This is a genomic window from Herbiconiux sp. 320_LB (genome assembly GCF_059691755.1).
Map to the genome: position 1 here is coordinate 228,399 of NZ_JCAWAD010000001.1, position 451,921 is coordinate 680,319.

Consider the following 451,921-nt stretch of genomic DNA (forward strand, 5'->3'; position numbering starts at 1 on the left):
GTGCGGCGCGCGTCGATCGTCTCGTCGACCCCGGCGCCGGCGACGGCCCCGCCCCCCGCAGCCGCACCCGCACCCGCACCCGCACCGGCGCCGGCCACCGCACCCGCACCCGCGAGCTCGACCACGGGCCGGAACGCCTCCGACCCGTCCGGCAACCACAGCCGCCCCCGCCGCGGCCGCCCCGAACCCGCCCGCGCCGTGACCGACACGGTCGCCTGCCGCCCGGCGAGGTAGCCGTGGCCCGAGCCGATGCCGGCCCACGAACTCTCGGTCACCCGCAGCGTCGCCTCGCTCTGCGGCCAGTCGCCCAGCACGATCAAGGTCGCGTCACGCTGCCGGATGCGCGCCTGCAGCCGGGCGACCGCCCCGTCGGAGACCCGGCCGGGCACCCGGGTGACCACGACCCCCACCACGTCGGCCATCGCCGCCGTGACGCTCAACCACTCCTCGCCCGGATGCGGGACCAGAGCGAGCCGGTCGAGATCGATGCCGAACCGCGAGGCCGCCTCGATGCCGAAATCGGGCAGGCCGACCACGCCGCACCACACGCCGTCGGCCGACGGCCCGGCCATCATCGCCATCAGCAGCGCGGTCGAGCTCTCGACCGAGTACGCCGACCCGGCCCGCAGGCTCCCGCCCGGCAGAAGGGGGGCGAGCGCCGGATGCGTACGGATCGCCCGCGTGTCGAGTTTGGTGGCCTGCATGGCCTGGATGCGGGACTGCAGCGCACGGATCTCCTCCGCCGCGGAGGCGGCGGGGGAGAGGCTGAGAGCGGCATCCGTCATGCCCTCATATTCGAACACATGTTCGAATATGTCAACCGGGCCGAACGCTCCGTGGGCGATGTCGGAGCCGTGCCCTAGGGTCGAAGAATGAGCGTAATCCCACCCGCTGACAGCCCCCGCACTCCGACGCCGATCGACCTCGTCGCCGAGCGCTGGGTCGACACCCTGGTCGAGCTCGAACCGGTGATCGGCACCTACATCGGCCGCACCGAGGTGGGCGGCCGATTCGGCGACCTCTCGCCCGAGGGGCACGAGCGCTACACCGCCGCGGTCTCCGCCGTGCTGGCCGAGCTCGCCGCCACCGAACCCCTCGACGAGGTCGACGAGGTCACCAGAACCGATCTCACGAACGAGCTCGACCTCACCCTCGCGAGCGCCGAGGCCCGGCTGCACCTGCGCGATCTCAACGTGATCGACTCGCCCAGCCAGCACATCCGCGAGGTCTTCGATCTCATGCCCACGGCGACCGTCGGCGACTGGGAGACGGTGGCGACGCGCCTCGGTGCGGTGCAGGAGGCCCTCGACGGCTACATCCTCACCCTCCGGGAGGGCATCAGGGAGGGAGTCACCCCGGCTCGCCGTCAGGTCGAGGAGGTGCTGGAGCAGGCCCGCAAGAACGCCGGTCCGGAGAGCTTCTTCGCCGAGTTCGCCGCCGGCGCCGCCACCACCGGCGAGGGTGGCGAGACCGGAGACCTGCCCTCCTCCGTTCGCCGGGAGCTCGAGCGGGGCGCCGCCGAGGCCGCGGAGGCCTACTCGCGCTTCGCCCGCTTCCTCACCGACGAACTGGCCCCCGCGGCCACCGAGGAGGATGCGGTGGGCCGCGAGATCTACGCCCTCCAGTCGCGCCGCTTCCTCGGCGCCACGATCGACCTCGACGAGACCTATGAATGGGGCATCGACGAACTGAGCCGCATGGTGAGGGAGCAGGAGACGATCGCCGAGGAGATCCTGCCCGGGGCCACGGTCGAGGAGGCCATCGCCTTCCTCGACGGCGACCCGGCCCGCAAGCTGCACGGCACCGACGCCCTGAAGGCCTGGATGCAGGAGACCAGCGACCGCGCGATCGCCGAGCTCGGGGCCACCCACTTCGACATCCCCGACGAGATCCGGGCGCTGGAGTGCATGATCGCCCCCACCCACGAGGGCGGCATCTACTACACCGGCCCCACCGACGACTTCTCGCGCCCGGGCCGCATGTGGTGGTCGGTGCCCGACGGGGTGACCGAGTTCGACACCTGGCGCGAGCTCACGACGGTGTACCACGAGGGCGTCCCCGGTCACCACCTGCAGATCGGGCAGGCCGTCTACAACCGCGGCACGCTCAACACCTGGCGTCGCCAGCTCGCCGGCACGAGCGGCCACGCCGAGGGCTGGGCCCTGTACGCCGAACGGCTGATGGAGGAGCTGGGCTACCTCGACGACCCCGCCGACCGGCTCGGCATGCTCGACGGGCAGCGGATGCGCGCGGCCCGGGTCGTGCTCGACATCGGCGTGCACCTGAAGAAGCCCCGCCTCGACGGCCAGGGGGTGTGGGATGCGGACTACGCGCTCGAATTCATGCGCCGCAACGTGAACATGGACGACGCGTTCATCCGTTTCGAGGTCAACCGCTACCTCGGCTGGCCCGGCCAGGCGCCGTCCTACAAGGTCGGGCAGCGGATCTGGGAGGAGATCCGCGACACCCTGCGCGATCGCGAGCAGCAGGCGTTCTCGTCGAAGGAGTTCCACCGCCGCGCGCTCGACCTCGGCGGCGTCGGGCTCGACACCCTCCGGGCGGTGATGCTCGGGTGAGGCAGCCAATTACTCGACAAATGGTCATATTCTTGTCAAGTGGTCCGATCGACTGACTTTCTTCGCGGTCCAGTGCATGTGACCTGCCCGCGGTGCGAGCATGCCGTCACGGTCCCGGATATCACGCGTGCTCACTACACGTGCCAGTTCTGCACGCACTCCCGCCGCGCTGATCATTCTGACGACTGGTGGTGTGCCGAACACCGGCAATGGGAGCGATCTCTAATCAACGCCGAACCCGATCGTCGGATCCGAGCTCATCTCCGATTCGCGTGCAGCACCTGTGGGATACGTAAAGAGCGCGTCGAGGTGCGACGTCGAGACACGATACAGAGAACCGGGGATGGCACCTGCCTCTGCCTCAATGAACGGCGCCTCATCGCAGCCCACTGGATGGATGTGAGCGACCCGGCGACCGACAACTCCCGCGACCCGGTGCTCGGTCTGCGCTACTGGCTCGCAACGCCCGTAGGCGGGCATGTGCTCTGGGCCGCTAACACCTCCCACCTCGACTATCTCCACGACGTCATCACTCACAGCGCCTCTCGTGCTCCCACGGGCCTGGTGTCCAGACTGCCGGAGTGGATGCTGAGCCGGAGGCGTCGCTCCGACGTGCTGCGGGGCTTGGAACGCCTGAGTCGACTGGCGGAGGAGTCACTCTGAGAAAGCATGTCTCTCTCCGGTAGCCTCGAGACGATGGTTCATTCAGCACGCTCCCCGTACGAGCTGACCGCCGGGTCGGCCCTCGACGACCTGCATCCGTCACTGCGGCGGTACGTCAGCGCCGTCCCGGCGGGGCACCGGGGCTACGGCTCGGGCGTCTTCGAGGTGGCGGGCACACCCCGACGGTGGTTGAGACCCCTCATCGCCCTCGTCTCGCCGTGGACGGGGTTGTTCCCCGACTGGGAGACGAACGTCCCCTTCACCGTGGTCAACGCCCCGCTCACCGACCGCGAGGGCCGCACGGCCGTGATCGCGGTGCGGCGGTTCCACTTCTCCCGCGGGGTCCGCACCATGGTCGACGCGATCACCGCCGAGAACCCCGGCCGCGACGGGCTCACCGATCACCTGGGGATCGACCGTCGTTTCCGCATCCGCCTCCGGAGCACGGTCATCCGGGGAGAGTTCCACCTCGACTCCACCGCCGTCGAGGTCCGGGTGGGCCGCCAGCACTTCCGACTGCCGCAAGCGCTCGCGCCCCGGCTCGCCCTGGTCGAGCGCTTCGACGACGCGGCCCGTGGGGGAGAGGGCGCCCAGCGCGTCACGGTCACCCTCACCGCGCCCGTGCTCGGCCTGCTCTACCAGTACACCGGCACCTTCTCCTATGAGGTGCGGCCCGAGGCCACGGAGGAGCCGGGAGCCGAGACAGCAGACACCGCAGGCACACCGGGAGCGACCGGCGCGACCGGCCAGACCCGCCCCACCGGCACCCCAGACACTCCCGGCACCCCCGCCGACCCGACGTCGACCAGGCCGGCCGAGTGACCGCGGGCTCGCGCGAGCGCATCGTCCTGGCCGGCGCCAGCGGTTTCATCGGCACCCGTATCGCGGAGTCCTTCCGAGCCGAGGGCGCCGAGGTCCTGTTGATCGGGCGCTCCGGGCCGGATGCGCGGTGGGGCGACACCGACGCCATCACCGCACTGGTCGACGGCGCCGTCCTCCTGGTCAATCTCGCCGGCAAGAGCGTGAACTGCCGGTACACGCCGGAGAACCGCGCCGAGATCTTCCGGTCACGGGTCGACACCACCCGCGAGCTGCACGCCGCCGTCTCCCGCGCGGCGAACCCGCCGCCGCTCTGGCTCAACTCCTCGACCGCGACGATCTACCGCCACGCCGACGACCGGCCGATGACGGAGTCGACCGGCGAGCTCGGCGAGGGCTTCTCGGTGAACGTCGCCACCACGTGGGAGGAGGAGTTCTTCCACGGCGACCTGCCCGGCACCCGCCGGGTGGCGCTCCGAATGGCGATCGTGCTGGGCGACGGCAGCGCCCTGGCGCCGATCCGCGCCCTCGCCCGGGCGGGCCTCGGCGGCCCGCAGTTCGACGGGCGCTGGCCGGCGAACCGCGCCCGCCTGGCCGCCGGCACCTACCACCGCTACCGACCCGGCTCCCGCGGAGGGCGGCAGCACTTCAGCTGGGTTCACCTGGACGACGTGGTCGGCGCCATCCGCTTCCTCCGTGAGCATCCCGAGCTCGACGGGCCCGTCAACGTCTCGGCTCCGGCACCCACCGACAACCGCACCTTCATGGCATCGGTACGCCGGGCAGTCGGGGCGAGGGCCGGCCTGCCGACGTGGCGCTGGATGCTCGAGGTCGGCTCCGCCCTCATCCGCACCGAGACCGAGCTGGTGCTGAAGAGCCGGTGGGTGCTGCCCGAGCGGCTCGAGGCGGCCGGCTTCGAGTTCCGCTTCCGCGACCACGAGTCCGCCCTGGCCGACATCATCGTCCCCCGCTCCGCTCGGCCCCGATCCACGTTCGAGGAATGCTGAGAACGGTCTCGACGTTGATATGAACAGGGCTGAAAGCACGGCTTGCCGTGCGCCCGGAGCGCTAGCTAGACTAGAGCGTCACTCTTGTGACTTCCATCCGCCTGCCAGTCGCGGAAAACACACGAATGCACCACCCGCGACCGGCCCGAACTATGTCCACAACGGAGCAACCACTACATGACAATCGCAACGACCGAAAAGGCAACCAAGCAGGTCGCCATCAATGACATCGGATCTGCTGAAGACTTCCTCGCCGCGGTCGAAAAGACTCTGAAATTCTTCAACGACGGAGACCTCATCGAGGGTGTCGTCGTGAAGATCGACCGCGACGAGGTCCTCCTCGACGTCGGTTACAAGACGGAGGGCGTCATCCCTTCGCGTGAACTTTCCATCAAGCACGATGTCGACCCCACCGAGGTCGTCCAGGTCGGCGACAGCGTCGAGGCTCTCGTTCTCCAGAAGGAGGACAAGGAAGGCCGCCTCATCCTGTCGAAGAAGCGCGCTCAGTACGAGCGTGCGTGGGGCGACGTCGAGAAGATCAAGGATGCCGACGGCGTCGTGACCGGTTCGGTCATCGAGGTCGTCAAGGGCGGCCTGATCGTCGACATCGGACTCCGTGGCTTCCTCCCGGCTTCGCTGATCGAGCTCCGCCGCGTCCGCGACCTGACCCCGTACCTGGGCCAGGAGATCGAGGCCAAGATCCTCGAGCTCGACAAGAACCGCAACAACGTGGTCCTGTCGCGTCGCGCGCTGCTGGAGCAGACCCAGTCCGAGAGCCGCACCACCTTCCTCAACAACCTCCAGAAGGGGCAGGTCCGCAAGGGCGTCGTCTCGTCGATCGTCAACTTCGGTGCGTTCGTCGACCTGGGCGGCGTCGACGGTCTGGTCCACGTCTCCGAGCTCTCCTGGAAGCACATCGAGCACGCCTCCGAGGTCGTCGAGGTGGGCCAGGAGGTCACCGTCGAGATCCTCGAGGTCGACCTCGACCGCGAGCGCGTGTCGCTCTCGCTCAAGGCCACCCAGGAAGACCCGTGGCAGGTGTTCGCCCGTACCCACGCCATCGGCCAGGTCGCGCCTGGAAAGGTCACCAAGCTGGTGCCGTTCGGTGCGTTCGTCCGCGTCGCCGAGGGCATCGAGGGTCTGGTGCACATCTCCGAGCTCTCCGGCAAGCACGTCGAGCTCGCCGAGCAGGTCGTGTCGGTCGGCGACGAGGTCTTCGTCAAGGTCATCGACATCGACCTCGAGCGTCGCCGCATCAGCCTCTCGCTGAAGCAGGCGAACGAGGGCGTCGACCCCGAGGGCACCGAGTTCGACCCGGCGCTCTACGGCATGCTCACCGAGTACGACGACCAGGGCAACTACAAGTTCCCCGAGGGCTTCGACCCGGAGACGAACGAGTGGAAGGAAGGCTTCGACACCCAGCGCGAGGCTTGGGAGCAGCAGTACGCCGAGGCTCAGGCCCGGTGGGAGGCTCACAAGAAGCAGGTCGCCACGTCGAACGCCGACGCCGCCGCCAGCGACATCCCCGCGGGTTCGTCCTCGTTCTCGAGCGAGTCGGCCGGCGCGGGTACCCTCGCCGACGACGAGACCCTCGCCGCACTGCGCGAGAAGCTCAGCTCGAACAACTAGTCGTTCTGCAGCACAGCACCACAGGAAGGCCGTCCCGCAGGGGGCGGCCTTCCGCCATTCCCGGCGCCATTACCAGGGCCCGACTCCGAGCATCGGCCACCGCTAGCATGGGCACGTGTTCGTCATCGCAGTGACCGGCGGAATCGGTGCCGGCAAGTCCACCGTCGCCGGCCGTCTCCGCGAGCTCGGAGCCGTCGTCGCCGACGCCGACAAGCTCGCCCGCGAGGCGGTCGAACCCGGCACCCCCGGCCTCGCCGCGATCGCCGAGCGGTTCGGCCCGACCGTCATCGCCGCCGACGGCACCCTCGACCGGGCCGCGCTCGGAGCCATCGTCTTCGCCGACGAGGAGGCGCGGCGCGATCTGAACGCGATCACGCATCCGGCCGTGCACGACTTGACGGTGCAGCGCATCCGCGAGGCCGGCGAGGCGGATGCGCACGCGGTCTTCGTCTACGACGTGCCGCTGCTGGTCGAGTCGGGAGGGCGCCGCGGCGGCCTGTTCGAGTACGTGATCGCGGTCGAGGCCCCCGAGGCGCAGCGGCTCGAACGGCTGATGACCCTGCGCGGCATGTCCCGTGAGGAGGCCGAGCGGCGCATCGCCTCCCAGGCCAGCGACGAGGAGCGCCGCGCTCTGGCCGACGTCGTCGTCGACTCCAGCGGGACCGTGGCGGAGACCCTCGCCCAGGTCGACGCGATCTGGCCCACCCTCGTCGACCGCGCGATCGCCTCCCGATGACCGGCATCGACCTCAACGCCGACCTCGGCGAGTCCTACGGAGCCTGGACCCTCGGCGACGACCGCGCCCTGCTCGAGATCGTGACCAGCGCCAACGTGGCCTGCGGTTTCCACGCGGGCGACCCCAGCATCCTGCTGCAGACCGCACGCCTGGCCGCGTCGCGCGGTGTGGCCGTCGGTGCCCAGGTCTCCTACCCCGATCTCCGCGGCTTCGGCCGTCGCGACCTCGACCTGCCCCTGGACGACCTGATGGCCGACGTGGTCTACCAGCTCGGCGCCCTGCAGGGCATCGCGACCGCCGCGGGCACCCGGGTGCGCTACGTCAAGCCGCACGGAGCCCTCTACAACCGGATCGCCCGGGACGAGGACCAGGCCTCCGCCGTGGTGGCCGCCGTCGTCGCGGTCGACCCCGGGCTCGCCCTCGTCGGGCTGCCCGACTCCGAGGTCGCCCGCATCGCCGATGCCGAGGGTCTGCGCTTCGTGCCCGAGGCCTTCGCCGACCGGGCCTACCGGCCCGACGGCTCCCTGGTGCCGCGCAGCGAGCCCGGTGCCGTGCTCCACGACCCCGGCGAGATCGCCGAGCGGATGCGGAGGCTGGCCACCGAGGGCGTCGTCACGACGATCGACGGCGGCGAGATCGCCCTCTCGGCCGAGACGATCTGCGTGCACGGCGACACGCCCGGCGCGGTCACGATCGCCCAGGCCGTGCGGGCCGCGCTCGAGGAGACCGGACTCGCGATCGCCCCGTTCGCGGGCCGCTGAGCGGGCGGTCGGAGCGTTCGGGCGGCGGGCGGCAGGTGATGCGGTCGACGGCGGGGGAGCCGGAGCCTCGGCAGGGGGTATCGGGGGAGCCGACGCCCGGTGGCCACGCGCCGAAGAGCCACGCACCGGGCAGCCCCGCGACAGACAGCCACGCGCCCGGCAGCCCCGCGCCGAGCAGCTCTCCCCTCCGCCTCCTTCCCGCGGGCGAGTCCGCGGTGCTGATCGAGCTGACGGAGGCGCACGCCGTGCTCGCGCTCTACGAAGCCCTCCGCGCCGACACTCCGCCCTGGGTCGTGGAGCTCGTACCCGCAGCCCGGACGATCCTCGTCGTCTACGACCGCCGCCGCGTGTCCCGCGCCGGGGTCGAACAGTGGATGCGCGGCGCGGCTTCGCGCCCCGGGTCACGATCCGGTTCGATTGCCGCACCCGCCACCCCGGCGCAGGCAGCGTTCGAGTCTGCACCCCGAACCGCGGCCCCAACGGCGGCAGCCCAGACCGGATCCGAAGCGATCGAGCTGCCCGTGCGCTACGACGGCCCCGACCTGCCGGAGCTCGCGGACGCGCTGGGCCTGACAGTCGAAGCCCTCATCCGGGCCCACACCGCGACGTCCTGGCAGGCCGCGTTCATCGGCTTCGCCCCCGGCTTCGCCTACCTCGCAGCCGACTCGTTCCCCTTCGACATCCCTCGCCGGGTCGTACCCCGCACCGCCGTCCCGGCCGGGTCGGTTGCCCTGGCCGCCGGCTACTGCGGGGTCTACCCCCGCGAGTCGCCGGGCGGCTGGCAGCTGATCGGCACGACCGACGCGACGCTGTGGGACCCGTCGCGATCGCAGCCGGCCCTCCTCGCCCCCGGCACCCGCGTGAGGTTCGTGCGTGTCGGCTGAGCGGCCCGGGCGCACCGCGCCGGCCCTGACGATCGTGGCCACCGGGCCGCTCGCCCTGCTGCAGGATGCCGGTCGACCGGGGTCGGCGCACCTCGGCGTCCCCGCATCCGGAGCCGCCGACCGGAGCGCCTACGAGGCAGCCAACCGGCTGGTCGGCAACCGCGCGGGAGCGGCGTGCGTCGAGACCGTGTTCGGCGGACTCGTCGTCCGGGCGCTCCGGCCCGTGTTCGCGGCGGTCACCGGCGCTCCCGTCGACGTGACCGTGAGGACGGCCGGAGGCGCGCGCACGGTCGTCCATCCGGCCGGATACTCGTTCCTGCTGGCGGCGGGTGACGAGCTCTCGCTCGGGGTGCCCGCGCACGGACTCCGGAACTACCTGGCGGTGCGCGGAGGGATCGATGCCCATTGGGTTCTCGGCTCGCGCTCGGCCGACGTGCTGAGCGGACTCGGCCCCGCCGCGCTCGCCAAGGGGACCGTGCTGTCGACCGCGGGGGAGGAGGAGGGATGGCCGGCGGCCGAGAACCTCGTCCCCGGCCCGGAGCGGTCCGAGCTCGACCCGGTCTGCCGGCTGGTCGCGACGCCGGGGCCACGATCGGACTGGTTCGGCGAGTCGGGCGTCCGCGTCTTGGAGGACTCGGTCTGGACCGTCAGTGCCGACTCGAACCGGGTCGGCGTCCGGCTCACCGCCGATCGGGGCCTCGATCGGCTCGCCCGATTCGCGGAGGTCGAACTGCCGTCCGAGGGCATGGTGGCCGGGGCGGTCCAGGTGCCCCCGAGCGGGATGCCGGTGCTGTTCCTGCGTGATCACCCGGTGACCGGGGGCTATCCGGTGATCGCGGTGCTGACCGAGGCATCCGTCGACCGGCTCGCACAGCTGCGGCCCGGGGACCCGGTCGGGATCACCCTCGCCGAGACGCGCGCCAAGCCGGTCCAGCCGGTCTAGCCGAACAGCATCGCGGCTTCCTCGTACCGGTGCTGCGGCACGGTCTTGAGCTTGCCGAGCGCGTCGCCGAAGCCCACGGTCACGATGTCGGTGCCGCGCAGCGCCACCATCTCGCCCCAGGCGCCCTCCTCGACGATGTCGGAGGCGGCCATCCCGAGCCGGGTGGCGAGCACCCGGTCGTAGGCCGTCGGCACGCCGCCGCGCTGGATGTGCCCGAGCGTCGTGGCGCGGGTCTCGATGCCGGTGAGCTCCTCGATCATCGGGGCGAGCCGCTCGCCGATGCCGCCGAGGCGGGGGCGGCCGAAGGCGTCGAGTCCGCGCTCGGAGTGGGCGTCGTCGGCGTGGTCCGGTGTGAAGCCCTCGGCCACGACGACAAGGGGCGCGCGCCCTCGGGCGGCGGCGCTCAGCACCCACTCGGCGACCTGCTCCAGGCTCGTCTTCTGCTCCGGGATGAGGATGGCGTGCGCCCCCGCGGCCATGCCCGAGTGCAGCGCGATCCAGCCCACGTGACGGCCCATCACCTCGGCGACCATGCAGCGGCTGTGCGAGTCGCCCGTCGTGCGGAGCCGGTCCATCGCCTCGGTGGCGATCTCGACCGCGGTGTCGAAGCCGAAGGTGTAGTCGGTGGCGTCGAGGTCGTTGTCGACCGTCTTGGGCACGCCGACGATCTTGAGTCCGGCATCCGTCAGCCGCTTGGCGGCGGCCAGCGTGCCTTCGCCGCCGATCGCCATGATCGCGTCGATGCCGAGGTCGTCGAGGGTCTGCTGGATGCGCTCCGGGCCGCCGTTGCCCTCGAAGGGGTTGGTGCGCGAGGTGCCGAGGATGGTGCCGCCCTGCTTGGCGATGCCGCGCACGTCGCTGCGCTCGAGCGGGCGCACGTCGCCGGCGACGACCCCGCGCCATCCGTCCTTGAACCCGACGAACTCCTGGCCGTGGATCTCCGTGCCCTTGAGCACCGCGCCGCGGATGACGGCGTTCAGACCGGGGCAGTCGCCGCCGCTGGTGAGGATTCCGATTCGCATGATGTCTGCCTCGTGATGGTGGTGGTGAGGTGAGGGACGCTCGGCATGACGCTCTGAGCGAGCACCGGCCCGGGTGTCGGTGGCTCTCCCTAAACTTATTGCATGGAACCCACTCGCTCTGTCCACCCGTTCGAGGTCGTCAGTGAATACACCCCGAGTGGCGACCAGCCCGCCGCGATCGCCGAGCTGGCGGGCCGCATCAACGCCGGTGAGACGGATGTGGTGCTGCTGGGCGCGACCGGTACCGGTAAGTCCGCCACCACCGCGTGGCTGATCGAACAGGTGCAGCGGCCCACGCTGGTGCTCGCGCACAACAAGACGCTGGCGGCCCAGCTGGCCAACGAGTTCCGCGAGCTGATGCCCAACAACGCGGTCGAGTACTTCGTGTCGTACTACGACTACTACCAGCCCGAGGCCTACGTTCCGCAGACCGACACATTCATCGAGAAAGACTCCTCGGTCAACGCCGAGGTCGAGCGGCTCCGGCACTCCACCACGAACTCGCTGCTGAGCCGGCGCGACGTGGTCGTGGTCTCCACCGTGTCCTGCATCTACGGCCTGGGCACGCCCGAGCAGTACCTCAACGCGATGATGGCGCTGCAGGTCGGCCAGCACGTCGACCGCGACTGGCTGATCCGCCGGTTCGTGTCGATGCAGTACCAGCGCAACGACGTCGACTTCTCCCGCGGCAACTTCCGGGTGCGCGGCGACACCATCGAGATCATCCCGATGTACGAAGAGCTCGCCATCCGCATCGAGATGTTCGGCGACGAGATCGAGGGGCTCTACAGCCTGCATCCGCTCACCGGCGACATCGTGAAAAAGCTCGACAGCGTCTCCGTGTTCCCCGGCTCGCACTACGTCGCCGACACCAACGTCATGCACCGGGCGATCGAGACCATCCAGACCGAGCTGCACGACCGGCTCACCGAGCTCGAGCGCGAGGGCAAGCTCCTCGAGGCCCAGCGGTTGCGGATGCGGACGACCTTCGACCTCGAGATGATGCAGCAGATCGGCTTCTGCTCCGGCATTGAGAACTACTCGCGCCACATCGACGCCCGGGCTCCCGGCGAGGCGCCGCACTGCCTGCTCGATTACTTCCCGGACGACTTCCTGGTCGTGATCGACGAGTCGCACGTCACCGTGCCGCAGATCGGCGCCATGTACGAGGGCGACTCCTCGCGCAAGCGCACCCTGGTCGACCACGGCTTCCGGCTGCCCAGCGCGCTCGACAACCGACCGTTGAAGTGGAACGAGTTCAAGGAGCGGGTCGGCCAGACCGTCTACCTCTCGGCGACCCCCGGCCGCTACGAGATGGGGATCGCCGACGGCGTGGTCGAGCAGATCATCCGCCCCACGGGCCTCATCGACCCGGCGCTGATCGTGAAGCCCTCCAAGGGCCAGATCGACGACCTGCTCGAGGAGATCCGCATCAGGGCGGCCCGCGACGAGCGCGTGCTGGTCACGACGCTGACCAAGAAGATGGCCGAAGAGCTCACCGACTTCCTCACCGAGGCCGGCGTGCGGGTGCGCTACCTGCATTCGGATGTCGACACGCTGCGACGGGTCGAGCTCCTGACCGAGCTGCGCGCGGGCGTCTACGACGTCCTGGTCGGCATCAACCTGCTGCGTGAGGGCCTCGACCTGCCCGAGGTGTCGCTGGTCGCGATCCTCGACGCCGACAAGGAGGGCTTCCTCCGCTCGTCGACCTCGCTCATCCAGACCATCGGTCGTGCCGCGCGGAACGTCTCGGGCGAGGTGCACATGTACGCCGACAAGATGACCGACTCGATGCGGCTCGCGATCGAGGAGACCGACCGTCGTCGCGAGAAGCAGGTGGCCTACAACACCCTGCACGGCATCGACCCGCAGCCGCTGCGCAAGAAGATCGCCGACATCACCGAGGCCCTGGCCCGCGAGGGCGCCGACACGGCCGACCTGCTGCGCGAGCGTTCCGGCCGGGGCAAGAAGAGCCCCACGCCGAACCTCCGCCGCGAGGGCATCGCCGCGCAGGGCGCGAACGACCTCGAGTCGATCATCGCCGACCTCAACGGCCAGATGCTCGAGGCGGCCGCCGAGCTCAAGTTCGAGCTCGCGGGCCGTCTGCGCGACGAGGTCTCCGAGCTCAAGCGCGAGCTCCGCCAGATGGAGAAGGCCGGCCACATCAGCTGATCGCCGCCGGTGACGCCCGGCTCCCGATCCCGCCCAGAGCGTAATCGGGAGCCGGTGTCGGTGGGTCGACATAGACTTTCGAGGTGTCGATTTCGAGCGTAGATTCCTTTGATTCCGTGGCCCCCGGGGTGCACGATCCGCTGAGCGCACTGCGCCATGGTTCGAGCGGAAAGCTGAGTGTCCACGGCGCCCGCGTGCACAACCTGCGCGACGTCGACATCGAGATCCCGCGCGACTCGATGGTCGTCTTCACCGGGCTCTCCGGGTCCGGCAAGTCGAGCCTCGCGTTCGACACGATCTTCGCCGAGGGGCAGCGCCGGTACGTCGAGAGCCTCAGCGCCTACGCCCGCCAGTTCCTCGGTCAGGTCGACCGGCCCGACGTCGATTTCATCGAGGGCTTGAGCCCCGCGGTGTCGATCGACCAGAAGTCGACCAACCGCAACCCGCGCTCGACGGTCGGCACGATCACCGAGATCTACGACTACATGCGTCTGCTCTGGGCGCGCATCGGCATCGCGCACTGTCCGATCTGCGGTGAGCGCATCTCGGCGCAGACCGTGCAGCAGATCGCCGACCAGCTGATGGAGCTGGAGCCGCGGGTGCGCTACCAGATCCTCAGCCCGGTCGTCTCGCAGAAGAAGGGCGAGTTCGTCGACCTCTTCAAAGAGCTCTCGGCCAGCGGCTACTCGCGCGCGATCGTCGACGGCGAGATGATCCAGCTCACCGAGCCGCCGAAGCTCAAGAAGCAGTTCAAGCACGACATCTCGGTCGTCGTCGACCGGCTCGTCGCCGGGCCCGAGATCCTCGGCCGGCTGACCGACTCGCTCGAGACCGCACTGCGGCTCACCGACGGCCTGGTGCAGATCAACTACGTCGACGAGAACGGGCCGGATGCCTGGCAGACCTTCTCCGAGAAGCTCAGCTGCCCGAACCAGCACCCGATCCAGCTGACCGAGATCGAGCCGCGCACCTTCTCCTTCAACGCCCCCTTCGGGGCCTGCCCCGAGTGCTCCGGCCTCGGTACCCGGATGTCCGTCGACCAGGACCTCCTGCTCGGCGACGAAGACCTGAGCATCAACGACGGCGTCATCATCCCCTGGACCACGCAGGGCAAGGGCCTGTTCCAGTACTACGAGAAGCTGCTCGACGGCCTCGCCCGCGACCTCTCCTTCTCGCTCGACACGCCGTGGAAGAAGTTGAAGCCCGACGTGCAGGAAGCGATCCTCCGCGGCAACAACTTCGAGGTGAAGGTGAAGTGGAAGAACCGGTACGGCCGTGAGATGAGCTACACCTCCGGCTTCGAGGGCGTCATGCCCTACATCGAGCGCCAGTTCCTCCAGGCCGAGTCCGACTCGCAGCGCCAGCGCTGGGGCGAGTACCTCCGCGAGGTGCCGTGCCCGGTGTGCGACGGCAAGCGGCTGAAGCCCGAGGTGCTCGCGGTGACCGTCAACGAGCTGAGCATCGCCGACGTCGCCGGGCTCAGCCTGAGCGACGCCCAGCAGTTCATGGGCACCCTGGTGCTCACCGAGCGCGAGTCGATGATCGCGGCCCAGGTGCTCCGCGAGATCCGGGCCCGCCTCGACTTCCTGATCGAGGTCGGTCTCAGCTACCTCGACCTGGCGCGAGCCGCCGGGTCGCTGTCCGGCGGCGAGGCCCAGCGCATCCGTCTGGCCACCCAGATCGGTTCGGGTCTCACCGGCGTGCTCTACGTGCTCGACGAGCCCTCGATCGGGCTGCACCAGCGCGACAACCGCCGGCTGATCGACACCCTCGTCAAGCTCAAGAGCCTCGGCAACACCCTGATCGTCGTCGAGCACGACGAAGACACGATCCGCACCGCCGACTGGATCGTCGACATCGGACCGGGCGCCGGCGTCAACGGCGGCCGCGTGGTGCACTCGGGCGGGTACGAGGAGCTCCTCGCGAACACGGAGTCGCTCACGGGCGACTACCTCTCGGGGCGCAAGTCGATCGAGCTCCCGAAGAAGCGTCGGTCGATCGACCGCAAGCGGATGATCACGGTCGTCGGCGCCGAGGCCAACAACCTCAAGAACGTCTCGGCCGACTTCCCGCTCGGCACCCTCACCGCCGTCACCGGGGTGAGCGGGTCGGGCAAGTCGTCCCTGGTGAACGACATCCTCTACCGGGTGCTCGCCAACCAGTTGAACGGTGCGCGGAAGCTGCCGGGCAAGCACAAGCGGGTGACCGGGCTCGAGAACCTCGACAAGGTCGTGCACGTCGACCAGAACCCGATCGGGCGCACCCCGCGCTCGAACCCGGCGACCTACACCGGGGTCTTCGACCGCATCCGTACGCTCTTCTCGGAGACCGCGGAGGCGAAGGCGCGGGGGTACCTGCCCGGCCGGTTCAGCTTCAACGTCAAGGGCGGCCGCTGCGAGGCCTGCTCGGGCGACGGCACGATCAAGATCGAGATGAACTTCCTGCCCGACGTGTACGTGGCCTGCGAGGTCTGCGGGGGAGCACGGTACAACCGCGACACCCTCAGCGTGCACTACAAGGGCAAGAACATCGCCGAGGTGCTCGACATGCCGATCTCCGAGGCCGCCGACTTCTTCGAGCCGATCTCGGCCATCCACCGCTTCCTCAAGACCCTGGTCGAGGTGGGCCTCGGGTACGTGCGACTCGGCCAGAGCGCCACGACCCTGAGCGGTGGCGAGGCGCAGCGCGTGAAGCTCGCCACCGAGCTGCAGCGCCGCTCCAACGGCCGCAGCGTCTACGTGCTCGACGAGCCGACCACCGGTCTGCACTTCGAAGACGTGCGCAAGCTGCTGCTGGTGCTGAACGGCCTGGTCGACAAGGGCAACACGGTGATCGTGATCGAGCACAACCTCGACGTGATCAAGTCGGCCGACTGGCTGATCGATCTGGGGCCGGAGGGTGGTTCCGGCGGCGGCACGATCGTCGCGACCGGCACGCCGGAGAAGCTCGCAACCGTGGAGGCCAGCCACACCGGGCACTTCCTGCGGGAGATCCTCCCGGCGCCCAAGGCGAAGCGGTAGCCCTGACGACGTGACGGGTAACGCCCTGCGGTCCGCGCAGGGAGAGGCGGCCGACGGTTCCCACCGCGGCCACCTCCGTCGTCACGGCACCCGGAGTCGTCACAGCACCCGGAGCGGCGAGAGCAGTCGGTCGACCTCGGCGGGATCCGCCTCGGCCGAGCTGGCGGTGCACCGCGGCAGAACCGCGTCGGTCGCCTCGCCCACGCTCTCCAGCGAGATGACGACGCGGCGCGGGTTCTCGTCTCCGTAGCGGTACTCGAGTTCGTCGCCGTCCGCGACGAGGAACTCGCCGATCTCGACGTCGTTCTCGTCCACGATGTCCTCGTCCTGCTCGTCCGCGCCGTTCGCACCGTTCTCGTCCGCTCCGAGCAGCCCGACCGGCGCGTAGACGGTCTCGGGCTCATCGGCCGAGACGAAGGAGTGCTCCTCGGTGTTCGACCAGTCGAAGCCGAGCTGGATGGCGAGATGCAGGGCCCCGAGGTCGGAGTCGGCCTCGATCTGCAGCCGGCGCCAGGCTCCGGGCTCCGAGCCGTCCTCGTCGGCCACCGCCACCAGGACCTCCAGCACCGTCCCCTCCGGATGCGGGTTCCCCTCCTCGTCGTCCTCCAGCAGCCCGAACTCGTCGGCGACGGCGACGATCGCATCGGCCAGCGCGGCCCGGATCCCGGCCGGCGCCTCCAGCCGCGCCCCGCCGGCACCCGAGACGGGCGCGACCAGCCCCAAGCCCTCGAATCCGGTCAGCAGGTCATCCGTGATCGGACCGGCAGCGGCCGCCTGCTCCGGCGTGACCCCGGCGGCCGTGTCGAGCATCCCGAGGATCTGCGCGGTCGTCGCCCCCGGCAGGAGCCCGGGGGAGACCGCGACGCAGAGCAGCCCGAGCACCCGCTCGAGCGCCAGGGCGCCCGGCACCGAACCCGGGTCGACGGCGTCGAACACTGCGAGCACCCGCTCGGTGAGGTCCTCTGACGAGGTGGGCGCCTCGGCGCCGGGCAGGGCCGCCAGGGCGGCGCGCTCCCGGTCGGCGGGGACGTCGGCGACGTCGTCCAGGGCGTCGATCAGGTAGAGCAGCAGGCCCGTGCTCACGTCGTAGGCGACCTCGAGGTACTCCGAGCTCTCGTCGATCGCGGCGTCGCTCGCACGCCAGGTGCCGGTCTCGACCGCGAAGTCGAGGTAGTGCTCGAGCGTCTCGATCACCTCGGGAAGGCGACGCGCGAGATCGGGGGAGGCCTCGACGTCGGCCAGCATCCGCTCGAGCACCGAGACGACGGGCTCGTGCAGCCGGCCGCGGCTCAGGTCGAAGAGCGTCGACAGCAGTGCGGTCGCCTCCGCGGCCGAGGGATGCTCGTGGTCGGCCGCCGAGGTGTGAGCCGCGTACCAGCGCTCGAACCGGATCAGCAGCGCTTTCGTCTTCGCCCCGCCGCCGGCACCCTGGCCGCCCGAGTTCGGCCCCCTGTTGTTCTGCTTCGCGCTCATCGCCCGTCCATCCTGTCGTCGGTGTCCGCTCAGCGCGCACCCGTCAACGATCGTACGGGCCCGGGATGTCGGTGCCGGATGCGAGAATTGGATCAACCATGGCAGACACCGTTTCCTACCGCCCCAAGGCCGGCGAGATCCCGACCCAGCCCGGGGTCTATCGCTTCAAGGACGCGAAGGGTCGCGTCCTCTACGTCGGCAAGGCGAAGAACCTGCGCGCCCGGCTCAGCAACTACTTCGCGCCGCTCCGCAGCCTGCACGAGCGCACGCGTCGGATGGTCACGAGCGCGGCGGGCGTGGAGTGGACGGTCGTGAAGACCGACATCGAGTCGCTCCAGCTCGAGTACACCTGGATCAAGGAGTTCGATCCGCCGTTCAACGTCAAGTTCCGCGACGACAAGACGTACCCCTTCCTCGCGATCACGCTCGGCGACGAGTCGCCCCGGGTCATGGTCACCCGCAACCACCGCATCAAGGGCGCACGGTACTTCGGCCCGTACCCCAAGATCTGGGCGGTGCGCGACACGATCGATCTGATGATCAAGGCCTTCCCCATCCGCACCTGCTCCGACTCGAGCTACAAGCACGCCATGCGGACCGGGCGCCCCTGCTTCCCGGGCCAGATCGGCCGCTGCGGCGGCCCGTGCTCCGGCAAGGTCACGATCGAGGAGCACCGCGCGATCGTCGACGACTTCGTCGCCTTCATGGCCGGCGGCGACAAGCGATTCGTCACGGCGGCCACGAAGAAGATGAAGGATGCGGCCGAGCGGCAGGACTACGAGGCCGCCGCCCGCTACCGCGACCAGCTCCAGGCCCTCGAGGCCGTGCTCGCGAAGAGCGCGGTCGTGCTGCGCGACAGCGTCGACGCCGACCTGTTCGGCATCGAGCACGACGAGCTGGCCGCCTCGGTGCAGCAGTTCATCGTGCGCGGCGGGCGCATCCGGGGGGAGCGGTCGTACACGGTCGACAAGGAGATCGACGTCGACACCGCCGAGCTGGTCGACTCGATCCTGCAGCAGGCCTACGACGTCGAGCTCCCGCCGAAGGAGATCATCGTGCCGGCGCTGCCGGACGACACGGACGAGCTCGAGGCCTGGCTCGGCGAGCGGCGCGGCAGCGGCAAGGTGCACCTCAGGATGGCGCAGCGCGGCGAGAAGGCGGCTCTGATGAGCACGGCCACCATGAACGCGAAGAACAACCTGATGCTCTACAAGACCCGGCGGAGCTCCGACTTCGTCGCCCGCTCGCAGGCCCTCACTGACATCCAAGAGGCCCTCGGCATGACCGACGCGCCGCTCAGGATGGAGTGCTACGACGTCTCGCACCTCCAGGGCACCAACATCGTCGCCTCGATGGTCGTCTTCGAAGACGGCCTGGCGCGGAAGGACCAGTACCGCCGGTTCTCGATCGCCGACTCCACCGACGACACCGAGTCGATCTACCAGGTGATCACCCGCCGTCTGGCCTATCTGAAAGACGACCCCGAGAAGGAGCGGGAGGCCGAGGCCGCCGCCCGGGCCCAGGTCTTCGAGGCGGGGGAGGGCCCGGTCGAGCCGACCAAGCGCAAGAAGTTCTCCTACCCGCCCAACCTCCTGATCGTCGACGGCGGTCAGCCGCAGGTGAACGCGGCGGCCCGCGCCCTGGAGGAGTCGGGGGTCGAGGGCATCTTCCTCGCCGGCATCGCCAAGCGCCTCGAGGAGGTATGGCTGCCCGACACCGACTACCCGGTCATCCTGCCGCGCGGGAGCGAGGCCCTCTTCATGATCCAGCGCATCCGTGACGAGGCCCACCGCTTCGCCATCACGCACCAGCGATCCCGGCGCAAGAAGGACATCACCTCGGTCCTCACCGAGGTGCCCGGGCTCGGCCCGTCGAGGGTGAGAGAGCTCCTCAAGCACTTCGGCTCGGTGTCCGAACTCAAGAAGGCCGACGCCGCCGCCATCGCCGAGGTCAAGGGCATCGGGCCGCTGCTGGCCGAGACCATCAGGAGCACCCTGTCGCAGTGACTGGGTAGGCTAGAGCAACCGTCCCGACTCCCCACGAAAGCGTGCAATGGCTCCCGAAATCCCTGAGCAGCAAGAAGTGCTGATCGTCACGGGCATGTCGGGCGCGGGCCGCTCCACGGTCGCCAACGCGCTCGAAGACCTGGGCTGGTACGTGGTCGACAACCTCCCGCCGCAGATGCTGAAGCCGCTCGTCGACCTCGCCGAGCACGCCGGTTCGACGCTGCCGCGCATCGCCGCGGTGGTGGATGTGCGGGGGCGCGACTTCTTCTCCGACCTGCAGGAGATCATCCAGGCCCTCCGCGGCGGCATCCAGCTGCGGGTCGTCTTCCTCGAGGCCACCGATCAGACGCTGGTGCGGCGGTTCGAGCAGGTGCGGCGTCCGCATCCGCTGCAGGGCAACGGCACGCTGCTCGACGGCATCGGGGCCGAGCGTTCGCGCCTGAGCCCGATCCGCGAGTCCAGCGACATCATCATCGACACCTCCGACCTCAACATCCACCAGCTGGCCACCGCGGTGCAGGAGAAGTTCTCCGGCGCCGATGCGGCGGGCGTCCAGGTGACCGTGATGAGCTTCGGTTTCAAGTACGGTGCCCCCACCGACGCCGACGGCATCGCCGACGCCCGCTTCCTGCCGAACCCGTTCTGGGTGCCCGAGCTTCGCGCCCACACGGGGCTGGATGCGGATGTCAGCGAGTACGTGCTCGGCCAGTCCGGCGCGCGCGAGTTCGTGGACGCCTATGCCAAGGCCCTCGAACCCGTGCTCGCCGGGTACCAGCGCGAGAACAAGCGCCACGCGACCATCGCGATCGGCTGCACGGGCGGCAAACACCGCTCCGTTGCGATCGCGCGCGAACTCGCCGAGAAGCTCGGCGGGTTTCCGGGGGTCGTCGTGAGCGTCAAGCACCGCGATCTCGGCCGGGAATGACGGCGCCCGTCCCGGCGCCGGGATCACCACACGAAGCAGTAGAAGAAGTTAAGAAGGTTCTCCATTGGCTCTGACAGCCGACGTCAAAGACGAACTCGCCCGGGTCGTGGTCAGCAAGACCACCACGCGTGCCGCCGAGCTCGCGACCATCCTGCGATTCGCCGGCGGGCTCCACCTGATCTCGTCGCGGATCGCGATCGAGGCCGAGCTCGACACCCCCGACATCGTCAAGCGCGTGCTGCGCGACCTCGCCGAGCTCTACGGCGTGAAGGGTGACGTCTCGATGATCGCCGCGTCCGGTGGTCGCCGCGAGGGCACCTACCTCGTCCGGGTCCTCGACGGCGGCGAGACCCTCGCCCGTCAGACGGGCCTGCTGGATGCGCGTCGCCGCCCGATCCGCGGCCTCCCCAACCGCCTCACCACCGGTGGCCGGGACGACCTGGCCGCCGTCTGGCGCGGCGCCTTCCTCGCCGCGGGCTCGCTGACCGACCCCGGCCGCTCGGCCGCGCTGGAGGTCACCTGCCCCGGCAACGAGGCGGCGATGGCCCTGGTCGGCGCGGCCTCGCGCCTGGGCGTCACCACGAAGGCGCGGGAGGTGCGCGGCGTGCACCGCGTCGTCATCCGCGACGGCGAGGCGATCGCGGCCATGCTCTCCGCCATGGGCGCGGCCAAGACCGTGAAGACCTGGGAGGAGATGCGTCAGCGCCGCGAGGTGCGGGCCACCGCCAACCGCCTGGTCAACTTCGACGACGCGAACCTGCGCCGCTCGGCCCAGGCCGCCGTCGCCGCGTGCGCGCGGGTGGAGCGGGCGATGGAGATTCTCGGCCCCGACATCCCCGAGCACCTGAAGTACGCCGGCGAGCTGCGCCTGGCGCACCGCGACTCCAGCCTCGACGAGCTGGGCCACCACGCCGACCCGCCGATGACGAAGGATGCGATCGCCGGCCGCATCCGCCGGCTCCTGGCCATGGCCGACAAGCAGGCCACCGACCTGGGCATCCCCGGCACGGAGGCCAACCTCCCGCCCGACCTCGACGACTGACCCGCGCCACTCTCGCCTTGCCTCCACGATCGCGGTAAGAATGACCACTGGTTGTTGAAGGTGGGTCATCCTTGGGGCAGACGGCGGAACGAACGGACGAGCGTGCAGCGGTCCTGACTGCACTCCGATCCGGGCGGGGCGTGTTCGTCTTCGGTGAGCCCGGAAGTGGCCGCACGCACTTCGTCTCGTCCGTGTTGGAGGGGCACGGGATTGACGCCAGACATCGGCTGTGGGTCTCGGAGGACATGCACCGGTTCGATGAGGTGCGGGTCGCACACCTCACCAAGGCCGTCACCTCGAGGCGGGTCCTCCCGGTGGCGACCGTCGACTCGCGACACCCTCTTCCGGAACCTCTCGCGGCGTTATGGCGCGACGGCCTCGTCGTTCGCGTCGACCTCCGTCCGCACGACCCGGAAGCCATGCTGGAGATCGTCGAAGCTCAACTGGGCGGACCACTCGACCCCCGCGCGGTGCCGGCGTTCATTCCGAGACGCGGCGGCGGTGATCTGGTCGCCCTCATCGCGTCGGTCCGTCGGGCTCAGACTGACGGAGTCCTCGTGGAGGCGTCCGGAACGTGGCGCCTCGCCGGCAGCCCCAACCCGGACGAGCAGCTGCGGAAATTGGTGCTGAGTCGGCTCGGCATCGAAGAAGCCGGTGGCGGGGGGAGCCCGGCGGGGGCGGACGAGATGACCGTCGTCGACGTCCTCGGCATCGCACCGGACCTGAGCGTCGGGCAGCTCTACCGGATCCTCACCGCGATCAGTATGAGCGACGCATCCTCGCGATCGGCCGGTCGCAGGGACGAACCGTTGCCCGATCCCTCCGTCGTGATCGAGAGCCTCGAAAGCTCCTGGGTGCTCGAGGCGCATGAGCAGACCGGTGCGATCTCCGTGCGCATCCGGGACGCGGTGATCGAGCTGCTCGTGCCGCAGACGATCGGTCTCCTCCGTCGTCGACGCCTCACGTCCGTGATCGTCGATGTACTCGGCAGCGCGTCTCCCACGACCCTTTCCGCGGCCGAGCATCTCGCACTCGCTCGTCAGACGCTCGTGCTGGGTCGCACGAGCAATCCCGCTCCGCTCGTCTGGGCCGCAGAGGCGGCGCTCCGGTCCTCGCGGCCGGACATCTCCCTGCAGCTCGCGCAGCTGGCTCTCGAAAGCGGCGGGGGTTTCGAGGCCGAACTCGCCACAGCCGCAGCCGAGTCGCAGACCGGCCGACACGAATCGGCGGTGAGTCGACTCCAGCGCCTTGCTGAGGTGAGCGGGGACGATGTTGGTCGACTCGAGGCGATTCATGACCTGCTCCAGGCTGTTCGGGCACAGGCCGAACATCCTTCGTTCCGCTGGACGGCTGCAGAGGCACAGACTCCGGTCGGCACGCCCGAACTCGTGTCGATGCTCCGGGTCGATCGTTCCGTGGACGTCGAGGACCTGGGAGTGCTGCGCGCGATAGTCGACGCCGAGAACGAGAAGGAGGCCGCGTCGGCCGCGATGCTGCAAGGCCGGCTCAGGGAGGCGCACAGCCACCTCGACCGTGCTGAGGCGGCTACCGCGCGATTCGGCGGGGACGACGGCCTGATCAGGCTTCGACGGGGAATCGCCCGAGGTTTCGACGCGCAACTGTCCGAGGGGATCACCGACGTCACGAGCCTCCGGGACGAGGCGGCAGCCTCAGCCAGGACGGCGACGCGTGCCGTCGTCACCACGCTCCTCGGCGAAATGCTCTTGACGGCGGGACGTGCGAGCGAAGCCGAGAAGGAACTTCGCTCCGCCCTGCCTATTGTCGAAAGGATCGGTATGGAGCCCGCAGCTCAGTCGATCCGTGCGGATCTCGCGATCGCATTCGCGATGCAGGGCCGTGTCGACGAGGCATCCTCGATCATCGAACCTCTCAACGCATTGAAGAGTGAGAGCGCCTACGGCGTGGGAACCACCCTCAGGGCTCGCGCCTGGATCCGTGCCGCCGGGGGAGACCGGGAGGGTGCGGCGCGATTCTTCATCGCGGCGGCAGACGCCCACGAGCGGGTCGGCCAGCAAGCATTCTCGGTGTTCGCCCTCTGCGAAGCTGCACGTGCCGGGGCGGCGGATGAGGTGGCCACGCGCACCGCGGCCTTCATGCACACGATCGACGCAGCATTGTCCCGTCTCCTCGCCCGCCATGTGGACGCGCTTGCGCATCTCTCGACTTCGGAAGGCGTCATCCCGTCTTCTGCAGAGTCCTTCCACGGCCTCGCGGAAGACTTCTCCCGGGCCGGCGTGCACCTCCTCGGCGCCGAGGCGTTCTCGACCGCTTCGACGATGTACCGCGAACAAGGCGACGCCCGGCTGGCGGCAGCGTGCGCCCGACGCGCGCGCGAGGACCTCGACAGAGTGGGGCTGACGGTCTCGCCCTTCATGGCGGGAACAGACGCCATGGATCTTTCGGAACGGGAGGGCGAGATCGCGGCCCTCGCCGCCGCCGGCCTGAGCAACCGGGAGATCGCCGCGGAGCTCGTGCTCTCGGTGCGCACGGTCGAGACCCATCTGCTCCGGGTCTACAAGAAGCTCGGGCTCCGCACACGCACAGAACTCCCTGAGGCTCTCCACAGACCGCATCGGGACGGCTCCCACCCCCGGCTCGGCGCAATAGACTGAAGGGGTCACTCACAGCCGCCGCTCAACGGGTCGGCGGCCATACGAACGAGGAGATCATCACAATGGCTGAGTACACTCTGCCGGAACTGCCGTACGACTACGCCGCTCTCGAGCCGCACATCAGCGGCAAGATCATGCAGCTGCACCACGACAAGCACCACGCCACCTACGTCGCGGGTGCCAACACCGCCCTCGCCTCGCTCGCCGCGGCCCGCGAGGCCGGCGACCTCGCCAACGTGAACAAGCTCGAGAAAGACCTGGCCTTCAACCTCGGCGGCCACGTCAACCACTCCGTCTTCTGGACGAACCTGACCCCCGACACCCAGACCCCCGAGGGCGAGCTCGCCGCCGCGATCGACGACGCCTTCGGCTCGTTCGAGAAGTTCCAGGCCCACTTCACCGCCGTCGCACTCGGCGTGCAGGGCTCCGGCTGGGCCGTGCTCGGCTGGGACGTCATCGGCCAGCAGCTCACCGTCTTCCAGCTCTTCGACCAGCAGGGCAACGTGCCCTTCGGCGTCGTGCCGCTGTTCATGCTCGACGTGTGGGAGCACGCCTACTACCTCGACTACCTCAACGTCCGCGCCGACTACATCAAGGCGGTCTGGAACATCGCGAACTGGGCCAACGTCGCCCAGCGCTTCGAGGCGGCCCGCACGAAGACCGAAGGCCTCCTGATACTGTCATAGCGACTCCTGATGCCGGGCCGGCCCTCTCGGGCGGGCCCGGCATCCTTCTCCACCGCTAACCACCACCCTGCCCACTCCGGGCCCCAGCAACAGGAGCAATCTGTGTCTGTAAAGATCGGCATCAACGGCTTCGGCCGCATCGGTCGCAACTTCTTCCGCGCCGCCCTCGCGAAGGGAAGTGACCTCGAGATCGTCGCGGTCAACGACCTGACCGACAACAAGGCGCTGGCCCACCTTCTCAAGTACGACTCCATCACCGGCCGTCTCGACGCCAAGGTCGAGCTCGACGGCGACAAGATCGTCGTCAACGGCAAGCCGATCATCGTGCTCGCCGAGCGCAACCCCGCCGACCTCCCCTGGGGCGAGCTGGGTGTCGAGATCGTCATCGAGTCGACCGGCCGCTTCACCAAGTCCGAGGATGCGCGCGCGCACATCACCGCCGGCGCCAAGAAGGTCATCGTCTCGGCCCCCGCCACCGGCGCCGACGTCGCGACCCTGGTGCTCGGTGTCAACGAGGGCACCTACGACCCGCAGGTGCACGACATCATCTCGAACGCCTCCTGCACGACCAACTGCCTCGCCCCGCTGGCGAAGGTGCTGCTGGACAACTTCGGCATCGAGCGCGGCCTGATGACCACGGTCCACGCCTACACCGCCGACCAGAACCTGCAGGACGGCCCGCACAGCGACCTCCGCCGTGCCCGCGCCGCGGCCGTCAACATCATCCCGACCTCGACCGGTGCCGCCAAGGCCCTGGGCCTGGTCATCCCCGAGCTCGTCGGCAAGCTCGACGGCTACGCCCTCCGCGTCCCGGTCCCGACCGGCTCGATCACCGACCTCACCGTCGAGCTGACCAAGCCCGCCACGGTCGAGCAGATCAACGAGGCGTACAAGAACGCCGCGAACGACGAGCTCAAGGGCATCCTCAGCTACACCGAGGACCCGATCGTCTCCAGCGACATCGTGTCGGACCCGCACTCCTCGATCTTCGACGCCGGCCTCACCAAGGTCATCGGCAACCAGGTCAAGGTCGCGTCGTGGTACGACAACGAGTGGGGCTACTCCAACCGCCTCGTCGACATCACCGAGTACGTCGCCGACCGCCTGTAAGAAACCGTCAGCAGCGGGGGTGCCGGCACGCATTCGTGTGCCGGCACCCCCGCTCTACCCGAAAGCGAATCCGTGACGCTCCGCACCATCGACTCCCTCGGATCGCTCGCCGGCAAGCGCGTCATCGTCCGGTGTGATCTCAACGTCCCTGTGAAGGACGGTGTCATCACCGACGACGGACGCGTCCGCGCGAGCCTGCCGACCCTCCGCGCCCTGCTCGACCAGGGCGCCCGGGTCGTCGTGATCAGCCACCTCGGCCGCCCCGACGGCTCGCCCGACCCGAAGTACACCCTCGAGCCCGTGGCCACCCGCCTGGGCGAGCTGCTCGAGCAGCCGGTCGTGTTCGCGCACGACACGGTCGGGCAGTCGGCGACGGATGCGGTCGACGGCCTCGGCGACGGGGAGATCGCCCTCCTGGAGAACCTGCGTTTCAACGCCGGCGAGACCAGCAAGGACGAGGGGGAGCGCCGCGCATTCGCGGAGCAGCTCGCCGCGTTCGGCGACGCCTTCGTCTCGGACGGCTTCGGTGTCGTTCACCGCAAGCAGGCGAGTGTCTACGATCTCGCCGAACTGCTCCCGAGCGCCGCGGGGCTGCTCATCCAGACCGAGCTCGACGTGCTCGACCGGCTGACCGAGAACCCCGAGCGCCCCTACACGGTCGTGCTCGGCGGCTCGAAGGTCTCCGACAAGCTCGGGGTCATCGGGCACCTGCTGCCCAAGGTCGACACGCTGCTGATCGGCGGCGGGATGCTGTTCACCTTCCTCAAGGCCCAGGGTCACGCCGTCGGCGCGAGCCTGCTCGAGGAGGACCAGCTCGACACCGTGCGCGGCTACCTCGCCAAGGCGGACGAGCTCGGCGTGCGGATCGTCCTGCCCACGGACATCGTCGTCGCCTCGAAGTTCGGTGCCGACGCCGAGGTCGCCGTGACGACCGCCGACGGCATCGAGGACACCCCGTTCGGCGCGAAGGGTCTGGGGCTGGACATCGGCCCCGAGACCGCCGCGGCGTTCGCCGAGGTCATCGCGGCCTCGAAGACCGTCTTCTGGAACGGCCCCATGGGCGTGTTCGAGCTCGAGCCCTTCGCGGCCGGGACCAAGGCGGTCGCCCAAGCACTCACCGAGGTGGACGGGCTCGGGGTGGTGGGCGGAGGTGACTCCGCCGCGGCCGTCCGCGCGCTCGGGTTCACCGACGACCAGTTCGGTCACATCTCAACCGGAGGCGGTGCCAGTCTCGAGTTCCTCGAGGGCAAGCGTCTCCCCGGCCTGGAGGTCCTCGGATGGTCCTGAAGCGCACGCCCCTGATCGCGGGCAACTGGAAGATGAATCTCGATCACCTGCAGGCGATCGCCTTCGTGCAGAAGCTCGCCTGGAGCCTCGACGACGCCAAGCACGACTACAAGGACGTCGAGGTGGCCATCTTCCCGCCGTTCACCGACCTCCGTTCGGTGCAGACGCTCGTCGCGGCCGACAAGCTCCAGATCGCCTACGGCGGTCAGGACATCTCGCAGCACGAGTCCGGCGCCTACACCGGCGAGATCTCCGGCCAGTTCCTGGCGCGCCTGGACACGAAGTACGTCATCATCGGCCACTCCGAGCGGCGCACGCTGCACGGCGAGACCGACGTCGACGTGGCCGCCAAGACCAAGGCGGCGATCGCCAACGGCATCGTGCCGATCATCTGCGTCGGCGAGACCGCCGACGACCTCGAGAAGCACGGCCAGAGCGCCGTGCCGGTCGCTCAGCTGAAGGCGGCGCTCGAGGGTCTCGCGAAGGGCGCCGACATCGTCGTCGCCTACGAGCCCGTCTGGGCGATCGGCTCCGGCCAGGCGGCGACACCCGAGCAGGCCGAGACGGTCGGCGCCGCGTTGCGGGCCGTCGTCGCGGAGTCGCTCGGTGACGATGCGGCCGCGGCCACGCGCATCCTGTACGGCGGTTCGGTCAAGTCGGGCAACATCGCCGGTTTCATGCGCGAGCCCAATGTCGACGGTGCGCTGGTGGGCGGTGCGAGCCTGGACATCGGCGAGTTCGCCGCCATCGTGCGCTACCAGAAGCACGTCGGAGTGTAGACTGACCTCTGGTCTTCGGGGGAGCGACCCGGCTCCCCGGCATGTGAAAGGCAAGCAGTGCAAATCCTTCAGGTCATTCTCCAGGTGGTGCTCGGTATCACGAGCCTGCTGTTGACCCTTCTCATCCTTCTCCACAAGGGCCGCGGCGGCGGGCTGTCCGACATGTTCGGCGGTGGCGTCACCTCGAACCTCGGCGCCTCGGGGGTCGCCGAGCGCAACCTCAACCGCATCACGGTGATCCTCGGCCTGGTCTGGGTCGCGAGCATCATCATCCTCGGACTCATCACCAAGTTCGAGACCGGCATCTAGCCGATCGTTCGCACGATCACAACCAGCGTCAGCAGCAGGGGAGCAGTCAATGGCATCAGGAGGTAGCGCGATCCGAGGATCGCGTGTCGGGGCGGGCCCCATGGGCGAGCAGGATCGCGGTTTTCACGCCGAGCGCATCCAGGTCTCGTACTGGGACGCGCTGGGCAACGAGACGGTGCGGTACTTCGCGGCGAACCTGCCCGACGAGGAGATCCCGGAGACCATCGACTGCCCGACCTCGGGGCTGCCCGCCGGCCGCGACAAGGAGAACCCGCCGTCGGTCGCCAAGCTCGAGCCGTACAAGACGCACCTCGCCTACGTGAAGGAACGTCGCACGGAGCAGGAGGCGGCCCAGCTGCTCGAAGACGCGCTGCAGCAGCTGCGCGAGCGTCGCGGCACCGCCGCATCCTGACCGGATCGCTCGTCTGAACCCAGGAAAGGGAAGCCTCACGATGGTGTGAGGCTTCCCTTTTCTGTGTCTGCGATGCAGAACGGCGGACCTGGCCGGACCGGGCCTGGCCCGAAGCCGAGCCCGCCCGACCCTAGTACGACGGCGCGATCAGCGACTCCGGCACCTCGGCCGCAGCCTCCTGGTCGACGAAGAAGACCGTGCGCTTGCGCCCCTCGGCACCCGCGACCGGCACCTCGTCGATGCTGGCGCCCGCGAGGGCGAGACCGATGGCCGAGGCCTTGTCGGCACCGGCGAGCACCATCCAGATGCGGTCGGCCGACTGGATGACCGGCAGGGTGAGGCTGAGGCGCTCGGGCGGCGGCTTGGGGGAGTTGCGGACCGGGACGACGGTGGCGTCGGTGATCCGGATCTCGTCGTGACCCGGGAACAGCGACGCGATGTGGCCGTCCGGCCCGACGCCGAGGAACATGATGTCGAAGCGCGGGTAGGCCGCCTCCGACCCGGATGCCGCGGCGAGCTCCTGCGAATACAGCACGGCGGCCTCCTCCAGGCCCACGCCCTCGTCGCTGGCCGGGAAGGGATGCACCTTCGCCGGGTCGACGGGGACGTGGTCCAGGAGCGCCTCGCGGGCCTGCAACTCGTTGCGGTCGGCATCGGCCCTCGGCACGAAGCGCTCGTCGCCCCACCAGAAGTGCAGGCGCGACCAGTCGATCGTGTCCGACCCGGCCGAGCTGCGGATCGCCGCCAGCACCGCACTGCCCATGGTGCCGCCGGTCAGCACGATGTGCGCCTCCTCGAACTCGTCGAGGATGTCGATCACCTTCGTGATGAACCGGGCGGCGACCGAACCGGCCAGCGCCTCCTTGTCCGGTGACACGAGTACGCGGCGGTCAGTTGTCATGGGTGCGGTATACCTTCCGGCGGTCAGATCGCGTCAGGGACGCTGGCCTCGTTCGTCTCCAGGAGCTCGGCGAGCCCGCGGGAGATGACTTCACCATACAGGTCGTCGGGATCGAGTCGGCGCAGCTCCTCGGCCAGGCAGTCGCGCAGGTTGCGGCGCGGCAGCGACAGGTCATGGGTGGGCTGGTTCGGCTGGCTCAGGCGGGCCACGTTGGGCACCTCCCGCACCAGTTCGATCGGGCCGTCCGACCGCGTGAGGATCACGCCGTGGATGCCGCTGGACCCGGTCGCGCGCGAGAGCAGTCCGTACTTGACCGGCACCTGCAGCTGCAGGCGGAGCCAGGCGGCCAGCAGCAGCGTCGACGGCGAGTCGGATGCGCCGGAGACCTCGATCTCGGTGACCGGCTCGTAGGGCGGCTGGTCGAGCACCGCGGCGAGCTGTGCCCGCCACAGGGTCAACCGCGTCCAGGCGAAGTCGGTGTCGCCCGGCGCGTAGCTCTTGGCACGGCTCAGCAGGGCCTCGTAGGGGTTCGCCTGATTCGAGGAGTCGGTGATCCGCCGGGTCGCGATGCGGCCGAGGCTGGACTTCGAGACGTTCTCCGGGGCCTTTCCGGGCCACCAGACGACGACCGGGGCATCCGAGAGGAGGAGCCCGGTGACGAGTCCCTCCTGGTCGCTCGCAGCCGCGCCATAGGCACGGAGCACGACGACCTCGCTCGCGCCGGCGTCGCCGCCGACCCGGATCTGGGCGTCCAGGCGCGCACCGCGCCCGGTGTCCAGACCGTTGTCCTCGTGGTCGGTCGAGACCACGAGCACGCGCATCGGGTGCTCGCGCGAGGCGTCGTTGGCCGCCTCGATGGCGTCCTCTTCTTCTCCGAGCGAGGTCACGATGACGAGCGTGAGCACGCGACCGAGGGCGACGGCGCCGCCCTCTTCGCGGATCTTCACGAGCGACTTCGAGATCTTGCTCGTGGTGGTGTCGGGCAGATCGACGATCACGGGCGTCTCCAAGTTCTTCCATCACGGGCGAGCAGTTCGTCGGCCGAGCTCGGTCCCCAGGTTCCGGGGCGGTACTGTTCGGGCTGTCCCTGGGTCGACCAGTACTTCTCGATCGGGTCGAGGATCATCCAGGACAGCTCCACCTCCTTCTGGCGGGGGAACAGCGGCGGGTCGCCGAGCAGCACGTCGAGGATGAGCCGCTCGTAGGCCTCGGGGCTCGCCTCGGTGAAGGCGTGGCCGTAGCCGAAGTCCATCGTCACGTCGCGCACCTGCATCCCGGCACCCGGCACCTTGGAGCCGAAGCGGATGGTCACGCCCTCGTCGGGCTGCACCCGGATCACCAGGGCGTTCTGCCCGAGCTCCGAGGTCTGGCTCTCGGCGAACAGGTACTGCGGCGCACGCTTGAACACCACGGCGATCTCGGTCACCCGGCGGCCGAGGCGCTTGCCCGCCCGCAGGTAGAACGGCACACCGGACCAGCGCCGGGTGCCGATGTCGAGCTTGACGGCGGCGTAGGTCTCGGTGGTGGACTGCGGGTTCATGCCGTCCTCCTCGAGGAAGCCGAGCACCTTCTCGCCGCCCTGCCAGCCACCGGAGTACTGACCCCGAGCCGTGACCTTGCTGAGGTCGGCGGGCAGCTTGACCGCGGCCAGCACCTTCTCCTTCTCGGTGCGCAGGTCGGCCGCGTCGAAGGAGATGGGCTCCTCCATCGCGGTCAGCGCGAGCAGCTGGAGCAGGTGGTTCTGGATGACGTCGCGGGCCGCGCCGATGCCGTCGTAGTAGCCGGCTCGGCCGCCGACTCCGATGTCCTCGGCCATCGTGATCTGCACGTGGTCGACGTAGTTCGCGTTCCAGATGGGCTCGTAGAGCTGGTTGGCGAAGCGGAGCGCCAGGATGTTCTGGACGGTCTCCTTGCCGAGGTAGTGGTCGATGCGGAACACCGAGTCCGGCGGGAAGACCGACTCGACCACGTCGTTCAGCTCGCGGGCCGTCGTGAGGTCGCTGCCGAAGGGCTTCTCGATCACGACACGACGCCAGTAGTCGTCGGACTGGTCGGCGAGACCGGAGCGGCGCAGCTGCTCGGTGACGAGCGGGAACGCCTTCGGCGGGATCGACAGGTAGAAGGCGTAGTTGCCCATGGTGCCGCGGTCGCGGTCGAGCTCGTCGATGGTCGACTTGAGCTGCTCGAAGGCGTTGTCGTCGTCGAACTCGCCCGAGACGAAGCGGATGCCCTCGGACAGCTGGCGCCACACGTCCTCATCGAACGGGGTGCGGGAGTGCTCCTTCACGGAGTCGTGGACGACCCGCTCGAAGTCCTGGTCCTCCCAGTCGCGCCGGGCGAACCCGACCAGGGAGAAACCGGGCGGCAGGAGCCCCCGGCTGGCGAGGTCGTACACCGCCGGCATCAGCTTCTTCCGCGACAGGTCGCCGGTGACGCCGAAGATGACGAGGCCGGACGGCCCCGCGATCCGGTTCAGCCGGCGATCGGTGGGAAGCCTGAGCGGGTTGTACTCCGGCGTTATCTCAACGGGAGGCAATCGAACTCCTTGTGTTGTGCTCGGGATGGCGGTCGGCCGGTCAGCGCAGCGCGCTGATCAGTGCCGGCACGTCGGTCACGGCGTCGGTCAGGTTGAGGCGGAGGACAGGACGACCGTGCTCGGCCAGGACCCCGGCGTCGCCGGCGGCCTGCGCCTGGATGAGCTGGCCGAACGTGAACGGGCGGTCCGGGATGGCCAGATCGTCGTTCGTGTCGGCCGTGATCTGCAGGAACACCCCGGTGGCCGGGCCGCCCTTGTGGTACTGCCCGGTCGAGTGGAGGAAGCGCGGCCCCCAGCCGAAGGTGACCGGCCGGTGCGACCGCAGCGCGAGCAGGTCGCGGAGCTCCGCGAGCTCGGGCGACTCGAGCCGGTCGACGTAGGCCATGACGGCCACGTAGCCGCCCTCGGGCAGCTGGGCGAGCAGGGCGTCGACGGCACCGACGACGGTGCCGGCCGCGGTCAGCGCCGCGGAGTCGGACCGGACCTCGATGCCGCCCTCGACGAACGACGGGGCCGAGCTGGCGGGACGCTCCTCGAGCAGCCCGCGCGCGGCCTCCTTCGCGGATTCGACGTCGGGCTGGTCGAAGGGGTCGATCCCCAGCAGGCGCCCGGCGACCGCGATCGCGTACTCCCAGGTGAGCAGCAGCGCGCCGAGCGATCCGCTGATCAGGATCTCGCCCGGGTGCCGCTCCCGCAGGTGGTGCTCGTTCGCGTTGGCGACGAGCCGCACGATCTGCACGTCGGGCAGGTTCTCGGAGAGCTCGGGGGAGTCGACGTCGAGGACGACCGGGAGGAGTCCCTTGCCGTCCTTGCCCGTGGACTCGGCGATCAGCTGCTCCGCCCAGTCCGGGAAGCCCACGATGTGGGTGCCGTCGGCGACCAGGGCCGTCTTGTCCCGCAGCGGAACCGTTCCGGCCAGGGCCGCACCGAGGATGAGGCCGAAGTTCTCGTCGCCGTCCTCCGCGAGGTTCAGCGAGATCGCCTCCGCCTCGTCGAGCAGCTCGTCGATCGCCGCACCCGCGAGCCCGGAGGGCACGAGGCCGAACGCCGTGAGGGCGGAGTACCGGCCCCCGACGTTCGGGTCGGCGAGGAAGACGCGGTAGCCCGCACCCGTCGCCAGCGTCTCGAGCGGTGAACCCGGGTCGGTCACGATGACGATCCGCTCGGCCGGGTCGATCCCGGCGTCGCGGAACGCCTGCTCGTAGGCCCGGCGCTGGCTGTCGGTCTCGAGCGTGCCGCCCGACTTCGACGACGCGACCAGCACCGTGCGCTCCAGGCGGTCCGCGATCGCGGCGCGGATCTGCTCCGGCGCCGTCGAGTCGAGGATCGTCAGCTCCACGCCCAGGGTCTTCGTGATGACCTCGGGCGCGAGGGAGGACCCACCCATGCCCGCGAGCACGACGTGGTCGAGGCCGGCGGCGAGGAACTCCTCGCGGAGCGCCTCGATCCGGGGGACGAGGGGCCGCGAGATCGCGACCGCCTCGGTCCAGCCCAGCCGCTTCGCGGCCTCGGGCTCGGCCTCAGGACCCCAGAGGGCCGGGTCCAGACCCGTGATGCCCGACGCGACGAGGTCGGCGACCAGGCGCGGGACGTGGGTCTGGACCGCGGTCTTCGCGTCGCCCGAGACGTGGATGGCGACGGTCATTTGGCGGCTTCCAGCGCCTTCGTGACGGTGTCCAGGAGCTCGTTCCAGGACACGATGAACTTCTCCACGCCCTCCTTCTCGAGGAGCTCGGTGACCTCGGCGTACGAGATGCCGAGCGCGCCGATGGCGTCGAGGACCTTGTTGGCCTCGGCGTAGGTGTGCGCGATCGTGTCGCCGCGGACCACACCGTGGTCGGCGAGGGCGTCGAGGGTCTTCTCGGGCATCGTGTTGACCACCGAGGGGGCGGCCAGCTCGACGACGTACGTGGTGTCGGGGACCGAGGGGTCCTTCACACCGGTCGAGGCCCAGAGCGGACGCTGGGTGTTCGCGCCGGCCTCGAGCAGCAGCAGGGCGCGCTCGGTGGCGAAGGCCTGGGTCCACACCTCGTAGGCGAGCTGCGCGTTGGCGACGCCGGCCTTGCTCTTGAGCGCGAGGGCCTCGTCGGTGCCGATCGCCTCGAGGCGCTTGTCGATCTCGGTGTCGACGCGCGACACGAAGAACGAGGCGACCGAGTGGATCTTCGACAGGTCGTGTCCGGCCTCCTTGGCCTTCTCGAGGCCGGAGAGGTAGGCGTTGATCACGTCGCGGTAGCGCTCGAGCGAGAAGATCAGGGTCACGTTGACCGAGATGCCCGCGGCGATCGTCTCGGTGATCGCCTCGAGCCCCTCGACGGTCGCGGGGATCTTGATCAGCACGTTCTCGCGGTCGACCTTGTCGGACAGCGCCTTGGCCTGGGCGATCGTGCCCTGGGCGTCGTGCGCGAGGCCCGGCTCGACCTCGATCGACACGCGGCCGTCGAAGCCCTTGGTCGAGTCGTAGATCGGCTTGAAGATGTCGCTCGCGGCGGCGACGTCGTCGGTGGTGATCTCGAAGACCGCGTCGGTCACATCCGTACCGGAGGCGGCGAGGGTCTTCACCTGCTCGTCGTAGGACTCGCCCTTCGCGAGGGCCGCGGCGAAGATCGTCGGGTTGGTGGTGACACCGACCACGTTCTTCTCGTCGATCAGCTTCTGCAGTCCGCCGGACGAGATGCGCTCACGCGACAGGTCGTCGAGCCAGATGCTGACGCCGACGTCGGAGAGCTGCTGGGTGGGGTTCGATTCGGTCATTTCGTTCTATCTCCTAAGTGCTGGTTCTCTAGTGTTCTCGAGCGCTGATGCAGCCGGACTAGAGGGCGGCCAGCGAGGTCTTCGCGGCTTCGACGGCGGCTTCGGTGGTGATGCCGAACTCGCGGAACAGCGTCTTGTAGTCGGCGGAGGCGCCGAAGTGCTCGATCGAGACGCTGCGGCCGGCGTCGCCGACGTAGCCGCGCCAGCCGAGGCCGATGCCGGCCTCGATCGACACGCGCGCCTTGACGGCGGCGGGGAGCACGGACTCCTTGTACTCCTCGGACTGCTCCTCGAACCACTCCAGCGACGGGGCCGAGACGACGCGGGCGTTGATCCCCTCGCCCTTCAGGATCTCGCGGGCCTCGACGGCCAGCTGCACCTCGGAGCCGGTGGCGATGAAGATCACGTCCGGCGTTCCGTTCGGCGCCTCGGCGAGCACGTACGCGCCCTTGGAGGTGTTGGCGGCGGAGGCGAAGACCTCGCCCGAGGCGTCGCCCTCGCCGCGCTCGAACACCGGGATGTTCTGGCGGGTCAGTGCGATGCCGGCCGGGTTGTGGCGGCGGTTCAGGATCTCGAGCCAGGCGTAGGCGACCTCGTTCGCGTCGGCGGGACGGACGACGTCGAGCCCAGGGATGGCGCGGAGCGCGGTGAGCTGCTCGATCGGCTGGTGGGTCGGGCCGTCCTCGCCCAGGGCGACGGAGTCGTGCGTCCAGACGAAGACCGAGGGGACCTTCATCAGCGCGGCGAGGCGGACGGCCGGACGCATGTAGTCCGAGAAGATCAGGAAGGTACCGCCGAAGGGGCGGGTCTTCCCGTGCAGCACGATGCCGTTGAGGATCGCGCCCATGGCGTGCTCGCGGATGCCGAAGTGCAGCACGCGGCCGTAGGGGTTGCCGGACCACTCGTGGGTCGAGTGCTCGGTGGGCACGAAGGATGCGCCCGACTCGATCGTGGTGTTGTTCGACTCGGCGAGATCGGCCGAGCCGCCCCAGAACTCCGGCAGCACCTCGGCGAGGGCGTTGATGACCTTGCCGGAGGCCGCGCGGGTCGAGACGTCTTTGCCGGGCTCGAAGACCGGCAGCGCCGACTCGATGTCGGCCGGCAGCTCGCCGGCCTCGAGCCGGTCGAGGAGGGCCTTCTTCTCCGGGTTGGCGGCGGCCCAGGCGTCGAAGCCCTCGCGCCACTCGGCGTGGGCCTCCGCACCGCGGGCGACGAGGCCCCTGGTGTGCTCGATGACGGCGTCGGAGACCGCGAAGTGCTGCTCGGGGTCGGCCCCGAGCACCTCCTTCAGGCCCTTGAGCTCGTCGGCGCCGAGAGCGGAGCCGTGGATCTTGCCGGTGTTCTGCTTCTTGGGCGAGGGCCAGCCGATGATCGTCTTGAGGATGATCAGCGAGGGCTTCGAGGTCTCGGCCTTGGCCGCCTCGATCGCGTCGAACAGCGCCTGCACGTCTTCGACGTACTGGCCCGTCTTCTTCCAGTCCACGACCTGCACATGCCAGTGGTAGGCCTCGTAGCGCGCCTTGACGTCTTCGGTGAAGGCGATGTTCGTGTCGTCCTCGATCGAGATCTGGTTGGAGTCGTAGATCGCGATCAGGTTGCCGAGCTGCTGGTGACCGGCGAGGGACGAGGCCTCGCTGGTCACGCCCTCCTCCATGTCGCCGTCGCCGGCGATCACGTAGGTGTAGTGGTCGAAGGGGCTCGTGCCGGGCGCGGCCTCGGGGTCGAACAGACCGCGCTCGAAGCGCTGCGCGTAGGCGAAGCCGACGGAGGAGGACAGGCCCTGGCCCAGCGGGCCGGTCGTGATCTCGACGCCGTCGGTGTGGCCGTACTCGGGGTGACCGGGCGTCAGCGAACCCCAGGTGCGGAGCGCCTTGAGGTCGTCGAGCTCGAGGCCGAAGCCGCCGAGGTAGAGCTGGATGTACTGGGTGAGCGAGGAGTGGCCCACCGAGAGGATGAAGCGGTCCCGGCCCAGCCAGTGCTGATCGGACGGGTCTTTGCGCATGACCTTCTGAAACAGCAGGTAGGCCGCCGGCGCGAGGCTGATCGCGGTTCCCGGGTGGCCGTTGCCGACCTTCTCCACGGCGTCGGCCGCGAGGATCTTGGCTGTCGTTACTGCTTCGTCGTCAATGGGTTCCCATTGGAGTGTCGCCACGAGGTATTGGACCCTTCTGATTGCGAACCCGTCAGCGGGTTCCGGTGGTGGTGCGAGACAGACTGAAAGGATGATCGTCACCACGTCTATGTCGCACTGCAATTATATGGACGCGGACGGGTCCTCCGCCCGGATCGAATAGACTTGTCGCGGGGAATGACCACCGGCAGTTTATGAGGAGCGATGGACGTAGCGGTTGACGGCCGGGTAGAGCATCGGCGGATCAGCCCGATGGAGAAGGTCAAGGCGTACTTTTCACTGACCAAACCCCGGGTGATCGAGCTCCTCCTCGTCACGACCGTTCCGGTCATGATCCTGGCCCAGCAGGGCATCCCTAGCCTCTGGCTCGTCTTCGCGACGCTGATCGGCGGAGCGCTGAGCGCCGGGAGCGCCGGCGCCTTCAACTGCTACTTCGACCGCGACATCGACCGTGTGATGAACCGCACGTCGAAGAGGCCGCTGGTCACCGGAGTGCTCTCGGACCGCGAGGCGCTGATCTTCGCCTGGGCCGTCGGCATCGTCTCGATCGCCTGGCTCGCCGTCTTCGTCAACCTGCTGAGCGCGGCCCTGTCGCTCACCGCGATCCTCATCTACGTGCTCCTCTACACGCTCGTGCTGAAGCGCCGCACCCCGCAGAACATCGTCTGGGGCGGGATCGCCGGCTGCATGCCGGTGCTGATCGGCTGGGCGGCCGTGACGAACTCGCTGTCGTGGGAGGCCTTCATCCTCTTCGGCATCATCTTCCTCTGGACCCCGCCGCACTACTGGCCGCTGTCGATGAAGTACCGCACCGACTACAAGACCGCCGGCGTGCCGATGCTCGCGGTCGTGCGCGGTCGCGTGGTCGTGGGGCTGCAGATCGTGCTCTACGCCTGGGCGATGGTGGCCTGCTCGCTCCTCCTGATCCCGGTCGGCCACATGGGCCTGGTCTACTCGGCCACCGCCGTGCTCGCGGGCGCCTGGTTCCTCTACGAGTCGCACCGGTTGTACAGCCGCTCGATCCGCGATCTCACGATCAAGCCGATGCGCGTGTTCCACGGCTCGATCACCTACCTGACCCTGATCTTCCTCGCGGTGGCCATCGATCCGCTGCTCCCGTTCTGAGGAGCGAGATGACCACCCCCTTCAGCTGGCTCGCCGAGCGCGTCACCCTCACCCCCCGCGCCCTGCGCTGGGGCACGACGGCGGCGCTGATCGTCAGCATCCTGATCATCGTGACCGGCGGGGTCGTGCGGGTGACCGGTTCCGGGCTCGGCTGCCCGACCTGGCCGACCTGCGACGGCACCTCGATCGCCACGACCGCCGAGCTCGGCATCCACGGCTTCATCGAGTTCACCAACCGGGCGCTCACGGGCGTGCTGATCCTCGCCGTGGGCTGGGCCATCGTCGCCGCCCGCCTGCAGAAGCCGCGGGTGCGCAGCATGACGCGGCTGGCCTGGTCGCAGTTCTGGCTCGTCGTCGCGAACGCCATCGCCGGGGGAGTGACCGTCCGCACCGACCTCAACCCCTGGGTCGTCGCGATGCACTTCCTGATGGCGGTCGCGCTGCTGACCACCACGACCCTCACCTGGCACCGCGCGCACCGCGGCCAGTCGGCGGCGGTGACCTTCCCGCGCGGGGTCCGGATGCTCGCCTGGGCACTCGTGGTCGTCACCGCGATCCTGATCATCGCCGGCACGCTCGTCACCGGAACCGGCCCGCACGCGGGCGACTCGGCCGACGTGCCCCGCATGCCATTCGTCTGGGAGCAGGTGACGATCCTGCACGGCGTGCTCGGCACGCTGTCGCTGGTGCTCGGCGTGCTCCTGCTGGTGCTGGTCTCCCGCATCCCGGGCGCCACGCTCGCGCGCCGGCGGGCCGCCACCTTCGTCGCGGTCGTCATCCTGCAGGCCGGCATCGGACTGGCCCAGTCGCTGCTCGGCCTGCCGGAGTGGCTGGTCGTGCTGCACCTGCTCGGCTCGGCCCTGGTCTGGGTGGGAGTGCTCCGGGTGCTGCTGGATGTGCATCCGCAACTCTGGGCCCCGCCCCGAGAGAGCACGTATACAATGAAGTCCCAGGAACCCGTTCTTAACGCGTAGGTATCCTCCCGGCACACAATCCGCCCATAGTCCCGGCTCGACAAATAGTTCGATGCGACGATGGAATGTCGGAGGCCTCTTCGAGGTTGCTAGCACTAAGGAAGGGAGTCAGTCATGTCAGACGTCCTCATCGACCGACCGGAACTCGAGAACCTGGGGGTGTACGAGTTCGGCTGGTCCGACTCCGACGCTGCAGGGGCTTCCGCCAAGCGCGGGATCAACGAGGCGGTCGTCGCGAACATCTCGGCCCTGAAGAACGAGCCGGAATGGATGCTGAAGACGCGCCTGAAGGCCCTTCAGATCTTCGGCCGCAAGCCCATGCCGACCTGGGGCGCCGACCTCTCGGGCATCGACTTCGACAACATCAAGTACTTCGTCCGCTCCACGGAGAAGCAGGCCCAGACCTGGGACGACCTGCCGGACGACATCAAGAACACCTACGAGAAGCTCGGCATCCCCGAGGCGGAGCGCCAGCGCCTCGTCTCCGGCGTGGCCGCGCAGTACGAGTCCGAGGTGGTCTACCACCAGATCCGCGAAGACCTCGAGGCCCAGGGCGTCATCTTCATGGACACGGACACCGCGCTCCGCGAGCACCCCGAGTTCTTCGACGAGTACTTCGGCACCGTCATCCCCTCCGGCGACAACAAGTTCGCCGCGCTGAACACCGCCGTATGGTCGGGCGGCTCCTTCGTCTACGTGCCCAAGGGCGTCCACGTCGAGATCCCGCTGCAGGCCTACTTCCGTATCAACACGGAGAACATGGGCCAGTTCGAGCGCACGCTGATCATCGCCGACGAGGGCAGCTACGTGCACTACATCGAGGGCTGCACGGCTCCGATCTACAAGAGCGACTCGCTGCACTCCGCGGTCGTCGAGATCATCGTGAAGAAGAACGCCCGCGTGCGTTACACGACGATCCAGAACTGGTCGAACAACGTCTACAACCTGGTCACCAAGCGTGCGATCGCGCACGAGGGCGCGACCATGGAGTGGATCGACGGCAACATCGGCTCCAAGGTGACGATGAAGTACCCCTCGATCTACCTGGTCGGCGAGCACGCCAAGGGCGAGACCCTCTCGGTCGCGTTCGCGGGCCCCGGCCAGCACCAGGACGCCGGCGCGAAGATGATCCACATGGCGCCGTACACGCAGTCCTCGATCGTCTCGAAGTCGATCGCCCGCGGCGGTGGTCGTGCCGGGTACCGCGGCGAGGTCCGGGTGGCCGAGAACGCGCACCACTCGGCGAACACCGTGCGGTGCGACGCGCTGCTGGTCGACACGATCTCGCGGTCGGACACCTACCCGGCCATCGACATCCGGGTCGACGACGTGCAGCTCGGGCACGAGGCCACGGTCTCGAAGGTCTCCGAGGAGCAGCTGTTCTACCTCATGTCGCGCGGCCTCCCGGAGGACGAGGCGATGGCGATGATCGTGCGCGGCTTCATCGAGCCGATCGCCCGGGAACTCCCGATGGAATACGCACTCGAACTGAACAAGCTCATCGAGATGGGCATGGAAGGCAGCGTCGGCTAAAGATGGCGGCACCCCAGATTTCCGCGACGGATCAGCCGGCCGCACCCCTGATCGAGCGACCCGACCCGGCTCAGCACGGGCTTCAGGCGCACTCCGACGGCGGCTCGGCCTTCGTGCCGGTGCAGACCCGTTCCGAGCGGTTCACCTCCACCTCGCCCGAGGACTTCGAGGCGGTCACCGGCCGTGAGTTCGAGTGGAAGTTCGTTCCCCTCGCCAAGGTCGCGCACCTCATCTCGGATGAGGTGGACGGCTCCCCGACGGCGTTCAGCTACACCGAGAACGGCGGGGCGACGGTCGACTGGATCGACCGCTCCGACGCACTGGTCGGCTCGGCCGGCGCCCCGGAAGAGCGGGCCTCGGCGAACGCCTGGTCCCGTACCGAGAAGGCCCTGCACATCCTGGTCACCGGTGAGGACGGCCAGGAGACGGTCGTGCGCCGTGACCGCTTCGACGGTTCCGCCCGGGCCGCGCACGTCGTGATCGAGGCCGCGGCCAACAGCCGCGGCACGGTCATCCTGGAGCACGCCGGTCAGGCCAACCTCTCCGAGAACGTCGAGATCGTGGTGCGCGACAACGCGCAGCTCACGGTCGTGACGGTGCAGGAGTGGGACGACTCGGCGCTGCACCTCTCGAGCCACTTCGCGCGGATCGGCCGTGACGCCTCGCTCAAGCACGTCATCGTGTCGCTCGGCGGCTCGGTCGTGCGGGTGAACCCCTCATTCCACCTGGTGGAGCCGGGGGCGTCGATCGACTCCTTCGGTCTCTACTTCGCGGATGCGGGGCAGTACTTCGAGCAGCGCCCCTACGTCGACCACGTCGCCGCCAACACGCGCAGCCGCGTCAACTACAAGGGTGCGCTCCAGGGCGAGGGCGCCCACACCGTCTGGGTGGGCGACGTGCTGATCGGCCCGCACGCCGACGGCACCGACAGCTACGAGCAGAACCGCAACCTCGTGCTCAGCGAGGGAACCCGGGCCGACAGCATCCCGAACCTCGAGATCGAGACGGGCAACATCCTCGGTGCGGGGCACGCCTCCTCGACCGGCCGGTTCGACGACGAGCAGCTGTTCTACCTGCAGTCGCGCGGCATCACCGAGGAGGAGGCCCGCCGGCTCGTGGTCCGCGGCTTCCTGGCCGAGATCATCCAGCAGATCGGCTCCGAGTCGCTCGAGGCCCGCCTGTCCGAGGCGATCGAGGCCGAGCTGCTCGCCGCCCAGGCGGGGGAGTAGCACCATGGCCGAGAAGGTCTGCGCGTTCGAGGACGTGCCGGTGAACCAGGCCCTCCGCGTCGTCGTCGACGGCGTCGCGATCGCCCTCGTCAAAGACAGCGCGGGCGAGTGCCACGCGATCGGCGACACCTGCACCCACGGCGACATCTCGCTCGCCGAGGGTTTCGTGGAGGACGACACGCTCGAGTGCTGGGCCCATGGCTCCAAGTTCTCGCTCGAGACCGGGAAGCCGCTGACGCTCCCGGCCTACGAGCCCGTCCCCGTGTTCGAGATCCAGGTGATCGACGGGGACATCTACATCGACCCAACCGTGACGAAAGTGATTGATTAGCATGTCGGTTCTGAAGATCGAAGACCTCCAGGTGAGCGTCGAGACCGAGCAGGGGACCAAGCAGATCCTCCGTGGCGTCGACCTCACCGTCGGCGAGGGCGAGACCCACGCGATCATGGGCCCCAACGGATCGGGCAAGTCGACGCTGGCCTACGCGATCGCCGGGCACCCGAAGTACCACGTCGAGGGCGGCTCCGTCACGCTCGACGGCGAGGAGATGCTCGACAAGTCCGTCGACGAGCGCGCCCGCGCGGGCCTGTTCCTCGCCATGCAGTACCCGGTCGAGATCCCCGGCGTCTCGGTGTCGAACTTCCTCCGCACCGCGAAGACCGCGATCGACGGCGAGGCCCCGGCCATCCGCGGCTGGATCAAGGACCTCGACGCCTCGATGAAGGCGCTGCGGATGGACAAGTCCTTCCGGGAGCGCAACGTCAACGAGGGCTTCTCCGGCGGCGAGAAGAAGCGCAACGAGATCCTCCAGCTCGAGCTGCTCAAGCCGAAGTTCGCGGTGCTCGACGAGACCGACTCCGGCCTCGACGTGGATGCGCTCAAGATCGTCTCCGAGGGCGTCAACCGCGCCAAGGAGAACACCGGAATGGGCATCCTGCTGATCACCCACTACAACCGAATCCTGCGCTACGTGAAGCCCGACTTCGTGCACGTGTTCGTCGCCGGCAAGGTCGCGGAGCAGGGCGGCCCCGAGCTCGCCGTGCGCCTCGAGAACGAGGGCTACGATCGCTTTCTCGCCGAGACGACCGTAGGATAACGATATGGTCACGACACTCGAACCTCAGCTCTTCGACCAGGTCGAGGAAGCTCTCAAAGACGTGATGGACCCGGAGCTCGGCGTCAACATCGTCGACCTCGGCCTGATCTACGACCTCGGCTGGGACTCGGAGCAGGACGCCCTGGTCATCAGCATGACGCTCACGAGCGCCGGCTGCCCGCTCACCGACGTGCTCGAGGAGCAGACGGCCGAGGCGCTGGACGGCGTGGTCGACCAGTTCCGGATCAACTGGGTCTGGATGCCGCCGTGGGGCCCGGACAAGATCACGGACGACGGTCGCGACATGATGCGGGCCCTCGGCTTCTCCATCTGATCTGCACCTGAATTCTTCAGGCACGAAAAAGGTCCCATCCCGATCTGATCGGGTGGGACCTTTTTCGTGCCCGCGGACTACTTGCGGGCGGTGAGCTTCCAGGCGAGGGGGATGATGCCGGCCGCGAGGAGCGCCTTGATCACGCCGCCGATGAGGAACGGGTACAGGCCCGACTGGAGGGTCTGCTCGAGGTTCAGCCCGAGCGAGGCGGCGAGCCAGGGGAGGCCGATCGCGAAGGTCACGCCGGTGCCGGCCATGAACGAGACGAAGGCGCCGAGGACCCGGCGGTCCCAGCTGCGCTGCGCGAGCCAGCCGGTGAGACCGGCGGCCACGATGAAACCGATGATGTAGCCGCCCGTGGGGCCGGCGATGACGTGCAGGCCCGCGCTGGCGTCGCTGAACCACGGCACGCCCACGACACCCAGCACCGCGTAGAGCACCATCGACAGGGCCCCGCGGAGAGCGCCGAGCGTCGAGCCCACCAGGAGCACCGCGAGGGTCTGGCCCGTGATCGGCACCGGCCAGAGCGGGATCGACACCTGCGCCAGCAGACCGGTCAGGGCGGCTCCGCCGGCGACGAGCATCACGTCGGTGAGGATGCTGCGGCTGACCAGGCGATCAGCGAGAGTGGGGCGGCCGGCGGCCAAAGACAGGGTGGACATGCATCTCCTCTTCGGGGCGGGACACGGGCTGAGAGCGAACGTCGTACAGCCGGGGGCGTCCCTCGAAATATACTAGAAGCTTCCCTCCCCCCTCGCGTTGTGGCGACACCACGAAAAGAATTGGATATCTCTGTGCTCAGCGTTTCAGACCTGGCGATCCGGGTCGGCGCACGAACCCTCATGGAGGACGTGTCGTTCCGAGTCGGCCCCGGCGACAAGGTCGGGCTCGTGGGCCGCAACGGCGCGGGCAAGACCACTCTCACCAAGGTGCTCGCGGGCGACCTCCAGCCCGCCGAGGGCGCGGTCCAGCGCTCAGGCGAGCTCGGCTACCTGCCGCAGGACCCGCGTTCCGGCGACCCCGAGGAGCTGGCCCGCACGCGCATCCTGAACGCCCGCGGTCTGGGTTCGCTGCTGGAGGGGATGCAGGAGTCGTCGATGGCGATGGCCTCGGACGACCCGAAGGTCAGCGAGGCCGCGATGAAGCGCTACGGCAACCTCACCGAGCGCTTCGACGCTCTCGGCGGGTACGCGGCCGAGGCCGAGGCCGCCTCGATCGCGAGCAACCTGAGCCTGCCCGACCGCATCCTCGACCAGCCGCTGAAGACGCTCTCGGGTGGTCAGCGCCGCCGCATCGAGCTCGCGCGCATCCTGTTCTCGGATGCGGAGACCCTGATCCTCGACGAGCCGACCAACCACCTCGACGCCGACAGCGTGGTGTGGCTGCGCGAGTTCCTCAAGACCTACAACGGCGGCTTCATCGTGATCAGTCACGACATCGAGCTCGTCGGCGAGACCGTGAACCGGGTGTTCTACCTCGACGCCAACCGTCAGGTCATCGACGTCTACAACATGAACTGGCGCAACTACCTCAAGCAGCGCGAGGCCGACGAGGAGCGCCGCAAGAAGGAGCGCGTCAACGTCGAGAAGAAGGCGACGCAGCTGCAGCTGCAGGCGGCGCGCTTCGGTGCGAAGGCCTCCAAGGCCGCCGCGGCCCACCAGATGGTGGCGCGCGCCGAGAAGATGCTCTCCGGACTCGAGGAGGTGCGCGAGGTCGACCGCGTCGCCAAGCTGCGCTTCCCGACCCCGGTCGCCTGCGGCCGCACGCCCCTGATGGCCTCGAACCTCTCCAAGAGCTACGGCTCGCTGGAGATCTTCACCGCCGTCGACCTCGCGATCGACCGCGGCTCGAAGGTGGTCATCCTGGGGCTGAACGGTGCCGGCAAGACGACGCTGCTGCGCATCCTGGGCGGCGTGGACAAGCCCGACACGGGTCAGCTCGAGCCGGGCCACGGGCTGCGGATCGGCTATTACGCCCAGGAGCACGAGACCATCGACGTGAAGCGCTCGGTGCTGGAGAACATGGTGTCGGCCTCGCCGAACCTCACCGAGACCGAGGCGCGGCGCGTGCTCGGGTCGTTCCTGTTCACCGGCGACGACTCGCACAAGCCGGCCGGCGTGCTCTCCGGTGGTGAGAAGACCCGGCTCGCGCTGGCGATGATCGTGGTCTCGGGCGCCAACGTGCTGCTGCTGGACGAGCCGACGAACAACCTCGACCCCGCCAGCCGCGAGGAGATCCTGGATGCGCTCGCGCACTACGAGGGCGCGGTCGTGCTGGTCAGCCACGACGAGGGCGCGGTCGAGGCGCTCAACCCCGAGCGGGTGCTGATCCTGCCGGACGGCGTCGAGGACCACTGGAACAAGGACTACGCGGACCTGATCTCGCTGGCCTGAGGCCGTCGGCGCCGGGCCCGTCGGCTGGCCCCCGCCGGCCTCCGGGATCTGTTCGGATCACCGTTGGTCGAGGATCTCGTCCTCGACCTGAGCGTCGCTCTTCCTGGCCAGCCGCCGGCGCTCGCGCTCGGCGGCGCGCTCCTGCTCCTCGGGGTCGTCCTCGTTCGCCCGCCGGTACTCCTGGCGGATGATGTAGCCGAGCCCGACGAAGGCGAGGATGCCGAAGCAGAACCACTGGAACGTGTACGAGAGGTGAGCCCCCTCATCCGGCGTCGGTTTCGGCATCGCCGTCGGGCGCTCGGCCGGCGCCGGATCCTCGGAGGCGAGCAGCCCGTAGGCGGCCGAGTAGATCGGCCGGTCGATCTGCTCGGCGACGACGGGCAATTCGATGCTGGCGAGCTGACCGTTCTCGAGGTCGCCGTTGCCGATCCGCGGTTCGCCCGCCTTCAGCCGCACGACGACCGAGACCGTGCCGGTGGGGGCGGCCGGGATGGTGTCGGGCAGGTTCTGCTGCTGACCGGTCGGCACCCAGCCGCGGTCGACGATGAAGACGTCGCCGTTCGCGAGCTGGAACGGCACCAGCACGTCGAAGCCGACGTCGCCGCCGAGCGGCCGGTTGCGCACCAGCAGCTGGTCGTCGGCGAGGTAGCTCCCGGTCATCGAGACGGTGCGCCACTCGTCGGCGGGGTCGTAGGAGTCGAGCGCGGGCAGCACGTCGGCCAGGGGAGTGGCCGGGGCGTCGTAGTTCGAGGACACCCGGTTGATCTCGGCCACCGCCTCGTCGCGCCGGGCCAGCTGCCACATCGCCAGCAGCACGCAGACGATCGCGAACACGACCGTGATCGCGAGGTACCCCGCCCAGCGGCGGTGCAGCAGGAAACGCCAGCCCATCAGCTCTGCACCGGCCGTGCGGTCATCGGCAGCTCCTCGAGCGGGAAGTCGCGCGCCGCGAGGAACTCGCGGAGGTACTCCCGGTGCTCGTCGCAGGCGAGCCAGGTCTTGCGCCGGTCCTCGGCGTGGATGCGGGGGTTGCGCCACTCGATACGCCAGGTCGCGTCGGCGCGGCAGCCCGCGCGGGAGCACTCCTCCGCGCCGGGCTCCCGTCCGAGGGACGAGAGCAGGCTCACGGTCGGGGCTCCTCGTCGTCCAGACCGACGGGACGGCGGTAGACCTCGATGGCGGTGGGGCGCTCGGCCTTGCTGGTCCACGAGGTGCCGACGTTGCCGAGGACCACGGCGAAGTAGGGGAGGAGGATGGCTCCGGCGGCGACGACCGCGAGCCACCAGCCCTTCACGAAGAGCATCAGGATCAGGCAGACGATGCGGATCGACATCGTGATCATGTACTTGATCATGCGGGAGCGCCGCTCGTCCTCGGGGGACTTCGGAAGGCTCGTGATCGACTGCTGCCGCTGCTTCATGGTTGGCCTAAGCCTACGCTCCGAAAACTGCTCCTAAGCTGGTACGGCCCAACGTCATCACGAAGTCAGGACCACCAGACATGACCACCCCTCGCACCGTGCTCATCACCGGCGGAAACCGCGGAATCGGCTACGCCATCGCCGAGGAGTTCGTGGCCCAGGGCCACCGCGTCGCCGTGACCGCCCGCTCGGGCTCCGGCCCCGCCGGCACGCTCACCGTCATCGCCGACGTCACCGACGCCGCCTCGATCGACGCCGCGTTCACCGAGGTCGAGAACGAGCTCGGCCCGGTCGAGGTCGTCGTCGCCAACGCGGGGATCACCCGCGACATGCTCCTGCTGCGGATGTCGGAAGACGACTTCACCAGCGTCATCGACACGAACCTCACCGGCGCCTTCCGCGTCGTCAAGCGCGCCTCGAAGGGCATGCTCAAGGCCCGCTTCGGCCGTATCGTGCTCATCTCGAGCGTCGTCGGGCTCTACGGATCGGCCGGGCAGGCGAACTACAGCGCCTCCAAGGCCGCCCTGGTCGGCTTCGCCCGTTCGATCTCGCGCGAGCTCGGCGCCCGCAACATCACCGCGAACGTCGTCGCGCCCGGCTTCATCGAGACCGACATGACCGCCGAGCTCCCCGAGGCGCAGCAGGCGGAGTACAAGAAGTCCATCCCGGCCGGCCGCTACGGCCAGGCCGCCGAGGTCGCGAAGGCCGTCGCCTGGTTGGCCGGCGACGACGCCGCCTACATCACCGGAGCCGTCATCCCCGTCGACGGCGGCCTCGGCATGGGCCACTAGCCCCGCAGGCCGAGGAGCGGGAGGAGCTGGCTCAGGTCACGCCGGTCCATCGCCAGGTGCGCGTGCTCGCGCACCAGGGGGCGCGCGTCGAAGGCGACCGAGAGGCCGGCGACCTCCATCATCCGGAGGTCGTTCGCCCCGTCGCCGACCGCGACCGTCTGCGCCGGAGGAAGGGCGAGCTCGCCCGCCCACTCGAGCAGCGCATCCGCTTTGCTCTGCGCGTCGACGATCGGCCCGCTGACGCTGCCGTCGAGGCGGCCGTCCGCGACGCCGAGCCGGTTGGCCCGCCAGTAGTCGAGGCCGAGCTCCTCGGCCAGCGGGTCAAGCACCTCGTGGAATCCGCCGGAGACGACCCCGATGAGGTTGCCCGTGCCGTGGAGCCCGGCGATCAGCTCGGGGACCCCCGCTGTGACCGTGATCTGCTCGCCGACCTCGCGGAAGCACGAGACGTCGAGCCCCTCGAGGGCGGCGACCCGCTCACGCAGGCTCGCGGCGAAGTCGATCTCGCCGCGCATCGCCCGTTCGGTGATCGCGGCGACCTCGGCATGACGGCCCGCGCAGTCGGCGAGGAGTTCGATGACCTCGTTCTCGATGAGGGTGGAGTCGACATCGAGGACGACGAGGAACTGGGTCATGGAACGACGCGTACTCCCTTGCCCACGACGGTGATTCCGGAATCCGTGACCGTGAAGCCCCGCTCCCGGTCGCGGTCGGGATCGACGCCCACCTGGGCGCCGGCGGTGACGACGACGTTCTTGTCCAGGATAGCGCGGCGGACGATCGCATCCGGTTCGATGTGCACCCGGTCGAAGAGCACCGACTGCTGCACCAACGCGCCGGAATCGACCGTGGTCCACGGACCGACCACGCTGTCCTCGACCCGGGCACCCGAGATGAGGCAGCCGAGCGACACGATCGACTCGACCGTGACACCGGGGTTGCCCTTGGAGTCGCGCACGAACTTCGCCGGCGGCGAGTTGAGCGCCTGGGTGTAGATCGGCCAGGCCTCGTTGTAGAGGTTGAAGACCGGGAGGGCCGAGATCAGGTCTTGGTGGGCGTCGTAGAACGACTCGATCGTGCCGACGTCGCGCCAGTAGTAGCGGTCGCGATCGGTCGAGCCGGGCACGACGTTGCGGTTCAAGTCGTAGACCGCCGCGTTGCCGGCCGCGACGAAGTCGGGGATGATGTCGCCGCCCATGTCGTGGCTGGACTCGGGGCGTTCGCCGTCGCGGATGACGGCCTCGATCAGCTGGTCGGCGTCGAAGACGTAGTTGCCCATCGAGGCGAGCACTTCGCCGGGGGAGTCGACGAGACCCACCGCATCCTTCGGCTTCTCGAGGAACTCGGCGATGCGGGTCGGGTCGTCCTCCTCCACCTGGATGATGCCGAACTGGTCTGAGAGCTCGATCGGCTGGCGGATGGCGGCGACCGTCGCGCCGGCGCCGGACTCGATGTGCGCCTGGATCATCTGCTCGAAGTCCATGCGGTAGACGTGGTCGGCGCCGACCACGACGACGATGTCGGGGTTCTCGTCGCGGATCAGGTTGAGCGACTGCAGGATGGCGTCGGCCGAGCCGCTGAACCAGCGCTTGCCGAGCCGCTGCTGCGCGGGAACCGAGGCGATGTAGGAGTTGAGCAGCCCGTTGAGGTGCCAGGTCTGCGAGACGTGCCGGTCGAGCGAGTGCGACTTGTACTGGGTCAGCACCACGATCTGCGACAGCCCCGAGTTGACGAGGTTCGACAGCGCGAAGTCGATCAAACGGTACCCCCCGCCGAACGGGACGCCGGGCTTGGCACGGTCGGCCGTGAGGGGCATGAGGCGCTTGCCCTCGCCTCCGGCCAGGACGATGCCGAAGATCTTCTTTGATGCTGCTGCCATACCCCCACCATAATGAGGTTTTCCCCGCGGGGTACTACGGTTCGACTATGCGAGTCGACGTGATTACCCGTGAGTATCCGCCCGAGGTCTACGGAGGGGCCGGCGTGCACGTCGCCGAGCTCGTCAAGGCGCTCAGGGCCCATCTGGACGTGACGGTGCGCTGCTTCGGCGCCCCCCGCGACGAAGCGGACGTCTTCGCCTACCAGGTGCCGCAGGAGCTCGTCGGCGCGAACCCCAGCCTGACCACCCTCGGCGTCGACCTGCAGATCGCCGAGGCGGTCGCCGGCACCTCGCTCGTGCATTCGCACACCTGGTACGCCAACGCCGCGGGCCGCCTCGCCGCGCTGCTGCACGACGTGCCGCACGTGGTGACCGCGCACTCGCTCGAGCCGCTCCGGCCGTGGAAGGCCGAGCAGCTCGGCGGCGGCTACCGCATCTCGTCGCAGATCGAGAAGGATGCGTTCGAGTCGGCGGATGCGGTGATCGCCGTCTCCAACGGCATGCGTCGCGACATCCTCCGCTCCTACCCGGCCCTGGACGAGTCGAAGGTCACCACCGTCTACAACGGCATCGACCTCGAGCGCTGGCGCCCCACCGTCGACCCCGAGGTGCTGGAGCGCCACGGGATCGACCCGGACCGGCCGACCGTCGTCTTCGTGGGTCGGATCACCCGCCAGAAGGGGCTGCCGTACCTCTTGCGCGCGATCGCGATGCTGCCGCCGGAGGTGCAGGTCGTGCTCTGCGCCGGCGCCCCCGACACCCCCGCGATCATGGAGGAGGTCTCCTCCGCGGTGCGCACCCTGGGGGAGACCCGCACCGGCATCGTCTGGATCGAGGAGATCCTGCCCCAGCCGCAGCTCGCCGCTGTGCTGACGGCCGCGACCGTGTTCGTCTGCCCCTCGGTCTACGAGCCGCTCGGCATCGTCAACCTCGAGGCCATGGCCTGCGGGCTCCCGGTCGTCGGAACGGCGACCGGCGGCATCCCCGAGGTCGTCGACGACGGCGTGACCGGGCTGCTGGTGCCGATCGACCAGGCTCAGGACGGCACGGGCACCCCGACCGACCCCGACCGCTTCGTCGCCGACCTCGCCCGTGCCCTCACCGAGGTGCTCGCGGATCCGGTCCGCGCGGCCGAGATGGGGCGGGCCGGACGCGCCCGGGCGGAGGCCGAGTTCAGCTGGGGCGCCATCGCCTCTCAGACCGCTGAGATCTACCGCTCGCTGGTGCGGTAGGGGGCCGGTCGTTCGTTAGGCTTGGAGCATGCCCACTGTGCTCGATCTCGAAGACGTTTCGGTTGTCCGCGATGGAAATACCATCCTGAGCGGGGTGAACTGGAAGGTCGACGGGGATCAGCGCTGGGTGGTGCTCGGGCCCAACGGCGCGGGCAAGACCACGCTGCTGCAGATCGCCGCGGCGATGAGCCACCCCTCGGGCGGCACCGTGCAGGTGCTCGAGGGCACGCTGGGGCAGGTCGACCTGTTCGAGCTGCGCCCCCGCGTGGGCTTCGCCTCGAGCGCGATGGCCCGCCGCTTCCCGGCGAACGAGACGGTGCTGAACGTCGTGCTGACGGCCGCCTACTCGGTGACCGGGCGCTGGAACGAGGCCTATGAGGACATCGACCTCCGCCGTGCGCAGCGCGTGCTGAGCGAGTGGAAGCTCGACCACCTCTCGGACCGGCTGTTCGGCTCGCTCAGCGACGGCGAACAGAAGCGCGTGCAGATCGCGCGGTCGGTCATGACCGACCCCGAGCTGCTGCTCCTGGACGAGCCGGCCGCGAGCCTGGACCTCGGCGCCCGCGAGGAGCTGCTGCAGCTGCTCGGCGGCTACGCCTCCGCCCCCGAGGCGCCCGCGATCGTGATGGTGACCCACCACGTCGAGGAGATCCCGCGCGGATTCACCCACGCCCTGCTGCTCAACAAGGAGGGCATCGTGGCCGCCGGCGGCCTCGGCGAGGTGCTGACGGCCGACAACCTGACCCAGACCTTCGGGCTCCCGATCGCCCTCAGCGAGGACGACGGGCGTTTCAGCGCTCGCGCGGCCTGAAACCTGCTAAACTCGTCAGCTGGCCCACTGGCCCACGATCTCCTTCCCCGCCGTACAACCAAGGACACCACTATGAAGTCTGACACCCACCCCACGTACGCACCCGTCGTGTTCCGCGACCTCGCGTCGGGAGCCACGTTCCTCACCCGTTCGACCGTGTCGAGCGCGAAGACGATCGAGTGGGAAGACGGCAACACCTACCCGGTGATCGACGTCGAGATCTCGTCCGAGTCGCACCCGTTCTACACGGGCAAGCAGCGCATCCTCGACTCGGCCGGTCGTGTCGAGAAGTTCAACAGCCGCTACAAGGGCTTCGGCGGCAGCAAGTAGGCTCCCGCCCCACAACGAAGAAGACCCCGTCGGCTCAGGCCGGCGGGGTCTTTTCGTGCGTGCCTCAGGCCCGCCGGGGCACCTCGGGCCAGCCGCGACGCGAGGTGAAGCCGGGGTCGCGGGTGCGCCGCATGTAGTCTTCGAACGAGTCGCACTGGGCCTCGTGCCAGGTCTGCTGAGCGGCGTGCAGGTCGCTCGGCGACAGGTCGAGCTCGGCGGCGAAACGCACCGCGATCGCCTGGGCGACCCGGCCGGCGGCGATCGCATCCGCCCCCGCGTCGTGCGCGTCGAGCAGCTCAACGCCGTAGTGGGCGGCCGAGGCCTCGAGCGTGCGCTTGCCCTTGCGGTAGCGGTCGATCTGCTTGTCGATCACCAGCGGGTCGACGACCGTGCCGGTGACGAGGGGCTCGACGCCGTGACGGAGCGCCTCGCGGTTGAGCAGGGTGAGGTCGTAGGGCGCGTTGTAGATGACGAGGGAGTAGCCCTCCTGGAAGGCACGGCCGAGCTCGGCGACGATCTCGCTGACCACCTCGGCGGCCGGACGCCCCTCGGCGCGGGCACGGGCGGTAGTGACGCCGTGCACTGCGGTGGCCTGCTCCGGGATGTCGACACCCGGGTCGGCCAGCCAGTCACGACGGGAGACGGCGAAGCCGTCGGCATCCAGATAACTGACGTTGGCGGTCACCACCCGGCTGGTCTCGACGTCGATGCCCGTGGTCTCGAGGTCGAACACCGCGAGTCTCTCGGCCCAGGCCGGAATGAGGGCGGTGGTGACTGACTGCTCGATCGTATCCATCGACGCGATCGTGTCATCAGCCACCGACACCAGCGCGGTCGCCGAGGCGGGGCCCGGCGCCCGGACCGGCTCCGGTTCGAGGTCGAACAGGGTCGGTGCGGCGATCGTCATACCCGTCAGTCTGCCGCGCCTCCAGCGACTCCAGAGGCACCGACACACGGGTCAGCGGCCCTCGGTCTCTTCCGTGCGCTGCCCGACGTGCAGCCAGTAGAAGGTCTGCGTGCCGAAGGTGAGGGTGACGGTGCCGTTCTCGTCGAAGGAGGGGAACTCCGAGTGCCCGAACAGGTCGAACAGCCGGCGCCCGGCGAACTGCGGAGCCGTGATGGTGGCCGAGCCCGGGTTGTGCGCGAAGTTGAAGACGCAGAGCACGTCCTCCGGCCCGTCGCCGAAGTAGGCGCCGGACCCCTCGTAGCTCCGCACGAAGGAGAGCACCGACTCGCTGTCGGTCGGCAGCACCTCCATCGTGCCCAGCCCGAACGCCGGGTGCGCCTTCCGCACGTGGATGACGTTCCGCACCCAGTGCAGCAGCGATCGCGACTGCGCGAGCTGGGACTCGACGTTGACCAGCGTGTAGTTGTAGACCAGCGACTGCACAACCGGGAGGTAGAGCTTCCCGGGGTCGGCCGTCGAGAACCCGGCGTTCCGGTCCGGCGTCCACTGCATCGGGGTACGCGAGGAGTCGCGGTCCGGCAGCCAGATGTTGTCGCCCATGCCGATCTCGTCGCCGTAATAGAGGAACGGGCTGCCCGGCAGGGCGAAGAGCAGGGCGTGCACGAGCTCGAGCTCGGCGCGGGAGTTGTCGAGCAGGGGAGCGAGCCGGCGCCGGATGCCGATGTTCGACCGCATCCGCGGATCGTAGGCGTACCAGCCGTACATCGCCTGCCGGTACTCCTCGGAGACCATCTCGAGGGTGAGCTCGTCGTGGTTGCGGAGGAAGACGCCCCAGGCGGCGCTCTCGGGGATGTCGGTGGTCTCGGAGAGCACCCGCACCAGTTCGTCGGCCTTCTGCGACCGCAGCGAGTAGAAGATGCGCGGCATCACCGGGAAGTCGAAGGCCATGTGGCACTCCGGCTCCTCCTCGGTGCCGAAGAAGGCGGCGACCTCGCGGGGCCACTGGTTGGCCTCGGCCACGAGCATGCGCCCCGGGTACTCGTTGTCAATCATCTGGCGGAGCTTGACGATGAACTCGTGGGTCTTCGGTTCGCCCTCGCCGTTGCCCTCGTCGGACTCGTAGAGGTAGGGGATCGCATCCAGCCGGATGCCGTCGACGCCCATGTCGAACCAGAACCGCACGGTGTCGAAGATCGCCTCGTGCACGGCCGGGTTCTCGAAGTTGAGGTCGGGCTGGTGGGAGAAGAACCGGTGCCAGAAGAACTGGCGGCGCACCGGGTCGAAGGTCCAGTTCGACTCCTCGGTGTCGACGAAGATGATGCGGATGTTCTCGTACTTCTCGTCGGTGTCGCTCCACACGTAGAAGTCGCCGAAGGGGCCCTCCGGGTCCTCCCGCGACTTCTGGAACCACTCGTGCTGATCCGAGGTGTGGTTGAGCGGGAAGTCGATCACGATGCGCATGTTGCGCTCGTGCGCCTTGGTCACGAGGTCGCGGAACTCCTCGACCGTTCCGTAGTCCGGCAGCACGGCCGTGAAGTCGGAGACGTCGTAGCCGCCGTCGCGCATCGGCGACATGAAGAAGGGCGGCAGCCAGAGGGCGTCGATCCCGAGCCACTGCAGGTAGTCCAGCTTCGAGATCAGGCCGGCGATGTCGCCGAACCCGTCGCCGTTCGAGTCGACGAACGACCGGATCATCACCTCGTAGAACACCGACCGCTTGTACCACTGCGGATCGAGGGTGAGGCCCGGCTGCTGGATGGGAGCGGTGTAGTTCACGGGGGTCCTTTCGGAGCACGGGAGGAACGGATGACCGGCAGGAGCGATCCCTGAATCACGTTAGTCCAAACCGCTCGGGGCGGTAGGCCGCGTCTATGCTTGACCGGATGACCGTCGCCTCGCCCTACGCCGAAGAACTCTCCCGGATGCCCGTGGTGGAGCGGGAGCTGGACGTCGCCGGCAGCCGCACCCGTCTCTGGGAGTACGGCGCATCCGGTGCCGATCAGGCCGCCCGCGCGGTCGCCGACACCCTGATCGTCGTCGTGCACGGCTACCGGGGCGACCACCACGGTCTCGAGCCGGTGATCGCCCAGCTGAACGGCCCCGAGCAGGCCGGCACCCGGATCGTCGCCCCCGACCTGCCGGGCTTCGGCGTGTCGACCCCGCTCGCGGCGGTGCACGACGTGCCGGGCTACTCGGCCTGGCTCCGCGAGATCGTCCCGGTGCTCCGGGCCGAGTCGCCCCAGGCGCGGCTCGTCGTACTCGGCCACTCGTTCGGATCGATCATCGTCGCGGCCGCACTCGGGGGCGAGCCGGCACTGGAGGCCGACGCCGCCATCCTGATCAACCCCATCTCCGCGCCCGCCCTGACCGGGCCGCGGGGCGTGATGACCCGGCTCGCGATCGGCTACTACCGCTTCGCCGCCGCGGTGCCGGAGAAGCTCGGCTTCGCCATCCTCGGCAGCCCCGTCGTCGTGCGGGTGATGAGCGTGACCATGGCGAAGACGCGGCAGAAGCCGCTGCGGCGCTGGATCCACGATCAGCACGACCGCTACTTCTCGGCGTTCGCGAACCGCACCGTGGTGCTGGATGCGTTCCGCGCCTCGGTCGGCGACGACGTCAGCGAGTACGCCGCCCGCATCACGGTGCCGACCCTGCTGATCGCCGCCGACAAGGACGACATCACGCCGATCGAGGCCCAGCACCGCGTGCAGCGGGCGATGCCCGACGCCCGCCTGGTGGTGCTGCCCGACGTCGGCCACCTGATCCACTACGAGAAGCCGGTCGAGGCCGCCCGCGCGATCACGGAGTTCCTCGCGTGAGGCTCGCCGTCGACTGCCGGTACACCCGGCTCGAGCGGCACGACGGCATCAGCCGCTACACCGCCGGGATCGTCACGGCGCTGAAGGAGCTGATCGACCAGGGCGACCCCGCCGTCGCCGGCATCGAGCTCAGCATGATCATCAGCGATCCGCGCCAGCTCGCCATGCTGCCCGACCTGCCCTGGGTGCAGGTCTCCGGCCCGACCAGCGTGCGCGAGCCCTTCGTCGCGCGCCAGGTGAACCGGAGCCGGCCGGACATGGTGATCAGCCCGATGCAGACCATGGGCACCCGCGGCCGGAAGTACCGCCTCGCCCTGACCGTGCACGACCTGATCTATTACTCCAACCCCACCCCGCCGCGCGACCTGCCGGCCTTCGTGCGGGTGCTCTGGCGGCTCTACCACAAGGCCTGGTGGCCGCAGCGGATGCTCCTGAACGGCGCCGACGCGATCGTCACGGTGTCGGACTCCACGCGGGCGCTGATCGCCGAGCACCACCTGGCCCGACGCCCCGTGGTGGTCGCCCGGAACGCGGCCGACCTTCCGCCGCGGGAGACCGCCGATGCGGCCGCGGCCGACGCGGACGCGCGGTCGCAGGCGAAGTCGCTGCTCTACATGGGCTCGTTCATGCCGTACAAGAACGTCGAGACCCTGGTGCGCGCGGTGGGCGAGCTGCCCGACTACACGCTCCACCTGCTCAGCCGGGCGAGCGACGCCGATCAGGCCCGCCTGCGCGCGATCGACCCCGAGGCCCGCCTGGTCTTCCACGGCGGGGTCTCCGACGAGGAGTACCGCAAGCTGCTCGGCGAGGCCACGGCGCTGGTGACCGCCTCGCTCGACGAGGGCTTCGGCATCCCGCTGGTCGAGTCGATGGGTCAGGGGACGCCGGTCGTCGTCAGCGACATCGGCGTCTTCCGCGAGATCGGGGGAGCGGCGGCGTTGTTCGCCCCGGCGAAGGATGCGGCCGCGTTCGCCGCGGCCGTGCGCACACTGGAGGATCCGGCGGAGTGGGCGGAACGCTCACGGGCCTCCCGCCGTCAGGCGGAGACGTTCAGCTGGGAAGCGTCAGCGCGAGCGCTAGCGGCGCTCGTGACCGGATCGACGGGTCGATCGCCGCGCCGTTGAACTCGGCGATGGACAGCTCGCCGCCGTCGACCGTGAACTCGTGGGCGGAGCCGTTCGGGATCGCGTGCCCCTTCTCGGGCAGTCGCTTCTCGGTGACGTAGCGGATCAGCGAGCCGATCACCCCGCCGTGCGAGACCACGATCAACGACTGGCCGGGGTGCTCCTCGGCGAGGGCCTCCAGCGCGGGCAGCACGCGCGCGACGACGTGCGACCGGCGCTCGCGCCCCGGCACCGGGCCGAGCGGGTCGGGGAACCGCTCGCGCAGCTCCTCGGCATTCAGTCCCTCGGCCTCGCCGTAGCTGCGCTCGACCAGTTCGGGGACCAGTTCGACCTCGTCGAGGCCGATCGCCTCGGCAATGATCTCGGCGGTCTCCCGGGCGCGGCCTAGCGGGCTGGCGACGATGCCGTCGAAGTGACGGTCGGCGAGGATGCGGCCGGTCTCCCTGGCCTGCTCGCGGCCGGTCTCGTTCAGGGGGATGTCGGTGCTTCCCTGGATCCGCTTCTGGAGGTTCCAGTCGGTCTGGCCGTGGCGCACGAAGGTGAAGGTAGTCATCGGGGCCAGTCTACGAGGCCGGTGCGCGGCACGGTCTCGGGTCAGGCGCCGGGCAGCAGCCGCGCCCGGAGGCCGCCGAGCGCCTCGGCCACCCCGCCGTCGATCTTGACGGCGGCGCGCGAGTCGCCCTTGGTGACCCCGCGGTTGATGATCACGACCGGCAGCTTCCGGCGCCGGGCCTGCTCGAGCAGCCGGATGCCGGAGTTGACGACGAGGGACGAGCCCGCGATGACCATCGCATCCGACCCCGCCACCATCGAGGAGGCCTCGGCGAACTTCTCGGTGGGGATGAACTCGCCGAAGAACACCACGTCCGGCTTCAGCACGCCGCCGCAGACGGTGCAGGCGGGCACCACGAAGGCCTCGTACTCGGCCACGTCGGCATCGCCGTCCGGCGCCATCCTGACCAGGCCCTGATCGGTGAGCCCGGGGTTCTCGGTCGCGATCCGCTCGGCGATGCTCGCCCGGGCGAAGGTCTGGCCGCAGGTCAGGCAGGTGACCCGATCCATCGAGCCGTGCAGGTCGACCAGGTGGCGGGTGCCCGCGCGGGCGTGCAGACCGTCGACGTTCTGGGTGATCACCCCGGTGACCAGCCCCGCGTCCTCCAGCTCGGCCAGGATGCGGTGGGTCACGTTCGGCTGCGCCGCGTCGAACAGCCGCCAGCCCAGGTGACTGCCCGCCCAGTAGCGCTTGCGGTACGAGGAGCTCGAGAGGAACTGGTCGAAGGTCATCGGGTTGCGGGCGGGTGCGCCCTCGCCGCGGTAGTCCGGGATGCCCGAATCCGTGCTCACCCCGGCCCCGGTCAGCACCACGATCCGGCGACCGGCGAGCACCTCGGCGGCCTCTTCGATCGCGAGCGCGGACGACGCGTCCGGCAGCGACGACACGAGCGGAACCATGTGACCTCCTCGCCGGCGTGAGGTGCCCGGCATCAGCAGTCTAAACACCGGAGTTTTCCGGAATGTTTCCGGGCTGGCAGAGTTGGGGGTGAATCTCGTCACAGAAGGGGTCTCGTGCCCGTCCTCCGCATCACCTCGCTCGAGCATCCCCTGCTCGCCGACTACGCCGACCTGACCGACGTCGCGCTCCGGCGCATCCTCGAACCCGCGGGCGGCCTCTACCTCGCCGAGTCGGCGAAGGTGATCGAGCGGGCCGTCGCAGCCGGGCACCGCCCCCGCTCGGTGCTGCTGCAGGAGAAGTGGCTCGCCGACCTGGAGTGGATCGCGGAGCGCTTTCCGGAGGTGCCGCTGTTCGTCGCCGACGACGCGCTGCTGGAGCAGCTCACCGGCTTCGCCATGCACCGGGGCGCCCTCGCCTCGATGCACCGCCCCGTGCTGCCGGATGCGCGTGACCTGCTCGCCGGCGCCCGGACGGTGGTCGTGCTGGAGGACATCGTCGACCACACCAACGTCGGGGCCGCGTTCCGCTCGGCGGCCGGCCTCGGCGCGGACGCGGTGCTGATCAGCCCGCGCTGCGCGGACCCCCTCTACCGTCGGAGCGTGCGGGTCAGCATGGGCACGGTGCTCCAGGTGCCGTGGACGCGGATCGGGGAGTGGACGGAGGCGGCGCCGCTGCTGCACGAGGCCGGCTTCACGATCGCCGCCCTCGCACTCGGCGACGACTCGGTGCCCCTGCCCGAGTTCGCCGCCGCCCTGCCGGAGAAGGTCGCGATCGTGCTCGGCACCGAGGGCGACGGGCTGAGCCGCCGCGCCCTGGCGGCCGCCGACGTGCGGGTCGAGATCCCCATGCTGCACGGCGTGGACTCGCTGAACGTGGCCTCGGCGAGCGCCGTGGCCCTCTACGCGCTGAGGTACGCCGCGCGGGAGTAGTGATTGCCTACTGACCATCGAGGCCCCGACCCAATATGCTTCCTCTACCGATCAGGGAGGTTGCTGTGAGTGACAAGTCCACCGTTCCACCCGTAGCCGCAGCATCCGGGGGCAAGGGCCTGAAACCGGGCACCCTCGGGCTCTTCGGGTCGACCGTGATCGGGCTGGCCTCGACCGCCCCGGTCTACTCCCTCGCCGCGACCGTCGGCTTCGTGGTGCTGGCCGTGGGTGCGCAGGCTCCCATCGCGATGATCATCGCCTTCGTGCCGATGTTCCTGACCGCCTCCGCGTACCGGGAGCTCAACCGGGCGGTGCCGGACTGCGGCACCGCGTTCACCTGGGCCACCAAGGCCTTCGGCCCCTGGGTGGGCTGGCTGGCCGGCTGGGGGGTCGCGGTCGCCGGCATCATCGTGCTGGCGAACCTGGCCCAGATCGGCAGCAAGTACCTGTGGCTGCTGACCGACAACCCCGATCTGTACGACAACGTGCCGCTGGTGACCGCCACCGGCGTGGTGTTCATCGCGGTGATGACCTACGTCAGCGTGCGCGGCCTGGAGATCGGCGAGCGCCTGCAGAACGTGCTCCTCGCGGTTCAGTACCTCGCGCTCGCGCTGTTCGTCGGCATCTGCTTCTGGAACGTCTTCACCGGTTCGGCTCCGGAGGGTGCGACCGCGCCCCAGGCCGACTGGTTCAACCCCTTCGCCTTCACCTCGCTCTCGGGCTTCACCGAGGCGATCCTGCTGTGCCTGTTCATCTACTGGGGCTGGGACACCTGTCTCGCCCTCAACGAGGAGACGAAGGACCCCAAGCGCACGCCCGGCCGGGCCGCGATCCTCTCCACCGTCATCCTGCTCGTCACCTACGTCTCGGTCACCGTCGCGGCGATGTCCTTCGCCGGGCTCGGCGACAGCGGCCTGGGCCTCGGCAACGAGGAGAACTCGGGCGACGTCTTCCTCGCGCTGAAGGATGCGGTGTTCGGCCCCTGGGCCTGGCTCCTGGTGATCGCGGTGTGCGTCTCGGCGATCTCGTCGACCCAGACCACCATCCTGCCGACCGCGCGCGGCACCCTGGCGATGGCGACCTACAAGGCGCTCCCCGCCGCGTTCGGGCGGGTGAGCCCGAAGTTCCACACCCCGCGGTTCGCCACGATCTTCATGAGCGTCGTCGCCTCGGTCTTCTACGTGGGGATGACGATCGTGAGCGAGAACATCCTCTCGGACACGATCCTCTCGATCGGGCTCGCGATCGCCTTCTACTACGCGATCACGAGCTACGCCTGCATCTGGTTCTTCCGTAAAGAGATCTTCACCACGGCCCGCAACTTCTTCTTCAAGGGCCTGTTCCCCCTCCTGGGCGGGCTGATGCTCACGGCGGCGTTCATCCAGTCGGCGATCGACATGTACAACCCCGACTACGGCTACACCGTGATCTTCGGCATCGGCGGGGTCTTCGTGATCGGCATCGGCTCGCTCGCCGTCGGTGTGGTGCTGATGGTGGTCTGGTACTTCTTCGCCGGGTCGAAGCCGTTCTTCCGCGGCCAGAGCCTCAACCGCGACACCGAGGTGCTGGTGCCCGACGACGACCAGCTGGTCGTCCGTTCCGTCGACGGCGGCCTGATGTAGCCGTTGGTTAGGATGGCCGGGTGAGTCCCGCCAGCCCCGCCGTCTACCGGCGCCGGCGAATCGTCGTGGGCGCGGCCCTCGTGCTGTTCGCGGTGCTGGCCACCTACATCCCCGTCTCCCTGTTCGCTCCGGTGCCCGCGGCCACCGCGGCCGTCGCCGAGGTGACCCCGACGCCGAGCGCCGCGACCACGCTCAGCACACCCGGTGGGGGAGCGAGCGCGATCGGGATCGCCGACGGCTCCGCCGCGAAAGAGCTGCTCGGGTCGAGCGGCTCCACCGAGTCGGTGCCCATCGCGAGCATCACCAAGACCATCACCGCGCTGGTCGTGCTCGACGCCAAGCCGATCGCGGACAGCGGCCAGGGGCCGGACATCACGATCACCGACGACGACGCGGCCATCCTGCAGCAGACCATCGCGGTCAACGGCTCCTGGGCCTCGGTGTTCCCGGGGCAGGTGCTCAGTGAGCGCCAGGTGATCGAGATCATGCTGCTGGAGTCGGCCAACAACTACAGCGTGACCCTGACGAACTGGGCCTTCGGCTCCACCTCGGCCTACCTCACCGCCGCGAACGCGTGGCTCGCCGAGAACGGCTTCACCGGCACCGCGGTCGTCGACACGAGCGGCCTCGACCCGGGCTCGCGGAGCACCACGGCCGACCTGCTCGCCCTCGCCGCCCGGGTGCTCGCCGATCCGGTGCTCGCGCCGATCGTGGGCACGAAGACCGACACACTGCCCCAGCTCGGCGAGATCGAGAACACCAACGACCTGCTCGGCGTGGCCGGGATCGACGGGGTGAAGACGGGCACGACGGATGAGGCGGGCTACTGCCTGCTGTTCTCGGCCGACTACCTCGTCGGCACCGAGACGGTGACCCTGGTCGGGGTGGTGCTCGGGGCGGGCAGCGAGGCCGAGCTGCAGGCCTCGGTGGTGTCGCTGCTGCAGAGCGCCGAGAGCGGCTTCCAGACCGTCGACGTCGTGACCGCGGGCCAGGTGCTCGGGTCGTACTCGACCGCGTGGGGCGCGTCCTCCGACGTCGTCGCCGCGGAGACGGTGAGCACCGCGGTGTGGTCCGAGGCGACCTTCACTCCCTCGGTCTCCCTCGAGACCGTCACCGAGGCCGCGGCCGGAACCGTGGTCGGTACGGCCCGCTACGAGGTGGCCGGCGTCTCGGTGGCGGGGGAGGAGCTCACGGTGCCCCTGCAGCTCGCGACCGACCTCGCCGGGCCGGATGCGGGCTGGAAGCTCGCGAACCCGGGGCGGCTGTTCGGCTAGTCGGCGGTCGTCGACGCCTCGGTGGGGCTGCCCGCGCTCGAGGCGGCCGGCTCACCCGATTCGGCCGATGCAGCCGGCTGACCCGGCTCGGCCGATGCGGCCGACGGGTCCGATACTGCCGAATCCGCAGCACCGCGCGAGACGTACACCGGCTCGGGGATCGGCCGCTTGGGCGTGATCCCGTCCCCGCTCGACCGGTGCGTGATGCGGCGGATGACCCACGGCACCAGGTGCACCCGCGCCCAGACCAGGTCCTCCGCCCGCGCCGCGCGCCAGGTGCTTCGCGGCAGCGGCTCCGGGGCACCGGGCTGGAGGTCGTTCTCGACGTTCAGGGTCTGCAGCACCATCCGGGCCACCTCGTGGTGACCGAGCGGGTTGAGGTGGAGGCGGTCGGCCGACCACATCCGCGCATCCTGGATCGCCTTGAGGCCCCACTGGTCGGCGACGAGGCAGTCGTAGCGCTCGGCGAGCACCCGCAGGTTCTCGTTGTAGATCGCGACCTTGCCGCGGATGCCGCGGAACACGGGCGTGAAGCTGGTGTCGACCCCGGTGAAGATGACGACGGTCGCGTCGTCGCTCCGAAGCCGGCGGAGGCCGGTCTCGAACCGCGCCGCGATGTCGTCCGGGTCGGTGCCGGGGCGGATGACGTCGTTGCCGCCCGCGGAGATCGTGATCAGGTCCGGTCGGAGGGCGAGCGCGGGCTCCACCTGCTCGTCGACGATCTGCTGCAGCAGGCGGCCCCGGATGGCGAGGTTCGCGTAGGAGAAGTCGGCGTCCGTGGTCGCCGCGAGCGTCTCGGCGACCCGGTCGGCCCAGCCGCGATAGCCGCCGGGGCTGGCCGGTTCGGGGTCTCCGATCCCCTCGGTGAACGAGTCGCCGAGGGCCACGTAGCGGCGCCAGGGGTGCGTTTCGGTCATCCTGCAGATCCTTCCTCACCGGGCCGAGCAGCTGCCCCGCGGTTCCTCCAGGGTAACGCCGCCGACGGCGACGGGCTGTCGGGAGCAGGGGGTATCTTGGATCATCGTGACAGATCAGCCCCTCTTCGAACCGGCACCCGGAACGAGCGCAGCAGGGCACCTCTCACCGTCGTTCCCGGCCCGGGCCCCGTGGGGCACCGCCGGCCGGCTCCGGGCCTGGCAGGAGGAGGCGTTGACCGCCTACTTCGCCACCGAGCCCCGCGACTTCCTCGCCGCCGCGACGCCCGGCGCGGGCAAGACGACCTTCGCCCTCCGCCTCGCCTCCGAGCTGCTGCACCGGCGCACGGTCGACCGGGTGATCGTCGTGGCGCCCACCGAGCACCTCAAGCGGCAGTGGGCGGATGCGGCCGACCGGGCGGGCATCCGGCTGAATCCCGGCTTCCGCAACAGCGAGTCCCGTTTCGGCCGGCACTTCCACGGCGTCGCCCTCACCTATGCGCAGGTCGCGGCCCGGGCCTCGCTGCACCGCGAGCTCACCCAGGGGGCCGACACGCTCGTCATCCTCGACGAGGTGCACCACGGCGGCGACGCGCTCAGCTGGGGCGACGCCGTCCGCGAGGCCTTCGAGCCCGCCACCCGACGGCTCTCGCTCACCGGGACACCCTTCCGCTCCGACACCTCGCCCATCCCGTTCGTCGAGTACCTGCCCGACGAGCACGGCATCCGCCTCTCGCGCAGCGACTACAGCTACGGCTACGGTCGCGCGCTGAAGGACGGCGTGGTGCGCCCGGTGCTGTTCATGGTCTACGCCGGCCACATGCGCTGGCGCACCAAGGTGGGCGACGAGATGGAGGCCCGCCTCGGCGAGGGCAACACCAAGGACATCACCTCGCAGGCCTGGCGCACCGCACTCGACCCGGCGGGCGACTGGATCCCGCAGGTGCTCGGCGCCGCCGACAAGCGGCTGACCGAGGTGCGGCAGTCGATCCCGGATGCGGGCGGACTGGTGATCGCCACCGACCAGACCGTCGCGCGCGCGTACGCGGCCATCCTCGAGTCGATCACCGGGCAGTCGGTGACCGTCGTGCTCTCTGACGAGAAGGAAGCCTCGGACCGGATCGAGCGCTTCTCGAACGGCGACTCGCGGTGGATGGTGGCGGTGCGAATGGTGTCGGAGGGCGTCGACGTGCCCCGCCTCGCCGTCGGCGTCTACGCCACGAGCGCCTCGACGCCCCTGTTCTTCGCCCAGGCGATCGGTCGCTTCGTGCGGGCGCGTCGGCGCGGCGAGACCGCATCCATCTTCTTGCCGAACGTGCCCTCGCTGATGGCGCTGGCCGAGAAGCTCGAGCTCGAGCGCGATCACGCCCTCGACAAGCGCGACGACGGCGAGAACCCCGAGGGCGACTTCTACAACCCCGAAGACGCCATGGTCGCGGCGGCGAACAAGGAGGACCGCGCGTCCGAGAGCCTGATGGAGGAGTTCACCTTTCAGGCGATCGGGTCGGAGGCGACCTTCGACCGCGTGGTCTACGACGGCGGCGAGTTCGGCTTCCAGGCCGTCGTCGGCAGCGAGGAGGAGCTCGACTTCCTCGGCCTGCCCGGGCTGCTGGAGCCCGAGCAGGTCAAGGACCTGCTGCAGCATCGGCAGGCCCGGCAGCAGAAGCACCAGGCCAAGACCGGGATGCCGAAGAGCGACGCGCCCGACCAGGGCGGTGTGCCCGCGCCGCTCTACCGCACCCTCAAGGAGCAGCGCACGCTGCTGAACTCGCTCGTCGGCATCTGGTCGAAGACCTCCAACGAACCGCACGGCCTCATCCACGCCGAGCTGCGACGGATCTGCGGCGGCCCCGCGGTCGCCCAGGCGAGCGTCACCCAGCTGCAGGCGCGGATCGTGACCGTGCGCCGCTGGATGAGCGCCAGCGGGCACTGAGGGCACCGATGGGCGCTGGACGGTGGACGGCCTACGCGCCGCCGAAGCGCTCCGTGCGCACCGTCGCGGGGTCGGCCCCCGAGGCGACCAGCGCATCCGAGGCCAGCTCGACGAAACGGGTCGGGCCGCAGATGTAGGTGGAGGAGGTCGGCTCGGTGGTCGCGGCCCAGGCGGTGACCCGCGCCGCATCCAGTCGCCCGACGGTACCGGTCCAGTCCGAGGGCGCCTGCCGGGTGTACTGGATCGTCACGTCGGCCCCGGCCTTCGCCGTGAGGTCCATCAGCTCGTCGTGGAAGTAGACGTACTCGGGGGTGCGCACCGAGTAGAGCAGGTGCACCGGGGCGGTGTTGCCGCTCTGGATGTGGGTGCGCAGGATCGACACCAGCGGAGCGATGCCCGACCCGCCGCCGATCAGCCGGATGGGCTCCTCCTGCGTCGGCCGCCAGACGAACCAGCCGCCGAGCGGGCCGATCACCTCGAGCTGGTCGCCCACCGAGACGCCGCGCACGAGATAGGGCGAGACCTCCCCGTCGGGCATCAGCTCGACGCTGACCGCCGCGAGCTCGTCGCCGGCGGCCGAGGAGAGCGAGTACGACCGGGCGGCCTGGTACCCGTCGGGCGCCGTGAGGCGGATGTCGATGTGCTGACCCGCGAGCGCTCCGCTCCAGCCGGGCACCTTCAGCATCAGGGTGCGAGCGGTCGGCGTCTCTTCATGAATGCCGACCACATCGGCTACTACCCAGTCCACTTTAGGAATCGTAGTAGTAGCGCTGCTCTTTCCACGGGTCGCCGTAGGCGTTGTACCCGTTGACCTCCCAGAAGCCCAACTCGTCGGTCTCGTGCATCGTGAGGCCGGTGACCCACTTCGCGCTCTTCCAGAAGTAGAGGTGGGGGACCAGCAGGCGCGCGGGCCCGCCGTGCTCGGGATCCAGCGGCTCGCCGCCGAACTCGAAGACGACCCAGGCCTTGCCGCCCAGCAGGTCGGCCAGGGGCACGTTGGTGGTGTACCCGCCATAGGAGTGCGCCATCGTGTAGCCGTACTTCGTGTCGACCTCGGCGAACAGGGTGTCGAGCGAGACCCCGCGCCAGGTCGTGTCGAACTTCGACCACCGCGTGACGCAGTGGATGTCGGTGTTCACCGTCTCGATCGGCAGCTTCATGAACTCGTCCCAGGTCCAGCGCTTCACGTCGCCGGACTCGGTGGTGATCGAGAACTGCCACTCGCCCTGGTGGATGTTCGGGGTGGGGCCGGCGGAGAGCACCGGGAAGTCTTTCGTCTCGTACTGCCCCGGCGGCAGTTTCGGATCGGCCTCGCGATGCTTGCCGAAGAATCCTGGTGTGACGATTCCCATTGGTGCTCTCCTCCCGCTGCGGTGGGGTCAGCTTACGCCGAGGCGGGCGTGGGCTGCTCAGACAGATCGTGAATCAGGGCCTTCTCGTCGGCCTCGCTGAGCGAGGTCTTGATGACCGTGCCGTTGAACGGGGCGATGGCCGCGGCGAACTTGTCCTCGGTCAGCTTCACGGTGTAGATGACGACGGCCGACTTACCGGCGCCGACCGACTCCTTGACCTGCGAGCGGAACTCGCTGTTGAGCCCCGTCTTGTCGATCCCCGCGAACAGCGCGCCGATCAGGCCGCCGAAGACCAGGCCGAAGAACGGCACGAAGAAGAGGATGCCGATCAGCGTGCCGAAGAGGGCTCCGCTCGCGGCACCCAGCCCGATGTTGCCGGCCGCACCGGGGTGCTCGACATGGGTCTTGCCCTCGGCGTCGACCTTGACGAGCGCGAGGCCGGCCAGCTCGACGATGAGGTCGCCCTGGAGCTCCTGCACCTTCTCGTACGCGCCCTCGGCGTCGGTCTCGTTGTCGAACGCGATCACGATCAGATCTGCCATGAGTGTGGATTCCTTTCCCTTTTGCACGAGCGTAGGGGAAGCGGGTTAACGACAGAAGACCCGGTCGCAACGACCGGGTCTTCGTACTGTCTCAACCAGTTCTGTGTTCTGACACGGTCTCCCGTGCCCACAGTGTCCGAGGGGGGACTTGAACCCCCACGCCCTATACGGGCACTAGCACCTCAAGCTAGCGCGTCTGCCATTTCCGCCACCCGGACGGGTGTCTGTCGCCGGATCTCTCCAGCGCCAAGAGAAGACAATAGCACGGATGGCGAGGGCGCAATCGCACCCCCGTGCGGTGCCTGCGGGTAGCGTGATGGGCATGACTTCCACCGCGGACGACGACGGACTCGACCTCACCACGCGGATCGCCCGCGACCTGATCCGGTTCGACACGTCGAACTTCGGCGAGGGCCGGTCGAACGGCGAGACCGAGGCGGCGGAGTACCTCGCCGCCCACCTCGAGCGGCTCGGCCTGATCGTGCAGAGCTTCGACACCGCACCCCGGCGCACCAGCATCGTCGCCCGTGTGCCGGGCCGCGACTCGTCCAAGCCCGCCCTAGTCGTGCACGGGCACACCGACGTGGTCCCGGCGATCGCCGAGGACTGGTCGGTCGATCCCTTCGGCGGCGTGGTGAAGGACGGCATGCTCTGGGGCCGCGGCGCGGTCGACATGAAGAACATGGACGCGATGATCGTGTCGAGCCTGGACCGCATCCTCAGCTCAGGCCGTCAGCCCGAGCGCGACCTCGTGATCGCGTTCTTCGCCGACGAGGAGAACGGCGGGGTCTACGGCTCGCATCCGCTGGTCACCGAGCATCCGGAGCTGTTCCGTGGCGCGACCGAGGCGATCAGCGAGGTCGGCGGCTACTCGATCGACCTCGACGGCAAGCGGGCCTACCTCGTGCAGACGGGGGAGAAGGCCCTGATCTGGATGAAGCTCGTCGCCCGCGGGACCGCCGGTCACGGCTCGCAGATCAACCGCGACAACGCCGTCACCCGCCTGGCACGGGCCGTGGCCGCCGTCGGCAGCCGCGAGTGGCCGGTGCACCTCACCGCGACCACTACGCAGCTGCTCGCCCGGGTGGCCGAGATCCTCGGCACGGATGCGCAGACGCTCAGCCCGGACGAGATCGCGATCGCGACCGGCACGGCGTCGCGGTTCATCTCGGCGACCCTGCGCACGACCACGAACCCGACCGGGCTCACCGCCGGGTACAAGCACAACGTCATCCCGGACCGCGCGGAGGCCATGCTCGACGTGCGCGTGCTGCCCGGCCACGAGGACCAGGTGATGGCCGAGATCCGCGAGCTGGTGGGCGAGGACATCGAGATCGTCGTGTCGCACCAGGACATCGGCCTCGAGACCACTTTCGACGGCGCCCTGGTCGAGCAGATGATCGACAGCCTCCAGCGCCACGATCCGGGCGCCGAGGTGCTGCCCTACCTGCTCTCCGGAGGCACCGACAACAAGGCGCTGAGCCTCCTCGGCATCCGCGGTTTCGGCTTCGCGCCGCTGCAGCTGCCGGCCGCGCTGGACTTCCCGGCCATGTTCCACGGCGTCGACGAACGGGTGCCGCTGGACGCGCTAGGGTTTGGCACAGACGTTCTCACCGACCTGCTGCTGCGGTACTGATCCCCGCCGGCTCGCGGACCTCTCCGCCCCGATCACTCCAAAGGGATTCATGGACTTCCTCAACGCCGTCATCCTGGGCTTCGTCCAGGGCCTCACCGAGTTCCTGCCGATCTCCTCCAGCGCGCACCTGCGCATCCTGGGCGAGTTCCTGCCGGGAGCCGCCGACCCCGGGGCGGCCTTCACCGCGATCACCCAGCTCGGCACCGAGACGGCGGTGGTGGTGTTCTTCTGGCGCGACATCGTCAGGATCATCTCGCGCTGGGCCCGCTCGCTCACCGGCTCCGTGCCGCGGAACGACCCGGATGCCCGGATGGGCTGGCTGATCATCGTCGGCTCGATCCCGATCGTCATCCTCGGCTACATCTTCCAGGACGCGATCGAGACCACCCTGCGCTCCCTGTGGATCGTGGCGGCCACCCTGATCGGCTTCGGCATCCTGCTGGGCATCGCCGACCGGGTCGGGGCGAAGAACCGCAGGCTCAAGGATCTGACGGTCGGCCACGGCGTCGTCTTCGGCCTCGCGCAGGCGCTCGCCCTCATCCCCGGCGTCTCGCGCTCGGGCGGCACGATCACGGCCGGACTGTTCATGGGCTACGAGCGCCGCGCGGCCGCCCGGTACTCGTTCCTCCTCGCCATCCCGGCCGTCTTCGGCAGCGGACTGTTCCAGGTGGCGAAGAGCTTCAACGAGCCCTCGGTCTACGGCCCGCTGGAGACCGCGGTCGCCACGCTGATCGCGTTCGTCGTCGGGCTCGTCGTGATCGCGTTCTTCATGAGCTACATCTCGCGGCGCAGCTTCCTGCCGTTCGTGATCTACCGGATCGCGCTCGGTGCGGTGCTGATCGTGCTGTTGGCCGCCGGAGTCATTCCGGCGAATTAGGCTTGTCCGGTGCGTTCCTGGACCCGACCCGACATCCCCCCGCTTCCCGGCCGTGGCCGCGCGCCCCGGCTGCACGACGACTCGAGCGGGCGGTTCCTCGACACCACCCCCTCGGGCGACACCCCTGAGGCGACGCTCTACGTCTGCGGGATCACGCCCTACGACGCCACGCACATCGGGCACGCGGCCACCTACCTGGCCTTCGACACGCTGGTGCGCACCTGGTTGGATGCCGGGCTCACGGTCTCCTACACCCAGAACGTGACCGACGTGGACGACCCGCTGCTCGAGCGCGCCACGGCGACCGGTGTGGACTGGCAGGAGCTCGCGGCCGACCAGATCGAGCTGTTCCGGACCGACATGGCGGCCCTGCGGGTCACCCCGCCGGACGCCTACCTCGGCGTGACCGAGACGATCGACGAGATCGCGGCCGCCGTCGACGAGCTGCGCCGCCGCGGCATCGCCTATCCGGTGCCCACGCCCGAGGCGGCGGAGGGGGCTGAGGAGGACTGGTACTTCGACATCGCCGCGGCCGAGGCCGCGACCCCCTGGGTGCTGGGATCGGAGAGCGGCCTGGACCGCGCGGTGATGAGCGAGCTGTTCGCCGCCCGCGGGGGAGACCCGGCGCGCAGCGGCAAGCGCGACCCGCTCGACCCGCTGCTCTGGCGCGCCGAGCGCGCCGGCGAGCCCGCCTGGGACTCCGTGGTCGGCCGCGGCCGGCCGGGCTGGCACATCGAGTGCTCGGTGATCGCGCGGGAGACCCTGGGCGACCGGATCGGGGTTCAGGGCGGCGGCGGCGACCTCGTCTTCCCGCACCACGAGTTCAGCGCCGCGCACGCCACCGCCCTCACGGGCCGGCGCTTCGCCGACGTCAACGCCCACGGCGGACTGGTCGCCTTCGACGGCGAGAAGATGAGCAAGTCGCTCGGCAACCTCGTGCTCGTGTCGCAGCTGCGCGCCGCGGGCGTGGAGCCCGCCGCGGTACGGCTGGCCATCCTCGCTCACCCCTACCGGGACGACTGGGAGTGGCACCGGGGCGACGAGGCACGGGCCGCGGAGCGGCTGGCCGGGTGGCGGGCCGCCGTGGAGCGGGATGCTCGTTCGGACGCAGACGCCGGGGTGGAGCGGGATACGGCCTCGGGACAGGACGCGGCTTCGGCTTCCGTGCCCGCTCCGGGTACCGACGGCGATGACGCGCTCGCCCTGCTCGCGCGGGTGCGCGGCCGCCTGCACGACGACCTCGACACGCCGGGCGCCCTGGAGGCCTTCGACGACTGGTTCACCGAGCCGCACTCCGCCACCTCGCACGCCCTCGCGGCCGACGCGCTGGACGCACTGCTGGGCATCCGGCTCTAGTCGTGTCCGAACGGGCTGCTGAGAGACGTCATGCGTGCGATATGCACGCATAGGCGTTCATAGCTGCCCGTACGAACACGACCCGTGGGTTACTCGCGTCGCCAGGGCTCGTCACCCGCGCGGCCGTCGCCGCGGCGGCGGAGGTAGCGCTCGAACTCCTGCGCGATCGCCTCGCCGCTCGCCTCGGGCGAGTCGACCGTGTCGCGGGCCTGCTCGAGCTGCTGGATGTACGCCGCCATGTCTTCGTCGTCGCCCGCGAGGGCGTCGATGCCCGACTCCCAGGCCGTCGACTCGTCGACGAGCTCGCCGCGGTCGACGTCGATGTCGATGAACTCCTCGAGCTTGTCGATCAGCGCCAGCGTGGCCTTGGGAGAGGGCGCGTTGTGCACGTAGTGCGGCACCGAGGCCCAGATCGAGACGGTGGGGATGCCCTCGTTCTCGGCGGCCTCGGCGATCGCACTGAGGATGCCCACCGGGCCCTCGTAGGTCGACCGCTCGATGTCGAGCTCGTTGCGCACGATCGGGTTCTCGCTCGTGGCGAAGACCGAGATCGGGCGGGTGTGCGGCACGTCGGCGAGCATCGCGCCGAGCAGCAGGATGCCGGTCACGTCCTCCGCCAGCGCGGTGGCCAGCACCTCGGCGGTGAACTTCCGCCAGTTGCGCGAGGGCTCGGAACCGATCAGCAGGTAGACCTGGGAACGGTCGGCACCGCCCGCGACGGGCGCGGAGTCGGCGCCTGCATCGGCGTCGGCCTCGCCGACATCCGAATCCACGTCATCGGACGCCTCGGGCACGCCCGCCTCGTCCTCCGCATCCTCGGTCGTGTCGTCCGGCCCGAAGATCGTGGCACCGGGCCAGACCAGCACGCGCTTGCCGTCGTCGTCGACGGTCACGTTCGGCCGGTTGAACTGGAAGTCGAAGTACTCCTCGGTGTCGACATCGGCGATCGGCACCACGTCCAACTGGTCCTTGAGCACTCTCAAGGCACCCGTGGCGGCCTCGCCGGCATCGTTCCAGCCCTCGAAGGCGACCAGCAGCAGTCGCCCGCGGAGGATTCCGTTCTCTGTCACCGTGGTGGGTACCTCACTCGTCGGTCGAGACCTCCGCACGGTGCGGGAGCCTCAATCAAGGATAGGCGTTCGCCCCGTAGACTTGTGGCCCGTGACCCACTCCTCGCCCGCCGCAGTCCTCTGGGACATGGACGGCACCATCGTCGACACCGAGCCGTACTGGATGGAGACCGAGGCCGAGCTGGTCTCGGCGTTCGGCGGCACCTGGACCCACGAGGCCGCGATGACGCTGATCGGATCGGGGCTCGAGCGCAGTGCGCGCATCCTGCAGGAGTACGGCGTCGACATGCCGGTGCCCGAGATCATCGACCTGATGTCGAGCAAGGTGATGGAGAAGATCACGGCCCACGTGCCGTGGCGGCCCGGAGCCCTGGAGCTGCTGCAGGCGCTGCACGCCGAGGGCGTGCCGATGGCGCTGGTCACCATGTCGATCGGCCGGATGGCCCGCCACGTCGCCTCCTTCATCCCGTTCGACGCCTTCGCCGCGATCGTCTCGGCCGACGACGTCACCGAGAGCAAGCCGCATCCCGAGGCCTACCTCACGGCCGCGACGGCCCTGGGCGTCGACATCACCCGCTCGGTCGCGATCGAGGACTCGGTGACCGGCGTCACCTCCGCCGTCGCCTCCGGTGCCGCCGTGGTCGGCGTCGAGCACCTGCTCGCCCTCGACGACTCCGGCGCGCACCGCGTCTGGCCGACACTGGACGGCCGCACCCCGGACGACCTCGCCGAGGTGCTGGCCGAGGTTCGGCAGGCCTCCGACACCCGCCCCGAGGAGGCACGCGCATGACCGATCAGGACACCGCCTCGAAGGCGGCCCCTACTCCCCAGTTCAGCGGACCGTTCCGCGAGGGCGACCGGGTGCAGCTCACCGGCCCCAAAGGCAAGCTCAACAGCATCACGCTCGAGGCGGGCAAGGTCTTCCACACGCATCGCGGCGCCATCGAGCACGACTCGCTGATCGGCCTGCCCGACGGCTCGGTCGTCTCGAACACCGTCGGCGTCGAGTACCTGGCGCTCCGCCCGCTGCTGACCGACTTCGTGATGTCGATGCCGCGCGGCGCGGCCATCATCTACCCGAAGGATGCCGCGCAGATCCTGGCCCAGGCCGACGTCTTCCCCGGCGCCACCGTCGTCGAGGCGGGGGTCGGGTCCGGCGCCCTCTCGCTCTGGCTCCTCCGCGCCCTGGGGCCGGAGGGCCGGCTCTCCAGCTTCGAGCGCCGCGACGAGTTCGCCGACGTCGCCCGCGCCAACGTCGCCGCCTACTTCGGCCACGACCCGGCCGGCTGGACCGTCACGGTCGGCGACCTGCAGGAGGCGCTGCCCTCCGTGCATCCCGACGGCACCGTCGACCGCGTGGTGCTCGACATGCTCGCGCCGTGGGAGTGCGTCGACGTCGTCGCCGACGCCCTCAAGCCCGGGGGAGTCGTGCTCTGCTACGTCGCCACCGTGACCCAGCTCTCCCGCGTGGTGGAGGCCTTCCGCGACTCGGGGCTGTTCACCAACCCCGACCCGAGCGAGACGATGGTGCGCGGCTGGCACGTCGAGGGCCTCGCCGTGCGGCCGGACCACCGGATGATCGGGCACACCGGCTTCCTCGTCACGGCCCGTCGCCTCGCCCCGGGCGCCGTGCTGCCCGAGCTCAAGCGCCGCGCCTCCAAGAGCGACTTCTCGGACGAGGACGTCGAGGCCTGGACCCCGGGCGCCCTCGGCGAACGGGGCATCAGCGCCAAGAGCCTGCGCAAGCGCGTGCGTGCCGCGACGGCGACGGCGGATGCGGCGAAGGCCCGCGAAGCCCGCGGGAATACGACCGACCCCGATCAATTAGGATAGTTTCGCTCCCCGGGCTCCCGCTCGTCGAACGCAGGAAATGAGGATCCGTGCGCAAGTCTCTCGCGCTCATTCTGTCGGCAGGTCTGCTGCTGTCGCTCGCAGCGTGCAGCGGGTCGCCCGCGGGCCCCGACTGCTCCGCCATGCCGGCCTCCGGCGACTCGAGCAACGCGGTGAGCGTCACGGGTGACGTGGGCGCCACGAACGTGACCGCCACCTTCCCGTCGCCCCTGGTCACCGACACGACCGAGGCGACCGTGCTGGTCTCCGACGACGAGGGCACGCCCGCCGGCCTCGGCGGCACCGTCGACGTGGTCTACTCCATCTTCGACGGCGACTCCGGCAGCCAGGTGGGTCAGGCCAAGTCCGGTCTGGTCGCCTTGAGCGAGTCCCTGCCCGAGGGCCTCCGCAACACCCTGGCCTGCACCGGCCCGGGCGAGCGCGTGGCCGTCGTGCTGCCGAACGACATCGGCACCCAGATCGACCCCGCCGCGACCGGCTCCGTGGTCATGGTCTTCGACGTCACGACCGCGTACCCGCAGGCGGCGAACGGCGCCGACCAGCCCGCCGCATCCGGTTTCCCGAGCGTCGTGCACGACGAGAACGGCCGCCCCGGCGTGCTGATCACCGGCGAGGCCCCGACCGAGGCCAAGTCGACCCTGCTCAAGAAGGGCGACGGCGCCGTCGTGGCCGAGGGCGACGCCCTGCTGGTGCAGCGGACGGACGTGTCGTACACGACCAAGAAGGTCGACGAGGCGAACTCCACCTGGGTCACCGGCGCACCGCAGCTGTGGCTGGCATCGGACGACACTACGAAGACGCAGGGCTCGAAGCAGCCCGCCGGCATCGCGGAGTACCTGATCGGGCAGACCGTCGGCTCCGAGGTGCTCGTCGTGCTGCCGGACTCGAGCGGTTCGGCGACGGCCTACGTCATCGACATCCTCGGCGTCGTCACCCAGCCGTAGGGCCGCCGGGCCCCCGGCCGACGTAGAATTCCAGCGTGCCAACCCCCCGGAAGCAGTCCGCCCCCGCCGTCCCGGTGGAGGAGCGACTGTTCAGCCTGGTGCTCGCGCTGCTGGCGACCGATGCGGGGCTGACCAAGAACGAGATCCTCTCGACCGTGCAGGGCTACCGCCAGCGGTACGCCGTCCGCGGCGACAACGCGAGCCTGGAGCGCCAGTTCGAGCGCGACAAGGACGACATCCGCGAACTCGGGGTGCCGCTGGAGACGATCGAGGATCCGGCCGACGTCGGCAACAACCAGGCGCTGCGCTACCGCATCCCGCGCGGGGCCTACGAGCTGCCCGCCGACATCGCGTTCTCGGCAGAGGAGACGACGCTGCTGAACCTCGCGGCGATGGCCTGGCGGGAGGGATCGCTCTCGCGCGAATCGCGGCGGGCGCTGCTGAAGCTCCGCTCCATCGGGGCGGAGACGAGCGACCCCGTGCTCGGCTACGCGCCGCGCATCCGCACCCGGGACGCCGCCTTCGACCCGCTGTCGGACGCGCTGGCCAAACACGTGACGGCCTCGTTCAGCTATCTGAAGCCCGGCGAACCCGCGGCGCGCCTGCGCACCGTCGAGCCGCTGGCGCTCGTGCAGCACCAGGGGCGCTGGCACCTCAAGGCGATCGACCAGCGGGTGGGGGAGCCGCGCACATTCCTGCTGTCGCGGATCGTCGGACCGGTGCGGCTCGGTCGCACCCCGCTCGAGGTGCCGCCCGGCAACCACGCCGAATCGGCGTTGGCCGAGCTCGAGGAGATCTGGCAGTCGAACGTGGCCGAGCTCGAGGTGGCGCCCGGCACCGACGCCGCCGTGCGGCTGAGCCACCGCCGGGGTGCGCGGCTCGGCGACGGCGACCGGGTGCTGGTGCACTTCACCGACCTGGCGCTCCTGGCCGACGAGCTCGCGGGCTTCGGGCCGGAAGTGCGGGTGGTCGGGCCCGAGCCGCTGGTGGACGCGGTCGTGTCGCGGCTCCATGCCGCGGTGGCCGCCCATGAACCGAGCTCTCCGGCGGGCTCCTCACCGAGCTCCCCGCCGCCGCCGCCCTCCCGGGCGGAGGTGCTCTGATGGCCGCCGCCCAGCCCTTCGCCTACGCGCAGGACAAGCTGACCTTCCTGCTGGCCCTCGTTCCCTACCTGCTCGACGTCGGGCGGGTGAGCGTCGCCGAGGCCGCCGGGCACTTCCAGGTCTCGGAGAAGCAGATCCGCGACGCGGTCTCGCTGATCGCGGTCTCCGGCATCCCGGGCGAGACGATGCAGTACCAGCACGGTGATCTGTTCGACATCTCCTGGGACGACTTCGACGACCGCGACGAGATCGTGATCACCCACCAGGTGGCGCTGGACGACTCGCCCCGGTTCTCGGCCCGCGAGGCCGCCGCGCTCATCGCAGGGCTGCAGTACCTGCAGTCGCTGCCCGAGAACGTCGACCAGGGCGTGTACTCCTCGCTGATGGACAAGCTCGCCCGGGGCGCGTCCGAGAGCCCGAGCCAGGTGGCGGTCGCCCGATCGGACGCCACGGTCTCGCTCCGCGAGGTGCGCGAAGCGCTCGCCCGGGGCCGCCAGGTGGAGTTCGACTACCTCTCCTCGCGCGGCTCGCAGGAGCGCCGCCGGGTCGACCCGCTGCGCATCGACTCGGACGACGAGAACTGGTACCTCCGGGCCTGGGACCACGCCCGCGAGGCGGTCCGCACCTTCCGGCTCGACCGGATGACCGCGATCGCGGTGACCGACGAGACCGTGGTCGCCACCCACGCCGACCTCCCGCTCGGCGACACGCTCTTCCAGGGCGGCGACGACGACCTCATCGTCACGATCGAGCTCGACCCGACCGCGGTCTCGCTGCTGGGCGAGTTCGTCTCGAACAGCGAACTGCAACCGGATGCGGTGGCGGGGGACTCGGGGCGGGTGCGCGCCCGCATCCGCGTCGCCCACATCCACGGCCTCAAGCGCCTGGTCACGGCCCGCCCGGGCGCGGTGACGATCGTGGACCCGCCCGAGGCCCGCGCCGAGGTCGTGCGTTGGGCCGAGGACGCCCTCGCCCGGTACGCCGGATAGGCTGTCCGGATGGCGTGGTGGGCGTGGCTGATCATCTGGACCGTTCTGGTGCTGGGTCTGCTCGGCATGCTCGCCTGGCTCGGCTACCGCCTGTTCAAGAAGTTCACCGCGACCCTCGGGGCCCTGGACGAACTGGGCCAGAAGGTGGCGGCGCTCACCGACAACGTCGAGAAGCTCTCGCCCGAACCGGTCGACAACGCGATCGAACTCGGCTACCCCGTCGTGGCCCGGATGCACGAGCGTCATGAAGAGGTCAGGGCCGAAAAGAAGCAGGCACGCAGGGAAGCCCGATTGGCGCGGGGTAAACTGCTGATCAATCCCGAAACGATTCCGACTCTGAGGAAGTAGACGCATGTTCGCCAACTTGAACGGGTGGCACCTGGTGGTCCTCCTGGTCGTCATCCTGTTGCTGTTCGGCGCGACCCGTCTTCCCGCCCTCTCGCGGAGCCTCGGCCAGTCCATGCGCATCTTCCGCAACGAGACCAAGGCGATGAAGGACGAGAGCGCCGCCGAGCGCGCCGCGCAGGCGCCCGCGACGGCTGCCGCTCCGACCGCTGCCGCCCCGGCCGCCGCTGCTCCGGCGGCGACCGCCGACGCCGCGTCGCCCGCGCCCGCTGCCGCCCAGCCCGTCGCACCGCCCGCCCCGGTCGTCGCCCCCGCGCCCGCCCCGGAGAGCGCCCCCGACACCCCGAAGCCGTAGGGCCGGTGGCCGTCAAGTCGCCGCGGCCCCCGCGCTCGCGCGACGGTCGGATGTCGCTCGGCGCCCATCTGATCGAGTTGCGGAAGCGGCTGTTCATCGCCGCCCTCGCCATCGTGGTGGGCATGATCGCGGGGTACATCGTCTCCGACTGGGTGCTCGCCGCCCTGATCAGGCCGATCTCCGAGCTCGCCGCCGAGCAGGGGCGCAATGCCAGCCTCAACTTCACCGACGTCTCCTCGGCGTTCGACCTGCGCATCCAGATCTCGTTCACGGTCGGTGTGGTCGTCTCGTCGCCGGTGTGGCTGTACCAGCTCTGGGCCTTCGTCATGCCGGGCCTCAAGAAGACCGAGAAGCGCTACGCGGTGGGCTTCCTCGCCGCGGCCGTGCCGCTCTTCCTCGCCGGCTGCGCCGCGGGCTGGTTCGTGCTGCCGCACATGGTCACCCTGCTGACCGGTTTCGCGCCCGAGGGCACCACCGCCCTCCTGACCGCGCGCTCCTACTTCGACTTCGTGCTGAAGCTCGTGCTGGCGATCGGCATCGCCTTCGTGCTCCCCGTCTTCCTGGTACTGCTCAACTTCGCCGGGGTGCTGAGCGCCGCGGCCATCCTCAAGTCCTGGCGCATCGCCATCCTCGCGATCACCCTCTTCACCGCGATCGCGACCCCGGCCGCCGACGTGATGTCGATGTTCCTCCTCGCCATCCCGATGGTGCTGCTCTACTTCACCGCGGCCGGGATCGCCTGGCTCCACGACCGCCGGGCGCGCCGCGCCGCCGAGCGGTTCGACGTCGAACTGGCCGTCTGATGGCCGCCCGAAAGGACACCGAGGTGCTGAGCCCCGCCGAACGGTACGCGGCCAGCCGGCAGCGCGCCGGTCACCCCCAGGTCGAGCTGTTCCGTGCGGGGATGGGCTTCGACCTCGACCCGTTCCAGATCGAGGCCGCCGGAGCGCTGGAGGACGGCCGGAGCGTGCTGGTGGCCGCCCCGACCGGCGCCGGGAAGACCGTGGTGGCGGAGTTCGCGGTGCACCTGGCCATGCAGTCGGTGCGCGACAAGGTCTTCTACACCGCGCCGATGAAGGCGCTGTCGAACCAGAAGTTCAACGAGTTCGTCGCCGAGTACGGCCCCGACGAGGTGGGCCTCCTCACCGGCGACACCAACATCAACGCCGACGCCCGGATCGTGGTCATGACCACCGAGGTGCTGCGGAACATGCTGTACGCCGACTCGGGGCTGCTGAAGAACCTGCGCTTCGTCGTGATGGACGAGGTGCACTACCTCGCCGACCGCTTCCGCGGCGCCGTCTGGGAAGAGGTGATCATCCACCTCCCGCAGAGCGTGAAGCTGGTCTCCCTCTCGGCCACCGTCTCGAACGCCGAGGAGTTCGGCGACTGGCTGCAGGCCGTGCGCGGCGACACCGAGGTGATCGTCTCGGAGGAGCGGCCCGTGCCCCTCGACCAGCACGCGCTGGTCAAGACCAAGTTGATCGACCTGTTCGACTCCACGGGCCGTGCCGCGACCAACCGGGTGAACCCCGAGCTCGCCCAGCTCGTGCGCGGCGGCGCCTCGCTCGGCGCCCACAACCGCGGCCGCGGCGGCTACCGCGGCGGCGGCGGCGGAGGGGGCGGTGGCGGAGGCCGCGGTCGCAACGGCCGGAACAACGGGCGCGGCGGCGGACCCCGACCGCACGGTGGCGGCGGCTTCGAGCGGATGGACCGTCCCGACGTGATCGCCCTGCTGGACGAGCACCGGTTGCTGCCGGCGATCTTCTTCGTCTTCAGCCGGGTCGGCTGCGACCAGGCCGTGAAGCAGGTGCTCCGCGGCGGGGTGCGGTTGACGACCGAGGAGGAGCGGGAGGAGATCCGGCAGATCGTCGACGAACGCTGCCGCACGCTGCTCGACGAGGATCTCGCGGTGCTCGGCTACTGGGAGTGGACCGAGGGTCTGCTGCGCGGAGTCGCGGCCCACCACGCCGGAATGCTGCCCGCCTTCAAGGAGGTGGTCGAGGAGCTGTACCAGAAGAAGCTCGTCAAGGTCGTCTTCGCCACCGAGACCCTCGCGCTCGGCATCAACATGCCGGCCCGCACCGTGGTGCTGGAGAAGCTCGAGAAGTTCAACGGCGAGGCCCGCGTGCCGATCACCGCGGGGGAGTACACCCAGCTCACCGGCCGCGCCGGGCGCCGCGGCATCGACGTCGAGGGGCACGCCGTCATCCAGTGGCGCGAGGGGCTCGACCCCCAGGAGGTCGCCTCGCTCGCCTCGCGGCGCACCTACCCGCTCAACTCCAGCTTCCGCCCCACCTACAACATGGCCGTGAACCTGATCGACCAGTTCGGCCGGCCGCGCACCCGCGAGATCCTCGAGTCCTCGTTCGCCCAGTTCCAGGCCGACCGCGCCGTGGTCGACCTGGCCAGGAAGGTGCGCCAGCAGGAGGAGTCCCTCGAGGGCTTCGACAAGGCGATGACCTGCCACCTGGGCGACTTCCGCGAGTACGCGCGCATCCGTCGCGAACTGACCGACCTGGAGCGTTCGGGCGCCGGCAAGGCCGACACCCTCTCGCGCGGCGACCGGGACAAGCGGCAGCGGCGGATCGCGGCGCTCCGCGGCCAGCTGCGCTCGCATCCGGTGCACGGCTGCAAGGATCGCGAGGCCCACGCCCGCTGGGCCGAGCGCTGGTTCACCCTGAAGCGCGAGACCGACAAGCTGACCCAGCAGATCCAGACCCGCACCAACGTGATCGCCAAGGTCTTCGACCGGGTGACCGACGTGCTGCTCGGCCTCGGCTACCTCACGACCGATGAGGAGGGCGAGACCGTGCTCACCTCGCACGGCCACACCCTGAAGCGGATCTACGGCGAACGCGACCTGCTCGTCGCCGAGTGCATCCGCCGGCAGGTCTGGCGCGAGCTCGACCCCGCCTCGCTCGCCGCGATCGCCTGCGCCCTGGTCTTCGAGCCCCGTCGTGACGAGAGCGAGACGCCCGAGCGCTTCCTGCCCCGCGGCGCGTTCCGCCCGGCGCTGGAGAAGACCCAGGAGCTCTGGGCGACGATCGACGAGATCGAGCGCGACCACAGGCTCCCGGGCAGCAACCCGGTCTCGCTGGGTCTCAGCACCGCCATGCACCGCTGGGCCCGGGGCGGGTCGCTCGACGAGGTGCTGACCCTCGCCGACCTGGCCGCCGGCGACTTCGTGCGCTGGTCGAAGCAGACCATCGACCTCCTCGACCAGCTGCAGGGCACCTCGGATGCGCGGGTGGCCGCCACGGCCCGCTCGGCCATCGACGCGGTGCGCCGCGGTATCGTCGCCTACTCCTCGGTCGCATGAACGTGACGACGACCGACCGAGGGTTCACCGCGCCCGTCATGCCGCTCTGGCTCGCCCTGATCGGCGCGGTCGGCGCCGGCATCGCCCTCGACGCGGGCTTTCCGGACAAGGGCTGGTGGCCGCTGACCCTGGTCGGGGTCGCGATCGTGCTCACCGCGCTGATCGGCCGCCGCTGGGGGAGCGCGCTCCTGATCGGCGCGGTCGCCGGCGCGACCTTCTGGGGCGTGCACATCTCCTGGCTCACGCTCTACCTCGGGCCGGTGCCGTGGCTCGGGCTCGCCGGCTTCGAGGCGATCTACTTCGGGCTCGGCGCCATCCTGATCGCCCTGCTCTACCGTCGGGCCGACCGCACCTGGACGACGGCCCGCAGCCGGCTGCTGATCGTGCCCGTCGCCGTCGCCGGGCTCTGGATCCTTCGGGAGGGCGTGAACTCGATCTTCCCCTATGGCGGGTTCTCCTGGGGCCGGGTCGCGATGTCGCAGTCCGAGTCGCCGTACGCGGGCCTGGTCGCCTGGTTCGGGATGGCGGGGCTCAGCTTCGTGCTGGTCTGGCTGGTCGCCTTCCTGATCCAGCTCGTGCGCGAGAGCGGCGTCCGTGCCTCGACCCGCGCGCTGATCGGCGCCACGGCCATCGCCGCCTCGCTAGCCGTCCCCGCCTGGCCCGCGGTGACCTCGGGCACCTCCCGCATCGCGGGGGTGCAGGGCAACGCGGATGCGGGGCTGTTCGCCCCGCACGCGCCCGGTGAGATCCTGAGCGACCACGTCGCGGCCTCCGCCGCTCTCGAGGGCCAGAAGCTCGACCTGGTCGTCTGGCCGGAGAACGCCTCCGACCTCGACCCGGCGAAGTACCCGATCGCCGCCCAGACCCTCGACGCGGTGAGCCAGGAGCTCGGCGGCGTGCCGCTGGTCGTCGGCACCATCCAGCAGCGCGGCGACAAGGTCTACAACACCTCGCTGCTCTGGCAGAACGGGGGCGTCACCGACTACTACGACAAGCGGCACCCGGTGCCCTTCGCCGAGTGGATGCCGAACCGCGACTTCTTCCACGCCCTCGCGCCGGACCTGGTCGACCTGGTCACCCGCGACTACGAGTTCGGCACCACCGACCTCACCTACGACATCGACGGCCTCACGGCCGGGGTCTCGATCTGCTTCGACATCACCGACGACGCCGTGATGCGCGCCATGGCGGGGGAGGGCGCCCAGGTCGTGCTCGCCCAGACCAACAACGCCGACTTCGGCCGCACCGACGAGAACGTGCAGCAGCTCGCGATCGCGCGGCTGCGGGCGGTCGAGTTCGGCAAGAGCGTCGTCAACATCTCCACCGTCGGCACCAGCGAGATCATCGCGCCCGACGGGAGCCGGTTGGCGGGGATCCCGCCCTACGAGGCCGGCACGATGGTCGCCGACGTCCCGCTCGCGACCGCCCCGACGCCCGCGTCCCTGCTGGGCTTCCAGATCGAGTGGCTGTTCGCCGGGCTCGGTCTCGGCGCCCTCGCGGTCGCCTTAACGACGAGAACGCCGCGCCGACCCTGAGGTCGTGCGGCGTTCGATCGGGATCGACTGCGCTCAGGCGCCGATCTTCTGCGTTCCACGACGGGAACGAAGGTACTGCAGCCGCTCCTCGAGCAGCTCTTCGAGCTCGGCACGGGTGCGTCGCTCGAGCAGCATGTCCCAGTGACTGCGGGGCGTCTTCGCATCGGCCCGGTCGATCGTGACGGGTTCGCTGCCCACCATGAGGGTGGCCTCGTGACTGCAGAACTTGCATTCCCAGGTCTCGGGGGCCTCTGCCTCGGCCGAGAACACCATCTCGGTGTCGCGGCCACAGGTGGCGCATCGGTACGTGTACGAACTCCGGGGTGAAAAGACGACACCCTCTTCGCTCTGCAGGCTCTGTGCCCCCAGACGCATTCCGCGCAAACTGCGATCTGCCATTGTGTGGTCTCCTCTCGCGTTGCTTCCTCGGTTATAAACCGCTCGGCTGAGTGAATCCTTTCCGCGCGCCGCTATTACCAGTACTCTCTCAGCGAATTCGGGTAGATCCCAGTTCGGGGGGTTGACCACCGTGGCCGGAGGCGACCAATGCCAGCATCAGGTCGGCCCGGTCGGTGACGATCCCGTCGACCCCGCGCGCCAGCAGGTCGCGGGCGACCTCGACGTCGTTGATCGTCCAGACATGCACCTCGACACCCGCCCGGTGCAAGCGGCGGATGATGCGCGGCGTGGTCGTGGAGAAGCCGTAGATGCGCGACGGGATCTGGACCGCATCCACCCGGCGGAGCGCGGCGCGGACGAGCGGCACGATGCCGAGCTTGGCGAAGACGAGGGCGGGCACGAACTCGGCCGCCGACGCCGAGGCGGCGATGCGCCGGCCGCCGGCCTCGACGGCGTCGACCGCCGCGCGTCGGCGGGCGGAGGAGAATGAGGTGAGGAGCACGCGGTCGGTCGCGCCCGCCTCGAGGATCGCGGCCGCGGCGGGCAGGGCGGCATCCGCCGACTTGATGTCGATGTTGAAGCGGGTCTCCGGATGCGCGGCGAGCACCTCGGCGAGCGTCGCGAAGGAGCGGCCCCCGCCCAGGTCGACCTCGCGGAGCTCGGCCAGCGTGAGGTCGGCGATCAGGTCGGGGCGGCCTGCCACCCGGTCGAGTGACGGATCGTGGCTGGCCACGGCGACGCCGTCGGCCGTGGCGTTGACGTCGGTCTCGACGTACTGCGCCCCTGCGGCGATCGCGCGGTCGAAGGCCGCGATCGTGTTCTCGGGCACGTCGAGGGCGAGGCCCCGGTGCGCCAGGATGCGCGGGCGGGCAGGGGCGAACCAGGCGGTGCGGGTGGCGGTGCGGTCGGTATGGGCGGCGGCGCGGCCGGTGCGGGAGCGGGCGGTGCGGGCGCGGCTACTCCGCGCGCGGCGGGGCACCCTCACCTCGCTCACCGCGATCGGTGCGATCGCCGCGTTCGCCGAAGGCCTGGCCGATGCCCTTGAGCGCCTCGGTCAGCTCGCTCGGGATGACCCAGAGCTTGTTCGCGCTGCCCTCGGCGATCTTCGGCAGGGTCTGCAGGTACTGGTACGCGAGCAGGAGGTTGTCGGGCTCGCCCTTGTGGATCGCCTCGAACACCGTGGTGATCGCTTCGGCCTCACCCTGCGCGCGGAGGACGGCGGCCTTCGCGTCGCCCTCGGCTCGGAGGATCTCACCCTGCCGGTGCCCCTCGGCCTCGAGGATCGCGGACTGCTTGGTGCCCTCGGCGGTGAGGATGACGGCGCGGCGCTCCCGCTCCGCGCGCATCTGCTTCTCCATCGAGTCCTGGATCGACACGGGCGGGTCGATCGCCTTCAGCTCGACCCGCGAGACGCGGATGCCCCACTTGCCGGTCGCCTCGTCCAGCACGATCCGGAGCTGGCCATTGATCTCATCGCGGCTGGTGAGGGCCTCTTCGAGGTTGAGGCCACCGACCACGTTGCGGAGGGTCGTGGTCGCGAGCTGCTCGACCGCGCCGAGGTAGTTGGCGATCTCGTAGGTGGCCGCCCGGGCATCCGTCACCTGGAAGAAGACGACCGTGTCGATCGAGACGACCAGGTTGTCCTCCGTGATCACCGGCTGCGGCGGGAAGGACACGACCTGCTCGCGCAGATCGATCAGCGGACGGAGGCGGTCGATGAACGGCACCAGGATGTTCAGGCCCGGCATGAGCGTCTTGTGGTACCGCCCGAGGCGCTCGACGACGCCGGCGCGGGCCTGCGGGATGATGCGCACCGCGCGCCCCACCACGACCAGCACGAAGATGACGATGATCGCGACGATCACGATCACGACCACCTGGCCGACGATGTCGTTCATAGGATCGGTTCCTGTCGTTCGGAGGGTCGGGCGGCCGGGACGACGATGGCCGTCGCCCCGTCGATGGCGGTGACGAGCACCCGCTCGCCCCGGGCGAGCTCGCGGTCGTCGGTGAGCGGGGAGACCCGCGCGGTCCAGGTGTCGCCGTTGGCGAGCTTCACGTGCCCCGCGGTCGAGGTGATCTGGTCGAGCACCAGACCCTCGAGCCCCAGGAGGGCGTCGACGTTGCTCTTGGCCGGATCGCCGCCGCGCTTCAGCAGACGCAGGAGCGGCGGGCGGAGGGTGAGCAGCAGGAGCACCGAGAGCAGCGCGGCCACGATGACCTGCCAGTACCACTCGGCGCCGAACGCGCCGGTGATCAGGCCGCCCAAGCTGCCGATCGCGATCATCAGGAAGGTGAACTCGAGCGTCAGCATCTCGACGATGACGAAGACGAGGATCAGCCCCAGCCACAGGATCCAGGCATAGGAGTCGAGGAACTCGAGCATCAGCGGTCTCCTTCCGACGGGGGAGCGGCCGGCCGTGGACGGGCGACCCTTCCCCTTCGACGGTAGCAGGCCCGGACCCGATAGCCAGGGGAGTATCGGCTACTTGGTAGTCTCGGAGCGTCGTTCGATCTACCGAGGAGTTCTCCGTGACGCAATCCACCACCGGTCCGCTCGCCCCCGAATCGCTCGCCGGCAAGAGGGCCCTGGTCACGGGCTCCTCCCGCGGCATCGGCGCCGACACCGTCGGCTACTTCGCCGAGGCGGGGGCCTCGGTCGTCATCAACTACCGCAACAAGGAGGCCCGCGCGGCCAAGCTCGCCACGAGCATCCGCGAGGCCGGTGGCGCGGCGATCGTGGTCGGCGCCGACCTCACCGACCCCGCCTCCGTCGCGGCCATGTTCGACCAGGTGCAGGCCGACCTCGGCGGGCTCGACATCCTGGTGCTCAACGCCTCGGGCGGCATGGAGTCCGGCATGGCCGAGGACTACGCGATGGCGCTCAACCGCGACGCGCAGGTCAACGTGATCACGGCGGCCCTGCCGCTCATGGCGCCCGGCTCCCGCGTGGTGTTCGTGACCAGCCACCAGGCCCACTTCATCCGCACCACGGCGACGATGCCGGAGTACGAGCCCGTCGCCCTCTCCAAGCGCGCGGGGGAGGACGCGCTGCGTGCTCTCATCCCGAAGCTCGACGAGCTCGGCATCGGCTTCGTCGTGGTCTCCGGCGACATGATCGAGGGCACGATCACCGCGACCCTGCTCGAGCGCGCGAACCCGGGAGCGATCGGTGCCCGCAAGGAGGCCGCCGGCCGGCTGTACAACGTGAGCGAGTTCGCGGCCGAGGTCGCCGCGGCCGCCGTCGACCCCATCCCGGCCAACCACACCCGCTACGTCGGCGACGTCTCCGACTTCGACCAGAGCGAGGAGTAGGGCCGTGGGCGGCGGGGCGGATGCGGCCACGCCCGCCGACGCGCTCATCCTGAAATCCCGGGTGCTGCTCTTGGACCAGGCCGGGGAGGCGCTGCTGTTCCTCACCCGCGCCGACGTGCCCTCGAACCCGACCCGGTGGCTGACGCCGGGCGGGCACCTGGAGCCGGGGGAGACCCACCGCGAGGCGGCCGTGCGCGAACTGTTCGAGGAGACCGGCCTGGTCGTGCCGGAGCGGGTGCTCGGCGAACCGGTCTATGCGCGCGACTTCGTGGCCGAGCCCGCGCCCGGCGTGCCGCGGAGCTACCACGAGGAGTGGTACCTCCACCGCGTGCCGCGGTTCTCGCCGGTCGACGAGAACTGGACCGACGACGAGCGCGTCGACGTCGAGGAGTGGCGGTGGTGGAGCCTTCCCGACGTGACCGCGTCGGGTGAGGTGTTCGAGCCCGTGGAGTTCGCCGCGGTGTGGGGCGGGGTCGTCGGTTAGATCGTCTTCGCGCCCGTGCGGCCCATCGTGGCGGCGGTGATCGCGGCGAAGATGCCCGTCACGATCAGCATGATCCCGGCGAACAGCACCAGGATGCCGATCGACTCCAGCGGCAGGAAGATCACGACGATCCCGGCGACGACCGAGACCACGCCGAGGATCGTGCCGAACCACTTCGAGCTGTCCTGCGCGGTCTCCATCACGGCGAGCACGCCCTCGAGGATCCACGAGAAGCCGATCACCAGCGCCAGCGCGATCAGCGAGACGACCGGGTTGCGGATGGCGACGACGCCCGCGACGATCAGCAGCACGCCGAGGATGATGTTGAGCGCCCGGAGGCCGCCGGTGACCGAGTTGTTGACGATGCCGCCGACGATGCGCATGAGCCCGACGATCCAGAAGTAGACCGCGAACAGGAACGCGATCGTGTAGACGATGGCGTCGGGGTTGTTGAACGCCAGCACCAGGACGACGATGCCGAGCACGACCGAGAGGATCGCGCGGACCCACAGTCCCGCCTTCAGCCAGCGCAGCGCGGTAGCGGTGAGGTCGTGGTCGAAGAGCCAGAAGCCGGTCGAGGATCCGGGCGTGGTGGTCGGCGTGGTCATGTTCTCCCCCTGAGGACGTGGGCTGGCCTCACGGCGGCGCCCGGATGCGGTGTTCTCCGCTCAATCTAGCGCTCCGCCCCGCGTCGGGAATAGCGTGGTGTTCGTGTTTTGTTGAGGTATACTCATATCAATATGAAAGAGTATAGTCCGTCGGCGGGGAAGGAGGCGGTCGTGGTTCCGACGATCGTCACCGCGGCGAGCATCGCCGTGATCGTGTGGGCGATCGTCGTGGTGCTCGGGGCGCCGCAGGGGAGTGGGCCCGCTAAGGAGCGGGGGATCCCGTCGTCGGAGGTCCCGTCGCCGCACGTGCTGTCGCTGGCACCCCGCATCCGGGACGGCCCTCGAATATCATGACCGGCATGGACACCAGCGAGCACGTCGCCGATCGGCACGAGGTCATCCGGGTTCGCGGCGCGCGCGAGAACAACCTCCAGGGGGTCGACCTCGAGATCCCGAAGCGGCGACTGACGGTCTTCACGGGAGTCTCCGGGTCGGGCAAGAGCTCGCTGGTCTTCGACACCATCGCCGCCGAGTCCCAGCGGATGATCAACGAGACCTACAGCGCCTTCCTCCAGGGCTTCATGCCGACCCTGGCCCGTCCGGACGTCGACCTGCTCGAGGGGCTCACGACCGCGATCATCGTCGACCAGGCACGGATGGGCGCCGACCCGCGGTCGACCGTCGGCACGGCGACGGATGTGAACGCGATGCTCCGCATCCTGTTCAGCCGGCTGGGCGACCCGCACGTCGGGTCGCCGAACGCGTACTCGTTCAACGTACCGTCGGTCACCGGCAGCGGCGCGATCACGGTCGACCGCGGCGAGGGCAGCAAGGCCGTCAGGAAGACGTACACCGTGACCGGGGGCATGTGCCCGCGATGCGAGGGGCGCGGGGCGATCTCCGACATCGACCGCACCCAGCTCTACGACGACTCCAAGTCGATCGCCGAGGGCGCCATCACGGTTCCGGGGTACACCGCCGACGGGTGGATGCTGCGGATCGTCAAGAGCGCCGGGTTCTTCAGCCCCGACGTCCCCATCCGCGACTTCACGCCGAAGCAGCTCGACGCCTTCCTGCACCACGAGCCGATCAAGGTGAAGGTCGACAACGTCAACCTCACCTTCGAGGGGCTGATCGTCAAGGTGCAGCGCTCGTTCCTCTCGCGGGACATCGACTCGCTGCAGCCGCACGTGCGCGCCTTCGTGGAGCGCGCGGCCACCTTCACCGCCTGTCCGGACTGCGAGGGCACCCGGCTGAGCGCGCCGGCGCGGTCGTCGCGCATCCGGGGCATCAGTATCGCCGATGCCTGCGCCATGCAGATCAGCGACCTGGCCACCTGGGTCGCCGACCTCGACGAACCCTCGGTGGCACCGCTGCTCGAGGGGCTCGCGCGCACCCTCGACTCCTTCGTCGGCATCGGGCTGGGGTACCTCTCGCTCGACCGGCCGTCGGGCACGCTGTCCGGGGGAGAGGCGCAGCGGGTGAAGCTCGTGCGGCACCTCGGCTCGTCGCTCACCGACGTCACCTACGTCTTCGACGAACCGACGGCGGGCCTGCATCCGCACGACATCGAGCGGATGAACGTGCTGCTGCGACGCCTCCGCGACAAGGGCAACACGGTGCTGGTCGTCGAGCACAAGCCCGAGACGATCGCGATCGCCGACCACGTGGTCGACCTCGGGCCGGGTGCCGGGACGGCCGGCGGCACCATCTGTTTCGAGGGCACGCTGGAAGGGCTCCGGGCGAGCGGGACCCTGACCGGTCGGCACCTCGACGACCGGGCGTCGGTCAAGAGCGCGGTGCGCCCGGCGACCGGTCAGCTCGAGGTCAGGGGAGCGGCGTCGCACAACCTGAAGGGGGTCGACGTCGACGTTCCGTTCGGCGTGCTCGTGGTCGTCACCGGCGTCGCGGGTTCGGGCAAGAGCTCGCTGGTGCACGGGTCGATCTCGAAGCGCGAGAACGTGGTGGCCATCGACCAGAGCCCGATCAAGGGCTCGCGTCGCAGTAATCCGGCGACGTACACCGGTCTGCTGGAGCCGATCCGCAAGGCCTTCGCCAAGGCCAACGGCGTCAAGCCCGCGTTGTTCAGCGCGAACTCGGAGGGCGCGTGCCCCGTCTGCAACGGCGCGGGGGTGATCTACACCGACCTCGGCATGATGGCGGGGGTCACGAGCGTCTGCGAGGAGTGCGACGGCAAGCGCTTCCAGGCCGCCGTCCTCGAATACACCTTCGGGGGCAGGAACATCAGCGAGGTGCTCGAGATGCCGGTCTCCGAGGCGGCGGAGTTCTTCGGCGCCGGTGACGCGCGGCTGCCGGCCGCGCACACGATCCTGACGCGGCTGACGGATGTGGGGCTCGGCTATGTCAGCCTCGGTCAGCCCCTCACGACGCTCTCCGGCGGCGAGCGGCAGCGCCTGAAGCTCGCGTCGCACCTGGGTGGGCCCGGCGACGTCATCGTGCTCGACGAGCCGACGACCGGCCTGCATCTGGCGGATGTCGCGCAGCTGCTCGGCCTGCTGGACCGCCTGGTCGACTCGGGCAGATCGGTGATCGTCATCGAGCATCATCAGGCCGTCATGGCGCACGCCGACTGGATCATCGACCTCGGGCCGGGCGCCGGCCACGACGGCGGCTCGATCGTCTTCGAGGGAACACCGGCCGATCTCGTCGCCGACCGGACGACGCTCACGGCGCAGCACCTAGCCGCCTACGTCGGCGCCTGAACCGGCGCCCACCGCGGCGGTTTCGGCCACCGTCGCCCCCCTTCGCGGTCGTATTGATCGCGCTGATAATGTACATTATGTCAATAGCCGGATAGGGCAAGCCTCCCCGCGGTCGGATCGATCAGACGACGCGCAAGGCCGGTGCGCTCTCGCTATGACCGGCAAGCCGCCCGTAGAACGTCACGTGTCGCATCGAACGCCGAAGCTGAAGCGTTCTACCGCAACCGCGCGGAGGCCTAGTTCTCTCAGCGGGAGCGCATTGAAGCGTCTTATCAGTGGTCGGGATCGCTTCGCCTCGTTCAGAACCGCCCGGACGGGTCGCGGCGCGAGCTGCTCCCCGACTAGGACGGGGCCTCCTGACGCCACTCCCCTGACGCCGGCCGGTCACCACTCCCCTGCCTGTCTTACCTACGAATGCCGTCCGGCACCGCAACATCATTGACTTGCTAAGGGATGAGCTTCTCTCGCATGACGGCGGCGGTGGCCGTCCACAGGCTGGAGGTCGTCAGCACCACGACCACCACGTTGCCGTCGACGATCCCGGTTCGGATCCGTATGCCCCGCCGCCGCGCGAGAGCCCTGATCCCTGCTCTCAGCAGATCCACGCCCTCCCCCGCGTCGAGTCGGCGCGACGCCTGCCCGTCACGGACTGCGAGATCGAGCATCTCTGATGCCACCGACGATTCCATGGCTCCCGTTCTACTCGCTCTCCCGCCCTTCAGGCAGTCTCCGTGCATCCGTGGTCGTCTTCGACGACCGGGGTAGGGTCGGCGGGTGTGAACCCGAACGCACCCTCGCGCCGCGCGCGCTTCCATCAGCGGTATCTGTTCGAGCAGCGGGAGGTCACGCCCGGTGCGCGGCGCAGACTGCTCGTCGCCGGCCGCATCCTGGTCGCGCTCGGAGTCATCGGCTTCGCGGCGATGACCGTCCAGGTGCTCACCGGCACCGGCCTCGCCCAGCTCGACCCCGCGGTCGCGGAGTGGTTCCGCCAGAAGCGTTTCGCCGAGGGCACGGTCGTCATGGACACCCTGGCCACCGTCTTCGGCCCGATCTACCTGCCGATCATCATCGTGGTGGTGCTCATCGTCTGGTTCGCCCTGGCGCGGCATCTCTGGCGGCCGCTGCTGCTCGCATCCGGCACCGCGTTCGGCGTGCTCTGCGTGCAGATCGCCGCCCACGCCGTGCAACGCTCGCGTCCGCCGGTGGAGTACATGCTGCTCGGAGCCGACGGCACGTTCTCATTCCCCTCGGGGCATGTGACCGGCGTGAGCGACTTCTTCCTCCTCCTGACCTTCCTCCTCGTCTCCCGACGGCCGTCGGTGCCCGCCTGGATCGGCGGCTTCGCGCTCTCCGCCGGCATGATCGCGTGTCAGATCATCGCGCGGCTGTACCTCGGTTACCACTGGCTCTCCGACACCCTCGCCTCGGTCACCATCGCGCTCGCGATCCTCGGCGCGGTCATCCTCATCGACACCCATCGCACCACCGTCGTCGAGTCGACCGCGCCGACCGCGTCGAACGCGACCGCGTCGCCGAGTGGCCGGGTGTCGATGCCCTCCCGCGGCGGGAGGACGGCGGGCAGGTCCTCCCGCCACTCCCCCATCACAGGAGGTTGAGGGCCACGATCAGCGCCACGAAGAACAGGCTCACGGATCCGACGATGAGGATGGTGCCGAGCCCCCAAGTCGTCCGCAGTCGTCGCCCGCGCTTCGCCACCGAGGCGGCGCGGACTTTCGTCGGTCCGCTCTCGACCCCGCCTCCTCCGAGCGCCGGCCCGACCTGCTCGCCGCGTGCGAGCCGCTCGTCGCGCCAACTCCCCCACCGCTCGATCCGATCGTCGAGCGCATCCACCGCGTCGGCCAACGCCGTCCACCGCCCGGGATCGTCGATGACCAGGTCGCGGGCACTGATCAGGAACATCCAGTCCTCGTCGATCTCGACATCGAGGCCACGCACATGATCGACCAGCCGCGCCATGACGTCGGGCGTGAAGAGGTAGAGGGCGTCGCGCTCGTAACCCTCCGGGCAGTACAGGTGGAAGAAACGGTCGAAGTCGCCCTCCAGTGGTAGGCGCTGATCCTCGCGCAAGACGGAGGACGTGTGCAACGGCCGCTTCGGGCCGTCCAGGGACCGCAGCACGATGTTGGGAAGCGGGACCGGCAGCCGCAGTGCGACATAGCCTCCGAACGCCGGAGCGGTGTTGGCGGTCACGGGGCGCGCGATCTCGTAGTTCGCGAACTCGGTGCCACGGTCACCCGGCGTGGCGAGCACGTGATAGAGATTCAGCGCTCCTCGCCGCCGGAAGGGCGAGTCCCGTGCCGCCCTGGTCGGCCCGGGGCGGTAGCTCATGCCGTTCGCGGCCGCGAACCGCATCAGCCGGTGGTGCACCCGCGGCTTCGGGCGGCGACGGTACACCCGGATGAACGCCCACCCGCAGAGCACGCCGGGGAACAGGATCAACCCACCGAGCACGACCTGCACGATAATGGCGACGTCGATCCCCGTCTTGCCCATCGCGACCTCGGCGGTCAGGAGCAGGGCGAGGGCGAGGAATCCGATTCCCGATCCGAAGGTCGGCACGGCGAGCACCCAGCGCCGGATCAGCCCCGCCGTGTCCCGCGCCTCGGGGTGCTGGGCGACGAGGGCTCGCCACGATCGACGGGCCTCCTGCCTCGACGGATGCTCGGAGAGCGCGCTCGTGTCGAGGAGGGTGGGCAGAGCCTGCACAGATCGATACCTTCCGGTCGTGGGCCGGTTCGGGAGGGACCGCCGTTCCGAGGCTACCCCGGTGCAGCGAACCGGATCAGCCCCGCTCAGCTCCCGGTCGCGCGACGGACCGGCCCGGGCTGCACGGGACCCCGCGGCGGGACCGCCTAGGCGCTCTCGTCCGGCATCCGGTCGCGACGGAGCCGGACGAGATTCGGCAGCGGGCACCAGGCGGCGAGTTGGGGATAGTCGAGCACGATGCCCACCACGCCGGTGTCGGCGAGGGTGAGGAGCCAGTCGAGGGCACCGGGCAACGGCACCGAGAACAGGGGAATCGGCGCGCCCTCGGCGACGAGCCCGTTGGCCACGGCTCCGGCCTCCGCCCGCTCGGGTGACGTGTAGACGCAGACCAGCAGGCCGTTCGGGCCTGCGATTCCGTAGGGCCTCGGACTGCCGGGGGTGCCGCGATCGACGAAGAACCAGTCCCTGAGCGCGGCGACCGCTGTCCAGAGCGCGACCTGGGCGTCGAGGTCGTCGGGCGCTTCCTGGCAGAGCTCGTTGAGGTGGTCGATCACGGCGAGGGCCGCCTCGTCGTTCGAGCCGGTCGTGCGGCGCGCCTCGCGGGTGCCGTCGTCGTCAGGCGTAGCGGAGTCCATGGTTCGAAGATATCCGACACGGATCGGCGCGGCACGACCAGCAGTGCACGATCGGCGCGCAACGGCCGGCACTGCACGGGCGGCGACACCGCGCCCCGAACCGCTCAGCGGAGGGGCTTCGGCTTCGCCAGACGGACGGGCGCCGGCACCGTGGCCGGCGGGCTCCGACGGAGGCGGAGGGAGGAGCGGACGTAGAGAACGGCCAGGATCACGTCGACCAGGCAGGAGATGACGGCCACGATCACCGCGCCGGCCGGCTCGACGGACGCCGACCCGCCGGACGCCGATCCGCCGGACGCCGGCCCGACGAAGGCTGCCCCGGTGAGGGTTCCGCCCACCTCGATCAGCACCCGCGCGAGCAGCAACGACCCGATCACGAACCCCGCGGCCGGCCGCGCGGTCATCCGCCAGCCGGCTCGCGGCGGTGCGATCGGCTCGCCCGCACCCCGGAACGACCGGGTTCCCACGATGAAGGCGAGCACGTAGACCACGTTGTTAGCGATCACGGGGAGTGGGGCCGGCAGGAGCGGCGTGAAGAGCAGGGCGTTCGTCAGGAACAGCACCGCTATGGCGCCGACCACGTACAGCACCTTCAACGGGGTCGCGCGGATTCGGAGCATTGCCGGGCCCGCTCAGCGCGGCTTCCGGGTGAAGACGTAGTGCACGACTCCCGACGGCGATGCCGTGGCCTCGGTCGTGAAACGCTCCTCCAGCCCCTCGAGGCCGTCCCACAACCGCACCCCCCGACCGAGCAGGATCGGCACCACCACGACGTGCAGGTGGTCGACCAGATCGGCCTCGAGGAACTCGCGGACGACGGTGGGCCCACCGCCCACGCGCACGTCGAGCCCCCCGGCCAGGTCGGTCGCGAGCGACAGAGCCTCGGCCGGCGCAAGGTCGCGGAAGAGGAACGTGGTCTCGCCGACCGCGAGATCCGGCCGCTCGTGGTGGGTGAGCACGACGACCGGGGTGTGGAAGGGCGGCTCCTCACCCCACCACCCACGCCAGGACTCGTCCTCCCACGGCCCGGTCTGAGGGCCGAACTTGCGGCGCCCCATGATCTCGACGCCGATCCGCTCCGTGGTGGCCGCCGCGAAGGCGTCGTCGACACCTCGCGTGCCGGGGCCGACCGACTCGGAGTCGTGCCCGAGCATCGACCCGAAGGTCTTCGTCGGGAAGAACCACTGCATCAGCCGCCCGCCCGCGTGCCCGAACGGGGTCTCGAGCGACTGCCCCTCCCCCGTCGCGAACCCGTCGAGCGACACCGCCAGATTGTGCACCCTCACCATCGTCATGCGCTCACGCTAGCGCCTCCCGGCGACACCGTCGCCAACCGACCGCGACACCGTCACGAGCCGGCCGCGACCCGTCACGAACCAGCCGCAACCGGCCGGGACCGCGACCGAGCCGCGACCGCGTCACGACGGGTCGAGCACGTCGCTCACGACCGCCGACACGATCTCCGGCAGATACCCCGCCTCGGTCTCCGGCACCCGCACCAGGAACCAGGCGTTGTCGATCAGCACGGCCACCTGCAGGCCGTCCTCCGAGACGAACGCCTCCCCCGGGTAACCGGCGGCCGGCTGCCACTGTCCGCCGCCGAGCGGAGCGGACGCCGCGAAGTAGGGCGCTCCCCCGGGCAGCACCGACGCCCAGATCCCGGCGCCTCGCCCCGACCAGCCGCACGCGTAGCCGCCGACCTGCGCGTTGCTGCGGAAGGTCGCGATCCGGAACTCCCCCTCGGCCGCCCGGTAGTTGAAGACGGTGGGGTCGCCGATGATCTCGCCGAGCCGCTCGTTCGTGATCAGGTCGTCGCAGGCCAGTTCGTCCCCGTGGCTCGGCACCCCGACGATGTTCGGGCCGATCGGCTGCCAGAGCGGTCCGGAGGGACCGGCCGCGGCGACCTCGTCCGCGATGGCCGAGAACAGCGCGACGGATGCGTCGACGTCGTCCTCGGTCAGGTCCAGCGACGCCGGGATCATCCAGAACCCCACCCCGTATTCGCCGACCAGGTCGACCATCCCGCAGACCGGGAAGCTGACGCCCGTGATGCACGACAGTCGCGAGTCGTCGCCCCGGCCCGGGATGGTCGGTGAGGGCCCGTAGTCGACGCCCTCGGAGGTGGAGCGGTAGTCGTCGGCCGACACGGCCGGCACGATCGTGAGGTGGGCCACCGGAGTCCACGAGTTCGTCTCCGCGGCGTCGGGCGCGGCCCAGTCGCATTCGAGCGCCCCGGCCCGCTCGTCGGCATACGAGAGCGGCTCGGCGGAGGTGAAGGCGGCGGGGACGAGGTCGGCGCCGGTCAGCTCCTCGGCGACGCCCTCCGGCAGCAGGGCGTCGCAGTCCAGCGGCACCCGCACCGGCGCGAAGGCGGGGTTCTCGGCGGCGGCACCCGCATCCGAACCTCCACCGTCGCCCGTGCCGTCGCCCGGGTCCGAGGGGTCGGTGGATGCGGAGGGCCCGGCCGGTGTCGGACCCGGCTGACCGGCCGACCCGCCCTGACCACCCGCGCCAGCTGATCCGGCACCACCCGCCCCGTTCGAAGGCGAGCCCGCGGCGATCGGCGCGGATCCGGGTGCACCCGCTCCGCCCGGCCCGCCCGCCCCGCCGGTTGAGAGCGCGATCGCTCCGGCGGCGATCCCGCCCAGTAGCAGCACGGCCAGCCCGATCCCCGCGATCCGGAGCGGCACCCGCCCACCACGCCCGCTCGAACCGTTACCGTCACCTGTCGAATCCGTCTCCATGACCAGGAGTGTCCGCAGCGGCCATTCGGTTCCCTCCGCCGCGGTTCGGCTTCTGGCGCGCCCGTGCCTCTCCTCTCCCCCGGCGTGCGACGATCGGGGCATGGAAGATCCGACGATCCGCGAACAGCGGCTCCGGCGCGCCCGCATCCGCTTCGTCGTGATGGCTGTCGTCGGCGTCGCTGTCGCCGCCGTGATCGCCGCGCTCGGCTACTGGGAGATCGCGCCGATCGCCGGCTGGTCGGCCGCGTGCATCGTCTACCTGGTCTGGGTCTGGCACGTGATCGGGCGGCTCGACGCGAAGGCGACCGGCATCCGGTCGTATCGCGAGAACCCCTCCCGCACCACGAGCGACCTGCTGCTCCTGCTCGCCAGCACGGTGAGCCTGGTGGTCGTGGTGTTCATCCTGGTGCTCTCGAGCGCCTCGGCCGGTCTCGAGCGCGACGTGCTCGGCGGGGTGGCCGTGCTCAGCATCGCGCTCTCCTGGCTGCTCATCCACACCCTCTACACGCTGCGCTACGCGGTGCTCTACTACTCCGGCACCCCGGGCGGCATCAGCTTCAACCAGGACGATCCGCCGCGCTACGGCGACTTCGCCTACCTCGCCTTCACGCTCGGGATGACCTTCCAGGTCTCGGACACGAACATCTCGTCGTCGACGATCAGGATGACAGTGCTGCGCCACTCCCTGCTGTCGTACCTCTTCGGGGCGGTCATCCTGGCCAGCGTCGTCAACCTGATCTCCGGATTCTGAGGGCTAGGCTGAAAGGCGAGTCCCCCGGGATCCCGTCCGCGAACACGATGTCCTGTGAAAGGACAACTCCATGACCGTCATCGTCATCCTCCTCGTTCTCTGGGCGGTCCTCACCGTGGTCGGGTTCGCCATCCAGGGCCTGCTCTGGCTCGCGATCATCGGCATCATCCTGCTGATCGGCACCCTCGTGTTCGGCTTCGTGCGCCGCAACGTCGGCAAGAAGAAGCGCCAGGCCTGATCCAGGTGCGACGGCTCGACGATCGGTGACCGGCGGATCTCCCCGCGAGGCGGAGCGTCGTGTCGTCCGCAGCGGGTCGGCTGAGCAGCGGGCGCTCGAGGCCGACGGGTGGCAGGTGGTCGCCCGGTCGTGGGCGGCTGCGTTGGATGTCACTGACCCGGACCGCGGCGAGCTGGGCCGGGTGCCCGAGCTGGGCCGGGTGTCCGAGCTGAACCCGCTCATCGAGCTGGTCCGTCGCGTCGAGCGCGAGTCCGGGCCGGCCGTGATCCGCATCCGGGAACTGACCTCGAGCCCGCGAGACACCGCCGATGTGCTCGAGCTGGACCGTGCGACCGCCGACGACTACCCCGGTGATGTCGCCACTGCCCACGATCTGCTGCCAGAGGACGAACCCGTCGCCTCCGGGGTGCGTCGCGCCTGGGGCGCGTACAGCGGTGAACTTCTCGTCGCGGTGACGATGCTCGAGCTGAGCGGGCCGGATGCCGAGTCAGCTGGGCCGGATGCCGAGGTCGCGCCCGTCGAGACCGGGTTCACGGTCGTCCGACGCGGGTGGCGGGGTCGGGGCCTCGGCACGGCGGTCAAAGCGGCGTCCGTGCTCGCCCTCGCCGCCGAGGGCCACCGCCACTTCCGCACCGGCGGGGCGGCCGAGAACACCGCGAGCCTCCGGGCGAACGCGAAGGTCGGATACGTGGTCGACGAGGAGTGGGTGACCCTCGGGCCGCCCGCACGATAATTCGACAGTCGTCCCTGGTTCGGCGCGGCCCGCGCCCCCTAGAGTCCGAACCAGTGACCGGCTGCAGGACGGCCGGATGCCAGACGGCCGGATGCCAGACGACCGGATGCAGGACGAGCGAGGTGGATGCGGATGGACAAGGGGCGAACCCACCGCACGCCCGTCGGCACGTTGGCGCCGACGCCGGGTGCGACCCGACCTGATCACCGCTCGTGGACGGCCGCTCTGATGGTCTTCGTCGGCGGCGCGCTCGGAACGCTCAGCCGCGAGTCGCTCGACCTGGTCACCCCGCCGGACTACCTGCTCTACGCCACTTTCGTCATCAACATCGTCGGGTCGTTCGCGCTCTCGGTGCTCTACACGGCCCTCGTCGTGCGGAAGCGGACGCCCCCGGTGCTGCGCCGGGTGAGGCTGCTCGTCGGCACCGGCTTCCTGGGCGGCTTCACCACGTACGGGTCGTTCTCCGTGGGTGTCGCCGCCGCAGCCGCGCGCGGTTCGGTCGGCGATGCCGGGCTCTACGCGATCGGCAGCATCCTGCTCGGGATCGCGGCCGCGCTGGCCGGCCGAGCGCTCGTCGACGCCGTCTCGGCCCGGCGGGTGCCGGCATCCGATCGGCAGGCGGCTCCGTGACCGACTTCCTGCCTCTCACGATCATCGGGGTGGCGCTCGCCGGCGGGCTGGGTGCGGTGGTCCGGCTCGTCGTGGGAGGTCACATCCAGCAGGCGGCCGGCACCGGCTTCCCGATCGGCACCGCCCTGATCAACATCTCGGGGTCGTTCCTGCTCGGCCTCGTGATGAGCGCGGCGTTCGCCTCGGTCGGGCCGGCCTGGCTCGCGATCGCGGGCACCGGCTTCCTCGGCGGATACACCACGTTCAGCACCGCGAGTGTCGACACCGCCGACCTGCTGCGACGACGTCGATGGGGCCGGGCCGCTTTGGCCGCGGGCGTGACGGGCGTGCTCTCGATCGCGGCTGCGGCCCTCGGCTACTCCCTCTGAGCGGTCCGCGCCGCTGGTATGGGGCTCGGGGCGATCGCGTTCCGCACGGTCGACCGCCGAGCGATCGACTCCCCGCGATCGAGGTCGTCAGACGCCGACGCGCTCGTAGGCGTCGAGGCTGATGCCGGCGTCGAGCACGACCTTCGCCCACTCACGCGCGGTGTGCAGCGAGTGGTCGCGGAAGTTCCCGCACTCCAGCGCCGAGACGCCCGGGATGTCGGCCTCGACCGCTTCGTCGGCGATGAAGCGGAGCGCGGAGGTCAGCGCGGCGACGACGTCCGGGATCTCGGGCTCGCCCCACATCAGCAGGTGGAACCCGGTGCGGCAGCCGAACGGGCTGATGTCGATGACCCCGTCGATGCGGTCGCGGAGGAGGCCGGCGAGCATGTGCTCGAGGGTGTGGATGCCCGCGGTCGGGATCTCCTGCACGTTCGGCTGGGTGAGCCGCACGTCGAAGTTCGTGATCGTTCCGCCGCCGGGGCCGTGCTCGACCCCGATCCGCCGCACGTACGGTGCGAGCACCGCGGTGTGGTCCAGGGTGAAGCTCTCGATCTCTGCCATCAGTTCCTCCTCGTGAACGCGTCGAGGCGTTCGATCATCTCGTGCAGGGCGGACTCGTCGCTGACGAGCCCGATCCGGATGTGGCCGCGGCCGCGCGGACCGAAGCCGTCGCCCGGGGCGACCGCCACCCGCGCCTCCTCGCGGAGACGGGAGGCGAACTCCGTGGCGTCCTCTCCGCCGGGCAGTCGCACCCAGACGAAGAACGTGCCCTCCGGAGCCTCGGCCTCCCAGCCGATCGCCCGGAGGCCCTCGACCACGAGGTCGCGCCGCCGGCGGTAGACCTCGACCAGGGCGGTCGCCGCGGTCTGATCGCCCGAGAGGGCCGCCGCGGCGGCCTCCTGCGAGGCTCCGAACATCGTACTGAACGCCTGGGCCTGGTAGCGCTTCATCGCGGCGATCACGGAGGGGTTTCCCACCGCGAAGCCGATCCGCCAACCGGCCATGCTGTAGGTCTTCGAGAGCGTCTGCGCCTCGACCGTCACCTCGAGCGCCGGGTCGACCGCGAGTGCGGAGAGCGGCGGCCGGCCCGAGAAGCCGAGGGAGGAGTACGCGAAGTCGTGCACGAACACGGCCCCGGTGCGCCGCGCGAACTCCCCTGCGGCCTCGAAGGTGCCGGGTCTCGCGAGCGCCCCCGTGGGGTTGTTCGGGTAGTTCAGCAGCAGCACGGCCGCCCGGTCGAGGTCGTCCAGTGCGGCGAACGAGGGCTGGTGCTGCGGCTCGTCCAGCGGCAGCGGCACGACGTGCCCGCCGGCCAGGGCGGTCGCCGCGGCGTACATCGGGTAGCCGGGATCCGGCAGCACCACGGCCTGCCCGGGGTCGGTCATCGCCAGCACCGCGGCCATGATGGCCTCGTGGGAGCCGTGGAAGACCGCGACCTCGCCATCCGGATCCACGGTCACACCGTGGTCCTCGCGGTATCGGTGCGCCACGGCCTCGCGGAAGGCGGCCCGCCCGGCGTAGGAGGGATAGCGGTGGTTCTGCGCATCCGCCACCTCGCGCTGCATGGCGGCGACGATGTGCTCGGGCGTCGGCAGGTCGGGGTTGCCCTTCGAGACGTCGATCATCCGCGGGCCGGGCTCGGAGGAGAGGCGGAGGATCTCGCGGTCCATCGCGCCCCAGAAGTTCGGCGGCATCGCGGCGACCCGGGCGGCGGGCTGGAACACGACCATGCTCACCGCCTCCGGAATCGGCGGGCGACGACCGTGCCGAGCAGTTGGATGCCCTGCACCAGCACGATGAGGGTCACGACCGTGATCACCATCGCGAAGCCGTCGTAGCGCTGGTAGCCGTAGGAGAGCGCCAGGTCGCCGATGCCGCCCGCGCCGACCGTGCCCGCCATCGCGGTGGCGTCCAGGAGCCCGACGGAGGCGATGGTGACCGCGAGAATGAGTGATCCCCGCGCCTCGGGGAGCATGAAGCGCCAGAAGATCTGCAGAGGCGAGGCGCCCATCGCCCGGGCGGCCTCGATTACTCCACGGGGAACCTCGAGCAACGAGTTCTCCACAAGTCGGCCGATGTAGGGCGCGATCATCACGGTGAGCGGCACGATTGCTGCCCAGACACCGATGCTCGTACCGACGAGCAGCCGGGTGAACGGAAGGATGGCGACGAGCAGGATGATGAACGGCAGCGAGCGGATCAGGTTGACCACGATCGCAAGACCCAGACTGACGGGTCGGTTCTCGAGCACTCCCCCGGCCCGGGTGAGGGCGAGCACGGCACCGATCAGCACGCCGAGGATCGAGCCGAGCACGAGCGAGACCCCGAGCATCTGCAGGGTCTCCCCGAGCGCCTTGACGAAGAGCTCGGGGGTGATCAGGGTCCAGGGCGGGGTCGTCGCGGCGATCATCTGGCCACCTCCTCGATGTGGACGACCCGCTCCGCGAGGTAGGCGCGGGCGGCGGCGACCCGCTCCGCGGGTCCGGTCACCTTGACGATCATCTGCCCGACTGTGTGGTCCTGGATCTCGGTCATGTCCGCGTGCAGCATGTTGACCGACACCCCGATCTCGGAGATCAGGCCCGAGAGCAGCGGCTGGGTGACCTCGTCGTCGACGAGGAGGAGCCGCCAGAGTCCGTCGCCGCCCAGGTGCTCGACCACGCGGTCGGGCAGGCCCTGCGGCACCACGGTGGTGACGAAGTCGCGGGTCACCGGGGAGCGCGGGTGCAGGAAAGTGTCGAGCACCGTGCCCTGCTCGACGATCTCGCCGTCGGCCATCACGGCCACCTCGTGCGCGAGGTCTTTGATGACGTCCATCTCGTGGGTCACGACGAGGATGGTCGTGCCGTACTCGGCGTTGATGCTGCGGAGCAGGTCGATGATCTGCGCGGTCGTCGTCGGATCCAGCGCGCTGGTGGCCTCGTCCGACAGCAGGATGCGGGGGTTCCGCACAAGGGCACGGGCGATTCCCACACGCTGCTTCTGCCCGCCGGAGAGCTCGTCCGCGAAGCTGCCGGCCTTCGAGCCGAGCCCGACGAAGTCGAGCACCTCCTCGGCGCGGGCCCGCGCGACTGGCACCGAGACGCCGTCCAGCCTGAGCGGCATCGCGACGTTGTCGCGCACCCGCACGGTCTCGAGCAGGTTGAACTGCTGGAAGATCATGCCGGTGCGCTTCTGGGCGGTGCGGAGCGCCGAGCCGCGGAGGGCGCCGACGTCGACGCCGTCGACCACCACCCGTCCGGCGGTCGGTCTCTCGATGCCGTTCACCATCCGGATCAGCGTCGACTTGCCGGCGCCGCTGTAGCCGATCACACCGAAGATCGTGCCGGGGGCGACGTCGAGGCTGACTCCGCGGAGGGCTGTCGTCGCCTCGTCGCGCTTCCGCGGGCGGGGGAAGGTTTTGGACACCTGGTCGAAGACGATCCGGCCCTCGGTGCGGTCGCCGGAGGATCGGGCGATCAGGGACGGGTCGTTCGAGGCCGGATCGTTCGGGGTCGGATCGTTCGGGGTCGGGGCATTCGGTGTGGTCGCACCCTTTCGGGCGCTCACTCGAACCAGTCGGGCAGGTTGTAGCCGGCGTACTGCGGGTCGGCCGTGATGTAGTCGATGAACTCCTTCGACTGGTAGGCCGACTTGATCGCCTGCGCCCAGTCCGAGTCCACGTCCTCCGACCGCACGGTGACCACGTTCGAGAAGTCGACCGGCTGGTCTTCGACGGCCAGGGCGTCGTCGTAGTTGAGACCGCCCGAGATGATGAAGTTGCCCTGGATCGTCGCGAAGTCGACGTCTTGGAGGGCGGGCACCTGCTGCGCGTTCTCGATCGGGGTGATCTGGAGGTTGTGCGGGTTCGAGGTAATGATCGACAGGCTCGCGGTGTTGGGGTCGGCGACGTCGTCGAAGTCGATCAGCCCGGCGTCGCGGAGGATCAGGAGGCCGCGGTAGAGGTTCGAGGGCGAGTTCGGCACGGTGACGGTCGCGCCGTCCTTCACGTCGTCGAGCGACGTCGACTTGCCGCCGAACAGTCCCATCCGCGGCGTCGGCACCTGCACCAGGGCGGCGTTCGAGATGCCCTCCTGGGTGTTGACGAAGTTCATGTAGACCGGGTGCTGCATGATGTTGGCGTCGATCTCGCCGTCGGCCACCGCGACGTTGACCACGATGCCGTCGGTGAAGTCCTGTTCCTGCACGGTGTAGCCCTCGGACTCGAGGATCGGGCGGATGCCGCCGTCGAACATCTCCTTGTACGGGCCGGGGTTGAAGCCGACGGTGAGGGCGGTCTTCGCGGCGGGGGTGCCGTCCGTGCCGGAGGCGTCCTGGCTTCCTGCTCCGCTGCACGCCGCGAGTCCGACCAAGAGAGCGGCGCCCGCGGCGCCGGCCAGTGCGATTCGGAGAGATTTCATGGGGGCCTCTTCTGCTGTGATGTCCTGCGATCGGCGCGCTCCAGGCGCCGGGGATTCAGGCTATAGAGGCGCGGGGCGCCGGGCACGGCGGGGAGTCACATAGCGAAACACAGCCGCCGGCCCGGGTGGGGATGGGCGGACCGGGCGGTGGGCGGACCGGGCGGGTAGGCGGACCGGGCAGGTAGGCGGACCGGGCGGGTAGGCGGACCGGGCAGGTAGGCGGACAGGGTAGTGGGCGGACCGGGCAGGTAGGCGGACCGCCGGGTGGGCGGATCGGACGGGTGGGCGGACAGGGCTGGCGGGCGGATCAGGCGACCGGATCGGCGGATGGGGCAGAATCGAGCGGTGACCACACTCCGCGCCCTCGCCGTGCTGTTCGACATGGACGGCACCCTCGTCGACTCGACCGCCGTGGTCGAGCACGTCTGGGGCCGGTTCGCCGATCGGCACGCCGTCGACGCATCCGCTCTGCTGGCGACCTCCCACGGGCGAACCGCCTCCGAGACCGTGCGACGCTGGGCACCCGAGGGCACCGACGTGGCCGCCGAGGTCGCCGCCCTGAACGACGTCGAGCTCGGGCTCGTCGAGGGCATCGTCGAGATCCCGGGCGCCCGCGCGTTCGCGCTGGCCGTTCCGCGCTGGGGACTCGTCACCTCCGCCCCGCGCGATCTGGCCGGCGCACGCCTGGCCGCGATCGGCCTGCCCTCCCCCGAGGTGCTGGTCAGCGCCGACGACGTCACCGCGGGCAAACCCGACCCCGAGCCCTACCGGCGGGGTGCCGAGGCCCTGGGGCTGGCCGCGGAGGACGTGATCGTGTTCGAGGATGCCGACGCGGGCATCCGCTCGGCCCTCGCCGCGGGCATGCGGGTCGTGGTGGTCGGCGCGCTCGACTCACCGGCGACGGAGGGGCTGCCGCGCATCCTCGACTTCCGATTGGCGAGCGTGCAGACGGACGGGACTTCCGGGTTCGAGATCGACCTCGGCTGAGCACCGTCTCGACGGGACATCGCCTCGGCCGAGACCTCGGCCGAGATCCAGACCGACGCTCAGAACCCCGAGGGCGCCGATGGCCCCGGGCCACCGGCCGCGGTCGGCGCCGCGGTCGGCGCCGCGAACGGCTCCGTGGCGGCGTTCGGCACCACCGAGCCGTACCCCACCAGGGGCGGCGGGTAGCCGTGCCAGCCGAGCAGGCCCGGTTCGTAGACCGAATCCTTCCCGCCGAGGATGAACGCCCAGACGAACGGGAGGAACACGCCGAGCACCACGAACCCGCTGTCGCGGCGGAAGGCGGTGCCGATGCGGCTCATGCCGATGATCAGGAAGACCGTCGAAGCGATGCTGAGACCGACCAGCGGGGCGAGCGCGATCCAGCCGGGCTGCCCCCCGAGCTGCAACCAGACCCAGGTGCGGTAGTACGGCACCCAGGCGACCCAGGGCTTGACGCCGACCTTGCGGAACAGCGACATCAGCGCGAAACCCGTCACCACCCAGACCGCGATGGCCAGCAGGAAGATCCCGCCGTAGATCACGGCCATCACCACGATCAGGGCCAGGAATCCGTTGTCGGCCGAGCTGGTGCCGACCGCACTGAGGAGAATCGCTGTCATGCGGTCAGCGTAGCGGCGCCCCCGGCCCGATCCGCATCACGACCCGGGGGAAGCCGTTCAGCACGGACGTCGTGTCGGACGCCTTGTGGAACCCGGCCCGCTCGAACAGCGACTTCGTGCCCACGTAGGCCATCGTGAGGTCGACCTTCGCCGACCCGTTGTCGACCGGGTAGCCCTCGATCGCCGGCGCACCACGATCGAACGCGAACGCGACCGCCCCTTCCAGCAGACGGTGAGCGATGCCCTGGCCACGATGCCCGGGCCTCACCCGAAGGCACCAGATCGACCAGACGTTCAGGTCGTCGAGCCTCGGGATGCGCCGGTTGCGAGGGAACGTGGTGTCGGCCCGCGGATGCACCGCCGCCCAGCCGACCACCTCGTCGCCGTCGTAGGCGAGCACCCCGGGCGGCGGATCCTCGCCGACGAGCTCGCGCACCCGGTCCCCCCGCGCAGTCTTCCGGAGTGCCCGATTTTCAGCAGAGGGCACTCGGTACGACAGGCACCAGCAGACGTCGGCGTCGGGCCGCCTCGGGCCGACCATGATCGCCACGTCGTCGAACACGGTGGCGGGGCGCACCTCGATCATGGCCGGCCCGTTCGCTCAGACCGTCTGCTCGGTCCAGTCGCCGTCCTCCGGGCCGTCGCCGGCACCGGAATCCGGCGCGGTCTCGGGGTCGTCGCCACGGAGGTCGTCGGGGGTGCGGTCGCCGAAGGGCTGCGACTCGTCCGGCCAGGACTCACCGGGAGCCTCCCGCGACCAGTCGGGCTCGCCCTCGCGGGGCGACCCGCCGGTCGGGCCGTCGTTGCCCTCGCCGGCTCCGGGGTCGACGGTCTCGCCCGCGACGGCGTCGTTGGTGACCAGTTCGTCGGCCTCGTCGGCCGCCTCGATCCGGTCGAAGAACGGCTCGTCGCCGGCATCGCCCAGGGTGCTGTCAGGGTCTCTCGGGTCGCTCACGCGATCACGCTCCTCGTCTCGGCGCCCGGTGTGGGCACGCGTTCCCCCAGCCCATCACGGCGACGCCCGGTCGGCAAGCGACATTCGTCGGAGCGGCCCGCGCCTCAGACCGCCGCCGCTCGAAGCTCCTCCACCAACGCCATGATCTGCGGCCGGTTGCCGGCGCCCGCCCGGGCGGCGAGCGACACCACCCAGGGCGGCAGCGGATCGCTGAGCGGACGCGTCACGAACGACGGCGCGGACTCGTCGGGCCCGGGGTCCGGAGCCAGATCAGGCACCACCGCCACACCGAGCCCCGCGGCGACGCACTGCGCCACGCTCGGCAGTTCGGCGACCTCGGCGGCGATGTGCCGGGTGATCCCGCGGTCGGCGAGCGCGCGGTCGAGCTGCACCCGGTTTCCGAACCCCGGCAGCACGTCGACCCAGTCGTCGTCGGCGAGATCGGCGAGCGCGATCCGGTCGCGACCGGCCAGCGGATGATCGGCCGGCAGCAGCGCCACGAACTCGCGCCGGGCGAGTGGCCACGACTGGAGGCCGGGCATCGAGGGCAGGGCCGAGAACGCGAGGTCGAGCCGCCCCCGCGCGAGCTCCTCCGCGAGACCGATGGAGCCGGAGGGCGAGGCCTGCAGCTGCAGGTCGACGAGCGGATGCCGCCGGCGGAACGCTCCCAGCGCCGCCGGGAGGTCGAAGACCTGCAGGGAGGCGAAGGTGCCGATCCGCACCCGCCCGCGCAGCCCCGCTCCCGACTCGGTGGCGACCTGGCGAATCCCCTCGAGGTCGTCGAGGAGCCCGCGGGCCAGCGGCAGCAACGCCTCCCCCGACGGCAGCAGCCGAACGGTTTTCGTGGTCCGCTCGAGCAGGGCGACGCCGAGCTCGCGCTCGAGGCTCCGCAGCCCCGCCGACACCGTCGACTGCGCCACGAACAGGCGCTCGGATGCGCGGGTCACGTTGAGCTCGTCGGCGACGGCGACGAAGTACTCCAGCAGGCGGGTCTCCATCCACCGATCATAGATGAAACCGATGACACTCAGCAGAACAATTCGTTGGACTCGATGAGTGCGCGGGAGCATCATCGAAGCATGACGACTTCCCTCCCCGTTCAGCGGGGCACCGAACACCCCGACACCGAACACCCGCACAACTCGTCCGAGCGCACTGAGATCCGCACCGTTTCGCTCCACTCCCCCCGCGCCGCCAGCGCGCGTACAGGCCGCCCCGTCCGCTCCGAGCGCACCGGCCGCCCCGCCCTCCCGCACCACGCCGGCTTCTGGGTCACCGCCGTCGCGTTCCTCGTGATGATGGCCTTCAACACCGTCCCCACCCCGCTGTACGCGCTCTACCAGGAGCGCGACGGCTTCCCCACCGTCATGATCACGGTCGTCTTCGCCGCGTACTCCATCGGCGTCATGGTCGCCCTCTACCTCGCCGGGCACCTCAGCGACCGCCTGGGCCGGCGCCGGGTCATCCTCGCCGCCGTGGTGATCGAGACCCTCGCGGCCGCCCTGTTCCTGGTCTGGTCGGACCCGGTGGGTCTCGTGGTCGCCCGCTTCATCGCCGGGCTCGGCATCGGCATCCTGACCGCCACCGCCACCGCGCACCTGTCCGACCTCCGTCGGATCGCCAAGCCGGGTGCGTCGCTCGGCTTCGCCGCGACCATCGCGGGCGTGGCCAACATGGGCGGGCTCGCGCTCGGCCCGCTGATCGGTGGCGCCTTCGCCGAGTGGGCCCCCTCACCGCTCGTGGTGCCCTTCGTCGTGTTCCTCGGCGCATTCGTGGCCATCGGCTTCGCCTACGCCTTCGTGCCCGAGACGGTCGACCGCCGCGCCCCGCACGCCCCCTACCGCCCGCAGCGCGTCCGGGTGCCCAAGCAGAGCCTCCGCACCTACTGGGCCGCGGGCATCGGCGGTTTCGCCGCCTTCGCGATCACCGGACTGTTCGGATCGGTCGCCCCGACCTTCCTCGCCCAGATCCTGCACGAGACCGACCACTTCGTCTCCGGCCTGGTCGCCTTCTCGGTCTTCGGCGCGGCGGCGCTCTCGCAGGTGGTCTTCGCCCGCCTCGCCACCCGCCCGCAACTCGTCCTCGGGGTGGTCGCGATGGTCGTGGGGCTCGTCGGTCTCGGCATCGCCGACCTCAGCGGCTCGGCCCTCGTCTTCGTCGTCGGCGGCATCGTCGCCGGCGCGGGGGTCGGCCTGGTCTTCCGTGGGGCGCTCGCCACGGCCGGATCGCTCGCGACCGACGGCAACCGCAGCGAGATCACCGCCGGGATCTTCCTGCTCGCCTTCGCCGGCATGACGATCCCGCCGCTGCTGGTCGGCGCGGCACTGCTGGCTCTCCCGATCGTGCCGGTGTTCCTCGGGTTCGTCGTGCTGGTGCTCGCCCTCATCCTCTGGGCCGGCCCCGCGATGATCCGCACGACGGCCCGGTAGCCCGCGCCACGGCCCGATGACCCGCACGACGGCCCGGTAGCCCGCGGCGAGCACACCATGCACCTGAACCGAGGCGAAGGCCCCGTCGTCCCCCGGACGGCGGGGCCTCCGCTACAGTTCGAGCATGAAGCGCAGCCCCCTCGTCGCCCTCGGCATGGTGCTGAGCAGCATCCTCGTCGTGGTGGGGGCGCTCGTCACGCTGGTCGGCGTCGTCGACGCCGGCACCGACCTCGCCTCCGGGTTCTCGCAGGGCGGCGGAAGCTCGGACGTCCGCACCGTCGACGAGGCACTCACCTACGTGGTGCGCGACGGCGTCCTCGCCCCCGCGGCCGACGGCAGCGAGCCCGACGCCGTGGCCGTCGAGCTGTGGAGCCGGTTCAGCACGGTCATGGGGCCGGACGCGACCCGCGTCCGGAGCTTCGCCGTCTACTCCGATCCGGACTCGAACTCACTCGCCTCGGTCTGGCGCGACGAGAAGCGCACCGCGTTCTGGCACGCCGACGTCAACGCCGCGTTCGCCGACGACCGCGACGAGCTCGTGCACACCCTCATCCACGAGTTCGGTCACATCCTCTCCCTCTCGGACGACCAGGTCGCCGAGCTCTCCGGCGCCTGCCCCACCTTCGAGCTCGCCGAGGGCTGCGCGGGCACGGGCACGGCGATGGCCGCGTTCCAGGAGCGGTTCTGGGCGCCCTACGGCGCCGACATCCCGGCCGACGACGGCTCGGACGACGACGAGGTGGATGCCTTCTTCGACGACAACGGCGGCTACGACACCTTCGTCACCCGCTACGCGGCGACCAACCCGGTGGAGGATCTGGCCGAGAGCTGGGCCGAGTACGTGCTCGCCGACCAGCCCGGCGTGCGGCCCCGCGATCCCTCCGGCGAGCAGATCTCGTCGCAGAAGGTCGCGTTCTTCGGCGAGTTCCCCGACCTGGTCGCCCAGCGCGACCGCATCCGCGCCGCGCTCGGACTCTGACCGGGCGACCGCATCCGTGCCTCGCTGGCGCTCTGACCGAGGCGCGCGCATGCCGAAGCGGCAAAGCGATTTGCACCACCCGATCGCGGGCGGCAGGCTGAGGCCATGACGGCGCACACCCCCTCCGGCCCCGACCAGGACCCGACCGAGTTCTGGGAGGAGCTTTACCAACAGCGCTCGCGCGTCTGGAGCGGCCGGGCCAACAAGGCCCTCGTCGATGTCGCGGGCGACCTCACGCCCGGCCGGGCCCTGGATCTCGGCAGCGGCGAGGGCGGCGACGCGCTCTGGCTCGCCGGTCTCGGCTGGCGGGTCGACGGGGTCGAGATCTCCCCCACCGCCCTCGCCCGGGCCGCCGAGCACACCCGCGAGCAGGAGCGCGATCGCGGACTCGAGGCGGGGTCGCTGGCCGACCGCATCCACTGGCGACAGGCCGACCTCGCCGAGTGGAGCCCGGATGCGGAGTACGACCTGGTCTCGGGCTGCTTCCTGCACTCGCCGGTCGAGTTCCCGCGCGAGGCCGTGCTGCGGCGGGCGGCGGAGGCCGTGGCGCCGGGCGGGCTCCTCCTGGTCGTCGGGCACGCGGCCTTCCCGCCGTGGTCGGCGATGCACCACCGCGACGAGACGGATGAACGCCACGGCGACTCGGAGGCCAACCCACCCCACGAAACGCCCGGCCACCACGACCACGCCGACCTCCCCAGCGCCGACGAGGTCGCGGCCGCCCTGGCCCTGAGCCCCGAGCACTGGCAGGTGCTGGTCAGCGAGAACCGCGAGCGCGAGGCGGTCGGGCCCGACGGGCAGCAGGCCGTGATCGAGGATGCGGTGCTCCTCGTGCAGCGCCGGCCCGCCGCCGGCTGACCCGAAGCTCCCCCGGCCCATTATCCTGACCGTCATGGACGAGCACATCGCGGCGAACCGGGCGAACTGGGACGACCGGGCGGCCGCGCACGCGGCCCGCGACGGTCTCGGCTACCGGGTCGGGCGGTACGTCGACGACCCCGACCGCATCTCGGAGGTCGTGGCCTTCGACCGGGAACGGCTCGGCGACCTCCGGGGCCTCCGCGCGGTGCACCTGCAGTGCCATATCGGGACGGACACGCTCTCGCTCGCCCGCCTCGGCGCGCGGGTCACCGGGCTCGACTTCTCGTCGGTCGCGATCGCCGAGGCGAGGGCGCTGGTGGCCGAGAGCGGCGACGAGCGCGCGGTCGACTTCGTCGTGTCGGAGGTGGATCGTGCGACCGCGGTGCTCGGCGAGGGCGGCTTCGACCTCGTCTACACCGGCATCGGGGCGCTCTGCTGGCTGCCGGACATCGCCCGCTGGGCCGGCGTGGTGGCCGCCCTCCTCAAGCCGGGCGGCCGGCTGTTCCTGCGGGAGGGGCATCCGATCCTCTGGGCCATGGACGAGACCCTCGACGACGACCTGCACCTCCGCTACCCGTACTTCGAGCAGGAGACGCCGCTGTCGTGGGACGACGACTCCTCCTACGTCGCCACCGGGCGCCCCCTGACGGCGACCCGCTCCTACGAGTGGAACCACGGCCTCGGCGAGATCGTCACCGCGCTGCTGGAGCGGGGACTCGTGCTGACCACCCTCGTCGAGCACGACAGCGTGCCTTGGGAGGCGCTGCCCGGCCAGATGACCCAACGCCCCGACGGCGAGTACGCGCTCGCCGAACGCGCCGGGGTCGCGCCGCTGTCGTACACCCTCGAGGCCGTGAAGCCGCTCCGGTAGCCGGCCCGGTCGCACCGCCGCACACCTCAGAGCGCGCCGCTGGCGGCCTGCTCGGAGACCCGAGGGCTCCCGTCGAAGACGAGCAGGCGGTCGGCGAGCTTGTCGACGAAGAAGCGGTCGTGCGAGACCACCATCACCGCGCCCGGGAAGTGCGTGAGCGCCCGCTCCATCACCTGGGTGCTCGTGATGTCGAGATGGTTGGTCGGCTCGTCGAGCACGATCACGGCCGCCCCGGAGAGCAGGCACTGCGCGATCGCGACCCGCGCCCGCTGCCCGCCGGAGAGCGTGCCGATCTTCTGCTGGAGATCGGCATCGGAGAACTGCAGCATCGCCAGGAAGCGCGCCACGCTCTTCTTCGTGGCGCTGAATGCGAGGGAGTCGGGGTAGGCGTTCACCGCGTGACCGACCGAATCGGTGAGGTCGAGCTCGGCGTAGACCCGGTTGTACGAGACGAACCGGGCGCCCTTCGCCCAGCGCACCTGCCCTGCATCCGGTTCGGTCTCGCCCGTGACGACGTCGAGCAGGGTCGACTTGCCCGATCCGTTCGACCCCAGCACGGCCACCCGGTCGCCGCGGTGCAGGCTGAAGCTCAGATCTTCGAACAGCGGCGTGCCGCCGAAGCCCTTGGTGAGCTTCACCACCTCGAGCAGGTCGTTGCTCACGCGCAGACCGCCGTAGATGTCGGTGATGATCTGGTCGATCGGGCGGGGCGCCTGCCGCTTCTTGATGTCGGCGAGGCGCCGCGCGACGGCGTTGGCCGGGTTGCGGGCCGCCTCGCGCCGGGCGGTGCTGGCGGCCTGCTCGTAGGCGAGCAGCTCCTCCTCGTGCGCGAACTGGCGCTCGAGCATCTTGAGCCGCGACTGCTTCGCGTGCACGTAGGCCGAGTAGTCGCCCTCGTACTCCTGCAGCCGGTAGTTCTCGATCTCGACGATGCGGGTGACGACGCCGTCGAGGAACTGGCGGTCGTGGGTGACGACCAGCACGGCACCCTGATAGCGGGCGAGCCAGTTCTCGATCCACCGCACCCCGTCGAGGTCGAGGAAGTTGGTCGGCTCGTCGAGCAGCAGCACGTCGGGCGCCTGGATCAGGATCTGCGCCAGCGCCGCACGGTTGCGCCAGCCCCCCGAGAGCCGGTCGACCGGCAGGGCCCGGCGCTCCTGGTCGAAGCCGAGACTGGTGAGCACCGTGTCGATCGCGTTCTCGAACGACCAGCCGTCGATCGCGTCCATCCGCTCGAACAGCTCGCCCTGCTCGACCAGCAGCGCGGTCATCGCCTGCTCGTCCATCCGCTCGGCCAGCTGCTCGCCGATCGCATCCAGCCGCGCCTGGGTCTCGTGCACCACGACGAAGTGGTCGTTCAGGATGTCGCGGATGCTGCGGTCGCCGTCGAGCTCGGAGAACTGCGAGAAGTACCCGATCGTCGTGCCGAGCGTCACGTCGACGGTGCCGCTCGTCGGTTCCCGACGGCCGAGCACCAGTTCGAGCAGGCTGGACTTGCCGGTGCCGTTCTTGCCGATCAGCCCGATCCGATCGCCCGGACGGAGCTTGAGGAAGGCCTCCTTCAGCACGGGGCGGCCGTCGAATTCGAGGGAGACGTCGTTCAGGCGGATCAGACTCACGGGGAACCAGCCTACGGGGAGGCCGCCGGGGACAGCGCCGAGCGCACCAGTTCGGCCAGCCGCGGGGCGGTCTCGGCCTCGAACCACGGATTGCGGGCCCGCCACCCGAGGGTCAGCGGCGAGGGATGCACGATCGGGAAGTACGGCAGATGCGACTCGGCCGCGCGGACGGTCTCGGTGAGCCCGGCTCCGCCGCGTCGGCCCAGGTAGTGCCGCTGGGCGTAGGAGCCGATCAGGATGGTCAGCCGCACCTCGGTCAACTTCTCGAGCACCGGCGGGTGCCACAGGTCGGCGAACCCGGAGCGGGGCGGACGGTCACCACTTCGCGCCTTGCCCGGGTAGTAGAAGTCCATCGGCAGGATCGCGAGGTTCGCCGGGTCGTAGAACTCCGCGTCGGAGAGCCCCAGCCAGGAGCGGAGCCGGACCCCGCTCGGGTCGTTCCAGGGGATCCCGGTCTCCTGGGCACGCCGGCCCGGTGCCTGACTGACGATGAGCACCCGCGAGCGCTCGGATGCGACGAACAACGGTTCGTACCCGGCCTCGCGGGCCCAGGCGTTGGAGTCGTGTGCCGCGATCTCGCGGCGCAGCTCGTCGAAGACGGACTCCCCCGCCGGGCGGTCGCCGCGCCGACCGTCGCCCTCGGCCGGCGCGGCCGGGCTCACTGACCGCGGCCGGTGAGCTTCTGGAGCCGGTCGATGTGCTCCGAGGCCTCGGCCTTGGTGAGGTCGGCGGGCAGCTCTTCGCCCGCCTCACGCAGCAGTGTGTCGAGGTAGCTCTTCTGCGGACCGGTCATCGGCTCGTCGCCGGTGACCCAGTCTTCGGGGTCTTTGCTCGCCGAGGAGGAGTCGGGGCCGGAGCCGCCGAGCATCTCGACGTCGGGCGCCTCGGCGATCTGCTCGCTCTCGGAGAAGGATTCGGGTGCGCCCTCGGCCTGCGCGGGGGACGTGTCGTGTGCATCGCTCATGCCGGAAACCCTACGCCGGGCCACCGACACCGGCACGGGCCGGACAGGCGGATGCGGTGGCCGGGATCGGGAGTACGGTCGCGGGCATGAGCGAGAACCCATCCCGAGGAGACAAGGTCTCCTGGAAGACGCACGGAACCGAGACCACGGGCACCGTCGAGAAGAAGATCACCGAGGACACCGAGGCGGCCGGTCGCACCGTCAAGGCGAGCAAGGACGACCCGCAGTTCCTCGTCAAGAGCGACAAGACCGGCAAGGAGGCCGTGCACAAGCCGGACGCCCTCCAGCCGGAGGACTGAGCCCGGCCACCGGAGCGGCCGGGCTCAGCAGCCGGGACCAGCAGCTGGGCTCAGCGGCCGGGCTCAGCAGCCGGGATCAGCAGCCGGACACTGCAGTCGGGATCACCGGCCGAAGAGGTCGTCCAGCCCCGGCAGCGTGAAGCCCGAGGCGAGGTCGGAGAGCTGGCGCCCGGCGCCCGAGACCTGGTCGCCGATCCCGGAGACGGCATCGCCCGCGGTTCCGGCGAACTCTCCGGCCTCAGCCGAGAGGCCGCCCGTGAGGCCCTCCAGATCGACCCCGGAGGCGAGGGCTTCCAGGTCGACCCCGGAGGCGAGGGCGTCGAGGTCGACGCCGGAGGCGAGCGCGTCGAAGTCGACGCCGAGCCCGGCGGCCTGCTCGAGCAGCGGGCCACCCACGGCGCTCAGCGCGGCACCACCCGCGACGGCGGCGAGCACCCCGCCGGCCGCGAGCCCCGCCCCGGCGACGGCACCGCCCGCCAGCGCCCCGCCCCGCAGTGCTCCACCGCCCAGTGACCCGCCTCGGCCGGCACCGCCGGGACCTCGTCCTGCTCGAGCCAGCAGCCCCGTGACGAAACCGGGCCGAGCGACCTCGGAGCGGGTGGCGGCCCGGGCGAGATCGTCCGCACCGGCCGACCGCGGCTGCTCGCGCGGCGGCAGCTCGGCCCGCATCCGCTCCTCGACCACGGCTCGCTGCGAAGGGCTGAGCCGTGCGAAGGCCTCGCGGTGCACCTGTTCGAGCTGACGCGGCTCCGCGGTGCGGAGCAGGTAGTCGTACCGGGCGATGGCCTGCCGGTCCGCCGCATCCGGAACCGCGTCGCGGCTCGGAGGCACGGGCGCGGCCGCAGCTGCAGGTGCAGCTGCAGGCCGATGGCCCGAACCGCCCACCGGGCGGGAGGGCTGGGAGGCCGAGTCGAGGGCCTTCTGGGCGAGGCCGAGAAGTCGGGAGAAGGTGCTCATGCGAGATCCTTTCGGGATTCCGCGGCGTCGATCGGCTCGCCCTGCACCCGGTCGCGGTCGCCCCGGTTGCGGTCGTTCCGGGTCTTCGCCAGGCTCGCGACGGTGGCGACCGTGATCGTGGCGCCGATGAACAGCAGCGAGAACCAGATCGGGATCTCCGGGATCCAGAGCACGGGCTCGCCGCCGTTGATGAAGGGCAGCTCGTTGACGTGCAGCGCGTGGAACACGAGCTTCACACCGATGAAGGCCAGGATCACGGCCAGCCCCTGCGAGAGGTAGACCAGGCGTTCGAGCAGACCGCCGATCAGGAAGAACAGCTGCCGCAGCCCCATCAGCGCGAAGGCGTTCGCGGTGAAGACGATGTAGGCCTCGTTCGTCAGCCCGTAGATCGCCGGGATCGAGTCGACCGCGAAGATCAGGTCGATGAAGCCGATCGCGATGATCGTGAGGAACATCGGGGTGAGGAAGCGCTTGCCGCTCTTCTTCACGGTCAGGCGGTCGCCGTCGTACTCGTCGCTCACCGGCAGCACCCGGCGCACGAATGCCATGAACCGCCCGTTCGCGGGATCGGACTCGTGGCTGCTGAAGGCCTGGCGGTAGGCCAGGAACAGCAGCAGGGCGCCGAAGAGGTAGAAGATCCACGACAGGTTCTCGATCAGCGTCGCGCCGACGGCGATGAACCCGCCTCGCAGGATGAGGGCGATCACGATGCCGATCATCAGCACCTTCTGCTGGTACGCCTTCGGCACCGCGAAGCCGGTCATCACCAGCAGGAACACGAACAGGTTGTCGATCGACAGCGCCTTCTCGGTGAGGTAGCCGGCGAAGTACTCGCCGCCGAAGTTCCAGCCCGAGACGACGCCGATCCCCACGCCGAACAGCAGGGCCAACCCGATGTAGAACGCCGACCAGCGCGCCGATTCGGCGATGGTCGGTTCGTGCGGCTTCCGCACGTGCGCGAAGAACTCGTAGACGAAGAAGGCGATGGTGACGAGGATCGTGATGATCCAGACCAGCGGTGTGACCTGCATGGAGGAACTCCCAAGGGCTTGGCGAACAGATGACGCCAAGGTCTCCTCCACCCCGGTGGAACCGGAACCGATGGCCCGGGATGCGTCTTCACATCCGTACTGACGGGCTCATCGCGTGGGAGTACTCCCCTTGATGAGACCAGTGTACCCGATGGCGAACGCGATCACGACTCCGACAGGCCCGTGGCGAGCTCGGAGAGGCGGGTCAGGGCGAGACGCGACGACTCGTCGGCCGGCCGCATCACGACCAGGGTGTACTCGTTCTCGTCAGGGATGCGCAGATCCTGGTAGCGCAACCGGATCGGTCCGACGGCTTCGGTGCGGAAGGTGAGGACCTCGTCCTCCTCGTCCGGCGCCACGTCGGCCCACGCGCCCGCGAACCGGCCGCTGCCCGCCTCGAGCTCGCGCACCAGGTCGAGGAACTGGGCGTCGGCCTCGTGCCGGTCGAGCGACCCGCGGAGCGCCCGGGTCACCGCGCGCGCGATCTCCGCCGAGGCGGGGTGGTCCTCGATCCGGTCGTTCTCCACGAAGGTGTTGCGCGCCAGGTTCACACCCTCCACGAACGCGGGCGACACCGCGCGTGCGAGCGCGTTCGCGGCCACGACGTCGAGGTGCCGGTCCCTGACGAAGGCGGGGGTCCCGGACCAGGAGTCGATGAGCTCGCGTAGATCGGCGGGTAGCCCCGCCTCGATGTCGTCCTCGGCCACGGCATCACTGTAATCGTGCCGCGGTGGCCGGTGAGCCTGCGCCGACAGGACTCGACATTCGTCGCACCGGGTGTCGACATCGATCCGATCCGGCGGCGCGCCGAGTGCTCTAGCGTCGGAGTCCTGGGCGGTCGGCGGCTCCGGATGCCCGGGGCCGGCCCCGCGGACGAGAGGACGACGCGGATGACGGGGACGACGTACCGGCAGAAGGCGCGGCCCGCCGTGCAGCACGCGGCCGGGTTCTGGATCGTCGCGGCCTCCTTCCTGCTGGTCATGGCCTACTCGACGGTGCCGACGCCGCTCTATCCGCTCTACCAGCAGCAGGACGGCTTCCCCGCCTTCGTGATCACCGCGATCTTCGCCGCCTACGCGGTCGGCGTGATCGTGAGCCTCTACCTCGCCGGGCACGTCAGCGACTGGCTCGGCCGCCGCCGGGTGCTGGTGATCGCGGTGCTGATCTCGGCCCTGTCAGCGGTGATGTTCATCCTCTGGACCGAGGTGCCCGGCCTCCTGGTGGCACGCTTCGTCAACGGCGCGAGCATCGGCATCCTGACCGCCACCGCGACCGCCCACCTCAGCGAACTGCGCTCGATCGCCCGACCCGACGAGAACGCGCTGGTCGCCGCCTCGGTCTCGGGTGCGGCCAATCTCGGCGGCCTGTCGCTCGGGCCGCTGATCGGCGGGCTGTTCGCCGAATTCCTGCCCGATCCCCTGATGCTGCCCCACATCGTCTTCCTGGTGCTGCTGATCGTCGCGGCGGTGCTGCTCTTGCTCGTGCCCGAGACGGTCGAGAAGCCCGACGACCCGCCCCGCTACCGACCGCAGCGATTGTCGGTGCCGGCGGGGGCCCGGCGACCCTTCCTCGTCGCCGCGTTCGGGGCCTTCTCCGGCTTCGCCGTGCTGGGGCTGTTCACCTCGCTGGCGCCCACCTTCCTCGGCACCACCTTCATGGCGCGCGACCACCTGCTCGCCGGCGCGACCTCGTTCTCCGTGTTCGCGGCCGCCGCCGCCGGGCAGCTCCTTCTCGCCCGGTTGCGCATGACGCTCCAGCTCGCCATCGCGATCACGGCGTGCGCGGTCGGGCTCGTGCTCGTCGCCGCGGGCGCCATCCTGCCGGAGATCGTGGTGTTCATCGCCGGGGGTGTCGTCGCGGGCCTCGGCGTCGGCCTGCTGTTCAAGGGCGCGGTGGGCACCACGGTCGCTCTGGCCGATCCGGCCCGCAAGGGCGAGACGCTCTCGCTGATCTTCCTCGTCGCCTACTCCGGGCTCGCCGTCCCCGTCCTGATCGTGGGCGCGGCGCTCACCTTCGCTCCCCCGGCCGCCGTGCTGCTGGTCTTCGTGCTCCTGGTGCTGGTCGCCACGGTGACCGCGGGCATCCTGATGCGACGCCGGGCCCTATCGGCGCACTGAACGGGCGGTGCACTGAACGGGCGGCGCACTGAACGGGCGGCCTGCTGATGGGCGACGGCCTGCCTGCCCGCACTGAGATGTCCCAAAAGGCACCATTCTCGGCCGGATGAGTCTCACATGATCGATCACGGGTGATGGAAGATCAAATACGATTTTCTCGGAACCGTCGATTCGAAGAGAAAGCACCCCGTGGGCACTTCCAGCAATCAGCTCGGAGAATTCCTCCGCGCGCGTCGCGAGCAGGTGCAGCCGGAGGAGGTCGGACTCCCCCGCGGCGCCGGCCGCCGGGTCCCCGGCCTCCGGCGGGAGGAGGTGGCGAGCCTGGCGGGGATCAGCCCCGACTACTACCTCCGGATCGAGCAGGGTCGCGACCGCCGCCCGTCCGACCAGGTCGTGCGAGCCCTGGCCCGGGCGCTGCGCATCGACTCGGCGAGCCGGACCTACCTGCTGAGACTCGCGCGGCCCCGCCCGGTCCTCCAGGCCGTGCTCAAGGAGACCGCGGTCAGCGAGGGCGTGCAGCGGCTCCTCCACCAGTGGTCGCACACCCCCGCCTACGTGACGGACGCGAACCTGGACGTGCTCGCCTCGAACGGACTGAGCCGGATGGTCGTCCCCGGCTTCCACGCACCGGGCACCAACCTCCTCGAGTCGGCGTTCGAGCACTACGGGAACGCCCTCGCCGAGCTCTCGATGCTCGAGGACGACGAGGCAGACCGCGTCCGGGGCGAGTGGGAGTTCACCCTCCGCGAGATGATCGCGCAGCTGCGGTTCCAGTGCGATCCCGACGACCCGCGGCTCCAGGAGATCGTGGGTCGGCTCTCGACCCGCCACGTCCTGTTCCGCCGCGCCTGGGGCGAGCACGTGGCGGAGGCCCAGGCCGGGGGTGTCAAGCGCATCGACATCCCGCCGTTCGGCTGGGTCGACTTCCATTGGCAGACCCTGGAGATCCCGCGGCCCGGCAGGCAGTACCTCACCACGTTCTCCGGCGAGCCCGGCTCGCAGGCCGCGGCGGCGATCGCCTACCTGTCGACCCTGCTTCAGGCCGAGCGGTCCGAATCCGCGGATGCCGCGAGCACGCGCAACGCCGACCTCGCCGACGGATCGTCAGAACCGAGGACGATCACCGTCTCCTGATCCTCGCCCGGCACCCGCAACAGCGTGTACCGGAGCTGGACGTCCCCCGCGGGCGTCCCGGGGAAGATGGCGTGGCCGGTGCGGTTCACCGGAAGCGACTCCGCCGCCCAGGCCGCACTGAACTCCCGGCTCCGCGCCGACAACTCGCCGATCACCTCGTGGAAGGCGCTGTCCTCGTCGTTCTCGTCGAGGGACTCCCTCAGCATGCCGGCGACCTGACGGGTGATGGGCTCCCACAGGCCGACCGCGAGGTCCAATTCGGGATCGAGGAAGGTGAAGCGTGCCAGGTTCACACCCGGGAGGAACCCCGGCGTCAAGACCTTCGCCAAGGGATTGGACTCGATCACGGTCAGGTGTCGATCGATCAGGACGGCCGGCACGTCCGACCACGATGAGAGCAGGTCTCGGAGCCGCTCTGCTCCTCCACCCGGTTCTGCGCGTGCTGTCATGCGGCCAATCTAGTGCGGGGCGGCGGCGGCGGACGTGGCCGCGGCAGGGACCCCTTCGCCGGCGGAGACACCGTCACCGGCCCGGACACCGTCACGGGCGGTCGACTGGAACCGCCGCTGGTACTCGGACGGCGTGATCGTGAAGCGGGCGACGAAGGCACGCCGGAGCGCCACCGGCGTCGAGTAGCCGGAGGCCGCCGCGGCCTCGGCGACGCTCGCTCCGGCATCGAGGTACCCGACCGCCAGATCCAGCCGCAGGGCGCCGACATAGCCCAGGGGCGACATGCCGATCTCGTCCCGCATGATCCGGTTGAGGTGGCGCACGCTCACGTTCGCCCGGGCCGCCAGATCGGCGGCCGTGTACGAGCGGGAGGGATCCTCCCCCACGTAGTCGGTCACGAGCTTGACCAGCGGGGTCCGCGCCACGGGCCCGGACAACAGGGCCGAGAACTGGGACTGGTTGCCGGAACGCTTCATGTGCACCAGGAGCAGTTGCGCCACGGTGCGCGCGATCTCGGGTCCGTGGTCCTCCTCGAGCAGTGCGAGCGCCAGGTCGATGCCGGCGGCGACCCCCGCCGAGGTGTAGACGTCGCCGTCGCGGATGAAGATCGCCTCCGGATGCATCTCGACGCGCGGGAACCGCTCGGCGATCGCCGACGTGAACTTCCAGTGAGTGGTCGCGGCGCGCCCGTCGAGCAGCCCCGTGGCCGCGAGCGCGAAGGCGCCGGTGCAGATCCCCGCGACCCGCCGCGCACCGGTCGCGAGCCGGCGGACGGCCTCGAGCAGACGGTGGTCGGCGAAGACCGAGAGAGCGCTCTCCGTTCCCGGCACGATGAGCGTGTCGAGCTCGCCCGCCTCCGCCACGGAGGCGTGCACGCCCACCCGCACTCCCATGGAGGTGACGACGTCCCCGCCGTCGAGCGAGAGGGTGACGATGTCGTAGCCGGAGGTGCGCTGCCCGGCCTCGTGGAAGACCTCAGCCGGCCCGGTGAAGTCGAGCATCTTGACCTGATCGAACAGGAGGATCCCGATCCGGGGGCGGGCGGCGACGGGGAACTCGATGACCGCGACCACCGCGCACCTCGTCTCCGGTTCGCGGATCGGGCATCCGCACCACTTCAATATGGAGTGGGACCTCCATTAAAGCGCTTTCAGGGCCCGGAGTCACTAAGTACGTGCGCGGGGACCATCCTCATCTGCGGAATGAAGTTTCTGCGATCTCCGCAGATGAGTGTCAGAGGGCCGAAAGGTAGGCGAGGGCGGCTGCGCCCGGCGTTCCCGGCTCGGCGAAGAACACCGTCAGAGAGCACCCACGGCGGCTCGGCACGGCGAGGCTCTGGTAACGCAGGTCGACCGCGCCGACCGCGGGCACGTCGAAGCGCACCTCCCCGTCGCCCAGCGGGCGCGCGTCGTGGCGGGCCCAGAGCGCGGCGAACCGGTCGTCCTCGGCCGACAGGCGGTTCACCAGGCGGTGCAGGGCCGGGTCGGCGGGGTCGCTCTGGAATCGCAGGGCGGCCACGAGCTTCGCGGCCGACTCGTCCCAGAGCGGAGAGAACCTCCTGGCCTCCTCGGTGAACCAGCACCGCACCAGGTTCTGCCCCGGGTCGAGCCGGCCCTGGCCGAGCCGCCGGGCGATCACGTTCGACGCCAGCACCGTCTGCGTTCCGTCGGTGACGAAGGCGGGGTTCTGCACCCAGTGGTCGACCACCTCGGTCACCCCGACCGGTCCCGGAGCGCCGGCCGCGTCATCCGGCACCAGGGCGCCGCTCTCGGCCGCCGCCAGCCGGAAGAGGTGCTCGACGGCGAAGTCGTCGAGCCGCAGCACCGTCGCCAGGGCGAGCAGCACCTGCTCGGAGGGGTGCCGATCGCGCCCTTGCTCGAGGCGGTGGTAGTAGCCGGGGCTGACCCCCGTCAGGGCGGCGACCTCGTCGCGACGCAAGCCGCTGACCCGTCGGCCGGGCTCGCGCGGGAGACCGGCCTCCTCGGGCGTGACGAGCGCACGCCGCGCCCTGAGGTACTGGCTCAATGCCGAACCGCCCGTTGCCATGCCCGTCGTGTGTCCCTTTCGACTCCGAGGCCTCCGAGCCTAGGCGAGGCGCGCGGCGCAGGGCCATCAGGTGTCCCTGAGACGGCCAGGACGACTGCGCACCGCTTGCGACGTCTGTAGCAGGACCGTTCGGCGAGCCCCGGCTACTCTCGGGCGCATGCAACGGACTCAGCGACTGGACATCGGCATCGTCGGCGGCTCGATCGGCGGACTCTTCGCGGCCTCCCTGCTCGGCAGAGCGGGACATCGCGTCACCGTGCTCGAGCGATCCAAGACGGGACTGGCCAAGCGCGGTGCCGGGCTCGTAGCCCAGCAGGAGCTGTACGACCTGCTCCGCCGGGTCGGCCGGGACGACGCCGCGCGGGTGGGCGTCGTGGCGCACGAGCGGATCACGGTCGACCGCACCGGACGGGTGCTCCACCGCGACCCGACGCCGCAGACCCAGCTTTCCTGGGACACGCTGTACGAGGTCCTGCTGTCGCTGCTGCCCTCCGGCTCCTACCTCGTCGATCACGCGGTCGCCTCGGTGCACTCCTCCGAGCACGCGGCCATCGCCGAGCTCCACGACGGGCGGCGGCTCTCCTTCGACCTGATCATCGGCGCCGACGGCCTCAACTCGGTGACCCGCGAGGCCGTCGCACCCGACCACGACGAGAACAGCTACGTCGGCTACGTCACCTGGCGCGGTCTGGTGCCCGAGAGCGCGCTCCCGGCCGCCGCGGCCGAGGCGCTGCTCGGCCGCTTCGCGTTCTACACCGGCCCGGGCGCCCACATGCTCGGCTACCTCGTGCCCGGGCCCGAGGGGGAGGTCGACCCGCCCGGCCGGCGCTACAACTGGGTCTGGTACCGACCCCTGCCCGCGCGCGAGCTCGAGGGCCTGGTCGTCCGGTCGGGCCGGCCGCCCGGCAGTGTCTCCCTGGCTCCCGGCGATCTGCCGGCCGAGCTCCGTCAGGAGCTGGTCGAGGCCGCCGGAGCCGAGCTGCCGCCGGCGTTCGCCGCCGCCGTCGCCGCCGAGCCCGAACCCTTCCTCCAGGCGATCTTCGACTACCTGCCGCCGCGGATGGTGCGGGGCCGGGTCGCGCTGCTCGGCGACGCGGCCGTGATGGTGCGCCCGCACACCGCGATGGGGGCCGCGAAGGCGGCCGGCGACGCGATCGCCCTCACCGACTACCTCGACGCGGCCCCCCTGCCGCAGGCGCTGACGCGCTACGAGCGCAACCGGCTGCCGATCGGACGGTCGATCGCCGACTACGGCCGGCGCCTCGGCGACACCCTGCCGCTCGCGGGGCTGCCGCCCGCGGCCGGAACCCGGACCGTCCACGTCTGACCCTCGACCCCGGGCGACCCGGCCCCGACCCGTGGCTCGACCCCGCCCTCGTCTCGACTCCCGTTCCACGCTCCACGCTCCACTAGGAAGGACACACCATGCACGCCCCTGAGGACCTCACTCCCGGTGCACGACGCACCCTCGACCAGATCGAGTACCACCCGACGACCCACGATCTCGGCTGGCACGACCTCGTCGTCATGCTCGAGGAAGTCGCCGAGGTCGAGAAGAGCCACGGCGGCGAGAAGATCGTGGTGAAGCTCGGCAACCTCCGGGAGGAGTTCACCCGGCCCGAGGGCACCCCGGTGAGCGAGCAGACGGTGCTGAGCCTGCGCCGGATGTTCAAAGAGGCCGGCTTCATCGAGGGAGGCACGGCATGAGCCTGCCGAGCGACCCCGACCAGAGCGGCATCGAGTCCGCAGGCTTCGAGAGCGAGCCCTCCTCCGACGGCGCGATCCTCGAGGAGGCGATCCCGGACGACGGCGACGCGTTCGAACCCGGCCCCTCCGAGGAGGAGGGCGGCGAGGGCGAGGCCGACGACGACCCGGGCGAGGGGGCCCGCCAGCCCGGGTCCGGCGCGCCGGTCTGAGAGATGACGGCGTTCTCCCCCCTTCGGAACGCCGCGTTCCGGGCTCTCTGGCTCGCCGGGATCGTCAGCAACATCGGCGCCTGGATGCAGACGGTCGGTGCCCAGTGGCTCCTGGTCGAGCAGAACAGTCCGACCTGGCTGGTCGCGCTGGTGCAGACCGCGGCATCCCTGCCCGTGCTGCTGCTGGCGATCCCCGCGGGCGTGCTCGGCGAGTTCGTGAACAAGCGCATCCTGCTGATGGTCGTGCAGACCGGTCAGCTGGTGGTCGTCGCCCTGCTGACCGTGCTGACGATGCTGGATGCCGCGACGCCGGCGGTGCTGCTCGGACTCACGGTCGTGCTCGGCGTCGGCTCGGCTCTGCAACTGCCGGCCTACCAGGCGATCGTGCCCGAGATCGTGCCGACGAAGGACATCTCCGACGCGGCGTCCCTCTCGTCGATCGGGGTCAACGTGGCGCGCGCCCTCGGCCCCGCGGCCGCCGGGCTCGTGGTGGCGCAGTTCGGGCTCGCCGCGGTGTTCGCCCTCAACGCGGCGAGCTTCGGCGTGTTCGTGCTGACCCTGCTGTTCTGGCGTGGCTACAAGCCGGTCCGGGCGCGGCCCGAGACCTTCGTCGACGCCTCGATCGCCGGGGTCCGCTACGTCGTCAACTCCCCCGTCATCCGCTCGATGTACCTCCGGCTGGCCCTATTCCTCCTGCCCGCCAACGGCATCTGGGCACTGCTCCCGCTGGTGGCGCACGACGGCCTCGCGCTCGGATCGGCCGGGTACGGCATCCTGCTCGCCGCGCTCGGCGCCGGCTCGATCGCGGGGGCCTTCGCGCTGCCCGCGCTCCGGCGGCGGCTGGGCGCCAGCGGACTCGTGACGGCGTCGGTCGTCGTGTTCGGCGTGGGCAGCATCCTGTTGCCGCTGGTGCCGGCGCTGTGGTCGGCGTCGCTGGTGCTGCTGCTGTCCGGGGCCGCCTGGCTCGGCGTGATCGCGACGATCAACGGCAGCGTGCAGTCGTTCCTCCCGCCCTGGGTGCGCACGCGAGGACTGTCGATCTATCAGCTGGTGCTCTACGGCGGCACGGCGCTGGGCTCGGTTCAGGTCGGCGCCGCCGCGCAGGCCTACGGGCTGACCGCCACCCTGGTCGCCTGTGGCGTGCTCATGCTGGCGGTCGCCGCTTCGCTGCTGGTGCGGCCCCTGCCGAGCACCGCGGGCATCGGCCGCGGGATCGTGCCGCTGCCCCTGACCGACCTGCCCGCCGTGCCCGCCGAGAAGGTCGACGACGGCGAGGAGGTGCTCGTGCTGGTGCGCTACACCGTGCCCGAGTCCGACCGGCCCCGGTTCCGTGAGCGGATGGCGCTGGTCGAGCAGAGCCGCAAGCGTACCGGCGCCCGACGCTGGCAGCTCTACGACGACCGCGAGGCTGCCGGGGTGCTCGTGGAGGCCTTCACCCTCGGCTCCTGGCGGGAGTACCTCGACCAGCACGCCGACCGGCTCACCGAGTACGACACCTCCGTGCTGAAGGATGCGCGGGACCTGAGCACGGTCGAACCCGTCGTCGACCACCTGGTCGCGGTGCCGCCACCCCCTCATCGACGCGGCGCGGCGGTCTCCTCGCGCGGCGCGAACAGCCGCGGGTAGACCAGCGCCGCGATGGCGGCTCCGACCAGCGGGAAGAGGATGAACACCCACACCTGGCCGAGCCAGTCGCCGCCGCCGAAGACCGCGGTGGCGATCGACCGGGCCGGGTTGATCGAGGCGTTGTCGATGGGCAGTGCCACGAAGAGCATCGAGGTGAGGGTGAGCCCGATCACGAGGGGGGCCAGCGGGGTCCCCTTCGTGGGGTGGGTCGTGGCGAGCACGACGAAGACGAGCACCGCGGTGGCCACGAGCTCGACCGCGGCGACCGGCACCAGGTCGTAGAGCCCGGGCGACAGGGCGCCGAAGCCGTTGGAGGCGAAGCCGCCGGCGACCGCCGCGTCGAGGGTGCCGCCCTGGGCGCCGGAGAGCAGCCCGAACACCGCCGCCGCTCCGGCGAATCCGCCGACCAGCTGCGCCACGACGTACAGCGGCACGAGTCCCCAGGGTAGACGCCCGGCGATCGCCGTGCCGAGCGTCACGGCCGGGTTGAAGTGGCCGCCGGAGATCGGTCCGAACGCGAACCCGCCGGCGGTGACCGCGAGTCCCAGGGCGAGCGCCACCCCGAGCAGCCCCGTGCCCGGCTGCGCCGCGTGGCCGTTGGAGTCCGGCGAGGTCAGGAGGGCGGCGCCGATCAGGCCGAACACGAGCAGGAAGGTCCCGGCGAACTCGGCGGCGGCCCGGGAGACCGGGCGGGAGGCGGCGGGGAACGGTCGGTTCTGCGGATTCGTCATCCGGCCAGGGTACGGAGCGCGCCCCGACCGCGGATCGGACGGCCGTCGGAACTCCACTGGACGATCCGAGCACGCTGCGATCCGCGGAACGGCGGGCCTGGAGCCCGCCCGGTCGGGGCCCACGCCGAGGCTGAGCGAAGGTGACACAGTCAGGACCACGCGCCCGGCGGCCTCCCGATCCTAGGCTCGTGCCTGGCAAGGAATTCCCGAGACCGAGGATGTGAGTCGAGCATGGATCTTCAGCACGTCGAGATGGATCTGCAGCACGTGACGGACGAGCTGGTCGCCGGTATCAGCCGGCCGGTGGCGCTGGTCGGCGGGGACGACCGCCCGATCGCGATGAGCGGGAACGCCCGTCCGGGTGCCCGGGTGCGGGCGACCATCCCCATCCGCGGCAAGGAGCGCGACATCGCCGCGTTCCGGCTGTTCGACGACGGCACCGAGCCGATGACCGCCTCGGACTACGCGCTGCTGGATGCCGCGTCGACCGTCGTGCGCGACCTGCTCGACGCCCCGGCGCTCGCCCCGGCGACCCGGGCCGGGCAGGCCGGGCCGATCGCTCCCGCCGAGACGGCCAGGGGCGTCCTGCCGGAGCGCGAGGCGATCCAGCACCAGCTGCTCGACGACGACGAGGCGGTCCGCCGCCAGGCGTTCCAGGTCGCGGTGCGCAACCGCTGGGTCGACCGCACCGAGCGCACGGCCGTTCGCGCCGTCTCGCTCGACCCGTCGGTCGGCACGGTCCGCCGTCTGGCGCTCGCCCGCAACATCGCCGCGACCTCCCACACCAACACGCTCTTCATCGGCGAGGTCGACGGCTGCCTGCACTTCGTGACCCGCGACCCCGAGGCCGACGCCGGGCTCGACGAGCGGGTCGCCACGCTCGCCGCCCGGTTCGACGCGAGAGTCACCGCGATCGGCGCCTCGGTCGTCACGGCCGGTCACTCCGACCTCGCCCCGGCGGCACGGCAGGCCCGCGCGGCGGCCGAGCTGACGGCCGCGCTGCCCGAGCTGCAGCCGGTCGGCTGGTACGAGCAGCTCGGCCATTGGGTGCTGCTCAGCCAGATCGCACCCGGTTCGGTGCGGATGGCCGAGATCTCCCCCGCCGCCGAGGTGCTGTTCCGGCCTGGCAACGAGGTCTACCGCGAGACCGTCGAGGCCTACCTGGATGCGGCGGGCCGCAACAGCGTCGCCTGCGAGCGGCTGCACATCCATCGCACCACGCTCTACTACCGCCTTGACAACGCCCCCGCCGTGGTGCGCGAGGCGCTGAAGGACGGCTTCAGCCGCAGCAGCCTGCACCTCGCGATCAAGCTCCACCGGCTCTGGAGCGTGGCGGGCGCGGTCTGAGCCGACCCGGCATCCGTCGCCGCGGGCGCGGCCCGACCCCGCTCAGGATCCGTCGCTCAGGATCCGTCGGGGGACCCGGCCCGGGCGAAGGCCCGCCAGAGCACGCGGGCGTGCTCACGCTTGGCCCGTTCGACCCCGGCCTCGTCGCCGCGCAGTGAGCTGACCCACTCGGCGAACCGGCTGCCGGTCGCGCTGAGCACCAGGGCGATCCCGCCGTGCGGCGGCTCCGGCACCCTCGCCTCCTCCGACGACATCCGGCCGCGGGCGGCCAGGTCGTCGTCGATCAGCCCGAGGGTGAGCTTGGCCACCCCGACGGCGTGCGCGTTGATGATCGAGTGCGCCGCGCCCTCGATCTCCCAGGCGATCGCGTTCTTCGCGCGGGCGCGGAGCCGCTCGTGGAAGCGCCGCGGCGACGAGCGGTCGTACTGACCGCGGATGAGCAGGATGCGCGCCTCGGGCAGCCGGATCCGGTCGCTGATCCGGTACCGCATCATGTAGGGCAGCACGGTCAGGAAGTAGACGAAGCCGCAGAGGATGTACGCCGAGAGCGCCGTCAACGCCAGGTGCACCGTCTCGTGCACGGCCGAGCGGGCGAACCGCGCCGCCTGGGCCGCGAGCGAGGGCGCCGACTCGTCGATCACGGGGCTGACCAGCACGCCGTGCGCGTACTCGGGATGCCGGACCAGCAGCTCGGTGACGACCTGGGCGCCCATCGAGTGCCCGATCAGCACGGGGTTCCGGATGCGGTAGTGCGCGATCACGCCCTCCACCTGGTCGGCGAAGAACGCGGTGGAGGGCTGACCCTCGGGACGCGGCATCCCGGCGAAGCCGGGGAGGTCGAGCGCGTAGACGTCTCCGCGCTCGGCGAGCACGGGGGCCAGGAACTCGAAGTAGGTGGAGGCCACCCCGATGCCGGCGACCAGCACGAAGGAGGCGGCGTCGTCCGGGCTGTCGGTGGTCACCTTCGTCACCCGGGTCACGGCGCCGTCGGCGCGCACGCGGTCCACGTCGATCTCGATGGGGTCCGCGTCAGCGCCCTCCTCGCCGGATGCGGGTGCTCGGGTGTCGCCTGGCTCGTCCATCCCTCAAGCCTGCCAGGAGAACGGCGCTGCGCGAGCCGATCGCCGACGACGTGATTAGGGTCGGAAGCAGCCGGCGGCATCCGAGCCGCCCCTGCAGGAGGAACGATGAGCGACCAGCCCGGCATCCCGGACGCCGAGTCCATCACCCCGGAGGCGCGGACCATCGCGATCCTCGGGGCCAACGGCGATCTCGCCGAACGACTGCTGCTGCCGGGGCTCGGCCAGGTCGTCGACGCCGGTCGCGGCATCGAGCTCACGATCATCGGCGCCGCGCGCACGCCCGTCTCCGACGAGGACTGGAAGGCGCGGGTACGACAGAGCCTGGAGACAGCGGGGGTCTCGGCGCACACCGTTGACGACCTCGTCGGCCGCACCCGGTTCATCCCCACCGACGCTACCGACCCCGAGGAGCTCAAGGCGCTGCTGGACGCCTGCCCCTCCTCCCCCGTGCTCTACATCGCCCTCCCGCCCGCCGTGGGCCACAGCATCGCCGCCGCCCTCGCGGAGCTCGAACTGCCCGAGGAGCTGCTGGTCGCGATCGAGAAGCCGTTCGGCGACGACCTGGCCGACGCCGAGGCGCTGAACCGCGCGCTGGCCGCCGTCATCCCGGACGACCGGCTCTGGCGGATGGACCACTTCCTCGGCAACGAGACCGTGCTCGGGATGCTGGGACTCCGCTTCGGGAACCGGCTGCTGGAGGCCGGCTGGGATGCCGACAGCATCGAGAAGGTCGAGATCGTCTACGACGAGCAGCTGGGCCTTCAGGGGCGTGCCGCGTTCTACGACACGACCGGGGCGCTCCGCGACATGCTGCAGAGCCACCTGCTGATGGTGCTGGCCCTCACCGCCATGGAGCGGCCCGAGGCGATCACCGCCGAGGCGGTGCACGAGCGGATGGCGGAGGTGCTCGGCCAGACACGGCTCTGGCGCGACGACCCCGCGACGGCCCGCCGGGCCCGGTACACCGAGGGGCGGGTCGGGGACCGCTTCTTCCCCTCCTACGTCGACGAGCCGGACGTCGACCCCGCGCGCGGCACCGAGACCCTCGCCCAGATGCTGCTGCAGGTCGACGTGCCGCGCTGGCAGGGCGTTCCCTTCGTGCTGCGCTCGGGCAAGGCGATCGGCGGCGGGCGGGCCGAGGTGGCCGTGCACTTCCGCGACTCGCCGCTGCCGACCGGGCTGGAGCCCGCCGGTCCGACGGTGCTGCGGATGTCGCTCCGCGGCGGCGACGTCGCCCTCGACCTCGTGGTGACCGGCGCCGACGAGCCCGGGCGGCTGCGGCGCATCCCCCTCACGGCGAGCCCCGGAAAGGCCGAACTCGGCGCGTACGCCCAGGTGCTCGCCGGCATCCTGCAGCGCGACACCCTGCTCTCGGTGCCGGGTCACGTCGCCGAGCAGTGCTGGCGGATCGTCACGCCCGTGCTCAGCGCGTGGGCGGCCGGCGAGTCGCCGCTCGAGGAGTACGCCGCGGGGAGCGACGGTCCGACCGACTGGTGAAGCGAGGCCGGGGCCGGGGCCAGGGCTGAGCACACTCAGCTGAGCGCACTCAGCCTTCGCCCCGGGCCTCCTTGATCGCGGTCGCCGCGTTGACCAGCGCGAGGTGGCTGAGCCCCTGAGGGAGGTTGCCGAGGAACGCGCCGTCGTCGGGATCGATCATCTCCGAGTAGAGGCCGACGTCGTTCGCCGCGGCGACCAGCGCATCCATCCGCTGCTCGGCCTCGCTCACCCGCCCCAGTTCGGCCTGCGCCTGCGCGAGCCAGAACCCGCAGGCCACGAACGCGGCCTCCTCCTCGTCGACGCCGCTGTAGCGGTAGACGTGCGGCCCGACGGCGAGCTCCTCCCGGATGCGGTCGACGGTCGCGCGCATCCGCTCCTCCGGCCCGAAGGCGGAGGTGGCGTGCAGGAGCACCGAGGCGTCGAGCGCCTTCGACCCGGGGTACATCACGTAGGCCTGACGCTTCTCGGACCAGCCGTGCTCGGCGATCCACCGCTCGAGCAGCCGGAGGTTCTTCTTCCACCGGCCCAAGGACTCGGCCGCGGGCGTGATCTCGCCGAGCTCGGCGAGCCGGCAGGCGTCGTCGAGCGCGCGCCAGCAGCCGATCTTGCTGGTCGTGTAGTGCCGCTTCTTCGGCAGCTCCCACATGCCGGAGTCCTTCGACTCCCACATCCGGCAGGCACTGTTCGCGAACTGCTCCAGCAGCGCCCCCGTGTTGCCGTCGAGGATGTTGCCGGCCTCGACGTACTGCCGCATGACGCCCAGCACGTCGGCGTAGACGCCGAGCTGCAGCTGGCCGGAGGCCGGGTTGCCGACCCGCACCGGGCCGATCCGGCGCCAGCCCGCGGCGGCGGTCTTCTCGACCCCGGGCGGGGTGCGCCCCTGGAGCGTGTAGAAGATGCCGAGATCCTGGTGGCGCTTCATGGTCGCGAGCACCCAGGAGACGGCGGCGTGCGTCTCCTCCCGCAGACCGAAGTGGGTGAGCGCGCCGACCGTGTACGAGAGGTCGCGCACCCAGGCGAAGCGGTAGTCGTAGTTCTTGCGGCCCTGGGCGTTCTCGGGCAGCCCGGTCGTCGCCGCGGCGGCGATCGCTCCGGTGGGCGAATAGATCAGCAGCTTGAGGGCCAGGGCGCTGCGGTGCACCGCCTCGGCCCAGGGCCCTTCGTAGCGGAACACGGTCGACCAGTTCGACCAGTTCTCGATCGTGCGGTCGATCCCCTGGTCGACGATGTGCGGATCGGGCAGGTGGATCGGCTCGTCGTCGGTGCCGCAGAGGGCGATCAGGTGCCGCGACCCGGCCGAGGTCGTGAAGGCGCCCTCGAAGCGGGCCGGCCCGTCGGAGGGGCCGAACGCGGGGGCGTGCGTGCCTCCCGCGTCGGCCGAACCGTCCGGTGCGCCTGCCTGCTCGTGCGGGCCGGCGGCGGGCTCGTGCGGATCGAGCCGGCCGTGCTCGAAGCCCACCAGCACGAGGTCGATGGTGCCGATGCGGAGGATGGGCCCGTGAAGGGTGTCGATGCGCTGCACCGGCCCCTCGACGAACAGGCCGCCGGGGACGACCTCCCAGGTGAAGTCGACGTGACCGCTGACGCCGTCGACCCGCCGGGCGAGTTCGGCCCAGGGCAGGCGGCCGGCGACGCCGGTGACCAGCGCATCCGTCACCTGAGCCACCCCGGTGGGCGTGCGGAAGGTGGTGCGCAGCACGTTCGTGCCGGGCAGGTACTCGCGCTCGGACTCGAACGAGCCGACCGGGCGCATCGAGACGTGACCGCCGCGGTCGGCGTCGACGAGCGCTGCGAACACGGGCGAGGAGTCGAGCGCCGGCATCGGCAGCCAGTCGATCCGGCCGTCGCGGGCCACGGCGGCGACGGTGCGGCCGTCGCCGATCATCGCGTAGCCGCGAAGGTCGGCGTAGCCCTCCGTGCGTTCGAGTCGGCCGCCGGGCAGGGCGGAGGCGGGGTCGGGGGCGTGGTCTTCGGCTTGGGCTCGGGCGTCAGATCGTCGCAACGGAACCCGAATCCACGCGGTAGTTCGAGCCGTTCACGAACGAGGCCGCGTCGGAGCAGAGGAAGACGACGACATTGGCGACCTCGGCGGGCTCGCCGCGGCGCTTGAGCTCCATGTAGGGGCGCTCCTCGTCGAGGAACGACTCGATCGCCTCGTCGACCGGCACCCCTCGCTCCTCGCTGCGCTTCTGCATCATGGCGTCGGTCATCGGGGTGTGGATGAACGCGGGCGAGACCGCGTTCACCAGGAGACCCTCGAGGGCGTACGACCGCGAGAGCCCCTTCGCTAGGGCGAGCACGCCCGCCTTGGCCGAGCAGTACGGGAGCTCGTCGTCGTAGGGCTGCACCGCGTCCTCGGAGGCGAGCAGGACCAGTCGGCCCCAGCCGCCGCTCCGCAGATCGGGGAGGAACTCGCGGACCAGCCGCACCGGGCCGAGCAGGTCGGTCTCGATCGTGGAGACCCAGCCCTCGTCGTCGATCTCGTGGAACAGGCCCTGGGCGCCGGTGACACCGGCCGACTGCACCAGGATATCGATCTCGCCGACGGCCTCCGCCACCTGGCGGTGCAGGCTCGCAAGCGAGTCGACGTCGGTGATGTCGGCGGCGAAGCCGAACAGCCGGCCCGCCGGGGCGTCGAGCGCCTCGACGGCCTGATCGAGCTTCTGCTGGTCGCGGTCGGAGATCACCACCGTCGCGCCCTCCGCCAGGAGGAGGCGGGCGGTGTGCCAGCCGATGCCGGAGTCGCCCCCGGTGACGAGGGCTTTCCGGCCGGTGATGCCGAGGTCCATGGAGGTCCTTTCGATGGTGGTGAAAAGGTGCGGTGTCGGCGTCAGCCGAAGACCTCGACGGGCCGGCCGCGTCGGCCCGTCTCGACCGCGAACACGCCGCCGCTGCCGGGATACTCCACGAGCGCGGACTCCTCGAGATTCTCGCGGGCCGATCCGACGAACAGCGTCGTCAGGTCGTCGCCGCCGAAGGCGACCGAGGTGATGTTCGGTGCGGGCAGGGCGATGCGATCGGTGACGGTGCCGTCGGCGAGCCGTCGCACGACCGCGCCCTCGCCGTACAGCCCGCTCCAGAAGCCGCCCTCGTCGTCCCGGGCCAGCCCGTCGCTCGGCAGCCCGGTGAGCAGGGCACGCGGTTCGCCGAGCGGCCCGTCGGCACGGTACTCGGCGGCGTAGACCGTCGAGACGGTCGTGTCGGTGAAGTAGAAGGTCGCGCCGTCATCGCTCCACTCGAAGCCGTTGGCGACGCCGAGCCCGCCGAGCAGGGTCTCGAGCCGGCCGTCGGGATGCACGCGGTACAGGGCTCCGTCGGGCGCCTCGTCCTTCAGGTCCATCGACCCGACCACGAACGCGCCGAACGGGTCGCACTTGCCCTCGTTCAACCGCATCTCGGGGTGCCGGTGCTCGACCGTGGCGAGGGTCTCGCGGATGCCGCCCCGGTCATCCAGGAGCACCACGCGATCGCCGAGCGCGGCGACGAAGCCGCCGGCCGCGGCAGGCTGGAACGACGGGAGCGGCGGCGGGACCAGGAGGGTCTCGTCGCCGCTGCCGTCGATCGCGGCATCGACGGGGCTGAGGTGCAGGGCTCCGGCGGTGATGTCGGTCCAGAGCATGCTCCGCCGACCGGCGTCCCACCAGAGGCTCTCCACCAGGATCGCCCCGGTGTCCCGCCAGAGGCGGGGCTCAGTCGTCACTCGTCGTCCGCTCCCCCGCCCGAGGCGACGTCTTCGCCGTCGGTGCTCGTGCTGCCGTCGGAGGACGAGCCGTCGGGCAGCTCGTCGGCGTCGGGGCGGCCTTCGGACTCGGGGCCGTTGTTCGTCTTGTCGTCGCTCATGATGATCCTCTCGTCGTTGCGATGGGTGTTCTCGGTGCTCGCGCGCCGATCAGTGCACGGGTGTGCCGCCGGTGACGGCGATGGTCTCGCCGCTGATGTAGCTGGCCTCCTGCGAGGCGAGCATCACGAACGGCGGGGCGAGCTCGACCGGCTGACCCGGGCGGCCGTAGGCGGCCTCGGAGCCGAACTCCTCGATCTTCTCGTTCGGCACGAAGGCCGGCTGCAGCGGCGTCCAGACCGGTCCGGGTGCGACGCCGTTGACCCGGATGCCGCGCTCGGCGAGCTGCTGGGCCATCGCCCGGGTCCAGTTCGCGATGCCGGCCTTGGAGACGGCGTACTCGGCGAGCGAGGGCGAGGGCTGGAAGCCCTGGATGCTCGAGGTCGTGATGATCGACGCGCCCGGCTCGAGGTGCGGCGACGCCGCCTTCGTCAGCCAGAACAGCGGGTAGATGTTGGCCTTCAGCACGTGATCGAGGGTCTCGGTCTCGAAGTCGTCGATGCTGTCGACGGTCGGCATGACGCCGGCGATGATCGCGAGGATGTCGACGCCGCCGAACTCCTCGACGGTGCGGCGCACCAGCTCCTGGTTCGCCGACTCCTCCTGCAGGTCGGCCGGGAAGAGGAGGGCCTTCTGCCCCGCCTCCTCGACCAGCGCGGCGACCTCTTCGGCCTGCGACTGCTCCTCGGGGAGGTAGGAGAGGGCGACGTCGGCGCCCTCGCGGGCGTAGGCGATGGCGACCGCGCGGCCGATGCCGGAGTCGGCGCCGGTGACGATCGCCTTGCGGCCGGCCAGCCGGCCCTTGCCGACATAGCTCTTCTCGCCGTGGTCGGGCTCGGGGTCCATCGCGTGGACGTCGCCGGGGGCCGACTGCTGCTGGGGCTCGAACGGGGGCTGGGGGTACTGGTGGATGGGGTCCTGGGGTGTGTACATCGTGGCCATGCTCTTCACCGTATGCCGGACCCGGCCGACCGGCCACGAATCCGCCGAAGCCTCCAAAAGCCCTGAATCCGGGACCATCGGCCCTCGGCGGGAGCCGGGTTCGGGCGTAGCGTCCACAGCGTCCCAGACGAAAGGAATGGCGATGACCTCCACCATCGAACGCACAGTCGAGGCTCCGTCCGACGCGGGCGCGAAGACCACTCGACGCCAGAACGCCGAGCGCGGCTTCACCGCCTCGAAGGCCCTCACCGACGACCTCCAGAAGGTCCTGGTCGACCTGATCGAGCTCCACCTCCAGGGCAAGCAGGCGCACTGGAACGTGGTGGGCAAGAACTTCCGCGACCTGCACCTGCAGCTCGACGAGATCATCGACGCCGCCCGGGAGTTCAGCGACGTCGTGGCCGAGCGGCTCCGCGCGCTGCACGCATCGCCGGACGGCCGGAGCGACACCGTCGCGGCGACCACGACGCTGCCGGAATACCCGAACGGGGAGGTGGACACGGCCGAGACGGTCGACCTGATCACCACCCGCCTCGAGGCGGTCGTCGGCACCATGCGCGACGTGCACGACGAGGTCGACGAGGCCGACCCGACGAGCGCCGACATCCTGCACGGGATCATCGAGAAGCTCGAGCAGTACGCCTGGATGGTCTCGGCCGAGAACCGGAAGCCGGCCAAGAAGTCGCACTGACCCGGCCCGGTTCAGGCGAAGCGGTCGAAGGCCTTCAGCAGGCGGTCGACCGCTCCGCCCAGGTTCTCGTCGGCGGAGAGGCGCTCGAGCTCGGCTCGCGCCTCCCCGGTGACGGGGCCGAGCCCCGCCCCGGCCTCCGCCGGGTTCGGCACCTCCAGATCGCGGGCCACCGCCACCACGCGTGGCGCAACTGCGAGGTAGTCGGCGGCCCGGTCGAGCTTGTCCCGGATCGCCGCCGAGACCCCGCCCTTCTCGTCGGCCGCCGTCGCGAGCAAACCGTCGAGCGTGCCGTATTCGCCGAGGAGCGAGGCGGCCGTCTTCTCGCCGATGCCCGCGACGCCGGGCAGACCGTCGCTGGTGTCCCCCCGCAGCGTTGCGTAGTCGGCGTACTGCTCCGGCAGCACCCGGTACTTCGCGACCACCGTCGCCGCGGTGAGCACCTCCAGGTTCTTCATCCCCCGCGCCGTGTAGACCACCCGCACCGGCTGCTCGTCGTCGACGAGCTGGAACAGGTCGCGGTCCCCGGTGACCACGTCGACGGGCAGGCCTTCCCGCGCCTGCGCGGCGTAGCTGCCGATCACGTCGTCGGCCTCGTACCCGGGCACGCCGACGACCGCGATGCCGGCGAGGCCGAGCACCTGCCGGATCAGCGGGATCTGCGCGGTGAGCCCCTCGGGCACGGTCTCGACGTCCGGCGCGTCGCCGCCGCCGAGACGGGCGACCCGGTGCTCCTTGTACGACGGCACCAGCTCGACCCGCCAGGCCGGTCGCCAGTCGTCGTCCCAGCACGCGACCAGCTCGGTCGCCTCGAAGTCGGTGACCAGGCGGGCGATCATGTCCAGGAGCCCGCGGACGGCGTTGACGGGTGTGCCGTCGGAGCGCCGGATCGTGTCCGGCACGCCGTGGAACGCCCGGAAGTACAACGACGCCGTGTCGAGCAGGAGCAGCTTCTCCGGGGTGCGCCCGGCATCCTTCGTCATGCGCCCAGTGTGGCACCGTCGCCGCCGGGGATGGCTTCCCCCTACCGCGCACGATAGATTCGACGTGGGATGACTGAGAGCGATGAGGAGACCGGCGCCGGGCTCGGTCGACGGCTCGACGCTCTGGTCGCCCATCAGGACTGGACGGCCGTGGTCGCGATGCTCGACCAGCAGTGGGCGCTCGTGCTCTCGGAGGATCCGGCGGCGGTGCAGCGGGCCATCAACGCGCTGCCCGCGGAGGCGCTGGAGGCCAACCCCCGCTGGGCGATGGCGCTGGAGTACGTGAACCGCTTCGTGACCAAGGGCCGCGCGACCACGACGATCTTCCGCGGCGGCGGCCCGATCCCCGAGCCGACGACGCTCCTCGACGTACTCGCCCAGCTCACCGCCAAGATCGCCGCCAAACGCGCCGCGGGCCGGTACGCCGAATCGGTCGAGGCCGTGCAGGACGCCCGGGCGCTGCTGGACGAGGCAGATGACGCGACCCGCTCCTCCCTCCTCCAGGCACTGCCGGAGATCCTCTTCCAGTGGGCGATGGCGTGGGAGTACTTCGGCGACTCCACGGCCGCGACCCGCGAGTACACCGAGAGCTTCGACGCCGCGGCGGCGGCACGGCACCGCCTCGCCGAGGCCTCCGCCGCCGGCGCGCTGGCCTGGATGCACGCGCTCGCCGGTCGCAACATCCAGGCCCGGATGTGGCTGGACCGCCTGCCGGACGCGACGGGCGCGTGGTGGGGCAACCGTGCATCCGTCACGGCCCGGTTCACCCGCACCCTGCTGCTGATCGACGAGCTCCAGTGGGACGCGGCTCGCGAGGAGCTCGCGCAGGTGAGCCTGGAGGGCGTGACCGAGCGCTGGCCGGCGCAGAAGTACCTGCTCGCGCTCACCGAGACCGACCCGGCCGGCTGCGTCGACCTGCTGACCCAGATCGACTCCTCGGCCAAGGCGCGCCCGGCGGAGTCGCTCGAGCAGGGCGCCTGGGAGCCCTTCGTGGCGATCGCCCGCTCCGTGCTGCTCTCGCGGCTGGGCAACCGGGTGGATGCGCGCCGCGCCCTCGACGCGATCGACGCCGACGCGCCGGACGAGGATTCCGGCGTGCTGCAGGTGCGGCTGTGGAAGGCCGCCACCCGGCTCGCGACCGGCGACGCCACGCGGGCTCGGCGCGAGGCCGCCGCCCTCATCCGGATCTCGACCGCCTCGCCGCGCGTGCTCGTGGGGGCGCTGGCGATCGCCGCCGCCTCGGCCCTGCGCGCCGGGGAGACGGATGCCGCGACCACCCAGGTGCGGATGGCGTTGCACCTGGCCGAGCAGCACCGCCTGTTCGAGCCGCTGACCATGGTTCCGGTGGCCGATCTCGCGCTGCTGCTCGACCTGGCGCCCGACTCCGTGCCCCCCGCGGTGCCCGCCGAGACACGCGCCGCTCTGCTCGCCGAACGCGCCGGCCCCTCGGCGGATCCCTCGGCCGACCCGTTCCTGCAGCTGACACCGCGCGAGCTCGCGGTGGCCCGCAGCGCCGCGTCGGAGCAGAGCCTCGAAGACATGGCGGCGGAGCTCTTCGTCTCGCGGAACACCGTGAAGAGCCAGCTGCGGAGCGTCTACCGCAAGCTCGGGGTCTCCTCCCGCACCGCGCTCGAGGAGCTGGCGCTGCGGCACGGCTACCTCTGATGGCCGAGCCGACCGACGGACCGATCGCCGGGCCGATCTCAGGGCCGATCTCCGGGCGGGCCTCCGTGCCCTTCCTCGTCGACCGGAGCGGGACGGACTACTCGCTCGACGAACCGCGCTGGCGGGGCGACGACGGCTCTCCCCTCGCCATCTCCGCACTGCCGGGCATCACGGCGGATGCGATCGACCCGCGGGAGCGGTCGCACTGGCGCTACCGCGCGGCGCTGCCCGCGGCGTTCGCCCGAGAGGTGACGCTCGGCGAGGGCTTCACCCCGCTGCTGCCGTTCGAGCTCCCGGACTCGACCGGTTCCGGGCGCACGCGCCTGTTGGCGAAGGCGGAGTGGACCAACCCCACGGGCAGCTTCAAGGACCGCGGGATGTCGGTGCTCGTCTCGACCCTCCTCGCGCAGGGCGTCGGCGCCTTCCTCGAGGACAGCTCGGGTAACGGCGGCTCCTCGGCGGCGGCCTACGCGGCCGCGGCGGGGCTGGACGCGACCATCCTCGTGCCGCGCGGCACCTCGGCGGCGAAGCAGCAGTTCTCCCGCCTGGTCGGCGCGCGCGTCGAGGAGTTCGACGGCACCCGCACCGAGACGGCGGCCGAGGCCGTGCGCCGGGCGGCGGCGGTCTTCTACGCGAGCCACAACTGGCATCCGGCGTTCCTGCAGGGAGTGAAGCTGCTGGCCTACGAGCTCTGGGAGGATCTCGGCTTCCGCGCCCCCGACGCCGTCGTCGTGCCTGCCGGAGGCGGCAGCCTGGTGCTCGGACTCACCCTCGGCTTCGACGAGCTGCGGCGGGCCGGTGCCATCGAGCGGATGCCGCGGGTCTTCGCCGCGCAGCCCGCGAACTGCGCCCCGCTCGCCGAGGCCTTCGACTCCGGCGCCGAGCGCGCCGACACCGGCCGCGCGGATCGCTGGGCGCCGACGATCGCGGAGGGCGCCTCGATCGGCGCCCCGGTGCGGGACCTCGAGGTGCTCCGGGCGGTTCGGGCATCCGGCGGCGCGGTCCTGGCGATCTCGGAGGCGGAGATCGTCGCGGCCCTGCGCGAGCTCCTGGCGGTCGGCCTGTACGTCGAACCGACGAGCGGCCTCGCCCCGGCGGCGGCCCGTCGGCTGCTCGCCGCCGGCGTGCTCTCCCCCGACGAGACGACCGTGCTCGTGCTCACGGGCTCCGGCCTCAAGGCGGCGCAGTCGATGGCGACGCTGCTGCCCGCTCGCGCCTAGGCTGGCCGGATGGATGCCGCCGCCCTCCTCGCCGCTTACGACGACCAGCTGCGCACCGAGGCCGAGACACCGAGCGCCCTCTCCGTGAGCCGGCTCGGCCCTCTGCGACTCGTGACCTTCGCGGGCGTCCGGGGATTCGTGACCTACCGCGACCTCGTGGGCGGGTCGCCCGCATCCGCATCCGCATCCGCACCCGGCGCTGCCGGCGCATCCACCACGGCCGCCGCATCCGCCGGGTCAGCCCGTCTCGACCGGGAGGCCGTTCGGGCCCTGGTCGTCGGCGCCCTCGAGCACTTCCGCGCCGACCCCGCGATCACCCGCGTCGAGTGGAAGACCCGCGGTCACGACCACGCACCGGGACTCCACGAGTCGCTGATCGCCGAGGGCTTCGAACCCGACGAGACCGAGTCGATCATGATCGGGCCGGTCGCCGCCCTCGCCGTGGACGTGCCGCTCCCCGCGGGGGTGACCCTCCGCCGGGTCACGTCGGAGCTGGATGTCCGGGCGATGAGCGCGATGCAGGACGAGGTGTTCGGAGAGCCGGTCTCAGACGAGTACGCCGACGCGATCCTCCGCCGTCTCGAACGGGCCGACGGGATGGAGCTCTGGGTCGCCGAGGCCGAGGGCCGGATCGTGAGCGCCGGCCGCCTGGAGCCCGTCGCCGGGACCGGGTTCGCCGGCATCTGGGGCGGGGCGACGCTCGAGCCCTGGCGCGGTCGGGGCATCTACCGCGCCCTCACCGCCGCCCGGGCGCGGTCGGCCAGGGCCGCAGGTGCGACGCTGGTGCACAGCGACTCGACCGAGTACTCGCGGCCGATCCTCGAACGTGCCGGTCTCATCCGCGTCTCGACGACCACCCCCTACCGCTGGCGGCGGTAGCCGAGCCGGCGCGCGGCCCGGCCGGCGCCGGTCCTCACCGTCCCGACAGCACCCGCACGAAGTCGGCCAGGAAGGCCTTCCGGTCGACGTCGAGCACGACCACGGTGTCCGGCGCCGGATCCGTCGGCCAGCTGACCGGCAGCCCCTCCGCCGTGCGAAGGAGGTGGGCCCGGGTGGCGAAACCGTCGGTGGTGATGCCGACGGGCCCGGTGACCGAGGAGGTGATCCAGTCCGGCTGCACCAGGAGCGCGGCCGCGAGACCGTCGTGCGCCGGAGACACCCGGCGCCCCCAGGCGAACTGATAGAAGTCCATGTAGGCCTCGAGCACCTGGGCCGAGAAGGTGCCCCACTCGGTGCCCGCGTGGTGCAGCGCCTGCACGGCCTGCTCGTCGACGATCGTGCCCGCGGTCACGTTCACCCCCACCATCACGAGCTTCCGGCGCGGGGCGGCGAACACGCGCGCGGCGGCCTCCGCGTCGTTGTGGATGTTCGCATCCACCATCTGCACGGTGCCGAGCGGCGGGAAGGGGCCCGACCCGCCCATGATGACCACCGACCGGTACAGCGTCAGCAGCTCGGGCTCGATCTCGAGCGCGAGCCCGAGGTTGGTGAGCGGCCCCACCGGCAGCAGGTCGTAGTAGCCGGGGCGCGAGCGGCCGAGCTCGACCAGCAGCTCGGCCGAGCTGAGCGGCGAGAGGTTCTGCGGCTCGAGCTTCTCCGGCCACAGGTCGCCGAGGCCGTCCACGCCGTGCACGTGCGAGGCGATCCGGGCGTCGCCGAGCAGGGGGCCGGCGGCGCCGCGGGCGACCAGCGTGTCCTCGAGCCCGGCGACCGTCAGCACGCGGGCGATGTTCGTCAGGGCCGACTCCACCGGGGTGTTGCCGTAGACGCTCGTGATCGCCGAGAGCTCGACGTCGGGCCGCCCGGCCAGGTAGAGCAGGGCGAGGGCGTCGTCGATCCCGGTGTCGGTGTCGAGCACGATGTGACGGATGCCGTCGTCGCCGGGCTCGGGCTGGTCTGTGGGGGTGCTCTGGTCGGTCATGATGGTGCTTTCTGCTGGGAAGCCGGGGCGCTGGGCGCCGGCGGGGGCGGGCGGATGGGGCGCGGGAGACGGGCGGGCGGCGGCTGAGTCGGCTCAGCCCGCGGTGGTGGCGCTGGAGGTGGTGGCGCCGGCGGAGGTGCTCGCGGCGACCGCGGTGCGGCGCCGCGGGAGCCGGATGCGGGTGGCGATCAGCACCAGCAGCGTGATGGCGTAGGGCGCCGCGTCGGTGAGCTGCTGCGGCGCGCCGATGCCCTGCAGCCGGAAGCCGAGCGCCTCGGCGGCGCCGAAGCCCAGGCACGCGACCGGCAGCCAGAGCGGCCGGCCCGCCACGAGCATCACGGCTGCGACCGCGATCCAGCCGCGGCCGGCGGTCATGTTCTCGGTGAACACGGTCACGTTGCCGAGCGCCAGCTGGGCGCCCGCGACGCCGCAGAGGGCACCGCCGACGATCGTGACCCAGGTCTGGTAGCGCGCGACCTCGATGCCGAGGCTGGCCGCGGCATCCGGATGCTCGCCGACGCCCCGCAGACGGAGCCCGGCCGGCGACACCTTCAGCCACACGCCCGCCGCGGCGATCACCACGAAGGCGAGCGGCACCAGCACGGTCTGCCCGGCGAAGACCGGCCCGATCACCGGCACATCGGCGAGGAACGCCAGCTTCGGCAGGCCCTGCAGCTCGCGCGGCGAGAACGATCCCGAGACGCCGAACAGCACCCGGAGCAGGAAGCCGGTGAGTCCGATCGCGAGCAGGTTGGTGCCGATCGCGATGATGATCGGGTCGGCCTTCCACCGCGCGGCCCCGACGGCGAGGATCACCGAGAACAGCGCCGTGCTGAGCACCGCGGTCAGCAGACCGCCCCAGGCGCTGCCGGTGTAGTAGCTGCCGGCGACGGCGGCGAAGGCACCCCAGAGCATCTGGCCCTCGAGCGCGATGTTGAAGACGCCGGCCTGGGCCGACAGCGCGCCCGCGAGGGCGGCGTAGAGCACGGGAGTCGCCGCGAGCAGCACGGCCGCCACGAAGCCGAGTTCGAAGACGTGCATCAGGCGGAGCTCCGTTCGGTTCGGCGCTGGTCGAGCACGGTGCGCAGGGCCAGCACGACGATCACGACGCCCTGCAGCACGTCCGACAGCTGGCGCGGCACGTCGGCCGATCGCTCCATGGCGGCGCCGCCGACCTGCAGCACGGTGAACAGGATGGCGGTGACCGGGATCAGCGCCGGTCGACCGCCCGCGAGCAGCGCCGCCGCCAGCCCGGCGAAGGTGTAGCCGGGCGAGATCAACGCCCCGTCGATCAGCCGGAACGGCGAGGACATCACGATCACGGCACCCACCACGCCCGCCGCGGCGCCCGCAGCGGCCATCGCGCCGAGGGCGAGCCGACCCACCCGCACCCCGCCGTAGGCGCCGAAGCGCCGGTTGGCCCCGACCACCCGGAGCTCGAAACCGACCGCGCTCCGGGAATCGACGAGCCAGAACACCACGAGCAGGGCGAGGATGATCAGCAGCCCGACGTTCGAGTACGAGAGGTCGCCGAGCGCCCACATCCGCGCGTCCACGGGCAGGCGCGGCGTCTGGGCGGAGGCCGCGCCCGCCTCGCCGAGCGGGAAGCGGACCAGGAACGACACCACGGCCACCGCGATCGGCGACAGCAGCAGGGTCGAGATGATGATCGGGATGCCGAAGCGGGTCGCCAGCGGCGCCGAGATCGCCCCGAAGGCCCCCGAGACCACGGCCGCACCGATCACCGCGAGCGGGATGACGACCGGCCCGGGAAGAGGTAGGTTGCCGGCGATGACGGCCGCGGTGAGCCCGCCGAGCACGAGCTGCCCGTTGCCGCCGAGGTTGAACTCGCCCATCCGCAGCGGGATCGCCGCCGCGAGGGCCATGCCGATGATGAAGCCCCAGACCGAGAAGGTGTAGTCGAGCGACCCGGGCTCCAGGGCGCCGGAGATCACGGCGGCGTAGGCGGTGATCGGGTCGAGCCCGGCGACCAGGATGACCACGGCTCCGATCAGGAGGGCCAGCACGACGGCGCCGATCGGCACGACGGCGGGATGCCGGAGGGCGGCGCGGAGCAGCCGGGCGCCGGGCCGGGCGGGCGCCGGCGCGTCCGGCCCGGCGGCGGGCGGAGTCGGGCGCGGCGGCGGTGTCGTCGTCGAGGTCATGACGCGGGATCCTCCGGGTCGGGTCGGGTCGGCGTCTCGGCGGCGCCGGCCATGGCCGCGCCGATCCGGGCGGTGGTGGCCTCCTCGGCCGGGAACTCGGCGACGATGCGGCCGGCGTACATCACCAGGATGCGATCGGCCAGGGCGAGCAGCTCGCTGATCTCGTGCGAGACCAGCAACAGCGCTCCCCCGTCGGCACGGTGCTCGAGCAGCCGGCCGTGGATCGACTCGATCGCGCCGACGTCGACGCCCTGGGTGGGCTGTTCGGCGATCACCAGCGGGGCTCGATGGGAGAGCTCGCGGGCGATCACCACCTTCTGCGCGTTGCCGCCGGAGAGGGCGCCGATCGGCTGGAGTTCGCCCGAGGTGCGCACGTCGTAGTCGCGGATCAGCTCGCGGGCACGGGCGCGCTCGGCCCGGATCGACATCCACCCACGGCGGAGGCCCCGGGGGGCGCCGATCGGCGGGGTGCGGTGGTGCCCGAGGGTGACGTTCTCGGCGATCGACATCGTGACGGCGCTGCCCTCGCCGCGCCGGTCCTCGGGGATGACGGCGAGCCCGAGCGCCCGGCGGTCGCGCACCGACCGGCCCGCCACGTCCGCGCCGGCGATCCGCACCCCGCCCCGCGACGCGGGCACGGTGCCGAGGATCGCGGCGACGAGTTCGTGCTGGCCGTTGCCCGAGACCCCGGCGATGCCGACGATCTCGCCGGCCCGCACCGTGAACGACACGTCCGAGACGGCGGAGACACCGCCCGATGACGCTCGGGGCCCGGCGACGGGATCGGAATCCGAGACCGGTTCCGTGTGCCCGACGGTGAGGCCGGAGACCTCGAGCACCGTGTCCCCCGGGGTGCCGGTGCGGGGGTTCCGCACCTCGTCGACGGCGCGACCGGTCATGGCGTGCACCAAGGAGGCGGCCGTCGCCTCCGCGGTGGCGAACCGGCCGGTCACCCGGCCGTCGCGGAGCACCGTCACCTCGTCGCTGACCGAGAGCACCTCGTGGATCTTGTGCGTCACCAGCACGACCGTGGCTCCGCCCTCGGCCGCGCGCCGGATCACGGCGAACAGGGAGGTCACCTCGTTCGGCGTGAGCACCGCGGTCGGTTCGTCGAGGATGAGGATGCGGGCGTCGCGGTGCAGCGCCTTCAGGATCTCGACCCGCTGGCGGGCGCCCGCGGAGAGCGTGCCGACCACCGCATCCGGGTCGGACTCGAGGCCGTACCGCCGGCTCAGCTCGCGCACGCGCTCGGCGGTCGCCCGACGGTCGACCACGCCGCGGCCGAACAGGCCCGGCCGGCGCGGCTCCGCCCCGTAGACGACGTTCTCGGCCACGGTCATCGTGTCGAAGAGCCGGAAGTGCTGGTGCACCATGCCCAGCCCCGCCGCGATCGCGTCGAGCGGGCCCCGGAACCGGACCGGGCGGCCCTCGACCCGGATCTCCCCCGCATCCGGTTCGAGCAGGCCGAACAGCATCGACATGAGCGTGGACTTGCCGGCCCCGTTCTCGCCCATCACCGCGTGCACCGTGCCGCGCCGCAGCACGAGGTCGACGTCGGCGTTGGCGACGACGGCGCCAAAGCGCTTGCCGATCCCGGTCAGTTCGACCGCGGGCACGTCGGTGTCGAACGGCGAGACGGGCACGCCGGATGCCGCGGCCCCCGAAGGAGTCGCGGCATCGGCGTCGTTCGGGTGGGCCGAGGTCATCCCGCAGTCAGCGGGTCGGCGACCACGATCGCACCGGAGACGATCTGGTCGCGGACCGCCGCGACCTTCTCGATCACGTCCGGGTGGTCGGCGATCAGGCACTGCGAGTCGGCCACGCCGTCCTCGAGCCCCGTGAGCCCCACGCCGCCCTCGGCGAGTCCGTAGGCCGTGAAGCCGCCGGTGGTGCCGTCGAGGATGTCGCCGACGGAGTTGACCAGTGCCACGTCGACGCGCTTGATCGCGTTGTCGACGACGTTGCCGGGCGACTCGAGGCACTGGTTGGTGTCGACGCCGAAGGCCTTGAAGCCGCTCTCGGCGGCCGCCTCGAACACCCCGGTGTTGCCGCCGGAGGCGGCGGCCTGCACGTAGTCGGCTCCGCCGTCGGCGAGGATCTGCGCCTGCGCCTTCGCGCGGGCCTGGTCGCCGAACGGGTTGTCGCCGCCGACGAACTGGGCCGAGGTGCTCACCCCGGGGTTCACGCTCTTCGCGCCGGCGTAGAAGGGGTCGATCCAGCGGTGGATGAACGGGGTGTCGAGCGCCGCGACGACGCCGATGTTGTTCTTCTGGGTCAGCAGGCCCGCCTCGACGCCGGTGAGGTAGGTCGCCTCGTACTCCTTGAACACGGCGGCCGTGAGGTTCGGCGTCGGGTTCTCGGCCGAGGTGTCGATCAGCAGGAACTGCTGGTCGGGGTTGTCGGCCGCGGCCTCGGTGAACTGGTCGAGCACGTTGAACGAGACGCCGATGATGATGCTCGGCTTCTCGCGGATGGCCGCGTCGAGGTTCTGCTGGATGCTCGTGGGGTCTTCGCTCTCGTACACGTCGACCGAGGCGTCGTACTTCTCCCCGGCCTCCTTCGCGCCGTCCGAGGCCAGCTGCAGGAAGTTGTTGGAGCCGATCGGCGTCGGGGTGATCAGGATGATCGAGTTCGCGGCGTCGCCGTCGCCCGCGGCTCCGGTGCTGGAGGCACCGCCCGAGCTGGAGCACGCGGCGACGGAGACGAGGAGGCCGGCCGCGAGGGCGACGGCGGCTCCCCGGCGTGCGAGTGAAGACATGGTTTTCCCCTTACGGAAACGCGCTGCGGTGGATGCGGCGGGGAAGACGGGGTCTGGACACCCGATCCGCCGTCCGTCGAGTTTATCGAGACGGGGAGTCCCGTTCCGGCCGAGCCGTCACATGACGCAACACGATTCGGCTACGATCCAGCGCCGCCGGGGCCGGCTCAGAGGCTCTGGCCGATGTCCCACAACCGGTCGGTGCGCCCGTTCAGCGCCTCGGCCACGGCGATCGCCTGACCGTCCGAGAGCGAGGCGACGTAGTCGATCACGCCGCGCCCTCGCCCGAGGCGGCCGAGCTGCGCCGACCCGGTGTCCTCGAGCAGATGGGGGCGCACGGCGGCGAGCCGGTGGTACCCCTCCGTCGCGAGGTCGACCATCTCGATCAGCCGCCGGGGCACCCGCTTGCGGTCGTGGTCGTCGTCGAGCCACTCGGTGAAGGCGCTGACCAGCCCGACCAGCACCTGGCTCAGTCCCCGCTGGTACATCGCGATGTCGGGGCGGTTCAGGATGAAGTGCTTGTGCACGAACTTGAGCACCTTCACCTCGTGCCAGGCCCGCGTGTCGAGAGTGACGATCCCGGTGCGCGGGGTGTCCGGCGGAGCGGCGACGATGGAGCGCTCGAAGTGCGCGATCCAGGTGCTGGTGAAGGTCGAGAGCCGGCGCTCGGCCGCGATCGAGCCGTCGAAGACCGTCGAGAGCAGGCCCTCGACCAGGTCGTCCGAGACCACCCTGACCGCCTCGGCGAACGCGTCGTCGTCGGCGATCCAGGGGTCGTCGCGGTGGATGCGGCGCCGCAGCGCCTCGAGCCCCTCGCCCGCGTGGTTGCGGATGCCCGCCAGTTCGAGCTCGGGAGCGGCCAGCAGCCGCAGCTCGGCCGCGTTGTCGAGCCAGCCTTTGAACTCGCGCGAGACCGCGACCTGACTGAGGATGCCGGCTCGGTAGAAGTCGTCGACGTCGTGGATCGAGTAGGCGATGTCGTCGGCGATGTCCATCACCGAGCACTCCAGCGACTGCTCCCAGGGCGCGAGCCCCGGAGCCGAGCGGCGGGCCTCGTCGAGGTCGTCCTGCTCGAGGAAGTAGGCCGAGTACTTGCGAGCGACGACCTCGCCACCGACCCGCTTGAGGCCCCTCGGCAGCCCCGGCCCGTCGGCGTCGCCGAGGGCGAGGCCCTCCAGCGCCGGGGTCCACGGGTACTTCGAGACCGCGGTGCGCACGGCGGCGGTCAGGTTCAGCCCCTGGGTCGCGCCGTCGCAGACATCGAGGGCGGTAAGGATGCGGTAGGTCTGGGCGTTCCCCTCGAAGCCGTCGGCGAGGCCGAGGGTGTCGCGCGCGATGCGGTTCAGCACGTTCTCGCCCAGGTGGCCGAACGGCGGGTGGCCGAGGTCGTGGGCGCTGGCGGCGGCCTGCACGACGACCGCGTCGCATCCGCCCGGCGAGTGCTGCGGCGACAGCGACGAGGTCGAGCCGACCAGACCGTTGTCGACGGCGACCGCGATCGCGCGCGAGACGGCGGTCACCTTGAGCGAGTGGGTGAGCCGGTTGTGGATCAGGGGGCTCGCGCCGGCCTGGGAGATCACCTGCGTCACGGCGGAGAGCCGGGAGAAGTAGGGCGAGAACCTGACCCGCTCGAGGTCGATCCGGTACTCCGGGTTGTAGTCGGCGCGCTGGATCTCGTCGAGCGCCTCGGGCTCGGCGCGGGCCACCCGGGCGTCCATGCTCACTCTGGTCTCGAGGTCCATCCGCCCATTCTGCTTCATCCGCGACGCACCGGCCGTCCGCCGGCCGTGTCGGCCCCGGCTAGCCTGGGGGCGTGGAGATCGATCAGCTGAAGCACTTCCTCGCCGTCGTCGACGAGGGGCACTGGTCGCGCGCCGCCAACGCGGCGCACGTCTCCCGGGCGACCGTGCAGGCCTCCGTCGCGGCGCTCGAGGAGGAGCGGGGCGAACGCCTCGTGGTGCCGGATGCCGACGACTCGGGCGAGCTGTCGCTGACCGAGGCGGGCCTCGCCCTCCGCGCCGAGGCCCGAGCCCGGGTGGCGAGCGCCCCGCCGCCCGCACCGAAGGCGGGCGGCAAGGCGAAGGCCAGCAAGGGCCGCGGCCGGGCACCGGTCGTGAAGGGCGAGCCGAAGCCCTTCAAGAAGCGGCAGGGCCGCTGACCCACCCCCGACTGTCGCCGACCCACCCCCGACTGTCGCCGACCCGTCACTCGTTGTCGCTACGGCAGTGCGATAGCGGCAACGAGTGACGGGTCGAGGGCGGTCAGTGGGGGTGCCGGCGGGGGCGAGCGGGCTCAGTCCCAGAGCACCGTGGGGTTGGCCGAGGCCATGTCGACCGAGGCCGTGCCGAGCGACGGTCCGAAGAGCACATCGCAGGTGCCGGTCGAGCCGTCCTTCGTGCACTGACCGCTGACCGAGATGCTGCCGATGTACTCGCCCTGCGCCAGGGTCGGGTTGTCGTAGCTGAGCGTCGCCTCGAGCGAGTCGAGGGTGGTGCTCGTGTCGGCCGGCAGGGTGCGCTGGATCGTGCCGTCGGTCAGCTGAGTGCCGTCCGACAGCGTCGCCGGGATGGTGAGGCCGCACCCGGCCTGCAGCGTGGTCGACGCGAGGCACGACTCGACCGAGGCGCGCACCAGGCTGCGGAACTGCTGCAGCGCCGCATCCGTCAGCACCGGCTCGATGCCGGAGGTGTCGGCCGAGCTGAAGGGCTCGTCGACCACCACGACGGAATCGCCGGAGAGCGTGAAGTTGGGCAGCGACGTCGCGAGCTGGTACGAGCCGGGGAAGACCTCGACCTCGTCGGCGTCGATGTCGACCCCGTTGACGGTCAGGCCGAGCCCCTTGAACTGCGCGGTGCTGATGTAGCCCGTGCCGCCGCTGATCTCCCAGACGCCGTCGTCGTCGTAGTCCAGCACGCTGTACTCCGTGGTGACGGGCGTCGAGCCGAGCGCGTAGCTGACCGTGACGTCCGAGCTGCCGTTGCTGGTGTCCTCGGTGACGACGGTGATCCCGGTGAGCGGGGCCAGCTCGTTGGAGGCCGCGAGCACGTCGTCGGTCAGCAGCGAGGTGTCGTCGGGCGGGGTGCCGATGTAGCCGAGGGCCTTGGCCGAGTCGCCGTCCGCGATCGCGGTGAGGTACTCGGTGACCACCTGCGACGGCGAGGCGGCGGGTTGATTCGAGCCGCCCCCGCCCGAGGAGGAGGTGACCGAGCGCGCGGCCACGACGGCGATGATGATCACCGCGATGATGATCAGCAGCAGCACACCACCACCGACGATGCCGATGATGGCGCCGGTGCCCAGGCCCTTCTTGCGGGGCCCGCCCGGCGTGCCGGGGCCGCCCGGCTGGGGTGCTCCGTAGCCGGGGTGGGGCTGCTGCCCCTGCGGCGGGTAGCCCGGATGCGGCTGCTGGCCCTGCGGTTGCTGGCCGTACCCCGGATGCGGCTGCTGGCCCTGCGGTTGGCCCTGCGGCGGGTAGCCGGGGTGCGGCTGCTGGCCCTGCGGCGGCTGACCGTACCCGGGATGCGGCGGCTGCCCCTGCGGCTGGCCCTGCGGCGGGCCGGCGGGCGGCTGCGAGCCCGGCTGCTGCCAGCCCTGCCCCGGCTGCTGCGGCTCACGGGTGTTCTGATCGTCGCTCATGGCGCCCCCTTAGTCAGTGTCCTCCGAACGTTCCGGAGGTCGTCAACCACCCTACGAGCGTTTCGCCGCGCTCCCCATGGGGAGTTCTCACCATCCGCGCGATCGTTCTCACCATCCGCGCGATCAGGCCGCGCGACGTGCCCGGAGCCGGGTGTACCAGACCGCCAGCGCACCCAGCGCGACCAGCGCGAGCGTGAGCCCCACGATGTACGCGAAGACGCTCCCCCAGCCGGCCGTCGCCGGGTCGAGGAAGGGATAGGGGTAGATCGTGCCGCCGCTGAACCCGGCCCGGATGAACGTGTAGATCGCCCAGGCGACGGGGTACGCGGGCACCACCCAGAGCGAGCGCCACGGCAGCGACGGCCGCCCGGGGGCCAGGAGCCAGTCGAGCACCAGCAGCACCGGCACCCAGACGTGCACGACCTCGTTCGGCCAGGCCAGGCCGGCGTAGCCCTCCGACGGGATGTTCCGCAGCAGCAGGTTGTACACGGCCGCGGTCACGATCGCGTAGGTGAGCGTCGCCATCCTGACCGTGGTGAACAGGCCCGTGTCCCGCGGCAGCCGGAGCGCCAGCAGGCCACCCGCGACCAGCACGACGATGTTCATCAGGCTGGTCTGGATGGTGAAGTAGCTGAAGTACTCCCAGGGGTCGAAGGCCTGGTTCGCGACGCGGTCGCCGATCTGGATGGCGATGGTCGCGAACAGCGCGAGGCCGGCGACGATCCTGATCGCCCCGGTGATCCGTCGTCCCCTCATGATGGTCGTTCGGGGCGGCCCGCCGGATCGATGGGTCGCCCCGCCGATCGCCCTGCCGCCGGCCATCGCCGAGGTCACAGGTTGATCATGTGGCCGGTGAGGCCGTGGAAGCCCTCCTGCAGGGCCTCGCTGAGCGTGGGATGCGTGTGCACGTTCCGCGCCAGCTCGGCCGCGGTCAGGTCCCACTTCTGGGCCAGGGTCAGCTCGGGCAGCAGTTCGGAGACGTCCGGTCCGATCAGGTGGGCGCCGAGGAGCTCGCCGTACTCCGAGTCGGCGACGATCTTGACGAAGCCGGTCGGCTCGCCGAGGCCGTGCGCCTTGCCGTTGGCGGTGAAGGGGAACTTGACGACCGTGACGTCGTGGCCCTCGTCGCGCGCCTGCTGCTCGGTGAGGCCGAACGAGGCGACCTGGGGCTGGCAGAAGGTGGCGCGCGGCATCATCCGGTAGTCGCCGAGGGTCATCGTCTCGGCTCCGGCGATCGTCTCGGCGGCGACCACGCCCTGCGCCTCGGCCACGTGGGCCAGCTGCAGCTTCGCCGTGACGTCGCCGATCGCGTAGAGGTGGGGCACGTTCGTGCGCATGTGGTCGTCGATCGCGATCGCGCCGCGCTCGGTCAGGGCGACACCCGTGGTCTCGAGGCCGTAGCCCTCGACCCGAGGGGCGAAGCCGACCGACATCAGCACCTTGTCGGCGTCGATCCGCCCGGCGGTGCCGTCGGCGGCCGTGTACGAGACCGCGACCGACGAACCCTGGTCGACCACCGAGTCCACCCGGGTGGAGGTGAGGATCGTGATGCCGAGCTTCTTGTACTGCTTCTGGATCTCCTTCGAGACCTCGACGTCCTCGTTGGGCAGCGCCCGGTCGAGGAACTCGATGATGGTGACGTCGACCCCGTAGTTCTTCAGCACGTAGCCGAACTCCATGCCGATGGCGCCCGCCCCGACGATCACGATCGAGCCCGGCAGGTCGCGGGTGAGGATCTGGGTCTCGTAGGTCACGACGTTGTCGCTGAGCTCGACGCCCGGCAGCAGGCGCACCGTCGAGCCGGTCGCGATGATCGCGTCGTCGAAGGTGACGGTCTCGGTGCCTCCGGCCGACAGCTCGACCTCGATGGTCTTCGCGTCGGTGAAGCGGCCCGTGCCGTCGAGCTCGGTGATCGCGTTCTTCTTCATCAGGTAGTGCACGCCCTTGACGCGCCCCTCGGCGACCGAACGGCTGCGGTCGAACGCGGCGCCGAAGTCGAAGGAGACGTCGCCCGAGATGCCGAACTGCTGGGCCTGGTGGGTGAAGATGTGGGCGAGCTCGGCGTTGCGCAGCAGGGCCTTCGAGGGGATGCAGCCGACGTTCAGGCACACCCCGCCCCAGTACTGCTTCTCGATCACGGCGACCGACTTGCCGAGCTGCGCGGCGCGGATCGCGGCGACGTAACCGCCGGGTCCGGCTCCGAGAACGACGACGTCGACGTGGGTGCTCATGGATTCTCCTCGGGTGGATCGGCCCGATCCCGCCTTGCGGCCCGGTGATCGGATTCTGACCCTCCGACGCTACTCCGCTCCCGGCGACCCGCGGCCCCCTCGGGCGATCCTCAGAGGTCGGGAAACTGCAGATCCTGCAGAATCTGCGACGGATGCACCGGGTGGTGTTGGATGAACGCATGGCCGACCAGGAACACCGGCAGGATCTCGAATCCGCCGATGACCGCATCCTCGCCGGGCGCGCCGCCGACGGCGACGTGCGGGCGTTCGAGGTGCTCGTCCGCCGCTACGGCCGACTGATGCGCGTCTACGCCCGGCGCATCCTCGGCTCGAACTCGGACGTCGACGACGTGGTGCAGGAGGCGTTCATCCAGGCCTGGCGGAGCCTGCCCACGCTGAGCGACCTCGGCTCGGTCAAGTCGTGGCTGATGCGGATCACCTCGAACAAGTGCATCGACCGGATCCGCCGTCGCCACGACGAGGACGACATCGCCGACCACGACCCCGGCGCCCCGACCTCGAGCACGCCGGAGGGGATGTGGGCGGCCCGCTCGCTCGAGCAGGCGCTCTCCGAGGCCCTCGCCGGTCTGCCCGAGGAGCAACGACGTTGCTGGGTGCTGCGCGAACTGGCGGGCTACAGTTACCTGGACATCGGGAGGGAGCTCGACCTGCCCTCCTCGACGGTGAGAGGACTCATCGCCCGGGCACGGAAGAATCTGATCCGCGAGATGGAGGCATGGCGATGACCGATCACGGCCCCTTCGGCCTCGAACCCGACGATCTCGACGGCCACACCATCGACGAGCTGAGCGACTACCTCGACTCGGGTCGCACCCCGGTCGACCCCTCGATCGAATCCTCCCCCGGCTGCCGGATGGCGCTCGCGGCGCTAGAGCACCTCCGCTCGGTCTCGACCCAGATGCTCGAGGCGGAAGCCGCCAGAGAACCCGAGCCGGACGAGGGGTGGATCACCGGGATCCTCCAGAACATCTCCCGCGAGGTGCGGTCCGGCCGCAGCATCCCGATCCCCCATCCCGACCCCACCGCCCGGCTCGCGATCACCGAGGGCTCGGTGCGGGCGCTGGTGCGCGCGGCCGGCGACACGATCGACGGCCTGATGATCGGCCGCTGCGCCCTCGAGGGCGACGTGACCGAGCCGGGTGCGCCGATCACGGTCTCGATCGACGCGACCGTCTACTGGGGCCGGAGCATCCCCCAGGTCACCGAGCAGCTGAGGGTCGCCGTGTTCGAGTCGCTCGCCCTGCACACCGACCTCGACGTCGTGGCGGTCGACATCACGGTGCACGACGTGCACCTGCCCCCCCAGCCGGACGACCGACCGGTCACGGGCGGAGAGCCGGTCACGGGCGGAGAGCCGGACACTGGCGGAGAGCCGGACACCGGAGCAGAGGAGGACGCGCGATGACCGCCGACCTCGACCTCGCCGTCGTGCTGCAGGAGGCCGTCTCCGCCGTCCCCGGGGTCCGGGCCGTCTACCCCGCCGAACCGCTGGCCAAGGCCGTGCTCGACCAGGCCGTCGCCGTCGTCACCGGCCAGGCGGTCTCGCCCCGGGTCGCGCTCCGCGAGTCCGCGGACGGGCTCGAGGTCTCCCTCTCCATCGGCGTCGCCGAGGAGGTGTCGGCCTCGGAGACCTGCCGGGCCGTCTATCGCGTGATCGACGAGCTCCTCGACGCGGCCGGCATCCCGGTCTCCGCCATCCGCGTGGTCGTGGCCAGCGTCGACTGACCCCGACGCGTAACCGAGCGCACCCTCCCTGTCAACCCTCAGGTCGGAAGGTAGCCGAATAGTTCACACCGTGGAATGTTTTTCAGTGGAGCCGATCGGGCTCCGTTGCTCGACACGAAGGAGATCGACCATGGCTGCGACCGAGACCCCCCAGGTGCGTTGGCGGATGGCCGAGGCCGGACTCTGGGTCGGCAACCACGATGGCTGCTTCGCCGGCACGATCGACCAGCACGGCACCCACTACTACGTGCGCAACCAGTTCGGCGAGTACCTGGGCGAGTACGCGGATCTCGAGACCGCGGAGCGCGCACTTGAGGCACGGCTGATCCCGATGCCGCTGACGTCCCAGCACGCGGCCGCCTGACCTCGACCAGTCCGACTCCTCCACGCCAGACTCAGCTCCGCCCGACTGCGATGACCCCGAGTCCGACCCGCCGTGCCCCGTAACGTCGTCCGGCGCGAAGCCCGCCACCTCTATGCCGCGGCTCCCGGCAATGCCGAGGCGCGCGACGCCGTCGACGCGCTGCTCCGCCTCCGCAAGGCCGAGGAGGGCGAGCTCGAACGGATCCGCGGTGTCAGCGGGCTGAGCAGCAACGAGTTCCACGCGATCCGCTACCTGCTCCAGGCGCAGCGGGACGGGCGGGACACCGGTCCCAAGGATCTGGTCGCGATGCTCGCCATCTCGAACGCCGGGGTCACCAATATCATCGACCGGCTCGAACACCTCGGGCTCCTGGAGCGCCGCGTGCATCCCGGCGACCGGCGCGCGCAGCTGCTCGTGCCCACCCGCACCGCCGCGCTCCGGATCGAGAACGCGTTCCGCGCCTTCCACGAGAGCGTCGTCGCCGTCGTCGAACGGCTCGATCCGGCCGAGGCCGCGATCGTCGCGCGCGTGCTGCACGAGGTCAGCGACCGACTGGAGCGCGAGCGCGCCGAATGACCCGCGTGACCCGCACGGCTGCGCGATCCGCCGGCCGCCCGGTCGCGCCGCCCCGGGGGCGGACGGCGGTAGAGTCACTCGGATGAGCGACTGGACCGAGCACGTCATCTGGTGGCACGTCTACCACCTGGGCTTCACCGGCGCCGACACCACCGGCCGCGACCGGAGCCCGGCCCCGCGCATCCGTCAGCTCGAGGGCTGGCTCGACCACCTGATCGCCCTCGGCGCCAACGGCCTCGCCCTCGGCCCCGTCTTCGCCTCGAGCACGCACGGCTACGACACGACCGACTGGTTCGCCGTCGACCCCCGGCTGGGCACGACCGACGACCTGGTGCACCTGATCGAGGCCGCCCACGCCCGGGGCATCCGGGTGATGCTCGACGGCGTGTTCAACCACGTCGGTCGCGAGCACCCCTTCGTACAGGCGGCGCTGGCGGATCCGGCGGCACCCGAGGCCGCGTTCCTCCGGGCGGACGACGACGGCGGCTTCGGCACCTTCGAAGGCCACGAGGGTCTCGTGGCGCTGGACCACGACAATCCCGAGGTGGCCAGACTGGTCGGCGACGTGATGACCTACTGGCTCCGGCTGGGCGCCGACGCCTGGCGGCTGGATGCGGCCTACGCCGTCCCCGACGCCTTCTGGGCGGCCGTCCTCCCCCGCGTGCGCGGCGAGCATCCGGAGGTCTACGTCGTCGGCGAGGTGCTGCACGGGGACTACGTGTCCGCCGTCACCGAGGGCACGCTCGACAGCGTGACGCAGTACGAGCTGTGGCAGGGCATCTGGCACGGCATCGAGACCCTGAACCTCTTCGAGCTCGACTGGGCCCTCACCCGGCACGACGGCTTCCTCGAGCACTTCGTGCCGTACACCTTCGTCGGCAACCACGACGTCACCCGGCTGGCCAGCGCGATCCAGGACGACCGGCACCACGCGCACGCGCTGGTGCTGTTGGCGACGCTCGGCGGAACCCCGGCCGTCTACTACGGCGACGAGTTCGGGCTGCGCGGAGTCAAGGAGGAGCGGTTCGGCGGCGACGACGAGATCCGGCCCGCGTTCCCGGCCGATCCGCTGGCGGCCGACGGCCCCGGTTCCGGTACCCGTGCCGCCGAGACCTTCGCCCTGCACCAGGAGCTGTTCGGCCTCCGGCGACGCTTCCCGTGGCTGCACCGGGCGACGAGCCGCACGCTGGCGGTCGCCAACCGGAGCCTGGTGATCGAGCTGACCGCGCCGGCGGCACCGGGAGAGGCGATCCTGGTCGCCCTGAACATCTCGGACGAGGCGCTGGAGGTCCCGGAGGCCGGGGTCTTCCTCGCGGGCCGCGGGGCCGAGCCTTCGGCCGGGTCGGGTGGCCGGGGCGCCGGCGGGTTCACCGTCGGCCCGCACGGCTGGCTGGTCGCCGCGCGGGCCTGACGCGGGCTCAGCGCTTCGGCAGCGGGAGCACTTCCGCTCGCGTGAGCATGGCGCGCAGGTCGACGGCCATCTGCTCGTCGATGTCCTTGTGCCGGGGCTTCGACAGCACGATCCGCTGGTCGGCGAGCTTCACGATGAACTTGCCGTCGTGCTCCTCGCGCACCTCGGCGATCTCCTCGAGCAGGGCGATCACGTCCTTCCACTCCAGATTGTGGCTCGTCGGGTGGGCGGCGAGGTGCTCCAGGGTGGTGCGGTGGTGCTGGCTGAGGTGGCCGGGCGTCGTGGCGTCGGACATCGGCGGCACGCTCCTTTCGAAGGGGTGGATGATTCGCCCGTCACGCTATCAACGCGGCGGCTAGGGCGCATGCATCCGCCGTCGAGAACCCGCCGAGGCCCGCTCGAGTGTGCGTGCGGTGTCGTCCGCCCTACCGGGCGTCGCGGCGGAGCGCCCGCAGGAGCCCGCCGTTCACCCAGGCGCGCTCGTCGTCGTCCCCGCCCGGGAGCGGCACCGCCGACATCCCGGACCAGGAGGCGTAGGGAGCGTCGGCGCCGCTGCCCGACCGCACGTCGCCGAGCACGAGCGCGCCGCGCGCGGTCAGCGCGTTGACGAGGCTCCGGGCCTCGCGGTCGACGCCCGGGCTGCCGTCGAAGGGCGGGTCGACCAGCACCACGTCCTCCTCCTGGATGCTCGGCAGCAGCTCGAACGGGGTCGCGAGCACGAACTCGGCGTCCCGGTCGGCGAGCAGGTCGGAAAGCGCGCGGAGGTTCGCCTCGTCGACCGCCACCGTCTCCCGGGGCCGTTCGGCGTCGGGCCCGGCCGCGCCGCGCAGATAGAGCTGCCGCGCCGACCGCGCCGCCGGAGGAAGCGCATCGCGCTCCGCCTCCCCGAGCGCGAGGGCACGGGCGTACGCGGCGGCACCGTGCCCGCTCACCAGGAGCCGGAGCTCCTCGATCACCGCATCGACCTCGTCACGCACCGCGTTCCAGGTGCCGACCACCTCCGGGTCGTCCGAGGCGAACGTGAACCGCGCCTCGGGATGCGCCTGCAGCGCCGAGACGGCGGTCGCGCCCGAACCAAGGTACGGCTCGACGTAGGCGACGATCCGTTCGGGCAGCGCCCGCACGACCAGGCCCGCACGTCGCCGCCTCCCGGCCGTCTCGACGAACAGGGGCAGGACGCGGGTGCGCGTGCTCAGACCCCGGGCTCGTCGAAGTACGAGACGTTGACCTCGTTGCGGGCCCGGGCGGCCTCGGCGCGCTCGATGCGCAGGCGCTCGGCGCGCTCGGCGCGCTCGCGCACCAGCTCGGGGTCGACCTCCACGCGGCGCACGGTCACGCCGCCCTTGGTGGCGGGGCTCGTGCGCTTCGCGGCGCTCCGGCCAGACCCACCGGTCGAGGCCGAACCGCCGGCCGAGGCCGAGCGCGGCGCCGGCGTCTTGCGCGGAGCGACCGCCGCGGGCTGCTGCCCGCTACCGGCGCAGCGCTGGCCGAGCTTGTCCTCGTGCTGGATCAGAGTGCCGGAGACCAGGCCGACAGCCACCGACTTCCCGCACACCGGGCACTTGGTTCCTGCACTTGCCATTGTTCTGTCTCGACCTTTCCGATCGCTCGTTGGATTCCCCGTTCCACCCCGCGAAAAATTCTCGCACGGAACCAGGGGACCTCGACACCCGATCGGCCCGGCACCGATCGATTCGACAACGGATGGAAGCGCACTGCTCGACACCTGATTGACTTGGTCCATGCCACTGACAGGAGAGTACGAACCGGGAACCAGCGACTGGGCGCGCGAGCAGCTCGAGCTCTACGAGGGTTCCGGAGGCACCGAGGGCACGACGCTCCGCGGCATGCCGGTCATCATCCTCACCACCCGGGGCGCCCGGAGCGGCAAGCTCCGCAAGACGCCGCTGATGCGCGTGGAGCACGACGGCGAGTACGCCGTGGTCGCCTCCCTGGGCGGCGCGCCGAAGCATCCGGTCTGGTACTACAACATCGTCGCCGAGCCGCACGTCGAGCTGCAGGACCGCACCGAGAAGCACGACTACACGGCCCGCGAGGTCTTCGGCGACGAGAAGGCGCTCTGGTGGGAGCGCTCGGTCGCCGCCTACCCGTCCTACGCCGACTACCAGGTGAAGACCGACCGGGAGATCCCGGTGTTCGTGCTCACCCGGCGCGAGGAGGACGACGAGGGCTGAGGACTGGGCCCGGGCTGAGGACTGGGCCAGGGCCGGGGCTTGCGCCCGGGCCCATGCCCGTCCGTGCCGGGGCCGGCGCCTACGCCTCGCCGAACCCCGTCTCGACCAGGTCGGCGAGGGCGTCGACCGCCGCCGCCCCGTCGGGGTCGGTGCTCGCGATCTCGACGGTCGAGCCCTTGGTGAGCCCGAGCGACATGATGCCGAGCAGGCTCTTCGCATCCTTCCCGTCGACCGTCACCTTCACCGGGAAGGTGCTGGCGAGCTTCACGAACTCCGCCGCCGGGCGAGCGTGCAGGCCGTCCTTGTTCACGATCGTCACCGTGCGCGACGGGGTGCCGGATGCCGCGGGCTCGGCCTCGAAGACCGGCACCGCCGCCACGTCCCCGGCCCGGGCACCGCCGGCACCGTCCGCGCCGTCCGCCCCGCCGACCCCGTCGGCCTGGCCGAGGTTGGCGGTCTCGGCGGCGGCGACCACGTCGGCGAGCGACCCGCCCGACTCGGCGGCGACGGCGGCCGCGACGCCGCCCTCGACCAGTGGCGCCGAGGCGATCCGCACCCGGGCGGCCACCTCCTCGTCGAGGAAGTCCAGGGCCGTCTCGGTGGTCAGGATGGCGGAGCCCAGGTCGCAGAGCACCACGACGCCCTCACCCGAGTCGGCCTCCGCGACCGCGGCGCTCACCCGGTCGAAACTCGTGCCGATGCCGCCGTCGTCCGTGCCGCCGGCGGCGACGAGGCTGGCCGTCCCCGCCATCTGACGGGCGAGGTCGACCAGGCCCTCCGCGATCTTCTGGCTGTGCGAGACGAAGACCACTCCGACCTTGCCGAGTGTGCCGGTCACCGGTCGCCCTCCCCCGTGCTGCCGGCGCCGGAACCCGTACTGTCGGCGCCGGAGTCGCCACCGGAACCCGCGCTGCCGGCGCCCGAGTCGGCCGCCGCATCCGCCGCCGCCCTCAGGATGAGCGAGGAGGACTGCGCCCCCGGGTCGCGGTGCCCGATCGCGCGCTCACCCAGGTAGCTCGCCCGGCCCTTCCGGGCAACCAGAGGCTCGGTCGCCTTCGCGCCCGCCTCCGCGGCGGAGGCCGCCGCCTCGAGGATCGCGACCTCGTCTTCCCCCGCGGCCTGCGCGGCCGCCGCGGCGTCGACCGCCGGGGTCCAGGCGTCGATCATCGTCTTGTCGCCCGGATCTGCCTTGCCGCGGAGCACGACGCCGTCCCGCGCCGCGGTCAGCAGGGCGACCAGCGCCGCGCCGTCCAGCTCCGGCTCCTTGCCGACCGCTCCGGCGGCCTTGAGGTACGCCGTGCCGAGCAGCGGACCCGAGGCGCCGCCGACCGTCGAGATGAGGGTCGTGGCGACCAGCTTCAGCGCGTCGCCCGGAACGGCGTCGGCCGGGAGGTCGTCGAGCTTCGCCAGCACGGCCGAGTAGCCCCGGTCGAGGTTCTCACCGTGGTCCCCGTCGCCGATCTCCCGGTCGAGGGTGACCAATTCGACCCGGTGCTCGGCGATCACCGCCGCGCTCCGCCTGATCCAGTCCGTCGTCCAGCCGATGCCCAAGCCCATGCTGTTGCCCTTCTCGTTCTCGTCCGTCAACCGGCTCCGGGCAGACGCCCGGAGCCATCCGTCGTGCCGTGGTCGGCGTCTACCGGCCCCAGCGGAGCGCCGCGGTCTGCACCGGCGCATCCCACAGCTCGGTCAACTCGTCGTCGAGCTTCAGCACGCTGATCGACGCGCCCTGCATCTCCAGCGAGGTCACGAAGTTGCCCACGAGCGAGCGGGTCACCTCGATGCCGCGGTCGGCGAGCACCTGCGCGGCGTGCCGGAACACGATGTAGAGCTCGACCTGGGGCGTGCCGCCCATGCCGTTGACCAGGAGCAGCACCTTGTCGCCCGACTCGAACGGCAGGTCCTCCAGGATGGGCCCGAGCAGACGGTCGACGATCGCGTCGGCCGGCTCGAGCTTGATCCGCTCCCGGCCGGGCTCGCCGTGGATGCCGATGCCGATCTCGATCTCGTCGTCGGCGAGGGTGAAGCTCGGCTCGCCCGCGTGCGGCACGACGCAAGGGGTGAGCGCCACGCCCATCGTGCGCACCCGGCTGTTGACCTTGGTGGCCACGGCCGCGACGGCCTCGAGGTCGTCGCCGCGCTCGGCGGCGGCACCGGCGATCTTCTCGACCAGCACGGTTCCGGCGACTCCGCGCCGCCCCGCGGTGTACAGCGAATCCTTCACCGCGACGTCGTCGTCGACGATGACCGTGCGCACCTCGATGTCCTCGGCCGAGGCCAGGTCGGCGGCCGTCTCGAAGTTCAGCACGTCTCCGGTGTAGTTCTTGACGATGTGCAGCACTCCGGCGCCGCCGTCGACCGCCTTGGTGGCCGCCAGGATCGGGTCGGGGGTCGGCGAGGTGAAGACCGGGCCGGGAACGGCCGCATCCAGCATCCCGTAGCCGACGAAGCCGCCGTGCAGCGGTTCGTGACCGCTGCCGCCGCCGCTGACGATGCCGACCTTGCCCGAGACGGGGGCGTCCTTCCGCACGATGAAGATCGGGTCGTGCGAGACGGTGACGATGTCGCCGTGCGCCGCCTCGAAGCCGACGACGGACTCGTCGACCACGTTCTTCGGGTCGTTGATGAGCTTCTTCATTGAAAATCCCTTCGATCGGACGTTCGTCGCCCGCGACGGGAGCCGGAGCCCGGCCATCCAGGGCAAATCTACGCTGGCGGCCTCGGCTTTCGAAAGGGCGCGCCTGCGGACGACTCGGTATCCGAGGACGTATCCCTGGCAACTTCCTGGGGATATTGTGGGGCATGCCCGGTCACCACGGGGGCCGCGCTGGGCGGCCGAACAGTGCGAAGGAAGGTCATCGTGGACAATCTCGGTATCGATTTCGTCTCAGAGCTGGTGGGGACGGCTCTCTTAGTGCTCTTGGGTTGCGGCGTGGTCGCGAACGTGGCGCTCGTGCGCACCAAGGGCTTCAACGGCGGGTTCCTCATGGTCAACATCGGCTGGGGCCTCGCGGTCTTCGCCGGTGTGATCGTGTCGTACGCCTCGGGTGCCCACCTCAACCCGGCCGTCACCCTCGGGCTCGTCGCCAACGGAGCCAAGACCTTCGGGTCGGAGGCGACCGCGGTCGACGTGAACTTCTTGTCGGTGATCGCGTACATCGGGGCTCAGTTGATCGGTGCGATCATCGGTGCGGTGTTCGTGTGGCTGGCGTACAAGCAGCACTTCGACGAGGAGCCGGAGCCGGCGAACAAGCTCGGCGTGTTCTCGACCGGCCCGGCGATCCGGTCGTACGGCTGGAACCTGGTCACCGAGATCATCGGCACCTTCGTGCTGGTGTTCGTCGTGATCGGTTTCGGTGGCGGACGTCAGGGCGACGGCGGTCTCGCGGCTCTCGGGGCTCTGCCGGTGGCGCTTCTCGTGATCGGGATCGGCGCCTCGCTCGGTGGCCCGACCGGGTACGCGATCAACCCGGCCCGTGACCTCGGGCCCCGCATCGCTCACGCGATCCTGCCGATCAAGGGCAAGGGCACCTCGGACTGGTCCTACTCCTGGGTCCCGGTCGTCGGCCCGATCATCGGCGGCATCCTCGCCGGGTTCCTCGCGATCCCGCTGCTGCCGATCCTCACGTAGCACCCAGCGGGCCGGTCCACGATGACGTGGGCCGGCCCGCTCTCTCCGTGCGGCCGACCCGGCCGTCCACAACGACGCCGTCCACAACGAAGGAGTTCTCATGACGGACTACATCATCGCGATCGACCAGGGCACCACCAGCACCCGGGCGATCGTGTTCGACCACTCGGGATCGATCGTCTCCACCGGTCAGCTCGAGCACGACCAGATCTTTCCGAAGGCGGGCTGGGTCGAGCACGACCCGAAGCAGATCTGGGACAACACCCGTGAGGTCATCGGTCAGGCGCTGTCCAAGGCCAACATCACCCGGCACAACGTCAAGGCCGTCGGCATCACCAACCAGCGCGAGACCGCGGTGGTCTGGGACAAGACCACCGGCGAGCCGGTCTACAACGCCATCGTCTGGCAGGACACCCGCACCCAGGAGATCGTCGACCGCCTCGGCGGCGACGAGGGCCCCGAGCGCTTCAAGAGCATCGTCGGGCTGCCCCTGGCCACCTACTTCTCGGGCACCAAGATCGTCTGGATCCTCGAGAACGTCGAGGGCGCCCGCGAGAAGGCCGAGCGCGGCGACCTCCTGTTCGGCACCACCGACACCTGGGTGCTGTGGAACCTGACCGGCGGCGTCGACGGCGGCGTGCACGCGACCGACGTCACCAACGCCTCGCGCACCCTGTTCATGGACCTCGAGACGCTCCAGTGGCGCGACGACATCCTGGCCGAGTTCGGCGTGCCGAAGTCGATGATGCCCGAGATCCGCTCGTCCTCCGAGGTCTACGGAACCGTCCACACCTCCTCGCTCCTCCGCGAGGTGCCCGTGGCGGGCATCCTGGGCGACCAGCAGGCGGCGACCTTCGGCCAGGCGGCGTTCGACGCCGGCGAGTCGAAGAACACCTACGGCACCGGCAACTTCCTGATCTTCAACACCGGCACCGAGATCGTGCACTCGAAGAACGGGCTGCTCACGACGCTCGGCTACAAGCTCGGCGACGACGTGCCGCACTACGCACTCGAGGGGTCGATCGCGGTCACGGGCTCGCTGATCCAGTGGTTGCGCGACAACCTGGGCATCATCTCCTCGGCCCCCGAGGTCGAAACGCTCGCCGAGACGGTGGACGACAACGGCGGCGCGTACTTCGTGCCGGCCTTCTCGGGCCTGTTCGCGCCCTACTGGCGGTCGGATGCACGTGGTGCGCTGGTCGGCCTCACCCGGTACGTGAACAAGGGCCACATCGCCCGCGCGGCGCTGGAGGCCACGGCGTTCCAGACGAAGGAGGTGCTGGATGCGGTCAACGCCGACTCCGGCGTCGACCTCACCGAGCTCAAGGTCGACGGCGGCATGATCGCCAACAACCTGCTCATGCAGTTCCAGGCCGATATCCTCGGTGTGCCGGTCATCCGCCCGGTCGTCGCGGAGACCACGGCGCTCGGCGCCGCGTACGCCGCCGGCCTCGCCGTGGGCTACTGGGCCAACCTCGACGAGCTGCGGGCCAACTGGCAGGAGGACTCCCGCTGGGAGCCCGAGATGGACGACGCCGAGCGCCAGCGCCTCTACCGCAACTGGAAGAAGGCGGTCACGAAGACCCTCGACTGGGTCGACGCCGACACCCAGTAGTTCTGCGCCGGCTGTGCTAGCTGCCGGGATGCGCGTGCTTCGCGCGCGTATCCCGGGCTGCGCCGGTCCCTGCCCGGCGCAGCGCGACATGTTCGGGTGAGGTCGCTATCGCGGCCTCGCCCTCACCCTGGGTCATCGACAAAGGCCCGCAGCATTCCATTCCGCCCCGAAGATTTGGGACGGATATGAAAGCTGCGGGCCTTTGTCGATGACCCAGGGTGAGCGCGTCGCCGCGATGCACGACCGCAGGCCGCGCTTCGCGACGGCACGCGAACATGACGCCCGCGCCGGGCGGGGACCGGCGCGGCAATAAGCACATCATGTCGCCCGCGCCGCAGAGGCGGCGGCGCGGTTATGAACGACTAGCGGCGACCCAATCCTCGAGCTTCCGCTGCGCCGCCCCCGTGTCGATCGCCTCGGCCGCGATCGACATCTTCTCCGTCAGCCGCGGGATGATGCCGCGGTCGACCTGGGAGGGGTCGGAGGCGAGTTCGAAGGCCACGAGGCCCGCGGCCGCGTTCAGCAGCACCATGTCGCGGATCGGGCCCGACTCCCCCGCCATCACCCGACGCACGACGTCCGCGTTGAATGCCGCGTCGCCGCCCTTGAGGTCCTCCAGCGTCGACAGCGGGATGCCGAGGTCGCGCGGGTTGAGGTCGTGCTCCTTGACGGAGCCCCGCGACACCTCCCAGATGTGGCTGTGCCCGGTCGTCGTCAGCTCGTCGAGCCCGTCGTCGCCGCGGAACACCAGCGCCGTCGCGCCCCGTGTCTGGAAGACGCCCACGATGAGAGGCACCCTGTCCAGGTGCGCGACCCCGACCGCCGAGGCCTCGGCCCGCGCGGGGTTGCAGAGCGGCCCGAGGAAGTTGAACACCGTGGGCACGCCCAGCTCGGCACGCACGGCGGCCGCGTTCTTGAACCCGGGGTGGAACTTCGCGGCGAAGGCGAACGAGATCCCGGTCTCCAGCAGCACCTCGGCGACCCGCTCGGGAGAGAGCTCGAGGTCGATCCCGAGCTCGCGGAGCACGTCCGACGAGCCGGAGAGCGAACTGGCCGCCTTGTTCCCGTGCTTGAGCACCGGGACACCGGCCGCCGCCGCGACGATCGACGCCATCGTCGACACGTTCACGGTGCCGTGGCGGTCGCCTCCGGTACCGACGATGTCGAGCACGAAGGGGTCGACCGGCAGGGGCAGCGCGTGCTCCAGGATGGCGTCGCGGAAGCCCACGATCTCGCCGACGCTCTCGCCCTTGCCTCTCAGCGCGACCAGGAAACCTGCCAGCTGAGCCTCAGTCACCTCTCCTAGCATGACCTTGTTCATGGACCACGTCGCGTCCGAGATCGACAGATCCGATCCCGTCAGAAGATGAGCGATCATTCCGGGCCAGGACTGCGTTTCTGCCATACCAGCGATCCTACGGGCCGCCGCCGGGGCGGGACACGCCGATGCATCGGCTCCAGGCTGCCCAATTGCAAAACCGCGCCCGGAATTCGGACATAATGGAACAGTGACGAGCAGCTCATTGACCCATTCTCAGAGTGCCCCCATGGTCCAGCGCCCGAACATCGTGGCGGTCGGAACCATCGTGTGGCTCGGCAGCGAGGTCATGTTCTTCGCCGGCCTGTTCGCGATCTACTTCACCCTGCGGTCGACGAACCCCGCCGCCTGGGCCGAGCAGGCGAACACGCTCAACGTGCCGTTCGCGCTCGTGAACACGATCATCCTGGTCATCTCGTCGTTCTGGTGCCAGTTCGCGGTCTTCGCCGCCGAGCGCGGCCAGGTCAAGCGCACGGGCTGGAGCCCCTTCAAGTGGGGCATCACCGAGTGGCTGTTCCTCACCTACGCCTTCGGCGCGATCTTCGTCTCCGGCCAGGTGCTCGAGTACGCGACCCTCGTCTCCGAGGGCATCACGATCGACGGCAACGCCTACGGCTCGGCTTTCTACCTCACCACCGGTTTCCACGCCCTGCACGTGACCGGCGGCCTCATCGCGATGCTCCTCATGCTGGGACGCGTCTTCGCAGTCAAGAACTTCGGTCACAAGGAGGCGACGTCGATCATCGTCGTCTCGTACTACTGGCACTTCGTCGACGTGGTCTGGATCGGTCTGTTCCTCGTCATCTACGTGCTGAAGTAGCAGGCTCAGACACAGTCGATCCTCACCGAAGCCGCCCCGAAAAGAGAGTAGAGAGAATGGCCCGCAAGAGCAGGAAAGCCAACAGACGCCACCCCCTGGCTACTGTCGTGCTGATTGCTATCGGCCTCGTCGTCACGGGAGGCGGATACGCGGCCTTCAGCAGCACGACGACCGCATCCGCCGACACCAGCGCCTCGAGCCAGGAGACGATCGACGAGGGCCAGAAGCTCTTCGCCTCGAACTGCGCCACCTGCCACGGCATGAACCTCGAAGGCACGCCCGACGGGCCGAGCCTGATCGGCGTCGGAGCGGCGGCCGTCAACTTCCAGGTCGGCACCGGCCGCATGCCGATGGCGATGCAGGGCCCGCAGGCCATGCAGAAGCCCGTGCAGTTCACCGACGAGCAGACCGCGGCCCTCGCGGCCTACGTCGCCTCGATCTCCCCCGGCCCCGCCATCCCGGACGAGCGCTACCTCCAGGCCGACGGCGACGCGGCCAACGGCGGCGAGCTGTTCCGCATCAACTGCGCGATGTGCCACAACGTGGCCGGCGCCGGCGGCGCCCTGACCGAGGGCAAGTTCGCCCCCGAGCTCACCGGCGTGCTGTCGACCCACATCTACGAGGCCATGCTCACCGGCCCGCAGAACATGCCCGTCTTCAACGACGACAACCTCACGCCCGAAGACAAGCGCGACATCATCACGTACCTCAAGTACCTCGAGAACAACCCCTCCCCTGGTGGGTTCGAACTCGGATCGCTCGGCCCGGTGGCGGAGGGCCTGTTCGTCTGGATCTTCGGTCTGGGAGCCATCATCGCCCTGATGGTCTGGCTCACGGCCAAGTCGAACTAGTCCGCACCCGTCCGGGTGACAACGCCACAGCACATCACAGCAAAGCTCGAAAGGGATAACCAATGGCACATGACGAGGTGAGCGGCACCGATACAGCCGCTTCCGATTCGTCGGCCGTCGAGACGACCAGAGGCACCACGGCCGGCACCACGGTCATCGCCTCCGACGTCGTGAACCCGGGTGAGCCGCCCCACCGCAAGCGCGTCACCGATCTCGATCCGAAGGCCAACAAGAAGGCCCAGCGTTCGGTCTACACGCTGTTCTACCTCTCGATCGCCGGCAGCGTCTTCGCCGTCGCGGCCTACATGGCCTTCCCGATCGAAGACGGCGACCCGACCGCTCTGCGCCTGAACACGCTCTTCATCGGCATCGGCATCGCCCTGGCCCTGTTCGGCATCGGCCTCGCCGCCGTGCACTGGGGCAAGGCCCTGATGTACGACAAGGAGGGCATCGACGAGCGCCACCCCGTCCGGGGAACGGATGCGACCCGCGCCCGTGCCGTCGAGATCTTCGACCAGGCCGACAAGGAGTCCGGTTTCGGCCGGCGCACCCTCATCCGCAACAGCCTGATCGGCGCCCTCGTCGCCTTCCCGCTGCCCGGCCTGGTGCTGTTCCGCGGTCTCGGTCCTCAGAACGAAGACCCGGTGGAGCTGCTCAGCCACACCATGTGGCAGAAGGGGTCGCGCCTGACCCTCGACCCCACCGGCATCCCGGTGAAGGCCGCCGACATCACGATCGGATCGGTCTTCCACATCATCCCCGAGGGCCTCAACGAGCGCGAGGACAAGCTGGAGCAGAAGGCCAAGGCGGCCGTGCTGCTCATGCGCCTGAACCCCGACGACCTCAACATCAGCCCCGGCCGCGAGGGCTGGTCGTACGACGGGATCGTCGCCTACTCGAAGATCTGCACGCACGTCGGCTGCCCGGTGGCGCTGTACGAGCAGCAGACGCACCACCTGCTGTGCCCCTGCCACCAGTCGACCTTCGACGTGGTGAACGAGTGCGAGGTCATCTTCGGCCCCGCCAAGCGCCCACTGCCCCAGTTGCCGATCGAGGTCGACTCCGAGGGCTACCTCGTCGCGAAGAGCGACTTCAACGAGCCCGTCGGGCCGAGCTTCTGGGAGCGTCCATGACCAGCACGATCGAACGAGCGGATGCCCCCGAGGCTCCGGTCTCGAAGCCGGCAAAGGGTGGCGGCTTCACGGGTGCGGCCGCGAACTACATCGACGAGCGCACGAGCATCTCGGGCGTCGTCAAGGAGTTCGGCCGCAAGATCTTCCCCGACCACTGGTCGTTCATGCTCGGCGAGGTGGCGCTCTACAGCTTCGTCGTCATCATCCTCTCGGGAACGTTCCTGACGTTCTTCTTCCAGGCCTCCATGGTCGAGACGCACTACGACGGCTCGTTCGTGCCGCTCAAGGGTGTCGAGATGTCGGCGGCGATGAACTCGGCGCTGCACATCTCGTTCGACCTGCGCGGTGGGCTCCTGGTCCGTCAGATCCACCACTGGGCGGCGCTGCTGTTCATCGCGGCCATCGGTCTGCACATGCTCCGCGTGTTCTTCACCGGGGCGTTCCGCAAGCCGCGTGAGCTCAACTGGGTGATCGGCTTCCTGCTCTTCGTCCTGGCGATGGCCGAGGGCTTCACCGGCTACTCGCTCCCCGACGACCTGCTCTCGGGCAACGGCCTCCGGATCATCGACGGCCTGATCAAGGGCCTACCGTTCATCGGCACCTGGACCTCGTTCCTGCTGTTCGGCGGTGAGTTCCCCGGCACGGACATCGTCGGCCGGTTCTACACGCTGCACATCCTGTTGCTGCCGGCGATCCTGGTCGCGTTCCTCGCGCTCCACCTGGTCTTCGTGGTCGTGCACAAGCACACCCAGTTCGCAGGTCCCGGCCGCACCGAGAAGAACGTGATCGGCTACCCGATCCTCCCCGTGTACGCGGCGAAGGCCGGTGGATTCTTCTTCCTGGTCTTCGGTGTCATCGCGCTGATGGCGGCGTTCTTCACGATCAACCCGATCTGGAACTACGGCCCCTACGACCCCTCCCCGGTGTCGGCGGGTACGCAGCCCGACTGGTACATCGGCTTCGCCGACGGTGCTCTGCGACTGATCCCGCCGGGCCTGGAGTTCGTCTGGCTCGGGCACACCTGGTCGTTCAACATCATCATCCCGGTGATCGCCCTGGTCGCTCTGCTCGCTCTCGTGGCGATCTACCCGTTCGTCGAGAGCTGGGTGTCGGGCGACAAGCGCGAGCACCACATCCTCGACCGTCCGCGCAACGCGCCGACCCGCACCGCCATCGGCGCCGCCGGTGTCACGTTCTACGCGGGCCTCTGGGCGGCGGCATCCTCGGACCTGATGGCGACGCACTTCCAGCTGTCGATCGAGGGCGTGATCCACGTCATCCAGGCCTGGGTCGTGCTCGGCCCGTTCCTGGCGTACTTCGTCACCAAGCGCGTCTGCATCGCGCTGATGAAGAAGGACCGCGAGATCGTGCTCCACGGCTTCGAGTCCGGCCGCATCGTGCGTCTCCCCGGTGGCGAGTACATCGAGGTGCACGAGCAGGTCGACGACTACGAGCGCTGGAAGCTGGTCGACTACGAGGTCTACGAGCCGCTCATGCTGCGTCCGAACGCCAAGGGCAAGATCACGGGTGCGCAGCGCCTGCGTTCCTCGATGTCGAAGTGGTTCTTCGAGGACCGCATCGCTCCCGTTCGTACGAACGAGCTCGAGGCGGCTCACGACCACGGTCACGGCGGCACCCACGGCGAGATCGAAAAGGGCCCCGGCCTGGTCTGACCCGTCCGCTCCCCCGCCCTCCTCGAAGGCCCGGCCCACCCCGTGTGGTCCGGGCCTTCGTCGTCCCTCCCCCACTCGTCCAGACTTCACGATGACCGTCACCGACAGCATGGGCAAGACCGAGTCGAAGTCATGCCACGTCGATGTGGCCGGCGATTCCTGGACGACGGAACGGATCGGAGGGGCAGACCGCTACGAGACCTCGGTGCTCACTGCGAAGAAGGTCCAGCCCGCGAAAGCACCGATCGTCTACATCGCGAGCGGGGAGAACTTCGCAGACGCCCTCAGTGCATCCGCGATCGCCGCCCAGCGTGGTGCCCCGCTCATGCTGAGCATGTCCGCCACCGTTCCCCAGGTCGTCCTCCACGCCGTCTCGGCCTACGACCCCGGCGAGATCGTGGTCATCGGTGGCGAGATCACCCTCCAGCCGTCCGTGCTGCAGGCGCTGCAAGCCGCCGAGCCCGCCGCACGGATCACGCGAATCGGCGGGGTAGACCGCTACGCGGTCTCCCGTGCGCTGATCCAGGATCCGCGATTCGGCTCGCCCACGCCTTCCAGCGGTCTGTTCGTCGCGAGCGGCCAGGTGTTCCCCGACGCGTTGAGCGCAAGCCCGGCCGCCAGCACGCTTGCGACACCCGTCCTCCTGGTGAACGGCGGAGCCACAGGACTGACCGCAGACGAGAAGGCGCTGCTCACGGCCCGAGGAATCACCAAAGCGACTCTCTTCGGCGGCTCCGACACGCTCAGCACGGGCATCGAGAACGATCTTCGGATGACTGCGGGTACGGCGACCCGGGTGGAGGGTGTCAATCGTTACGTCGGTTCGGCGATGGTGGCCGGTGCCTTCTTCCCTGCGACACCGCCGAGCGACACCGTGTACCTCGCGACTGGAGCGACCTATCCCGATGCCCTGGCGGGCGGCGTGCTCGCGGGTCAGAAAAAGGCACCCATCCTGCTCGTCAGCAAGTCGTGCATGATGGCCGAAGTGGCTGCCCAGGTGCGGCGGTTGAACCCGGCCAGGATCGTGCTGCTCGGCGGGCCGTCGAGCCTCGACGACGCTCTCGGGAACCTTCCCGTCTGCCCGTAGCCCCGAGCGCATAACGAAGAAGGCCCGGCACCCTTTGGGTGGCCGGGCCTTTTCGGTGGTACGGGGGGGTCAGCGGGCGAAGTAGCCGCGGTAGTACTCGTAGGTCCAGCCGACGATGGCCACGAGGGTGAGGGCACCCGCGATGAAGCTGAGCCAGATGCCGACCGCGAGGCCGAGCATCAGTAGCGCACCACCACCCGCGAGGATGATGGGCCACCAGCTCCACGGGCTGTAGAAGCCCATCTCCGGGTCGCCGTCGTCGATGTTGGAGTCGAGGCGGTCCTCCGGCAGCTCGGCGCCCTGCGCCTTGTGCACGCGGCCGAGGTAGAACGCCAGGAACGCGGAGAGGATCGCCGCCAGCCCGATCGCGAGGGTTCCGACCCACTCGATCTGGCCGTCGAAGTAGATCAGCGACCAGATCGTGTAGGCCACGTCCGCGAGGAGCATGAACCCGAACAGGATCCAGAAGAGGTTGGTGTTCGCTCTCATCGGTTACTTCACCTTGTCCTGCGCGATGTCGTACGTGGGGGCATCCGGAGCATCCTTCGCCGGCCCCACGCCGACCGGGATGCCGGCCTCGGGGTGGTTCAGGTCGAAGGCCGGGGACTCCGAACGGATACGAGGGATCGACGTGAAGTTGTGCCGCGGCGGCGGGCACGAGGTCGCCCACTCGAGCGAACGGCCGTAGCCCCAGGGGTCGTTCACTGTGACCTTCGGCGCCGTGCGGGCCGTGATGTACACGTTCAGGAAGAACGGGATCATCGACGCGGCCAGGATGAAGGCACCGATCGTCGAGAGCTGGTTCATCCACTCGAAGCCGTCTTCGGGCTGGTACGTCGCGTAACGACGCGGCATCCCGATCACGCCCAGCCAGTGCTGGATGAGGAACGTGGTGTGGAAGCCGATGAACAGCAGCCAGAAGTGCCAGTGGCCGAGCCGCTCGTTGAGCATCTTGCCCGTCCACTTCGGCCACCAGAAGTAGAAGCCGGAGAACATGGCGAACACGACGGTGCCGAAGACCACGTAGTGGAAGTGGGCGACGACGAAGTACGTGTCGGAGACGTGGAAGTCGAGGGGCGGCGACGCCAGGATGACACCCGTCAGACCACCGAAGGTGAAGGTGATCAAAAAGCCGATCGCCCAGATCATGGGTGTCTCGAAGGTCACCGAACCGCGCCACATCGTGCCGACCCAGTTGAAGATCTTCACACCCGTCGGCACCGCGATCAGCATCGTCATCAGCGCGAAGAAGGGCAGCAGCACGGAGCCGGTGACGTACATGTGGTGCGCCCAGACGGTGACCGACAGGGCGGCGATCGAGATCGTCGCGTAGATCAGGGTCTTGTACCCGAAGATCGGCTTGCGGCTGAAGACCGGGAAGACCTCCGAGACGATGCCGAAGAACGGCAGCGCGATGATGTAGACCTCCGGATGCCCGAAGAACCAGAACAGGTGCTGCCAGAGCAGCACGCCACCGTTGGCCGCGTCGTAGACATGGGCTCCGAACACCCGGTCGGCGCCGAGCGCGAACAGGGCGGCGGCGAGGACCGGGAAGGCCATCAGCACGAGGATCGAGGTGACCAGGATGTTCCAGGTGAAGATCGGCATGCGGAACATGGTCATGCCCGGCGCACGCAGCGTGATGATCGTGGTGATGAAGTTCACCGCACCGAGGATCGTGCCGAAGCCGGACAGACCGAGACCGAAGACCCACAGGTTTCCGCCATCACCCGGTGTGAACGTCGTCGACGACAGCGGTGAATAGGCGAACCAGCCGAACGAGGCCGCACCCTGAGGGGTGAGGAAGCCGGAGACCGCGATCAGCGAACCGAACAGGAACAGCCAGAACGCGAAGGCGTTCAGACGCGGGAACGCGACGTCGGGCGCACCGATCTGCAGCGGCATGATCACGTTGGCGAAGCCCGCGAACAGCGGCGTCGCGAACATCAGCAGCATGATCGTGCCGTGCATCGTGAACAGCTGGTTGTACTGGTCTTTGGTCTGCAGCAGCTCGAGCCCGGGAGCAAAGAGCTGGGCACGGATGACCAGAGCCATCACGCCGCCGAGGCAGAAGAACAGGAATGAGGCGATCAGGTACATGTACCCGATCGTCTTGTGGTCGGTGGAGGTGATCCACCGCACCAGGATGTTGCCCTTGCGCCCCACCGTCTTCGACGGGGTGGGCTCGGGAAGCGCCGGGGACCCGGCCGAGGTGACATCCACTGTTGCGGTCATGTCGGGTTCCTACTCTCCCTCTGCGGGCGTGCCGATGCCCGGAAGGTTCTGGTTGCGGTTGTACTCGTCGCCGAGCTGGCCCTCGTTGCCCGAGTCCTTCAGCGTCTGGATGTAGTCGTCGTACTCCTGCTGCGAGACGACCTTCACGTTGAAGAGCATCATCGAGTGGTACTCACCGCACAGCTCGGCGCACTTGCCGCTGTAGGTGCCCTCGCGCTCGGGGGTGACGTACATGTAGTTCGTCTTGCCGGGCAGCATGTCCTTCTTGTACAGGAAGTCGATGACCCAGAAGGAGTGGATGACGTCGCGCGACTGCAGCTCGATCTCGACGGTCTTGCCGACGGGCAGGTAGAGCACCGGCAGCTCGGACTCGACGAGGTTGCCGTTCGGGTCGGCCGGGTCGTCCTGACCCTGCACGCCGGCGTAGTAGACGTTCTCGTCGACGTAGTTGAAGTCCCACGCCCACTGCTTGCCGTAGACCTGGATCTTGACGTCGGGGTCGGCGTAGGGCTGCTCGATGGCCTGCTGGTCCTTCGCCGTGAAGGCGAAGAAGCCGAGCACCAGGATCAGCGGCACGATCGTGTAGAAGATCTCGATCGGCATGTTGTAGCGCAGCTGAGCGGGGAGACCGGTCTGGCCCTTGCGGCGGCGGTAGACGACGATCGCCCAGATCGTGAGACCCCAGGTGATGATGCCGACGATCAGCAGCACGATCCACGACGTGACCCACAGGCCGATCACCCGGTCGACGTTGTTCGTCGTGCCGGGCTCTGTCGGGAGCCAGCCCTGGAGCTGTGCCTGCGTGCATCCCGCGAGGACGACGGACATTGCGGCCGCGATAGGGATCGCGGCCCATCGGAGACGTCGGTTAGAGCGCACCAGTGACCTTTCGGGAAGCTACACCTCAGTGTATTTGACCTCCTCCTAGCCTACTGTGTCGATTTCCCCGGCGCTGCCACAGGGAGGTCGGATAGCGGTGTGTCCGGGGCCCGATCACGGCGTGTCGGCGATGGATCCGGGCACGAAAAAAGGGCCGCCCCCGAAGGAACGGCCCCTGGATCGTGACGGATCACGACCTGGTATCAGTGGAAGGAGTCTCCACAGGCACAGCTGCCCGACGCGTTCGGGTTGTCGATCGTGAAGCCCTGCTTCTGGATCGTGTCCTCGAAGTCGATCGTGGCGCCCTCGAGGTACGGGACGCTCATCTTGTCGACGACGACCTCGACGCCGTCGAAGTCGACCACGCCGTCGCCGTCGAGCATCCGCTCGTCGAAGTAGAGCTGGTAGATCAGCCCCGAGCATCCGCCGGGCTGGACGGCGACGCGCAGACGCAGGTCGTCGCGGCCCTCCTGCTCGAGCAGGCTCTTCACCTTGCTGCCCGCGGCCGGCGTGATCCCGACCTTGTGCGCGGGGGCCTCGACGGCCTGGGCGTCGACGCCCGCGGTGAGGATGGTGTCAGTCATGTTCACTCCATTCGCTCGAACAGGATCGAGGATCGTAAGGATGACGGCAGTCTAACTCCGGAAACCGGCAAGTCGGCTCAGGAATTCCCTGTTCTGGTTTTCCGCGCCGCCGCTCCTGCGGCGCGGGCGACATGTTCGCGTGTCGTCGTGAGGCGCGGCCTGCGGTCGCACCTCCCGGCGACGCGCTCACGCTGGGTCGTCGGGTACGGCCCGTTGCGTCCGACGCTCGTCAGGAGGCTCGCCCATTCAGGCGGAGGAGGAGGAGGGCCTCCGCCGTGATCGCGCGCTTGAAGACGCCGAGGTGCAGCGACTCGTTGGGGCTGTGGGCCCGGGTGTGCGGGTCCTCCACCCCCGTCACCAGGATCTGCGCCTCGGGGAAGACCCGCACGAGGTCGGCGATGAACGGGATCGACCCGCCGATGCCGGCCTCGACCGGCTCGGCGCCCCACGCGTCGCGCATCGCATCCTTCGCCGCGGTCACGGCCCAGCCGCTGGTGTCGACCAGGAACGGGCTGCCGGTGTCGACCTCGCTGATGTCGACTTCGGCACCGAAGGGGGCGTGCGCCCGCACGTGCGCCTCGAGCGCCTCGAAGGCCTCCTGCGCGTCCTGGCCCGGGGCGATCCGGGCGCTGACCCGCACCGAGACGCTCGGGATGAGGGTGTTCGAGGCATTGGCCACGGTCGTCGCGTCGATGCCGGTGACCGTCACGGTGGGCTTCGACCACAGACGCGACAGGATCGAGCCCTCCCCGATCGGCTGCACGCCGTCGAGCAGGCCCGCCTCGGAGCGGAGCGTCTCCTCCGTGTACTCGGGCGCCTGGATCTCGCGACCGGTCAGGCCCTCGACCGCGACCGAGCCGTTCTCGTCGTGGAAGCTCGCGAGGAGGCGGAACGCGGCGAGCATCGCATCCGGCACCGCTCCGCCGAACATGCCGGAGTGCGAGGCGTGCGCGAGCGTCGAGACGGTGAGCTTGAAGGTGACATTGCCGCGGAGGCTGATGGTGAGCGAGGGGGTCTCGGTGTCCCAGTTGTCCGAGTCGGCCACGACGATGACGTCGGCGGCCAGTCGGTCGCGATTGGCCTCGAGGAAGGCGCCGAACGAGCGGGAGCCGAACTCCTCCTCGCCCTCGATGAAGAGCACGAGCCCGAGGTCGAGGTCGTCGCCCACCGTGGCGGTCAGGGCACGGACCGCCGCGAGGTGCGACTCCACCCCGGCCTTGTCGTCGGCCGCCCCGCGACCGTACAGGCGGTCGCCGCGCACGGTCGGCTCGAAGGGCAGCGACTCCCAGGCGGCGTCGTCTCCGGGCGGCTGCACGTCGTGGTGCGCATAGAGCAGCACCGTCGGCCGGCCGTTGCGGGCCGCCCGGGTGGCGAGCACGGCGGGCTGGCCGAGCTCGCCCGAGGGGGTCGGGGCCTGCAGGATGTCGACCGATTCGAAGACCCCGGTCGCCCGGGCGAGCTCGGCGACCTTCTCGGCGCTGGCGGCCACGTGCGCCGGGTCGAACGCCGCCCACGAGACCGAGGGGATGCGGACGAGGTCGCTGAGCTCGGCGATGCTCGTCGGCAGTGCGGCCTCGATGGCGGAGACCAGCGCCGCCTCCGGGGCGGTGAGCGCTGTGGAAGGATCCGGCGTTGTTCCCTGCGCTGTCGTTCCCTGCGCTGTTGTTCTCTGGGCGAACGAGGAGTCTGAGCTGTCGGTCATGCAGGTAATCTTAAGAGACCGACGAACGAGGACACCGTGGCGAAGAAATCCAGCAGCATCGAAGAGACGATCGAGGCACCGGTCGAGCCGACCGTGGGCAAGGGTCACGCGACCCCCACCCGCAAGGAGCGCGAGGCTGCCAACAAGCGCCCGCTGGTGCCCGGTGACCGCAAGGAAGCGACGAAGGATGCACGCCGCCGCAACCAGGAGCTGCGCGACAAGGCGCGGGTCGGCATGGCGAACGGCGACGAGAAGTACCTGCCCGCCCGTGACAAGGGTGTGCAGAAGCGCTACGTGCGCGACTACGTCGACGCCCGGTTCAACGTCGGCGAGTTCCTGATCCCCGCGATGTTCATCGTGATCCTGCTCACGCTGGTGCCCGCGCCCGACGTGCAGGCCGCCGTGATGCTGGGCCTCTACGCCTTCGTCGTCATCGTGATCGCCGACAGCCTGTGGATGGGCTTCCGCCTCACCAAGAAGCTGCGCGAGAAGTTCGGCGCCGACAAGGTCGAGCGGGTGCGCTGGTACGCCACGATGCGCGCTCTGCAGTTCCGTCGGCTGCGCCTGCCGAAGCCGCAGGTCAAGCGCGGTCAGTACCCGAGCTGAGCTTCGGACGCCGGCGGCTTCGGGCCGAACGCCGGCGATCGGGCTGAGCCTCAGGCGCCCGCACGCCTGGTCCGGCGCAGTCGCGCCAGGCCGATGTTGATTCTGCGCGCCCAGAACGGCCCCCGGTAGAGGAAGGCCGTGTAGCCCTGCACGAGCGTCGCCCCCGCGGCGAGCCGCTGATCGACGTCGTAGGCGGTGTCGACGCCGCCGACCGAGATGACGCAGAGCTCGGGCGGCACCACGGCACGGATGAGCTTCAGCACCTCGAGCGACCGCGCGGCGAGCGGGGCGCCCGAGAGCCCTCCGGCACCCGCCGCCTCGACCGTGGCGGGGTCGGTCCGCAGGTTCTCGCGGGAGATCGTGGTGTTGGTGGCGATGATGCCGTCCAGCCCCAGCTCGACCGCGAGCTCGGCGATCCGGCCCACCTCCTCGTCGGTGAGGTCGGGGGCGATCTTGACCAGGAGGGGCGTGCGGCCGGCCTCGGCCTTGACGGCGGTGAGCAGAGGGGCCAGCCGGTCGAGCTCCTGCAGCCCGCGGAGGCCGGGCGTGTTGGGCGAGCTGACGTTGACCACGAGGTAGTCGGCCATGGGGGCGAGGGCGCGGGCGCTCTGCAGGTAGTCGCCGACCGCATCCTCGACATCCACGACCCGGCTCTTGCCGATGTTGACGCCGATGACGGGCCGGGGATGCGCGGTCGAGCGCACCCGAGCCAGGCGAAGGGAGGCGGCGGCGGCCCCTGCGTTGTTGAAGCCCATTCGGTTGACAACGGCGCGGTCGGGGATCAGCCGGAACAGGCGTGGCCGCGGGTTGCCGGGCTGTGCGCGGGCCGTGATCGTGCCGACCTCGACGTGCCCGAACCCGAGGGCGCCGAAGCCGCGGATGCCCTTGGCGTCTTTGTCGAAACCGGCGGCGAGCCCGAACGGGGTCGGGAAGGTGAGGCCCAGCGCCTCGACCGAGAGGTCGGTGTCGCGCGGCAGGGTGAACCGGGCCAAGAGCGCCTCGAGACCGAGCTTCGGGATGGCGCTGATCACTCCGAACGCGAGATGGTGGGCGCGCTCCGGATCCATGCGCGAGAGCACGTGCCGGAACAGCAGGTCGTACACGTCGGCCCTCGGCTACTCGGCCGCGTCGCGGACGGTCGCGGATCCCCCGGCGGCCGACTGCTCGTGCTCGACCCGAAGCAGCGTAATCGCGGCCTCGAAGTCGTCGAGGGAGTCGAAGCCCTGGTAGACGCTGGCGAAGCGGAGGTAGGCCACCTCGTCGAGCTCGCGGAGCGGCTGGAGGATGGCCAGGCCGATGTCGTTGGCCTCGATCTGCGCGGCGCCGGAGAGGCGCACGGTCTCTTCGACGCGCTGGGCGAGCACCGCCAGGTCGCTGTCGGTGACCGGCCGGCCCTGGCAGGCCTTGCGCACGCCGCTGACGATCTTCTCGCGGCTGAACGGCTCGACGACACCGGAGCGCTTGATCACGTTCAGGCTCGCGGTCTCGGTCGTGCTGAAGCGCCGACCGCAGTCCGGGCACTGGCGACGGCGGCGGATGGCCAGGCCGTCGTCGGTCGTGCGGGAGTCGACGACGCGGGAGTCGGGGTAGCGGCAGTAAGGGCAGAACATGGCCCCTCAATCGTACCGGCTCCGCCGACGCTCGCGGCTCTCCCCCGGGGTCAGGGGGTGAAGCGGGCGGTGACCGCGTCGCCGTGCGCCGGGAGGTTCTCGGCGGTCGAGAGGGCCACGATCCGCGCCGCCACCGTCTGCAGCGCCTCGCGGTCGTAGCGCACGACCTGCTGCGGCCGCAGGAAGGTGTAGGCGCCGAGGCCCGACGAGAAGCGCGACTGCCCCCCGGTGGGCAGCACGTGGTTCGACCCGGCGAGGTAGTCGCCGAGGCTGACCGGCGAGTACGCGCCGAGGAAGACCGCGCCGGCGTTGTGGATGAGGGCGAGCGTCGCATCCGGATCGGCCGTCTGCAGCTCGAGGTGCTCGGGCCCGTAGACGTTGCTGACCGCGGCGGCCTGCTCGATCGAGTCGACCAGCACGATGGCCGACTGGGGGCCGTCGAGCGCGACGGCGACCCGGGCGGCGTGGGTGGTGGAGGCGGCGACGCGGGACAGCGCGTCGACGACGGCCGCGGCGAGCTCGGGCGAGTCGGTGACGAGCACGGCCGCGGCGAGCTCGTCGTGCTCGGCCTGGCTGACCAGGTCGGCGGCGACGAACTCCGGGTCGGCGCTGCCGTCGGCGATGATCAGGATCTCGGTGGGCCCGGCCTCCGAGTCGATGCCGACGACCCCGCGGACGATCCGCTTCGCGGCGGCCACGAAGACGTTGCCCGGCCCGGTGATCACCTCGACCGGGTCGAGCCCGATCTCCTCGACCCCGTAGGCGAGGGCACCCACGGCCCCCGCTCCCCCGACGGCGTACACCTCGTCGACGCCGAGGAGCCCGGCGGCACCGAGGATCGTGGGGTGGATCGACCCGCCGAACTCCTTCTGGGGCGGCGACGCGATGGCGATCGAGCCGACCCCGGCCAGCTGGGCCGGCACCACGTTCATCACGACGCTCGACGGGTAGACCGCCTTGCCGCCGGGCACGTAGAGCCCGACGCGTTCGACGGGGTGCCAGCGCTGCTCGACGACGGCGCCGTCGTCCAGGGTCGTCACCCGCGCATCCGGGATCTGGGCGGCGGTCGCGAGACGCACCCGCGTGATCGCCTCCTCGAGCGCGTCGCGCACGGCCGGGTCGAGCCCGTCGACCGCGGCGTCGATCTCGGCCTGCGGAACCCGCACGTGCTCGGGCACGACCCCGTCGAAGCGCAAGGCCTGGTCGCGGAGCGCGACGAGGCCGTCCTCCCGCACGGCCTCGACCAGGGCGAGGGCGGCCTCGGAGGCGACCGTCACGTCGGTGTCGGCGCGCGGCACGAGGCTCACGAGTTCGGCTCGGGTGGGGGTCTGACCGCGGAGGTCGATGGTCTTGATCATGGCGTTCCCAGCCTAGCGAGCGGCGGACTCGGCCACGGCGCGGTAGCCGCGGTCGGGCCCGGGTTCGGTCTCGAGGCCGGCCGCGATCGCGCCGAGCTGTGCGCGGCCGGCGAAGGCCGGGTCGAGCAGCCGGCCGAGCGCGGTCGTCGCCGCATCCACCGTCAGCGCGTTCGGGTCGAGCGCGACGCCGAGACCGGCTCGCTCGAGGGCCGCGGCACCGGCGAACTGGTCGGTCGAGAACGGGAGGACGAGGGTGGGCACGGCGAAGGTCACGGCCTCCGTCACGCTGTTGTTGCCGCCGTGGGTGACGGCGGCGGCCGCCTGCCGGAGCAGGGAGACCTGCGGCAGGTACTCGCGCACCAGCCAGGTCGAGGGCAGCTCGCCCAGCCGGGCCGGATCGCCCGAGCCGGTCGCGATCGCGGCGCGTACCCTGGTGACCGGGCCGGTACCACTGCCGGGGTCGGATCCGGTTCCGGCGCCATCCCCGCCACCCGCCAGCCGGCGCAGCGCCTCGGCCACGACGGCCAGCACGTCGTCGCGCACCGAGAGGAAGCTGCCGAAGCTGACGTAGACCACCGGGTCGTCCGACTCCGCCAGCCAGCGCTCGACCTCGGGATCCCCCGAGTCGTCGCGCGGCATCGAACCGAGGTGCCGATGCGGAGGCAGGCCGGCGTCGCGGGCCGGGTCGGCGAGCTCGGCCGGGTAGTTGAACAGAAGCAGGTCGCCGGTCTCCGAGAAGGCCGAGGGCGAGGGCTGCGCGGCCGGGTCCAGCTGCGCGAGCGCGGCGTTCCACTCGGCCGTGAAGGAGACGCTCACCCGTTCGCAGAGCTCGCGGAGCCGGGAGAGCTCGTCGGCATCCGGCTCGAAGGCCGCCGGCCACGCGGCCGGGTATCCGTAGAGCTCGTCGCCCGTGGGAAGGGCGGAGGGGTGACCGAGCACCACGTCGACGTACGGGATGCCCGCGGCCGCGAGGCCCAGGCGCGCACTGAAGGCGAGATGGTCGACCAGCACGGTGTCAGGCCGCACGGCCTCGACCACCGCGACCGTGGCCCTCGCCTTCTCGACCGGCTGCCACATCAGGTCGGTGAGCCGCTCCTCGGCCTGGTACCGCAGGGTCGGCAGCATGCCGAGCCGCGTCGCCGCGAAGAAGCCGCGGAGCGAGGTGTCCTCCTCCTCCGGCTGCTCGTCGGCCCGGATCACGCCGGGGTTCGAGCCCCGGCCGAGCTGGAGCGGGATGCGCTCGAAGCCGAGGCGGCGCACGATCGAGTCGGTCGCGTCGCCGGTGGCGACCACGACCCGCTCGCCCCGCGCGTGCCAGGCCCCCGCGAGGGTGACCAGGGGTAGGAGGTGGGAGGCGTAGTCGGGGCTGATGACGAGGACGGTCACGACTGCGGCACCGGCCACGCGAGGTCGCTGTTCTCGCGCCGGACCTGCTCGTAGACGCCGTCGAGCGCCGTGGCCATCGCCTGGATGGTGAAGCTCGACTCGACCACCGCGCGTGAGCGCCGGGCGCGGTCGTCGGTGGTCTCGGCCGCCGCCCGCACCGAGGCGCGGTCGATGGCATCCGTCAGGGCCGCCGGATCCCAGGTCTGGGTGAGGAACCCGGTCACGCCGTCCTCGACGTAGGTCGCGGGGCCGCCGCCGTCGGGCGCGACCACGAGCAGCCCGGTCGCCATCGCTTCGAGCAGCGCGATGCCGAACTCCTCCTTGAGGCTGCCGCAGACGTAGACGCCCCGGCCGGCGCTGAGGCCCGGCAGCCCGGTGCGGGCGGCCGCCATCCAGCGGGCCACCGTGTCGTTCGGCCGGTGTCCGGGCAGCAGCAGGCCGCGTCGGGCGCGCTCGCCGACCGGCACGACCGCCTCGATCGCGTCGAGCTGCTCGCGCTCGGCCACGGAGGGTTCGAGCAGGTTCCCTCCGATCAGCAGCAGGTTCGCGCGGTCGGCGGCCGCACTGCCCTGCCAGGCCGCGACGATCGCCGCCATCCCCTTCACCTGGTGGAACCGGCCGACGCTGACCAGCAGCGGCAGGCCGCGGCGCTCGGCCGGGAGGGTCTCGACCAGGGCACGCAGCTCGGCGAGCTCGGGGCCGGCCGGGCCGCCCTCGTGGTGCGCGCGGGCCTCGTCGACGGCGAGGTCGACGACCCGGAGGTCGATCCCCTCCGGCACGATGGTGTGGCGCTCGGGATGCGAGTCGATGTCGATGCCGACGAGCGTGCGCATGTCGCGACGCAGCTCGGGGCGCGGGAAGAGCACCGTGTGGTTCGCGTTCGAGGCGAGCCGCTGCACCAGCCGGGCCCGGAACCAGAAGTGCTCGCGCTCGTCGGCCGCGCCGAAGTTCGTGCGGGTCAGGGTGCCGGCCGAGTCCATCGACTGGATGACCGCGTGCGGGTCGGGTGCCACCGTGAAGACGACGGGGATGTCGAGCTCGCGGGCGACGTCCGAGGCGGCCAGGCTGCCGACCTCCGCCATCCGCAGGTGCAGCACGTCGACGGTGCCGGCGGCGCGCAGGATGCGTCGGATGCCGCGACGGGCCGCCACCCGCTGCGGCCACGCGGTCGCACTGCTGGCCGTCGGCGTGAGAAGCGGGATGCGGCCGTAGCGGTGACCGGACTCGTGCGCGGCGATGTCGGCGACGCTCTCGATCGCATCCGGGACCGTGCCGCGCGACATCGTGAGCACGCGACCGACCGGGGATCCGGGGCGATCGCCGACGAGGGCGTCGCCGAGCCGCACCAACAGGGTCGCGACTCCCCCGTTGTCGCCGCTGCCCGCCGCGCTGAGCGCGGCATCCACGTCGGCGTGCAGGAACAGCTGGGCCACGGTGAGCGGACCACCGGTGCTGCGGGTGGAGACGACACCCCCGGCCAGGTCGATCAGGCCCAGGCGCGCGACGTCGGCGAGCGGCCCGTCCTCCCCCCGGGCGAGGTCGTCGAGGAGGGCCGCCGCACGGCTGTCGCCGCGGTGCTGGCCGAGACCGGCGATCGCGGCGGTGCGGACCAGCGGGTGCTCCCCCGCATCCGACGCGGCCTGGATCAGCCGGCGCGCCGGGCCCTCGCCGCGGATGAGGCCCAGCGTCTCGACCAGGCGGTACCGGGCGCCCGGCTCGTGGATGCCGAGGAGCGCCCCCTCGAGACCGACCGCGACGTGGTCGGGCGCGGTCTGCGCCCACTGCTCCAGGGAGCGCTGGGCGATCATGCCGCCGAAGCCGCCCTCGACCACCATGCCGATCAGCCGGCCGACGCCGTCGAGGTACGGGATGCGCGCGCCGAGCACCCAGGCGGCGTGCTCGCGGAGGAAGCCGCGCTCCTCGGAGAGCAGCCCGGTGAGCACGTGGTTCGCTTCGTCGTCGACGATCTGGCCGAAGGCGTGCACGGCGGCGACCGCCGCCACGTCGTCTGCGCTGTCCAGCGCTCCGGTGAGGATGCGGAGGGTGCGCAGCCCCGGCTCCCGGCTTGCCTCGAAGGCGAGGTCGTCGGCGCGGCGCATGGCCTCGACGATCCGGTCGGCCTCGAGCACGCCGTCGAGTGATGTCTGAATGCCCACTGCTCGCCCTACTGCTGGAATCCTCCCGCGGCCGTATCCGGTCGCGCTTGTCAACCATAACCCTAGATTGTCTAGCCATAAAGCTTCCTAACAGCCCCCGAACGGTGAGCGAAACCTCAGCCGGCGGCGCCCGGGCGGTCGAGCCACTCGACGAGCAGAGCGCGCTCGACCGGGCTGAGGAACGGCAGGTCGGCCGCGTGCGCGCGGAGCGCCACGACGGCCGCCGTGCGGGAGTCGGGTCCGGTCGCCGGAGGTCGAGCGGCGTCGGAATCGGCGCCCGGATCGGGCTCGAGCCGGGACGCGCCGCTCTCCGGTTCGAGGAGGATGCGACCGAGCACCGCCTCGAGCAGGTCGTCGAACAGCCCGGCCTGGCGCAGCTCGGGCGGGAGGGCGAGCGTGGTCTGCACCGCTCCGAGTCCGGCGGCGTGCATGATCGCCACGGCGCGCTCCTCGGTGACCCGCAGCAGCCCGCTCCGGGCCACCCGGTTCATCCGCGCCGCGAGCACCCGGAGGCCCGCTGCCGCCGCGTCGGAGCGCGCGGCCCGATCGGGGTCGCTCATCAGCCGGAACAGGGCCGGGTTCGCGAGCCCGAACTCGATCTGGTCCTGCCAGCCGCGCCGCAGGTCGTCGATCGGATCCGCTCCCGCCGCCGCGGCCTCGTCGACCCGGTCGCGCTTGGCGGCGACGTGCGTCGCCATCGCGTCCTCCGCGACCGCCTCCAGCAGGCCGTCCTTGTCGCCGAACAGCCGGTAGATCGTCGGCGCCTGCACTCCCGCGCGCGACGCCACCGCGCGGGTGGTGACCGCGGCCGCCCCGCCCTCGCGGAGCAGCTCGGCTGCGGCGCGGATGATGCGGGGGCGGGAACCGTCGACCGTCCGGTCGGCCTCGAGCAGATCTGCTGTCATGTTTCCGATGATAACGCATAGTCGCTATCGCTGGAATATCAGTGCTACCGTTACAGCGATTCCACCGCTAACGAATGGAGCGATCATGATCGTCATCACCGGAGCCACCGGCGCCCTCAACGGAGGAACCCTCCGCCATCTGGTCGCGACCGTGCCCCCGAGCGGCATCGCCGCGGTCGTGCGCGACCCGTCGAAGGCGGGCGAGCTCGCCGCCCTCGGGGTCGAGATCCGCCGCGGGGACTACGCGCGGCCCGAGACCCTCGTCCCCGCCTTCGCCGGCGGCGATCAGCTGCTGCTGGTCTCGTCGAACGACCAGGGTGCGGATGCGGTCGCCCTCCACCGCGCCGCGATCGAGGCCGCGGTCGCCGCCGGGGTCGGTCGCATCCTGTACACCAGCCATCAAGGCGCCGCCGCGGACAGCCCGTTCGCCCCGGCGCGGGACCACGCGGCGACCGAGGAGCTGTTGGCCGCCTCGGGCCTGCCGTGGACCGCGCTCCGCAACGGCTTCTACGCGCACACGCTCGGCTGGGTGACGGCTTCGTGGCGGCAGACCGGCGCGATCACCGTGCCCGCGAACGGCCCGATCTCGTGGACCTCGCGGGAGGATGCGGCCGAGGCCGCCGCCGTCGTCCTGCTGAGCGACGGGCGCTACGACGGGCCGGTGACCCTCACCGCACCGGATGCGCCCGACTTCGGCGAGATCGCCCGGATCGCGAGCGCGCTCGGGGATCGCCCGGTCGAGTTGATCGAGCTCGACCCCGAGGAGTGGGTGGCGGGACAGGTCGCCGCCGGGACGCCCGAGGGGGCCGCCCGGTTCCTGCTCGGCATGTACCTGGCCGCGTCGGAGGGGTTCTTCGCCGGCACCGACCCGCTGCTCACCGACCTGCTGGGTCGCGAGCCCGCCTCCGCGCGCGACGCGCTCGTCGTGGCCGAGGGGCGTTAGCGAGGAGGCTGCGGCACGCACAATATTCGTGGGCCGCAGCCACCTCCGCCGGCGGTCAGACCAGGCAGTTCGGGCCGAGCAGCGACTTGAGCTCGCCGTAGAGGTCGGCGGTGACGTTGACGCCGTACGGCACCTCGAACACCCGCACGTTGTCGCTCTTCACCAGCCGCAACCGCACCTCGGTGTCGCCGGAGTGCCTAATCAGCACGTCGTTCAGGGCCTGCACCGTGTCGGTCGTCGCCTTGTACTCGGCCAGCGAGATCTGCAGCGGGCCGGAGGTGCCGACCTGCCCGAGATCGGGCTGGAACAGGCTGAACGCGTGCAGGTTCATCCCGTCGTCGCGCAGCGAGACCCGCCCGCGCACGACGACGATGGCGTCGTTCGTGAGCGCCGGCCCGAACTCCTGGTAGGTCTTGCCCATGAACATCGCGGTGATCTCGCCGCCGAAGTCCTCGACCGTGATCATGCCGTACTGGTTGCCCGAGTTCTTCGCGGTGCGGTGCTGCACGCTCGTGATCAGCCCGGCGACCGTGACCTGGTCGCCGTCCTGCGTGTGCTCGCTCTCCAGCAGATCCAGGATGCTCGTGGACGCAACCTTGGCCAGCGGGATCTCGAGCCCCGCCAGCGGGTGGTCGGAGACGTAGAGCCCGAGCATGTCGCGCTCGAAGGCGAGCTTGTCGCGCTTGGCCCACTCGGGGCGCACCGGGATGTCGTGCACCTCCTCGGGCGCATCCCACAGCGAGTCGAAGTCGAAGCCGACCTGGCCGTTGGCCTCGTTGCGCTTCTCGGAGACCGCGTTGTCGATCATCGCCTCGTGCACCTCGATCAGCGCCCGCCGGGTCGAGCCCAGCGAGTCGAAGGCGCCCGCCTTGATCAGCGACTCGATCGTGCGCTTGTTCGTGGCCCCGAGCGGGATCTTCTTCAGGAAGTCGCCGAAGGAGGTGAACGCGCCCTTCTCCTCCCGGGCGGTCTTGATCAGCTCGACCACGTTCATCCCGACGTTGCGGACCGCCCCCATGCCGAAGCGGATGTCGGTGCCGACGGCGGTGAAGAAGCCGATCGACTCGTTCACGTCGGGCGGCAGCACCTTGATGCCCATGCGACGGCACTCGCTGAGGTACATCGCCATCTTGTCCTTCGAGTCGCCGACGCTCGTCAGCAGCGCCGCCATGTACTCGGCCGGGTAGTGCGTCTTGAGGTAGGCGGTCCAGTACGAGACCACGCCGTAGGCCGCGGAGTGCGCCTTGTTGAAGGCGTAGTCGGAGAAGGGCAGCAGGATGTCCCAGAGCGTCTTGACCGCGGCCTCGGAGTAGCCGTTGTCGTGCATGCCCTTGGAGAAGCCCTCGTACTGCTTGTCGAGCTCGGACTTCTTCTTCTTGCCCATCGCGCGGCGGAGCAGGTCGGCCTGCGCGAGCGTGAAGCCGGCGAGCTTCTGCGCGATCGACATCACCTGCTCCTGGTAGACGATCAGGCCGTAGGTGCCGCCGAGTACCTCGCGCAGCGGCTCCTCCAGCTCGGGGTGGATCGGGGTGATCGGCTGGATGCCGTTCTTGCGGAGGGCGTAGTTCGTGTGCGAGTCGGCACCCATCGGACCCGGCCGGTACAGCGCGAGCACGGCCGAGATGTCTTCGAAGTTGTCGGGCTTCATCAGGCGGAGGAGCCCGCGCATGGGCCCGCCGTCGAGCTGGAACACGCCGAGGGTGTCGCCCCGGGCGAGCAGGTCGTACGAGGGCTTGTCGTCGAGCGCCAGGTCTTCGAGCACCAGGTCTTCGCCGCGGTTGGCCCGGATGTTGTCGAGCGCGTCGTCGATGATCGTCAGGTTGCGCAGACCCAGGAAGTCCATCTTGATCAACCCGAGCGACTCGGCCGCCGGGTAGTCGAACTGGGTGACGATCTGGCCGTCCTGCTCCCGCTTCATGATCGGGATGATGTCGATCAGCGGGTCGCTGGACATGATGACGCCCGCCGCGTGCACGCCCCACTGACGCTTGAGGTTCTCGATGCCGAGGGCCGTGTCGAAGACGGTGCGCGCCTCCGGGTCGGTCTCGATCACGGTGCGGATGTCGACGGCCTCTTTGTAGCGCGGGTGCGCCTTGTCGAAGATGCCGGAGAGCGGGATGTCCTTGCCCATGATGGGCGGCGGCATCGCCTTGGTGAGCTTCTCGCCCATGCTGAACGGGAAGCCCAGCACGCGACCGGAGTCTTTCAAGGCCTGCTTCGCCTTGATCGTGCCGTAGGTGACGATCTGCGCGACCCGCTCGCTGCCGTACTTCTCGGTCACGTACTTGATGACCTCGCCGCGGCGACGGTCGTCGAAGTCGACGTCGAAGTCGGGCATGCTGACGCGGTCGGGGTTGAGGAACCGCTCGAAGATCAGGCCGTGCACCAGCGGGTCGAGGTCGGTGATCTTCATGGCGTAGGCCGCCATGGACCCTGCGCCGGAACCACGGCCCGGCCCGACCCGGATGCCGTTGCGCTTGGACCAGTTGATGAAGTCGGCGACGACCAGGAAGTAACCGGGGAAGCCCATCCCCTTGATCACGCCGACCTCGTAGTCGGCGCGCTCGCGCACCTCGCGGGAGATGCCGTCGGGGTAGCGCTCGGCGAGCCCGGCCTCGACCTCCTTCTCGAACCAGGTCGCCTCGGTCTCGCCCTCGGGCACCGGGTAGCGCGGCATGTAGTTGGCGCTGGTGTCGAAGGCGACCTCGCAGCGCTCGGCGATCAGCAGCGTGTTGTCGCAGGCCTCCGGGTAGTCGCGGAAGATCTGGCGCATCTCGGCGGCCGACTTCAAGTAGAACTCGTCGGCGTCGAACTTGAACCGGTTGGGGTCGGAGAGGGTCGAGCCGGACTGCACGCAGAGCAGGGCGGCGTGGCTCGTGGCGTCGTGGGCGTGGGTGTAGTGCAGGTCGTTCGTGGCGACCAGGGGCAGGTCGAGCTGCTTGGCCAGCCGGAGCAGGTCGGTCATGATGCGGCGCTCGATGTCGAGACCGTGATCCATGATCTCGCAGAAGAAGTTCTCCTTGCCGAAGATGTCACGGAAGTCCGACGCCGCCTTGACCGCCTCGTCGTACTGGCCGAGCCGGAGCCGGGTCTGCACCTCGCCGCTCGGGCAGCCGGTCGTCGCGATCAGGCCGGTGCTGAACTCGCTCAGCAGCTCACGGTCCATCCGGGGCTTGAAGTAGTAGCCCTCGATGCTCGCCTTGCTGGAGAGGCGGAAGAGGTTGTGCATCCCCTCGGTGCTCTGGGAGAGCAGCGTCATGTGGGTGTAGGCGCCGGCACCGCTGACGTCGTCTCCCCCGCCGTTGCCCCAGCGCACCCGGGTCTTGTCGGATCGGTGGGTGCCCGGGGTCAGGTACGCCTCGGTGCCGATGATCGGCTTGATGCCGGCCTCGGTGGCCGTCTTCCAGAAGTCGAAGGCACCGAAGACGTTGCCGTGGTCGGTGACCGCGACCGCGGGCATCCCCTGCTCTTTCGCGGCCTCGATCAGGGGTTTCACCCGCGCGGCACCGTCCAGCATCGAGTATTCGCTGTGGACGTGCAGATGCACGAAGGAATCGTTCGAGGGCACTGGGTCTCCGGCGTGTTCGGCGTGGGTTCCAAGTCTAAACGCCGACCCGCCGACCTCAGGCGACCACGCCGCCCATGGCGCCGATGACCCTCAGCTGCTGCTCGCGATCGACACCCTGGGCGTGGAATTTTCCGTCGGGTGTGAAGTACGCCACGAGCCCGTCGGGGTTCGGATGACCGAAGGCACGGAGGTGCTTCTGGAGGTCTTTGACGTAGTAGCGGGCCTCTCCCTCGACGCTGCGTTTCTCGACGTGCTCGGACGCTTCGAGCTGCTCGGGCGTGAGGTGGGGTGCGTTCTCCTGCTCCATGCCCGAAGCGTACCGGGGGCCGGCGGTCAGCTCCAGGGGCTGTCGTCGCGCCAGGGTGCGAGGTCGACCTCGTTGCCCTCGGGATCGGCCAGGGTCCACCACTCGGGCGCGTCGGCGTCGCTGACGATCCGGCCGCCGGCGGCGAGCGCCGCCGCGAGCCGGCCCTCCACCGCGTCGCGCGGCAGGTAGACGTCGAGGTGGATGGTGTTGCGGTCGGGCCGCGGCGCGTCGATCTGCTGGATCCAGACGTTCGGACCGAGCCGGCGCGGATCGGTGAGATCGGCATCCTCGACCGGCCGGTAGTCGAGCACGGCCTGCCAGAACCGGCGCACGGCCGCGACGTCGACCGCGTCGATGGCGATCTGCAGGCTCTGCACCCGGGTGGGATCGGCCCGGACGCCGAGGTCCTGCGCCGCCCGCGAGATGCCGCGGGCGAGCTCGAGGTCGCGTCGGCTGATGTCGCCGAGGTCATGGCTGATCAGGCGCACGGCGACGCCGTCGTAGCGGAGGTCGAGCTCGGGGTGGTGCCCTGCCGCCTCGGCCAGGTCGGCCACGGCCGCCACGAAGGCGGCTCCGGCGGAGAAGGAGCCCCGCCCGGAGGACGTCGTGTCGAAGTAGGCGCGGGCGCCGTCGCCGACCACTCGCCAGTCGGTCGTACCCTCGGCGGCCCGGAAGTCGCGGGGAGAGATCGCGTCGTCGCTCATCCTCCCGGTCTACCGTCGCGGGGCCTGCGTGTCCATCCCTCGTCAGCGGGGGGCGGCCTCGCCCGCCCGCCAGGCCCGGAGGGTGTGCCGGTAGCCGACCAGCTCGTGGCCGACCACCTCGATGATCGCCCCGAGAGCGACGAGCCCCACAACGACGCTGAGCGAGGTGAGCGAGCCGCGCTCCTCGACGTCGAAGGGATGCGCGCCGGCGGCCGCGCCCACCACGACCGCGGCGGCCAACGGCGTCAGGGTGAGCAGAAGGAGGGGCAGGTGGGTGAGGTCGTAGGCGTGCAGCAGCACGCTCCACACCAGGAAGATCAGCATGAACGTCAGGGCGAGTGGGATGGCCAGGGCTAGCGCGATCCCGAGCAGGGTGACCTCGCCCCGCTCGACCGCGATCGTGGTGAGGTGCAGCCCGGCGCCGATCGCCGCGATCGAACCGAACAGGGCCAGATGCGCGTACCGCCAGGCGAAGGTGCGCTCGGGGCGCCGCTCGAGCACGAGGCGGGACGGCACGAGGAAGTAGGTCCACCACACCGCCGCCGCGATCACGAGACCCGACGCGGCGAGGAGGACGGCCTCGGCGGTCCAGCCCTGCTCCTGGGTCAGAGCGCCGACCGCGGCCGTGGTGCCGGCGATCACCTCGCCGATCGTGATCAGGGTGAGCAGGGTGAAGCGCTCCGCGATGTGCCCGGCGTTCCAGGGCGAGTACCCGTAGCGCCGGGTCGCCAGCACCGGGGCGACCATCTCGGCGAGCGCCAGCAGCACGATCGCGATCACGGTCGCACCGGCCGGGAGCGGGAGCACGGCGGTCAGCAGCCAGCCGACCTGCGCCACCGAGATGATGATCACGTAGGAGTAGGCGTTCCGCCGGTGGGCCGGGTCGCGCAGGGCGGCGCGGAGCCAGAGGGCGATCTGCGGCACCCGCATCACGATGTACCCGATGACCATCAGGAGGTTGTTCGGGCTCTCCCCGTGCGCGGCGGCCTCGAAGGAGACCGGCAGGCCGTAGCTCAGCACGATGACCCCGATCATCTGCACGATCGTGGCGAGGCGGAACAGCACGTCGTCGTTGCCGTAGGCAGACGAGAACCAGGTGAAGTTGAGCCAGGCCCAGCTGACCGCCCAGACGGCGAAGGCGTAGGCGCCGATCGACGGCCAGACCGAGCCCTCGCCCAGGTGCTCGGCGAGCAGGTCAGCCGCGGTCGCGAAGGCGACGACGTAGGTCAGGTCGTAGAGCAGCTCGAGCGGCGTCGTCGCGCGGCCGCGCTCACGGGGGTCCCGCCCCCGCATCGGGCGCAGGCGGTGCCGCAGCTCGTGCGCGAGCTCGGTCTCGAAGTCGGTCGTCCCGGTCATGTACCCTCCCGGCTGCATTGTGGCGCACAGGATGCCCGCAGGGCCAGGGTGGGCGACCCCGTGCATCCCGATGCCGGTGTCGTGGGGTGTGCCTAGGGTGAAGCCATGAGCTCCTCGCCCCGCACCCGCTGGCTGTTCGCCGGGCAGCTGGGGCCGGTGTTCGACGACGGCGGGCCGCTGATGATCGTCGAGGCGCGATCGGTGTTCGGGCGGCGGCCGATGCACCGGGCGAAGGCGCACCTCATCCTCTCGGCCCTCCGGCACCGGGCGGCCGAGCTCGGCGACCGGGTCGAGTACCACCGGGTCGAGCGATACTCCGAGGTCGTGGCGGGGCGCACCGATCTCGAGGTCGTCGACCCCACCTCCTGGTCGGCCCGGCGGTTCGTGCGCCGGCACGGCCTCACGGTGCTGCCCAGCCGGGGCTTCGTGACCGGCGAGCCCGAGTTCGCCGAGTGGGCGGCGGGCCGGCAGGGCTCGCGGTTGCTGCTCGACGACTTCTATCGCACCGTACGGCGCCGCACCGGGTTGCTGATGCGCGGCGACCAGCCCGAGGGCGGGCGCTGGAACTACGACCGCGACAACCGCCAGCCGCCCCCGAAGAACGCGGCCGGGCTCGGTCTGCCCGACCCGTGGTGGCCCGAGGAGGACGAGATCGACGCCTCGGTGCGCGACGACCTCGACCGGTGGCAGAAGGAGGGGGCCGTACAGCTCGTCGGCGACGACGGTCCGCGGCGGTTCGCGGCCACGCACGAGGAGGCCTCGGCGGCCCTGGAGGACTTCATCGGTTCGCGCCTGAACGACTTCGGCCCGTTCGAGGATGCGATGCTCGGCGGTGACTGGACGATGGCGCACTCCCTGCTCAGCGCACCGATGAACCTGGGCCTGCTCGATCCGCTCGACGTCGCCGAACGGGTCGTCGCCGAGTACCACGCCGGCCGGGCACCGCTCGCGAGCGTCGAGGGGTTCGTGCGGCAGATCGTCGGCTGGCGCGACTACGTCTGGCACCTCTACTGGCACCTCGGCGAGAGCTACCCGGCCCGGAGCGACTACCTCGGCGCCCACGAACCGCTGCCGGCCGCCTTCCGCGCCCTCGACCCCTCGGTGATCGAGGCCGCCTGCCTGCGGGAGACGATCGACGGGATGCGGCGTCACGGCTGGGCCCACCACATCCAGCGGCTGATGGTGCTCGGCAACTGGGCGCTGCAGCACGGCTACGACCCGGTGGCCCTCAACGACTGGTTCGTCGACATGTTCGTCGACGGCACCCCGTGGGTGATGCCGGCGAACGTGATCGGCATGTCCCAGCACGCCGACGGCGGTCTGGTGGCGACGAAGCCCTACACCGCCGGCGGCGCCTACATCAACCGGATGTCGGACTACTGCGGCGGCTGCGTCTTCGATCCGAAGGTGCGGTTGGGCGAGAACGCGTGCCCGTTCACCGCCGGGTACTGGGCGTTCCTCGACCGGGTCGAGCCGCGCATCCGGGGCAACCACCGGATGGCGCAGTCGCTGGCGGGCCTCCGCGGCCTCGTCGACCGGGAGGCCGTCGTCGACCAGGAACGGCATCGCGACCGCTGGTGACGGGTGCGCCGCGGCGGGCGCGATCGGGATGCGGGCGGCCGGCCGCGAGTGCTGCCACGATGGTGCTGGCGAGGGACGACCTGCGAGCGGCCGCTCACCTGTTCAGTACGAACACTCGCGAACTCGGAGGACGGGCATGGACGACGGAGTTCTTCTCGGGGTGGCGCATCGCGGCAGGCCCGCGACCGTGACCGAGCTGGCGACCCTCGCGCACGTGCCGGTCGAGGAGGCGCGCCGCGCCGTCGCCGGGCTGCGGCTCAGGGGCCTGCTCGGCGGGCGCGACGACGATCTGGTGTACCCGCATCCGGCCGCCTGGGCCGCGGAGGCCGTCGCCGCTCGCTCGGCGGAACTGCGTCGGAGCAGCCACGACGCGCTCGCCGACATCGACGGCATCGTCGGCGCGCTTCCCGACCTGCTCGGCAACTGGGCGGTCGGTCAGGCGAACGCGGATCTGGTGCCCGTCGTGACCCGCCACGGTCCGCACGCCTCGGAGGACCTCTGGTTCGACACCGCCCGGCACGACGTCGGCACCCTGCACGCGGTGCTGCCGGAGATCGACCGCTTCGTCGGCAGCGGCGACGAGCGGTCGACCCGGTTCGGGCGTGCGCTCGCCGGCAAGGAGGCCGTGCGGGTGATCATGCCGACCTGGGCCGCCGGCGACGCGGCGGCGCAACAGTCGGTCGAGCACTACCGCGCGGCGGGTGTGGAGTACCGCCTGCTCGACGCGCCGCCCAGCTGGTTCTGGATCGACGGCGACCAGCTGGCCGTGCCCTTCGAATGGGGCGAGGGCCGGCCCACGAGCGTGCTCGGGGTGCGGAACGCGGCCCTCGCCGGCATGGCGCTGGAGTACTTCGAGCAGCTCTGGCGCCGCGCCGAGCCCGTCACGACCGCCGAGCAGCCGTGGACCGGGCTGCTGCGGCTGATGCGCCGGGGCGTGACCCTGGAGACGGCGTCGCGCCAGGTCGGGGTCAATCCGCGCACCGGCCGACGACGGATCGCGGCCGCGATGGCGCACTACGGGGTGTCGACGCTGTTCGCGCTCGGGGTGGCGTGGGCGACCGATCCGGCCGTGACGGCGGGGGTCGAGCCGGAGGCGTAGCGGCGAGCCCGGCGCGGGGTGCTGGCGGCGGGGTGTCGGCGCGGGGTGCCAGCGGCGTCGTGCCAGCGCGGTCCCAGCGGCGGCATGCCAGCGCGGGTCTCAGCGGCGGCGTGCCAGCGGCGGCGTGCCAGCGCGGATGCCAGCGGCGGCGTGCCAGCGCGGATCCCAGCGGCGGCGTGCCAGCGCGGCGTGCCGGCGCGGGGTGCCACCACGGAGTGCCGGCGTGGAGTGCGAGCGCGGGGCCTCCTGCCGGTGCGGCCTCTTCCGGACACGTCCGCTAGAGGGCGGCCCCGGCCCTTCCGTGTGACGCCCGGGGTACGCCAGGCTGGGCACGCGTCAGGCGTCCGTGCCGCATTCCTTCGGGGAGGTTCAGCGGCCGGCCGCGATCGCCCGACCGAGCGCGTCGCCTGAGGCCCAGGCGGTCGCGACCGAGGAGCGGCCGCCCCACGAGTCTCCGCACACCCCCACGGCTCCGCACAGCGCGAAGGGCTCAGGATGCGTCGGGGTGGCGCGAGCGTGGGTCCACCGGTGGGGGTGGGTCCAGTCGGGGCGGCTGCCGGAGGGCAGGTCGAGCACCCGCTGCAGCTCGGCCACGACCTCCTCGACCGCGCCCGCCGGTTCGGCGAGGTGGGCGCGGGCGAACTCGGCCGTGGTGTGCGCGACGAGCACGGGCGCGTGGTCGCCGCGGCGGTCGCCGTCGTCGGCCACGAACGAGAGCACGTCGGACCCGTCGACGAAGGCGCCGTGGAGCTCGGCCGGCCAGACCCGCTCGGGATAGCCCAGGGCCACGGCGACCGTCGGCTGCCAGGCGCCGGGGTCGAGCCGCCCGGCCAACTCGGAGTCGAGCTCGAGGAGCCGGAGCGCCTGCGGCTCGGGCATCGCGAGCACGACGGCCCGGTAGCGGGTGGAGTCGACGTGGGCCCCGGCCTCGGCGTCGGCCCCGGCGTCGGCCCCGGCCCCGGCCCCGGCCTCGGCGGAGACCGTCTCGACGACGTGCTCGCCGAGCACCTCGGCGAACGAGACGCCGCTCCCTCCTGAACTCCCCGACGCCTCCACGAGCCGCTCGGCCAGGTCGACCACGAGCGATCGCAGCCCACCGGGGGCGGCGTACCGGAGCGGGCCGGTCGTGGTGCGGAACGCGGCCCGGCCCGGCATGAGGGGTGGGGTCGAGGCCGCATGAGCGTCGGACGACGGGTCCGTGTCCGAGGTCGGATCCGGGTCCGAGACCGCATCCGAGTGCGCGACCCCATCCGAGTGCGCGGCCGCGTCCACATCGAGGCCCGAGTCCGCGCGCGAGGTCGCATCCCGGTCCGAGGCCGCAGGTCGGGCCGCGTCGATCACGGCGAAGGTGTCCGTCCAGCCGCGGGCCAGTCCCCGCCGCACCCAGTCGTCGACGACCCCGCCGAACGGCGAGCCCTCCGGCACCGTGAAGTACGAGGCGCCGAGGTCGACGACCCGGCCGTGCAGGGTGCGTCCCGACATCCGTCCACCCGGCCGGCGCCCGCGGTCGACCACCCGCACCGGCACGCCCGCCTCCTGCAGCGCCCGCGCGCAGGCGAGCCCCGCGATCCCGGCGCCCACGACGAGCACCGTCTCCCGGTCGGTGGGCCCGGAGGCAGAAGTTCCCATGACCTCATCCTGCCCTGAACCCGCACCCGCAGCGCGGACGGGTCGTGCCGAGGTCGCGGCTAGAGTCACCGGGTGGACATCGAACAGCAGACACCGCACACCACCGAGCACCCGAGCGCCGCCGGCCCCGTGACCGACAGCCCGGCCGCCGCGCACCAGGCCGCCGTACACTCGGCCGCCGCGCACCAGGCCGCCGAGAACTCGACCGCCGACGGGATGACAGCGCCGACGCCGGACGCGGCCGAGTGGGAGGCCGAGGTGGCCGCGGTGTGGGCCGCGGAGGAGGTCGACGACGAGCAGCGGCTCGAGCGGATGCGGCTGGTCGCGGCCCGCGCTCCACATCCCGCCCTCGGCGCGTTCGAGCTCGGCGGCGCCTTCGACTCCTCGGGCCACGAGGCCGAGGCCGACCAGCAGTACGCCGCCGCCACCCGGGAGGGCCTCGCGGAGCTCGACCCGGCGCGGGCCGCCCAGCTCGCCATCCAGCACGCCTCGACCCTCCGCAATCTCGGCCGCGTCGAGGAGGCGATCGCGATGCTGCGCGACGCACCGCAGCATCCGGCGACCGGGCAGGCGCCCGCGGTCTTCCTCGCGCTCGCCCTGCACAGCGCCGGCCGCTCGGCCGAGGCGCTCCGGGTCGCGCTCGAGGCGATCGAGGCCTCGCTCCCCCGCTATCACCGATCGGTGCGCGCCTACGCCGCCGCCCTCACCGAGGAGCCGACGGCGTGAAAACGACGGATGCCGCGGACCCGAGGCCCGCGGCATCCGTCATCAGCGTCGCGGCGATCAGCGCGAGACGGAGCGACGACCGGCGAAACGGGTCCAGATCAGCAGCACGATGATCGCGCCGATGATCGAGCCGATGATGCCGGCGGGCTGGAAGAAGCCGTCCATCGGGTCGTGCTGGAAGATCAGGAATCCGAGGAATCCGCCGACGAACGAGCCGACGATGCCGAGCAGGATGGTCATCGGGATGGAGATGTTCTGCTTCCCCGGCACGATGAGTCGGGCGAGCGCTCCGGCGATGAGGCCGATGATGATGAGGCTGATGATGAGACCGAGCATGGGGTGCATCCTTTTCCGTGAGGTCGGGGGCGCAGGGTGCGCATCCCGAAGCTGACCGTGGTCGGCTGTTCTTCAGCGAACCAGGATGCGGGGGTCGCCGCGTCACCCCAAGGGGTGGTCTTCGACACCCCCTCCCGGTGTACGGTCAGGACATGAGCGGACAGGTGGTGGCGCGGTGAGCGACGGGACGAAGCCGGCGGGCGAGGGGTCGACGGCGGAGGAAGAGCGATCGACGCCGACAGCCGAGGGATCGACACCGCCGGGCGAGGGGTCGACGCCGTCGGGCGAGGGATCGACGCCGTCGGGCGAGGGATCGACGCCGTCGGGCGAGCCGATCCGGGTCGCGCTGGTCGACGACTACGACGTCGTGCTCTCGGGCCTCGCCCACATGTTCGACCGCTACCGCGACCGCATCCTGATCTGCGAGATCGACGCCAACGCCTCCCTCGACGACCGGGTCGATATCGTGCTGTACGACTCGTTCGCACAGCCCGAGGCCGATCTGCAGGAGCTCGGCGCCCTGGTCGACAACCCGCGGACCCGCCGCGTGGTCGTCTACACCTGGAACTTCCACCCCGAGCTGATCGAGAGCGCCGAGCAGAAGGGCATCCACGGCTACCTCTCCAAGACCCTCCCGGCCCGCGACCTGGTCGACGCGCTCGAGCGGGTGCACCAGGGGCAGAAGGTCGTGAGCTCTCCCCCGCGCCGATCCGGCGTCGCGAACGGGCTCGACTGGCCCGGCCGACACGAGGGCCTCACCGACCGCGAGTCCGAGATCCTGGCCCTGATCACCCAGGGCAAGAGCAACGCCGACGTCGCGACGCTGACCTATCTGAGCCCGAACACGGTCAAGACCTACATCCGCAGCATCTACAAGAAGATCGGGGTGGCGAGCCGCACGCAGGCGGTGCTCTGGGGCGTCGCCCACGGCTTCACGCCCGACCACCACCGCATCGACCACTGGCTCGGCGGCCCCTGAATCACGGCCGACCGAGACCGGGCGTGACCATCCCCGGGCCGCACACCATCAGGCCGTCCACCCCGGATCATCGGCCATCGCGCGACGGATGCGCAGTGTGATCGCCCTCAGCTGTCGCTTCTGCGCCGCGGTCAGCGGATCGAGCACCAGCTGACGCACCGTGTCCTCGTGCGCGGGTGTCGCCCGCTGGACCAGTTCGAGCCCGGATGCCGTCACCGCCGCACGCACCGACCGCCCGTCCTCGGGATCGCGGGACCGCTCCACCCACCCCCGCGATTCCAGCCGCGACACCGCTCGGGACAACCTCGACAGCGAGCTGTTGGCATAGCCCGCGAGAACGCTCATCCGGAGCGCGCGTTCGGGCGCCTTCGCCAAGGCGTACAGGATGCCGTACTCGAAATGGGTGAGGTCGAAATCGCGCAGCAGACCGGCGTCGAGCGCGGGCGGCAGCCACTCCAGCACCGTGGCGAGCCCGGCCCAGGTCTCGAGGTCATCCCCCGCGAGCGGGGCCGGTGGACGCGGATCGGTCATGCCGTCAGCTTAGACCGAAGACGAGGGATTTACTTGACCCGGCAAGTTTCTCGGGTACGCTTTTACTTGACTGAGCAAGCAAAAGGGAAGATGGGTCATGGATCTGAGGCTGTCGACGGAACGATCGTTCATCAGTGGATCGACGCAGGGCATCGGCTTCGCCGTGGCCCGCGCGCTGGCCAGGGAGGGGGCGGCGGTCGTCATCAACGGGCGCGCCCCGGAACGAGTACGCGATGCGGTCGACGGTCTTCGCGCGGAGTTCCCCGACGCCTCGATCGACGGCATCGCGGCGGACTTCGCCCACCCTGAGGAGGTCGCAGCGCTCGTCGACCGGCTCGGCGCGGTCGACATCCTGGTCAACAACGTCGGCCTCTTCGACGTCGCCGCCTTCGACTCCGTCTCGGACGAGACGTGGCTCCGGTACCTGCAGGTCAACCTGATGAGCGGCGTGCGGCTCTCGCGCGCGCTCCTGCCCGGGATGCTCGATCGCGGTCATGGACGGATCGTCTTCGTCGGCAGCGAGTCGGGCGTGGACGTGCCGGCGGACATGATCCCCTACGGCGCGACGAAGGCGGCGATGATCGCGCTCGGCAACGGGCTCGCGAAGCTCACCCGCGGATCCGAGGTGACCGTCAACACCGTCCTGGGGGGCCCGACCTACTCCGACGGCGTGGCCGCCACCGTGAAGTCCTTGGCGGAGGCGCAGGGGCTCGCGGTCGACGACCTCAAGGCCGCGATCATCGGGGGCAACCGCACGACGCTGCTCGAGCGCTTCATCGATCCGGGCGAGATCGCGAACCTCGTGGCCTACCTCGTCAGCCCGCTCGCCTCGGCGACGAACGGGGCCGCGCTACGGGTCGACGGGGGTGTACTCACGACGACGCTGTGATCGCGGCGGCTCCTCCACAGGGCCGCGGGCCCGACACCGAGATACTCCCTCTTGACGGGGTACTTGCTTTTTGCAAGTCTGTGTACAGCGTCCACATCGGGCGCCACTCACGAGGAGGCTTCTCATGCCCATGATGTTCGTCAACCTGCCGGTGACCGATCTCGATCGCGCCAAGGCGTTCTACACCGCCCTCGGCTTCGAGGTGAACCCGAAGTTCACCGACCACAACGCCTCCTGCGTGGTCGTCGACCCCGACCACAACGCGTTCATGCTCCTGACCCGCGAGTACTTCCAGACCTTCAGCGAGCGGCCGATCGGCGATCCGTCGAAGGATGTGTCGGTCACCACCGCGATCTTCCTCGACACCCGCGACGAGGTCGACACCACGGTGGCCGCGGGCCTGGCCGCCGGGGGTGTCGAGGCGCAGCCCGCCTCCGACTACGGCTTCATGTACCAGCGGCAGCTCACCGATCCCGACGGCAACGTGCTCGAGTTCGGCTGGATGGATCCGGTCGCCGCCGAGCAGGGCCCCGAGGCCTTCGCCGCCCAGCAGGGCTGAGCCACGCGCCCGGCGGCGTGAGCCGCCGGGCGGATGCCGGGCCGGAGGGGATGCCGGAGCGAGGAGGATACCGGGCCGGAGGGGATGCCTGGCCGGGCGACAGAGGGAGGGGTGAGGATGGCGGCACGCGACTACGGGCAGTACTCCGGGATCACCCGGGCGATGGAGCTGATCGGCGAGCGCTGGGCGCTCCTGATCGTCCGCGACCTGCTGGTCGGACCACGGCGGTACGGTGAGTTGGCGGCCGGGCTGCACCGCATCCCGAGCAACATCCTGGCGGCCCGGTTGAAGGAGCTGCAGGCGGCGGGGATCATCCGGCGCGCGCCGCGGTCGCGCGTGATCCTCTACGAACTGACCCCGTACGGGCGCGAGCTCGAGCCGGTCGTGCTGGCGCTCGGGGCCTGGGGCTTCAAGGCGATGGGCGAGCCGCGTGCCGAGCAGTCCGTGACCACCGACTCGATGACGATGGATCTGCGCTCGGCCTTCCGCCCGCAGGTCGCGGTCGACCTGCCCCCGACGGCGTACGGGGCTCGGGTGGCGGGTGCCGAGCTCTTCATCCGGGTGCGGGGTTCGGCGTTGGAGGTCTCGGGCGGGATCGGGCCGGTCGACCTCGCCTTCTCGGCCGACACCGGGGCCGGCCTCCAGCAGCTGATCACCGGTGAGCTGGAACCGGCCCGCGCGATCTCGACCGGGGCGGTCGATGTGCTCCACGGCCGGGGCGAGCTGCTCGACCGCTTCGCGACCACGTTCCACGTCGCCGCCTGAGTTCCACGTCGCGGCCCGACCCCCTGTCGCCGGCCGCCCCGCGCTCGCTACAGTGACACCGTGAAGCGCATCGGAGCACTGGCCACGGCCCTCGCGGCGGTCGCCGCATCCCTCGTCCTCGGCGGTGGGGCGGCGACAGCCGCCGGAACAGTGACGGCCGCCGGAACCGCGCCGCACGCGGCAGCGGCCGCCGCCGACCCGGCCCTCGACGGCTCCTCCTACGTCGCGCTCGGCGACTCCTACTCGGCCGGGTTCGGGCTCACGCCGTTCAGCGACCTCCCCGCCTCGGGCTGCTTCCAGGCCGATCAGAACTACCCGCACCTGGTCGCCGAGTCGCTCGGCCTGGTGCTCGACGACCGCACCTGCAGCGGAGCGGTGACGGCGAACATCCGCGACACCCCGCAGACGACGATCACCGGCGCCGGCACCGCACCGGTGCAGTCGGATGCGCTCGGCCCCGGCACCGACATCGTCACCGTGACCATCGGCGGCAACGACCTCGGCTTCTCCACGGTCGCGCAGACCTGCGTCGCCGAGAGCGCCCAGGGGCCGCTCGTGCTCGACGTGATCGGCGTCGACCTGCCGAACTGCAAGCAGTACTACGCGCCCGTCGTCGGGGGTGTCGAGATCGACCGGCTGAAGTACCAGCTCGACACGGTCGTCACCCCGGCGCTGGACGCGACCTTCGCGCTCATCCACCAGAAGGCCCCGAACGCGAAGGTGTTCGTGATCGGCTACCCCGCGATCACCCCGGATGCGGAGAACACCCCGGCCGGCGGCTGCTACTCCTCGCCGCTCGGCACCGGGACGAACCCGTTCGAGCCGCCGTTCCCGCAGAACGCCTTCCCTTTCACCGACGTCGACACCCTCTACCTGCACGGCACCGAGGCGCGACTGGATGCGGCGATCGGCGGGGCGGCGACGCGGGCGGGCGCGACCTACCTCTCGACCTTCCCGCTCACCCAGACCCACACGGCCTGCGCCCCGGCCGGCCAGGCGTTCATCAACGGGATCACGCTCAGCACCACCGGCGGCACGCCGACGCCCGACCCGGCCCTGTTCGTCGCCCTCGGCGCCCTGCACCCGAACGACTCCGGCGTCGCCTTCCTCGCCGCCCAGGTGTCGCAGGCGATCACCGTGGCGGTCGACCCGGGCGTCGGAGCCCCCGACCCCACCGCGACGCCGTCCCCCTCTGCCACCGCTACCCCCGCGGCGGTCGGCACCGGAGACACCGGCAGCGGCACGACCTCCCGCCGCTCGAGCCCCGCCCTGGCGGCGACCGGCGCGACCCCCGCACCCCTCGGCATCGCCGCCGGCGCGGCCCTCGCGTCGGGCTTCGCCCTCCTGGCCCTCATCGCTCTGGTCAGAGCCCGAGCCACCCGCCGCCGCGCCGCCGCCTCGGTTGCAGCCACAGCCGGGGTCACAGCCACAGCCGCCGTCACGGGATCAAGCGCCGCTCCCGCAGATCGGTGAAGATGCGGAGGAACATCTCCTCCGTCTCCACGTACGAATGGAAGCCCGCCCGCCGCACCTTCGACCCGTCCGCGATCACGTCGTAGTCCCACCGGAAGACGAAGTCGCCGAAGGCCCACGACGAGACGTCGGAGTACGGCGTCGGCACCAGCCCGTGCCGCGCGACCATCGCGTTCCAGAGCTCCTCCTTGTCGGCCATCACCTCGGTCAGCTCCATCGGCAGGGGCGGGGCCACCTCGAGCTCGAAGAAGTCGGCGATCCTCGGCCACATCGCCGACCAGCGGAAGAGGTCGCCGTTCGCGACGTTGAACGCCTGGTTGCGGGCGCCGTCGGTCGTCGCGGCCCAGACGGTCGCCTCGGCGAGCAGGCCCGCATCCGTCATCTCGATCAGGCTGGTATAGGCACCGGGTGAGCCCGGGAAGCGCAGCGGGATCCCGAGCTCCTTGCTGATCGAGGCGTAGACCGCGATCACCAGCGCGAGGTTCATCGGGTTGCCGAGGCCGATGCCCGCCACGACCGAGGGGCGGATGGCCGACCACGACCAGCGCGCGCCGACCTGCCGCCGCTCGAGGAACCTCTGCTGGTCGACGTTGAACTCGGGCGGCATGTGGGGCGGATCCGACTCCTTGGCCGGGGTCGCGAACGGGCCGAGGTGGGCGCCGTAGACCTTGTAGCCCTGCATGAGGCTGATGTGCTCGAGCCGGCGCGCGACGGGCTCGACGGCGTCGACGACGTTCGTGAGCATCCCGAGGTTCGGGGCGACGAGGCCGGCCCAGGTCGGGCGCTCCTGGTAGGCCGCGTAGAAGACGTGGCTGACCTCGGCGAGGGCTCGGGATGCGGCGAAGGCCTCCCGGGTCGCGTCGCGGTCGAGCAGGTCGACGGCCAGGTGGGTCACGGAACCGCGGGCACGGGTTCCGTCTCCGCCGGCGCCACCCTCGTCGTCGGGGACACCCCCGCGGCGGGAGACCCCGATCACGTCCCATCCCCAGCTGTCGCGGAGGTGGTCGATCAACGTTGCGCCGATCACCCCGCGTGCGCCGATCACCAGAGCCGTCTTGGCCGTCTTGCCGTTCGTGCCCGTCATTCCCATTCCTCCATCAGATCGCAATTCACCGATGAACTGTCGCACACTGCATCGGTGAACCGCAATATCGCAATATTGCGATACAGTGGCCGTATGACCGATGCGACCGCCGACACCGACCTGGTCACGGTTTTCAAGGCGCTCGGGCACCCCACCCGGCTGGCGATCCTCGAGTGGCTCAAAGAGCCGGAGTCGTTCCCGCCGCAGGACCGCCCGGCCGCCGAGGTCGGCGTCTGCCTCAAGCACATCCAGGCGCGGGCGGGGATCTCGCAGTCGACGGCCTCGCAGTTCATGGCGATCCTGCAGCGCGCGGGCCTGGTCAGCTGCACCCGCATCGGCCAGTGGTCGCACTACCGCCGCGACGAGCGCGCGATCGCGGCCCTCGCCGAAGCCGTCACCCGCGCGGTCTGACCCCGAGGCGCAGCCGCTCAGCGGGGGTCGAGGAGCTTCGGGGATTCGAGGGCGTCGAAGAGGGCCGTGCGCCACCAGGCGTAGTCGTGGCCGCCGGCGACGACTCGGATGGTGACGGTCGCGCCCGCGGCGGCGGCCGTTGTGGCGAAGGCGGTCGAGACGGCGGTCGCCCCGTGCTCCTCGGTGCCGGACTGGACGTGGAAGCGGCGGCCGCGCAGGGCGTCCGTACCGCCGAGCGCGGCAAGCGTCGTGACGAGATCCCCGGGCCGGCTGCCCCAGGCCTCCGGCGGCAGGTCGGCCGCGAACTCGAACGAACCGGACTGCACGATCGCCGTGGCGGCGAGCCCGGGCCGCAGAGCGACCACCGCGGCAGACGCGAGTCCGCCGAAGCTCTGCCCGGCGACGATCGTGCGCGCGGGGTCGGGCCGCCCTCCGCGGTGGCCCTCCAGCGCGTCGAGCGCCGCTGCGGCGAGCGCCCCCGCCCGCTCGGGATGCGGGAGCACGGCCCAGCGCTCCTCGACGGTCCCTGAGGGGATGAGCACCACGGCCCCGCCCGCGCTCTCGGCGGCCCCGGCGATCCGGTCGTCTCCCGGCGCGCCCGCCGACAGTGACAGACGGGCGAGCGCCGAGCGGATGCCCACGCGCTCCCATTCCTCGCCGTCGAAGAGGAGGACTGTCTCGCCGGGACTCCCCCACGGCAGCACGACCACGGACCGCCCCGCGAACTCCCCCGCCAACGGCACCTCGACACCCGCGGAGACCCGGGCCGGCACCGCGACACGCGCCGGAATCCGAGCCAGCTCCCCCTCGCTATCCTCCGCCTCCGCCCACGCCGGGTGCACCACACCCGCCGGCCCGACCAGCACCGACGCCGTGCGGCCGAACTGGGTGGGCAGCCGGCGCGGATTGCGCGCATCCGGCACCAGCGCATCCTGCAGCCGGAACCACCCCTCCCAACTCGCCCCCGCCGCCCGGTCGACCCACGGTGCGCTGACGAAGCCGTAGCTCACGACCAGCTCGTCCGGCAGCAGGTAGTCGATCACCCGCAGCCGACCGCCCGGGACCTCGTCGAGCATCGCCCCCACCAGATCGGCCCGATGCGACTCCGTGATCCCGTCGACCACGATCGCCACGGGACCCGCAGTGCCCACGGCATCCGCAGTGCCCGCAGCATCCACAGTGCCCCCAGACCCCGCGGCCTCCGCCACGAACGTCACCTCACGAAACCCCACCCCGCCGACCTCGACGAGCCGACCGAACGCCGGCCAGGATGGGGACACCCGCTCCGGCGGCTCGCCCGCCATGATCCGCCGCCAGGCCTCCGACCGGGGCCGCAGCGGGGCGCCCGTCGCGTCGCGAGGGGTCGTGGGCGGCCCGATCGGGAGCCCCCCGCTGCTCACCCGATCGACCACCGCCCCAGGGTAGCCCCGACCGGGCCATCCCGAGCGCCCGGGCACCCCGAGCGGGTAAGTTCGACAGGTGAGCGCATCCCGTCGAGACGGCCGGATGCCTGGGACGAGACCACAGGAGTGAGCATGGCCGAATCGGCGCCCATCGACCCGACCGCAACCGACGCCTGGAAGGCGCTCGAGGGCATCGCCACCGGCTTCGAGCCGGATCTGCGCGGCTGGTTCGCCGCCGACGCCGACCGCGCGGCCACCTACACGTTCCAGGCGGCCGACCTCACCGTCGACCTGTCGAAGAACCTGGTGACCGAGGAGATCCTCGCCCACCTGCTCACCCTCGCCGAGGATGCCGGGGTCGCCGACCGCTACCGGGCCATGATCCGGGGCGAGCACATCAACGTCACCGAAGACCGGGCCGTGCTGCACACCGCCCTCCGCCGCCCCGACGGCGGCCCGCAGACCGGCACCGACCTCGAGCCACCGGCCGGCTTCGTGGTCGACGGCGCGGACATCGACGCCGAGGTGCACGGCACGCTCGACAAGATGTTCGCCTTCGCCGACCAGGTGCGCGACGGCAGCTGGGTCGGGGTGACCGGCAAGCGGATCGAGACGGTCGTCAACATCGGCATCGGCGGCTCCGACCTCGGCCCGGTCATGGTCTACGAGGCTCTGAAGCCCTACGTGCAGGCCGGTCTCGAGTGCCGCTTCGTCTCCAACATCGACCCCTCGGACATCTACGAGAAGACCGCCGACCTCGACCCCGAGACCACGCTGTTCATCGTGGCCTCGAAGACCTTCGGCACGCTCGAGACGCTCACCAACGCCCGCCTGGCCCGGCAGTGGCTCTGGGAGCGGCTCGGCGCATCCGGAGCCGTCAGCACCGACGAGACCACCGAGGGCGAGAAGTCGCGCACGGATGCGGTCGCCAAGCACTTCGTCGCCGTCTCGACCGCGCTGGACAAGGTCGCGGCCTTCGGCATCGACCCGGAGAACGCCTTCGGCTTCTGGGACTGGGTGGGTGGCCGCTACTCGGTCGACTCCGCGATCGGCACCTCGGTGGCCATCGCGATCGGCCCCGACGGGTTCCGCGACTTCCTCGCCGGCTTCCACGCCATCGACGAGCACATGCGCACCACCCCGCTGGAGCGGAACGTGCCGGTGCTGATGGGGCTGCTCAACGTCTGGTACACCAACTTCCTCAAGGCGCAGAGCCACGCCGTGCTGCCCTACGCGCAGTACCTGCACCGCTTCCCCGCCTACCTGCAGCAGCTCACCATGGAGTCCAACGGCAAGCGCGTGCGCTGGGACGGCTCGCCCGTCACCACCGACACCGGCGAGATCTTCTGGGGCGAGCCCGGCACCAACGGCCAGCACGCCTTCTACCAGCTGATCCACCAGGGCACCCGCCTGATCCCGGCCGACTTCATCGCTGTCGCCAACCCCGCGCATCCGCTGAAGGACGAGACCGGCGACGGTCACGCCGTGCAGCCCGGCGCCGACGTGCACTCCCTGTTCCTGGCGAACTTCTTCGCCCAGACCAAGGCGCTCGCCTTCGGCAAGACGGCCGAGGAGGTGCGGGCCGAGGGCACCGCCGAGCACGTGGTGCAGGCACGGGTGTTCCCGGGCAACCGCCCGACCACCTCGATCCTCGCGCCGGCGCTCACGCCGAGCGTCGTCGGTCAGCTGATCGCCCTCTACGAGCACATCGTGTTCACCGAGGGCACGATCTGGGGCATCGACTCCTTCGACCAGTGGGGTGTCGAGCTCGGCAAGCAGCTGGCGCTGCAGATCGCCCCCGCGGTCGACGGCGACGAGGCGGCCCTGGAGTCGCAGGACTCCTCGACCAAGGCGCTGATCGCGCGCTACCTCGAGCTGCGCGACTAGACCGACCGGACACTGCCGACCGGACACCGCCGACCGGGTGTCGGCGGCCGGCCGCGCTCTCAAGGGGCGGCTCGGCCATCCGGTCGCTAGTCGCAGTCCACGCCGCTGCGCTGCTGAGGCGACACGACGTCCAGGACCGACATGGTCCACCAGGTCGGCGCGTCGTCGCAGAGCGCCCGCCAGGTGACGTCGCTCGGGGTGATGAACTGGGCGATGCCCTCGGGGTTCGGGATGAACACGCCCTGCGATCCCTGCAGCAGCACGAACCCCGGAATCGGCTCCGCCCCGTCGATCGAGACCAGCTCGAGCGGGGCGAAGCGGATCGGCTGGGTCAGGATGTTCAGCCCGAACAGGGCGATGAACCCGATGATCCCCGCGAAGGCGAGCCGGGTCACCGACTTCGAGCGCGGGTCCCGGATGGTCGCGGTGCGCCCGTTCCACTCCTCCGCCACGCTGGCGAAGGTCTTAGGCTCGGCCGGGGGCGTGAGCGCCTGCTCGGCCGGGGTGACGGGCACCGGCTCGGGCGAGACCAGCCGCAGCATGGCGCGACCGGATGCCCACAGCGCCCTGAGCTCGTCGTCGAGCGGGGGCACCGGCTCGAGCAGGGCGTCGCGGACGCTCTCGGGGCTGTGCAGCAGCGGTTCGCGGCGCCGGCCGCGCAGCACGATCACCGAGACGACGACGAACACGACGAACAGCCCCACCAGGAGCAGCCAGGACGCGGTGTTGGCGAGAACCGCCGCCAGGAGCAGCAGCACCGCGGCGCCGACGATCCTGGTCCAGAGGTTGTACTCGGGATCGAAGACCAGGGGCATGGCCGCCACCATCACGCCGATCATGATGTAGACGGCGAGGTTCAGCAGCACCACGACGAGCAGGCCGCCGAAGGTGAGGTTCTGCGCCACCGCCACCGCCAGACCGATGTTGCCGCGCACCTGCACGAAGAGGTTGATCGTGATGACGAGGGCGCCGATCAGGGGCAGCCGGGTCAGCGCGTGCTTGACGAACAGGGCCCGCACGTCGGCGTGGCTCTGGGCCTCGGAGGCGAGATCGCGCGCGCGCCCGGAGCTCGAGCGGTCTCCGTAGTGCGTACGCCGGGCCATCCGCGCCCCCTTCGGCTCGTCGACCGCCCGCCGTCCGGCGCGGTCTCCCCCGGAGCCCGCCGCCCGAGGCGGGTCGTGCCCGGACGGGTCGCCCCTGGGACAAAGGTAGGGCACGCACCGGGCCCCGTCATCCCGTGCTTGCGCACGAGGCGAGGAACCGCCACGCTGAGCAGACCACCACTCCCGGTCGATCCACCCGGCCGCCCGGGTCACGGCGGCCGGACACGCAGGAGGCGGCACGGATGCGGAACCACGATCGGATCAGCCCTCGGCGCCGCCGGCACCGGGCCACCACGGCAGTCAGGGCCACGGCGGTGCTCGCGGCCACCACTCTGCTGCTCGCGGGCTGCGCCTCGACGTCCGGCAGAAGCGACCAGGACCACGGCTCCCGCTCCGCCGATCCCGGGATCGAGATCGAGCGGCCGGCCGCCCCGGCGGGCGAGCTGCCCCCCGACCTCCAGGCTCGGCTCGAATCCGCCGTCGAGTCGACCATGGCCGACTACTCCGTGCCCGGCGCGGTCGCCGGCGTCTGGATCCCGGGTCGGGGGTCGTGGACGACGGCGACCGGGTTCGCGGACGTCGAGAGCGGAACCCCCGCCACGACCTCGATGGCGTGGCCGCTCCGCAGCGTGACGAAGTCGTACACCGTGACCCTCCTGCTCCAGCTGGTCGACGAGGGGACCGTGCACCTGGACGACACGATCGACGAGTACCTCTCGGGGGTCACGGACGGAGACCGGATCACCCTCCGCGAACTCGCGAACATGACCAGCGGCGTCGCCGACTACACCAACGAGCGCTTCCTCGAGGCCTACTCGGAGGACCCGGAGCGGGTCTTCACGCTCGACGACCTGAACGGCTTCGTGCTCGGCGAGCCCGCCCAGTTCGAGCCGGGCGCCGAGGCGGTCTACACGAACGCGAACACGAACCTCCTGGGCGCGGTGATCGAGAAGGCCACGCATCAGGACTTCGCCGAGGTGCTCGACGAGCGCATCCTCCAGCCGCTGGGCCAGACCGGCACCCGGTACCTCACGACGGATGCGGAGTGGCCCGGTCCGCATCCCGCCGGGTACATCGTGCAGGACGGCGTTCCGGCCGCGCAGGACCAGAACCCGTCGATCTTCGGGCCGGCCGGGTCGCTGGTCAGCACCCTGGACGACGCCCGGGTCTGGGCCGACGCGCTGGGCGAGGGGTCGTTCCTCAGCGAGGGGATGCAGCGGCTGCGGCAGGAGGGCACCCCGCTGGCGAAGGGGCCGCCCTACGATCAGTACGCGCTCGGCATCGGCGAGACCGACGGCTGGTGGGGGCACAACGGCGAGGGCCTCGGCTTCACCGCCGCCGTCTTCCACGATCCCGACTCGGGCGCGAGCATCGCGGTGTTCATGAACGAGTCCAACGTGCCCGACGTGCATCCGGCCGACGCCACCTTCCGGGCCCTCGAGAAGATCCTCGCGACGGAGGACGCCAAGTGACGCGCGCGGCAGGCCGCTCTCGTCGTCGGCTGATCGTGCCGACGGGAGTGCTGATCGTCGCGGCCTCGGTCGCGCTGACCGGATGCGTCGGGGGCTCCCCCGCGGCCACCTCCTCCCCGAGCGGCGCGGCGGCGGGGTACTCGTCGATCCCCGGGCTCCCGGATGCGGCGCTCCCGGTGATGAACCAGCCCCAGTACTCCCACGCCCGCTGGCTGATCTCGGTGCACGACCTCGACACCGGCGAGGTGCTGATCGACCTGGACGGCGACCGGATGGCCGAGCCCGGCTCGTTCGTGAAGACGTACAGCGCCGGCGCCGCCTGGGTCAAGTGGGGGCCGGAGAGCACGGTCACGACCCCGGTGAAGCGCACCGGCGAGGTGGAGGGCGGCACGCTCACCGGCGACCTCGTGCTGGTCGGCGCCGGCGATCTCACTCTCGGCGGCCGCACGAAGCCCGACGGCACGGTCGACTTCACGAACCTCGACCACAACGACGCCAACCCGCTCCCCGGGGCGACGCTCACCCCGGAGGATCCGCTCACGGGCCTCGACGACCTCGCCGCCCAGGTGAAGGCCTCCGGCATCACGGCCGTGCAGGGCGATGTCGTGATCGACGACCGGCTGTTCGAGGGCACTCTCGAGGATCAGCCGATCACCCCGATCATCGTCAACCAGAACCTGATCGACGTGGTGGTGACGCCGGGGGCCGTCGGGCAGACCGCCGGCGCCACGCTCAGCCCGGTCGTGGCGCCGTGGACGATCGTCTCCGACGTGCAGACGGTCGCCGCCGGCGGGGCGACGGCCATCTCCGCCCCCGTGGCGGATTCCGACGGCACGATCCGGGTGAGCGGCACCGTCGCCGCCGACGCCGGGCCACAGCTCAAGGTCTACGCCTTCGCCGACCCGGCCCGCTTCGCCCGCACCGCCTTCATCGAGGCGCTCGGCCGCGCGGGGGTGTCGGTGACGGCCGATCCGGTCGCGGCGAACCCGGAGTCGCTGCTGCCGGAGGTCTCGGCGGTCGGCGCGTTGCCCTCGGTCGCCGAACTGGTCTCGCTGCCGCTCGGCGAGGAGATCACCTACGTGATGAAGATCAGCTACAACCGGGGCGCCCAGACACTGGTCTGCCGCCTGGCGGCCGCCGCAGGCAGCACCGACTGCGACGACGGGATGAGCCAGGCCCACGACATCTGGGCCGCCGCCGGCCTCGACGTCACGGGCGCCTCGCTGATCGACGGTTCGGGGCTCTCGGGCAACGTGATCACGCCGGAGAACGCGGTGCAGATCCAATCGATCATGGCCGAGCGGCCGGATGCGGAGAGGTGGCGGGCGACCCTCCCCGTGCTCGGCGTCGACGGCTCGCTGGCGATGGTGCAGACCGGCACCCCGGCGGCGGGGCACGTGTTCGCCAAGACAGGCACGCTGCTCGGCTACGACGAGTTCAACGAGCGCTTCCGGTTGGTCACGAAGACCCTGGGCGGGGTCATGGACACGGCGGGCGGCCGGCACCTGGCCTTCACGATCATGATGAACCAGGGCTTCTCGGCCGATGCCGCCGGGGTGTTCGGGGCGAACGACGACGTGGGGGCGGTGGCCGCCGCCATCCAGCAGGCGTACTGAGCGAGGGCGGGTCGTGGTCGCCGTGGGCTGCCGCGGCTGACGTGCCTGCCTTGACTGCCTTGACTGCCGTGGCTGCCGTGAGCGGACGACTCGGGCCGACGCACCCCGCGCATCCTAGGCTCGGGCCATGGAACTGATCTTCGTGCACGGCGCCCTGGTCCGCGACGGCGCGTGGTGGTGGCGGCCCACCGCGTCGCTGATCGAGCAGCACACGGGCATCCGCAGTCGCGCCCTCGCCCTGCCCTCGTGCGGCGAGACGGGCGCGCCCGCGGGCGAAGGCGGGCTGGTCGAGGATTCCGCCGCCCTCCGCGCGGCCCTCGACGAGGTCGACGGCCCGGCGCTCGTCGTCGGCCACTCCTACGGGGGCACGGTGATCGCCGAGGCGGGCGTGCATCCGGCCGTCGCCCACCTCGTGCTCATCTCCTCGTACCTGCCCGAGGTCGGCCTGGCGCAGGCCGCGATCCTGGGCGACGAGCCCGACCCGGTCGCGGTTCGGGATGCGGGCTCCGGAATGCTCGCGCTCGACGACATCGACGAGCCGGCCTTCGCCGCCCGCTTCCTGCAGGATGCGCAGCCCGAGGTGCAGCGCGAGGCCTGGCAGCGGGTGACCGAGCAGGCGGCGGCCTCCTTCGTCACCCCGACGACCGCGGCCGGCTGGACCGGTGTGGACTCCACCTATCTCGTCTGCGCCGACGACCGCAGCACCACCGTCGACCTGCAGCGCTGGCACGCCGCGCGCGCGACCCGGCGGGCCGAGCTGCCGACCGGCCACCACCCCTTCCTCAGCCGTCCCGACCTGGTCTGGCAGCACCTCGCCCCGCTGCTACGCTGAGCCCGCGCCGCCAACGAGTGTCGGCGCGGATCCCAATGGGGGGAATCATGATCAGGCGCACCGCGCTCGCAGTTCTGACCACAGCAGTCATCCTCGCCGGCAGCCCGGCTCTCGCAGCGGGGGCGGCCGAACCGTCTCCGTCGCCGTCCGATCCGCCGTCGACCTACCGGTTCCAGGGAGCCGACCGGTTCGAGACCAACCAGAGCCTCAATTCGGCCTTCTCGATTCCGGAGGTGCCCACGCCGCCGGTCGTCTACGTCGCCAACGCCTACTCCTACCCGGACGCGCTGTCGTCCGTACCGGCCGCCGGCGCCGTCGGCGGGGCGATCGTGCTCACGACCGGTGACTCGCTGAACGCGCTGGCGGCGGACCAGCTCGGCGATCTCGAGCCCGCGCGCATCGTGGTGGTCGGCGGGGTGAACTCCATCTCGGAGGGCACCTTCGAGCAGATCGCCCAGTACGCGCCGGGCGCCACGACCCGGGTCGCCGGCGTCGACCGCTACGAGACCTCGCGCAAGATCGCCGAAGACGCCTTCTGCCCCGAGCCCGAGCCCGAGGCCGAGACCTGCGGAGTGCGCACGGGGCTGTTCGCCTCCGGCGCGAACTTCGCCGACGCGCTCTCCGCGGGCCCTGCCGGCGCCCACGTGGGCGGCCCCGTCATCCTGGTGCCCCCGACGGGCCTGGACGACGCGACCGCGCAGCTGATCGAGCACCTGGGACTCAGCCAGGCGGCCATCGTCGGCGGCGAGTCGTCGGTGTCGGACGACACGGTCGCGGCGATCGCCGGCATCATCGGAGGCGAGGAGGATTCCACCATCCGTCTGAGCGGCGAGGACCGCTACCAGACCTCGGTCGCCGTGGCGGTCGAGTTCTTCGGCAGCGCGCCGAGTGTGTTCATCGCCTCGGGACAGACCTTCCCCGACGCCTTGGCCGCCGGCCCCATCGCCGCCCTCTTCGGTGGGCCGATGTACCTGTCGCAGCAGGACTGCCTGCCGGACGTGGTGCTGGCCGACATCGAGGACCTCGAGTCCTCGTACGTCTACCTGGTCGGTGGACCGGCCTCGCTCGCCTCGCCGGCGCTGGACGAGCTCCAGACCTGCGGAACGGCGACGACCAAGTCGGAGTCGGTACCGACCTCGCCGCGCGGAGCGCTCGAGAACTAGGCGGTCCCTCTGCGGCCCCGGGGGCACGTGTGTCTGCTGTCAGCGGAACCACGTGCCCCCGCGGTCGTCCGGCGGGTTGACTGTCACCATGAGCCACGCTGCCGCCCCCTCGAACGCCGACCCGTCCCCCATCCGGCCCGAGCGTCTGTGGCGCGAGGTCGTGGGTGACGAACTCCGCACCGTCCGACAGACGCGCGGCGAGTCGCTCCGCCGGGTCGCCGGTCGGGCGCGGGTCTCTCCCCAGTACCTCTCCGAGATCGAGCGCGGCTCCAAGGAACCCTCGAGCGAGATCCTCGCGGCCCTCGGCACGGCGCTCGACCTCTCCCTGGTCGACCTCACCCGGGGTGCCGCCGCCCGGCTGACCGCCGAGACCACGGTGCCCGCAGCCGCGCCCGCAGCCGCCCCGGCGACCGTGGTGACGACCGTGTCGACCTCGGCCTCCGCGTTCGCCCTCGCGGCCTGACCCGCACCGGCTGCCGGTCGAGTTCCCGGTCGGGCCGTCACGCGGTCAGCACGAGCGGCCCGTCCTCCGTCACGGCCAGGGTGTGCTCCGTGTGAGCCGCCCGGCTGCCGTCGGCCGACCGCAGGGTCCAGCCGTCCGCATCCGTGCGCAGACGCGCCGTCGTCTTCGCCCACCAGGGCTCGAGGGCGAACACCATCCCCGGCCGGATGCGGTACCCGCGGCCGGCGCGACCGTCGTTGCAGATGAACAGGTCGCCGTGCATCGTCCGCCCCACCCCATGGCCGCCGAAATCGTGGTTGACCGGGTACCCGTACGCGGAGGCGACCATACCGATAGCCGCCGAGATGTCCCCGATCCGGTTCCCGGGCACCGCGGCGGCGATGCCCGCGCGCAAGGCCTCCTCGGTCGAGCGGATCAGCCGCAGGTCGGCGGGATCCGCCCGTCCGACGACGACCGTCACCGCCGCATCCGCCACCCAGCCGTCCACGGAGACGGCGAAGTCCAGGCTCAGCACGTCGCCGTCGCGGAGCGCGTAGTCGTGCGGGAGTCCGTGCTGGGCGGCGTCGTTAACCGAGAGGCAGATCACGTTGCGGAACGGTCCGTTGCCGAACGACGGCGCGTAGTCCCAGTAGCAGGAGACCGCGCCGCGCTCGGCCACCCGCCGCCGGGCCTCGGCCTCCAGCTCGAGCAGGTTGACGCCCACGGCGGCCTGCGCGGCGAGCTCGTCGAGGGTGCGCCTGACGAAGGCTCCGGCGGCGCGCATCCGGTCGATCTCGGCGGGGGTGTGCAATTCGATCATTCCGGTATAATAATACCAACTCCAATCCACGGTCCCGGGAGGTCGTCATGATGGTCCGCGCTCCGCTCACGCCCGAGCAGCTCGAGGCCGGGCGGCGCCTCGGCGAGACCCTCCGCGTCGCGCGCGGCCGACGGCCCCTCGCCGAGATCGCCCTCTCGGCCGGCATCTCGCCCGAGACCCTCCGCAAGATCGAGACCGGGAGGCTGCCGAGCCCGGCATTCGGCGTCGTCGCGGCCCTCGCGGCGACGCTCGGGCTCTCGCTGGATGCGCTGGCCGTCGAGATCAGACCGGCCCGGCCCGCCGAACACGCCGAGCACGTCGGGCAGGACGAGCGGAGCGCCTAGCGGGCGACGCACCCCGAGGGGTTCACTGGAGACATGAGAGCGATCGTGTTTTCCGAGAGCGGTTCGTCCGAGGTCCTGCGACTCCAGGAGCGACCCGTGCCCGAACCGGCGGCCGGCGAGGTGCGCGTGCGCATCGCCGTGTCGGCCGTCAACCCGACCGACTGGAAGAACCGTTCCGGCGGGGGCACCGGCGCCGGCGACACGGGCGAGCGCACGCCGAACCAGGACGGGGCGGGGATCGTCGACGCGGTCGGATCCGGCGTGACCTCGGTCGTGCCCGGCGATCGCGTCTGGCTGTTCCTCTCCGCCTACCAGCGGCCCACCGGCACGGCCCAGGAGTACACCGTGGTGCCGGCCGAGCGGGTCGTGAAGCTGCCCGACGGCGTCGGTTTCGACGAGGGCGCCTCGATGGGCGTGCCGGCGATGACCGCACACCGCGCCCTGACCGTGCACGAGAACGGACCGACCCGCCTGCACCCCGGCGCGCTCGAGGGCCGCACGGTGCTGGTCGCCGGCGGAGCGGGGGCGGTGGGGCACGCGGCGATCCAGCTCGCGCACTGGGCGGGCGCGACCGTCATCACCACCGTCTCCTCCGCCGAGAAGGCGGCGTCGGCCACCTCCGCCGGCGCCGACGTCGTCGTCAACTACCGCGAGGAGGATGCCGCCGAGCGCATCCGCGCGGCGGCCCCCGACGGCGTCGATCAGGTGGTCGAGGTCTCCCCCTCGGCCGATGCCGGGTTGGATGCGGCGGTGCTCGCGAACCACGGCAGCATCGCCGTCTACGCCAACGACGGCGGCGACACGATGACCCTGGACGTGCGGGCGCACTTCGCGATCAACGCGCGGTACCAGTTCTTGCTGCTCTACACCGTCGGTCGGGAGGCGCTGGCCGCGGCGGCCGAGGACATCACGGCGGCCCTGGCCGACGGGGCACTGCCCGTGGGTACGGCGGCCGGGCTGCCGCTCGTGCGGTTCGCCCTGGAGGAGACCGCGGCCGCGCACGACGCCGTGGAACAGGGGGTCGTCGGCAAGGTGCTGATCGACGTCGCCGACCTCTCCGACCACTGAGCCCGCGCACGGACAGAGAACGGATCCCATGGCCAACCAACTGACCACCCTCCCCTCCGGCGACGTCGTCGGGCTCTCCGCGACCGGCGATCCCCTCGCCACGCGGCTCGTGCTGTTCTGCCTGCCGACGCCCGGCGGCGGGATGTTCGACCCCGACCCGATGGTCACCGACCGGTGGGGCGTGCACCTGGTGTCGCTGGAGCGACCCGGCTACGGCGCGACGCCCCCGGTCGGGTCGGTCGGGCCGGGCATCGACACCAGCACCCGCGTGCGCGACTCGGCGACCGCCGGAGGCACCGCCGACCGGCCGAGCATCCAGCACCGCGCCGACGACCTCGCGGCCTACCTGAGGGCCTCGCAGAAGGACGCCCGGCACTCCAACGGCACCGTGCTCGGGCCGGCCGGTGTCGTCGGCTGGGGCACCGGCGGCATGGTCGCCCTCTCGCTCGCGTCGCGGCATCCGGAGCTCGTCGATCGCGTCGCCACGGTGCAGACCGCGGCTCCCCACGGCTTCACCTTCGACCCGGCGACCCAGGCGCTCCCGCCGTTCGGTCTCGAATCCCTCGGCATCCCCCGCGACGACCCGCGACTGGACCGCCCCGGGCTCCGCAACCGGCTCGACCGGATGCTCGCCGAGGCGGCCACGCAGGGCGGGGCGGGCACGGCGGCCGACCGCGAAGCGCTCCGCGACCGCTCCTGGGCGCGGGAGCTCGGCTCGGCCACTGCCGACGTGCGCCTGATCTACGCCGACGACATGACCTACGTCGACCGCTACGACGGGTACTGGTACCGCTCGCGGCTGCGGTCGGCGCGGGTCGTGCGGGTCTCCTCCGGCGGGGCGCTGGCCATCGCGACCCAGTGGGCCCGCATCCTCGCGCACGTCGCACCGAACCACGGCGGGCTCTCCGAGACCGCCCGCGGGGTTCAGGATGCCGGGACGCCCCGAGAGGCGCGATCGCCCGAACGGGGCTAGGGTCGCGGACATGAGCGACGACAGCAACACCCCCGACAACGACGACACCGTGCAGGACGGCCCGATCATGAGCGGCGCCGACGAGGCGAGCGAGGACGACAAGGCCGACGGCCGCGACGCCCAGGAGCGCGCCGACGCGGCGTTCTACGAGGGCAAGGACAACACCCACGCCAACCAGCCCGACCCCGAGCCGGCCGACGGCGTGTACGTGAATCCCTCGAGCAGCACGCTCTCGCACCAGAAGGACGCGTAGCCCGCGACCGGCACCCTATCTGTGGAGGGTGCCGGGACGCGCCACCCGATCGGGGGCTTGTCAGGCCCGGGGAGCGCCACGCTACTGTCGGCAGTGCCGTCGCCCCGTCCTTGCCACCGAGAGGCCCATCGTGACCGTCCCTACGACCTCCCCCGCCGCCGTTCCGCTCGACGCCCCGTACTACGGCGCTCCGATCGGCGAGGCCGTCGCCCGGTTCTGGAAGAAGTACGCCACGTTCACCGGGCGGGCGGGCCGTGCCGAGTTCTGGTGGTGGTACCTGGTCAACGCCCTCGTGAACCTGGTGTTCAACATCCTCGCCTTCGCCACCGGCGGCTACGGCCTGCAGATGGATCAGACCTACGCGACCCCGAGTGCGGGCTCGGTCGTCGTCTTCGTCATCTGGGGTCTGTGGGCGGTGGCGACCCTCGTCCCGTTCCTGGCCCTGCTCGCCCGTCGGCTGCACGACGTCAACCACAGCGCGTGGTGGATCCTGATCGGCTTCGTGCCCTTCGGCGGCATCGTGCTGATCGTGTTCGCCGTGCTCTCACCGAACCCGGCCGGCGCCCGCTTCGACCGGTAGCACGCGGGGTGCACGCGAAGAGGCCCAGGGGGAATCCCCTGGGCCTCTTCGCGTGAGTGACGCCTCAAGGCGTCACTCCGTCAGCAGATCAGACGCGACGGTTGCCGGTGAGCAGTCGCACCAGGAACACGATGACCGCGACGACCAGCAGGATGACGCCGACCCAGATGAGGAAGTTCAGCGACGAGACGAAACCGCCCGTGAACAGCAGGATGATCGCGATGACGGCGATGATGACGAGAAGGATGTTCACTGTGTTGCTCCTTTGTTGCGGGGAATGAGAGGGATCAGACGAGCGGACCGTTGGTGTCGCGGGTGCTACGCGTCACCTGCTCACCGCTGGCCGGGTCGACCGCGGTTCGGGTGGTGGCCGTCGACTGACGACGACGGAGCACGAAGATGAGGCTGATCAGGAAGACGACCACGCCCGCGCCCATCAGGATGTACCCGATGAGTGACAGATTGACATAGCCGCCGAGATCGACGTTCACGGCGAACGCCAGGATGGCTCCGATCACGAACAGGCCGATGCCTGAACCGATACCCAAGATGTGCTCTCCTCTCGCACCGCGAACGGTTCGCGGTGCCGACTGCAGCCGGCTGAGAATCTTCTGACCCTCACCGGGACTGCGTGCCGTCTCCGAACATGCCTACCATGATTGAGTCAATAACGATTGAGTTGATCCGATCCGTCCGTGACGAAGGAATCCGTGATGACCGAGCTGAAGCGACGCGTGGAGGTCTTCGCCGCGCTGGCCGATCCGACGCGATTGAGGATCGTCGACCTGCTCACCGTGGGCGACCTGTCCTCCTCCGAGGTCGAGAACGTGCTCGCTCTCCGCTCCAATCTCGTCGCCCATCACCTCCGAGTGCTGGAGAAGGCGCAGATCGTCTCGCGCACCCGCTCGGAGTCCGACCGGCGGCGGACCTACATCTCCCTGCATCCGGAGATCTTCGACACCCTGACCCCGCGCGCGCTCGAGGTCCCAGAGCGGGTGGTCTTCGTCTGCACGGCCAATTCGGCGCGGTCGCAGCTCGCCGAGGCGATCTGGCGCGACACCAGCGGCATCCCGGCGGCCTCGGCCGGGATGGCCCCAGGTCCCGAAGTCCGCCCGGGCGCCGTCGAGGCCGCCGGCCGGCACGGTCTGCGGATCGACCCCGCCACCGGCCCGAAGCACATCGATCAGGTGCTCGCCGAGCGCGACCTCGTGATCACGGTCTGCGACAGCGCCCACGAGCTGATGGAGGGGCGCGACGACCTGCACTGGTCGATCCCGGATCCCGCCCCGCTGGACACGCCGGAGGCCTACGACAGCGCCTTCACCCTGCTGGTCCGTCGCATCCAGGCCCTGACGGTGCGCCTCAGACCGATCGCCTGACACGCCGCCGAGCACGCACCACCGAGTACACGCCGCCGGCCACGCACCGCCGACCACGCACGGAGGGCCGGGCCCGAAGGCCCGGCCCTCCCGCATGACTGCCGGGCTACACCGTCCGGCGCCGCCGTCGGGCCACGATCAGCCCGCCACCGACTCCGAGCAGCAGCAGCGCGGCCAGCACCCCGACCATCGCCTGGCTGCCGGTCATCGCCAGCCCCGAGCCCGAGCCGGCCGCGGACGAGCTGCCCGAGCCGGTGCCCGTCCCGGTTCCGTTACCCGCACCCACGCCGGTGCCCGAGCCGTTCCCGTTCCCGTTCCCGGTGCCCGGATCGACCCCGGTGCCGGGGTCGGTGCCCGGCTGCGGGTCGACGACCGTGACGCCGAAGACCGAGGCGAGCAGGCGCACCGCGGTGAGCGCGTCGCCGCTGAGCAGCGCGTGCTCCGCATCCGCCGTCACGGCCGACGAGGAGTCGCCGGTCGCGGTCGTCCCGTCCACCACCGCGGCCTGGGCGAGGTCGCGCACGACCGAGACGAGGTCGTCGGCTGCGGCGAGCGTCGGCGCGTCGAGCCCGGTGAGGGTGACGGGTGCCGCCTGGGCCAGAGTGACCGAGGCGGTCGCCGAGAGCGTGGTCGCCGCCGGGCCGGTGAGGGCACCCGCCGCGTTCGCCGCCAGCTGCGCCACCTGGGCGCGGGCCTCGGCCGAGTCGACGACCGACCCGGAACCATCCCAGATCGGCGCCGCGATGAGGGCGTCGACGGCGGCACGCGAGGCCGAACCCTCGGCCAGCGAACCGGACAGCGCCGTCAGCCGGGCCAGCGGCGAATCGGTGCGCTCGCCCCAGCCGTAGGCGAACAGCGGCTGGTAGGCCGCGTCGCCGACGTTGATCGGCACCTGATCGGCGGAGGCCGGCCAGGTCAGCGGCAGTCGACCCGTGAAGGGCGTCTGGCCGAACAGGGTGTCGGCCACGCCGGCACCCTCGCTGCCGGGGAGGAAGGAGGCCACGAGGCCCGAGATCTCGCCGAGCTGATCGGTGACGAGCTGCGTGCGGCCGGCGACCACCAGCACCACGCACTTCATCGCGCCGCAGACCGCGTCGATCGCGGCCTTGTCGCTCGCCGTGAGCGACAGGCTGTGGCCGTTGTTGCCGACGTCGCCCTGCCCCTCGGCGTAGGGCGTCTCGCCAACCACCACGACGCCGACGTCGTTGCCGGCCATCGGGGCCGAGGCGTCCTTCGAGTAGGTGATCGTCGCATCCGGGGCCACCTGCTTCATGCCCTGCAGGATGGTCGTGCCCGTCGTCGCCGTGGCGCCGGAGCCGCCCTGCCACGAGATCGTCCAGCCGCCCATCTGGTTGCCCAGGTCGTCGGCGTTGGAGCCGGCGACGTAGACGTGGGCGTTCTTCGCGAGCGGGAGCACGTCGTCGTTCTTCAGCAGCACCTGCGACTCGGCGGCGGCCTGGCGGGCGTCGGCCCGGTGGGCCGCTCCCCCGAACTCGTCGGCGAGGCTTCGGTCGGCGAAGGGGCTCTCGAACAGCCCCAGCTCGAACTTCTGCGTCAGGATGCGGCGCACCGCGTCGTCGACGCGCTCTTGCGACACCGTCTTCGACGTGGTCACCGCGTCGGAGATGCTGGTGATGAACGCCTTGAAGTTGTAGGGCGCCATCGCCATGTCCAGGCCCGAGTTGACCGAGCGGACCGCCTTCTCGGCGTAGGTGCCGCCCGGCAGCTTGTCGATGCCCTCCCAGTCGCTGATGAGGAAGCCGTCGAACCCGAGCTGCTGCTTCAGCAGCGTCGTGTTCAGGGCGGTGTTCTCGTGCATCCGGACGTCACCGGTCCCGCCGATGTCGACACCCGAGTACGAGGGCATGATGCTGCCGACCCCGGCGTCGATCGAGGGGATGTACGGGTCGACGTAGGTGGTCATGAACTGCTCGAGCGACGGCGACTCGGTGAGCCCCTGGTCGATCGGGTAGCCGTTGCCCGCCTTCGACGGGTCGTACGTCGTGCCGCCGTCGCCGACCCAGTGCTTCGCGGTCGCGAGCACCTCGTCGGCGGCCGACTTGTCGCTCGGGTCGTCGCCCTGCAGGCCCACGGTGTTGGCGGCGGAGAAGGTGGTCACCAACGCCGGGTCCTCACCGAAGGATTCGTAGGTTCGGCCCCAGCGCTCGTCGCGGCTGACGCACAGGCACGGGGCGAAGGCCCAGTTGACGCCCGTGGTCTTGGTCTCGATCGCGGTGTCCTCGGCCAGCGTCTGCACGAGGGCCGGGTCGCGGGTCGCGCCGAGCCCGATGTTGTGCGGGAAGATCGTGGCGTCGAGCACGTTGCTGTGACCGTGCACCGCATCCGCCCCGTAGAGCAGCGGGATCTGGAGCGAGGTCGACAGCGCCTGCTGCTGGAAGCCGTCGATCATCGCGGCCCACGCCTCGGGCGTGTTCTCGGCGGGGGTGGACCCGCCGCCGGAGAGGATCGAGCCGAGGCCGAGGTCGGCGATCTGGCTCGGCGAGGTCAGACCCAGGCGCTCGGCCTGCGCCATCTGGCCGACCTTCTCGGCCAGGCTCATCCGGCCCATCAGGTCTTCGACGCGGGTGGCCACCGGCAGCGAGGAGTCGAGGTAGGGCAGCCCGTGGGCGTTCACCACGACCTTCGGGGCGCTCGCCGGGAGCTGCGCGCCCTCGGCGTCGAGCACGATCGGGATGCTCCGGGCTTGGTCGCCCGACGTGCCTGCGGCCAGCGCCGACACGTCGAAGGTCTGCGTGGTGCCCGACTCGGTGCCCGCGGCGAAGTTCAGCGTGCCGCCGAAACCGGCGACGTGGGTCCCGATCTCGGCCGTTCCCGTGCCCGGGGCGTAGGTCACGTCGACCGGCCCGGTGAGCGGCTCGCCGTTCGAGGTGGTGAGCGTCACCCCGACCTGGGCGGTGGCGCCCGGGTCGAGGAGGTAGACGTCCTGGGTCGTGCTGACCTTCAGGTTCGCGGCCTGCTCCGGCGTGCCGTAGATCTGCACGTCGTCGACGGCCCAGTTGGTGCTCGTCGGCTTGCCGGGCGCGAAGGTGATGGCGAAGCCCCAGGCGCTCGTGAGGTCGAGGGTGCCGTTCTGGGTGGCGGCGCTGCCGGGCTGGTACGAGCCGATCGAGAAGGCGCTGAACGGGAGCTCGACGAGCTTCCAGCGGCTGGTCGAGCTGCCCCAGTTGTCCTTGAAGGTCGTCGTCCACAGCTCGGAGTGCTCGCCGTCGGGCCCGCCGTCCTTCAGCTCGACCTTGATGTCGTCGCCGGCCGTGGGCGAGGCGGGGTTGCTGGCCTGCGAGGCGTACCACCAGAAGCGGAGGCCCTTGTAGGAGCTCCAGTCCTGCGAGGAGGCCAGGTTGTCGCTGAAGCCCGCGTAGGCGCCGCCCGAGGGGATCAGGTAGCTGCCGGAGAGCACCTTGTTGTCGGGGACGTCGCCGCGCGCCTGCGCCGTGACATCCATCGTCGCGAGGTTCTCGGCCGAGCCCCAGGTGAAGAACCCGACCGGGTTCGCGCCCGTGCCACGCGGCACGTCGCCCTGGAAGTCCTCGAGGGTGGTGGCGCGCTCGAAGGTGCCGAAGTCGTCGAACGACCAGGTGCCGGCGCCCAGGCCGGTGAGGGTCACGGCGAAACCGGTCGAGGCCGAGGGAGTGAAGCGGGCCGGGTTCGACGGGTCGTTCTTGACGCGGAGATCGGTGAACAGCACGCTGACCCGGCGCCAGCCGGCGGTGTCGTCGATGACCGTGCGGTCGAAGAGCTGCCCGCCGGACTTGACCTCGTAGCCGAGGGACTTGCCGCTGCCGGTGCCGAGGAACCAGAAGCTGAAGCCGTCCGACGCCGACCAGTCCTGCGCGGCGGTGTCGTTGGTGAAGCCGAACCAGTCGGACCCCGTGGGCGTGCCCGAGACGGTCGCGACGAGCACGTGGTTGTCGACCGGTGCGCCCGGGATCGTGTCGTCGACGACGGTCGAGAGCACGGGCTTCACCTCGTCACGGCTGGCCCAGGTCGAGTAGTCCGAGGGGACGCCGGACTCGAAGCCCTGGAGCACGGTGGTCGCGCCGTCGTTGGGGAGCTCGCCCGTCGGGCGGATCGTGACGACCGCGGTGTCGCGACCGCCGATGGTGATGCCGTCCGAGGGGTCGGTCAGGGTGAGCCTGAAGGTGCGCACCGGCGTCAGCGCTCCGTGCGACACCGTGGGCACGGTGACGGATGCGCTGGTCTGGCCGGCCGGGATGGTGACGACCTGGTCGACGGCGGTGTAGTCGGTGCCCGCGGTGGCGGAATCGTCGGCGCTGGTCACGTGCACCGTCTGGTCGGCATCCGAGACGCTGTTCAAGGAGACGCCGACGGTGGCGTCGGAGCCGGCGGCCACGTCGACGGCCTGCGAGTCGAAGCCCGCGGTGGGCACGGCGACCGTGCCCCGCACGGCGAAGGTGTAGACGGAGTAGCCGTAGTAGTGCAGCGTCGGCGCCTCCCAGGTGGCGGCCGCGCGCTTCAGCATCGCCAGTCGCACGTACCGGGCCTGCACCGGGGCGTCGAAGACGACCTGCTCGGTGCCGCCGACACCCGCGGTGCGCGAGGCGGCGGTGCTCCAGCTCGAGTCGTCGGCGGGGTTCGCCGAGGCGACCTGCACGTCGTAGGCGACCGCGTACGCGGCCTCCCACGAGATCGAGACCCCCGTGACCGTGGCGATCGAGCCGAGGTCGCTGGTGAGGGATGCGGTGAAGGTCGTGTCAGAGTCGGGCCCGTTGCCGCTCGCCCACCGGGTGGCGTCGTTGCCGTCGGTGGCGTTGGAGGCCGGGAAGTTGCCGTCCTTGTCGTTCTGCGACGCCGATGCCGTGGTCGTTCCGGTGAGCGCGAGATCCGGTTCCGCGGCGACCGCCGACGAGACGGCGGACTGGCCGACGACCAGGAACGCGGCCATCAGGGCCGAGACCACTCCGGTGGCGACGATGCCGCGCAGGGGGCGGCGGGGGGAACGGGTGGCAACGGACCGGGGACCTGGTGCGGGCACAGTCACTCCTTCATGACGAACCGCTCGACGTCGAGCGGAATTTCCAGTAGAACCTCTGAATTCGTCCGGTCCCAGGACGAATGCGCGTCGGTCCGGCGTGTCGCCGAACGGCGCGCGCTCGAGGCCCAGGCGGCCGAGAGGGTGCGGTCGATGATGCCGACGAGCTCCGACCGCTCGCCGAGCGCGGCGGCGCGGATGCGCACCCGCGGCGACCCCAGGGGCTCGGCGCCGGGCAGGCCTGTGCCGGACACTCCGATGTCGGGCGCGAACCGGGTGAAGGCGTCCCGCACCCCGTCCATCAGCGCCTGGTCCGAGGCACCGAAGCGCCCCCCGAGGATGACCACCTCGGCGTCGACGAAGGCGCTCAGCTGGGCGATGGCGCGGCCGACCCGGGCTCCCGCCAGCTCGCGGTCGGGCAGGCTCGCGGCGACCACGGTCTCGAGGCAGCCGCGACGCCCGCAGCGGCAGAGCTCGCCGTGCGGGTCGACCTGGATGTGGCCCATCTCGCCGCTGGTCCCCCGGGCGCCGGACAACAGCATCCCGTCGACGATGACGCCCGACCCGATGCCGTGGCCGAGCTTGACGTAGAGCAGGTTGTCGAGGTCGGGGGTGCCGCCGTGGATGCGCTCGCCCCAGGCCCCGAAGTTCGCGTCGTTGTCGTGCACCAGCGGCCCGGTCAGCCCGGGCGGCCGGGCCTCGTCGGCGGTGACGCCCTGCCAGCCGGCGAGCGCCGCCGGGGCCAGGACCACGCCGGTGCGCCGGGTCACCGGGAAGGGGAAGGAGACCCCGAACCCGACGACCTCGTCGGGCCCGAGGCCGAGGCCCGCGAGCGAGCCGGCGACGAGACGGTGGAGCTCGCGGAAGGTGGCGCGGGCGGAGTCGTCGACCGGGAACGGGATGCGGGTCTCCCGCAGCACGCTCCCCTTCAGGTCGCAGACCGCGACGGTCAGGTGCCGGTGGCCGATGTCGGCGGCGACCACGACACCGCCCTGGCGGGCGAGCTCGAGCACGGCGGTGGGACGACCGCGCTGCGCGCCGTGGCCGGAGCGCAGCGCATCCTGAACCAGCCGGCGTTCGACGACGAGACCCTGTGCGATCAGCTCGGAGACCGCCTGGGCGACGACGCTGCGGGAGAGCCCGGTGTGCTCGGCGATCGCACGGCGGGTGGTTCGGCCCGCACGCCGGATGAACTCGAGATGGTCGTTCCGACCGGACCCGTTCTGTGCTGGAACCGTCACCGTGCATCCCCTTCGATGACCGACGTCGTACTACTCACCCATCGCGCCCCCGAACGGGGGTGCGCACTCTCCTCTCATTGAAACACAGCCCGGGCCCGGTCGTGCCCCGCGAGCGGACGCCGATCGGTTCGATGGTTGACTGTTCGAGATCTAACGGTTAGAGTTCTGAGCATGGACGCGACGGACTTCGAGTACACGACCCCCCTGCAACTGCTCCGCTGGATCGGCTGGGCGCAGCGCAAGGCGGGCGAGGACTGGATCCGTGAGCGCGAGCTCAGCCACGAGCAGAGCTTCGCGCTCGGCTACCTGGTGCAGAGCCCGGGCGCGATCCAACGCGACCTCGCCGAGATCACCCGCACGAGCGCGGCCAGCGTCTCGAGTCTCCTGCAGGGGCTCGAGCGGCGCGGCCTCGTCGAACGGCGCAGCGAGGAGGGCAACGCGCGGGTCAAGCGCGTGTACGCCACCCCCGCCGGGGCCGAGCTGATCGCGGGCTTCGACGAGGCCATGGCTTCGGCGGAAGACCAGATCCTCGCCCCGCTCAGCAGCACCGAGCGGGACACCCTGCGCGTGCTGCTCGCGAAGATCACGAGCGAGCTCCCCAAGCCGACCCGCTCGTAGCGGCGGCGCGGCGCTCGGCCGCGCGACCCGATAGACCACACCCTCTCCCCCGCCGTGCCGGCGTCCGTCGGCGCGCGCTCGAACCTGCCCCAGAAAGGAGCAGTCATGATCCGCTCGAACCGCTGGTACCTCTCCACCGCGCCGATCCTGCGCGCCCTCGTGCACCTGTGCGTGCCGATGGCCGCCGCCATGATCGTCGGCGCCGTCTACAACGTCGTCAACGCCGGCTTCATCGGCTCGCTCCACGACAGCAGCCTGCTCGCCGCCGTCACCCTCGGCAGCCCGGTGCTCGCCCTGGTGATGGCCGTCGGCGGCGTCTTCGGCGTGGGCGGAGGCGCTCTCATCTCCCGCCTGCTCGGGGCCTCCGAGAACGACCCGGAGCGCGCGGGCGAGATCAAGAACATCTCGTCGTTCGCCCTCTGGGGAGCAGTCGTCTCGGGGGCCGTCCTCGGCGGTCTCGGCCTGCTCTTCCTCACCCCGCTGGTCACGCTGCTGGGGGCGGATGCGCAGGCGGTCCCCGCCACGAGCGCCTACATCGGCGTCATGCTGGCCTTCGTGCCGGTGCTCGCCGCCGCGTTCTGCCTGGAGCAGATCGTGCGGGCCGAGGGAGCCGCCCGGCAGGTGATGATCGCGCTGATCGGATCGACCGTCGCGAACATCCTGTTCGACCTGCTGTTCATCCTGGCGCTGGGCTGGGGCGTGGCCGGCGCCGCGCTCGCGATGGGGCTGTCGAACCTCGGCGTCGTGGCCTACTTCGCGGTCTGGCTGCACCGCAACAGCGAGCACGTCAGCCTCGCCCCGCGCTGGTTCAGCCTCGCTCCATCGGTGCTCAAGCCGGTGTTCGGCGTCGGCTCGGGCGAGCTGCTGCAGTCGGCGTTCCTGATCGTGACCTCGCTCGTGCTCAACAACCTGGCGGTCGCCTACGGCGACACCGCCCTCGCGGCCATGGGCGTCGCCGTGCGGATCGCGCAGGTGCCGGAGTTCCTGGTGATGGGCGTGACGCTCGGCATCCTGCCGCTGTTCGCCTATGCCTACGGCAAGGGCGACCGGGCACGACTGAGCTCGGCCGTGCGGGTCTCGGCGATCACCGTCGGGGCGATCGTGCTGGTGTCGGCCGGAGCGGTCTGGGCCTTCCGCGAGCCGCTGTTCTCGGCCTTCTCGTCCGACGGGTCGGTGCTCGCGATCGGGGTCACGATCCTCACCGCACAACTGGTGGCGATGATCGTGAACGGGTTCACCGGGCTGCTCACCTCGCTCTTCCAGGCGACCGGGCGGTCGCTGCCCGCCATCCTGATGTCGCTGTCGCAGGGGGTGCTGTTCATCCCGATCGTGCTGCTGGGCGACCTGTGGTTCGGCCTGGGGGGCATCATCTGGTCGCTGACCGTCTCCGAGGCGATCGTCTTCGTGCTCGGCGTGGCGCTCTGGCTCGGGTCGCGGAAGGCGATCGACCGGGGGCTCGCCGAGGGCAGCCCGGGGCGCGCCGAGGCGGTGCTGGAGGACGCGTGAGCCGGGGGCGGGCCGTGGAGGGGGCGGGTCTGGGAGGGGTCGGGCCGTGGAGGGGCAGGTCGGGGGCCTCAGCTCGGCCCCACGAGGGGGGTGACCGTGGCGGTGGCCTGGTCCCAGAGCCGCAGACCGACCGCCGCAGCCTGGGTCGGGGCCGCGCCCTCGATCAGCCGCAGGGACTGCGGGAGGGTGTCGAGCCGCAGCCGCCTCGCGAGGGAGACGTGGGGCACCCAGTCACCCGGGGTGGTGTGAGGTGCGTCACCTCCGACACCGGCGACGGGCTCTGCCGCAGGCTTGGTCGCTGTCGCAGCCGCGGCCGCAGCCGCGGTCGCAACGGTGGCGTGCACGGCCGCGTGCAGGTCGAGCAGGGCCCGGGTCGGCACGATCGACCGCACGAGCACCCGGCGGTCGCCCTCGCCGAACAGCAGGGGCACACCGAGCTCGAGCGGCAGCGGGAGCGGGAGGTCGGCGAACGTCTCCGCCGTCACCAGGGGCAGTCCCGCGCCCGACCGCACCAGCAGCGTCACGTGCGGTCGGTTGCTGGGCGACGGATGCGACCCCAGGCTCGACAGACCCGCGTCGGCGAGTGCGGTCCACTGCCGCCGGATCCACTCCTCCGTCGCGTCGTCGAGCACCAGCTCGAGGCTCCGGATGGGGCGGGCGTCGTCCATGCCCCCAGTCTGCCCCGGGCCGGGCGCTGTCGGAGGGTGCGCCTAGCGTCGTGGATGCATCCGCACCGACCGAGAAGAGCCCCCATGAACACCCGTGGTTTCGCCACGATCGACTTCGAGACAAGCGGTCTGGCGCCCTCGCACGGGGCGCGGGCCCTCGAGATCGCGGTCGTCCATTCGAACGAGGACGGTGAGGTCACCGGGAGGTGGGACACGCTGATCGGCGTCGACGGGCCGGTCGGCCGGGTCGACATCCACCGCATCTCGCGCTCGGCCCTGGCGGGCGCGCCGGCCTTCGGGCAGATCGCCCCCGAGCTGGTCGAGCTCCTCCGCGGCCGGGTCGTGGTGGCGCACAACGCCGGTTTCGACCTGCGCTTCCTGGTCGCCGAGCTCGGGCTGATCGGTTACCGGTTCGCCGCGGCCCCCGTCACGCTCTGCACGCAGCGACTCGCCCGCAGCTACCTGCCCGGAGTGCGGCGCTCGCTCGCGCACCTCTGCGAGGTCTTCGGCATCGCGCTCGAGGGCGCGCACCGGGCCTCGGTCGACGCCCTGGCGACCGCGCAGCTGCTCGAGTGCTACCTCGCGAACTCGGCCGACCGCTCCGGGTTCGCGCAGCAGCTCGACCGGGCGGCCGCGCTCCCCCACCGCACGCTGCCCGCGAGCGGGGTGCGGTGGTACCCGCGGGAGCGGGTTCCGGCCGGCGCAGATTCCCGCCCGGCGTTCCGGTACTGAGGGCCGCGCGCCTCAGTCCGCGCCGTGTCGGCCTGCGCCGCCTCGGCCTGCGCCGCTTCAGCGAGGCCCGCCTTCCGCCCTCTGTCAGCCCTGTGCCGGCTCGGCCTGGATCCGGTCGGTCGCCACCAGACGGTCACCCGCCCGGGCGGCCGGCGCGAGCCGCTCCCCCGTCTCGGCGTCGACGAACCGCATCCCCGCCGGAGCGGACGAGGGCCGGTTGCGGTCGGCCCAGTCGCCGAGCGCGAGCAGCACCATCGCCAGCTCCTGGCCCGCGCCGGTCAGCACGTACTCCTCCCGAGCTCGCCCGGCCTCGGGCTTGTAGGAGCGGCGCTCGAGCACGCCGCCCTCCACCAGGGTCGACAACCGCGCGGTCAGCACCTCGCGCGGGATGCCGAGCGACTCCTGGAAGCGGCTGAACCGGGTCGTCCCGGCCAGGGCGTCGCGCACGATCATGAGGGTCCACTTCTCCCCGAGCACGTCGAGGGAGCGGGCGATGGGGCAGCGTTCGTCGCCGCCGAGGATGCCGAGCATCCCGTCATCCTACCTGAGTTCGGATAAGAGAGTCAGTGTGCTAGGTTCGCATCACGAACTCAGACGAGGAGACACACGATGGACATCTACGGAGCGACTGTGCTGGTGACCGGCGCCAACGGCGGACTGGGCGCGGAATTCGTGCACCAGGCCCTCGACCGCGGCGCCGCCACGGTCTACGCCACCGCCCGCACCCCCCGCGAGTGGGGTGACGAGCGCGTCCGCCCGCTCGCCCTCGACGTGACCGACGCGGCCAGCGTGCAGGCGGCGGTCGCGGCCGCCCCGGGGGTCTCGATCCTCGTGAACAACGCCGGGGTCGGCGGAGCGGGACAGCTCCTGGACTCCTCGGTCGAGGAGGTCGAGCGCGTCTTCGCCACGAACGTGTTCGGCGCCCTCCGGGTCGCGAAGGCCTTCGCCCCCACGCTCGCCGCGCAGGGCGGCGGCGCCCTGGTCGACGTCCACTCCGTGCTGAGCTGGCTCGCGCTCGCGGGCGGCTACTCCGCCTCGAAGGCCGCGCTGTGGTCGATCACGAACTCGCTCCGGGTCGAGCTCGCGCCGCAGGGCACCCTGGTGCTCGGCGCCCACCTCGGCTACACCGACACCCCGATGACCACCGGGGTCGAGGCCGACAAGAACGACCCGGCCGACGTCGTCTCCGCGATCTGGGATGCGGTGGCCGCCGGTCACGACGAAGTCCTCGTCGACCAGGTCAGCCGCGACGTGAAGTCGGCCCTCGCCGGCCCGGTCGCCGCCCTGTACCCGCAGCTCAGCGGTCGCTGAGCCGGGAGCCGGCCGGCGCTGGAGCCGACTCCGCGGCCGACTCCGGTGCCGTCGCCAGCGTCTGCAGCCCGGTGACCCGCAGCAGGTCGAGCTTCGCCTGGTCCTCGCCGCCCGGCTCCACCGTGTAGACCACGATCCGCAGGTCGCCGCCCGGCACGGTGAGCACGTCGCAGTCGACCGTGATGGGGCCCACCGGGGTTCCGGTCACGGTCTTGCGACTCGAGCGGTGCTCGGCCACCTTCGCTTCGGCCCAGCGTCGCTCGAACTCCGGTGACTCCGCCCGCAACCGCGCCACCAGGTCGGCCAGGGCGGCGTCGCCGGGGTAGCGGCCGAGGGCCGAGCGCAGGTCGGCGGCGAGATCGCTCGCGAACTCCTCCTCGTGCCGGGCGTCGAACTCGGTGCCCTCGTGTCCCGAGGTGAAGAACCGCCAGACCAGGTTGCGGTCGCGCCCCGTGTGCGCCGAGGGGTCGCCGTTGACCGCGGCCCAGAGCGGGTTCCAGAGCAGGATGTCGTGGGCGGCCGTGAAGACCGCCAACGGCACGTCGCCGAGCCGGTCGACGATCCGCTGCACCCCCGGCGTCACGTGCTGAGGCACCACGCGCCGGGACGGCGGGGCGACCCCGGCCACGCGGAAGAGGTGGTCGCGCTCCCCCTCCGTCAGCCGGAGCGCGATCGCGAGCGCTCCGAGCAGCTGGGGCGAGGGGTGCGAGGCCCGGCCCTGCTCCAGGCGCACGATGTAGTCCACGCTCACCCCGGCGAGCGCCGCGAGCTCCTCCCGCCGGAGTCCGCCGGTGCGCCGCACGCCGCCGGTCGGCAGCCCCACGTCGGCGGGGCGCACCCGGTCGCGCCAGGAACGGAGCACGCTGGCGAATTCGGTCATGCTCCCATCCTGCCCTCCGCCGCGCCGGTCTCCCTGGTACTCCCGGTCCCCCTGTAGAGCGGTGCCTGGCAGAACCGGGGCGGCGGGCCGAGCATGGAGCCATGACCATCACACTGATCACCGGGGCCAACAAGAGCCTCGGTCTCGAAACCGCCCGCCGCCTGCTCGAGGCCGGCCACACCGTCTACGCCGGGGTGCGCGACCCGGCCACCGCCGACGCCGTCCGCGCGCTCGGCGCCGAGGTCGTGCAGCTCGACGTCACCGACCAGGCGAGCGTCGACGCCGCGGTCGCCTCGTTACCCGCCCTCGACGTGCTCGTCAACAACGCCGGCGTGCTCGGCACGTCCTTCGGGGTCGACGACCTCTCGGCCGAGGCGATGCAGGCGGTGCTCGACACCAACGTGCTCGGCATCGTCCGCGTCACGCAGGCCGCGCTCCCGCTGCTGCGCGCATCCGGAGCCCCCGTCGTGGTCAACGTGGCCTCGGGCGTCGGTTTCCCCCGCTACCTGCAGGATCCGGCCCACGACGAGTTCCCCGTCGCCGCGATCCCCTACGCGGCCTCGAAGGCCGCGGTGATCACGCTGACCGTGCAGTACGCCAAGAACCTGCCCGGCTTCCGCGTCAACGCCTCCGACCCGGGGTACACCGCGACCGACTTCAACGGCCACGGCGGCCACCAGACGGTGACCGAGGGCACGGATGCGACGGTCGCGCTGGCCCTGGTCGGTCCCGACGGCCCCACGGGCGAGTTCCACGACCGCCGCGGCCGCATCGCGCTCTAGCGCGGCAGGCCGGGAGCGGGCGGCAGACGGGGGGCAGACGCGGAACGGGCGGAGGCCGGTCGCGCACGGCGACCGACCTCCCCGGGCCCTAGACCCCGAGGTCCTCCCGCTTCGTGCGGAACGTCTCGGGGCTGAAGACCGCGACCACCGACGAGAGCAGCGACACCCCGCCGCACAGCGCCACCGCCGGCAGCCAGTTCGTGCCACCGGCACCGGAGGCCTGGGCGATCGCCGGCGCGAAACCGGCGAGCAGGATGCCGAGCATGAGGCCGACGGCCATTCCGGTGTAGCGCACAGGGGCGGGGAACATCTCGGGGTAGTAGACCGCGCCGATCGTGATCGGGATGCAGTAGAAGATGCCGATCCCGACGATCCCCGCGACGAAGATCATCGGGATGTCCCCCGCGTCGATCGCCTGGAACAGCAGCACCAAGCAGACGCTCGAAGCCAGCGAACCGACGATGAACAGCGGTTTCCGCCCGAAGCGGTCCGAGAGCAGCCCCGCGACCGGCGCCATGAACACCGCGACGAGGTTCGCGATCGAGACCACGGTCAGCATCACCGCGCTCGGGATGCCGTTCGCACTCCCGTAGGCGAGCGCGAAGACGTTGAAGATCGTGCCGACGACGTTGATCGTGCTGAGCGCGAGCACCCGCAGCACCGTGCGCCAGTGGTGGGCGAGCAGCTCGACGATGGGCAGCTTGGCCCGGGCGCCCTCGGACTTCAGCGCGTCGAAGGTCTCGGTCTCCTCGAGCTGGCGCCGGAGGAGGTAGGCGATGACGGTGAAGACGCCGCTGATCAGGAACGGCAGGCGCCAGCCCCAGCTGAACAGCTGCTCCTCGGGCAGGGCCGCGATCGGGATGAAGACGAGACTGCCGAGGGCGATACCGAACTGCATCCCGCTCATGGTGAAGCTGGTGAAGAAGCCGCGCCGGCCCACCGGGGCGTGCTCGACCGTCAACGAGGTCGACCCGGGCGACTCACCGCCCGCCGAGAGCCCCTGCAGCAGGCGCAGCAGCACCAGCAGCGCCGGCGCCGCCCAGCCGATCGCGGCGAAGGTCGGCAGGAGGCCGATCGCGAAGGTCGCCACGCCCATCAGTGCGATGGTGAGCACGAGCGCCCGCCGGCGGCCGAACCGGTCGCCGATGTGCCCCCAGAGCACCGCGCCGAGCGGCCGCACCACGTAGGCGACCCCGAAGGTGGCGATCGAGAACAGGGTGGCCGCGGCCCCGGAGTCCGGGAAGAACAGGCGACCGAAGATCAGGGCCGCCGCCGAGCCGTAGACGAGGAAGTCGTAGTACTCCAGCGCACTGCCGAAGAACCCGGAGACCGCCGCGCGACGCGCCTGCGTCGGCACCGGGGTGGTGCCTGTGCTGATTTTTACCGACATGATGTGCTCCGTTGCAGATGAGGTGGCGAATGGATGCGGTCAGGGGGCGGTCGGGGCGAGCTCGGCCGGCCGGGTCGCCGACGCGGTGTCCGGTACTGGCGCCGACGCCGACACGGTGTCCGCGGCGAGGGTGATCGGGTTGAGGCGGATGGTGCGCGGCCCGTCCGTGGTGCCGAAGCCGACGGCGTAGAGGCCGTCCGGCCCGCCGTTGAAGGCCAGGTCGACGCCCCAGGCGTCGGGATCGATCGCGTCGCCCAGCCAGTGGCGCAGACCCTCCTCGGTGCCGCCGAGCTCGAGCGAGGTGACCCCGGTCGCCTCGACGCTGCCGGTGCCCGGCTGCGGGTCGAGCAGGCTCGAGTGCGACCCGAGTTCGGGCACGTGATAGATGTTGGGCCGGCCGAGGAGCCAGGAGTTGCGGAAGTCGGGGGCGTGCAGCGCCTTGCCGCGCTTCTGCCCGGGCACCATCAGCACCTTTCCGCCCGAGATCTCGGCCGAGGGCTCGACGCCGCGGTGCCGGGCGAAGGCGGCGATCTCCGCGGGGCCGTCGCTCCTCAGGCAGAGCCCGGCGAAGCAGTCGCCGGTGGCGGTCTGGCGCTCGAGCTCGAGGGCGAGCGGTCGTCGCTCGGCGATCATCCGGTGGTCGACGATGCTCTCGACCTCGAGGTAGACGTGACCCCCGAGCGAGATGATCTTCTGGCCGAGACCGAGGCCGGGGAACCAGCCCCCGTCGGCGCTGCCGAGTCCGGTCTGGCGCGAGATGTCCATGGTCGTGCGGTACAGGTTGTCAGACCAGATGGCGATGTGGTCGAGCGAGATCATCCGAGAACTCCTTCACGTGCCCAGTCGAATTATTACAAATTCGAAGTTATTCCGGACATGTTACCGCGGATGGCACGAAGTGTTTCGAATTTGTAAAACTCGACGATGAGCTCGACCCGTGCGGCGGCGGGCGGACTCCTGCGAGTCAGGGCCGGGCGGCCTCGACCTGATCAGGCAGCAGCCCGCCGGTGATCTCGCCGCGGAGGTGGAGCTGGAGCCGGCCGAGCATGCGGTGCAGCTCGGCCACGTCCTCCTGATCCAGCGGAGCGATCACGGCGTCGACGATCATGTCGTTCTGGGTCTGCGAGACCTCGAGCAGCAGCGCCCGGCCCGCCTCCGTGATGCGCGCGAGCACCCCGCGTTCGTCGTCCGGGGCGAGCGCGCGCTCGGCGAGACCGGCCTTCTCGAGCTGGCCCACCTGGTAGGTCAGACCGCTCGGCGTGCTCACCAGCTTGTTGGCGAGCTCCGTCATCCGCAGTTCTCCGCCGGCGTTCCGCAGCCGGATCAGCACCTCGTACTGCGAGTACTTGATGCCGGTGTGGTCCCGGGTCGCCCGGTCGGCGCGGCGCTCGAGCAGCTTGCCCACGTCGATCAGCCGCTCGAACAGCGCGAGCTGGACGGAGTCGAGCTTCTCAGCCATGGCGTCCTTCCGTGTGCGGAGCCGTCGGCCCCTGGTCCCTGGACCCTCCATGGTATCGACCCCATCCGGAGAGCAGATTCACCAGGCGCAGCAGGAGGCGGGTGCCTCGCCGGCCGACGGCGCCCTCGCTGACGGTCGGGAACATCCGGAACGCGAGCTGGGCCACCACCTCGCCGGCGACGCGCTCGACACCGGCCCCGGGCGGGGCGCCGATCGTCTTGACCGCGACCGCGCGCATCAGGCGGAACAGCAGCCGGCCGACGAGCGTGCCCTGCATGTCGCGCACCGCGGTGTCGAGGGTGAACCGGCCGGCACGGGCGGGCAGGTTCGGTGGGATCGCCCGGCCGAGCAGTCGCGCGAAGTCGGCGGCGGGGAACGGCACCCGGGCCGTCGCCGAGGGGTGATCGTAGGCGGGGATGACGGCACGGGCGGGCCGGGCGGGCTGGGCCTCGTGGCCCCCAGAAGCGGGATCGCCCGCGAGGTCGCCGTGCGGAACATCCACCGGCAGCCGGTGCACGATGTCCCGCGAGGAGCGCCCGACCTGCACCTCGTACCGCCCGGTCTCGATCCGCCAGGCGTCGGTCGCCTGGTCCCACACCCGGAAGCCCCTCTCGTCGACGGTCAGTCGAACCGTCCGGCTCTCCCCCGGCGCCAGCTCGACCTTGGCGAACGCGCGCAGCTCGTGCGCGGGCCGGAACAGGCTCGGGTCGTCCTGGTGCAGGTAGACCTGCACCACCTCGCTCCCCGGGCGGCTGCCGGTGTTCCGCACGACGAGCGACACCTCGACCGCCGGGGCGCCGTCCGGCCCGTCGAGCACCTCCACCTCGACGTCCGTCCACTCGAAGCGGGTGTACGAGAGACCGTGGCCGAACGGGAACGCGACCACCGCATCCACCGTGTCGGTCCACCGGTAGCCCAGGTAGAGGCTCTCGCGGTACTCCACGGTCGAGGGCCCGTTGGGCAGGCTCGCCACCGGATGATCGGCGTAGCGCACCGGGAAGGTCTCGGCCAGTCGTCCCCCCGGTTCGGCCCGGCCCAGCAGCACGTCGGCGAGGGCGCTGCCGGAGGCCTGTCCGCCGAGGTACGCCTCGAGCACGGCGGGCACCCGGTCGAGCCACGGCAGTTCGACCGGCGCCCCGTTCTGCAGCACGACGATCGTCTGGGGGTTCATCGCCCGCACCGCCTCGACGAGCCGGTCGTGCGCCGGGGGCAGGCCGAGGTGAGTGCGGTCCACGCCCTCGGTCTCATAGGTCTCGGGAAGGCCCACCACCACGATCGCGACGTCGGCGACCGCCGCCGCCTCCTCGGCCTCGGCGACCTGAGCGGCCGTCGAGCGACTGGTCTCCCGGTCGTAGCCCGGGGCGTAGAGCACGGCGGGCCCGTCGGACCGGGCCGGCAGCGCCTCCGTCAGAGCTCCGAGCAGGGTGTCGACGCGCGTCGGCACGACGTGCGAGCTGCCGGCGCCCTGAAACCGCGGGTCCTCGGCGAAGGCCCCGATCACGGCGACCCTCAGCCCGGGGGTGGCCGTGATCGGCAGCACTCCTCCGTCGTTCTTCAGCAGCACCGTGCCGGCTATGGCCGCCCGGCGGGCGAGCTCGTGGTGGGCGTCGAGGTCGGGTTCGGGGCCGCCGTCCTCGACCCCGCGGTGCTCCTCGACGAGGGTGAGGATGCGCCGGACCGCGCGGTCCACGTCGTTCCAGCCCAGCGTGCCGGCGGCGAGGGCGGCGCGTACGTAGGCGCCGTCCCGCCGCCCCAGGCCGGGCATGGTCAGGTCGGTGCCCGCGGCGATCGAGGCCCGGCGGTCCCAGGAGGCGCCCCAGTCCGAGAGCACCGCGCCCTTGAATCCCCACTCCTCGCGCAGGATGCCGTTCAGGAGCGAGGCGTTCTCGGTGCAGTGGAACCCGTTCAGCCGGTTGTAGGCCGCCATCACGGTCGCCGGCCGGGCGTGCGTCACCACGTGCTCGAACGAGGCGAGGTACAGCTCGCGGAGGGCCCGGTCGTCGACCACCGACTCGACCCCGTACCGGCGCTGCTCGGTGTTGTTGGCCGCGAAGTGCTTGACCGAGGCGCCGACTCCGACGCCCTGCACCCCCTGCACCCAGGCGGCACCGAGCGCGCCGGAGACGAGCGGGTCCTCGGAGAAGTACTCGAAGTTGCGGCCGCCGACCGGGGTGCGCTTGAGATTGACACCGGGGCCGAGGAGCACGCCGATCCCGTGCCCGGCGGCCTCGCGGCCGAGCGCCTCGCCGACCTCGCGCACCAGCTCCGGATCCCAGGAGGCCCCGAGCGCGGAGGCGGTCGGGAAGCAGGTGGCGGGATGCGAGGCGAACATCGACATCCCGGAGCCGTCATGGGGCCGGCGCACCCCGTGCGGGCCGTCGCCGAGCCGGAGGGCGGGGATGCCGAGGCGCTCGACCGCCACCGTGGTCCACGCGCCGGCTCCCGCCGTCAGCGCGATCTTCTCGTCGTCGCTGAGCTGCGCGAGGAGCCCGTCGGGCGCGGGGCCCGCCTCGGGGGCGTCGGGTCGGATGCCGGTCATGTCCATTCATCGTAGGAGGCCGGGCGCCGATCGGCTCGCGTCCGAGCGACGGGCCGGTGTCGCGCTCCGCGGACGGCCGGGGCCGCGTGCCAGACTGATGCCGTGACCGACTCCTCCGAGCTGCCCACCGTCTCGATCGTCATCCCCGCCTACAACGAGGAGGCCGGGATCCGGCACTGTCTCGTGGCCGCGATCGAGCAGACCGTCCCGGCCCACGAGATCATCGTGGTCGACAACCGCTCCACCGACGGCACGGCCGCCGCGGTCGAGGCGATGGCCGCGGCCTTCCCGGATGCGAACATCCGGCTGGTGACCCAGGATGCCGAGCAGGGCATCACGCCGACCCGCAACGCGGGCTTCAACGCCGCGACCGGCACCGTGATCGGCCGCATCGACGCCGACAGCGCACTCTCGCCCAACTGGGTCGAGCAGGTGCAGCGCGCGTTCGCGACCGGAGACTTCGTCGCCGCGAGTGGCCCGGTGGAGTACTACGACATGCCGATGCGGGCCTTCGGCCACCACGCTGACGACACCTTCCGGAAGCTGCAGGTCAAGCTCGCCGGCAAGTACGTCTTCCTGTTCGGCACGAACATGGCGATCACCAAGGCCGCCTGGCTCGCGGTGCGCGACGACGTCTGCGCCGACCGTGAAGACCTGATGCACGAAGACCTCGACCTTGCGGTGCACCTCGCGCTCAAGGGCTTCAAGATCGGGTACGTCTCGGCGATGGTGGTCGGGATGTCGGCCCGCCGGCTCGACTCCTCGCCCCGCGACTACCTGTACTACGTGCAGCGCTTCGAGCGCACCTACGCGGCCCACGGCATCCGCGAGCTGCGACTGCTCGCGCCGATGGCCGTCTTCCTCGGCATCTACCCGGCGCTCCACGTCGAGCGGCGGCTGCGCGAGAAGCGCACGGCGCAGCAGTGGGGCGGCGTGCCGCGCTCCCCGCAGGCCGACTGACGACCGGGGCCGACGACCCGCGCGACGGCGGGGCTACCGCTTCGCATCCTCCCGGCGCATCCGCTCGCGCACCCCGCCGTCGACCTCCCGGCCCTCGGCCATCGGCTGGTGGATCGCGCCGTCGGTGGGGGGCTCGGGATCGCCCTTCCTCGATTCGGCATCGGCCACCCGGCCCGAGAGCCGCTCGGTGAGGGTGGGGAACAGGTGGTGCGAGACGTCGGCCGCGCGTGCCTTCCCTCCGACCGGCCGTTCCGGTCTCGGATCGCTGCAGGCCTCGACGATCGCGTCGACCACGAGCTGCGGATCGTCCATGGCCGCCATCCGCGGCGTCCGACCGCTGTAGTTGGCGGCGTGCGTCCACCACGGGGTGTCGACGGCCCAGGGCAGGATCGTGGCGACCGAGATCCGCTCGTCGTCGCCGGTGAGACGCAGTTCCTCGTTCACGGAGCGGCCGAGGCTGAGCACGGCGGCCTTCGAGGCGGCGTACGAGGACTGGTAGGCGAGCGGAACCTCGCTGTCGACGGAGCCCACGTTGACCAGGATGCCGCCGCCCTGCGCGCGGAACCGGGTGAGCGCCACGTGGGCGCCGTAGATCAGACCCTTCAGGTTCACGTCGATGATGCGCGCATGCGCCTCGAGGGGAATGTCCCAGAAGAAGCCGATCGCGCCGACGCCGACGTTGTTGACCCAGACGTCGATCGCGCCGAAGCGCTCTTCGGCGGCCTCCGCGAGCCGCTCGACGGCGGCGGGGTCGCTCACGTCGGTGGGAACCGCGAGCGCGACCCCTCCCGCGGTGGAGATCTCTGCGACCACCTCGTCGAGCAGGTCGGCGCGCCGGGCCGCGATCACCACCCGAGCTCCGCGCGCGGCGAGTTCCCGGGCGGCACCGCGGCCGAATCCGCTCGAGGCGCCGGTGATCACGATGGTCTTGTCGCTGATGTCGCTCATGCACGCCATCGTGCACCCGCCGCCGCGAACCCGCGCGGGGGTTGCGAGACGGGCGGGCGTCAGTCGTTCTCGACGATGTCGAGGGCGTGCCGGAGGTCGTCCGGGTACCGGCTCTCGAACGAGACGTACTCGCGGGTCTCGGGGTGGATGAAGCCGAGCCGCATCGCGTGCAGCCACTGCCGGGTGAGCCCGAGCCTGGCCGAGAGCTGCGGGTCGGCGCCGTACATGGTGTCGCCGACGCAGGGGTGCCGTTGGGCGGCCATGTGCACCCGGATCTGGTGCGTGCGCCCGGTCTCGAGGTGCACCTCGAGCAGGGTCGCGGCCCGGAACGCCTCGAGCGTCTCGTAGTGAGTGACCGAGGGCTTGCCGGCCGCGGTGACCGCGAACTTCCAGTCCGACTTCGGGTGCCGCCCGATCGGGGCGTCGATGGTGCCCGAGAACGGGTCGGGGTGGCCCTGCACGAGGGCGTGGTAGATCTTGTCGACCTCGCGGTCGTGGAAGGCGCGCTTCAGCCAGGTGTAGGCGGCCTCGCTCTTGGCGACGACCATGAGCCCGCTGGTGCCCGCATCCAGCCGGTGCACGATGCCCGCGCGTTCGGCCGCGCCGCTGGTGGCGATGCGGTAGCCCGCGCCGGCCAGGGCGCCGAGCACGGTCGGGCCGGTCCAGCCGACCGAGGGATGCGCGGCGACGCCGACGGGCTTGTCGATCACGATGATGCTGTCGTCGTCGTAGACCACCTCGAGCTCCGGCACCACGACCGGGACGATCGTGGGCTCCTCCCGCGGCGACCACTCGACGGCGAGCCAGGTGTCGCGGCGCAGCTTGTCGGACTTGCCGACCGTGCGGCCGTCGACGCTCACGCCGCCGGCCTCCACCACCTCGGCGGCGAAGGTGCGCGAGAAGCCGAGGAGCTTGGCGATGCCGGCGTCGACCCGCGCGCCGTCGAGGCCGTCGGGCACCGGCAGGGTCCGGGACTCCACCACTAGACCTGCTCGCGCTCGTCGGCGGTCGCGCTGCCGGCCTCGCCGTCGGCCTGCTTCGGCGCGGAGACGTGCCGGGTGCCGTCGAGACCGATGCCCCGGATGGTGAGGATGAGGAACAGCACCATCGCGAACGTGATCGACACGTCCGCGAGGTTGAAGATCGCCGGCAGCAACGGGATCGTGATGAAGTCGACCACGTGGCCGACCCCGAAGCCCGGCTCCTTGAAGAGCCGGTCGATCAGGTTGCCGATCGTGCCGCCGAGCAGGAGCCCGAAGACCCAGGCCCAGGCGTAGGAGCGGATGCGCCGCGCGAACCAGATGATGAACACCGTGACGGCGGCGGCGAGGATCGAGAAGATCCAGGTGTAGGCGTTTCCGATCGAGAAGGCGGCGCCCGAGTTCTTCACAAAGCGAAATTGGATGAGGTCGCCCACGACGGGGACGACCTCACCCAATTCGAGGTTCTGTACGACCAGGAGCTTCGTGATCTGATCGATCGCGATCGACGCGAGTGCGACGACCGCGAGGACGATCAGAACCCGGGGGCGGCCCTTCGAGCTCTCGCTAACCGCCAAAGCCGCTGAAGCTCGACGTGGGAGAAGGGGTCTTCTCGCCGTCGACGCTCGAGGACGTCAGGTCCTTGAGCTGGTCTTCGATGTAGGTCTTGAGACCGGCACGGTAGTCCTTCTCGAAGGTGCGCAGCTCGTCGATGCGGTGCTCGATGCCGGCCTTCTCCTGGTTGAGGCGGGCCAGCTCGTTGCGCTGCTTCGTCTCGGCCTCGGCCACGATGCGGGCCGCGGTGGCGTGCCCCTCGGCGATGAGGGCGTCGCGCTTGTCGGCACCCTCCTTGACGTGCTCGTCGTGGAGACGGCGCGCCAGCTGCAGCAGGTTCGTGGTGGAGACCGACTCGTCCTCGACCTCGGCGGCCGGGGCGGGAGCGGCGGCGACGGGCGCGGGCACCTCGGCGACGGGCGCCGGAGCCGGCGTCTCGACGACGGCCTCTTCGACGACGACGGGGGCCGGGGCGGCTGCCTCGGACGATCCGCCGGCCTCGAGCTTGGCCTTCAGCTCCTCGTTCTCCTGCGTCAGGCGGCGCAGTTCGACGACGACCTCGTCGAGGAAGTCGTCCACCTCGTCCTGGTCGTAACCTTCACGGAACTTGGTCTGAGAAAATCTCTTGTTAACAACATCTTCCGGAGTTAACGCCATGGTTTTCCACCTTTATTGCTTCGACAAACAGGGATAACGCGTTGCTAACCGTAGCAACATTCCTGACGAACGTCCCGTGAACGGCACGATATCGCCCCAGGCTCTACCCGTTCAGGATACATGGGTCACACCACAGGCCCCCGAGCGAAGCAGCGCGGAACATCTTTAGTGACTAAACCTCAACTACTGCTAAGGTGGCGGGATCGAATTTCCCCGACGAATCGAGCTTTCATGCCATTTCGACTGCCCCGAGCCGCGTGGGCGGCGGCCCTGATCCTGGTGACCGTCACCTCCACTGCACCGGCCGCGCACGCCGGGCCGTCGTTGACGTCCATATCCGATGTCACGCGGATCTCCGGCGCAGACCGATATGAAGTCGCTGCGAAGATCTCCGAGCAGATGCCTCCGAAGCCGGGTCCAGTCGTGTTTATCACGACCGGTGAGACCTTCCCGGACGCCCTTTCGGCGGGCCCGGCGACGATGTCCTGGGGTGCGCATCTTCTCATCGTCAACCGGGATCGCATCCCTGCATCCGTGGCCAGCCACCTGGCCGCCCTCTCTCCGACGGCCGTCATGATCATCGGAGGCAGGATGTCGGTATCCGATGACGTCGTGAGCGCCATAGCGAGCCTGGTCCCCGGCGCGACCATCCGCCGAGTCGATGGGGCGGATCGATACGAGGTCAGTCGCAATGTCTTCACGGAGCTGTCGGTTCCCCGAGACAATTACGATTTCCACATCGCGACCGGGTCGAACTTCCCCGATGCCCTGTCGGCCGGGGCTGCCGCGGGTCTCGGCTGGAATCCGGTGCTCCTCGTCCGAGGGAACGAACCGACCATCGACGCCGACACGCTGAAGGCCATGAACTTCAGCGCTGCTCGAGCCACTGTCGTCGGAGGTCAGTCATCCGTGTCGAGCGGCATCGAAGCCGATCTCGCCGTCAGGGTGCCTACGGCCCGAGCCGGCGGAGCTGACCGGTATGCGACGTCGCTCTCGCTCATCAGAAGGACATTCAGCTCATCGGACTATGCCTATGTAGCGTCCGGGGCGAACTTTCCCGACGCTCTCACGGGCAGCGTGCTCGCGGCAACCAAACGAGCACCTCTGTACATCGTCCCTCCGGGTTGCGTCCCTGAAGGCGTCCTCGACGACTTCAATCGCCTGGGAGTGAAGCACGTGGTCCTGGTCGGCGGAACCGCGTCCCTGTCCGACGCCGTGTTCCGGCTCCAGGCCTGCTGACGGGTCAGACCGCGCGGAGGAAGCCGGCCACCGACATCGCGATGATGACCAGGAGCATCGTAATGCTCCAGCCGAAGTCGAGCGCGATCGCGCCGACGCGGAGCGGAGGGATGATCCGGCGGAAGAAGCGGATCGGCGGGTCGGTCACCGTGTAGGTGACCTCGGCCAGCACCAGGACCCCGCCGGAGGGCCGCCAGTCGCGGCGGACCGTCCGGACGAGGTCGAGGATGAAGCGTCCCCACATCAGGAAGAAGTACAGCAGGAGAGCAAAATAGACGACGGTCGCGATGATGGAGACGAGGGAACCCACTCGCTAATTATGACTGGACGAAGAAGGACGACTCCGCGCGTGCCTCGGTGCCGTTGTCGCCGGAGACGGAGACGTGCGACGGGGACAGGAGGAAGACCTTGTTCGTGACGCGCTCGATCTTGCCGTAGAGGCCCTGCGAGAGGCCGCCGGCGAAGTCGATCAGGCGGCGCGCATCGGCATCCGTCATCTGCGACAGGTTCATGATGACCGGGATCCCCTCGCGGAAGTTCTCGGCGATGACCTGGGCGTCCTTGTACTGCTTGGGGTGGACGGTGAGGATTTCGTTCATTTCAGCAGGTGCCACATTCTTGGGGGTGTGCGCGGACTTGCGGAGGGGCGTCACGGGGGCGCGGTTCGAGGTCGCCGCCGGCTGCTGCTGCGGCGCCTGGGGCGCGGGAGCGGCCTGCGGGTGCGGGACGGGCGCGACGGGCGCCTGGGTCGCGGGAGCCTCGTACTCGAGCTCCTCGTCGGCGAGACCCAGGTACACCATGGTCTTGCGGAGTGGGTTGGCCATCAGAACCTCCGGTTGCAGTTGCTTCTTCGTACCCCCGAGATTAATCGCGCGGAGGCCGTAAACCGGTGATTGCGGTGCCGATCCGCAGGTGTGTCGCGCCCTCGGCGATGGCCTCCCGGAAGTCCTGGGTCATGCCGGCCGAGATCTCGACGGCGCCCGGGACGACCGCGGCGACCTCCTCGCCGACCGCCCGCAGCCGGGCGAAGGCGCGCCGGGGCTCCTCGTCGATCGGCGCGACGGCCATGACACCGCGGAGGCGGAGACCCTCCGCGGCGGTCCGGGCGATCTGCTCGGCCAGGGCGGCCGCCTGCTCGGGCGGCACTCCCCCGCGGGCGGGATCCTCGGTGAGGTTGATCTGCAGGAAGGCGTCGAGCGGCCCCTCGCCCTCGGCCGGCGCCGCCAGGGCGGTGACCAGCGCCTCCCGGTCGAGCGAGTGCAGCACGCCGGTGTACTCGCGTGCCTGTCGCGCCTTCTTCGACTGCAGCTGCCCGACGAAGTGCCAGGTGAGGTCGAGGTCGGCCAGCTCGGCGGCCTTCTCGCGCGCCTCCTGGTGACGGCTCTCGCCGAAGTCCCGGATGCCGAGGGCGTGGAGCTCGCGCACCAGACCGGCGGCGTGGAACTTCGTCACCGCGATCAGGGTCAGCTCCGATCGCTCCCGCCCGGCATCCCGCGCCGCCTGGTCGAGTTCTGACTCGATCCAGGCGACGCGGCCGGCCGGTGGGGCGTCGAGAGGGGGGTTCACTTCAGGAAGTCGGGGACGTCCAGGTCGGCGTCGTCGTCCTCGGACGCGGGGTCGAGGGCGACCGAACCGGTGAGGCCCAGGTCACTGGTCGCGTTCTGCCAGACCGGCGAGCTCGGCGCGGCCTGCTCCTCGGCGGCCTCGGGCTTCTGGTCGCGTCGGAGGGTCGCGGTGGCCGCTCCCCCGCGGCCGAACGGGTCGACCTCCTCGGCGTTGCCGACGAAGCTGCCCCGGCGGGTGTCGACGGCTGCCGGGGTGTTGCTGTTCGGCTCGCCGCCGTCGAAGCCCGCGGCGATGACCGTGACGCGCACCTCGTCGCCCAGGGTGTCGTCGATGACGGCACCGAAGATGATGTTGGCCTCGGGGTGCACCGCATCCTGAACCAGCTTGGCGGCGTCGTTGATCTCGAAGATGCCGAGGTTCGATCCCCCCTGGATCGACAGGAGCACGCCGTGCGCCCCGTCGATCGAGGCCTCGAGCAGCGGGCTGGCGACCGCGAGCTCGGCCGCCTTGATCGCGCGGTCGGCGCCACGGCTCGAGCCGATGCCCATCAGCGCGGAGCCGGCGCCCTGCATGACCGACTTGACGTCGGCGAAGTCGAGGTTGATCAGGCCAGGGGTGGTGATCAGGTCGGTGATGCCCTGCACGCCGGCGAGCAGCACCTGGTCGGCGGTCGAGAAGGCCTCGAGCATGCTGATGCCGCGGTCGCTGATCTCCAGCAGGCGGTCGTTCGGCACGACGATGAGGGTGTCGACCTCGTTCTTCAGGGTGGCCACGCCGTCTTCGGCCTGGGCCGCACGGCGCTTGCCCTCGAAGCCGAAGGGCTTCGTGACGACACCGATGGTCAGTGCGCCGATCGACTTCGCGATGCGGGCCACGACGGGCGCGCCGCCGGTACCGGTGCCGCCGCCCTCTCCGGCGGTGACGAAGACCATGTCGGCGCCCGCGAGCGCCTCCTCGATCTCCTCCGCGTGGTCTTCGGCCGCACGGCGACCGACCTCGGGGTCGGCGCCGGCGCCGAGCCCCCGGGTGATCTCGCGGCCCACGTCGAGCTTGACGTCGGCGTCGCTCATCAGCAGCGCCTGGGCGTCGGTGTTGATCGCGATGAACTCGACTCCGCGGAGCCCGAGCTCGATCATGCGGTTGACGGCGTTCACGCCGCCACCGCCGATGCCGACGACCTTGATCACGGCGAGGTAGTTCTGGTTTGAAGTCACGTCCGGCCTCCGCTGGAACCTTAAAGTTCTACTTGAAAGTTAAAGTTATTCCGAGTATGTATTTCCTAGGTGTGAAGCTACGCGAGGTTGCCCCGCGCGACCCCGACCGCGCGCCGCGTGTCGCGAACGCACCGCGATTCTCGTCGCCGGTCATCGCACGACGGGGCTCTGCGGGCTCGAGACGTCGTACTCGACGGCTCTCGCCGGATCCTGCGTGGCGATCAGGCGCTGCAGGATGACGGCCTTGAGCTCGGAGTCCTCCGGGCTGCCCCAGACGACGCGCTGACCGACCCCGCCGAAGACGAGCGTGACGCTGTCGGGCGTGGTGCCGCTGATCCGGTCGACCTGGCTGAGCAGGGTGTCGGGCAGCGAGGTGAGCACCGCGGCGGCGGCGTCGAATCCGGGGCTGCCGATCTGGGTCCCGGTGAGGTCGAGCACCGGGAAGCCCGGGATGCGCTCGGTGGCTTGCTGCACCGTGACGCCGGCGGCATCCAGCAGGTCGAAACCGGTGGCCGTCTGCACCTGCGCGACCGGACGCCGCTCGACGACGCGGATCGCCAGGATGTCCGGCGGTCTCGCCTCGACCGAGTAGGACTCGATCATCGGGAACTGCGCGAGGTCGCGCTCGATCGCGCCGTAGTCGACCAGCGCGAGCGGCCGGCCCACCTGGTCGTCGAGGGCGTTCGTGACGGCGGTGACATCCACCCGGGAGGTGCCCTCGATCGCCACCGCGCGGACGGCGAGGAGGGGTGAGTACGCGGCGAGCAGCACGATCAGCACCAGGCCGACGACGGCTCCCCCGCTGATCAGCCAGGCGAGGCGGCGGCGACGCGAGCGCTGCGTGAAGCGGCGCGACTCGTCGCGCTCGTACCGGCGGCGGGAGCGGGTGGCCTGCTTGAGCTCGCGCCGGGCGTCGCCCGCGCGGATGCGCCAGGATGCGGCCGTCCCGGTCGCCGGTCGGCTCGCGCCAGGGTTGGCCTTGCCTGGCTGCGCGATCGGCTCGGTGACGCCGGGGCCCGGATTGCTCGGCTTGCCCGGCTTGCTCGGCTTGCCTGCTGTGCCCGGCCGTGCGATCGGCTCGGTCGCGCCGGGGTCCGTCCGGGTCGTCCGGGCCGAGGAGGCGGCGCCGGGTCGCTTCTTGGCGCCGGTGAGTCCGGCGATCTTCGGGCCGCGGCGACCGGTGGATGCGCGTGCTCCGTCGACCGGCTCGGTCAGCTCCTGATCGCGGCTCGGCACCGAGTTCCGGGTCGGGCTGCCGGCGCGGTCACCCGATGCCGGGGCTTCGGGGGCGCGAGGTGTCGTCCACCAGGCCTCGCCCAGCGAGGAGGTCCGCGACCCGGAGGTGGCGCGGGTCGGCGCGGCCGGGGTGCGAACGCCGGAGGTGCTCGACGAAACGGGCGGCGTGGAGGGCTGCGCGGCGGCGGCCCTCGCAGGCTTCGCGGCGGCGGGCTTCGCGGCGGCGGGCTTCGCGGGGGTCTCCCCGACCTGCTCCGCAGCCGAAGCCCTCGGCGGCACGGGTCGCCGCTTCCCGCCGCGCGCCCCTCGGGCGTCACCCGGCGCGGGCGACCCCGCCGACGGGGGCGGCGGCGGTGGGGGCGGCGGCGTCAGGCCGGGCGGTCTCTTCACTCTCCCCCACCGGAACCGCCGGCAGCGCCGACGGGCTGCGCCGCATCCTTCGCCCCCAGCGAGTCGAGCAGCTGCGGCACGATCAGGTTGACGTCGCCGCAGCCGAGCGTCACGACGAAGTCGCCCGGCTCGGCGATCGTGGCCAGGTAGTCGGCCGCGCGCTGCCAGTCGTCGATGTAGGCAACGTGCGACGGGTCGTCGAAGCGCTCGGAGACCAGCTCGCCGGTCACGCCCTCGATCGGGTCCTCCCGCGCTCCGCAGACCTCGAGCACGATCGTGAAGTCCGCGGTGCGCTCGAGGGTCTCGGCGAACTCGCCGGCCATCAGCTTCGTGCGGCTGTAGAGGTGCGGCTGGTGCACCGCGATGATGCGCCCCTCGCCGACGACCGTGCGCGCTGCGGTGAGCGCCGCATCCACCTCGGTCGGGTGGTGGGCGTAGTCGTCGTAGACGCTCACGCCGCCGACGGTGCCGTGGAGCTCGAACCGACGGCCGGTGCCGCCGAACGCGCCGATGGCGGCGAGGGCCGCATCCGGAGCGAAGCCGAGCCCGACGAGCACGGCCGCCGCACCGGCCGCGTTGATCGCGTTGTGGTGCCCGGGCACCCGGAGCACCGCCGGGTAGCTCTGACCGCGGTAGTCGACGACGAACCGCACCGGGCCGTCGGTCTCGACCGAGTGCACCCGCAGGTCGGCGCCCTCGGCCTCGCCGAAGGTGAGCACGTTCGGGTGCGACAGCCGCGCGGCGACCCGGAGGGCTCCGGCGTCGTCGGAGGAGATGACGACGAGCTCGCCGGCGGCGTCGGCGAACTGCACGAAGGCGTCCTCGACGGCCTCGACCGAGCCGTAGTGGTCGAGGTGGTCCGGGTCGACGTTGGTGATCAGGGCCACCGCGGTGTCGTACAGCAGGAACGAGCCGTCCGACTCGTCAGCCTCGAGCACGAAGAGCTCGCCGTCGCCGAAGGCCGAGGAGGTGCCGAGCTCGGAGATCACGCCGCCGTTGACGAAGCTGGGCTCCTGGTCGAGCTCGAGCAGGCCGGTGACGATCATTCCGGTCGAGGTGGTCTTGCCGTGGGCGCCGGCGACGGCCACGAGGCGGTGCCGGTTCGAGAGCCAGGCGAGCGCCTGCGATCGGTGGAGGATGGTCATCCCCCGCTCCTGGGCGCGCAGGTACTCCGGGTTGTCCGGCCAGAGGGCGCTCGTGACGACGAGGGTGTCGGCCTCGCCCACGTTCTCGGCGTCGTGGCCGACGGCCACCGGGATGCCGATGGCGCGGAGCTTCGCCGCGGTCTTGGAGTCGGTGCGGTCCGAACCGGTGACGGTGAGGCCGGCGGCGTGGTAGAGCCGCGCGATGCCGCTCATCCCGCTGCCGCCGATGCCGACGAAGTGCACGGCGCCGAGGTCGTCGGGGATCGGGATGGAGAGGTCGGGCTTGATCATGCGGTCACGCCCTTTCTGTGGTGGGGGTCGGGGAGGGCACGAGGTGCGCGGCTCAACGTTACGCTCACCCGGCTCACCGTTCGCCCAATGCGGCTTCGCCCGGCCCGCGTCCGTCCGAACCGCGTCCGTCCTGTGCGCGTCCGTCGTGGCCGCGTCCGTCCAGCGCGCGTTCGATCAGCGCGACGAGTCGCGACGAGGCGTCCGGGATGCCCACCTCGACCGAGCGCGCCGCCATCGCGTCGACGCGGTCGCGGTCGCCCAGTACGGCCAGCAGTTCGCCGGCGACGTAGTCGGGGGTGAAGTCGGCGTCGTCGACCACGAGCGCGCCGCCGGCCCCGACCAGGTCGAGGGCGTTGAAGCGCTGCTCGCCGTTGCCCACCGGGTAGGGCACGAGCACCGAAGGGATGCCGACGACGGCGAGTTCGGAGACCGTCGACCCGCCGGCGCGTGAGACGGCGAAGTCGGCGACCGCCAGGGCGAGGTCCATCCGGTCGCAGTACTCGAGGTAGACGTAGCCGGGCAGGCCCGGGTCAGAGACCTCGGAGCGGTTGCCGGCGATGTGCAGCACGTTCCAGCCGGCGCCGAGGAGCCGCTCGGCGGTGGCGTGGACGGTCTCGTTGATCCGGCGGGCGCCGAGCGAACCGCCGGTCACCAGCAGGGTGGGGCGAGCGGGGTCGAGCCCGAAGAAGGCGGCGGCCTCGGCTGCGGCCGCGGCCCGGGCGGCCGGGTCGGCGAGGGCGGTCACCTCCTCGCGCAGGGGCATGCCGACGAGTGTCGCGATCCGCAGCGCGGTGCTCGCGAAGGTCACACCGACCCAGCGGGAGGAGCGCGCCCCGAGGCGGTTGGCGAGCCCCGGCTTGGCATTGCCCTCGTGGATGACGAAGGGCACGCCGGCCCGGCGCGCACCGAGGTAGCCGGGTGCCGAGGCGTAGCCGCCGAAGCCGACGACGACGTCGACCCCGCGGGCGCGGATGATCGCGGACACCTGCGCGATGGTGCGCCGGAGCGCCCCGGGGAAGCGCAGCGCGGCCGCGTTCGGCCGGCGGGGGAAGGGCAGCTTCGGGATGGTGAGCAGCTCGTACCCGCGCTCCGGCACAAGCCGGGCCTCGAGGCCCTCGGCGGTGCCCAGCACGAGCACGGTCGCCCTCGGGTCGCGGCGGCGGAGCTCGTCGGCGGTGGAGAGGAGCGGGTTCACGTGACCCGCCGTGCCTCCCCCGGCGAGGAGGTAGGTGGTCATCGCGTCGTCACCCGCGAGGAGGTGGTGCGGGCCCGACCGCGGCCGGCGCCCGCGATCCCGGCCGATGCCCGGCCGGAGGCGGCCGACTCGGCGTCCTCCCGGGCCAGTGCGGCGGCGCCCGCGGTGAGGGCGTTCTCCCGCGCGATCGAGAGCACGATCCCGATCGCCGCCAGGGTCGTCAGAAGCGCCGACCCGCCGGAGGAGATCAGCGGCAGCGGCACGCCGAGCACGGGCAGCACCCCGAGTACCACCGCGATGTTGACGAAGGCCTGACCGACCAGCCACACCATGACCGCCCCGGTGACGACCTTGGAGAACATGTCGTTGGTCGAGCGGATGATGCGCACGAACGCGATCGCCAGCACGATGAACAGCAGCAGCACCACGATCGCGCCGACCAGGCCGAGCTCCTCACCGATGATCGCGAAGATGTAGTCGTTGTCGGCGGCCGGCAGCCACGACCACTTGGCGCGGGAGTTGCCGAGCCCGACGCCGAAGACGCCGCCGCCGGCGAGGGCCCACTCGCCGTGCTGGGCCTGCCAGTCTGTGCCCTCGTAGTCGGCGTTGGTGCCGCTGAAGAACGACATGATGCGGGTGGTGCGGCTCTCGGACGAGAACGCGACGACCACCGCGATGACCGAGCCGACGATGAGCGGCAGGGCGAGCATCCGGAGCTTGATGCCGGCGAAGAAGAGGGCGCCGAAGACGAGCCCGGCCATGATCATCACGGTGCCGAGGTCGCCGCCCAGGAGCACCAGGAGGATGGCGCCGCCGGCCACCGGCAGGATCGGCACGATCACGTGGCCGAGCCGGCCGAGCAGGGCCTCCTTCTTGGCCAGGATGGCGCCCATCCAGACCACGAGCGCGAGCTTCACGAGCTCGGAGGGCTGGAAGGTGAAGCCGCCGATCGCGATCCAGTTGAGGTTGCCGCCCACCTCGTCGCCGAGCGGGGTGAACACCAGCAGCTGCACGCCCATGGCGAAGAAGATCGCCAGCCACGCCCACCGCTTCCAGAACCGGATGGGCAGGCGCGAGACCACGAGCATCAGCGGGATGCCGATCAGCGCGAACAGCCCCTGCTTCGAGAACACGCCGAAGAAGCCCTGGCGCTGGGTGAACGAGTCGATCGAGCTGGAGGACAGCACCATCACGAGCCCGAGCAGCACCAGGAACAGCGTGGTCCCGAGCAGGAGGAAGTAGTTGCTCGACTCGGCGGTGAAGACCTGACCGAGCGAGATGCGGGCCGAGGCGACACCGGAGGCCGCGCTCTGACCGCGCGAGCCGGGGCGACCGGATGCGGGCTGCGAGGAGCGGCCCGGCCTACTCCGGCCGAACCACGGGAGGCTCCGGGAGGGTGTCGTCACCGTCATTACCTCCCACGTGCTTGCGCACCGCCTCCGCGAATCGGTTGCCCCGATCGGCGTAGTCCACGAACTGGTCCATCGACGCCGCTGCCGGTGCCAGCAGCACGACGTCTCCCGGATGCGCCGCCTCGGCCGCCAGAGCGACCGCCGCGGACATCACGTCATCAGTCTCATCGTGATCGACCTCGAACAGCGGCAGCTCCGGCGCGTGTCGTCGGATGGAGGCGACGACCTCCGTGCGGTCGACGCCGATCACGACGACGGCGCGCACCCGCTGGCCCACCGCACCGGAGGCATCCAGCAGCGCGTCGCGCACGAGCGGGTCGATGTCGACGCCCTTGAGCAGGCCCCCGAGCACCCAGACGACCGAGGGGTACGCGGTGATCGAAGCCGCAGCGGCGTGCGGGTTGGTGGCCTTGGAGTCGTCGACCCAGGTCACTCCCCCGGCGGTGACGACGTGCTCGATCCGGTGCCGGTCGAGCTCGAAGCCCGCGAGGGCGGCCCGCACGGCCTCGATCGAGACGCCGTAGCTGCGGGCCAGCGCGGCGGCGGCCAGCACGTCGGCGACGGTGTGCGGGGCGCCGAGGCCGCGTTCGCGGAGTTCGTCCACCGTCGCGATCTCGAGCGCCGTGTCGCGACGCTCGTCGAGGAAGGCGCGGTCGACGAGGATGCCGTCCACCACCCCGAAGTCGCTCGGCCCGGGGATCCCGAGACCGAAGCCGATGGCGCGGGCGCCCTCGACGACCTCGGCCTCCTCCACCATGGTGCGGGTGAGCGGGTCGGCGGTGTTGTACACGCACGCCACCCGGGTGTCGGTGTAGATGCGTGCCTTCGCGGCGGCGTAGGCCTCGAAGGAGCCGTGCCAGTCGAGGTGGTCCTCGGCCACGTTGAGCACGACCGCGGAGTACGGGGACATGCTCGAGGTGGAGTGGAGCTGGTAGCTCGAGAGCTCGACGACCAGTACGTCGAAGCCGGCCGGGTCGCGGATGGCGTCGAGCACCGGGATGCCGATGTTGCCGCAAGGCGCGACCCGGTGGCCGGCCGCGAGCAGCATCGTGGCGGTGAGCTGCACCGTCGTGGTCTTGCCGTTGGTGCCGGTGACGGCGATCCAGTCGGCGGGCTCGCCGGTGACGGCGTCGACGACCTTGTCACGCAGGCGCCAGGCGAGTTCGACGTCGCCCCAGACCGGGATGCCGTGGTCGGCGGCCCAGACCAGGAGCGGGTCGTCGGGGTGGTAGCCGGGCGAGGCGACGACGAGGTCGGCCTCGAGGGCGTCGAGCTCGGGCGGGACCACGCCGGAGGGCGAGAGCACGAGCGTCGCGCCGATCACCGGGATCAGGTCGGCCCACTTGGGCTGGGCCTTCTCGGCGACCACGAGCACGGTCGCGCCCAGTTCGGTGAGGGTGTCGGCCACCGAGAACCCGGTGACACCGAGGCCGAGCACGGCGACCCGGAGGCCCTTCCAGTCGGCGTGCCAGCTGGTCAGCTCGCTGAGCGGGACGGCCATCAGCGCGACAGCCACTCGAGGTAGAACGACCCGACCGCACCGGCGACGAACAGGCCCGCGATGATCCAGAACCGCACCACGATCGTGACCTCGGCCCAGCCCTTCATCTCGAAGTGGTGGTGCAGCGGGCTGGCCCGCCAGATCCGTTTGCCCTTGGTGAGCTTGAAGTAGGTCAGCTGTACGGCGACCTGGCCGGCCACGATCACGAAGATGCCGCCGATCAGCACCAGGAGCAGCTCGGTGCGGGCGAGGATCGCGAGGGCGGCGAGAGCGCCGCCGAGCGCGAGGGAGCCGGTGTCGCCGAGGAAGATCTTCGCGGGGTTGGTGTTCCACCAGAGGAAGCCGATCAGCGCACCGACGACCGTGGCGGCCACGACCGCGAGGTCGAGCGGATCGCGCACGTCGTAGCACTTGTTCACCACGTCGTCGTCGAGCGTGAGGCTGGCGCAGGACTGGTTGAACTGCCAGAAGCCGATGATCACGAACGAGCCGATGGCCAGGATGCTCGACCCCGGCGCGAGCCCGTCGAGCCCGTCGGTGAGATTCACGCCGTTCGAGGTCGCCATGACCATGAAGCAGATCCAGATCACGAACGCGATCGTGCCGAGCACGACGCCCCAGGAGAGGAAGTCGAAGGGCAGATCGCGGATGAAGGAGATCTGGGTCGACGCCGGAGTCTCGCCGAGCTCGTTCGGGAACTGGATCGCCAGCAGCGCGAACACGATACCGACGATCACCTGACCGACGATTTTTGCGACCGGGCTGAGCCCGAGGCTGCGTTCCTTGCGCACCTTCATGAAGTCGTCGATGAAGCCGACGATCCCGAGACCGGTCATCAGGAACAGCACCAGCAGACCCGAGACGGTCGGCGGTTCCTGCGTGAACAGGGCCGACACGAAGTAGCCGAACAGCACCGCCAGGATGATGACGATGCCGCCCATCGTCGGTGTCCCGCGCTTGACGTGGTGCGCATCCGGGGTGTCGACGTTGATGAACTGGCCCCAGGCGAACCGCTTGAAGATGCGGATGAACACCGGGGTCAGGAAGAGGGTGAACGCCAGGGAGAGGGAGGCGGAGGCGAGGAGGGTGATCATGAATTGGCCTCCGCGATGCGGTCGCCGAGGAAGCGCAGGCCCGCCGAGTTCGACGACTTGACCAGCACGAGATCGCCGGGGCGGGTGTCGGCGGCGATCAGCTCGTAGGCCTCGTCGGCGGTCTCGACGAACACGGCCTCGCCGCCCCACGAGCCCTCGTGCTCGGCCGCGAGGTGCACGGCGCGCGCGCCCTCGCCGACCACGATCAGGCGCTCGATGTTCAGGCGCACGACCATGCGGCCGATCCGGTCGTGCTCCTCGACGGCGTACGGGCCGAGCTCGCTCATCTCGCCCAGGATGGCGGTGGTGCGCTGACCGGGACGCGCGATCAGCGCGAGGGTCTTGAGCGCGGCCGCCATCGAGTCGGGGCTGGCGTTGTAGGCGTCGTTGATCACGGTGACGCCGTCCTTGCCGCCCAGCACCTCCATCCGCCACCGCTCGGCGCGGGTGACGGTCTCGAGGGCGGACACGATCTCGTCGATCGGCACCCCGAGCACGTGGGCGGCGGAGGCGGCGGCGAGGGCGTTCATCACGTGGTGCTCACCGAGCACGGCGAACCGCACCGGGCGGGACTGCGCCGTGCCGTCGGCCTCGCCCGACGCCGTGGGCGGCAGGTGGAGCACGAACGAGGTGCCCTCGGCGGTCGCGTCGATCTCGGTGGCGCGCACCATCGCCTCCTCGGAGAGGCCGAACCACAGCACCTGGGCCGCGGTCTTCGTCGCCATGCCGGCCACCCGGGGGTCGTCGATGTTGAGCACGGCCGTGTCGGCGGGCTCGAGGTCGATCACCATCTCGGTCTTGGTCCTGGTCGTGGTCTCGATGCCGCCGAACTCGCCGGCGTGGGCGAGGCCGACCGTGAGCACGACCCCGACGTCGGGCTTCGCCATCCGGATCAGCCGGGTGATCTCGCCCTTGCCGCTCGCGCCCATCTCGGCCACGAGGAAGCGCGTGGTCGGGGTGAGCTTCAGCATCGTCAACGGCGCACCGACCTCGTTGTTGAACGAGTCGCGGGGGGCGACGGTCTCGCCGACCCGCTCGAGGATGGCGCGGAGGAGGTTCTTGGTGGTGGTCTTGCCGTTCGACCCGGTGATCCCGACGACCTTCAGGTCGCCCAGGGCCCGCACGCGGGAGACGACCTCGGTCGCGAAGTGCCCGAGGGCGAGCACGGAGTCCTCCACCACGATCTGAGGCACGGCGAGATCCAGCCCGTCGGCCTTCGCGAAGGCGTGCTCGACCACGACGAGCGCGGCGCCCGCCTCGACCGCGGCGCCGACGAAGCGGTGGCCGTCGTCGAACTCGCCGCGCTTGGCGACGAAGACGTCACCCTCGCCGATCAGCCGGGAGTCGGTGTCGACCGTCCCGTTCACGATCGTCTGCGGGCTCCAGCCCGCGCGCGAGGCGGCATCGGTGATCACGAGTTCGCCCTGGAGCGCCGTCGCGATCTCGGTCAGTGTGAGATCGAGCATGTGTCAGAGCCATCCGTGTTCGTGCAGCGCGTTGCGCGCGTCGTCGCGGGCGGAGTAGGGGATCCGCTCTCCTGCGACCTCGTGGTAGTCCTCGTGACCGGGGCCGGCGTAGAGGATGACGTCACCCTCCTCGGCCAGGGACAGAGCGGTGCGGAAGGCCGCGCGGGGGTCGGCGACCTCGTGGATCTCGCGGTCGGGCACCGCGGCGCGGGCCGCGTCGATGAGCACGCGGCGGATCGCCGCCGGGTCTTCGGAGCGGGGGTGGAAGTCGGTGACGACCACCGCATCCGAGAGGCGGGCCGCGATCGCGCCCATGTCCTCCCGTTTGGAGGGGTCGCGGTCGCCGTCGGCGCCGAAGAGCATGATGATGCGGCCCTCGGTCACCCGGCGGATCGACTCCAGGGTGGAGATGAAGGCGTCCGGGCTGTGCCCGTAGTCGATGTAGACGATCGGCCCGCGCTCGCCCGACACGCGCTCGGCCCGGCCCGGGATGTAGACGTCGATGCCGGCGACGAACTCGTCGTCGTCGATCTCCACACCGTCCTCATCGTGCGGCACGTTCAGGGCGTGCGCGATCGCGTCGAGGTCGAAGCCGGACTCGACGAGCATCACGATGGCCAGGGCGGCGTTGGAGGCCATGTACCGGCCGAGGAGCGGCACGGAGGTCGTGAGCTCCCGGTGCTCGGGCCCGCGGAGCGTGAAGGTGGTGCGGTCGGCGCGCTCGTCGTCGATCACCAGGGTCCACTCCGCGTCGGAGTCGGGATCCGACGAGATCGTGGTGAGCGGGATGCGCGACTCGGCCGCGAGCCGGGTGCCCCACTCGCCGTCGACGATCACCACGCCGCGGCGGGCGCGGTCGGGCTGGAACAGCTCGGCCTTGGCCTGGAAGTAGATGTCCATCGTCGCGTAGTCGTCGAGATGGTCGTGCGTGAGGTTGGTGAACCCGACGACGTCGAAGACGATGCCGTCGATCCGGTGCTGGGTGATGGCCTGGGCCGAGACCTCGAGCACGACCGAGCGCACGTCGGCCTCGCGCATCCGCGCCAGCATCGCGTGGATCTCGGTGGCCTCGGGGGTGGTGAGCTTGGAGACGATCACCTCGTCGCCGATCTTCCGCTCCGCGGTCGTGCTGATGCCGGCGACGATGCCGAGCTGACGGAGGATCGCCTCCAGCAGGTAGGCGACGCTGGTCTTGCCGTTCGTGCCGGTGACGCCGAACAGGGTGGGCGGATCCTCCCGCGTGCGGTAGATCCAGGCCGCGAGCTCGCCGAGCGCCAGCCGGGGCTCGGGCGTCACGATCACCGGGAGGCCGGAGTCGATCGCGAGCTCGGCGCCCTCGTCGTCGGTGAGGATCGCGACGGCACCCGCCTCCTTGGCGGCCTCGGCGAACGAGGCGCCGTGGAATCGCGCGCCCTTGAGGCCCACGTAGAGGTCACCGGGCATCACGTCCTTCGACGAGATGGTGACTCCGGACACCACCTCGGCGACCGGTGCGCCGCGGTGTTCGAACCCGAAATCCTCCACGAGATGAGGGAGCGATCGCGCGATCGGATGCTCTGGCCGAAGAGCCGAGGAATCCCGATCAGCCACTGGTCTCCTTCATGCTCAATACGTCGTCGGCAGGTCTGGGCCCGGTTCGGTGGAGGGCAGAACCCGCTTCTCCTTCAGAACCTGCGACATGATCTTCTGGAAGACCGGTGCCGCAGCCAGAGCCGACTCAATGGTAACGGGCTTCGCGATGGTCACCGAAACGACGTACTGCGGATCCTCCGCCGGAGCCAGTCCGGCGAGCGAGGTGACGTAGCTGGAACCGTAGGCCCCGTTGCCGTCGCTCATCTGCGCCGTACCCGTCTTCGCGGCGACCCGGTAGCCCGGGATCTGCAGGTCGGCCTTGGCGTAGCCGCCGGTCACGACCGTCTCCAGCATGTGGATGGTGTCGGAGGCCGCCGAGGCCGAGACGACCTGGGTGCCGGTCTCGTCGGGCGCCTGGGTCATGGTGCCGTCGGGCTGACGGCAGCCCTCGACCAGCTGCACCGGCAGCCGCACGCCGCCGTTGCCGAGCGCCTGGTAGACGCTCGCCATCTGGATGGCGGTGGTCGCCACGCCCTGGCCGAACGTGGTGGTGAGGTTGGTCTGGTCGTCCCACTGGTCCCAGGGCGAGAGGATGCCGCCGGACTCGCCCGGGAAGCCGACCTCGCTGGAGGAGCCGATGTGGAAGGCCTGCATGTAGTCGTAGCGCTGCTCGGGGGTGAGCAGCTCGCCGAGCATCGCGGTTCCCGTGTTGGAGGACTCCTGCATGACGCCGGCGAAGGTGAGGCGCAGCGGGTCGACGTGGAACTCGCTGTCGCGGGTCGACGCGCCGTTCGCGTCGGTGTAGATGTAGGGCGCCTCGACCTGGGTGCCCACGTTGGCGAGCCCCGCATCCAGCACCGAGGCCGCGGTCAGCGCCTTGAAGGTCGAACCCGGCTCGAACGGCGCCTGGAAGGCGATCGACCCACGATCGGTGTCGGGCGTGGCGTCGATGTTGTTCGGGTCGACACTCGGGTAGTCGGCCACGGCGAGGAGCTTCCCGGTCTTGACCTCCTGCACCACGACGGTGCCCCACGCGGCGCCGGTCTCCTTGATGCGGTCGACCAGGGCCTGCTGCGAGAACCACTGCAGGTCGCTGTCGAGGGTGAGCACCGCGGTGCCCCCGTCGACCGCCTGGGTGGTCGTGACGGTGCTGCCCGGGATGGCGACGCCGTCGGCGCCGCGCTCGTAGGTCTCGAGGCCGTCGGTGCCCACCAGGCACTGGTTGTCGATCTGCTCGACGCCCGCCGAACCGGTGGGCTTGCCGTCGCCGTCCTCACCCATGAAGCCGACTACGCTGCCGGCGACCGCGCCGTTCGGGTAGGTGCGCACGGGGTTCGACTCGAAGTAGAGCCACGGGATGCCGAGGTCGCGGATCGCGCGGAAGGCGTCGACGTCGATGTCCTTGACCACGTAGGCGAAGTTCGACGTGGGGTCGCCGGTGAGCGACGCGTAGACGGCGTCGGCGGTCTGGCCGGTGATCGCCGCGATCTCGCCGGCCGCCTGGGTCGGCGTGACGGTGGTGCTCGTGCCGTCGGCCGCGGTGCGGGTGAAGTCGGTGACCGACTTGGGCGAGGCGGTGACGTCGTAGCGGAGCACGGTCGTGGCGAGCACGGTGCCGTCGGAGTCGACGATGTTCCCGCGCAGACCGTAGATCGAGGTGCTGGCCGAGAGCTTGTCGAACGAGGCCGCGTTGAGGGTGTCGGCCTGCACGATCTGGATGGTGACCAGTCGCACCACGAAGACGGCGACGACCGCGACGATCGCCATCACGGCCAGCGCGGCCCGACGCTTCGTGGTGCGGTTGGCTGCTGCGGGGTTCACGTGGCGCTATCGCGTCGTCGGGGAGGGAAGAGCACCCTGCCACGGTACGTCGGCCTGCGGCGCAGCCGCGGGAGGCGCGCTCGCCGTGTCAGGGGTTGCCCCGGTCGCGGTTCCGGTCGCGGCGGATGCTCCGGTCGCCGCGGTGACGCTGGGCGCCACGAGCAGCGAGTTCGGGATGAGGGTCTGTCCGCCCGTGAGGGTCGGTGCCGACGCCGAGGCGGCGACCGGGGAGCCGAGCACCGCGCCGTCGGAGAGCCGGAGGTAGACGGGCGCGCTGTTGGCGACCATGCCGAGCGACTCGGCGCTGGCGGCCAGGTTCTGCGGGGAGGAGAGCTTGTCGAACTGCTCCGAGAGCACCTGGTTGCTGCGGTCGAGCTCCTTCTGCGTCTGCTGGAGCGAGGAGATCTCGTAGGCCCCGTCGGAGAGCCCGATGCTGAGCAGGAGCTGGGTCACGACGATGGCGAGCACGCCGGTGACGACGACGGCCGCGTAGGCGAGCTTCGGGCGGGCCCGCTTCTGGCTGCGGGTGGGGACGATCTCGATCCGCGGTGCGATCGGGAGGTCGTCGCCCGGGAGCTCGGGGGCCGGGAGCTTCGGCGCGGTCGAGGCGGAGCCGGTGAGGAGGGTCGAGTGGGGGCGCACCATGTAGGCGCCGGCGGGACTGCTCACGCGATCCTCCTGTTCGGGTCGGCTTGACGGATCTTCTCGGCCGCACGGAGGCGGACGGGGATGGCTCGGGGGTTGCGCGCGCGCTCCTCGTCGTCCGCGAGCTCGGCGCCGCGGACGAGCAGGGCGAACTCGGGACGGTGCTCGGGCAGTTCGACCGGCAGACCGGCGGGAGCCGAGGAGGTCGAACGGGCCGCGAGTTCGCGCTTGACGATCCGGTCCTCCAGCGACTGGAACGCGAGCACCACGATCCGCCCGCCGACGGCCAGGGCGTCCAGCGCGAGCGGGAGGGCGCGTTCCAGCACCGACAGCTCGGCGTTCACCTCGATCCTCAGTGCCTGGAAGACCCGCTTCGCCGGGTGCCCGGAGTGCGAGAACTTCGCCGGCGTCGCGGCCTGGATGATGTCGACCAGCTGGCCGGAGCGCAGGATGGGCCCGTCCTCGCGGGCGGCCACGATCTTGCGGGCGTACCGGTCGGCGAGCTTCTCCTCGCCGTACTCGCGGAAGATGCGGCGGAGGTCGGCCTCGGAGTAGGTGGCGATGATCTCGGCGGCCGTGAACTCGGCCGTGTCGTCCATCCGCATGTCCAGCGGGGCATCCTTCGAGTACGAGAAGCCGCGCTCGACCTCGTCGAGCTGCATCGACGAGACGCCGAGGTCGAAGAGGATGCCCTGGACCTCGTCGATGCCCAGGTCGTCGAGGGCCTCGTCGATCTGGTCGTAGGTGCAGTGCACGAGGTCGATCCGGTCGGCGAAGGGGGCGAGCCGCTCCCCCGCCAGGCGGAGGGCGTTCGGGTCGCGGTCCAGGCCCACCAGGTGCAGGTCGGGGAATGCGGTGAGGAAGGCCTCGGAGTGGCCGCCGAGCCCGAGCGTGCAGTCGACGAGCACGGCGCCGGGACGCCCGAGGGCGGGGCCGAGCAGGTCGAGGCTGCGCTCGAGGAGGACCGAGGTGTGGATGTCGGGGATCTGCATCGCTGTCCGGATCCTGATTCGCAACCCCTGATCCCCATCCATTCCGACCTGGCACCGGGGAAGTGTGCCAGGGCGACGAACGGCTGGGAGTCAGGGGCGACGACTCAGAACAGGCCCGGGATCACCTCCTCGTCGGTCTCGGAGAAGGCGGCCTCCTGGGCCTGGAGGTACGCGTTCCACGCCTCCGCGTCCCAGATCTCGGCGCGGGAGCCGACGCCGATCACGACGAGGTCGCGGTCGAGCTTGGCGTAGCCGCGAAGCGGGGCGGGGATGGTTATGCGGTTCTGCTTGTCGGGGGTCTCGGCGCTGGCGCCGGAGAGGAAGACGCGCTGGTAGTCGCGGGCCTGCTTGCTGGTGACCGGCGCCTGGCGGATCTTCTCGTGCAGCGTCTCGAACTCGCGGGTGGAGAAGACGTAGATGCAGTTCTCCTGGCCCCGGGTCATGACGACACCGCCGGCGAGTTCTTCGCGGAACTTGGCCGGGAGGATGATGCGCCCTTTTTCGTCGAGCTTGGGTGCGTAGGTGCCAAGGAACATCTACCTCCCCTTACTCTTCCGGCCAGAATTGTGGGCTCGGCTCCACTTTACTCCACTCCCCACCACCAATCAATGCATTTAGGCCTCCAGACACGCCGACGGGGCAGAACTTCCGCGAAATCACGCGGATGCAGGGGGTGGAGGGAAATGGAGTGATTTTGCGCCGTCGGGGAGGTCGCGGGCACAAAAAAAGACCGGCCCGAAGGCCGGTCTTGATCCGTGGGGAGCGAAGTGGAGGCTCCCCCGAGGTGGTGGAGGGGCTACTCGCGATCGTCGTCGCGGCGCTCCCACCGGTCGTTCAGTCGATCCATGAAGCCGGACTTGGAGGAGGTGGACTTCTTACCGGCGGTGGAGGACGCCGGAGTCGCACCCGAGGCGGTCGCGGCGGGACGGCCGCGGCGCGTGCGGCGGAGGGCGAGCAGGACGCCCGCGAACATCGCGACGAATCCGACCAGGCCGATGACCGGCAGGTGGAAGATCACACCGGCGATCACGACTCCAAGGCCCAGGATCCCGACCAGGATCCCCAGCACGAGCGCGCCGTAGTTCAATCGACCTCGGCCACCGCTGACGGCCGAGACGAAGTCGGCGTCGTTGTGGTAGAGGCTGCGCTCCATCTCATCGAGGAGTCGTTGTTCTTGCTCCGAAAGCGGCATCCTTTTTCACCTCAGGCTCGGGACCGACGCGTGGTAGTGCTGATTGTAGTGCGCGCAGTCTAGCTAGGCTAGGCGAGTGATGGAAAGCCCGCGCCTAGTCAATCTGGTCGACTCACGAATCAACGAGTTCCTCGTGTCGCGTGATTCCATTCTCGACCGCATCGCCCCCGAACTCGGCCCGTTCGCGCGGTTCTCGCGGGATCTTCTCAGCGGCGGCAAGCGCTTCCGCGCGCAGTTCTGCTACTGGGGCTGGCGAGCCGTCTCGCCCGGCGGCAATCAGGCCCAGGTCGTGCCCACCGAGGCCGATCTCGACGCCCTGATCGACGTTTGTGCGGGCCTGGAGCTGTTCCATGCCGCGGCGCTGGTGCACGACGACATCATCGACAACTCCGACACCCGGCGGGGCATGCCGGCCGTGCACCGGCGCTTCGAGTCGCTGCACCGCGACGAGGGCTGGGGCGGCCCCGGCCGCGACTTCGGCGAGGGCAGCGCCATCCTGCTCGGCGACCTGCTGCTCGCCTGGAGCGACGAGATCATCGCCCGCGGCATCCTGGGCGCCCCGTCGCTGCAGACCCACGTCGCCGCCCGCGAGGCGATCGACACGATGCGCACCGAGGTCACGCTCGGCCAGTACCTCGACCTGCTCGAGGAGCGCGCCTGGGCGACGGTCGACGCCGAGCGGTCGCTCGAGCGCGCCGAGCGCGTGATCGTCTACAAGTCGGCGAAGTACAGCGTCGAGGCGCCGCTGGTGATCGGGGCGTCCCTGCGCGGCGCGACCCCGGACCAGCTCGACTCGCTGCGCCGGTTCGGCCTCCCGCTCGGGATCGCCTTCCAGCTCCGCGACGACGTGCTCGGGGTGTTCGGCGACGCCGCCCGCACCGGCAAGCCGAGCGGCGACGACCTCCGTGAGGGTAAACGAACCGTGCTGGTCTCGATCACCCGGTCGCGGCTCGACGGCTCGTCGCGCCGACTGTTCGACGAGCTGATCGGCGACCCCGACCTCGACGAGGAGCAGATCCGGATGCTGCAGCGCACGATGGTCGACGCCGGCGCGGTCACCGAGGTCGAGATGATGATCGCCGGGCGACTGCGGGCGGCGCTGGACGAGCTCGAGCGGTCACCGCTCGGCGACGTGGCCCGCACCGAGCTCGCGAGCCTGGCGCGCACCATCACCGACCGGCAGAGCTGAGCTGGCAGAGCTGGATCGGCCGGGCTGAGCTGAGCCTCCGAGCGTCACGCCCACCGCCGGAGAGGCGCCGGCGGTGAAGAAGCTCAGAGCGCCTGGGCGATCCGGCGCACCTCGGCCTTGCGACCCGCCCGCAGTGCGGCCAGCGGCGCCGCATCCAGCAGGTCGTTGGGCTCGAGCAGCCACTCCATGATCTCGTCGTCGCTGAACCGGTTGTCGGCGAGCAGGATGACGGTGCCGCGCAGCTCGGTCAGGATCTCGCCGTCCCGCACGAAGTCGGCGGGCACCGAGACGACACCGTCGCGGCGCACCGCGACGAGATGGCGGTCTTCGATCAGGCGCCGCACCTGGCTGGGCGTGAGCTCCAGTCGGTCGGCGAGGTCGGGAACGGTCAACCACTCGGTGGCGGGCAGATCAGTCACGAGTACAGATTGCCACGCATCCGACCGGGCATGACAATCCCGTTCGGTCACGAAAGCATAAAAAAGGGGCCCGGGAGGGGCATCCGCCGGTGTCTATACGGCCAAGTGGATATCCCGCTCTCTAGACTCGATCCGTGACCAGTGCCCCGCCCGACCCCATGCTCGGACGTCTCATCGACGGCCGGTATCAGGTCCGGTCGCGGATCGCCCGGGGCGGCATGGCCACGGTCTACCTGGCCACCGATCTGCGGCTCGAGCGCCAGGTCGCCATCAAGATCATGCACGGGCACCTGGCCGACGACGCCGTCTTCAAGGAGCGCTTCGTGCAGGAGGCCCGCTCGGCCGCCCGACTCGCGCATCCGAACGTGGTGAACGTCTTCGACCAGGGCCAGGACAGCGACATGGCCTACCTGGTGATGGAGTACCTGCCCGGGATGACCCTCCGCGACCTGCTGAAGGACTACGGGAAGCTCACGACCGAGCAGACCGTCGACGTGATGGATGCGGTGCTCGGCGGTCTCGCGGCCGCCCACAAGGCCGGCATCGTGCACCGCGACCTCAAGCCCGAGAACGTGCTGCTGGCCGACGACGGCCGCATCAAGATCAGCGACTTCGGTCTCGCCCGCGCAGTCTCGGCGAACACGGCGACCGGGCAGGCGCTGCTCGGCACGATCGCGTACCTCTCCCCCGAGCTCCTGACCCGCGGCACCGCCGACGCCCGCAGCGACATCTACGCGGCCGGCATCATGATGTACGAGATGCTCGTCGGAGCGCAGCCCTACGTGGGCGAGCAGCCGATGCAGATCGCGTTCCAGCACGCCAACGACCAGATGCCCACGCCGAGCTCGGCGAATCCGGACGTGCCGGAGCAGCTCGACGACCTCGTGCTCTGGGCGACCTCGAAGAGCCCCGACGACCGGCCGTCCGACGCCCGCGAGATGCTCGAGCGCCTGCGCTCGGCCGAGGGCGAGATCCAGGGCGCGCGCCGCTCCCCCAACGCGACCGGCCGCACCGTCGTGATGCCTCCCGACACCTTCGACGCCGATCTCGACCAGGCGCAGACCCAGGTGCTCGAGGCGCGTCGCCGCACCGACCCGCTCGCCATCCTCGATCCGGATGCCTCGGCCACGACGGTCTACGGCAGTTCGGTCGCCGCGCGGCCGGGTTCGGCGGCGCCGGCCCGGAGCGGCCCGAAGCCCCCGCCTCCCGGCGCGAAGGAGCGGCTCGCCCGTAAGGCCTCGGGGCGTCGCAAGCGCGGGGCGTGGATCTTCGTGGTCGTGGTCCTGGTCGCCGCGGTGCTCGGCGGCGGGGCCTGGTACTTCGGTGCCGGTCCCGGCGCGATGACGACGGTGCCGGATGTGGCCGGGCAGCTGCCCGACGCCGCGGTCGGCACCTTGACGGCGCAGGGCCTGCAGCCCACGCAGCAGCCGGCGTCGAACCCCACCATTCCCGCGGGAACCGTGATCGACACCGACCCCGCCTCGGGCACCTCGGTGCGGAACGGCTCGGCGATCACGGTCTTCGTCTCGTCGGGGCCGGCCAGTCTGCCGGTGCCCACCCTCTCGGGCCTGAAAGAGGCGGATGCGGTGGCCGCGTTGCAACAGGCCGGCTTCACCTCCGCGGGGTCGCGCCAGCAGTTCAGCAGCAGCGTGCCGTCCGGGATCGTGATCGCCCCGCTGGGAGCCGACGACTCGGTGCTCGGCGCCACCTACGGCGAGCAGCAACCGGTCACCCTCGTGGTCTCGCTCGGCGCCGTTCCCGATGTCGTCGGCCAGACGCTCGAGGAGGCGCAGGCGACCCTGTCCGCGGCGGGCCTGACCGGCGTGGAGGGCTCGCGCGACTTCAGCGACGAAGTCCCCGACGGCGAGGTCTACCAGGCGGTCGTGACGACCGACCCGGTGCGCCCCGGCGACCAGGTGACCTTGAACATCTCGCGGGGGCCCGAGCCGGTCACCGTCCCCACGGGCCTGAACGGCATGTCCTGGAGCGAGGCGAAGCCGAAGCTCGTGGCCCTGGGCTTCGACCTGCAGTACAACGCGGTAGCCGACGCCTTCCCCGACACCTTCAAGGTCTCGGCCACCGACCCGGCCGGCGGCGCCTCCGTCCCCCGCGGCACCAAGCTCACGGTCAGCTTCTCGGTCTTCTAGCCCGTCACGTACTCCCTCCCCCGAACCGTCACAAATCGCCCCGTCCGCCCTCGGTTAGGGTTGTTTCGGACGGCTCAGAGTCCCTCGCGAAGCTACGCGGCGAGGAACGCGTGGAGAGCGGTGACGACGCTGTCGGACACCGTCGCCGGCCCGCCCAGCACCACGATGCGGGTCGGCTTCAGTCGCCGCAACTCCGCCGCCGTGGTATCCGGGATGCCGTCCCGCGTCACCAACAGCACCGGCGAGCCGCTCTGCACGGCGGCCGCGGCTCCCGACAGCGCATCCGGATACGTCTCACCGGAAGCCACGTACACCGTTCCCCCGGCCCCAGCGACGAGTTCCTCGGTGAAGAACTCCCGAGCCACTGCAGCCGCGGTCCCGTACCGGTCATCGCCCTTGATGCGCTTGGTCGTCGCCACCTTGGAGAGTTGCGCGACGACACTGTCGGACACCGAGCTCGGGCCACCCAGCACCTCGATCTCGACGGCACGGAGTCGCTCGATCTCGGCGATCACGTCGGCCGAGACGGAATCGCGCTGGGTGAGCAGCACGGGCGCGGAGTAGTAGCCCGCGGCGGCAGAGGCTGCGAGAGCATCGGGGAAGTTCTCGCCGGCCGCCACGAACACCTTCTGCCCGATGTGGATGACGCCGTCGCGGTTCGTGGCGCCGGACAGGAGTGCGGCTCCTGCGTACCGATCCGCGCCGGCCACCCGCGTGACGGGAGCTCCGAAGGCCCCGAGCGCCCGCTCGACGTCGGCACCGATCGTGTTGGTCCCACCGAGCACGACGATCGCCTGCGGCCTCAACCGCCGAAGCTCATCCCCGATGGCCACAGGCACGGCGTCTTTCGTCACCAGCAGAACCGGCCCGCTCTGTCGACCGGCGATCGCCGACCCCGCAAGCGCATCCGCGAACCCCTGCCCCGAAGCCACGTAAGCCACAGGGGCTCCGATCGGGAAGCTACCGCGCGAAATGGCGGCTGACACCGCATACCGATCCGCACCCCCGATCCGCTCGACGGCCGGCCGAGACGCTCCCGTCGTCAAGAAGATCTGCTGCCCGCTCGACCCGGTCACCAAGTTCGTTGCTGACGACTCGAACGCGAGCAACCCTCCGTCTCCGGAGATCGACGGTGCGGATGGCGGTTGATCGGCCAGGGTCCCATCCGCCGCGCGGGAGATCGCCCGCATCGTTTGGCCGAACGGATCTGCGACATAGAGCTGGGCCGTCCCGTCCGAGTCCGGAGCGAGATTGCTCGCGTTCGAGACGAAGGCCACCCTGGTCCCATCTGCCGACAGTGCGGGTTGGATGCTGTTGCCATTGGCCGCTCCACCCCGGTGCGGTGGAGCGCTGACCCGCATCGAGGACGACCACGCCACCACCCGCGCATAGACCTGAGCGAACCCGTTCGCCGAATCGCTCGACGCATCGCTGGCGGCGCTCGAGAAAGCGACCATCGACCCGTCGGCTGAAATACTCGGCGTCTGCGAATCTCCGTTTCCGCCTAGCGTTCTCGTGGCACCGGCACTACTCACCAACGTCAGCTCGCTGCTTCCGACACCGAACCAGTAGACCTGTTCGTGGTCGGAATCGCTGCCGTCCAGCTCGATCCCGGCAGCGGTGAACGCCACCATCGAGCCGTCACGAGAGACGGACGGCTCCGCTGCCCCGATCGCCGCCGCATTCCCGGTATCGCTGAGGCTGATCAGGGAGGTCAGCCCCGTGGCCAGCTCGCGGCGGTACACCTGCGACTTGTTGTAGGTCGGTATCGTCGCCAGGTTCGTCGCGTACGTGCTGAATGCGACCACCCGTCCGTCTCCGGAGATATCGACGTCGTCGATTCGGCGGTCTGCGGGAGATCCGCTGCCGTCCACGCTGGCGAGCACACTCGATCCTGTATCCCGGCTCCACACGAGCATCTGGATGCTCGTCCCCGGAGCGCCCACCGCGACGTCCGGTGCTGAGGACAGGTAGGCGATGGTTCGGCCATCGTCCGAGATCGATGGTGACTCCGACCATCCTCCGCCTGCGCGGCTCCCGTCCGGCGTGGTGCTGATAAGCCGGATGCTTCCGGTCGCCGTGTCGCGCAGGTAGATCTGGCTGATACCGTTTGCGGCTGGTGTCGAAGCGAGGTCTGTGGCGGTGGATGCGAAGGTCATGTACCGCCCGTCCGGCGTGAGGTCGACAGCGCTCGAGTCTCCGGCGGCCGAGCGCGAGGGGTCCACGACCGAACGTGTTGCGAGCTGCGTCTCGCCTCGCACGGGCGGAGCGGCCTCGGCCTCCTGTACCCCGACCGCGGCAATCAGGGACGAGACGAGGATGACGATGAGTCCGATTTTTCGCATATCTGAGAATTTATCATTCACGGATGAGATTGGACAGACTCAGGGAGGGGTTTGGTCGGGACGTCAGGGCGCCAGGTAGGGGGCCAGGTCGGCGAGGACGGAGTCCGCGATCGTGGCGGGGCCCCCGAGCACCACGATGCGCGAGGGGCGCAGCCGGAGCAGCTGGGCGAGCGTCTCGTCCGGGATGGAGGTGCGGCTGACCAGCAGGACAGGCGAGCTGCTGTCGATGGCCGCAGCGGATCCGGCCAGCGCATCCGGAAACGTCTCCCCCGAGGCGATGTAGACGGTGGATCTGAAGAAGAAGAGGTCTTTGCTCACCGCGGCTGCGGTGCCGTAGCGGTCGGCACCGCTGATCCGTCGGGTGGAGGCGATCCCGTTCAGTGTCGCTTCGACCGCGGTCGAGACCGAGCCCTCTCCGCCGAGGATGGTGATGACGGACGGGTGCAGTTGCGCGATCTCCTCCGCCACCACGGCGGGGAGCTCGTCCCTCCGCGTGAGCAGGAGAGCACCGGCATAGACGCCCGCCAGCGCGGATCCCGCCAGGGCGTCCGGGAAGTTCTCGCCCGACGCGACGAGCACCGGTACGTTGGGCGTCCCACTGACGCCTCCGAAGACCCGCTCCGCCAGCAGGGCCGCCCCCGCGTAGCGGTCCGTGCCCGCCACCCGGGACACATCGGGCGCGAGGCCGCGCAACGACAGCTCGACCCCGGGTCCGATGGTATTCAAGCCGCCGAGGACGATGATCTTCGCGGGTTGCAGTCGCCGGAGTTCGTCCGTGACGGGCGCGGGAACGGCGTCCTTCGTCACGAGCAGCACGGGTCCACCCATCCGACCCGCCGCCGCGGCGCCCGCCAGCGCATCCGGAAACCCCTGCCCGGACGCGACGAACGCGACCGGCGCCCCCTCGCAGAAGGTCGAGGCCGAGATCGCGGCCGAGACCGCGTAGCGATCGACGCCGCCGATCCGCTCGACAGTGGAACCCCGCACGGTCGAACCCAGGTAGATCTGGTCACCCGACGTTCCGGCAGCCAGGTTGGTCGCCTGCGACCCGAACGCGACGATGCCGCCGTCCCGGGACAGGACCGGCTTGTCCGGTGGCCCGTCCGCGGCCTCACCACCAGGCCCCCGATCGACGAGTCTCAGCGACCTGCCGAATTGCGTCGAGACGAGGAGCTGTGGGCGCCGATCCGCGACCGGCACGGCGTCGGTCGCCTCCGAGATGTAGGCCACCGTCGACCCGTCCGCCGAGAGGGTGGGCGCCGAGTTACGGCCGTTGGACCCGTTCGCGCCGTACCGACCCCAGCTCACCATCCCCGCCCACGACGACGACACCGATCTCACGAAGATCTGGGTGTGCCCTCTCGGGTCCCAGCTCACCAGGTCCGTCGCATCGCTCGCGAAGGCGACCGAGGAGCCATCGGCCGAGATGCTCGGCGAGGTCGAGTCGGCGTTGCCCCCCACTCGCTCGCTCGACACGCTGCTCATGATCCTGCTGGGCAAGACCCCCTCCTGCCACAGGATCACCTGCCGGTGCTCCGACACCGCCCCCTCGATCTCCAGCCCGACGGCCGTGAAGGCGACCGCTCTCCCGTCTCGCGAGACCGACGGGCTCGTCGCGCCGGATGCGGCGGCGACACCCGCCGCCGACACGCTCAGCAGCTGGGTGGCACGGGAGACGAGGTCGCGGCGGTAGACCTGCGGCTTGTTGTACGTCGGCGTCGGCGTGAGGTTCGTCGCCGTGGTGACGTAGGCGATCACGGTCCCGCTGCCCGCGAGATCGACGTCCGTGACCTCGACGTTCGCCGGGTCGCGGTCGACATCGCTCGTGACGCTCGCGAGCTCGATCCGCCCGGTGCCACGGGACCAGGTCACCGCCTGCGCCGCCGACGCCGTCACCCCGGTCGCGAGGTTCGTCGCCCGGGTGAGGAAGGCGACGACCTGCCCGTCGTCGGAGATCGATGGCAGGCTCGAGTCCCCGTCACCCGCCGCCGATCCCCCGGCGACGGTGCTGATCATCTGCACGCCACCCGTGACGGAGTCACGCAGGTAGATCTGGCTCAGCCCGTTCGCCGGAGGCGAGGTGGTGAGGTCGCGCGCGGTCGAGGCGAACACCGTGTAGCGCGCATCCGGAGTCAGGTCGGCGTCGCGGGACGCCCCGTCGGCCGAGCGCGAGGGGTCGACCGCCGACCGGCTCGCCAGCTGCACCGCTCCCCGTTCGGGCAGCAGGGTCTCGGCAGCCTGTGCCGCCGAGCCGGCAGGCACCAGGGAGACCGCCCCGGCACCGCCCACCAGGGAGACCACCAGCGCGACCACGAGCAACAGCCTTCTCATAGCTGAGAATCTATCAGCTATGAGAAGGCTGTTGGAAGGGACTGGCTGGAGCGAGCTCCGGACGGGTGGTGCTAGCGACCTCCGGAGGAGGCGACGAGCTCCTCGGCCACGAGGAACGCGAGCTCGAGCGACTGCATGTGGTTCAGCCGGGGGTCGCAGAGCGACTCGTAGCGGGTGGCCAGGGTCTCCTCGTCGATGTGCTCCGAACCGCCCAGGCACTCGGTGACGTCGTCGCCGGTGAGCTCGACGTGGATGCCGCCGGGGTGCGTCCCCGCCGCCCGGTGCGCCTCGAAGAAGCCCTTGACCTCGTCGACCACGTCGTCGAAACGACGGGTCTTGTAGCCGTTGGGCGTCGTGAGACCGTTGCCGTGCATCGGGTCGGTGACCCAGAGCGGCAGCGCGTCCGACGACTTGATGGCCTCCAGCAGGGGCGGCAGGGCGTCGCGGATCTTGCCCGCGCCCATCCGCGTGATGAAGGTCAGCCGCCCGGGCTCGCGGTTCGGGTCGAGCTTGTCGATCAGGCGCAGCATGTCGTCGGCCGTGGTGGTCGGGCCGAGCTTCACCCCGATCGGGTTGCGCACCCGGGAGAGGAAGTCGACGTGACCGCCGTCGAGGTCGCGCGTGCGCTCCCCGATCCAGACGAAGTGCGACGAGGTGTTGTACGGCGTGCCGGTGCGCGAGTCGATCCGGGTCATCGGCCGCTCGTAGTCGAACAGCAGGGCCTCGTGGCTGACGAAGAACTCGGTGCGCTTCAGCGCCTCGAAGTCGGCGCCGCAGGCGATCATGAACTTCACCGCACGGTCGATCTCGCCCGCGAGCTGCTCGTATCGCACGTTGGCCGGGTTCGAGGTGAATCCCTTGTTCCAGGTGTGCACCTGCCGCAGGTCGGCGAAGCCGCCCTGGGTGAACGCGCGGATGAGGTTCAGCGTCGAGGCGGCCATGTGGTAGCCGTCGAGCAGGCGCTGCGGGTTCGCCGTGCGCGACTCCGGGGTGAAGTCGTAGCCGTTGACGATGTCGCCGCGGTAGGCCGGCAGGGTGACCCCGCCGCGCGTCTCGGTGTCGCTGGAGCGGGGCTTCGCGAACTGGCCCGCCATCCGGCCCATCTTGATCACCGGCATCGACGCGCCGTAGGTGAGCACGACGGCCATCTGCAGGATCGTCTTGACCCGGTCGCGGATCTGGTCGGCCGTGGCACCCGCGAAGGTCTCGGCGCAGTCGCCGCCCTGGAGCAGGAAGGCCTCACCCCGGGCCGCGGCCGCGAGGCGGTCGCGCAGGTTGTCGACCTCGCCGGCGAAGACGAGGGGCGGCAGGCCCGCGAGCTCGCGCGAGACGGAGTCGACCGCGCTCCGGTCCGGCCACTCGGGCTGCTGCTTGACCGGGAGGGTGCGCCAATAGTCCAGACCCGCGATCACCGATTCATCCGCTTCGACGACGAGTTCTGTTGGATCTACCACTGGACTTGTTTCCCGTATCTGTTGTGAGGTCTCTACGAGGCAGAGACCGGTCGCACGACTCTCGTGCGCTTCTCCTTGACCGAAGTCGCGTACACGTCGGAGTATTCCTGGCCGCCCAGGCGGTGGAGCTCGTACATGATCTCGTCGGTCACCGAGCGAAGGATGAACCGGTCGGATTCCAGCCCTTCGAACCTAGAGAAATCTAACGGCTCGCCGATGACGATGCCAACCCGCATGATCTTGGGCACCTTGGTGCCGATCGGCATCACCTTCTCGGTGTCGATCATGGCCACCGGGATGATCGGGACGTGCGCCTCGAGCACCATCCGGGCCACACCGGTGCGGCCGCGGTAGAGCTTGCCGTCCGGGCTCCGGGTGCCCTCGGGGTAGATGCCGAGCAGCTCGCCGCGGGAGAGCACGCCGAGGCCGGTGTTCAGCGAGGCCTCGGAGGCCTTGCCGCCCGAGCGGTCGATCGGGATCTGACCCGAGGCGTTGAAGAACAGCCGGCTGAGGAAGCCCTTGATCCCCTTGCCGGTGAAGTAGTCGCTCTTTGCGAGGAACGACACGTGCCGGTCGACGACCACGGGCAGGAACACCGAGTCGCTGAACGAGAGGTGGTTCGAGGCGAGGATCGCCGCGCCGGTGGCGGGGATGTTCTCGAGCCCGATCACCCAGGGCCGGAAGAAGGTCTTGAGGAAGGGAGCGACCACCAGGTACTTCGCCAGGAAATAGAACATCAGATGGTCTCGGCGTAGTGGCGGGCGAGGTCGGCGGCCCCGACGACGCCGGCGTCGTTGACGAGCTCGGCGATCGCGAACTCGGGCTCCGGGTGGTAGCCGCGGGCCGGCAGGGTCTCGAGGAAGGCGGCGCGGATGGGGTCCAGCAGCAGGTCGCCGGCCTGGGCGACCCCGCCGCCGATCACGAACAGCTGGGGATCGAGCACGGCCGCGAGGCTCGAGCAGGCCTGGCCGATCCAGCTGCCGAGGGTGCGGAGCGCCGAGAGCGCACCGGGATCGCCGACCCCGATCAGCTCGCTCACGTCGAGGCCCGTCAGCACGCCGTTCCGGGTGCGCACCGAGGCGAGCGCCTGGCCGATGCCGCCCGCGTCGGCGAGCTCGTTGGCCATCCGGAGCAGCGCCCGGCCCGAGCCGTACTGCTCGATGCAGCCGTGGGCGCCGCAGCCGCAGGGCAGCCCGCCCGGCACGACCCGGAGGTGCCCGAGCTCGGCGCCGGCGCCGAAGCCCCCGCGGAACAGCCGGTCGCCGGAGACGATGGCGCCGCCGACGCCCGTCCCGATCGTCAGGGTCACCATGTCGCTGACCAGACGGCCCGCACCGAAGCGGAACTCGGCCCAGCCGGCCGCGTTCGCGTCGTTCTCGACCACGATCGGGATGCCGAGGCGCTTCTCGAGCTTCTCGCGGAAGGGTTCGTTGCGCCAGTTGATGTTGGGCGCGTAGTAGACGGTCGACTGCGAGGCGTCGATGAAGCCCGCGGCGGCCACGCCGACCGCCGAGATCTGCTCGCCCTCGGAGAGGTGCTCGACCATCTCGACCACCGTGTCCTCGATGACCTGGGGCTCGGAGGCGAAGGTGGGGCGGCGGTCGTGCGCGACGATCGTGCCGAGCTCGTCGACGACCGCGCCGGCGATCTTCGTGCCGCCGATGTCGATTCCGATGGCCCGCATGGCAATGGTTCCTCTCGACGACGTGCGACGGCGCCCAGGGAAGCCCCGGACGCACCAAGTAGAGTGTAGATGAGTTGCACTCGACCGGTACCGAAGGAGCTGCCGTGGACCAGTATTTCGTTCCCCCCGTCGTCACAGCCGACCCGGAGGCCAACACCACCGATCTCCTGATCGAGCGTGTGCGGCTGACTCCGGATGACGCGCTGTTCTCCGTGCCCGACGGAGCCGGCTGGCGTGACATCACCGCCGCCGAGTTCCTCACCCAGGTGCGCGCCGTCGCCAAGGGCCTGATCGCGGCGGGCATCGAGCCCGGCGACAAGATCGGGCTGATGTGCAAGACGCGCTACGAGTGGACTCTGATCGACTTCGCGACCTGGTTCGCCGGTGCCGTGCTCGTGCCGATCTACGAGACCTCCTCCCCCGCGCAGGTGCAGTGGAACATGAGCGACTCGGGTGCCACCGCCGTCATCCTCGAGACCGCCGACCACTTCGCGCGCTTCGACGAGGTGCACGCCGACCTCCCCCTGGTGACCCGCGTCTGGCAGGTCGACCTGGGCGACCTCGACAAGCTCGCGTCCTCCGGCGGCGCGGTCTCCGACGAAGAGCTCGAGCGCCGCCGCACCCTGGCGAAGGGCTCCGACCTCGCGACCCTGATCTACACCTCCGGCACGATGGGGCGGCCGAAGGGCTGCATCCTCACTCACTCGAACTTCGTCGAGCTGAGCCGCAACGCCGCGGTCGCGATGAAGGACATCGTGCAGCCGGGCGCATCCACTCTGCTGTTCATCACGACGGCGCACGTGTTCGCGCGCTTCATCTCGATCCTCTCCGTGCACGGCGGCGTGAAGGTCGGCCACCAGGCCGACACCAAGCAGCTGCTGCCGGCGCTGGGCTCGTTCAAGCCGACCTTCCTGCTGGCCGTGCCGCGGGTGTTCGAGAAGGTCTACAACTCCTCCGAGCAGAAGGCCGAGACCGGTGGCCGGGGCAAGATCTTCCGCAGCGCCGCCGCCGTCGCGGTCGAGCACTCCGAGGCACTCGACGCCGGGCACGTGCCGCTGGGGCTGCGACTGAAGTTCGCCCTGTTCGACCGTCTGGTCTACTCGAAGCTGCGCGCCGCCCTGGGCGGCCGGGTGAAGTACGCCGTGTCGGGCTCCGCCCCGCTCGGGCACCGACTGGGTCACTTCTACCGCAGCCTCGGCGTGACGATCCTCGAGGGCTACGGCCTGACCGAGACGACCGCCCCCGCGACGGTGAACCTCACCGACAAGTTCAAGATCGGTTCGGTGGGTCCGGCGCTGCCGGGCGTGGGCATCAAGATCGCCGACGACGGCGAGATCCTGGTCGCCGGCGTCAACGTCTTCGCCGGCTACTGGCAGAACGAGACCGCGACGGCCGAGGTGATGGATGGCGAGTGGTTCAAGACCGGCGACATCGGCGCGCTCGACGACGACGGCTTCCTCACGATCACCGGCCGCAAGAAGGAGATCATCGTCACGGCCGGCGGCAAGAACGTCGCCCCGGCCGCGCTCGAAGACCCGATCCGTGCCAACCCGCTGGTCGGCCAGGTGGTCGTCGTGGGCGACCAGAAGCCGTTCATCTCGGCGCTGATCACGCTCGACTCCGAGATGCTGCCGGTCTGGCTCGGCAACAACGGGCAGCCGGCGAACCTCACGCTCGCCGAGGCGGCCGAGAACCCCGCCGTTCTCGCCGAGGTGCAGCGGGCGGTGGATGCGGCCAACACGCTGGTCTCGCGCGCCGAGTCGATCCGCAAGTTCGTCGTGCTGAGCGACGACTTCACCGAGGCGAGCGGGCACCTGACGCCGAAGCTCTCGATCAAGCGCGCCGTGATCCTGAAGGACTACGCCTCGGTGGTCGAGGGCATCTACAACGCGGCGCCCGCGACCGAGGGCCAGTCCCTGGTGCACTAGACCGGCAGATGCCCGGTGCGGCCCCTCCCGCCGCACCGGGCCCGACCCGCACTAACACACGGCGAGGTGGTCGATCCCTGCGCCGAGCGTCGCCGGTCCGCCAAGTATCACAATTTTCGACGGGTCGATTCGGCGAATTTCCTGCATTGCTCTTTTCGGGATGCAGTCGTGATGAACGAGCATCACCGATCCACGCCCGGGGCCGGTGACGCCACCCGTGCCGATGACTGGCGCGGCGCTCAGTGCGTCGGGAAAGAGGTCGCCACTCGCGAGATAGACCGTCCCACCATCATCTGCCAATTTATTGACATTCACTGATACTTCGTACCTGTCCACCCCTTCGACTCGTTTAACCGTTCTTCTCTCCGAGAGCAAGCGGTCGAAGTCCCTGCTGACCGAGAGCGGACCTCCGACGATCACTACGGACACCGCACCCAGGGCGTCAAGAACGGAGATCTCCGCATCATTCGGCCCTGCATCAGTGCCTCGTACCAGCAGGACGGGAGCACCGTTTCCCATAGCTTTCGGTGATGCGCTGAGTGCGTCCGGAAAGTTCTCGCCGCTGACGATGTACACGAATCTTGTGGTCGGATTACCAAACCGTGGGTCGAGGATGAGTCTGCGGGAAACCTCATATCGATCAGCGCCGTCAATGCGCACCGTGGTCACGCTCGGCACACTGGCACGTATCGATGCTTCGACCGACGGCGAGATGCTCGCGGGCCCGCCGACCAGGACGATGTTCTTCGGCTTCAGACGGTTAATCTCCGCCATGATCCCCGCCGCCACGACGTCTCGTTGGGTGAGCAGCAGAGGAGAGTGGTGGTTGCCCGCAACGGAACCAGCGCTTAGAGCGTCGGGGAACTTTTCGCCACTGGCGATGTAGATGGTGTCGGAAGTCGGGTACGACTCTCTGCTCACTCGAACCGCCTGGTCGTACCTGTCGGTACCCTGGATCCGTACGGGAGCCGGCGGGGTGCGCACTGTCACAGTGCAGTCGAACCGAACCGGAGGTTGACCCAGCTGGGTCGACTCAACGGCGTAGCTGTACGTGCCGAGTGCGGTCGGGGTACCCGAGTACCGAAATGGGATGCTGCTTGCCGGATCACCGCTCAGACTCACGCCCGGAGGGAGAGTGCCCGACGCTATTGTTACCGGAGTGAGGCTCGTTTCTGGAGCTATCGCAGGCTGGGCCAGCAGTTCCAGATCCAGGTAGGCAGTCGTCGACAGGCATCTCGGGTTCTCGGACACGACTGCGTGCGCAGCCGTTTGCGACGGAAGGGCCATGATGAGGGCGGCGGCCAGCAGGACGGTTACGCCGGAATGGAAACGCAGGTGAAATGGCACAAAAGGCCTCTTTCTCGCAGAGACGGGGTCATATCGTTCCAGCCTTCACGTCCCACGCGCTGAGCGTTATGAGTAGTTCCTACTCCATCCAGGGGTCAGAACCAGTCGGACTCGCGCACCTGACGCATCGCCTCGCGCCGGCTCGGCTTGTCGAGACGGTCGAGGTAGAGCAGCCCGTCGAGGTGGTCGGTCTCGTGCTGCAGCGCCTGCGCGAGCACGCCGGTGCCGCTGACCTCGATCTCGTTGCCGTCGAGGTCGATGCCCGTCGCCCGGGCGAACGGGTACCGGCTGGTCTTGAACCAGAGGTTCGGCACCGAGAGGCACCCCTCGTCCATCAGCTCGGGCTCGCCCGAGACCTCGACGACGACGGGGTTCAGGATGTAGCCGATCCGGCCGTCGACGTTGTAGCTGAACGCGCGCAGGTTGACCCCGATCTGCGAGGCGGCGACCCCGGCGCGGCCGGGCACCTTCACGCTGTCGATCAGGTCGTCGACGAGCGCCCGCACCCCGTCGTCGATCTCGACGATCGGGTCGGACACGGTCTTCAGCACGGGGTCGCCGAACAGGCGGATCTCACGGACGGTCACTGCGGGGAACTCTCTCTTCGAACAGGTTCGGGCTCTGCGACCGGATTCGGGCGCATTCAGGCGGGGTCGGGGGGTCAGGCCGGGTCGACGACGACGATGAGATCGCCGGCCTCGACCTGCTGTGTGGTCGGGATCGCGAGCCGGGAGACGGTGCCGGCGACCGGGGAGGTGATCGCGGCCTCCATCTTCATCGCCTCGATCGTGGCGACGGGGTCTCCGGCCGCCACCGTGTCGCCCTCGGCGACCTTCAGGGTCACCACGCCCGAGAACGGGGCGGGCACCTGGCCAGGCCGCGTCGCATCCGCCTTCTCGGCCGTCTTGGTCTGCACGGCCACCGAGCGGTCGCGCACGTTGACGGGGCGCAGCTGGCCGTTGAGCGTGGTCATGACCGTGCGCATCCCCTTCTCGTCGACCTCGCCGATCGCCTCGAGGCCGACGAACAGGCGCACGCCCCTGTCGATCTCGACGACGTGCTCGACGCCCTGCTGGAGGCCGTAGAGGTAGTCGACGGTGTCGACGACCGAGAGGTCGCCGAACTGCTCCCGCGCCTCCTCGAAGGTGCGGGTCGGGGCGGGGAAGAGCAGCCGGTTGAGCGTCGCGCGACGCTCGAGCGAGTCCGCCTCGGGGGCAATCGAGGCCTGGTCCGCGGCCGACAGCGGGGTGACCCCGATGTCGACGGTGCGGCCTTCCAGCACCTTGGTGCGGAACGGCTCGGGCCATCCGCCGGGCAGCTCCCCGAGCTCGCCCGCCATGAAGCCGATCACCGAGTCGGGGATGTCGTAGTTCTGCGGGTTGAGGGCGAAGTCGGCCGGGTCGGCCTTCGCGGCGGCGAGCTGCAGCGCGAGGTCGCCGACGACCTTCGACGACGGGGTCACCTTCGGGATGCGGCCGAGGATCTGGTTCGCCGCGGCGTACAGGTCCTCGATCCGCTCGAAGTCGTCGGCCAGGCCGAGCGCGATCGCCTGCTGGCGCAGGTTCGACAGCTGGCCGCCCGGGATCTCGTGCCGGTAGACGCGGCCGGTCGGCCCGGGCAGCCCGGACTCGAACGGGCGGTAGGCGTGCCGCACGGCCTCCCAGTACGGCTCGAGGTCGCTGACCGCGGCGAGCGAGAGGCCGGTGTCGCGCTCGGTGTGCGCGAGCGCGGCGACCAGGGCGGATGCGCTGGGCTGCGAGGTCGTGCCGGCCATCGGCGCGCTGGCGACGTCGACCGCATCCGCGCCGGCGGCACTCGCGGCCAGCAGCGTCGCGAGCTGCCCGCCCGCGGTGTCGTGGGTGTGCACGTGCACCGGCAGGTCGAACTCGCGGCGGAACGCCGAGACGAGCCGCTCCGCGGCCGCCGGGCGGAGCAGGCCCGCCATGTCCTTGATCGCGAGCACGTGCGCGCCGGAGGCGACGATCTGCTCGGCGAGCTTCAGGTAGTAGTCGAGCGTGTAGAGGTCTTCGGCCGGGTCGAGCAGGTCACCGGTGTAGCAGACGGCGACCTCGGCGATGGTGGTGCCGGTGGCGAGGACCGAGTCGATCGCCGGCCGCATCTGTGAGACGTCGTTCAGGGCGTCGAAGATACGGAAGATGTCGATGCCGGTGGCCGCGGCCTCGCGGACGAAGGCATCCGTCACCTCGGTCGGGTACGGGGTGTAGCCGACCGTGTTGCGCCCGCGCAGCAGCATCTGGATCGCGATGTTCGGCAGTGCCTCCCGCAGACTCGCCAGGCGCTCCCACGGGTCTTCGCCCAGGAAGCGGAGCGCGACGTCGTAGGTCGCGCCGCCCCAGGCCTCGACGCTGAGCAGCTGCGGCGTCATCCGGGCGACGTACGGGGCGGCGGCCACGAGGTCACGGGTGCGCACCCGCGTCGCCAGCAGCGACTGGTGCGCGTCGCGCATGGTCGTCTCGGTGACCGCGAGGGCCGTCTGCGCCCGGAGGGCCTCGGCGAACCCGACGGGGCCGAGCTCGAGCAGTCGCTGCCGGGATCCGGCGGGAGCAGGCTCCTGCAGGTCGATGGCGGGCAGCTTGACCTCGGGCGAGACCCCGCCGAGGTGCGCGCCGTTCGGCTGGTTCACCGTGACGTCGGCGAGCCAGTTGAGGATCTTGGTGCCGCGGTCCTTCGACTGGTGGCCGCCGAGCAGCTCGGGCCGCTCCTCGATGAAGCTCGTGCTCAAGTCACCGGCCGCGAACGACGGGTCGTCGAGCACACCCTGCAGGAACGGGATGTTCGTGGAGACACCGCGGATGCGGAACTCGGCCAGCGCACGACGGGCCCGGCGCACCGCGGCCGGGAAGTCACGGCCCCGGCAGGTCATCTTGGCCAGCATCGAGTCGAAGTGCGGCGAGATCTGGGCGCCCACGTCGACCGTTCCGCCGTCGAGCCGCACTCCGGCGCCACCCGGCGAGCGGTAGGCGACGATCTTGCCGGTGTCGGGGCGGAAGCCGGCGGTCGGGTCCTCCGTGGTGATGCGGCACTGCAGGGCGGCGCCGTGGAGGACGATGTCGTCCTGCGTCAGCCCAAGGTCGGCGAAGGTGGTGCCGCTCGCGATGAGCATCTGCGACTGCACGAGGTCGACGTCGGTCACCTCCTCGGTCACCGTGTGCTCGACCTGGATGCGCGGGTTCATCTCGATGAACACGTGCTGCCCGGCGCGCTCCCCCACCGTGTCGACGAGGAACTCGACCGTGCCGGCGTTGACGTAGCCGATCGACTTCGCGAACTTGATGGCGTCGGAGTGCAGTGCCTCGCGGAGTTCGTCGCTGATGTTCGGTGCCGGAGCGATCTCGACGACCTTCTGATTGCGGCGCTGCACCGAGCAGTCCCGCTCGAACAGGTGCAGGGTCTCCCCCGTGCGGTCGGCCAGGATCTGCACCTCGATGTGCCGCGGCCGGAGGACCGCCTGCTCGAGGAACATCGTCGCATCGCCGAACGCGCTGTCGGCCTCCCGCATGGCGGCCTCGAGGGCTCCGCGGAGCTCCTCGCGGGTCTCGACCCGGCGCATCCCCCGCCCGCCACCGCCTGCGACCGCTTTGGCGAACACCGGGAAGCCGATCTCGTCCGCAGCGGCGATCAGAACGTCGAGGTCGGTCGTCGCCGGCGAAGACTTGAGCACCGGCACGCCGGCCGCGATCGCATGCTCCTTGGCGGTGACCTTGTTGCCCGCCATCTCGAGCACGTGCTCGCCGGGGCCGATGAAGGTGATGCCGTTCTCGGCGGCCGCCTTGGCGAGCTCGGGATTCTCGGAGAGGAAGCCGTAGCCCGGGTAGATCGCGTCGGCGCCGGACTCCTTCGCCACCCGGATGATCTCGGCGACATCCAGGTACGCCCTGACCGGATGCCCCTCCTCGCCGATCTGGTAGGCCTCGTCGGCTTTCAGCCGGTGCATCGAGTTGCGGTCCTCGTAGGGGAACACCGCGACGGTCTTCGCCCCGAGTTCGAATGCGGCCCGGAACGCGCGGATCGCGATCTCGCCGCGGTTGGCTACCAGAATCTTCGTGAACATCGGGACCCCTCAGGCGCATGCGCGTACAGCGAACAGTTAGGTTCTCCAAGCCTAGTGAAGGTAACGTTGTCGACTGTGCATGTACTCAGCGTCTCTTCCCTCAAGGGAGGTGTGGGCAAGACCACGGTGACGCTCGGGCTCGCCTCCGCAGCGTTCGCCAAGGGATTGCGCACCCTCGTCGTCGACCTCGACCCGCAGTCGGACGTCTCGACCGGTATGGACATCCGTGTCGCCGGTCACCTGAACGTCGCCGACGTGCTGGCCTCTCCGAAGGAGAAGGTCGTCCGCGCGGCGATCGCGCCCTCGGGGTGGACGAAGGATCGCGGTGGCAAGATCGACGTCCTGATCGGCAGCCCCTCCGCCCTCAACTTCGACGGGCCGCACCCGTCGATCCGCGACATCTGGAAGCTCGAGGAGGCGCTGGCCACGGTCGAGAGCGAGTACGACCTCGTGCTCATCGACTGCGCCCCGTCGCTGAACGCGCTCACCCGCACCGCCTGGGCGGCATCCGACCGCGTCTCGGTCGTCACCGAGCCCGGCCTGTTCTCGGTGGCCGCCGCCGACCGCGCCCTGCGCGCGATCGAGGAGATCCGTCGTGGGCTCTCCCCGCGCCTCCAGCCCCTCGGCATCATCGTGAACCGGGTGCGGTCGCAGTCGCTCGAGCACCAGTTCCGCATCAAGGAGCTGCGGGACATGTTCGGCCCGCTCGTGCTCTCCCCTCAGCTGCCCGAGCGCACCTCGCTGCAGCAGGCCCAGGGTGCGGCGAAGCCGCTGCACGTCTGGCCCGGCGAGGGCGCGCAGGAGATGGCTCGCAACTTCGACCTCCTCCTCGAGCGCGTGATGCGTACGGGGCGTGTGGGCGAATACGCCGAGCTCAAGGCGTAACCCCCGAACTACCTCTTCTCACCGAGAAGTCGAAAAAACGTCCAACTCAATGAGTTTGGACGTTTTTTTGACTTCTCGACGAAGTGGGTTCTGGGGTCAGACAGCTTTTCGGGCTGCGCGGCGATGGGCCAGCTCGTCGTTGGGCTCGACGACCATGGAGTCGATGTCGACGAGGCTGTTCTCGACCTCGCGGAGCACCTTGCCGACGGCGATGCCGAAGACTCCCTGGCCGCGGCTGACGAGGTCGATGACCTCGTCGTTCGAGGTGCAGAGGTAGACGCTCGCGCCGTCGGACATCAGGGTCGTCTGGGCGAGGTCGTTGATGCCGGATTCGCGGAGCTGGTTGATGGCCGTGCGGATCTGCTGCAGCGAGATGCCGGTGTCGAGCAGTCGCTTCACGAGCTTCAGCACGAGGATGTCGCGGAACCCGTAGAGCCGCTGCGAACCGGAGCCGGCGGCCCCGCGGACGGTGGGCTCGACCAGCGCGGTGCGCGCCCAGTAGTCGAGCTGACGGTAGGTGATGCCGGCGGCGCGGGCGGCGACGGCGCCGCGGTACCCGCTCGCGTCATCCAGATCGGGGAGACCGTCGGTGAACAGGAGCCCGAGGTCGTAGCGAGAATCGTCGTTCTGGCTTAGCTCGCTCATTGCGCCTTCCATCGTCCGGTGCATCCGGAACGTCTCGTGTTCGTACCCCACGCTAGCGACCGCGACCCGTGGGAGCAACGACATCAGCCATTCGGCCCCGGCGTGTCGTCGCGGGCGTGCGGGTCAGGGGGTGATCCGGCCCAGGGCCGAGCGGATGAGGCTGGAGCGGACGATCTCGAGCTGGCCCGCGATCTCCATCGCCATCTCGGCGACCTTGGCCCGGCTCGACGGGTCACGCCGTCGGGCCACCGGCATCAGTGCGCTCTCGATCAGCCCGAGCTCGCGCTCGGTGGCCTGACGGAATCCGCGCAGGTGCCTCGGCTCGATGCCGCTGCGCTGCAGTTCGACCAGGGCCTTCAGCACGACGAGCGAATCCTCGCCGTACGACTCGGCCGGGGTCAGCACCGCGGCCGAGAACGCATCCTGCACCAGCATCGGCGTGGCGCCGGCCTCGCGGGTCAGGTCGTCCCGCGACAGGCGCCGGCCGGTCTGGAGGATGGAGGCGCCGCCGACGAGGGCCGAACCCGGCATCGGCGGGTTGAGCCCCGCATCCACGTCGGCCAGGTAGTCCTTGATCACGGCCAGCGGCAGGTAGCAGTCGCGCTGCAGGGTGAGGATGAGTCGCAGTCGGCTCAGGTCGTTCTGCGAGAACTTGCGGTAGCCCGAGGCGGTGCGGGCCGGATGCACGAGGCCGCGCTCTTCGAGGAAGCGCAGCTTCGAGGGGGTCAGGTCGGGGAAGTCGGCGGTGAGCTTCGAGAGCACCTGGCCGATACCCAGCAGCTGGCCCGGCGAGGCGGATTCGGAGGCCGGCGTTCCGGGCGCGGGCGACGTGGAGGACTCCGCCGACCGGCGGGGCTGTGCGGCTGCCACTACTCTCCTGCGGAGGTGACGACGTCGATGCGCGACGGGTAGAACGTGAGGCGGAACTTGCCGATCTGCACCTCGGCGCCGTCGTCGAGGAGCGCCTCGTCGACCCGGACGCCGCCGACGTAGGTGCCGTTCAGCGAGCCCAGGTCGCGCACCGTGAAGGTGTGGCCGTGGCGCGCGAACTCGGCGTGCCGGCGCGAGACCGTCACGTCGTCGAGGAAGATGTCGGCGTTCGGGTGGCGACCCACCGTGCTCACCGAGGTGTCGAGCAGGAAGCGGGCGCCCGAGTTGGGGCCGCGACGGGCGATCAGGAGCGCCGACCCGGAGGGCAGGGCTGCGATCGACTCGAGCTCCTCGGTCGTCACTCCGCCCTCGAGAGCGGCCAGCTGCGCCGCGAACTCGCCCGTGAGGGAGAGTGTCGTGTCGGCCGCCGACGCGGGTACGGGGATGCTCGTGGTGCGATCGTCGTTCGTGTGGTTCGTCATCCCTCAGCCCTCCTAGCTCCGTCCAGCGTAGCCGATGACGCCCCCTCCTCCACCCGGGAATTCCCGGGACGCGGGCCGAGCATCCCCTATGCTCATCGCATGTCGCCACTGCTCGCGTCGCTCTGGGTTCTCGCCGCGGTCGTCCTCGCCGTCTGGATCGCCTCCCTCGTCACGCGGGAGTACTCCTGGGTCGACCGGATCTGGTCGATCGTGCCGGTGGCGTACCTCTGGATCTTCGCGGGTGCCGCGGGTCTGTCCGACCTGCGGTTGAACCTCATGGCGGTCGTCGTCACGCTCTGGGGAGCTCGGCTGACCTTCAACTTCGCCCGGAAGGGCGGGTACGCGCCCGGCGGGGAGGACTACCGCTGGGCGGTGCTCCGCGGGCGGATGTCGCCGGCGCTGTTCCAGGTGTTCAATCTCCTGTTCATCACGATCTACCAGAACGTGATCCTGTTCCTGATCGCGATGCCCGCGTTCACCGCGTACGAGAACCGCTCGACCCCGTTCGGTGTGCTCGACGCGCTGCTGCTGGCCCTGTTCGTCGCCTTCACGGTCGGCGAGACGGTCGCCGATCAAGAGCAGTGGGACTTCCACCGGTGGAAGCGGGCGGAGACCGCGGCCGGGCGCGAGCCGCGACCGCGCTTCCTGCAGTCGGGGCTGTTCCGCGTCTCGCGGCACCCGAACTTCTTCTTCGAGCAGGCGCAGTGGTGGGTGCTGTTCTTCATCGGGGCGGTGGCCGCCGGCTCGGTGCTGCAGTGGACCGTCGTCGGCGCCGTGCTGCTCACCCTGCTGTTCATCGGTTCGACGGTGTTCACCGAGAGCATCTCGCAGTCGAAGTACCCGGAGTACGCCGAGTACAAGGCGAGGACGTCGGCGCTCGTCCCCCGGTTTCCCAGGAGGACTCGCACCGACGTCCCCGTGAGCGCCGGGCGCTAGACGGCCGCTGCCGTCACCCGCGCCGATCGCTGAGCGCCGAGCGCTGGTCGCTGGTCGCTGGTCGCGACTAGTTGACCTCGAGCGGGCTCGAGCCGTTCCGGCCGTCCTCCCCGCGGTCCAGCGTCGCGATGGTCGCGATCTCGGAGGCCGAGAGCTCGAAGTCGAAGACGTCGAAGTTCTGGGCCATCCGGTCCTTGTTGTTGCTCTTCGGGATCACGATGTTGCCCACATCCAGGTGCCAGCGGATGATCGTCTGCGGCACCGACTTGCCGTGCGCCTCGGCGATGGCCGCGAGCTCGGGCGACTCGTTGATCTTGCCCTGGCCGAGCGGGCCCCAGGCCTCGATGGCGATGCCCTGGGCGGCTGCGAAGGAGCGCAGCTCGGCCTGCTGGAAGTCGACGTGCAGCTCGACCTGGTTGACGGCCGGCACGACGCCGGTCTCGGCGATCAGGCGCTCGAGGTGGTCGATCGTGAAGTTCGAGACGCCGATCGCCTTCGCGCGGCCGGACTCGAGGATCTTCTCCATCGAGCGCCAGGCCTCGACGTAGGTGTCGCGCTCGGGGGTGGGCCAGTGGATCAGGTACAGGTCGACGTAGTCGGTGCCCAGGCGCGCCAGGCTCTTCTCGAAGGCGGCCTCCGCGTCGGTCTGGTCGCTGTTCCAGAGCTTGGTGGTGAGGAAGATCTCCTCGCGCGGGATGCCGGACTCCTTGAGGGCGTGACCGACGCCCTCCTCGTTCTGGTAGATCTTGGCGGTGTCGATGTGGCGGTAGCCGACGTCGAGCGCGTCACGGACGACGCGACCGGTCTTGTCCGGGTCGACCTTGAAGACTCCGAAGCCGAGCTGCGGGATGGTGATCCCGTTGTTGAGGGTGACGAGGGGAACTGCGTTTTCAGTCATTCTCCAACCCTATTCTCGTCATCGGAGACCAGGGTGCGGACGATCAGGTCGAGCACAGCTTCGCCGTAGGCGTCCTCGGCCGTGAGCGCCTCGAAGGTGCGGCGTTCGCCCCGCACCACGGCCGTCACGAGCCAGAGCGGCTCCTCCGGATCGGACCGGTCGACCTCGAGTGACTCGAAACCGTCCCGGAGCAGGCTCCGCAGCTGGTCCTCCCGCGGCAGCCAGAGGGTGTCGACGATGTCGACCGAGTCCAGCGCCCATTCCGTGGTGCCGTTGAAGCCGATCAGGCGCCCCGTGGGGAAGTCGTGCACCTCGGCGGTCATCTCGCTCACGGTGTAGACCTCTCCGTCACCGGCCTCCTCGGCCTCCCCCGTCACGTCGGCGGTCTCGATCACGAAGGCGTCGCCGGAACGCGGATGCCAGCGCAGCCCGGCGGTCCGGAGCGCACGGGCCAGCTCGATGGAGATCATGGGGCCAATCATCCCAGCGAAGCCTGAGGATCGCGGCGGCAATCCGATCGGCCCGGGCCTCCGAACCACCCTGGTGAACGACCCGTATGCGCCTTCTCCCCTGACGGCGTCGCCCGAGGCCCTCGGCCTCACCACGACCCGCGTGCCCACCCGACTGGGACCGATGACCGTCAGACACGGCCGCCGGGCTCCCGGCCCGGCGATGATCCTGGTGCACGGCGCCGCCGGGACCTGGACGACCTGGACGCCGCTGATCGACGCCGCCCGCCGTGCCGGGCCCCGCGCGGGGAACGTGCTGCTGGTCGAGCTCCCGGGCTGGGGCGACACCCCGCTGCCGGACCGGCCGCTCCGGAACGGCAAGGACTCGCGGACCATCGACGCCTACGCCCGGGCGGTGGCCGACGCGGCCCGCGCCCTGGGCCATCGCGAGTGGACCGTCACCGGCCACTCGCTCGGCGGGGTCATCGCCCTGCACCTCGCGGCGGTCGAGCCGGTGGCGACCCGGGCGGTCGGACTGGTCTCGGCGACGACCTTCGCCGTCATGGATGCGGCCGCGCATCCGGTGCGCCGGTTCACCACGCTGCCGGCCTACGTCGGGCTCCTCGCCGTGATGCGCGCGTTCGCGCCATTCGGCGACACCGCGAGCCGCCTGCTCACCTGGCTCGACCGGCGGGGACTGCTCCCCGCCATCGTGTCGCCGCTGTTCGCCCAGCCCTCGCGCATCCCCGTCTCGGTGACGCACGCCCTCGCGACGGAGGTGCGTCCGCGCACCTTCGTGATGGCCTCGGACGAGGCGGCGCGGTACCGGGCCGCAGAACTGTGGGCGGGCATCCGCTGCCCGGTGCGCTCGGTGCACGGCGAGCACGACGCCTTCGTCACCGCCGCCGACGACCGGCGGCTCGGTGCCCTGATCGCCGACTACGCGGTCACCGTGCTCCCCGGATCCGGGCACTTCGCCCAGATCGAGCAGCCCGCGCTCGTTCTCACGGCGCTGTCGGACGTCGCCCGCTCCGGGCGCTACTTCTCCCCGCGCTCATAGACCGTGTCGGCCGGCCCCACGATCAACGGATCCGGTCGGCCGACGATCTCGTCGTCGCGCTCGGCGTAGTCGAAGAGGCTGAGCACGTGTCGCATCGCCTCGAGACGGGCGCGCTTCTTGTCGTTGCTCTTCACGACCGTCCAGGGGGCCGCGGCGGTGTCGGTCTCGGCGAACATCGCCTCCTTGGCGATCGTGTACGAGTCCCACTTGTCCAGCGAGGCGATATCCATCGGCGAGAGCTTCCACTGCCGCACCGGGTCGACCTGACGGATCGCGAACCGGGTGAGCTGCTCGCTCTTGGAGACCGAGAACCAGAACTTGACGACGTCGACGCCGTCCTGCACCAGCATCCGTTCGAAGGCGGGCGCCTGGAGCATGAACCGCTCGTACTGGCTGTCGTCGCAGAACCCCATCACGCGCTCGACCCCGGCGCGGTTGTACCAGGAGCGGTCGAACAGCACCATCTCGCCGGCCGCGGGGAGGTGGGTGACGTAGCGCTGGAAGTACCACTGGGTGCTCTCGTGCTCGGTCGGCTTCTCCAGCGCCACGACGCGCGCGCCGCGGGGGTTGAGGTGCTCGGTGAAGCGCTTGATCGTGCCGCCCTTGCCCGCGGCGTCGCGACCCTCGAAGACGACCACCAGGCGCCGGCCCTCGGCCTTGATCCAGTTCTGGAGCTTCAACAGCTCGATCTGCAGGAGGCGCTTGGCCGACTCGTACTCGTCGCGGCCCATCCGCTCGGCGTAGGGGTAGCCTTCGCGCCAGGTGTCGACGGGCGAGCCGTCGCGCCCGACCAGGATGGGGTCGTCGTCGTCGGTCTCGACGACCAGGTAGCCGAGGAGGTCGTCGAGGTCGATCGGCGTCGTCGGATGCTCGTCGGTGGTCTGGTGGTCGGCGGTCGCCGGGTGCTCGGCGATCGTCTGGTGCTGGCCGGTCGTCGAGTGCGGGTCGGTCTTCGGGTGCGGGTCGGTCATCGCGTCTCCGTTCGGGTGCGGGCGTCACGGAGTCTCGTCCGACCGCCCGGCGCGCGGGCTACCGAGCGGTGAACGGGAGATGAACCCGGCGTCCGGCACGCGCTTCGTCACGACACGGCCGGCGGCAGTAGCCGTCTCTGAGCAGTGAGCGGACGGTCGCGACCACGGCGACCGCCGCGAGCAGGGCGAGGATGAGGAGAAAAGCGATCATGCACCGAGGGTGCTCGCTGAGACGGCACCGGGGCATCGGGCGGATGCCCTAGGTCGGTGGGTCGAGCGCTCGCGCCAGGTAGGCGGCCTCGGTGCGGGTGGTGGTGTTCGTCTTGCGGAGGATGTTCGAGACGTGCACGCTGGCCGTCTTCGCGCTGATGAACAGCGTCTCGGCGATCTGCCGGTTGCTCAGACCGGTGGCCAGCAGGGCGAGCACCTGGCGTTCGCGGGCGGTCAGGCCTGCCTCCTCCAGCCAATCGTGGGTCGGGGCGGCGTTCTTCGGAGCCCCGGGCTGCGCGACGCCTCCCGCCGTGCCCGACGAGCGCCCGAGTCGACGTTCGAGGGTCTCGGCGAGATCCGCCACCCACCGGAAGCCGAGCTCTCGGGCGAGCTCCGCGGCCTCGCGCGCACGCTCGCGAGAGGCCGGCCGGTCGCCGGAGGCCGCGAGCGCCTCCGCCCACCGAAGCCGCGCAAAGGGCCGGAGACGCGCCGGCACCTCCGGAGCGTCGAGCGCATGGACCGCCTGTGCCCAGCTCGCCGGATCATCACCACCTCCCCCGGGAGCGGAGAGCTCGGCGTCGACGAGGAACCGGTAAGCGTCTGCGGCCGGCCACCGGGCGCCGACCGCGATGTCGACGGCGGCCCGCACCGCTCGCTCACGCGCACGGTCGGCCGCGCGTTCGGCCCGGGGGTCGCCCGCGCCGGGGCCGCCGGGCTCGAGATCGACCCCGGCGGTGCGGGCCCGGCTCAGGATGCGCGCGGCGATCGCCGCCAGAGGGAGGTCGTAGGCCGGGAAGTCGCGGTGCTCCTCGTGGAACAGCACGCCGACCTCGCGCCACGCTCCGACCAGGTCGCCGGAGGCCAGGGCGATCTCGCCGGCCACGGCGGCAAGGCCGAGGCGGGACTGCGCGTCGATCCGCAACTGCAGGCCGAGCCCGGGGCGCCAGCTGCGCAGCAACCGTGCCGCGAGCTCCAAGTCGCCCGACCACAGGACCTGCTCGAGCTTCAACCGCTGCAGGTGCGCGCTGAACCCGATCGGCGGGTCGAGGTCGAGCGCCCGATCCAGCAGCTCCGCCGCGCGGGCCGTCTGCCCGAGGGCGGCAAGCGGAGCGACGACGTTCGACACGAGCATGACCCCGGAGGTGCGTTCGACACCGCGTCGTCGCGCCCGGTCCACCCCCGCCTCGGCGAGCGCCGCCGCGTCCTCGAAGCGACCGATCAGGTACAGCGCATCCGATTCGTTGACCCAGTACCGCAGCCGCGCGGAGTCGTCGCCGACCGAGAGCTCGCCGGCCAGGGCCAGATCGGCGAGCCCCTCGTCGATGCCGCCGGCAGAGAGGCGCGCCATGCCGCGGATGTTCGCGGCGACCGACATCCTCGGCCGGGAGCGCACCTCTTCGGCCTCCCGGTACGCGGCCTCCGCCGTCTCGATCGCCTCGGCGAAGCGGGCATCCAGCATCAGCCGGGCGGCGAGCTCACCGAGCACATTGGCGCGGAGCACGTCGGCTCGGCGCCCGTCGGCCTGGGGTCCGTCGGCAAGGGGCCCGTCAGCACTGCGCCCGTCTGCACTGCGCACGTCGGCACCGTCGGGGGTTCCGGAGGAGAGGAGCTCGAGCGCCTCACGGAGCAGCGCGATCGACCCGGTCTGCCCCAGGTTGGCCAGGTACGAGGCCTTGTCCCTCAACAGCCGGGCGAGCTGCCAAGCCTGGGCCTCGGTGGGAGCCGTACCGGATCCCCCCTCGGGGCCGAGGTCCTGCGACGATTCGAAAGCGCCAGTGGACGCCCCGGCCGTCGCGATGACGGATGGCCCTCCTGCCGCGGCATACAGGCCGCGGGCCGCGTCGATCGCCTCGTCGACCAGGGCGACGGCGCGCTCGCTCTCCCCCGCGTTCCGCAGGATGTACGCGGTCTCGGCGAGCAGCCCGATGCGGCTTCGACCCGCCACCGCCTCCGGATCGGGCACCCTCTCCCAGAGTTTGAGCGCCCGCTCGCCCATCCGCGCGGCGGTGGCGTTGGCGAACGACTCCCGCGCCCGGCCCATCGCGACGAGCGAGGCGGCGAAGGCGGCGGGCAGGTCGTGCGCCGCCATCCAGTGGTACGAGACCGCCGAGGCGTCGCCTCGCTCCTCGAGCGCTCGCGCGTAGGCGGTGTGGAACCGCACCCGTTCACCGGGCAGCAGTTGATCGTGCACCGCTTCCCGTACCAGCGCATGGCGGAAGGAGTAGGAGGTCTCGTCGACCTCGAGGATGCGCGCGGCCACCGCCTCCCGCGCGGCCTCGTCGAGCGCCTCCGGGCCGGCGCCGCTCACGGTGGCGAACACCTCGTGCTCGACCCGCACTCCCCCGGCGGCGAGCTGCCTCAGGATGCGCTGGGCCGGGTCGCTCAGACCCTCGTAGCGCGCGAGCAGCAGGTCGCGCAGCGTGTCGGGGAGCGTATCGACGGCCACCCCGCGGACGGGCGACCGGCCGGTACCAGCACCAGACCCACCCCGCGATCCATCACCCAGCCCACTGCCCAGCCCACTGCCCGGCCCGCCCCCCGGCCCGCCTGCGGTCGCCGGCCGCGAGAGCGCCTCGTCGGCATCCGATCGCCGGCCACCGAGGATCTCCTCGACGAAGAACGGCACGCCGTCGGTGCGCGCCACGACGGCGGCGAGCTCGCGGGCCCCGAGCGGGGCGCCGGTGAGGTCGGTCGCGAGGTGACGCACCTGGGGCGGGGTGAGGCGCGGGAGCTCGCGCCGGATGACCCGCCGGTTGCGGTCGAGCTCGGGAAGCCAACGCCGCAGCGGATGCCCGCGACCCAGTTCGTCGCTTCGGTAGGTGACGACGATGAGCACCCGCGCCCGCTCGAGCACCCGGACGAGGAACCGGAGCAGCCCCAGACTGGCCTGGTCGGCCCAGTGCAGGTCTTCGACCACCGCCACGATCGGGGTGTCGGCGGCCGCCGTCTCCAGCGTCGTCGCGACCGCGTCGAAGAACCGCTCGCCGGTCGTCGGTGCCGGGAGATCGACTCCACCTTCACCTGGGCCCGGCATCGGGACGACCTCTCGCCGCAGTTCGGGGAGCAGGATCGTCAGGGCATCCGCCCCGGGCCCGGCCGCGTCGACCAGGGCGGCGTCGCCGATCACGCCCACGAGCGCGCGCAGGAGTGCGACGATCGGGCCGTACGGCGGGGCGTCGCTGTCAAGGTCGACGCACTGGCCGCGGAGCACGGTGACCCGATCGAGACCGCCGACGAACTCGGCCAGCAGGCGGGTCTTGCCGATACCGGCCTCGCCGCTCACCACGACCGTGCGCGTGCGGCCGCCGCGGCACTCCTCGAGCGCGGAACGGAGCGACTCGAGGTCGCTCTCGCGCCCGATCAGCAGGGGGTTCGCGGTCGGCATGCCTACATCGTGGCACCGGCCGCCGACACCCGGTCACGGACGTCGCGCTGCCGGTCGTCTGCGGCCCGGCGCTCGCGGGCGACCTGCTCCTCCTGTCGAGCGCGGGCGGCCTGCTCGGCCGCGCGCTCTCGGGTGAGGCGCCGGAACTCGAGCTCGCGGGCGAAGCGCTCCTCCTCCGCGTCGCGGAGCCAGGAGAAGGTGTACTCGGTGATCATCATGATGTCCTCCGTCTCGATCACTGCACCGGCGGAACCGCCGTGTGATCGAGACTCCGCTCTGAGGAGGGGTGGGGACATCAGGCATCCGCCTTAGGTCTGTGACGACCCGGCGGATGCGACCGGCCCGGCCTAGTCGGCCAGGATGAGGTAGAGGGCGCGACGCGCCTCGTCGATCTTCTCGGTCGCCTGCGCCCGCTGCTCCTCGGTGGCCGCGAAGCGGAACTGCTGCACGACCCCCATGAGCTTTCCGATGCTGGCGTGGAACTCGGCGTCGGCGGCCGACTGCCCGGGGGTCGCCTCCCAGGCCTTGGCGAGCTCGTCGGCGTTCTCGGCCACGTAGGCCTTGCCCGCGTCGGTGAGCTCGAACTCGGTGCGCTTGCCGTCGCCGGTGGCGACGATCAGCTCCTCGTCGACGAGCTGCTGCAGGGTCGGGTAGACCGAGCCGGGGCTCGGGCGCCAGACGCCGCCGGTCTTCTCGGCGATCGCCTTGATCAGCCCGTAGCCGTTCGAGGGCGACTCGGAGAGGAGGGACAGGATGGCCGAGCGCACGTCGCCGCGGCTGGCTCGCTGATGGCCGCGCGGGCCGAACCCGGGCCCGAAGCCGCGGAACTCGCCTGGGCCGAAACCCGGTCGTCCGCCCCGGCCGTGGCCCTGGGGGTCGCGGCGTCGACCGAAGCGGCCGCCGTCCCGATCGTGGATGTCGTGGTGCTGGTGGTTCTCGTGATTCTGGTAGTCGTGAATGCCTCTCATGGGAGCATCCGCCTTTCGGTATAAGTGAATGTCGCGAGTGTTTCGCGATGTGTCAAAGATATATCGTATAACTCCTGGTGTCAAGTAAAAGATATATCGCCGACTATTCGAGCAACAGAGGTTCCTCTCTTCGCAGGACGAGTGCGCATCCGCCCGGCAATAGGATCGCTGCATGCATGACGAGGCCTGGGACCGCACTCCGATCGAACCGCAGAGCGTCGACGCTCCCCTCTCGACCGCGGCGGTGTTCCTCGTCGTCGCGATGGGCGACGGCGACGACGCGGCCGCGACCGTCCGCGACGTGATCTCGGACATCGGCGGCTTGATCCGGAGCGTCGGCTTCCGCGACCTGAACGCGCATCTCTCCTGCAACGTCGGGATCGGCTCCGACGCCTGGGACCGGTTGGGGCAGAGCTCCCGCCCGGCGCAGCTCCGGCCCTTCTTCGAGGTGAGGGGGCCGGTGCACACCGCCGTGTCCACCCCCGGCGACCTGCTGTTCCACATCCGCGCCGAACGGGCCGACTTCACCTTCGAGCTGGAGCGGCTCATCCTGCAGAAGCTGGGCGACGCGGCCACGGTCGTCGACGAGGTCCACGGCTTCCGGTACTTCGACTCGCGCGACCTGCTGGGCTTCGTCGACGGCACGGAGAACCCGACGGGAGCATCCATGGCCCGCGCCTCGCTGATCGGCGAGGAGGATCCGGAGTTCCGAGGCGGCAGCTACGTGGTGGTGCAGAAGTACCTGCACGACCTGAACGCCTGGACCTCGCTGCCGACCGAGCTGCAGGAGAAGATCATCGGCCGCACCAAGGCCGACAACGTCGAGCTCGACGACGCGGTCGAGGGTCAGAAGGCGCACAAGACGCTCGCGACGATCGTCGACGCGAACGGGGTCGAGCACGACATCCTGCGCGACAACATGCCGTTCGGGCGACCGGGACAGGACGAGTTCGGCACCTACTTCATCGGCTACGCCCGCAACCTCTGGGTGATCGAGCAGATGCTCCGGCACATGTTCGTCGGCGATCCGGTCGGGTCGTACGACCAGATCCTCGACTTCTCGACGGCCGTGACGGGCACGACGTTCTTCGTGCCGTCGAACGACGTGCTCGAGGGTCTCGGCGGCTAACCCGCCGCCGCCTGGTCGACCGGCTCGGCGGCGACCTCGTCCACCGCCCCACCCGCCGCGCGGCCCACACGGAACCCGTACCCCCGGTGCGTCTCGGGCAGGTGCGTCCTGCCCGCCCCGAACAACCGCTCCCTCAGGGTGTCCCCGACGTACTCCCGCCGGGCCAGCCCCCGGTCGCGGAGCACCGGGAGCAGAAGCTCGATCAGGTCGTCGTAGGTCTCGGGCATCAGGTGGGGCTGGATGAGGAAGCCGTCGGCCCCGGTCACCGCGACGAACTCCTCGAGCTGGTCGGCGACGTCGTCCGGGGTCCCGACGAACACGCTGCCGTTGATCCCGGTGCGCCGGAAGTTCTCGAGGATGTCGCGCACGAGCGGCGCCGGCCGGCCGTCGGCGCCGAGGTATCGCTCGAGGTTGGACTGCCCGAGCTCGGTGCTCGTCTGGGCGATCGGCTTGTCCGGGTCCAGCGCCAGCAGGTCGACCCCCGTGTTCCCGGCATAGATCGCCGCCGCCCCCTCCGGGCTCGACATGGCGAGCATCTCGGCGTGCTTCGCCCACGCCTCCTCGGTCGTCGGCGCCGTGATGAACAGGGCTCCGACCATGACCTTGATCGCGTCGGCCGGCCGCCCGGCGGCCACGGCGCTCGCCCGGATGCCCGCGATCGTGCGCGCGACGGTCTCGGGTTCGCCGCCGCCGACGAACACCGCCTCGGCGTTGCGGCCGGCGAACTGCCGGCCACGCCCCGAGGCACCGGCCTGCACCAGCAGCGGGGTGCGCTGCGGCGAGGGCGGCAGGTTCAGGATGCCGTCGGTGCGGAAGTACGGACCCTCATGATGGACGACGTGCACCTTCGCCGGGTTGGCGTAGACCGCGGCCTCCTTGTCGAGCACGAGCGCGTCGTCCTCCCACGAGCCCTCCCACAGCGTGAGGTTGACGTCGAGATAGTCGTCGGCCATGTCGTAGCGGAGGTCGTGCGCGATCAGCTCCTTGCCCATCAGCGCGGCGGCCGTCGCTCCGGACGACCCGGTCACGATGTTCCAGCCGATCCGGCCGTCGGTGAAGTGGTCGAGCGTGGCGAAGCGGCGTGCGTTGGCCGCCGGCGGCTCGACCGTGGTGGAGGTGGTCAGGATGAACCCGAGCTTGTCGGTCACGGCCGCCAGCGCCGAGATCAGCGGCATGGGGTCGCCGTGCGGGATGCCGCGACCCTCCCGCACCGAGGCCGGGATCAGGTCGCCGTCGAGCGCCGGGAAGCCGTAGCTGTCGGCGAGGAAGAGGAAGTCGAGCTTCGCGTCCTCGAACGTGCGGGCGAGGGCCGTCCAGTGCGAGAGCTTGGTGAAGTTCGCGGACTCGTCCCGTGGGGACTGCCAGGCCGAGCCCACGGTGCCGTTGGGTCCGATGTACTGGAAGATGCCGAGGATCAAGGGCGTCGTCATGGCTATATTTATCGCATAAATATTTTTCCGGGCTGTTTCGGGAGGTTTCGACGAGATGAACGACGACCGACGACGCACGACGGCGCCGCTCGACGACGAGGCCGTCTCGATGGGTGCGCGCATCCGGAGCCTGCGGGCCGAACGCGGGCTGACCCTGGTGCAGCTAGCCGCGGCGGCCGGGATGTCGCAGCCCTTCCTGAGTCTCGTCGAGCGCGGACATGCCCGGCTCAGCCTCGCGTCGATGGCGAAGCTCTCGGCGGCTCTCGGCATCCGCTCGGGGGCCCTGCTCGCGCAGCCCGCCGCGCACCGGTCGACCGCCGCGGGGGTCGACGTCGTCCACCGCTCCGGGCGGCGTGAACCGGCGGGTGCGCGGGCGGTGTGGCAGCTCGCGCAGCTTCCGGGCGGGCTGTTCGGCATCGAGATGTGGGGCTCGGAGCAGGTGTTCTCGGAGTTCGCGGTGCACGAGGAGGACGAGTTCCTCTACCTGGTCGAGGGCGTGCTCGAGGTCGGGCTCGCCGACGGGGTGGTGCACCGCCTCGCGCCCGGAGACTCGGTCACGCTCGCGGCCGGGGTGGCGCACGGCTGGCGGGCGGAGGGGCCCGCGGGCTACCGGGTGATCGTGGTCACGTCGGGCGCGCGGGCGCACTGAACGCGGGTCACTTCGGATCCATGTTGATGCCCGCCATCGCCAGGTGCCCCGAGTCGACCGGCAGGGTGACGCCCGTGATGTTCGACGCCATGTCGGAGTTGAGGAAGGCGGCGGCGTTCGCGATGACCTCCGGCTGCATGAATCCGGAGCCCTTGAGGATGCCGTAGCTGCGGCCCGCGGCCATCAGGTCGTCGTAGGTGCCGCCGGGGTGCCCGGCCATCATGTCGTAGCCCTGCTGGTTGTTGGTCATGCCCGTGAGGATCGTGCCCGGGTTGACCGTGTTCGCGCGGATGCCCTGCGGGCCGAGCTCGACCGCGATCGCCTTCATCAGCCCCACTACCCCGAACTTGGCGGCGGTGTAGTGCGAGAAGAAGGGGCCGCCCTCGAGGCCGTTCACCGAGGAGGTCAGCACGATCGAGCCCTGCTGACGCTCGACCATGTGCGGCACCACGGCCTTGACTGACTGCCAGACGCCGGTGAGGTTGATGTCGATCATCTCCTGCCACTGCTCGCGGGTCATGTCGGCGACCGGGCCGAGGGTCCAGATGCCGGCGTTGCCGATCAGGCAGTCGATCTGGCCGAACTGGGCGATGCCCTCGGCGACGGCGGCGTCGAGGGCGCTCTGGTCGCGCACGTCGGCCTCGATGCTGAGCACGCGGCGGTCGAGGGCCTCGACCTGGCTGACGGTCTCGGCCATGTCGTCGGCGGTGGTGTGGGCGTAGGGCACCGTGGCGAAGGGTTCGGTCGTGTCGATGAACACGATGTCGGCGCCCTCCTTCGCCGAGACGACGGCGTGAGCGCGGCCCTGGCCGCGGCCGCCGCCGGTGATGAAGACGACTTTTCCGTCGAGAAGACCCATGTCCATGCTCCTTTGCAGTGGTGGTTCTGGTGGTGCGGTTTCATCGGTGCGGTCCATTCCGGCACTCGATGCCAGAAGGCTACTCCCCGCGCCCTCCCGAGTCACCCCCTCTCATAGCCCGCCACTTCGCCGAGAGGTCACCTTTACGTCTTCCCGGCGCGTTTTGGACGTGTTCGTGACTTCTCGGCGGCCGGGTGGGGCGGTGGATGGGGGCGGCTGGGCAGGGTGATGCGGGGGCACCCTGGGTGGGTGCCCCGCGGGGGTGATGCGAGTGTCTACTCCTGGGTGGTCGTCTTGCGGCGGGTGGCCGCGAGGAGGGTGGTGCCGAGGAGGAGGAGCAGGGCGAGTCCGCCGATCAGGGGGAAGGGGTTTCCTCCGGTGAGGGCGAGGCTGCCCGTGTCAGCACCGGCACCGGTCGTCGCCGAGGCGACGGGGGCGCTGGTGAACCCGGCCGGGACGACCGTGGCGGGCGTCACCGGTGCCGCCGGGGTGGCGGGGGTGGCGGGCTGCTCGGGCGTCACCGGGGTTCCGGGATCCGTCGGGGTCCCCGGGTCCGTCGGACCGGCCGGGTCCGTCGGGTCCGTGGGGTCCGTGGGATCCGTCGGGTCGGTGGGGTCCGTCGGGTCGGTGGGGTCCGTCGGGTCGGTGGGGTCCGTCGGGTCCGTGGGATCCGTCGGGTCCGTGGGGTCCGTCGGGTCCGTGGGGTCCGTCGGGTCGGTGGGGGTGATGGTGGATCCGCCGGTGGTGCAGTCGCCGATGACGCAGGCGGCGTTCCCGCCGATGGTGATGGGCAGGTCGATGATCGGGCTGATCTGGTTCCCGCCCCCGATCGAACCCTCACCGTTCGTGGCCGGGTCACCCGGGGTGCCGCCGGTCGGGACGGTCACCGTGGACCCGGTCGAGGACGAGTCCCCGATCACGGACACCCCGTTACCGCCGATGGTGACCGGAACACCGATCACGGGGATCACCTGATTGCCGCCGGCGACGCTGTCGTTGCCATCGGTGGTAGCGCCCGTGCCGGTTCCGGTGGCCGGCGTGGTGCCGGTCCCGCCGGTGTTGGTGGTGACGTCTGAGTCGGTTGACGAGGAGTCGCCGATGACGGAGATGCCGTTGCCGCCCACCGTGACGGGTGCGGTGACGACCGGGGTGACCTGGTTGCCGCCGGCGACACTGTCTTCACCGTCGGTCGTGGCGCCCGTGCCGGTTCCGGTGGCCGGCGTGGTGCCGGTGGTGGTGGTGACGTCCGCGCCGGTCGACGAGGAGTCGCCGATGACCGAGATGCCGTTGCCGCCGATCGTGACCGGGGCGGTCACGACGGGGCTCACCTGATTGCCGCCGGCGACGCTGTCTTCGCCGTCGGTCGTGGCACCAGTACCGATGCCCGTGCCCGTGGTCGGCGCGGTGCCGGTGGCCGGCGAGGTGCCGGTCACACCCGTGTTGGTGGTGACGTCGGAGTCGGTCGAGGAGGAGTCTCCGATGACCGCGATGCCGTTGCCGGCGATGGTGACGGGGAGCGCCACGTCGATCGGCAGCTGGGTGCCGCCGAGGATGCTGTCCTCACCGGTGGTGGTGCTTGACCCGGAGGTGCCGGTCGCGGTGCCCGTGCCGGTCGTGCCGGTGGAGCCGGCCGCGGCGGTGGTCCCGGTCGTGGCGGTGGAGTCGACCGAGGTCGAGTCTCCTATGACCGAGATGCCGTTGCCGGCGATCGTGACGGGGACCGCTACGTCGATCGGGGCCTGGGTGCCGCCGAGGATGCTGTCCTCACCCGAGGTGGAGGCGCCCGGCGAGGAGTCCGCGACGGGAGCATCCGCCGCCGGTGCCGCCTCGGCCGGTGCCGACTCGGCCGGGGTCGACTCGACGGCGGCGTTTTCGGTGGTCGCGTCGCCGATACCGGAGATCGCGTTGCCCGAGACCGTGATCGGGACGTTCACGTCGACGACCGCCTGGGTCCCCGAGAGCACCCCGTCGAGGCCGCTGGTGGAGAGCTCCACCGGAGCCGCGTCGACAGCCGGAGCCGGGTCGACAGCCGGAGCCGCGTCCGCGGCGGGAGCCGCGGCCGAGGCCGTCGAACCCGTCGAACTGCTGTCGCCGAGGACGGCGACGCCGTTGCCGGAGAGATCGATCGGCAGGTTGAGCTGCACGACCGCTTGGTTTCCGGAGCCGATCGAGTCACTGCCATCCGTCGTGGCAGCGTTCGCGACTCCCGCACCGAGGGCGCAGAGCCCACCGGTGATGAGGACTGTCCACAGTCCCCGCGAGACGAACTTGTTCATGAGAGCACTTCTCCAAAATTTGATTGACCGAACAGGACACGGACATGCCGTGTCAGAACCCATCAGCCCCGGACAACTTCACGGGGCGAGGGTTCGGTCAGTCAGGAGAGGTGTCGGTCTCGTGCACCGGCGACGAGGGAACATCCTCATCGACCGCGGTGCCCGTCAGAGCACCGAACAGGGCCGGGAACACACCCGAACCCACCACATCGGCACCAAAGCCCGCGCCCGCCCCACCGGGGCCCGAAGACCCACCGGCACCAGACGACTGCCCAGAGGGCATGCCGCCGCCAGAAGCTCCGGGCCCACTCGGCCCACCGGGCACGAACGGCGACACCGGGCCGCCAGGTGTGTCCGCACTGCCGGACAAAGCATCCACCTGACCAGCCGATCCGGTCGCGGCAGAAGACGCGAACAGCGCCCCAGAAGCGGATGCGGCGGACCCACCGCGTAGCCCCGCGACCCCGCCGACACCGGCGGGCAGACCCACCGCCGGCCCGGCGACCAGAACACCGGGTGATCCGGCGACAGAAGAGCCCGTCCCCGGCACCGAAGAGGCGCCATCAGCCGGATTCAGCACGCCGGAAACCGGTACGCCAGGAAGCCCGGGAACGCTCGGCACCCCCGGAAGTCCGGGAGGAACCGCAGTGCCTCCCCCAGCCTGAACAACCGGGTCCGCGACCCCGTGCACCACCGGCGCGACGGTCCCGGAGACCACATCCGCCAAAGCTCCGTCGACCGCACCCGTCACCGGCGCCGTGACCGACCCGACCGGAGCCGAGCCCAGCACATCCGACACCACGGGCACCTGTGCGACGACCCCGTCCACAGCCCCCACCACCGGATCGACGACGCCCGAAACCCGGCCCGCATCCACCACATCGGGGACCGCATCGGTCGCCTCAGGCACAACAGCCACCACATCCGCCACCGGCTCAGACACCGGAGCGGGAAGAACCTCCACGACCGGAACCGCGACCTCCGTCACGACCGGCGCGACGACCTCGTCCGAGACACCCGACACCACGTCTCCGACCGCGCCTGTGACCGGTGAGACCGCATCGCCCAACCCGCCCACGGCCGACCCCACCGATCCCAGGAGACCTGCGACCGGCCCCGAGGACGGCGCCTCGTCGGCGTGGGCGGAGGACGCCCCCATCAGCGCCCCGGCCACGACGAGTCCCGCAGCCACCCCTGCCGCACCCAATCCGACCCGCGCCCAGCGACGGCCGATCCACCGCGGCGCAGAACCGGATGCACGCCCCACCCCGAGCCCACGACGGGGCTCGAACGCCGGCCCAGAAACCAGGTCCTCCACGATGAATCACCTCCCGGACACGAATCGCAGCAGATAGGTGAATCCAGACCACTACGCGTCGCCGGTTCGAGGCAAGCGGGAGCCGAGCGAACTCAGTAGTCGCCGCATCCGATCTAGGTAGTCGGGCGAGCGACGACCGATCACACGCACGAAGACAAACCCGAAGAAGGAGAAAAATGGGCGCACGAAAAAGGCGAAGCCCCGCGATCTCTCGCGGGGCTTCGCCTCCATTCTGTGGACCCGAGGGGATTCGAACCCCTGACCCCCTGCATGCCATGCAGGTGCGCTACCAGCTGCGCCACGGGCCCAGGTGACTGGGCGTTTTTTCCGATCTCTCGGAAACAACTTGTCTAGGTTACTACATCGAACGAGTGCTCGTGAACCACGTCACGCCTCGGCCGGAGTGACGGCCAGCGGCACGACCGGGCAGTCCTTCCACAGGCGCTCCAGCGAGTAGTACATGCGGTCTTCCTCGTGAAAGACGTGCGCGACGATGTCGCCGAAGTCGAGCAGGATCCAGCGACCGTCGGCCAGCCCCTCACGCCGGATCGCCTTCGCGCCGGCCTCCGCCATCTTGTCCTGGATCTCCTCCGAGATCGCGATGACGTTGCGTTCGTTTCGCCCGGAGGCGAGCAGGAACACGTCGGTCAGCGGCAGGGGCCCGGAGACGTCCAGAGCGACGAGGTTCTCCGCCTGCTTGGAGTCGGCCGCCTGCGCGGCGATCTGGGTGAGTTCGAGGGAACGGGTGGAAGCGGTCACGAAGACTTTCTGGTCGTGGAGTGGGTCAGAAGATCCGGAAGACGAAGACGGCGAACAGCAGGCCCACGACGCCGACCGCGAGCACGCCCGCAGTGATCGCGAGCACGACCGGCGCGTTCGCCTTCGCGCGCTTCGGGGGTGCGATCAACGACGTCGACGAGGTGTTGGTGCTGATGGCGCGGCTGGCGCTGACCGGCGCGACATCGGCTCCGCCCATCTCGACCTCGCTGCGCTCGAGGAGCGTGTCGAGGTCGTTGGACTCGAGCCCGGATGCCGGGGCACCCATCGCCCCGAAGCTGGCCGGAAGGTCGATCGAGCCGGTGATGATGACCTCACCGGTCTCGTCGAGCGCCGTTCCGACGTCGTTGGAGCCGGGGACGGTGGGCAGCACGAGCGCGCTCGTCGTCGAGATCGAGTTCGCGGCGGCGGCGTTCCGCACCGAGATCAGGTCGTCGAAGGAGGAGGGCAGCTGCTCGCTGGTGACCCGGGCACGCTCGGACGGGCTCTGGAACAGCGGAGCCAGAGGCGGTGCGGCGGTCTCGGCCTCGCGGGCCTGGCGCTCCTCGGCCGCGACGTGGGCGGCGGCCTCGGCGGTCGGGTCGACCGTCTCGGCGATCGGCACGTCGATGACCATCTCTTCGACGACGGTCTCGCCCGAGTCGTCCGAGGTCGTGATGATCTCGGCGTGCTCGGCGGTGTCGTCGTCGCCCTCGTCGGCGAACTGGGTGTCGTTGTCGGACGACGGGATGAGCACGGGCTCGGACATCGGGACGACGTCGATCATCGGCTCGGAGGTCGTCGCCGGCTCGGCGTCGTCGACCGCGTCGTCGGAGGAGACGATCTCGGGGACGATCGTGTCTTCGTCGATCTCGTCGACGGATGCGGCAGAGGTCGCCGATGCGGCAGAGACAGGTGCAGCGGCCTCCGGTGCAGCGGCAGCCGCCGTCTCGGCCGGCGTGGCCGGACCCTGTTCGCGCAGCGCACGGCGCGACGACGAGCCGGTCGACTCCTCGTCGGTGCCCGAAGCGGCCTCGCGCTCGGCGTCGGCCTTCCGCGCGGTCTCGGCCTGCTCGGCCGCCTTGGCGTCAGCTTCGCGCTCCTTGCGCGGTTTCTGGCGCTCCATTTCACGTAGCTGGCGCCGCGTCAGCGGCTGCTCATCGTGCGACAAACTCATTCAACACTCCGATATAGGTGGTGCTTGGTGATGTACTGAACGACACCGTCGGGTACCAAGTACCACACCGGAAAACCCCGGCCGACCCGGCCGCGACAGTCAGTGGACGATATCGCTAGCGCAGGAACTTCCAAATAGCTTACGTCCTGGCGCGGTAAAGACGAAACCGCGAAGGTGTGACCCGGCCGGGAGACCGCCACGAAATGGGCGAGTCCCCACAGCTCGTCGACGTCTTTCCAACTCAGGATCTGGGCGATCGCATCCGCCCCCGAGATGAAGAAGAGGTCGTCGTCGGGATGCTCGTGCTTGAGATCACGCAGGGTGTCGATCGTGTAGGTGACGCCGCCCCGGTCGATGTCGACGCGGCTCACCGTGAAGTTGGGGTTGGACGCGGTGGCGATCACCGTCATCAGATAGCGGTGCTCCCCCGTCGTGACGGGCTGCTTGTGCCAGGGCCGGCCGGTCGGGACGAACACGACCTCGTCGAGGCCGAACGAGTTCGCGACCTCGCTGGCGGCCACGAGGTGACCGTGGTGGATCGGGTCGAACGTACCGCCCATCACGCCCACGCGGCGGCGGCGCTTCTCCGACGGCGCGTCGGCCTGCGGCTCGCCCGTCGCAGACGTGTGGGTCGTCATCCCTCGGGACTAGTGATCCGCGCCGGTGCGGTCGGCCTGGCCGTGCACGTCGTGGGTCGCCGCGAACGACGCCGACTTCTGCGGGTGACGGTTGGCGACGTCGCGGTAGCTCCAGGTCACGAAACCGAGGGCGATGAAGATGACGGCCGCGATCATCCCGAACACGATGGGCGGGAAGGGGAGCACGACGTGCTGATCGGCCTCAGCCGCGAGAACACTCATCAGGACGGACATTTTTCTCCCACAGGTCGTAACGGACCCTCCTACGATACCGCTACTTGCGGAACTGCCCTGAACCACGCACGAGCCATTTCGTGCTGGTCAGCTCGGGCAGCCCCATCGGGCCGCGGGCGTGCAGCTTCTGGGTCGAGATGCCGACCTCGGCGCCGAAGCCGAACTCGCCGCCGTCGGTGAAGCGGGTCGAGGCGTTCACCATGACCACCGCGGAGTCGACCTCGTTGAGGAAGCGCTCCGCGTTTCCGAGGTCGTTGGTGATGATCGACTCGGTGTGGTGCGTCGAGTAGCGGCGGATGTGCTCCATCGCCTCGTCGACGTCGGCGACCACGCGCACGGCGAGGTCGAGGCTCATGTACTCGGCGGCCCAGTCGTCGTCGGTGGCGACCACCGCATCCGGGAACAGGGCGCGGGTGGCCTCGTCGCCGTGGATGACGACACCGGATGCGGCCAGCCGACCGAGCACCGGCCCGAGCAGGCGCTCTGCCGCGCCCTCGTGCACGAGCAGGGTCTCGAGGGCGTTACAGACGCTCGGGCGCTGCACCTTCGCGTTGTGCACGATGTCGACGGCCCACTGCTCGTTCGCCGACTCGTCGAGGAAGACGTGCACGACACCGGCGCCGGTCTCGATCACGGGCACCTTCGACTCCGTGACCACGGTCTCGATCAGCTGCGCACTGCCGCGCGGGATGAGCACGTCGATCGCCCCGCGCGCCCGCATCAGGCGGCCGGCGCCCTCGCGGCCGAACTCGTCGATGGTCTGCACCGAGGCCCCGGGAAGCCCGACCGACTCGAGCGCGCCCTGGATGAGCGCGACGAGCACGCGGTTCGTGTTCTCGGCCGCGGACCCGCCGCGGAGCACGACGGCGTTGCCGCTCTTGATCGCCAGGGCGGCGATGTCGACGGTGACGTTGGGACGCGCCTCGTAGATCGCGCCGACCACTCCGAAGGGCACGCGCACCTGGTCGATGCGCACGCCGTTGGGCAGGTTGCGGCCCCGGATGCTCTCGCCCACCGGGTCGGTGAGGCCGATGATCTCGCGCACCGCGGCGGCGAGGGAGCCCAGGCGGGCGGCGTCGAGGCGCAGGCGGTCTTGGAGGGCGGTGGAGAGGCCGTTCCGGCGGCCGGTGTCGAGGTCGAGGTCGTTCGCCGGGACGACCTCGGCGGCAGCACCCTCGATCGCGCGGGCGATGGCCTCGAGCGCGCTGTTCTTCTGGTCGGTGGTGGCCGTGGCGAGCACGAGGGAGGCGGCGCGTGCGGCGGCGAGCTTGGCGTCGAAGGCGTCGGGCGGGGTGGATGCGGTGGTCGCGGCGGGTGCGGCGGGCGACTCGGCGGACCCGGGCTGCGCGGACATGACGTGATCGGGCGCGATAACCTCAGACATGCCCGAATTCTACGCGTCCCGGGCGGGGGCCCGCGGGTGGCGGTGATCGTGCTGCTGGCCCTCGGGTCGAGCCTGTTCTACGGAACCTCCGATTTCCTCGGCGCTCTCGCGGCCCGCCGGCTCGCGGTGCTGCCGGCGACGCTGATCACATACCTCTTCGGTGCGGCCGTGATCGGCGTGACGCTGCTGTTCGGGGGCTGGACGGTCTCGGACGAGGCCGTCGTCGCGGGATCGGCCGCGGCGCTCTTCGCGATCGTCGGTTTCATCGCGTTCTACGCGGCGCTGGCGATCGGGCCGATGAGCCTGCTCTCCCCGGCGATCGCGGTGATCCAGGCGCTGGTGCCGATCGTCGCCGCGGCGGTCACCGGCCAGGCGCTCTCGCCGCTCGGCTGGGGTGCGGTGGGGCTCGCGGTCGTGGCGGGCATCCTGATCTCGGTGCAGCGCGCTCCCGGCGGCCTGCGGGTCACCCTGCCTGGAGCCGTGCTGGCGCTGGTCGCGGGCGTCACGCTCGGTGCGTCGATCGTGGCGCTGGACGCCTCCCCCGCCGCCTCGGGCCTGTTCCCCGCGTTCCTCGAGATGGCGGGCGGCATCCTCGTACTGGCGGCGCTCATGCTCGTCCTCCGTCTCCTCCGCCTCCGCCCCACCTGGCTCGCCGCCGACCCCGACGCCGAGGCCGACGATCCGGCCGGGCCGCCCGCCGCACTTCCTGCCACCCCACCCCTGGTATCAGCCGACGCCACCTCGCGGACCTCCGGCTCCGACGCGCGTCCGGCGCCGCAGGCCGACACCGGACCCGCCCGACCGAAGGCCGCCCGGCCGCCCTGGCTCACGGCGGCGGCCGCGGGCCTGCTTCTCGGCACCGCGAACGCGCTCCTCCTGCTCGCCCTGCACGGCGGCAACCTCGCGGCGGTCTCGGTGCTCTCGAGCCTCTACCCGGTCGCCACCGTCATCCTCGCCGCCCTGGTGCTCCGCGAGCGCGTCTCCCCCACCCAACTCGCGGGCATCGCCCTCGCCGTCGTCGCGGCCACCCTCCTCAGCCTCGCCGGCTGAGCGGGCCGCCCGGGCCTCCTCACGCTGCGAGCCACCCCTCGGCGCCATCGGGGGTGGCATGAGTATTTGCCGCTCATCCTCGACCAGCGACCGTCCGCACGCTTGTGAGGTCCGAACGCCCATGCCATCATTACCCGAGTTTCCCTCACCTATGGAAACAGAAGGTAGATCCGAATGAACACAGCAGTCCATCCACTCCCTCAGCGCCGCCGGCGGCGACTCCTGATCGGCGTGGGAGTCATCGCGGCTCTTCTGGCCGGCGGGCTCGTGAATCACACCGCACCGCGCGCCGAGGCGCAGCCATCCGAGTGCCAGCCGAAGATCGTCGGCTGGTCATCGGGCGGTATTCACACGTACACCGACAAAGACGGCAACGAGCACAACGTCGAAGTAGGGATCACGCCCAAGTTCGCCGACATGGACTCGACCTGCGACGTCATCTCCCACCCCACGGGAGACGGCGGTCCTCTCGATTCGCCGGACACTTCCGGTGGTGATGCGCCACCCCCCGCACCGCCCGGGCCGCTGCTGCCCAAGCCGCCGGCGTCCAAGCCCGCGGGCGCCGGGCCGAAGTGTGTGGCGGGCGCGAACAATGCCGCCGACCCGGAGGCGTCGACCGACGGGGCCACCGGAGACGGCAAATTCATGCGGGAGAACATCGCCACGGCCGAGAAGTCGAAAGACCTCGTCATCAACATGACCTCCCCGTCCCGGATCGTGTCGATCAACGTCAACCTCGGTGCGCCCGAGAGCGGGGAGCCGGGATCCAACCCCTTCGAAGGCATGACGGCCGAGGAAGCGGCCCAGTCCCTGTACTGGCCCGGCGGCGAGGCTCCCGTGACGATGACCGCGGGCCTGGGTGACGGCATCCGTTCGATCGCCCTGCTCGCGATCGCCGGCGGCCGAGGCGACATCAAGTCGCGCGCGGCGTTCCTGCGCAACTTCGCCAAGCTGCCTCCGACCACCCGCAACCTGGTCGTCAAGGAGATCCTGGACGTGATCGGAGAAGCCGAGAAGCAGTACCTGACGACCTACAAGTCGCTTCCGCCGAGCTTCCAGGATCTCGTCGACGGCGTCTTCGAGCTCATCAACCTGGCACTGACCGTGCCGATCGACGGACCCGCACCCACCGACCTCGCCCCGCTCTACGCCGAGGCGTCCGAACAGGCGAGCACCCCCGGCGGACCGTCGGGCAGCGCCTGCGGCCAGATCGCATCAGCAGAGGTGACGACCAAGGCCGGACTCACCGGCGGCTCCGACTGGGTGACCATCACCCTGACCGGCACCGAGCACGGCACGCTCGTCGACGAGCTGAAGACGATGGCGGCCACCCCGACCTCGCTCTACTGCCCGCCGGTGGAGCTCGATTCGATCGCCGGGCAGGCTCTCACGAAGAACGTGACGGACGGCTGTTCGGGCTCGGTGACGGGGATACGTCTCCTGACGCGCGGCGAGATCGACGCACTCTCTCCGGAGGACGTCCGCACGATGATGGTGCCCAAGAGCGCCGAGGTCGCCCCGCGCGCCCTGGTCGCCGCCGGAACGTTCCGCTCCTACGCCGACTCGACGTCCCAGTCCTGGCTCGCCGAGGGCAACGCCGGCTTCGGCTCAGGCAGGCTCGGCGACCTCTACTACAAGGCTCCCGAGAATGCGGGCGGCTACAGCGACTCCCTGGTCGCCGCCGCCCTCGACACCGACGGTGTCGAGCATCCGTTCCTCATCACGGTGGGGGTCAAGTCGAAGCCGACCTGCACGACCGACGGACCGCTCCACGGTCTGGATCCGACCGGCGAACACGGCTACATCCACGGCGGCGTCCTCGAGGTCGAACGCGCGACACCGTTCGTCCTGGATCTCGCGACCCTGTGCTCGACCGACTCCCGGGACTCGCTGCGAGTGGATGTGACCGGCGCGATCACGGGTGCCTCGAGCTCTGTCGACGCGGACGGGAACATCGCCTACGACTGGACCGACACCGACACGGTCGGCCCTGCGGGCACGATCACGCTGACCGCCTGGGACGAGGTGACCGGCGCACCGAGCACTCCCGTCGCGCTGCCGGTCGTGGTCCGGGATCGGGCGCCGGTCTGCAAAGACGTCGCTGTGCCGTACGACCGTGCCGCTCTGAAGGGAGCACCCCTGACCATCACGCTGGACTGCTCCCTCCCCGATGGACTCGATCTCGTCACCACCCCGGTCCCCCGGTTCCCCGGCGGGGCGGACGGCTCGCGCTTCGAGCAGCCGGAAGGCACCCTGATTGCGACCGGTTCGACGATCGTCTTCACCCCGAGCAGCTCGGCTTCGGGGACGATGACCGTCACCGACGTCCACGCCTGGTCGTCGACGCCCGGCGACAGCGCGCGACCTCGCGAGAGCAAGCCGTTCTCCATCCGCATCGAGATGAAGGGATAGGGCGGATGCGCAGAGTGAGCAAGGCCATCGTCACCGCGGGCGTCGCGGCGGTGATCGTGACGGCCGGCGTCGTCCCGGCCGCCCATGCCGGGGCCACCGAGATCGATCCGGGCGGATTCACTCCCGCCTCGATCGCGGTGGACAGCAACACGCACCGGGCATTCGCTCTGGATGCCCGCGACGGGGCGATCACCGTCATCGACACGACGACGAACGCCGTCGTGGAGCGGCTACCGGGTTCGCTCGGAGGCTGGTCGTACGCCGACGCCTTCCTCGCCGTCGACCCCGTGCTCGGACAGGTCTACACGGTCGGCAAGTGGCTGCCCGTCGCCGGCGGCCGGAAGTACCGGATCGACGTCCAGACCGAAGACGGAGGCCTGCCGGGCGCGGGCGTCGACCTCGGCCTCAATGCGAGACCCGCGGCCGTTACGATCGACCCGTTCAGCCACACGATGTTCTTCGCGACCACGGAGCCGTCCGGTCCCCTGACCATCAACCGCCTGATGCAGGTGACCGGCGGAGGCAGGCCTCAGGACGTGGGACCGGTGACTCAACTGACGCGGCTGCCGAATAATCAGGAGGTCGCCGCGATCGCGGTGGATCCGCTGTTACGGCAGCTCTACCTGTCGAACCCCGGCACCGGGACGGTCTCCGTGATCGACGAGGTGACGGGTGGATACAAGGGGCTCGACATCGGAGTGGGTCGGCAGCCCCGGGGCCTCGCGGTCGACACGTACACACACGAGGTGTTCGTCGCGAACGGGGTGTCGGCAACACTGAGCGTGATCGACGGCTACCGCCGCTCGGCCTCGGTTCCGGAGATCGCGGTGGGCGGCTTTCCTGACGAGATCGACATCGATCAGATCCGCGGCCGGGTCTACGTGAAGCAGGCCGGCGCAGGCGGTTCTGCCAGCGTGAGCGTCTTCGACAGCGCGACGCACACCGCCACCGGCTCGCCCTTCGCGATCGGCCCGACCCGCGAGGTCGCCGTGGACGGGCTGAACCACACCGTCTACGCCGCCCGGGCGACGAGCAGCACCATCACCGTGCTCACGGAGTAGGAGGGCCGAAACCGCTGGGGATGCATCGGGCCGAAACCCGGTGCATCCCCAGCGGTGTTCGGCGGCAGCGGCACGCAGCGGCGCGCAGCGGCACGCAGCGGTGCGCAGCGCCAGCGCTGCGGTCAGTCGGCGACGAGGGAGAAGGAGCCGGTGGGGGTGCGGGGGGCCGGGTCGAGCGAAGGCTCGAAGAAGGTGCCGACGTCGTCGCCCGAGAGGGCCGAGGCGACCAGGGCCGTCGAGGTGACCAGGACGGCGGTGCCCGATTCCGCCGCCAGGCGCGCGGCGGAGACCTTGGTCGCGGCTCCCCCGGTGCCGACGCCGGCGGCGCCCGCCGAGCCGAAGGTGACGCCGGCCAGACCGTCGCCGAGGGGCACGGAGGTGATCTTCACCGCTCCGGGCTCCTGCGGGGGTCGCGTGTAGAGCGCGTCGACGTCGGAGAGCAGGATCAGCGCATCCGCCCCGACCAGCTGCGACACCAGCGCGGCCAGGCGGTCGTTGTCGCCGAAGCGGATCTCGTGGGTGGCCACGGTGTCGTTCTCGTTCACGATCGGCAGGATGCGGAGGCCGAGCAGGCGGTCCATCGCGCGCTGCGCGTTCGAGCGGTGCGTGGCGTTCTCGAGGTCGCCGGCGGTCAGCAGCACCTGGCCGGCCACGATGCCGTACCGCCGCAGGCTGTCGCCGTAGCGCAGGATGAGCATGTTCTGCCCGACCGCGGCCGCGGCCTGCTGGGTCGCCAGGTCGGTGGGCCGGGAGTCGAGCCGCAGGTACGGCATGCCGGTGGCGATCGCCCCCGACGAGACCAGGATGACCTCGGTTCCGCGCCCGTACGCCGCCGCGAGGGCGTCGACGAGGGGCTCGATCTGACCGGTGTTCTCGCCGCTGATCGACGAGGAGCCGACCTTGACGACCACCCGCCGCGCCCCGGGGATGCCGGCACGCGAGCGCAGAGGGCTTCGGGTCACGACTCGTCCTCGTCGTCGTCCCGCCAGAGCCCCGCTTCCTTCTCGCGGACCAGCTCGGCACGGGCCTCGGACTTCGCGTCCATGAGGTCGTAGTACTCCTCGCGGCGCTGGTGGCTGGTGCGGCGACGCGGGCCGTCCAGGCGCGCATCCGTTCCGCGGGGGGCGGTGACGAGCTCGGCGGTCGAGGTGAGCGTGGGCTCCCAGTCGAAGACGATGCCGTTGCCGGCCCCGATGACCACGGCCGAGCCGGCGACGGCTCCGGCCTTGAACAGCCTGTCCTCGACGCCGAGCTTGGCCAGCCGGTCGGCGAGGAAGCCGACGGCCTCGTCGTTGGTGAAGTCGGTCTGCTGCACCCAGCGCTCGGGCTTGGCGCCGAGGATGCGGTACACGTTGCCGTGCGTGCCGCCCTCGACCTTGATCTCGAACCCGGCCTCGTCGACGGCGCGGGGGCGCATGACGATCCGGGTGGCCTTGGGCTCGGCGGCGGCGACGACCCGCGCATCCTCGACCAGTTGGCCGAGGGCGAAGGAGAGCTGCCGCAGACCCTCGTGGCTGGCGGTGGAGATCTCGAACACGCGGTAGCCGCGGTCCTCGAGGTCGGGCTTGACGAAGTCGGCCAGCTCGCGCGCCTCGGGCACGTCGATCTTGTTCAGCGCGATCAGCTGCGGGCGGTCGAGGAGCGGCACCTGACCCTCGGGCACGGGGTACGCGGCGAGCTCGGCCTGGATGATGTCGAGGTCGGAGATCGGGTCGCGGCCGGGCTCGAGCGTCGCGCAGTCGAGCACGTGCAGCAGAGCGCTGCAGCGCTCGACGTGACGGAGGAACTCCAGACCCAGGCCCTTGCCCTCGCTCGCGCCCTCGATCAGGCCCGGCACGTCGGCGATGGTGTACCGGATGCCGCCGGACTCGACGACCCCGAGGTTCGGGTGCAGCGTCGTGAACGGGTAGTCGGCGATCTTCGGCTTCGCGGCCGACATGGCGGCCACGAGGCTCGACTTGCCGGCCGAGGGGAAGCCGACGAGGGCGACATCGGCGACGGTCTTGAGCTCGAGCAGGACGTCGCCCTGCCAGCCCTCGGTGCCGAGCAGCGCGAAGCCGGGAGCCTTGCGCTTGGTGGTGGAGAGGGCCGCGTTGCCGAGGCCGCCCTGGCCGCCCTCGGCCACGACGTAGCGCATGCCGGGCTCGGCCATGTCGATCAACTCGGCGCCGTCGGCGCTCTTCACGACCGTGCCGACGGGCACGCTCAGCTCGAGCTCCTCGCCGTTCGCTCCGGCGCGGTGGTCGCCCATCCCGGGCCCGCCGTTGGTGGAGGAGACGTGCGGATGCCGGTGGAAGCCGAGCAGCGTCGTGGTCTGCGGGTCGCTGACCAGCACGATGTCCCCGCCGTGCCCGCCGTTGCCACCGTCGGGGCCCGCGAGCGGCTTGAACTTCTCGCGACGCACGGACACGCATCCGTTGCCGCCGTTGCCGGCCCTGAGGTGCAGGGTCACACGGTCGACGAAAGTCACCATTCCGGTTCCCTCACACTCTCTTCGTAGTACTGCAGTGGCCGACCGCCTCTTGGACGGCTCGGCCGGAAAATCAAAAGCAGGGGCGGGCGCTAGGCCCACCCCTGCTCGAAACGACTCGCGAGATTACTCGGCGGCCGCTGCGACGATGTTGACGACCTTGCGGCCGCCCTTGGCGCCGAACTCGACCGCGCCCGCCGCGAGGGCGAACAGCGTGTCGTCGCCGCCACGGCCGACGTTGACGCCGGGGTGGAAGTGCGTGCCGCGCTGGCGGACGATGATCTCGCCCGCGCCGACGACCTGGCCACCGAAGCGCTTCACGCCGAGGCGCTGAGCGTTGGAATCACGACCGTTGCGAGTGGAGCTCGCACCCTTTTTGTGTGCCATCTGCCTTGATCCTTACTTGATTCCGGTGACCTTGACACGGGTCAGCTCCTGGCGGTGGCCCTGGCGCTTCTTGTATCCGGTCTTGTTCTTGAACTTCTGGATGATGATCTTCGGGCCGCGGAGGTCTTCGAGGACCTCGGCGGTGACCTTCACCTTGGAAAGCGACGTGGCGTCGGAGGTGATGTTCTCACCGTCGACGAGCAGCACTGCCGCCAGTTCGATGTTGCCGTCTTTGTCAGCCTTGATCCGGTCGAGGGTGACAATGGTGCCGACCTCTACCTTTTCCTGCCGACCACCGGCGCGCACAACTGCGTAAACCAATTTACGTACCTAACTCTTTTAGGGGCCCTCAAAAGCGCAATCTGCAACGCTTGGAAGTCTTGGCGATTGCGAGAGAAACGCTCTACGCACACCAGCGGTCAAGCTTACTTGAATCCGCGATTTCGGTCAAACCGGGCCAAGTGGGATACTCAGCCCTGTGACCGTGTTGATCGACAAGCCGATGTGGCCAGCCCACGGTACCATCTGGGGCCACCTGGTCAGCGACGAATCGCTGGACGAACTGCATTCCTTCGCCCGCCGCGCCGGCCTGCCGCCGCGCAGCTTCGATCTGGACCACTACGACGTGCCGGTCGACCGGTACGACGAACTGGTCGCCGCCGGTGCGCTGCCGGTCAGCTACCGCGACCTGGTCGTCAGGCTGCGACGGAGCGGCCTCCGAATCCGTTCGAAGGACCGCCCCGCCAAGCACTGAGTCCGCTGAGCCCGCGAGCCCGCCAAGCACTGGGCCAACTGAGCCCGCGAGAGCGGGCCGTGGGCTACTTGTCGTCGACCGGCGCCGAGACGGCGGCCGTGGAGACCCGGCGGCTGCGCCCGCGGCCCTGGCCGGGCTGCTTCGGCTCCGGGAGGGCGTCGAGCACGGAGTCGAGCAGCTGCGTCGCATCCGGAGTGACCACGCGGGGTGACCGGGCGGACTTCGCGACCGGGATGTCGAGGATGGCGACCGGGACGTCCGCCTCGGGCTCCCGCACGGCGGGCGCCTCGGCCGGCGCGGTCGCTTCGGTCGCTGCCGAGGCCTCGGCCGCCTGCGGCTCCGTCTCGGCGTCGCCCCTGCTGTGACGCGACTTGCGACGACGCGAGGTGGATGCGGTGGCCGCCTTGTCTGCCGGCGCCTCGGCGGGCGTCTCCACCGGCGCGGGCTCGGCCGGGGCGGATGCGGTCGGCGACTCGGGCGCGGTGGACACGGCAGGCGCCGCCTCCGCCGCGACCTCGGCCGGAACCGTCTGGATCGCACCCGTGGCGGTGGCGATCGTGCTCGCAGCGATCTTCGCGAGCGCGTTCTTCGCGTCGTCGGTGATCGCGTGGGTGACGACCGGGTTCGACGACGATCCGTTGCCGTGCCCGTTCGACGAGGAGCCGTTGCCGTTGCCGTTCGAACCCGAACCGCCGTTGCCGTTCGAACCCCCGTTGCCGCCGTTGCCCCCGTTGCCGCCGCGCGAGCGCCGGTTGTTCGAGGAGGAGTTGCCGGCCTGCGGGGGCTGGCTCGACTGGCGGTGCTTCACGACCGGGTCGTGGTGCACGATGATGCCGCGGCCGGCGCAGACGTCGCAGGGCTCGCTGAACGACTCCAGGAGACCGAGACCCAGCTTCTTGCGGGTCATCTGCACGAGGCCGAGCGAGGTGACCTCGGCGACCTGGTGCTTGGTGCGGTCGCGGGACAGGCACTCGATCATCCGTCGCAGCACGAGGTCGCGGTTGGACTCGAGCACCATGTCGATGAAGTCGACCACGATGATGCCGCCGATGTCGCGCAGCCGCAGCTGGCGCACGATCTCCTCGGCCGCCTCGAGGTTGTTCTTGGTGACCGTCTCCTCGAGGTTTCCGCCGGAGCCGACGAACTTGCCGGTGTTCACGTCGACCACCGTCATCGCCTCGGTGCGGTCGATCACGAGCGAACCGCCCGAGGGCAGCCAGACCTTGCGGTCGAGGGCCTTCTCGATCTGCTCCGAGATGCGGAACTCGTCGAACGCGTCGCGGTCGCCCTCGTACTTCTGCACGCGGTCGAGCAGGTCCGGCGCCACGGCGGCGAGGTAGTTCTCGATCGTGGCCTGGGCCTCGTCCCCGGAGATGACCAGGCGGTGGAAGTCCTCGTTGAAGACGTCGCGCACGATCTTGATCAGCAGATCCGGCTCGGAGTGCAGCAGGTGCGGGGCCTGCTGCTTCTTGACCTGTTCGCTGATGTGCGCCCACTGCGAGGTGAGGCGGTTGACGTCGAGCGTCAGCTGCTCCTCGGTGGCGCCCTCGGAGGCCGTGCGCACGATGACGCCGACGTTCTCGGGGAGCACCTCCTTGAGGATGCGCTTGAGGCGCGCCCGCTCGGTGTCCGGGAGCTTCCGCGAGATGCCGTTCATCGAGCCGTTCGGCACGTAGACGAGGTAGCGGCCGGGGAGGCTGACCTGGCTGGTGAGGCGGGCGCCCTTGTGGCCGACCGGGTCTTTGGTGACCTGGACGAGCACGGTGTCGCCGGACTTCAGCGCGAGCTCGATGCGGCGCGGCTGGGTGCCCTTGCCCTCGTTGTTCTCGGCCGCCGCATCCCAGTCGACCTCACCGGAGTAGAGCACCGCGTTGCGGCCCCGCCCGATGTCGACGAAGGCCGCCTCCATGCTCGGCAGGACGTTCTGCACGCGGCCGAGGTAGACGTTGCCGATCAGCGACGCGTCCTGCGCCTTGGCGACGTAGTGCTCGACGAGCACGCCGTCCTCCAGCACGCCGATCTGGATCTTGTCGTTCTTGGCGCGCACGACCATCACGCGGTCGACGGCCTCGCGGCGGGCGAGGAACTCGGCCTCGGTCACCACGGGGCGGCGGCGCCCGGCGTCGCGACCGTCGCGGCGGCGCTGCTTCTTGGCCTCGAGCCGGGTCGAGCCCTTGACCCGCTGCGGCTCGGTGATCAGCTCGGGCTCGCGCGGCGTGCGCACCTTGACGACGGTGTTCGCGGGGTCGTTGTCTCCCCCACGGCCCTCCTCGCCGGAACGACGGCGCGAACGGCGTCGGACGGAGGAGTCGGAGGGCTGGCCGCCGCGGTCGTCGCGACCGTCGTCGTCGCGGTCGTCACCGGAACGCGCGTCGCGCCCGCGGTCACCGCCGCGGGGCGGCAGCGGCGGGAGGTCGGGCAGGTCGGGCGCCTGGAAGAAAAGCGAGGTCGTGCTCAGCACCCGTGCGGGCGGAGCGGCCGGTGCGGCGGGTGAATCCTGGGTCGCCCCGGCACCGGCGGCGAAGGGCGCGAGCCCCGGCTCGTCGTCGTGCTGCACCTCGAGCACCGCCGCGGCGGCGAGGGCGGCTTCGGTCTCGACCCCGTCCGACGCAAAGGGCTCGTCCGTCACGACGGGCTCGTCCGTCACGACGGGCGCCTGCGACACGACGGGCTCGTCCGGCACAGCGGGCGCGGCCTGGAACTGCTCATTGAAGCTCGGTCGCGACGAGGCCTGGGGCTCCGACTTCTTCACCGCCCGGCGGCCGCCGAACAGGCGGTTCTTCCTCCGCCCCGCTCCTTCGTTGTTGTTCGCATCCTGGTCGTTGTGTGAATTTTTCTCCACCATCTCTGGTGCAACTCCTTGCCAGCCGGGGGCTCGCGCCCTCCGGCAGGTACTCTCAAGAACGAAGATCCGCGTTCGCGAAGTTCTCCGCCAGTCTCTCCGGTGCGCCGGCCCGGTGATGATCGGGCCCGGTCGCTCTGTCTGTCTTCCGTGTCTGACCGGGTGCCGCGAGGAGCATCGCTCCTGGGCAGCCGGCCGAAAAGTCTTCGTGGGCGGTGACCGTGACGTTCACGGAAACCTCCGTCGATTATCGCACGCATTCCCAGAATGCTCGCGTACCCGCTCTGCAATAATGCGATCGTGCCTGCCGAACCGCTCCCCTACCGCCGACCGATCGGCCTGGCCGTGTTCCTCATCGTGGCGGGGGTGATCGGCTGGTACTCGGCCTTCGATCTGACTCTGGAGCGCATCCAGACCCTGATCAACCCGGACTACGTGCCGACCTGCAACATCTCACCGCTGGTCACCTGCGGGCCCAACATGGCGAGCCAGCAGGGCTCGGTCTTCGGCTTCCCGAACCCGATCATCGGGGTCGCCGCGTTCGTCGCCCCGATCGTGGTCGGCGTGGCCATCCTGGCCGGCGCGCGGTTCGCGAAGTGGTTCTGGGTGCTGTTCAACCTCGGCTTCGTCGGCGCGATGGTCTTCATCATCTGGCTGATCGGTCAGAGCATCTTCGTGCTGGGCACGCTCTGCCCGTACTGCATGCTCGTGTGGTCGGTGGTCATCCCGTCGTTCTGGTACGTGACGGCCTACAACCTCAAGGAGGGCCACTTCGGCAACGGGAAGGGCAGCCGCGAGGTGGCGGCGCTCGTCTACCCGTGGGTGTGGACCCTGGTGCTGCTGAGCTACCTGGTGATCGTGGTGATCGCGCAGCTGCGGCTCGACGCGATCACCGCGATCTTCCAGACGCTCTAGTCGTCCGACCGCAGCCGGACCGTCGCTCTAGTCGAACCAGAGGGCGAGCTCGCGCTGCGCCGACTCGGGCGAGTCGCTGCCGTGCACGAGGTTCTGCTGCACGGCCAGGCCCCAGTCGCGGGCGAGGTCGCCGCGGATGGTGCCGGGAGCGGCAGTGGTCGGGTCGGTGGTGCCCGCGAGCGAGCGGAAGCCCTCGATCACGCGGTTGCCGGCGATCCGGAGGGCCACGATCGGGCCCGACTCCATGAACTCCACGAGCGGCTCGTAGAACGGCTTGCCCTGGTGCTCCTCGTAGTGCGCGGCGAGCAGCTCGCGGTCGGGCTCGATCAGCTTGATGTCGACGAGCTGGTAGCCCTTGGCCTCGATGCGGCGGAGGATCTCGCCGGTGAGGTTGCGGGCGACACCGTCGGGCTTGACGAGAACGAGGGTTTCTTCGACGTACGTGGGCACGGTCATCCTTCCGAGTGGCCGCGGGATGCGCGGCGCGAACTGTCCGAAGACACCCTAGCGGGCCGAGCTAACCGTCTTCCGAGGCCGGCCCGTGCCCGGCATCGCCGCCGGTCGCCTCCTCCGCCGCGCTGGCCTCGGCGGAGCGCAGGGCGTTGTCACGGTCGATGGATGCACCCTTGACCAGGCAGTAGACCCAGAGCGCGATGAAGATGGCGGCGACCACGGAGAGCGCGGGCGCGAAGAAGCACGCGGCCACGATCACGGCCTGCAGCACCCAGCCCACCGCGTACGCCCACCGGTGACGGAGCAGTGCCGCCGTGCCGATGAGCGCGAGGCAGAGCACGGCTCCGCCGCCGAGCGCGATCGCGGGCGGGAGCGCCTTCAGCCCGAAGATCACGAGGGCGGCGAAGAACATGACGATCGACTCGAAACCGAGCACGATCGAGCACAGGCTCTGCCGGACGGAGCCGCCTCTCACGCGCCCTCGCCCTTCCAGCCCTCGGCGGCGGCGAGGCCGATGACCTCGCCCACGAGCGTGATCGACCCGGTGACCAGCACCGCGCCCTTCTCCGTCTCGCCGGCGAGTTCGCGGGCCTGGTCGAGCGCCGACTCCAGCTCGGGTTCGACCAGCACGCGGTCGGCCCCGACGATCCCCACCACGGTCGAGGCGAGCTCGTCGGGATCGATCGCCCGGTCCGACGACGACGAGGTGATGACGAACTCGTCGACCACCGGGTCGAGCGCCCGGACGATGCCCTCGACGTCCTTGTCGGCCAGCACCGCGATCACGGCGATGACCTTGTCAAAGGTGAAGTACTCCGTGACGGCGGCCGCGAGCGCCTGGGCGCCGCCCGGGTTGTGGGCGGCGTCGACCAGCACGGTCGGCTCGATGCCGACCAGCTGCAGGCGGCCGGGCGAGGTCACGGTGGCGAAGCCCTCGGTGAGCACCTCGTCGGAGAGCGCCTGGGTTCCGGCGCCGAGGAAGGACTCGACGGCGGCGATGGCGACCGCGGCGTTGTGCCCCTGGTGCGCCCCGTACAGCGGGAGGAAGTGCTCCCGGTAGGTGCCGGCGAGACCCTGCACCGTCACCAGCTGGCCGCCGACCGCGACGGTCGACTCGAGCAGGCGGAAGCCCTCGCCCTCGACCGAGAACCGCGACTCGGAAAGGCTCGCGGCCCGCTCGAGCTCGGCCAGCGCCTCGGCGGGCTGCAGGGCGGAGACGACCTCGGCGGCGGGCTTGATGATGCCGGACTTGGTGCGGGCGATCTCGGCGACGGTGTTGCCGAGCCGCGCGGTGTGATCGAGCGAGATCGGGGTGATCACGGCGACCTGGCCGTCGGCGACGTTCGTGGAGTCCCACTCCCCGCCCATCCCGACCTCGATCACCGCGACGTCGACGGGGGCGTCGGCGAACGAGGCGAAGGCCAGCACCGAGAGCGCCTCGAAGAAGGTCAGCCGCGGCTCACCCTCGGCGACGAGCTCGGAGTCGATGATGCCGAGGAAGGGCTCGATGTCGCGCCAGTTGGCCGCGAGGGCCTCGTTCGAGATCGGCCGGCCATCGATCATGATGCGCTCGTTCAGCCGCTCGAGGTGCGGGCTGGTGAACAGACCGGTGCGCAGGCCGTAGGCGCGGAGGATGCTCTCGATCATCCGGCTGGTCGAGGTCTTGCCGTTGGTGCCGGTGATGTGGATGACCGGGTACGAGCGCTGCGGGTCGCCGAGCAGTTCGGCGGCCCGGCGGGTGGCCGTCAGCCGCGGCTGCGGGGAGGCCTCGCCCAGCCGCGCGAGCAGGGCCTGGTAGACCGCGTCGCCCTCCTCGACGAACTCGTCGGGAGCGTCGAGACCGACCTCCTCGAAACCGTCACCGGTCTCCTCGGAGTCGGCGGGGTCGTCTGCGGGAGGGCCAAAGTCTCCTCCGAAGAACTGGTCAGACATTCTGGGTCACCGACTTCCGGCTCACGGCGATGATGAACTCGTCCTGGTTGGCGTACTTGCCCGCGGCGACGCGGACGAAGTGCTCGGGTGCTTTCCCGGTGAGGCCGCCGAGCCACTCCGACGCGAGCACCTCACGATATCCGTCCAGCGCCAAGGTGTCGGCGGGGGCGTGGGTCGCGTACGAGGTCGCGAGCGTCTCGCCCGGGATGTCGACCGTGGTCGAGGCCACGGCCGCCGCATCCTCGTCGCCGAAGAAGACCAGGTCGAGATTGATCCGGTCGCTCACGTCGAAGCCGGCCGACTTCCGCACGTCCTGCACGGCGCGGATGACGTCACGGGCCAGGCCCTCGGCCTCGAGCTCGGGCGTCGTCTGCGTGTCGAGCAGCACGAAGCCCCCGTCGGGCAGCAGTGCGACGCCGACGCTGTCGGAGTCGTTGGTCGCGACCAGCGTCAGCTCGTACTCGCCCTCCAGCAGCTGGATGCCGCCGGCGGTGACGACCATGTTCTCCTCGGACCACTCGCCGGTGCGCGCCGCCTTGATGGCCTGCTGCACGGACTTGCCCAACCGCGGACCGGCGACCCGGGCGTTGACGGTGAGCCGCGAGCTGAGCCCGTAGTCGGCCGGAGCCGTCTCGCTCTGCTCGGCGAAGGTCACCGTCTTGACGTTCAGTTCGTCCTTCAGGATCGACTCGAAGGCGGCCAGGTTCTCGGCCCCGTCGGCGACGATCGTGAGCCCGGCGAGCGGCAGCCGCACGCGCAGGCCGTTGAGCTTGCGCAGCGACAGCACCGTCGAGGAGATCGAGCGCACCGTGTCCATGGTGTGCACGAGCCCGACGTCGGCCGGGAAGTGGTTCTCGTTGGGCCAATCGGTCAGGTGCACGCTGCGGCCGCCGGTCAGGCCCTTCCACATCGCATCCGCCACGAGCGGGATGAGCGGGGCGGCGACCCGGGTCACCGTCTCGAGCACCGTGTAGAGGGTGTCGAAGGCGTCGTGGTCGTCGCCGGACCAGAACCGGTCGCGGGAGCGCCGGACGTACCAGTTGGTGAGCACGTCGGCGAAGTCGCGGAGCTTGGCCGAGGCGAGCGTCGCATCCAGACCCTCGAGGTCGGCGGTCATCGACTGCACCAGCTCGCGCGTCTTGGCCAGCAGGTACCGGTCGAGCACGTCCTTCGAGTCGGTCCGCCACGTGGCCTCGTAGCCGCCCTCCTCCGCCGAGTTGGCGTACAGGGTGAAGAAGTAATAGGTCGACCACAGAGGCAGCAGGAGTTCGCGGACGCCCTGACGGATGCCCTCCTCGGTGACCACGAGGTTGCCGCCGCGGAGGACGCTGGAGGACATCAGGAACCAGCGCATCGCATCCGAGCCGTCGCGGTCGAAGACCTCGGAGACGTCGGGGTAGTTGCGCAGCGACTTCGACATCTTCTGCCCGTCGGAGCCGAGCACGATGCCGTGGCTGATGACGTTGCGGAACGCGGGCCGGTCGAACAGCGCGGTGGAGAGCACGTGCATCACGTAGAACCAGCCGCGGGTCTGCCCGATGTACTCCACGATGAAGTCGGCGGGGCTGTGGGTGGCGAACCACTCCTCGTTCTCGAACGGGTAGTGCACCTGGGCGAACGGCATCGAGCCGGAGTCGAACCAGACGTCGAAGACGTCGCTGATGCGGCGCATGGTCGAGCGCCCGGTCGGGTCGTCCGGGTTCGGGCGGGTGAGCTCGTCGATGAACGGGCGGTGCAGGTCCGGCTCGCCGTCGCGGTTCAGCGGCAGTCTGCCGAAGTCGCGCTCGAGCTCGGCGAGCGAGCCGTAGACGTCGACGCGCGGGTACTCGGGGTCGTCGCTCTTCCAGACCGGGATCGGCGAACCCCAGTAGCGGTTGCGGGAGATCGACCAGTCGCGGGCCCCGGAGAGCCACTTGCCGAACTGGCCGTCCTTGACGTTCTCGGGAACCCAGTCGATCTGCTGGTTCAGCTCCTCCATCCGGTCGCGGATGGGCAGCACGCGCACGAACCAGCTCGAGACGGCCTTGTAGATCAGCGGGTTGCGGCAGCGCCAGCAGTGCGGGTAGCTGTGCTCGTAGCTGGCCTGGCGCAGCAGCCGGCCCTGGGCCTTGAGCAGCTGGGTGAGCGGCTTGTTGGCGTCGAAGACCTGCAGGCCCTCGACGTCGCGGACGGCCGAGAGGAAGCGGCCGCCGTCGTCGACGGAGATGATGATCGGGATGCCGGCCGCCTCGCAGACCTTCTGGTCCTCCTCGCCGTAGGCGGGGGCCTGGTGCACGATGCCGGTGCCGTCGGTGGTCGAGACGTAGTCGGCGACCAGGATCTGCCAGGCGTTCTGGGTGCCGTACTTCTCGGTGTCGGCGTAGTAGTCCCAGAGGCGGTCGTAGGCGACGCCCTCGAGCTCGCGGCCCGGGATCGTGCGGGTGACGGCGGCGCGGGCCTCGTCGGCCGAGTCGTAGCCGAGGTCTTTGGCGTAGTTGCCGACGAGGTCGACGGCGAGCAGGTAGTCGGCGACCAGAACGGTCGTGGTGGGGGTGGTGGCGGCCCGGCCGGTGTCGGTGCCCTCCGGCGAGGAGTCGCCCGAGGCGGCTTCGCGCGCGACCTCGGCGTCGCCGGTGCCGTTGGGCCCGGCGGGCACCACCGCGTACTCGATCGACGGCCCGACGGCGAGCGCCAGGTTGGTCGGCAGGGTCCAGGGCGTGGTCGTCCAGGCCAGGGCGCGCACGCCGGTGAGCCCGAGCGCCTCCGCGCGGCTGCCGACCAGGGGGAAGGTCACGGTGACCGTCTGGTCCTGACGCATCTTGTAGACGTCGTCGTCCATCCGCAGCTCGTGGTTCGAGAGCGGGGTCTCGTCCTTCCAGCAGTAGGGCAGCACGCGGTAGCCCTCGTAGGCGAGGCCCTTCTGGTGCAGCTCCTTGAAGGCCCAGAGCACCGACTCCATGAAGGTGGTGTCGAGGGTCTTGTAGTCGTTGTCGAAGTCGACCCAGCGCGCCTGACGGGTGACGTAGTCCTGCCACTCCTGGGTGTACTTGAGCACCGACTTCCGCGAGGCGTCGTTGAACACCTCGATGCCCATCTCCTCGATCTGGCTCTTCTCGGTGATGCCCAGCTGCTTCATCGCCTCGAGCTCGGCGGGCAGGCCGTGCGTGTCCCAGCCGAAGCGGCGCTCGACCTTCTTGCCGCGCATGGTCTGGAACCGCGGGAACACGTCCTTGGCGTAGCCGGTGAGGAGGTGCCCGTAGTGCGGGAGCCCGTTCGCGAACGGCGGGCCGTCGTAGAACACCCACTCGGGCTTGCCGTCGCGGTGGTCGATGCTGGCCTGGAAGGTGTCGTCGGCCTTCCAGAACGCGAGCACGCCCTGCTCGACGTCGGGGAAGCTCGGCGAGGGCACGACGGATGAGAACTCGTCGGAGTCTTTGGGGTACATGGGGCTCTCCTGGAGGGCGGATGACGCTGCTGCCTGTTCCACGAGGACGGATCAGGGCCTGGACCCCCCACCGCGGTACCACCTCGCTTGCGCCCCCGCTCGCGCGAGGACACCGCTCGTTCTCAGGTTGTGACGGACCCGACCCGTCCGGTTCTACTGAGCGCTCTCACGCCGTTCCTCCGGAGGCTCCCCGGTGATCGCCGGTTCACTGCCTTGTTGCTCTCGATTCTACCCGACGGCGGGGTCAGGCCGGGCGGTCTTCTGCGAAGCCGGCGAGCACCGGATGCACGACGCGGGCCAGGTAGGCCTCCAGCGGTTCCCGACTCGGCCCGTCGGCGGCCCAGCGCCCCACCGCTGCGGCCGCGGCGCCCACCACGGCGAGCGCGACGGCCCGCGATCGAAGGGGCGCATCCGGCCCGGTGAGGCGGGCGGCGAGGAACAGCTCGATCGCCTCGGCGTGCCCCAGCGCCCGGGCGAGGCCGGCGGCTCGCAGTTCGCCATCGATGCCCATCACCTCGTGCTGCGTGAGCACGAGCGGCGCGCGCTGGGCGCTGAAGCCGCGGGCTACCGCGAGGAGCGCCTGCTCGACCGCCTCGAGGGGCGGGGTCTGCGGGGGCGAGGCGACCAGGGCATCCGTGAGCGCGACCAGGCTCGCGTCGAGCTCGATCCAGAGCAGGTCGCTCTTGGCCGAGAAGTAGTTGAAGAAGGTGTTGCGGCTGACCCCGGCGCGCTGGGTGATCTGCTCGATCGTGGTGCGCGCGTAGCCGTTCTCGAGGAAGAGCTCGGAGGCGGCCTCCTCGAGCATCGGCTTCGACGAGGCCCGCGGACGGCCTCGCGGGCCGGGCGTCGCGCCCGTGCTGGCGGCCATCGTGCCTCCGGATTGACGGATCGGGGAATAATTAGATCAAGTCCAACAATTAGACTCGAGGTGATCACAGCGGATCACCCCTTCACCCTCCCATACGAGACAGGTTTCGTCGTGCCCCTGCGCCACCGTTCAACGCTCCTCGTGGTCGCCGCGGCGACCACCGCATCCGCCCTGCTGCTGGCGGGCTGCACCGCCGACGGCGGGGGCGCCGGGTCGGGGGCCCCGAGCACGCCGGTCGCGGGCGGCACCCTGACCTACGCCACCGGCTTCGGCGAACCCACCTGCCTCGACCCGCACGTCGGCGGCAACATGCCGCAGGCGCTGCTCGGCACGAACGTGCTCGAGTCGCTGTTCTCGCAGGACGCGGAGGGCGAGATCGTGCCGTGGCTCGCGACGGGCGCGACGCCCTCCGCCGACGGCCTCTCCTGGGACGTGACCCTCCGCGACGACGTGAGCTTCACCGACGGCACCCCGTTCGACGCCGCCGCCGTCGCGGCGAACGTGGCGCACATGAAGGATCCGGCGACCGAGTCCTCGACCGCCATCCTCGCGCTCGGCAAGGTCGCCTCGGTCGAGGTCGTCGACCCCACCACGGCCCGTTTCGTCCTGAACGAGCCCGACAGCGCGCTGCTCGAGTCGCTCGCACAGACCTGGCTGGCGATGGAGTCGCCCGCCGGCCTCGCCCGCGGCATGGAGGCGAACTGCGAGGACCCGATCGGCACCGGCCCCTTCGTCGTCGACAGCTGGACCAAGCAGGACAACGTGACGCTCTCGCGGAACGACTCCTACAACTCCTCCCCCGCCGGCGCCGCCCACGAGGGCCCCGCCTACCTCTCCACCATCGTCTGGCGCTTCATCCCGGACCCCGCGACGCGGTTCGCGGCACTCCAGTCGGGCCAGGTCGACGTGATCGACGAGATGCAGCCCGACAACGTGGTCACCGCGCAGGACGCGACCGCCTCGGGCGGGCAGCTCGGCGTGCTGACCGGAGCCCTGCCGGGGGCGTCGATCCGCCTGGAACTCAACTCGGGCTACGCGCCCTTCGACGACGAGCGCGTGCGCAAGGCCTTCATCGCCTCCGCCGACGTGAACCCGGGCATCGAGAGCCTGTTCTTCGGCACGGTCGACCGCTCGTACTCGGTGCTCTCCTCCTCCACGCCCTTCGGCGCCTCCTTCGAGGAGGACTACGCGATCGACCCCGACCGGGCGAACCAGCTGCTCGACGAGGCGGGCTGGACCGGCCGCGACAGCGAGGGCTACCGCACGAAGGACGGCGCGCGGCTGACCGTCGACTTCCCGATCTCGACCAACCAGTCGATCCCGGCCGAGCAGTCGCTGTTCGAGCAGATCCAGGCGACCACCAAGGAGGTCGGCTTCGACGTCGAGCTGCACCCGCTCGACCTGTCGAGCTGGTACGCCTCGCTCGCCGCGTGGGACTTCGGGGTCACCAGCGCGATCTACACCAAGAACTCGCCCGACGTGATGCGCATCCTCTACGACTCGGCCAACATCATCCCGGCACCCAGCGGCTACCACCCGAACCACTCGCACGTCTCCCTCCCCGAGCTCGACGCCCTGCTGACCACGGCGGGCGAGACGAGCGACCAGGCCGAGCGGGCCGATGCGTACCAGAAGGCGCAGAAGATCCTCGCCGACGGCGCCTACGTGCTGCCGCTGTACGACCACCTCCAGAAGATCGGCTACTCGACGCGGGTGCAGGGGCTCTCGCTGCTGCCGACGCTGCAGCTGCCATATCTCGCCGACTCCTGGATCCAGCAGTAGCGGCGTGAGCGGCGTCGTCGAGGCCGGTACCCGGCGAGCGGATGCACGGGGCTGGGCCCGGCAGGCCCGCGCCGTGCTGCTGCGGCTGGGCGGCGCCGTCTTCGTGCTCTGGGCCGCGGCGACGCTCACCTTCTTCGGCCTGCGCCTGATCCCGGGCGACCCGGCACAGGCCTTGCTCGGAGGCCCCGGATCCCAGGCCTCGGCCGAGGCGCTCGCCCAGGTGCGGGCCGAGAACGGGCTCGACCAGCCTCTGGTGCTGCAGTACCTGGCGCAGCTGGGGCGTCTCGCATCCGGCGACCTCGGCACCTCGTACGCCCAGAAGAACTCGGTGGTCTCGATCATCGGCTCGCAGATCGGCGGGACCCTGCTGCTCGCGGTGCTCGCACTGGCAGTGGCCTGGGTGATCGCGCTCGCGCTGGCGCTCTGGGCGACCCGGGGCGGCCGGCTCGCCGCCGCCGTCGGGTCGGGGCTCGAGATCGTGGCCGCCGCGGTGCCTCACTTCTGGCTGGCGCTGGTGCTGGTGCTGGTGTTCAGCACGACGCTGCGCTGGCTGCCGGCGGTCAGCACGGCGGGGCCGGCCGGGCTCGTGCTCCCCGTGCTCACGCTCGCGATCCCCCTGGCGGGCTTCCTCGGCCAGGTGATCCGGGAGTCGGTGCTCGACGCGCTGGCCGCGCCGTTCACGCTGTCGGCGCGGGCCCGCGGTGAGACCGAGAACGGCATCCGCTGGCGGCACGTGCTGCGGCACGGGGCGCTGCCGGGCATCGCCCTGTCGGGGTGGGCGTTCGGCTGGCTGATCTCGGGGGCGGTCGTCGTCGAGACGGTGTTCGCGCGGCCGGGGCTCGGGCGCACCCTGCTGAACGCGGTGCAGCTGCGGGACGTGCCGCTGGTGGTGGGGGTCGTGCTCGTCGTGGCGCTGGGGTACGTGATCGTGACGGTGCTGACCGATGCGGCCTCGCGGCTCGCGGATCCTCGGGAGCGTGCGGCGTGAGTGTGCTTCCGGAGGCGTCGGTGCCGTCTGGGTCGTATGGGCCGGTCGGGTCATACGGGCCGTCCGGGTCGTCCGGGCCGGTGGGATCGTCCGGGTCGGCCGCGGAGAGGGGTGCGCACCGCGGGCTCCGTCGCCCGCTCGGGCTCGGCGTCGGGCAATGGGTGTCGCTCGGGTTCCTCGTGGTGCTGCTCGTGGCGGCGGTGTGGCCGGGGCTGCTCGCGCCCGGCGACCCGCTCGCGATCGACCCTCGGGCCGCGTTCCTGCCGCCCGGGTGGGGGCATCCGTTCGGCACCGACGAGTCGGGGCGCGACATCTACACCCGGGTGGTGCACGGCGCGGCGCCCTCGCTCGTGATCGGGGTGGCGGCCACCGCGATCGGCGTGGGCCTCGCGCTCGTGCTCGGCATGCTGGCCGCGCTCGGCGGGCGGTTCGTCGACTTCGGCGTGAGCCGGTTGCTCGAGGTGCTGTTCGCCTTCCCCGGGCTGTTGCTCGCGCTGCTGGTGATCACGGTCTACGGTCCGGGCGTGGTGACCTCGACGATCGCCGTGGGGCTGGCCACCGCCCCGGGGTACGCCCGGATCATCCGGTCGCAGACCCGCTCGGTGGCCGCGTCGCCGTACATCGAGGCCGAGGTGGTGCTCGGCACCTCGCGCGGCCGGATCCTGGCGCGGCACATCCTGCCGAACGCGCTCGTGCCGGTGTTCGTGCTCGTGACCCTCGGGGTCGGGCAGGCGATCGTCTGGGCCGCGGCGCTCAGCTACCTCGGGCTCGGGGCCGAGCCGCCCGCTCCGGAGTGGGGGGCGATGCTCTTCGCGGGCAAGAACTACGTGACGAGCGCCTGGTGGATGAGCTTCTTCCCTGGCCTCGTGATCGTGCTCGCGGCGGCGGCTACGACGGTGCTGGGTCGCGCGCTCCAGAGGCGGGGTGTGCGTTGAGCGGGGGTGTGGGTGCGTTCGGCGCCCCTGAAGGTCCTCGATCCGTCAGTTCTGGTCGCTATTCGGAGGGAATAGCGACCACGAGTGACGGGTCGCGGACAGGTGGGGCGGGGGTGGACGAGAGACCTCCGGGGGCGGAGCCGGCGGAGGTGCACGAGGGACTTCGGCCGGCGGACGAGGCACTGCTGCGGGTCGAAGGGCTTCGGGTGGGGTTCGGGCGCGCGGGGTCGGAGGCGGTGGTGGACGGGGTGTCGTTCGCGGTGCACGCGGGGCGGGCCGTGGCGATCGTGGGCGAGTCCGGCTCGGGCAAGTCGGTGACCGCCCGGGCGCTGGTCGGGCTCGCCGGAGCCGGATCGTGGCAGACCGCCACGACACTCGAGGTGCTGGGCGAGCCGGCGCCGCTCGGAGCCGGGCCGTCGTCGCGGGCCTGGCGCCGCATCCGGGGCCGGCGGATCGGGCTCGTGCTGCAGGACGCCCTCGTGTCGCTGGACCCGCTGCGACCGATCGGCCGTGAGATCGGCGACGCCATCCGCCTTCACGCGCCGCTCTCGGCGCGGGATCGGACCGCTCGGGTGCTCGAGCTCCTGGAGGCGGTCGGGATGCCCGATCCGGCGCTCCGGATCGGGCAGCGGTCGGGCGAGCTGTCGGGTGGTCAACGGCAGCGGGCGCTGATCGCCGCGGGGCTCGCCGCCGACCCCGCGGTGCTGATCGCCGACGAACCCACGACGGCGCTGGACACGACGGTGCAGGCGCAGATCCTGGGGCTGTTCGAGACGGTGAAGGCGCGGGGAACGGGGCTGCTGTTCATCAGCCACGACCTGGCGGTGGTCGCGCGGATCGCCGACGAGGTGCTCGTGATGCGCGGCGGGCGGATCGTGGAGCAGGGGCCGACCGCGCGGGTGCTGGGCGATCCGCAGCACGAGTACACCCGGGCGCTGCTGCGGGCGGTGCCCGCGGGGGTGCCTCGCGGGGTGCGCCTGAGCGCGGTGCCGCCCGCGGCTGCCGGGGTCGCGGCGGCCGGGGCGGTCACGGGGGGCGCGCCGGATCTGCCGACCGCGACTGTCACGCCTTCCCCATCTGACCGGCGGGCCGACGATGTCGGCGCGGTCACGGAGGACGCGCCGGATCTGCCGACCGCGACTGTCACGCCTTCCCCATCTGCCGGGCGGGCCGGGACTGACCCGTCTGCCGGGGAGCTTGCGCCGGCCACACGCACTCGACGGGGTGTCTCAGCGAGCGCGACGGCTCCGACCGCGGACGAGAGCGGCGGGGCGAGGGCGGGGGGCGGCGAGGTCGTGCTCGAGGTGCGGGACGTGCGCAAGGGGTTCGCGCTGCCGGGGCGGGGGCGCGGGGCCGTGCAGGTCGCCGTCGACGGGGTGTCGCTCGCGATCGAGCGCGGAACGACGCTCGGGCTCGTCGGCGAGTCGGGGTCGGGGAAGACTACGCTCGCCCGGATCGTGCTCGGGCTCACCGCGCCGGACTCCGGAGAGGTGCGGCTCGACGGCTCGCCTTGGGCGCCCGGCCCCGAGCGGCTGCGGCGGGAACGCCGGCCGCTGATGGGCGCGGTGTACCAGGATGCGCTGTCGTCGTTCGACCCGCGGCTGACGGTCGGGCAGATCATCGGGGCAGCGCTCCGCTCCCCCGGCGCGAGAAACACGGCCGGCGCGGGGCGCGCGGCTGGTGCGGGAAGCGCCCTCGGCGCGGGACGCGTTGCGGGTGCAGGCGCGGCGGACTCGGGTTCGATCACGGGGGCGGGGCGTGCATCCGCGGTGCGGGAGCTGCTGGCCGACGTGGGTCTGGCGCCCGAGACCGCGATGATGCGCCCGATCACGCTGTCGGGCGGTCAGCGGCAGCGGGTCGCGATCGCGCGGGCGCTCGCTCCTGGGCCCGAGCTGCTGATCTGCGACGAGCCGGTGTCGGCGCTGGACGTGTCGATCCAGGCCCAGATCCTCGACCTCTTCGACGAGCTGCAGCGCACCCACGGACTCAGCTACCTCTTCATCTCGCACGACCTCGGCGTGATCCGGCACATGAGCGATCGGGTCGCCGTGATGCGGGGCGGGCGCCTGCTCGAGGAGGGGCCGACCGAAGAGGTCTTCGCCTCCCCCGCGGATCCGTACACGCGGGCCCTGCTCGCCGCGGCACTTCCGGTGCCCGGGCGGCCGCAGCCGGCCTGAGCTCGCCGATTCCGGCCAGTGCCCTGACGAACGGAATGAGAATCGCACCCCCCGAGTGCCAGAGGCACGCGAGGGGCGCGATTCTCATTCCGTTCGGAAGAGCCTCCCCGTTCAGACCGGTCGGCGACGACGCCTCAGGAGCAGCAGCGCCCCCAGCGCGGCCAGCAACCCGCCGCCGAGCGCCCAGCCCCAGACCGGGAAGCCGGTCGAGGCGAGCACCGTCGCCGGGACGGTGAGGGAACCCGAGCCCGAGCCAGACCCGGCGCCCGAGCCGCCGGAACCGGAACCGGCACCCGACCCGTCCGACCCCGTCCCGCCCGACCCCGACCCACCCTGACCCGGCCCCGAACCGTCGTCCTCGGCGACGAGCACGAGATCGTGCTCCCCACCCGGGAAGCCGGCCGGAACCGTGACCGCGGCCGAGACGACTCCGCGTCCGTCGGCCAGCACCGTGCCCAGCACGACCGGATCGGAGTGAAGCTCGATCCGCACCGACTGCCCCGCCCGGAAGCCGCCCGCCTCGATCAGGAGCGCCGCCCCCGGGACCACCTCGAACGTGGCCGGGGCATCGGCCCGGGACAGCTCGAGCGGAGAACCGGTGTTGCCCGCCACGTCGACCGCGCGCACCACGACCGACTCCGGAGCCGCCGAAGCCGCGATCAGCGCGCTCAGGCTGTCGACCCACGTCGTTCCGTCGAGCGAGTACTGCAGCCGCGCGACGCCCGAACCCGCCGAGCCGGCACCACCGGCACGGGCGCCCGGGTCGCTGCCCACCGCCGCGACCCGCCCGGTCGAGGTCAACCAGCCCCACACCGTCGGTGCCGTCGCATCCACTCGCGCTTCGAGCGTCTGGACACCGCTGACGTTGCCCGCCGCATCCGTCGCCCGCGCCTGCACCGCGGTGACGCCCTCGGGCAGCACGACCGGGGATGCGTACGTCGTCCACGCGCCATCGCCGAGCCGGTACTCCACCGTGGGCGCGGCGGCGGTGTCGTCCGTCGCCACGATCGTCAGCGCGGCACCGGCGACGTGCCACCCGCCCAGCCCCTCGTTCGAGATCGAGGCGACCACGATCGGCGGCGTCACGTCAGGGACCACGACGGTCCCCATCAACGATCCGGTCTCCTCGACGTTGCCGGCCACGTCGACCGAGCGGTACTCGACCCGGAACGGTCCGGCCGCGGTGATCGTCACCGAGGTCCCGACCGTCCAGGCGCCGCCGTCGACCCGGTACGAGGTGCCGTCGGCCGCCACCCCCGAGGTCGCGTCGGTCGCGGCCAGGTCGATCGTCGCCGGCCCGGTCGACGCGTCCGCCTCGTCACCGGTGCCGAAGCCGCCGCCGCGGGTCGCCGTGGTGACGGGCGCCACCGTGTCGATCCGCACCGGGAGCGACTGCGTCGGCGCGACGTTGCCTGCCGCATCCACCGCGTCGTAGCTCACCGTGTGCGACCCTTCGCCGATCACCGGGAACGGCGCCGAGTAGGGCGCGCGAGGCGCCCCGTCGACCGCGGCCGACACGGCGGGCGCACCCGCCCGGTCGTCCTGCGCGGCGATCGACACCTGCACCGGCGCGGTGCGGAACCACCCGCTCGCGCGGTCCGGCGTCGCCGGATCGGTCGAGGCCACGACGACGGGCGCCGTGGTGTCGGCCGGAACCGGCAGGCTCCAGACGTCGGCGATCGAGGGGTCGTAGAAGGTGTGGTCGTCGAGGTTCTCGAACTTCACCCGCACCGTGTCACCGGATGCGCGTGCCGCATCGACGAGGATCTCGTACGTCTCGGTCCCCACCCCGCCGCTGTGGGTGAACAGGCGGGTGGCCACCTCGACGCCGTTCACGTAGACCTTGTACTTCTTGGTCTGCGCCTTGTCGTAGGTCTCGATCGAGCGGAGCACGAAGGGCTGCCCCGGCGTGACCGCCAGGTCGAACTCGAACGACGAGAAGTCGGTCAGGTGTCCGGCGTACCGGCGGCTGAGTCCGGCCTCGTCGCTCGTGCCCGAACTGACCGAGGCGGCGAGCAGGTGGGCCCTCTCGCTCGTGTCGTCGCCCAGGTCGATGTGGTCGAGCGCACCGGCCTCGGCGAGCGGCGTGAGCGCCACGCCGAGCGTCAGCGCGGCTGTTGCGTACACAGCGCCCTCATCGGCGAAGCTCGCGGTCAGCGGCACCGAGGCGGATGCGCGGTCGAGCCCGAACGGAGCCGTCACCGGAATCCGCAGCGTCACCTCGCCACCGGCCGGCACCACCGTCGTGGCGGTGTCCAGCGGCGTCGTCCACCCCTCCGGCACCGCGACCGAGAGATGCCCGGCCGCGGGCTGCGCCCCCTGGTTCGCGACGACCGCGACGACCGTGGTGGTCGCTCCGGGGGTGATCGAGGTGGGTTCGAGGGTCACCGACGAGAACTGAACCGGCGAGTCGACCACGACGGCGGAATCCACCGGGATGGTGATCGCGGTGCCCTGCACCAGGTAGGTCACCCGCACCGGGGCCGGAACCGAGCCCGCCAGGCGGTCTGCGGGAACGGTGAACGGGAGTTCGGCCGAGGCCTGGGCACCGGGCGCGAGACCGGTGGCGACCGGGATCGGCGACCCGACGGATCCCCACGATCCGTCGAGGCCGCCGGTGCCGGCATCCGCATCCGCCACGAGTTCGGCGGTCACCGCTCCGAGGGTCGAGCTGCCGGCGTTCGCGACCGTGGCCACGAGCGCGCCCGTCTCCCCCGGCTTGAACCCGGGGCGGCTGCCGACGACGGTCGCCGAGACGCCGAGCAGGGCGGAGACGGTCGCGTCGGCGGCGGTGCGCACCTCGGCCGTCGCCTGGTCGAGACCGGCCCGGGGCGAATCCGCGCCCTCCCGCAGCGATGCGACCCAGCCCTCGACCTCCGCGAGCGCGGGGTAGGCGGCGACGAGCGTTTCGGCCGCAGCGACCTGATCGCCGGCCTGAGCGAGGATGAGCGCCGAGGCGGCCCGGGCGCGCAGGGCGGCGACGAGAGCCGCACCGGAGCTGTGCTCCGCATCCGTCAGCCCGCCGTCGGCGTACGCCGACTCGACGGCCGCGGCGAGGGCGTCGACCCGGTCGATGACCCCGCCCACCGCCTCGGCGCGGTCGTCGACCACGAAGGAGTAGTCGCCCGAACCGACCGTGACGAGCACCTCGGTGCCGTCGGCGGACGCCGCGACCGAGCGCACGCCGGCGACCTGGTCGAGCGGGAGCCCGCCCTCGCTCGCGGCCGCGCGGCTGGTCGTGGGCAGGTGCACGACGGCGGTGGATCCGACCGGCACGTGCGTGGCGAGGGTGAGGCGCGCGCCGTCGCGCTTCCAGTCCGAGCTGACCGGACCGAACGGCGTCTCGGTCGTGGCCTTCGCCCAGGCGAGCTGGTCGGTCACGGCCGGGGCGATCGTGATGTCGCGGTAGCCGGTGGTCTCCGAGCTCCGGATGCCGGCGACGTCGTGGTAGAACCAGTCGTCGACCGTGCCGAGGAAGTAGTGGCCGCGGCTGCGGGCATCCAGCGACCAGTGCTCCCACATGCTCGTCGCGCCGTTCTCGATCATGTAGCCCCAGCTGGGGTACTCGGTCTGCACGGCCACCCTGTAGGCGAGGTCGGCGTGCCCGTACTCCGTGAGCATCGGCAGCAGGTACTTCGAGCCCAGCGAGCCGGTGTTGAGCTTGTCGCCCTTCGCGACGACGTCGGCGGCGAGGCTGTCGGCCACGCGCTGGGCCGTCGCCGCATCCGGGGCCAACCCGAACGCCAGAGCCAGCGCGTTGTGGGTCTGCCGGTAGCCGTTGTCGCCCGATCCGCGGTAATAGCCGGCGGCCTGGTCGAGGAACACGCGGTTGAAGCCCTCCTTGACCACGGCGGCGTTCGCGTCGAACTTCGCGGCGTCGGCGGGCTTGCCGAGCAGGGTCGCGGTCTTCGACATCGAGGTGAGCATCGTGTAGAGGTAGGCGGTTCCGCTGACCCGGGAATCCTCGGGCGCGTTGCCGCCGGCGGGGCTCGCCTCGGGGCTCACCCAGTCGCCGAGGCGGTTGTCGGGCACGACCCCGCCGGGCGAGCGGCCGAACTCGAGGTCGACGTACCGCGCCATGTCGTCGTAGTACTTCGCGAGCACCTGCTCGTCTCCGCCGTACTGGTACAGCCACCACGGGATGAGGATGAACGCCGAGTGCCACGGGGTCGCGACGCCCCACTGGCCCCACTGGTCAGAGCTCGGTGCGATCACGAGCGGGGCCCCGGCGGCGTCGCGGGAGTCGTCGATGTCGCCGATCCACTTCTCGAACAGGTTCTGGGTGTCGAGGTTCATCAGGAACATCTCGGCGCCGACCGCGGCGTCGCCGGTCCAGCCGTTCTTCTCGAACATCGGGGTGTCGGTGGGGATGGAGTGGATGTTGTTCAGCAGCGTGTCGACGACCGCCCGGTGGGTCTCGTTCATGATCCGGTCGGCACTCTCGAACGAGCCGGTCTCGGGTGCGTCGGTGTGCAGCACCTCGGCGGTGAAGGCGCTGAGCGGGGGCGCCTCGGTGCCCGGCCAGCCGGAGACCTCGATGTACTGGAAGCCCTTGTACGAGAACTTCCCGGCCCAGGTCTCCGGAGCCCCGGTGCCGGCGAGCACGAAGCGGTCGGTCTGGAAGCCGTTGGCGAAGCCGCCGTTGTTGGAGAAGTCCACCCGGCCGTCGCCGGTCAGCTTCTCGCCGTACTGGGCGCGGATCGTCGTGCCCGCCGGGCCCTGCGCCGTGAACTTCACGGTGCCAGCAAGAACGCGCGGGAACATCACGCGCCAGACCCCATCGGCGACCGGCACCACCTCGGTGGCGGGCAGCTCCTCGGTGACCCGGATCGGCTGCTGCTGCTGGTTGATCAGCTCGCCCTTGGGCCCCGCGGCCTCGGCGGCGCGGCCCCAGGTGCGGTCGTCGAAGCCGACCGTGTCGAAGCCCGGCTGCGTCTTCGAGGCGTCGTAGGTCTCGCCGCCGTAGAGGTCGTCGAGGCGGGTGGGCCCGTCGTGCAGCCGCCAGCTGTCATCGGTCACGACGTCCTTCGTCGTGCCGTCGGTGTATCGGATGCGCAGCAGCGCGCGCCCGACCGGCTCGTCATGGAACGGGGGGCTCTGCCAGTTCCAGACGTTGGGGTTGGTCATGCCGTAGAAGCCGCGGCCGAGCTCGAGACCGAGGGCGTTGTCGCCGCTGCGGAGCTGCGCGGTCAGGTCGGTCACGGTGTACTGGGCGTGGTCGTCGTAGTCGGTGAAGCCGGGCGAGAGGATCTCGTCGTTGATCGGGGAGCCGTTCAGGCTCACGTTCGCGTAGCCGCCCGCGGCGACGTAGATCTTCGCGTCGGCCACCGTCTTGCCGGCGTCGACCGCGAACTCGGTGCGGAGCAGCGGCGCCGGCGCGACGGCGCCGGTGGGCGCGCGGACGCCGGTGCCCCACGGTCCGCCGCCGTACGCCGCCTGCACGGCCGCCGCCGGCCAGGCCGAGTCATCGAAGGAGCGGGACTGGAAGCCGGTGGGAATGGTCTTGACGGCCTTCCAGGCCGCATCCGTCGTCGCCGTGCTGGTGCTGCCGTCGGTGTAGGTGATGCGGATCTTGGCAAGCAGGCCGGCGGGCGAGTTCGGGCCGTTCGTCGTGCGCACGGCGATGACCGGCGAGTCGGCGCCCTGGAGCGCCGTGACGAACGACTTCGAGTTCTGCCAGTCGTTGACCGCGCCCGAGGTGCGGCCGAGCTCGACGCCGTCGACCCAGAGCGTGTAGGAGTCGTCGGCCGTGATGACGATCTCGGCCGACTTCGGCGTCTTGCCGGCCGGGGTGGGCACGGTGGTGCGGAACGCGCGGTCCTCGGCGGGGGCGTAGGGGGCGCCGGCCTCCGGGGTCCAGATCCAGCTGGCGCCGGAGAAGTCGAGCAGGTCGGCCGCGTCGGTGCGGGCGTTGCCGATCCAGGCGCTGCCGGCCCAGTCGGTTTCGTCGAAGAGGCCGGTGCCGAAGGTGGAGGAGGCGGAGGCGGTGGCGGTGGCGGTAGCGGTGGCCGATCCGGCTGAGGTCACGACGTCGACCGACCAGTCGTACTGGGTCGCGGGGTCGAGGGGGGCGCCGGCGTACTCGACGGCCGTAGAGGCGTCGGAGGCGACCACGCCGCTGTCCCAGACCGTGCCGGCGTCGAGGCCGGTGTCGGCGGGCGCGACCCGGATGCGGTAGGAGGACTGCGTGAGGTCGCGGGCTGCCGAGCTGGTCACCCAGGAGAAGCGGGGGGCCGGCACGTCGATGCCGAGGGGTTCGGTGCGGTTCTCGACCTCGAGGGTGCCGAGAGTGATGCCGGCGGCGGCGGCGTCAGGTGTGGTTGTGCTCGCGCCGGCGCTGGCGGCTGTGCCCGCGCTCAGGGCGGAGGGGACGGCCGACGCCGGCAGCGCGGCCCCGGTGGCCACGAGGCCCAGGCTGAGGATCCCGGCCAGTGCGGCACCGAAGGTGAAGCGGCCGTGAGTGGTTCTGGTCATGACTGCGCTGTCTCCTGCGGCTCGACATTGAGGGAGGGCGGCACGTGCTGAATCGTTTCATCGTGCCGGTTCCGGCGACCGTAGCATGGCCGGCGGAGCCGCCTCAAGGCCGGATTCCCGGGCGCCGGAGGCGATTGAACAGCGGTTTCGTCAGGTCGATCAGCAGCCGGAACGGGCGGCGGCGCGGGATGTCAGGCCCGGCTCGGGACAAGGCTCATGACAACGTGAGCCATATTGAACACGCGAATTCCTGCACACAGACCCGCTGTGCCTTCGTTTTCCACAGCGTGGGTGGCAGGCCCGCCTACCGCGTTTGAGCTACCCCAGGGTGAGGGGATGCTCCTCCCAGTGCTTCAGTCCCTCGGCGGTGTCGCCTCGCTGCGGACGCTGGCCGAGCACGGCATCGGCGACGCCGAGGTGCGGGCCGCCGCGCGCCGGGGCGACGCGCTCCGCGTGCGGCGCGGCTGGGTCGCGCTCCCCACCGCCGACCGAGACGTGGTCGCGGCCGTGCGGGTCGGCGGTGTGCTCACCTGCACGTCGCTCCTCGGCCGCCTCGGCGTCTGGTGCGCTCCCGACCCCCGCCTCCACGTCCGCGTCCCGCCCAACATCAGCCACCTGGCCTCGCCCGCCGACCGCGCACGTCCCCTCGACACCCGCCACCCGGTGCGACTTCATCGGCCGGGCTGGGCGCACGGAGTGGGGCGACCGATCGATACCGTAGAAATTGCCCTCGCCCTTGCAACCGTCTGCCTGCCGCGGCTCGATGCCGTCGTCGCGCTCGACTCCGCACTGAACCGCAATCTGGTCAGCATGTCGAGCCTCCGCGACGTCCTCGCACCGCTGCCCGCGCGCTACCGCCGCTATCACGACCTGGTCGACCCCGGGTCGCAGTCAGGCCTGGAATCCAAGACCCGGCTCTCGCTCCGAAAGCTCGGGATCAGAGTCCGCAGCCAGGTCGCGATCCCCGGGGTGGGGCGGGTCGATCTGGTGGTGGGCGATCGACTCGTGATCGAGCTCGACGGCCACCAGTGGCATTCGAAGAAGCCTGACTTCGAGGAGGATCGCCGCCGCTGGCTCGGGCTCGTGCGTCTCGACTACTTACCGCTGCACCTGAGCTACGACCAGGTGATGTGGCAGTGGGCGTCCTGCGAAGCGGTCATCCTCGACCTCGTCCGCGCCCGGAAGCACCTCTGGCCGCAACGGTCCATCCGAACGGAATGAAAATCGGGTACCTCATCGACGCATTGTCGACGGGGTACCCGAATTTCATTCCGTACGGAACGCAGGCGCGTCAGGCGGTGACGACCTCGGGCGCGCCGACCGCCCCGGGGGGCATCTCGGCCGCCAGGCGGTTCGCCTCTTCGATCAGCGTCGCCACGATCTCGGCCTCCGGAACGGTCTTGATGACCTCGCCCTTGACGAAGATCTGGCCCTTGCCATTGCCCGAGGCCACACCGAGGTCGGCCTCGCGGGCCTCGCCGGGCCCGTTGACGACACAGCCCATGACGGCGACGCGGAGCGGCACGGTCATGCCCTCGAGCCCGTCGGTCACGTCGTTGGCCAGCTTGTACACGTCGACCTGAGCGCGGCCGCAGGACGGGCACGACACGATCTCGAGCTTGCGCTCGCGGAGGTTCAGCGACTGCAGGATCTGCAGCCCGACCTTGACCTCCTCGGCGGGCGGCGCGGAGAGCGAGACGCGGATGGTGTCGCCGATGCCCTCCGAGAGGAGGATGCCGAAGGCGGTGGCGCTCTTGATCGTGCCCTGGAACGAGGGGCCGGCCTCGGTCACGCCGAGGTGCAGCGGCCAGTCGCCTCGCTCGGCCAGCAACCGGTAGGCCTTGACCATGACGATCGGGTCGTTGTGCTTGACCGAGATCTTGAAGTCGTGGAAGTCGTGCTCCTCGAACAGCGAGGCCTCCCAGACGGCACTCTCGACGAGCGCCTCGGGCGTGGCCTTGCCGTACTTCTCGAGCAGCCGCGGGTCGAGCGAGCCCGCGTTGACGCCGATGCGGATCGAGACGCCTGCGGCCTTGGCCGCCGCGGCGATCTCCCCCACCTTGTCGTCGAACTTGCGGATGTTGCCTGGGTTCACGCGTACCCCGGCGCACCCGGCGTCGATCGCCGCGAACACGTAGTTCGGCTGGAAGTGGATGTCGGCGATCACCGGGATCTGGCTCTTCTTCGCGATGATCGGCAGCGCCTCGGCGTCGTCGCGCGACGGCACGGCCACCCGCACGATGTCGCAGCCCGAGGCGGTGAGCTCGGCGATCTGCTGCAGGGTGGCGTTGATGTTGGGCGTCGGAGTCGTGGTCATCGACTGCACGCTGACCGGCGCGTCTCCGCCGACGAGCACCTTGCCCACCTTGATCTGCCGTGACTTGCGGCGGGGGGCGAGGGTTTCGGGAACCTTGGGCATCCCTAGATTGATTGCAGGCACGATTTCAGTCTAAGTCCGCAATCTGAACAGCAGGTCAGCACCCGCTGAACCCGGCGCGATGACGGCGATCGGCGACCCCGCCGCCAGCACCGCCACAGCCGAAAGGCTCACCCGAAGACGTTGACCGGCTTCACGATGTCGGCGTAGACCAGCAGCGCGGTCATGCCGCCGAAGAGGATGACGACGGCGAAGGTCAGCGGCATCAGCTTGGCGGCGTCGACCGGCCCCGGATCCTTGCGCTTGAACAGCTTGGCGAAGCCGCGGCGGATCGCCTCCCACAGCGCCGACACCACGTGCCCGCCGTCCAGCGGGGTGAGCGGCACGAGGTTGATCACGAACAGCGCGACGTTCAGCGAGCCGAGCAGCCCCAGCAGCGACGCCGCCTTCGCCGCGATCGGGATGGTGTCGATCGACGCGATCTCGCCCGCGACCCGGCCAACGCCGACGACGCTGATCGGTCCGTTGATGTCGCGCTCGCCCGGGCCGAACGCGGCCTGCGCCACGTCGTAGAGTCGCTGCGGCAGGTTCGCGACCAGACCGACGGTCGATCCGATGTTCTCGCCGACCATCGGCAGCACCGAGGTGATCGGCTGCGGGACGAGCTCGGAGGCCGCCCCGATCCCGACGAAACCGACGTCCTGCGTCTGCTTGGTGCCGTCGGCGTTCTCGACGATCTTGCCCGCGTCGTCGAGCACGTAGCGCTCGGTGAGCAGCGGGGTGAGCGAGAGCGTCACGTCCTGCCCGTCGCGCTCGACCACGAGCGGCAGCGTCTGCCCGGCCGAGTCGCGGATGATGTCGGTCGACTGGTCCCAGCTCGTGATCGGGGTGCCGCCCAGGCTCACCAGCTTGTCGCCGGGCTGGATGCCGGCCGCCGCGCCCGGCGAGGCCGCATCCCCCGCCGCGCACTCGGTCTGCTCGCTGCCCGCCGGCAGCACGCAGGCCGACACGCTTCCGACGGTGGTGGAGGCCTGGGCGGTGCCGAAGCCGACGAGCACGATCGCGAAGAAGACGACGGCGAGCACGAGGTTCATGAACGGGCCGCCGAGCATCACGATGATCCGCTGCCAGACGGGCTTCCGATAGAAGGCCCGGTCCTCCTCCTGGCCGATCGAGAGCTGGCTGGCCTGCCGCGCGTCCTGCACCATCGACTGGAAGAAGCCGGTGCTGTTCGCGACCGGCTTCTCGCCGGCATGACGCGGGGGGAACATCCCGACCATCGAGATGTAGCCGCCGAGGGGTACGGCCTTCACGCCGTACTCGGTCTCGCCCTTGCGGCGCGAGAACACGGTCGGGCCGAAGCCGATCATGTACTGGGTGACCTTGATGCCGAAGAGCTTGGCGGGCACCAGGTGCCCGACCTCGTGGAGACCGATCGAGACGGCGACGCCGACCGCGATGACGAGCACGCCGAGAATGAACTGCAGGACCGTTTCCACACGAGGACACTACCCTGGCCCGCAACGCGGCCGCTGATCAGGGGCTGAGTGCGGGGTGGGGGCGGGATGTGGATGCGCCAAGCGCCGCCGCGGGCTGCGCCGAAGCTGCGAATTCAGCCCGCGATGAGCTCGTCCGCCGTCGCGCGCGCCCACCCCTCCGCTTCGGCCAGCGACTCGACCGTGACCTCCTCCGAGGGCATCTCGTGCAGGTCGACCACCCGGGCCACGGTGTCGACGATGTCGAGGAACCCGATCCGCCCGGCGTGGAACGCCGCGACCGCCTGCTCGTTCGCCGCGTTGAAGACGGCCGGGTAGCTGCCCCCGGCGCGGCCGACCCGCTTCGCGAGGGCGACCGCCGGGAAGGCCTCCTCGTCGAGGGGCGCGAAGGTCCACGACTGCGCGGTCGTCCAGTCCAGCGGCACGCCCACCCCGGGCACGCGCGCCGGCCAGTTCAACCCGAGGGCGATCGGGAGCCGCATGTCGGGCGGGGAGGCCTGGGCGATGGTCGACCCGTCGACGAACTCGACCATCGAGTGCACGATCGACTGCGGATGCACGGTGACGGCGATGTCGGAATAGGGCACGTCGAAGAGCAGGTGCGCCTCGATCACCTCGAGGCCCTTGTTGATCAGCGTCGCCGAGTTGGTGGTGACGACGAGCCCCATGTCCCAGGTGGGATGCGCGAGCGCCTCGCGCGGGGTGACGGCGGCCATCTCGGCACGGCTGCGCCCGCGGAAGGGTCCGCCCGAGGCGGTGAGCACGAGGCGGGAGACCTCCGCGGCGGTGCCGGAGCGCAGCGCCTGGGCGATCGCGGAGTGCTCGGAGTCGACCGGCACGATCTGGCCGGGGGCCGCGGCGCGCTTCACCAGGTCGCCGCCGACGATCAGGCTCTCCTTGTTGGCCAGCGCCAGCGTGCGCCCCGCCTCGAGGGCCGCGAGCGTGGGGCCGAGCCCGACCGAACCGGTGATGCCGTTCAGCACGACGTCAGCGTCGACGTCGCGGATCAGCTGCTCGGCCTCGCGGGCGCCGAGGCCCGTGTCGGCGACGCCGAACTCGGCGGCCTGGGCGGCCATAGCCTCGCGGTTCGAGCCGGCGACGAGACCGACCACCTCGAACAGCTCGGGATTGGCCCGGATCACGTCGAGCGCCTGAACGCCGATCGAGCCGGTGGAACCGAGGATGATGACACGTCTCACCGTGCCATCATCCCAGAAGGGCCCGGGAGGCACGGACTGTTCCGTGCCTCCCGGGCCCTTCAGGGAATCGGGTCGCCTACGCCGAGGCCGTGGCGAGGATGTCGATCACGAAGACGATCGTGTCCGTGCCCGAGATGCCGGCGGAGCTGTTGCCGCCGCTGCCGTACCCCTGGTCCGGCGGGATGACCACGACGATCTGCGAGCCGACGGTCTGGCCGACGAGCGCGGCCGAGAAGCCCTTGACGACACCGGTGGTCGGGAAGGTGCGGGGGCCGCCCTGGCCCCAGCTCTGGTCGAAGACCTTGCCGGTGCCCCAGATCAGGCCCTGGTACTGCACGGTGACGTTGTCGCCGTCGCCGACGGTCGCGCCATCGCCCTTCTTCAGCACCTCGGTCTTGAGCTCGGTGGGAGCGTCGCCCGACGGGATCGTGACGGTCGGGGCGCCGTCGTCGCCGAGCGTGACGGTGGGGAAGCCGTCCTGCGCCGGCTGGTCCTCGCCGAGGGCGCGGGTCGGGATGATGCCCTCGACGTCGGCGACCATGACCATCGAGTCGGTCGCGGAGATGCCGAGCGAGGTGTTGCCGGTGTCGCCGAAGGCGTCGGCCGGCGGGATGACCGCGACGACGCGCGAGCCGACGGGCACGCAGTTGACGGCGTTGACGATGCCGGGGATGTACTGGGTCGCGTCGACGGTGAGCTGCAGCTGCGTGCCGCCCTCGTCGAGCGTCGAGAAGACCTGGGTGCCGCTGGTGGCGTTGTAGATCGTGAAGTCGATGGTCGCGACGTCGCCGGTCTTGACGGTGTCGCCGGTGCCCTCGGTCACGACGGTGCGCTGGGTCGTGTCGACCGTCAGCGGCCCGGTGAAGGCCGTGGTCGGGGCGGAGCCGACGTCACCGGTCACGGTCACGCTGTTCGACTCGGTGCCGGCCGATGCCGAGTTGCACTCGCCCGAGGACTGATCGGCCGAGTCGGTCGACGCCGGAGCCGGGTCGGACGACGAGCAACCGGCGAGAAGGAGGGTGGCGGCGAGCGCGGCCGCAGCCACTGCCGGAATTGAGCGCATGAGTCCTCTTCGAGAGATGGGGGGAACGCTGCACAGTCTTGCTCAGCGGCCTTGGGCCAAGCTGGTGAGGGCCTGGGAGCCCGCACGACGTGCACGCGGGGACGAGCCTACCGGCTCGTTGCGTCCCCGGCATCGGGGCCAGCGGCGGGGCCGGCGGCAGGCTCGGCAGCCTGCCCCGCGGCAGGCCCAGCAGTGCGCGCGCCAGCCGCAGCCGGGGCACCCGCCTTCGCCGGGTTGCGGATGCCGAGGAACGACACCACTCCCCCCGCGACGAAGAACAGCGCCGAGACCAGCACGACCCGGTGGAACCCGTCGAGGTCGAGCACGGCCGTCCCGGCGATCAGGCTCGCCAGCGCCACCGCGATCAGCCCGGCCACCCGGGACACGGCGTTGTTGACCGCCGAGGCGATGCCCGAGCGCGAGGGGTCGATCGCCCCGAGGATCGCGGCCGTCAGCGGAGCCACGGTGATCGCCATGCCGAGCCCGAACACGATCACGGCGGGCAGCACCTGGGTGAGGTAGTCGGCGCTCTGGTCGATCCGCAACATCAGCAGGAAGCCGGCGCCGGCGAGGAACGGGCCGATCGTCATGAACAGCCGCGGTCCGATCCGGCCGCTCAGCCGGCCGAACAGGCTGGACAGGCCGATCAGCAGCAGGCTCGTCGGGATCATGGCGAAGCCGGCCTCGGTCGCGCTGTACCCCGCGACCTGCTGCAGGAACACCGCGATACAGAAGAAGCCGAGCGACAGCGCGCCGTAGATCAGGAAGGTCGCGACGTTGCCGACCGAGAAGTTGCGCACCCGGAACAGCTCCAGCGGCAGCATCGGCTGCTTGGCCCGGCGCTCGTGCAGCAGGAAGGCGACGAACGCGACGACGCCCACGATCAGCGGCACCAGCACGACCGGCGATCCCCAGCCGAAGTTCGACTGCTCGATCAGCGCGAAGACGGGCAGCCCCAGCCCGACGATGCCGAGCACGGCGCCGACGACGTCGATCCGGGCCCCCGGGATCCTGGCGTGGTCATGGTCGAGCTTGGTCAGCAGGAACAGGGTCACCACGATCGGCAGCACGTTGATGCCGAAGACCAGCCGCCACGAGGCCTGGTCGACGAGCACGCCGCCGAGGATGGGCCCGGCGATGTTGGCGACGCTCGTGAAGGCCGTCCAGGTTCCGATCGCCCGGCCCTGCATCGGGCCGCTGAAGCCGGCGAGGATCAGGGCGAGCGACGAGGGCACGAGCAGAGCACCCGCGATGCCCTGCAGTCCGCGCGAGACGATCAGGAATTCGATCGTCGGCGCGAAGGCGCAGAGCAGCGACGTCACCCCGAACCCGATCAGTCCGGCGAGCAGCACCTTCTTGCGCCCGAACACGTCCGACAGCGACCCGGCGAGCAGGATGACCGCGCCCAGCGTGATCAGGTAGGCGTCGACCACCCACTGCTGCGAGGTCAGCTCTCCCCCGAGCTCGCGGCTGATCGCGGGCAGTGCCACATTGATCACGGTCGCGTCGAGGAACGAGATGAACGAGGCGAGAACCGCCACGGCCAGCACGAATCGCTGCTGCGACGACATCTTCTCGGCCATGGGGACAGTCAAGTGCATCGCCGCCTCGGCCGCGACCCCGAGGGTGGCCCCGTGGGGGTCGGCCTCGCGAGCGACCGGGGCTGACACCGCGCCCCCGGTGCCGCCGCGGGCACCGCCGCCACCGCTGCCGCTGAGATCCGTCCGGCGTAGGGTGGCCGCCGTGACGGATGCACGGGGCTGGGCCGAGCGCGCCGACGCCGCCCAGCAGGCGCTCGGGTCGGCCGGCTCGGCCGGGTTCGGCCGCCGGTTCCTCCGGGGTGCGTACCGCAACACCTCGCGGCCGCGGCTCCGGCAGGCCTTCGCGCTCAACTACTGGTGGATCGCGCACGTCATCGAGGTGCGCATCGACGGCTTCGAGCGCTCGGGCGACGACCGGCTGCTCGACCAGGCCCGCGAGGCCTACGCCTGGCTCGTCCGGCGCAACCACGGCCGGCTCGAGAACGACTACTTCGACGACATGGGCTGGCTCGCGATCGCGGCGCTCCGGCTGCACGACGCGGTCACCGCCGACGGTCGACGGTCCGGCAGTCGTCAGTCCGGCGGCGCCGGGAGCCGCTACCTCGACGATGCCGTGCAGCTTCAGCGTTACATCGCGGCCCGGGGCTGGAACGACCTCCAGGGCCCGAGCGTCAGCTGGCGCGTGCAGCAGCCCGCCTACAAGAACGCCCCGAGCAACGGCGCCTTCGCGATCGTGTCGGCCCGGCTCGCCGAGCGCACGGGCGACGCGGCCTACCTCCGTCAGGCCGAGGCGACGACGGACTGGCTGCGCGAGCACCTGCTCCGACCCGACCACCTGGTCGCCGACGGCGTGAACCGGCTGGGCGACGGCCGCACCGACACCGACTGGCTGTTCACCTACAACCAGGGCCTCTACGTCGGAGCCCTGGTGGAGCAGGCGAGCGGCTCCCGCGCGGGGAACGGCTCCGCCGAGCACGGGACCGGGGCAGACCTCCTGGCCGAGGCCGCTCGCACCGCCCTGGCCGCGATCGCCCGCTTCGCGCCCCCTCCCGCCTCGGTCGTGACGGGCGAGAACGCCGACCTCACCTCGCGGGGCGGCGGCGATCTCGGACTGTTCAAGGGCATCCTGGTGCGCTACCTGGGACTGCTCGCCGCTCGGCTCCCCGACGGGCCCGAGCGCACCGAGGTGTCCGCTTTCCTCCGGCGCTCGACCGATGCGCTCTGGGTGGGCATGCACCGGACACCGGGGCTCCGCGCCGGCGACGACTGGTCGCGGCCCGCCCCGCCGGTGACCTTCCTGTCGACGCAGGTCTCAGCGGTGATGGCGCTCGAGACCCGGGCGCGGCTCGAGGCGGGTTCAGTCCCGGGAGACGAGCCGCACCGCGAAGGCGAGTGACTCCCCCGACGCGACGGTGACGAGGATGCGGCGGCTGCGATCGACCCCCGCGTCACCCGCGCCGGGTCGCCCGGACGGTGGGCCACCGACCGGGCGCATGCCCGGCACCGTCTCGGCGACCACCTCGTAGACCTGGCGACCGGCTGCGGGACCGGCCGCGGGACCGGCCGCGGGCTCGGCCGCCGGCATCCGCTGGCCGAACGCCGGGTCGGCGATGACGGCGTCGACCGACACGGCTCCGGCACGGGTGACGACGACGGCGGTGAGCTCGACCGTGCGCGAGAGGGCCGTGTGAACGGCGGTGTCACCGGGATGCGCGGCCTCGAAGAGCGCGACCGCCTCGGCGCGGAAGGCCTCGCCGAGCGTGCCGCGCAACGTGCGGCCGATCAGGAAGAGCTCGACCGGAACGGGCTCAAGCACGGGCACACGCACGGGCACCGGCACAGGCTGCCCCGGCACGGCCGCGTCGCCCGCACGCGTTTCGGTCACGACGACCTAGCCGAGGATCGCGACCGCGTCGTGGTGCACCGGAAAGGCGACCGAGTTCGCGATGAAGCAGACGGCATTGGCCTCCGCGTGCATCCGCTCGAACTCGTCGGGGTCGACCGGCGCCGAGACGGTCACGCGGGGGTGCAGGGTGACCGAGGTGAACCGGCCGCCGTCGCCCTCCTGCTCCATCGTGCCGGTCGCGGCATCCGTGTACGCCGTCACGACGACCCCATGCTTCACGGCGACGTGCAGGAAGGAGAGCATGTGGCACTCGGCGAGGGCGGCGAGCAGCAGCTCCTCGGGGTTCCAGCGGTCGGCGTCGCCGTGGAAGGTGCGATCGGCCGAGGCCTCGATCGCGGGCTTGCCCGCGGCCTCGATCGTGCCCTGGCGGCCGTACTCGCGGTAGCCGCTCGTGCCGGTGCCGCGACTGCCAAGCCAGGCGACATCCACGCTGTAGTGATGCTCACGATTCACCCCGCCATGCTAACCCCGGCTCCCAGGGGCGCTGGCCTAAACTCGAGGCACTATGACTGACACCATCGACACCCCGGTCGCCGCCCCCGTCTACTCGGTTCCGCAGGAGCGGAGGATCGTCACGGCGATCCCCGGTCCCAAGTCGGAGGAGCTGCACCGTCGACGCCTCGCCGTTGTGCCGCCCGGGGTCTCGAGCGCGCTTCCCGTCTACATCGCGAAGGCCAACGGCGCCATCCTCGTCGACGTCGACGGCAACCAGTTCATCGACCTGGGCGCGGGCATCGGTGTCACCACGATCGGGCACACCGAGGCCGCCGTGGTCGCCGCCGCCGCCGCGCAGCTGCAGGATGTGACGCACACGCTGTTCACGATCACGCCCTACGAGGAGTACGTGCGGGTCGCCGAGCTGCTCGCCGAGAACACGCCCGGCGACTTCGTCAAGCGCACGGTGCTGGTGAACTCCGGCGCCGAGGCGGTCGAGAACGCGGTCAAGATCGCCCGGAAGCACACCCACCGGGTCGGCGTCGCGGTGCTCGAGCACGCCTACCACGGCCGCACGAACCTCACGATGGCCATGAACTTCAAGGCTGCTCCGTACTCGACCGGCTTCGGTCCCTTCGCCGGCGACGTCTACCGCGCCCCGAACTCGTACCCGTACCACGACGGTCTCACCGGCCCCGAGGCCGCGGCACGCACGATCGCCTACCTCGAGAAGACGGTCGGCGCCGAAGACCTCGCCTGCCTCGTCGTCGAGCCGATCCAGGGCGAGGGCGGCTTCGTCGTGCCGGCCGAGGGCTACCTCCCGGCGCTGCAGGAGTGGTGCACCGAGAAGGGCATCGTCTTCATCGCCGACGAGATCCAGAGCGGCATGGCCCGCACCGGCGCCATGTTCGCCAGCGAGCACTTCGGCCTCGTGCCCGACCTCGTGCTGAGCGCCAAGGGCATCGCCGGCGGCCTCCCGCTCGCGGGCGTCACCGGCCGCGCCGAGATCATGGACTCCGCGCAGCCCGGCGGCCTCGGCGGCACCTTCGGCGGCAACCCGGTCGCCGCGGCGGCCGCCGTCGCCGTGTTCGAGCAGATCGACAAGGGCTCGCTGCTCGAGGAGGCCAAGCGCATCGAGCGCACCCTGACCACGGGGCTCCGCGCGCTGCAGGAGAAGTACGACGTGATCGGCGAGGTGCGCGGCATCGGCGCCATGATCGCGATCGAGCTCGTCGAGCCCGGCACCGGCGAGACCACGAAGGCGCCCAACGCGGCCGCCGTCAACAGCATCGTCGCCTACGCCGCCCAGCAGGGCGTGCTCGTGCTCACCGCGGGCACCTACGGCAACGTGCTGCGCTTCCTGCCGAGCCTCGCCACGAGCGACGCCCTGCTCGAAGACGCACTGTCGGTGATCGACGAGGCCCTCGCCCGGTTCACCGCGTGAGCGGCGGGCACGGGTCGGGGCCCGGTCGCGATGCGGCCGACGGGCAGCGGATGAACGGGGCCGGCGAGCCGGGAACGGCCGCTCTCGAGCAGTCGGTCGAGCTCGCCGTGCTCGACCGCAGCGGCTTCGTCGAGTCGCGCCACATCGGCTCGGCCGTGGTGGTCGACCGGGAGGGCCGGGTCGCGCTGTCGTACGGCTCCCCCGAGCTCCCGGTGTACCCGCGGTCGTGCATGAAGCCGTTCCAGGCCTTGACCGTGCTCGAGGCGGGCGTCGAGCTCGACCCCGTGCAGACGGTGCTGGCCACCGCGAGCCACGCCGCCACCGCCGAGCACGTCGCGGTGGTGCGGTCGATCCTCGCCCGCGCGGGCCTCGACGAGGACGCCCTCGGCTGCCCGCCCGACTGGCCGGGTGACTCGGCGGCCCGCGACGCCGCGCGCACCGACCCCGGGCGTCCGTCGCGCCTGTTCATGAATTGCTCGGGCAAGCACGCGGCCATGCTGCTCGCCTGCGTCGAGAACGGCTGGGAGACCGAGGGCTACCTGGAGCCGGGCCACCCGCTGCAGCAGCGCATCCTCGCAACGGTCGAGCGTGAGATCGGGGAACCGGTCGCGCACTCGGGGGTCGACGGCTGCGGCGCCCCGGTGCACGCGATGTCGCTCGTCGGACTCGCCCGCGGGATCGGCCGGCTCCGCCGCGCGGAGTCCGGGGCGGCGAAGCAGCTGACCGACAGCATCCTCGCCAACGGCTGGGCGATCGACGGACCGGGCCGGGCGAACACCGTGGTGATCGAGCGCCTGGGCGTGGTCGCGAAGCTGGGCGCCGAGGGCGTCATGGTCATGGCGACGCCGGACGGCGCGTCGGTCGCGGTGAAGATGCTCGACGGCAGCCTGCGGGCGGCGTCGCTGGTGGCGCTCACGCTGCTCGCTCGCCACGGCTCGCTCACGGCCGAGCAGGTCGAGGGCATGACCGCCGAGCTCGAGCTCACCGTCTACGGCGGGTCGGCCGCGGTCGGGACCATCCGGGTGTCGCCGAGCCTCTAGGCAAAGCCTCTAGCCGAGGTCGGGTCCGGGCCGGGGCCTCGGCCGGGCCTCAGCGCACGTCGAAGTACTGGTCGCCGATGCCGACGCGGGTGCCGCGGAAGACCCGCTGCGCGCGACCCGGCACCAGCTCGATCGGTTCGAGGAGGTCGAGGCCGACCCGCGTGCCGTTCGACGAGCCGCGGTCGGCGACCCAGAGCTCTCCCTCGTCGACGCCGAAGCGCAGGTGGGTCTTCGAGACGCTGCGCTGCGGATCGACGATCTGCACCAGGTAGTCGACCCGCTCGCCGGAGTCGGGGGTGGGGTTGCGGCCGATGAGGCCGCTGCCGGAGACGCGGACGCTCTCGCCCGTGCTGAAGACAAGGTGGAACAGCGCCTGCTCGCGGGCGGTCTGGGGCCGGGGCTGGGGCTGCGACTGCGGCTCGGCCTGAGACTCGGGGTGGGGCGCGAGCTGGGGTTCGGGCTGAGGTGCGCGCTGGGGCTCGGTCTGCTCGGGCTGAGGCGCGAGCTGGGGTTCAGGTGCGCGAGGTGCTGCGGCAGCGGGAGCCGGCGCGTTCGCCCCCGCCGCGCGGGCCGCCCGGGCGCGCCCCTCGTCGGCGATCGCGTCGATCAGGGCCTGCCGGTCGTAGCGCGCCGTGTCGCCGAGGGTGGGCGCCGGCGCGATCGCCGAGGTGCCGCACTCGCCGCAGAGCAGGGCCCCTGCGCTCAAGGTCGTGCCGCAGGTTCTGCACTTCACTGGATCTTCCGCCTCTTCCGGACTGCGCTCGTCCTGTCCGTGCCATGATACGTGCGCAACGACCTGGTCGACACCCGGGCCCGCAGCCGCGCGAAGACGCCCCGGCCCTCGAGCAGGCGTCGGCGTTCGCGGTCGGACGCGGCCCAGATCGCCGCCAGTTCGGCCTCGCTGGGCGGCTCGGGCGAGTACAGCGCGCTGTCGACCCGCTCGGCGAGGGCCAGCGTCTCCCCGGCCCCGAGCATCCGTGCCGCCTCGCGACGGGTCGCGTGGGGCGGGGCCGGCAGCGCACCGTCCCGCGCGGAGTCGACGACCTCGGCCCACCCGCCGGCCGCGCGGCTGCGGGCCGATCCCCGTGTCCGCCGCCGCGCCCGCCGCCGGAGCTTCACGCCGATCACGGCGAGGAACGGGGCGGCCAGCAGGGCCAGCACGGCTAGGGTGATGCCCGCGATGGTGAGGATGCGCACGACGAGCGCGAGCACCGCATCCGGGGCGGCGGGTTGGTCGTCGTTCTGCTGGGCGGGGGCCGAATCGGCGGGCCCCTCGAGCTGGTCGGAGGCCGGCGGCACCACCTCGGGCGGCTGCACCGCCGTGGTGCTGTCGTCGGTGGCGCTGTCCGGGATGGGCCGGGGTTCGGGATTCGGGTCGAGGGCGACCCAGCCGGCCTCGGCCGTGTACACCTCGATCCAGGCCGTCGCGTCGGAGCCGGTGACCGGGACGGAGTCGGGCGCTCCGGCCGACCCGTCGGCCACGGTCGTGGTCGGGATGTCGAAGCCCGTCGCGACCCGGGCGGGGAAGCCCACGGTCTCGGCCAGCAGGGCGGCCGAGGCGGCGTACTGCTCGGCGTCGCCGACCATGGGGGTGCTGGTCAGGAACTCCTGAAGGCGGTCGGCACCGTGCCCGGAACGGCTGAACACCTCACCGGCCAGCCCGCTGGAGACATACCCCTGCCGCAGTCCGGTGAGGATGCCGGCCAGTCGCTGACCGGGCGTTCCCGAGGCGGGGGCCCATTCGGCGGCGCGGAGGGCCACCGCATCCGGCACGCCGGTGCCGGGGGTGACCGGGAGCGAGCCCGGGGTGAGGGCCTCGGCACCGCCGGCCGGGGCGGCAACGGGATCGCGCAGCTCGAGCCGGTAGCGGTCTCCGGCGGCCAGGCCGACCGGATCGGCCACCGTCGCCACGGAGCGACCGACGTACAGCGCCCCCTGCAGGGCGGAGGCCTCGGGACCCTCGAAGGTCACGGCCGTCGGCACCCCGACCGTGGGCACCCAGACGCCCCGGTAGCCGCCGACCTCGATCTCGACGGTGCGGCCCGGCCCCGCCGGGATCTCGGCGCCCGGCACGGGGTCTCCGCCGTCGAGGCGCTCGGGCACGCGCGTGAACAGAGCCCCGCCCGATCCCGCGGCGTCCGCCGCGTCGCCCACGTCGAAGACGACGCCGTCGTAGCGGTCCATCCGGGCGGTCACGATGCGATCGCCCGGCCGGGTGCCCGAGACGGTGAGCATCACCGTCTGGTCGGCCGGCGGCTTGAGATCGCCGCGGAATGCCGAGAGCGGGCTCGGCTGATCGCTCGGGTCGAAGGGCTGGTCGACCGCGTCCCGCGCGACGACGCGGTCGCCCGGGGGCGCGACGAGCGTCACGCCGGCCGCCACCGCGACAGCGACGAGCACGACGGCCGCCATCGCCGCCCAGGACCGGCCGCGGCCGGCGGACCGCCCGGCGCGGGCCGGTCCGGCTGCGCGGGCCGAGGGCGGCAGCGGCGCGGTCAGGGCGAGCCACAGGACGAGCTCGACGGCGAACGCGGCCCCCACGATGACCGGGAGGAACGCGACCGCCCCGCCGAACACGATCCCGCTCACGAGCACCACGGTCGGGAGGACGACCATCAGCGGCGCCCAGCGTCCTCCGCGGGCCGCCACCGAGCCCGCGAGCACGGACGAGACCAGGAGCAGCACGAACACCGGCACGAGCAGCGCCTGGTAGTCGCCGACCGGGAGCTCGATCGTGAGCAGCTGACGCCATCCCGACGCCGTCGTCACGATCAGGTCGAGCAGGCCGTCGGGGGTCGGCAGCACTCCGCCCAAGGCCTTGCCGGGGACGGCCAGCGGCACCCCGAGCACGAGCCAGAGCAGCACCGTGCCGAGCAGCACGATCGGGGCCGACCAGCCACGCGCCGCCGCCAGCACGGCGAACCCCACCCCGCAGAGCACCGTGACGACGGCGAGCACGACGAAGGGTGCGGCCTGGTAGACCGGCCACCAGGCGGCCGCGGCCGTCAGCACGAGCACCGCCGACATCAGCCCGGCGCGCACCAGGCCGGCCATCAGACCCCCACCGCCCGGGTCAGCACGCGGACGAGGTCGTCGAGGTACCCGATCCGCGTGATCCGGAGGGCGTCGATGCGCACCAGCGAGGAGGCCGCCTCCGGGTCGGCGACCACCGCGATCACCTCGACCCCGGTGGCGAAGTGCGAGGCCGCGGCGCGCAGGTCGCGAGCCGTCACGGTCGAGCCGCAGGCGAGGAAGACGACCGACGCATCCGTCGCCGCCTCGCCGGCCGCCCGGGCCACCGCGGGGAGCCGGGCGGCGGTGGCCGACTCCTGGATCGCGCTCAGGTCGTCGAGCAGCTGGCGCGGGGTGCGCGTGCGGAGCCGACCCCCGGCCGCCGCGCCGCTAGCCCGCCGGCGCCGCGGCAGCGCGCCCGTGCGCCCCTGCACCCGCGAGGCCGCCGGCGCCCCGGCGAACACCGAGACCGTCGTGCCGTCGAGCACGGCCCGGGCGCCCAGGGAGGCGACGACGCTGACGACGAGCTCGAACTCTTCGGGCGTCGCGTGGTCGGCCTGGCTGAGCGACTGCAGCACGATCAGGTGGCTCCGCCGGGTCTGCTCGAACTGCCGCACCAGGAAGGTGCCGGTCTTGGCGGTGCTCCGCCAGTGGATGTGCCTCCGGTCGTCGCCGGGTACGTAACCGCGGAGCGCGTGGAACGACATGTCGCTGTCGGTCAGATCGGTGGTCGGGATGCCTTCGAGGTCGCGCAGGAGACCGGTCGTGCTCACGGCGAGCGGCACGGTCACCGGATGCACGAAGAGCTCCTCGGTCTCCGACCGCACCGACTCGCGGCGGGCCAGCCCGAACGGGTCGCGCCGGACGACGGTGACCGGACCGAGCGGGATGACGCCCCGGTGCTCGGTCGGCACCTCCACGACGACCTCGCTGGTGCCGCCGGCGGCGACCGGCGGCAGGCGGATGAACTCGATCCGGCCGCCGACGGCGAACTCGGCCTGCTGCGCGCGTCGGGCGACCGCGGAGTCGTTCGTGACGCGCACCGCGACCGAGGCGGACCGACCGGCGACGACCTGGCGGTCGAGCACCTCGATCGCGATCCGGCCGCTCCCCCGCCCCAGGAGGAACAGCACGGCCACCAGGGCGACGACGAGCGCGACGAGACCGGCCGCGAGCAGCTCGGTCCAGCCCAGACCGACCCCGGTCGCGATGCCGACGACGGCGAGCACGAGCACGACCCAGCCGCCCGCCGAGACGGTCACCGGGAGGCGGGAAGGCCTCATGCGGCCGTGGCGTCCCCGGGAGGCGGGACGTCGAGGAGGATCTGCGACACCACGCCCTGCGCGGTGACCCCGTCGAACTCCGCCTCGGGATCGAGGACGAGCCGGTGCGCCAGCACGGGTCCGGCGAGGGACTTGACGTCGTCCGGCACGACGTAGTGCCGGCCGTCCGACGCGGCGTAGGTCTTGGCCGCCCGGATCAGGGCGAGCGCCGCCCGCACGCTGCCGCCCAGCCGGGTCTCGTCGGCGTCGCGCGTCGCCTGCACCACGCGGGACACGTAGTCGTTGACGGTGGGGTCGACGTGCACCGTGCGCGCCTCGGCCGCGAGGAGCGTGACGCCCTCGGCCGTGATGATCGGCGGCAGCCCCTCGCCGTGGGCCCGCTCGGTCGCGCCCTCGAGGATGCGGAGGGTCGTCGCGTGGTCGGGGTAGCCGATCGAGGTCTTGATCAGGAAGCGGTCCAGCTGCGCCTCGGGCAGGCGGTAGGTGCCGGCCTGCTCGATCGGGTTCTGCGTGGCGATCACCATGAACGGCTCGCCGACCGGATGCGGGACGCCGTCGACGGTGACCCGGCCCTCCTCCATCACCTCCAGCAGCGCGGACTGCGTCTTCGGGCTGGCGCGGTTGATCTCGTCCGCGAGCACGACGTTCGCGAAGACCGGTCCGCGGTGGAACTCGAACCGCCCGTCGCGCTGGTCGTAGACGCTCACGCCGGTGATGTCGCCCGGCAGCAGGTCGGGGGTGAACTGGATGCGGCTGGTCGTGCCGCGCACGCTGTCCGCGATCGCGCGGGCGAGCGAGGTCTTGCCGGTGCCCGGCGCATCCTCCAGCAGCAGATGGCCCTCGCTGAAGAGGGCGACGAGCGCGAGCCGGATGACGTGGGACTTGCCGTGCAGCGTGCGCTCGACGTTCACGGTCAGGCGGTCGAACACGTCGGCGAATCGCGCCGCCTGATCGGTCGTCATTGTCATCGGGGGGTCACCTCTTTCGTCAACCACGGTACACATAGCGGTGGTCGCCGATCTGCACGTAGAGCCCTGAGTCGTCCTTCGCCGGAGCCGGAGTGGGCTTGCAGCTGGTGGGGCCGGCCGGCTGACCTGTGCTGGGATCGACCGATCGCGTGCCGCACCAGATCGTGGGGGTCAGGGCGCCGTTCTGCGGGTCGTCGGCCCAGCTCCAGGTCGTGCCGTCGTACACGGGGGTCGTGCCGAACTGGAAGGTGAGCGAGGGTTCGGGCGCGATCACCGGGCCGGAGTAGGGCCCGCAGAGCTCGACGCCGAGCCAGTCGGAGCAGGCCTGGATGACGAAGCCGTACTTCTCACCGAACGCTCCCCCGGTGACCTCCCGCGGGATTCCGCCGAGCGAGACCTGCACCGGAGACCCGGTCGGCGCGCCGGACGCGTCGAGGGCCCGCACCCGGTATCGGTCGGCCGGGGTCGGCACCGAGACCAGCTGCGCCTCGATCCGTATGCCGCCTTCTCGCTCGACCATCTTCACGCCGACCTGGGAGGCGTCGATCGCGGACGGGGTGGGGAAGACCGAGGCCGACACGACCGCGGAGGCGACGCATCCCGCACCGTTCCAGCCCCAGACCACGAAGGAGCGGGAGCTGTCGGCGAGCGTGAAGCCGCCGAAGGTCGCCGACAGGCCCGAGGTGCTCTGCTGAGCGGCGACCGCGCCGCCCACCGAGGGGGCGGAGACGCTGCCGGGCGCGGGCGAGGAGACCGAGCAGGCCTGCGCACCACCGGGCACTGAGGTCTGCCCCGGGGCGAGCAGCTGGGCGTAGTAGCCCTTGACGCTGTCGCCGTTGCCGCCGAAGGCGGGCCAGCTGACCGTGATGGAGGCGGTGCCGGAGGTGGCGGGCGTGTCGGGCGTCGCGACCGCGCTCGGGGAGGAGGCGAGCGGCGCCCCGTAGGGTGTGGCGACGGCGCTCGTCGACGGCCAGACGGCGAGCGCAGGGAAGGCCCCGTTCCGCGCCGTGATCGTGACCGTGGCGGCCGAGCCGTTCACGAGGCCCCGGACCGTAGTCCGACATCCCGAACCGTCGCAGGCGCCCGCGTCGACGCTCTGCACGGGCCGGCCGTCGACCGCGACGTCGTACTGCCGCACCGGTGAGCCGCCGGGCGGGACGGAAGACGCGCTCCAGCGCACGTCGAGCTCGCCGTCGCGCGGGGCGAGGGTGAGGCCCGAGGGAGTGGACGGCACCAGATCGGACCAGACCGGGGTCGGCGAGACGACCGGGTCGGAGGAGCCGATGGCGTTCAGCGCGGTGACGCTGACCGAGACCGCGTTCGACGGGCCGTTGCCCGGGGTTGCCGCGACGCAGCTCGTGCCTCCGCAGCGGGTCGTCGTGGCCGCGCCGGCGGCGGTGCGGGCCACGACCTCGAAGCCGGTGATCGGCGCGTTGTTGGCCGGACCGGGCGAGAAGGAGACCGTGAGGCTCCGGTCGCCGAAGCCCGTGACGACGAGCCCCGTGACGGGGCCCGGTCTGTCCTGCACCGCGATCCGCACGGTGCCCCAGGTGGCGCGGTCGGGCTCCCCGGTGCCGTCGAGCACCTGGTACTGCACGCTCACGTCGGCGGGCGGGGCGTCCGGGGCGACCGTGATCTGCAGTCGGCTCTTGTCGTCGCTCGGCACGATGGACATCCCGGCCGGGAGCGCCCCCGCGTCGGCGCCCCGGACCGCGATGACCGTGAGCGGGATCTGCGGGAACGGGTTGGTGGCCTGGTCGTTCGCGAGCACGTCGACGGTGGTGGTCTGGCCCCGGGGGGCGACCACCGTGTCGGTGGCCGGTGCCGCGAGCGGTTTCGTGGAGGAGACCACGGTCACGTCGATGCGGCCGGACTTCCCGGTGACACCGCCCGAGGCGGCACCGATCACGAAGCTGCCCTGCGCCCCCTTCTTCGTGCCGACGTCGACCGAGATGGTGAGCGACGTGCCCAGGAGCACCGCGGAGAAACCGGCCGGCCTCGGGTCGAGCACCTGGTAGCCCACCGCGGGCGACCCGACCGCCGTCGCGGTGAGCTTGGTGAGGTCGATCGTCTTCTGCTGGCCCGGCTCGAACTCCAGCACCGCCCCGGTGAACACCGGCGGCTGGTTCTCGCGCGGGGTGACGGTGATCGGCAGCACGAGGGTCGCGGTGCGTGCACCCGCGCCCTCGCCGTCGGCGACCTCGAACGAGATCGAGGCGGGCCCGAAGTACTGGTCGGCACTCCGGAAGACCAGGGTGCGGCGGTCGGACACGAGCGAGGAGCCGTCGGAGTGGGTCGCCCGAACCGAGTTCGGGTCGGTGATGACGACCGGGCCGGAGCCCGTGCCGACCACGTAGTCGGCGAGCGGGATCGACAGGCTGGAGCCACTGGGAACGGTCAGGCGCGGCGCGTTGGTGCGCAGCTGCGGCAGCGCGTCGTCGGTGCCCGGCACCCAGATGAATCCCGTCGCCGTGATCGACGGGTCCTCCGGATGCGCCACCGTGAACGGGATCAGCTGGCGCTCGGGCCGCACCGTCACCCGCACCACGTGGTCCACCACCTCCGCGGAGCCGGAGTAGGCCGGGAGCACCGACAGCCCGAGCGCGGAAGACGGGCCCTCCGCGAAGAAGACGTTGTCGAGCACCGGCACGTCGACCGTGCGCACGCCGAGGATGTCCGAGAGCGAGAGCACCGTGTCCGACACCTGGGGCCGCGCGAGCGGGGCATCGGCGGCGACCTCGACGGTGGCGAAGCTGGAGGAGGTGCCGCCCCGCTCGTTCGCGATCGTGTAGATGAAGCCGTAGCGGCCGGGCGTCGCGGGTGCCGTGACGACGAGCAGGTCGCCCTGCACGACGGCGGTCGCCCCGGCGGTGAGGGGCGAGACCTCGGTGATCGACAAGGGGCTGCCGTCGGGATCCGAGTCGTTCTGCAGCACGCGGAGGAACACGGTGCGGCCCGGGCGCACCGTCACCTCGTCCGGCGTCGCCACCGGGTTGCGGGCGCCCTCGAGCCGGGCGCTGATGCCCACCCGCACCGTGCCGGTGGCCCGGGCGCCCAGGCGGTCGACGACCGTGTAGGTGAAGGTGTCGGTGCCGGTCGAGTACTCGCCGGCCTCGTAGTCGATCCAGTCCGGGCCGGTCTCGGTCACGGTGCCCTTGTCGGGCACCGAGTCGATGCCGAGGAACTGCACCGAGTCGCCGTCGGGGTCGATGCCGGTCAGGGGCACCGGGATGCGCACGGTCTCCCCCGCGATCACCCGCGCCGTCAGCCGCAGGGGCACCGGCGCCGCGTTGGCGGTCGGATCGGCCTCGCGCACGCTGATCGTGACCTCCGCGGTCGCCCACTGCCCGTCCGGCGCGTCGACCCGGTAGACGGCGGTGAAGTCGCCCGGGGTGTCGGGGGCGAGATAGCGCAGCACCCGGCTCGAGGTGAACAGGAGCCCCGAGTCGGCGCCTAGACCGCGCACGAGTTCGGGATGCAGGCTCAGCGCGTCGCCGTCCGGCTGCACGTCGTTCGCGAGCACCGGGATGTCGACGACGTCGCCCACCCTCACCGAGGCCGTGTCGGGGAGGGCGACCGGCGGCTGCCGCTGAGCGGGTTCGGGGATCTCGACGACGGTGACCGAACCCTTCGCCTCGGCCAGCCCGTTGGTCACGGTGTAGCTGAAGGCGGTGCGACCGCCCGGGAGCGGCTTCGTCAAGGTGACCCTGATCATCCGCTGTTCGATCACCTCGACGCGGACGCCGTCGGCGACGGGGACGCCGTCGACGCCGCTGACGATGAGCACACCGCCGGCCGGATCGAAGTCGCCCGCGAGCACGTCGACCAGCACGGCGGCACCCTGCCGGGCGAACGCGGAGTGCGGGACGGTCACCGGGCGGGTGTTGGCGTCGGGAGCCGGGGTCGCGATCACACGGATGACGCCCGTCGCGGTGCGCGATCCCTCGACCACGGCGTAGTCGAGGAGGGTCGAGCCGGCGGACTTCGCCGTGATCCTCACCGTGCCGCCGGCGTAGTCGGGCACGATGTCGAAGCCGTCGCGGGCCGGCACGTTCGACAGGCGCACCCCGGAGCCGCCGCCGGTCACCCGCTCGAGCGGGGAGACCTGGACCTCCTGGCCGACCCGGGCCTGCACGACGAACCCGGCCGCGACCAGCGGTACCTCCTCGGCGGGGTGCACGCGCACCAGGATCGACCCGGTCGTGCTGTCCTGCCCGTCGCCGACCGTGAGGGTGACCTCCTTGACCCCGGTGCCCTGGCCGGAGTCGGTGTAGGTGACGACGCCGTCGGGCGTGTAGGTCACCGCGTCCGGCGCCGGGACAGCGGCGCTCTGCACGAAGAACGCGTCGCCGTCGGGGTCGTACCAGTCGCTGCGGATGTCGGTTCGGGCGCGACCCCCGAGAGCCACGTCGATCGCCGTGCGGGTGCTCTGCACGGGGGCGGCGTTCTGCTCGGGGGTGCGGACGGTCACCGTGACGGTGGCCTGGTCGGTGCCCCCGCGACCGTCGGAGATCGTGTAGCCGAAGGAGAGGTCGCCCGTCGCGGTCGGCGGCAGGGTGAGCTGCAGCTGCTGCCCGTCGGAGATGGTGTCGACGGTCCAGTCGACCCCCTCGGGCAGGGTCACCGAGTCGATGACGATGACGTCGCCGTTCGGGTCGTAGTCGTTCAGCAGCACCGGGAGCACGCTCGAGCGGCCGGGGCGCGCACCGAACTGGTCGTCGGTGGCCACCGGCGGGCGCTGCTCGGGATCGGCCTGGGCGGGCTCGTCGGTGACGGGGGCGTCGGACTGCTGGTCGGCGGTGGTGTCCGGCAACAACGCGTCCCAGTTGTCGATCACCGCGTTGCCGCGGGTCACGTCCCAGGAGCGGCCGCTCGCGGCGTCGCTGAGGAGCACCCCGCCGGTGCCGTTGGTGCGGAAGGCGAGGGTGGCGCCGGCCGCGGCGCCGTCGAGGGTGTTCTCGGTGCCTTCGGGGGTGGTGGTGGCGGTGTTGGTGTCGGCGATGTCGGCCGTGTTGCCGGTGTCGGCCGTGTTGGGCTTGTCGTCGTCGGCGGTGGTGCCGGTTCCGCCGCGGGCGGCGTCGTCCGGGGTGCGGCCCGGGGCTCCGTCGGCGCAGCGGCTCCAGGAGCGGCCGTCGGTCCAGGCGGCGTACCAGCAGCCTCCTGCCTCGACCGGCGCGACGGAGGTGCCGGTGTGGCCCGACGACAGGGTGCGGGCGTCGCCACCGGCGAGCGGCACCGCGAGGAGAGCGGTGGAGGTGGCGACGAGGACGTCGGGGGCGTCGGGCGAGGGCTGCTGCAGCCAGGCGCGGGATGCGGGGGTGCCGGAGCTTGAGGAGCCGGTGCCGCTGCCGGTGCTTATGCCGGCGCCGTCTGTGCCGGTGCCTGCGCCGTCGGTGCTGCCGTCAGCTTCGCCGCTGCCGCCTCCGTTCGTGCCGGAGCCGCTGCCCTCCGCGGCGCCGTCGCCGCCGCCTCCGCTCGCGCCGCCCTGCCCGCCGGTGGCGCCTCCACCCGAGCCCGAGCCCGCACCCGCACCCGCGAGGTCGCCGAGCGCGATCACGCGGTCGCGGGTGATCAGGCGCGCGGTGCTCCGGTCGAGCACCGCCCAGCTGTCGCCCACCGCCGTGATCGCGACGTCGGCGTCGGCGGCCAGCTCGATCGGCCGGGGATCGGAGCCGGGGGTGCGTGCCTGGCCGGCCGCGACCGGATCGAGGGTGAGCACCGAACCGGTGGCCGGCGAGACGCCGACGACCGCACCGGAGTCCGTGAGAACCGCTTCGCCGCCGGCCCCCAGCGTGAGATCCGCCGGGGACGCGGGATCGAAGGAGGCCAGGGCGGCCGGGGTCGTGACCCAGACGTCGCCGGTCGTGCGCGAGGCGATCAGGGCCGTCGTGGCCGACAGGGTCACCGAGACCTCGCCGACCGGGAGGGTCACGGTCTCGGCGACGGTCGCTCCCGCCGTGTCGATCAGCTGCGCCTCGCCGCCGCCCAGATCGACGACCGCGACCGTCTGACCGAACTGACTGACCGAGAGCGAGCCCGACGACATCCGTACCGCGGTGTTCAGTTCTCCGATCTGGGGGTTCGCGCGTCCGGCCGCCTGGTGGAGGTCGCTCGTGACCCAGACCGCCGCGTCGTCGAGCTGCACCTTCTGGGCCGGATAACCGGTCGAGACCACGGCCACCCCGGCCACGAGGGCGCCTACCAGGGTCGCGCCCGCGACCGTGCCGACCAGGGACTTGCGGGCCGCCGCCCAGGCGATCAGCCGTGACCGGCCGATCATGACGGAGCCGCGCACTTCTCGGAGCTGGCCTCACCGACCCGGCCGGAGCGGACGACCGCCACCGAGATGCACACTGTGGCGCCGTCGGTCGGATAGACCGCGAACTCGCGGCCGCGTTGAACGGAGCTCTGCCCGGAGCCGCCCGGGGCCGCGCCCTGCCCGGTCCCGCCCGGGCCCGAGGTGGTCACGCGGTAGGTGTCGCCCTCCTGGAGCCCCGGATCCTGCCAGGCGAAGAGGATGCTCCCGGCACCCAGCTGGGCCGTGATCTCGCCGACCCGCGGGATGTCGGGCGCCGTCAGCTGACGACCGAGCAGGATGCCGCCGCCCGCGAGCGCGAGGAGGACCACGGCGGAGGCGCCGATGATCCAGGCCCGCCGCGCACGGCTGGCCGGTGGTGCCGCGGCGTACCCGCGGACGGTCTCCTTTCGCCGGGTCACCGTGGTCGCGCCGCGCGCCCCGGGGCCGGTGGTGGGGGTGCGGGAGCGGCCGTCGACCGGATCCGTGCCGAAGCCGCGGCCTGGGCCGGATCCCTGGACGGAGCCCGAGCCCGGGCCGGTTGCACCGGAGCGGCCCGCCGAGGACGAGGCGCGACGGCGACGCGGCCGGCCAATGCCGCCACCGGCCCGAATCCGGTCACCCGTGGCCGACCCGGCGTGGTCGCGCCCGCCGGCGGCGGACCCGAAGCCGGCGTCACCCCCGGCATGGAGCACCGTGCGCTCGTCGACGTCGTGCCCGAATCCGCTCGCCCACTCGGCCATCTCGATCTCGGCGCCGGTCTGCGTCAGCCCGAGCTCGGTCTCGACGACCTGCAGCTCGCGGAGCAGCTCCAGGGCGGTCGCGGGCCGGGATGCCGGGTTCTTCGACAGGCCACGCGCGAGCACGGCCTCGAGGGAGGCGGGGACGTCGGCGCGCCCGATCGGAGGGAGCCGGCCCTTCATGATGCGCTTCGCCAGCTCGCCGGGGGCGGAGGCTCCGGCCTGCTCGAATGGGGAACGCCCGGCGAGCAGCGAGTAGAGGGTCGCCGAGAGCGACCAGACCTCGGATGCCACGGTGCCCTGCGTCTGCTCGCTCACCACCTCGGGGGCCGACCACGGAATCGAGAGGCCGACCGCCTCGGCGACCGCCGATCCGCGGGTCGTCGACGAGATGCCGAAGTCACTCAGCACGGGGGCGCCGTAGGCCGTGAGCAGGATGTTCGAGGGTTTGACGTCGCGGTGCAGGATGCCGCGCTCGTGGGCGGTGTGGAGGGCGCCGGCGATCTTGACGCCGATCCGCAGCACCTCGGCGACCGGGAGCGGCTCGCTGCGGTAGCGCTGGCCGAGCGAGGAGGAGCAGAGCTCCATGACGAGATAGGGCCGGCCGTCGGCCGAGACGCCGGCCTCGTAGACGGTGAGGATCGACGGATGCGCGCTCAGCGTCGCCATCAGGTCGGCCTCGACCCGGAACATCCGCCTGACCTGCTCGTTGACGACCTCGGGCAGCATCACCTTGACCGCGACCTGGCGGCGGGGCATGTTCTGCTCGAAGAGGAAGACGTCGGCGAAACCGCCCGCACCGAGCACCCTGACCGAGGTGAACCCCGGGAGGGTGGGTGGAGCGGAGGGCAGACGTCGGGCCATCGGGCCGTCAGTTCCGGCGGAAGCGGCGGCCGGTCGCCGGTGCCGCGGCGGATGCGCCGGAGGCGCGGGAGGGGCGTGCCGCCTGCGTGGTGCCGGTGGCCTCGCCCGTCTCCGCTGCCGGCGCCCCGGACTCGTCGGACTCGACGTCGACGACCACGACCGTCACGTTGTCGCGCCCGCCGTTCGCGAGCGAGGCGGTGACCAGCTCGGTCGCGGCCCGCTCGGCCGTCGTGGTGGTGGCCAGGTAGTGGCGGATGCCGAGGTCGGTGAGCTCCTTGGTCAGCCCGTCGGAACAGATCAGGATGCGCTGGCCGACCGCGACCGGGAGGGTCGAGTAGTCGGGCAGCGGCTTCTCGTGGAAGCCGACCGCGCGCGTGATCACGTTGCTGTCGGGGTGGTGCTCGGCCTGCTCCTTGGTGATGAGGCCCGCGTCGACCAGCTCCTGCACGACGGAGTGGTCGCGGGTGAGCTGGCGGAGAGCGCCGTCTTCGAAGAGGTAGACCCGGCTGTCGCCGATGTTGAAGACCATCCAGGCCAGGTCGTCGTCGACCTCGGCGAGGGCGACGCCGGTGACCGTGGTGCCGGTGCCGAGCACGGACTCGTCGCCGACCCGGTCGATGTCGGTGAGGGCGCGGGCGAGGGCCTCCTCGATCGTCGCGGCGGTCGTGACGGCGTCGGAGATCTCGCCGAGCCGCTCGACGACGGCGGCGCTCGCGATGTCGCCCGCGGAGTGGCCGCCCATCCCGTCGGCGACGGCGAAGACGGGGACGTCGGAGATCGAGCTGTCTTCGTTGCCCGCGCGCTTGTTGCCCTTGTCGGTCAGAGCGGCCCAGGACAGCGTGACGCGACGGGGGTGCGCTCCGTCACGGGTCACGCTCACACGCGCGCTCGTTCGGCCGATTTGAGTCACGGTGACCAACTCCTGACAGCTTTCCGGAATCCTAAACGGTGATCCCGGTGTTTCCCCGGTCTCGCGGCGAGATGTGGATAACGTTCCCGTCGCCGATTTCGACGATAGCCGGTCCGGTTGCCACCACCGAATCCCCCTGCCGCAGCCGGATCGGCGGGCGCCCTGGCAGGAGGACCGTCGTGCCGTTCGAGGAGCGCAGGTCGGTGACCACGACGGTGCGGCCGCTGAGGGCGATCTCGACGTGGGTGCCGGAGACCCGGAGCTCGGGTGAGTTGACCTGCACGAGGGTCTGCGGGAGTGCGGTGGGCGACCGGCGGGGCCGCGGCCGACGGCCCACGACCACCGACCCGGCGAGGGCGATCGGGGCGCCGCCGTTGATGTGCAGGTCGAACGCGGGGGTGGTGGGGGGTGCGGGGGTGGGGTCGATGGTCGGGGTAGTGGGGCTGATGGCAGGGACGGGGGGCTCGGAGGTGGTCGGGTCGGCTGGGTCGGTTTCGGAGGCGGTCTCCGGGATGGTGGTGCTCGCGGCCGGTGGCTCGATCGAGCGGTCCGGATGCGGCGGTTCGGTCGTCTCCGCGTCGAGCGAGCCCGGCCGGGTGCGGGTGATGACCGTGTCGTCGTCCGGTGCTGCCAGGAACGGGTCGACCGAAGCCGAACTGCTCGAAGCGGTCGCCGGGGAGGGTGCAGCGGGCGGACCGCCCGTGGTGAGCAGGATCGGCGTCGATGCCCAGACCACGCGAGACGCCGAAGCGATGCCGCGATCCAGCCGCCGTGCCTCGGGCGGGATGCGGAGGACGGCTTCCGGCGCAGACGGCGAAGCGCCGAGGGAGACACCGATCACGTCGGAGAATTCGGCGAGCGCCCAGGGCTCCAGTCCTGACGATCCGAACCGCCGCGACCCTCCGACCGACAGCAGGTCGACGACGGCCGATCCCCGGGTCACCACGGTCGCCGTCCAGGTGGCGGAGTCCCCGGGCGCGGAATCCGGATCGAGTCCCGACGCGGGAGCGTGCGCCGGCGACCCGCTGGCTTCCCGCGCCTGCGCGGCATCCGCACTCCCCCCGCCAGGCTCGAGTCGCACGACGGAGAAGGAGGCCGCGGCATCAGCGCCCCGGAGCGGGATAGCCGACACGACCCGTTCGAGCGTGACCTCCGGCTGGCTGAGCACCGACCAGATCGCCTCGATCGTCTCGTCGGAAAGGAAGGCGGGCACGGCGACCATCGTGGGCCACGCCGCGAGCAGCACCCACTGCCCCTCCGCCGGAACGAAACGCAGACTCCCCATGCCGTCACGGTACCGCCTGCTCCCCGGCCGAACCGTCCGACCCGCGCAACAGACGCGGTGCACCTCGGAACGGAGCAAAGGCGACGATTTCCGCAGCCGATGGGGCCGGGAGGTGCGGAATCCCTTGTGGACGCCTATGCCGCCTGTCAGGATCGTTCCATGAGCTCGACGAACCGCGCTGCCACGCTCGACGCCACGTCGAAGGCGATCATCGAGCAGCTGCAGGTCGACGGCCGCCGTTCCTACGCTGAGATCGGCAAGGCCGTGGGTCTGAGCGAGGCGGCGGTGCGGCAGCGGGTGCAGAAGCTCACCGAGTCGGGTGTGATGCAGATCGTCGCGGTCACCGATCCGCTGCAGCTCGGCTTCTCCCGTCAGGCCATGATCGGCCTCAAGGTGTCCGGCGACACCCGCCTCGTGGCGGATGCTCTGGCCGCGATGCCCGCCGTCGACTACGTGGTGCTCACCGCGGGCACCTTCGACATCCTGGCGGAGGTCGTCTGCGAGGACGACGACGACCTCATCGCCCTCCTCAACTCCGAGATCCGCAGCCTCGACGGTGTGCAGTCGACGGAGACGTTCGTCTACCTGAAGCTGCGCAAGCAGCTCTACGACTGGGGCACACGATGACCACCACCGAACAAGCCGTCACACCTCCCGCCGGGCGGGGCTCGCGCACCGAGGCCGACCTCCAGCGGATGGCCAAGGATCACCTGTGGATGCACTTCTCCCGCCAGTCGGTGATGGAGTCCGGTGATGGGGTGCCGATCATCACCAAGGGCGAGGGCCACCACATCTGGGACTCCCGCGGGCGCAAGTACATCGACGGGCTCTCGGGTCTGTTCGTGGTCAACGCCGGGCACGGTCGCCGCCGACTCGCCGAGGCAGCCGCGAAGCAGGCCGAAGAGCTCGCCTTCTTCCCGATCTGGTCGTACGCCCACCCCTCGGCGATCGAGCTCGCCGACCGCCTGGCCGATCTCGCGCCCGGCGACCTCAACCGCGTGTTCTTCTCGACCGGCGGAGGTGAGGCGGTCGAGACCGCCTTCAAGCTCGCCAAGTACTACTGGCGTCTGCAAGGGCAGCCGACGAAGCACAAGGTCATCTCGCGCTCGATCGCCTATCACGGCACCCCGCAGGGAGCTTTGGCGATCACCGGCATCCCCGCGATGAAGCAGATGTTCGAACCGGTCACACCCGGCGGCTTCCGGGTGCCGAACACGAACTACTACCGCGCCCACGAGATGGGTTTCGAAGGATCCGAGGAGGCCTTCGGGCTCTGGGCCGCGAACCGGATCGAGGAGATGATCCAGTTCGAGGGCCCCGAGACCGTGGCCGCCGTCTTCCTCGAGCCGGTGCAGAACTCCGGCGGCTGCTTCCCGCCCCCGCCCGGCTACTTCCAGCGCGTGCGGGAGATCTGCGACCGGTACGACGTGCTGCTCGTGAGCGACGAGGTCATCTGCGCCTTCGGTCGCATCGGCAACTACTTCGCCTGCGACACCTACGGGTTCGAACCCGACATGATCACCTGTGCCAAGGCGATGACCAGTGGCTACTCGCCCATCGGCGCGACGATCGTGAACGAGCGGGTCTACGAGCCGTTCAAGCACGGCCAGACCTCCTTCGCCCACGGGTACACCTTCGCCGGCCACCCGGTCTCGGCTGCGGTCGCGCTGGAGAACCTCGACATCTTCGAGGAGGAGGGGCTGAACGAGCGGGTTCGCGAGAACTCCCCGGTGTTCCGCCAGACGCTGGAGCGGCTCACCGACCTGCCGATCGTCGGGGACGTGCGCGGCGACGGGTACTTCTTCGGCATCGAGCTGGTGAAGGACAAGGCCACCAAGGAGACCTTCGATGCCGACGAGTCCGAGCGCCTGCTGCGCGGATTCCTGTCGAAGGCGCTGTTCGAGGCCGGACTCTACTGCCGCGCCGACGACCGCGGCGACCCGGTCATCCAGCTCGCTCCCCCGCTGACGATCGGACCGGCCGAGTTCGACGAGATCGAGCAGATCCTCCGAGGCGTACTGACCGAGGCCTGGACGAAGCTCTGACCCGTGCCGCCGACCGCCCCGCCGGCCCTCGCCGTCATGGAGCCCCGCGGCACCGGCGCGCCCGGGGGTCACGGCGCCGCGGGGTCGAGCCAGAGCGGGGTGGCCCCTCCGGCGAGTAGCTGCTGGAACAGGTGCGCGAGCAGGTAGTCGGGGTCGGCGGCCAGAGCGGCGTCGAGGTAGCGGGCGGCGGCCGTGCCGCGTCCCCGACTCCACTCGAGCCAGGCCAGCATCGTGAGAGGCGCCGGCCGCAAGGTCTCCGGGGCCACCTCCGCGATGCCCCGGAGCACGTCTATCGACTTGCGAAGCATCGCGGGACGCGGAGCCACATCGCCGATACCGAGGAAGCTCGTCGCGACCCCGGAGTCGGTCTCGTCTACGCCCGCACCCGCACCCACACCCGGACCCGGAGCCGGCGCCGGCATGCGACCTCCGGTCACCTTGTCGCCGCGAGACACCCACGCCGACGCCGGCGCCGATTGTGACGGTGACGGAGACTGACATGCTGCTGGCGAGGCACTCGGCGTCGATGGCGGATTCTGTGCGGGGGCCGCCGTGACGAGGTCGCTGAGTGCCAGAAGGCCGGCATCCAATCCCCAGGCGCACTGCATGAGCACACAGTCGCGGACGATCTTGTGGCGGAGCGACCACGCCAGGGCGATGCACCGCGCATCCGACGGCGGTGGCGCCGAGAGCGCCAGCACCGACTGCCAGCGCAGCAGCAGGTCGATCGGATCAGGTTCCCTGCCCACCCCGGGGCGCTGCAGCTCGGCCAGCGCCGCGAGAGCTCGCGTGCGTCGTCGCTCCGACGCGGACGGGATGGGCACGAACGGCCCACGGTGTGGGTCGGGCCGGCGCCCGCCCGGGGATCCGGCAGTCGGCAGAGGGTGCCAGCGCGGCATGGCTCCACCGACGCTCTTTGCGCTATCCGCGCCTTCGGTGCCACGGGCAGCGTCGACGGAATCGCAGACATGGGCGGGGGCCCACCTGTCCCCCGACACGATCAGCGACCGGCCGTGAAAGAACCCCGCCCGCCCGAGTGCGCGCTCGACCCCGTCGACCACGGCGCGCAGTCGCTCGACGACCGCTCGGTCGACAGCGCTGTCGACCGCATCATCATCCACTGGGGCGACCTCACTGTGAATCGAGTAGTCGACCGCTTGGTCGATCGCGGCTCCGACGTCCCCGCCGGCGGGCTCGCCGTGGAGCCGACCCGGCGCGCCGGCGACAGCCCCGCCACCGACGGCCTCGCCGCGATTTCCGCCTGACGAAACGGGCGGCCCGTACGCGACGATGTCGACCGCGTCGGCGCCAGGCACTCGCGCCAGCAGACCCGTGATCGCACGGCCGAGCTCGGCGATGGCGCTGGCGCCCGCGTTGGCGCTGGCGACGCTGGTGCTCCGACTGACTTTGCCGCCCGCGCTGGTACTCGTCGTGAACCCGGCGACGCCGCTGGTGCTGGTGACGCCGCTCGCGCCAGCACCGGCGCCGACACGCCCGGGGCCACCATCCGAGACCACACGATCATCGACCGGCGGCAGGTCGACCCGGATGATCGCACAGGAGCGCGTCGGCCTCCTCACCCGCAGCGCCACACTCGAGCAGGGACGGTAACCGAGCACCGTCTCGATCTCGGTGATCAGTCCCGGCGGATCGGGGATCGCGCCACCGCCCGCATCAGGAGCGACCCCGACCGCGGCCCCGCCCGGTCGGTCGTGCCGGGAGGCGGAGGAGCGGCCGGTCGCGATCGCGGCCGGGTCGGAGTGGACGGGGAGGGACGGAGTGATCGTGGTCATGCCAGGAGTGTGGCCGGGGCGCGGGGCCGGCGGGACCGCATCCGCTCTTCTGTGGAGAGCAGACCGCTCCGGCCTGGGTGTGCAGGAGCCGATGAGCACCCCGAAACGACGGATCGCCGACCGGGAAGCCCGGTCGGCGATCGCGCATCCGGTGAGACAGCGTCTCGCCGGATGAAGAGGAGGGACTACGGCTGGAGGACGGCCTGGATGTCCAGCGTGATGGTGACCTTGTCACCGACCAGCACGCCGCCGGTCTCGAGCGCGGCGTTCCAGTTGACGCCGAAGTCGTTGCGGTCGACCTCGGTCTTGGCCTCGAAGCCGGCCTTGTAGTTGCCGTACGCGTCGGAGCCGAATCCGCCGAACTCGAAGTCGAACGTGACGGGCTTGGTGACACCCTTGATCGTCAGGTCGCCGTCGACCTTGTACTCGCCGTCGACCAGGCGGACGCCGGTGGAGACGAACTTGAGCTCGGGGTGGGTGGGAGCGTCGAAGAAGTCGTTGGTGGCGAGGTGGCCGTCGCGGTTCTTGTCGTTGGTGTTGACCGAGGCGACATCGGCGGTCGCGGTGACCTTGGTGTCGAGCGGGTTCTCGCCGGTCACGAAGGTGGCGTCGAACTTCTCGAACTTGCCGCGGACCTTGCTGATGAGCATGTGGCGCACGCTGAAGCCGACCTCGGAGTGCGAGGGGTCGATGGTCCAGGTGCCGGCCTTGTAACCGGGGATCTCGATGGTGTCAGTCATGTTCGTCTCTTTCGTGAGGCTGGAGGGGCGGCGGAATCGCCACATGGATACAAAAGCATAGAGATGCGAATTTATTCCGAACTCCCCGGAAATGTCTCAGCACTCCCCGGAAATGTCTCAGCGAAGGATCTCCACCATCAGCACCCAGGCGTTCAGCATCGACACGACGACGATCGCGATGAACCCCGCGGCGATCAGGAACAGCCCGGTGGGATCGCTGAAGATCAACAGCGCGGCCCCCACGAGGAGCGGCACGACCTGTCCGATGCTGAGGATGGCGTTGCCGGCCTTCTGCAGCGGGCCCACCCCGGCGCGGGTGCGGAACGAGACGGCCGCCGCGCGCACCTGGAGCACCAGGGCGAGCAGGCCGAACACCGCCACCTCGACCCCGAGCAGTTCGAGTCGCTGCCCCGGGATGAGGATCGCGATCGACGTCACCACGATCGCGACGACGGCGCCGATCGTCGAACCCGCCCGACCGGGCAGCCCCGGACCGGCGATGATCTCGCGGATGTTGACCGAGATCGCGACCATGATGAGCCCGGCCAGAGCCGCGGCGGCACCCGCCGATGCGACCGCGAAATCCTGCCAGCCCTCCGGAACGATCGTCTCCATGCCGGAAGCGTAGCGGGGACGCGCCCGGGCGATCAGTTCAATTTTCACTCCCGTCCCATACTCTGGAAGCCATGTGGAAGCCGACCCGCCGCAGCTGGGGCGTCGCGATCGTCGTCGCGGCACTCGTCGCGGTGCCGAGCCTGCCCGCATCCGCACAGTCCGGCAGCGCTTCCGGAGCCTCGTTCGCCGCACCGGGCTCGGTGCCCCGCGCCGACCCATACCCCAGCTGGGACGAGGTGCAGGCCGCCAAAGCCAATGAGGCCGCGAAGCAGGATGCGGTCAACAACATCGAATCCCTGCTCGAGGGGCTCAGGACGGCCCAGGCCGATCGCCAGAACGAAGCGTTCGAGCGGGGCCAGGAGTATCTGACGGCGAAGGCCAACCTCCAGGCGGCGACGGACTATTCGAACGCGCTCTCCGCCCAGGCCGATGAGGCGACCGCGAAGGCCGACCTCGCGAACACGCAGGTCGGACAGTTGGCGGCGCAGCTGGCCCGCTCCGGTGGCGGCGATGCGACTCTCGCGCTCATCCTCAGTCAGGGCGGTTCGGACTCACTGCTGTACCAGCTCGGCACCATGTCGAAGCTGACGGAGCAGACGGCCGGCATCCGCAACGCGGCCGTCGCCGCCCAGAACACCGCCGACGCCTTGAAGGACCAAGCCGCGATCGCGAAGAGCAAACTCACCGAACTCGAGGCGCAGGCGGACGCGAGCCTCAAGACAGCCCAGGACGCCCAGGCGGCCGCCACCGCGGAGGTCGCGAGCCAGAGCGGGATCAAGGACACCCTGGTGGCCCAGCTCTCCGACCTGCAGGGCAGGTCGGTCGAGGTCGAGAAGGCGTACCAGGAGGGCGTCGAGGCAGCAGCCCAAGCCGCGGCTGCGGCGGCAGCGGCAGCGGCGGCGGCGGCCGCCTCTGCTGCCGACACCGACGCCCCCGGCAGCGCCTGGGTCCCCTCCGGTGACGCGATCATGTCCCCGGGCGAGGCCAAGGCCTACGCGCAGAGCATCCTCGGCAACTACGGCTGGGGCGGCGACCAGTACGGCTGCCTCGTGAGCCTGTGGACGGGCGAGTCGGGCTGGCGCGCCAACGCCTACAACGAGTCCAGCGGCGCCTACGGCATCCCGCAGTCGCTGCCGGCCTCCAAGATGGCCTCGGTCGGCGCCGACTACGTCACGAACGCGGCCACCCAGATCATCTGGGGCATGAACTACATCGCCAACCGCTACGACACCCCGTGCGGTGCCTGGTCGGCGTGGCAGGCCCGCTCGCCGCACTGGTACTGAGCGGCGTCGGCGGCTTGTAGCCGGCGGGCGTCAGCGGATGCGCGCGGATACCGCTCAAAAGCACCCGCCCGAGAGCACGGCCCGCCTGAGAGCACGGCCCACCCAAGAGCACGGCCCGCCCGAGTGGGCGCACCGCCCGAAAGCACGCCCCGCGCGAGAGCCCTAGGCGCTCAATGCCCGCGATGATCTTGGATCGTCATCCTCGGCCCGTGCCGCGGCTTGCGGAAGCCGCTCGCCAGCACGAGTCGCACGATCCTCTGCCGCTGCCCGGCCCAGGGCTCCAGCAGCTCGGCCAGCGCGTCGTCGTCGATCGGTTCGCCCACGAGCGCCCAGCCGATCGTGGCGGCGAGGTGGTAGTCGCCGAAGCTCACCGCATCCGGATCACCGTGGGAGCGCTGGGTGGTCTCGGCCGCGGTCCACGGCCCGACGCCCGGGATGGTGCGGAGCAGGCGCCAGGATTCCGCTCCCCCGGCGTGACCGCGCAGCGTGCGCTCGAGACCGCTCGCCACGGTCGCGGCCTGGATCACGGTCTTCGACCGTCGCGGATCAACCCCCGCCCGGTGCCACTCCCACGACGGGATGCGCCGCCACGCCTCGGCGGTCGGCGGAACCCGGAGGCCGCGGGGCGCCGGGCCGGGTGCCGGCTCGCCGTGGGCCGTCACGAGGATGCGCCAGGCGCGGAAGGCCTCGGTCGAGGTGATCTTCTGCTCGATGATGGCGGGCGCGAGGGCGTCGAGCACCCGGCCCGTGCGGGTCAGCCTGAGCCCGGGGTTGCGGTGCGCCGAGGAGGCGAGCAGGTCGTGCGAGGAGGTGTCGAGAGTGCTCCAGTCGTCTCCGGCCCCGAGCAGCGCGGGCACCAGGTCGAGGGCTGCGGCGGCGCCGCTCCCCCAGGCCCGGATGCGCACCCGGTTGCGGATGGCCGAGACGTGCAGCGTCGCCGTGCCCTCCTCGGCCGTTCCGGTCGCGGTGCGCAGCGCCAGCCACATCCCGCCGTCGCCGAAGCGCACGCACGGGTCGCCGGCCCCGCGGCGGAGCGGACCGAGCGTGGCCCAGACATCGAGATCGTGGGCCGGTTCGTACAGGAGGTCGAGCGGCTCGGAGTCGGGATGCACGGCGCTAGGATGCGCGGACTCCGGGTGCACGCCGTCACGATGCACCGACTCAGGATGCACGGCGTCGGCACGCACGGACTCCGGGTGCGACAGGGGGTCGCTGCTCGTGATCGTCATCTCGCGATGAACCCTACGTCACGCCGCCGACACCGATCCACTCGACGGCCGGAGGTCAGAGCCCGCTGCCCTCGGCCGCAGGATCCACCGAAGGATCGACCGCCGGATCAGCCGTGGCGTCGGCCCGCGTCTCGCCTGCCATCGCATCCGCCGCGTCGTCGAGGAGACCCTGGAACCAGCCCGGCCCCCGAACCTCGGCCCGCAGGGCTTCGACCCGGCGGGAGAGTTCGCGATCGGCCGTGACGACGATGGTCCGGCCGCCGAACGGGCCTGCCGTCTCATCGACGATGGCGTCATCGCCCGAGCCGTCGGCCCGCACGACGACGATCGCCGCGGTATCGAGACCGGCAGCGTCGATCCCGGCGGCGTCGATCCCGGCGGCGTCGATCCCGGCAGTGTCGACCTCCGCATCCGGTGCCTCACCCGAAAAAGTGCCCCGTAGAGCGGCTGAAGTCGAGGCCGCATCCTCCACCGCGTCACCGCCCGGCGCGAGCGCCTCCCGCGCCTTGCCCTCGACGACGACCCGGTAGGCGGGCCAGATCCGCCCGGGCGGGCCGTCGAACTCGGCGGCGTCGACCCCGGTGGTGCGCAGGCGGTCGATCCGGGCCAGCAGGTTCTCGGCCGCGCCGAGCCGGTCGCGCCACCAGCCGTCGGGGCGCGAACCGACCACGTTGGCGGCGTCGACCACGATCCGTACCCGCTCAGAGAGCCGGGCCCGCAGCTCGGGCCACGCCGAACCGAAGCCGGGGTGCAGGGGCAGGGCCTCGACCTCGTCGACCGGAACCCAGCGCAGCTCCAGGCTCTCGGCGTCGCCGATCTGGGGCTCGAACGGGACGGTCGTGCGCGTGACCACGGTGACGTACGACCAGTAGCCGAGGTCGAGCACCGAGGTGAAGGCGATCCGAAGCGCCTCCGCGGGCACGCCGGCCTCCTCGCCGGCCTCGCGGATGGCACCGTCGACCGCGGACTCGCCCTCGTGCCGGGCGCCGCCGGGCAGCCCCCAAGTGCCGCCGAAGTGGCTCCACTCGGCCCGGTGCTGCAGCAGCACGCCGGCGGTCTCGTCGTGCACCAGCAGGCCGGCCGCCCCGTAGCGGCCCCAGAACCGGCGGCCGTCCGGCCCCTCGACCCAGGCGTCTCCGCTGTCGCGCGGCACGAACGGGGGCGGGGCCTCAACCATGGCTCCAGCTTCTCACGCCTGAACCGGAGGCGGACCCGGAAACGACCATGATGGACACATGACCGTGCTCCCCCCGCTCCGCGATCCCGTGCGCCGGTTCGGCTCGCGCGTGATCGACTTCGACCGGCGGATCGCCGTGATGGCCATCGTCAACCGCACCCCCGACTCCTTTTTCGACCAGGGGTCCACCTTCGCGCTGGACCGGGCCGTCGAGGCGGGCCTCGCCGCGGCCGACGCGGGCGCCGACTGGGTCGACGTCGGCGGCGCGAAGTTCGCCCCCGGGCCCGAGATCCCCGCCGAGGAGGAGCTCGACCGCGTGCTGCCGGTCGTCGAGGCGCTGGCCGCGCGGAGCGACGTGACGATCTCGGTCGACACGTTCCGTGCCACGGTGGCGGCCGCCTGCCTCCGTGCCGGCGCGCACGTCATCAACGACACGACCGGACTGAGCGACCCCGACCTGGCCCCGGTCGTCGCCGCGGCGCCCGGCGCCTCGCTCGTGGTGACGCACAGTCTGGCCGCCCCGCGGACCCCGTACCCGCATCCGCGGTACGACGACGTCGTCGCCGAGGTGAAGGCGTTCCTCGAGCAGCGGATCGGCCGGGCGGTCGAGGCGGGCGTGCCCGAGTCGGCGCTCTTCGTCGACCCCGGCCACGACCTCAACAAGACCACGCGCCACAGTCTCGAGCTGACCCGTCGGCTCGACGAGATCGCGGCGCTCGGCTTCCCGGTGCTGGCGGCGGTGTCGAACAAGGACTTCATCGGCGAGACCCTCGACCTGCCCAAGGCCGAGCGGCACGACGGCTCGATCGTCGCGGCGACCGCCTGCGCCCTGCTCGGCGCGCGGGTGGTGCGGATGCACGACGCGCGGTCGGCCGTGCGCGCGATGCGGATGCTGGAGGGCATCCTGGGATTCCGCGAGCCGGTTCTCGCCGTCCACAACGTGTGAGTCGGCGCCGTCGACCGGCCCGCGCACCCCATTCCGCTCCAGGCACCCCGTCCCGCTCCAGCACCCCGTCCCGCTCCAGGCACCCCGTCCCGCTCCAGCACCCCGTCCCGCTCCAGGCACCCCGTCCAGCTCCAGGCACCCCGTCCCGCTCCAGATTGAGACGCTCATGACCGAGATCGCGCAGCTCCACCCCCACCCCGGCACGGGCCGGCTCGACCACGACGGGCTCCTCGCCCTCTACTCGCCGGTGCCGCGGGAGGTGCCGCGACTCCGGGTGAACTTCATCCAGAGCCTGGACGGTTCGGCGACGGTCGACGGCCTCTCCGGCGGACTGGGCGGGCCCGCCGACAAGGAGGTCTTCGACATCCTGCGGGGCGTCGCCGATGTGGTGCTCGTGGGTGCCGGCACCGCCCGCGCCGAGGGCTACGGAGCGCTCCGGGTCGACCCGGCGACCGTGGCCCGGCGGCGCGAGGCGGGCCTGTCCGACCATCCGGCGATGGCCCTCGTGAGCGGCCGGCTCGACCTCGACCCCGCGAGCGCGCTCTTCGCCGAGGCCCCGACGAGACCGCTGGTCTTCACGACCGCGAACGCGCCGACGGATGCACGGGGCCGGCTCGCCGACGTCGCCGACGTGATCGAGGCGGGCGCCGACCGCGTCGAGGTGGCGCAGGTCGTGGCCGCGCTGCACGGTCGCGGCCTGCTGCAGATCCTCTGCGAGGGCGGGCCGTCGTTGTTCGGCGAACTGATCGCCGCCGACCTGGTGGACGAGTTCTGCCTGACCCTGAGCCCGACGCTCGAGGGCGGGGCAGGCCCCCGCATCTCGCGGGTCGGCGGTGGCGCGCCCTCCGTCGTGCCGCGCGGGATGGAGCTCGGGCACCTGCTGCACAGCGGGAGCATGCTGCTCACGCGCTGGGTGCGCACGTCGCCGGACGACCGGGGAGGCGCGGCGTGAGCATGCCGGAGCCTGCAGGGGCGAGGCCGACGGCCAGTGCCGACGATCCGGCCGTCGACCGTGCCGTCACGGACGACCGCTCGGGCGATTTCGCGGGTGACGCCACGGCCGTCGCCGCCGCCGTCGCGCGGACCCGCGGGATCGCGCGACTGGAGGCGGCGTCGCGCGCCCGCGCCGCCGGAGTCGCCTTCACGATCGCGGATCTCCTCGCGACCCTGCTGTTCGCCCTCGAGGGCGCGCGGTTGGCGGCCGAGTCGGGCCTGGACGTCTTCGGCGTCGTGGTCGTCGGCGGAGCCTCGTCGGTGGTGGGCGGCATCCTCCGGGACCTGCTGCTGGGCGACGTGCCGCCGTTCGCGTTCCGCTCGCCCTCGCGCATCCTGGTCGGCCTGATCGGCTCGATCGCGGCCTTCACGCTGGTCGCCACCGGGGCGCCCACACCGGACGAGCTGTTCGGTGTGCTCGACGCCCTCGGACTGGCGCTGTTCGCGGTCACCGGCGCACGGAAGGCCCTGGACCACGGCTCGAACGGCTGGGTCGTGGTCATCCTCGGCACGATCGCCGCTGTCGGTGGCGGGATGCTCCGCGACCTGCTGCTCGGCCACGTGCCGACCGTGCTGACCTCGAGCGTCTACGCCTCGGCCGCGGCGGCCGGAGCATTGACCGTGTACCTGGCCGCCCGTGCCCGGATCACCCCGGTGTCCGGGATGGCGCTGGGATTCGTGGTCTGCGCGACCATCCGCATCCTGGCCCTCGCGTTCGACTGGCACCTGCCGACCCTCGTCGCCCGCTGACCCCGTGCTGTCGCCCACCGGCCCACTGGCCCTCGTCGTCACCCGCAGATTCCTGCGCTGCCGCCCGCTGACCGGCGAGGGTCGTTCCGCGCTGACCCGCGCGTCGTCGCCCGCTGACCGGCGGGGGTCGTCGCCCGCTGACCCACGCGTCGTCGCCCGCTGACCGGCGGGGGTCGTCGCCCGCTGACCCACGGGTCGTCGCACGCCGGTCCACGGAGCCGACGTGGCGCGGGGGCGACCTCGGGCCCGACCCCGCCGACCGGCGCCGGTCTGCGCCTCAGAGCTGATCGACCCCGACGATCCGCACCACCGCCACGCCCTCCTCGTTCGAAGCGGCGAGGTCGATCTCGGCCGTGATGCCCCAGTCGTGGTCGCCGGCCGGGTCGTCGAAGATCTGCCGGGCGCGCCAGACACCGGGCCCCGCATCCGAGGTCCCCTCCTCGAGGATGAGGAGCGCCGCGCTGCGGGCGTGCGGGCCGATGCCGACCGAGTCGTGCACGTCGTAGTACTCGTCCATGGCCTCGGCCCACCGGGTCGCTCCCCAGCCCGAGGAACCGTCGAGCTCGCCGAGCTCCTCCCACGCCTCGCGCGCCGCCAGCGTGACCCGGCGGAACAGCTCGTTGCGCACCAGCACCCGGAACGCGCGGGGGTTCGACGTGAGCAGCTTCGGCGCCGGGGGCACGATCGGCGCCTCCTCGTCCTGTTCCCGCGCCGCCGCGGCGAGCACCGCATCCGGGTTGATCAACGCCTCCCACTCGTCGAGCACGCTCGAGTCGGTCTGGCGCACCAGCTCGCCGAGCCACTCGATCAGGTCGATCAGGTCGTCGTTCTTCAGCTCGTCGGGCACCGTGGAGCGGAGCGTGCGATACGCGTCGGACAGGTAGCGCAGCACCAGGCCCTCCGACCGGGCGAGACGGTAGAACGCCACGTACTCGCCGAAGGACATCGCACGCTCGTACATGTCGCGGATCACCGACTTCGGCGAGATGTCGAAATCGCCGATCCACGGCTGGGAGGCGCGGTAGGTGTCGAAGGCCTCGCCGAGCAGGCCGGCGAGCGGCTTGGGGTACGTCACGTCTTCGAGCAGCTCCATGCGCTGCTCGTACTCGAGCCCCTCGGCCTTCATCGCCTGGACGGCCTCACCCCGGGCCACGAACTGCTGCGCCGAGAGCACGGGGCGGGGGTCGTCGAGGATCGCCTCGGTGACCGACACGACGTCGAGCGCGAACGTCGGCGAGTCTTCGTCGAGCAGGTCGTAGACCGCGAGCGCGAACGGCGACAGCGGCTGGTTGAGTGCGAAATTCGGCTGCAGGTCGACGGTGAGCCGGATGATCGTGTCGCTGGTGGTCGCATCGGTCACCTGCTCCACCACCCCGGCCGTGCGGAGCGTGCGGTAGATGGCGAGAGCCTGCCGGATCAGCTCTCGCTGCTTGGCCCGGGGCTCGTGATTGTCTTCGAGCAGGGCGCGCATGTTCGCGAACACGTCGCCGCCGCGCGCGATCGTGTTGAGCACCATCGCGTGCGTGACGGTGAGGTGGGACGTGAGCCGTTCGGGCTCGGCGCCGATCAGCTTCTCGAAGCTGGGCTCGCCCCACGAGACGAAGCCCTCCGGCGCCTTCTTGCGGATGAACTTGCGACGCTTCTTCGGGTCGTCGCCGATCTTGGCGAGCGCCTTGAGGTTCTCGGTCTCGTGCTCGGGCGCCTGCACCACGACCGTGCCGGCGGTGTCGTAGCCCGCACGCCCGGCGCGACCGGCGATCTGGTGGAACTCGCGCGCGGTGAGCTGCCGCATCCGCGTGCCGTCGAACTTCGTCAGCGCCGAGAGCAGGACGGTGCGGATGGGCACGTTGATGCCCACGCCGAGCGTGTCGGTGCCGCAGATCACCCGCAGCAACCCGCGCTGAGCGAGCCGCTCGACCAGTCGGCGGTACTTCGGCAGCATGCCGGCGTGATGCACGCCGATGCCCATGCGGATCAGCCGGGAGAGGGTCTTGCCGAAGGCGGTGGTGAACCGGAACGGCGCGATCAGCTCGGCGATCTCGTCGCGCATCTCGCGGGTGGCCACCTTGATGCTCGACAGGGCCTGGGCGCGCTCGACCGCTGCGAGCTGGGAGAAGTGCACGATGTAGACCGGCGCGCGCTGCGTCGAGAGCAGCTCTTCGACGGTCTCCTGGATCGGCGTGGTCGCGTAGGTGTAGCTGAGCGGGACGGGCCTCTCGACCCCCGTGATGACCGTGGTCTCGCGCCCGGTGCGCCGTGAGAGGTCGGTGGCGAGCCAGTCGACGTCGCCGAGAGTCGCCGACATGAGCACGAACTGCACCGCCGGCAGCGCGAGGATCGGCACCTGCCACGCCCAGCCGCGGTCGGCCTCGGCATAGAAGTGGAACTCGTCCATCACCACCTGCCCCACCGGGGTGGAGGGGCCGTGCCGCAGCGCCAGGTTCGCCAGGATCTCAGCGGTGGCGCAGATGATCGGCGCATCGGGGTTCACCGAGGAGTCTCCGGTGACCATGCCCACGTTCTCGGCCCCGAAGATCTCGACCAGGTCGAAGAACTTCTCGGAGACCAGCGCCTTGATCGGTGCCGTGTAGTAGCTGCGCTGCCCCTGCGCGAGCGCGACGGCGTGCGCGCCGACGGCGACCAACGACTTGCCGGTGCCGGTCGGCGTCGACAGGATCACGTTCTCGCCCGAGACGATCGCGACGATCGACTCGTCCTGCGCCGGGTAGAGCGGGGTGCCGCGATCAGCCGCCCACTCGGCGAAGGCCTCGTAGGCCGCGTCGGCGTCGAACGGCGTGGGCATCGCCGGGCGGGAGGTGGTGATGGGTTGAGGCACGTCCCAAGCCTAGGTGCGGAGGCGGGGGCGGCATCCGTGACCGCGGATCTGTGGAAAGGCTTCCGAGGCGGGCCGCCTGTGGAGGAGGCGGCCAGGCCGTCCCGTCCTGTGGACTGTCGGACGCCTGTGCCAGGCTTGCCGCATGGCAGGAACAGGTGTGCGGATCGACAGTTGGCTCTGGGCCGCGCGCGTCTACAAGACGCGCTCGCTCGCCACCGCCGCCTGCCGTGCCGGGCACGTGCGGCTGAACGGAGACCGCGCCAAGGCGGCTCAGCCGGTGCACGAGGGCGACGAGGTGCGGGCGAGGATCAGCGGGTTCGACCGCATCCTCAAAGTCGCCGGCCTCGGCGTCAAGCGGGGTTCGGCCTCGGTCGCGGCGCAGTACTTCGTCGACCTCACTCCCCCGCCTCCGCCTCGGGAGACCGTGGCGGCCGTCCCCGTCCGCGACCGCGGCACGGGGCGTCCCACCAAGCGCGACCGCCGCGAGATCGAACGTCTGCGCGGTCTCAGGGACGACTACTAACCTTGACCATGCCGGGCGGCGACGACCAGTCGCCGATCGCACTCCCCCTATACCGCGAGGCCATCAGGAGCATCATGTCCGACGCCAGCACCCCCGCCACGAGCGGGAACCGCACCCCCGACGGCCAGGAGGACACCTTCCAGTTGGTCGCGCCGGAGACCGACCCGAACTCCTGGCCGGCACCCGACCAGAACGGCCAGCCGCTCCCGGGCCCGGACGGCACGGCCCAGGACGGCACGGCTCAGTACGGCACAGGTCAAGACGGAACAGCCGAGTACGGCACAGGTCAAGACGGAACAGCCGAGTACGCCGCAGCCCCCTACGGCGCGGGCCACGCGGACGCGGGCCAGGCGGGCGCGGGCCACACGGACGCGGGCCAGCCGATCCCGGGCCAGACGTACGCGACCCCCGGCTCGGGCCAGCCAGGCGCAGCCCCCGGCGCGGGCCAGTCCCAGAACCCGCTCGGCTACCAGCTGACCGGGCGCGATCGCACCGCCCTCCGCTTCATCGGCGCCTCGGTCAAGATCGGTACCCCCGAATTCCGGGTGCGGTACGACGCGATCGTCGACGAGCTCTACCGTCACCACTTCATCGACCCCACCGCTCGTCCCGCGTACGAGGCGCCCGTCATCGTGCCGGCCGAAGAGGTCGAGGGCGACGACGACCCGCTGGAGATCATCCGCTCGCAGCTCGGGCTGGTGATCGACGACCGCCGCGTGCGCGACACGGCGCGAACGGATGCGGAACGCCGGCTCGCCGAGACCTCGGAACAACTCAGCGTGATGACGGCTCGCTACGAAGACACCCAGGCCCGGCTCGACGCCACCGCCGCGGCGCTCGCCCAGCGCGACGCCGAACTCGCCGCGCTGCAGGACCGCCTGGTCGCCGACACCGGCGCGCTGCAGGCCCAGCTGGCCGGCGAGACGGGCCGGCTCCAGGCCGAGCTCGCCGACACGACCGCCCGTCTGACCGCCGACCACCAGGCGTCGGCGGGCGCGTACGAGGCCCAGATCGCGGGCCTCCACGCCGCCCACGCCGCGCAGCTCGACGAGATGAGCACCGCGCACGGCGCCCAGCTGCAGCAGTTGACGGCGGCGCACGCGGCCCAGGTCGAGCAGCTCAGCACCTCGCACACCTCGCAGGTCGAGGAGCTGAGGGCCTCGCACGCCGCCGAAACCGAGCAGCTCCGGGCCGGCCACGCCTCGGAGTCGGATCAGCTGCGCCTGCACGACGAGCAGCTCCGCGCGGCACACGCGGCCGAGCTCGAACAGCTCAACACCGCCCACGCGGCCGAGCTCGAACAGCTCCACGCCGCCCACGCCGTCGAGATCGACGGCGTGCTGGCCTCCTCGGCGGCCGAGCTCGACCAGGCGCGTTCGGAGGGCGAGGCCGAAGCGGCCCGCCTCTCGGCCGAGAACGACCAGCTGAACGCCCGCGTCGCCGAGCTGGAGACGGATGTCGCGGCCGGCCGCGAGCGGGTCGACGCGCTGGAGTACGAGCTGACCGTCGCCCGGGAGGCCGAAGCCGAGGCCACCGCCGCGGCCGCAACAGCCGTCTCCGCCGATGAGACGGATCCGGTGACCGCGGAGCGAGCAGACGAGGCCGGCGTCGCCGACGTCGCTCCGCTGCGCGACACCGACGACACCGCCGCGGCCACTGACACCACCACCGAAACCGACGAGAACTCCGCCGCCACCGCCGCCGCAGAAGAGCGGGCCGCCGCCGCCCTCGCCGAGCTCGACGAGGCGCGTTCCCGGCTCGCCACGCTCGAGCAGGAGCTCGCGGTCGCGCGCGACGAAGCAGCCATCGCCGTCGAGACCGCCGGTTCGGCGACCGCCGCTGCGGCCGCCGCCGAGGCTCAGGCCGAATCGGTCCGGGCAGCCGCCGACTCGCTGCCCGCCGACGAGAGCGGCATCGAGTCGCTCGGCTTCGAGACGGTCGACGAGGAGGCCCTGGTCGAGGCGCGCGCCCGCGTCACGGTGCTCGAGAAGGAGCTGGTGGACGCGCGCACCGAGATCGGCATCCTGGCCGACGAGCGCGACCGTGCGCTCTCCGACGCGGCCATCTCGCTGGAGGACCGCGAGCGACTGAGCGACGCGCTCACCGCTCTTCAGTCGGGCAAGGTCAAGGCGGCGGCGCAGGTCGAGGCCGAGCTGCGCTCCGCGCGCGCCCTGATCGTCGAGATCGAGGACATCGCGACCGGCCAGCTCTGCGCCGAGGACGAGACCAACGAGTACGCGATCGGCGCGAACGACTCCGCCGTGCTCGTGCTCAACGCGATCGCCGAGTCCGAGTAGCCTCCGCGGCGACGCGGGCCACCGAGGCCGGGCAGCCCCGCGGGCGGGTTGCCACGGAGGCCGAGGAGCCCCGCGGCCGGGTAGACGCCGAGGCTGGGCAGCCCCACGGCCGCGTAGCAACGGAGGCCGAGCAGCCACCGCTGCCCGGCATCCGCCTCACCCGAGTAGCCACCGGGGCGCGCCAGTGCGAATACCACCTGCGGCCACGGCCCCACCAAGCCCAGCACCACGTCAGCCGGTCCTCACCCGGCCAGCAGCCCTACGCGACGACCGGCTCCCCGCCACCCGCATCCGTCTCCGGCAGGTCGAGCGGATGCTCGATCTCGTCACGCGGCATCCGCGCCGCCACGATCGCGACGACCGCGAGCACCACCGGAACCGCTCCGGCCACGAGGAATGCCGGTGCCAGCCCGATCGCCTCGCCGACCGGCCCGGCGATCGCCATCGACACCGGCATGAAGGCCAGCGACACGAAGAAGTCCAGGCTCGAGACCCTCCCGAGCATCGCGGGCGGCACCCGCCGCTGCAACAGAGTTCCCCAGATCACCGTCGCCGCCGAGAACGTGAAGCCGACCACGAACAACGCGACCGCCATCACCCAGAGCTCGTTCGTCAGCCCGATCACGACGAGCGGCAGACAGCCCGCGCCCCAGAGCAGCACCATCACTGTGAGATACCGCCGCGGCAGGGGGAACGACGCGACCAGGATCGACCCGATCGCCCCGCCGATCCCGAACGCCGCGAGGGCGACCGCGAACGATCCGGCTCCCCCGCCGGTCTGGTCGCGCACCGCGAACGGCAGCAGCACATCAATCGGCCCCATGATCACGAGCACGAGCAGGGTGGCGAACAGCAGCGTGCCCAGCAGCCACGGGGTGCGGCCCATGTAGCGGAAGCCGTCGCGCAGGTCGACGAAGACGGCCCTGACCGGATGCGCGGACGCGACCTCCTCCGCATCCCGCCGCAGCGGCATCGGCGCGAGGAAGACCAAGCCGGTCACCGCCAGGAGCTGCGACCCCGCGACCACCGCGAACGCCCAGCCGGGGGTCGCGACCGCGATCACGGCACTGGCCACCGCCGGCCCGGCCGCCTGCATCACGGCCGGCCTGAGCACCCCCTCGACGCCGTTGGCCGCCAGCAGATCGTCGGCGGGCAGCACCGAGGGCAGCATCGCCGAGTAGGCCGGGTAGAAGAAGCCCGCCGCGGCACCCAGCACGAGCGCCACCCCGACGAGGTGCCAGAGTTGCAGCACCTGGGTGAGCGCGAGCACGGCGGTCAGCGCGATCGCCGCGGTCTTGACCGATTCGACGACCACGAGGATGCTGCGCTGCGGCACCCGGTCGGCGATCACGCCGCCGAAGAGCACCGCCACGACGAGCCCGAGACTCGAGGCGACCGCGACGAGCGAGAGGTCGGCCGGACCCCCGCCGACCCCGATGACCTGCCAGACGATCGCGACGAGCCAGACACCCTCCCCGAACAGCGACAGCGCGAGGGCTACGATCAAGACCCGGTATTGGCGCACGCGGAACGGGCGCAGCGCCCGCAGGCTCCCTGGTCTGCGGCTCACAGCCCACCTCCGCTCGTCGACACCCAGCCCCGGGGGAACGATCACAGCGTGCCCACGGAGCCCATGTGTACACTGTCCACAACCCTACCGACTCCTGGAGGCGATCGCATGAGCGTCACCCCCGCATCCCAGCCTCGCAGAACCTACCGACACGGAGATCTCCGCGGTGCTCTGCTCGACGCCGGGATCGAGATGGCGCGGGAGGGCGGCCCGGATGCGGTGGTGCTGCGCGAGGCCACCCGCCGCGCCGGGGTCTCGCCGAACGCCGCCTACCGGCACTTCGCCGATCGCGAGGCCCTGCTGCACGCGGTCTCCGACGTCTGTCTCGGCTTCGCCGCCGACCGCATCGAGCTGGCGCTGGCCGCCGTCCCCGAGGGTGATGCGGCCGAGACCGCCCGCGCCCTGCTCCGCGCCGTCGGCACCGGCTACATCGCCTTCGCCCGCGAGGAGCCGGGCCTGTTCCGGACGGCGTTCTCGGTGCCCGACAACCTGCAGCGCGCGGCCGAGCCGGCGAAGGCCGGCCGCGACGGACGCACGCCGTTCCAGCTCGTCGGATTCGCACTCGACGCCCTGGTCGACGCGGGACTGCTCCCGCCCGAGCGCCGCGAGAACGCCGAGTTCCTCGCCTGGGCGACGGTGCACGGGCTCGGGATGCTCGTGATCGACGGCCCGCTGCGGGGGCTCGACGACCGGATGATCGACTACGCCACCGCACGTCTCCTCGATATGGTCGACCGCGGTCTCTGATCAGGCGCAGCGGCTCCGCGAGGTCCGCCGACTCCGGCTCCACCGGTGACCCCCAGGCCCCACCAGCTCCCCGACTCCCCCGCCTTCTCCGACAACCGCCGGGTACCATGAACCCATGAGCGACGCCTCCGCCAGCTCGGACGAACGGATCGTGCAGGCCACCCTCCGCCTGCTGCGCGATCGCGGGCCGGCCGGGGTCAACGTCGAGGCCGTCGCGGCCGCATCCGGAGTCGCGAAGACGACGATCTACCGGCGCTACGAAGACCGCGAGGCCCTCCTCACGGCCGCGATCGACGCCGCGACGACCGAGGTCACCCTGCCGACCGGCATGTCGACCTACGACACCCTGCACTGGCTGCTGGGCGCCGCCCGCGTGCGGGTGCAGGAGATCGTGGGTCGCGGCACGGTCGCCGCCATCCTGATCGACGACGACGCGCCGTTCACCGACCAGCTGCGCGACATGATCCGGATGCGCAGCCACCAGCTGGTGGCCTTCCTCGAGACCGCGGTCGCGCGCGGAGACCTCCGGGCCGGGCTCGACGTGAAGCTCGTGGTCAGCGTGCTGCTCGGCTCGGCCGTCGGCCACGTCATCCGGGGCGGCGAGCCCGACGAGGTCTGGGCCGACCGCCTGCTCACACTGCTCTGGCCCGCCCTGGCCCCGCCCGACCCCCTGAACGCCGTCGATCCGTCAGCTGTCGTCGCCAAACCGGCGGAATAGCGACGACAACTGACGGATCGCGGACAGGAGGAGGCGGTCGGGACCCCGGACAGTAGCGCAGCGGACAGGAGCGCAGCCCCGACCGCGCACGGCTCAGGCGGTGGGCACCTTCGGGGTCGCGCGCGGGGCGTTCTCGATCAGCGCCGCCACGTCGGCCGCCGTGACCTGCTTCGGCCCCAGCACCTTGCCCGGGTTGAACAGCTCGCCCGGGTCGGCCGAGTCGAACAGCCCCTGCATCAGGGCGACACCGCCGGCCGAGATGTCCTGCTCCATCCACGGTGCGTGCTCGACGCCCACGCCGTGGTGGTGCGAGAGCGTGCCCGAGGCATCCTGGAACGCCTGCTGGATCGAGTGCTTCACGACCTCGTACTGCGCGATCGGGTCGTCCCCGTGCACGAAGGCGAAGGTGAAGTAGAGGCACGCGCCCGAGTGGTACGAGTGCGAGAGGTGGCACATGATCCACCCGTGCACACCCAGCGCGTCGTAGGCGCGGTTCGCCGCGGCGACGGTGGAGTCGTAGACCTCCTGCAGCTTCGACCAGGGCGCCGCGGTCTCCGAGACGTCGGCGGCCGCACCGCGGTCGAGCAGGAAGTCGCGCAGGTAGGGCGTGTCGAACTTCTTCTGGTCGTAGAGGGCGCCGGGGCCCTTGCCGACGCCGAGGCCGCCGTGCTTCTTCACGATCTGGCCGACGAGCTTCTTCTCGTACGCCACGTGCGAGGGCGAGCCCTCGAAGCCGATGAACGAGAGGCACATGTCCTCCAGCACCCAGCCTCGGCGCTTCAGCACCGACATGAGCACGTTCTGCGCGGCACCCGAGATGCCCTTGGACGCCTTGCGGGTGGCGAGCGAGAAGCCGCTCTCGCGGGCGTCGGAGACGCGGGTGATCGACGGCGAGGCGTCGGACTCCGCGATCTCGTGCATCGCGGCCAGCCCCGCCTTCCAGTTCGGGAAGAAGTAGGCCTGCACCTCGCGGAGCTCGGGGGTGCGGTGAACCTGCACGGTCACCTCGGTGATGACGCCCAGGCGCCCCTCCGAGCCGATGATCATCTCGCGCACCGACGGGCCGGTCGAGGTCGACGGCAGGGCGCGCAGCTCGACGATCGTGCCGGGGCGAACCATGCGGAGCCCACGGGCGATGTCGGCGATGTCGCCGTACTTGTCGCTCTGCATGCCCGAGGAGCGCGTCGCGACCCAGCCGCCCACGGTCGAGTGGGTGAAGCTGTCGGGGAAGTGACCCATGGTCCAGCCCTTGGCGTTCAGCTGCTCCTCGATGTCGGGGCCCTGGGCTCCGGCCTCGATGCGGGCGAGGCCCGATCCCTCGTCGATGTCGAGCACGCGGTTCAGGCGCCCGAGGTCGAGCGAGACGATCGTGCGGGTCTCGGAGGCGAGCGGCTCGAGGCTTCCGGCGATGTTGCTGCCCCCGCCGAAGGGGATGATCACGGCGCCCTCGGCGACGGCGGCGTCGACGATCTGCTGCACCTGCCACTCGTCACCGGGGTAGAGGACGATGTCCGGAACCCGGGCGATCTCGTTGCGACGGATGCGCAGCAGGTCGCGGATGCTCTTGCCGTAGGTGTGGATGACGCGCACCTGGTCGTCGGTCGACGCCGACTCCTCGCCGACGATGGCGACGAGCTCGGCCTCGAAGGCCGGCGACAGCCGCGGCGGTGCGACGGTCAGCTGGTCGAAGTCCAGCGGCGGAACCGGAGGGGTCCGCACGTCGAGCGCCACGGCCTTCTGCACGAAGGGCACGAACTCGGGCTTGTCCTCGAAGTGGAAGCCGACACCCTCGACGCCCCACCCCCACCACTTCATGTGCTTGACGTCGGTCATGCGGCTCCCTTCATGGAATTCCTGCTGGTCGAGCGCACCGGCAGCGCCGGGATGCTCGTGGTGCCCGCGCCGTCGGAGTGCAGTCGACGCACCTCGCGCTCGATGCGGGCGGAGAACTGGTCCGGCGTCTCGCCGGGTCGGCCGCGCATGGGCTCGCCGAACACGACCGCCACCGGGGGCCGGCCGGGGATCGGCCAGTTGCGACCCCGCGGCATCGCGAGGCTGGCGCCCACGAGCGCGGTCGGCACCAACGGCACGTCGCAGGCGATCGACAGCGCCGCCGCACCCGCCTTGAACTCGGCCATCTCGCCGGTCTTCGACCGGGTGCCCTCGGGGAAGACCAGAAGCGGCACCCCGCGGGCGAGCAGCTTCTTCGACACGCCCTGCTTCTGGGCGGTGCCGGTGCGGTCGATCGGGAAGGTGTTGAAGAACAGGGCGGTGAGGATGCGCCGCCACCGGATGTCGAAGAAGTAGTCCACCGCGGCACCGGCGGCCAGGTAGCGCCCGAGCCGCCGCGGCAGCGAGCACATGATCAGCGGGGCGTCGAGGTGGCTGGAGTGGTTGGCGACCACGATGAATGCGCCCTGCACGCCCTTCACGGCGTCGCGCCCGCGCACACTGACGCGGGTGATCGACCAGACCACCGGCTTCAGCATCATGCGCTGCGCGATGAACCGCATTCCCGCCATGACCGGCGAGGTGAACCGGTCTTTGGGAGCACGGATGAGGTGAGGATGCTTGTCGGTCATCGGTCTGCCTTCGATCTGTCCTCGGGGTTCGGCGCCGCGGGCCCGGCCGGTTGGTCGCGGCTGGAGGAGATCCTCCCCGAGATCCACCGGATGACGCCACGGGGAAGGTGACGGGTGAAGAAGAAGAGCACCTTGAAGCGCGTGGAGGGCACCGAGAGCACCTTGCCGCGGGCGACGTCGCGGAGGGCCTCCTCGACCAGCTGGTCGACGTCGATCCAGAGGAAGTCGGGGATCGACCGGGTGCGGATGCCGGCGCGGTCGTGGAACTCGGTGTGCACCCAGCCGGGCAGCACGGCGCTGACCTGCACGTTCGTCTTGCGGAGCTCGACCGCGAGCGACTCCGTGTAGACCGTGGTCCAGGCCTTGACGGCCGCGTAGTCGCCGGTCGCGATCGTTCCGGCCACGCTCGAGACGTTGAGGATGGTGCCGCGATGGCGGGCGGTCATCGCCCGGCCGGCCGCGCCGCCGAGGACGAGGACCGCGAGGCACATCACGGCCAGGGCCCGCTCGTGCACCGAGACGTCGCGTTCGAGGAGCGAGCCGTGGATGCCGAAGCCGGCGTTGTTCACCAGGAAGTCGATCGGATCCTCGGTGCTCTCCAGCCGCGCCGCGACGCGGTCGAGGTCGTCGCGCACCGCGAGATCGGCGGAGATGGTCTCCACGCGTGTCGCGCCGTCGCGGCCGAGTTCTTCTGCCATCTCCCGGAGTCGGGACTCGTCGCGGGCCACCAGTACGAGGTCGAAACCCCGCAGTGAGAGCGCCCGGGCGAATGCCGCACCGATACCGGAAGTGCCACCGGTCACCAGAGCCGTCACCATCTGCTTAGGATACGCTACGGAGTGCGTAGCGACCGACGTGCGCATCCATCACGAACCCAGGTACCGCCGTCACCACGGAGGAATTCCGTTGTCCGGAGAGAACACCATGACAGTCGATGAGCCCGCCCACGAACAGCCACCGGCGACCCGGTTCGATGTCCGCGACTTCGCCCGCACCGCGGTCGGCAGCCACCGCGACGAGATCGACCTCGACGCCTTCGCCGCGCATCCGCTGAAGCCGGAGACGGTCCGGTCGCTCGCCTACCTGCGCGAGCTCGAGCGCTCGACGATGACCTACCTGCGGAACGTGCTGGTCACCCCGACCCACAAGGATGCGCGGGTCACCGCCTTCCTCACCACCTGGGCCTTCGAGAAGTACTGGATCGCGGACGCGCTGGAGCAGCTCGTGCTCGCCCACGACTTCGACCCGGCCTCGGTCGTCGACCTCTCCCGCTTCCGCACCTTCGCCCTCGAGTTCGCCGAGCGCACCACCCCGATCGTCGAGTCGTTCCGCGCGAACGCGATCGGCCCCGACGTCGTCGGCGTGCACCTCGCGACGGTGGCCGTCGACGAGTGGGTGGTCGAGGCGGCCTACCTGCAGCTGATCGAGCTCGACCCGCATCCGGAGCTCGTCTCGCTGCTCGAGCGGGTGCTCGAGGTGAAGAAGCGGCACCGATCGTTCGTCGAGCCCGAGACCGACCGCCGCCTCGCCGACTCCGCCCGGGCCCGCTCACTCGCCCGTCGGGCGCTGCGCAGGACGGCCTGGCCCGTGGGAGCATCGAGCCTGGCCAAATCCGAGACGGCCGTCTTCTACGGAACACTCTTCGACCCGGGACTGGCCGAGCGCATCGACGTGCGCGTGCGCCGCATCCCGGGCCTGGACGACCTCCACCTCATCCGCACCGCCCGCCGTCAGGCGCTGGCGCACGGCGACCGAAACCGCTCCTCCCAGGGCACCGACACGAAAGGCGGCACGAACGGATGACCGACCCCACCCCGCTCGATGAGCCCACCACGCCCGCGAACCCCGACTTCACGCTGGGCTCCTCGCACGTGCTGCTCACCGGCGCGACCGGCTTCGTGGGTCAGGCCGTCCTGGAACGCCTGCTCTCCACGCATCCGGACACCCGCGTCTCGCTGCTGATCCGGCCGAAGTCGCGCACCACGGGCGAGACCCGGCTGCAGACCCTGCTGAAGAAGCCCGTCTTCCGGTCCTGGCGTGAGCGCGTCGGCGAGGAGGAGGTCGAGCGCACCATCCGCGAGCGTCTCACCGTCATCCAGGGTGACCTGGCGAACCCGGGCCGGCTGCCCGACGACATCGACGTCGTGCTGCACGGCGCCTCCACGGTCTCGTTCGACCCGCCGATCGACGAGGCCTTCCAGACCAACGTCGACGGCGCGACCGGCCTCTACGGCGCCCTGCTCGCCTCGGGCTCCGACCCGCACGTGGTGCACGTCTCGACCGCGTACGTCGGCGGGATGCGGAAGGGCGTCTCGCCCGAGGCCTCCCTCGTGCACGACATCGACTGGCGCGCCGAGAACGCCGCCGCGAAGTCGGCCCGTCGCCGCGTCGAGATGGCCTCCCGCCAGCCCGAGGTGCTGCGGAAGCTCCTCGCGGCCTCCCGCGCCAAGCTCGGCAAGGTGGGCCCCCAGGCGGTGGCCCAGGATGCCGAGGCCGCCCGCATCGAGTGGGTCACCAAGCGTCTGATCGATCACGGCCGCATCCGCGCCGAGTCGCTGGGTTGGACCGACGTCTACACGCTGACCAAGGCCTTCGCCGAGCGCGCCGCCGAGGAGCTCTGGGGCACGGCCGGGCACCGCCTCAGCATCGTGCGCCCCTCCATCATCGAGAGCGCGCTGAAGCACCCGCAGCCCGGCTGGCTCGACGGCTTCAAGGTCGCCGACCCGCTGATCATGGCCTACGGCCGCGGTCAGCTGCCCGAGTTCCCGGGCGTGCCCGACTCGATCCTGGACGTCATCCCGGTCGACTTCGTCGTCAACGCGATCCTCGCCGCCGCGGTCACGCCGGCACCGGTCGACGAGCCGAACTACTACCAGGTCGTCTCCGGCGCGCGGAACCCGCTGCCGTTCCACACCATGTACGAGAACGTCAAGGAGTTCTTCACGAAGAACCCGATGCCGCACGACGACGGCCCGATCCAGGTGCCGTCGTGGCGCTTCCCGGGCGGGCGCTCGGTCGAGCGCACGCTGCGCATGCAGGAGCGGCTGACGGCCGCGGCCGACGACACGGTCGCCAGGATGCCCTCCACGGCGCGCACCCGGAAGTGGACCCAGACGCTGCACCAGCGCCAGCGCGGTCTCGACCAGCTGCGCTACTTCGCCGAGCTGTACCGCGCCTACGTGCAGACCGAGCTGATCTTCGACGACAAGAACACCCGGGCGCTCAACCTCTCGATCCCCGAGGATCTGCGGGCGGACCGCGGCTTCGACGTGGTCGAGATCGACTGGCACGACTACTTCCAGAACATCCACTTCCCCTCGATCACGGGCCTCACCAAGGCCTACGCGAACCGGCCGGCCGGCCGGGCCCGCGCCAAGCGCGCGCTGCCGGTGCGCAGCGACGTCGTCGCCGTGTTCGACTTCGAGGGCACCGTGGTGGAGTCCAACCTGGTCGAGCAGTACCTCTGGGTGCGCCTGGCGATGATCCCCAAGGCCCAGTGGCCCCAGGAGTTCGCGAGCCTGATGCTCTCGGTGCCGAAGTTCCTGCGGGTCGACCGTCGCGACCGCGGCGAGTTCATCCGCACGCTGGTCCGCCGCTACAAGGGCATCCGCGTCGACGAGCTGCAGCAGCTGGTCGAGGGCCGTTTCGGCGCCGCCATGCTGAGCCGGGCGATCCCGGATGCGCTGGACCGTGTCGCCCAGCACCGCGCCGCGGGTCACCGCACCGTGCTGGTCACGGGCGCGACCCGATCGGCCGCCGAGCCGTTCGCGGCGTTCTTCGACGACGTCGTGGCCGGTGAGATGCACTCCTCCAAGGGCGTGCTGACCGGGTACCTCGCGACTCCCCCGCTGGTCGACGAGGCGCGGGCCGCCTGGCTCCGCGAGTACGCCGAGCTCCACGGCGTGAACCTCAGCCAGTCGTACGGCTACGGCGACAGCCTCGCCGACGTCGCCTGGCTGCAACTGCTGGGCAATGCGACCGTCGTGAATCCCGACACCGATCTGTATCGGCACGCGCAACGAACAAAGTGGACGGTCGAGGACTGGACCAGACGTTCATCCGACCACCGGCAAGGCCCGGGTAACCTGTCCCTGTTGCCCGAGGCATCCGCAGCACCCGAGGAAGGAGACCGGTCGAGCGCTCGCGACGCGCACTGACCGACACCCCATGGCATTCGACATCGACAAGTACACGGAGACCTCGACGAAGGTCACCTGGCAGGACTTGGACTTCTCCGAGTTCCGCGACAACCCGCTTCCCGAGGGCACCCTCCGGAGCCTTCGCTACATGTGCGACATCGAGTACCACACGGTCTGCTACCTCCGGGACATGCTGGTCACCCCCTCGCACAAGGACGAGGACGTTACGGCGTTCATGACCATGTGGAACCGCGAGGAGTTCTGGCACGGCGAGGCCCTCGCGGCCGTGCTCGCCGAGCACGACGTGATCGTCGACTTCGACGAGCTCAAGGCCACGCGGCTGAAGCTCGGCTGGAAGGACCGCCTCGACCCGGTGAAGCAGTCGCTGCTCGGCAACATCGTCGGCTCGGGCTTCATCGCCGTGCACATGGTGTGGGGCGCCGCGAACGAGTGGTCGGCGGTCGCCGCCTACAACCGTCTCGCCGACATGGAGAAGCACCCGGTGCTGGCCGAACTGCTGCGCCGCATCGCGAAGCAGGAGGCGCGTCACGTGGCCTTCTACGCCACGCAGGCCCGCGAGCGTCTGGGCAAGAGCAAGAAGGCCCAGGTGCTGGCCCGCTTCGCGCTGAAGAACTTCTGGGGCCCCGTCGGCTCCGGCGTGATGACCGATGACGAGGTCAAGCACGTCATGGGCCACCTGATGGGCGGCCCGGAGGGTCGCAAGGAGGCCGCGAAGATCGACTCCCACATCGCGAAGATGCCGGGCCTGGCCGGCCTCACGATCGTGCAGGACGCCCTGGACGCGCGGGGCATCGCGGCCTGACCGCCGCACCTGGCAGCAGCCCGATTCACCGCAGCACCCCGATTCACCGCAGCGCCCGACCCTTCGTAACGCCCCGACCCACACCGTGGGCCGGGGCGTTACGCTTCCACCATGAAGTTCACCACCACCGTCCTCGCCAGCGGCAAGTCGGCCACCGGGATCCCGGTTCCCGAGAGCGTCGTGACCGCGCTGGATGCGGGCAAACGCATCCCCGTGGTCGTCACCATCAACGGCTACGAGTACCGCAGCTCGATCGTCTTCTACGGCGGGCAGTACCTGATCTCGCTGAGTGCCGAGAACCGCGAGGGCGCCGGGGTCGCGGCAGGCGACGAGATCGAGGTCGACGTCGCGGTCGACGCTCAGCCGCGCGAGGTGGAGGTGCCGGCCGATCTGGCCGAGGCCCTCGCCGGTGAGGCGGATGCGGCGTCGGCGTTCGCCGCGCTGTCGTACAGCAACAAGCGCCGGATCGTGCTCTCGGTCGAGGGCGCGAAGACCGAGGCGACGCGTCAGCGCCGGATCGAGAAGGCCCTGGCCGAGCTCGTTTCCTAGCGCTGACTCCCGGCGGCGCCTAGTGGCGGCGCTGCGTGGGCAGCACGTGGAACGCGATGGCCAGCGAGGCCGAGACGCAGACGATGCCCGCGAAGAAGACCCAGGCGTTCTCGAGCGTGCCGAACAGGAACATCCCGAACAGGAAGAGCGCGATCGCTCCGATGGCAGCGATTACGTTCATTCCGGGTGTCCTCCGATTCGATGGGCTCCCCCAATACTAGGGGGTGTGGACGAAACGGCGGGGGTCATCCGGGGTGAGGACGGGCTGGCGCGCCCGGCGTGGGCGGCCGTGGATCCGCTGCTGCGCGAGTACTACGACACCGAGTGGGGCCTGCCGGTCCGCGACGAGCGGGGGTTGTTCGAGCGGCTGAGCCTGGAGGCGTTCCAGTCCGGGCTGTCGTGGGCGACCATCCTGCGAAAGCGCCCCGCGTTCCGCGTCGCCTTCGACGACTTCGATCCGGATGCGGTGGCCGGCTACGGCGAGGACGACGTGACGCGCCTGCTGGGCGACGCCGGCATCATCCGCAACCGCGCGAAGATCGTCGCGACGATCGCCAACGCGCGGGCGACGGTGGCGCTGCGGCAGGATCCGGACTACGACGGACTGCCCGACCTGATCTGGTCGTTCCGGCCCGCGCGGACGCCCGAGCCGCGGACGTTCGCCGAGATCCCGACGACCTCGCCGGAGTCGGTCGCACTGGCGAAGACCCTCCGGGCGAAGGGCTTCCGCTTCGTCGGCCCGACGACGATGTTCGCGCTGATGGAAGCCGCCGGGCTGGTCGACACCCACCTGTTGGACAGCCACCGACGCGGCAGCTCGGGCGTGTGGTGAGCCGTCTCGCGACGAATGACGGATGGCGCCGGGGCCCGGAGTCTGATTCGCTAGGGGCATGAGCGAGAACAGCGAGAACCCGTCGACCGACGTCGTGCACCACCCCCATCGCCACCGGTACGTGCTGCTGGCCGACGGGCGCGAGCTCGGCTTCACGCAGTACGTCGACAGCGGCGACGACCGCGTCTTCGTGCACACCGAGATCGACCCCGCCGAGGAAGGGCACGGCTTCGGCTCGACCCTGGTCAAGGGCGCGCTCCAGCAGGTGCGCGAGGAGGGGCTGCGGTTCGCGGCGACCTGCCCGTTCATCACGGCCTGGCTCGAGAAGCACCACGACTTCGACGACATCCTCGACCCGGTGACGATCGAGATGCGGGCGTCGCTGCGCGAGTGAGGTCGGGCGGGAGCCCGACCCCGCGTGCCCGACGGGGTGCGCCCGCTACTCCCCCATGACCGAGAGCACGTTGCCGGACGGGTCGAGGAACCACGCGATGTCCGGCCCGCGGTTCGCCGCCTTGCCCCGCATCACGCCCTTGTCGTCCTGCGGCATGCCCTCGTACCGCTCGAACTCGATGCCCGAGGCGACGAGCTCGTCGATCGCGGCGTCGATGTCGGGCACGACGAGGTTGAGGATCGTGAAGCCGGCCGGCTCGTGGTCGGACTTCGGGTAGGCGATCACGTGTCCGCCCCCGGGCAGCGCGATGTCGAGGATGTCCATCTCGTTCACGGTCGCGCCGAGACCGAGCCGGTCGCCGTAGAAGGCCCGGGCCTCCTCCGTGTCGCGGACACTGAAACCACTGAAAGCACTGCGGAAATCGACCATCAGGCGAACACCTCCGTGAGGAAGCCCTCGAGCGCGGCCCAGCTCCGGGCATCCGCTTTCGGGCGGTAGTTGGGGGTCATCGGCAGCGTGAAGGCGTGCGGCGCACCGCTGTAGATCACGACCTGCCAGTCGAGGTCCGGCGCCTGCCGGAGCTCGTCCTCGAACGCCACGACGGCCGCGTCCGGCACCACCGGATCGGAGCCGCCCGTGAGAACGAGGAGGGGCGCCTCGAGAGCGCCGACGTCGGCGGGATCATGAGTGATCAACCCGCCGTGGAAGGAGACGGCCCCCGCGAGCGGGGCGCCGGTGCGCGCGAACTCGAGCGCCGCCGAGCCGCCGAAGCAGTAGCCGATGACGACGATCCGCGCCGGGTCGACCCGTGGGTCGGCCGCGAGCACCTCGTACCCGGCCCTGACGCGTGCCCGCAGCAGCGGCAGGTCGGAGTAGTACACGCCGGCGAGCCGGGCCGCGTCGTCGCCCTGGGGTCGCACGCCCGTGCCGTAGAGGTCGGCCGCGAAGGCCACGTAGCCCAGCCGGGCCAGCATCTCGGCGCGGGCGCCGATGTACTCGTTCTCGCCTGTCCAGTCGTGGAGCACCAGCACCCCGGGCCGACGGTCGTCGCGGGAGGTGTCGAGCACGAGGGCGCCCTCGAGGGCGACCCCCGACTCCTCGTAGGCGATCCGCTCGGCACCGATCACGGCCCCCTCGGGGAGCGGGACGGAGTCGACGAGTGCCTGGTGCTCAGCGGAGAAGGTCATGATCCCGGTCTACCACGCCCGGCTAGCCGACCGCCGCGTGCCGGCCGACCTTCGATCGCAGATCCTTCCGCAGGATCTTGCCCGAGGTCGACTTGGGGATCGCGTCGATGAACTCGACCAGCCGCACCTTCTCGTGTGGCGCCACCCGCTCGGCGACGAAGGCCATCACCCCGGCCTCGTCGAGCTCCTCGCCGCGACGCACCACGAAGGCCTTCGGCACCTCCTGGCCGTCGTCGTCGGCGACGCCGATCACCGCGCAGTCCACGATCTCCGGATGCGACAGGAGCACCGCCTCGAGCACCGCGGGCGCCACCTGGTAGCCCTTGTACTTGATCAGCTCCTTCAAGCGGTCGACGATCGTGTAGACGCCGTCCGCATCCACCGTGGCGATGTCGCCGGTGTGCAACCAGCCCTCCTCGTCGATGGCGTGGCGGGTGGCCTCCTCGTCGTCGAGATAGCCGACCATGACCTGGGGGCCGCGCACCAGCAGCTCGCCGGGGGCGCTCGCGCCGTCCTCGGGCACCTCGACGTCGGCGCCGGTCTCGATGTCGACCAGACGGCATTCGGTGTTGGGCAGCGCCCGCCCGATCGACGAGCGGTCGAGCTCGGTCGCGCCCACCGGGAGCACGTGGGTGACCGGGCTGGTCTCTGTCATCCCGTAGCCCTGGCAGACGATGCAGTCCAGTCGGGCGGCCACGGCCTCGGAGAGGGAGCGGTCCAGCGGCGCGGCGCCGGAGAAGATGACCTTGACCGCCGAGAGGTCGTACTCGTCGACCAGCGGATGCTTCGCCAGGGCGACCGCGATCGGCGGCGCGATGAAGACCCAGGTGCAGCGCTGGGTGCTGGTGATGCGGAGGAACTCGGCCAGATCGAACTTCGGCATCGTCACGAGCGTGGCCCGGCGGAGGAGCGCGAAGTCCAGCAGCACGGTCATGCCGTAGATGTGGAAGAACGGGAGCACCGCGAGCACCCGGTCGTCCCGGGTCAGCGGGATGAGCTCGGCCGACTGCAGCACGTTGGCCACGATGTTGCGGTGGGTCAGCTGCACCCCCTTGGGGTGGCCGGTGGTGCCGGAGGAATAGGGCAGCACGGCGAGGTGCGTCGCCGGGTCGAAGCTCACCTCCGGCGGGGCCGCCCGGTCGAACAGCAGGTCGTGCAGCGACGGATGCCCCTCCGCCCCGTCGATGACCACCAGTCGGTCGTCGGGGATCCCGGCCGTCTTCGCGGCCTCGGCCGCCTGCGGGAACAGGGGCGAGACGGTGAACAGCCAGGTCGCGCCGGCGCGGGTCAGCTGGTTCGCGATCTCGCCGACGGTGTAGAGCGAGTTGATCGTGGTCGCGGTGCCGCCCGCGCGGAGCACGCCGTGGAAGACGGTGGCGAAGGCGGGGATGTTCGGGCAGAGGATTCCGACGCGGTCGCCGACCGCGAGCCCGCGCGCCGCGAGCGACCCGGCGACGGCGTCGATCTGGGCGATCAGCTGGCGGTAGGTCGTCTCGTCGCCGCTGGTTCCGTCGACCAGGGCGACCCGGTCGAGGTCGGCGTCGTCGAGCCCGCCGAACAGGGCCTCGTAGACGCTCACGGAGGGGATCTCGATGTCGGGGTAGGACGATCGGGCCATCAGCTATCTCCTTCGATAGTGGTTCCGCTTATTTGACCCCGCCGCCCGCTCCTCCCGCAAGTGCGGCGTAGCGTGGTCGGGATGAGAGCAGTGTTGATCACCACCCCCGGCGAGCCGTCCGTCCTCCAGACCCGGGAGGTGCCCGACCCGGTGGCCGGGCCCGGCGAGCTCGTCATCGACGTGGCCGCCGCCGGGCTCAACCGGGCCGACGTGCTCCAGCGGCGCGGTCGGTACCCGGCGCCGGAGGGCTGGCCGGAGTGGCCGGGGCTGGAGGTCTCGGGCGTCGTCTCCGAGGTGGGGGTCGGGGCCGAGGGGGTCGCAACCGAGGGGTTCGCGGTCGGCGATCGGGTCTGCGCCCTGCTCGGCGGGGGCGGCTACGCCGAGCGCGTCGCCGTGCCGGTGGGTCAGGTGCTGCCGGTGCCCGACGGGGTCGACCTGGTCGACGCGGCCGGGCTGCCCGAGGTCGTGGCGACGGTGTGGGCGAACGTCTTCCTGCTCGCCGGGCTGCGGGCGGGCGAGACGCTGCTCGTGCACGGCGGCTCGAGCGGCATCGGCACGATGGCGGTGCAGCTCGGCCGGGCCTTCGGCGCCCGCGTCGCGGTGACGGCGCGGTCGGCCGACAAGCTCGAGGCGTGCCGCGAGCTGGGTGCCGACATCCTGATCGACTACACGGCCGAGGACTTCGCCGAGCGGATGCGCGCCGAGGGCGGCGCCGACGTGATCCTCGACGTGGTGGGCGCGGACTACCTCGAACGCAACGTGGCCGCGCTCGCGACCAACGGCCGCATCGTGACCATCGCGAGCCTGGCGGGCGGACCGGCGACGATCGACCTGAACGCATTGATGGCCAAGCGCGGCTCGGTCAGCGCGACGAGCCTGCGGGCGCGTCCGGCCGAGGAGAAGGCGGCCATCATCGCGAGCGTGCGCGAGAACGTCTGGCCGCTGCTGGCGAACGGCAGTGTGCGGCCGGTGGTGGCGGCGGGGTTCCCGTTCGCCGAGGCGGCCGAGGCGCACCGCCTCATCGAGGGCTCAACCCACATCGGCAAGATCCTCCTCACGCCCTGACCCGGGGCCCTCGCGCCCGCTCACCCCATCCACCTCGCCGAGAAGTCATTCTTACGTCCAAATCCCGCATTTTGGACGTAAAAGTGACTTCTCGGCGCGGTGGGTGGAGTGGGCCAAGGGTCAGGCCAGGCGGATGGTCTCCTGGAGGCGGGGGCGGAGCTCGAAGGCGCGGTCGATGCTCGTGCGGTCGGGCGCGCTCTGGCCGAGTCCGTTCCGGAGCAGCTGCGGGAGCACCGAACGACGCACGACGACCGACCCGGCGAGGCGACCCCGCTCGACGACCTCGGCGGGCTCGGCCAGCGCGGCATCCGGAACCACCACGACCAGCGCCGTGAAGGTGACCCGCAGCTCGCGGCGGAGCGACTTCGCGGCACGGTGCAGCTCGTGCAGCGGCTCCTCGTCGGGGGCGATGCCCTCGCCGACCAGCTCGTCCTTCTTCAGGCGCACCTCGGCGCCCCAGTCCTCGGACTGGATGGCGAAGAGGCCGGCCGGGCCGAGCACGACGTGGTCGATGGTCTCGGGGACGCCGCCGAGCATCCGGCCGGTGAGCACGTTGTTCCAGATCGTGAAGCCGATGCCGAGGGTCGAGACGATGGAGGCCGTGGACTCCTCGGCGATCGCCTTGGCGAGCCAGCCGCGGATCTCGCGCGGAGCCGAGCGCACGAGCGCGGGGTCGTAGGGGTCGGCGACGCTGACGCCCCGGCCCACCCATTCGCGCAGCAGCGTCAGGTACTGCTCGCGCTCCTGCCCGCCGGGATGACCGTAGCTGCGGGCGCGCACCGAGGAGCTCGCGGCGCGACCGCCGGGGCGGGACCCCGCGCCGGAGGGCGGCCCGAAGCCGCTGCCCGAGGTCGAGGCCGACCCCGAGGCGCCGGCGGCGTGGGCGGATGCGCCCGCGCTCTCGGCGCGCCCGTGGCCGCGGTCGTAGGCGGCGCGGTCCTCGGGGGTGCCGATGCGCTCCCAGGCCTGCTGGACGGCGACGAAGCGGGCCGCGGATCCGCCGGTGTCGGGGTGGGTCTCGCGGAGCAGCCGACGGTAGGTGCGGCGCAGCTCGTCGGTGCCGACGGCCGGGTCGACCCCGAGCACCTCGTAGGGCGTTCGGGCGGCGGGACTCTCGGACACCCAACCACGATACCGGGCGGCGGCCGGGAAGCCGCCCGGAGCCGACCCGGAGTCGGCCCGGAGCCGTCTGGGCGGCCGCCCGGCGTCGGGGGCTCAGGCCTCGTCGGTGACGCGCAGCACGAGCGTGGGCCCGGGCGCGTGGATGAGCACGTCGTGGCTGACCGAGCCGAGCAGGAACCGACCGATCCCGTGCCGGCCGTGGCTGCCGACGACGAGCAGCGAGGCCGAGCGCGCCGCCTCGATCAGGGCGGCGGCGGGTGGCTCGAGCGGGGTCTCGGAGCGGATCTCGAGGCGGCCCCCGTCCTCCTCCGTCGTGCCGACGACGCCGGCCTCGGCGAGGGTGTCGGCGATCACGCGGTGCGCCCGATCCTCCAGCGCGGTGGTCAGATCGGGCAGGTCGGTGAAATCGGGCTCGGCCAGGGGCGGGAGGGTCCAGGCGCTGATCACGCGCAGGTGCTCGTCCAATCGGGACGCCTCGGCGGCGGCCGTCTCGACCAGGCGCACCGAGCTGGGCGATCCGTCGATGCCGACCACGACGCCCTCGCGGCCTATCGGCGGAAGGTCGGGGATGACCGCGACCGGCACCCTCGCGGCCGCCGCGACCCGCAGGCTCACGGCGCTGGTCGTCAGGCGATCGTAGAGGTCTTTGCGGTAGCTGCCGACCACGAGCAGCTGGGCGCCGAGCGCCTCGGCCTCGCCGCAGAGCACCTTGACCGGCTCGCCCTTCTTCGTCACCGGGGTGACCGTCACGTGCGGGGCGGGCCGGTCGCTGCGGAACGCCTCGTTCGCGAGCATCACCTCGCCGCGCTCCTGCAGCAGGGGGGCCGCCGTGTAGCCGGGCGAATCCCACGAGGTGTCGGCGACGTAGAGCACGACGACGTCGGCGGCGACGGCCGCAGCCCGGTGCAGGGCCCAGGCGAGCGCGGTCTTGGCCGCATCCGAGCCGTCGAAACCGACCAGGATGGGGCCGGGCGCGTTGGTGGTGGTCATGGTCTCCCCGCTCCCCCGGCGCCAGGGCTAACCGGTGATGTCGACGCGGGAGATCAGGTCGCCCGCCAGTGCGAACGCCAGAGTACCGCCTCCGTTGTACCCGCCGCCGGTGACCTGCACCGAGACGGCGTAGATGCCGTTGTTGACGGTGAAGCCCGGCACCTCGAAGTGGCTGCCGACGCCGATGTTGTCGGTCTCGTTCCAGTCGGCGATCGCGTCGCGGCCGGTGTAGGTGTGGCCCCAGTCGTCGAGCACCGCGTCGGCGGCGAAGGCCGCGAGGAAGCGCTCGCGATCGGAGTCGTTCGTGGCCTCGAAGAAGGCGGCGATGGCGGGTGGCAGATCGTGCGGCACGCTCATGGCTCCATCCTGCGCCGTCGGATGTTCGGCGCGCCAGAGCGGGCGGTCGCCTCTCAGCAGGTCTTCACCTGGGGGCGACCGGGGCGTGGCGGTGGGTGCGGCGTCGGGATGGCGGGGCGGCTGCGGGGCGGGATGGCACGGCGTGGCGGTGGGTGCGGCGGACACGGAATACTCGGCGGGAGTGGACTGTTCCTGAGTTCATACGTTCGCATGCAAAGAGGGAGGCCGCCATGGCCGAGGACACCGACCAGACCACTCCGACGAAGGATCTCAGCGCCGTGCAGTTCGGGCTCGACACCTTCGGCGACGTCACGGCCGACGACGAGGGCACGCCGCTGCCGCCCGCCCAGGTGCTCCGCAACCTGGTCGAGCAGGGGGTCAAGGCCGACGAGGTGGGCATCGACTTCATCGGGTTCGGCGAGCACCACCGCGACGACTTCGCCGTGACCGCGCCCGAGGTCGCTCTGGCCGCCGTCGCGGCGCGGACCTCGCGCATCCACCTCGGTTCGGCCGTCACCGTGCTGAGCTCGGACGACCCGGTGCGGGTGTTCGAGCGCTTCTCGACCCTCGACGCGCTCTCGGGCGGGCGGGCCGAGGTCATCCTGGGCCGCGGGTCGTTCACCGAATCGTTCCCGCTGTTCGGCTTCGAGCTGCAGGACTACGAGCGGCTGTTCGAGGAGAAGCTCGAGCTGTTCGCGGCGATCCGGTCGGGCAACCCCGTGACCTGGCAGGGCACGACCCGCGCGTCGCTGACGAACCAGAGCATCTACCCGCCGATCGAGCACGGGCTGCTGAAGACCTGGGTCGGCGTCGGCGGCAGCCCCGAGTCGGTGGTGCGCGCGGCGCGGTACGGCTTCGCGCTGACGCTCGCGATCATCGGGGGCGAGCCCGAGCGCTTCGCCCCGTTCGTCGACCTCTACCACCGGGCCATGGCTCAGTTCGAGCAGCCGTCGCAGCCCGTGGGCGTGCACTCCCCCGGCCACATCGCCGCGACCGACGAGGAGGCCAAGGAGCAGCTCTGGCCGCACTACTCGGCGCAGATGAACCGCATCGGGCGCGAGCGCGGCTGGTCGCCGATGGGCCGCGGGCACTTCGAGCAGGAGGTCGCGCGGGGTTCGCTCTACGTCGGCTCGCCGGAGACCGTCGCGCAGAAGATCGCGTCAACCGTGCGGGTGCTCGGGGTCGACCGGTTCGACCTCAAGTACGGCAACGGAGCGCTCTCGCACGAGAAGCTCATGACGAGCATCGAGCTCTACGGCACCGAGGTCATCCCGCGGGTGCGGGAGCTGCTGGCGCAATAGGCGGCTGCGCAGAGGTACCAGATTTGGTACCTCTGCGCTACGATCGAAGGATGGTCGCGCTCAACATCACGTTCTCCGAGTCGGAGATGGACGAGTTGCGGGCGGTCGCCGCGCAGCTCGACACGTCGCTCAAGTCGCTCGTGCACGACTCCGCGCTCTCGACCGTCCGGAATCGTAAGCACCTGGTCGAACAGATGGCGGCCGATGTCGCGGCCAAGTCGGCGGAACTGAACCGTCGACTGGCGTGAATCCGTACTATCTCGATCGCGAGGACGTGCTGACCGCGTCGGCGCTCGCTCTCGGAGCGTTCCCCGTCGTGCGTGATTTCGGTCTCCTCGACGCGGCCGTCGCCCGGCCGCGCAGCTCGGTCTTCGGTGTGGATTCCTATCCGACACTCACGGAGAAGGCCGCGGCGCTGCTTCACTCCCTGGCGAGGAATCACGCGCTCCTCGATGGAAACAAGCGCACGGCCTGGTCGGCCGCGTGGGTGTTCCTTAGCGTCAACGGCGTGCTGCTCGCCCGGGATTTCGATGTCGACGCCGCGGAGGCGCTCATGATCTCCGTGGCGGTGGGTGGAATCGACCTGGGAGAGATCGCGACGCGACTGTCCGAGTTCGCCGAGAACTAGACACGTCGGTCGACGCGGGAGTGGCCCGGCTGTGGGCCGTCGTCGCGCATCGGCGGGACCGGCCGCTCAGGCGGTGGTCGCCATGCGGCCGCGGCGAGCAGTGGCAGTCGCGGTCCCGGCGGCGGCGGCCTCGCGGGCGAGGAGGGAGCGTTTGACTTCGGTGCCCCAGGCGAAGCCGCCGAGGGTGCCGTCGGTGCGGAGCACCCGGTGGCACGGCACGAACAGCGCCGGCGCGTTGCGCGCGCAAGCGCTCGCCGCGGCCCGCACGGCGGTGGGGCTGTCGAGGGCGGCGGCGAACTCCTGGTAGCTGAGGGGGTGGCCGGGCTCGATCGTGCGGAGCGTCGTCCAGCCGCGCTGGTGGAACTCGCCGCCCTTCTGCACCACCTCGACGGTGTCGATCGCCGTGACGTCTCCGACGTAGTACGCCAGGGCCGCGACGGCGGCGCGCGTTGTGCCGGGGGTGACGTCGGTCGGCCGGATGCTCGGGGCCAGGCGAGCGAGGAGCGCGTCGACGTCGTCGGTCCAGCCCGAGGCCAGCACGCGATCCTCCTCGTCGGCGATGATGCCGAACGGGCCGTCGGGTGTGTCGACGAACTGCACGGTGGCGGTCATGGGGTCTCCTCGGGGGTCGTGGGTGCGGTGGATGAAGGCGGCGGGGTGGCTGCGTCCGGCGGTGCGGAGGGTGCGAGTGCAGGCGCCGGGCGGCGTCGGCCGCGCGCCGGAGGCGGGGCGGCTGCCCAGAGGTGGAGGGCGAGGTAGGTGCGCCAGGGGGCGAACGGCGCTGCCCAGGCGGCCAGCTCGCGCGGAACCGAGGGGGCACCGAGCGCGGCGGCGCCGTTGCGGAGCGCCACGTCACCGGTGGGGAGCACGTCGGTGCTGCCGAGCACCCGCATCGCGAGGTAGCCCGCGGTCCAGTCGCCGATGCCCGGCAGCGCCACCAGGCGGGCCCGCTGCTCGACCGGGTCGTCGCCCGAGGTGAGCTCGAGCTCGCCCGCCGCGATCGCCTGCATCGCCGTGAGCAGCGTTGCCGCCTTCGCGCGCGGCCCGGCGAGCACCGGGCCGGTCAGCAGCTCGTCGGCGTGCGCGACGATCTGGGCGGGCGTCGGGAAAAGGAGCGTGGGCATCCACTCGCCGGCGGGGTCGGCGGGGTCGGCGGTGTCGGCGGTGTCGGCGGGGTCGGCGGTGCCGGCGGGGTCGGCGGTGTGGGCGGGGTCGGCGGGGTTGGCGGTGCCGGCGGGGTCGGCGGTGCGGGTGGGATCGTCGGGGTCGGCGGGGTCGGCGGGGTTGGCGGTGCCGGCGGGGTCGGCGGTGCGGGTGGGATCGGCGGGGTCGGCGGGGTCGGCGGGGTTGGCGGTATGGGTGGGGCCGGTGGGATCGGTGGGGTCGTCGGGCGCGGCCGGGGCGAGGGGGGTGCCCGCCAGCACGGCCAGACGATGGAGGAGCGTGCGGGCGGCGGTGACGGTGATCTGCTGACCGACGATCGCCCGCACGAGCATCTCGTGGGGGTCGACGGCACCCGGCATCCGGATGCCCGGGGTCGCCCGCACCCGCGCCGCCAGCTCGGAACCACCCGGCAGACCCGGCGTGTGGGTCACCGACAGCAGCGCCTCGTCGACCGCGACCGGGTCGGCGTCGAGATCGAACAGGCGACGGATGCGCGCCACCAGCACCGGCAGATCGCCGAGCACCGTGAGCCGCGCATCGAGCTCGAGCGGCCGGCCCGGCTCGTGCCGCACGGTGAACCACGACGGGCCGCCGGGCAGCAGCAACGACCTCGTGTAGGAGCGGCCCTCGACCCGCTCGACCCCCGGGATCGCACGGGCGGCGAGCCACCGGAAGACCCCCTCGGCGTCGAACGGCTCGCGGTAGGGCAGGCTCAGGCGCAGGGCTCCGGGGGCCGCGGCCTCGGAGTGGCTCCGGCGAGCGCGGATCTCCGACGGGGTCAGCTGGAACACCTCCCCCACGGTGTCGTTGAACTGGCGGATGCTGGTGAACCCGGCCGCGAACGCCACGTCGGCCATCGGCAGGTCGGTCGCTGTGAGCAGGGTGCGGGCGGTCTGCGCCCGGTGCGCCCGGGCCAGGGCGAGCGGGCCCGCCCCGAGTTCCTGCGTGAGCACGCGGGTGAGGTGCCGCGGCGAGTAGCCGAGCCGGGCGGCCAGTCCGTCGACGCCCTCGCGCTCGACGACGCCGTCGCCGATCAGGCGCATCGAGCGGGCGGCGAGGTCGTCGCGGAGGTTCCAGGCCGGGGTTCCCGGTACGGCCTCGGGCAGGCAGCGCTTGCAGGCGCGGTATCCGGCCTCGTGGGCGGCGGCGCTGGTCTCGTAGAAGGTCACGTTGGAGGCCTTGGGAGTGCGCGCCGGGCAGCTGGGGCGGCAGTAGATGCCGGTCGAGCGCACGGCCGTGATGAACTGGCCGTCGAACCGCGCGTCACGCGACCCGATGATGCGGTAGCGCTCGTCGAAGTCCATGTATCGAGTCTCACATGGGCCACCGACACGCTCTAGCGGGAATCGGACATGACGGTGGACGGGGTCGGCGGGAGTGGCGACGAAGCTGTGGGCGATGTCGGAGGCCCGCCGTAGGGTCGCACGCATGGCGCACTCCATCGTCCCCCCGTACCTGCTCGCCCGACTCGCCGAGGCCGACGCCGCCGGCATGCAGAAGGCCGCTGCGGCGGCCAGGCGCTCCCTGCTCGCCGATCCCCCACTGCGCACCGAACGCCGGCGCGAAGGCGCCGCCCCTGCGCTCCCGCATCGCGGCGCCGACGAGGTCCCGACGCAGGTCGAGCGCACGATCTTCGACGCCGCGGGCAGCGAGACCCTCCCGGGCGAGGTGGTGCGCGAGGAGGGCGCCCCGGCGTCCGACGACCCGGCGGTCAACGAGGCCTACGACGGTCTCGGCGCCACCCATGCCCTCCTCCTCGACGCCTTCGGGCGGCGCTCGATCGACGACCGCGGGCTGCCGCTCCGCGCGACCGTGCACTACGGCCGCGACTACGACAACGCGTTCTGGGATGGTGAGCGCATGGTCTTCGGCGACGGCGACGGCGAGGTCTTCGGCCGTTTCACGGCCTCCCTCTCGGTGATCGGCCACGAGCTGGCCCACGGCGTCACGCAGTACACCGCCGGGCTGGAGTACCAGGGGCAGTCGGGGGCGCTCAACGAGTCCTTCTCCGACGTGATCGGCGCCCTGGTCGAGCAGCACAGCCGGGGTCAGAGTTCGGCCGAGGCGAGCTGGCTGATCGGCGAGGGCTTGTTCACGGCTGCCGTCGAGGGCCGGGCGCTCCGCTCGATGATCGAGCCGGGTACGGCCTACGACGACGACGTGCTGGGGAAGGATCCGCAGCCCGCCGACATGTCCGGCTACGTCGAGACGACCGACGACAACGGCGGAGTGCACCTGAACTCGGGCATCCCGAACCGGGCCTTCGCACTCGCGGCGATCGAGATCGGCGGCAACGCCTGGGAGCGGGCCGGGCGCATCTGGTACGACACGATCAGCGAGACGACGGGCCCGCTGGAGCCGGACAGCGCGTTCGCGGCGTTCGCGGCGGCGACCGTCGCATCCGCTCGCCGACTGTTCGGGGAGGGGTCGGCCGAGGCTTCTGCCGTCGAGGGCGCATGGGCTACCGTGGGCGTGAGGAGTGATGAGCAAAGCCCAGGATGACGACGACGCGCAGGTGCTGCGCATCACCGTTGCGCGCTCGGGCGGGGTGGCCGGCATCGCGCCGACCTGGACCGTGACGGCCTCGGCGGAGCCGGACGTCGACTCCTGGCTCTCTCTCGTGGAGTCGTGCCCGTGGGATGCGCCGGAGCCGAGCACGCCGGGCGAAGCCGATCGCTTCGTCTACACGATCCGGGTCCTGCTCGATCCTCCGGCCGAGGCCGGGACGACGACCCAGATCCCGACCGAGCGCGACGCGACCGTGCCCGAAACGGCCCTCGACGGGCCGTGGCGCGAACTCGTCGACCGGGTCAAGCAGGAGAGCAAGGCCTCCCGACGGAAGAAGCCCGTCGGGCGGCAGCCGGCGGCCGGCGCGGCCCCCGACCCGGCGTCCGGGCCCACCGCATCCTGAATCTCAGCCGAAGACGCCGTTGACGTAGTCGTAGGTGCGCTTGTCGATCGGGCTCGAGAACATCGCCTCGGTCGACCCGTGCTCGACGATGGCCCCCGGCTGACCCTGCGAGGCGAGGAAGAACGCGCACTGCGTCGACACGCGCTGCGCCTGCTGCATGTTGTGGGTGACGATCACGATCGTGACGTCGTTCACCAGCTCGAGCATCGTCTCCTCGATCACGCGCGTCGAGGTCGGGTCGAGCGCCGAGCAGGGCTCGTCCATCAGGAGTACGCGCGGGGTGACCGCGAGCGAGCGGGCGATGCAGAGCCGCTGCTGCTGGCCGCCGGAGAGTCCGCCGCCGGGGGCGCGCAGACGGTCGCGCACCTCCTTCCAGAGCCCGGCCTTCGTCAGGCACGACTCGACCAGGTAGTCCTTGCGGTCGCGGTCGGCCTTCGTGCCGGTGAGCTTCAATCCGGCGAGCACGTTGTCGTAGATCGACATCGCCGGGAACGGGTTCGGCTTCTGGAACACCATGCCGATGCTCTTGCGGGCGTCGACGAGCTTGCGGCTCGGGTCGTAGATGTCCTGGTCGTCGATCAGCACCTCACCGGCGAGGCTCGCCGAGGGGATGAGCTCGTGCATCCGGTTCAGGATGCGCAGGAAGGTCGACTTGCCGCAGCCCGAGGGCCCGATCAGCGAGGTGATGACCCCGGCGGGCATCTCGAGCGAGACGCGGTCGAGCACCTGGTGGTCGCCGAACCAGGCCGAGATGTTGCGGGCGTCCAGGCCCGACAGCGGCGGGCGCTCGAGCTGGAGCTGCTGCTCGAAGCTCAGCGCCGATCCGGCACCGGAGACCTGGTACTGAACAGACGGCACGAACCGGCCACCGCCGGCGACCGGCGGCAGAACGGGCCCGCTAGGGGCGACGGGGCCGGGGCCGGCGGGACCGGCGATGGGGCCTGCGAGGCCGGGACCTGCGGGGCCGGGCGCGCCGGTCGGCGGCGACCAGTCGCGCGGGCCGGCCGTCTTGCCCTTCATGATCTGCCGCTGCTCCTTGCGGGTCAGCGACGGGAGCACGGTGGTGATGTCGTCGGCGGGACGCTCGTCAGTCATGGTGGCTCGATTCTGCTGCGACCGGGGCAGCGCGTGCGATCGGGGCGGTACGTGCGACCGGGGCGGCACGTGCGGCGGGATGGGTCGACGGATGCGCGGGTCGCATCACAGGAGGTTGGGGAGCAGGCGGGTGACCTGGTCGGCAACCAGGAGCCCGGCGAGGAACATCACGGGCGCGAACACGACCCACATCTTCTGCGCGCCGATGCGCCGGTACGACCACACGGCGGCGAACTCGGCGACGACGAAGAACTGCAGGGCGAAGATCAGCGCCCAGACGGTCGTCGTGTCGGTGGCCAGCGACTTGTCCTGCGGCGGCAGCGTCGTGTAGGTCGTCTGGCGCGCGCCGGCCGGTTCGGCGTCGCCGATCAGCTGGGCGTCGACCCGAGCGACCCCCGTGGGCATGAACCACGGACCGCGCGCGGTCTCGAGCACCAGGCGGCTCTCACCGGCACCGGGGCTGAGCGGCGTGGGGTCGCCCGCGTAGCGCACGCCGATCACCTCGAAGGTCTGCACGCCCTGACCGGTGAGCACCGTGAAGGTGTCGCCGGGCGAGAGCTCCTGGATGCGGCTGAACGGTCCGCCGTACCCGGCCGCCCGGCCCATCACCGTGCTCATCCCCTGCTGGCCGGGCAGCACCGAGTCGCGGCGGTGTCCGGGGCCGGCGCGGAGATCGCTCGAGGAGGTGCCCTCCACGATGACCTCCTTCACGCCGATCGACGGGATCTCAATGATGGCGACGGGTGCGCCGTCGGGCAGCAGCGTGTCGTCGAAGGCGCCCTCGCTCACCGGCGCGGTGCCGGCCGCGAGCTGGGCGCGGTAGGCATCCGTCAGCTGCTGCTGCGAGACGAAGTGCTGCAGGTGACTCAGCACCATCAGGTTCACCACGAAGGCGAACAGCAGCGCCGCCACGATCGTGAGGAAGGAGCGCAGTAGCACCTGGGTCGGGCTGAGCGGCGCGAGCGGCTGCAGCGATCGGGGCATCCGCTTCGGCATGCGCGGCGGTTTCGGCGGCGGCGGCGGGGACAGCAGGGGCGGCCCAGCGAGCGGCCCAGTCGGCCCGGTCGGCCCAGTCGGCCCAGGCGGCGCGGGCGGCACGCCGGGCCCGGCTGCCGCGGCGCCCGCTGCCGGTGAATCGAGGGTCGAGGTCACGCGGTGGCCTCCACGAGCTGCGGTTCGGTCGCGTAACGCAGGATGCGGCGGACCGCGTAGGCGACGGCGCCGAGCCCCGCGAGGATCAGCAGGAACCACGGCGGCAGGAACACCGCGGTCTCGCGGGTCATCGGCTCGAGGTCGGTGCCGGCCACGGAATCCGGGGGCGTGAGGGTGACGTGCGCGCTGCCGAAGGTCCACTGCCCGGTGCCGCCGAGGGTCGCATCGACCGTGGTCGACTCGTTGGGCTTGAGACCGGTGATCTGCACCGGGTCGATCGAGCTGATCTCGCCGCCGAACACGTTCGTGAGCCAGAACCGCGCTTTCGCGTCGATGACCTCGGTCGAGACGTTGCGCACGGTGAAGTGCACCTCGAGGTCTCCGGAGAGCGGATTGATCGACGGCTGGTACGTCGAGCCGAGACCCCCGACGTAGAGAACGCCACCGAGGCTGTACTCGTCGTCGCCCGGCTTCGGCGGATTCGTGTCGCTGGTCACGACGACCGCGCCGGTGTCGGTGGAGCGGGTCGTGGTGGTGGACGGGGACGATTTGCCGCCCGAGCCCAACCCCCCGCCGGCGCCGCTGCCGGTGCTGCTGTTCGTCGTGGTCGGAGCCGGCGTCGAGGGCGCGGTCACCTGCACCGTGATGTTGGTGTCGTCATCCGCGGCCGAGGCGGAGCCCGCCCCGCCGAAGACCGCCAGAAGGGCGACGACGACGGCGACGGCGCCGGATGCGGCCCCGGCCCCGGCTCCGGCTCCGGCTCCGTGCGAACGCGAGCGACGGGCCTGCCGCGATGCCGTCATCGTGTCTCACCCGAGGCGACGGGCGCCTTCGTGTCGACCTCGTCGCGGGCGCGGCGGCGCGCCTCGGCCTCGGTGTACGCGATCCAGTCGCGGGCCGTCTTCTCGTCACGGATGCGGCGGAGCCGGAAGAACAGGAACACACCGGCCGCGATCGCGACGAGCACCAAGAGCAGCCACGGCACCGCGAACGTGACCGTGTCGCGGTTCACCTGGGCGAGCGGTCCGGGGTTGAGCGCGTCGTCGGACACGGTCGGCTGCAGCTGCACGTACGGATTGAGGTAGCCCAGCTGCGGGGTGCCGTTCACCGTCATCGTGATGGTGCGGGTGCTGCCCGGCAGCATCTCGCTGAGCTCGTCGCGGCTCTGCGATCCGGCGCCGATGCCGAAGTAGGTGTTGACGCCGGCCACCATGTGGGCGCCGAGCGCCACGTTGCCGTCGTTCTTGACGGTGAAGGTGATCGTGGTGTGCCCGTCGAAGGGGTTCACATCCCCCTGGTAGTCGGCGGCGATGCTGGAGATCGTGAGCCGCGGTTGCAGATCACCGGGCACGCGCACGTAGAGGCGGGTGGCGACGCGTCGGTCGACCAGGATCTGGCCCTCGGCGCTGGTGACCGAGATGACGATGCCGGCGGCGTGGTCGCCGGGCGCGGCGTCGGCGGGGACGTCGACGGTGAAGGGCACCACCTGCGTGGCTCCCGGGTCGAGCGGGATCTCGAGCGACTTGGCTCCCCCGGCGAACGTGACCCAGTTGCCCGCATCGACAGCGGGAGCGTCGGTGTCGAGCAGACCGTAGGAGCCGTCCTCAGTGTTGTAGGCATCCGTCGCGAACACTTTCATGGTCTGCGGCGTCGTGCCGGTGTTGCGGACCATGTAGTTGTCGGTGAGCTGCTGACCGGGTGCGGCCTGGTAGGTGAACCGACTCCGTCCGTCGGTCTCGGTCTCGGTCGACGGAGCACCGGAGATGCCGTCCGTGTCATCGGCTCGGGCGGGCCCCGCAGCGGCCAGGACGGTCAGGCCGCCGGCGAGCACCAGGGCGACCAGGAGGGCTGCGACGAGTCGTCCCAGCGATCGGATCGGAGTCGGGATCAGAAGCACAGTTGATTCATCCAGGGTGAGATGGCCTACGAGCGGCTTGAAAGGGAAGGAGGAGTGAACGGAACCCATCAGCCGATGGGACCGCGCACCCGAAAAGGGGGCCGCGATCTCTCGCGACCCCCGATCCGTGGACTACTTCGAAGCGAGCGTTAGCGTGAGCTTCGAGGTGTAGGTACCGGCCGGCATGTTCGCCGGAGCGACGAACGTCAGGTCGGCGTTGAACTTCGCGGTGCCCGAGGCGGCGGTGTTGCCCGCCTGAGCGAACACCGACGGGTACGTCGCCGAACCGGCGACCTGGCTCGCACCGAGGGTGACGGCGGCGTTCGGCTCGACCAGCTTCGGCGCGAGGCCGAGCTGCTTCTCGTCGATGATCTTCGTCGAGTCGGCCGAGTTGGTGAAGTCGGTGACCTTGGTGGTCAGCGTCCAACCCGGGTGGGTGACGACCCGCTGGTCCTGCACCGAGAACTCACCGAGCGCGCCGGTCGAGGTCGACAGGTTGTTGACCAGGGTCGCGTTGCCGATGGTGGCGGTGCCGGAGGCCGGTGCGACCAGGTTCAGCGTTCCGTCGACCGCAGCCACGGTGGTCGCCTGGAGGTTGACGTCGGTCTCGCTGGTGGTCGGAGTGGTCGGCGTCGTGCTGCCGCCGTCCGGCGTCGCGAACTTCCACTTACCGCCGGGCTGCACGGTGATGTACGTGTAGTACACGCCGCCGCTGGAGATGGCGAGGTTGTTCGTCTTCATGAAGGCGAAGCCCACCGAGAAGTTGCCACCGGCGCGAACCGTGGACAGGTTGCCCAGGATCTGCGACTCGAGCGAGATCTGCGGGTAGATCATGTCCTTCGTGCCCTGCTTGAACAGGCTGTCGGCCCACGCGGTCCACTGGGCCGGGTTGTTCTCCGAACCGCGCGGCGAGATGAAGGTCCGCACGGTCTCCGAGTCGGAGGTGCCGGGGAAGACGTCCTCGACCTTGGCCGGGTCGCCGCTGGTGAGGCCGATGACCGCGTAGTTGAAGGCGAGCTCGGTGCCCGCGGGGACGACGGAACCGTCGTTGGCGTCACCGACGAAGAGCGGACCCTTCGATCCGACCGTGGAGACGGGCTCGTCGGCGGCCTGTGCGCTGAGCGCGGTGCCGGCGACGAGGGCTGCGGCGATGAAGCCGACAGCAGCCACACGAGTGGCGTTCTTACGGAACATTTCTGTCATGCCTTTCGAGATGGGTTTCTCAGAGCGACGCGAAGGCGCGAAGCACGGTGGTGTTGGACGGGGCGAGGAAACCGAACTTGCGCTTCACGGCACCGGCCGTGGACGAGAAGGTTCCGGTGTTGGTCAGGCTGAGGGCCTTGGTGGGGTCGAGCAGGTCGGCCAGCGCGGCGTCGTACTTGGCTCCGGACGAGTTGAGGCGAGCCCACTCGACGACGAGGTAGGTGTCGCGACCGAAGGGCGCGGCGTTGTAGAAGGTGGCGTTCGGGACGAGCGAGGTGCCGGTCCCGGTGAACGCCGCCACGCCGTTGGGCGAACCGAGCTTGACGCTGGTGCCGGCGATGGTATTGATGCCGGTGACGCCGTTGGACTGCGCGACCCAGCTGGCCGCCGAGAACGGGATGATCTCGTCGGTGCCGAGCACCTTGGCGTCGTTCTCCGCGGTGGTGTTCGCGGTGTCGGGAACGGTGGAGCCGAGGGTGGTCACACCGATGGCGCCGAGGAAGAAGGACCGCGTTCCCGAGGTGCTCTGCGGGATGCGGGGCTTCACGACCGTCGTGCCGATCGTGACGGGGGTGTTGGCCTCGTAGATCTGCTTGAGCTGCGCCGTGGTGAGGTTGGCGAGATCGGAGTTCGCGCTGTTGTACGCGTAGGCGACGGCGTCACGCGCGTAGGGGACGTAGGCGAGGAGTCCGGCCGAGTTGGCGTTGCTGCCCGGGCCGCTGGACGAACGGGCGATGTCGACCTGGCCGGTGATGACCTTGGCGGGCACGGCGGTGTTGCCGCTGTAGGCGGCACCGGTGATCGAGGCACGAAGCGCGGTCACTCCGGCGCCGGAGCCCGAGGGCCGACCGAAGTACTCGCCACCGTTCTTGGTCTGGATGGCGGGGGAACCGAACGCGTCGAAGGAACCGAGGGAGGTTCCGCCCGAGGTGATACGGATCGGGGCGCCACCGACGCTGGTGCCGTTGGTCAGCGCGTTGGTGGAGTCCTGCAGAGTGTCCGAACCGACGAGCACGTACCCGTTGGAGACGGGCTCGGCGTTCGCCGGTGCGGCCAGGCCGAGACCCGCGAGCGCGACGCCCACGGCAGCGCCGAGAGCGACTACTTTCTTGATCTTCACTTGGTGTTGTTCCTTTCGGGAGGGGTGACCGAGCCTCCGCGACGCGGCTGCTTCGACTTGGCGTCGTGGCGTCCGCTGCGGGTGCCAGGACGGAGTCCAAGATTGTGGGGCATCACAGACGTCTCCGGATGCGTGAGAGCATCGCGACCGCGACGGCTGCGACGAGCCCGGCGGCGATGCTGATGGGGACGGCCGCTGTGATGGCTCCGAGCTTGGCGTCGGCGGGAGTCGCCTTGCCGATCAGGTTGGTCACGGCGTTGCCGCTGGCCACCGGATCCGTCGGCTGCGACGCCGGCTGAGGAGCCGCAGCCGGAACCTGGGGCGACGCGACGGGGACCGTGCTGCTGGTGCCGCTGGTGGTCCCGGCCGGGCGGGGGCTGGGGGTCGGTGACGGGCTGGGGGCCGGGGTCGTCGGGGGCGGCCCGCCGGCGGCGATGGTCGCGGCCGCCACGAGCGCCTGATCGCGCCAGCCCGCCGGCAGCGGGGCGTAGCCCTCCGGGAGCATGCCCAGCGAGGTCCCCGGCTCCTGTCCGGAGGTCGCCGCGTAGTTGATGAAGTCGGCGTAGTCGGCCCGCACCGCCGCATCCGCCATCTTCGGGTTCACGGCGGCGTAGACGGGGAGGGTGAGGGGATACGCACCCTTCGCGCCCTTCGCCGCCTCTGAGGTCGAGTCGAGCGAGTACACCTGAGGTTGGGCCGGGTCCGCGGTCATCGCCGCGGCGGCCGCCGTGAGCGATTCGGCGTCGGGCGAGACGAATTCGCCGGCGGCGTTCCTCAGCTTCGCCGAGACCACCTGGTACTTCGCGGCGGCGGCGGTGTCGGTGATCCCGATCACGCGCTGGAGCCCGGCCAGGGAACGGGGGGTCTTGGTGTACTTCGCGGGGATCGCGATGGAGTCCCACGGGCCGAGCACCTGACCGTCGCCGCGCAACACCAGATAGGCGCTGGTCGTCAGGTCGTTCACGTAGGGACGCCAGGTCACGGAGTTCACCGGGACCGCCCCGCTGGTGGCGTCCTTCGGCTGCTCGCTGGGATCGCCCTTCGGGAAGTCCTCACGCGGGTAGGTCAGCGGCGCACCGGTCGGTGTCTGTCCGGCCTGGGTGTAAGCGCTCTCGTAGACCGCCGGGTCCGAAGAGCTGTACGGATTCACGACCATGCCCCAGGGGTCGGGCTTGCCGGCGAGGAAGTCGCGTGCGTCCTGGTCAGAGAGCACGTAGTTCCACACGGCCCAGGCCGAGTCCGAGCGTCCTTGAGGGGCCAGGAGATCGGCGATCGAGGGTGAGTTGATCGACTGGTACGCCCACTCCGGATCGTTGATCTGGAGGAAGTCGCGATCGTAGGTGATGTTGCGGGCGTTCGTGCCGAGGTGCGTCTTCGGCGCCCTGGTCGGCAGCGAATCGATGTACGAGCTCGTGAGGAGCTTGGCGACGAGGCGGGGGGTGAGGTTCATCGAGTCGAACGCGAGCCGGGCTCGGTCGGAGACATCCGCCGGGACCTCGCCGATCGCCGAGGGTTCGCGGTCGATCGAGAAGGCGATGGACACCCCGGTCAAGGCGATGGGTGCATAGGTCAGGTTGTCCTTGACGTCGGGCACGCTGAGGGCTCTGGAGGTGAGTGCCATCGGCTGCACCCCCGTGCCGTTCGCGGCCAGTGCCGCATCCGTCTCCGCCCCGGTGATCGTCGTGTAGGCGGCACCGTCGGCCGCGCCGCAGAGGCTCGGCTGCCAGGAGGAGATGGCCTCGCTGGAGAGCTCGCTGCCGGAGAGCTGCCGCTCGGCAGCACCGATCGTGCAGCGGACCCCGACGGGGAGGAAGTCGAGTCTCACCGCGAGCTTGTGCTGCCAGGCGTCGTAGAAGAGCCCGGAGTTGATGACGTGGTCCTCACCGGCGTCGGCCGTGCCCCGCGGGATGACGACGAGCCAGCACGAGGTGGCGCCGGTCACCGTGCCCGCGGTCTCGATCGGTGTGCCGCATCCGAGCCCGGGCGACTGGGCGGCCGTCTGCACCTCGAACTTCACCGAGCCCGCGCCGTTCGACCCGGAGCCGGCCCAGGAGATCTCGTTGCTGGTCAGTCGCGTGAAGAACTGGTTCGTGTTCACGTCGACCGTCTCGATCTTCTTGCCGTCGACGACGGAGGCGACGGTCGCGCCGGTCTTCGACTTGAAGGGGATCGACGTGTAGGTCTGGTCGAAAGGACCGGTGGCGGCGGCCGTGTACGGCTGGTCCTTCGCGTTGACGTTCTTCGGATCGGCGATCGAGGCGTCGCGTCGGGCGCCCGGGGTGTTGAAGGCGCCGTACTGGCAGGTGGTGCGGTCCGGCTGATCCTTGTTCTCCGGGTCGTCACCCCAGCACTGCATGATCTGCAGGAAGTTCGCGCCTCCGGTCTGGCCGTCGGGCACCTGCGACTTGATCCCGCCCGTCCAATCGATCTGGATGCCCTGTGCGAGCAGGTCGCGCGTCTGCGAGACGGACACCTTGAGGTCTGGCATCGGCGCGGAACCCGTCGTGTCCTGGACGGCCGCGGTCACGGTCACGGCACTGGAGTCCACGGCCTGAGCGGAGGTGACGGGGATCGCGATCCCGGACACCGTGAGCACGGCGCCGACGACCACTCCGACTCCGACCCCGGAGGCGAGGGAGACCAACCACGAACGTCGTCGGGCGCGACGATGGCGGGCGGTACGAGACACGGGTGACTCCAAGCTGAAATCCAGAGGATTCATGGGAACGACGCAAAATTATGGGCGTCTGATGTCGGTGGGATGAACGGCGGAGGAAGGAGACTTCCCTCGGAGATTTCGCGCTGGCATCGGGCGATCCGTCAGGGGATCCCGTGCCCCGCGAAGGGGTCACATCAGACGTCGCGGCCGCTGCTCTTGAGACGTCGTGAGGCCAACGGCGGCACGATGATCGCTGCGAGCAACAACAGCCCGGCCGCCACCATCAGCCATTGGGTGGCACCCATGCCGGGGTCGCCCAGCGTGAACGGACTGGACACCGCGGCGCCGGCGATCGCCGACCCTCCACTGACCAGCGCCCCGTTCTCGTCGTAGACCGGCGTGGTGCCGGCGGCAGCCGCACCCGCTCCGGCGGCGGCCACGGCATCGGTCGACCCCGCAGCCCCGCCCGAACCCGCGTCGCCGGTGCCTGAGGACCCACCGGCCGCGTCGGAGGACGACCCGCCCGAGCCCGAGCCGGTGACCGGGGTCTCGTCGACCGCACCCGCGGTTCCGGTGACGCACTGGTTGGGTCCCTGCTTGTCGCAGTCGGCGGGCAGTGGAGCGGTCGCGGCCAGCGCGTTGCTCGACGGGTCGTCGCCGGGTTTGAAGGTGGGGTTGTTGCAGTTGGCGGTGTCGACACCGTTCCCGCCGGATCCGGGGATGCGTTTGATCTGGTCGGAACCGGCCAGCACCAGGTTCATCGGGAGGGGCGAGTACCCGAGGGTGTCGGCCTGCTGTTGGCCTTCGCAGAGCATGTACCGGGCGAAGGAGGCCAGCGAGTTGCCCTTCTGCTCGGTGAAGATGCCGGCGACCTGGGTGGGAACGATCATGTACGAGTAGCTCGAGAGGGGGTACGACCGGGGATCGCCGCTGTTGTAGACACCTTCGAGCTGCTGGGTGAGGTCCGGCGCGATCGTCGCCTGCATCAGTGCCACCGCCACCGAGGTGGCCTTGGGCTCGATGTAGTACCCGGAGTTGTTGAGCACCTTCGCGACCGGGAAGCCGGAGTTCTTGGCGTAGGAGTACTCGACGTAGGTGATCGCACCCTCGCCGTAGCCCTGCGCGACGTAGCCCGAGACGCCGAGCGAACCGTTCTGCGCCTTCATCGTCGGGCCCACGGGGTACTGCGACCGCAAGCCCGTGCAGTTGCAGTAGGCGCTCCACAGTGCCGGGTACTGCTTCGACATCCACAGGCTGAACTGCGCGGAGGATCCGGAGCCGTCGGATCGCACGACGGGGACGATGCCCTGGTTCGGCATGGCGAGGCCGGGGTTGTCGGCCTGGATGGCCGGATCGCTCCAGTTGGTGATCCCCCCGGTGAAGATCTTGGTGATGACCTCGCCGGAGAGGCGCAGGTTGGTGACGCGCTTGCCACCGATCTTCAGGTTGTACATGAAGGCGGTTCCGCCCGCGACGATCGGCATGTAGGCGAAGCCGGTCTTGGGCACCTCGGGCGGGGAGTTGTCCTCCGGCTTGTCCTGGAACGGGATCTCGCTGACGGCGAAGTCCACCGCGCCGTTCAGGAAGTCCTGACGACCCGCCGACGATCCCACCCCGGAGTAGTTGATCGTCATGCCGTAGTTGTTGGCGACGTTCTTGCGCCACTGGTCGAGCGCGTTCTGCGACCAGGTCGAACCGGTGCCGCTGATCGGGAGGTAGGTGTCCGCCTGCGCGGGCGCGGCGACGCCCGTCCCGGCGGCGACCAGCGTCACCAGGGTGGCGGCGAACAGGGCGAGTGCGGCGCGGGCACGGAATGCGCGGCGGGCACGGGGTTTTGGCGTCACGGGGACGTCTCCTCGGGGTCGGAGGGGGTGGGAGGGGTGGGGGCGGTCGGGGTGGCCGACGAGGGTGCGGGCGGCTCGATCAGTTCGTCGAGCTGCACGAGCTCCACGTTCGGATCGTGGTTCGAGGTGAAGGGGTCGACGGGCGCGGCCGAGGGCGGCGGCGGGGCGAGCGGCGCGACGGTCGTGACGACCGGCACGTAGCTGCCGGCGGCCACGCGGTCCTCGAGCACCGTGATCCGCTGCAGGTCGCGCATCGACTCGGCGCGGGCCGCGCGGCGGGCGCGGTCGGAGAGCTCGCCGGGCCCCTTTCCGCCGATCAGACGGGCGATGATGAACAGGCCGAGCACGAGCAGGATGAGCACCGCCGCCGTGCCGAAACCGCGGGCCACCATGGTGGGCTCGGGCGAGCGCACGAAGTCGAAGACCTGCAGCGGCAGCGAGATCATCGGCCCCGAGAACGGGTTCACGTTCATCACCGAGGTGATGCCCGAGGTCAGCAGCACCGGCGAGGTCTCGCCGATGCCGCGCGCGGTGCCGAGGATGATCGCGGTGACGAGCCCGGAACGCGCGGTCGGCAGCACCACGTGCCAGACCGTGCGCCAGCGGGTCGTCCCGAGCGCGTAGCTGGCCTCGCGCAGGTTCTGGGGAACCAGGCGGAGCACGACATCCGACGCCCGGATCACGATCGGCAGCATCATCACCGTGATCGCCAGGGCCGCCGCGAAACCGGAGCGCTGATGGGTGAACAGCTGGATGATCGCGGCGTAGACGAACAGGCCCGCGACGATCGAGGGCAACGCGGTCATCGCATCCGCGATCGTGCGCACGAACCGGGCGAACCGGCCGCCGACCTCGTTGAGGAAGACCGCGGTGGTGAGCCCGAGCGGGATCGTGATGGCCAGCGCGATCGAGATCTGGATGAGCGTGCCGACGATGGCGTGCAGGATGCCGCCCGAGGTCAGCGGGTCGAGCGGGCCGGTGAGCGCCATCGTCTCGGTGAAGAAGTTGAGGAAGGGCAGCGCCTCGGAGCCGCGCGCGAGCGTGTAGACCACGATGAAGACCAGGCCGCCGAACAGTACCGTGCCGGCGCTCGCCATGAGCACGGTGGCGAGGCGGTCCTTCACCTCCTGGAAGTCCGAGCGCAGCGACACCAGCAGCAGGTAGAACCCGATGAACGCGACGTAGGCCACGATCACCCAGCCGATGACGCCGGTGAGCGGGCCGATCCAGCCGAACAGCAGCGTGGCCAGCGAGATGCCGCCCGCGGCGGCGCCGATCACGTTGAACTTCTCGTCGAGGGTCGCGGTGCGGACACCGCGGCGGGGGCCGACGGGGGTGTCGTCCTTGACGGGGAGGCGGGTGGGGGCGGGCTCCGGGTCGCGGTCGAAGGCGTCGTCGAGGTCGTGGTCGCGGTCGAGTTCGTCCTCGTCCAGCCCCACCCCGGGCGCGGCGGGATTCTCGTACGTCGTGGTCATGCGGTCACAGGCTCTCTGCGCCGGAGCGCGACTTCGCCACGATCGACGAGGCGGTGAAGTTGATGACCAGGGTGATCAGGAAGAGCACGAGCCCGGCCGCCATCAGCGCCGACAGCCCGAACTCGCTCGCCTCGCCGTAGCGCAGCGCGATCAGCGCCGAGACCGAGTTCGTTCCGGTCTTCAGCACCTCCCAGTTGATGACGAAGACCGGCGAGATGATCATGTAGACCGCGATCGTCTCCCCCAGGGCGCGGCCGAGGCCGAGCATCGTGCCGCCGATGATGCCGCCGCGGCCGAACGGCAGCACCACGGTGCGGATCATGCCCCAGCGCGTCGAGCCGAGCGCGAACGCTCCCTCGCGCTCGCCGATCGGGGCCTGCGAGAAGGCCTCGCGCATCACCGAGGCCTGGGTCGGCACGACCATGAGCCCCACCACGATGCCGGCGATGAACGCCGAAGAGGTGAAGGCGCTGGCCTCGGTGAGCCGCGCGCCGTCCTCGCCGGTCACCGCGAAGATCGGGATCCAGCCGAGGTAGGTGGAGATCCACTCGGAGACGGGGATGACGGCGGACTGCAGGAAGAAGACGCCCCAGAGCCCGAAGACGATGCTGGGCACGGCGGCCATCAGGTCGACCAGGGAGACCAGGAAGGAGCGGAGCCGCCCGCGCACGATCTCGGAGAGCAGCAGCGCGGTGCCGACCGCGAGGGGGAAGCCGACGCAGAGCGCGATGATCGCGATCGTGACCGTGCCGAAGAGCACGGCCGCGATGCCGAAGGTCTGGGTCTCGGGCGACCACTGCTGCTCGAACAGGAAGCCGATCCCGGCGACCTGGAGCGCCGAGCCCGCGCGGATGGACAGGAACAGTCCCACCGCGAGCATGATGCCGACGGTCGTGGCGCCCGCCACGTAGGCCACCGTCTGGAAGACGGTGTCGGAGGTCGAACGGCGCGATGCCAAAGAGCGTTTCCGCGGCCGATCGGCCGCGCCCCCCTCGAGGTCGCCGTCCGACCTCCCCGCGCCGCCAGCACCGGCGACGCGTCCACGGTCGTCCGGGCCCTGCTCGATCGGAGCGAGGACCTCGGTGCGCTCGTTCTCGACGACGACGTCGTCGATCGTCTGAAAGACGTCACTGCCTGTCACGAGCCACCAACCATGCCGCCGATGCTCCGGTCGCCGGATGAACGGCGGGCGTCTCGCGGCTGAAGGAGGTGTTGACGCGGTATGGAGAGAAGCGTCGGGTGGGGCGTGTTCATGGGTTCACCAGGGGTTTCACCCTCGTTCGAGGGGCAGGGGCAGGGGCGCGGACGCGCGGGTTACGCCTCGAGGCGAGATCGGGCGATGCGTGAGTGCGCTCCTCCCCCACCTCGCCGAGAAGTCACTTTTACGTCCAAGGCGCGGGATTTGGACGTGAAGGTGACTTCTCGGTGGGGCCAGGCGTGTGGGCGGGGCGGGAGCGGGGGGGCTCAGCGGGCGGGAGGGGTGGGCACGGGGGTCGCGGGGGCGGTGGTGGGCGGCGCGGTCGGCACGCCGGTGGCGGTCGGCACCGGGACGCCGCCGGATCGGGGCGCCGAAACGACCACCGTCACCGTGCTGCCGAGCGGGAGCACGGCGGAGGCGGCCGGCGTCGTGGTCAGCACCACGCCGGCGGGCCCCACATCCTCTCGGTTCGTCAGCGCCACCTCGAAGCCCGCGCCGCGGAGCGCGGTCGTGGCATCGCCGGCGGTGGCGCCGGCCACGGTCGGCACGAGGTTCGAGCCGGACGCGACGACCAGGTCGACCGTCGCACCCGGGGCGAGGGCGGTTCCGGCGGCCGGGACGCTGCGCAGCACGGTTCCGGCTGCGGCGGGCGCGTTCTCGGGTGTGACCGCGCCCAGGGCGAGTCCGGCCGCGGCGAGGGCGGCGGTGGCCGCCTCGCGCGAGGTCGATGCGGTGGGCGGCACCGTGGCCGCGACCGGCTCCGGGAGGGGTGCGGCGGCCGGCGCGATCGTGGGCGGGGCCGAGGGGGTGGAGGGGGCGGATGCGGTGGGGCCCGGTGTCGAGCCGGTGTCGGTCGCCGGCGGCGGGGAAATCGCGAAGGTCGACGAGGAGGAGCCGCCCATGGCCAGCGACCAGGCGACGACGGCGACCACGGCCACCGCGCCGACCACTCCCCAGAGGGCGACGCTGCCGCGGGTGCCGAGCCGGGCCCCGACTCCGCGCGCCGTCGGGTCGGCGGGTCCGGAAGATCCGGGCCGTCCGGCCCATGCGGTCGGCCCGGTCGGTCCGGCCCATCCGGCCGCTGCGGTCGGTCCGGTCGGTCCGGTCGGTCCGGTCGGTCCCGCGGCCCAGCCGCGGGACGGGCCGGCGGAGCCCGGTGATCTCCACCCGGGCGCGGATCCGTCGGGCCGGAAGGACGAGGTTGATGCCGCCGTGGCGGCGCCGGATGCCGCGGAGGCCGCGCTGGTCGCGGTCGCGGTGGTCGCGGCCGCAGTAGCCGCGGCACGACGGGCGGCCGGCGTCGACCTCACCGGGCGCAGGACGACGGTCCGATCGTCGGACCGGGCCGATCCCGAGGCGGCGGATGCCGGAAGCACCATCGTTCGGTCGCCGGCCCGCGCGGCACCGGTCGAGGCCGTCCCCGGGTGCGGGGCCGCCCGGTCGTCCGGGCCGAAGGCCGCGAGCGCTGCGAGTTCCGCACGCACTGCCGTCTGCATCTCGGCGGCGCTGGTGTGGCGGAGGGCGGGGTCTTTCAGGAGGGCCTTCACGATCATCCGGTCGACCGCGCGCGGCAGGCCGGGGCGCGCGACCGACGGCACCGGAGGGGGCGCCTGGAGGTGGGCGAGCATGACGGCTCGAGGGGATTCCCGCACGAACGGCGGGCGCCCCACGAGTGCGAAGTAGAGCACCGCGCCGAGCTGGTAGAGGTCGCCGCGCTCGTCGACGGGCTCGCCGCGGGCGTGCTCGGGCGAGACGTAGTTCACGTTGCCGACCACCTTCGCCCCCGCCGGCCGCGGCCCATCGGCCCCGTGGGGCGTAACGGTACCGCGGGATCCACCCGCGTAGCCGGACGCCGGGGGCTCGGTACGGAGGAGGTCGGCGCCGGTCGCGGCGCGGCCCGCCGCATCCGCGAGTCCGAAGTCGACCAGACGCACGCCCGACGGCCGCAGCACCCCACGCGGGTCGCGCGCGAGCATGATGTTCGCCGGGGTGACGTCCCGGTGGATCAACCCGGACTCGTGCGCGTACCGCAGCGCCGAGAGCACCCCGTCGGCCACGGCGAGCGCCTCCCCCACGCTCAGCCGCCCCAGCCGCTCGACCTCCTCGGCGAGGCTGACGCCGGGCGCGTGCTCGAGGGCGATCCACGCGCGCGGGTCGTCGCCATCCGGATCGTGCACCCCGACCCCGAGCACCTCGACGATGTTCGGGTGGTGCAGCCGTTCGGCCGCGAGCGCCTCGGCGAAGAAGGCCTCGCGCGCCTCGGGCGATCCCGAGAGGTGCGGATGCAGGATCTTCAGCGCCACCGGCCGGGTCGCGCCGGCCGCATCCGCGGAGACGTCGACCGCGGCGAAGACCGAGGCCGAACCGCCCGTGCCGAGCAGCTCGCCGAGGCGGTACCGGCCCGAGATGAGGCCGTCCGGGGTCTCAGGCATCCGCATCCGCCGTCGTCGTGCCGGATGCGCGCCGCCGGGTGCCTACCGGGCCGGCCGCTGCGACAGGCACCGCGCCGGTCACTGGGGCACCGGCACGGCCGCCGCCTGCGCCGCGTAGAGGTTGGCCTTCTCGGCGACCGAGTCGACGTAGCTGTCGAGGTGGTTGTAGGCGAAGACGGCCGTGCGCCAGGTGCCCGGATCGGCGAGCGAGCCGTAGTGACAGATGTAGCGGCCCGCCGCGAGGGCGGCGTCGTCGATCTGCTGGGGGTCGGCGCGGCCGTCGCCGTCGGCGTCGGCTCCCCAGGTGGCCCAGGTCTGCGGGATGAACTGCAGCGGACCGACGGCGCGATCCCACACGGGGTCGCCGTCGAGGCGTCCGCCGTCGGAGTCGGTGATGCCCGCGTAGGCGCCGCCGTCGAGCTGCGGACCGAAGATGCCGGGGCGCGTCACACCGTCAGCACCGACGGCGGAGCCGCCGTGCGTGCCGTGGCCCGACTCGATCCAGCCCAGCGCCGCCAGGGTGTTCCAGCCGAGGCCGCACGCGGGCTGCTCGGCCTGCAGTCGGAGCGCGGCGGCGGCGTACGCGGTCAGCGCCCGGCCCGGGATGCCCGTGGCCTGCGCCACCGACTCGGCCCACGACGCCGACACGAGGGCGGATGCGGCGCCGCCGCCGGCGGCCGTGCGTGCGCTGGCCGCGCCGGATGCGGGTGCGGATGCGCTGCCTGCCGGCGCGAGGGCGCCAGGCGAAAGCGTGGAGGAGGAGCTTGCGGGGCCGCCGATCGAGCCGCCGTTGGCGGAGTATGCGTCGGCATCGCCACCGAGGGCGGATGCCCCACCACCGACAGTGGATGCACCGCCATCAACGGCGGATGACCCACCTCCGACGTCGGGTCCGGTGCCCGAGTGCACGTCGGCGCCCGACCCGATCCCCCCGGCGACGCCGTAGGGGACGGCAGCGGCCACCCGCTCCGGCTCGACGGCGCTGCCGATTGCGCCTACCGCGAAGCAGACGGCGGCAACGGCGAGTCCTCCGACGAGGAGGGCCGGGCCGACGCGCGCAGTCATGCCCGCACGATGACCGGGCGAGATGAAGGCGAAGCATCCGGCGCATGAAGGAGCGGTGGCCTCCGGGCGCCGAGGCCCCCCACCTCGGCCCGCACCCACCTGACTCGGCCGCGCGCCCACCCGACCCAGCACCGCGCATCCGCCGGGGCGAGGGCGGGCCGGCCAGCGCCGAACAAGCCCGGCGCCGCGCCCGCCCTGCACCGAGCACCCTCCACCAGCCGGGAGAATAGGACGATGACGACCGTTCTCGAGCTGCGCGACGTGAGCTTCGTGCGGGGCGGCCGCCGCATCCTCGACGCGGTCGATCTCGAGGTGCGCGCCGGCGAGCACTGGGCGCTGATCGGGCCGAACGGGGCGGGCAAGAGCACGATCCTCAGCCTGTGCGGAGCGGTGCAGCACCCGACCGGCGGAGTCGTGACGGTGCTAGGGCAGCGGATCGGCCGGGTCGAGCTGCAGCAGCTGCGGCGGTCGATCGGGCACGTGAATCCGCGGCATCCGCTGGGGTCGGCGCTGTCGATCCGCGAGGTTGTGCTGACCGGGCTCACCGGCACAATCGAACTCGTCCCGCGGTGGCAGCCGACACCGGCCGAGCTCGACCGGGCCGACGGGTTCATCGAGCTGCTCGGGCTCGGCGACAAATCCGGTGAGCGGTGGACGACGCTGTCGCAGGGTGAGCGCGGTCGCACGCTGATCGCGCGGGCGCTGATGACGGATCCCGAGCTGCTGCTGCTCGACGAGCCGTCGACCGGGCTCGACGTGGCCGCGCGTGAGCAGCTGCTCGACACGCTCGACGTCGTGCGGCGGGCGCACCCGGATCTGGCGTCGGTGCTGGTCACGCACCACCTCGAGGAGCTCCCGAGCACCACCACCCACGCCGCCCTCATCGCCGCCGGGCGTCTGACGGCCGTGGGCCCGGCGACCACGGTGCTCACGACGGCGAACGTCACGGCCTGCTTCGCGCACCCGATCGAGATCGAGCACCGCCACGGGCGCTGGTCGGCCCGCTCCCGTCCCCCGTCGCGCGCCTAGGCGAACCGCACCACCGGCGCCGAGAAGTCACGTTCACGTCCAAAATCGCTGGTTTGGACGTAGAAGTGACTTCTCGACGATGGTGAGAGCTTCTGGGCGAGCGCTACGCGCGGGAGCGACGGAGGCGGGCCAGATAGTGACGCTGGGGCCAGTGACGGATGCGTGGGGGCACCCGGCGATAGACCGCCGCGATCGCGTCGAGCAGGCGGTCGAAGCGGCGCTGACGCACGACGCTCCAGGTGAAGCCGAACTGCGCGCGCACCGCATCCGGAAGCAGGGCGACCGTCGCGAACCGGGCCAGCGGCATCCCGAGCCGGATCGGCAGCGGCGCCTTCTCGGCCTTCAGCAGCGCGGCGGCCACCCCGCGGATCGTGTCGTCCACGCGCAGGCGGGCGACGGTCTCGTTCCAGTAACTCCGGAACGCCGCCCGGTCGGCCGGCCACAGCTCGGCGGGCATCTGCAGCGCGGTACCGAGGACGGCGTACTCCCGGTAGACCCGCTCGGCCACGTCGTCGTCGATCGGCCCGAAGACGCGCTCGTACACCTGAACCGCCGTGTCGTACAGCGTCGCCGCCACCCACAGCTGCAGCGCGGGGTCGAAGGCGTCGTACTGCGGGTCGGCGCCCCGATTCGCATGCTCATGCCCGTGGCCGCGCTCGTCCGCGATTTCAGGTACGGGCGCAAGATCCCGGGCACGCCCCTCCCGACTCGCCGCCCGCCCGCGCGGCGGGTTGCTCACGGGCCCGTGGGCCCGGTTGACGAGACGTCGCACGGCCGCGACGTCGTCGGGCGTGCCGTTCGAGAGGGCGTAGATGTAGGTGAGGGTGCCGTGGAGCCGATCCATCGGGCGGTTCGCGAAGTCGCTGTGGCGGGCCACGCCGTACCCGACCGCCGGATGCGCGATCTGCAGCAGGATCGCCCGCCCCGCACCCGCGAGCAGGATGCTCTCCGGCGCGATCCCGGCCAACGTCACCATCCCGCGACGGTATCACCGCCGCCTGCGCGCGCCCGGTGCGGCGGCACCGTACGCTCGGAGGGTGGATGACGTGGTGTGGGATGTCGTGGTCGTGGGCGCCGGACCCGCCGGCTCGAGCGCCGCCCGCGCCGCCGCCGAGGCCGGAGCCTCCGTGCTGCTGCTCGACCGCGCGGCCTTCCCGCGCTACAAGACCTGCGGCGGAGGCCTGCTCGGCGAATCGCTCGCCCTGATCCCCCCGATCGCCGCCGCGACGATCGAGTCGCGGGTGCGCGAGACCGTGGTCACCGACCGCTTCCGCGCGCGCCTGACCCTCCGCGAGCGCACCCCGTACCTCGCCATGGTGCGTCGGCTCGAGTTCGACGACGCCCTGGCACAGGCGGCTCGGGATGCGGGGGCCGAGTTCCGCGACGACGTGACCGTGCGCGAGATCCTCCGCCCCACCACCTCCCCCGCCGCTCCCCCGACGTCGACCCCGGATGCGCCGACCGAGCCGGATGCGCCGGCTCAGCCGGGTGAGGTGGCCGGGCCCGGCACGGCGACCGGGGCCCACACCGTGACCCAGCCGGGTGAGGCGACCGGGCCCCACACCGCAACCCAGCCGGGCGAGGGGGCCGGGCCCGACGTGTCGACCGGGACGGATTCGACGGAGGACGGGATCGTGTCGATCCGGACGAACCGCGGCACGCTCCGCGCCCGGGTCGTGATCGGGGCCGACGGCACCGGCGGGCGGGTCGGGCGGTACGTCGGCGTCACGGCCGGAGGCATCGACCTCGGACTCGAGGACGAGATCGCGATGCCCGCCGACGCGGGCCGCTGGCGCGACCGGGTGCTGCTCGACTGGGGTGGCGCATCCGGAAGCTACGCCTGGGTCTTCCCCAAGCAGGGCTCGCTGACGGTGGGCGTGATCCAGCGCAAGGGCTCCCCGGACGAGACCCGCGAGTACCTCGCCGCGTGGCGACGGCACCTGGGGCTCGCCGACGCCGAGACCCTGCACTCGTCGGGGCACCTCACGCAGTGGCGGGCATCCGGATCGCCGCTTCGACGCGGCACGGTGCTCGTGGCCGGCGATGCCGCCGGACTGCTCGAACCGTGGACCCGCGAGGGCATCTCGTTCGCCCTGCGCTCGGGCCTCTGGGCAGGGCGAGCCGCGGCCGCACACCTCGGCGGCGACACCCGAGCCCTCAGCGGCTACACCGACCGGGTCGAACGCGAGCTCGGGGCCGAGCAGCGGGTCGGCGCCGTGCTCCTCGCGGCGTTCGAGCGCCGGCGCGGGCTCGTGCACCTGCTGCTCAGAACCCCCGTCGGCGCGCGCTTCTTCGTGCGCTTCTGCCGCGGCGACACCACCCTCACCCGCCTCGCGCGCCACCCCGTGGTCATGCGCCTGGCCCGCGCCCTCGGCTGACCCGGCTTCCCCGACCTGTCCCGGAGCCCGAGCCCGCATCCCGAATGCCCTCGACCCGGCACTTGTTGCAGCCATGGCGCCCGTTTAGCGACCACGAGTGACGGATCGACGACAGGTGGGCGGGGTGAATCCACTCGACCCGGCACCTGTCGCCGCTTAGCGACCACGAGTGACGGATGGGCGACCGGCGGGGCTCCGGGCGCCGGACCCGCGAGGGCGCAACGCTCGCAGGCGGGCAGCGCTCAGCGCGACTCGAGGGTGAGGGCGGGGCGGTTGGGGGTGGCCGTCGAGACGACCTGGAGGCCGACCGTGACCGACTGGCCCGAGGCCACCGGCGTCGCCCACTGCGACCCCGTGCAGGTGACCGTGCGGGAGGCCACCTGGCAGTCCATGCCCCACGCGTTCACGACCGAGGTCGCCCCCGCATCCGGCCACGAGATGCGCCAGCCGGTGCTCGAGCCGGTGTTCGTCACGACGACCTGGGCGATGTACCCGGTGTCCCACTGGCTCTGCGCGGTCCAGGTCGCGGACAGCGCGCCCGTGCCGCCCGATGAGCTGGACGACGGCGACGGCGAACCCTGCGTCGGGGCTCCGGGCCCGGATGTCGGCGCCCCGGTGGACGGCGAGGGCGAACCCGTCGACGGCGCGGAGGGCGACGACGGAGCGGACGGCGACGACGGCGCCTGCGACGGCCCGGGCGGCCCCGGCCGCGCGGTCCCCGGGATCGGCGACACCGGGGTCAACCACGGTGCCGCCGGCGTCTTCGTCGGGGTCGGCGCTGGCGTGGTGCCGGGCGCCGGCGTCTGCACCGGCACCGTCGTCCCGGGCCCGATCAGCGGAGCCAGCGCCGCCAGCTTCTCCGCCTGCGGCGTGACCCAGTCGTCCTTCACGAGGCCGCCCGTGTCACCGCTGTTCGGGTTGAACGACCAGTACGCGAAACTGATGCCGGTGGTCTTGAGATACGAGACCATCGTCTCGAACCAGGCCCGGTCGCTCGCTGTCTCGAGCTTCGACCCGAACTCCCCCACCAGCACCGGCGCGATGTTCTCGGTGGCGAGGTAGCCCCAATTGCCTGTCCAGACCGAGGGCAGGTTGGCCGGGTAGTCGGATGCCGAGAACCACTTCTGCGCGTAGATCGACGCCGGGTAGTCGTGAGGTGAATAGACGACCTGGCCCGGTACATCCAGCTCGACCGGCGTCGAACCGGCATCGGCGAGCCCGCCGCCCCACCATGTCGACGATCCGTCGCTCTGCTTCTCGACGCCCTCGACGACGATCAGCAGCTTCGGGTTGACGGCCTGCACGGCGTCTCCGGCCCGGGTCGCGGCGGCCTGCCAGTCGCGGGCGGGATCGCCGCAGCCCCAGCAGGCCTGGCCGTGCGGCTCGTTGTGCAGGTCGAAGCCGATCACGGTCGGCTCGGCGAGGTAGCGGCGCGCGAGCATCGACCAGTCGGCGATCCAGGTCTCTTCACTGAACCGCGAGGTGTACCAGAGCTCGGACTGGGCCCCCGAGTCTGGCCGGTGCCGGTCGAGGATGACGTTGAGCCCGTAGGCCTTCGCCCGCTCGATCACGCGATCCATCAGCTCGAGCGGACTCAGGCTCACCAGCGTCGGGTTGACCCCGGCGTTGATCGAGTTGCTGGAGGCGGCGGCGAGGCACTCGCTGGAGAACGGCAGGCGGATCGTGTTGAACCCCATCGACGCGATCTGCGCGAGCCCGGCGTCGAGGCTGATCGACCAGAGGCCGTGCGGGGCGCAGTTGCTCGTCTCCATACCGAACCAGGCGACTCCCTTGATCACGTAGGGCGTGCCGTCGGCCTTCTCGAGCGTGGACCCGTCGGCGTGCAGCCAGCCGGCCAGCGACGCGGATGCGGCGGAGCCGGGCGCGGTCGCCGCGAGCTCACCGGCGGTCGCAGCCGGGCCGATCGGCACGTCCGACGCGGATCCCCCGTACTTGCCGTCCCTGCCGGCGACGCCGCCGGTGCCGCTCCCGTCCGAGCCGCCCGTACCCGCGCCTGCGCCAGGACCGGTGCCCGAGCCCGTGCCCGTGCCACCCGGCGTCCCAGGAGCGGCGGTGCCGGTGTGCGCCACCCCCGAGCCGGCGGACACCCCAGCAGAAGTCGGAGCGGATGTCGCGACGGCGACCCCGGTCGCGCCAACGGTCGACCCCACAGCCAACGAGCTCACCCCGGCGGTCGTGATGACGCCCGCGATCAGGGCGGCAGCCGTCGCGGCTGCTCCCCACCATCGCGCCCTGCGCCTGGTCGTCGGGCCCACGGTCGTCCTCCCCCGGTTCCGTCTTGTCCAGACCATACCAGCGCCCGCCGACACCCGCCCCGCCCCCGGGGCCCCCGAGCGCCCCCGGCTGGCCGCGAGCGCCCCCGACCCTCCCCGAGCGCCCCCGACTGCCGGCGAAGACCCCCGAATGCCCGCGATCCGTCACTTATTGTCGCTAAAGCCGCCACATAGCGGCAACAAGTGACGGATCGCGGGCAGTGTGGGGCAGCCCGGGCAGGAGCTGGCAGGGAAGGGCAAGCACGGCACGGCAGGGGGCAGCCCGAGCAAGGGCAGGGGCACCGAAGGGCGAGCGCGGCGCTAGCGGCGCCGGCGGCGCACGTCGGGCAGCAGCGCCCGCCACGACCGCCCGCGCACCGCACTCACCCAGACCCCCGCCCCGTAGGCGAGGTCGTCGAGCCGCCGCGCCACCGAGAAGCGCAGCGGATCCAGCCGCGCCCGCGTCCGCACCTGCTCGATCGCCACATCCACCAGGTGCGCCACGAGCACCGCCCGCCGCAGCCGCGCCGAGAACAGACAGCCGACCAGCACCGCCGGCCACCAGTGCCGCAGCAGCAGCGCGGTCGCCTGCACGAGCGACGCGACGAGACCGTTCGCGGTGAGCCCGGCCGCATCCCGGATCGGGCGCGCGCTCCGCGCCAGCTTCTTCGACAGCCGCCACGCAGTGAACCCCGAGATCACCAGCGCGACCGGCACCGACCACCGCCGCTGCGCGACGAGCGCCACGACGACCGCCGCGCTCCACGGCGCGAGCACCGCGGGCGCGATGTCGTACGGATGCCGCACCGCCAGCGGGTGCGCCCCCGTGCCGTAGAAGGCCTTCCGCGCCAGCCACGCACCGGTCGTCGTGCGGTGCTCGTGCCGGATGGTGACGGCCGGCTCGTACCGCACCCGCAGCCCGCGGTCGGCGAGGTTCCAGACCAGATCGACGTCCTCGCCCACCCGCATCCCGGGCGTGAACCCGTCGCCGAGCAGCGCCACCCGCCCCACCAGGAAGGTGCTCGACACCCACGACACCGTCGCGCGCTGCCGCACGATCGCCGGCTCCTCGCCCAGGTCGAGCGACGAGCGCGCATCCTCGTACCGCCCGATCCAGTTCGCGCCCCGACCGTCATCGGGCTCCAGACCCTGCACCCGGGGCGCGACCAGCGCGACCCGCGGATCCGCGAAATGCCTGATCAGCAGAGCCACCGCGCCCGGATCCGCCACCACGTCCGAGTCGACGAAGGCCACGAACTCGGTGGTCACGGCGCGGAGCCCGGCGTTCCGGGCCTCGGCGGGCCCCACGTTCTGCTCCAGCGACAGGAAGCGCGCCCCGTGCGCCTCGACGACGGCCCGCTGCCGGTCGACCTCGCGCGAGGCGTCGTCGACGACGATGACGGATGCGCCCGCGCCGAGCGCCCCCAGCAGTCGGTCCAGCGACACCGGTCGGTCGCGCACCGGGATCACGTAGGTGACCTCCGCCGGGTCGCCCTCGGGAAGGGTGCGGACGACCGGATCGGCGATCCCCGCCTCGAGCAGCCGGTCGGCGAGCGCCTGGGTCGACCGATCGCGCACCCGCAGCTCACGACCGTCGAACAGCGCGGCCGCCGCGGGTGTGAGGTACAGCACCCGGATCGGCGCACCCCCGATCAGCGTGCGCCCACCGTCGCGCACGCGGGTGCGCCGGTTCAGTCGCACGACGCTGCCGACCGGAACCCCCGGCCCGGCCCCGGCGCCCGCGCTCACGTCGTTGTTCCGCCGGCGGAACCGGGCTCGCGGGCGGAGCCTCGCTCGCCGACAGCACCGCGCTCACCAGCAGAACCGGCCTCCCCGGCGTGATGCGCACGACCCCCGACCCTGCCCAGCAGACCCCGCGCATCCGGCCGCGCACGGAGGACGCGGCGGAGCACCTCGGCGGTCAGCGACGCGAACAGCTCCTCGCCCTCGTCGGCCGTGGCTCCGGTCGGATCCCCGAGCACTCCCGACGGCGACACCGCCCCCACACCCGAGGCCGTCAGGATCGGCAGCAGTTCGCGCATCGGTCGGGTGTCGCCCGCCCCGGGCAGCGGCTGCCGCACCGAGCCCGGCCGCAGGAAGAGCATCAGCGAGGTCTCGAGGCGGCCGGCGTGCGCATCCAGGATCTCGGCCGGAGCACCGGCCGGCGCGCAGGGCACCCACGACACGTCGTGCCCCTCGTCGGTGAGCTGCGGCACCGCCGACACCAGCGTCGACATGTTGCCCCCGTGCCCGTTCACGATCACGATCCGGCCGGCCCAGGTCGACAGCGACCGGACAAGCTCGATCACGACCGCCCGCAGCGCCTCCTGCCCGATCGAGACGGTGCCGGCGAAGGACTGGTGCTCGCCGCTCGCGCCGAAGGCGAGCACGGGGGTGACGACGACACTCCGCCCCGCCGTGCGGAGACGTGCGGCGACGGCCGCGGCGGTCTCGGCCGCGATCACCGAGTCGGTGTCGAGCGGCAGGTGCGGCCCGTGCTGCTCGGTCGCGCCGACCGGCACGAGCACGAGCGGCCGCTCCGCGACCTCCGGCCACGCCATCCCGCCGAGCTCCGTCTCGGGCTTCGGGCCCGTCTCCGACCCCGCCACCCCAGGGGGCGCCGACTCCGGCCCCGCCCACGTCGACGCGCCGAGCTGCGGCTCCGACTCCGGCCCCGGCTCCGGCCGCGAGCCGGGCACCGCGATGCCCCGCGCACGCCCACCCCGCGCTCGCCCGTCCCGTCCGTCGTCGGCCACCACGTCAGGCTACCGCGTGTCTATGACGTCGCCTCGGCCTCCGCCTTGGCCAACGGCTTGGCCGAGGAGGCCCGCCGCGCGCCCTTGGGCGCCGTCGGCGTCGGAGCGCCCTCAGCGGCCTCCCCGCCGAGACCGCCGGAACCGCCGCCGCCGGACGCACCGCCCGCCGCCGCCCCGACCCCGCCCGAATCCTCGGCCCCGGCCCCGAGGGTCCGCTCGAACCCGGCCGGCACCACCAGGTCGTCCCGGCTCAGCTCGTGCACCGAGGCGTGCCCCGTGCCGAGCACCGCCGAGTCGAGCCCGCCGCGCAGGATGTCGAGCACGTTCTCCACGCCCGCCTGGCCGTTCGCCGCGAGCCCCCACAGGTACGCCCGGCCGATCATGACGGCCCGCGCGCCGAGCGCCACGGACTTGGCCACGTCGCCACCGCGCCGGATCCCGCCGTCGAGCACCACCTCGACCTGGTCGCCGACGGCCTCGACGACCGAGGGAAGCATCCTGATCGTCGCCGGAGTCGTGTCGAGGTTGTTGCCGCCGTGGTTCGAGACCGAGATCGCGGTGACCCCGGCATCCACCGCCCGGCGCGCGTCGTCGACCCGCGTCACGCCCTTGAGCATGAACGGCCCGCCCCACTCCTCCCGCAGCCAGGCGACGTCCTCCCAGGTGGGCGGCGGCGTCTGCATCCACTCGTAATAGGCCCCGAAGAAGGTCGGGGCGTCGCCGCCGGGCGGCTGCAGGTTCGGCGCGGTCAGGTCAGGCAGCTGCCCGGTGCGCGCGAACTGCCAGAGCCACTTCGGATGCGGCAGCACGTTGGGCGCGAAGGTCACCATCGTCTTCAGGTCGAGCTTCTCCGGGATCGACGGGCTGCCCCAGTCGCGCCCGTTCGAGAACGACCAGTCGAGCGTCGCGATCAGGCCCCGGGCGCCGGCCTTCCGCGCCCGGTCCATCCGCTGGATCATCTGGTCGCGCGTGCCGGTCCAGTACATCTGGAAGAAGGTGTCCGGGTTCGCGGCCACGACCTCCTCGACCGGCTTCGAGGCGAAGGAGGACAGCCCCATCGTGATGCCCCGGTTCGCGGCCGCGCGCGCCACCGCCACCTCGCCGTCGGGGTGCACGGCCTGCACGCCGGTCGGCGAGATCATCACCGGGAACGACAGCGGCAGCCCCATGATCGTCGTCGACAGGTCGCGCGCGGGCTTGTGCCCGGCGACGTGCGGCGCGAAGCCGAGTTCGCCGAAGGCACCGATGTTGTCGTCGATCGTGAGCCCGCGCTCCGATCCCGCGACGAGCGCTCCGTACACCGAGCTGGGCAACCGCTTCTTGGCCCGGCGCTGCGCCTCGGCCACGGTCTCGAACCATGCATTCGCCATCGAACTCTCACTCTCTCTGTCGTCGGGAGAACTGATCCCCCAGTCTAGCCCGCCTATTGACACTCAGTGCCAAAACTTATCGTCGGAACACGGCGCCGAGCGCCGGCGCGATGTCGTGGAACGTGCGGATGGCCCGGAACGACCCGCGACCGATCCGCGCCAGATCGCGCCCGAGCTCGACGTCCTTCTCGCCGCTGGTGTCCAGCAGCACGTCCAGTCGCGGCAGTCGCCCGGCCAGGGGCCGCGGGTCGGGCCCGGCGTTGTGCACGCAGTCCGACAGCAGGATGACGCGGGCGTTCCGGGGCGGCACCCCCGCGAGCTGCGTGGCGGCCAGCTGCAGCGGGAACGCGAGGTTCGTCAGCCCCCGCGCCGGCAGCCGCAGCATCGCGTCGAGCAGCTCGAGCGGCCGCACCGGGTCGCCGAGCCGCTGCAGCACCACGGCGTCCGACCAGAAGGCGATCACCGACAGCGCATCCTGCGCCAGCTCTCCGGCGAGCGCCCCGACGGTCGCCGCCGCGGTGCGCACCCGCTCCCCCTTCATCGAGCCCGAGACGTCGACCGCGAGCACCACCTGCCGCTGGGCCCGCACCCGTTCGCGCACCACGATGTCCTCGTCGTCGGGCACCGGCTTCTCGGCGAGCACCTGCAGGGTGCGGTCGAGGTCGATGTCGTCGCTCGACCCGCGGTAGGCCACGCTCGCGAAGCGACCGGCACCCCGGTCGCGAGCCGTGTCGGCGACCGGCTTCGGCACCGAGAGCCGTGCGGCGATCTGCGCGGCCCGCAGCCGCACGGCCGGGTCGACCGCGGCCGCCTCCTCGTCGAGCACCAGCGACCCCTCGTCGTCGGTGAAGCCCGCGCCGGACGCGCTCGGCTTGTTCGCCGCCGCCGAGCCCCGGCCCGGTTGCGGCTTCATGACGAGTCCGGGGCCGCTCCCGGCGAGGCTGAAGACGGTCGGGTCCTCGGTCAGCTGCTTCGGCTTCCGCCGCAGCGGCTTCGCGTTCCGCGACGGCGGCCGGTCGGCCGAGGTCCGGCTGATCGGCGAGTCCGCCTCGACGGCCCTTCATCCCGGATCCGCGCGGGCCGGCTCCAGCACGAAGCGGTCCTCCCAGATCTCCCGCAGCACGCGCTCCGGCGTCGTCTCGGCGGCCTCGTCGACGTGGATGCGGCCCGACAGCGACACGAGCATCGCGTCGAAGACCGTGTCCTGGTACTCCTGCTGCGTCGGGGCCGGCAGCCCTCGCAGCGCGAAGAGCTCGTGCGCGACCAGGGTGCAGTCGATCGCGCCGCGCACGCTCGAGCCCTGGCGCACATCCGGATGCGCGCGGGTCGCCCGGGTGACCGCGACGGCGTCCAGGATGAGCCGCTCCGAGAGCCCTCCCTGGAGCCCCGTGCGGAGGGCCACGATCCCCTGCTCGGCCTCGGCGTCCTGGTAGCCGACGACGATCCGGTTGAGCCGGTCGGAGACGCTGGTCGAGAGCCTCGTGGTGCCGACGTTGTCGAAGGGGTTCATCGAGGCGATCACCCGGAAGGTCGGCAGCGCCTCGATCCGGCCCACCCGCGGCACCTCGACGGCCCGGTCGGCCATCGCGGTCAGGAGGGTGTTGAGCGTGTCCTCCGGCGCCCGGTTGAACTCCTCGATGTACAGGAACCCGCCCTGCCGCATCGCCTCGACCAGCGGGCCGGCGACGAAGTTGTCGGCGCTGTAGTCCTCCCTCAGCACCCGGGCGGGGTTGTGGTGCCCGACCAGCTTGGCCGGGGTGAGGTCGGCGTTGCCCTCGACGAACAGCAGCGGGATGCCCCACTCCTCGGTCACGGCCTTGAGCAGGGTCGTCTTGCTGGTGCCGGGCGGCCCCTCCAGCACCAGGTCGCGACCCGCGGCGACGGCCGCGAGCGCGAGCTCCAGCTCGCGTTCGCGGCCGACCAGGTGCGAGGCGATGCGCCGCCGGGTCTCGGTGATGTCCGTCTCGCCCATCTGCATCCCTACTTGATCGTGTAGCCGGCGTCGACTTTGAGCTCGGTGCCGGTGACGTACCGCGCCTCGTCCGAGGCGAGGAAGAGCACCGCGTTCGAGATGTCGATCGGCTCGACCCACGGGATCGGAAGCGCGTTCGTCGTCTCGAAGATCGGAGCCGCCTGCTCCTTCGTGGGGTGGTCGACGTCGGGCATGAACAGCTTGAACGTCGCCTCGTTCAGGATCATGTCGGTCGCGACACCGGTCGGGTGCACGGTGTTGACCCGGATGCGGTGCGGCGCCAGCTCGAGCGCCAGCGTGCGCATGATGCCCACCACCGCGTGCTTCGAGGCCGTGTAGGCCACGACGTTCGGGGTGCCCTTGAGGCCGGCGGTCGAGCTGGTCAGGATGATCGAGCCACCCGTGCCCTGCTCGATCAGGTGCGGGATGACCGCTTTCGCGGTGTGCCACACACCCTTGGAGTTGATGTCGTTGACCATCTCCCACTCGGCGTCCTCGACCAGCTGCGACTGCTCGCCGAAGGCGAAGATGCCGGCGTTCGCCGAGACGATGTCGACGTGACCGAGCTCGGCGACCCCCGCATCCAGCGCCGACTTGAGCGCGTCGTAGTCGCGCACGTCGGCCTTGGTCGCGACGATCCGCCGGTCGAGGGCCTCGACCTGCCGTACGGTCTCGGCGAGATCCTCCTCGGTCGCGCCCGGGTAGAAGCGGTCCATGCCGGGGATCGACTCGGCGATGTCCACGGCAATGATGTCGGCGCCCTCCTGGGCCAGGCGCAGCGCGTGGCTGCGGCCCTGGCCGCGGGCGGCTCCGGTGATGAAGGCGACCTTGCCGTCCACGCGTCCCATCCCGCACCCCCTACTTGATCGCCGCGCCGGCATCGACCGGGAGCGGGACCCCGGTGATGTAGCGCGACTCGTCGGAGGCGAGGAAGAGCACCGCGTTCGAGATGTCGACCGCCTCGACCCACGGGATCGGGAGGGCGTTCATCGCGGTCGCGGACTGGGCGAAGTCGTCCTTCGTCGGGTTCTCCAGGTCGGGCCGGAACAGCCGGTAGATGCCCTCGTTCTGCACCATCAGCGTGTCGACCGTGGTCGGGTGCACGCTGTTGACCCGGATGAAGTCGGGCGCGAGCTCGAGGGCGAGGGTGCGCATGAGGCCCACCACCCCGTGCTTGGCCGAGACGTAGTGGGAGATGTTCGCGTAGGGGAACAACCCCGCGTCCGAGCTCGTCAGGATGATCGACCCGCCGCGGCCGCCGGCCTTCAGGTGCGGGATGGCCGCTTTCGCGGTGCGCCAGACGCCGTTGAGGTTGATGTCGATCATCCTCATCCACTCGTCCTCCGGCACGTCCTCGGAGAGGTTCGGCCGGCCCGCGATCCCCGCGTTCGCCGAGACGATGTCGAGCCGGCCCAGCTGGGCGACGCCGTCGTCGACCGCCGCCTTCAGCGCGTCGAAGTCGCGCACGTCGGCCTTGGTCGCGATGATCCGCCGGTCGAGGGCCTCGACCTGGCGGACGGTCTCGGCGAGATCCTCCTCGGTCGCCGGCGGGTACGGGTTCTCCGGCAGATCCTCCAGGTAGTCGATGGCGATGATGTCGGCGCCCTCCTGGGCCAGGCGCAGCGCGTGACTGCGCCCCTGTCCGCGTGCCGCTCCGGTGATGAACGCCACTTTTCCTTCTACACGCCCCATTGCGTGCTCCCTTCTCGTGTCGGACCCGAGTCGGGTCCGGATGGTTCGGTGACGGCCCGCGCGGGGCCGCCTCAGTACTGGGTGTTGCCGGCGTCGACCGTCATCTCGAGGCTCGTGATGAACCGCGACTCGTCCGAGGCGAGGAACAGCACCGCGTTCGATTGGTCGACCGGTTCGGTCGCCTGGATCGGCAGCAGGTTGGCGAGCATCCCGCCGACGGTCGGATGCGCCTCCAGCAGCGGCCCGAAGGCGTTGCCCATCTCGCCCATCGGCGTGTTGACGCCCGTGGGGTGGATGGTGTTGACGCGCACGGAGTACTCCGCGAGCTCGGTCGCGTAGGCCCGCATCAGGCCTACGACCCCGTGCTTGGCCGCGACGTAGGCCGAGAGGAAGGGCAGGCCTTTGATGCCGGCCGCCGAGCTGGTCATGATGATCGACCCGCCGCCGTTGTCGATCAGGTGACGGCTGGTCAGCTGCACCGTGTTCCACACTCCCGTGAGGTTCGTGCCGATCGTCTGGTCCCAGACGTCGACGGAGGTGTTCTCCCAGTCCTCCACCACGCAGATCCCCGCGTTGGCCACGACGATGTCGAGCTTGCCGAGCTGGGCGACGCCGTCGTCGATGGCGGCCTTGAGCCCGGCGCGGTCGCGCACGTCGACCTTGGTCGCGATGATCCGGCGGTCCAGCGCCTCGACCTGGCGCACGGTCTCGGCCAGATCCTCCTCCGTCGCCGACGGATAGGCGATGTTCGGGATGTGGTCGGCCAGGTCGACCACGATGATGTCGGCACCCTCCTGGGCCAACCGCACGGCGTGGCTGCGCCCCTGACCGCGTGCGCCTCCGGTGATGAAAGCGACTTTTCCTTCGACACGCCCCATTGCATGCTCCTTCCAGTGCACACGCGGGCCGCGTCTCGGCCCACGGCCTTCTGCTCGCTACGACCTCGGGTCGAAGCCGGCGAGCGGGTTCTCCTCGCAGGCGCTGACCGGCGGGCGGTCGGGGCGACGCAGCGAGAGGGTGATCGGGATGCCCTTGGCCTGGCGGGCGGGCGTGGGCATGCCGTCGCGCCGCGGTCCGCGTTCGGTGCGGTGCGAGTGGTCGCCGTCCGGCTTCGGGATGGAGTCGGCCTCCTTGCGCTTCTCGAGCGCCTGCTCGCCGAAGCCGCGCACGCACTCCGGGTCGGGGCCGTCCAGCGGCAGGCCGGTGAAGAACTTGGCCGCCATGCAGCCGCCCTTGCAGCTGTCGAAGAACGAGCAGCTCGTGCAGGCCCCGCCCGACTGGGGCTTCCGGAGCCGGGTGAACAGCTCGGAGTTGCGCCAGACCTCCTGGAATCCGCCCTCGCTCCGCACGTTGCCGGCCAGGAACTCGTCGTGGATGGCGAACGGGCAGGCGTACACGTCGCCGATCGGGTCGATCAGGCAGACCACCCGCCCGGCGCCGCAGAGGTTGAGGCCGGGCAGTGCCGAGCCGTAGGCGGAGAGGTGGAAGAAGGAGTCGCCGGTGAGCACGCCGTCGCCGTGGGCGACCAGCCAGTCGTACAGCTCGCGCTGCTGCTCGGGCAGGGGGTGCAGCTCGTCCCAGACGTCGGCCCCGCGGCCGGAGGGTCGGAGCCGGGTCAGGCGCAGCTGGGCGCCGTAGAAGTCGGCGATGGCCTTGAACTCGTCGAGCTGCGGGATGTTCTGCCGGGTGCAGACGACCGAGATCTTGAACCCGGTGAATCCCGCATCCTTCATGTTCTGCATCGCCCGCATCGCGGTGGCGTACGACCCGGGGCCGCGCACGAAGTCGTTGACCTCGGCGGTGGCGCCGTCGAGCGAGATCTGCACGTCGACGTAGTCGGAGGACGCGAGCTTCTCGGCCACCTCGGGGGTGATCTTCACCCCGTTGGTCGAGAACTTCACCCCGACCTTGTGGGCGGTGGCGTAGTCGACGAGCTCCCAGAAGTCGCTCCGCACCGTCGGCTCGCCGCCGCCGATGTTCACGTAGAAGACCTGCATCCGCTCGAGCTCGTCGATGACGGCCTTGCACTCCTCGGTCGACAGCTCGCGCGGGTCGCGACGACCGGATGACGACAGGCAGTGCACGCAGCTGAGATTGCAGGCGTAGGTGAGCTCCCAGGTCAGGCAGATCGGCGAGTCGAGGCCGAACTCGAACAGGTCGACCAGGCGGCCCGGCTGCGCGGGCGGCTGCGTCGCCGGTGCCGTCGCGGCTCGGGAGCCCGGGCCGAGGGCGGGGGCTTCGGCCGAGGGCCGGGGAGCGTCGAGGAGGGTCATGTCGTCCTTTCGACCACCATCGACGACGCGGCGAGCGTGCCGAGGGCGGCGTGGTAGCGCGGGATCTCGCCGTCCGGCACACCGGCGGCGGCGAAGGCCGCCCGCACCGAGGCGGATGCCGCGAGGGATTCGACCGCCGCCAGCAGCGTGCGGTCCTTCAGGAACGAGAGCTTGCGGGTGCCGAAGTGGTAGAGCAGGGCGCCGAACGGCTCAGGACGGATCGAGACCTGGGGATGCACGTCCCACGCGGAATCGAGATCGACCGGGATCATGTCTCGGCCTAGTAGACGCCGCACATCCCGTCGATGGACACTTCTTCCACCAGTGAGTCGGCCTCGACGAACTCGTCGTCGGTGGGAACCTGGTCTCGCTCGGTCGTGTTGTCACTCATGGGATGCTCCTCATGTCGTTGTCGCCATCGAAACGCTGTGATGGCACGATACTAATGACACCGAGTGCCGAATGGAAGGGGTGCCCGCATGAATCAGCTCCGGCTCCCGGACGAGGCCCGTCCTGCCGACCCGCCCCGGCTGGGCCGCCAGCCTTCGACCTCGCGCGAGGAGCTCAGCCATCTGGCCCTGCAGCTGTTCATCGAGAAGGGCTTCGACGCGACGACGATCGACGAGATCGCCGCGCGCGCCGGCATCGGGCGGCGCACCTTCTTCCGCTACTTCTCTTCGAAGAACGATCTGCCCTGGGGTGACTTCGAGGAGCTCCTCGACCGGCTCCGCACCCACCTGCAGCAGCTCCCGGCCGACCTGCCGCTGCTGGACGCGCTGCGGCTCGGCGTGATCGAGTTCAATCGCTTCCCGGCCGAGGAGGTGCCGTACCACCGGCGCCGGATGGACCTCCTGCTGAACGTGCCGACCCTCGTCGCGCACTCGACCCTCCGCTACGCCTCCTGGCGCGAGGTCGTGGCGACCTTCGCCGGCGAGCGCCTCGGGCTGCCGGCCGACGACCTCGAGCCGCAGGTCATCGCCTGGACCGCGCTGGCCGTCTCGCTCGCGGCCTACGAGCAGTGGCTGCGCCACGACGACGCCGACCTGGCCGACCTGCTCGACGAGGCCTTCCGCAAGCTGCCGAACACGATCGCGACGGATGCGGAGCCGCACGCCCGATGACCGTCTGGGACGTCGTGGTCGTGGGCGGCGGGGCGGCGGGCGCCGCGTTCGCCGCCCGGGTGAGCGAGGATCCCGAGCGGCGGGTGCTGCTGCTGGAGGCCGGGCCCGCCCCGCGTTCGGCCGCCGAGTACCCGGCCGAGCTGCTCGACGCGTCGACGCTGCGCGGAGCCGACCCCGGGCATCCGGAGGTCTGGGCCTACCCGGCCGAGCTCCGGCCCGGCCGGAACTACACGATCGTGCGGGGGCGCATCCTCGGCGGATCGACGACGACCAACGGCGCGTACTTCGTGCGGCCCCGGCGCGCGGACTTCGACGACTGGGCGGCCGCGGGCAATCCGGAGTGGAGCTTCGAGCGCTCCCTGCCCTTCCTGCGCCTCCTCGAGCACGACCTCGATCACGGCGAGACCGCGGTGCACGGCGGCCGCGGCCCGATGTTCGTGAGCCGCCCGCCCCAGGACCACCCGGTGACGCGGGCCTTCGCCGAGGCGGCGGAGCTGCTCGGGCTGCCGTTCGTGGGGGATCTGAACGGGCAGGGGCCGACGGCGGGTTCGGGCGCGGGTGCCGGCGCGGGTTCGCGCGCTGCTTCGGCCGCGGGCTCGCAGGCGGGCACGGCTCCGGATGCGGACGAGTCCGACGCGGGGTACGGGCCACTGCCGAGGGATGTCCGCGACGGCATCCGCTGGAACACCGGGCTCGCCTACCTCGAGCCGCTTCGCGACCGCGCGAACCTCACCGTGCGCGGGCAAGCGCGGGTGACCCGGGTGCTGTTCGACGGCACCCGCGCCGTCGGGGTCGAACTCGCCCCTGAGGCCGGATCAGACTCCCCCGGCGAACGGATCGAGGCCCGCGAGGTCGTGCTCGCCGCGGGGGCGATCGCGACCCCGCAGCTGCTGCTGCTCTCCGGCGTGGGGCCCGCGGCCGACCTCGAGCGCCTCGGCATCCCCGTGGTGCGGGATGCGGCGGGCGTCGGGCGCGGGATCAGCGATCACCCGCAGGTGCGGGTCGACTGGCGCACCCGCGGCTCGGCCGCCGAGGCACTGCCCGGGGCGGATGCCTCGATGGCCAGCGCGCTGCACCTGCGCACCCGGAGCGGCGGGACGATCGAGCTGCTGCCACTGCTGCGCCCGCTCGGCGAGCTGCTCGTCGGCGCCGAACCGAGCGCACCCGGCACCTCCGTCGTCCTGTCCGTGCTGGTCGGGCTGCAGACCCCGCGGTCGCGCGGGACGATCGCGCTCGACTCCGCCGATCCCGGCGACCCGCCGCGCATCCGCTTCGGCCACCTCGAGGACGCCCGCGACCGCGCCGACCTCCGCGAGGGCGTCCGCTCCGTCGTCGACCTCCTCGGCCAGGCGGCCTTCGCCGGCCTGTTCGCCGGCCTCGAGGGCGACGATCTGCCGGCCCTCGACCGGGCGACCCTCGACGACGACGATCTCCTCGACGGCTGGATCGCCGACACCCTCGGAACCGCCCTGCACACCTGCGGCAGTGCCCGGATGGGCGCAGCCCACGACCCCGGCGCCGTCGTCGACCAGGCAGGCCGAGTGCACGGGCTCGTCGGGCTCCGCGTCGTCGACCTCTCCGTCATCCCGACGGTTCCCCGGCGCGGCCCGGCGGTCACGGCCGTCCTGGTCGGCGAGCGGATGGCGGCGTTCCTCCGAGCTGGGCGGTGACCGGGCGGTGACCCGCGACGACCGCCGATGATCGGGCGGTGACCGCGCGCCGCCCCACCGCTATCGTTGCCTCATGCCCGACACGCTGACGAAGGCCACCGGCGCGGACACCCGGTCGCCGAGGCGTCGCAAGCGGTTCTCGCTGAGCGCCCTGCTCGACAACCTGTTCTTCGTGATCGCCGGTGCCGCGGCCGTCTGGCTGGCCTACCTGGTGCTGACCGAGGGCTTCTCCTCCGGGTGGGCGCAGATCTGGTTCTACGTGGTGTTCTGGGTGGTGGTCGCGTACATCGCGCTGCCGCGCCTGCACCGCATCCTGACCAACATCTACGTGCCCAACTACTTCATCGGCCGCACCCGCACGAGCGACGGTCTGCTCGGCGACCCGGTGAACCTCGGTCTCCTGGCCAGCGAGGAGCAGGTGCACACCGCGATGCTGGCCGCGGGCTGGACCAGGGCCGACGACCTCACCCTCCGCAGCGCGCTGCGGATCGTGCGCTCCACCGTCCTGCGCCGGAGCTACAACGAGGCACCGGTCAGCCCGCTGATGCTGTTCGGTCGCAACCAGGACTTCGCCTATCAGCAGGAGGTCAAGGGCAATCCCGCCAAGCGGCACCACGTGCGGTTCTGGCGTTGCCCGGACGGCTGGCTGCTGCCCGGCGGACACTCGACCGACTGGCTCGCGGCCGGCACCTACGACCGCGCGGTCGGCTTCTCGCTCTTCACGCTGCAGATCACGCACAAGATCGACGAGAACACCGATGTCGAGCGCGACCACATCGTGACGACGGTGCAGGAGGCGGATCCGGCCGTCGAGGTCGTGGTGCTCAAGGACTTCGCCACCGGCTACCACTCGCGTAACGGCGGCGGCGACCAGATCGTCACCGACGGCGACCTCCCGATCGTGAACCTCCGCGCCGTCGTTCCCTCCCCCGCGGCACTGGCTCAGACCATCGTCCCGGTGCCGACCCCGCATCCGCTGCCGGAGGCCGATTCGCCGGCGACCCCGGCCCTGCCGGAGAAGCAGGTGCGGCGGCCGGCGCAGATCACCTTCGGGGCTGTGGTGGTGCTGGCCCGCGCCTTCGTTCCCGCCTTCATCATCCTCGCGGTGCTGCTGGACTGGCAGGGTGTGCGCGAACTGCTGACCGTCGACACCAGCGACGACGCCCTGCCCGAGACGATCGACTACCGCGACCTGACCATCTGGGTGCTGATCGCGGGGGCGGCCCTGTTCGGGCTGGTCGAGGTGCTGCTCGGCCTCTTCGTGTTCTTCGGCAGCAACGTCGCCCGCATCCTGGTGATGACGTTCAGCTCGATCAACATCCTCATCGCGCTGATCGAGCAGATCGACGGCAGCCCGATCACGCTCGGCACGAACCTGATCGGTTTGTCGTTCGACATCCTGATCCTGATCGCGCTCTCGAGCGATCGGGCCCGCGACTACGTTCGGCGCCCGCGCGACAAGAAGGCGTCGCGGGCGGCGGTCTGAGCCGAGAGCGGAGGCGGGTGGCTGGGGCCTAGGCCACGATCATCGACAGGCTCATGCCCGCCAGCGACAGCGCCACGACGGCCGAGACGATCGCCACGTTGGAGAGCACGCCCTCGGGCAGTCGGCGACGCGAGGCCCCGCGATCGACCGCGGCCATGGCCGAGTCGAGTGAGCTGTAGGAGCCGAGGTCGTCCCCGGTCGCACCGGTCGAGACGAAGTGGCCGGCCAGGTACTCGATCATCCCGGCGTACTCGCCGTCGCGGCTCGCGACCCAGAGCTTGGTCTCGGGCTCGGACCAGGTGAGGGCCGTGGTGCTCGTCGTCTGCTCGGTGACCGACGACGGGATGCTCTCCAGAAGCGCCATCTGCTGTTCCTTTCCTTGACCGGTGTATTGCTAGACAGCCTAGCAACTAGTTCAGCCAAGCGAAGAGGGCTTGTCTTCGGCGTGTCGAAGGGCTATAAGGACTCGTCCGCCGGAACCCGCACCGTGAGGGCGCCGGCGTCGATCCAGGTCTTCAGCGCGACCGCCGTGCCGAAGCCGTCGCCGTCGAGCTCGATCTCCTCGGGCCGCTGGAGGCGCAGCACCATCTCGCTGCCGCGGAGGTAGTTGAGCGCGCGTACCTCCTTGGAGTCGCCCATCAGGCGGCGGCCGACACCGGTGCGCCGGAGCACCCCGTTCTCCCAGAAGATCTTGCCCATGATCTGCAGCCAGCCGAAGAACCCCTCGGGGCGCAGCACGACGATGTCGAACAGGCCGTCGTCGACCGCGGCATCCGGCAGCAGCAGGATGTTCGCCGGCAGCGACCCGCAGTTGCCGATCATGATCGTGTGAGCGCGTACCGAGCGGGTCGGCGCGTCGTCGAGCCGGTAGCGCATGCGGAGCTGGTTCTTGTCGCGGAGCACCGTCGCGATGGCTTTCGCGTAGGCCAGCCAGCCGACCTTGGCCTTCAGCTCGTCGTCGGTCGCCGCGAGCATCTTGGCGTCGAGGCCGAGGCCGGCCATCACGAGGTAGGCGTGCTTCGAGATCGAGCCGTCCTCCCGCTCGATCCGGATGAGCCCCAGGTCGATCTCCCGGTCGGCCCCGCGGAAGGCGGTCTGCAGGGCGTTCTCGACGTCGTCGAGCGTGAGGTCGAGGTTGCGGGCGAGGAGGTTGCCCGTGCCGGAAGGGAGGAGGGCGAGGGGCACGTCGGATCCGCGGAGCGCCTCCGCGACGGCCCGCACGGTGCCGTCGCCACCGGCGGCGATCACCAGGTCGACCTTCTCGGCGAGCGCCTTCGCCGTCGGACCCTGCCCGGGGTCGTCCTCACTGGTCTCGAGCCAGAGGGTCTCGGCCCACCCGGAGGCGGTCTCCTCGGCGGCCACCGCCTCCTTGAGGGCGTCGAGATCGACCTTGATGGGGTTGTAGACGAGTGCTGCACGGGAGGAGGTCACCCTCGTGACCGTACCCGGGGCCGACCGGCGATCACAGGGGGTGGCGCGGAGGCTCCGATCCTGACGAGGAGATGCCGCCGCCGGCCGTCCCGCCGTCCAGGACCGGGAAGTCGTCGCCGAACAACGCGACGAGATAGGCGTGAGCGGTGTCGAGGTCGCCGTCGATGTAGGCGTTCACTGCGCCGCGGGCGCTGGAGGCGGCCCGCTCGACCGGGAACTGCCCCTCGATGGCCCGGCCGAGGGAGGCTGCCGCCCGCACCCCCTGCGACTGATCCGGCCCGGTCAGGTCGGGCAGGGTCACCAACCCGGCCGAGGCGAAGGACTCCCAGAGCCAGCACAGATCCCAGAGCAGGCTGAACGAGCGCTGCTGCAGCGACTGCCGGATTGCGGCGGTCTCCAGGTAGTACGACGAGACCGGGACGGCTTGGCGGTGCTTCCACGCCAGCAGCAGCCGGATGAGCGATCGCAGGCTGCCGTCGTCGTCGATCCGGTCGATCAGCTGCGCACGAGCGCCCGGCCGGTGGCGCACCCAGCGGCCGGCCGCATCCGGCACCCAACGGGAGTCCTCGCCGGCATAGGCGGGGATCAGCTCGAGGCCGATGCCGCCGATCCGGTCGATGGCGACCCGGCCACCCGCGATCCGGAGCTCGCCGAGCGCCCCGGCGACCGGTTCGACGGGAACGGCGGCGGCCAGCTGGTCCGCGGCCCGCGCGGCCGAGCGCGCCCGAGGGCCCGCGAGCACGACGAGCAGATCGATCCGGCTCCCGCGCACCGCGGTGCCGTGCGCGAACGAGCCCGCCCACTCGACCCCCAGCACCCCGGGGGCCCGCCGCAGCGCCGCCGAGATCGTCTCCTCGAAGCCGGCCGCCTCGGCGACGTCGTCCGCCGGAGGCCGCACGAGGGCGTCGAAGCTCTGGAACGCGTCGCTGATCGGCTCGGGCATCGGTCCTCCCACGCCCGAATGTACTCCCGTCAGCCGCGGCGGCGGGTGCTCCGGCGGGCGTCGGCCAGCTCCCAGAGGTCGAACTCGCGGAGTCTCCGCATCCGCTCCTCACGGTCGCGCCGGTACTCGTCGTCGACGACGATCGAGGAGGCCGAGCGGTACTGGTCGAGGCGCTCGGCGATCTCGCGGCCGATCTCCTCCCAGGCTCGGGCACGCGCATCCTCGACCAGGGCCGCGAGGGCGACGGGGTCGGCCGCGTCGGCCCGGATGCGCCGGGCCACCTCGCGGTAGACCTGACGCCGTGCGCCGAGCAGCTCGAGGTCGCGCGCCTTGTAGTCGTGCTCGTGGCGGGCGACCCCCTGGTCGCTCTCGGCGTCGAGGATCATCTCGTCGGCGTGGGTCGCGTTCGCATCCTGCTCCGCGGCCAGCTCGGCGAGCACCTCGCGGGCGGCCTCGGTCGCCTGCTCGGGATCGAAGGCGTGGTCGTCGCGCAGCGCCGACACGATCAACCGGTTCTTCAGCGACAGCACCGAGGAGAACCGGGCGATCAGCTCGCCGTCGGCGACCGCCGCATCCACCTCGCCCTCGGAGAGCGGCTCGGGGGCCTCGATGGGCTTGCCGGTGGTCAACCAGCGCTTCACGCGCTCTCGCCGCCGCACCATCTGCCCCTCCTCGACCTCCAGCGTAGTCGGACCCGATTGCGGCTCACGAAGTTTCTCATTGCGAAAGTTTTCATGGTGTGAAATCATGATGCCGTGTCCACGATCGAGTCCCCCACCCTCAACGCCCCCGTCGGCGCGCACGACGAGGTGGGCCTGCGCGAGCGCAAGAAGCGCGAGACCGCGCGGGCGATCGAGGTCGCCGCACTCGAGCTCGCGAGCGAGCTCGGGCTCTCCGAGGTCACGGTCGACGCGATCAGCCAGCGGGCCGATGTGACCAGCCGCACCTTCTTCAACTACTACGCGAGCAAGGAGGATGCGGTGATCGGGCACTCCAAGCTGTTCGGCCCGCCCGTCCTCCCCCCGATCACGGTGGGCGGCGGCGTCAGCGTGCTCGACGCCGTCTTCGACGCCGTGCGCACCCAGGTCGGCTCCCTCGACCTCGGCAGCCCCGCGATCGAGGAGATGCGGCGCACCGTCGTCGTCGCGAACCCCTCCCTGCTGGCGAAGGGGTTCGAGACGGTGGGCGCCGTCGAGAACGACCTGGCCGCGCAGGTCGAGCGCCTGCTCGACGAGGAGGGCGCGGTGCCCGCTCCCGACCGGCCGGCCCGGGCCCGCGCCGTCGTGCTGTTCATCGGGGCCGTGCTGCGGCTCGCGATGCACACCTGGGGGCTCGAGACCGGCGAACGCCGGCCCGTGCTCGACCATCTCGACGAGGCGCGGGAGCAGTTCCGCCACCTGGTCGAGCCCCACTAGACCCACGTCCGGCGCGCGTCTCCGCGCTCGCGCCCGTCTGCATTCCCGTCACCGTCCGACACCAGCGAACCCGAGGTAGAAGCATGTCCACCAGTCCCGAGCTCGACTCCGCCGACCGCGGCGAGCACGTCCCCGCCGGGGGCGCCGCATCCGCCGCCGCGCGCGGCTCCTCCCCCGCCGACGCCTCGACCACCGAGGGCGGGCAGGGGCTCACCAAGCGCCGCGTCAACCTGATCTTCGGCGCCCTGATGGTCGCGATGCTGCTCTCGGCCCTCGACCAGACCATCCTGGGCACCGCCCTGCCGACGATCGTCGGCGAGCTCGACGGCGTGAACCACATGCTCTGGGTCGCGACCGCCTACATCCTCGCCTCGACCGTCGTGATGCCGGTCTACGGCAAGCTCGGCGACCTGATCGGGCGCAAGTCGCTGTTCGTGATCGCGCTGTCGATCTTCGTGCTCGGCTCGATCCTCGGCGGCTTCGCGAACTCGATGGAGTGGCTGATCGCCGGCCGGGCCATCCAGGGGTTGGGCGGCGGCGGCCTGATGATCCTGTCGCAGGCGATCATCGCCGACGTGATCCCGGCCCGCGACCGCGGCAAGTACATGGGCTTCATCGGAGCGGTCTTCGGGCTCTCCTCGGTCGCCGGGCCCCTGCTCGGCGGGCTCTTCACCGACGTTCTCAGCTGGCGGCTCGCGTTCTGGATCAACGTGCCCCTGGGGCTCGCCGCCATCCTGCTCGCCGTGATGCTGATCAAGCTGCCGAAGCACCCCGCCGGCGAGCGGCCGAAGATCGACATCGCCGGAATGGTCACCCTCGCGATCGCGGCGGCCGGTCTCGTGCTCACCGCCTCGTGGGGCGGCACCGAGTACGCCTGGGACTCCCCGATGATCATCGGCATGATCGTCGTGACGGTGCTGGCCGCCGTCGCCTTCGTGCTGGTCGAGCGCCGCAGCGCCGAGCCGGTCATCCCGCTCTCGCTGTTCGCCAACCGCAACTTCACGCTCACCACGCTCGCGGGTCTCGCGATCGGCGTGGCGATGTTCGGGGCGATCGGGTACATGCCGACCTTCCTGCAGATCGTGAACAGCGTGAACGCGACGGTCTCGGGCTTCATGCTGCTGCCGATGCTCGGCGGGCTCCTGATCACCGCGATCGGCGGCGGTTTCCTGGTCTCCAAGACCGGCCGGTACAAGTGGATGCCCATCACCGGTTCGCTGATCATCGCGCTCGCCCTCGTGCTGTTCTCCACGATGCGGGCCGACACCCCGCTGCCGATGATCCTCGGCTACCTGACGCTCCTCGGTCTCGGCCTCGGGCTCGCGATGCAGGTGCTGGTGCTCGTGGTGCAGAACTCGGTGCCGCACAGCATGGTCGGCACCGCGACGGCCGGCAACAACTTCTTCCGCGAGATCGGCGCCTCGCTGGGCTCGGCGATCGTGGGGTCGCTGTTCGTGGCACGCCTCACCGAGCAGCTGAGCTCGTCGGCCGGCGCCCTCGGCGGCGGCGGTGCAGTGCCCACCGACACCAACGCCCTGACCCCCGCGGCCATCAACGCGCTGCCGCCGGAGATCCACCAGCTCATCGTCGACGCCTACTCGACGGCGCTGAGCCCGGTGTACCTCTACCTGGTGCCGCTGATGCTCGTGGCCGCCCTGCTGCTCTGCTTCGTCAAGGAAATCCCGCTGGCGACGACCGTCGTCCAGTCCGAGGCCTGAGTCGTCGGGCCGGCCCGCCCCGTTCGCTGGTCGGCGAGCGCGGCGGGGCGACCGGTCACGCGGGTGCGGTCCAGAAGGGGTCCCGACCGATGAAACCAATCAGGCGGGTGGGGGCGTCCGAGCCCTCGGGCACCTCGACCCGGGGGCCGTACTGGCCCGAACCGCGGAGGAACTCCTCCATCGGCTCCATCCCCTCCACCATGGTCAGTGCGAAGTCGGGGTCGAGTCCGGGCTCCTGGCCGGTGGCACGGGCGAGGTCCCAGGTGTGCAGGAAGACGTCGGCCGTGTAGAACCGGTCGATCGCCACGGCCAGCGGCATCGTGCCCGTGTGCGGGTTCGTGAACATCCAGCCCGAGACCTCGGGGTCGTCGAGCACCTCCTGCACCGCTTGGGCGTGCACCGCCCAGGCCGCGACCGGGTCGTCGTCGACCGAGGGCCCGGCGAGCAGCACCACGTCGCTGCCGCCCGCGAGGAACCGCGGGAACCAGGTCACCAGGTGCCGCACCACGTCACGCGCGGCCCACTCGGGAACCGGGGACGGCGCATCCCAGGCATCCGGATCGGCGCCGCGGGTGAGCTCGGCGAAATGGTCGGCCACCTGACGGTGCCGCTCGGCGGGTCTGTCGTCCAACACGTCGCCAGGGTACTCCCCCGCCGCGGGTGCGTGCGGCGACCCGGCCGGGCTGTGCGGCCTTGGCTGTGCGGGCGGGCTGTCGCCGTGCGGCGACGGGCGTCGGCTGTCCGGCCCCGGCCGTCGAGCGCCGGCCGCCCCTCCCTCGCTACCTCAGGCGTCGACGGTCTCGCGGCGCGGGAAGCGGGCGAACAGCTTGTCGAAGACCACGTGCCGGTCGAACTGCCGCGCGTACTCCCGCGCCCGCGCCGCCTGCTCGGCGCGCTCGGCCGCGGTCGTGCCGATGACGGCCTGGTCGATCGCGCGACCCACCGCATCCGGATCGTTCACCGGCACCACGATCGCGTGCTCGCCGACCGCCTCGCCGATCCCCCCGGTGAGCGTCGTGATCACCGGGCCGCCGCCCGCGAGCATCTTCTCGGCCAGGGCGATGCCGAAGGTCTCGACGAACTCGGGCCGCGGCTTCGAGGGCAGCACGAAGGCCGCGCAGCCCGCCATCATGTAGGGCTTCTCGGCGTCTCCGACGTCGTCGAGGAACCGGATGCGGTGGGCCAGCGGCGAGGCGGCGGCCAGCTCCCGGAGCGCACCCGCCTGCGGCCCGCGCCCGGCGACGACCAGCGGCAGCTCGGTGCTGCGCCCGACCTCGCTGCGCTCGAAGCCCGCGATCAGGTCGTCGACGCCCTTCGCATCCGTCAGCCGGGAGAGGAAGAGCAGGTAGCCGTCGCGGCGGAGCCCGCGGGCCGTGACGAGGTCGTCGATGGTCTGCTCGTCGAGATCGAGATAGGCCGCCGCGTCGATCGCCGGGTAGGAGACCTCGATGCGCTCGCGGCACTGCTCGGCGAACCGGGTGCCGTGCTGATCGTCGACGCGCTGGGCCTCGGAGACGATCAGGTCGCGAGTGTACTCGGAGACGGCGACACAGTGATCCTGGCTGAGGTAGCTGGAGAGGATGTGCGCGGCCGCCCCCAGCCGCCCCTCCTCGACCGCGGTGCGCACCACGTTGGTCACGTCCGAGCCCACGGCCTCGGCGATCGTCGTGACGTTCACCGGCAGCCCGGTGCCCCAGGCGGCGCGCACGGCGTCGGCCACCGCGATGGTGTGGGGGCTGAGGTAGAGCGAGAGCGCGACCGTCGGCACGCCGTCGGTGAAGAGCTCGACCAGCCGGCCGGTGATCCCGGCGAGGTAGCGGCCGTCCGGCACCTTGTAATCGCCCACCGGGGCCGGGCGCTCGACGATGATGCCCGGGCTGTAGGGCAGCACCGAGTCGAGGGGCTTGAGCGGCAGACCGGCCGCCTCAAGGCGCTCGATCGGCCAGGTCACGATGCGCACCTCGTCGAAGCCGCGGGCGAGAGCGGTCTCGGCGAGGTTGCGGCCCTCGACGGAGTGCCCGCAGATGACCGGATCGGCGCGGTTGACGATCACGAGGCGGTTGCGGATCCCGGTCATGGTGTTGCTCCTGTCGGCTGGGCGGATGCGGGGGCTGGCGTGGGGAGGGCGGGGGGCGCGGCTGCCGGGGCGGCGCCGGGGACTGCCGTGGGGTCGATCACGGCCCCGGTTCGCGGGCCGGCCGGGTGGGCCGGGGCGGGCGCGGCCGGCGGCCACGAGGGCGGCAGCTCGACGGTGCCCCAGTCGGAGGGCTCTGGCCCGAGCTCGATCAGCAGCTCGCCCCCGCGATGGAACTCGTCCCCGTGGAGGTGGCTGCGCTCGAGCGGCGACCCGTTCAGGCGCACCGACTGCACGTACTGCACCGGCCCGCCCGGCACCGGCCCACCCGGCATCGGCCCGCCCGGCATCGGCCCGCCCGGCACCGGTTCGACGAAGCCCCGGGTGCGCACCGAGAACTCGCCCCCGGCCACCGCGATGCTCGACTCGGCGAACGAGGGGGCGTTGATCAGCAGGATGTTCTGACCGGCGACCGGGAACAGCCCGAGCGACGCCCAGACGAACCACGAACTCAGCCCGCCCGAGTCGTCGTTGCCGGGGAGGCCGCCGCGACCAGTGCCGAACTGCTGGTGCACCGCGTGGTGCACGATCTCGGCCGTACGGTCGGGGCGACCGGCGTAGTGGTACGCCCACGGTGCATCCATGTCGGGCTCGTTGTTGAGCCCCTCGAACCGGCCCAGCACGTAGCCAGCCACGAGCTCCTCGGTGCTCGGCGCGACGCCGAGCTGGGTGACCGGCGGTGCGCCGTAGCCGAAGAAGGCGTCCAGCTGCTCAAGGAAGCGTTCGGGCCCGCCGCTCAGCGCGATGCGGCCGGCCATGTCGTGCTGCAGCCGGAAGGAGTAGTTGTAGCGCGAGCCCTCGTAGTAGGTGGAGTCCTTCAGCAGCCCGGTCGACCGGTCGTAGGCGTTGACCCAGCGCTCGGCGAGCTGCTCGAACTGCGCGGCCAGCGCGTGGTCGCCGACGTGGCGGGCCACCCGGGCCGTGCACCAGTACCCGAACGCGAGGTCGAGGGTGTGCGTGATCGGATGCGCCTCACCGCGGAGCAGGTACTCCTCGCCGTAGGTGCGGCGCAGGTCGTCGGACATGTGCACCAGGGCCCAGTCCCAGTCGATGCCGGGGACGCCGAGCTGGCAGAGGTCGGCGAGGAAGGTGTGTGCGAGCGCCGAGCCCTGGCGCGAGAAGCGGTCGCCGCCGCGGGCGAGGCGGTAGCCGATCGGGAAGTTGCCCTCCTCCTCGCAGATCGTGAGCAGCGCGTTGGCCAGCTCGACCGCCCGCTCGGGGAAGAGCGTCGTCAGAAGCGGCAGCTGGGTGCGGTAGATGTCCCACATCGTCGAGATGTCGAAGACGAAGGGGCCGTCGCTCGGCCAGAACGGGCTCTCGGAGTCGGCGAAGCTCGGCTTGATCAGCGAGTGGTAGAGCGCGGTCGAGAACACGGTGCGGCGCGTGGTCGACGGGGTGTCGACCGCGATCGTCTTGAGGTGCTTGCGCCAGGTCTTCTGGGTGCGCTCGCGCCGGGCCTCGAACCGGCCGGGGCCCGGCCCGCAGTCGGCGCGGAGGTTCTGCTCGGCCTGCTCGACGCCGCGGAACGAGAAGCCGATCCGCAGCTCGATCGTCTGGCCCGGCTCGCTCGGCCCCGCCCACATCAACCCGAAGGGCCGCAGCGTGGTGGGGCGGATGTGGTCGAAGTCCAGACGCGTGCCGCCCGGCATCAGCCGCCGGTCGTACCAGAGCATCTGACGCCACTGCGGGGCGTCGCACTCGACGTGCACCGCGATCGGAGCGCCCTCGGCGACCACCACACCGCTGGCCACCCCGGGCTCGATCGTCTCCAGGTGCGCTCGCAGCGGGATCGTGGCGCCGTACGGGATGGCGAGGCCGCCGAGCGAGAAGTCGATCACGATGCGCGCGTTCGCGTGACGGGGGAAGGTGTAGCGGTGCACGGCGCTCTTCGGGCCGACGGTGATCTCGGCCGTGATGCCGGAGTCGAGGGTCGCCGAGTACAGGCCCGGCGCAGCCTCCTCGTCGGTGATCTGCCAGGTGCGGCCGAGCACGTCGAGCGGCTCGATCATCGGGGTGACCCGGAAGTAGTTGTAGTACTTGCGGATGGCGCCGGTGCCCGACTGCTGGAAGTGGGTGAAGCCCGAGGCGAGCTGGGTGTCGTGGATGGTGGTGGGGACGCCCTCGAGGCTCAGGTCGAAGCGGCCGTAGCCGGTCGGGTACGCGCCGGAGTAGGCGCAGGCCGAAACCATGCCGAGCGGGTAGGTGGCGCCGGGGTGGGTGTTTCCGACCTGAGGCTTGGGCCACCACCAGGTCGCGGCGAGACCGGACTGCGGCGGGAGATCGGTGATGCCGGTGCCGATGAAGGGGTCGACGCGGTCGAGCATTCTGGCCCCTCTCGGCGGTCGGTCGGCGGGGCGCGCGTGGCCTCGTCCGGTGCTGGATCCCGCCCGATGTGCGGGCCGTCGTCGGAATCTAGGTTTCGGAGGCGGACGAGCGGTGAACCGACGGTGTCGAGACGTTGAACGGCTGTGGGCGTTCGGGGAGACGGAGGGGGACGCTCCCGGCTGTTCACGGGCGGAGCGCGTTCGGCTGTTCGGTGGGTGACGGGGCGGGGGTGGCAGGATGCGGCGGCCGGTTACGGCGGGGGCGCGGTGAGCAGGGCGGCGCGCTCGGCGAGGTAGGGGGCCAGGGGTGTCGTGCCGGTGGCGCCCGGCTGGAGGTTCCAGCGCACCAGGATCGTCTCGCCCTCGAGGCTCAGCACGCCGCTGCCGTCGCGGATCGCGGTGACCGAGAGGGCGACCTCCCCCGTGTCGAAGTTGACGGTGTCGCCCTCGCTGAACTTCCCCGCGAACGCGGCGCGGCGGTAGTCGCGGCGCTCCTCCGCGCGGGCCGACTGGTTCGTGACGCGACCGGGGTCGACGGCGCGGGTGACGCGGCCGATCGTGTGGAGCCCGCCCCGTTCATCCAGGAGCAGAACGCCGAGGCGCCAGACCCGGCCGCGCGACACCATCACGGGGCCGCGGCGGATGCCGAGGATCGCGCGGCGCTCCTCGAAACTCGCCAGGGCCTCGGTGCGGGCGCCGCTGGCCTCGAGGGTCGCGACCGTGTCGGAGAGGATGCGGGCGAGCGCCGACGCGAGTTCGGTGTCGGTGGCGGGGTCGGCGTCATTCGTCGGGCCGCCGGTCGAGGGGCTGCCCTCGTCGCCGGTGTCCGCCTCGCTCGCCATGAGACGACGCTACTAGGAGTACCGCCGGAGCGGGCCGGCGCCCCTCCCCCGTCGCTCCCGGCCCTGTCGCTCCCCGCCCGGTCGCCGCGCCCACCAGGTCAGCAGGGCGAGACCGCCCGACGCCTGCGCGACTCCGAGCGAGGCGAGCAGGAGGGTCTGGCTGTCGGCCGCGAAGAACCAGACGAGGGCGGCGACGACTCCCCCGCCCACCATCGAACCGGTGATCACGGCGGCCGGCCCCGCGGGCGCGCCCCACCGCCAGAGCAGGGCGAGGAGGCCGGCGGCGAGGGCACCGGCCAGGGCGCCCACGAGCATTCCGAGCGTCGAGCCCACCAGCATGCCGATCAGCAGCAGGCCGGGCGACGACGAGGGATCGCCGAGGACGAGCCCGGGTGCGAGCACGGCGACCGCGTAGAGCAGGCCCGTGCTCGCCCCCGCGATCACCCCGCCGGGCAGAGCCGCG

Annotated in this window: 412 protein-coding genes and 2 tRNA genes (2 of these 414 only partly in view); 175 read left to right on the forward strand and 239 right to left on the reverse strand. The window is 71.0% G+C overall.

Going from position 1 to position 451,921, the window contains the following annotated elements; translation table 11 throughout:
- Positions 1–785, reverse strand: the 5' portion of a protein-coding gene (gene imuA', locus AC59HU_RS01035) for a DnaE2-dependent mutagenesis accessory factor ImuA' (RefSeq protein ID WP_497221454.1). The gene continues 49 nt to the left of window position 1, outside the view; the window shows 785 of its 834 coding nt (coding positions 1–785); it begins with the start codon at positions 783–785; its stop codon lies beyond the left edge, outside the window.
- Positions 786–872: 87 nt separating this feature from the next.
- On the opposite strand from imuA', the gene AC59HU_RS01040 reads away from it, so the two are divergent.
- The 9 genes from AC59HU_RS01040 to AC59HU_RS01080 all read left to right on the forward strand — a co-directional run bounded on the left by AC59HU_RS01040 (position 873) and on the right by AC59HU_RS01080 (position 10,018).
- Positions 873–2,576, forward strand: coding sequence for a DUF885 domain-containing protein (locus tag AC59HU_RS01040; RefSeq protein ID WP_497221455.1), 1,704 nt, complete (start codon positions 873–875; stop codon positions 2,574–2,576).
- Between the two features lie 399 nt (positions 2,577–2,975).
- Positions 2,976–3,239, forward strand: a complete 264-nt coding sequence (locus AC59HU_RS01045; RefSeq protein WP_497221456.1) for a hypothetical protein — start codon at positions 2,976–2,978, stop codon at positions 3,237–3,239.
- 33 nt (positions 3,240–3,272) lie between these two features.
- Complete coding sequence (locus tag AC59HU_RS01050; RefSeq protein ID WP_497221457.1) at positions 3,273–4,061, forward strand: DUF4166 domain-containing protein; 789 nt, start codon at positions 3,273–3,275, stop codon at positions 4,059–4,061.
- The gene (locus tag AC59HU_RS01055; RefSeq protein ID WP_497221458.1) at positions 4,058–5,065 is read left to right on the forward strand and encodes an epimerase; all 1,008 of its coding nucleotides are present in this window, start codon (positions 4,058–4,060) and stop codon (positions 5,063–5,065) included. The genes AC59HU_RS01050 and AC59HU_RS01055 overlap by 4 nt, the downstream gene beginning before the upstream one ends.
- A 177-nt stretch (positions 5,066–5,242) precedes the next feature.
- A complete protein-coding gene (gene rpsA / locus AC59HU_RS01060) occupies positions 5,243–6,694 on the forward strand; it encodes a 30S ribosomal protein S1 (protein WP_497221459.1) in 1,452 nt (483 codons plus the stop codon).
- Positions 6,695–6,809: 115 nt separating this feature from the next.
- Positions 6,810–7,430 (forward strand): dephospho-CoA kinase, encoded by a 621-nt coding sequence (gene coaE / locus AC59HU_RS01065; RefSeq protein ID WP_497221460.1) that lies wholly within the window; start codon positions 6,810–6,812, stop codon positions 7,428–7,430.
- On the forward strand, positions 7,427–8,191 hold the full coding sequence (locus AC59HU_RS01070; protein WP_497221461.1) for a LamB/YcsF family protein: 765 nt from the start codon (positions 7,427–7,429) through the stop codon (positions 8,189–8,191). Before coaE ends, AC59HU_RS01070 begins: the two co-directional genes overlap by 4 nt.
- A gap of 215 nt (positions 8,192–8,406) precedes the next feature.
- Entirely contained in the window at positions 8,407–9,075 is a 669-nt protein-coding gene (locus AC59HU_RS01075; RefSeq protein ID WP_497221462.1) for a 5-oxoprolinase subunit B family protein, read from the forward strand.
- Entirely contained in the window at positions 9,065–10,018 is a 954-nt protein-coding gene (locus AC59HU_RS01080) for a 5-oxoprolinase subunit C family protein (RefSeq protein ID WP_497221463.1), read from the forward strand. Before AC59HU_RS01075 ends, AC59HU_RS01080 begins: the two co-directional genes overlap by 11 nt.
- Here AC59HU_RS01080 and AC59HU_RS01085 read toward each other — a convergent pair.
- On the reverse strand, positions 10,015–11,040 hold the full coding sequence (locus tag AC59HU_RS01085) for a 6-phosphofructokinase (RefSeq protein ID WP_497221464.1): 1,026 nt from the start codon (positions 11,038–11,040) through the stop codon (positions 10,015–10,017). The genes AC59HU_RS01080 and AC59HU_RS01085 overlap by 4 nt on opposite strands.
- A 102-nt stretch (positions 11,041–11,142) precedes the next feature.
- On the opposite strand from AC59HU_RS01085, the gene uvrB reads away from it, so the two are divergent.
- Entirely contained in the window at positions 11,143–13,212 is a 2,070-nt protein-coding gene (gene uvrB / locus AC59HU_RS01090; protein ID WP_497221465.1) for an excinuclease ABC subunit UvrB, read from the forward strand.
- A gap of 128 nt (positions 13,213–13,340) precedes the next feature.
- Entirely contained in the window at positions 13,341–16,232 is a 2,892-nt protein-coding gene (uvrA, locus tag AC59HU_RS01095) for an excinuclease ABC subunit UvrA (RefSeq protein ID WP_497222063.1), read from the forward strand.
- 99 nt (positions 16,233–16,331) lie between these two features.
- Here uvrA and AC59HU_RS01100 read toward each other — a convergent pair whose 3' ends face one another.
- The gene (locus AC59HU_RS01100) at positions 16,332–17,705 is read right to left on the reverse strand and encodes an IS1096 element passenger TnpR family protein (protein ID WP_497221466.1); all 1,374 of its coding nucleotides are present in this window, start codon (positions 17,703–17,705) and stop codon (positions 16,332–16,334) included.
- 98 nt (positions 17,706–17,803) lie between these two features.
- Here AC59HU_RS01100 and uvrC point away from each other — a divergent pair, with 98 nt between their 5' ends.
- The 10 genes from uvrC (at position 17,804) to AC59HU_RS01150 (ending at position 28,894) form a co-directional block, all read left to right on the forward strand.
- The gene (gene uvrC, locus AC59HU_RS01105) at positions 17,804–19,711 is read left to right on the forward strand and encodes an excinuclease ABC subunit UvrC (RefSeq protein ID WP_497221467.1); all 1,908 of its coding nucleotides are present in this window, start codon (positions 17,804–17,806) and stop codon (positions 19,709–19,711) included.
- A gap of 46 nt (positions 19,712–19,757) precedes the next feature.
- Positions 19,758–20,636 (forward strand): RNase adapter RapZ, encoded by an 879-nt coding sequence (gene rapZ / locus AC59HU_RS01110; RefSeq protein ID WP_497221468.1) that lies wholly within the window; start codon positions 19,758–19,760, stop codon positions 20,634–20,636.
- Positions 20,637–20,700: 64 nt separating this feature from the next.
- Positions 20,701–21,678, forward strand: a complete 978-nt coding sequence (gene whiA, locus AC59HU_RS01115; protein WP_497221469.1) for a DNA-binding protein WhiA — start codon at positions 20,701–20,703, stop codon at positions 21,676–21,678.
- Positions 21,679–21,818: 140 nt separating this feature from the next.
- Positions 21,819–24,311 (forward strand): helix-turn-helix transcriptional regulator, encoded by a 2,493-nt coding sequence (locus tag AC59HU_RS01120; protein WP_497221470.1) that lies wholly within the window; start codon positions 21,819–21,821, stop codon positions 24,309–24,311.
- Positions 24,312–24,373: 62 nt separating this feature from the next.
- Positions 24,374–24,997, forward strand: a complete 624-nt coding sequence (locus tag AC59HU_RS01125; protein ID WP_497221471.1) for a superoxide dismutase — start codon at positions 24,374–24,376, stop codon at positions 24,995–24,997.
- 102 nt (positions 24,998–25,099) lie between these two features.
- The gene (gap, locus tag AC59HU_RS01130; RefSeq protein WP_497221472.1) at positions 25,100–26,107 is read left to right on the forward strand and encodes a type I glyceraldehyde-3-phosphate dehydrogenase; all 1,008 of its coding nucleotides are present in this window, start codon (positions 25,100–25,102) and stop codon (positions 26,105–26,107) included.
- 72 nt (positions 26,108–26,179) lie between these two features.
- On the forward strand, positions 26,180–27,394 hold the full coding sequence (locus AC59HU_RS01135; RefSeq protein ID WP_497221473.1) for a phosphoglycerate kinase: 1,215 nt from the start codon (positions 26,180–26,182) through the stop codon (positions 27,392–27,394).
- The gene (tpiA, locus tag AC59HU_RS01140) at positions 27,385–28,173 is read left to right on the forward strand and encodes a triose-phosphate isomerase (RefSeq protein WP_497221474.1); all 789 of its coding nucleotides are present in this window, start codon (positions 27,385–27,387) and stop codon (positions 28,171–28,173) included. Before AC59HU_RS01135 ends, tpiA begins: the two co-directional genes overlap by 10 nt.
- 57 nt (positions 28,174–28,230) lie before the next feature.
- Entirely contained in the window at positions 28,231–28,482 is a 252-nt protein-coding gene (gene secG / locus AC59HU_RS01145) for a preprotein translocase subunit SecG (RefSeq protein ID WP_497221475.1), read from the forward strand.
- A 49-nt stretch (positions 28,483–28,531) separates the two neighbouring features.
- The gene (locus tag AC59HU_RS01150) at positions 28,532–28,894 is read left to right on the forward strand and encodes an RNA polymerase-binding protein RbpA (protein ID WP_497221476.1); all 363 of its coding nucleotides are present in this window, start codon (positions 28,532–28,534) and stop codon (positions 28,892–28,894) included.
- A gap of 130 nt (positions 28,895–29,024) precedes the next feature.
- Here the strand turns inward: AC59HU_RS01150 and pgl are convergent, their stop codons facing one another.
- From pgl to tkt, 6 genes are read right to left on the reverse strand one after another with little or no spacing between them, the layout of a single operon-like run.
- The gene (gene pgl / locus AC59HU_RS01155) at positions 29,025–29,795 is read right to left on the reverse strand and encodes a 6-phosphogluconolactonase (protein ID WP_497221477.1); all 771 of its coding nucleotides are present in this window, start codon (positions 29,793–29,795) and stop codon (positions 29,025–29,027) included.
- 23 nt (positions 29,796–29,818) lie between these two features.
- Entirely contained in the window at positions 29,819–30,793 is a 975-nt protein-coding gene (locus AC59HU_RS01160) for a glucose-6-phosphate dehydrogenase assembly protein OpcA (protein ID WP_497221478.1), read from the reverse strand.
- Complete coding sequence (gene zwf, locus AC59HU_RS01165) at positions 30,790–32,331, reverse strand: glucose-6-phosphate dehydrogenase (RefSeq protein WP_497221479.1); 1,542 nt, start codon at positions 32,329–32,331, stop codon at positions 30,790–30,792. Before zwf ends, AC59HU_RS01160 begins: the two co-directional genes overlap by 4 nt.
- Before the next feature lie 40 nt (positions 32,332–32,371).
- On the reverse strand, positions 32,372–33,976 hold the full coding sequence (locus AC59HU_RS01170; RefSeq protein ID WP_497221480.1) for a phosphoglucose isomerase-related protein: 1,605 nt from the start codon (positions 33,974–33,976) through the stop codon (positions 32,372–32,374).
- Positions 33,973–35,085 carry a transaldolase gene (gene tal / locus AC59HU_RS01175; RefSeq protein ID WP_497221481.1) on the reverse strand — a complete coding sequence of 371 codons (1,113 nt, stop codon included), beginning with the start codon at positions 35,083–35,085 and terminating at the stop codon, positions 33,973–33,975. The genes AC59HU_RS01170 and tal overlap by 4 nt, the downstream gene beginning before the upstream one ends.
- Before the next feature lie 58 nt (positions 35,086–35,143).
- Positions 35,144–37,237, reverse strand: coding sequence for a transketolase (gene tkt, locus AC59HU_RS01180; protein ID WP_497221482.1), 2,094 nt, complete (start codon positions 37,235–37,237; stop codon positions 35,144–35,146).
- A 183-nt stretch (positions 37,238–37,420) separates the two neighbouring features.
- Between tkt and AC59HU_RS01185 the strand changes: the two genes are divergently transcribed.
- From AC59HU_RS01185 to AC59HU_RS01215, 7 genes are all read left to right on the forward strand, one after another.
- Positions 37,421–38,341 carry a heme o synthase gene (locus AC59HU_RS01185; RefSeq protein ID WP_497221483.1) on the forward strand — a complete coding sequence of 307 codons (921 nt, stop codon included), beginning with the start codon at positions 37,421–37,423 and terminating at the stop codon, positions 38,339–38,341.
- An 8-nt stretch (positions 38,342–38,349) separates the two neighbouring features.
- Entirely contained in the window at positions 38,350–39,315 is a 966-nt protein-coding gene (locus AC59HU_RS01190; RefSeq protein WP_497221484.1) for a COX15/CtaA family protein, read from the forward strand.
- 114 nt (positions 39,316–39,429) lie between these two features.
- Positions 39,430–40,848 carry a Fe-S cluster assembly protein SufB gene (gene sufB / locus AC59HU_RS01195; RefSeq protein WP_497221485.1) on the forward strand — a complete coding sequence of 473 codons (1,419 nt, stop codon included), beginning with the start codon at positions 39,430–39,432 and terminating at the stop codon, positions 40,846–40,848.
- Between the two features lie 2 nt (positions 40,849–40,850).
- Entirely contained in the window at positions 40,851–42,077 is a 1,227-nt protein-coding gene (sufD, locus tag AC59HU_RS01200) for a Fe-S cluster assembly protein SufD (protein WP_497221486.1), read from the forward strand.
- Between the two features lie 4 nt (positions 42,078–42,081).
- Positions 42,082–42,408, forward strand: a complete 327-nt coding sequence (locus AC59HU_RS01205; protein ID WP_497221487.1) for a non-heme iron oxygenase ferredoxin subunit — start codon at positions 42,082–42,084, stop codon at positions 42,406–42,408.
- 1 nt (position 42,409) lies between these two features.
- Positions 42,410–43,174, forward strand: coding sequence for a Fe-S cluster assembly ATPase SufC (gene sufC / locus AC59HU_RS01210; protein WP_497221488.1), 765 nt, complete (start codon positions 42,410–42,412; stop codon positions 43,172–43,174).
- 4 nt (positions 43,175–43,178) lie between these two features.
- Positions 43,179–43,508 carry a metal-sulfur cluster assembly factor gene (locus AC59HU_RS01215; RefSeq protein ID WP_497221489.1) on the forward strand — a complete coding sequence of 110 codons (330 nt, stop codon included), beginning with the start codon at positions 43,179–43,181 and terminating at the stop codon, positions 43,506–43,508.
- Between the two features lie 77 nt (positions 43,509–43,585).
- Here the strand turns inward: AC59HU_RS01215 and AC59HU_RS01220 are convergent, their stop codons facing one another.
- Positions 43,586–44,170: a biotin transporter BioY gene (locus AC59HU_RS01220; protein WP_497221490.1), complete on the reverse strand. Its 585-nt coding sequence runs from the start codon at positions 44,168–44,170 to the stop codon at positions 43,586–43,588.
- A gap of 132 nt (positions 44,171–44,302) precedes the next feature.
- Between AC59HU_RS01220 and AC59HU_RS01225 the strand changes: the two genes are divergently transcribed.
- Positions 44,303–45,901, forward strand: a complete 1,599-nt coding sequence (locus AC59HU_RS01225) for an ABC-F family ATP-binding cassette domain-containing protein (RefSeq protein WP_497221491.1) — start codon at positions 44,303–44,305, stop codon at positions 45,899–45,901.
- 57 nt (positions 45,902–45,958) lie between these two features.
- Here the strand turns inward: AC59HU_RS01225 and AC59HU_RS01230 are convergent, their stop codons facing one another.
- From AC59HU_RS01230 to AC59HU_RS01240, 3 genes are read right to left on the reverse strand one after another with little or no spacing between them, the layout of a single operon-like run.
- On the reverse strand, positions 45,959–46,792 hold the full coding sequence (locus tag AC59HU_RS01230; RefSeq protein WP_497221492.1) for an SURF1 family cytochrome oxidase biogenesis protein: 834 nt from the start codon (positions 46,790–46,792) through the stop codon (positions 45,959–45,961).
- A complete protein-coding gene (locus tag AC59HU_RS01235; protein ID WP_497221493.1) occupies positions 46,792–47,028 on the reverse strand; it encodes a hypothetical protein in 237 nt (78 codons plus the stop codon). The genes AC59HU_RS01230 and AC59HU_RS01235 overlap by 1 nt, the downstream gene beginning before the upstream one ends.
- Positions 47,025–47,321 (reverse strand): DUF3099 domain-containing protein, encoded by a 297-nt coding sequence (locus tag AC59HU_RS01240; RefSeq protein WP_497221494.1) that lies wholly within the window; start codon positions 47,319–47,321, stop codon positions 47,025–47,027. The genes AC59HU_RS01235 and AC59HU_RS01240 overlap by 4 nt, the downstream gene beginning before the upstream one ends.
- A gap of 80 nt (positions 47,322–47,401) precedes the next feature.
- Between AC59HU_RS01240 and AC59HU_RS01245 the strand changes: the two genes are divergently transcribed.
- Positions 47,402–48,112, forward strand: coding sequence for a beta-ketoacyl-ACP reductase (locus tag AC59HU_RS01245; protein WP_497221495.1), 711 nt, complete (start codon positions 47,402–47,404; stop codon positions 48,110–48,112).
- On the opposite strand, the gene serB is transcribed toward AC59HU_RS01245, so the two are convergent.
- Complete coding sequence (gene serB / locus AC59HU_RS01250; RefSeq protein WP_497221496.1) at positions 48,109–48,747, reverse strand: phosphoserine phosphatase SerB; 639 nt, start codon at positions 48,745–48,747, stop codon at positions 48,109–48,111. The two genes, AC59HU_RS01245 and serB, sit on opposite strands and share 4 nt — an antisense overlap.
- A complete protein-coding gene (locus AC59HU_RS01255; RefSeq protein ID WP_497221497.1) occupies positions 48,744–49,991 on the reverse strand; it encodes a glucose-1-phosphate adenylyltransferase in 1,248 nt (415 codons plus the stop codon). The genes serB and AC59HU_RS01255 overlap by 4 nt, the downstream gene beginning before the upstream one ends.
- Positions 49,992–50,038: 47 nt before the next feature.
- On the opposite strand from AC59HU_RS01255, the gene glgA reads away from it, so the two are divergent.
- The 3 genes from glgA (at position 50,039) to AC59HU_RS01270 (ending at position 52,364) form a co-directional block, all read left to right on the forward strand.
- Positions 50,039–51,223 (forward strand): glycogen synthase, encoded by a 1,185-nt coding sequence (gene glgA / locus AC59HU_RS01260; RefSeq protein ID WP_497221498.1) that lies wholly within the window; start codon positions 50,039–50,041, stop codon positions 51,221–51,223.
- A 28-nt stretch (positions 51,224–51,251) separates the two neighbouring features.
- On the forward strand, positions 51,252–52,034 hold the full coding sequence (locus AC59HU_RS01265) for an ABC transporter ATP-binding protein (RefSeq protein ID WP_497221499.1): 783 nt from the start codon (positions 51,252–51,254) through the stop codon (positions 52,032–52,034).
- A gap of 72 nt (positions 52,035–52,106) precedes the next feature.
- On the forward strand, positions 52,107–52,364 hold the full coding sequence (locus AC59HU_RS01270; protein ID WP_066038809.1) for a type B 50S ribosomal protein L31: 258 nt from the start codon (positions 52,107–52,109) through the stop codon (positions 52,362–52,364).
- A gap of 64 nt (positions 52,365–52,428) precedes the next feature.
- Here AC59HU_RS01270 and AC59HU_RS01275 read toward each other — a convergent pair whose 3' ends face one another.
- Together AC59HU_RS01275 and treS are read right to left on the reverse strand one after the other, a co-directional pair.
- Positions 52,429–53,160, reverse strand: a complete 732-nt coding sequence (locus AC59HU_RS01275; RefSeq protein ID WP_497222064.1) for an exonuclease domain-containing protein — start codon at positions 53,158–53,160, stop codon at positions 52,429–52,431.
- A 162-nt stretch (positions 53,161–53,322) separates the two neighbouring features.
- Positions 53,323–55,047: a maltose alpha-D-glucosyltransferase gene (gene treS, locus AC59HU_RS01280; RefSeq protein WP_497221500.1), complete on the reverse strand. Its 1,725-nt coding sequence runs from the start codon at positions 55,045–55,047 to the stop codon at positions 53,323–53,325.
- Between the two features lie 107 nt (positions 55,048–55,154).
- Between treS and AC59HU_RS01285 the strand changes: the two genes are divergently transcribed.
- Entirely contained in the window at positions 55,155–56,090 is a 936-nt protein-coding gene (locus tag AC59HU_RS01285; RefSeq protein ID WP_497221501.1) for an alpha/beta fold hydrolase, read from the forward strand.
- Positions 56,087–57,214, forward strand: a complete 1,128-nt coding sequence (locus AC59HU_RS01290; RefSeq protein ID WP_497221502.1) for a glycosyltransferase family 4 protein — start codon at positions 56,087–56,089, stop codon at positions 57,212–57,214. The genes AC59HU_RS01285 and AC59HU_RS01290 overlap by 4 nt, the downstream gene beginning before the upstream one ends.
- On the opposite strand, the gene AC59HU_RS01295 is transcribed toward AC59HU_RS01290, so the two are convergent.
- Together AC59HU_RS01295 and AC59HU_RS01300 are read right to left on the reverse strand one after the other, a co-directional pair.
- Entirely contained in the window at positions 57,141–57,767 is a 627-nt protein-coding gene (locus AC59HU_RS01295; protein ID WP_497221503.1) for a histidine phosphatase family protein, read from the reverse strand. The genes AC59HU_RS01290 and AC59HU_RS01295 overlap by 74 nt on opposite strands.
- A gap of 41 nt (positions 57,768–57,808) precedes the next feature.
- Positions 57,809–58,666, reverse strand: coding sequence for a Sir2 family NAD-dependent protein deacetylase (locus AC59HU_RS01300; RefSeq protein WP_497221504.1), 858 nt, complete (start codon positions 58,664–58,666; stop codon positions 57,809–57,811).
- A gap of 114 nt (positions 58,667–58,780) precedes the next feature.
- Between AC59HU_RS01300 and AC59HU_RS01305 the strand changes: the two genes are divergently transcribed.
- The 3 genes from AC59HU_RS01305 to AC59HU_RS01315 all read left to right on the forward strand — a co-directional run bounded on the left by AC59HU_RS01305 (position 58,781) and on the right by AC59HU_RS01315 (position 62,492).
- Positions 58,781–59,596 (forward strand): TrmH family RNA methyltransferase, encoded by an 816-nt coding sequence (locus tag AC59HU_RS01305; RefSeq protein WP_497221505.1) that lies wholly within the window; start codon positions 58,781–58,783, stop codon positions 59,594–59,596.
- Between the two features lie 65 nt (positions 59,597–59,661).
- Positions 59,662–61,218, forward strand: coding sequence for an APC family permease (locus AC59HU_RS01310; protein WP_497221506.1), 1,557 nt, complete (start codon positions 59,662–59,664; stop codon positions 61,216–61,218).
- Positions 61,219–61,238: 20 nt separating this feature from the next.
- The gene (locus AC59HU_RS01315; RefSeq protein WP_497221507.1) at positions 61,239–62,492 is read left to right on the forward strand and encodes a D-alanyl-D-alanine carboxypeptidase family protein; all 1,254 of its coding nucleotides are present in this window, start codon (positions 61,239–61,241) and stop codon (positions 62,490–62,492) included.
- Here AC59HU_RS01315 and AC59HU_RS01320 read toward each other — a convergent pair.
- Positions 62,489–63,409, reverse strand: a complete 921-nt coding sequence (locus AC59HU_RS01320; RefSeq protein WP_497221508.1) for an SGNH/GDSL hydrolase family protein — start codon at positions 63,407–63,409, stop codon at positions 62,489–62,491. The two genes, AC59HU_RS01315 and AC59HU_RS01320, sit on opposite strands and share 4 nt — an antisense overlap.
- A gap of 106 nt (positions 63,410–63,515) precedes the next feature.
- Between AC59HU_RS01320 and AC59HU_RS01325 the strand changes: the two genes are divergently transcribed.
- Entirely contained in the window at positions 63,516–65,339 is a 1,824-nt protein-coding gene (locus tag AC59HU_RS01325) for a DEAD/DEAH box helicase (RefSeq protein WP_497221509.1), read from the forward strand.
- A 31-nt stretch (positions 65,340–65,370) separates the two neighbouring features.
- Here AC59HU_RS01325 and AC59HU_RS01330 read toward each other — a convergent pair whose 3' ends face one another.
- The 4 genes from AC59HU_RS01330 to AC59HU_RS01345 all read right to left on the reverse strand — a co-directional run bounded on the left by AC59HU_RS01330 (position 65,371) and on the right by AC59HU_RS01345 (position 67,451).
- On the reverse strand, positions 65,371–66,087 hold the full coding sequence (locus AC59HU_RS01330) for an FAD-binding oxidoreductase (protein ID WP_497221510.1): 717 nt from the start codon (positions 66,085–66,087) through the stop codon (positions 65,371–65,373).
- A gap of 1 nt (position 66,088) precedes the next feature.
- Positions 66,089–66,691, reverse strand: a complete 603-nt coding sequence (locus AC59HU_RS01335) for a molybdopterin-dependent oxidoreductase (RefSeq protein ID WP_497221511.1) — start codon at positions 66,689–66,691, stop codon at positions 66,089–66,091.
- Positions 66,692–66,723: 32 nt separating this feature from the next.
- The gene (locus tag AC59HU_RS01340) at positions 66,724–67,233 is read right to left on the reverse strand and encodes a DUF1269 domain-containing protein (protein WP_497221512.1); all 510 of its coding nucleotides are present in this window, start codon (positions 67,231–67,233) and stop codon (positions 66,724–66,726) included.
- 133 nt (positions 67,234–67,366) lie between these two features.
- Positions 67,367–67,451 (reverse strand) — tRNA-Leu (locus AC59HU_RS01345).
- A gap of 104 nt (positions 67,452–67,555) precedes the next feature.
- Here AC59HU_RS01345 and AC59HU_RS01350 point away from each other — a divergent pair.
- The 3 genes from AC59HU_RS01350 to mshC are packed head-to-tail and all read left to right on the forward strand — an operon-like array spanning position 67,556 to position 71,102.
- On the forward strand, positions 67,556–68,869 hold the full coding sequence (locus tag AC59HU_RS01350; protein ID WP_497221513.1) for a M20/M25/M40 family metallo-hydrolase: 1,314 nt from the start codon (positions 67,556–67,558) through the stop codon (positions 68,867–68,869).
- A 49-nt stretch (positions 68,870–68,918) separates the two neighbouring features.
- Entirely contained in the window at positions 68,919–69,746 is an 828-nt protein-coding gene (locus AC59HU_RS01355; protein ID WP_497221514.1) for an undecaprenyl-diphosphate phosphatase, read from the forward strand.
- Between the two features lie 9 nt (positions 69,747–69,755).
- The gene (gene mshC / locus AC59HU_RS01360; RefSeq protein ID WP_497221515.1) at positions 69,756–71,102 is read left to right on the forward strand and encodes a cysteine--1-D-myo-inosityl 2-amino-2-deoxy-alpha-D-glucopyranoside ligase; all 1,347 of its coding nucleotides are present in this window, start codon (positions 69,756–69,758) and stop codon (positions 71,100–71,102) included.
- Positions 71,103–71,191: 89 nt separating this feature from the next.
- On the opposite strand, the gene AC59HU_RS01365 is transcribed toward mshC, so the two are convergent.
- On the reverse strand, positions 71,192–72,172 hold the full coding sequence (locus tag AC59HU_RS01365) for a proteasome assembly chaperone family protein (RefSeq protein ID WP_497221516.1): 981 nt from the start codon (positions 72,170–72,172) through the stop codon (positions 71,192–71,194).
- A gap of 91 nt (positions 72,173–72,263) precedes the next feature.
- Here AC59HU_RS01365 and AC59HU_RS01370 point away from each other — a divergent pair, with 91 nt between their 5' ends.
- The 10 genes from AC59HU_RS01370 to lnt are packed head-to-tail and all read left to right on the forward strand — an operon-like array spanning position 72,264 to position 82,616.
- Positions 72,264–72,962 (forward strand): HAD family hydrolase, encoded by a 699-nt coding sequence (locus AC59HU_RS01370; protein WP_497221517.1) that lies wholly within the window; start codon positions 72,264–72,266, stop codon positions 72,960–72,962.
- The gene (locus AC59HU_RS01375) at positions 72,959–74,005 is read left to right on the forward strand and encodes a tRNA (adenine-N1)-methyltransferase (RefSeq protein ID WP_497221518.1); all 1,047 of its coding nucleotides are present in this window, start codon (positions 72,959–72,961) and stop codon (positions 74,003–74,005) included. Before AC59HU_RS01370 ends, AC59HU_RS01375 begins: the two co-directional genes overlap by 4 nt.
- A gap of 47 nt (positions 74,006–74,052) precedes the next feature.
- Positions 74,053–74,967 (forward strand): hypothetical protein, encoded by a 915-nt coding sequence (locus AC59HU_RS01380; RefSeq protein ID WP_497221519.1) that lies wholly within the window; start codon positions 74,053–74,055, stop codon positions 74,965–74,967.
- A gap of 35 nt (positions 74,968–75,002) precedes the next feature.
- Positions 75,003–76,070, forward strand: coding sequence for a helix-turn-helix transcriptional regulator (locus AC59HU_RS01385; protein WP_497221520.1), 1,068 nt, complete (start codon positions 75,003–75,005; stop codon positions 76,068–76,070).
- A complete protein-coding gene (locus AC59HU_RS01390) occupies positions 76,070–77,059 on the forward strand; it encodes a helix-turn-helix transcriptional regulator (protein WP_497221521.1) in 990 nt (329 codons plus the stop codon). Before AC59HU_RS01385 ends, AC59HU_RS01390 begins: the two co-directional genes overlap by 1 nt.
- 9 nt (positions 77,060–77,068) lie before the next feature.
- Positions 77,069–77,407, forward strand: a complete 339-nt coding sequence (locus AC59HU_RS01395) for a hypothetical protein (protein WP_497221522.1) — start codon at positions 77,069–77,071, stop codon at positions 77,405–77,407.
- A gap of 4 nt (positions 77,408–77,411) precedes the next feature.
- Positions 77,412–77,759: a Sec-independent protein translocase subunit TatA gene (tatA, locus tag AC59HU_RS01400; RefSeq protein ID WP_497221523.1), complete on the forward strand. Its 348-nt coding sequence runs from the start codon at positions 77,412–77,414 to the stop codon at positions 77,757–77,759.
- A gap of 50 nt (positions 77,760–77,809) precedes the next feature.
- The gene (gene tatC, locus AC59HU_RS01405; protein WP_497222065.1) at positions 77,810–78,562 is read left to right on the forward strand and encodes a twin-arginine translocase subunit TatC; all 753 of its coding nucleotides are present in this window, start codon (positions 77,810–77,812) and stop codon (positions 78,560–78,562) included.
- Positions 78,562–81,081 carry a DEAD/DEAH box helicase gene (locus AC59HU_RS01410; RefSeq protein ID WP_497221524.1) on the forward strand — a complete coding sequence of 840 codons (2,520 nt, stop codon included), beginning with the start codon at positions 78,562–78,564 and terminating at the stop codon, positions 81,079–81,081. The genes tatC and AC59HU_RS01410 overlap by 1 nt, the downstream gene beginning before the upstream one ends.
- Complete coding sequence (lnt, locus tag AC59HU_RS01415) at positions 81,078–82,616, forward strand: apolipoprotein N-acyltransferase (RefSeq protein WP_497221525.1); 1,539 nt, start codon at positions 81,078–81,080, stop codon at positions 82,614–82,616. The genes AC59HU_RS01410 and lnt overlap by 4 nt, the downstream gene beginning before the upstream one ends.
- Before the next feature lie 33 nt (positions 82,617–82,649).
- On the opposite strand, the gene AC59HU_RS01420 is transcribed toward lnt, so the two are convergent.
- The 4 genes from AC59HU_RS01420 to AC59HU_RS01435 all read right to left on the reverse strand — a co-directional run bounded on the left by AC59HU_RS01420 (position 82,650) and on the right by AC59HU_RS01435 (position 85,401).
- A complete protein-coding gene (locus AC59HU_RS01420) occupies positions 82,650–83,015 on the reverse strand; it encodes an RNA polymerase-binding protein RbpA (protein ID WP_497221526.1) in 366 nt (121 codons plus the stop codon).
- Positions 83,016–83,103: 88 nt separating this feature from the next.
- Complete coding sequence (locus AC59HU_RS01425) at positions 83,104–84,009, reverse strand: glycerophosphodiester phosphodiesterase family protein (protein WP_497221527.1); 906 nt, start codon at positions 84,007–84,009, stop codon at positions 83,104–83,106.
- Positions 83,972–84,913 carry an SPFH domain-containing protein gene (locus AC59HU_RS01430; RefSeq protein WP_497221528.1) on the reverse strand — a complete coding sequence of 314 codons (942 nt, stop codon included), beginning with the start codon at positions 84,911–84,913 and terminating at the stop codon, positions 83,972–83,974. The genes AC59HU_RS01425 and AC59HU_RS01430 overlap by 38 nt, the downstream gene beginning before the upstream one ends.
- Positions 84,910–85,401, reverse strand: coding sequence for an NfeD family protein (locus AC59HU_RS01435; RefSeq protein WP_497221529.1), 492 nt, complete (start codon positions 85,399–85,401; stop codon positions 84,910–84,912). The genes AC59HU_RS01430 and AC59HU_RS01435 overlap by 4 nt, the downstream gene beginning before the upstream one ends.
- Before the next feature lie 146 nt (positions 85,402–85,547).
- On the opposite strand from AC59HU_RS01435, the gene AC59HU_RS01440 reads away from it, so the two are divergent.
- The gene (locus AC59HU_RS01440; RefSeq protein WP_497221530.1) at positions 85,548–86,330 is read left to right on the forward strand and encodes an SDR family oxidoreductase; all 783 of its coding nucleotides are present in this window, start codon (positions 85,548–85,550) and stop codon (positions 86,328–86,330) included.
- Positions 86,331–86,334: 4 nt separating this feature from the next.
- Positions 86,335–86,814 (forward strand): NUDIX hydrolase, encoded by a 480-nt coding sequence (locus AC59HU_RS01445; protein WP_497221531.1) that lies wholly within the window; start codon positions 86,335–86,337, stop codon positions 86,812–86,814.
- Here the strand turns inward: AC59HU_RS01445 and AC59HU_RS01450 are convergent.
- On the reverse strand, positions 86,811–87,422 hold the full coding sequence (locus AC59HU_RS01450) for a DUF308 domain-containing protein (RefSeq protein ID WP_497221532.1): 612 nt from the start codon (positions 87,420–87,422) through the stop codon (positions 86,811–86,813). The genes AC59HU_RS01445 and AC59HU_RS01450 overlap by 4 nt on opposite strands.
- Positions 87,423–87,593: 171 nt before the next feature.
- Here AC59HU_RS01450 and AC59HU_RS01455 point away from each other — a divergent pair, with 171 nt between their 5' ends.
- Together AC59HU_RS01455 and AC59HU_RS01460 are read left to right on the forward strand one after the other, a co-directional pair.
- Positions 87,594–87,776, forward strand: a complete 183-nt coding sequence (locus AC59HU_RS01455; RefSeq protein ID WP_497221533.1) for a hypothetical protein — start codon at positions 87,594–87,596, stop codon at positions 87,774–87,776.
- Between the two features lie 5 nt (positions 87,777–87,781).
- Positions 87,782–90,145: an ATP-binding cassette domain-containing protein gene (locus tag AC59HU_RS01460; RefSeq protein WP_497221534.1), complete on the forward strand. Its 2,364-nt coding sequence runs from the start codon at positions 87,782–87,784 to the stop codon at positions 90,143–90,145.
- A gap of 446 nt (positions 90,146–90,591) precedes the next feature.
- Here the strand turns inward: AC59HU_RS01460 and AC59HU_RS01465 are convergent, their stop codons facing one another.
- Positions 90,592–90,810 (reverse strand): hypothetical protein, encoded by a 219-nt coding sequence (locus tag AC59HU_RS01465; RefSeq protein ID WP_497221535.1) that lies wholly within the window; start codon positions 90,808–90,810, stop codon positions 90,592–90,594.
- 111 nt (positions 90,811–90,921) lie between these two features.
- Between AC59HU_RS01465 and AC59HU_RS01470 the strand changes: the two genes are divergently transcribed.
- Positions 90,922–91,761 (forward strand): phosphatase PAP2 family protein, encoded by an 840-nt coding sequence (locus AC59HU_RS01470; protein WP_497221536.1) that lies wholly within the window; start codon positions 90,922–90,924, stop codon positions 91,759–91,761.
- On the opposite strand, the gene AC59HU_RS01475 is transcribed toward AC59HU_RS01470, so the two are convergent.
- From AC59HU_RS01475 to AC59HU_RS01495, 5 genes are all read right to left on the reverse strand, one after another.
- Positions 91,748–92,872, reverse strand: coding sequence for a hypothetical protein (locus AC59HU_RS01475; protein ID WP_497221537.1), 1,125 nt, complete (start codon positions 92,870–92,872; stop codon positions 91,748–91,750). The genes AC59HU_RS01470 and AC59HU_RS01475 overlap by 14 nt on opposite strands.
- 146 nt (positions 92,873–93,018) lie before the next feature.
- On the reverse strand, positions 93,019–93,507 hold the full coding sequence (locus tag AC59HU_RS01480) for a hypothetical protein (RefSeq protein ID WP_497221538.1): 489 nt from the start codon (positions 93,505–93,507) through the stop codon (positions 93,019–93,021).
- A gap of 104 nt (positions 93,508–93,611) precedes the next feature.
- Positions 93,612–94,127, reverse strand: coding sequence for a hypothetical protein (locus AC59HU_RS01485; protein ID WP_497221539.1), 516 nt, complete (start codon positions 94,125–94,127; stop codon positions 93,612–93,614).
- A gap of 12 nt (positions 94,128–94,139) precedes the next feature.
- A complete protein-coding gene (locus tag AC59HU_RS01490) occupies positions 94,140–94,802 on the reverse strand; it encodes a dihydrofolate reductase family protein (protein ID WP_497221540.1) in 663 nt (220 codons plus the stop codon).
- Positions 94,803–94,925: 123 nt separating this feature from the next.
- On the reverse strand, positions 94,926–96,251 hold the full coding sequence (locus tag AC59HU_RS01495) for a hypothetical protein (RefSeq protein WP_497221541.1): 1,326 nt from the start codon (positions 96,249–96,251) through the stop codon (positions 94,926–94,928).
- 100 nt (positions 96,252–96,351) lie between these two features.
- Between AC59HU_RS01495 and AC59HU_RS01500 the strand changes: the two genes are divergently transcribed.
- From AC59HU_RS01500 to AC59HU_RS01520, 5 genes are all read left to right on the forward strand, one after another.
- Positions 96,352–97,002 (forward strand): DUF1345 domain-containing protein, encoded by a 651-nt coding sequence (locus AC59HU_RS01500; protein ID WP_497221542.1) that lies wholly within the window; start codon positions 96,352–96,354, stop codon positions 97,000–97,002.
- A 70-nt stretch (positions 97,003–97,072) separates the two neighbouring features.
- Positions 97,073–97,240 carry a hypothetical protein gene (locus AC59HU_RS01505; RefSeq protein ID WP_497221543.1) on the forward strand — a complete coding sequence of 56 codons (168 nt, stop codon included), beginning with the start codon at positions 97,073–97,075 and terminating at the stop codon, positions 97,238–97,240.
- A 25-nt stretch (positions 97,241–97,265) separates the two neighbouring features.
- A complete protein-coding gene (locus tag AC59HU_RS01510) occupies positions 97,266–97,973 on the forward strand; it encodes an acetyltransferase (protein ID WP_497221544.1) in 708 nt (235 codons plus the stop codon).
- Between the two features lie 132 nt (positions 97,974–98,105).
- Complete coding sequence (locus AC59HU_RS01515) at positions 98,106–98,603, forward strand: fluoride efflux transporter FluC (protein ID WP_497221545.1); 498 nt, start codon at positions 98,106–98,108, stop codon at positions 98,601–98,603.
- Entirely contained in the window at positions 98,600–98,971 is a 372-nt protein-coding gene (locus AC59HU_RS01520) for a fluoride efflux transporter FluC (RefSeq protein ID WP_497221546.1), read from the forward strand. The genes AC59HU_RS01515 and AC59HU_RS01520 overlap by 4 nt, the downstream gene beginning before the upstream one ends.
- A gap of 87 nt (positions 98,972–99,058) precedes the next feature.
- On the opposite strand, the gene AC59HU_RS01525 is transcribed toward AC59HU_RS01520, so the two are convergent.
- Genes AC59HU_RS01525 through AC59HU_RS01545 form a run of 5 tightly spaced genes read right to left on the reverse strand, consistent with a single transcriptional unit; the run spans position 99,059 to position 103,371 of the window.
- The gene (locus tag AC59HU_RS01525) at positions 99,059–99,532 is read right to left on the reverse strand and encodes an S-ribosylhomocysteine lyase (protein WP_497221547.1); all 474 of its coding nucleotides are present in this window, start codon (positions 99,530–99,532) and stop codon (positions 99,059–99,061) included.
- Positions 99,532–100,701: a pyridoxal phosphate-dependent aminotransferase gene (locus AC59HU_RS01530; RefSeq protein WP_497221548.1), complete on the reverse strand. Its 1,170-nt coding sequence runs from the start codon at positions 100,699–100,701 to the stop codon at positions 99,532–99,534. The genes AC59HU_RS01525 and AC59HU_RS01530 overlap by 1 nt, the downstream gene beginning before the upstream one ends.
- A gap of 2 nt (positions 100,702–100,703) precedes the next feature.
- Entirely contained in the window at positions 100,704–101,381 is a 678-nt protein-coding gene (locus tag AC59HU_RS01535) for a methionine ABC transporter permease (RefSeq protein WP_497221549.1), read from the reverse strand.
- On the reverse strand, positions 101,378–102,520 hold the full coding sequence (locus tag AC59HU_RS01540; RefSeq protein ID WP_497221550.1) for a methionine ABC transporter ATP-binding protein: 1,143 nt from the start codon (positions 102,518–102,520) through the stop codon (positions 101,378–101,380). Before AC59HU_RS01540 ends, AC59HU_RS01535 begins: the two co-directional genes overlap by 4 nt.
- Complete coding sequence (locus AC59HU_RS01545; RefSeq protein ID WP_497221551.1) at positions 102,517–103,371, reverse strand: MetQ/NlpA family ABC transporter substrate-binding protein; 855 nt, start codon at positions 103,369–103,371, stop codon at positions 102,517–102,519. Before AC59HU_RS01545 ends, AC59HU_RS01540 begins: the two co-directional genes overlap by 4 nt.
- Before the next feature lie 345 nt (positions 103,372–103,716).
- Between AC59HU_RS01545 and AC59HU_RS01550 the strand changes: the two genes are divergently transcribed.
- Positions 103,717–104,358 carry an HAD-IA family hydrolase gene (locus AC59HU_RS01550; protein ID WP_497221552.1) on the forward strand — a complete coding sequence of 214 codons (642 nt, stop codon included), beginning with the start codon at positions 103,717–103,719 and terminating at the stop codon, positions 104,356–104,358.
- A 59-nt stretch (positions 104,359–104,417) separates the two neighbouring features.
- Here the strand turns inward: AC59HU_RS01550 and AC59HU_RS01555 are convergent, their stop codons facing one another.
- The 4 genes from AC59HU_RS01555 to AC59HU_RS01570 all read right to left on the reverse strand — a co-directional run bounded on the left by AC59HU_RS01555 (position 104,418) and on the right by AC59HU_RS01570 (position 106,931).
- Positions 104,418–104,978, reverse strand: coding sequence for a DUF5684 domain-containing protein (locus AC59HU_RS01555; protein ID WP_497221553.1), 561 nt, complete (start codon positions 104,976–104,978; stop codon positions 104,418–104,420).
- Positions 104,979–104,982: 4 nt separating this feature from the next.
- A complete protein-coding gene (locus tag AC59HU_RS01560) occupies positions 104,983–105,564 on the reverse strand; it encodes a GNAT family N-acetyltransferase (protein ID WP_497221554.1) in 582 nt (193 codons plus the stop codon).
- Between the two features lie 15 nt (positions 105,565–105,579).
- Positions 105,580–105,933 (reverse strand): hypothetical protein, encoded by a 354-nt coding sequence (locus tag AC59HU_RS01565; protein WP_497221555.1) that lies wholly within the window; start codon positions 105,931–105,933, stop codon positions 105,580–105,582.
- Positions 105,934–106,037: 104 nt separating this feature from the next.
- The gene (locus AC59HU_RS01570; protein WP_497221556.1) at positions 106,038–106,931 is read right to left on the reverse strand and encodes a LysR family transcriptional regulator; all 894 of its coding nucleotides are present in this window, start codon (positions 106,929–106,931) and stop codon (positions 106,038–106,040) included.
- Positions 106,932–107,012: 81 nt separating this feature from the next.
- Between AC59HU_RS01570 and AC59HU_RS01575 the strand changes: the two genes are divergently transcribed.
- The 4 genes from AC59HU_RS01575 (at position 107,013) to AC59HU_RS01590 (ending at position 111,073) form a co-directional block, all read left to right on the forward strand.
- Positions 107,013–108,362, forward strand: a complete 1,350-nt coding sequence (locus tag AC59HU_RS01575) for an MFS transporter (protein WP_497221557.1) — start codon at positions 107,013–107,015, stop codon at positions 108,360–108,362.
- Between the two features lie 124 nt (positions 108,363–108,486).
- Positions 108,487–109,341 carry a hypothetical protein gene (locus AC59HU_RS01580; RefSeq protein WP_497221558.1) on the forward strand — a complete coding sequence of 285 codons (855 nt, stop codon included), beginning with the start codon at positions 108,487–108,489 and terminating at the stop codon, positions 109,339–109,341.
- Between the two features lie 105 nt (positions 109,342–109,446).
- Positions 109,447–110,199, forward strand: a complete 753-nt coding sequence (locus AC59HU_RS01585; protein ID WP_497221559.1) for an SAM-dependent methyltransferase — start codon at positions 109,447–109,449, stop codon at positions 110,197–110,199.
- Positions 110,200–110,233: 34 nt separating this feature from the next.
- The gene (locus AC59HU_RS01590) at positions 110,234–111,073 is read left to right on the forward strand and encodes a class I SAM-dependent methyltransferase (RefSeq protein ID WP_497221560.1); all 840 of its coding nucleotides are present in this window, start codon (positions 110,234–110,236) and stop codon (positions 111,071–111,073) included.
- 26 nt (positions 111,074–111,099) lie between these two features.
- On the opposite strand, the gene AC59HU_RS01595 is transcribed toward AC59HU_RS01590, so the two are convergent.
- Genes AC59HU_RS01595 through AC59HU_RS01605 form a run of 3 tightly spaced genes read right to left on the reverse strand, consistent with a single transcriptional unit; the run spans position 111,100 to position 113,560 of the window.
- Complete coding sequence (locus AC59HU_RS01595) at positions 111,100–112,692, reverse strand: ABC-F family ATP-binding cassette domain-containing protein (protein ID WP_497221561.1); 1,593 nt, start codon at positions 112,690–112,692, stop codon at positions 111,100–111,102.
- An 11-nt stretch (positions 112,693–112,703) separates the two neighbouring features.
- Positions 112,704–113,354 (reverse strand): uracil-DNA glycosylase family protein, encoded by a 651-nt coding sequence (locus tag AC59HU_RS01600; protein WP_497221562.1) that lies wholly within the window; start codon positions 113,352–113,354, stop codon positions 112,704–112,706.
- Positions 113,351–113,560, reverse strand: coding sequence for a DUF3072 domain-containing protein (locus tag AC59HU_RS01605; protein ID WP_066039124.1), 210 nt, complete (start codon positions 113,558–113,560; stop codon positions 113,351–113,353). The genes AC59HU_RS01600 and AC59HU_RS01605 overlap by 4 nt, the downstream gene beginning before the upstream one ends.
- 182 nt (positions 113,561–113,742) lie before the next feature.
- On the opposite strand from AC59HU_RS01605, the gene AC59HU_RS01610 reads away from it, so the two are divergent.
- Positions 113,743–113,955: a hypervirulence associated TUDOR domain-containing protein gene (locus tag AC59HU_RS01610; RefSeq protein WP_497221563.1), complete on the forward strand. Its 213-nt coding sequence runs from the start codon at positions 113,743–113,745 to the stop codon at positions 113,953–113,955.
- A 102-nt stretch (positions 113,956–114,057) separates the two neighbouring features.
- On the opposite strand, the gene AC59HU_RS01615 is transcribed toward AC59HU_RS01610, so the two are convergent.
- From AC59HU_RS01615 to AC59HU_RS01625, 3 genes are all read right to left on the reverse strand, one after another.
- The gene (locus tag AC59HU_RS01615; protein ID WP_497221564.1) at positions 114,058–114,912 is read right to left on the reverse strand and encodes a hypothetical protein; all 855 of its coding nucleotides are present in this window, start codon (positions 114,910–114,912) and stop codon (positions 114,058–114,060) included.
- Positions 114,909–115,943, reverse strand: coding sequence for a TerC family protein (locus AC59HU_RS01620; RefSeq protein ID WP_497221565.1), 1,035 nt, complete (start codon positions 115,941–115,943; stop codon positions 114,909–114,911). The genes AC59HU_RS01615 and AC59HU_RS01620 overlap by 4 nt, the downstream gene beginning before the upstream one ends.
- 164 nt (positions 115,944–116,107) lie before the next feature.
- Positions 116,108–116,650, reverse strand: coding sequence for an MmyB family transcriptional regulator (locus tag AC59HU_RS01625; protein ID WP_497221566.1), 543 nt, complete (start codon positions 116,648–116,650; stop codon positions 116,108–116,110).
- Between the two features lie 183 nt (positions 116,651–116,833).
- Here AC59HU_RS01625 and AC59HU_RS01630 point away from each other — a divergent pair, with 183 nt between their 5' ends.
- Both AC59HU_RS01630 and AC59HU_RS01635 read left to right on the forward strand, forming a co-directional pair.
- Entirely contained in the window at positions 116,834–118,060 is a 1,227-nt protein-coding gene (locus AC59HU_RS01630; RefSeq protein WP_497221567.1) for an MFS transporter, read from the forward strand.
- A 189-nt stretch (positions 118,061–118,249) separates the two neighbouring features.
- Positions 118,250–119,194, forward strand: a complete 945-nt coding sequence (locus tag AC59HU_RS01635; RefSeq protein ID WP_497221568.1) for a helix-turn-helix domain-containing protein — start codon at positions 118,250–118,252, stop codon at positions 119,192–119,194.
- Here the strand turns inward: AC59HU_RS01635 and AC59HU_RS01640 are convergent.
- From AC59HU_RS01640 to AC59HU_RS01650, 3 genes are all read right to left on the reverse strand, one after another.
- Entirely contained in the window at positions 119,098–119,643 is a 546-nt protein-coding gene (locus AC59HU_RS01640) for an MmyB family transcriptional regulator (RefSeq protein ID WP_497221569.1), read from the reverse strand. The two genes, AC59HU_RS01635 and AC59HU_RS01640, sit on opposite strands and share 97 nt — an antisense overlap.
- 9 nt (positions 119,644–119,652) lie before the next feature.
- Positions 119,653–120,717, reverse strand: coding sequence for a GlxA family transcriptional regulator (locus AC59HU_RS01645; RefSeq protein WP_497221570.1), 1,065 nt, complete (start codon positions 120,715–120,717; stop codon positions 119,653–119,655).
- Positions 120,718–120,877: 160 nt separating this feature from the next.
- A complete protein-coding gene (locus tag AC59HU_RS01650) occupies positions 120,878–121,690 on the reverse strand; it encodes a helix-turn-helix domain-containing protein (protein WP_497221571.1) in 813 nt (270 codons plus the stop codon).
- Between the two features lie 157 nt (positions 121,691–121,847).
- Between AC59HU_RS01650 and AC59HU_RS01655 the strand changes: the two genes are divergently transcribed.
- From AC59HU_RS01655 to AC59HU_RS01670, 4 genes are all read left to right on the forward strand, one after another.
- On the forward strand, positions 121,848–123,017 hold the full coding sequence (locus tag AC59HU_RS01655; protein ID WP_497221572.1) for an FAD binding domain-containing protein: 1,170 nt from the start codon (positions 121,848–121,850) through the stop codon (positions 123,015–123,017).
- A 98-nt stretch (positions 123,018–123,115) separates the two neighbouring features.
- Positions 123,116–123,397, forward strand: coding sequence for a hypothetical protein (locus AC59HU_RS01660; RefSeq protein WP_497221573.1), 282 nt, complete (start codon positions 123,116–123,118; stop codon positions 123,395–123,397).
- On the forward strand, positions 123,394–123,606 hold the full coding sequence (locus AC59HU_RS01665; RefSeq protein WP_497221574.1) for a hypothetical protein: 213 nt from the start codon (positions 123,394–123,396) through the stop codon (positions 123,604–123,606). Before AC59HU_RS01660 ends, AC59HU_RS01665 begins: the two co-directional genes overlap by 4 nt.
- A gap of 3 nt (positions 123,607–123,609) precedes the next feature.
- Complete coding sequence (locus tag AC59HU_RS01670) at positions 123,610–125,232, forward strand: MFS transporter (RefSeq protein ID WP_497221575.1); 1,623 nt, start codon at positions 123,610–123,612, stop codon at positions 125,230–125,232.
- On the opposite strand, the gene AC59HU_RS01675 is transcribed toward AC59HU_RS01670, so the two are convergent.
- Positions 125,181–125,963 (reverse strand): aquaporin, encoded by a 783-nt coding sequence (locus AC59HU_RS01675; RefSeq protein ID WP_497221576.1) that lies wholly within the window; start codon positions 125,961–125,963, stop codon positions 125,181–125,183. The two genes, AC59HU_RS01670 and AC59HU_RS01675, sit on opposite strands and share 52 nt — an antisense overlap.
- A gap of 231 nt (positions 125,964–126,194) precedes the next feature.
- Here AC59HU_RS01675 and AC59HU_RS01680 point away from each other — a divergent pair, with 231 nt between their 5' ends.
- Positions 126,195–127,310, forward strand: coding sequence for a helix-turn-helix domain-containing protein (locus tag AC59HU_RS01680; protein ID WP_497221577.1), 1,116 nt, complete (start codon positions 126,195–126,197; stop codon positions 127,308–127,310).
- A gap of 56 nt (positions 127,311–127,366) precedes the next feature.
- Here AC59HU_RS01680 and AC59HU_RS01685 read toward each other — a convergent pair whose 3' ends face one another.
- Positions 127,367–128,392 carry an alpha/beta fold hydrolase gene (locus tag AC59HU_RS01685; RefSeq protein WP_497221578.1) on the reverse strand — a complete coding sequence of 342 codons (1,026 nt, stop codon included), beginning with the start codon at positions 128,390–128,392 and terminating at the stop codon, positions 127,367–127,369.
- Between the two features lie 105 nt (positions 128,393–128,497).
- On the opposite strand from AC59HU_RS01685, the gene AC59HU_RS01690 reads away from it, so the two are divergent.
- Positions 128,498–129,889, forward strand: a complete 1,392-nt coding sequence (locus tag AC59HU_RS01690) for a glucose-6-phosphate dehydrogenase (RefSeq protein ID WP_497221579.1) — start codon at positions 128,498–128,500, stop codon at positions 129,887–129,889.
- 49 nt (positions 129,890–129,938) lie between these two features.
- Here AC59HU_RS01690 and AC59HU_RS01695 read toward each other — a convergent pair whose 3' ends face one another.
- The 5 genes from AC59HU_RS01695 to AC59HU_RS01715 are packed head-to-tail and all read right to left on the reverse strand — an operon-like array spanning position 129,939 to position 134,669.
- On the reverse strand, positions 129,939–131,891 hold the full coding sequence (locus tag AC59HU_RS01695) for a glycoside hydrolase family 15 protein (RefSeq protein ID WP_497221580.1): 1,953 nt from the start codon (positions 131,889–131,891) through the stop codon (positions 129,939–129,941).
- The gene (locus AC59HU_RS01700) at positions 131,878–132,678 is read right to left on the reverse strand and encodes an SDR family NAD(P)-dependent oxidoreductase (protein WP_497221581.1); all 801 of its coding nucleotides are present in this window, start codon (positions 132,676–132,678) and stop codon (positions 131,878–131,880) included. The genes AC59HU_RS01695 and AC59HU_RS01700 overlap by 14 nt, the downstream gene beginning before the upstream one ends.
- Before the next feature lie 41 nt (positions 132,679–132,719).
- Positions 132,720–133,589 carry an SMP-30/gluconolactonase/LRE family protein gene (locus tag AC59HU_RS01705; RefSeq protein WP_497221582.1) on the reverse strand — a complete coding sequence of 290 codons (870 nt, stop codon included), beginning with the start codon at positions 133,587–133,589 and terminating at the stop codon, positions 132,720–132,722.
- Positions 133,586–133,729, reverse strand: a complete 144-nt coding sequence (locus tag AC59HU_RS01710; RefSeq protein WP_497221583.1) for a hypothetical protein — start codon at positions 133,727–133,729, stop codon at positions 133,586–133,588. The genes AC59HU_RS01705 and AC59HU_RS01710 overlap by 4 nt, the downstream gene beginning before the upstream one ends.
- 49 nt (positions 133,730–133,778) lie before the next feature.
- Positions 133,779–134,669, reverse strand: a complete 891-nt coding sequence (locus AC59HU_RS01715) for an SDR family oxidoreductase (RefSeq protein WP_497221584.1) — start codon at positions 134,667–134,669, stop codon at positions 133,779–133,781.
- A gap of 142 nt (positions 134,670–134,811) precedes the next feature.
- Here AC59HU_RS01715 and AC59HU_RS01720 point away from each other — a divergent pair, with 142 nt between their 5' ends.
- The gene (locus AC59HU_RS01720; protein ID WP_497221585.1) at positions 134,812–135,360 is read left to right on the forward strand and encodes a Dps family protein; all 549 of its coding nucleotides are present in this window, start codon (positions 134,812–134,814) and stop codon (positions 135,358–135,360) included.
- Between the two features lie 11 nt (positions 135,361–135,371).
- Here the strand turns inward: AC59HU_RS01720 and AC59HU_RS01725 are convergent, their stop codons facing one another.
- Positions 135,372–136,340 (reverse strand): 5'-3' exonuclease, encoded by a 969-nt coding sequence (locus AC59HU_RS01725; protein ID WP_497221586.1) that lies wholly within the window; start codon positions 136,338–136,340, stop codon positions 135,372–135,374.
- A 69-nt stretch (positions 136,341–136,409) separates the two neighbouring features.
- Between AC59HU_RS01725 and AC59HU_RS01730 the strand changes: the two genes are divergently transcribed.
- The 3 genes from AC59HU_RS01730 to AC59HU_RS01740 are packed head-to-tail and all read left to right on the forward strand — an operon-like array spanning position 136,410 to position 140,104.
- Positions 136,410–138,005: a helix-turn-helix transcriptional regulator gene (locus AC59HU_RS01730; RefSeq protein WP_497221587.1), complete on the forward strand. Its 1,596-nt coding sequence runs from the start codon at positions 136,410–136,412 to the stop codon at positions 138,003–138,005.
- Positions 138,005–139,225 (forward strand): pyridoxal-phosphate dependent enzyme, encoded by a 1,221-nt coding sequence (locus AC59HU_RS01735; protein WP_497221588.1) that lies wholly within the window; start codon positions 138,005–138,007, stop codon positions 139,223–139,225. The genes AC59HU_RS01730 and AC59HU_RS01735 overlap by 1 nt, the downstream gene beginning before the upstream one ends.
- A 9-nt stretch (positions 139,226–139,234) precedes the next feature.
- A complete protein-coding gene (locus AC59HU_RS01740; RefSeq protein WP_497221589.1) occupies positions 139,235–140,104 on the forward strand; it encodes a GNAT family N-acetyltransferase in 870 nt (289 codons plus the stop codon).
- Positions 140,105–140,138: 34 nt separating this feature from the next.
- Here the strand turns inward: AC59HU_RS01740 and AC59HU_RS01745 are convergent, their stop codons facing one another.
- From AC59HU_RS01745 to AC59HU_RS01770, 6 genes are all read right to left on the reverse strand, one after another.
- Entirely contained in the window at positions 140,139–141,146 is a 1,008-nt protein-coding gene (locus AC59HU_RS01745) for a nucleoside hydrolase (protein ID WP_497221590.1), read from the reverse strand.
- 93 nt (positions 141,147–141,239) lie between these two features.
- Positions 141,240–142,187 (reverse strand): ABC transporter permease, encoded by a 948-nt coding sequence (locus AC59HU_RS01750; protein WP_497221591.1) that lies wholly within the window; start codon positions 142,185–142,187, stop codon positions 141,240–141,242.
- Positions 142,187–143,311: an ABC transporter permease gene (locus AC59HU_RS01755; protein ID WP_497221592.1), complete on the reverse strand. Its 1,125-nt coding sequence runs from the start codon at positions 143,309–143,311 to the stop codon at positions 142,187–142,189. The genes AC59HU_RS01750 and AC59HU_RS01755 overlap by 1 nt, the downstream gene beginning before the upstream one ends.
- Entirely contained in the window at positions 143,308–145,017 is a 1,710-nt protein-coding gene (locus AC59HU_RS01760) for an ABC transporter ATP-binding protein (RefSeq protein ID WP_497221593.1), read from the reverse strand. The genes AC59HU_RS01755 and AC59HU_RS01760 overlap by 4 nt, the downstream gene beginning before the upstream one ends.
- A complete protein-coding gene (locus AC59HU_RS01765) occupies positions 145,014–146,069 on the reverse strand; it encodes a BMP family ABC transporter substrate-binding protein (protein WP_497221594.1) in 1,056 nt (351 codons plus the stop codon). Before AC59HU_RS01765 ends, AC59HU_RS01760 begins: the two co-directional genes overlap by 4 nt.
- A 167-nt stretch (positions 146,070–146,236) precedes the next feature.
- Positions 146,237–147,811: a deoxyguanosinetriphosphate triphosphohydrolase family protein gene (locus tag AC59HU_RS01770; RefSeq protein ID WP_497221595.1), complete on the reverse strand. Its 1,575-nt coding sequence runs from the start codon at positions 147,809–147,811 to the stop codon at positions 146,237–146,239.
- Positions 147,812–147,882: 71 nt separating this feature from the next.
- Here AC59HU_RS01770 and AC59HU_RS01775 point away from each other — a divergent pair, with 71 nt between their 5' ends.
- Positions 147,883–148,227 (forward strand): LysR family transcriptional regulator, encoded by a 345-nt coding sequence (locus AC59HU_RS01775; RefSeq protein ID WP_497221596.1) that lies wholly within the window; start codon positions 147,883–147,885, stop codon positions 148,225–148,227.
- Positions 148,228–148,361: 134 nt separating this feature from the next.
- Here the strand turns inward: AC59HU_RS01775 and AC59HU_RS01780 are convergent, their stop codons facing one another.
- From AC59HU_RS01780 to lpdA, 3 genes are all read right to left on the reverse strand, one after another.
- Positions 148,362–149,705, reverse strand: a complete 1,344-nt coding sequence (locus AC59HU_RS01780; protein ID WP_497221597.1) for a hypothetical protein — start codon at positions 149,703–149,705, stop codon at positions 148,362–148,364.
- A gap of 123 nt (positions 149,706–149,828) precedes the next feature.
- Positions 149,829–150,461 (reverse strand): Pr6Pr family membrane protein, encoded by a 633-nt coding sequence (locus AC59HU_RS01785; protein WP_497221598.1) that lies wholly within the window; start codon positions 150,459–150,461, stop codon positions 149,829–149,831.
- 74 nt (positions 150,462–150,535) lie between these two features.
- Positions 150,536–151,936: a dihydrolipoyl dehydrogenase gene (gene lpdA, locus AC59HU_RS01790; RefSeq protein WP_497221599.1), complete on the reverse strand. Its 1,401-nt coding sequence runs from the start codon at positions 151,934–151,936 to the stop codon at positions 150,536–150,538.
- A 179-nt stretch (positions 151,937–152,115) separates the two neighbouring features.
- Between lpdA and AC59HU_RS01795 the strand changes: the two genes are divergently transcribed.
- From AC59HU_RS01795 to AC59HU_RS01820, 6 genes are all read left to right on the forward strand, one after another.
- Entirely contained in the window at positions 152,116–152,682 is a 567-nt protein-coding gene (locus AC59HU_RS01795) for an RNA polymerase sigma factor (RefSeq protein WP_497221600.1), read from the forward strand.
- Positions 152,679–153,362 (forward strand): Asp23/Gls24 family envelope stress response protein, encoded by a 684-nt coding sequence (locus AC59HU_RS01800; RefSeq protein WP_497221601.1) that lies wholly within the window; start codon positions 152,679–152,681, stop codon positions 153,360–153,362. The genes AC59HU_RS01795 and AC59HU_RS01800 overlap by 4 nt, the downstream gene beginning before the upstream one ends.
- On the forward strand, positions 153,359–153,682 hold the full coding sequence (locus AC59HU_RS01805) for a hypothetical protein (RefSeq protein ID WP_497221602.1): 324 nt from the start codon (positions 153,359–153,361) through the stop codon (positions 153,680–153,682). The genes AC59HU_RS01800 and AC59HU_RS01805 overlap by 4 nt, the downstream gene beginning before the upstream one ends.
- A 130-nt stretch (positions 153,683–153,812) precedes the next feature.
- Positions 153,813–154,046 (forward strand): hypothetical protein, encoded by a 234-nt coding sequence (locus AC59HU_RS01810; protein ID WP_497221603.1) that lies wholly within the window; start codon positions 153,813–153,815, stop codon positions 154,044–154,046.
- A 72-nt stretch (positions 154,047–154,118) separates the two neighbouring features.
- Complete coding sequence (locus tag AC59HU_RS01815) at positions 154,119–154,622, forward strand: MarR family winged helix-turn-helix transcriptional regulator (RefSeq protein WP_497221604.1); 504 nt, start codon at positions 154,119–154,121, stop codon at positions 154,620–154,622.
- Between the two features lie 82 nt (positions 154,623–154,704).
- The gene (locus tag AC59HU_RS01820) at positions 154,705–156,033 is read left to right on the forward strand and encodes an alpha-amylase family glycosyl hydrolase (protein ID WP_497221605.1); all 1,329 of its coding nucleotides are present in this window, start codon (positions 154,705–154,707) and stop codon (positions 156,031–156,033) included.
- A gap of 7 nt (positions 156,034–156,040) precedes the next feature.
- Here AC59HU_RS01820 and AC59HU_RS01825 read toward each other — a convergent pair whose 3' ends face one another.
- The 3 genes from AC59HU_RS01825 to AC59HU_RS01835 form a co-directional block, all read right to left on the reverse strand.
- Positions 156,041–156,328 carry a hypothetical protein gene (locus tag AC59HU_RS01825; RefSeq protein ID WP_497221606.1) on the reverse strand — a complete coding sequence of 96 codons (288 nt, stop codon included), beginning with the start codon at positions 156,326–156,328 and terminating at the stop codon, positions 156,041–156,043.
- A 130-nt stretch (positions 156,329–156,458) separates the two neighbouring features.
- The gene (locus tag AC59HU_RS01830; RefSeq protein ID WP_497221607.1) at positions 156,459–157,157 is read right to left on the reverse strand and encodes a hypothetical protein; all 699 of its coding nucleotides are present in this window, start codon (positions 157,155–157,157) and stop codon (positions 156,459–156,461) included.
- Positions 157,158–157,225: 68 nt separating this feature from the next.
- The gene (locus AC59HU_RS01835; RefSeq protein ID WP_497221608.1) at positions 157,226–157,615 is read right to left on the reverse strand and encodes a hypothetical protein; all 390 of its coding nucleotides are present in this window, start codon (positions 157,613–157,615) and stop codon (positions 157,226–157,228) included.
- A gap of 160 nt (positions 157,616–157,775) precedes the next feature.
- Between AC59HU_RS01835 and AC59HU_RS01840 the strand changes: the two genes are divergently transcribed.
- Entirely contained in the window at positions 157,776–158,228 is a 453-nt protein-coding gene (locus tag AC59HU_RS01840) for a nitroreductase family deazaflavin-dependent oxidoreductase (protein WP_497221609.1), read from the forward strand.
- Between the two features lie 79 nt (positions 158,229–158,307).
- Here the strand turns inward: AC59HU_RS01840 and dhaM are convergent, their stop codons facing one another.
- The 3 genes from dhaM to dhaK form a co-directional block, all read right to left on the reverse strand.
- On the reverse strand, positions 158,308–159,066 hold the full coding sequence (dhaM, locus tag AC59HU_RS01845; RefSeq protein WP_497221610.1) for a dihydroxyacetone kinase phosphoryl donor subunit DhaM: 759 nt from the start codon (positions 159,064–159,066) through the stop codon (positions 158,308–158,310).
- A complete protein-coding gene (dhaL, locus tag AC59HU_RS01850) occupies positions 159,063–159,785 on the reverse strand; it encodes a dihydroxyacetone kinase subunit DhaL (RefSeq protein WP_497222066.1) in 723 nt (240 codons plus the stop codon). Before dhaL ends, dhaM begins: the two co-directional genes overlap by 4 nt.
- A gap of 79 nt (positions 159,786–159,864) precedes the next feature.
- Positions 159,865–160,866, reverse strand: a complete 1,002-nt coding sequence (gene dhaK / locus AC59HU_RS01855; protein WP_497221611.1) for a dihydroxyacetone kinase subunit DhaK — start codon at positions 160,864–160,866, stop codon at positions 159,865–159,867.
- Positions 160,867–161,088: 222 nt separating this feature from the next.
- Between dhaK and AC59HU_RS01860 the strand changes: the two genes are divergently transcribed.
- The gene (locus tag AC59HU_RS01860; RefSeq protein WP_497221612.1) at positions 161,089–161,859 is read left to right on the forward strand and encodes an MIP/aquaporin family protein; all 771 of its coding nucleotides are present in this window, start codon (positions 161,089–161,091) and stop codon (positions 161,857–161,859) included.
- Between the two features lie 100 nt (positions 161,860–161,959).
- Positions 161,960–163,474, forward strand: coding sequence for a glycerol kinase GlpK (glpK, locus tag AC59HU_RS01865; protein WP_497221614.1), 1,515 nt, complete (start codon positions 161,960–161,962; stop codon positions 163,472–163,474).
- A 352-nt stretch (positions 163,475–163,826) separates the two neighbouring features.
- Here glpK and trpD read toward each other — a convergent pair whose 3' ends face one another.
- On the reverse strand, positions 163,827–164,879 hold the full coding sequence (trpD, locus tag AC59HU_RS01870) for an anthranilate phosphoribosyltransferase (protein ID WP_497221616.1): 1,053 nt from the start codon (positions 164,877–164,879) through the stop codon (positions 163,827–163,829).
- A gap of 142 nt (positions 164,880–165,021) precedes the next feature.
- On the opposite strand from trpD, the gene ctaE reads away from it, so the two are divergent.
- The 5 genes from ctaE to AC59HU_RS01895 all read left to right on the forward strand — a co-directional run bounded on the left by ctaE (position 165,022) and on the right by AC59HU_RS01895 (position 170,356).
- Positions 165,022–165,612, forward strand: a complete 591-nt coding sequence (gene ctaE / locus AC59HU_RS01875; RefSeq protein ID WP_497221617.1) for an aa3-type cytochrome oxidase subunit III — start codon at positions 165,022–165,024, stop codon at positions 165,610–165,612.
- A 56-nt stretch (positions 165,613–165,668) separates the two neighbouring features.
- Positions 165,669–166,463, forward strand: coding sequence for a cytochrome bc1 complex diheme cytochrome c subunit (gene qcrC / locus AC59HU_RS01880; RefSeq protein WP_497221618.1), 795 nt, complete (start codon positions 165,669–165,671; stop codon positions 166,461–166,463).
- A 62-nt stretch (positions 166,464–166,525) separates the two neighbouring features.
- Complete coding sequence (gene qcrA / locus AC59HU_RS01885; RefSeq protein WP_497221619.1) at positions 166,526–167,596, forward strand: cytochrome bc1 complex Rieske iron-sulfur subunit; 1,071 nt, start codon at positions 166,526–166,528, stop codon at positions 167,594–167,596.
- The gene (gene qcrB, locus AC59HU_RS01890; RefSeq protein ID WP_497221620.1) at positions 167,593–169,269 is read left to right on the forward strand and encodes a cytochrome bc1 complex cytochrome b subunit; all 1,677 of its coding nucleotides are present in this window, start codon (positions 167,593–167,595) and stop codon (positions 169,267–169,269) included. Before qcrA ends, qcrB begins: the two co-directional genes overlap by 4 nt.
- A gap of 91 nt (positions 169,270–169,360) precedes the next feature.
- Positions 169,361–170,356, forward strand: coding sequence for a cell wall-binding repeat-containing protein (locus tag AC59HU_RS01895; RefSeq protein WP_497221621.1), 996 nt, complete (start codon positions 169,361–169,363; stop codon positions 170,354–170,356).
- A 69-nt stretch (positions 170,357–170,425) separates the two neighbouring features.
- On the opposite strand, the gene ctaF is transcribed toward AC59HU_RS01895, so the two are convergent.
- From ctaF to AC59HU_RS01920, 5 genes are all read right to left on the reverse strand, one after another.
- Positions 170,426–170,845 carry an aa3-type cytochrome oxidase subunit IV gene (ctaF, locus tag AC59HU_RS01900; RefSeq protein ID WP_497221622.1) on the reverse strand — a complete coding sequence of 140 codons (420 nt, stop codon included), beginning with the start codon at positions 170,843–170,845 and terminating at the stop codon, positions 170,426–170,428.
- Between the two features lie 3 nt (positions 170,846–170,848).
- On the reverse strand, positions 170,849–172,591 hold the full coding sequence (ctaD, locus tag AC59HU_RS01905) for an aa3-type cytochrome oxidase subunit I (RefSeq protein WP_497221623.1): 1,743 nt from the start codon (positions 172,589–172,591) through the stop codon (positions 170,849–170,851).
- Positions 172,592–172,600: 9 nt separating this feature from the next.
- Positions 172,601–173,470, reverse strand: coding sequence for an aa3-type cytochrome oxidase subunit II (gene ctaC, locus AC59HU_RS01910; RefSeq protein WP_497221624.1), 870 nt, complete (start codon positions 173,468–173,470; stop codon positions 172,601–172,603).
- Positions 173,471–173,673: 203 nt separating this feature from the next.
- Complete coding sequence (locus AC59HU_RS01915; protein ID WP_497221625.1) at positions 173,674–174,054, reverse strand: HesB/IscA family protein; 381 nt, start codon at positions 174,052–174,054, stop codon at positions 173,674–173,676.
- Positions 174,055–174,283: 229 nt separating this feature from the next.
- On the reverse strand, positions 174,284–175,756 hold the full coding sequence (locus AC59HU_RS01920; protein ID WP_497221626.1) for a dipeptidase: 1,473 nt from the start codon (positions 175,754–175,756) through the stop codon (positions 174,284–174,286).
- Positions 175,757–175,792: 36 nt separating this feature from the next.
- Between AC59HU_RS01920 and AC59HU_RS01925 the strand changes: the two genes are divergently transcribed.
- Positions 175,793–176,362, forward strand: a complete 570-nt coding sequence (locus tag AC59HU_RS01925) for a DUF3043 domain-containing protein (RefSeq protein WP_497221627.1) — start codon at positions 175,793–175,795, stop codon at positions 176,360–176,362.
- Between the two features lie 50 nt (positions 176,363–176,412).
- On the opposite strand, the gene AC59HU_RS01930 is transcribed toward AC59HU_RS01925, so the two are convergent.
- The 6 genes from AC59HU_RS01930 to AC59HU_RS01955 all read right to left on the reverse strand — a co-directional run bounded on the left by AC59HU_RS01930 (position 176,413) and on the right by AC59HU_RS01955 (position 183,777).
- A complete protein-coding gene (locus AC59HU_RS01930) occupies positions 176,413–177,465 on the reverse strand; it encodes a quinone-dependent dihydroorotate dehydrogenase (protein WP_497221628.1) in 1,053 nt (350 codons plus the stop codon).
- 12 nt (positions 177,466–177,477) lie between these two features.
- Positions 177,478–177,972, reverse strand: a complete 495-nt coding sequence (gene nrdR, locus AC59HU_RS01935; RefSeq protein ID WP_497221629.1) for a transcriptional regulator NrdR — start codon at positions 177,970–177,972, stop codon at positions 177,478–177,480.
- A 50-nt stretch (positions 177,973–178,022) separates the two neighbouring features.
- Entirely contained in the window at positions 178,023–179,330 is a 1,308-nt protein-coding gene (gene hisD, locus AC59HU_RS01940) for a histidinol dehydrogenase (RefSeq protein WP_497221630.1), read from the reverse strand.
- A gap of 12 nt (positions 179,331–179,342) precedes the next feature.
- Positions 179,343–180,734 (reverse strand): glycosyltransferase, encoded by a 1,392-nt coding sequence (locus tag AC59HU_RS01945; protein WP_497221631.1) that lies wholly within the window; start codon positions 180,732–180,734, stop codon positions 179,343–179,345.
- The gene (locus AC59HU_RS01950) at positions 180,713–182,872 is read right to left on the reverse strand and encodes a glycosyltransferase (RefSeq protein WP_497221632.1); all 2,160 of its coding nucleotides are present in this window, start codon (positions 182,870–182,872) and stop codon (positions 180,713–180,715) included. The genes AC59HU_RS01945 and AC59HU_RS01950 overlap by 22 nt, the downstream gene beginning before the upstream one ends.
- 116 nt (positions 182,873–182,988) lie before the next feature.
- Entirely contained in the window at positions 182,989–183,777 is a 789-nt protein-coding gene (locus AC59HU_RS01955) for a TetR/AcrR family transcriptional regulator (RefSeq protein ID WP_497221633.1), read from the reverse strand.
- Positions 183,778–183,862: 85 nt separating this feature from the next.
- Between AC59HU_RS01955 and AC59HU_RS01960 the strand changes: the two genes are divergently transcribed.
- Positions 183,863–184,720 carry an NAD(P)H-binding protein gene (locus AC59HU_RS01960; protein ID WP_497221634.1) on the forward strand — a complete coding sequence of 286 codons (858 nt, stop codon included), beginning with the start codon at positions 183,863–183,865 and terminating at the stop codon, positions 184,718–184,720.
- Positions 184,721–184,775: 55 nt separating this feature from the next.
- Here the strand turns inward: AC59HU_RS01960 and dnaE are convergent, their stop codons facing one another.
- The 4 genes from dnaE to AC59HU_RS01980 all read right to left on the reverse strand — a co-directional run bounded on the left by dnaE (position 184,776) and on the right by AC59HU_RS01980 (position 190,655).
- Positions 184,776–188,237 (reverse strand): DNA polymerase III subunit alpha, encoded by a 3,462-nt coding sequence (gene dnaE, locus AC59HU_RS01965; protein ID WP_497222067.1) that lies wholly within the window; start codon positions 188,235–188,237, stop codon positions 184,776–184,778.
- Between the two features lie 106 nt (positions 188,238–188,343).
- Complete coding sequence (locus tag AC59HU_RS01970) at positions 188,344–188,595, reverse strand: hypothetical protein (protein ID WP_497221635.1); 252 nt, start codon at positions 188,593–188,595, stop codon at positions 188,344–188,346.
- Positions 188,596–188,621: 26 nt separating this feature from the next.
- The gene (locus tag AC59HU_RS01975; protein WP_497221636.1) at positions 188,622–189,299 is read right to left on the reverse strand and encodes a 4a-hydroxytetrahydrobiopterin dehydratase; all 678 of its coding nucleotides are present in this window, start codon (positions 189,297–189,299) and stop codon (positions 188,622–188,624) included.
- A 42-nt stretch (positions 189,300–189,341) separates the two neighbouring features.
- On the reverse strand, positions 189,342–190,655 hold the full coding sequence (locus AC59HU_RS01980; RefSeq protein WP_497221637.1) for a low temperature requirement protein A: 1,314 nt from the start codon (positions 190,653–190,655) through the stop codon (positions 189,342–189,344).
- 105 nt (positions 190,656–190,760) lie between these two features.
- On the opposite strand from AC59HU_RS01980, the gene AC59HU_RS01985 reads away from it, so the two are divergent.
- Together AC59HU_RS01985 and AC59HU_RS01990 are read left to right on the forward strand one after the other, a co-directional pair.
- A complete protein-coding gene (locus AC59HU_RS01985; protein WP_497221638.1) occupies positions 190,761–192,236 on the forward strand; it encodes a cryptochrome/photolyase family protein in 1,476 nt (491 codons plus the stop codon).
- Positions 192,237–192,372: 136 nt separating this feature from the next.
- On the forward strand, positions 192,373–193,335 hold the full coding sequence (locus AC59HU_RS01990; protein ID WP_497221639.1) for a hypothetical protein: 963 nt from the start codon (positions 192,373–192,375) through the stop codon (positions 193,333–193,335).
- Between the two features lie 369 nt (positions 193,336–193,704).
- Here the strand turns inward: AC59HU_RS01990 and AC59HU_RS01995 are convergent, their stop codons facing one another.
- Positions 193,705–194,964 carry an NAD(P)/FAD-dependent oxidoreductase gene (locus AC59HU_RS01995; protein ID WP_497221640.1) on the reverse strand — a complete coding sequence of 420 codons (1,260 nt, stop codon included), beginning with the start codon at positions 194,962–194,964 and terminating at the stop codon, positions 193,705–193,707.
- Between the two features lie 72 nt (positions 194,965–195,036).
- On the opposite strand from AC59HU_RS01995, the gene AC59HU_RS02000 reads away from it, so the two are divergent.
- Positions 195,037–195,690, forward strand: a complete 654-nt coding sequence (locus tag AC59HU_RS02000) for a tetratricopeptide repeat protein (RefSeq protein ID WP_497221641.1) — start codon at positions 195,037–195,039, stop codon at positions 195,688–195,690.
- A gap of 57 nt (positions 195,691–195,747) precedes the next feature.
- Here AC59HU_RS02000 and AC59HU_RS02005 read toward each other — a convergent pair whose 3' ends face one another.
- Positions 195,748–196,026 (reverse strand): GlsB/YeaQ/YmgE family stress response membrane protein, encoded by a 279-nt coding sequence (locus tag AC59HU_RS02005; RefSeq protein WP_497221642.1) that lies wholly within the window; start codon positions 196,024–196,026, stop codon positions 195,748–195,750.
- A 175-nt stretch (positions 196,027–196,201) separates the two neighbouring features.
- Between AC59HU_RS02005 and AC59HU_RS02010 the strand changes: the two genes are divergently transcribed.
- Positions 196,202–197,005, forward strand: a complete 804-nt coding sequence (locus AC59HU_RS02010) for a response regulator transcription factor (protein WP_497221643.1) — start codon at positions 196,202–196,204, stop codon at positions 197,003–197,005.
- Positions 197,006–197,053: 48 nt separating this feature from the next.
- Here the strand turns inward: AC59HU_RS02010 and AC59HU_RS02015 are convergent, their stop codons facing one another.
- Positions 197,054–197,536, reverse strand: coding sequence for a MarR family winged helix-turn-helix transcriptional regulator (locus AC59HU_RS02015; RefSeq protein ID WP_497221644.1), 483 nt, complete (start codon positions 197,534–197,536; stop codon positions 197,054–197,056).
- A 97-nt stretch (positions 197,537–197,633) separates the two neighbouring features.
- Between AC59HU_RS02015 and AC59HU_RS02020 the strand changes: the two genes are divergently transcribed.
- The 4 genes from AC59HU_RS02020 to AC59HU_RS02035 all read left to right on the forward strand — a co-directional run bounded on the left by AC59HU_RS02020 (position 197,634) and on the right by AC59HU_RS02035 (position 201,222).
- Positions 197,634–198,425 (forward strand): SDR family NAD(P)-dependent oxidoreductase, encoded by a 792-nt coding sequence (locus tag AC59HU_RS02020; RefSeq protein WP_497221645.1) that lies wholly within the window; start codon positions 197,634–197,636, stop codon positions 198,423–198,425.
- A 124-nt stretch (positions 198,426–198,549) separates the two neighbouring features.
- On the forward strand, positions 198,550–198,984 hold the full coding sequence (locus tag AC59HU_RS02025; RefSeq protein WP_497221646.1) for a VOC family protein: 435 nt from the start codon (positions 198,550–198,552) through the stop codon (positions 198,982–198,984).
- 117 nt (positions 198,985–199,101) lie between these two features.
- On the forward strand, positions 199,102–199,749 hold the full coding sequence (locus AC59HU_RS02030; RefSeq protein WP_497221647.1) for a winged helix-turn-helix transcriptional regulator: 648 nt from the start codon (positions 199,102–199,104) through the stop codon (positions 199,747–199,749).
- Between the two features lie 60 nt (positions 199,750–199,809).
- Complete coding sequence (locus tag AC59HU_RS02035) at positions 199,810–201,222, forward strand: SGNH/GDSL hydrolase family protein (RefSeq protein WP_497221648.1); 1,413 nt, start codon at positions 199,810–199,812, stop codon at positions 201,220–201,222.
- On the opposite strand, the gene AC59HU_RS02040 is transcribed toward AC59HU_RS02035, so the two are convergent.
- Complete coding sequence (locus AC59HU_RS02040; RefSeq protein ID WP_497221649.1) at positions 201,188–202,306, reverse strand: SDR family oxidoreductase; 1,119 nt, start codon at positions 202,304–202,306, stop codon at positions 201,188–201,190. The two genes, AC59HU_RS02035 and AC59HU_RS02040, sit on opposite strands and share 35 nt — an antisense overlap.
- Before the next feature lie 93 nt (positions 202,307–202,399).
- Here AC59HU_RS02040 and AC59HU_RS02045 point away from each other — a divergent pair, with 93 nt between their 5' ends.
- Entirely contained in the window at positions 202,400–202,717 is a 318-nt protein-coding gene (locus tag AC59HU_RS02045; RefSeq protein WP_497221650.1) for an ArsR/SmtB family transcription factor, read from the forward strand.
- Between the two features lie 17 nt (positions 202,718–202,734).
- On the opposite strand, the gene AC59HU_RS02050 is transcribed toward AC59HU_RS02045, so the two are convergent.
- Positions 202,735–204,129: an enterochelin esterase domain-containing protein gene (locus AC59HU_RS02050; RefSeq protein WP_497221651.1), complete on the reverse strand. Its 1,395-nt coding sequence runs from the start codon at positions 204,127–204,129 to the stop codon at positions 202,735–202,737.
- 123 nt (positions 204,130–204,252) lie between these two features.
- Between AC59HU_RS02050 and pgi the strand changes: the two genes are divergently transcribed.
- Entirely contained in the window at positions 204,253–206,007 is a 1,755-nt protein-coding gene (gene pgi, locus AC59HU_RS02055) for a glucose-6-phosphate isomerase (protein ID WP_497221652.1), read from the forward strand.
- Positions 206,008–206,093: 86 nt separating this feature from the next.
- Here pgi and AC59HU_RS02060 read toward each other — a convergent pair whose 3' ends face one another.
- On the reverse strand, positions 206,094–207,110 hold the full coding sequence (locus AC59HU_RS02060; RefSeq protein ID WP_497221653.1) for a hypothetical protein: 1,017 nt from the start codon (positions 207,108–207,110) through the stop codon (positions 206,094–206,096).
- A 242-nt stretch (positions 207,111–207,352) separates the two neighbouring features.
- Here AC59HU_RS02060 and AC59HU_RS02065 point away from each other — a divergent pair, with 242 nt between their 5' ends.
- From AC59HU_RS02065 to AC59HU_RS02085, 5 genes are all read left to right on the forward strand, one after another.
- The gene (locus AC59HU_RS02065) at positions 207,353–208,582 is read left to right on the forward strand and encodes a serine hydrolase domain-containing protein (protein ID WP_497221654.1); all 1,230 of its coding nucleotides are present in this window, start codon (positions 207,353–207,355) and stop codon (positions 208,580–208,582) included.
- Positions 208,579–210,198 carry a D-alanyl-D-alanine carboxypeptidase/D-alanyl-D-alanine endopeptidase gene (dacB, locus tag AC59HU_RS02070; protein ID WP_497221655.1) on the forward strand — a complete coding sequence of 540 codons (1,620 nt, stop codon included), beginning with the start codon at positions 208,579–208,581 and terminating at the stop codon, positions 210,196–210,198. The genes AC59HU_RS02065 and dacB overlap by 4 nt, the downstream gene beginning before the upstream one ends.
- Before the next feature lie 127 nt (positions 210,199–210,325).
- Positions 210,326–211,030 (forward strand): alpha/beta fold hydrolase, encoded by a 705-nt coding sequence (locus tag AC59HU_RS02075; RefSeq protein WP_497221656.1) that lies wholly within the window; start codon positions 210,326–210,328, stop codon positions 211,028–211,030.
- 47 nt (positions 211,031–211,077) lie between these two features.
- Positions 211,078–212,193: a cell wall-binding repeat-containing protein gene (locus tag AC59HU_RS02080; RefSeq protein WP_497221657.1), complete on the forward strand. Its 1,116-nt coding sequence runs from the start codon at positions 211,078–211,080 to the stop codon at positions 212,191–212,193.
- An 88-nt stretch (positions 212,194–212,281) separates the two neighbouring features.
- Positions 212,282–212,656, forward strand: a complete 375-nt coding sequence (locus AC59HU_RS02085; RefSeq protein WP_497221659.1) for a helix-turn-helix domain-containing protein — start codon at positions 212,282–212,284, stop codon at positions 212,654–212,656.
- 37 nt (positions 212,657–212,693) lie between these two features.
- Here the strand turns inward: AC59HU_RS02085 and map are convergent, their stop codons facing one another.
- The gene (gene map, locus AC59HU_RS02090; RefSeq protein WP_497221660.1) at positions 212,694–213,455 is read right to left on the reverse strand and encodes a type I methionyl aminopeptidase; all 762 of its coding nucleotides are present in this window, start codon (positions 213,453–213,455) and stop codon (positions 212,694–212,696) included.
- A 47-nt stretch (positions 213,456–213,502) separates the two neighbouring features.
- On the opposite strand from map, the gene AC59HU_RS02095 reads away from it, so the two are divergent.
- The 5 genes from AC59HU_RS02095 (at position 213,503) to AC59HU_RS02115 (ending at position 216,673) form a co-directional block, all read left to right on the forward strand.
- Entirely contained in the window at positions 213,503–213,799 is a 297-nt protein-coding gene (locus AC59HU_RS02095; protein ID WP_497221661.1) for a helix-turn-helix transcriptional regulator, read from the forward strand.
- A 33-nt stretch (positions 213,800–213,832) separates the two neighbouring features.
- Positions 213,833–214,867, forward strand: a complete 1,035-nt coding sequence (locus tag AC59HU_RS02100) for an NADPH:quinone reductase (RefSeq protein WP_497221662.1) — start codon at positions 213,833–213,835, stop codon at positions 214,865–214,867.
- Between the two features lie 28 nt (positions 214,868–214,895).
- Positions 214,896–215,840, forward strand: coding sequence for an alpha/beta fold hydrolase (locus AC59HU_RS02105; protein WP_497221663.1), 945 nt, complete (start codon positions 214,896–214,898; stop codon positions 215,838–215,840).
- Between the two features lie 10 nt (positions 215,841–215,850).
- Positions 215,851–216,093, forward strand: coding sequence for a hypothetical protein (locus AC59HU_RS02110; protein WP_497221664.1), 243 nt, complete (start codon positions 215,851–215,853; stop codon positions 216,091–216,093).
- 130 nt (positions 216,094–216,223) lie between these two features.
- Positions 216,224–216,673, forward strand: coding sequence for a DUF805 domain-containing protein (locus AC59HU_RS02115; RefSeq protein ID WP_497221665.1), 450 nt, complete (start codon positions 216,224–216,226; stop codon positions 216,671–216,673).
- Positions 216,674–216,761: 88 nt separating this feature from the next.
- Here the strand turns inward: AC59HU_RS02115 and AC59HU_RS02120 are convergent, their stop codons facing one another.
- Together AC59HU_RS02120 and AC59HU_RS02125 are read right to left on the reverse strand one after the other, a co-directional pair.
- The gene (locus AC59HU_RS02120; RefSeq protein WP_497221666.1) at positions 216,762–216,926 is read right to left on the reverse strand and encodes a hypothetical protein; all 165 of its coding nucleotides are present in this window, start codon (positions 216,924–216,926) and stop codon (positions 216,762–216,764) included.
- Between the two features lie 34 nt (positions 216,927–216,960).
- The gene (locus tag AC59HU_RS02125) at positions 216,961–217,221 is read right to left on the reverse strand and encodes a DUF6458 family protein (protein ID WP_497221667.1); all 261 of its coding nucleotides are present in this window, start codon (positions 217,219–217,221) and stop codon (positions 216,961–216,963) included.
- A gap of 147 nt (positions 217,222–217,368) precedes the next feature.
- On the opposite strand from AC59HU_RS02125, the gene AC59HU_RS02130 reads away from it, so the two are divergent.
- The gene (locus AC59HU_RS02130) at positions 217,369–218,052 is read left to right on the forward strand and encodes an arsenate reductase/protein-tyrosine-phosphatase family protein (protein WP_497221668.1); all 684 of its coding nucleotides are present in this window, start codon (positions 217,369–217,371) and stop codon (positions 218,050–218,052) included.
- Between the two features lie 106 nt (positions 218,053–218,158).
- Here AC59HU_RS02130 and AC59HU_RS02135 read toward each other — a convergent pair whose 3' ends face one another.
- Positions 218,159–223,066, reverse strand: coding sequence for a glycoside hydrolase family 3 N-terminal domain-containing protein (locus AC59HU_RS02135; RefSeq protein WP_497221669.1), 4,908 nt, complete (start codon positions 223,064–223,066; stop codon positions 218,159–218,161).
- Positions 223,067–223,068: 2 nt separating this feature from the next.
- Positions 223,069–224,304 carry an ROK family transcriptional regulator gene (locus AC59HU_RS02140; RefSeq protein WP_497221670.1) on the reverse strand — a complete coding sequence of 412 codons (1,236 nt, stop codon included), beginning with the start codon at positions 224,302–224,304 and terminating at the stop codon, positions 223,069–223,071.
- A gap of 171 nt (positions 224,305–224,475) precedes the next feature.
- On the opposite strand from AC59HU_RS02140, the gene AC59HU_RS02145 reads away from it, so the two are divergent.
- Together AC59HU_RS02145 and AC59HU_RS02150 are read left to right on the forward strand one after the other, a co-directional pair.
- Positions 224,476–224,922, forward strand: coding sequence for a MarR family winged helix-turn-helix transcriptional regulator (locus AC59HU_RS02145; protein ID WP_497221671.1), 447 nt, complete (start codon positions 224,476–224,478; stop codon positions 224,920–224,922).
- Between the two features lie 105 nt (positions 224,923–225,027).
- The gene (locus tag AC59HU_RS02150) at positions 225,028–226,428 is read left to right on the forward strand and encodes an MATE family efflux transporter (protein WP_497221672.1); all 1,401 of its coding nucleotides are present in this window, start codon (positions 225,028–225,030) and stop codon (positions 226,426–226,428) included.
- Positions 226,429–226,496: 68 nt separating this feature from the next.
- Here the strand turns inward: AC59HU_RS02150 and AC59HU_RS02155 are convergent, their stop codons facing one another.
- Positions 226,497–227,096, reverse strand: a complete 600-nt coding sequence (locus AC59HU_RS02155; protein WP_497221673.1) for a 2'-5' RNA ligase family protein — start codon at positions 227,094–227,096, stop codon at positions 226,497–226,499.
- Positions 227,097–227,180: 84 nt separating this feature from the next.
- Between AC59HU_RS02155 and AC59HU_RS02160 the strand changes: the two genes are divergently transcribed.
- The gene (locus AC59HU_RS02160) at positions 227,181–227,828 is read left to right on the forward strand and encodes a 3'-5' exonuclease (RefSeq protein WP_497221674.1); all 648 of its coding nucleotides are present in this window, start codon (positions 227,181–227,183) and stop codon (positions 227,826–227,828) included.
- A gap of 84 nt (positions 227,829–227,912) precedes the next feature.
- Here the strand turns inward: AC59HU_RS02160 and AC59HU_RS02165 are convergent, their stop codons facing one another.
- Positions 227,913–228,359, reverse strand: a complete 447-nt coding sequence (locus tag AC59HU_RS02165) for a winged helix-turn-helix transcriptional regulator (RefSeq protein ID WP_497221675.1) — start codon at positions 228,357–228,359, stop codon at positions 227,913–227,915.
- 78 nt (positions 228,360–228,437) lie between these two features.
- Between AC59HU_RS02165 and AC59HU_RS02170 the strand changes: the two genes are divergently transcribed.
- Entirely contained in the window at positions 228,438–229,139 is a 702-nt protein-coding gene (locus AC59HU_RS02170; RefSeq protein ID WP_497221677.1) for an SDR family oxidoreductase, read from the forward strand.
- Here the strand turns inward: AC59HU_RS02170 and AC59HU_RS02175 are convergent.
- The gene (locus tag AC59HU_RS02175; RefSeq protein WP_497221678.1) at positions 229,126–230,019 is read right to left on the reverse strand and encodes a helix-turn-helix transcriptional regulator; all 894 of its coding nucleotides are present in this window, start codon (positions 230,017–230,019) and stop codon (positions 229,126–229,128) included. The two genes, AC59HU_RS02170 and AC59HU_RS02175, sit on opposite strands and share 14 nt — an antisense overlap.
- Before the next feature lie 101 nt (positions 230,020–230,120).
- On the opposite strand from AC59HU_RS02175, the gene AC59HU_RS02180 reads away from it, so the two are divergent.
- On the forward strand, positions 230,121–230,801 hold the full coding sequence (locus AC59HU_RS02180) for an SDR family NAD(P)-dependent oxidoreductase (RefSeq protein WP_497221680.1): 681 nt from the start codon (positions 230,121–230,123) through the stop codon (positions 230,799–230,801).
- Between the two features lie 88 nt (positions 230,802–230,889).
- On the opposite strand, the gene AC59HU_RS02185 is transcribed toward AC59HU_RS02180, so the two are convergent.
- The 4 genes from AC59HU_RS02185 to AC59HU_RS02200 form a co-directional block, all read right to left on the reverse strand.
- A complete protein-coding gene (locus AC59HU_RS02185) occupies positions 230,890–232,191 on the reverse strand; it encodes an MFS transporter (protein ID WP_497221681.1) in 1,302 nt (433 codons plus the stop codon).
- A 39-nt stretch (positions 232,192–232,230) separates the two neighbouring features.
- Entirely contained in the window at positions 232,231–233,010 is a 780-nt protein-coding gene (locus AC59HU_RS02190; protein WP_497221682.1) for a VOC family protein, read from the reverse strand.
- Between the two features lie 145 nt (positions 233,011–233,155).
- Positions 233,156–233,650, reverse strand: a complete 495-nt coding sequence (locus AC59HU_RS02195) for a MarR family winged helix-turn-helix transcriptional regulator (RefSeq protein ID WP_497221683.1) — start codon at positions 233,648–233,650, stop codon at positions 233,156–233,158.
- Positions 233,643–236,189, reverse strand: a complete 2,547-nt coding sequence (locus AC59HU_RS02200; RefSeq protein WP_497221684.1) for a glycoside hydrolase family 3 C-terminal domain-containing protein — start codon at positions 236,187–236,189, stop codon at positions 233,643–233,645. Before AC59HU_RS02200 ends, AC59HU_RS02195 begins: the two co-directional genes overlap by 8 nt.
- Before the next feature lie 102 nt (positions 236,190–236,291).
- Here AC59HU_RS02200 and AC59HU_RS02205 point away from each other — a divergent pair, with 102 nt between their 5' ends.
- Positions 236,292–237,149 carry a glycosyltransferase family 2 protein gene (locus AC59HU_RS02205; RefSeq protein ID WP_497221685.1) on the forward strand — a complete coding sequence of 286 codons (858 nt, stop codon included), beginning with the start codon at positions 236,292–236,294 and terminating at the stop codon, positions 237,147–237,149.
- Positions 237,150–237,182: 33 nt separating this feature from the next.
- Here AC59HU_RS02205 and AC59HU_RS02210 read toward each other — a convergent pair whose 3' ends face one another.
- Genes AC59HU_RS02210 through AC59HU_RS02225 form a run of 4 tightly spaced genes read right to left on the reverse strand, consistent with a single transcriptional unit; the run spans position 237,183 to position 240,289 of the window.
- Positions 237,183–238,097 carry an SDR family NAD(P)-dependent oxidoreductase gene (locus tag AC59HU_RS02210; protein WP_497221686.1) on the reverse strand — a complete coding sequence of 305 codons (915 nt, stop codon included), beginning with the start codon at positions 238,095–238,097 and terminating at the stop codon, positions 237,183–237,185.
- A 59-nt stretch (positions 238,098–238,156) separates the two neighbouring features.
- On the reverse strand, positions 238,157–239,077 hold the full coding sequence (locus AC59HU_RS02215; RefSeq protein WP_497221687.1) for an RluA family pseudouridine synthase: 921 nt from the start codon (positions 239,075–239,077) through the stop codon (positions 238,157–238,159).
- Positions 239,078–239,079: 2 nt separating this feature from the next.
- The gene (gene lspA, locus AC59HU_RS02220; protein WP_497221688.1) at positions 239,080–239,655 is read right to left on the reverse strand and encodes a signal peptidase II; all 576 of its coding nucleotides are present in this window, start codon (positions 239,653–239,655) and stop codon (positions 239,080–239,082) included.
- On the reverse strand, positions 239,645–240,289 hold the full coding sequence (locus tag AC59HU_RS02225) for a DivIVA domain-containing protein (RefSeq protein ID WP_497221690.1): 645 nt from the start codon (positions 240,287–240,289) through the stop codon (positions 239,645–239,647). The genes lspA and AC59HU_RS02225 overlap by 11 nt, the downstream gene beginning before the upstream one ends.
- Before the next feature lie 231 nt (positions 240,290–240,520).
- Here AC59HU_RS02225 and AC59HU_RS02230 point away from each other — a divergent pair, with 231 nt between their 5' ends.
- The gene (locus AC59HU_RS02230; RefSeq protein WP_497221691.1) at positions 240,521–241,528 is read left to right on the forward strand and encodes a cell wall-binding repeat-containing protein; all 1,008 of its coding nucleotides are present in this window, start codon (positions 240,521–240,523) and stop codon (positions 241,526–241,528) included.
- 4 nt (positions 241,529–241,532) lie between these two features.
- Here the strand turns inward: AC59HU_RS02230 and AC59HU_RS02235 are convergent, their stop codons facing one another.
- The 17 genes from AC59HU_RS02235 to AC59HU_RS02315 form a co-directional block, all read right to left on the reverse strand.
- A complete protein-coding gene (locus AC59HU_RS02235; RefSeq protein WP_497221692.1) occupies positions 241,533–241,838 on the reverse strand; it encodes a YggT family protein in 306 nt (101 codons plus the stop codon).
- Positions 241,839–241,845: 7 nt separating this feature from the next.
- Positions 241,846–242,352, reverse strand: coding sequence for a cell division protein SepF (locus tag AC59HU_RS02240; protein WP_497221693.1), 507 nt, complete (start codon positions 242,350–242,352; stop codon positions 241,846–241,848).
- 40 nt (positions 242,353–242,392) lie between these two features.
- Positions 242,393–243,094: a YggS family pyridoxal phosphate-dependent enzyme gene (locus AC59HU_RS02245; RefSeq protein WP_497221694.1), complete on the reverse strand. Its 702-nt coding sequence runs from the start codon at positions 243,092–243,094 to the stop codon at positions 242,393–242,395.
- Positions 243,091–244,308 carry a cell division protein FtsZ gene (gene ftsZ, locus AC59HU_RS02250; protein ID WP_497221695.1) on the reverse strand — a complete coding sequence of 406 codons (1,218 nt, stop codon included), beginning with the start codon at positions 244,306–244,308 and terminating at the stop codon, positions 243,091–243,093. The genes AC59HU_RS02245 and ftsZ overlap by 4 nt, the downstream gene beginning before the upstream one ends.
- A 150-nt stretch (positions 244,309–244,458) precedes the next feature.
- Positions 244,459–245,823, reverse strand: a complete 1,365-nt coding sequence (locus AC59HU_RS02255; RefSeq protein WP_497221696.1) for a cell division protein FtsQ/DivIB — start codon at positions 245,821–245,823, stop codon at positions 244,459–244,461.
- Between the two features lie 107 nt (positions 245,824–245,930).
- Positions 245,931–247,370, reverse strand: coding sequence for a UDP-N-acetylmuramate--L-alanine ligase (gene murC / locus AC59HU_RS02260; protein WP_497221697.1), 1,440 nt, complete (start codon positions 247,368–247,370; stop codon positions 245,931–245,933).
- A 73-nt stretch (positions 247,371–247,443) separates the two neighbouring features.
- On the reverse strand, positions 247,444–248,607 hold the full coding sequence (locus AC59HU_RS02265) for a UDP-N-acetylglucosamine--N-acetylmuramyl-(pentapeptide) pyrophosphoryl-undecaprenol N-acetylglucosamine transferase (protein ID WP_497221698.1): 1,164 nt from the start codon (positions 248,605–248,607) through the stop codon (positions 247,444–247,446).
- Complete coding sequence (ftsW, locus tag AC59HU_RS02270; protein ID WP_497221699.1) at positions 248,604–249,977, reverse strand: putative lipid II flippase FtsW; 1,374 nt, start codon at positions 249,975–249,977, stop codon at positions 248,604–248,606. Before ftsW ends, AC59HU_RS02265 begins: the two co-directional genes overlap by 4 nt.
- Positions 249,928–251,478, reverse strand: coding sequence for a UDP-N-acetylmuramoyl-L-alanine--D-glutamate ligase (murD, locus tag AC59HU_RS02275; RefSeq protein WP_497221700.1), 1,551 nt, complete (start codon positions 251,476–251,478; stop codon positions 249,928–249,930). The genes ftsW and murD overlap by 50 nt, the downstream gene beginning before the upstream one ends.
- Complete coding sequence (gene mraY / locus AC59HU_RS02280) at positions 251,478–252,572, reverse strand: phospho-N-acetylmuramoyl-pentapeptide-transferase (RefSeq protein ID WP_497221701.1); 1,095 nt, start codon at positions 252,570–252,572, stop codon at positions 251,478–251,480. The genes murD and mraY overlap by 1 nt, the downstream gene beginning before the upstream one ends.
- Positions 252,569–254,038 carry a UDP-N-acetylmuramoyl-tripeptide--D-alanyl-D-alanine ligase gene (locus AC59HU_RS02285; RefSeq protein ID WP_497221702.1) on the reverse strand — a complete coding sequence of 490 codons (1,470 nt, stop codon included), beginning with the start codon at positions 254,036–254,038 and terminating at the stop codon, positions 252,569–252,571. The genes mraY and AC59HU_RS02285 overlap by 4 nt, the downstream gene beginning before the upstream one ends.
- 3 nt (positions 254,039–254,041) lie before the next feature.
- A complete protein-coding gene (locus AC59HU_RS02290; RefSeq protein WP_497221703.1) occupies positions 254,042–255,562 on the reverse strand; it encodes a Mur ligase family protein in 1,521 nt (506 codons plus the stop codon).
- Between the two features lie 81 nt (positions 255,563–255,643).
- A complete protein-coding gene (locus tag AC59HU_RS02295) occupies positions 255,644–257,431 on the reverse strand; it encodes a peptidoglycan D,D-transpeptidase FtsI family protein (RefSeq protein WP_497221704.1) in 1,788 nt (595 codons plus the stop codon).
- 6 nt (positions 257,432–257,437) lie between these two features.
- Positions 257,438–258,100 (reverse strand): cell division protein FtsL, encoded by a 663-nt coding sequence (gene ftsL / locus AC59HU_RS02300; protein WP_497221705.1) that lies wholly within the window; start codon positions 258,098–258,100, stop codon positions 257,438–257,440.
- Positions 258,097–259,068 (reverse strand): 16S rRNA (cytosine(1402)-N(4))-methyltransferase RsmH, encoded by a 972-nt coding sequence (rsmH, locus tag AC59HU_RS02305; RefSeq protein ID WP_497221706.1) that lies wholly within the window; start codon positions 259,066–259,068, stop codon positions 258,097–258,099. Before rsmH ends, ftsL begins: the two co-directional genes overlap by 4 nt.
- 104 nt (positions 259,069–259,172) lie before the next feature.
- Positions 259,173–259,604 (reverse strand): division/cell wall cluster transcriptional repressor MraZ, encoded by a 432-nt coding sequence (mraZ, locus tag AC59HU_RS02310; protein WP_497221707.1) that lies wholly within the window; start codon positions 259,602–259,604, stop codon positions 259,173–259,175.
- Between the two features lie 260 nt (positions 259,605–259,864).
- Positions 259,865–260,260, reverse strand: a complete 396-nt coding sequence (locus tag AC59HU_RS02315) for an SCO2097 family morphological protein (protein ID WP_497221708.1) — start codon at positions 260,258–260,260, stop codon at positions 259,865–259,867.
- A 76-nt stretch (positions 260,261–260,336) separates the two neighbouring features.
- Here AC59HU_RS02315 and AC59HU_RS02320 point away from each other — a divergent pair, with 76 nt between their 5' ends.
- On the forward strand, positions 260,337–261,449 hold the full coding sequence (locus AC59HU_RS02320) for a polyprenyl synthetase family protein (protein WP_497221709.1): 1,113 nt from the start codon (positions 260,337–260,339) through the stop codon (positions 261,447–261,449).
- A gap of 83 nt (positions 261,450–261,532) precedes the next feature.
- Here the strand turns inward: AC59HU_RS02320 and AC59HU_RS02325 are convergent, their stop codons facing one another.
- The gene (locus AC59HU_RS02325; protein WP_497221710.1) at positions 261,533–261,868 is read right to left on the reverse strand and encodes an Rv2175c family DNA-binding protein; all 336 of its coding nucleotides are present in this window, start codon (positions 261,866–261,868) and stop codon (positions 261,533–261,535) included.
- A 134-nt stretch (positions 261,869–262,002) separates the two neighbouring features.
- Here AC59HU_RS02325 and pknB point away from each other — a divergent pair, with 134 nt between their 5' ends.
- Positions 262,003–264,015 carry a Stk1 family PASTA domain-containing Ser/Thr kinase gene (gene pknB, locus AC59HU_RS02330; protein ID WP_497221711.1) on the forward strand — a complete coding sequence of 671 codons (2,013 nt, stop codon included), beginning with the start codon at positions 262,003–262,005 and terminating at the stop codon, positions 264,013–264,015.
- Positions 264,016–264,107: 92 nt separating this feature from the next.
- Here the strand turns inward: pknB and AC59HU_RS02335 are convergent, their stop codons facing one another.
- From AC59HU_RS02335 to AC59HU_RS02355, 5 genes are all read right to left on the reverse strand, one after another.
- On the reverse strand, positions 264,108–266,360 hold the full coding sequence (locus tag AC59HU_RS02335) for a cell wall-binding repeat-containing protein (protein ID WP_497221712.1): 2,253 nt from the start codon (positions 266,358–266,360) through the stop codon (positions 264,108–264,110).
- Between the two features lie 63 nt (positions 266,361–266,423).
- A complete protein-coding gene (locus tag AC59HU_RS02340) occupies positions 266,424–268,691 on the reverse strand; it encodes a cell wall-binding repeat-containing protein (RefSeq protein WP_497221713.1) in 2,268 nt (755 codons plus the stop codon).
- A gap of 71 nt (positions 268,692–268,762) precedes the next feature.
- Positions 268,763–270,145 (reverse strand): class II 3-deoxy-7-phosphoheptulonate synthase, encoded by a 1,383-nt coding sequence (locus AC59HU_RS02345; RefSeq protein ID WP_497221714.1) that lies wholly within the window; start codon positions 270,143–270,145, stop codon positions 268,763–268,765.
- A gap of 32 nt (positions 270,146–270,177) precedes the next feature.
- Positions 270,178–270,882 carry a lysophospholipid acyltransferase family protein gene (locus AC59HU_RS02350; RefSeq protein ID WP_497221715.1) on the reverse strand — a complete coding sequence of 235 codons (705 nt, stop codon included), beginning with the start codon at positions 270,880–270,882 and terminating at the stop codon, positions 270,178–270,180.
- Entirely contained in the window at positions 270,882–271,829 is a 948-nt protein-coding gene (locus AC59HU_RS02355; RefSeq protein WP_497221716.1) for an ROK family glucokinase, read from the reverse strand. The genes AC59HU_RS02350 and AC59HU_RS02355 overlap by 1 nt, the downstream gene beginning before the upstream one ends.
- Positions 271,830–271,933: 104 nt before the next feature.
- On the opposite strand from AC59HU_RS02355, the gene AC59HU_RS02360 reads away from it, so the two are divergent.
- Entirely contained in the window at positions 271,934–273,757 is a 1,824-nt protein-coding gene (locus AC59HU_RS02360; RefSeq protein WP_497221717.1) for an AMP-dependent synthetase/ligase, read from the forward strand.
- A gap of 51 nt (positions 273,758–273,808) precedes the next feature.
- Here the strand turns inward: AC59HU_RS02360 and AC59HU_RS02365 are convergent, their stop codons facing one another.
- The 3 genes from AC59HU_RS02365 to AC59HU_RS02375 form a co-directional block, all read right to left on the reverse strand.
- Positions 273,809–275,044 carry a cell wall-binding repeat-containing protein gene (locus AC59HU_RS02365; RefSeq protein ID WP_497222068.1) on the reverse strand — a complete coding sequence of 412 codons (1,236 nt, stop codon included), beginning with the start codon at positions 275,042–275,044 and terminating at the stop codon, positions 273,809–273,811.
- A gap of 155 nt (positions 275,045–275,199) precedes the next feature.
- Positions 275,200–275,691: a peptide deformylase gene (locus AC59HU_RS02370; protein WP_497221718.1), complete on the reverse strand. Its 492-nt coding sequence runs from the start codon at positions 275,689–275,691 to the stop codon at positions 275,200–275,202.
- A gap of 74 nt (positions 275,692–275,765) precedes the next feature.
- Positions 275,766–279,176: a pyruvate carboxylase gene (locus AC59HU_RS02375; protein WP_497221719.1), complete on the reverse strand. Its 3,411-nt coding sequence runs from the start codon at positions 279,174–279,176 to the stop codon at positions 275,766–275,768.
- Between the two features lie 75 nt (positions 279,177–279,251).
- Between AC59HU_RS02375 and AC59HU_RS02380 the strand changes: the two genes are divergently transcribed.
- Positions 279,252–280,061 (forward strand): ParA family protein, encoded by an 810-nt coding sequence (locus AC59HU_RS02380; RefSeq protein ID WP_066039004.1) that lies wholly within the window; start codon positions 279,252–279,254, stop codon positions 280,059–280,061.
- 96 nt (positions 280,062–280,157) lie between these two features.
- On the opposite strand, the gene AC59HU_RS02385 is transcribed toward AC59HU_RS02380, so the two are convergent.
- From AC59HU_RS02385 to AC59HU_RS02395, 3 genes are all read right to left on the reverse strand, one after another.
- Positions 280,158–280,706, reverse strand: a complete 549-nt coding sequence (locus tag AC59HU_RS02385) for a MerR family transcriptional regulator (RefSeq protein WP_497221720.1) — start codon at positions 280,704–280,706, stop codon at positions 280,158–280,160.
- Between the two features lie 123 nt (positions 280,707–280,829).
- Positions 280,830–281,576 carry a transcriptional regulator FtsR gene (ftsR, locus tag AC59HU_RS02390; protein WP_497221721.1) on the reverse strand — a complete coding sequence of 249 codons (747 nt, stop codon included), beginning with the start codon at positions 281,574–281,576 and terminating at the stop codon, positions 280,830–280,832.
- Positions 281,576–282,058 carry an FHA domain-containing protein gene (locus tag AC59HU_RS02395; RefSeq protein WP_497221722.1) on the reverse strand — a complete coding sequence of 161 codons (483 nt, stop codon included), beginning with the start codon at positions 282,056–282,058 and terminating at the stop codon, positions 281,576–281,578. The genes ftsR and AC59HU_RS02395 overlap by 1 nt, the downstream gene beginning before the upstream one ends.
- Positions 282,059–282,157: 99 nt before the next feature.
- On the opposite strand from AC59HU_RS02395, the gene AC59HU_RS02400 reads away from it, so the two are divergent.
- Positions 282,158–282,994, forward strand: coding sequence for a DUF1295 domain-containing protein (locus AC59HU_RS02400; protein ID WP_497221723.1), 837 nt, complete (start codon positions 282,158–282,160; stop codon positions 282,992–282,994).
- A 67-nt stretch (positions 282,995–283,061) separates the two neighbouring features.
- On the opposite strand, the gene AC59HU_RS02405 is transcribed toward AC59HU_RS02400, so the two are convergent.
- Complete coding sequence (locus tag AC59HU_RS02405; RefSeq protein ID WP_497221724.1) at positions 283,062–283,892, reverse strand: aldo/keto reductase; 831 nt, start codon at positions 283,890–283,892, stop codon at positions 283,062–283,064.
- A complete protein-coding gene (locus AC59HU_RS02410) occupies positions 283,889–284,362 on the reverse strand; it encodes a pilus assembly protein CpaE (protein WP_497221725.1) in 474 nt (157 codons plus the stop codon). Before AC59HU_RS02410 ends, AC59HU_RS02405 begins: the two co-directional genes overlap by 4 nt.
- 163 nt (positions 284,363–284,525) lie before the next feature.
- On the opposite strand from AC59HU_RS02410, the gene AC59HU_RS02415 reads away from it, so the two are divergent.
- On the forward strand, positions 284,526–285,401 hold the full coding sequence (locus tag AC59HU_RS02415; RefSeq protein WP_497221726.1) for an alpha/beta fold hydrolase: 876 nt from the start codon (positions 284,526–284,528) through the stop codon (positions 285,399–285,401).
- Here AC59HU_RS02415 and ppk2 read toward each other — a convergent pair.
- The 4 genes from ppk2 to AC59HU_RS02435 form a co-directional block, all read right to left on the reverse strand.
- On the reverse strand, positions 285,380–286,372 hold the full coding sequence (ppk2, locus tag AC59HU_RS02420) for a polyphosphate kinase 2 (protein ID WP_497221727.1): 993 nt from the start codon (positions 286,370–286,372) through the stop codon (positions 285,380–285,382). The two genes, AC59HU_RS02415 and ppk2, sit on opposite strands and share 22 nt — an antisense overlap.
- Positions 286,373–286,631: 259 nt before the next feature.
- Positions 286,632–289,967, reverse strand: a complete 3,336-nt coding sequence (locus AC59HU_RS02425) for a helix-turn-helix transcriptional regulator (protein ID WP_497221728.1) — start codon at positions 289,965–289,967, stop codon at positions 286,632–286,634.
- Between the two features lie 2 nt (positions 289,968–289,969).
- A complete protein-coding gene (locus AC59HU_RS02430) occupies positions 289,970–290,185 on the reverse strand; it encodes a hypothetical protein (protein ID WP_497221729.1) in 216 nt (71 codons plus the stop codon).
- Between the two features lie 129 nt (positions 290,186–290,314).
- Entirely contained in the window at positions 290,315–290,935 is a 621-nt protein-coding gene (locus tag AC59HU_RS02435) for a PadR family transcriptional regulator (RefSeq protein WP_497221730.1), read from the reverse strand.
- 172 nt (positions 290,936–291,107) lie between these two features.
- Here AC59HU_RS02435 and AC59HU_RS02440 point away from each other — a divergent pair, with 172 nt between their 5' ends.
- Entirely contained in the window at positions 291,108–292,064 is a 957-nt protein-coding gene (locus tag AC59HU_RS02440) for a Dyp-type peroxidase (RefSeq protein WP_497221731.1), read from the forward strand.
- On the opposite strand, the gene AC59HU_RS02445 is transcribed toward AC59HU_RS02440, so the two are convergent.
- Positions 292,061–293,494: an NtaA/DmoA family FMN-dependent monooxygenase gene (locus AC59HU_RS02445; protein WP_497221732.1), complete on the reverse strand. Its 1,434-nt coding sequence runs from the start codon at positions 293,492–293,494 to the stop codon at positions 292,061–292,063. The genes AC59HU_RS02440 and AC59HU_RS02445 overlap by 4 nt on opposite strands.
- A gap of 55 nt (positions 293,495–293,549) precedes the next feature.
- On the opposite strand from AC59HU_RS02445, the gene AC59HU_RS02450 reads away from it, so the two are divergent.
- Positions 293,550–294,143 carry a helix-turn-helix domain-containing protein gene (locus tag AC59HU_RS02450; RefSeq protein WP_497221733.1) on the forward strand — a complete coding sequence of 198 codons (594 nt, stop codon included), beginning with the start codon at positions 293,550–293,552 and terminating at the stop codon, positions 294,141–294,143.
- 7 nt (positions 294,144–294,150) lie between these two features.
- Here AC59HU_RS02450 and AC59HU_RS02455 read toward each other — a convergent pair whose 3' ends face one another.
- The 9 genes from AC59HU_RS02455 to AC59HU_RS02495 all read right to left on the reverse strand — a co-directional run bounded on the left by AC59HU_RS02455 (position 294,151) and on the right by AC59HU_RS02495 (position 302,785).
- A complete protein-coding gene (locus tag AC59HU_RS02455) occupies positions 294,151–295,002 on the reverse strand; it encodes a mycofactocin-coupled SDR family oxidoreductase (RefSeq protein ID WP_497221734.1) in 852 nt (283 codons plus the stop codon).
- Between the two features lie 275 nt (positions 295,003–295,277).
- Positions 295,278–297,278 carry a chaplin family protein gene (locus AC59HU_RS02460; protein WP_497221735.1) on the reverse strand — a complete coding sequence of 667 codons (2,001 nt, stop codon included), beginning with the start codon at positions 297,276–297,278 and terminating at the stop codon, positions 295,278–295,280.
- Positions 297,279–297,375: 97 nt separating this feature from the next.
- Entirely contained in the window at positions 297,376–298,470 is a 1,095-nt protein-coding gene (locus AC59HU_RS02465) for a hypothetical protein (protein WP_497221736.1), read from the reverse strand.
- A gap of 361 nt (positions 298,471–298,831) precedes the next feature.
- A tRNA-Ala gene (locus tag AC59HU_RS02470) sits at positions 298,832–298,904 on the reverse strand.
- A gap of 79 nt (positions 298,905–298,983) precedes the next feature.
- Positions 298,984–299,355 carry a ribosome silencing factor gene (rsfS, locus tag AC59HU_RS02475; protein WP_497221737.1) on the reverse strand — a complete coding sequence of 124 codons (372 nt, stop codon included), beginning with the start codon at positions 299,353–299,355 and terminating at the stop codon, positions 298,984–298,986.
- 25 nt (positions 299,356–299,380) lie between these two features.
- Complete coding sequence (locus tag AC59HU_RS02480; RefSeq protein ID WP_497221738.1) at positions 299,381–300,478, reverse strand: hypothetical protein; 1,098 nt, start codon at positions 300,476–300,478, stop codon at positions 299,381–299,383.
- 47 nt (positions 300,479–300,525) lie between these two features.
- Positions 300,526–301,167, reverse strand: a complete 642-nt coding sequence (nadD, locus tag AC59HU_RS02485; protein WP_497221739.1) for a nicotinate-nucleotide adenylyltransferase — start codon at positions 301,165–301,167, stop codon at positions 300,526–300,528.
- A gap of 9 nt (positions 301,168–301,176) precedes the next feature.
- On the reverse strand, positions 301,177–301,389 hold the full coding sequence (locus AC59HU_RS02490) for a hypothetical protein (protein ID WP_497221740.1): 213 nt from the start codon (positions 301,387–301,389) through the stop codon (positions 301,177–301,179).
- Between the two features lie 52 nt (positions 301,390–301,441).
- Positions 301,442–302,785: a glutamate-5-semialdehyde dehydrogenase gene (locus AC59HU_RS02495; protein WP_497221741.1), complete on the reverse strand. Its 1,344-nt coding sequence runs from the start codon at positions 302,783–302,785 to the stop codon at positions 301,442–301,444.
- Between the two features lie 36 nt (positions 302,786–302,821).
- On the opposite strand from AC59HU_RS02495, the gene AC59HU_RS02500 reads away from it, so the two are divergent.
- The 3 genes from AC59HU_RS02500 to AC59HU_RS02510 all read left to right on the forward strand — a co-directional run bounded on the left by AC59HU_RS02500 (position 302,822) and on the right by AC59HU_RS02510 (position 307,308).
- On the forward strand, positions 302,822–303,835 hold the full coding sequence (locus AC59HU_RS02500; protein ID WP_497221743.1) for an EamA family transporter: 1,014 nt from the start codon (positions 302,822–302,824) through the stop codon (positions 303,833–303,835).
- A 174-nt stretch (positions 303,836–304,009) separates the two neighbouring features.
- Positions 304,010–306,247 (forward strand): hypothetical protein, encoded by a 2,238-nt coding sequence (locus AC59HU_RS02505; RefSeq protein WP_497221744.1) that lies wholly within the window; start codon positions 304,010–304,012, stop codon positions 306,245–306,247.
- Positions 306,248–306,261: 14 nt separating this feature from the next.
- The gene (locus tag AC59HU_RS02510) at positions 306,262–307,308 is read left to right on the forward strand and encodes a YncE family protein (protein ID WP_497221745.1); all 1,047 of its coding nucleotides are present in this window, start codon (positions 306,262–306,264) and stop codon (positions 307,306–307,308) included.
- A 122-nt stretch (positions 307,309–307,430) separates the two neighbouring features.
- On the opposite strand, the gene proB is transcribed toward AC59HU_RS02510, so the two are convergent.
- The 4 genes from proB to rplU form a co-directional block, all read right to left on the reverse strand.
- Complete coding sequence (proB, locus tag AC59HU_RS02515) at positions 307,431–308,270, reverse strand: glutamate 5-kinase (protein ID WP_497221746.1); 840 nt, start codon at positions 308,268–308,270, stop codon at positions 307,431–307,433.
- Complete coding sequence (gene obgE / locus AC59HU_RS02520; RefSeq protein WP_497221747.1) at positions 308,267–309,781, reverse strand: GTPase ObgE; 1,515 nt, start codon at positions 309,779–309,781, stop codon at positions 308,267–308,269. The genes proB and obgE overlap by 4 nt, the downstream gene beginning before the upstream one ends.
- A 123-nt stretch (positions 309,782–309,904) precedes the next feature.
- Positions 309,905–310,165 carry a 50S ribosomal protein L27 gene (gene rpmA, locus AC59HU_RS02525; protein WP_497221748.1) on the reverse strand — a complete coding sequence of 87 codons (261 nt, stop codon included), beginning with the start codon at positions 310,163–310,165 and terminating at the stop codon, positions 309,905–309,907.
- Between the two features lie 12 nt (positions 310,166–310,177).
- Complete coding sequence (gene rplU, locus AC59HU_RS02530) at positions 310,178–310,486, reverse strand: 50S ribosomal protein L21 (protein WP_497221749.1); 309 nt, start codon at positions 310,484–310,486, stop codon at positions 310,178–310,180.
- Positions 310,487–310,643: 157 nt separating this feature from the next.
- Between rplU and AC59HU_RS02535 the strand changes: the two genes are divergently transcribed.
- On the forward strand, positions 310,644–310,919 hold the full coding sequence (locus AC59HU_RS02535; RefSeq protein ID WP_497221750.1) for a DUF4031 domain-containing protein: 276 nt from the start codon (positions 310,644–310,646) through the stop codon (positions 310,917–310,919).
- A 64-nt stretch (positions 310,920–310,983) separates the two neighbouring features.
- On the opposite strand, the gene AC59HU_RS02540 is transcribed toward AC59HU_RS02535, so the two are convergent.
- The gene (locus AC59HU_RS02540; RefSeq protein WP_497221752.1) at positions 310,984–313,764 is read right to left on the reverse strand and encodes an Rne/Rng family ribonuclease; all 2,781 of its coding nucleotides are present in this window, start codon (positions 313,762–313,764) and stop codon (positions 310,984–310,986) included.
- Between the two features lie 297 nt (positions 313,765–314,061).
- Here AC59HU_RS02540 and AC59HU_RS02545 point away from each other — a divergent pair, with 297 nt between their 5' ends.
- Positions 314,062–314,676 carry a vitamin K epoxide reductase family protein gene (locus AC59HU_RS02545; RefSeq protein WP_497221754.1) on the forward strand — a complete coding sequence of 205 codons (615 nt, stop codon included), beginning with the start codon at positions 314,062–314,064 and terminating at the stop codon, positions 314,674–314,676.
- A 27-nt stretch (positions 314,677–314,703) separates the two neighbouring features.
- On the opposite strand, the gene ndk is transcribed toward AC59HU_RS02545, so the two are convergent.
- From ndk to AC59HU_RS02570, 5 genes are all read right to left on the reverse strand, one after another.
- On the reverse strand, positions 314,704–315,132 hold the full coding sequence (ndk, locus tag AC59HU_RS02550; RefSeq protein WP_497221755.1) for a nucleoside-diphosphate kinase: 429 nt from the start codon (positions 315,130–315,132) through the stop codon (positions 314,704–314,706).
- 61 nt (positions 315,133–315,193) lie between these two features.
- On the reverse strand, positions 315,194–315,604 hold the full coding sequence (locus AC59HU_RS02555) for a DUF4233 domain-containing protein (protein WP_497221757.1): 411 nt from the start codon (positions 315,602–315,604) through the stop codon (positions 315,194–315,196).
- Positions 315,601–317,061 carry a bifunctional folylpolyglutamate synthase/dihydrofolate synthase gene (locus AC59HU_RS02560; RefSeq protein ID WP_497221759.1) on the reverse strand — a complete coding sequence of 487 codons (1,461 nt, stop codon included), beginning with the start codon at positions 317,059–317,061 and terminating at the stop codon, positions 315,601–315,603. Before AC59HU_RS02560 ends, AC59HU_RS02555 begins: the two co-directional genes overlap by 4 nt.
- The gene (locus AC59HU_RS02565; RefSeq protein ID WP_497221761.1) at positions 317,054–320,485 is read right to left on the reverse strand and encodes an isoleucine--tRNA ligase; all 3,432 of its coding nucleotides are present in this window, start codon (positions 320,483–320,485) and stop codon (positions 317,054–317,056) included. Before AC59HU_RS02565 ends, AC59HU_RS02560 begins: the two co-directional genes overlap by 8 nt.
- Positions 320,486–320,729: 244 nt before the next feature.
- Entirely contained in the window at positions 320,730–321,353 is a 624-nt protein-coding gene (locus AC59HU_RS02570) for a TetR/AcrR family transcriptional regulator (RefSeq protein WP_497221762.1), read from the reverse strand.
- A 111-nt stretch (positions 321,354–321,464) separates the two neighbouring features.
- On the opposite strand from AC59HU_RS02570, the gene AC59HU_RS02575 reads away from it, so the two are divergent.
- The 4 genes from AC59HU_RS02575 (at position 321,465) to AC59HU_RS02590 (ending at position 327,235) form a co-directional block, all read left to right on the forward strand.
- Entirely contained in the window at positions 321,465–323,135 is a 1,671-nt protein-coding gene (locus AC59HU_RS02575; RefSeq protein ID WP_497221764.1) for an ABC transporter substrate-binding protein, read from the forward strand.
- Between the two features lie 4 nt (positions 323,136–323,139).
- On the forward strand, positions 323,140–324,123 hold the full coding sequence (locus AC59HU_RS02580; protein WP_497221765.1) for an ABC transporter permease: 984 nt from the start codon (positions 323,140–323,142) through the stop codon (positions 324,121–324,123).
- A gap of 161 nt (positions 324,124–324,284) precedes the next feature.
- Positions 324,285–325,058, forward strand: a complete 774-nt coding sequence (locus AC59HU_RS02585) for an ABC transporter permease (protein ID WP_497221766.1) — start codon at positions 324,285–324,287, stop codon at positions 325,056–325,058.
- Positions 325,059–325,264: 206 nt separating this feature from the next.
- Positions 325,265–327,235, forward strand: a complete 1,971-nt coding sequence (locus tag AC59HU_RS02590) for a dipeptide ABC transporter ATP-binding protein (protein ID WP_497221767.1) — start codon at positions 325,265–325,267, stop codon at positions 327,233–327,235.
- 111 nt (positions 327,236–327,346) lie between these two features.
- Here the strand turns inward: AC59HU_RS02590 and AC59HU_RS02595 are convergent, their stop codons facing one another.
- Entirely contained in the window at positions 327,347–333,709 is a 6,363-nt protein-coding gene (locus tag AC59HU_RS02595) for a family 78 glycoside hydrolase catalytic domain (protein WP_497221768.1), read from the reverse strand.
- Between the two features lie 336 nt (positions 333,710–334,045).
- Here AC59HU_RS02595 and AC59HU_RS02600 point away from each other — a divergent pair, with 336 nt between their 5' ends.
- On the forward strand, positions 334,046–334,930 hold the full coding sequence (locus AC59HU_RS02600) for an endonuclease domain-containing protein (RefSeq protein WP_497221769.1): 885 nt from the start codon (positions 334,046–334,048) through the stop codon (positions 334,928–334,930).
- 70 nt (positions 334,931–335,000) lie between these two features.
- On the opposite strand, the gene ispG is transcribed toward AC59HU_RS02600, so the two are convergent.
- From ispG to AC59HU_RS02625, 5 genes are all read right to left on the reverse strand, one after another.
- Positions 335,001–336,128 (reverse strand): flavodoxin-dependent (E)-4-hydroxy-3-methylbut-2-enyl-diphosphate synthase, encoded by a 1,128-nt coding sequence (gene ispG / locus AC59HU_RS02605; protein ID WP_497222069.1) that lies wholly within the window; start codon positions 336,126–336,128, stop codon positions 335,001–335,003.
- 128 nt (positions 336,129–336,256) lie between these two features.
- Positions 336,257–337,585 carry a M50 family metallopeptidase gene (locus AC59HU_RS02610; protein ID WP_497221770.1) on the reverse strand — a complete coding sequence of 443 codons (1,329 nt, stop codon included), beginning with the start codon at positions 337,583–337,585 and terminating at the stop codon, positions 336,257–336,259.
- 113 nt (positions 337,586–337,698) lie between these two features.
- The gene (gene dxr / locus AC59HU_RS02615; protein WP_497221771.1) at positions 337,699–338,781 is read right to left on the reverse strand and encodes a 1-deoxy-D-xylulose-5-phosphate reductoisomerase; all 1,083 of its coding nucleotides are present in this window, start codon (positions 338,779–338,781) and stop codon (positions 337,699–337,701) included.
- Positions 338,782–338,857: 76 nt separating this feature from the next.
- Positions 338,858–339,826, reverse strand: a complete 969-nt coding sequence (locus AC59HU_RS02620) for an FKBP-type peptidyl-prolyl cis-trans isomerase (protein ID WP_497221772.1) — start codon at positions 339,824–339,826, stop codon at positions 338,858–338,860.
- Positions 339,827–339,951: 125 nt separating this feature from the next.
- Complete coding sequence (locus AC59HU_RS02625; protein ID WP_497221773.1) at positions 339,952–341,427, reverse strand: DHA2 family efflux MFS transporter permease subunit; 1,476 nt, start codon at positions 341,425–341,427, stop codon at positions 339,952–339,954.
- A gap of 160 nt (positions 341,428–341,587) precedes the next feature.
- Between AC59HU_RS02625 and AC59HU_RS02630 the strand changes: the two genes are divergently transcribed.
- Positions 341,588–342,781, forward strand: coding sequence for a glycoside hydrolase family 76 protein (locus tag AC59HU_RS02630; RefSeq protein WP_497221774.1), 1,194 nt, complete (start codon positions 341,588–341,590; stop codon positions 342,779–342,781).
- Here the strand turns inward: AC59HU_RS02630 and AC59HU_RS02635 are convergent.
- Entirely contained in the window at positions 342,743–343,201 is a 459-nt protein-coding gene (locus tag AC59HU_RS02635) for a hypothetical protein (protein WP_497221775.1), read from the reverse strand. The two genes, AC59HU_RS02630 and AC59HU_RS02635, sit on opposite strands and share 39 nt — an antisense overlap.
- A 75-nt stretch (positions 343,202–343,276) precedes the next feature.
- Positions 343,277–343,744: an OsmC family protein gene (locus tag AC59HU_RS02640; protein WP_497221776.1), complete on the reverse strand. Its 468-nt coding sequence runs from the start codon at positions 343,742–343,744 to the stop codon at positions 343,277–343,279.
- Positions 343,745–343,796: 52 nt separating this feature from the next.
- Here AC59HU_RS02640 and gabT point away from each other — a divergent pair, with 52 nt between their 5' ends.
- Together gabT and AC59HU_RS02650 are read left to right on the forward strand one after the other, a co-directional pair.
- Positions 343,797–345,170, forward strand: a complete 1,374-nt coding sequence (gabT, locus tag AC59HU_RS02645) for a 4-aminobutyrate--2-oxoglutarate transaminase (RefSeq protein ID WP_497221777.1) — start codon at positions 343,797–343,799, stop codon at positions 345,168–345,170.
- A gap of 50 nt (positions 345,171–345,220) precedes the next feature.
- Positions 345,221–346,210 (forward strand): asparaginase, encoded by a 990-nt coding sequence (locus AC59HU_RS02650; protein WP_497222070.1) that lies wholly within the window; start codon positions 345,221–345,223, stop codon positions 346,208–346,210.
- A 49-nt stretch (positions 346,211–346,259) separates the two neighbouring features.
- Here AC59HU_RS02650 and AC59HU_RS02655 read toward each other — a convergent pair whose 3' ends face one another.
- The 8 genes from AC59HU_RS02655 to AC59HU_RS02690 all read right to left on the reverse strand — a co-directional run bounded on the left by AC59HU_RS02655 (position 346,260) and on the right by AC59HU_RS02690 (position 361,567).
- The gene (locus AC59HU_RS02655; RefSeq protein ID WP_497221778.1) at positions 346,260–346,916 is read right to left on the reverse strand and encodes an FHA domain-containing protein; all 657 of its coding nucleotides are present in this window, start codon (positions 346,914–346,916) and stop codon (positions 346,260–346,262) included.
- A gap of 23 nt (positions 346,917–346,939) precedes the next feature.
- Positions 346,940–349,264: a transglutaminase family protein gene (locus AC59HU_RS02660; RefSeq protein WP_497221779.1), complete on the reverse strand. Its 2,325-nt coding sequence runs from the start codon at positions 349,262–349,264 to the stop codon at positions 346,940–346,942.
- Positions 349,264–350,505, reverse strand: coding sequence for a DUF58 domain-containing protein (locus tag AC59HU_RS02665; protein WP_497221780.1), 1,242 nt, complete (start codon positions 350,503–350,505; stop codon positions 349,264–349,266). The genes AC59HU_RS02660 and AC59HU_RS02665 overlap by 1 nt, the downstream gene beginning before the upstream one ends.
- Positions 350,502–351,473 carry an AAA family ATPase gene (locus tag AC59HU_RS02670; RefSeq protein ID WP_497221781.1) on the reverse strand — a complete coding sequence of 324 codons (972 nt, stop codon included), beginning with the start codon at positions 351,471–351,473 and terminating at the stop codon, positions 350,502–350,504. The genes AC59HU_RS02665 and AC59HU_RS02670 overlap by 4 nt, the downstream gene beginning before the upstream one ends.
- Positions 351,474–351,492: 19 nt before the next feature.
- On the reverse strand, positions 351,493–357,753 hold the full coding sequence (locus AC59HU_RS02675; RefSeq protein ID WP_497221782.1) for an Ig-like domain-containing protein: 6,261 nt from the start codon (positions 357,751–357,753) through the stop codon (positions 351,493–351,495).
- Positions 357,750–359,372 carry a serine/threonine-protein kinase gene (locus AC59HU_RS02680; RefSeq protein WP_497221783.1) on the reverse strand — a complete coding sequence of 541 codons (1,623 nt, stop codon included), beginning with the start codon at positions 359,370–359,372 and terminating at the stop codon, positions 357,750–357,752. The genes AC59HU_RS02675 and AC59HU_RS02680 overlap by 4 nt, the downstream gene beginning before the upstream one ends.
- Positions 359,373–359,379: 7 nt before the next feature.
- Positions 359,380–360,246 (reverse strand): PP2C family protein-serine/threonine phosphatase, encoded by an 867-nt coding sequence (locus tag AC59HU_RS02685; RefSeq protein ID WP_497221784.1) that lies wholly within the window; start codon positions 360,244–360,246, stop codon positions 359,380–359,382.
- Positions 360,247–360,313: 67 nt separating this feature from the next.
- Positions 360,314–361,567 carry an FHA domain-containing protein gene (locus AC59HU_RS02690; protein WP_497221785.1) on the reverse strand — a complete coding sequence of 418 codons (1,254 nt, stop codon included), beginning with the start codon at positions 361,565–361,567 and terminating at the stop codon, positions 360,314–360,316.
- A gap of 159 nt (positions 361,568–361,726) precedes the next feature.
- Here AC59HU_RS02690 and AC59HU_RS02695 point away from each other — a divergent pair, with 159 nt between their 5' ends.
- Together AC59HU_RS02695 and AC59HU_RS02700 are read left to right on the forward strand one after the other, a co-directional pair.
- Positions 361,727–362,194, forward strand: coding sequence for an Lrp/AsnC family transcriptional regulator (locus AC59HU_RS02695; protein WP_497221786.1), 468 nt, complete (start codon positions 361,727–361,729; stop codon positions 362,192–362,194).
- Entirely contained in the window at positions 362,191–363,612 is a 1,422-nt protein-coding gene (locus AC59HU_RS02700) for an aspartate aminotransferase family protein (RefSeq protein ID WP_497221787.1), read from the forward strand. The genes AC59HU_RS02695 and AC59HU_RS02700 overlap by 4 nt, the downstream gene beginning before the upstream one ends.
- 68 nt (positions 363,613–363,680) lie before the next feature.
- On the opposite strand, the gene AC59HU_RS02705 is transcribed toward AC59HU_RS02700, so the two are convergent.
- The 3 genes from AC59HU_RS02705 to AC59HU_RS02715 all read right to left on the reverse strand — a co-directional run bounded on the left by AC59HU_RS02705 (position 363,681) and on the right by AC59HU_RS02715 (position 366,760).
- Entirely contained in the window at positions 363,681–365,204 is a 1,524-nt protein-coding gene (locus tag AC59HU_RS02705) for a DUF4192 family protein (RefSeq protein ID WP_497221788.1), read from the reverse strand.
- Positions 365,205–365,590: 386 nt separating this feature from the next.
- On the reverse strand, positions 365,591–366,145 hold the full coding sequence (locus AC59HU_RS02710; protein WP_497221789.1) for a YceI family protein: 555 nt from the start codon (positions 366,143–366,145) through the stop codon (positions 365,591–365,593).
- 117 nt (positions 366,146–366,262) lie between these two features.
- The gene (locus tag AC59HU_RS02715) at positions 366,263–366,760 is read right to left on the reverse strand and encodes a hypothetical protein (protein WP_497221790.1); all 498 of its coding nucleotides are present in this window, start codon (positions 366,758–366,760) and stop codon (positions 366,263–366,265) included.
- A 71-nt stretch (positions 366,761–366,831) separates the two neighbouring features.
- Here AC59HU_RS02715 and AC59HU_RS02720 point away from each other — a divergent pair, with 71 nt between their 5' ends.
- Positions 366,832–368,043 (forward strand): coiled-coil domain-containing protein, encoded by a 1,212-nt coding sequence (locus tag AC59HU_RS02720; protein ID WP_497221791.1) that lies wholly within the window; start codon positions 366,832–366,834, stop codon positions 368,041–368,043.
- 170 nt (positions 368,044–368,213) lie between these two features.
- On the opposite strand, the gene AC59HU_RS02725 is transcribed toward AC59HU_RS02720, so the two are convergent.
- Together AC59HU_RS02725 and AC59HU_RS02730 are read right to left on the reverse strand one after the other, a co-directional pair.
- Positions 368,214–369,272: a DNA-3-methyladenine glycosylase family protein gene (locus AC59HU_RS02725; RefSeq protein ID WP_497221792.1), complete on the reverse strand. Its 1,059-nt coding sequence runs from the start codon at positions 369,270–369,272 to the stop codon at positions 368,214–368,216.
- 55 nt (positions 369,273–369,327) lie between these two features.
- Positions 369,328–370,449 carry an NUDIX domain-containing protein gene (locus AC59HU_RS02730; protein ID WP_497221793.1) on the reverse strand — a complete coding sequence of 374 codons (1,122 nt, stop codon included), beginning with the start codon at positions 370,447–370,449 and terminating at the stop codon, positions 369,328–369,330.
- Positions 370,450–370,507: 58 nt separating this feature from the next.
- Here AC59HU_RS02730 and folP point away from each other — a divergent pair, with 58 nt between their 5' ends.
- From folP to AC59HU_RS02745, 3 genes are all read left to right on the forward strand, one after another.
- Positions 370,508–371,395, forward strand: a complete 888-nt coding sequence (gene folP / locus AC59HU_RS02735; RefSeq protein WP_497221794.1) for a dihydropteroate synthase — start codon at positions 370,508–370,510, stop codon at positions 371,393–371,395.
- Positions 371,396–371,561: 166 nt separating this feature from the next.
- Positions 371,562–372,347: a pyrimidine reductase family protein gene (locus AC59HU_RS02740; protein ID WP_497221795.1), complete on the forward strand. Its 786-nt coding sequence runs from the start codon at positions 371,562–371,564 to the stop codon at positions 372,345–372,347.
- A 2-nt stretch (positions 372,348–372,349) separates the two neighbouring features.
- Complete coding sequence (locus tag AC59HU_RS02745) at positions 372,350–373,138, forward strand: trimeric intracellular cation channel family protein (RefSeq protein WP_497222071.1); 789 nt, start codon at positions 372,350–372,352, stop codon at positions 373,136–373,138.
- A gap of 277 nt (positions 373,139–373,415) precedes the next feature.
- Here AC59HU_RS02745 and AC59HU_RS02750 read toward each other — a convergent pair whose 3' ends face one another.
- Positions 373,416–375,941 carry a DEAD/DEAH box helicase gene (locus tag AC59HU_RS02750; RefSeq protein ID WP_497222072.1) on the reverse strand — a complete coding sequence of 842 codons (2,526 nt, stop codon included), beginning with the start codon at positions 375,939–375,941 and terminating at the stop codon, positions 373,416–373,418.
- 175 nt (positions 375,942–376,116) lie between these two features.
- Here AC59HU_RS02750 and AC59HU_RS02755 point away from each other — a divergent pair, with 175 nt between their 5' ends.
- On the forward strand, positions 376,117–376,497 hold the full coding sequence (locus AC59HU_RS02755; protein ID WP_497221796.1) for an RNA-binding S4 domain-containing protein: 381 nt from the start codon (positions 376,117–376,119) through the stop codon (positions 376,495–376,497).
- A 74-nt stretch (positions 376,498–376,571) separates the two neighbouring features.
- Positions 376,572–378,794: a coiled-coil domain-containing protein gene (locus tag AC59HU_RS02760; protein ID WP_497221797.1), complete on the forward strand. Its 2,223-nt coding sequence runs from the start codon at positions 376,572–376,574 to the stop codon at positions 378,792–378,794.
- A 259-nt stretch (positions 378,795–379,053) separates the two neighbouring features.
- Here AC59HU_RS02760 and AC59HU_RS02765 read toward each other — a convergent pair whose 3' ends face one another.
- The gene (locus tag AC59HU_RS02765) at positions 379,054–380,364 is read right to left on the reverse strand and encodes an MFS transporter (protein WP_497221798.1); all 1,311 of its coding nucleotides are present in this window, start codon (positions 380,362–380,364) and stop codon (positions 379,054–379,056) included.
- A 108-nt stretch (positions 380,365–380,472) separates the two neighbouring features.
- On the opposite strand from AC59HU_RS02765, the gene AC59HU_RS02770 reads away from it, so the two are divergent.
- Positions 380,473–381,111, forward strand: coding sequence for a TetR/AcrR family transcriptional regulator (locus tag AC59HU_RS02770; RefSeq protein WP_497221799.1), 639 nt, complete (start codon positions 380,473–380,475; stop codon positions 381,109–381,111).
- 115 nt (positions 381,112–381,226) lie between these two features.
- Positions 381,227–381,829: a TetR/AcrR family transcriptional regulator gene (locus tag AC59HU_RS02775; protein ID WP_497221800.1), complete on the forward strand. Its 603-nt coding sequence runs from the start codon at positions 381,227–381,229 to the stop codon at positions 381,827–381,829.
- Positions 381,830–381,922: 93 nt separating this feature from the next.
- Here AC59HU_RS02775 and AC59HU_RS02780 read toward each other — a convergent pair whose 3' ends face one another.
- The 3 genes from AC59HU_RS02780 to AC59HU_RS02790 are packed head-to-tail and all read right to left on the reverse strand — an operon-like array spanning position 381,923 to position 385,229.
- The gene (locus AC59HU_RS02780; RefSeq protein WP_497221801.1) at positions 381,923–383,662 is read right to left on the reverse strand and encodes an FAD-binding oxidoreductase; all 1,740 of its coding nucleotides are present in this window, start codon (positions 383,660–383,662) and stop codon (positions 381,923–381,925) included.
- Positions 383,659–384,411, reverse strand: coding sequence for a lysophospholipid acyltransferase family protein (locus tag AC59HU_RS02785; protein WP_497221802.1), 753 nt, complete (start codon positions 384,409–384,411; stop codon positions 383,659–383,661). Before AC59HU_RS02785 ends, AC59HU_RS02780 begins: the two co-directional genes overlap by 4 nt.
- Complete coding sequence (locus AC59HU_RS02790; protein ID WP_497221803.1) at positions 384,408–385,229, reverse strand: SDR family NAD(P)-dependent oxidoreductase; 822 nt, start codon at positions 385,227–385,229, stop codon at positions 384,408–384,410. Before AC59HU_RS02790 ends, AC59HU_RS02785 begins: the two co-directional genes overlap by 4 nt.
- A 106-nt stretch (positions 385,230–385,335) precedes the next feature.
- Here AC59HU_RS02790 and AC59HU_RS02795 point away from each other — a divergent pair, with 106 nt between their 5' ends.
- From AC59HU_RS02795 to AC59HU_RS02810, 4 genes are all read left to right on the forward strand, one after another.
- Entirely contained in the window at positions 385,336–386,214 is an 879-nt protein-coding gene (locus tag AC59HU_RS02795; protein WP_497221804.1) for a hypothetical protein, read from the forward strand.
- Positions 386,211–388,568, forward strand: a complete 2,358-nt coding sequence (locus AC59HU_RS02800; protein WP_497221805.1) for an SDR family oxidoreductase — start codon at positions 386,211–386,213, stop codon at positions 388,566–388,568. Before AC59HU_RS02795 ends, AC59HU_RS02800 begins: the two co-directional genes overlap by 4 nt.
- A gap of 10 nt (positions 388,569–388,578) precedes the next feature.
- Positions 388,579–389,373, forward strand: a complete 795-nt coding sequence (locus tag AC59HU_RS02805; protein WP_497221806.1) for a ferritin-like domain-containing protein — start codon at positions 388,579–388,581, stop codon at positions 389,371–389,373.
- A gap of 111 nt (positions 389,374–389,484) precedes the next feature.
- Positions 389,485–389,922: a YdeI/OmpD-associated family protein gene (locus AC59HU_RS02810; RefSeq protein ID WP_497221807.1), complete on the forward strand. Its 438-nt coding sequence runs from the start codon at positions 389,485–389,487 to the stop codon at positions 389,920–389,922.
- 19 nt (positions 389,923–389,941) lie between these two features.
- On the opposite strand, the gene AC59HU_RS02815 is transcribed toward AC59HU_RS02810, so the two are convergent.
- Positions 389,942–390,103: a hypothetical protein gene (locus AC59HU_RS02815; protein ID WP_497221808.1), complete on the reverse strand. Its 162-nt coding sequence runs from the start codon at positions 390,101–390,103 to the stop codon at positions 389,942–389,944.
- Between the two features lie 45 nt (positions 390,104–390,148).
- Between AC59HU_RS02815 and AC59HU_RS02820 the strand changes: the two genes are divergently transcribed.
- Both AC59HU_RS02820 and AC59HU_RS02825 read left to right on the forward strand, forming a co-directional pair.
- Positions 390,149–390,754, forward strand: a complete 606-nt coding sequence (locus AC59HU_RS02820; protein WP_497221809.1) for a DNA-3-methyladenine glycosylase I — start codon at positions 390,149–390,151, stop codon at positions 390,752–390,754.
- Between the two features lie 58 nt (positions 390,755–390,812).
- Positions 390,813–391,148, forward strand: coding sequence for a GNAT family N-acetyltransferase (locus AC59HU_RS02825; protein ID WP_497221810.1), 336 nt, complete (start codon positions 390,813–390,815; stop codon positions 391,146–391,148).
- A 45-nt stretch (positions 391,149–391,193) separates the two neighbouring features.
- Here AC59HU_RS02825 and AC59HU_RS02830 read toward each other — a convergent pair whose 3' ends face one another.
- From AC59HU_RS02830 to AC59HU_RS02840, 3 genes are read right to left on the reverse strand one after another with little or no spacing between them, the layout of a single operon-like run.
- The gene (locus tag AC59HU_RS02830) at positions 391,194–391,577 is read right to left on the reverse strand and encodes a VOC family protein (RefSeq protein ID WP_497221811.1); all 384 of its coding nucleotides are present in this window, start codon (positions 391,575–391,577) and stop codon (positions 391,194–391,196) included.
- Positions 391,577–392,335, reverse strand: a complete 759-nt coding sequence (locus AC59HU_RS02835; RefSeq protein ID WP_497221812.1) for a dienelactone hydrolase family protein — start codon at positions 392,333–392,335, stop codon at positions 391,577–391,579. The genes AC59HU_RS02830 and AC59HU_RS02835 overlap by 1 nt, the downstream gene beginning before the upstream one ends.
- Before the next feature lie 22 nt (positions 392,336–392,357).
- Positions 392,358–393,953 carry an AMP-binding protein gene (locus AC59HU_RS02840; RefSeq protein WP_497221813.1) on the reverse strand — a complete coding sequence of 532 codons (1,596 nt, stop codon included), beginning with the start codon at positions 393,951–393,953 and terminating at the stop codon, positions 392,358–392,360.
- Positions 393,954–394,034: 81 nt separating this feature from the next.
- Between AC59HU_RS02840 and AC59HU_RS02845 the strand changes: the two genes are divergently transcribed.
- Complete coding sequence (locus AC59HU_RS02845) at positions 394,035–395,018, forward strand: NAD(P)H-quinone oxidoreductase (RefSeq protein ID WP_497221814.1); 984 nt, start codon at positions 394,035–394,037, stop codon at positions 395,016–395,018.
- A gap of 120 nt (positions 395,019–395,138) precedes the next feature.
- Here the strand turns inward: AC59HU_RS02845 and AC59HU_RS02850 are convergent, their stop codons facing one another.
- The 3 genes from AC59HU_RS02850 to AC59HU_RS02860 all read right to left on the reverse strand — a co-directional run bounded on the left by AC59HU_RS02850 (position 395,139) and on the right by AC59HU_RS02860 (position 397,487).
- The gene (locus tag AC59HU_RS02850) at positions 395,139–396,140 is read right to left on the reverse strand and encodes a DnaJ domain-containing protein (RefSeq protein WP_497221815.1); all 1,002 of its coding nucleotides are present in this window, start codon (positions 396,138–396,140) and stop codon (positions 395,139–395,141) included.
- A gap of 93 nt (positions 396,141–396,233) precedes the next feature.
- Positions 396,234–397,130, reverse strand: coding sequence for a universal stress protein (locus tag AC59HU_RS02855; RefSeq protein ID WP_497221816.1), 897 nt, complete (start codon positions 397,128–397,130; stop codon positions 396,234–396,236).
- Positions 397,131–397,157: 27 nt separating this feature from the next.
- A complete protein-coding gene (locus AC59HU_RS02860) occupies positions 397,158–397,487 on the reverse strand; it encodes a nuclear transport factor 2 family protein (protein ID WP_497221817.1) in 330 nt (109 codons plus the stop codon).
- Between the two features lie 230 nt (positions 397,488–397,717).
- Between AC59HU_RS02860 and AC59HU_RS02865 the strand changes: the two genes are divergently transcribed.
- The 3 genes from AC59HU_RS02865 to AC59HU_RS02875 are packed head-to-tail and all read left to right on the forward strand — an operon-like array spanning position 397,718 to position 399,416.
- Entirely contained in the window at positions 397,718–398,788 is a 1,071-nt protein-coding gene (locus tag AC59HU_RS02865) for an LLM class flavin-dependent oxidoreductase (RefSeq protein WP_497221818.1), read from the forward strand.
- A gap of 50 nt (positions 398,789–398,838) precedes the next feature.
- Positions 398,839–399,036, forward strand: a complete 198-nt coding sequence (locus tag AC59HU_RS02870; RefSeq protein ID WP_497221819.1) for an antitoxin Phd — start codon at positions 398,839–398,841, stop codon at positions 399,034–399,036.
- A complete protein-coding gene (locus AC59HU_RS02875; RefSeq protein WP_497221820.1) occupies positions 399,033–399,416 on the forward strand; it encodes a type II toxin-antitoxin system death-on-curing family toxin in 384 nt (127 codons plus the stop codon). The genes AC59HU_RS02870 and AC59HU_RS02875 overlap by 4 nt, the downstream gene beginning before the upstream one ends.
- 66 nt (positions 399,417–399,482) lie before the next feature.
- On the opposite strand, the gene AC59HU_RS02880 is transcribed toward AC59HU_RS02875, so the two are convergent.
- Both AC59HU_RS02880 and AC59HU_RS02885 read right to left on the reverse strand, forming a co-directional pair.
- Positions 399,483–400,028, reverse strand: coding sequence for a methylated-DNA--[protein]-cysteine S-methyltransferase (locus AC59HU_RS02880; protein ID WP_497221821.1), 546 nt, complete (start codon positions 400,026–400,028; stop codon positions 399,483–399,485).
- Positions 400,025–401,884, reverse strand: coding sequence for a DNA-3-methyladenine glycosylase 2 family protein (locus AC59HU_RS02885; protein WP_497221822.1), 1,860 nt, complete (start codon positions 401,882–401,884; stop codon positions 400,025–400,027). The genes AC59HU_RS02880 and AC59HU_RS02885 overlap by 4 nt, the downstream gene beginning before the upstream one ends.
- A 124-nt stretch (positions 401,885–402,008) precedes the next feature.
- Between AC59HU_RS02885 and AC59HU_RS02890 the strand changes: the two genes are divergently transcribed.
- Positions 402,009–403,082, forward strand: coding sequence for a M4 family metallopeptidase (locus tag AC59HU_RS02890; RefSeq protein ID WP_497221823.1), 1,074 nt, complete (start codon positions 402,009–402,011; stop codon positions 403,080–403,082).
- Positions 403,063–403,491, forward strand: a complete 429-nt coding sequence (locus tag AC59HU_RS02895) for a protealysin inhibitor emfourin (RefSeq protein WP_497221824.1) — start codon at positions 403,063–403,065, stop codon at positions 403,489–403,491. The genes AC59HU_RS02890 and AC59HU_RS02895 overlap by 20 nt, the downstream gene beginning before the upstream one ends.
- A 3-nt stretch (positions 403,492–403,494) precedes the next feature.
- Here the strand turns inward: AC59HU_RS02895 and AC59HU_RS02900 are convergent, their stop codons facing one another.
- From AC59HU_RS02900 to AC59HU_RS02955, 12 genes are all read right to left on the reverse strand, one after another.
- Positions 403,495–404,268 (reverse strand): phosphate ABC transporter ATP-binding protein, encoded by a 774-nt coding sequence (locus tag AC59HU_RS02900; protein ID WP_497222073.1) that lies wholly within the window; start codon positions 404,266–404,268, stop codon positions 403,495–403,497.
- Between the two features lie 423 nt (positions 404,269–404,691).
- Complete coding sequence (locus tag AC59HU_RS02905) at positions 404,692–405,570, reverse strand: sortase (protein ID WP_497221825.1); 879 nt, start codon at positions 405,568–405,570, stop codon at positions 404,692–404,694.
- A 164-nt stretch (positions 405,571–405,734) separates the two neighbouring features.
- On the reverse strand, positions 405,735–406,541 hold the full coding sequence (locus tag AC59HU_RS02910; RefSeq protein WP_497221826.1) for a hypothetical protein: 807 nt from the start codon (positions 406,539–406,541) through the stop codon (positions 405,735–405,737).
- Positions 406,538–407,635, reverse strand: coding sequence for a hypothetical protein (locus AC59HU_RS02915; RefSeq protein WP_497221827.1), 1,098 nt, complete (start codon positions 407,633–407,635; stop codon positions 406,538–406,540). Before AC59HU_RS02915 ends, AC59HU_RS02910 begins: the two co-directional genes overlap by 4 nt.
- 132 nt (positions 407,636–407,767) lie before the next feature.
- Positions 407,768–408,829 (reverse strand): hypothetical protein, encoded by a 1,062-nt coding sequence (locus AC59HU_RS02920; RefSeq protein ID WP_497221828.1) that lies wholly within the window; start codon positions 408,827–408,829, stop codon positions 407,768–407,770.
- Positions 408,830–408,857: 28 nt separating this feature from the next.
- Positions 408,858–409,958 carry a hypothetical protein gene (locus AC59HU_RS02925; RefSeq protein WP_497221829.1) on the reverse strand — a complete coding sequence of 367 codons (1,101 nt, stop codon included), beginning with the start codon at positions 409,956–409,958 and terminating at the stop codon, positions 408,858–408,860.
- A gap of 112 nt (positions 409,959–410,070) precedes the next feature.
- Entirely contained in the window at positions 410,071–412,647 is a 2,577-nt protein-coding gene (locus tag AC59HU_RS02930) for a hypothetical protein (RefSeq protein ID WP_497221830.1), read from the reverse strand.
- A 164-nt stretch (positions 412,648–412,811) separates the two neighbouring features.
- The gene (pstS, locus tag AC59HU_RS02935; RefSeq protein ID WP_497221831.1) at positions 412,812–414,461 is read right to left on the reverse strand and encodes a phosphate ABC transporter substrate-binding protein PstS; all 1,650 of its coding nucleotides are present in this window, start codon (positions 414,459–414,461) and stop codon (positions 412,812–412,814) included.
- A complete protein-coding gene (pstA, locus tag AC59HU_RS02940; protein ID WP_497221832.1) occupies positions 414,458–415,936 on the reverse strand; it encodes a phosphate ABC transporter permease PstA in 1,479 nt (492 codons plus the stop codon). Before pstA ends, pstS begins: the two co-directional genes overlap by 4 nt.
- A gap of 4 nt (positions 415,937–415,940) precedes the next feature.
- On the reverse strand, positions 415,941–417,077 hold the full coding sequence (gene pstC / locus AC59HU_RS02945) for a phosphate ABC transporter permease subunit PstC (protein WP_497221833.1): 1,137 nt from the start codon (positions 417,075–417,077) through the stop codon (positions 415,941–415,943).
- 323 nt (positions 417,078–417,400) lie between these two features.
- Entirely contained in the window at positions 417,401–419,566 is a 2,166-nt protein-coding gene (locus AC59HU_RS02950) for a serine/threonine-protein kinase (RefSeq protein WP_497221834.1), read from the reverse strand.
- A gap of 78 nt (positions 419,567–419,644) precedes the next feature.
- Positions 419,645–420,631, reverse strand: coding sequence for a lytic transglycosylase domain-containing protein (locus AC59HU_RS02955; RefSeq protein ID WP_497221835.1), 987 nt, complete (start codon positions 420,629–420,631; stop codon positions 419,645–419,647).
- Between the two features lie 234 nt (positions 420,632–420,865).
- Here AC59HU_RS02955 and AC59HU_RS02960 point away from each other — a divergent pair, with 234 nt between their 5' ends.
- A complete protein-coding gene (locus tag AC59HU_RS02960) occupies positions 420,866–421,660 on the forward strand; it encodes an ABC transporter ATP-binding protein (protein WP_497221836.1) in 795 nt (264 codons plus the stop codon).
- A gap of 103 nt (positions 421,661–421,763) precedes the next feature.
- On the opposite strand, the gene AC59HU_RS02965 is transcribed toward AC59HU_RS02960, so the two are convergent.
- The gene (locus AC59HU_RS02965) at positions 421,764–422,636 is read right to left on the reverse strand and encodes an oxygenase MpaB family protein (RefSeq protein ID WP_497221837.1); all 873 of its coding nucleotides are present in this window, start codon (positions 422,634–422,636) and stop codon (positions 421,764–421,766) included.
- Between the two features lie 61 nt (positions 422,637–422,697).
- Between AC59HU_RS02965 and AC59HU_RS02970 the strand changes: the two genes are divergently transcribed.
- Positions 422,698–424,038: an FAD-dependent oxidoreductase gene (locus tag AC59HU_RS02970; protein WP_497221838.1), complete on the forward strand. Its 1,341-nt coding sequence runs from the start codon at positions 422,698–422,700 to the stop codon at positions 424,036–424,038.
- A gap of 242 nt (positions 424,039–424,280) precedes the next feature.
- Here the strand turns inward: AC59HU_RS02970 and AC59HU_RS02975 are convergent, their stop codons facing one another.
- The 12 genes from AC59HU_RS02975 to mftA all read right to left on the reverse strand — a co-directional run bounded on the left by AC59HU_RS02975 (position 424,281) and on the right by mftA (position 436,765).
- A complete protein-coding gene (locus AC59HU_RS02975) occupies positions 424,281–426,314 on the reverse strand; it encodes a cellulase family glycosylhydrolase (RefSeq protein WP_497221839.1) in 2,034 nt (677 codons plus the stop codon).
- 318 nt (positions 426,315–426,632) lie between these two features.
- Positions 426,633–428,060, reverse strand: coding sequence for a mycofactocin biosynthesis glycosyltransferase MftF (mftF, locus tag AC59HU_RS02980; RefSeq protein ID WP_497221840.1), 1,428 nt, complete (start codon positions 428,058–428,060; stop codon positions 426,633–426,635).
- The gene (mftE, locus tag AC59HU_RS02985; RefSeq protein WP_497221841.1) at positions 428,057–429,067 is read right to left on the reverse strand and encodes a mycofactocin biosynthesis peptidyl-dipeptidase MftE; all 1,011 of its coding nucleotides are present in this window, start codon (positions 429,065–429,067) and stop codon (positions 428,057–428,059) included. Before mftE ends, mftF begins: the two co-directional genes overlap by 4 nt.
- A gap of 20 nt (positions 429,068–429,087) precedes the next feature.
- Positions 429,088–430,437, reverse strand: coding sequence for a pre-mycofactocin synthase MftD (gene mftD, locus AC59HU_RS02990; RefSeq protein ID WP_497221842.1), 1,350 nt, complete (start codon positions 430,435–430,437; stop codon positions 429,088–429,090).
- 76 nt (positions 430,438–430,513) lie between these two features.
- Complete coding sequence (locus AC59HU_RS02995) at positions 430,514–431,350, reverse strand: vWA domain-containing protein (RefSeq protein ID WP_497221843.1); 837 nt, start codon at positions 431,348–431,350, stop codon at positions 430,514–430,516.
- A 147-nt stretch (positions 431,351–431,497) separates the two neighbouring features.
- Positions 431,498–432,409, reverse strand: a complete 912-nt coding sequence (locus AC59HU_RS03000; RefSeq protein ID WP_497221844.1) for an AAA family ATPase — start codon at positions 432,407–432,409, stop codon at positions 431,498–431,500.
- An 8-nt stretch (positions 432,410–432,417) separates the two neighbouring features.
- The gene (locus AC59HU_RS03005) at positions 432,418–433,257 is read right to left on the reverse strand and encodes a mycofactocin-coupled SDR family oxidoreductase (RefSeq protein WP_497221845.1); all 840 of its coding nucleotides are present in this window, start codon (positions 433,255–433,257) and stop codon (positions 432,418–432,420) included.
- Between the two features lie 10 nt (positions 433,258–433,267).
- Positions 433,268–434,101, reverse strand: a complete 834-nt coding sequence (locus tag AC59HU_RS03010; protein WP_497221846.1) for a mycofactocin-coupled SDR family oxidoreductase — start codon at positions 434,099–434,101, stop codon at positions 433,268–433,270.
- Positions 434,102–434,172: 71 nt separating this feature from the next.
- Complete coding sequence (locus AC59HU_RS03015; protein ID WP_497221847.1) at positions 434,173–434,979, reverse strand: mycofactocin-coupled SDR family oxidoreductase; 807 nt, start codon at positions 434,977–434,979, stop codon at positions 434,173–434,175.
- Between the two features lie 57 nt (positions 434,980–435,036).
- Positions 435,037–436,374 carry a mycofactocin radical SAM maturase gene (gene mftC, locus AC59HU_RS03020; protein WP_497221848.1) on the reverse strand — a complete coding sequence of 446 codons (1,338 nt, stop codon included), beginning with the start codon at positions 436,372–436,374 and terminating at the stop codon, positions 435,037–435,039.
- A complete protein-coding gene (gene mftB, locus AC59HU_RS03025) occupies positions 436,371–436,646 on the reverse strand; it encodes a mycofactocin biosynthesis chaperone MftB (RefSeq protein ID WP_497221849.1) in 276 nt (91 codons plus the stop codon). Before mftB ends, mftC begins: the two co-directional genes overlap by 4 nt.
- A gap of 8 nt (positions 436,647–436,654) precedes the next feature.
- Positions 436,655–436,765, reverse strand: coding sequence for a mycofactocin precursor MftA (gene mftA, locus AC59HU_RS03030; RefSeq protein WP_497221850.1), 111 nt, complete (start codon positions 436,763–436,765; stop codon positions 436,655–436,657).
- A gap of 88 nt (positions 436,766–436,853) precedes the next feature.
- Between mftA and mftR the strand changes: the two genes are divergently transcribed.
- From mftR to AC59HU_RS03045, 3 genes are all read left to right on the forward strand, one after another.
- A complete protein-coding gene (gene mftR / locus AC59HU_RS03035; protein ID WP_497221851.1) occupies positions 436,854–437,495 on the forward strand; it encodes a mycofactocin system transcriptional regulator MftR in 642 nt (213 codons plus the stop codon).
- Positions 437,492–439,165 carry a GMC family oxidoreductase gene (locus AC59HU_RS03040; protein ID WP_497221852.1) on the forward strand — a complete coding sequence of 558 codons (1,674 nt, stop codon included), beginning with the start codon at positions 437,492–437,494 and terminating at the stop codon, positions 439,163–439,165. Before mftR ends, AC59HU_RS03040 begins: the two co-directional genes overlap by 4 nt.
- Positions 439,166–439,238: 73 nt before the next feature.
- Positions 439,239–440,651: an LssY C-terminal domain-containing protein gene (locus AC59HU_RS03045; RefSeq protein WP_497221853.1), complete on the forward strand. Its 1,413-nt coding sequence runs from the start codon at positions 439,239–439,241 to the stop codon at positions 440,649–440,651.
- Positions 440,652–440,679: 28 nt separating this feature from the next.
- Here the strand turns inward: AC59HU_RS03045 and AC59HU_RS03050 are convergent, their stop codons facing one another.
- The 4 genes from AC59HU_RS03050 to AC59HU_RS03065 all read right to left on the reverse strand — a co-directional run bounded on the left by AC59HU_RS03050 (position 440,680) and on the right by AC59HU_RS03065 (position 443,687).
- Positions 440,680–441,015 (reverse strand): hypothetical protein, encoded by a 336-nt coding sequence (locus AC59HU_RS03050; protein ID WP_497221854.1) that lies wholly within the window; start codon positions 441,013–441,015, stop codon positions 440,680–440,682.
- A gap of 92 nt (positions 441,016–441,107) precedes the next feature.
- Positions 441,108–442,082, reverse strand: coding sequence for a diacylglycerol/lipid kinase family protein (locus AC59HU_RS03055; protein WP_497221855.1), 975 nt, complete (start codon positions 442,080–442,082; stop codon positions 441,108–441,110).
- Positions 442,083–442,113: 31 nt separating this feature from the next.
- The gene (locus tag AC59HU_RS03060) at positions 442,114–443,025 is read right to left on the reverse strand and encodes a nucleotidyltransferase family protein (RefSeq protein WP_497221856.1); all 912 of its coding nucleotides are present in this window, start codon (positions 443,023–443,025) and stop codon (positions 442,114–442,116) included.
- Between the two features lie 29 nt (positions 443,026–443,054).
- Positions 443,055–443,687, reverse strand: coding sequence for a hypothetical protein (locus tag AC59HU_RS03065; RefSeq protein WP_497221857.1), 633 nt, complete (start codon positions 443,685–443,687; stop codon positions 443,055–443,057).
- A gap of 93 nt (positions 443,688–443,780) precedes the next feature.
- On the opposite strand from AC59HU_RS03065, the gene AC59HU_RS03070 reads away from it, so the two are divergent.
- Positions 443,781–444,440: a TetR/AcrR family transcriptional regulator gene (locus tag AC59HU_RS03070; protein WP_497221858.1), complete on the forward strand. Its 660-nt coding sequence runs from the start codon at positions 443,781–443,783 to the stop codon at positions 444,438–444,440.
- Positions 444,441–444,523: 83 nt separating this feature from the next.
- On the forward strand, positions 444,524–446,158 hold the full coding sequence (locus AC59HU_RS03075) for an MDR family MFS transporter (RefSeq protein WP_497221859.1): 1,635 nt from the start codon (positions 444,524–444,526) through the stop codon (positions 446,156–446,158).
- Between the two features lie 55 nt (positions 446,159–446,213).
- On the opposite strand, the gene AC59HU_RS03080 is transcribed toward AC59HU_RS03075, so the two are convergent.
- From AC59HU_RS03080 to AC59HU_RS03100, 5 genes are all read right to left on the reverse strand, one after another.
- Complete coding sequence (locus tag AC59HU_RS03080; protein WP_497221860.1) at positions 446,214–446,792, reverse strand: TIGR03086 family metal-binding protein; 579 nt, start codon at positions 446,790–446,792, stop codon at positions 446,214–446,216.
- 150 nt (positions 446,793–446,942) lie between these two features.
- Positions 446,943–448,235, reverse strand: coding sequence for a glycosyltransferase family 4 protein (locus AC59HU_RS03085; protein ID WP_497221861.1), 1,293 nt, complete (start codon positions 448,233–448,235; stop codon positions 446,943–446,945).
- The gene (locus AC59HU_RS03090) at positions 448,232–450,616 is read right to left on the reverse strand and encodes a glycoside hydrolase domain-containing protein (RefSeq protein WP_497221862.1); all 2,385 of its coding nucleotides are present in this window, start codon (positions 450,614–450,616) and stop codon (positions 448,232–448,234) included. The genes AC59HU_RS03085 and AC59HU_RS03090 overlap by 4 nt, the downstream gene beginning before the upstream one ends.
- A gap of 251 nt (positions 450,617–450,867) precedes the next feature.
- Positions 450,868–451,458 carry a hypothetical protein gene (locus AC59HU_RS03095; protein WP_497221863.1) on the reverse strand — a complete coding sequence of 197 codons (591 nt, stop codon included), beginning with the start codon at positions 451,456–451,458 and terminating at the stop codon, positions 450,868–450,870.
- 12 nt (positions 451,459–451,470) lie between these two features.
- Positions 451,471–451,921 carry the 3' portion of a hypothetical protein gene (locus AC59HU_RS03100; protein ID WP_497221864.1) on the reverse strand. The gene runs 101 nt beyond the window's last position, so the window shows 451 of its 552 coding nt (coding positions 102–552); the start codon falls outside the window, past its right edge; its stop codon occupies positions 451,471–451,473.

What these genes read in the sequence shown, in the direction of transcription:
- AC59HU_RS01040 (WP_497221455.1), top strand. Translation starts at nt 873, where the DNA reads ATGAGCGTAATCCCACCCGCTGACAGCCCCCGCACTCCGACGCCGATC.
- AC59HU_RS01050 (WP_497221457.1), top strand. Translation starts at nt 3,273, where the DNA reads ATGGTTCATTCAGCACGCTCCCCGTACGAGCTGACCGCCGGGTCGGCC.
- rpsA (WP_497221459.1), top strand. Translation starts at nt 5,243, where the DNA reads ATGACAATCGCAACGACCGAAAAGGCAACCAAGCAGGTCGCCATCAAT.
- AC59HU_RS01070 (WP_497221461.1), top strand. Translation starts at nt 7,427, where the DNA reads ATGACCGGCATCGACCTCAACGCCGACCTCGGCGAGTCCTACGGAGCC.
- AC59HU_RS01085 (WP_497221464.1), bottom strand. Translation starts at nt 11,040, where the DNA reads ATGCGAATCGGAATCCTCACCAGCGGCGGCGACTGCCCCGGTCTGAAC.
- uvrB (WP_497221465.1), top strand. Translation starts at nt 11,143, where the DNA reads ATGGAACCCACTCGCTCTGTCCACCCGTTCGAGGTCGTCAGTGAATAC.
- AC59HU_RS01100 (WP_497221466.1), bottom strand. Translation starts at nt 17,705, where the DNA reads ATGAGCGCGAAGCAGAACAACAGGGGGCCGAACTCGGGCGGCCAGGGT.
- uvrC (WP_497221467.1), top strand. Translation starts at nt 17,804, where the DNA reads ATGGCAGACACCGTTTCCTACCGCCCCAAGGCCGGCGAGATCCCGACC.
- rapZ (WP_497221468.1), top strand. Translation starts at nt 19,758, where the DNA reads ATGGCTCCCGAAATCCCTGAGCAGCAAGAAGTGCTGATCGTCACGGGC.
- AC59HU_RS01125 (WP_497221471.1), top strand. Translation starts at nt 24,374, where the DNA reads ATGGCTGAGTACACTCTGCCGGAACTGCCGTACGACTACGCCGCTCTC.
- tpiA (WP_497221474.1), top strand. Translation starts at nt 27,385, where the DNA reads ATGGTCCTGAAGCGCACGCCCCTGATCGCGGGCAACTGGAAGATGAAT.
- AC59HU_RS01150 (WP_497221476.1), top strand. Translation starts at nt 28,532, where the DNA reads ATGGCATCAGGAGGTAGCGCGATCCGAGGATCGCGTGTCGGGGCGGGC.
- pgl (WP_497221477.1), bottom strand. Translation starts at nt 29,795, where the DNA reads ATGACAACTGACCGCCGCGTACTCGTGTCACCGGACAAGGAGGCGCTG.
- AC59HU_RS01170 (WP_497221480.1), bottom strand. Translation starts at nt 33,976, where the DNA reads ATGACCGTCGCCATCCACGTCTCGGGCGACGCGAAGACCGCGGTCCAG.
- tal (WP_497221481.1), bottom strand. Translation starts at nt 35,085, where the DNA reads ATGACCGAATCGAACCCCACCCAGCAGCTCTCCGACGTCGGCGTCAGC.
- AC59HU_RS01185 (WP_497221483.1), top strand. Translation starts at nt 37,421, where the DNA reads ATGGACGTAGCGGTTGACGGCCGGGTAGAGCATCGGCGGATCAGCCCG.
- AC59HU_RS01190 (WP_497221484.1), top strand. Translation starts at nt 38,350, where the DNA reads ATGACCACCCCCTTCAGCTGGCTCGCCGAGCGCGTCACCCTCACCCCC.
- sufB (WP_497221485.1), top strand. Translation starts at nt 39,430, where the DNA reads ATGTCAGACGTCCTCATCGACCGACCGGAACTCGAGAACCTGGGGGTG.
- sufD (WP_497221486.1), top strand. Translation starts at nt 40,851, where the DNA reads ATGGCGGCACCCCAGATTTCCGCGACGGATCAGCCGGCCGCACCCCTG.
- AC59HU_RS01205 (WP_497221487.1), top strand. Translation starts at nt 42,082, where the DNA reads ATGGCCGAGAAGGTCTGCGCGTTCGAGGACGTGCCGGTGAACCAGGCC.
- sufC (WP_497221488.1), top strand. Translation starts at nt 42,410, where the DNA reads ATGTCGGTTCTGAAGATCGAAGACCTCCAGGTGAGCGTCGAGACCGAG.
- AC59HU_RS01215 (WP_497221489.1), top strand. Translation starts at nt 43,179, where the DNA reads ATGGTCACGACACTCGAACCTCAGCTCTTCGACCAGGTCGAGGAAGCT.
- AC59HU_RS01220 (WP_497221490.1), bottom strand. Translation starts at nt 44,170, where the DNA reads ATGTCCACCCTGTCTTTGGCCGCCGGCCGCCCCACTCTCGCTGATCGC.
- AC59HU_RS01230 (WP_497221492.1), bottom strand. Translation starts at nt 46,792, where the DNA reads ATGGGCTGGCGTTTCCTGCTGCACCGCCGCTGGGCGGGGTACCTCGCG.
- AC59HU_RS01240 (WP_497221494.1), bottom strand. Translation starts at nt 47,321, where the DNA reads ATGAAGCAGCGGCAGCAGTCGATCACGAGCCTTCCGAAGTCCCCCGAG.
- AC59HU_RS01245 (WP_497221495.1), top strand. Translation starts at nt 47,402, where the DNA reads ATGACCACCCCTCGCACCGTGCTCATCACCGGCGGAAACCGCGGAATC.
- serB (WP_497221496.1), bottom strand. Translation starts at nt 48,747, where the DNA reads ATGACCCAGTTCCTCGTCGTCCTCGATGTCGACTCCACCCTCATCGAG.
- AC59HU_RS01255 (WP_497221497.1), bottom strand. Translation starts at nt 49,991, where the DNA reads ATGGCAGCAGCATCAAAGAAGATCTTCGGCATCGTCCTGGCCGGAGGC.
- glgA (WP_497221498.1), top strand. Translation starts at nt 50,039, where the DNA reads ATGCGAGTCGACGTGATTACCCGTGAGTATCCGCCCGAGGTCTACGGA.
- AC59HU_RS01265 (WP_497221499.1), top strand. Translation starts at nt 51,252, where the DNA reads ATGCCCACTGTGCTCGATCTCGAAGACGTTTCGGTTGTCCGCGATGGA.
- AC59HU_RS01270 (WP_066038809.1), top strand. Translation starts at nt 52,107, where the DNA reads ATGAAGTCTGACACCCACCCCACGTACGCACCCGTCGTGTTCCGCGAC.
- AC59HU_RS01275 (WP_497222064.1), bottom strand. Translation starts at nt 53,160, where the DNA reads ATGGATACGATCGAGCAGTCAGTCACCACCGCCCTCATTCCGGCCTGG.
- AC59HU_RS01285 (WP_497221501.1), top strand. Translation starts at nt 55,155, where the DNA reads ATGACCGTCGCCTCGCCCTACGCCGAAGAACTCTCCCGGATGCCCGTG.
- AC59HU_RS01295 (WP_497221503.1), bottom strand. Translation starts at nt 57,767, where the DNA reads ATGACTACCTTCACCTTCGTGCGCCACGGCCAGACCGACTGGAACCTC.
- AC59HU_RS01300 (WP_497221504.1), bottom strand. Translation starts at nt 58,666, where the DNA reads ATGGTTCCGCTCGTGTCGTCGCTGCCGGACGCGTCGTCCGCGCTCGCG.
- AC59HU_RS01320 (WP_497221508.1), bottom strand. Translation starts at nt 63,409, where the DNA reads ATGACCGAAACGCACCCCTGGCGCCGCTACGTGGCCCTCGGCGACTCG.
- AC59HU_RS01335 (WP_497221511.1), bottom strand. Translation starts at nt 66,691, where the DNA reads ATGGGAATCGTCACACCAGGATTCTTCGGCAAGCATCGCGAGGCCGAT.
- AC59HU_RS01340 (WP_497221512.1), bottom strand. Translation starts at nt 67,233, where the DNA reads ATGGCAGATCTGATCGTGATCGCGTTCGACAACGAGACCGACGCCGAG.
- AC59HU_RS01350 (WP_497221513.1), top strand. Translation starts at nt 67,556, where the DNA reads ATGACTTCCACCGCGGACGACGACGGACTCGACCTCACCACGCGGATC.
- AC59HU_RS01355 (WP_497221514.1), top strand. Translation starts at nt 68,919, where the DNA reads ATGGACTTCCTCAACGCCGTCATCCTGGGCTTCGTCCAGGGCCTCACC.
- AC59HU_RS01375 (WP_497221518.1), top strand. Translation starts at nt 72,959, where the DNA reads ATGACCGATCAGGACACCGCCTCGAAGGCGGCCCCTACTCCCCAGTTC.
- AC59HU_RS01390 (WP_497221521.1), top strand. Translation starts at nt 76,070, where the DNA reads ATGGCCGCCGCCCAGCCCTTCGCCTACGCGCAGGACAAGCTGACCTTC.
- AC59HU_RS01395 (WP_497221522.1), top strand. Translation starts at nt 77,069, where the DNA reads ATGGCGTGGTGGGCGTGGCTGATCATCTGGACCGTTCTGGTGCTGGGT.
- tatA (WP_497221523.1), top strand. Translation starts at nt 77,412, where the DNA reads ATGTTCGCCAACTTGAACGGGTGGCACCTGGTGGTCCTCCTGGTCGTC.
- tatC (WP_497222065.1), top strand. Translation starts at nt 77,810, where the DNA reads ATGTCGCTCGGCGCCCATCTGATCGAGTTGCGGAAGCGGCTGTTCATC.
- AC59HU_RS01410 (WP_497221524.1), top strand. Translation starts at nt 78,562, where the DNA reads ATGGCCGCCCGAAAGGACACCGAGGTGCTGAGCCCCGCCGAACGGTAC.
- lnt (WP_497221525.1), top strand. Translation starts at nt 81,078, where the DNA reads ATGAACGTGACGACGACCGACCGAGGGTTCACCGCGCCCGTCATGCCG.
- AC59HU_RS01420 (WP_497221526.1), bottom strand. Translation starts at nt 83,015, where the DNA reads ATGGCAGATCGCAGTTTGCGCGGAATGCGTCTGGGGGCACAGAGCCTG.
- AC59HU_RS01430 (WP_497221528.1), bottom strand. Translation starts at nt 84,913, where the DNA reads ATGAACGACATCGTCGGCCAGGTGGTCGTGATCGTGATCGTCGCGATC.
- AC59HU_RS01435 (WP_497221529.1), bottom strand. Translation starts at nt 85,401, where the DNA reads ATGCTCGAGTTCCTCGACTCCTATGCCTGGATCCTGTGGCTGGGGCTG.
- AC59HU_RS01450 (WP_497221532.1), bottom strand. Translation starts at nt 87,422, where the DNA reads ATGACCACGCCGACCACCACGCCCGGATCCTCGACCGGCTTCTGGCTC.
- AC59HU_RS01460 (WP_497221534.1), top strand. Translation starts at nt 87,782, where the DNA reads ATGGACACCAGCGAGCACGTCGCCGATCGGCACGAGGTCATCCGGGTT.
- AC59HU_RS01465 (WP_497221535.1), bottom strand. Translation starts at nt 90,810, where the DNA reads ATGCTCGATCTCGCAGTCCGTGACGGGCAGGCGTCGCGCCGACTCGAC.
- AC59HU_RS01480 (WP_497221538.1), bottom strand. Translation starts at nt 93,507, where the DNA reads ATGGACTCCGCTACGCCTGACGACGACGGCACCCGCGAGGCGCGCCGC.
- AC59HU_RS01485 (WP_497221539.1), bottom strand. Translation starts at nt 94,127, where the DNA reads ATGCTCCGAATCCGCGCGACCCCGTTGAAGGTGCTGTACGTGGTCGGC.
- AC59HU_RS01490 (WP_497221540.1), bottom strand. Translation starts at nt 94,802, where the DNA reads ATGACGATGGTGAGGGTGCACAATCTGGCGGTGTCGCTCGACGGGTTC.
- AC59HU_RS01495 (WP_497221541.1), bottom strand. Translation starts at nt 96,251, where the DNA reads ATGGAGACGGATTCGACAGGTGACGGTAACGGTTCGAGCGGGCGTGGT.
- AC59HU_RS01500 (WP_497221542.1), top strand. Translation starts at nt 96,352, where the DNA reads ATGGAAGATCCGACGATCCGCGAACAGCGGCTCCGGCGCGCCCGCATC.
- AC59HU_RS01505 (WP_497221543.1), top strand. Translation starts at nt 97,073, where the DNA reads ATGACCGTCATCGTCATCCTCCTCGTTCTCTGGGCGGTCCTCACCGTG.
- AC59HU_RS01515 (WP_497221545.1), top strand. Translation starts at nt 98,106, where the DNA reads ATGGACAAGGGGCGAACCCACCGCACGCCCGTCGGCACGTTGGCGCCG.
- AC59HU_RS01525 (WP_497221547.1), bottom strand. Translation starts at nt 99,532, where the DNA reads ATGGCAGAGATCGAGAGCTTCACCCTGGACCACACCGCGGTGCTCGCA.
- AC59HU_RS01530 (WP_497221548.1), bottom strand. Translation starts at nt 100,701, where the DNA reads ATGGTCGTGTTCCAGCCCGCCGCCCGGGTCGCCGCGATGCCGCCGAAC.
- AC59HU_RS01535 (WP_497221549.1), bottom strand. Translation starts at nt 101,381, where the DNA reads ATGATCGCCGCGACGACCCCGCCCTGGACCCTGATCACCCCCGAGCTC.
- AC59HU_RS01545 (WP_497221551.1), bottom strand. Translation starts at nt 103,371, where the DNA reads ATGAAATCTCTCCGAATCGCACTGGCCGGCGCCGCGGGCGCCGCTCTC.
- AC59HU_RS01555 (WP_497221553.1), bottom strand. Translation starts at nt 104,978, where the DNA reads ATGACAGCGATTCTCCTCAGTGCGGTCGGCACCAGCTCGGCCGACAAC.
- AC59HU_RS01560 (WP_497221554.1), bottom strand. Translation starts at nt 105,564, where the DNA reads ATGATCGAGGTGCGCCCCGCCACCGTGTTCGACGACGTGGCGATCATG.
- AC59HU_RS01570 (WP_497221556.1), bottom strand. Translation starts at nt 106,931, where the DNA reads ATGGAGACCCGCCTGCTGGAGTACTTCGTCGCCGTCGCCGACGAGCTC.
- AC59HU_RS01575 (WP_497221557.1), top strand. Translation starts at nt 107,013, where the DNA reads ATGACGACTTCCCTCCCCGTTCAGCGGGGCACCGAACACCCCGACACC.
- AC59HU_RS01580 (WP_497221558.1), top strand. Translation starts at nt 108,487, where the DNA reads ATGAAGCGCAGCCCCCTCGTCGCCCTCGGCATGGTGCTGAGCAGCATC.
- AC59HU_RS01585 (WP_497221559.1), top strand. Translation starts at nt 109,447, where the DNA reads ATGACGGCGCACACCCCCTCCGGCCCCGACCAGGACCCGACCGAGTTC.
- AC59HU_RS01590 (WP_497221560.1), top strand. Translation starts at nt 110,234, where the DNA reads ATGGACGAGCACATCGCGGCGAACCGGGCGAACTGGGACGACCGGGCG.
- AC59HU_RS01605 (WP_066039124.1), bottom strand. Translation starts at nt 113,560, where the DNA reads ATGCTCGGCGGCTCCGGCCCCGACTCCTCCTCGGCGAGCAAAGACCCC.
- AC59HU_RS01610 (WP_497221563.1), top strand. Translation starts at nt 113,743, where the DNA reads ATGAGCGAGAACCCATCCCGAGGAGACAAGGTCTCCTGGAAGACGCAC.
- AC59HU_RS01615 (WP_497221564.1), bottom strand. Translation starts at nt 114,912, where the DNA reads ATGAGCACCTTCTCCCGACTTCTCGGCCTCGCCCAGAAGGCCCTCGAC.
- AC59HU_RS01620 (WP_497221565.1), bottom strand. Translation starts at nt 115,943, where the DNA reads ATGCAGGTCACACCGCTGGTCTGGATCATCACGATCCTCGTCACCATC.
- AC59HU_RS01630 (WP_497221567.1), top strand. Translation starts at nt 116,834, where the DNA reads ATGACGGGGACGACGTACCGGCAGAAGGCGCGGCCCGCCGTGCAGCAC.
- AC59HU_RS01640 (WP_497221569.1), bottom strand. Translation starts at nt 119,643, where the DNA reads ATGACAGCACGCGCAGAACCGGGTGGAGGAGCAGAGCGGCTCCGAGAC.
- AC59HU_RS01650 (WP_497221571.1), bottom strand. Translation starts at nt 121,690, where the DNA reads ATGGCAACGGGCGGTTCGGCATTGAGCCAGTACCTCAGGGCGCGGCGT.
- AC59HU_RS01655 (WP_497221572.1), top strand. Translation starts at nt 121,848, where the DNA reads ATGCAACGGACTCAGCGACTGGACATCGGCATCGTCGGCGGCTCGATC.
- AC59HU_RS01660 (WP_497221573.1), top strand. Translation starts at nt 123,116, where the DNA reads ATGCACGCCCCTGAGGACCTCACTCCCGGTGCACGACGCACCCTCGAC.
- AC59HU_RS01665 (WP_497221574.1), top strand. Translation starts at nt 123,394, where the DNA reads ATGAGCCTGCCGAGCGACCCCGACCAGAGCGGCATCGAGTCCGCAGGC.
- AC59HU_RS01670 (WP_497221575.1), top strand. Translation starts at nt 123,610, where the DNA reads ATGACGGCGTTCTCCCCCCTTCGGAACGCCGCGTTCCGGGCTCTCTGG.
- AC59HU_RS01675 (WP_497221576.1), bottom strand. Translation starts at nt 125,963, where the DNA reads ATGACGAATCCGCAGAACCGACCGTTCCCCGCCGCCTCCCGCCCGGTC.
- AC59HU_RS01680 (WP_497221577.1), top strand. Translation starts at nt 126,195, where the DNA reads ATGGATCTTCAGCACGTCGAGATGGATCTGCAGCACGTGACGGACGAG.
- AC59HU_RS01685 (WP_497221578.1), bottom strand. Translation starts at nt 128,392, where the DNA reads ATGGACGAGCCAGGCGACACCCGAGCACCCGCATCCGGCGAGGAGGGC.
- AC59HU_RS01690 (WP_497221579.1), top strand. Translation starts at nt 128,498, where the DNA reads ATGAGCGACCAGCCCGGCATCCCGGACGCCGAGTCCATCACCCCGGAG.
- AC59HU_RS01700 (WP_497221581.1), bottom strand. Translation starts at nt 132,678, where the DNA reads ATGGACCTCGGCATCACCGGCCGGAAAGCCCTCGTCACCGGGGGCGAC.
- AC59HU_RS01710 (WP_497221583.1), bottom strand. Translation starts at nt 133,729, where the DNA reads ATGAGCGACGACAAGACGAACAACGGCCCCGAGTCCGAAGGCCGCCCC.
- AC59HU_RS01715 (WP_497221584.1), bottom strand. Translation starts at nt 134,669, where the DNA reads ATGGCCACGATGTACACACCCCAGGACCCCATCCACCAGTACCCCCAG.
- AC59HU_RS01720 (WP_497221585.1), top strand. Translation starts at nt 134,812, where the DNA reads ATGACCTCCACCATCGAACGCACAGTCGAGGCTCCGTCCGACGCGGGC.
- AC59HU_RS01725 (WP_497221586.1), bottom strand. Translation starts at nt 136,340, where the DNA reads ATGACGAAGGATGCCGGGCGCACCCCGGAGAAGCTGCTCCTGCTCGAC.
- AC59HU_RS01730 (WP_497221587.1), top strand. Translation starts at nt 136,410, where the DNA reads ATGACTGAGAGCGATGAGGAGACCGGCGCCGGGCTCGGTCGACGGCTC.
- AC59HU_RS01735 (WP_497221588.1), top strand. Translation starts at nt 138,005, where the DNA reads ATGGCCGAGCCGACCGACGGACCGATCGCCGGGCCGATCTCAGGGCCG.
- AC59HU_RS01740 (WP_497221589.1), top strand. Translation starts at nt 139,235, where the DNA reads ATGGATGCCGCCGCCCTCCTCGCCGCTTACGACGACCAGCTGCGCACC.
- AC59HU_RS01745 (WP_497221590.1), bottom strand. Translation starts at nt 141,146, where the DNA reads ATGACCGACCAGAGCACCCCCACAGACCAGCCCGAGCCCGGCGACGAC.
- AC59HU_RS01750 (WP_497221591.1), bottom strand. Translation starts at nt 142,187, where the DNA reads ATGCACGTCTTCGAACTCGGCTTCGTGGCGGCCGTGCTGCTCGCGGCG.
- AC59HU_RS01755 (WP_497221592.1), bottom strand. Translation starts at nt 143,311, where the DNA reads ATGACCTCGACGACGACACCGCCGCCGCGCCCGACTCCGCCCGCCGCC.
- AC59HU_RS01760 (WP_497221593.1), bottom strand. Translation starts at nt 145,017, where the DNA reads ATGACCTCGGCCCACCCGAACGACGCCGATGCCGCGACTCCTTCGGGG.
- AC59HU_RS01765 (WP_497221594.1), bottom strand. Translation starts at nt 146,069, where the DNA reads ATGTCTTCACTCGCACGCCGGGGAGCCGCCGTCGCCCTCGCGGCCGGC.
- AC59HU_RS01770 (WP_497221595.1), bottom strand. Translation starts at nt 147,811, where the DNA reads ATGGACCTCGAGACCAGAGTGAGCATGGACGCCCGGGTGGCCCGCGCC.
- AC59HU_RS01780 (WP_497221597.1), bottom strand. Translation starts at nt 149,705, where the DNA reads ATGAGCGACGATCAGAACACCCGTGAGCCGCAGCAGCCGGGGCAGGGC.
- AC59HU_RS01785 (WP_497221598.1), bottom strand. Translation starts at nt 150,461, where the DNA reads ATGAGGGGACGACGGATCACCGGGGCGATCAGGATCGTCGCCGGCCTC.
- lpdA (WP_497221599.1), bottom strand. Translation starts at nt 151,936, where the DNA reads ATGAGCACCCACGTCGACGTCGTCGTTCTCGGAGCCGGACCCGGCGGT.
- AC59HU_RS01795 (WP_497221600.1), top strand. Translation starts at nt 152,116, where the DNA reads ATGGCCGACCAGGAACACCGGCAGGATCTCGAATCCGCCGATGACCGC.
- AC59HU_RS01800 (WP_497221601.1), top strand. Translation starts at nt 152,679, where the DNA reads ATGACCGATCACGGCCCCTTCGGCCTCGAACCCGACGATCTCGACGGC.
- AC59HU_RS01805 (WP_497221602.1), top strand. Translation starts at nt 153,359, where the DNA reads ATGACCGCCGACCTCGACCTCGCCGTCGTGCTGCAGGAGGCCGTCTCC.
- AC59HU_RS01810 (WP_497221603.1), top strand. Translation starts at nt 153,813, where the DNA reads ATGGCTGCGACCGAGACCCCCCAGGTGCGTTGGCGGATGGCCGAGGCC.
- AC59HU_RS01820 (WP_497221605.1), top strand. Translation starts at nt 154,705, where the DNA reads ATGAGCGACTGGACCGAGCACGTCATCTGGTGGCACGTCTACCACCTG.
- AC59HU_RS01825 (WP_497221606.1), bottom strand. Translation starts at nt 156,328, where the DNA reads ATGTCCGACGCCACGACGCCCGGCCACCTCAGCCAGCACCACCGCACC.
- AC59HU_RS01835 (WP_497221608.1), bottom strand. Translation starts at nt 157,615, where the DNA reads ATGGCAAGTGCAGGAACCAAGTGCCCGGTGTGCGGGAAGTCGGTGGCT.
- AC59HU_RS01840 (WP_497221609.1), top strand. Translation starts at nt 157,776, where the DNA reads ATGCCACTGACAGGAGAGTACGAACCGGGAACCAGCGACTGGGCGCGC.
- dhaL (WP_497222066.1), bottom strand. Translation starts at nt 159,785, where the DNA reads ATGGGCTTGGGCATCGGCTGGACGACGGACTGGATCAGGCGGAGCGCG.
- dhaK (WP_497221611.1), bottom strand. Translation starts at nt 160,866, where the DNA reads ATGAAGAAGCTCATCAACGACCCGAAGAACGTGGTCGACGAGTCCGTC.
- glpK (WP_497221614.1), top strand. Translation starts at nt 161,960, where the DNA reads ATGACGGACTACATCATCGCGATCGACCAGGGCACCACCAGCACCCGG.
- trpD (WP_497221616.1), bottom strand. Translation starts at nt 164,879, where the DNA reads ATGGCAGAAACGCAGTCCTGGCCCGGAATGATCGCTCATCTTCTGACG.
- ctaE (WP_497221617.1), top strand. Translation starts at nt 165,022, where the DNA reads ATGGTCCAGCGCCCGAACATCGTGGCGGTCGGAACCATCGTGTGGCTC.
- qcrC (WP_497221618.1), top strand. Translation starts at nt 165,669, where the DNA reads ATGGCCCGCAAGAGCAGGAAAGCCAACAGACGCCACCCCCTGGCTACT.
- qcrA (WP_497221619.1), top strand. Translation starts at nt 166,526, where the DNA reads ATGGCACATGACGAGGTGAGCGGCACCGATACAGCCGCTTCCGATTCG.
- qcrB (WP_497221620.1), top strand. Translation starts at nt 167,593, where the DNA reads ATGACCAGCACGATCGAACGAGCGGATGCCCCCGAGGCTCCGGTCTCG.
- AC59HU_RS01895 (WP_497221621.1), top strand. Translation starts at nt 169,361, where the DNA reads ATGACCGTCACCGACAGCATGGGCAAGACCGAGTCGAAGTCATGCCAC.
- ctaF (WP_497221622.1), bottom strand. Translation starts at nt 170,845, where the DNA reads ATGAGAGCGAACACCAACCTCTTCTGGATCCTGTTCGGGTTCATGCTC.
- ctaD (WP_497221623.1), bottom strand. Translation starts at nt 172,591, where the DNA reads ATGACCGCAACAGTGGATGTCACCTCGGCCGGGTCCCCGGCGCTTCCC.
- AC59HU_RS01915 (WP_497221625.1), bottom strand. Translation starts at nt 174,054, where the DNA reads ATGACTGACACCATCCTCACCGCGGGCGTCGACGCCCAGGCCGTCGAG.
- AC59HU_RS01920 (WP_497221626.1), bottom strand. Translation starts at nt 175,756, where the DNA reads ATGACCGACAGCTCAGACTCCTCGTTCGCCCAGAGAACAACAGCGCAG.
- nrdR (WP_497221629.1), bottom strand. Translation starts at nt 177,972, where the DNA reads ATGTTCTGCCCTTACTGCCGCTACCCCGACTCCCGCGTCGTCGACTCC.
- hisD (WP_497221630.1), bottom strand. Translation starts at nt 179,330, where the DNA reads ATGATCAAGACCATCGACCTCCGCGGTCAGACCCCCACCCGAGCCGAA.
- AC59HU_RS01955 (WP_497221633.1), bottom strand. Translation starts at nt 183,777, where the DNA reads ATGACAGCAGATCTGCTCGAGGCCGACCGGACGGTCGACGGTTCCCGC.
- AC59HU_RS01960 (WP_497221634.1), top strand. Translation starts at nt 183,863, where the DNA reads ATGATCGTCATCACCGGAGCCACCGGCGCCCTCAACGGAGGAACCCTC.
- dnaE (WP_497222067.1), bottom strand. Translation starts at nt 188,237, where the DNA reads ATGCTGGACGGTGCCGCGCGGGTGAAACCCCTGATCGAGGCCGCGAAA.
- AC59HU_RS01970 (WP_497221635.1), bottom strand. Translation starts at nt 188,595, where the DNA reads ATGGAGCAGGAGAACGCACCCCACCTCACGCCCGAGCAGCTCGAAGCG.
- AC59HU_RS01975 (WP_497221636.1), bottom strand. Translation starts at nt 189,299, where the DNA reads ATGAGCGACGACGCGATCTCTCCCCGCGACTTCCGGGCCGCCGAGGGT.
- AC59HU_RS01980 (WP_497221637.1), bottom strand. Translation starts at nt 190,655, where the DNA reads ATGACCGGGACGACCGACTTCGAGACCGAGCTCGCGCACGAGCTGCGG.
- AC59HU_RS01985 (WP_497221638.1), top strand. Translation starts at nt 190,761, where the DNA reads ATGAGCTCCTCGCCCCGCACCCGCTGGCTGTTCGCCGGGCAGCTGGGG.
- AC59HU_RS01990 (WP_497221639.1), top strand. Translation starts at nt 192,373, where the DNA reads ATGGACGACGGAGTTCTTCTCGGGGTGGCGCATCGCGGCAGGCCCGCG.
- AC59HU_RS01995 (WP_497221640.1), bottom strand. Translation starts at nt 194,964, where the DNA reads ATGGGAACTTCTGCCTCCGGGCCCACCGACCGGGAGACGGTGCTCGTC.
- AC59HU_RS02005 (WP_497221642.1), bottom strand. Translation starts at nt 196,026, where the DNA reads ATGCTCGGTCTCATCATCAGCCTCATCATCATCGGCCTCATCGCCGGA.
- AC59HU_RS02015 (WP_497221644.1), bottom strand. Translation starts at nt 197,536, where the DNA reads ATGACCGATCCGCGTCCACCGGCCCCGCTCGCGGGGGATGACCTCGAG.
- AC59HU_RS02020 (WP_497221645.1), top strand. Translation starts at nt 197,634, where the DNA reads ATGGATCTGAGGCTGTCGACGGAACGATCGTTCATCAGTGGATCGACG.
- AC59HU_RS02025 (WP_497221646.1), top strand. Translation starts at nt 198,550, where the DNA reads ATGCCCATGATGTTCGTCAACCTGCCGGTGACCGATCTCGATCGCGCC.
- AC59HU_RS02030 (WP_497221647.1), top strand. Translation starts at nt 199,102, where the DNA reads ATGGCGGCACGCGACTACGGGCAGTACTCCGGGATCACCCGGGCGATG.
- AC59HU_RS02040 (WP_497221649.1), bottom strand. Translation starts at nt 202,306, where the DNA reads ATGACGGGCACGAACGGCAAGACGGCCAAGACGGCTCTGGTGATCGGC.
- AC59HU_RS02045 (WP_497221650.1), top strand. Translation starts at nt 202,400, where the DNA reads ATGACCGATGCGACCGCCGACACCGACCTGGTCACGGTTTTCAAGGCG.
- pgi (WP_497221652.1), top strand. Translation starts at nt 204,253, where the DNA reads ATGGCCGAATCGGCGCCCATCGACCCGACCGCAACCGACGCCTGGAAG.
- AC59HU_RS02060 (WP_497221653.1), bottom strand. Translation starts at nt 207,110, where the DNA reads ATGGCCCGGCGTACGCACTACGGAGACCGCTCGAGCTCCGGGCGCGCG.
- AC59HU_RS02065 (WP_497221654.1), top strand. Translation starts at nt 207,353, where the DNA reads ATGCGGAACCACGATCGGATCAGCCCTCGGCGCCGCCGGCACCGGGCC.
- AC59HU_RS02075 (WP_497221656.1), top strand. Translation starts at nt 210,326, where the DNA reads ATGGAACTGATCTTCGTGCACGGCGCCCTGGTCCGCGACGGCGCGTGG.
- AC59HU_RS02080 (WP_497221657.1), top strand. Translation starts at nt 211,078, where the DNA reads ATGATCAGGCGCACCGCGCTCGCAGTTCTGACCACAGCAGTCATCCTC.
- AC59HU_RS02085 (WP_497221659.1), top strand. Translation starts at nt 212,282, where the DNA reads ATGAGCCACGCTGCCGCCCCCTCGAACGCCGACCCGTCCCCCATCCGG.
- map (WP_497221660.1), bottom strand. Translation starts at nt 213,455, where the DNA reads ATGATCGAATTGCACACCCCCGCCGAGATCGACCGGATGCGCGCCGCC.
- AC59HU_RS02095 (WP_497221661.1), top strand. Translation starts at nt 213,503, where the DNA reads ATGATGGTCCGCGCTCCGCTCACGCCCGAGCAGCTCGAGGCCGGGCGG.
- AC59HU_RS02100 (WP_497221662.1), top strand. Translation starts at nt 213,833, where the DNA reads ATGAGAGCGATCGTGTTTTCCGAGAGCGGTTCGTCCGAGGTCCTGCGA.
- AC59HU_RS02105 (WP_497221663.1), top strand. Translation starts at nt 214,896, where the DNA reads ATGGCCAACCAACTGACCACCCTCCCCTCCGGCGACGTCGTCGGGCTC.
- AC59HU_RS02110 (WP_497221664.1), top strand. Translation starts at nt 215,851, where the DNA reads ATGAGCGACGACAGCAACACCCCCGACAACGACGACACCGTGCAGGAC.
- AC59HU_RS02145 (WP_497221671.1), top strand. Translation starts at nt 224,476, where the DNA reads ATGGACGCGACGGACTTCGAGTACACGACCCCCCTGCAACTGCTCCGC.
- AC59HU_RS02150 (WP_497221672.1), top strand. Translation starts at nt 225,028, where the DNA reads ATGATCCGCTCGAACCGCTGGTACCTCTCCACCGCGCCGATCCTGCGC.
- AC59HU_RS02155 (WP_497221673.1), bottom strand. Translation starts at nt 227,096, where the DNA reads ATGGACGACGCCCGCCCCATCCGGAGCCTCGAGCTGGTGCTCGACGAC.
- AC59HU_RS02160 (WP_497221674.1), top strand. Translation starts at nt 227,181, where the DNA reads ATGAACACCCGTGGTTTCGCCACGATCGACTTCGAGACAAGCGGTCTG.
- AC59HU_RS02165 (WP_497221675.1), bottom strand. Translation starts at nt 228,359, where the DNA reads ATGCTCGGCATCCTCGGCGGCGACGAACGCTGCCCCATCGCCCGCTCC.
- AC59HU_RS02170 (WP_497221677.1), top strand. Translation starts at nt 228,438, where the DNA reads ATGGACATCTACGGAGCGACTGTGCTGGTGACCGGCGCCAACGGCGGA.
- AC59HU_RS02175 (WP_497221678.1), bottom strand. Translation starts at nt 230,019, where the DNA reads ATGACCGAATTCGCCAGCGTGCTCCGTTCCTGGCGCGACCGGGTGCGC.
- AC59HU_RS02180 (WP_497221680.1), top strand. Translation starts at nt 230,121, where the DNA reads ATGACCATCACACTGATCACCGGGGCCAACAAGAGCCTCGGTCTCGAA.
- AC59HU_RS02185 (WP_497221681.1), bottom strand. Translation starts at nt 232,191, where the DNA reads ATGTCGGTAAAAATCAGCACAGGCACCACCCCGGTGCCGACGCAGGCG.
- AC59HU_RS02190 (WP_497221682.1), bottom strand. Translation starts at nt 233,010, where the DNA reads ATGATCTCGCTCGACCACATCGCCATCTGGTCTGACAACCTGTACCGC.
- AC59HU_RS02195 (WP_497221683.1), bottom strand. Translation starts at nt 233,650, where the DNA reads ATGGCTGAGAAGCTCGACTCCGTCCAGCTCGCGCTGTTCGAGCGGCTG.
- AC59HU_RS02200 (WP_497221684.1), bottom strand. Translation starts at nt 236,189, where the DNA reads ATGACCGGCATCCGACCCGACGCCCCCGAGGCGGGCCCCGCGCCCGAC.
- AC59HU_RS02210 (WP_497221686.1), bottom strand. Translation starts at nt 238,097, where the DNA reads ATGAGCGACATCAGCGACAAGACCATCGTGATCACCGGCGCCTCGAGC.
- AC59HU_RS02225 (WP_497221690.1), bottom strand. Translation starts at nt 240,289, where the DNA reads ATGGCGTTAACTCCGGAAGATGTTGTTAACAAGAGATTTTCTCAGACC.
- AC59HU_RS02230 (WP_497221691.1), top strand. Translation starts at nt 240,521, where the DNA reads ATGCCATTTCGACTGCCCCGAGCCGCGTGGGCGGCGGCCCTGATCCTG.
- AC59HU_RS02240 (WP_497221693.1), bottom strand. Translation starts at nt 242,352, where the DNA reads ATGGCCAACCCACTCCGCAAGACCATGGTGTACCTGGGTCTCGCCGAC.
- murC (WP_497221697.1), bottom strand. Translation starts at nt 247,370, where the DNA reads ATGATCAAGCCCGACCTCTCCATCCCGATCCCCGACGACCTCGGCGCC.
- AC59HU_RS02265 (WP_497221698.1), bottom strand. Translation starts at nt 248,607, where the DNA reads ATGACCACCTACCTCCTCGCCGGGGGAGGCACGGCGGGTCACGTGAAC.
- ftsW (WP_497221699.1), bottom strand. Translation starts at nt 249,977, where the DNA reads ATGACGGTGACGACACCCTCCCGGAGCCTCCCGTGGTTCGGCCGGAGT.
- murD (WP_497221700.1), bottom strand. Translation starts at nt 251,478, where the DNA reads ATGGCCGTCCCGCTCAGCGAGCTGACCAGCTGGCACGCCGACTGGAAG.
- mraY (WP_497221701.1), bottom strand. Translation starts at nt 252,572, where the DNA reads ATGATCACCCTCCTCGCCTCCGCCTCCCTCTCCCTGGCGTTCACCCTC.
- AC59HU_RS02285 (WP_497221702.1), bottom strand. Translation starts at nt 254,038, where the DNA reads ATGCTCGATCTCACACTGACCGAGATCGCGACGGCGCTCCAGGGCGAA.
- rsmH (WP_497221706.1), bottom strand. Translation starts at nt 259,068, where the DNA reads ATGCAGATCCCCGACATCCACACCTCGGTCCTCCTCGAGCGCAGCCTC.
- mraZ (WP_497221707.1), bottom strand. Translation starts at nt 259,604, where the DNA reads ATGTTCCTTGGCACCTACGCACCCAAGCTCGACGAAAAAGGGCGCATC.
- AC59HU_RS02315 (WP_497221708.1), bottom strand. Translation starts at nt 260,260, where the DNA reads ATGCCGCTTTCGGAGCAAGAACAACGACTCCTCGATGAGATGGAGCGC.
- AC59HU_RS02335 (WP_497221712.1), bottom strand. Translation starts at nt 266,360, where the DNA reads ATGCGAAAAATCGGACTCATCGTCATCCTCGTCTCGTCCCTGATTGCC.
- AC59HU_RS02340 (WP_497221713.1), bottom strand. Translation starts at nt 268,691, where the DNA reads ATGAGAAGGCTGTTGCTCGTGGTCGCGCTGGTGGTCTCCCTGGTGGGC.
- AC59HU_RS02350 (WP_497221715.1), bottom strand. Translation starts at nt 270,882, where the DNA reads ATGTTCTATTTCCTGGCGAAGTACCTGGTGGTCGCTCCCTTCCTCAAG.
- AC59HU_RS02355 (WP_497221716.1), bottom strand. Translation starts at nt 271,829, where the DNA reads ATGCGGGCCATCGGAATCGACATCGGCGGCACGAAGATCGCCGGCGCG.
- AC59HU_RS02365 (WP_497222068.1), bottom strand. Translation starts at nt 275,044, where the DNA reads ATGGCCCTTCCGTCGCAAACGGCTGCGCACGCAGTCGTGTCCGAGAAC.
- AC59HU_RS02375 (WP_497221719.1), bottom strand. Translation starts at nt 279,176, where the DNA reads ATGTTCACGAAGATTCTGGTAGCCAACCGCGGCGAGATCGCGATCCGC.
- AC59HU_RS02385 (WP_497221720.1), bottom strand. Translation starts at nt 280,706, where the DNA reads ATGAGCGAGCTAAGCCAGAACGACGATTCTCGCTACGACCTCGGGCTC.
- AC59HU_RS02395 (WP_497221722.1), bottom strand. Translation starts at nt 282,058, where the DNA reads ATGACGAACCACACGAACGACGATCGCACCACGAGCATCCCCGTACCC.
- AC59HU_RS02400 (WP_497221723.1), top strand. Translation starts at nt 282,158, where the DNA reads ATGTCGCCACTGCTCGCGTCGCTCTGGGTTCTCGCCGCGGTCGTCCTC.
- AC59HU_RS02405 (WP_497221724.1), bottom strand. Translation starts at nt 283,892, where the DNA reads ATGACTGAAAACGCAGTTCCCCTCGTCACCCTCAACAACGGGATCACC.
- AC59HU_RS02410 (WP_497221725.1), bottom strand. Translation starts at nt 284,362, where the DNA reads ATGATCTCCATCGAGCTGGCCCGTGCGCTCCGGACCGCCGGGCTGCGC.
- AC59HU_RS02415 (WP_497221726.1), top strand. Translation starts at nt 284,526, where the DNA reads ATGACCGTCAGACACGGCCGCCGGGCTCCCGGCCCGGCGATGATCCTG.
- ppk2 (WP_497221727.1), bottom strand. Translation starts at nt 286,372, where the DNA reads ATGACCGACCCGCACCCGAAGACCGACCCGCACTCGACGACCGGCCAG.
- AC59HU_RS02425 (WP_497221728.1), bottom strand. Translation starts at nt 289,967, where the DNA reads ATGCCGACCGCGAACCCCCTGCTGATCGGGCGCGAGAGCGACCTCGAG.
- AC59HU_RS02430 (WP_497221729.1), bottom strand. Translation starts at nt 290,185, where the DNA reads ATGATGATCACCGAGTACACCTTCTCCTGGCTCCGCGACGCGGAGGAG.
- AC59HU_RS02435 (WP_497221730.1), bottom strand. Translation starts at nt 290,935, where the DNA reads ATGAGAGGCATTCACGACTACCAGAATCACGAGAACCACCAGCACCAC.
- AC59HU_RS02440 (WP_497221731.1), top strand. Translation starts at nt 291,108, where the DNA reads ATGCATGACGAGGCCTGGGACCGCACTCCGATCGAACCGCAGAGCGTC.
- AC59HU_RS02445 (WP_497221732.1), bottom strand. Translation starts at nt 293,494, where the DNA reads ATGACGACGCCCTTGATCCTCGGCATCTTCCAGTACATCGGACCCAAC.
- AC59HU_RS02450 (WP_497221733.1), top strand. Translation starts at nt 293,550, where the DNA reads ATGAACGACGACCGACGACGCACGACGGCGCCGCTCGACGACGAGGCC.
- AC59HU_RS02455 (WP_497221734.1), bottom strand. Translation starts at nt 295,002, where the DNA reads ATGGGTCTTCTCGACGGAAAAGTCGTCTTCATCACCGGCGGCGGCCGC.
- AC59HU_RS02460 (WP_497221735.1), bottom strand. Translation starts at nt 297,278, where the DNA reads ATGAACAAGTTCGTCTCGCGGGGACTGTGGACAGTCCTCATCACCGGT.
- AC59HU_RS02480 (WP_497221738.1), bottom strand. Translation starts at nt 300,478, where the DNA reads ATGGAGCGCCAGAAACCGCGCAAGGAGCGCGAAGCTGACGCCAAGGCG.
- nadD (WP_497221739.1), bottom strand. Translation starts at nt 301,167, where the DNA reads ATGACGACCCACACGTCTGCGACGGGCGAGCCGCAGGCCGACGCGCCG.
- AC59HU_RS02490 (WP_497221740.1), bottom strand. Translation starts at nt 301,389, where the DNA reads ATGAGTGTTCTCGCGGCTGAGGCCGATCAGCACGTCGTGCTCCCCTTC.
- AC59HU_RS02495 (WP_497221741.1), bottom strand. Translation starts at nt 302,785, where the DNA reads ATGTCTGAGGTTATCGCGCCCGATCACGTCATGTCCGCGCAGCCCGGG.
- AC59HU_RS02505 (WP_497221744.1), top strand. Translation starts at nt 304,010, where the DNA reads ATGAACACAGCAGTCCATCCACTCCCTCAGCGCCGCCGGCGGCGACTC.
- obgE (WP_497221747.1), bottom strand. Translation starts at nt 309,781, where the DNA reads ATGGTGACTTTCGTCGACCGTGTGACCCTGCACCTCAGGGCCGGCAAC.
- rpmA (WP_497221748.1), bottom strand. Translation starts at nt 310,165, where the DNA reads ATGGCACACAAAAAGGGTGCGAGCTCCACTCGCAACGGTCGTGATTCC.
- AC59HU_RS02540 (WP_497221752.1), bottom strand. Translation starts at nt 313,764, where the DNA reads ATGGTGGAGAAAAATTCACACAACGACCAGGATGCGAACAACAACGAA.
- ndk (WP_497221755.1), bottom strand. Translation starts at nt 315,132, where the DNA reads ATGACCGTGCCCACGTACGTCGAAGAAACCCTCGTTCTCGTCAAGCCC.
- AC59HU_RS02560 (WP_497221759.1), bottom strand. Translation starts at nt 317,061, where the DNA reads ATGTCTGACCAGTTCTTCGGAGGAGACTTTGGCCCTCCCGCAGACGAC.
- AC59HU_RS02565 (WP_497221761.1), bottom strand. Translation starts at nt 320,485, where the DNA reads ATGTACCCCAAAGACTCCGACGAGTTCTCATCCGTCGTGCCCTCGCCG.
- AC59HU_RS02570 (WP_497221762.1), bottom strand. Translation starts at nt 321,353, where the DNA reads ATGGCCGCCAGCACGGGCGCGACGCCCGGCCCGCGAGGCCGTCCGCGG.
- AC59HU_RS02595 (WP_497221768.1), bottom strand. Translation starts at nt 333,709, where the DNA reads ATGACCAGAACCACTCACGGCCGCTTCACCTTCGGTGCCGCACTGGCC.
- AC59HU_RS02600 (WP_497221769.1), top strand. Translation starts at nt 334,046, where the DNA reads ATGCTCCTCCCAGTGCTTCAGTCCCTCGGCGGTGTCGCCTCGCTGCGG.
- ispG (WP_497222069.1), bottom strand. Translation starts at nt 336,128, where the DNA reads ATGCCCAAGGTTCCCGAAACCCTCGCCCCCCGCCGCAAGTCACGGCAG.
- AC59HU_RS02625 (WP_497221773.1), bottom strand. Translation starts at nt 341,427, where the DNA reads ATGGCCGAGAAGATGTCGTCGCAGCAGCGATTCGTGCTGGCCGTGGCG.
- gabT (WP_497221777.1), top strand. Translation starts at nt 343,797, where the DNA reads ATGACTGACACCATCGACACCCCGGTCGCCGCCCCCGTCTACTCGGTT.
- AC59HU_RS02650 (WP_497222070.1), top strand. Translation starts at nt 345,221, where the DNA reads ATGAACGGGGCCGGCGAGCCGGGAACGGCCGCTCTCGAGCAGTCGGTC.
- AC59HU_RS02660 (WP_497221779.1), bottom strand. Translation starts at nt 349,264, where the DNA reads ATGGCCGGCCTGGTGCGCGCCGGGCTGATGTCGGCGGTGCTCGTGCTG.
- AC59HU_RS02665 (WP_497221780.1), bottom strand. Translation starts at nt 350,505, where the DNA reads ATGAGGCCTTCCCGCCTCCCGGTGACCGTCTCGGCGGGCGGCTGGGTC.
- AC59HU_RS02670 (WP_497221781.1), bottom strand. Translation starts at nt 351,473, where the DNA reads ATGACAATGACGACCGATCAGGCGGCGCGATTCGCCGACGTGTTCGAC.
- AC59HU_RS02675 (WP_497221782.1), bottom strand. Translation starts at nt 357,753, where the DNA reads ATGATCGGCCGGTCACGGCTGATCGCCTGGGCGGCGGCCCGCAAGTCC.
- AC59HU_RS02680 (WP_497221783.1), bottom strand. Translation starts at nt 359,372, where the DNA reads ATGGCCCGACGTCTGCCCTCCGCTCCACCCACCCTCCCGGGGTTCACC.
- AC59HU_RS02690 (WP_497221785.1), bottom strand. Translation starts at nt 361,567, where the DNA reads ATGGGGAGTCTGCGTTTCGTTCCGGCGGAGGGGCAGTGGGTGCTGCTC.
- AC59HU_RS02695 (WP_497221786.1), top strand. Translation starts at nt 361,727, where the DNA reads ATGAGCTCGACGAACCGCGCTGCCACGCTCGACGCCACGTCGAAGGCG.
- AC59HU_RS02700 (WP_497221787.1), top strand. Translation starts at nt 362,191, where the DNA reads ATGACCACCACCGAACAAGCCGTCACACCTCCCGCCGGGCGGGGCTCG.
- AC59HU_RS02710 (WP_497221789.1), bottom strand. Translation starts at nt 366,145, where the DNA reads ATGACTGACACCATCGAGATCCCCGGTTACAAGGCCGGCACCTGGACC.
- AC59HU_RS02715 (WP_497221790.1), bottom strand. Translation starts at nt 366,760, where the DNA reads ATGGAGACGATCGTTCCGGAGGGCTGGCAGGATTTCGCGGTCGCATCG.
- AC59HU_RS02720 (WP_497221791.1), top strand. Translation starts at nt 366,832, where the DNA reads ATGTGGAAGCCGACCCGCCGCAGCTGGGGCGTCGCGATCGTCGTCGCG.
- AC59HU_RS02725 (WP_497221792.1), bottom strand. Translation starts at nt 369,272, where the DNA reads ATGACGATCACGAGCAGCGACCCCCTGTCGCACCCGGAGTCCGTGCGT.
- AC59HU_RS02730 (WP_497221793.1), bottom strand. Translation starts at nt 370,449, where the DNA reads ATGGTTGAGGCCCCGCCCCCGTTCGTGCCGCGCGACAGCGGAGACGCC.
- folP (WP_497221794.1), top strand. Translation starts at nt 370,508, where the DNA reads ATGACCGTGCTCCCCCCGCTCCGCGATCCCGTGCGCCGGTTCGGCTCG.
- AC59HU_RS02740 (WP_497221795.1), top strand. Translation starts at nt 371,562, where the DNA reads ATGACCGAGATCGCGCAGCTCCACCCCCACCCCGGCACGGGCCGGCTC.
- AC59HU_RS02745 (WP_497222071.1), top strand. Translation starts at nt 372,350, where the DNA reads ATGCCGGAGCCTGCAGGGGCGAGGCCGACGGCCAGTGCCGACGATCCG.
- AC59HU_RS02750 (WP_497222072.1), bottom strand. Translation starts at nt 375,941, where the DNA reads ATGCCCACGCCGTTCGACGCCGACGCGGCCTACGAGGCCTTCGCCGAG.
- AC59HU_RS02755 (WP_497221796.1), top strand. Translation starts at nt 376,117, where the DNA reads ATGGCAGGAACAGGTGTGCGGATCGACAGTTGGCTCTGGGCCGCGCGC.
- AC59HU_RS02760 (WP_497221797.1), top strand. Translation starts at nt 376,572, where the DNA reads ATGTCCGACGCCAGCACCCCCGCCACGAGCGGGAACCGCACCCCCGAC.
- AC59HU_RS02770 (WP_497221799.1), top strand. Translation starts at nt 380,473, where the DNA reads ATGAGCGTCACCCCCGCATCCCAGCCTCGCAGAACCTACCGACACGGA.
- AC59HU_RS02775 (WP_497221800.1), top strand. Translation starts at nt 381,227, where the DNA reads ATGAGCGACGCCTCCGCCAGCTCGGACGAACGGATCGTGCAGGCCACC.
- AC59HU_RS02780 (WP_497221801.1), bottom strand. Translation starts at nt 383,662, where the DNA reads ATGACCGACGTCAAGCACATGAAGTGGTGGGGGTGGGGCGTCGAGGGT.
- AC59HU_RS02785 (WP_497221802.1), bottom strand. Translation starts at nt 384,411, where the DNA reads ATGACCGACAAGCATCCTCACCTCATCCGTGCTCCCAAAGACCGGTTC.
- AC59HU_RS02790 (WP_497221803.1), bottom strand. Translation starts at nt 385,229, where the DNA reads ATGGTGACGGCTCTGGTGACCGGTGGCACTTCCGGTATCGGTGCGGCA.
- AC59HU_RS02795 (WP_497221804.1), top strand. Translation starts at nt 385,336, where the DNA reads ATGACAGTCGATGAGCCCGCCCACGAACAGCCACCGGCGACCCGGTTC.
- AC59HU_RS02800 (WP_497221805.1), top strand. Translation starts at nt 386,211, where the DNA reads ATGACCGACCCCACCCCGCTCGATGAGCCCACCACGCCCGCGAACCCC.
- AC59HU_RS02805 (WP_497221806.1), top strand. Translation starts at nt 388,579, where the DNA reads ATGGCATTCGACATCGACAAGTACACGGAGACCTCGACGAAGGTCACC.
- AC59HU_RS02810 (WP_497221807.1), top strand. Translation starts at nt 389,485, where the DNA reads ATGAAGTTCACCACCACCGTCCTCGCCAGCGGCAAGTCGGCCACCGGG.
- AC59HU_RS02815 (WP_497221808.1), bottom strand. Translation starts at nt 390,103, where the DNA reads ATGAACGTAATCGCTGCCATCGGAGCGATCGCGCTCTTCCTGTTCGGG.
- AC59HU_RS02825 (WP_497221810.1), top strand. Translation starts at nt 390,813, where the DNA reads ATGAGCGAGAACAGCGAGAACCCGTCGACCGACGTCGTGCACCACCCC.
- AC59HU_RS02830 (WP_497221811.1), bottom strand. Translation starts at nt 391,577, where the DNA reads ATGGTCGATTTCCGCAGTGCTTTCAGTGGTTTCAGTGTCCGCGACACG.
- AC59HU_RS02835 (WP_497221812.1), bottom strand. Translation starts at nt 392,335, where the DNA reads ATGACCTTCTCCGCTGAGCACCAGGCACTCGTCGACTCCGTCCCGCTC.
- AC59HU_RS02840 (WP_497221813.1), bottom strand. Translation starts at nt 393,953, where the DNA reads ATGGCCCGATCGTCCTACCCCGACATCGAGATCCCCTCCGTGAGCGTC.
- AC59HU_RS02845 (WP_497221814.1), top strand. Translation starts at nt 394,035, where the DNA reads ATGAGAGCAGTGTTGATCACCACCCCCGGCGAGCCGTCCGTCCTCCAG.
- AC59HU_RS02855 (WP_497221816.1), bottom strand. Translation starts at nt 397,130, where the DNA reads ATGACCACCACCAACGCGCCCGGCCCCATCCTGGTCGGTTTCGACGGC.
- AC59HU_RS02860 (WP_497221817.1), bottom strand. Translation starts at nt 397,487, where the DNA reads ATGAGCGTGCCGCACGATCTGCCACCCGCCATCGCCGCCTTCTTCGAG.
- AC59HU_RS02865 (WP_497221818.1), top strand. Translation starts at nt 397,718, where the DNA reads ATGGCCGAGGACACCGACCAGACCACTCCGACGAAGGATCTCAGCGCC.
- AC59HU_RS02870 (WP_497221819.1), top strand. Translation starts at nt 398,839, where the DNA reads ATGGTCGCGCTCAACATCACGTTCTCCGAGTCGGAGATGGACGAGTTG.
- AC59HU_RS02880 (WP_497221821.1), bottom strand. Translation starts at nt 400,028, where the DNA reads ATGACCGCCACCGTGCAGTTCGTCGACACACCCGACGGCCCGTTCGGC.
- AC59HU_RS02885 (WP_497221822.1), bottom strand. Translation starts at nt 401,884, where the DNA reads ATGGACTTCGACGAGCGCTACCGCATCATCGGGTCGCGTGACGCGCGG.
- AC59HU_RS02890 (WP_497221823.1), top strand. Translation starts at nt 402,009, where the DNA reads ATGGCGCACTCCATCGTCCCCCCGTACCTGCTCGCCCGACTCGCCGAG.
- AC59HU_RS02895 (WP_497221824.1), top strand. Translation starts at nt 403,063, where the DNA reads ATGAGCAAAGCCCAGGATGACGACGACGCGCAGGTGCTGCGCATCACC.
- AC59HU_RS02905 (WP_497221825.1), bottom strand. Translation starts at nt 405,570, where the DNA reads ATGCCCCGATCGCTGCAGCCGCTCGCGCCGCTCAGCCCGACCCAGGTG.
- AC59HU_RS02910 (WP_497221826.1), bottom strand. Translation starts at nt 406,541, where the DNA reads ATGACGGCATCGCGGCAGGCCCGTCGCTCGCGTTCGCACGGAGCCGGA.
- AC59HU_RS02920 (WP_497221828.1), bottom strand. Translation starts at nt 408,829, where the DNA reads ATGTTCCGTAAGAACGCCACTCGTGTGGCTGCTGTCGGCTTCATCGCC.
- pstA (WP_497221832.1), bottom strand. Translation starts at nt 415,936, where the DNA reads ATGACCACGACGTACGAGAATCCCGCCGCGCCCGGGGTGGGGCTGGAC.
- AC59HU_RS02950 (WP_497221834.1), bottom strand. Translation starts at nt 419,566, where the DNA reads ATGCCTGAGACCCCGGACGGCCTCATCTCGGGCCGGTACCGCCTCGGC.
- AC59HU_RS02955 (WP_497221835.1), bottom strand. Translation starts at nt 420,631, where the DNA reads ATGACTGCGCGCGTCGGCCCGGCCCTCCTCGTCGGAGGACTCGCCGTT.
- AC59HU_RS02960 (WP_497221836.1), top strand. Translation starts at nt 420,866, where the DNA reads ATGACGACCGTTCTCGAGCTGCGCGACGTGAGCTTCGTGCGGGGCGGC.
- AC59HU_RS02965 (WP_497221837.1), bottom strand. Translation starts at nt 422,636, where the DNA reads ATGGTGACGTTGGCCGGGATCGCGCCGGAGAGCATCCTGCTCGCGGGT.
- mftD (WP_497221842.1), bottom strand. Translation starts at nt 430,437, where the DNA reads ATGGCGAATGCATGGTTCGAGACCGTGGCCGAGGCGCAGCGCCGGGCC.
- AC59HU_RS02995 (WP_497221843.1), bottom strand. Translation starts at nt 431,350, where the DNA reads ATGAAGCCGCAACCGGGCCGGGGCTCGGCGGCGGCGAACAAGCCGAGC.
- AC59HU_RS03000 (WP_497221844.1), bottom strand. Translation starts at nt 432,409, where the DNA reads ATGGGCGAGACGGACATCACCGAGACCCGGCGGCGCATCGCCTCGCAC.
- AC59HU_RS03005 (WP_497221845.1), bottom strand. Translation starts at nt 433,257, where the DNA reads ATGGGACGCGTGGACGGCAAGGTCGCCTTCATCACCGGAGCCGCCCGC.
- AC59HU_RS03010 (WP_497221846.1), bottom strand. Translation starts at nt 434,101, where the DNA reads ATGGGGCGTGTAGAAGGAAAAGTGGCGTTCATCACCGGAGCGGCACGC.
- AC59HU_RS03015 (WP_497221847.1), bottom strand. Translation starts at nt 434,979, where the DNA reads ATGGGGCGTGTCGAAGGAAAAGTCGCTTTCATCACCGGAGGCGCACGC.
- mftC (WP_497221848.1), bottom strand. Translation starts at nt 436,374, where the DNA reads ATGACCCTCCTCGACGCTCCCCGGCCCTCGGCCGAAGCCCCCGCCCTC.
- mftB (WP_497221849.1), bottom strand. Translation starts at nt 436,646, where the DNA reads ATGATCCCGGTCGATCTCGATTCCGCGTGGGACGTGCATCCCCAGGTC.
- mftA (WP_497221850.1), bottom strand. Translation starts at nt 436,765, where the DNA reads ATGAGTGACAACACGACCGAGCGAGACCAGGTTCCCACCGACGACGAG.
- mftR (WP_497221851.1), top strand. Translation starts at nt 436,854, where the DNA reads ATGAATCAGCTCCGGCTCCCGGACGAGGCCCGTCCTGCCGACCCGCCC.
- AC59HU_RS03040 (WP_497221852.1), top strand. Translation starts at nt 437,492, where the DNA reads ATGACCGTCTGGGACGTCGTGGTCGTGGGCGGCGGGGCGGCGGGCGCC.
- AC59HU_RS03045 (WP_497221853.1), top strand. Translation starts at nt 439,239, where the DNA reads ATGCCCGACACGCTGACGAAGGCCACCGGCGCGGACACCCGGTCGCCG.
- AC59HU_RS03050 (WP_497221854.1), bottom strand. Translation starts at nt 441,015, where the DNA reads ATGGCGCTTCTGGAGAGCATCCCGTCGTCGGTCACCGAGCAGACGACG.
- AC59HU_RS03060 (WP_497221856.1), bottom strand. Translation starts at nt 443,025, where the DNA reads ATGCCCGAGCCGATCAGCGACGCGTTCCAGAGCTTCGACGCCCTCGTG.
- AC59HU_RS03065 (WP_497221857.1), bottom strand. Translation starts at nt 443,687, where the DNA reads ATGGTGCGGCGGCGAGAGCGCGTGAAGCGCTGGTTGACCACCGGCAAG.
- AC59HU_RS03075 (WP_497221859.1), top strand. Translation starts at nt 444,524, where the DNA reads ATGTCCACCAGTCCCGAGCTCGACTCCGCCGACCGCGGCGAGCACGTC.
- AC59HU_RS03085 (WP_497221861.1), bottom strand. Translation starts at nt 448,235, where the DNA reads ATGACCGGGATCCGCAACCGCCTCGTGATCGTCAACCGCGCCGATCCG.
- AC59HU_RS03090 (WP_497221862.1), bottom strand. Translation starts at nt 450,616, where the DNA reads ATGCTCGACCGCGTCGACCCCTTCATCGGCACCGGCATCACCGATCTC.
- AC59HU_RS03095 (WP_497221863.1), bottom strand. Translation starts at nt 451,458, where the DNA reads ATGGCGAGCGAGGCGGACACCGGCGACGAGGGCAGCCCCTCGACCGGC.